The sequence below is a fragment of the Paenarthrobacter nitroguajacolicus genome, from assembly GCF_051027655.1.
Classification (GTDB): domain Bacteria; phylum Actinomycetota; class Actinomycetes; order Actinomycetales; family Micrococcaceae; genus Arthrobacter; species Arthrobacter nitroguajacolicus.
In genome coordinates this window covers 1-443,729 of the sequence record NZ_CP073234.1, presented here as the reverse complement: position 1 = coordinate 443,729, position 443,729 = coordinate 1, and the positions used below count along the sequence as shown (strand labels likewise).

Below are 443,729 nucleotides of genomic sequence, written 5' to 3'. Positions count from 1 at the left end.
GGATGGTGCGAACGTCACCGAAGCCACCGTTCACCATGTCCGGGTTGAGCAGGATGTCGCCGGCCTTGTTGAAGGAGTCAACGATCTTGGGGTCGTTGAACGGGATCTGGTGAGCCACCCACTGGTCGTAAACCTCGGGGCCATGGGCGCGCAGGACCACATCCTCGATCCAGTCAGTGCCGGGCCAGCCAGTTGCCTCACCGGATTCGAAACCGGCGCACCAAGGCTTCATGTTCGGGTCATCTGCGGCGATCTTCTTGGACAGTTCGATCATTTCGTCCCACGTCTTGGGAACTTCCCAGCCCTTGTCCTTGAAGGTCTTGGGCGCGTACCAAACAAAGCCCTTGACGTTCGCAAGCATCGGAGCGGCGTAGTACGTGCCGTCCACGGTGCCGTACTTCTTCCAGTCCGGGGACCAGTTCTTGTCCACGAGATCGGAGACGGTCTTCGGAGCGGGCTTCAAGTAACCTGCCCGTGCCTGGGTGGCAAGAAGGCCGGGCTGCGGGAAAATCGCCACATCAGGGGCGGTGCCGGACTGGGCACGCACGCCAATCTGAGTTTCGAATTCCTTGCTGCCCTCGTACTTGACGGTGATACCTGTGCAGTCTTCGAACTGCTTCCAGGATTCTTCGAGGTTGGTGGCTTCGATATCGACGATCGTCGAGTAGACGGAGACGGTCTTGCCGTCATGCTTGCCATAGCTTTCGTAGGCGGAGCAATCATCCGAGCCGGCGGTGGATCCTCCACCGCCACCATCTCCGCTACAGGCGGAAAGGGTAAGTGCCAGAACACCGGCGGCTGCGACCGGTAGCAGGTACTTGGTTTTCTTCATGCTAAAGACTCCTCGCTGAGTACAAAGATTCGGCGGCGCAATTGATGTGGTGACGCTCACACTAGCCATGATCCGCGACGCAATGCAAGCGCTTACACATAAAGTAACCGCATTGATACCAAGTAGCCTTCGCTTATGTGCGTAGAGGTCCTCTTCGGGGGTCGAGCAGGCTATGGCAAGAGGGCTCTCCACCCCTGCATTCCGCCCCTTGATTTGATTGCCTACTATTGCCTATGGAAAACTGGGAATCGTGGATGAACTTGAAGCACTGCAGACTATCGGCCGCCTGATCAAAGAAGAACGACTGGCCCAAGGCCTGAGCCAGGTTCAGTTGGCCAAGCAGGCTGGTACTGCCATCAAGACAGTCCGAACACTGGAATCCGGGACCCGCCGGACGCAGGAGATCAACCAACGCAAGCTTGAGCACGCCCTGGGCTGGAGGGCAGGATCCGTTTCGGAGGTCCTGAAAGGTAAGTCGAACTTCGCACCGGACATGATCACCCCTGATGACATGCGCTCAGGTGAGGAATCACGCCCAGGCCCTCCCCGCGTTTCCGTTCCGAGCGCTCCCGTTGCCCGGGCCTCGCACCTCTCCGACGAAGAGCTCCTTGCCGAGCTCACCTACCGGATGATGCACCGGAACAGGGGCTGAGCCTCGCGGATGGTCAGCCTTTGCGCCGAACCATCTCATTGATCCAGGCCGGCGCGAACGGCGACGTGCAGTTAGGCGGCGTTGGGTAGTCCTTGAGCACTTCCAAGCGCTCTCCGATGTCCAAGGCTCTGGCCCGGTGCTCCGGGAACTCGATTCCTATCTGCGCCAGGCAGTGGTTCATGGCCCATTGGAGGCGGTCCGGAGCTTCCTTCATGTCGGCCTCGATAACATCGAGCAGTTGCACGAGGTTCAGCCCGTCGGGCTTCTTGACGACTCGTTCGGAGGTCAGCGCCCAGCCGGCACTTGCCACCACGGGATCGGGGTCGGAGAACCATGCCACCCGCAAATCTTCAGAGTGCGGGCTTTTCTTGACGACGTAGTTCACCAGCCAGTCCTGCACTTTGGGAGTCCGAGCTTCGCGCAGCATGCTGTCCAATTCGGCCCGCTCAAAAGCCTTAGGTCGGCAGATCAGGAGTGCCAGCAACCTGGCGGCGGTGTCACCCGTGTCCCAGAGCTCCAGCGAGAGATCCTGCTGGGTCTTCAGCCGCTTCGCGACGGCGCGCAGTTTGCTGAGGTTTACCCCATGGTCATCACCATGCTTCTCATTCACCTCGCGGGCGCGGGGTTCTTCCAGTGCCGCCAGTTCCGCCATAAGCCCGGCCACGGTGGTCTCGAGCAGAGATTTGTCAGGCGCAGATGTTGAAGCCACTGTTGTTCCAGCCACTGGGGCCTCCTGTCCTTCGGTATGGGATTCAGGCTACCCGCAACTGAGAGCGCCAGGTCAGCCCACGCCAATGCGATTCACACCAGTGAAGGGTCCTCAGGAATTGAGCGAGCCCCTGACGATGCTGACGCTGGAGTGGCCGGGATTTCCGTCCAGTGGTTCATCCGAAACGTCGACGATGGGGAAATCGGCCAGGTTCAGGTCCGCCGGAAGCGGGAAGGTACCTGAGTCCGACTTCATGATTCCCAGACTGATCAGCCGTGTGAGGTCCGTGCCAATAAGCCAGACCTCCTGGTAGCCCTGCGCTTCTTCTTTGCTCAGTTTCACTTCCAGGGTTCGCGTTCCATCAGGGGACTCGAGGACTGTCGCCGATCCTGTAGCAGTGTGCTGGGCAAGTGGCGACAACTCTGCTCGTGCCAACGGCGTTGCCGCCTGGTTGATGTTCCACAGGGTTGCACCGGCGATAACCAAGGCACCTGCTGCGGCGACCGCCAGCCAGGTCCCGCGGCGTTGCCAGCCTTTGGGACGTTTCTTGGCGGAACGTATGTCCGCGGGTGGTGCTGCTGGTTGCTCTGGTTCGGATGGACCGTTAATGCCGGGCTTGCTGGTTTCTGTTCCTGTTGTAGGGCCCGCTGCGGAGCCCAAGGGGTCTTCCCGGATTGCGTCCGACAAACCCAGTTCCCGGTGAATACCACTCCACACGCTGGGCCCAGGCACCTCAAGGGTGCTGCTGTCCGGCGTGGTTTTCATGGCGTCAACGGCGCGGCGCAATGCGGCGTACTCCGCCGAGCAGGCATCGCAGCCGCTAAGGTGCTGCCGGCCTTCCTCATCGAGCCAGTCACCGTATAGCGCCAGGAGGCTCAACTCTTCCGGATCAATGTGCGGCATGGTCAACCTCCAGTCTGCTTCTTAGGTGGATCAAGCTGCGCCGAATGTGGCTCTTGACGGTACCAAGCGGTAGTTCAAGCCTGCGGGAAATCTGCTCATGCGTCAGGTCTTCATAGAATGCCAATTTCATGATGGCACCCTGCGGTTCACCAAGCCGGTCGAGTTCGCCGTCCAGGAGCAACCTGTCGGCCAGCACCTCGACAGCTCCCTCCGTAGGACCTCCGCCGCCGGTGTCTTGGACCTGGGCGACGGCAAGGACTCTACGAACTTCCCGGTTCGACGCTGAGTGGGCGTCCGCAATGACGTGGCGTGCAATGCCCACTATCCATGCCGGCAGGCGCGCGACCTCGGGGTTGAAGGTGTCCCGTGAACGCCACACCCGGATAAACACCTCTTGGGTGACGTCGTCGGCCGCGGCACGGTCCCTCAAGGACCTCAAAGCGAGCGTGTGAACCAGCGGGGCAAACTGCCTGTAAGCAGCCACAAGTGCAGACTCATCCCCCGCCATGAATGAGGCGGTCAACGTATCGTCCCACTCGGAAGAAACCTCGTTTGGGGATACCAAAGGAGACTCCTTCCCGGCGTCAGCGACGAGGACCACGGCCGGGTTGGGGTGCTTATTCAAGGACCGCGGTGACAATCACATTGTCGCTGTAGTCCATTCGTTCGTCCAGCCATCTGCCGCCGCAGGTGACCACCTTGAGTTCGTGCGGTCCGGTCCGGCGGAACAGCGAGTCGCCGTCAAAGGCGTCCTTGGCCATCAGCGTGACGGAGACAACCCGATAGTTGAGTGCGGGAGCACCCTCCCGCCCTACGGTTATCAAGGTTCCGGCCGGCAAGGATTTCAGCTGGGAAAACGGCGCTTGGTCAGAGGTGGTGTCGATGTGTCCGGCCAGGACAGCTCTGCCTTCCGCGGCTCCAGGGGCGGATCCGAATCGGTACCATCCGGCCTGGTAGAAGGTCTCCGGTATCTCCATTGCCCCACCGGGCGCGACCCCCACGGGGATAACGGCCATGTCAATTGACGTTCCGGCCACCTTGAGCGACACAGGAGGGGGAGCCGCCGCGGGCTGCATGGGAGTTGTGCCCTTCAGCGAGACTTCGGCAGGTGGTCGGGAAGGCTCGGCAGGGGGCAGCGACGGTTGAGTCTGCTGCTCACTGGGGTTCGGGCCGCTTGCCTCACTGGAAGAACTACCGGCCGTCGACGGTGTCGCGGTTCCGCATGCCGTCAGAACGAGCACTGCCATCCCGGCGAGCGCCGCCATCCGGCGGCTTCGGCTCGGCTTACTTGGTGTCATAACGGTTGTTTCCTGGCGGTCTACGGCAGGATGCTCCAGCTGCCGTGATTGATGCGGGGTCCTGGCCGTCGTTATCGGACGACCAGGACCTGTTCCGCTCTTATGTCATGCTGTTGCCTTGGCCTTAAGACTTCCTTGCGGCGAAAGTGCGAACCTTTCCAAGCCCCACGACGATCAGCAGCAACGTTGCCGCCGCGAGTCCGCCGCCCATAACCATCTGTTCTGTCGGGACACTGCCCGATGAGCCGTCCAGGGCGCCTGGTACCGATCCGGGAGCCGAATGCAGCCCGTCAATGGTCTGCACCGCTAGTTGAAGGTTCTTGTCAGTCAGGCTTCCCCACGCATAGACGATGGTGTGCGTGCCTTCGGCCACCGTCACATCGGCCGGGCCAATGACAGGTGCTGTCGTACCCGCTGCGGCCACTGCGGCCGAAATCGTGCCCGGGTCAAGGGTGAGCGTTTGCTCATCGGGGTTGGCCAGGTTGGTCACCACGGCTGTGCCGCCGGCAAGCACATCCACAGCTGGCGCCGCGGCCGTGTGCCGGACCGTCAGCTTGCCCTTGCCGGCATCGATGCGCGAGACGTCGTTCGTGAAGAAGTTCGCGGTTGGCTTCCCGGCCGCATCGAGGTTGGCGACGGCGGTGTAGTTGCCGCTCGCCGCCAAGGTCACCGTCACCGGCCCGATAACAGGGGCAGAGGCATCCGCGGCGTCCGAGGCGGTAATGGCCACATCGTAGGCACCGGGCGGAAGTGCCAACGGCCCGGCCAGAGTGCCGGGAGTGAAGTCGTCCAGGGTTCGTGCTCCGTTGACCCAGACGTCAACGGTAAGCCCAGGCACTCCGTGAAGTACAGACAGGTGCGCGTCACCCTCCGCCGCCTGCGCGGGGACAGCCAAGACGATTGCTGCTGCCAGTGCTGCGGCGCTGGCTCCTGCTCCTGCCGTAAGTATTCTGCTGCGCATATCCTTCTCCTCAATCGGCCCGACGTGCGGGGATTTTGCTGATACCCCTACTACCGAAACAAGGCAGGCCATGGATGCGGATGCGCTGTATTTTTTTGTATGTTTCTCTGTGTCCGTCTTGTCAGCGGACCCTTTCGGCTTTGGTGAACCTGGATCGGGCACCGGAAACCATGTGCACCAGCACAGGGGTCTTTTGTCCGATCACAAGGTCCAGCGCTTCAACGAGCTGAGACACTTCAGCCGCGAGGATATGAGGCGCCACTCCTTGCCTCGGTTGGATGCGAATGCGCAGGCCCGGTTTGCCTTTTACCTCCAGGGTCGCCACCGATGCACCAGCGAGGTCCGTCCGTTCAGATAAGGCGGCCCGTAGCACCTGTTCGGCGACGCCCCCGCCGATCCGGACTTCACCGTCCACGTCGCTGTCGTCGTCGCTGGCCACCAGAAGGTTGGCCCTGCCTTTGCCTTGCTGCGACAACCAAGCGATCATCGCGATGATGATGGCCACCAGGATGAGGCCTGCCACGATCCACAGCCAGCTCTCTTCACGTCCTGGGAGGTGCGTTTGCCGGAAGGCATTTTCGGCGCCCGCCCAAACAGAAGCCGACCAACCATGCCACCAGGTGGCCACTGCCGGGACGGTGGCCAACAGCAGGAGAAGCAGCCCGACGGCCAGCAGTTTCGCACCGATGATGAAGAGCAGTACACGGTTGAGGGCCCGCGGTGTTCCGTTCACGCCCCGATCACCCCCGACGAAGCCAGGTTCACCTTGACAACAGGCATGGGCACCGGCGACATTTCTTCAAGTTCAGCCTGCACAGCAGTAAGCACGGCTTCTTCGCTGACCCGGCTGCCCGAGGTTGGCCGCACGTTCACCACAACCATCTGTCGCGAGACAACCACCATGACTTGTTCCTGGGTGACGTTCGCGGCAGTTCGTGCACGACGCGCCAACGCAGAGGCCAGGACTTCGTCATCAACCACGACGGCGGTACGCGGGTCCCGGAGCAAGTGGCGGGCGCGCCGGCCCGGCAGAACAGCATGGAGGAGGAAGAAGAGCCCAACCATGGCGATGACGGCACCACTCGCACCGAGCAGCAGGGGTGACATGCCTTCCGGGAGTGCGATGATGCGCTCCGCGGCAGTGGTGGGATCGATCAGCCAGGGTGGCTGCCCGATGGCGCGGACACCTGCTTCGAGCAGTGCGTAGACACACAGAACGATGACCAGGACGGCCGCGATAACAGACGCTCCAGCGCGGGACGAATGCGTCTCACGGCGCAGGATACGGCTCATCCCGGGGTCTTCGCCGGCAACCGGGCTGGCTCCCGCGTTCGGGTCCATTGACTTCAATTGTTGTGTTTCCTGATCCTGGGTCACTGGACGCGGCCTCCCTCAGTGACGTGCGCTCCACTGATCCTGATATCCACCCTGCTGAGTTGGGAGCCGCTAAGCCGCGTCACCGTTTCAAGAACAAAAGCCTTGGCCGCCACGGCACGATCCCAGATGGACCCTCCAAATCCTTGGACACGCTGCGGATCACGCAACACCTCGGTCAAAGCCGGGACGCTGATAGGTGCCACGATGGACAAAGCCAACAGTCCGTCGTCGTCCGCCCAATCAGCCCGGATGTCGTGGGCCTCAACGCCGAGCGCCTCCGCTGCAGCGGCCCGAGCCAACGATGTCAATGCCTGGGTACTGATCCGGTTATGGCCGGCCAGGCTGGTGGTGTAGTCCACAGCCTCAGCCACGCTCATGACGAAGAGCGCCGGCCCGTAATGGCGTCCAGCACACTGCGGAGATCCAGCTTGCCGTCAGCCGCGCGGCCAAGCAGCGCGCCGATGCCCATGAACAGCAGGGAGATCAGGAAGCCCCATAGTCCGAAGGAGAAGGACATGAAAGCCACGAAAGCGCCGATAGCGATTCCCACCACGGTCATGCTCATTGGAGAACCTCCCTTTCCACTACCGCTGTCTTGCTACCCGCGGGTTTGGCCGGCGGCGCAATGAAGACATCAGTGATCTCGATGTTGACCTCAATCACCTGAAGGCCAACCAGTTCCTCCACAGCCCGGTAGACCGCAGCCCGGACCTGGTTGGCGACGCCGTGCAAAGGGTGACCGTAGAGTGCAACCAACGTGATGTCCACGGCCACTTGCGTCTCCCCCACCTCGGCGCGGACGCCTGCTGCGTGGTCCGAGCTGCCGACGGCGTCGCGAATGGCACCCAGCGCGCGGGACGGAGCCGAGCCCAAGGAGTAGACGCCGGGCACTGTGCGGGCAGCGATACCCGCTACTTTGGCGACGGCCGCCTCGGAAATGATGGTGCGTCCGGTACCAAGGATTTCGCCCCCAGGCACGGGATCAAGCTGCACGTTCTGGTCTTCCACGGAGCACTCCCCTTCTCTTGAGTACCACCCTAGCGTCTAGCTCCGACGCTTTGGGAGAAGCGTCGGAGTGAAGGGAGCGTGCCCGGTGGCGGCTACTTACAGTTCTTCTCGGTCCAGTCCTGGATGGGCTTCATCAGTTCTTCAAACTGCCCGTCGCCGTATTTGCTGAAGTCCGAGCCCGCAGCCTCCGTGAAGGCCCTAAGTTTCTCGAAGGCCGGCTTCAGTTCTTCCGGCACTTTGCCCTCCATTTGGGACAACTCCTGTTTAGCCTTCTCGATGTCCTCGGGCGTGCCTCCAGCCATTGCCGCAAGCGGAAGGATGGTGACGCTCAGCATGGTGGCGCTTACCGAAAGACAGGCCTCAGACAGGGATCCGAACTCGCCGTAGACACCACCCGTTCCCGTGGGCGCATCGGGGCTCGTGCTTGTATTGGGGCTCGCGCTTGCGTCAGGATTCGCGCTTGCGCCCACATCCGCGGCAGGCGCCTCCGACGACGACGCCGCACTGGGCGTGGACTGCGCAACAGGCGTCGGGAAAGAGCAGGCGCTGAGCGTCAGCATGGCAATCAACAGGGCAGCCGATAGCAGGCGCCCGGACGTGGACAGGTGTGGGCGTTCGATCGTGACCATGGTTCCCCCAATAAGATGCATGCGATGACAAGCCGGCGAGGCAAGAATACGCCCGGGAACATTCGGAGACCATAGGCGGGTTATCCACAACCCCGAATTCCTGACTGGGACGCGGTTGTTCGACCCACCTAGACTGGCCGACACACCACCAAAACCGCTGCTGGGGAGCCTGTCATGCCACGCCACTCGTTCATGTCTTCGTCTTTTGTTCGCGCCCGTCCAGCGGTTTTGGCTCTCGCTCTTGCGATGCTTTTGAGCGGCTGCCAGGGCGGTGCCACACCCAGCAGCTCACCGACGGAAACAAGCACGACGACGGCGCCGCCCGCCTCGAGCGCTTCAGTTCCCGAGGCTTCGGCTACTCCGTCAGCGCCTGCCGTTTACAAGCCAGCTGATGCACAAGGCAAAGCGCAGAATGTCCCCGTGCCTGTTATGCCCGAGCTGGCGAAGGAGAATTCAAAAGCGGGGCTGGAGGCGTTTATCGGGTACTGGTATGCCACATACTCTTACGCGATTGAAACCGGCGATCTTGCTGCATGGCAGAAAATTACCGATACAACAATTCCAGTAGCGGTCGCCCACGAAAAGTCCGTGAATCTCAATCACATCGACGGCAGATGGATGGCTGGCGGCAGGCTGACAACCCCAGTAATTGAGGTCGCCTGGGATGATTCGCCGAGTACGACCTTTTCAGCCAGGGTGCAGGTGATCCAGGAAGCAATCCAGTACTTCGATGCTGGTGGCGCCAAAGGCCAGGAGGACTCCGCCGCCACCAATACGGCCGACGCCGTCTTCGCTAAGTATCTAAGTAACGCTTGGAAGGTCACCGACTATGGAACGATCGTGGGCTAGCCGTGCGGAATCTTATTCCTCGTTTTGGCATCCTGCTTCTCGCTTTGTTGCCTATCGCATTTGCACCGGCCGCCGCAAAAGCCGACGACACTCGCGTCAGCGCTGATCGGCATGGACGACAGGTAGAGGTTGGAGCTACTTTCGTATTCAATCCAGAGACAGGTAAATCTGAGCCGAAATCCGGCACCTCACCCGAGTCCGAGGATCCAAATCAGTACATGGCTGACGTGCACTGCCGATCAGGTGGAACGGACACTCCCGACAGGGGTTGCCTCACGATGGAATGCCCGGCCAAGACACCGGGAGGCGAAGAAGGCACACCTGTGATCTGGCGACAGGCACCAAAGTCCATCACCAATCCCACATGGACCGACTACCCAGCTGTCAGCGGACCCACCTGCCTCTACGACCCCCAGCCCGAAAACGTCCTGGCCAACATCGCCGCCAGGATCTTGAACGACTTCCGACAACTTCCCGTCAACCCGGGAAGCCTCGAAGCCCAGCCCTTCCCCCACACCCTCAAAGGCGGACCCACCAACTTCTACGCCACCACCGGCGAACAAGGCTTCGACGTCACCATCCTCGGCCAAGCCGTCCACCTGACCGCAACGCCAGCCAACTACACCTACGCTTTCGGCGACGGCACCAACCTCGGACCAACACCCGCCGCCGGCTACTCCATCCCCGAAGCCGAATGGCTCAACAACGAGACACGCACCAGCCACACCTACACAAACACCGGCAACTACCAAGCCACCCTCACCACCAGCTTCACCGGCACCTACTCCGTCAACAACGGACCACCACTACCCATCAACGGAACCCTGGACATCACCACACCCGCCAAAACCATCCAAGTCTGGAAAACAGAAAAAGCACTCGTCGCCGACACCTGCCAGGAAAACCCCAACTCCTGGGGCTGCCCCGGCACAGGAACACAGTGACATTGCGCCCAGCGGCTCCTGCCCGATCAGGCGGAGGTAGCGGGGTGCAGAAGAGGCAGCGATATCGGGCGGGCTGGTGGAAGCGGTTTGCCCAGCTCAGTCAAAGCTCGCCGGGCCATGGCGACGTCATTCACACATATTCCATCCACGCCAAGACCAGCTGCGGCGCTGATCTCTTCGCCTGTCTCCAATGTCCACGGAAACACCTTCAGTCCAGCGGCATGCGCTATGGCGACCAAACCGGCGTCGAGAATTCCAACGGCCGGCGCAACGGCGGACGCTCCGGTGGCCAAGGCCGCGTCCACCAGGTCTTGAGCAGGCGACGGGTAGAGTCCGGGAGACCGGGACGGGGTTGCCCTGCTGAGCGCGACCAAAGGGACTCCCGGCAATACGCCGGACATTGCCTTGATGATTTGGGGATCAAAGCTCCTGACCCGCAAAGCTTGTTCATCTTGATGGGCCGCCAAGACCTTGGACAGCGCCGTCACAATCCCATGACCGTACTCGTCCCAAGCTGCCCCCTCAGTTTTGACCTCAATATCCAAAATGACGCCACTGGCATTGGCAAAACGCAGAAGGGCCAAGGTTTCAGAAAGTGATGGCACACGGGTTTCGATATCGACGTCGGTTGTCGTCGCGGGGTGCTTCTCTACTTTGGCTTCACGAAGCTTCTCAAGCCTGATGTCCCTATCATCGATAACCGCATCGTGGCGCAGCGCAAGCTGGCCATCAGAAGTGAGCCAGACGTCCACTTCAATGGCGTCGACGCCAAGACGGAGCGCCTCGACGAAGCTCGCCAGGGTGTTGCCATGACGATCGGCCAATACGCCCCGATGTCCTTGAATCTCAATCACTTGTGCTCCCTATTCGGCTTCGTCAACGACGGAAACTTCAGTAACAGTGGAGAGCTGGGAGAGCTTGGCCACGATGTCCGATGCAGCCATGGTTCCTTCAATTTCCAGCTCAATTTCAACGAGGTCAGCCACAGCGGTTTCCGAGCCTTGCATCAATCGGTCCATCACGCCCTTGGATTCTCCCGAACCCCGCATGGTGGCAAAGCCCTGAACGCGAAATCCTTGCTCGGTACATGTATGGAGAACATCCCTCAGGGCGCCGACCCCATCCACGTAGCTAACTCTGAGCAGCCACTGGCTCGGAAAGCCGAAGCGAAGTTTCCCGGTCACCACAGGGTAGACGTAGACGATGACAAAATGGGCTGCAGTAACGAACACTGCGGGCAACACCAAGCCAGCTCCCGCGGCAGTTCCGACAGCTGCAGTCACCCAAACGGAGGCGGCCGTGGTGAGGCCCCGCACCTGATTTCGCCTCACGAATACAAGCCCAGCGCCGATGAAGCCAATGCCGGACACTACCTGTGCCGCCAGGCGGGAGGGATCCAACCTCACCAAATCCACCGTCAGCACGTCGCTGAACCCATATTTGCTGACCACCATGAACAGCGCAGCACCCAAACCCACCATGGCGTGTGTTCGCATACCCGCCGACTTGTTTTTGCTTTGACGTTCAAATCCAATGGCGGTGGACAATACAAGCGCCACGGCCAAGGCCAAGCACATATGCCACCACTGCGTATCAGCGCTGAAGATCACTTCATGCTCCTGTTCCTGTTACTCGGTAAGACCCCCTTCTTCTGTAGTCCAAGTGGAAGACCCAGTCCGATAGCGGATGTTCCAGGCAGAAGCCGTTCGAAAATCAAACGCGGCGTGAGCCGGTCTGGCTGCAATGCTTCCAACGTGTGGACGTTCCAGTCAATGGATCTGCACGTTTGTGCAGATCTTCACCCAAGGCTTTGTCAGAATGTAACTACATGCTATTTTCGGCGCTCGTATGAGGTCAGAAACCCCGCGCTGGCAGCGGAATCGGCGATATCCACAATTCCGAAAATGAGTCTTGTGATACCTCTCGTAAGTGTGTAGGTTGAGCAATGACCTGAGGTTAAGTTGTCAGGTCAAATATGAAACAAACGCTTTTCAGCAAGTGCTAAATCGCCCGGACAGCGATGACGAGGGGGTCAACGTGAGGGTTCTCTATGGGCAGATCAAACACAAATGGCGCACCGGTCGCCGCCTCTACGGCGCCGGGTGGAATGCATGAACGGGTTCACCCGGAAAGCCACGGTGCTGAATCAAGCCGGGGGTCGGTCAACAGACCGCCAATAGCCGGTATCAAGAGGCGACGCTGGAATCGAAGAACGCAAAGGGACGCCTGGGTATTTGCTGCATTTGCGGCACCCAATGTCCTGTTCATCCTTCTATTCACTTACCGTCCGCTCATCACGAACATCTACTACTCCACCCTGGACTGGACCCTAGGGTCCGCCAGTGCCACTGCCGTGGGTGTAGGCAATTACGTGGAGTTCTTCACCTCTCCGGATGCTTCAAGCGTCTTGGGCGTCACCGCCGTATTTACCATCACGACTGTTGGTGGCGCCATGATTCTGGGTCTTCTGGTGGCGCTTGCGCTCAATCAGAGACTCAAGGGCAGGACCTTTGCAAGGGCTGTGGTCTTCGCCCCCTACGTCCTTTCAGGCGTGGGCGTCGGCTTGGTGTGGCTGTTCATCTTCGATCCGACGTACGGCGTCCTTTCCTGGATCCTTCGCGGTGTGGGGCAGGCAAGTCCGCAATGGGTAAATGATCCGAAGCTTGCTCTTGTCATGGTCATCATCGTTTATGTCTGGAAAAACCTCGGCTACTGCGCTGTGGTGTATCTGGCCGGCCTGCAGTCCATTCCCCCGCAGCTCATGGAAGCAGCGGCCTTGGACGGTGCCAGCAATGTCCGGCGCTTCGTGTCGATTGTGGTTCCCCTGCTGTCCCCCACCACGTTCTTCCTCCTGATCACCTCATTACTAAGCTCCCTGCAGGCGTTCGACATCATTCGGATCATGACTCCGTCAGGCAACGGAACCAGCACTTTGATCTTCGATTCCTACCTTCAAGCGTTCGGTTCCTACAACCGGGCGGGATACTCGGCGGCTATCTCCGTTGTTTTGTTCGTGGGCCTGCTCATCATGACAGCCGTGCAGTTGCGGTTTGTGGAGCGAAAGGTTCACTACTCATGAGCACCGATACCGCTGAAGCTCCTCCCACCCGCGACCGTCCGCTCTCCTGGCAAAACCTGGGCAGGACCATCGCGGGAGGTTACGTTCCACTCGTTCTGGCAACGCTCGTTGTTTTCGTTCCTCTCCTGTGGATGATGCTGTCGTCATTGAAGGCGCCCGGGGAAATAGTCACAACAAACCTGACCCTGCTCCCAAAAGACCCGAACCTGCAGAATTATGCGGACGCAGCGTCCACCGTGCCGTTCGCCCGGTTCTTCCTCAACAGCGTCATCGTTACCGTTGTTGGGTCCACGATCAAATGCATCCTGGCCGTATTTACGGCCTATGCCCTGGTCTTTGTCCGATTCCCGTTCAAGAGGGTCATCTTCCTGCTGATCCTGGTGGCGCTGATGGTCCCACCGCAGGTTTCGGTTCTTCCCAACTATGTGTTGATAGCTGGAATGGGAGGCCTGAATACCTATTGGGGGATCATCCTTCCCGGCCTGGGAACCGCCTTCGGCACCTTCCTCCTGCGGCAGCACTTCCTTACCCTGCCTCAGGCAATCATGGAGTCGGCGGAAATCGACGGCGCGGGACACTGGCGAAAGCTCTGGAAGATTGTTGTACCCGTGTCGGTGCCAAGCATCGCGACCGTTGCTTTGGTAACAATCGTTTCCGAGTGGAACGAGTACATCTGGCCGCTCATCGTCACGGACCATCCGGACATGATGACCCTTCCCGTCGGGCTGACACAGCTCGTCAATAGTGATGGCAGCACTCAGAACTGGGGCATGCTCATGGCCGGCGCCGTGATCGTCCTCCTGCCGATTCTGGTCATCTTTGCTGCATTGCAGCGTTACATCGTCTCCGGCCTCACTCAAGGCTCAGTCACAGGCTGAAGCCCACCACATCGAAGTTCTGCTCAATGCACTTCGACCACTAGAAAGGCAGCTTTTCCATGTCGATATCACTTACCCGAAAGCACTTCCTCGGTTTGGCCGGAGCCACTATCGGCGCCGCCGCTATGGCAGCGTGCGCAGGCCCCTCCACCGACGGTGCCGGCACGGCGCTCAAGACTCTCTCCCCGGACGAATGGTCCAAGATCAAGCCGGCCTCAAGTATCAGCTTTATGTCCAGCCACCCCGGGAAATCCCGGGACACGGAAATGAAGCTGATTGAAGCCTTCCAGTCAGCAAACCCGGGCATCACCGTCAACCTCATCACGGGCGGCTCAAACTACGAGGAAGTGGCACAAAAGTTCCAAACCGCCCAGGCAGGCAGTGAAGTACCGGACGTCGTTGTCGCTTCTGACGTGTGGTGGTTCCGGTACGCCGTCTCCGGGGCCATCCTGCCAATTGACGATCTCCTGAAAGCCGTCGGTGTGAGCACTTCCGACTACAACCCCGGCCTGATCGGCGATTACAAACACGCTAACCAGCAATGGGCCGTCCCGTATGCCCGCTCCACCCCGTTGTTCTACTTCAACAAGGACCACTTCAAGGCTGCGGGCGTGCCTGAACGCGCACCCGCAACCTGGGAGGAGTTCGCCGAGTGGGCGCCTGGAATCAAGGCGGCAAACTCGTCGGGCTCCGGCTACCAGAACGCCTATCAATACCCGGCGATCGCGGGTTATGCCGGGTGGACGTTGCAGAACGTTCTCTGGGGACAAGGCGGCAGCTGGTCAAAGGAATGGGACATTACGGCTGATTCCGAGGCGTCAGTCGCTGCAATGCAGTGGGTGCAGGATTCCATTGTGAAACAGGGCTGGGCGGGAGTCTCGTCCAAGAACGCCATCACGGACCTGCAGGCAGGGGCGGTAAGTGCCACCATCAGCTCGTCCGCAGACCTGGCTGCCACCTTAAAGGCGGCGAAGGAAGCAAACATGAGGATCGGCGTCGGATTCTTGCCGGGAGGCTCCGTCGCGAGTACGCAAGTTTGCCCAACCGGGGGCTCAGGCTTGGTGGTGGCCAGCAAGACTTCACCGGAACGTCAGCTGGCAGCCGCCAAATTTGTGACCTTTGTGACCAACGCGCAAAGCACAACGGCTTTGTCTGCAGCTACCGGGTACCTTCCGGTGGCTGCGGCAGCAGATATCTCGTCGATTGTTGCTCAGACACCGGAGTTTCAAACCGTGGTGGACCAGCTCAAGGTAACCAGGACCCAGGACTTCGCGCGAACGTTCCTCCCCGGCGGAGACCAGGAGTTGGCCAAGGCTGCTACCAAAATCATGAACGAAAAAGCCGATGTGAAGTCGGCGCTGACCGAGCTCAGAGGAACCTTGGAAGGTATCTACAACAAGGATGTGAAGCCCAAACTAAAGGCCTAGCATCGCGTGACGTACCGCGCGAGCGTCGCCGCCATCAGGGTGTGCGACGCTCGCGTAGCGGTAGGACGACCCCCAGCTACTTACCAACTCCATCGGCAAGTCCACGGATAAAGTACCGCTGCCCGGCGAAGAAGAGCACAATCACTGGGATTGCGGCGATGGCCATGCCCGCGAACACCACGGGGTAGTCCGTGCCGTGCTTGGACATAAGATTCGTCAGCCCAACCGGCAGGGTTTGCAACGCTCCCCCGCTGGTGAAGACCATGGCAAACAGGTACTCGTTCCACGTAAACAGGATGTTGAGGAGGACAGTCGAAACCAGGATCGGCTTGCACATGGGCAAGATGACCTGCCAGAACGCCCGGGCTTTGGAAGCGCCGTCCACTGATGCTGCCTCATCCACCTCTGCGGGCAGGTCCATCATGTAAGCCCGGATAAGGAACGTTGTGAACGGGACACGGAACGCCGTGTACAGAATCAGCAATGCCCAGAGATTGTTGTAGAGACCCAAGCTCTGGAACATCTTGACCAGCGGGATCAGGGCAACCGTGGGAGCAAGCATGAGGCCGCCAAGGATGAGAACGAGCACCACCCTGTTAAAGGGGATGTTCACCCTGGTCAGTCCATAGGCTGCCCAAGCACTGATGAATACAGTCGCAACGGTGGAAGCAACCGTGACCAAAACGCTGGTAGTCAGGTAGTCACCCACTCCCCGATTCCATGCAGTGACGTAGTTATCCCATTTCCACGCAACGGGCAGGGCGAAGGGATTGGAGAACAGCTCGGAGTTGGACTTGACGCCGTTCAGCATCATCCAGACCAACGGGTAAATAACGACGACGGCGAGGGCAACCAGGAACGCTTTGATCAGGACCCGTCCGAGTACCAGCAGTACAGCTGAGCGCGTCACCATTGGACCCTCCTTTTCTTGGAGATACGAAGCTGAATGACGGCCAGGACCAGCGTGATGATGAAAACAGCAGTGGCGACGGCGGCCGCGTAGCCAAAGTCGTTGCGGACGAATCCGCTTCTGTAGAGCCAGGTGCCGAGGACCTGGCTGGAATTGTTCGGTCCTCCGCTGGTCATCACCATGACCTCGTTGAACACTTGGAAGGCTCCGGACACCGTGACAATCATCATGAGGCCGGTCATTTCCCTGACGAGCGGCAAAGAAATCGAAAAGAAACGCTGGAAGGGGCCCACGCCGTCGATGGACGCTGCTTCATACAGCTCCGAGGGGATCCGCTGGAGTGCCACCGAGAAGAGAAGCGTGCAATACCCGAAGCCTTGCCACTGGCTCATTGCGATGATGGCAAAGATCGCTGTGTTTTCCTGCCCCAGCCAGGCCTGAGTGAAGTTTCCGAGGCCCAGGAAGTCCAGGGACGCGTTCAGGATGCCCATCTCGGGTTCGTAGATGAAGTAGAACAAGAGACCAGCGACTGTCAGAGAGATCGCGGAGGGTACAAAGTAGACGGCTCGAAGGATTCCCCTCCAACGTTGGCTTCGTAGTCCCTCGATCATCGCAGCGAGGATCATCGCCCCGAACACCTGGAATGCGATGGAGATGATCGCGTAGAGCGTGTTGTTAAGGAGTGACTTCCAGAAGATGGGGTCGTTGAACATGCGGACGTAATTGTCCGCCCCCACAAAGGTTTGGCGGCCACTGTAGATATCCCACTTGAGGAAACTGAAGCCAAGGTTCTGCACCAAGGGCAGGTAGGCGAACACACCCAGCAGCAGGACAGCCGGCAGCACCCACACAACGTTGCGCCAGCGGCGTGTTCGGGCAGACTTGGCAGCCCGGTCTTTCGGGGACTTAGTGGAAACGGGCGCCGGTGGCGGGGCCGCCGGCTTCCAGGCAGTATCGGAAACGGTCATGGCTTCGCCTGCTACTTAGCTGCACTGGAAGCTGCTCGGACGGAGGCAAGAACCTGATCGGGGGTCTGAGTTCCGGCCACCAAGGCCTCCCCGCCGGCGAGCCAGGCATCAGCCACCGCGGGAACAGTTACGGAGTCCAGCCAGGTTATCGCCGCGGACGCTTCATTAACTTGCTTGATGCCCTCGATGACAGGTCCGGAAGAATTTTCAGTGGAAACTGCGCCCTTGACTGCGCTGGGCTGCCCATACGGCGGAGCGGAGAGTTTCGCAGCATTCTGGCTGTTGGTGGCAAACTTCATGAAATCTGCTGCCAGTGCGGCGTTCTTGGAACGCGCATTGATGATGTAGCCCTCGGGGGAACCTTCAATTGCTTTCGGATCGCCCTTGGCGTCTGTTGCCGCCGGAAGCTTGAAGATACCCAATCCATCCTGCTTGAGCTTTGACTCAGCAGATGCGGTGGAGTCGAACTCCAGGATCTCCTGGTAGTACATACCTGACTTCCCCTCAGCCAATGCCTGCTGCGCCGTGGTGTAGAGAACACCGTTGGAGTCTTCGCCGCTACCAGTGCACTCATTGACCAGGGTGGTGAACTGGTCCATGGCCTTGAGGTAACCCTTGTCCTCGAGCTTGGCCGTTTCCGGGCTGAAGTCTGCTTGCAGCGTCTCGGCCGGCACCTCGTAGGCGAAAAGTTGCTGCAGGTAGTGCAGCCCCGGCCAGCCGTCCTTGTTTCCGAACGAGATCGGCTCGTAGCCGGCTCCCTTGAGCACGGAGCACGATGAGATGAGTTCATCGAAGGTGGTTGGCGGTGTCAGGCCGAGTTCTTTGAAGATCCGCTGGTTGTAACCCATGAACTTGCCGTTGTTGTAGAGCGGGACCGCGAAGTACTTGCCGTCTTTGGCAAATGCTTTCAGTGCGGATTCGCCGAAGTTGTTCCCCCATTCTGTGCCGGGGGCAATGACCGGGGTCAGATCTGCCGCGAGTCCTCCATCAATGAAGTTGTTGGCCCAGCTGCCAGCCCACGTGAAGTAGATGTCAGGCATTGCCTGGGACGCAGTCAGCGTCTTGGTCTTGTCCTTGATGCTCTGGTCCGTTTCCTGGATGAGATCGAAGGACACTTCCGGGTGCTGCTTCTTGTACTCCGCAGCCAAGTCCTCAAAGTACGGCTCCAGCGGGTCTCCGCCAAACTTCGTGAGGATGCTGAGGGTTCCTGTGTACTGTGGCTCAGCATTGGGGTCCAGGACAGCAGCCGGTTGGCTACCGCCGTCGGAACAGCCGGTAAGCGCCAAAGCGGCGCCGGCCATCAATGCCATCAGTGATTGGGTGCTTTTACGCATCATGTCTTCTTTCGGTCGAAGGGCCGATCAGCCGGGGGGTTCCTCTTGGGAGTGGGAAGTCATGCCCGCCGTTGGGATGTGCTTCACGGAAACGGGCTGAAGGGGTAACTCCTGGGATGGGACTTGGTATGGAATTTGTGATACCGGTACCACAGTGAATCATGATTTGAGGCAGCGGGGAAGAGAGCTAGAGAAATTTACAGGAGGAATTTCTAGTCGCTGCGGGCAGCCCGCACAGGGCCGTCCGAGGAGCGGGCGACGAGCAGGGAAGGCAGGACGTGTTTCTTCGGGGCAGACGTATCGCCGTCGATCCTGGCAATGAGCTGCTGGGAAGCAACGGCCCCCATCTGGCGCATGGGTTGCTGGATCATGGTCAGCGGCGGTTCCATGACGGCAGCCCAAGGGCTGTCGTCGAACCCGATCAGGGAGACGTCCTTTGGCAGGCGCAGGTTTTTGGCGCGGAGCGAATGCAATGCCCCAACCGTCGCCTCAGTCTCGGTAGTGAAAATGGCAGTTGGCGGGTCCGCCAAAGCCAGCATTCCGCTGACAGCCCGCGTCGCCTGGCCCTCGTTCTTGAGGACGTGAGTGATAAGAGCTGTGTCAAAGGGGATCCCGGCCTCTTCGAGCGCGTCGAGGTAACCCCTCAACCGTTCGCCATCACTCCAGAGGGCCTCATCCAGGATGCTGTGCATTTGTTTCAAGTCCGTCGCCGGGCTCAGGGTCACTGGCCCCCACGCGAACGCAATGCGCCGATGCCCGTTGTGAATGAGCGAGGCTACGGCCGATCGCGCAGCTTCCCGGTTGTCGATGACCACCGAATCCGTCTCCAGCTTGTCCACCAAACGGTCGATAAGCACTACAGGAGTTCCGCGATCAATGGCATTGGACAGATGCGAGACGTCGTCGCTCCGGCCTGCCGCGGAGGCCACAACGAGGCCATCCACTTGCTTTGCCAGCAAGACAGCGATGGCATCGCGCTCCAGCTCAAGCTTCTCGTCAGTGCTCAGAATGATAGCGTCATAGCCGGCCGTTTTCGCCGTTTCCGAGATGCCTTTGAGCACGCCCGAGAAGAACGGGTTGGCCACGTCCGCCAGCACAATTCCAAGGGTTTTGGTGACCCCTGTGGTCATGCTTCGAGCCAGCGTGTTCGGCTGGTAGCCCAATTTCTCGGCGGCCCGCATCACCTTGGCACGCGTGGCTTCACTGACCGAACCATAGTTCCCCAGGGTTCGGGCAACCGTGGCCCTCCCCACTCCCGCAGCTGCTGCTACTTCGGTAATGGTGGGGGCAGCCGGGTGGTTCTGATGATCCGTCGCCATCCGGCCCCCTTCAGTTGTGGAATCCGCGTTTGCGGTTCCGTCCGTTGATTTGTCTCTGCATCAGATCCTAGTAGCTACCGCGACTGCCCGGCCGCTACCTCGACTGCCCTGCCGTATCCAAAGGCGCCCTCCACATAACACTGGGCCGCGGCCGACTCCGCGCCACGAGCCAGGGCTTTCTGCAAAGCGTCGGCCGGCGGCCGGTACGCCCGGCTCCAGCCGGAGCCAAGCAGGCTGACCACGAGTCCCGCCAGGAAGGCATCCCCGCAACCCATGGTGTCTGCGAACCGAAGCGGGTCGGTGGGTGCCGCTGCCTGCGTGAGGAAGCGTTCGCCGTCGTACATTAGTGCGCCTGACTGGCCGCGTGTCCCCACCGCAAGCGCAACGCCCGCCGCATGTACTCGCCTGAGGTCATTTTCGACGGCGGCAACGGTCATGTTTCCGCACGACAAAAGCGCCAGGTCCACGTAGGGCGCCGTCTGCATCAAATAGGAGTCTGTTCGACGCTCAGGCTCGGACGAGTAATCAAAACTGACAAGCGTCCCTGTGCTTCGAACGGCAGGCAACTGAGGCTCGGACGCAGAATAGACGCTCGAATGCACCAGATCGGCTGAAGCCAGGTACTTCAGGTGCTCATCCTCCAGCGCGAAGGGATGACTCGTGGTGACGCCGCCTTCGTTCCAGCCCAGGAAGATCCGGTCGCCGTCCACCACTTTGATTTCGGTGACCCCGTTGAGGCCATCGCGGATGATGCACTGACTGGTATCAACACCCTCCGCATCAATGGCATCGCGGACAAAAGCGCCCAGCGGATCCGAGCCAAAGACGCCGAGGTAGGCGGACTCAACGCCCAGCCGGCGGGCAAAGACCGCGACATTGACGCAGTTTCCCCCCGGGTACATCACTTTGCGGTCGAGAAAACGGTCCACGATGTTGTCCCCGAACCCGATTACTTTCATGCTCTTCCTGTCTCGAAGCTGCGGGCCCGGACAGAACCGGGCCCGCAGCGCGGCCTTATGCCTTTGCGGGCGTCGTGCTGGTCAGTATTCGACCACCCGGTAGTAACGGCGCAGGTCCAGGGAGTGGTTGCGGACGCGTTCGAGGTGCTTGCTGAAACGGTCAAGAACCGTGTCCAGAATCAGCGGGGCAAGAAGTGCACGGAATCGTGGGCTAACCCCCGGGAGTTCGTAGTCCTTGCTGTCCAGCAAAGTGGTGTTCTTGTTGTAGTTTTCGGCGAACTTGGCCACGCGGTCCATCAGCGGGCGGGTCTCATCCTCGCCCAGGAGCAGCATGAGGCTGGTGTCTTCTTCGATGAGTTCCAGGGAGCCGTGGAAGAACTCTGCACCGTGCACGCGGGTTGTGCGAAGCCACTGCATCTCTTCCAGGATGCACATGGAATAGAGGTAGGTGAGGCCCCAGAGGTTTCCGGTGCCGACAAGGAAATGGTAGTCAGCGTCCTTGTTCTTCTCGGCAAAGGCTTCCGCCACGGACTCTGCTTGACGGGCGACGCCGACCAAGCTTTCGGGAACGGTCTTTAGTTCCGCCGCCAGTTCTTCGTACCCTTCAAATTCGCCCCGCGCAGAGAGAAGTCGGGTGCTCAAGAGAATCATGGGAATGTCGAACGGCCAGGTTTTGGGTTCAGTAACCAGGGCAACGTCCAGGGCCTTGGCGAACGGGCTATCTCCGAATCCTGTGAACCCTACGGTGTAGGCGCCCTTGGCCTTCGCGAACTCGATGGCCTCGATAACGTCTTCAGTGGTGCCCGAAACGGAGGCAAAGACGGCCACGGAACCGGGGCCGAACGTGGGGTCATCCGTGAGCATGAGCTCTTTGCCGATGGACGCGCGGACGGGCAGGGTGGAGCGGGACCGGATGAAGTGCTCGTAGGGCAGCATCGCGGCGTAGGTTCCGCCGGCGCCGATGAGGAACAGGTTGGTCAGCTCCCGCTCCTGGATGGAGTCAACAACCGATTCGATCTGCCCCTGCAACGCCAGCGCGCTGCGGGTCTGCGTGAGGAATTCCTCTTCTTTGAAGCCAAGCACGGGTGGTCCTTTCAATATGACGCCTGAGAGAGTTGAAACATGTTGATACCGGTATCAATATGTGGTCATCATGATGTCATGGGGAATCGGGGGCGTCAATAGATTGGGTGGGGTTTGTTTTCTGGGGAGAGGGAGAGTTGCTGCCGCGTGCTGAAACGTTAGGGCGTCCTCATGGGTGCCCTGACGAGGTCACCTTGCCCGCGGAAGCGCCCCTGAGCTGGTTCATCAGCTCGGGGCGCTGTTGCCCGGCGCTGTTCACGCGCGGAGTCAGCGTGGGTTCCGGCAGGGACTCCATCAGGTGTTGGACGTCGGCCCTATCGGCTAGGTTCGGGTCGAGCCATTCCGCTTGCTCAACCGCGTGAGTAGAGGACTTCCCCCGTCCGTGACGCCTGCGAATGACGAGGAGGCCTTTTTATGGCGCAGGCTGGGTATTAACGCTCGTACCTTGGTAACAGGCATTCTTCGCTGTCAAGTGCCTGACAAACACCCCGCGCTGCGCCTTGGCCGGTGAGGACTTGAGTCCGATGCCGCTCTCGGTGAGGTTGTGGACGATGTTGACCAGGTGCCGCAGGTCCCGGCCGAGCCGGTCCAGTTTCCAGACGACCAAGGTGTCGCCGCGGCGCACCGCCCGAAGGCAAGCCGTCAACTCTGGTCTGTCGTCCTTCTTTCCGGACGCCCGGTCTTCGTAGAGCGATACTGCATCGATGCCGGCGGCCAGAAGCGCGTCCCGCTGCAGGTCGGTGGTCTGGGAGCCGTCGGCTTTCGAGACGCGCATGTATCCGATCAGCACGGCAGTTCTCCCCTGTCATTTATACGTTCGTTAAAGTGACATCCCAGGACAAATTCCTAGTGACTTTCGGCGATATATGGCGGTCTTTTGCGGCGCTATTTGGCGTGTTCCTAGCAGTAGGCTCCGCGTCGTTCTTCAGATGGTGCGCCTTTGGAGCTCGCGGTACACCGTCGTCCGTGACACGCGTCTACGCCCAGGGCAAAGAGAGCATTTCGCTGCGCGGTGAGGTCCTGTTCGTTCGTGGAGACCCGGGCGAAACCGATCTTCATTCCAGTCATAAGGAACATGGTTGCAGTAAACCCCCCGTCACCGTTCATTTCATCGTGCGGGTCTTACGTACATGGCCCAAGCCCGCAGTAGCGCGGAGGGTGGTAACAGGCTTTGGCAGCACGGTGATCGACCGGCTTACGGGCGCAGTGGTGTTCAAATGGAAGAATTCGAGGATGACAAAGGCTGCTGCGACTATCCCTGGCCGACTTCGGCCCACCCTTGACGCCTTGGTGTCCGCGTGCAGGGACGACAAGAGGGTGCGCTCAGCCTGGCTCGAAGGCTCGATCGCGCAAGGTGCGGCCGACGACTGGAGCGACATTGACCTGCATCTGTTGGTCGAGGAGTCGGAAGCGTTCGACGCACAAGGCTGGTTGAGCGCGATCGTTCCGCTTGTTCTTGCTGACGCGATCCCCGGGGTGCCAGGAGCGTTGATATGCCTCACGCCCGACTGGATCCACATCGACCTCGTTCTCCACTCAAGCACCGAGGATTTGCCGGATTGCCAGCGTGAGGTGCTTTTGGATCGGGACGAGGAAAGGGTTGCGATCACGGTCGGGACCGTGCCCGGTCCTGCCGATCCCTACTTTCCTGAACAGCAAGTTCGGATCTTCCTGTACTTCATGGGGACAGCCATCGCTGCCCATCACCGCGACGATCTGATAGCCCTGCTCCATGTAACTACGATGATGCGAGATCGGCTCCTGATTCAGTTGATGCTTGCGGAAATCGGGGTAGAGGCAGAGGATGGAGCCAAGAGGACTACGCGGCGTTTGAATGCCGAACAGATGGACTGTCTTCGTTCCCTGCCTTCCACCGCGGTCAGCGAGGCATCCTTGCTCCAGGCGCTGAAAGTGATCGCAGCCGAGTACCTAGGGAGGGCACATCGGCTGGCGCGCAATTGCCACGCTGTGTGGCCAGATGAGCTCGAACTCGCGACCAAGCGCTTGTGGGCCCGCGAGCTCGGCTTCATCCTCTAGCGGCTAGCCGAGCGTTTTTCCCTAAGTTGAACCCAGCCGCATCCTTCCGCTGCAGGCATGTCCCTGTGAGGGATCCGTTATCGTTCACGATGCTGCCGGTCAGACCTCTACTTTGTAGCCAAGAGCGAGGTCAGCGGCGTTCAATCCTCTGATGCCCCAGTTCACCTTGGGAGTCTCGGTAATCGTGATCTCAAGACTGTGCGGCGCGATCCCGGCTTCCGCCTCGATGCGATGGAAAAGCTCTGCGATCAACGCACGTTTGGCATCATCAGAGCGCCCCTCGAACATGGAGATCTCAATAATTGTGTAGTCGGCACCGCGATCCTCAGGATGAACGAAGTCCTCATCGTCCAGCAGGATAAAGCGCTGAAAGCACTTGTCTGCCGGATACTCCAAAGCGGCCATGACCGCACCGTGAATCGCAGTCTTCAACGTCGCCCGCCGAGGGCCAAGTGTCCCTCGATGCCCGTAAACGATAATTTGTGCCATGCGAGCACCATACCTGTCTGCGGGGAATGAAGCCGGCGGCCGAACGGGCACCAAAGCGTCCGGTGAGGGATCCCTCACCGGACATGGCAGGACAACGAATGGAATCGTCCACGAGGCGTTCGCTTCGAGGAGATCCTGAAGGGCCGCTTGGCGGATTCGTCCGTCACCGTGTCTGGACATCCAAGCTGCGAGGATGAGCGATTGCTCTGGGCTCAGACTTCGAGTCCGATTCAACCCCGGCCACTCGTAATAGATCCTGTAGGGGATTCGAACCAACTCGCCCGAGACGTGAATTTTGATGGGGGACGGAGACTTGCCGTTTGTGTCTTGGATGAGTAGCGGTGTAGTGGGATGGGTTGGGCATGTCAGGGAACGCAGCGCGTCGGTAGCGTCCGCGCGAAACTCCAAAGGCACGGCGCCGAGGAGAAGGGGATCCATTATGGACGACTCGTTCATTTGCTCATTAAAGCAGCGTCCAAAAACCGCATCACCGAAAGGGATGCCATGGTGACCGTTTGCCGATCCTTTACTGCACCTTTTTCGGGTTGCGGGATTCTCATGCCAAGAGGCGTGTCCTCCAAAAATTCGTACCGGAAGGTTCTGGCTCCGCCTATCCCGTCGTCTCTGTGATGGCCCAGGCTGGTAGGTAGGGCTCATTGACTGTCGCTATGTGTGCAGAAGCGTGTCGTGCACCGTCACGTGCTCGCCGACCGTCACGATCAATTGGCCGGCCAGTCCTTCCCAGTGGGACCAGACGCGGAACTCAATGACGCCGCATTCGTCTCGGACGCTGATTTTCACCGCGGTCTCTCGCTCAAGAGCAAGCCGCACGTCGTCACCGTTGAGCCATCGGACGCTCGCTGACCCAGCGATCTCATCCCAGGTCAGCTTGACGGTGCTCCCGTCGTTCGCCCACGCGATCACTGATACCACCCACGGCTGACTAGACGGCTCGATCGCAATTCCGAGATCATTCAGGTCTTCCAGCCGCGGAACCTCAAGTTGCGCGCTCATAACCTCATGCTGTCACATGCGCCCGCCAAAATGATCAGGGCCAGCTGTACGCTGAGGGATCCCCAAACGGACGACTCTGGGTCTTGCCCGTCTCCGCGCGGCGCTAAGCATGGTCTGATGGACGGATGAAGAACTGGGCTTGGGGCTTTATTGGGGTAGCTACGTTATGCATGGCTTTAGGGCTGATCGCAGTGGGGTTCCTTCAGCCTGGAATCACATGCGCTGAAGACGATACTTCCGCCGGCTGCCCGTCGACGCCTGTTCATGCAGTAATGCTGGTATCAGGAACTGTTCTTCTTCCAACGGGTACCTTGTTCCTGATTCGATCAGGGAAACAAGAACGCCTGGCACCGGATTTGGTAGTTCCATTCAAGTAGCGGATTGTTCAGGGTCGTCACGAGTAGCACGTTGATGGATCCCTAAACGGGCACAGCTTCAGGTCCATAAGGGGAACCGGGTACGGGACAGATCCTCTGAAACAGACGCAGCCTCTCTCCGCTGATTTGGGCGGGAATCGCGTTCTACCGCTGCATAAGCTCCAGCACAAGTGGGAGGTCGGACACTCCATCTTCGGTGAGGAAATGGCCGGCGCCGGGCTGTATGTGCAGTTCCGCGTTGAGCCGTCGTGCAAGTTTGTCGGATGCTGCCGCTGGCACGAAGGCGTCTGCGTCGGAGCGGACCATGGCACGTATGCCTATGTTTTTTGCGATGCGTTCCGCGTCGATATCAGTGCTGAGGTATTCGTCCAGCACCGGCAGTGACTTCAGTGCTCCGGTGAAACCGGACACGAGGATGAGTCCGCCGAGTTGCCATGGCTCCGTCAGCGTTGCAAGTGCGCGCAGCACCGATATGCCTCCCAGGGAGTGAGCCACGATCCATGTTCCTGCATCGGGTACTCCGATCGCTTCCGCGACTGCATCCGTCCATGCTGCGGCTTTGGGAGCATCGGGAGTAGGGAGAGTCACGACAGCTGCGCCGATGCCAGTGGTCTGGAGTGAGTCGCGGAGCCAGGGAAACCAGTGCGCATCCGGTGCGGCAGCGTATCCGTGGACGATGACGACGCGTCGGAGGGAATGAAACGTAGCGGGCGTGGTTGTTATGTTCATAGCATGGAACATTAAGGGGTCACGTCAGCGTGAGGGTCAAACATCGTCAGCGGAAGGGGGCGCGGGTTTGCTAATTGGGGAGCTGTCAGAGCGTACGGGAGTCAGTCGGCGTGCACTTCGTTACTACGAGGAGCAAGGCCTGCTCGTCCCGGAGCGGGCCTGCAATGGATACCGCGTCTATGCCCAGGATGCTCCCCTCATCGTCAGCCAGATACAGGGTCTGTTCGCCGCCGGCTTCGACTCCGACGCGGTCCGCCAGTACCTTCCATGTGCCCGCGGTAGTGCACCACAGCTGGAGATGTGCGCCGAGTTGCGGTCACACCTAACAGGGCGAGCCGCCGAACTGGAAGCTCAAGCTAAAACGCTGACCCGGCAGCGCGAGAAGATGCTGGCTCACCTCACATAGTGGTGTCACGGTGTGGCCGTGGATTGCCGTCGTCATGATAGCCATCGTTGGGTGTCTCCTATGGCCTGTCTCGGCCGTTGCCGAATACGTCCCAACCAACCCAACTAAAAACTTTTGAGGCATCGTCAGTTCGGCATGAGGTTCAGCAGGTCCTAGGCTGGCATGCAACCTCGTTCACCGTTGTCCCGGGGGCAAGCGACATCGAGAACCCCCATCCGAATATCATTCTCGGCATCGAGGACTGGCAGAAGAAGGGCTACAGCCTTTCCGACGACGCCCCGCAGCTGATCGAACGGATCCGCGAATTCATGAACAAACTCCACTCCGGGATCGAAGAACTCAACGGTTAGGCAGAGTCAAAGGCTCTGCACCGCCAGCCAATCCTCTTACGGACATTGCGGCCGGGACCCGCCGTGCCAGCCGTGTTAAAGAAGAAAAGCACCAGTTCCGAAGAACTGATGCTTCCCAGTGGTGGCTCCGACCGGCGTCGATCCGGTGACCTTTCGATTTTCAGTCGAACGCTCTACCAACTGAGCTACAGAGCCTAGGTGACATGTCACCTTGAGAACCGAATTTCTTCGGCGCTCAGAGCGACCCTGACGGGACTTGAACCCGCGACCTCCGCCGTGACAGGGCGGCGCGCTAACCAACTGCGCTACAGGGCCTTGCGTTTGCAGTATCTCTACCGCGTTTTTTTCAAGGCTTCTAGCTTACCAGACTTTTTTCATCCGGTTTACCACTTCCTTGCGTACCCCCAACGGGATTCGAACCCGTGCCGCCGCCGTGAAAGGGCGGTGTCCTAGGCCGCTAGACGATGGGGGCCTGAACTCAATTCGGATTTCGCAAAGAAAAGGGACGCTTTACGCGTTCTTTCCGTGTCTCGCTCGTCCGAACTGGACTCTAAAACTTTAGAGCATAGATGGCGATATTCCCAAATCGAGGTCTGCATGGTGTCCTGGACCACAGATCAGGGCCACTCGGGGGTGCCAGCCGAACATTGGCAGGATCTTGTCCTGACGCGTCCGAAAACCGCCAGCCGCCCCTGCTGCATGCCGGATAGATTTGCCCTATGACAACCACCACCCCGGCCGAACCCGGCCAGCCTTCCCCGGATTTGCCCCCGCGCACCACCCCCGCGCCGGGCGCAACCATCAGCAAGCTCGGCATCGCGGCCGTCATCATCACGGTCGTCCTATGGGCCTCGGCTTTCGTGGGCATCCGTGCAGTCGGCCCCAGCTTCTCCCCCGGTTCCCTGACGCTCGGACGGTTGGCGGTTGCCGCCGTCGTGCTTGGAATCGTGGTGCTGCCGACGCTGAAGGTCTGGCCGAGCGGCCGCGAGTGGTTGCCGATCGTGGCATACGGGGTCATGTGGTTCGGCGGCTATAACGTTGCGCTGAACGCCGCGGAGCACATGCTCGACGCCGGCACCAGCGCCATGCTGATCAACGTCTCGCCCATCCTCATCGCCATACTTGCCGGCGTCTTCCTCAAAGAGGGCTTCCCCCGGTGGCTTCTGATTGGCAGCGGAGTGGCGTTCTGCGGCGTCGCGATGATCGCTTTGGGTTCCGGACAGCGTTCGACGGCGGACGTGGCCGGTGTGCTGCTGTGCTTGCTTGCCGCTGTACTCGCCTCGGTGAGCGCAATCCTGCAGAAACCCGTGCTCCGGAAGTTCACGGCAGGCCAAGCGACTTGGTTCGGCATCATGGTCGGCGCGATCTGCTGCTTGCCGTGGACCGGTCAGTTGATCTCCGAGGTCCAAGCGGCACCGCTCCCAGCCACGCTCGGTCTGGTCTACCTGGGGATCTTCCCGACGGCCATCGCGTTCACCACCTGGGCGTACGGGCTATCCCTGATCTCGGCCGGAAAGCTGGCTGCCACGACGTACCTGGTTCCAGGCACCACCATTTTGATTTCCTGGGCGGTGCTTCAGGAAGTACCAACCATCTGGGGGCTGATCGGCGGCGTCATCTGCTTGGTCGGTGTCGGGTTGACCCGACGCCGGACCCGGTAACTCCGCGACTAGCGGGCCATGCCCACCAGCAGTTCACGGTGCGTGGGAGGGTTGGCGCCCGAGCGGCCAACAGCAATTGAGGCGGCCATGGATGCGATGGTGCCGATCCGTTCCAGCACAGTGGGCGCCATTCCATCGCTGCCCCGCAAGAGCAGCCCCATGATGAGCGCAGCCGTGAAGGAATCACCTGCCCCGATGGTGTCTGCCACGGTAGCCGGGACGGCCGGGACATTGAGGTGGATGTGCTTGGTTGCCATAAGCGCTCCCTTGACCCCTTGAGTCACCACAGCAAGCCCCGTCCCAAGGGCCAAGAGGTGGTTGGCCGTTTCCTCCAACGACTTGCCGGGGTACAGCCAGCGGGCGTCCGAGCCACTCATTTTTACGACGTCGGTCAGCGGCACCATCTCTTCGAACAGGGACAGGGCCTCGTGGTGGCTTCCCAGGAGGTCGGGGCGGATATTGGGGTCGTACGTGACCATGCAACCGCCCTGCGCCTGCTCCAGCAAACTCCTCACAACACTTGCGCCCGGCTCCAGGAAAGTCGCGATGGAGCCGGTGTGCAGGATCCTCGGCGCGTAGGGCAGGGCAAGTGGAGCCAGCGCCCAGTCAATGTCGAAGGTGTAATCGGCCGAACCGTCGGCAGTTATCCGGGCGGTCGCCGTCGCGGTCTTGCCTGCCGACATGGATCCGGGCAGCAGGACCACACCTGCGCGCCGCAGATGCGCGGCGATGGCATCGCCCCGCTCGTCCCGGCCAATGGCCGTCAGCAGGCCCGTTTTCACGTCCAACAGGCCCAAGCCGTAAGCGACGTTGGCCGGCGATCCGCCCGGGTACTCCTTCTGCCCGTCAGCCGACTGGACGATGTCGATCAAAGCCTCACCCACAACGACGACGTCGAGGGGCTCAGGTGCGTGGGAAGCGGTGCCGGTCATGCGGTTCCTGTGTCTGTCGAAAGGAGGATTGAGTTCAGTATCTCCCATCACGCACGGCGCCAATGATGCCCAAGCGGACTAAAGTCGAATCATGCCCGCGAATCTCCCTCCCGGCCTGCCAATAGTTCCCGACGGCGAGCGCCCTTCATCTCCGCTACGGGAACGGAATGCGGTGCACAGTCCTCTTGAGCATGCCCCGGTGGAAGAGGCCCATGTTTCGGGGCCTTACGAGATGTCGCCCGAGGATTTTGAAGAAGCCGTCAGCGACGCCTTGCAGTTGATCCCGCCCAAAGCGGCCAGCGCAATGGATAACGTGGCGATCTTCATCGAGGACGACTACACGCCACAGCCAGGCGAAGATCCGGACACCGTCTTGTTGGGACTCTATGAGGGAGTTCCGCTGACCGAACGCGATTCCTGGTGGGAGGCAGGCTCCCTGCCTGACCGGATCACGATCTTCCGCCAACCCATCCTGAACATCTGCAGCACCCGCGAAGAAGTCATTGATGAGGTGGCCATCACGGTGGTCCACGAGATCGCGCATCACTTCGGAATAGACGACGACCGCTTGCATGAGCTCGGCTGGGGCTAGCCTTATAGGCATGGGGCACGACCACAACCACTCCCACGGAGTCACTGCAACCGGCAAGCACCGGAAACGGCTTATTGCCGTCCTCGCCATCACCTTAGGTGTGGTGGGCATCCAGGTGATAGGCGCCGTCGTGTCCGGATCCTTGGCCCTGATGGCCGATGCCGGACACATGCTCTCCGACGCGGCAGGTGTGTTCATTGCCCTGATGGCGGCGTGGATTGCCACCCGGCCCGCGAGCGACCAGCGAACCTACGGCTACCAAAGGGCCGAGGTTCTGGCTGCCTTGGCCAACGCCCTGATCCTGATCGTCATCGCCGTGGTGATCATGATCGAAGCCATTCGCCGCTTTGGCGAGCCAACCGAAATCCAAACGGACGTCATGCTGTGGGCCGCCATTCTGGGTGCTGTGGCCAACCTCGTTTCCTTGCTGATCCTCCAAGGTGCGCAGAAGGAAAGCCTCAATGTCCGCGGTGCCTACCTTGAAGTCCTCGGCGACCTCCTTGGCTCCATTGCCGTCATTGTGGCGGCCGTCGTGATCATGACCACGGGATTCAGCGCGGCCGACCCACTGGCGTCCGTGCTGATTGCCCTCATGATCATTCCGAGGGCCTGGCATCTGCTGCGGGACGTTGTGGATGTGCTTTTGGAAGCCACACCCAAGGGCGTTGATGTGAACATGATCCGGGAGCACATCGTTGCCGTGGACGGCGTGGTTGATGCCCATGACATCCACATCTGGACCATTACATCCGGCGTTCCCGTGTTCTCAGCGCACGTGGTGGTGGAGGACGCGGTCCTCAACGCCAGCGGGGCGGACAGCATCCTGGATCAGCTGGGCTCCTGCCTTGGCCTGCACTTCGACACCGAGCATTGCACTTTCCAGTTGGAACCGGTGAGCCACTCCGAGCACGAGTCACACCAGCACGCCTGAGACTGTTTCACTGTCCGGAGTTTTCGGTGCTGACGGTCCCGGCAGCGCCGTCCACGGTGATGTGCTGGCCTGTGCTGATGCGCGATGTCGCGTCGGGGACGCCCACCACAGCAGGAATACCGTACTCACGGGCCACCACAGCTCCGTGCGAGTTGGGCCCGCCCATTTCCATGACCAGCCCTCCTGCGGTGAGGAACAGTGGCGTCCACCCAGGGTCCGTTGACGGTGCCACTAGGATTTCCCCTGGTTCCAGGTGGGCGCCTACCGGATCCATGATGACGCGCGCAGGAGCAGACACCAGACCTGCCGACGCCGGACTGCCGGACAAAGTGCCGGGGCGCTGCTTGCCTTCGTTCCGTCCGGGCGTAGCCTCAGGTTCAGTCCCGTCTGACAACAACACCCTGGGAATGTGCCTCCGGCGGAGTTCCTGGTGGTAAGCAGCACGACGTTCAGCAACGACCTCGTGGACGTCGTCTCCGGCCAAGGCGATCTCGACGTCGTCCAGGTCCAGGAAGAAAATGTCCTCAACACGTTCGATCCGATGCGCTGCCACAAGCTCGTTCCCGATCAGGAACAACTGCTTCCTCGCGGCTGACAGTCCCAGAACCAGGTTGTACTTGGGCAACTCCCGCATACCGGCGAAGCGCCGTGTTCGGTCCAAAGCAAGTCTCACGATCACCGCGTGCAACGGACTCTTCGCCCTGGCGCGGGCCACGAAACGCGCTACTTGTTCATCGGCGTCGAGTGCTGATTGCGTGAACTGTTGGTCGGGAGCTTCGGCGCCGTCGGAGAGCCTCAAATAGTTGGCTATGACACCGAGAATGTGCGTAGGGTCATCGGACCAGCGGGGCATGCCAAGGTCGATCTCTGCAACCGCCCTGTGTCCATATTTCCCCAGGAACCTCTCAAGACCGGTCTGCGCAGCTGCCGGCAGCTTGGCTGCCCGATACTGTTCCACCAGCTCTGCCGGCGTTCGGCCAACCATGGAAGCAACGGCGGCCGGATCCTCACGAATCTCAGAGGCGACCTGCCACAAAGCCAAGTCCATCTCCGTGGTGACGTTGTTAGGTAGGCCACGGACTACTGTTTGCAGCTCGCTGTAGGGCGCTTGGTCACCAAGAACCCGCCTCACCAGCGCCAGCATCGCGAAGCCGAGCGCAGGAAGGGGCAACACCTGCGGAACCGTCGCGAACACTTCCTCTCCCAGGATTCTCTGGACATGGCCCAGCCGCTGGTGGGGTGTGGCTCCGCTGGGGACGGAGAAGGTGCTGCGTAACTCCGTGCTGAGCCGCTCCACACGCCGCATTGCTGTGCTTGGACGAAACAGACCGCGGAACAATGACTCCGGGACACGGTACTTAGCCGCCACCGGGGCGACATGGCGGATCAGTTTCCTGGGTGTCTTGATAGTCACAGCGAAGCGCGGGTCGTCGAAGAGTCCACGCATGATGGCTGCGGAGCGGGCTTCCATGACGTCAAAAACCCGTGGCACGATTGTCCGGCCCACCCGGCTCCGCAGCACCGCGGTGAAGTCGAAGAAGATTCGTTGTCCGGCCTCGTAGTAGGCAGGCGGCCCTGACCGGGGATCGGGAACGTCGAAAGCCGCCGTCTTGGCGACACTTGAGGCTATTAGCCGGATTCCGGCCAACCCCATGGGCGTCAGAGGCCTGGTGAGGCCCTGAGCGAGGCTGAAGTTCAGGAACGCGTGCTCGCCGGGAGCCGGGGGCGTGCGCGTGGTTTGCGGGTACAGCGTGGTTATGGGCCTCGCTTGCGTAAGCCACAACTTTCCGTCGTCGTCGATTGCCCACTCGGTGTCTTGCGGAACTCGGTAGTGCTCTTGGACCTCAAGGCCCAGCTTGGCAAGCTCTAGGACCTGACGGTCACTGAGGCAGGGCTGCGGTTCCTCAATTCCTGATTGACTGGGGAGTTCCAAGCGCTCCGTGCCGCCGCCAGGCTTGGCACGGATCTCCACTTGCCTATCCCCCACGGCCCTTTCCACAATGGCACTACGATGAGCGTCCACAACGTAATGATCCGGATTCACAGCGCCCGAAACTACGGCCTCCCCTAAGCCAGGGCTGGCATCAATGACGGTCTCATAGCGATTCCCCGTCACCGGGTTGGCGGTAAACATGACGCCCGCGGTAACGGCATTCACCATCTCCTGAACAACCACTGCGAGGGACACAGTTCCGTGGTCGATCCCGTTGGTGGTCCGGTAGGTCACTGCACGACCTGTCCAGAGCGATGCCCAGCAGCGGCTCACGGCATCAAGGACCGATTCAATGCCAACGACGTTCAGGAAGGTGTCCTGCTGTCCGGCGAAGCTAGCGAACGGCAAGTCCTCTGCAGTGGCCGACGACCTCACCGCGACAGGGACGTTGTCCCCAAAATCTTCGTAGGCAGACCGTACGGCTTCGGCGATCCCATCGGGCACCCCGGCGTCGAGCACCAAGGACCGGGCGCGGGCGGCTAGCTCATTGAGCTGGTCCATGCCGGAGGCGCCCAAGTCGGAGGCGTCCAAGTCGGAGGCGCTGGTGCCGGAGGCGCTGGCCTCCTCCAAAGCCGCAAAGACAGACTCCAGGCCCACACCCGAGAGAGCCTGCCGGTATGCGGCAGTTGTGAGGCAGAATCCGCGTGGAACCGGCAGGCCGACGCTGGCCAACTCGCCCAGATTGGCAGCCTTGCCACCGACGCGGGGAAGCATGGTTCCCCGGATTTCGGCGATGTCCAGGACCAATACCGGATCCTGCGACGGCTCCCCGGGCTGCTTCTTGTCCATGGGCGTAGCAGGCTCAGGGCTTAGGCAGCGCCAAGCATAGGCCCAAACTTGTGGCGGTCAGCGAGCCTGGGATCCTCACGGTCGGGAACAACCATCACCGGCCCCTTGGAGTGGTGCAGGACCCCGTCCGATGTAGAACCCAACAGCATCCCCGCGAAGCCGCCACGGCCCCGTGTACCCAGAACCACCAGCTCGACGCTGCGGCTGGTTTCCACCAAAACATCAACGGGGGAACCGTCCCGGAGTTCCGTTTCCATGGGCAATGAAGGGAAGTGGCTTCTGAGCCAATCAGCCCCGGCGTCCAACTGGACTTTGATATCCGCAAACAAGGCATCCCGGTCCAAGGGTGCCGGAACCCATGCCAAGGAACCGCTGTACTGCGGCACAGCACAAATCACCCGGAGTTTGGCACCCATGCGCTGTGCCTGCTCGGCAGCTTCGAGCACGGCCACACGGGCCTGCTCGGAACCGTCCACGCCTACGGCAACTACGTTTTCCACAGTACGTGGGCCTGCCTTGGCATGTTCAGCCTTGATGTGTTTGTCCTCAGTGCTTTCACCAAGGCGGTCGGCACAGTAGAGCGGGACTGTCACCGTGGGGCATTTGGCGTGGGCAGGCAAGGCGCTGCTGACCGAGCCAAGTAAACGCCCAACGAATCCACCGCGGCCCCGGCTGCCGAAAACAAGGAGGGCGGCCTCGCTGGAAAGATCCAACAGGACACCAGCGGCGTCGCCGTTCTCGACAGAAGCGTCGACGTCGATGTCATATCCGGACACCTTATCCAGGGCCTGCCGGACAATCGCATCCGCGCCCTCGCGAATCACGGAATCGTCGACTGTTGCGTAGCCGCCATCCAGCCCGGAGGCGGCGAAGATGGGCACAGAATATGCCGTAACGATATGCAAGGGAAGTTGCCGACGTTCGGCCTCCCGCGCGGCCCAAACCAAAGCACATTGACCATGCTCTGAACCGTCCACTCCCACCACGATGCCACCGGGTTCCACGGCTTGATCCTGGCCGTCCTGTGGCTCTTCACTGTGTCTGCCGTGCTGGTCCATGGGGGCCTGCCTCTCCACCTACTGCTTGATGTTCCGGCTATTCTGCCAGAGGTTCTCCGCGTCGAAGTCCCTCACTGTTTCATTGTCAATGGCCGGAGCAGGAGAAACCGGGAAATTTCTCCTCCCAAGGCCAACTATTCTCGGTCAGCAGTACCGAATCAAGGCGACATCGGGCTATGTGCATAACGGTCCGGGCTCGGTTCCCGGGCTCCCACATTGCGCTGCGGACGAACACACAAAACGCGCAGTCGCGGAGGCTATCCATGGCCGAAAAAGTTCGGTAGTGTTCGAGTCACCGAATGGCCGGCAAACGTGTTTCACAGCACACACTCCGGCCATTTATTTGCGGCCGCTTGGGGAACTCGGACGCGATCCCACGCGATGCCGTAAGGTACACACGTCAAGGAGGAACCAAGCAGTGTCACTCACGCCTGATTCCGCCACGGAACGCACCACCACCGTGGTCATCGGAGCCGGCCTGTCCGGTTTGGCAGTTGCCAGCGAGCTCAGTCGCTTCGGCGTGGGCTCCATCGTCGTAGACGGGTTCGGTGCACTGTCCACCACAGGTCCTTCTGTCCACACAGGCATGCTTCAACGCACCGAGGTGGCCGATCCTGCAGCCATGCAAGAACGCAACGAGATCCTCCGACATCTGCGGAACTACGCCGCCAACCACCAACTGGACGTTCGCAACACCACCCGCGCCGTCCGCCTTGATTTCCTGGGTTCGGACCCCTCCCGGCAAATCGGATATGGGCTGGCCGCCAGCATGACCACAGCGGGCCTCAGAACGGGACTCCATGTATCCGGCCCCCTCGAATCCACTCCACGCCAGTGGGCAGTCCACACAGCCAACGGTGTCCTCCTGGCGGACCACGTAGTAGTCACGCGCTGTGCCCAAAGCCAGTTGCGGCGCATGCTCGCCGAACTTGGGATAGCCGTTGGCCAGAACTTCGCGGCCGCCATGCGGGCGGTAGGGATGCACCTGGTGGGCGTTGGGGACCTCATCACGCCGTCTCCTAAGGAAGTGCTGCGGCAAGCCAAGGCAGTGGGCCAAGCCATCTCCTCAAAAGTTGCCCTGCCCGCAGGTCCGGGCATCGCCCTCGCCTAGGGGCACTACGCCTAGGGGCCCGCACGGGCCCCGCCGCCCACGCGGCTATAGACCCGCCGTCGAACGTTCCCCGCTGAACGTTCTTCCCCGCTGAACATTAACAAACAGAACTTAACGCCAAAGGCCGGCACCTCCAAAGACAATAGTCTTTGAAGGCACCGGCCTTTGAACTGAAGCGTGAGGCTTTATGCGCCAGCGCGTACGTAGGTCAGGGGACCCGTTGCGGTCAACCAGCTGATCGGGTGGATGCCCGTCTGGTTGCCGTTGATGCCACCGCTGATTGCCTGGCCGTTGCCGATGTAGATAGCAACGTGGCCGGACTGGACGATCATGTCACCGGGCTGGGGATCGCTAACGACCTTGCCGTAGTTCATGAACTGCATGGGACCGAGGTCGCCTACCGGGATGCCAGCGGAGCCGAGAGCCTTCTCGACCATGGCGGTGCAGTCCTGGAAGACGCCGATCTGTGCGTAAGCCGAGGCAACCATGGCTGCGTTGACGCCGCCAACGGCGGGGGCAGCAGCTACAGGAGCAGGGGCAGCCGGTGCGGCAGCCACAGGAGCAGCAACCGCAGCCTGGGCGGCGACGGGAGCTGTTGCAGCAGCAGTGGTGACGGCTGCCTTCTGGACCACAGGGGCCTCAACAACGGGAGCCGGCTTTTCGATGACCGGAGCTGCTACGGAAGCAACGGCCGGACGCTCGAAGTTGACGGTAGCCGTCGCCAGGGCGGTAACAACCTTGGTGGGTGCCTCGGAAACGGTCTCAGCGACCGTTGCGGGGCTGGAGTCGCGCTGAACCGGAGCCTCAGCTGCGTGAGCAGCAATGGAGCCGGTCAAAACGAGGCCCGAGGCTGCTGCGATAACAGCTGCCTGGCGGCCAGCGCCGGAAGCGTTGCTGGCTACTGCCTTCGAGATGGAGATGAACGGATTAGGACGTACGCTGTCCGCCTTACGACGGCCGCGAAGAATGCGTGAAGACATGAAAGAGCCTCTCCCGATGCCTGCGAGGTTAGCTGTCGGATTCGGATGGGAGTCACCCGGCCACTATCCCCCGCTGTTCAGCGGAAGCTTCGTGACTTCACCCCAAGGCACGCTCGAAAGCGGCCTAAATTGGGTTCCCCGTCTCTGCCGTAGGTTTGTCTGCGAACGGATTCCGGACTGCGGCAGAGCTAGGCAATCAGGCCGGAAGTGCCCGCTACGTGGAACAGGCACAGGTACTACCGTACGCGATGATTCCTCCGAAGTCACATTTAAGTAACGGGAAGTGGGCTTCTGGCGTGTCGCAGTGTCCGTTTCGAGATATTCGCAGGTACGTAGAAAACCGCGTTATTCCGCGGAAGTATCGCCATCAGGGCTGTTCGAAGCGGCGAGTTTCTTCCGTGCGGTAACAGCAAGGTAAATAACGAGACCCACAGCAACAACAGCCAGCCCGACAATGCTCCAAGGGAAGGGTTGGGAGGCGTCAGCGGCAGGCTCGCTGCTGCCCGTTCCCGGCGCTGCGGTACCCGCCGTCGGTACTTCGGCTGACGGCGCCGACACCGACGGCGAGACACCAACCGGGCCACTCGCCGTCGTCGCGGTTCCCGCGGCGGCCGTGAACGCGAAGGTGCCCTCAATGGGGTGGGAATCCGAGCTGACTACACGCCAAACCACGGTGTATTCACCAGCTGGAGCGCCCTCGCGAAGCTTTTGGACAGCCTGGCTGTCAATGATTTCGACCGGACCGTCCGCCCAGTTCTCACCGCCGGACGTCACGGTGACGCCGGAACCAATCGCGAGCGGGCGGTTGTTGAACGTGATGGAGACCGACGCCGGGACTTCCGCCACGCTGGCACCGTTGGCTGGCGCGGTTGACTCGGCGACGTCGTGCGCGGACGCCGGAGCCGCGGAAAACAGCAAAGCGGACGCGAAAGCAAGGGCAGCGACGACGGCGGCCAGAAGCGGGCGGATGGTACGCATGGGGCGGTTTCTCCTAGTGTTGGCTTCCTTACAGACTAGGCGAATGGTTCAAAGGGCCCACACCGGACAACATAGGATTTGAGAGCAAACTCCCCTCGATCCCCGGAGACCTTCATGCTCAAACAAGGTTCTGCAATCGACCGCTACTTCAAAATCTCCGAACGTGGATCCACGTATTCGCGGGAAATCCGTGGCGGCTTCGCGACCTTCTTCGCCATGAGCTACATCGTGGTGCTGAACCCGCTGATCCTCTCCGGACCCGACTCGAGTGGCGCGTCGCTGGGCTTCACGGCCGTGGCAGCCACCACGGCGTTCGTTGCCGGCATCTTGACCATCCTCATGGGCGCGTGGGCCAAACATCCGTTTGCCGTGGCCACAGGCTTGGGCGTCAACGCCTTCGTGGCAGTCACTGTGGCTTCCCATCCCGGATTGACTTGGCCGGACATGATGGGGCTCGTGGTGCTGTCCGGCATCACCATGCTCATCCTGGTGCTGACCGGTTTCCGAACAGCCGTGTTCAAGGCGGTTCCGGAGGCCCTGAAGACGGCAATTGTTGTGGGCATCGGCCTCTTCATCGCACTCATTGGCCTGGTCAACGCCGGTTTCGTCCGCCGCATCCCTGATGCTGCCGGCACCACCGTTCCGTTGGGCCTGGGCGTGGACGGAAAGCTCATGGGCTGGCCGACACTCGTTTTCGCAGTGGGCTTGATCCTGACCATCGCCTTGGTGGTCCGAAAGGTCCGCGGCGCCATCCTGATCGGCATCGTGGTCTCCACTGCGCTGGCCGCCATCCTCGAATTCACGCTGCACATCGGCCCAAGCTTTGACGGAACCAACGTCAACCCCCGCGGCTGGTCCCTGGTGGCCCCCACGCTCACCGAATGGGGCGCCCCGGATCTGTCCCTCATCGGCAAGGCCAACCCTTTCGGTGCTTTTGAACACCTCGGCTTCATCGCGGCGGCTTTGCTGGCCTTCGTGATCCTCCTGAGCATCTTCTTCGACGCCATGGGAACCATGGTTGGGCTGGCCAACGAGGCCGGAACCGTGGACAAAGACGGCAACATCCCCAACGTTGACCGCGTCCTTCAGGTTGATGCCCTCGGCGCAATCGTGGGCGGCGGAGCTTCCGTTTCCTCCAACCAGATCTTCGTCGAGTCCGGCGCCGGCATTGGAGAAGGCGCCCGAACCGGTCTCGCCTCGATCGTCACCGGCGTCCTCTTCCTTGTGGCCATGTTCTTCACGCCGCTCATCAACCTGGTGCCGTTCGAGGCCGTGGCTCCCGCACTGGTGGTCGTGGGCTTCATGATGGTCTCCCAGGTGGGCAAGATCGATTGGCAGGACTGGGGCGTCGGAATTCCCGCGTTCCTGACCATCGCCCTCATGCCGTTCACCTATTCAATTGCCAACGGCCTCGGCGCCGGCTTCATCTCCTACGTCCTGATCCGCACGTTCCAGGGCCGCGCCCGCGAAGTCCACCCCTTGATGTGGGCTGTGGCAGCCGCGTTCCTGCTGTTCTTCGGCATCGGAACTGTGGAGGAGTTGCTGGGCGTCAAGTAGGTCCTCGCCGAGATGGCATTTGATGACGGTGTTTGGCGCGAACATTGGCATCAAATGCCATCTCGCGGCGTCTACGGGGAGCGTGAGTCCGGGGTTTCAGACACCCCCGTGACGGAATGGCTGGTTTTGGGGTCCCATGTCCGGTGTGCTTGAAGCATGGAAACCAGCCCCTTCACCGTAGATGTCGCGCCTGCCCCCTGGACGGGTCGTTTTGATGGCGATGGCGATGAGCACCGGCGGTGGTGGCAAGCAGTAGCACCCCACGAGACGTCTGCCTCCGAAGCAGCCTCGCGTCCCGCCGTCGTGCTTGGTTTCTGCAGCGACGCCGGCGTCCTCCGAAACCAGGGGCGCGTTGGCGCTGCTGCCGCTCCCGCCGCCATCCGCTCTGCGTTGGGGCCGCTGGCGTTCCACCTTGATCGTGACGTTTTCGACGCCGGTGATGTGGTTGTGGAGGACGACTCACTGGAGGCGGGCCAAGAGCGCGCCGGACGCGCCATCTCGGGACTGCTCGACGCCGGCAATCTCACCGTGGTGCTGGGCGGGGGCCACGAGACCGCCTTCGCCAGCTACTTGGGCGTGGCTGGTTCCGCAGCAGTTCGCGGCAAGCGACTGGGTGTCCTGAACCTGGACGCCCACTTTGACCTGCGGGATGAAGCGACGCCGAGCTCAGGGACGCCCTTCCTGCAGATGGCCCACGCGGAAGCCGCCGCGGGGCGTGAACTTCAGTACGCCGTCGTCGGCATCTCGGAGCCCAACAACACGCGGACGCTCTTCAACACGGCCCGGCGCTTGGGCGTGAAGTACCTGCTTGATGAACAGTGCACTCCGGAAGCAGCCGCAGTCTTTGTTGCCGACTTCCTGGCCGGCGTGGACATGTTGTACCTGACCATCGATCTGGACGTGATGCCGGCGTCGGTGGCACCCGGGGTGAGCGCGCCCGCCGCATACGGTGTGCCGCTGCCGGTGATCAGTGCGATTTGCAGGCAAGTTGCTGCCAGCGGAAAGCTGCTGCACCTGGACGTGGCAGAGCTGAATCCCGAGTTCGACATTGATTCCCGGACCGCGAAGGTTGCCGCGCGGCTGATCAACACGCTCCTGGCGTAGACGGGCGCTTGGCGTAGGCGGACATTTGGAAGGCCCTGTTCATGGACACGTTCCTCCACATAGCCTGTGTGGAGGAAAGGACAGCGATGCGCACACCTCTTGTGCAGGAGAAGTGGGCTTGGGTTGCAGGGCTGGCCGCGGTGGCCCTTGGATTGGCCGCGCACATGCTGGCTGGCGGCAGCATTCCCGCCGTTCCAGTCCTTCTGGGCTTCGCCGCACTGTCCTGCCTGGCGGCCCAACTCGTTGCCCGCTGGGTGCACGGACCATTGCTGTTGCTGCTGCTCTCCGGCCTTGCCCAGCAGTTGCTGCACCTGGGTTTTGACGCCTTTGGCGGGTACTTTCCCGGTAACGGGTTCCTGGACCACTTGCACGGCGGCCCGGTCTTGGGAGACGCGCCGGCAGGGGCAGCAGCCAGTGGTGGCTCCGTTCACCTCCTGCTCTACACGCACACGGCCGCGGCCATCCTCACACTCTTGGTCGCAGCCGGAACCACGAAGCTGGCAGGGATGCGTGCCAAGCGTCGCGTTGGCACGGATCCCGCGCTTATCCGTGGATCCCACCCTTGAACGTATCGCTCAACGAACAAGCCGCTGATTCGCAGGGGCGCAGGGGTGCAGGGGCGCAGGGGCGCAGATCAGCCGTCATTGGAGGCAACGCGGCGCAACCTTCCCGTAGCCCGGCGACACCACCCAGTAGCTCAGAGACACCCTGCGTAGCCCTGAGAAAGCCTGGGAAATGAACTTTGATCCCGCCGCATCCCGGCGCCTAGTGTCGTTTGCACGTGGTGTACCCGAGAGGCCAGGGAGCTGCCTGCAAAGCAGCGCACGCGGGTTCGAATCCCGCCACCACGTCTTGGGGGCGCAAACCTCCCGCGAGGTGGCATTTAATGCCAATGTTTCCCTCAAACATTGGCATTAAATGCCACCTCGCGGGAGCATGAAGTGAGGCGCAGGGACTTCGCCGGGCCGCAACGCACGGCCTCTCCTTTGCGCAGCGGAGGCGCACGGAAATGTCACCCAGGGTGGAGCCGGCGGACGGATTCCTGACCGACTACTACGAGCACGTTTCAGAGGACGATGTCCGCTATTACACCCCCGAAACGCTGCTGGAACGTGCCCGCTACCACCGAACTTTGGCCGAACGGCGCGAACCGGGGCAAGCCGTAATCGGGGTCCTGAACGAGTCCGATGCCAGCGTTGTTGCGATCGTCGCCGATGACATGCCCTATCTTCTCCCCTCCGTCACCGCGGAGATCGCCAGGGACACCGCTTCCATCCGGCTCCTGGTCCATCCAACCTTCAGCGTCGAGCGCGACCCCGTCACGCACCGCCTGACCGAAATCCACAGGGCACCGCACCGCACGGCACTGCCCACCGGCGTCGAACCTTCCAATACCGGCTCCCCCGCCGGGCCGACCACCCAACAACATCACGACGGCGGACTGCTCACCGAGGCGTGGATGGCGATCGAGATCCCACGGCTCCCGGATGAGGCGGCGGAGGAGCTCCTTGTCAGGCGGCTACGGGGAGTCCTGCGGGATGTTCGGTCCGCGGCAGAGGACACCGAAGCAATCCACCAGGAACTCGCAAGGCTCGTCAGGGCATTGGGCGAACTTGCAGGATCAGACCCCGAAGCCAAGGAAGCCCAGGAGCTGCTGGCGTGGCTGGGTGAGGGGAACTTTGTATTCCTCGGGTACCGCGGGCAGCATGGGCTTGGCTTGCTGCGGGAACCACTGGAGGAGCCCCGTGGAGGTGAGCCGGAGGCGCGGACCCACCTCCTCACGCTCACCAAGTCCACGCAGCGCTCGACGGTCTTGCGCCAGGCGTACCTCGACGAAATAAGCATCGCCACGAACGGGATAGAAACGACCGGCACAGAAACGGGCCGCGAGCATACGTTTGTGGGTCTCTTCTCCCCCAGCTCCACGTCCCACTCAGCCCTGGCGATTCCTGTCATCCGCGACACCGTGAACAACGTTTTGCAAGCCTTTGGCTACCCGCCAAGCTCGCATCACGGCAAGGAGCTCCTGGCTGTCATGGAGTCGTATCCGCGGGACGAACTTTTCCATATTGACGCAGAGCAGTTGGCTGCCCATGCCCGCGAGATCCTGCGCTTGCAGGAACGCCACAGCACGCGGTTGTTCCTGCGCCCGGACTCCTATGGACGGTTCATGACAGCGCTCGTGTTCCTCCCGCGCCGCAGGTACAGCACCGCCGTCAGGCTCAACATTGAACGTGAACTGCGCGAGGCCTTCGGTTCGGACTCCATCGAGTTTGAGCTCCGCTTGGGCGAATCCGCCATGGCCAGGGTGTTCTTCCGCGTGCTGTTACCGCAGGCGGCGTCGCCGCATCAGGGGACTCCCGGCGTCGTCAATGCTTTGGTCCTGGAACCGCGGATCATCGCCGCCACCAGGACCTGGGCACAGGGCTTGGCCGAGGCGCTGCAGGCGCGATACCCGTCCGATGAAGCGGCCCTGCTCTCCCGACAGTGGGCTGCCGCGTTCCCTGCCAGCTACAAGGCCGATTACGAGGTGGAAGACGCTGTTGAGGACATCTCGAAGTTCGAGAGCTTCCCGACCGAACCAAGCGAAGAAAGCGACCCGCTGCTGACGGTCTACAAGCGTCCCGGCACTGCCGTCCTCACGGAGGATGCCCGCATCCGTCTGTACCTGACCCGGCCACAGAGTCTCACCCAGATCCTGCCGGTCTTCCATAATCTTGGCTTGAAAGTCCTGGACCAACGGCCGTTCGACGTGCAGCGTGAGGACGGCCGGCAGTTCTTCCTCTACGACCTGGGGCTCAAGTACCCGCGCGGGGTGGACCCGTTGGCCACCGGGGATCTGTTGGCCAGTTCGTTCTGCGCCGCTATGCGGGGGGACGCCGAGTCGGACGCCTTTGATGCCCTGGTCATCAGGGAAGGCATCGACTGGCGGAGGGTGGCTATCCTGCGTGCGTATGCAAAGTACCTGCGGCAGCTGGGGAGTACTAACTCTTACGGCTTCATCGCAGACACCCTCCGGGCAAACACGAAGGCAACACATGCGCTGCTGGAGCTCTTCGAGGCGAAGTTCAACCCGGACAACTACGCGCCTGACCTGTTTGATCCCGAACTCATCAGCCACCCGCACCAGACTGACGGCGACGTTTTCGAGGAAGGCAGCAGCGAACTGAGCCATCGGACGCAGGCCATCCACGCAGCTCGAACCAAACTGGCAGAAGCGATTGACGCTATCCCTGTCCTGGACGCCGACCGCCTCCTCCGGACACTTTCCAGCCTGGTAGAAGCCACACTGCGCACCAATTTCTACCTGGACAAACCGTACGTCAGCTTCAAACTCAATCCGTCCAGCATTGCGGCGGCCCCGGCGCCCCGGCCAAGGTTCGAAATCTGGGTCTACTCACCACGGGTTGAAGGGGTCCACTTGCGCTTCGGACCGATAGCCCGCGGTGGACTCCGATGGTCGGACAGGCGCGAAGACTTCCGCACGGAAATCCTTGGGCTGGTGAAGGCGCAGACAGTCAAGAACGCCGTGATTGTTCCCACGGGCGCCAAGGGCGGTTTCTTTCCCAAGCGGCTCCCCGATCCGATGGAGGACCGCGCGGCTTGGCTCGCGGAGGGCCAGGAAAGCTACCGGACTTTCATCCGCGGGCTGCTGGACGTGACGGACAACCTGGTCCCGGATCCCGACGGCGGCGCCAACGGTCGCGTCGAGACGCCGCCGCGCGTGGTGCGGCACGACGGCGACGACTACTACCTTGTTGTCGCTGCGGATAAGGGAACAGCCGCCTTCTCGGACCTCGCCAATGCCATCGCCGTGGAGTACGGCTTTTGGCTTGGGGACGCCTTCGCTTCCGGTGGATCGGTGGGGTACGACCACAAACAGATGGGCATTACGGCCCGCGGCGCCTGGGCATCCGTGCGGCACCATTTCAGCGAACTGACGATCGATTCCCGGGCCGAGGACTTCACCGTGGTGGGCATCGGGGATATGAGCGGCGATGTCTTCGGCAATGGCATGCTCCTCTCCAACCACATCAAGCTGGTAGCCGCGTTCGATCACCGGCACATCTTCCTGGACCCCAGACCAGATCCCATGGTGTCCTACGCAGAGCGGGAACGCCTGTTCAAACTGCCCCGTTCCAGCTGGGCAGACTACGATCGCACCAAACTGAGCCACGGCGGCGGCGTCTTCGCGCGCACGGACAAGTCCATCCGGATCAGTGAAGAGGTCAGACTCGCCCTGGGTTTGGAAGAGGGCCCCGGATTGACGGAGAACGCGGATCCAGAGGGGCAGTTGGCGCTGAGCCCGCCGGAGCTTCTGAGGGCGATCCTCATGGCGCCGATAGACCTCCTGTACAACGGCGGAATTGGCACCTACGTCAAGGCGTCCACGGAGTCCCATGCCGACGTCGGGGATAAAGCGAACGATGCCATCCGCGTGGATGGCAACCAGCTCCGGACCCACATCATCGCCGAAGGCGGCAACCTCGGCGTCACGCAGCGCGGCAGGATCGAGGCTGCGCTGGCTGGCATCCTGGTAAACACTGATGCGATCGACAATTCAGCGGGCGTGGATTGCTCCGACCACGAGGTGAACATCAAGATCTTCCTGGACCGCATGATCGCCGCGGGCAGGATGTCCGCCGGGGAACGGTCGGCGTTCCTTCATTCCCTGCAGGCCGAAGTCGGCCGGCTGGTGCTCAGGACCAACGATGACCAAAACGTCCTGCTCCTCAATGACAAGCAATTAGCCGTCGAATGGAGCCCCAGCTTCGAAAGGACCATGGACTGGCTGGAGTCCGTCACGGACCTGGACCGGGGATTGGAGTTTCTCCCGAGCAACGAGGAACTGCAGGCCCGCGTCCTCACGGGCAAGGGATTAACCACTCCCGAACTTGCGGTGCTGGCCGCCTACGCCAAGATTGAGCTCGCCCGCGAACTCACTGAGGGCGGTCTCGCTGACGATCCCTGGTTCTCGCAGACACTCCGCGACTACTTCCCCCAACAGGTTTCGGAACGGTTCGGCGAACATCTCTCCACGCATCCGCTCCGCCGGGAAATCGTTGCCACGGTGTTGGCTAACGACATGATCAACATGGGTGGCATCGCCTTCGCTTTCCGGGCCATGGAAGAGACCACCGTGTCAGCGGCGGCTGTAGCGCGCGCCTTCGTGGTGATGCGGAAAATCTGGGATCTGGATTCTGTCACGCAGGCCATCGCCCAACTGCCGGCCAGCACACCCAGCGAGCATGGCTCCGCCGTAGCGCTGGACATGCGCCGGCTGCTTGACCGTTCCGTGCGGTGGTACGTGACCCACGACTTCCGCGATAAACCTATTGCCGACGCCCTGGAACGACTGGAACATCCCATGTCCTTGATGCGGGGCAGCTTCACCGGGCTCCTCCACGGCATCAACCTTGCGCATTCCCTGAAGCGCCTTGCGCACACGGACGCCGTGGGGTTGCCCCGCCCTTTGGGGATCCGCGCTTCAGAACTCCTGGTCAGCTATGGCCTGCTGGACATCTCGGCTATTGCCGAGGAGCTTCAGGAACCGGCGGACGCGGTGGCAGAGGTGTACTTCGCTGTCTTCGAGCGGATTTCCGCCATCCCTTTGCTGGAACACATCACCATGCTCCCGCGCGATACCCACTGGGAGTCGTTGGCGAGAGCCGCGTTAAGGGACGACATGTATCTGGTGCTGGCCGATATGACCAAAGCCGTGGTCCGGCACACGCCGCGCACCCCGGCTGCGGCTGACCCTGTGGAAAGAATCATGGATTGGGAGCACGGAAACATCGAACAACTGGCGCGCATCCAAGAGACCATCCAGGAGGCTATCAAGCCAGGTCCGGTGGATATTGCCGCACTTTCGGTGGCAGTAAAACTACTCCGCGCCATGGTTCGCAGATGAGACGCGGATCACTGAGCTGCCGGTCATCTTACAAATACTTGACGCCCACACTCTATGATTGATGGGTCGCCCTCGCATGCGGCAAGTAATAGGAGGCCCCCAAATGACCCCTGCAATGATTGCAGAACGCGAAATTCGTCTGTCCTTTTCCAAGGCAGACGAGATCCACGACGGACTCGACCGCGCCGTGGATGCCCTGATCGAAAACGCAGCAGCAGACGCTAACTGCGGCATTCTGGTGACCCGGCACGAACCCGGCACCTACACAGTGGCTCTGGACGAATCCGTTCCCTTCGGTCAGACCCGCGAAGTACTCGCTGCCTGATTGCCACCCCTGACGGCACTCACGGCAACGAACAAAAAACCGGGGCCCGCCCCCTTTCCGCATCTACTACCCGCGGAAAGGGAACGAGCCCCGGTTTCTGTTTTAACAACTATCCCCACCCAAGTAGGTCGCATTTAAGCGCGTTTTGAGCGTCCAAAACGCGCTTAACTGCGACTCAGTTGGGTGCCTACCCCCGGCGGAGAGTCACGCCGTCGGACTTCATGAAGAGTTCCTTGCCCTCTTCGGTAACACCCGACCCCGCGTGCTCAAGCCATACAACGTTCCCGCTTCCGGAAACTTCCTCGACCCGGCCGGCGGCGATCACGTGGGCGTATTTGACCACTTCCACCCGCTCGCCAACTTTCAGCGTCTTCCAGTCGGTAACCGTAGCCGTGTGAGCGCTTCGCCTGGACAGGACTGCTCCGCGTGCCTTCATTGAACTTCTACCCCTTTGTGGATGTTCTCTGTTGTGTATTGAGTTGTGTAAACGGTTGACCGTCAGGCCCACGACATCGTTGGCGTGGACGTGACGTACACCATAAGTTTTACTACATTTGCCACGCCCCGGTGCTTGCGTTGCGAACAAAGACCGGGGCGTGACAAATATGCCCATCAAATGAGCGTTTTATTCGACGTCAGGCCAAAATCCCGACGGCGGATTCGGCGGCCGCGCGGACCGCGCCGGAGCCAACCAAACGGTCAGCTGCTTCCAGTTCCGGCGACAGGAACCGGTCGGTGCCCGGGCCTTGGACCACTTCACGAAGCACCTCAAGGACGGCCGTACCGGCGGGACCCGGGGTGAGTTCGCCGTCGGACATTTGCGTCCGCATGTCAATGGCGCGGGCGCTGGTGACAAGCTCGACGGCGAGCACCCGGCGGAGGTTCTCCACCGCCTTGCGCAGCTTCCGGGCAGCGTGCCAGCCCATGGACACGTGGTCTTCCTGCATTGCGGAGCTCGGGATAGAGTCCACGGATGCCGGAACGGCGAGGCGCTTGTTGTCCGAAACCAGGCCTGCCTGGGTGTACTGGGCGATCATCAGGCCGGAATCGACGCCGGGATCTCCGGCGAGGAAAGCCGGAAGTCCGTGTGAGCGGGCCGGATCAAGCATGCGGTCGGTGCGACGCTCGGCGATGGAGCTGAGGTCCGCGACCGCAATGGCCAGGAAGTCCAGGACGTAGGCCACGGGAGCGCCGTGGAAGTTGCCGTTGGACGTGACGCGGCCGTCCGGGAGGACCACCGGGTTGTCGATCGCTGCAGCGAGTTCGCGGGAAGCCACCAGCGCGGCGTGGTCCACGGTGTCGCGGACAGCCCCGGCAACCTGCGGGGCACAACGCAGCGAGTAGGCGTCCTGGACCTTGGTGTCGTTGATCCGGTGGGACGCGACGATGGGCGAGTTGGAGAGCACGCGCAGCATGTTGTCAGCGCTGGCAGCCTGGCCAGGGTGGGGACGCAGTGCTGCGTGGAGCTCCGGGAGGAATACCTGGTCAGTGCCGAGCAATGCCTCGACGCTCAGCGCTGCGGTGACATCCGCCGTCGCAAGCAGCAAACGGATGTCGGCGATGGCCATCAGGAGCATACCGAGCATGCCTTCGGTGCCGTTGACGAGGGCCAGGCCCTCCTTCTCTGCCAGCGTGACCGGCTCGATGCCGTGCTGCGCGAGCAGCTCAGCAACTGCAGGCCTGCCAGCGGTTCCGTACAGTTCGCCGTCGGGACCCGTTGCTTCGCCTTCGCCCATGAGGACCAGCGCGCAATGGGACAGCGGCGCGAGGTCGCCGGAGCAACCCAGCGAACCGAACTCGCGGACCAGCGGGGTGATGCCGGCGTTGAGGACGTCCACCATGGTCTGCAGGACCACCGGGCGGACGCCTGTGCGGCCGGAGGCGAGGGTCTTGGCGCGGAGGAACATGATGCCGCGGACCACTTCGCGTTCCACGGCCGGGCCCATGCCGGCGGCGTGGCTGCGGATCAGCGACTTCTGCAGCTGCGTGCGGAGATCGTTGGGGATGTGGCGGTTGGCCAGGGCACCGAAGCCCGTGGAGATGCCGTACGCCGGGACATCGCTGGTAGCGAGCTCGTCAATGTGGGCGCGTACCTTGGCCACGTTGTCCAGGGCGTCTTGGGAAATGGTCACCTTGGCGTCGTGGCGGGCGACGGCGACGACGTCTTCCGGGGTGACGCCGCTGGAGCCGAGTGTGACGGTGAGCTGTTCGTGGGTTGTGGTAGTCACTTTGTTGCCTACTTCTCGTTCATGGGGATGCGGACGCCGCGTTCGTTGGCGACCTCGACGGCGCGGTCGTAGCCGGCGTCGACGTGGCGGATGACGCCCATACCGGGGTCGTTGGTCAGGAGCCGTTCGAGCTTTTCCGCGGCCAGGTCCGTGCCGTCAGCGACGGAGACCTGCCCGGCGTGCAGCGACCGGCCGATACCGACACCGCCGCCGTGATGGATCGACACCCAGGTAGCACCCGAAGAGGTGTTGATCAGGGCGTTCAGCAACGGCCAGTCAGCAACCGCGTCCGAACCATCGGCCATGGACTCGGTCTCCCGGTACGGGGACGCCACCGAGCCGGAGTCCAGGTGGTCACGGCCGATCACGATCGGGGCCTTGACCTTGCCCTCCTTCACGAGCTGGTTGAACAGCAGCCCGGCCTTGGCGCGTTCGCCGTACCCAAGCCAGCAAATACGCGCCGGCAAGCCCTCGAACTCCACCCGGTCCGCCGCAGCGTCCAACCACTTGTGCAGGTGCTTGTTCTCCGGGAACAACTCCTTGATGGCCTTGTCCGTGACGGCGATGTCTTCCGGGTCCCCGGAGAGCGCGACCCAGCGGAACGGGCCAAGGCCCTCGCAGAACAACGGCCGAATGTAGGCCGGAACGAAGCCGGGGAACTCAAACGCACGCTCGTACCCGCCCGTGCGGGCCTCGTCACGGATCGAGTTACCGTAATCGAACACCTCAGCACCAGCGTCCTGGAACTCCACCATCGCCTGGACCTGCCGTGCCATCGAGGCCTGGGCCTTCTTGGTGAACCCTTCCGGATCCGCCGCGGCCTCAACATGCCACTCCGCCACGGTAATACCCTCCGGCAGATAGGACAGAGGATCATGGGCACTGGTCTGGTCCGTGACCACATCAAAGGTCACCTCCCCGGCCTTATGCCGACGCAGCAGTTCCGGGAAAACCTCAGCGGCGTTGCCCACATACCCCACGGACCAGCCGCGGCGCTCGTCCTTCGCGGCTTGGACCTTCTTGATCGCAGCATCCAGATCGGTTTCGACCTCGTCCAGGTACCGCTTACCGGCCCGGCGACGCAGGCGGGTTTCATCGACGTCGACAATCAGGCACGCGCCGTCGTTCAACGTCACGGCCAGCGGCTGCGCCCCGCCCATGCCACCACACCCACCGGTCAACGTCAGCGTCCCGGCCAACGGGCCTTCCGTGGAACCCTCCGCGGCGGGTGCCGGGTGACGGCCCTCCGCAGCGAGCTTGTTCCCCACCGCGGCGAAGGTTTCATACGTGCCCTGCAGGATGCCCTGCGTGCCGATGTAAATCCACGACCCGGCCGTCATCTGCCCGTACATCATCAAACCCTCAGCCTCGAGACGGCGGAACTCAGGCCACGTCGCCCAATCCCCCACCAGGTTCGAGTTGGCCAGCAACACCCGCGGAGCCCACTCATGGGTGCGGAACACACCCACCGGCTTGCCCGACTGCACCAGGAGCGTTTCGTCCTTCTCCATGGTCTCCAGGGTCCGGGTAATCGCATCAAACGCAGCCCACGAACGGACAGCACGACCCGTGCCGCCGTAAACCACCAGATCATCCGGACGCTCAGCAACCTCCGGATCCAGGTTATTCATCAACATGCGCAACGGCGCCTCGGTCTGCCACGACTTGGCAGTAAGCTCAGTACCCCGCGCGGCCTTAACCGGACGGGCACCAGTAGTGAAATCGGCGGGTGCCATGGTGACTCCTTCGTCTGTGGGAAGTATGTGGTGGAAAGATCTTCTGCTTCTACTAAAGCCCCTTTATCCTGCGGCCGGAACGGCTTTTCGAGTGGTGCTGTCCGGGATTACAGACCCGCTCAACCCCTCGCATTCGCGCGACAAAAAGAGCATGCTGGACCCATGGGAACGCACCGGGTCACCACGCTCGTCGCCGCGCCGCCCGAGCGCGTCTTCGCAGCATGGACGGATCTTGACCGGTTCCCGGAATGGATCGGCGGAGTAACCCGCGTGACGGACCGCGTGGGCTCCACCGACCAGGCCGGCAGCCGCTACACGGTCTGGTTCGGGCGGATGGCCAGCCCCACCGAAATTCTTGAGGTCGAGCGGCCTTGGCACATCCGCACCCGCTTCGGCAATGCCATCCTGAAGGGCGAGTCAGATGTGCGGTTTGCCAGCGAGGGGCAGGGCACGCGCATCCACCAGGAGTTCGTCACGCGGGGGTTTATCGCCGGAATCTTCGGGCGGCTATTCGCCATGGGCTCCTACCGCGGCAGCTTCCGGGGCGAGCTGGAGACTTTCCGAAAACTCGTCGAGCGGGATGCCTTGGGGCCTGGTTAGCCTGCGGGGCGGCCGTGGATCCGCACCGATAGTTCGTCTGCCGCTTTACGGATGCGGGCAGCCAGGACCGGCCATTGCTCAGCCGGCACTTTGTCCTCCAGGAACGTGACGGCGACTGCCGCCGTCGGCCATCCCACATGGTCCGTCACTGCGGCGGCGATGGAACCGAAACCCGGCGTGATTTCGCCGTTTTCCGTGGCGTAGCCGCGTTGCCGAACCTGATCCAGATGGGATGACAACGCGGAGTACTTCATGATGGGAAACTCGACTTCGTGCCGCGAGGTGAAGGCAGCGGCATTCGGGTAAAGAGCGCGCACCTGGGACTTTGGTAGGGCAGCCAGGATCGCGCGGCCCGAGGCAGTGAGGTGGCTGGGCAGGCGGACGCCGACGTCGGTCACCAGGCTCGGGCGGTTCTTGGCGCGTTCCTCCACGATGTAGAGAACGTCGCGCCCGTGGAGCACCGCCAAGTGCGCGCTCTCACCGATGACGTCAACCAGCGAGGCGAGCATCGGCCGCCCTAGCCGCGATAACGGCTCCTGCCGCGAGTACGCCGAGCTGAGCTCGAATGCGCTGATGCCAAGCCCGTAACGCTGTTCCTCGTGCAGGTGGAGGACAAAGCCGTTCGCCTCCATCACGCCGAGCAGGTGGTACACACTGGATCGCGGCAGGCCGAGCGCTGTTGCGATGTTCGACGCCGCCATGGGACCACGGCGCGAGGCCAACAGCTTGAGGATGCGCAGCGTATTTTCGGCGGCCGGGACTTTGGACGTGGCTTTGCCTGAGGCGGTTGGCGTGCTTGTCATGGTTCCTCGCTGCTCGGATTTCGGGATCGTCGAACCGTTGCTGTCCGGTATCCCGTACTCTAGCGTGCACCCTTCGCAGGCCAATCACCAGCGCGGACCGGTCAACAGCGTCCGGAATACCGGACACTCCCCGAGCCATGCTCCCGGTGAGTGGCTGCCGTTGGCCCACTGTCTGCGATCAAAGACACCAAAGCCTCGTGAGTCCGATCACAAGGCGCCCAAAAGTGATCTGCTGGATAGCGATCCCCTCCCAAAGACGAGAAGGTTTTACTATGCAACAAACCAAGCTGGCTGCGGAGAGCTCTGTCCTCCAAGCCGCAGGTACGGCGCTCAGCCGAGGCCTCAACGTCCGTCACATACGCTTCATGGCGCTCGGCTCTGCGATCGGCACGGGCCTCTTCTACGGCTCCGCCTCCGCCATCCAGAAAGCCGGTCCTGCCGTCCTGCTGGCCTACATCATCGGCGGTGCGGCCGTGTTTATGGTGATGCGCGCCCTCGGTGAGATGGCCGTCCGACACCCTGTTTCCGGCTCGTTCGGCCAGTACGCAAGCAAATACCTGGGCCCGTTCGCCGGGTTCGTGACCGGGTGGACGTACGTGTTCGAGATGGCGATCGTGGCCATAGCCGATGTCACCGCCTTCAGTATCTACATGGGCTTCTGGTTCCCCCAGGTGGACAGGTGGATCTGGGTGCTCGCGATCATCATGTTCCTGGGCGCCATGAACCTGCTCAGCGTGAAAGTGTTTGGCGAACTTGAGTTCTGGTTCTCGCTCATCAAGGTGGTGGCGATCATCGCCATGATCGTGGGCGGGGCAGCGATCGTCGTGTTCGGCTTCCAAACGGGCGACGGCGGTGGCGTGGCACCGGGACTCGGGAACCTTGTGAATCACGGTGGTTTGTTCCCGAACGGTTTCGAGGGGCTCCTGGCCGCGTTCGCCGTCGTGATGTTTGCCTTTGGCGGGATCGAAACGATCGGTATCACGGCGGGCGAAGCCACAAACCCCAAGAAGGTCATCCCGCAGGCAGTTAATACTGTGCCCGTCCGCGTTTTGTTGTTCTACGTACTGACTCTGGGCGTGCTGATGAGCATCTTCCCGTGGAACGAAATTGGAAGCAGCGGCAGTCCGTTCGTGCAGATCTTCGATGGCCTGGGCATTCCTGCCGCACCTCACATTCTCAACGCCGTGGTCATCACAGCCGCTCTCTCGGCGATCAATAGCGACATTTTCGGGGCCGGGCGCATCCTCTTCGGCCTCGCCCAGCAGGGACACGCACCCAAGAGCTTCAGCAAGATCTCCCGACACGGCGTTCCGTGGATGACCGTGGTGATGATGGGCGGCATCCTGCTGGTGGGCGTTGTTTTGAATGCCGTCATTCCGGAGGACGTGTTCGTACTCATCGCCTCCATCGCCACCTTCGCCACGGTGTGGGTCTGGGTGATGATCCTTGCTTCGCACGTCGCCATGAAGCGGGAGATCAAGCGCAAGGGCCTGCCGGCGTCGGAATTCGGTTCTCCGCTGTGGCCGCTCGCATCCATCCTGACCATGGCGTTCATGGCAATGGTGATCGTGATCCTGGGCATTTTCGAGGACACTCGGGTTGCGCTGTACGTTGGCGGCACCTGGCTGGTTCTGCTCTTCGTGGCCTACAAGCTGTGGGTTCGCGGTGGTGGGCTGCGCCGGGCAGAGCTGGTGGACGAGACAGCCTGATTTCCCGCGCCGAAACTACAGTTAATGCCAATGTTCACGCGGAACATTGGCATTAACTGTCAGCTCGCGGGGCGGCTCGGCTCAGATGGCAGCAGCAGCGGAGCGCACGGCCTCGGACAAGGCAGTTGCCGGGCGCCCGATCAGTTTCCTGAGATCACCGGTGGTCACCAAAAGGTCGCCGCGGCCAATGCCCAGATCGGTGTCGGCCAGGATCTGCGCGAAAGCTTCCGGTACCCCTGCGCCAGTCAGGAGATCGGCGTATTGGTCTACCGGAAGGTCACGGTATTCGATGGACTTGCCTGATGCGGCGCTAATTTCGGCGGCAAGTTCGTCCAAGGTAAATGCCTCGTCCCCGCCCAACTCATAGATCTTGCCGGCCTGGTGCTCCGCAACCAGAACTGCGGCCGCAGCTTGCGCATAGTCTGCGCGGGAGGCACCGCTAACCTTGCCGTTTCCGGCACTGCCCGCAAGCGCTCCCTGCGCCAGCGTTCCCGGCAACTGGTCAGTGTAGTTCTCGATGTACCAGCTGTTGCGAAGGAGGGCGAAGGGGACGCCGGATTCTTTGAGGATGGATTCCGTGGCCTGGTGCTCTGTGGCCAGCTTCATGCGGGTGGTGTCTGCGTTGGCAATGCTGGTGTAGGCGAGAAGCTCGACACCCTCGGCCTTTGCCGCCTCGATAACCGTGCGGTGCTGCTCTACCCGCTGGCCGACGGCGCTTCCCGAAATGAGAAGGACCTTGGTGGCACCCTTAAGCGCCTGGGCGACCGACGCAGCGTCGTCGTAGTCCATTGCAACGGCGCGAACGCCGCGAGCAACGAAATTGGACAGCTTTTCGATGGAGCGCCCGGTGGCGACGATGCTGTCAGCGGGCACGTTGCGTTCAAGGAGGGCCTCTATGACGTGACGGCCCAGCTGACCTGTTGCTCCGGTAATGACGATGCTCATGATGGGTTCCTTTCGGGAAGTTAATGGGTCGGTCACCGATCACAACCAACGCTTCCGCAGAGAACTTCCCGAAAGAGAGTACGCACTTTAAGGTAAGGTACTGACATGAAAGTAAGTACCCTCCCGGCCACCGTCGCCGACGGCGTCTTCCCTGCCGGCTGCCCCAGCCGAACAGTACTGGACCACATCACCAGCAAATGGGGAGTGCTGATCCTACTTTCGCTTTCCGAAGGCGATCAGCGATGGAGCGAATTGCGACGACGCGCTGAGGGCGTCAGCGAAAAAATGCTGGCCCAAACCCTGAAAACGCTCGAACGGGACGGGTTGGTACGTCGCGACGCACAACCCGTCATCCCGCCGCGCGTGGACTACAGCCTGACTGAACGCGGCCGCGAGCTCACGGCACTGCTTATACCTTTGGTGACCTGGGCCTTCGATAATGCCGAGGCAATCATCGGCGGCCAAAGTTAGCCCGGATCTCCGCGCCGAAACTACAGTTAATGCCAATGTTCACGTCGAACATTGGCATTAACTGTCACCTCGCGGGGGCGGGGGCGCGGGGCGGGGTGGAACTATCGCGCGGACCAGCCACCGTCCATGGTGTAGCTCGCGCCGGTGACCATGCCGGCGTCGTCGGAGGCCATCCACACTGCCAGCGACGCGACTTCCTCCACCTCCACGAGCCGTTTCACAGCAGACTCCGTGAGCATCACCTTGGCCAGGACCTCGGCTTCGGGGATGCCGTGGAGCCGGGCCTGATCGGCGATCTGCTTCTCCACCAAGGGCGTCCGAACGTATCCGGGGTTGATGCAATTGGACGTGACGCCGTGCTCGCCGCCCTCCAAAGCAGTGACCTTGCTGAGTCCCTCAAGGCCGTGCTTGGCGGAGACGTACGCGCTCTTATAGGCCGAGGCGCGGAGCCCGTGGACCGACGAGATGTTGATGATCCGGCCGAACCCGTTGGCGTACATGTGCGGGAGCGCGGCCCTGATGAGGAGGAACGGGGCCTCCAGCATCAGGGCAAGGATCCGCCGGAACTCCGCAGGTTCGAACTCCTCGATCGGGGCAACTTTCTGGATCCCGGCGTTGTTGACCAGGATGTCGCAGTCGAGGCTGAGGGCGGCCAGGGCGTCGACGTCCAAGAGATCCACCGTCCAGGCGGTGCCGCCCAACTCGTCGGCGAGGGCCGCAGCTCCGGAGGCATCGACGTCGGCCACTACTACCTTCGCTCCACGGGCGGCGAGCGCCCGCGCGCAGGCTGCCCCGATTCCGCTCGCCCCGCCGGTAACCAGTGCCTTGCGTCCGTTCAGGGAGTTATCCATGGAGCTAGCCTTTCGAAGTAGATGCAGTGGCCAGTCCGTGACGGATGGCGTCGGCCTGGTCCACTTCCTGCAAGGCGATGCCCTTGGTCTCCTTCAGCGAAACAACTGCGACGACGGTGACGGCGCAAGCAACCACGAGGTAGATCGCTGTGGGAACCCAGGAGCCGGTGTCCTTGAGCCATTGTGTGGCCAGCAACGGCGCGAGCGAGCCGGCGAAAATCGACGTGACCTGCGAGCCGAGCGAAACACCGGAGTAGCGCATCCGGGTGGGGAAGAGCTCGGACATGATGGCCGGCTGGCCAGCGTACATGAACGCGTGCAAGCAGAGGCCGATGGTCACGGCGAGGACGATGATCACTGCGTTCCTGGTGTCGAACATGGGGAAGGCGAAGAACGGCCAGGTTGCCCCCGTGATCGCGCCCACCAGATACACGGGCTTGCGTCCCCACGAGTCCACCAGACGCCCGACCTGCGGGATGACCAGGAAGTGGATGACGTGGGCTATCAGGAGTGCCAGGAGGAGCGATGAGGTGTCGTACTTGTGGACGCTCTTGAGGTACACGATCGCGAAGCTCACCACGAGGTAGTACATGATGTTCTCTGCGAAGCGGAGGCCCATGGCCTGGAGGATGCCCTTGGGGTACTTGCGGATGACTTCGCCGACGCCGTAGCTAATGGCCTTGGACTCTTCCACCTGCGCCTTGGCTTCGAGGAAGATGGGGGCTTCAGTGACGTGGGTGCGGATGTAGTAGCCGACGAACACGATCACTGCGGACAGCCAGAACGCTACGCGCCAGCCCCAACCGAGGAAGGCTTCGCTGCTGAGCACTGTGGACATGGTGAACAGGACGGCGGTGGCCAGGAGGTTACCTACCGGCACTGCCGCTTGCGGCCACGAGGACCAGAACCCGCGGGATTTGTTGGGGCTGTGCTCAGCTACCAGCAGCACAGCACCTCCCCATTCGCCGCCGAGCGCGAAGCCCTGGATGAAGCGGAGCGCCACCAGCATGGCCGGTGCCCAGTAGCCGATCTCCACGAAGCCCGGGAGGCAGCCCATCAGGAAGGTGGAAACACCCACGATCACGATGGTCAGCTGCAGGGTGGGCTTGCGTCCCAGCTTGTCGCCGATCTGGCCGAACACGATGCCGCCGAGCGGACGGGCCACGAAGCCAACCGCGTAGGTAACGAACGCCTGGATGATGCCGTCCAGTTCATTGCCTGTGCTCGGGAAGAAGTACTTGCCGAACACCAACGTGGCGGCCGTGGCGTACAGGAAGAACTCGTACCACTCCACCACGGTGCCCACCATCGACGCCGCGACGATCTTCTTGAGTCCGGAACCCTCGCCGGAGCCTTTCCCTGCTTTTGATGCGGAGCGCTGCTCTACGCTCATATCCATCTCCTCAGTGTCCTCTTTGACCCTTTTGAACGTGATGTGATCCACAACACGAAATGCTCCACTGAGTATTGCTGCAGATTCTCCCGCGCTCAATGACCAAAGTGGCACCCTATGTGTGCAGAATTGCAGATATGAATCCCAACCCGGATGACCTCCTCATCTTCCTCGCCGTCTCACGTTCAGGAAAATTCACGACGGCGGCCCAAGCCTTGGGGCTCAACCACACCACCGTTTCGCGCAGGATAGCGGCGCTGGAGAAGGCGCTGGGCGGCAGGGTCCTCGCGCGTGCGGCCGGCGGCTGGGAAGTGACAGAGCTGGGTGCCGAAGCCGTACTTGTCGCTGAGCGGATTGAAGCTGCGGTGAGCGCGCTGGGACCGAGCGACCGCGCCCCCGACCCCATCACCGGCGTCGTACGCATGACCGCGACTGATGGCTTCAGCGCTTATATCGCCGCACCAGCAGTGGCCCGCTTGCGACGCGAACATCCCGGACTCAGCGTTGAGATCGTGACCGTGACGCGGAGGGCGTTGCAACAGCGCTCGGGGCTGGACATCGAAGTGGTGGTGGGGACGCCGCAGGTTCACCGGGCCGAGGCGATCCAACTGGGCGAGTACCGGCTGGGGATGTATGCCTCGCGCGCTTACCTGGCGGACAACGGAACGCCTTCCAGTATTGAGGAACTCACGCAGCACCAACTGGTCTATTTTGTTGACTCCATGCTGCAAGTGGATGACCTGGACGCTCCCCGCAGGCTTGTCCCGACCATGCGTGATGGCCTGAGTTCCACCAACGTTTTCGTGCATGTGGAAGCTACTCGGGCCGGCGCCGGCGTGGGCTTCCTGCCGTGCTTCATGGCCGACCGGCACGCTGACCTGGTGCGGCTGCTGCCGTCGGACTTCGCCGAACTGCTCCCCTACTGGATGGTCCTCCGCCCGGACTCGATGCGCCGCCCTGCGGTAGCCGCCGTCGTGCAGGCTTTGCGGGAGGAGACGGAGCAGCGGCGGGAGGAGCTGCTCGGCGCTGAGTAACCCGAGGGGCAGACCGCGCCGAGGTGGCACTTAATGCCGATGTTCCACGGAAACATGGGCATCAACCGCCATCTCGGCGGGAGGTAGGCGGGTAATGTGGCCATCGTGAAGTAAGGCGAGCCTTACTATGGTAAGCATGCCCTCCAGTTCGCCCTCCCGGCTCTTCAGCTTCACCTTGTTCGCCAACGGCCGCTGGAAGCTGCTGTTGGCGGGCTGCGCCGGACTCTCCCTGCATCAGGTCAGCGAGGCTTTGGTGCCGGCTACCATCGGCGCCGCGGTGGACAACGCCATTGAACCGAACGACGCCGGCGCCCTCCTGGGGTGGCTCGGCGCCTTGGCCGTGGTGTTCGTTGTGCTGGCTCTCTCGTGGCGCTTCGGCACCCTCGCCACGGAGCGCTCCTTTAACTACGGCTCGCATGATCTCCGCCAACTGGTGGTGGAGCGGACACTTCATCCCCGCGGCATGGCCGCCCGACGGGCACCGGGCGAAATCGTAGCCATAGCTTCTTCCGACGCCGACAGGGTTGCCGGGCTGTCCTGGCTGATCAGCGGTGGCCTTGCTGCGGCCGCCGGTGTGATCACATCGGCCGTCACCCTCCTGCTCATCTCAGTACCTCTGGGTCTTGCCGTTCTTATGGCGACGCCGGTGATGCTGCTGGTGATGCACCGGCTCACCAAACCGCTCGAAAACCGCAGCGACGTGGAGCAGTCCACAGCAGCTCGCGCTGGCGCCTTGGCCACGGATTTCATAACAGGCTCCCGCCCGTTGAAAGGGCTAGGCGCAGAGGACGCGGCCATCGCGCGCTATCGCGCCGAAAGCCGGGCGTCGCTGACTTCCGCCCTGAAGGCCATCCGCGCCAAGTCCGCTTACACGGGCGCGAGCACAGCACTATCCGCAGCGTTCCTGGCCGGTATCGCCTTCTTTGCAGCGTGGTTTGCGCTCCAAGGCAGCATCACGGTGGGGCAGTTGGTGGCCGTTGTTGGAGTGGCGCAGTTTGTTCAGGGACCCATGACCGGGCTCGGTTTCGTGAGCGTCGAACTCGCCCGCAAACGCGCCTCCGCCGCACGCATAGCAGTGTTGCTGGAAGAACCCGAGGCGGTGCCCGCACCCGAAGCAGCGGAACGTTCGACGACGGCAATCGACTCAGTCTCGCCGGCAAACCCACCGGGCGGACCAGCTCCGCTGCTGGAGCTCCTGCCAAGCGCTGCGCACCTTGCTTTCCCGCCTTTCACGGCGTCCGCCGGCGAAATTGTGGGTGTCGTCCTTCCGGACAGCACACAAGCGCGGCAGTTGGTAGACACTTTGGGCTTTCGCACCCCCTCTCCCCGCGGCCTCGTATCCATCGACGGCCACGATGCCGCAGACCTCGACCCCCACCACGCCCGTTCAAGGGTCTTCGCCGACAACCACGACGGGGTCCTCTTTAGCGGCAGTATCCGCGACAACGTGGCAATAGTCGACGCCGAACTAACGGAACGCGCCATGGCGGCTGCCGCCGTCGAGGATTTCGTGTCACAACTGCCGGAAGGCACCGAAACCGTCCTGACCGGGCATGGCCAGAGCCTGTCCGGTGGGCAGCGCCAGCGGCTGGTTCTTGGCCGCTCGCTGCACCAGCAACAGCCGGTGCTGGTCCTGCACGACCCCACCACCGCCGTCGACACTGCCACCGAAGCCGTCATCGCGGACGGCCTGCGGAACTTCCCGGACAAAGCTTTGGTGCTGGTCACCACAAGCCCCACCCTGCTGGCCATCTGCGATCGGGTGGTGGTGGGCGGCGCCGGCGGGGCACCGGAAACCGGTACGCACCGGGAACTTCTCGCCAAGTCGGCTGGCTACCGTGAGGTGGTGGGCTCGTGAACTCGGAAATCCTGCCTATAGCCACCCCTCGCGAGACCCGGAAAGCAATGTGGCGCCTGTTGGCGCAACGCCCCGGCAGGCTCACCCTCACCATCTTCGTGTTGCTGGCGGCATCCTGCTGCGGCTTGGCAGCCCCGGCACTTCTGGGCGTCATGGTCAACATTGCAGCCTCCGGAGGGGACGTCCTGTCCCTGCTGTGGCTGGCCATCGGCTTGCTGGTGGCTGGTGGCCTGGGCGCCCTGCTGGGCATCGCGGGCCAGAACCTGCTGGCCCGTATCTGCGAGGAAGCGCTCGCCGGGCTGCGCGAGGAAGTGTTCGCGGCGGCCCTTCGGAAGCCGCTCGCACAACTGGAAAAGGCGGGCATCGGCGACGTCGTGGCCCGGGTGTCCGGCGATGTCGAGGCTGTCAGCGAGGCCATTTCCGGGGTGCTGCCCGCGTTCACCAGCGCAGCTTTCACCATTGGGCTGACCCTGCTGGGCTTGGGCGTCATCGACTGGCGCTTTGCGGTGGCCGTGCTCATCGCAGCACCCCTGCAGATCTTCACCCTTCGCTGGTTCCTCAAGCGAACAGCACCCATTTACCGGACGGTCAGGATCACAGAGGCCAACCGAACCGAGCAGATCATCGAGACCGTCCATGGCTCCCCGTCTGTTGTGGCCTTGGGCCTCGGGTCACGCCATGCGGATCTTGTGGCAGCCGCCTCGCGCGAGAACATCGGCCATTCGCTGCGCGGGGTTGGCTACCTGACCCGTTTTTACAACCGCCTCAACTTTGCGGAATTGATCGGACTTTCCGCGGTTCTGCTAGTGGGATTCTGGCTCCACGCCGAGGGCACCGTCACCATCGGCGCGGCGACGGCGGCCGCACTTTACTTCTACCGGCTGTTCGATCCGATCGGGCTGGTTCTGGGGCAGTTCGATGAGCTTCAGAAAGCCGCAGCCGGATTGGGGCGCATGTTCGGCCTGACGATGTCCGCGGGGCAAACCACTGCCCCGGTCTCGCCAGCTGCCTCTGATGCCGGCATCGTCCTGGAGGATGTCACCTTTGCTTACCCGGGCCAGCGGCCGGCCCTCAAAGGAGTTTCCCTCACGGTTGGCTCGGGCGAGCGGGTGGCGATTGTCGGCACTTCCGGTGCGGGCAAGACCACATTGGCCAAAATCATCATGGGTTTGGAGCACCCCGGCGGCGGGACAGCCTGGGTGGGCGGACTGGACTCAGCCGCCGCTGCCCCGGCGGACCTGCATCTGCGCATTGCCATGGTCAGCCAGGAGGTTCACGTCTTCTCCGGAACGCTGGCCGAGGACCTCAAGCTTGCCAAACCGGACGCTTCTCCGGCGGAACTCACACGTGCCCTGCAGGCTGTCGGGGCTGCTTGGGTTGAAGCGCTCGACGACGGCTTGGAGACTTCCGTGGGCGCAGGCGGGCATCAGCTCACACCTGAGCAGGCGCAACAGCTGGCCTTGGCTCGGCTGATGCTCAAGGACCCGCCCATTGCAGTGCTCGACGAAGCCACTGCAGAAGCGGGAACCGGGTCTGCCGCCATGCTCGATCAGGCTGCCGAAGCCGCGTTGGCGGGCCGGACGTCCGTGGTGATCGCGCACCGATTGTCCCAGGCAGCGTCGGCGGACACCGTGGTGGTCATGGAGCAGGGGCGGATTGTCGAGTCGGGTTCGCACCAGGAACTGCTGTCCGGGGGCGGCCGCTACGCGCACCTGTGGGAAGCCTGGAACAGTTCACTCAGCCGGAACTGAGGCTTCAACCAATGGCTCGGCCGCCGGGTCGTGCCGCACCGGGATTCCCCTGGCGAATGCGCGCACTTTTGCGTCATCCCAAATGTGCGCGGGGACGCCTCCGCCCAGGAGTTTGCGGGCCAACGTGGGGTCATCGCCGAACGGCGCATGGCTGCCCGCCATGATCATGTTGCCGTAGCGGCGCCCCTTCAGCATGGCCGGATCGGCAATGATCATGGTGTGCTCGAAAGTGTCCGCGATGGTGGCAGCGTCAGCCCGGGCGTTCTTGAGGTCCGGGGCATCGCCTGAGTTCACCACATACAGTCCGTCGGTTGCGAGAACCGAGTCTGCGTGCGCTGTGAACTCCCGGGTGGTCAGGGCGCGGGGCGTGAAAGCTCCGGCGAAGACGTCACGAATGATGAGATCCCGACTGTCCGGAGTAAGGGATTCAGTGACTTGCCGGGCTTCACCCACGCGGATCCGGAGGAAGGGCGCCTTGGGCAGATCGAACCAGCCGCGCACGTAGTCAGCCAGCTTGCCGTCGAGTTCAACAACTACCTGCCGCGCTTCAGGGTAGGCCGCGTGGAAGTAGCGTGCCATGGAGCAAGCTCCCCCACCTAGATGAAGGCCACGTAGCTTGGGCTTCTGCTCGCGCGGCCAGCGCGATTCAACCAGGGCAGCGATCCAGCGCATGTACTCAAAATCCAGGAACAGGGGGTCGGCCAGGTCAATGTGCGAGCTCATGACGCCGTTGATTCTGAGAAGCCAGCCATTGGAGTTGTCCTGGTCCTGCAGCAGCTCGCAGTCGCCGGTATCGATGTAGTAGACCCCCGCGACCGGACCGTCAGGACGGGTGCCGGAAGGCACTTCGACGACTCCCGTCGTCGACCTCTGGGACCTGTTTGCCTTGCCGCGTTTCGCCACTACTTCAGCCCTGCATGAGTCATGCTCCAAGCCTAGTGGAGCGCCACATTACTCCGAACGTTCACATTGAAAGTAAGGCTACTTACCGTTTTGCCTTCAGGAGCCATATGATCTCTACATGGAACTCGGAGCATCGGTGTGGGCGGAGGTTTTAACGGTCGCGGTCGCATGGCTGACGGTGGTCTGCCTGATACTCGCTCGCGTCCCTAAGCCACCGAGCCTTCTCGATTCACCGCTGGAGGGTTCACCGCTTGATTTGGATCAGCCTGAAGATCCAGAGCCCCGCTAAAGCCTGGTAACCCGTGCCACGGTCCGCAAACGTCAGGTTCTGCGGATGGAAGTGGGTTCGTAAACTATCACCGAGCCCTCCGTAGTCGCCCGACAGGTGAGTTGACGTAATGGCGTGCGGCGGGCGTGCAATTCCACATCGATATGCGCCGGTTGGGGCGGCTTGCCGGTGATGTGGATGCTCCAGTGGTCGCCCTCGCGCAGCGTCTCCGTAACCAGATAATCATGCCGCCCGGCAGGGCCAAAACGTTCAATCACGGCCGCGACGGCGGCCTGCTGCGGTGGGAGGAGGTCCGTGTATCCGCGCAAGTGCTCTGCTCCAATGCGGTCGGCGAGGTGACCCTCAATAGTGGCTACGGAGGACTCGACGTCGAGCCCTCCGTAGTACACACCGTCGGGGACAATGACGGCGTTGGCCGCGAACCTGTCACCGCCAATGTGGGAGCACTCCCACACCAATTCCGGCCATCGCTCACTGAGCGCACGCCCCACAGGCCGGCCCCGCACTGCGCAGCAGGCGTCATGCTGCCCATGAGCGCAAACCAGGATGACCGGCGGAAGGCCGGGATCCCCGGGAGATGCCAGAGCTGAAACGATCCCTGCAAGGTCCTCGTCGCGGTTCCATGTTCCCCATAGCTGTTGATAGGCGCCGGAGCTTTGATGGCGGAGTACGGCCCAGCTGCCCGGACCATGACGCTGACGAGCACCGAGCCGCCGGGGGCCAGAACGCCGCACAAGGAGGATCCGTGCATTCGCAGTCCGCGCGGCGGAGCTGACCAGGGCCTTGGTCGTAGCCTCAAGATCAAGGCCCTCGAAACCGTTGGGCGGCCAGGCGCCCGGATACTCTATGAGAACCCAAACCAGGCCCGGTGACGCCGTGCCTGCCATCGAGTCGCCACGCAGCCGGGCACGTTCCGCGCAGAAGAAACGGCCCGTTGCGGCCACGGGGGATGTCACCATCTGGTGTCACTGTTCACGCCGACATCACTGTTCAACGGGGACGAGAACTCCTGCGCGTAACAGCCTCTCCACAAGTTCAACGCCGAGATCAGCCGCGCGGTGAGCCTCGCCGTCCAGCAGGCGCCGCACGGACGGCAGATCCACCTCCGGGAAGTCGAGCCAGCCGACGCGGGTAGTCAAACGTGAGCCCTCAAACCGGGCTTCAAGTGCTTCCCGAAGCCGCACCAGCGATTCCGGGCCAAGGTTCTCGACGGCCGCGAGCTGGGCCACCGGGCCAAGCGGGGCCGGGCGTCCCTGTCCCCGCCGTGCGCGTTGGAAAAGGGAAGTGGTATCAGCCTCCATGACAGCGGCGGCGAGATGTTTGCGAATCGCGGCGATCTCCCCTTCAGGACCATCCACGCCCATTGGCAAGGACCCTCGCATCTCGGGATCGTCGCATAGGGCTGCAAGAGCGGCCTGCGCCAGGTGTTCGGCCAGCGCATGGCGGGTCCAACTGTGTATCCCCAGGGTGAGATGGATCGAGACCTTCCCCTGCGCCTGTGCGGCGTGCAGCCAACCGCGCGGCAGGTAGAGGACGTCGCCGGGCTCCAAGACGGTGTCAATATAAGGCTCACCCTGAGCGGCTTCTTCGACGGCGGAGCGGCGATCCGTCCACGGCTGGCTACGCAGCGGGTCCACGTGGACCGGCTCGTGGATGATCCAACGCTTGGTCCCCTCGATCTGCAGGACGAAGACGTCGTGGACATCGTAGTGATCGTCGAAACCACGGTTCTGAGGCGGGGTGACGTATGCGTTGGCCTGCACGGGATGTCCGAGCTCGGTGCTTAGCTTTGTGCTGAAGCTCGACACAGGCTCCCACGTGCGATGCAGCGCCTGCAGCACGAGGGTGGCTCCGTCGCCGAACTTGCGCCAAAGCGCTGTGTCGTCCAGTTGGTCGGAGATGGTGGCACCAACGCCTGCCGGAGAAGTGTAGGAGGACTCGGGAAGAGTGGAGCCACCCTTGGCAACGCGCAGGAAGGGTGTCCGCAGACCCCGGCGCGAAATCAGCTCGTCAACCGCGTTGGCCGAGAACAAATCGGAGAAATCGCTGGCACCACGCGTGAGTAACGCGGTGCGCCCCCAGACCTCGCTGGCGAACCTCTCCTGACCGATGTCGATCAGGCGTCTTTCCAGGACCCCGGCCTCCTTCACAGCGCCGGGGTCCTGGAAATCAGTACTGGTAGAGCTCAAACTCAGCTGCCTTGTTGTCCGGCGCCGCCGTCGGCACCGCCATCTGCACCGCCGTCAGCACCGCCGTCGTGGGTACCCGGGACGCCGTCCGCGCCACCGTCGGCAGGGCCTTCGGCACCACCATCAGCACCGCCGTCAGCACCGCCGTCGTGGGTACCCGGGACGCCGTCCGCGCCACCGTCGGCAGGGCCTTCGGCACCACCATCAGCACCGCCATCTGCACCCCCGTCAGCACCGCCGTCGTGCGTTCCCGGGACGCCAGCCGCGCCACCGTCTGCCGGGCCTTCCTGCTCGCTTGGATCCTGCTCTGGAATGGTCATGCTTCCTCCCGAGAATCGAATGGCGTACACAGGCTCCGGTTATCGACGCCTGATTCCAACCGGACGGTCGTCACCGACACCGCCCGTGATCACCATATCGACATGAGTCAGCTGTGGGAACAGCTCGCGAGCGTTGGGATTCCGCTAAGTCCCGGCTGCGGGGCGCACCATCCGATGTTCGGGCAACGAGTACCAGGATGGGTCGCAGAGCTGACGTTTGCCGTCCGGCACAAAACCGTTGCGACGATAGAAAGCCTGGGCACGGGGATTGTCGTCCAGCACCCACAAGTACGCCGGTCCATCGCCGATCAGCGCCTCCACCAACGCCTGCCCAACACCCCGGCCATGGATGCGTTCCAAGGTGTAGAGCACGTAAAGCTCCCGATCGTAGGGACCGTCCTCGTCCTGTCCGGGACCAGCTGCGCCGAGGCCAACCAGTTGGCCATCCGGATCGTGGGCCAGCATCCGGGTGTGGCCTGCAGCGATGAAAGCCCGATACCGCTCGATGCGGTCGGGCAACGCCGCTTCCTGTTTCTCGAAGAACTCCGGAGGCAGCAAATGCGCGTAGCTCTCCCTCCACGACTGAACCTGCATGAGCGCCATGGCCTCGGCGTCATCCACCGTTGCCGGCCGAATCGTGAAATCCACTTACCGCACCCGCGCTATCGCAAAACCGTCCCAACCCTTGCTGCCCACAGTTTGGATGGCGGTAGCATCGAGTCGCGGATCCTGACCCATTCTTTCCAGCATGGCCACAATGCCTGGTGCGTTGACCTCGTCCCGCTCGGGCTCCAGGATGGCCCCATCCCAAATCACGTTGTCCACCACGATCACCGTTCCCGGATGACCTAGACGGATGGCCCAGTCGAGGTAGTTGGCATCATTTTCCTTGTCGGCGTCGATGAACACGAAGTCGAACGATTCCTGGCCGGCCAAGGTTGGCAGGATGTCCAACGCAGCACCAACGCGAATGTCCACCTTGTGTCCCACTCCGGCGGCATCCAAATTGGCGCGCGCCACGACGGCGTGCTTTTGGAGGAATTCGCACGTGACTATCCTGCCGTCGTCGGGCAGTCCTTGAGCCATCCACATGCTGCTGAAACCCGCAAGGGTTCCAATCTCGAGGACCCGCCGGGCCCCCGACATCTGAACCAGCATGCGCAGCAGCTTGCCGGCGTTGGGTGCCACTTCAATGGCAGGCATCCCTGCCTCAGCGGCAGAAGTCACGGCGCGCTTATGGGCCGGATCAGGCCGCACGACGACGTCAGTCAGGTAATGCTCGACGTCAACCCAACCAGGCTCGGTTCCGTGTTCAATCATGGCCCCCAGTCTGGCACTCACCGCAGCTTGGGGAAAGGATCTAGTCCGTGGCGGAAATGGCTTCTTCCAAGCGCTCCACCTTGCCGGTCAGCTCTCCACTGAATCCGGGACGGATGTCAGCCTTGATCACCAGCGAGACGCGGCTGCCGTAGCGGCCAACAGCCTCAGTGGCGCGCTTGACGACGTCGAAAACCTCGTCCCATTCACCCTCAATGGTGGTGAACATTGAATCCGTCTGGTTGGGCAATCCGGACTCGCGGACGATCTTGACCGCCGCAGCGACGGCGTCGTGCACGGAGGCGTCGGGGGTAGGTCCGCCATTGGCGGCGGAAGCAGGCTGGCCTGAAGGGGCGACTGAAAATGCAAGCAACATGAAATCCAGTGTTTCACGTGCCGGTTTGTCACAAAACAACCTACTCCCGCGTAACAAGGGGCCGGGAGGCCTCCATTGCTACCCTGACAAGCATGGAACAGCCCTCTGAACGCAAGCCCCTCAGGGCAGACGCCGCACGTAACGTGGACAAAATCATCACCGCCGCCAGGCAGTGCTTCCGGGAACACGGCCCCGACGTACCCCTTCAGACCATCGCCGCCACCGCTGGAGTTGGCCCCGCAACGCTGTTCCGCAACTTCTCGGACAAAGAACAGTTGGTGCTTGCGGCTCTGTCGCGCCAGCTACGCCTCCATGTGGACCCGGTTGCCGCCGCCGCGGCTGACGGCATGGACGCCGCCGAAGGTCTCATCAACGTCATCGACGCCGTGATGAAGGTCGCCAGCGATGACGCGAACCTTCTCGACGCGGTCGCAGGCCGACGCGGCCTCCTCATGGGCATCACGGGCGGCCTCATCGGATCCATGGAGTTCCTCCTCAAGCGCGGGCAAAGCCAAGGCACGCTGCGCCGCGATATAACCATCGAGGACATGGTCAGGCTGCTCGCAATGCTGATCGGTGCAGTGGACACCATGGAACCCGGATCCGAGGCCTGGAAGCGCCCCGTGGCGTTGATTGAGGACGCCATCCGGACCGAACGCCCGTCGCGGCCGCTCCCCGAGCAGTCGGGCATCCCGGGCGTCACGCTCACCGAGGCCGTCTAGCCCCAACCCAGCAGCCGCAGCAATGCTGCGGCTGCGGCGCCTGAAATCACTACGACGAGGAACGGCGCGCGGAGCCAAAGCGCGACGGCGGCGGCAACCAAGGCGCCGATGCGCGCATCGAGGACCAGGCCTTGCCCTGAAGCCACAGCATTAACAACCGTCAAGGATGCCAGCAGCCCAATGGTCATGGTGCCGGCGATGTGCATGATGCGCGGGTTTTCCAACAGCTTGGCCGGGACGAAGTAGCCCACCAGCTTGGTCAAATACGCCAGCGCACAGGCAATGAGGATCCAAAGCCAGAGGTTCATTTCCTGCCTCCGTGTTCACGCTGGTGCTTCTCGGCATACGGATCCACGTCCGGTTCCAGTCCTTCATCCATGCGTGCGTGGCTGAACCAACCGATGACGCCCGCCACTACTGCCGCCACGAGGATGGGGACTCCGGAGGGAACGAACGGCACGGCCAGGATGGTGGCCAGCGCACAGGCTGCGGCAATTGCCCAGGGTTCCCGGCCTTTCAGCCTCGGCCACAGCAGCGCCAGGAACGCCGCAACTGCAGCACCATCCAGGCCCCACTGTTTGGGATCACCCATGGCGTCACCAGCCAACGCACCAATGGCTGTGAAGATATTCCATAAGATGAATATTCCTATGCCGGCAGTCCAGAACCCGCGGCGTTGCTCGTCGGGATCAGACTGGCCGGACGCCGTCGCCGTTGATTCATCGATGGTTACATGCGCGGAAACGTATCTTTTCCACCCACCGGGGCGAAGCATGGCGTTGATCTGCATGCCGTAGATGCCATTGCGCAAACCCAGCAGCGCACTGGCCGTCATGGCCGCGACCCCCGAGCCGCCACCGGCCACGACACCGATGAAGGCAAACTGCGAACCTCCGCTGAACAGCAGCAAGCTCAGCACCATCGTCTGCCAGAAATCGAACCCGGACGCCACAGCCAAAGCACCGAATGACACGCCATACAGTCCGGTGGCAATACTGAGGGACAGTGCAACCTTGAATGCCGGCGACTCCCTGAGTTTCATCGGGGCAGTACCGGCGCTCATTTCCGCAGGCTCCAGGACCACAGGATGAGCGGAATCTGCAGGGGCAGCCGAACCGTGTGGATGCGGCGTTCGGCTGCCGTACCGTTGGGGCCATACGCGCGCCGGAGCGCATCTATATGCCCTGCAAGGAATGCAGTGAACATCGCTGTGGTGGCGTTCGCGGCAACCTTGCGGGTGGCAGGAAGCAAGAGTCCGACGGCGGCAGTCACCTCAAGTAGGCCGGACGACGCAACCCATTCCTCGCGGGACATAACTGCCAAGGGGCCGTCTGGACGGCTTCCCGGCTCATCGTTGCGGCACAGGTAATCCGGAACCACCGGGTAATAGAACCTGGGAGTACGGAAGTGCTTGGCGGCGCTGGCCAGGAGCAGTGCGCTCAAAGCTAATGCTGAGGTGGTTCGGGTTGCTTGTGCTGACCAGCGAAAAGACATGAGACCACTCAATCACAAGCGCGGTGACCCCCAAAGCGAGACCCAACTGAGTCGCAGCAGAGCACCTTTTGACGGCTCAAAACGCGCTTTGCTGCGACCTAGTTGGGTACCATCAACTGCGCGAGCACTTGGGCCGGTTTATTGGTGGTGATTTCGTGGATGCCGAGTCCTTGGCAGAGGGCGACGTCCTTCTCCGAGTCAACGGTCCACACCCGGAAGATGCGGCCTGACTCCAACCAGCGCTGAACGTTCCGCGCGTGCTCCCTCACGTAATCGATGCCCGGACCGGCGATAGCTACTTCGCCTGCATCCAGGACGCGTTCGGCCTCGAGCTGAGTTGCCCGCATAACGTTCGCTACTGCGCCGCCAGTAAGGAACCCGAGGCCGAGCTCCTGCCGAATCTCTTTCACGGTGAAGTCGTCCACCAACTGGCAGATGTGCTCCTTGGGAACGGTCTGCAGCAAACGCTGAACGGAGTCGGTGTCAAAGCTCATGAAGGAGATTTGAATGTTCTCCAGCCGGGATTCCTCAGGTGTCCAACCCTCCTCCTCCAGCAGGGCAAGAACACGATCCTCCAATTTCAGTCCGTACGGGCTGGGGTGCTTGAGCTCAATGGCCAAACCAATGTCACGCCCGGCTGCACGGAGGATATCCAGCAACTCCGGCAAGGTAAGGAACTGGTCAGCTACTCCCCCGTAAGCATCCGGTATGCGGGCACCCTTCCACGACGAGAAGTCCAAGGCCCGGAGCTCCTCGAGAGTGTGCTCACCAACCGGGCCCGTTCCCGTGGAAGTCCGGTCCAGGTTCGCATCGTGCAGCAGCACCACATGCTGGTCCCGGGTCAGGTGAACATCGCATTCAACACCGTCGGCACCATCGGCGAGGGCCTTCAAATAGGCAGCCCGGGTGTGCTCGGCGAAGGCGGCACTGGCGCCGCGGTGGGCGTAGACCTTGGGCCGGCTCGGGGCGAAGTCGTCGCTAGTCATGCAGACACGTTAGCCCACCCTGCCTGACGCTCGGGGGCTACGCTTGGCTAATGCAGGTGAACTCTGAACAAATCCCAACCGAAGACGTCACCAACCCCGCTCCCACCGCCGGCGCCGCACCCGCACGAGGGACATCCGCCGTCGTCGCTCCCTCCGCGGGAGATATGGAAAAAGCGGCCGCGTTGCTCCGGATGAAACGGTTGGCATTGGCGCTGCTGATCGCGATGGCAGTGATCTTTACCGTGGCGTTCGCGTTCCAGAAGCAGTACCCGTGGCTCGAATACGTCCGGGCTGCAGCCGAAGGCGGCATGGTGGGTGCGCTGGCAGACTGGTTCGCTGTCACTGCGCTGTTCAAGTACCCCATGGGCCTGAAGATCCCGCACACGGCCATCATTCCGCGTCGCAAGGACCAGATCGGGGCATCACTCAGCGACTTCGTCGAGAGCAACTTCCTGTCCCAAGAGGTTGTCCAGGACAAGCTGGCAAGCATTGATATCGCCCGCAAGGCTGGGCGCTGGTTAGCCGGGCCAGGAGGTGCCGAGCGCGTGGCCAAGGAAGGCGGGGCCGTGATTAGAGGCGCCTTCACAGTACTGAACGACGACGACGTCCAGGCGGTAATCGAGGGCATGGTCCGCAAGCACCTCCTCACGCCGCCCTGGGGGCCACCGGTGGGCAGGATGGCCGAACGGATCTTCGCCGACGGCCACCACCACACCTTGGTTGACCTGTTGGTTGACCGGGCAGCCGACTGGGTGGACGCCAACCATACAACGGTGAACAGGCTCGTTTCGGATCGCTCGCCCCTGTGGGTGCCGACATTCGTTGACGGCCTGGTGGGTGACCGCGTCTACGTGGAACTGTCCAAGTTTGTCCGCGCAGTACAGGCGGACCAGAACCACCAGGTGCGGCAGTCGATCGACGCCTACCTGACTGATCTGGCCCAGGACTTGCAGCACGACCCCGCGATGATCGAGCGCGCGGAATCCATCAAGGCCCAGATCCTCGGTGATCCCGAGGTCCGCGAACTGGCGTCACGCACGTGGGGAACGGTGAAGACTGCGCTGCTGAACGCCGTCGACGATCCCGACAGCGAACTGAGCCAGCGTTTCAAGAGCGCCGTCCGGGACTTCGGCACTCGCCTGGTCAACGACGAAGAACTGGCCGGCAAGGTCAACACCTGGATCGGTGATGCTGCAGGCTATCTGGTAAATACGTACCGTTCGGACATCGCCGGGGTCATCTCAGACACCGTAGCCCGATGGGATGCCGAGGAAACGTCCCAGAAGATTGAGCTTCAGGTAGGCAAAGACCTCCAGTACATCCGCATCAACGGAACAGTGGTGGGTGCATTGGCCGGATTGGCGATTTTCACAGTGGCGCATCTGCTGTTCGGGTAACCGGCAGCACTAGAGCTATCCGATGGGCCTTGGTAGCTTCAACGCATGCCTATCAAACTTGAGAACGTCGGTATAGCTGTTCGCGATCTTGAGGAAGCAATCGCCTTCTTCACGGATCTCGGCCTCACGGTTCTGGGCAGGGACACGGTCAGTGGCGAGTGGGCCGACACTGCCGTTGGGCTGGATGGCAACCATGCCAAAATTGCGGTGCTTCAAACCCCGGACGGCAACGGTCAACTTGAGCTCTTCGAATATCTCCACCCTGACGCAATCGAGACGAACCCAACGCTTCCCAACGAGATCGGAATGCACCGTGTCGCCTTCTCAGTTGACGACATCGACCATGCCCTTGAGATCGCTGCAAAGCACGGATGCCATCCACTGCGTGGGGTGGCGAACTATCAGGACGTTTACAAGCTGACGTATCTTCGCGGCCCCAGCGGCATCCTGGTCATGCTGGCGCAAAAGCTCTAGGGAAGACAGAGCCATGCTGAAGCAAGTTGCTGAAGGCGTTCTGGTGCACGAGAGCGAATTCATCCAGAGCAACTGCACTGTGGTGCAGAGTCGGGACGGTGTGTTGCTGATCGACCCCGGCATCACCGTCAATGAAATGGCGGGTATCGCCAGCGACCTTCGCGACGTGGGCCAACCCGTCGTCGCAGGTTTCTCCACGCATCCTGATTGGGACCATGTGCTGTGGCACCCGGACTTCGGCGATGCGCCGCGCTACGGCACTGCCCGTTGCGCGGCTTCCATCCGGGACGTCCTGTCCCAGGCGGACTGGAGGGACCAAGTGGCTGAGGGTTTGCCGCCGGAGCACACCGGGCAGATCCCCATGGATCTGCTCGGACTCATCACCGGCCTACCCGCCGGCGCTACGGAGATTCCGTGGGATGGGCCCACCGTCCGCATCCTGGAGCACCAAGCCCACGCTCCAGGCCACGCAGCTCTCTTGGTTGGCGAATCCGGCGTGCTCGTCGCGGGCGACATGCTTTCTGACATCCTTATGCCGTTCCTCGACTTGGAAGCAGCGGATCCGCTCAATGACTATCTCAAAGCTCTGGACCAGTTCGAGACCGTGGCTGGCGACGTTGCTGCTGTGATCCCCGGCCATGGTTCCGTGGGTGGCGTTGGGCAGCTGCGGGAACGCATTGCCATGGATCGCGCGTACGTGCAGGCACTGCAGGTTGGCCGAGACCCCGAGGACCCGCGCGTCGGCCCATCTGCACCTTTGGATTGGTTGCCGGACGTGCATTCATGGCAACTCCAGCGGTTGGCAGAAAGAGGAACGAAGTAGTTCAGGGCAGGATCCGGGTGTACACCATGTCAAAGCCGTGTTCCAAAGGACCACCAGGGTAGCTTCCCCGTTCCAAGCGTGCATGGATGGCGTTGCCGTCCGCACTGAAGCGGCCAACGAAGCGTTGGGGCCAGTCAGGTCCATCCCGAAAAAGGGTCCACACGTTGTCCTTGAGCGTCATGTCGTAGATCCGTGCGACGCCGCGGGAGTCGAAGTAGTGCTGTTGGAACGCACCATCCGAGCCGGTGCCACCGATGATGCTGACCGCATTGGGATACTCGGACCGCTCGACTGTGGAGCGCTGGATAAGGAAGCCTCCGCTTTCCAGCCATTCAAAGGTGGTCCGGCCGGGGACTTCCAATCCAGGGACGGACGTTTCCCATTCGCCAATGAGGATGTTCAGTTGCTCTAACGTGGGTTTTGGATCCTGTGCCATGGCAGCCTCTCTTCGAGAGTATGAACAGGTTCAGCGTAGAACTCTTCTCCCGTTCAGCCCAGCAGGTGCACCATCTGACCAGGCCTTGCTTGTCCGATCAAGTCCAGGTCCTCGTCCCGGACCACTGCGATCACCGGTGACTCTGCAGTATCCGGGTGGGCGGCCAACGCGATAACCGGAAGGCCCGACGCCGGTAACAGGACGGAGCCTGATACCAGCGGCCGGGGTTGGGGTGCTTCACCGCCGGCATCCTCAGAGGCCGCTGCAACATCAAGCGGCCGGCCGGCCAAACGCGCACCTACCCGATCCGAGTCCGGCGAGAGAATCCATGGTTCGCTGGTCAGCCGAAGCCACGTACCGGCGTCGTAATCCCGAGCCTGGGGTCCGCGCGAAACTCTGGCAACCACAGGACGTTCCGGGTCCAAAGCACGCCGCGCAGGGTGCGCCACCTCGGGGAAACGGTGCCCGTGCGGCCGACCAAATGTCAGCGCCGCACCAGCTCGCAGCGGCTCTTCCTGGGCCGCAATGCCGCCTTGGACCCCCACGTAATATCGCAGACCAAACAGGGCTGGGCCGAACTCAAGCACTGCGCCGGGCGCCACCCGTACAGCCTTGTTGAAGGGCAGTTCGTTGCCGTTGAGTCTCACCATGCCCTCGGCCCCGGTGACTGCCACGGCCGACCCCGTGACGAACCTCAACTTCAACCCACCCAACAGCACCTCAAGTCCGGCCGCGGAGTCCGGGTTACCCAGTAGGGCATTGGCCATGTGCATGGACGCGCGGTCCAGTACTTGCTCCGGGCCGAGAACCAACGTGGCCGATCCCGGCTCCACCACTACCGCACCCATAGGGCCTCCCCAGTCAGAGCTTTAGGCGAACGCTTCAATCTGAACGCCGGCGTGTTCAAGGCCCTCCCTCACGGCAGCAGCCATGTTTACCGCACCGGGTGTATCGCCGTGGATGCACAACGAGTCGGCTAGCACTGGCACCACGGTTCCGTCTATGGCCAGAACCTCCTTGCGTGTTGCGAGACGCACGGCCTGGGCCACCACGGCGTCCGGGTCATGCAGCACGGCGCCTTCCTGCGTGCGCGGTACCAGCGTTCCGTCGGGCAGGTAGGCGCGGTCCACGAATGCTTCGCGGAACACCGGGTGCCCGGATTCCTCAGCAAGCCTCAGCCACGCCGAGCCCGGCAAACCCAGGACCGGCAGCCCGGGATCGTAAGCGTGGACGGCGGCCACTACGGCTTCCGCCTGCTCGGCGTCCCGAACGATCCTGTTGTAAAGCGCACCGTGGGGCTTCACGTAATCCACCGAAGCTCCGACCGCGTGGGCCATGCCGTCGAGGGCGCCAAGTTGGTAGAGAACGTCACCGAACAACTCGTCAAAGGTCATATCCAGGGAGCGCCGGCCGAAGCCGGCCAAGTCCCTGTACCCAACATGCGCACCGACGCGGACATCCAGCTCGAACGCCGCACGGCAGCTGTCCAGCATGGTGAGGGGATCACCGGCGTGGAAGCCGCAGGCCACGTTGGCGCTGCTCACGATGCGGAACATCGAGGCGTCGTCTCCCATGGTCCAGGAGCCGAATGACTCCCCCAGGTCAGCGTTCAGATCCACCGTTACCGCCTTCCAGCGTCGTGTTGTCCAAGACGTTCTTTGGTGCGTTTGGGAGCAATTCGCCAGGGATAGTGTCCGGCAGCGGGCCGAAAGCTTCCTTCGCGGTGGAGACCACGGCACGGCCCATCATCAAGTTGCCCGCACCACCCACCACGGCGCCGACGCCGAACGGCAGGGCGCGGCCGAGGAACGCGGTACCTTGGCGTTTCAGGAGGTTCTTCAGGAATGCGCGCTGGATGGAGTCGCGGATGACACCGAAGCCACTTCCGGGAATCTTCTTGGTAAGCGTCCGGCCCCAGGCGTTGGTCACGCCCTTACCGCGTCCTAGCGATTGTCCGCTCAGGGCGCCCAGCATGGACGTGCCTTCCTCGCCCAGCATGATGGCCATAACCATGGTTTGGGCACGCACAGGGTCAGTGAGCCGGATGCCGTGGAGCTCCGCCAGGGACGACGCATACAGCGCGGTGGTCTCCAGGAAGCCCACCGTTGCGAGCGCGGAAAGTCCCAGCGACGCCGCGGTTCCAATACCAGGCACCACGGCGGTAGCACCCACTGCTGCACCCCCGCCGGAAATGGCCAGTAGGTAGTGGCGCTCGAGTTTGGCGGCAAGCTGTGCCGGTGAATCGTTGGGGTGCCTGCGTTGGAGCCTGCGAAGGTTGGCCAGGACCAGGGGTCGCTGGACTTCGACAGCCTTCAGCAGCACATTGTGAACTCCGGGCTTGGCGTTGCCTTCGTTGTCAAACACTGCGTTATGGGCTGTTTCCTGGGCGATCTTCACCGCCGGGTTGGGGCGCTTGGGCATCTTCACCTCTCCTTGGCAGTTAGTCGTTTCACGGGGAACTGCTGGCTTCAGCCTATGCCACGCCTCCACGTTGCGAGACCTGTTCAGCGCCGTATGTGGACAGTATTCCGCGCAGAGCTGACCCCAAAACCGGGGTCCTGCGGCGTAGACTGGGATGCATTCACGGAAGCAGTCCAAGCGAGGACAGGGAGTATCCGTAATGAAGGCGACAGACAAGACCGAGCATGTCATCCGGCACCACACCGACGCTCCGGCGGAGGGTGAAACGGAAGGCTGGGTTTCGCACGATACCGGCATCCACAGCCAGGACGCAGCGGAAGGTCCGGACATCGACGACGACGACGACCCGCCGTCGGGCGCTTCATAACTTAGCTTCCTCCCGGACTTCGTTCCGGTCACCGGAACCCCCACCAACGGGACAACAGCCACACTTCCACAGCGTCATTCCGCAGGTCTAGGCTAGTGGGATGGCCGCGTTGAGAGCGCTGCGCCCCTTTGCGCACCGGGAATTCCGGGTGCTGATTTCTGCGCTGTCCATTTCCATCTTCGGATCCGGCATGTGGGCAGTGGCGATGGTCTACGAGGTGATCCATCTTGGTGGCGGTCCGCTGGAACTGTCCTTGGTTGCCACCGCGGCCAGCATCGGACTGGTGGGTTTCGTGTTGGCGGGCGGCATAGCGGCAGACAGGCTCCCGCAGAGACTCCTGATCATCGCCGTGGAAGGCGCCAATCTGGCTGTCATTGCCACGATCACAGGACTTGCCATGTTCAATGTCCTTCAACTGTGGCACCTCGCTATCGGTGCCTTCGTCCTGGGAGTGGGCCAGGCGTTCTTCTTTCCCGCGTACTCGGCCATCCTGCCGCGAATCCTGCCTGCGGACGACCTTCTGGCAGCGAATGGCTTGGAAGGCACTGTACGGCCGGTCTTGCAGCAGGCGGCCGGTCCTGCCCTTGCGGGAATTCTTGTAGCAGCGCTTTCCCCGGCGCACGCGGTCGCAGGAGTTGCTGTCTGCCATTTGCTGGCGTTCGGGATCGTGAACTTCCTGAGCCGCCGGACGCTGGGTCCAAACACCCCCGGGACTGGTGAGGCCCCGGCAAAATCCTCCCTCTTCAAGGACCTCCGTGAAGGATTCAGCTACACCATCCGAACACCGTGGCTTCTGTGGACGCTGATCTGGGCTTGCCTGTCCGTGCTGTTCCTCATCGGACCCATTGAGGTCTTGCTTCCCTTCGTTGTCCAGGACCAACTGGGCGGCGACTCGAGGATGTTCGGCTTTCTCCTGGCCATCATGGGCGTCGGCAGTGCCATAGCTGCACTGGCAACGGCGTCCTTGCGCCTTCCCCGCCGCTACCTGACCGTGATGGTGGTGACATGGGGGTTGGGGAGCCTGCCGGTTGCCGCCATTGGTTTCATGGACAGCTTCTGGATGCTCGGCGTTGCCATGCTCATCTTCGGAGTCACAGAGGGGATCGGAACTGTCATCTGGGGCACGTTGCTGCAACGGCGTGTGCCACGGCATCTGTTGGGACGAATTTCCAGCTTGGACTTCTTCGTTTCGCTAGCGCTAATGCCGGTGTCCATGGCTCTCGCCGGCCCGATCGCCGAGGTTGTCCCCATCTGGCTCATTTTCTTCATTGGTGGTTTGGCGTGCCCCATCATGGCCTTTGTGGCGCTGTTCGCCGCACGGATGATGACCGATGAGATCGAGAACCCCCTGCACTCCAGCGCTGTGGACACGGAATCTGCAGACACACAGCCTGACTCTGTGTAGCGTGTGCACTATCTCAGGAAGGACTTACCCATGGCCGCTGGCACCAAAGACGATCCCTGGCAGCTCACCACTCCCCCAGGCTCGTCCGACTACACAATGTACAAGGACGAGGCCGCCGATCCTCCGGTCCTTGTTTGCCAGGTGGGTTCCACAAAACTGCTGTACCAATTGCGTGCCATTGAGGACCTGCACGCATGGCTCGTAGAGCTGGGTGATTGGGTACCCCTCGGCGCCGCGGACGAAGGCAAGGATGCTGCTCCTGGAACAGTAGAGGCCTGGGGCCGCAGTGAGGACAACCCCGTAGGCGGTTGGTACGGACTTCGTAAGGGCTACCGTGGCCGGTTTGGGATGTACATGCCGCCGCTGCTGGAGGCTCTCGGCTTGGCTGAGCTCACCCACGAGAAGCGGAACAACACCATGCGGGCAGTCACGAAGTAGCTACTTGCCGGCAGCGAGCGTGCCGATCTCCTCCCCGCCCTGGCCGAATACCGCTAGCTTTCCGTCTTCCTGAATCCTTGCCGTAGAGGCGTTGGACAGCCATGTGTCGACGCCTTCGCAGGCCATGCGGGTGGAGGCGAACCCCCCGAACGCGATGGTTTTGCCGTCCTCTTTCCAGGAACCCATGAGCCTGTTGCAGCCATCAGTTCCGGTCGCATTACCATCCGATTTCAGCTCAAGGGAGGGTTGTTTGGGGTCGCTGGTGTCACCCCAGACGCCGACGAAAGGACTGGTGCCGCTTCCCATGCAGCCCGCCAACAAGGCGGCCGCAACAAACGCAAGGGAAACAACGCGGACGGTGCGGGTCTGGGTCTGCGCCATGCGGTCAGTCTAGGTTTACTCCTCCGGATTTCACCAGAGTTCGGACGACTGCCCGTAGACATCTGATGGCACCCGTACCCGCGGATCGTGCGGTCGGTCGCGACTCAGACGACCGACCGCACTAGCCCGGTTTACGCAGTGATGGCGCCCCGGGCGGGCCCCAGAACCCGCCACACCCATCACTGCTAACTCCGTCGATGAACCGCAACGCGGCCGAAAAGGGCAACGGCGCAGTACGCGGTTCAAACGACATGGGCACTGGATATGTGCTTTGACCTGCGGAAACGTGACGCGACGTTTCGGGAATTATTTCACTGACAAAGCTGCCTGGGGTCAGCATCACCGCGGTCGCGCCAGCAGCAGCACTGCGGCATTTGCTGCGACTATCAGTCCAATGCCCGCCCACTGCCCCACGGCAAGGTCCTCGTGAAGGGCCAGTGCGCCGATGATCGCAGCGAATACAGGGTTGATGCTCATCAGCACACCAAAGAGGTTTGCCGGAACCCTTCGCAGTGCGATCAAGTCCGCTACGTAAGGCAACACGGACGCAAGAACGCCGGCACCCACTGCGCACATAACTGCAAAAACATCCAAAGGTTGGTTCACGAAAATCACGATCGCCACCGGCAGGAACAAGGTTGCGGATACCCCGGTTGCGGCAGCTGTCCCCTCAATGCCCTGAATTCGCTGGCCAACGGTGCGGTTAAGAAGAATGTATGCAGCCCAGCTGCAGGCAGCGATGAGCCCGAAGCCGATGCCTGGGAAATCCATGGACGCTTTCGGCTGGGTAATGGCGATGACACCGATTGCTGCCATTGCCGCACAGAGCGCGCTGCCCTTCTTTCGGGAGCTGATCAGGGCTACTGCGAGCGGGCCCAGGAATTCCAGCGTCACAGCCAGACCGAGGCCGATCCTCTCGATGGAGGCGTAAAGCCCCAGGTTCATGGTGCCGAAAGAAGCAGCCAGCAGGAGAACCGGCCACCACTGCCTCCAGCTTAGGTCCCGCAGCCGCGGCCGAACCATCGGTAAAAGGACGGCGGCGGCAACGAGTTGACGGACCGCCACCACACCAACCGGCCCCATCGTAGGGAATGCCATGGACCCGGTGGCGGCGCCGAGCTGGTTGGACAGCGCACTCCCGATGAGCGTCGCGACTCCACCTGCCTTGCGGTGGGATTGCCCGGGGGCACCTGCTGGGAGGGACTGGACCATGTGGAAAGTCTGCGCTTTGGCAGCACTTCCGCTAAATGCACGAGCACCCACCTTTATACGCTGCACGCATGAATAGGATGGGCGGTATGGACGTTGAATTGAGACATTTGCGGTGCTTGGCCGCAGTGATGGATGAGGGTACCTTCACGGACGCCGCAATCGAACTCCGCATGTCTCAAGCGGCTGTTTCACGCAACATCGCAGCATTGGAACAGTCCCTCGGCGTGAGGCTCGTGGAACGCACCACGCGGAGCATCAGCCTGACCACGTCAGGTGAGCGCGTTCTCGCCAAAGCTCGGCGCATCCTCTCGCTCCTGGCAGACCTCGAACGCGACGCCCGGGCCGGAACCGGGCGAGTTCGAATCGGCTATGCCTGGTCTGCGCTGGGCGAGCACACCACCGAGTTCCAGCGTCGATGGGCTGCTGCATTCGTCACGACTGAACTGCAACTCGTCCGCTCCAATACGCCCACCGGAGGCCTGAGCGACGGGACCACCGACTTCGCCATCCTTCGCCGCGTACCTGCCACGGCCGCCGTCGAGCATGTCCGAATTGGTGAGGAAAAGCGATACTGTTCCATGTCCTCCGATGATCCCCTCGCCGCGAAACGCTCAGTGACGTTGGAGCAGATAGCGCAGCGGGCTGTGGCGATGGACCTTCGCACGGGCAGCACCAGCTTGGAACTCTGGCCTGAACACGGGCGTCCGCGGGAGGTCATTCCCATCCACGACATCGAGGACTGGTTGAACGTGATCGGCAGCGGCAAGGCCCGCGGTATCACCGCCGAATCGACCGCCCATCAATATCGGCGGAGGGGCCTCGTCTACCGTCCGGTGCGCGACGCCCCTCCTGTGCCGGTTTACGCTGCTTGGATCAGAAAGGATCCGCCGCGCGATCGCGAGCGGATCGTCGAGCTGCTCATGGGGTTGTATCGCTAGCTCAGTCGTCAAAGCGAAGCTGGTTGTCACTGCTGCCAGTAAGGTTGGCGATGATCTCTGACGCGACCGCATGAAGTTTCTGGTTTCGATGGCTTGAAGCTTTGGTCAAGACACTGAACGCCTCGTCCTGGCTGCAACGGTTCTGGGCCATGATGACGCCGCAGGCAAGATCAATGACTGTCCTGGAGGACATCGCCGTCTTCAGATCAGCATTGAGCTGCTCTACGGTTTCGATCCTGATGGCCAGGCGCAACGTACTGCCGGCTACGTCAGCAAAAGCGGCAGCTTCAGCCATCACAACATCCGTGAAGGTTCCAGCCGTAGGGGCGAAAAAGTTGATAACCGCTTCGGATGTCTCCCCAAGGTCCATAGGCACGCCCAAGGCGCTGTGGACGCCCTCAGCTTCCAAGGCTTTGCTGTACAACGGCCAGTTAGTGTCGGTGGCAACGTCCGCCAGCAGCACAGGTCGGCCACGGTCCAGGGCTTCCAGGCAGGGGCCCTGCCGAAGTTGCTGTTCAATTTTGTCCAGATACACGGCCCTCTCACTGCTGCCTGCAACAGTGGCGGTTCGTTTGCGCCGGCGCAACGTCAGGGCAGAGTCGATGTTCTCCCCGGCTACCTTGCTCATCGCATCGCAAGCGAAGCTGGTCACGCCATTGAGAATCCCGTGGATGTCGGAACTACCGACCACCAGCTCATGCAGGCTTCTGATGTGTTCGGCATTTCCGGTGGGTTCCATGAGCCTAATCGTAGGAACACTTCGGCTTCCCGTCACCCATTGCCCCGGAAACAGAGCAGGAGGTACAGTTCAAAAGTAAGTAAGCTGAATAGTTCACTTGGGAGCGAGCCGCCGCTTGCAGCGGGATATCTGCCATGGAAGATCCACGTCGAACAGCGCGAAACCTCATACGAAGCCGGACCATTGATCTTGAAGACCTCTGGATCAAGTACTGGGCCCATGGCGGAAATGCCCCCATTTTTGAACTGGACGCCTATGTATTTGAAATCCAGGAAGGGCACCCCTTCGAGCTGCGCATCTTGTCTTGGGCCCTTGAGGATTTGGGCGCCGACGCCGCCCTTTAAGAGTCCCGCCTGCGTGACTCAGCGCCAAACGAAGCCTAGAGGTTTTCCACCAGCGAGACGTCGCGGACGGCGCCCTTGTCTGCTGACAGGGCCATGGCTGCGTAAGCACGGAGCGCGGGAGACACGTGGCGTTCGCGGTCCTTTGGCTTGTAGCCGCCGTTGGCCTCGAGTTTTTCGCGGCGTTCCGCAAGGATCTCGTCCGAGACCTGCAACTGGAGCGAGCGCTGGGTGATATCGATGCTGATAATATCGCCGTTCTCCACCAGGGCGATGGCGCCGCCGGAGGCAGCCTCCGGAGAGATGTGCCCGATCGACAGGCCCGAGGTACCGCCGGAGAAGCGACCGTCCGTGATGAGGGCGCACTTCTTGCCCAAGCCGCGGCCCTTGAGGAATGAGGTGGGGTAGAGCATTTCCTGCATTCCCGGGCCACCCCTGGGGCCTTCGTAGCGGATGACCACCACGTCGCCTTCCTTGATGCTCTTATTCAGGATCTTTTCCACGGCCTCGTCCTGCGACTCGCACACTACTGCCGGGCCTTCGAAGATCCAGATTGACTCGTCAACGCCTGCGGTCTTCACCACAGCGCCGTCCACTGCCACGTTGCCGCGCAGCACAGCCAAGCCGCCGTCCTTGGAGAAAGCGTGCTCCACGGATCGGATGCAGCCCCCCTCAGCGTCGGTGTCCAGGGAGGTCCACTGGTTCGACTGCGAGAAAGCTGTGGAAGAACGAACGCCGCCGGGAGCCGCGTGCCATAGTGCCTGCGCCTCCTCAGTGGCCTTACCGCCGCGGATGTCCCAGTCGTCCAGCCAGCCATCCAGGTCGTTGGAGTGCACGGAGTGTACGTTCTTGTGCAAGAGGCCGCCGCGGTTCAGCTCACCCAGCAAGGCGGGGATGCCTCCGGCGCGGTGCACGTCTTCCATGTAATAGGTCTTGTCCCCGGCGACGTTCGGAGCCACCTTGGCCAAGCAGGGCACCAGACGGGACTTGGCGTCCATCTCTTCCAAGCCATAGTCCACGCCCGCCTCCTGGGCCGCGGCCAGCAGGTGCAGGATCGTGTTGGTGGAGCCGCCCATGGAAATGTCCAGGGCCATGGCGTTGTCAAAAGCCTCGGCAGTTGCGATGGAGCGCGGCAAAACGGAGTCGTCGTCGCCGTCGTAATAGCGCTTAACGAGCTCGACGACGGTGGCGCCGGCCTTCTCGTACAGCGCCTTGCGTGCGGTGTGGGTCGCGAGCACGGAGCCGTTGCCCGGCAGGGCCAGGCCGATGGCCTCGGCGAGGCAGTTCATGGAGTTGGCAGTAAACATGCCCGAGCAGGAACCACACGTGGGGCAGGCGTTCTCTTCGATGAGGTTGATGTCTTCATCGGAGATGGATTCATCCACGGCGTCGGCAATCGCGTTCACCAGGTCGAGGGAGCGTACCGAGCCGTCGGTCAGGGTCACGCGGCCGGCCTCCATGGGACCGCCGGAGACGAACACCACCGGGATGTTCAAGCGCAGCGCGGCCATCAGCATGCCCGGGGTGATCTTGTCGCAGTTGGAGATGCAGACCAAGGCGTCGGCGCAGTGTGCGTTGACCATGTATTCGACGGAGTCGGCGATCAGGTCGCGGGATGGCAGCGAGTAGAGCATGCCGGAGTGACCCATGGCGATGCCGTCGTCCACGGCGATGGTGTTGAATTCGCGCGGTACAGCGCCTGCAGCGAGGATCGCGTCGGAGACGATCCTGCCCACGGGGGCCAGGTGGGTGTGGCCGGGGACGAATTCGGTGAAGGAGTTGGCCACGGCAATGATCGGCTTGCCGATATCAGTGTTGGCAACACCGGAGGCACGCAGCAGTGCGCGGGCTCCGGCCATGTTGCGGCCGTGGGTAACTGTTCTGGAGCGAAGTGCAGGCATGATTACCATCCTGCTGTTGTTCTACGGCTGGCGGAAGACGGTGCTGCTACTAGTATTGAAAGTACCAGAGTAATAGTGTTGAGTGCGTGAAAGATGAGAGACGCAAAGAACTGGGGCTCTTCCTAAGGACCCGCCGAAACCAAGCCCTTCGTTCGGACTACGGATTGCCGCCCGTGGGTCGTTCCCGCGAACGCGGCCTCCGCCGGGAAGAGATCGCGTTCCTCTCCGGGGTCAGCGTCACTTGGTACACCTGGCTGGAGCAAGGCCGTGACATCAGTCCCTCGCGGCAGGTCCTTGAATCCATAGCACGGGCGCTGCATCTCTCCGATACCGGGTTGAGTTACGTGCTCTCCCTGGGTGGGTACTCGTCCGCCCTGCCCAAAGGACCGGTCGCGGCCGACGCTCCGGCCCATGTACAGCGACTTTTGGACGCCCTGGACCCCAACCCTTCCTATGCACTGTCCCCGGATTGGGGCATTGCCGGTTGGAATCGCGCATACGAGGCGCTGTACCCCAACATCGGAACGTTCGATGCCTCGGACCGGAACCTGCTGTGGCTGGTCTTCACTGACCCCTACATCCGCGATCTGCTGCCCGACTGGGACGTCACGAGCAAGCGCTTCCTTGCTGAGTTCAGGGCAGAAACCGGGCAGCGTTTGGGCGACCCCGATGTGGAGTACCAGGTAGGCCGGCTTAAGGACGCCAGCCCGGAGTTCCAGGAAAGCTGGGACCGCTACGACATCCTCGGCTTCGAATCCCGCGAGCGGCAGTTCCACCACCCCGCAGTTGGCGTCCTGCACATGGAGCACCATCAGGTCTCACCCTCTGACCGGCCCGACCTTCACATCGTCGTCTACACGCCGGCGCCGGGGAGTGACGCGGGCGAGCAGATGCAGCGGCTGATGGGTGTCTGATGTACATCAGGGGACCCGGCGGGGCTTGCCTTCAGCTGGGCTCCCTCTTGTTCAGGACGAAATCCGCCGGCGCCGACGCGACGCCGTTGGCCTGGACTACTACGTAGTGCTGCCCCGGGTAGTAGGACCGGGTTGTTATTGGGCGGAAGGAATGGGTTTTTCTGACAGTGACGGTCTCACCGGGCCCAATCCGGCGGGACGTGAGCTTGAAGGTTTTAGCGCTTACCGTGCCGTTGGCCCGCTGGAAACCGATGGAATAGTCAATGGCTGCTTTAGCGGGCTGGGGGCCTTCATTCACCACCTCGGCTGAAAATTCCACGGTTCCGTCCCATGCCACTGAAGTGTGGAGGATTCGAGGCTCCGTAACCACGAGCTGGCCACCCGAATAACCCAGGAGGCCGAGTGCATCCGGATTGCCTTGCTTGACCAGGGTCCTGAGTCCATGGCGGATCACCTTAGGTGTCGTGGCATCCGGCTTTCCTGACCAGCGGCGCGCAGTAGCTATGACCAGCTCCGGATCGATCCGGCTCAGATCGTTGAGATGGTTCGCCGCGGAACGCCGAACGTATTCGGCGGCATCTTGATAGGTGGCATCCAGGATCCCCTGCGTTGCTGTTGGATTGGCCACAAGCCAGGGAACTCTTTTGGCCCACGGCAAGTAAGCGCGAGAGCCCTCGGTAGCGAGCCGGCGGACGTTTTCGTCGTCGTGATTCGTCCAGGTTTGCATGGTCGCGATAGCTCGTTCCGGCCGGGCAGCTATGAGGTCACGGATGGCGAACTCCCCCGTTAGCCTGCTGGTTAGGCGGGACAGGACTGCAAGAGCGGCATCAAAGTCCGCGAGCGACGCCGACTGCAGGGCCCTCCCGGTCACGACTTCGGTTGCCGGCCAGACCATCCATCCCGTAAACCGAGGGTCGTCGAGAGCATCGAGCAAGACTTTCTCAACAGCGAGGTAGCCTGCCGGCAAGTCCTCAAGGAGCGCATCCCTGACGACATCAACACGCTGCCGGAGGCGCTGCCCGCCAAGCAAGTCACGTGAGCGCTCCAGTGTTGGCAGCTCAATGTTGGGTTCGGCGCTCATGAGGATGGATCGCAGTTCGGTGACAACACTGGCATTGATCAGCTCATCCATGGCGCCCATATATTTTCTCCTTCGCCGGTGTTGCCATGGTAGGCGATGGGAGTGACAACAAAAGCGGGCTGGTAACCCACGTTGTACTAGCGCGCAGGTGGGGAAGCGAGCGGTTGCTTGTCGAGCTGCGACGATTCGGGAGCTGTAGCCTTTTCGGCTGTAATCCGTCCTAGGATCACCACCAAAACCAGAGCCACAATCACGGGTATACACACAGCGAGAACTATGGTGCCGGTGTCCACTCCAAGGCCGATGAGAACGCCTCCGAATATGGGGCCCACTACCGATCCGAGTCGCCCCAATGAAGCTGCCCACCCTACTCCCGCGGTCACGGTCGCTTGAGGATACAGAGATACCGCCACCGCCGCCTGGCCGATCATGCCGGCTTGGAGCCCAAGACCGACGCCACCGAAGACGATCAGCAACAGCGCCTTATCCGGACCGAGGAATGCCGAGATGACGAGGAACACAACCGCTGCTGCTGAGGTCCAGGCCAAGACTGTGGTCATCCGGCGCCGACGTGATCCCAGAATCAACACACAGGCGCCAACGATGCTTCCTACGCCCAACGCCGCCGATCCTAAAGGTGCCAGACCAAGGCCGAAACCGTAGCTCGTAAGCAGGGTGGGCAGCCACGAGGAGAACACGTAGTAAACGGCGAAGATAAGGAATGAGAAAGACCACAGCAGAAGCGTCCTGCTCCGTACAGGCCCATCGAAAAGGCGGGCAACCGCGGCGTGGTGCTTGGCCACTGAAGGATCCATGGGAGTGATCGAAGGGTGTTTGCCCGATAGGCCGATCCACAGGAACGGCAGGAGCACGCCTGAGGCGATGGCTCCGAGAATGAAAACCCATTCCCACCCGAGCGCATTTGTGACAATACCCCCGCCGAGTCCAGCGATAAGGGCTCCGAATGAAATGCCTGTCATCACGACCACCGCAATCGACTGCCGCAAACGCGACGGATTGACAGCGGTCGCATGTGAGACGGCCGCAGGCAGCACGGCCCCTAGCCCCAGCCCGGTCACGAAGCGAAGGATGGTGAGCTCCACTATTGAACCTGACCACGCCGTCAGCAGTGAACCAACGGTGAAGAGCACAACGGCGGAAAAGATGACATTCCTTGTGCCCATTTTTGCTACTAAGCGTCCTACCGCCATGTAACCGAGAGCCACCCCAGCGCTCGTAAATGCGAGGGCCGGGGTGAAATGGGCGGGCTCAACTTCCCAGTCCTTTGATATAGACGGAATGGACACCCCGAGTGCGACGGTGTCATATCCGTCGAGCACTACAGCGGCAAATGCAAGGCAAAGCACCCACCAATTCGGCTTGATCTCATGGTGCATTTTGGGTTCGCTCATCGTGTCCATTGGACATCCTTAAGTTGTGAGGGCTTCGAAGTCGAAGCAGGGTATGCCGTCCGGGAACCATCGAGGTGCATAATTACTCATTTTCTTGATGCCATGTATCTTAGCACTGTGATTCTATAAAATGAGCTATTCCACGCATCATTCACTTTGGCAGAACGATGTGGCCTCCACAGGGCAATAGCTGTACAAAAAATCCACAATTCGGCGCACTATGGAGGCATGAACGCTCCCGGCGCCAACGGTTTTGCGCAGGGTGGTTCCGGTAGCTTCGGGGCTGGCCTGCACCCGTGGTGCCGTTATGTGGCTTTGGGCGACTCATTTACCGAAGGTTTGGGCGATCCTGAACCCCGGAGCCCCGGCGGCCTCCGCGGCTGGGCGGACCGGGTCGCGGAAGAATTGGCCACCGGTCACGAAAATTTCGCCTATGCGAACCTGGCCATCAGCGGGAGGCTGCTTCACGAGATTCTCGAAGAGCAGGTGGGTCCGGCCATCGAGCTCCAACCAGATCTGATCACTCTTAACGCAGGCGGCAATGACTTGCTGTTCCACAGGAGCGATCCGGACAAACTTGCCCTTAAACTGGACGCGGGCGTGGAAAGACTGGCCTCGACCGGCGCCACGATCGTGCTCTTTACCGGCCCCGACTGGGGTGCGACCCCGGTGCTGGGCTTGGCCCGCGGGAAGGTGGCGATCTATAACGAGAACATCCGGGTCATTGCGGCCCGGCATGATGCCCTCATCGCGGACCTCTGGGCACTGCGCCAGCTGACGGATCCGCGGATGTGGGATGCGGACCGGCTGCATTTTTCTCCGCTGGGCCAGCACACCATTGCCACCATGGTGCTCGACACCCTCAATGTTCCGCATACCCTGGAACCTTTGGCACCCAAGCCCCTACCCGAGCGGAGCTGGCGTGAGGCGCGGGCGGGCGACATCATCTGGGCTCGGGAACACCTCTTCCCGTGGGTGGTGCGGCGCCTGACGCAACGAAACGCCGACGACGGACGGCACCCGAAGCGACCCGAGCCAGGCCCTGTCTTTGGGGCAAGCATGCCTCCCGGGGCATACGTAGGGCTGGACCCGCGTATCGACTGAGACCAGGCATGAAATGCTCGACTACTCCGTGTTGCAGCTATGGAGTCCGTCACCCTTTGCCGCGCCTGTAGTGGTGTTGGCTGGATGAACGCTAAAATTTCACTTGCCGCAAGTACAAGCTCTTCGGCATCAATCCGCGTTGTATTTCTTAGGAGCGCCATACCGTGAGTGGGGGAACCGACCAGTCATGACGACAGGTAGTACCCCCAGTCCGCATCCCGGCACTTCAGCAGCCACCAACCAGCCTTCCTCCACTACGACGAAGGCCCCAAAGCCAGCAGCTCCTGCAACAAAGCCCGTAGCGTACCCGGCCATTTTGCAGGGGTTCCTCGGTTCGCTGTTCATGTTTGCAGGGTCCATTGGCATCGGATGGATCGCCAACGGATCCCCGATGATCCGCCACCCCATAGTCATTGCCCTGCGCACTGAGGGCTGGGGAGTAACGATCTCCGCCGTCCTCTTGACCGTAGGCGCCATGGTACTGGTTCGGTCCTGGCTAAGGTTGGGCCAACGGATGGGCAGCTGGGAGGGGAACTCCCTCAAACCGATCGTTGCAGCGATCGGAGCATGGTCCCTTCCGTTGCTGTTCGCCGTGCCCGTTTATTCGCGTGACGTCTACGCGTATATAGGCCAGGGCCGCCTGATGATGGAGGGCCAAGACCCTTACGACGTCGGCATCTCGGCTTTGAACAACTGGTTCGCCTTGGGTGCGGACCCGGCCTGGGCGGAAGCCCGGACTCCGTACGGGCCCTACTTCTTGTGGATGGCCCACGCCGTGGTGGCCATTACGGGCGCCCAGCCGGACGTCTCAGTCCTGCTGTTCCGGCTCCTGGCCGCCGGCGGAGTGCTGTTGTGCGTTGTGTACGTCCCCAAACTCGCGGAGCTTCACGGGATCAATGGTGCCCGGGCGCTCTGGATTGCGGTGGCTAATCCACTCTTCCTCATCAGCTTCGTCGCCAGCGCCCACAACGACGCCATCATGGTGGGCTTCGCGGTAGCGGGAACCTACTTCGCAGCCACCAAGCGGCCGTTACTGGGGATCCTGTTGGTCACACTTTCCATCGGGATCAAACCGGCCACCGTTTTGTTGCTACCCTTCATCGGACTGATGTGGGCCGGTGCCGGCGCGTCCTGGCCGCGCAAGTTTGGAATCTGGGCCGCGACCGCGAGCATCAGTTTCGCCATCCTGGTGATAAGCGGCATCCCATACGGCTTGGGCCTGGGCTGGGCCTGGGCCATCACGGACCCCACTCCCGGGTTCACCGGCTACTCGCCGTCGGGATTCCTCGGCCAGCAAATCGAGTTCCTCGGCAACGCCTTGGGCCTGCCTGGCAATGCAATGGCGGACGTCCTTCGAGCGGCCATGAAGTGGGGCGCGGTGGCCCTGGTCCTCGTCCTGATGTTCCGCGGAGACCACTCCCGCGTGGTGCGGCGCATGGCCCTCGCCTTCGCAGCTATCGTGCTGCTCTCCCCCATCATTCAGCCTTGGTACATTCTCTGGTTCGTCCCCTTCCTGGCCGTGACGGGGATCAGGGACGACTGGCAGATGCGGTGCCTCTACGTCGGCGTGACATTCTTTGTGGTGTTCGGCGCGCAGGACCAGTTGTCAGTCTGGTCCTTCGTGGAGGTCTCCGTGGACCTGTCCTCGTTGGCCTTCGCCATCGCGCTTCTGTTCGCGTTCTACCTGGTGTTCCTGGACATCCATACCCGCAGGCTTCTGGTCCAAGGCAAACTGTCGCGCTGGGTGGGGCAGACTGACCGTCGCCTGCTCCACCGCCCTCCGACTATCCGCTAAAGCGCTGGTTGAGGACCTAAAGCGCTGGCCTGGACCCTAAAGCGCTTTCGGGACCACCGGAGCGCCATCCCGGTTCACGCGGCGTCCCAATTCAATGGTCCGCTGCACCGACCACCAGAGCAGTACCACCAGCAAGACATTCCGGGTGGTGAGCACAGCTGCCATGATCGGGTGGGCGTGGATGAGCGGGGTGTAAAACAGCGGATAAATCACGAACGTGGTCATGGCAATCCCCATCAACAAGGCGGCTGGCACCTTCCAACGGTTCCAGTCGTGCGTCAGGCCGGCAATGATCACAGGGGCCAGCCAGATGATGAACTGCGGCGAGCCCACCTTGTTGAACACGATAAACGCCGTGGTCATCATTAAGGCACCCTCGAGGAACAGTTCCTCGCGCTCCGCTCCACGATTGAGTGCACGGATCAGGAGGATGGCGGCCGCAATCGCGGCAACTATCAGCAGCGGCTGCATCAGGAACGCCGCAACCTCGGCACCGGGCCCGTAGACCTCTGTGGAGTTGATGGCTGTATTGTCGGCCATTTTGGATCCGGCGATGTTGAAGACGCTCAGCCACACCCAGGGCGTGGAGAAAGTGGCTTCCAGCTGCATGCCGCGCTCGCCCTGGTTGATCAGGAAGTCCAGGATGTGGCTGAAGCCACCAGCGAGGTAGGTTCCTAAACCGACGACGGCGGTGACGCCTACCCCGGCAGCGATCATCTGCAGCCGGTTGCGGGAAGCGATGATGATGGGTACCAGCACCGCTGCAGGCCACACTTTGATCCACGTTGCGATGCTCAACAGGACGGAGGCAACAACCGGCCTTTGGGCAGCGCAAATCAAGGCAATCAAAACAATTGAGGTGGTGATGCCTTCAACGCGGGCAAAGCTGAGGTATCCCATGAACATTGTGAAGAACAGCCACCACCATGCGGGCGCGATCCCGGTGACCCGCCGTGGGCCACGCGTCAGGTACCAGAGACCCAACGCGTTGAGGGCCGTGATCAGCAGGGTCCACATCAGCAAGTAGAGGTCCGGACCGGCAATCCCCGCCAGGAAAATGGGAATCTGGGCCAGCACTGGATAGACCCAGGGGCTGATCTTCCCGTTGAGGTTCTCCGGGTTGTAGCCATCCATCGCCCACTGGCGGTATTGCTCAGTGTCGCTGAAGGTGTTGCCGCTGAGGAAGAAAGAAGCCATCCAGCACAGGAAGTAGAAATGCACCACGGCGAATCCCCACCACACGCTGGAGGGGCGGGCGAACCACGCTACAACTGCGGGAGGAAGGACACGGCTGCGGATACGGACCAGCTGGTCGAAGAACGTCGCGGAAATCTTAGTGCTCCTTGCCCGCTGGTGCACTGACCACGGAGGGCTTACGGCCCAGTGAATACAGGCGACGCGCCGACCAGAAGAAGAGGACCACCAGCAGGACGTTGCGGATGCTCAGGACCAGGGCCATCCAAGGATTGTTGTGACTCAAAGCATCGTAGAAGAGCGGGTAGATGAAGTAGGTGGCAACGGCGATCACTATTAGCATGGTGGCCGGAACGCGCCACTCTTTCCAGTTGTGCGCCAGCCCTACAGCTACAGCCGGTGCAAGCCACACCATGAACTGCGGTGAACCCACCTTGTTGAAAACGATGAACGCGGTCACCAGTGTGAGGGCTCCTGAAAGCAGGAGTTCTGTCCGGTCCACTCCGCCGTTGAGCTTGCCTTGGTGCAGGGCCCAGAAGGTCAAACCCGCGACGGCGGCCGCTGCCAGCAGGAGGAGGGGCTGCATCAGCACGGACATGAACGCAGTGCCGGGTCCGTCCACCTGCATGGAGTTGATGTCAGTGTTCATATACATGCGGGAATCCCCGACGCCGAGGACCGACAACCACAGCCATGGGGTGGTGAAGGTCGCTTCGAGCTGCATGCCGCGATCTCCCTGTTGTGTCAGGAAGTTCAGCAGCTTGGGAACGGCACCAACTGCCGCTGCCAGCCCAACCACAACCGCCGTCGTCGCAATTCCTGCCGCCACAACGTGCAGGCGCTTCCTGACCACTGCGAACAAGGCCAGCATCACGGCGGCGGGCCACACCTTCACCCAGGTGGCGATGCTCAGGAGGACCGACGCGACGAAGGGCCGGGTGACACCGTAAACAAGGGCCACGAGGACTATGGGGGCAGTTAACCCGTCAACGCGGGCGAAACCCAACCAGCCCATGAGGAAGACGAATACCAGCCACCACCAGGCAGCCGGGATTGCTTCCTGCCGGCGGCCGCGGTCAGTGAGTTTGAGCACCGCCCAGCCGTTCAGCAGTGTGGTGAGCAGGACCCAAAGGAAGAAGAAGGGGCCAGGACCGGCTACAGCTGCCAGGCCCATGGGAATCAGCGCCAGGATGGGATAGACCCACGGGCTGGGTCCCCCGGTGAGGTTTGCTTCGTCGAATCCGGCCAGCGCCCATTCACGGTAGATAAAGGTGTCGCTGAAGGCTTCGCCGCGCAACGAGAGCACGGCCCCGAAGACCAGGAACACCAGGTGAATCACTACGAAGCCCCACAGCAGGCCCCGCGGGGAGTTCATGCGTGCCGCCAACCTCGCTGGGATTGTTTTACCGCGGATTTCCGCGAGCTTACTGAAAAAACTGTCCATCAACGAAGAACTTCCTGGCTAGGTGGGTCCTTGCCTCAGCAATCCCCAATTTTCTTGGGACCGAAAAACCCCCGCATGCTACTTTACGCGAGACACCCAAACGCCCGGCAGTTGCTTACCCTGCGGGCTGGGCTTCCGTCTGCGCGCGTATGCTCCATGCGGACCAATCCAACGGGTGAACAGAGGGGCGACCCAGGAGGTAACCTTGCGCTGCTGTGACCTTCAGCGCGGTGACTTCATCAAGCTCGGCTGCAGTTTCGATGCCTTCTGCAATGATGTCCGCGCCGATCTCCCGGGCAAGTTCCACGATGGCCCTGGCCCGGATTTTCTGACCGTCGCTGCTTTCTATTCCCTCAATCAAATGGCGGTCCAGCTTGATGATGTCGGGGCGCAGCTGTTCAATCCGTTCCATGGAAACCAAAGCTGCACCGGACGCACTGATGGCGAGCCGCAGGCCCAGGGTTCGCAGTGGCCCCAGGCCGTCGTCGCCGGTTTGCCCTTCCACGGATTCCAGGCTGCCCGTCAGTTCAACAATGATCCTGTCCGGAGCCAGTGCTGCTGCAGCAAGAAGATTCCGCACTCGGGGGTCATTTGACGTTGTGGGGGTGAGGTTCAGCGCCACGGACATGTTGTCCGGGACGTCGTGCGCTGCTGTCAGGGCGCAGTGCAGTGCGGCAATTTCGAGTTCCGTGCCCAATCCGGCTGCTGCGGCCTCGTTGAACCACACATCGGCTCCGGCCCCGTCCTCACCAACGAACCTGGTCAGCGCCTCTACGCCCACCACCTCGCCTCCAGGCAGTGCATGGACGGGCTGGAAAGCTGTCAGCAGGAGTTTGTCCGCCAGGATCGACTGGATGCCTTCGCGGACCTCATGGCTAACAGGGACAGATACTGTCCGGGCTGTGTCCGAGGACTCCAAGTGCAGGCTGGCAACTTCACGCTGAACCGGGACCTTGGCCGCAGAACCCGGCGGCTTGCGGGTTTCGAGCAAGTGCTCCAGCAACGCGCGCTCCGGGTCGTCGGGGCGTGCCTCAATCAACGCGCGAAGGTTTTTCCTTGCTCCTTCGCTCCGGGCATCACTGTCGGCAAGGATGGATTCAATGATATCCAGCACTTGTTCGCGCATGGTCATGTCTTCGCTGGCCGGCGCCACAACAGCGTCATCGGCCGCCGCAGCGCCATCCTTCGGTGAGCTGCCGCTTTCCGGTTTAAAAGAGCCCGCGTCTTGAGCCATTAATTATTCCTTTGTGTGTCCCCCCACTGGCAAAGCCAGCCATGACATGACCTCCACGAAAACGTGTGGGCCTTGTCACGAATCTTACAGAGGAATCAGAGCATCCGAGACACCGCAATGACTCCTGACAAGGGAAAACGTGTCCTTGGGCGGCAAGCCCTGACATGCTGGAGGGGTGACATCCATTTCAACGGAATCACCCCGCACCGCACTCAGTTGGAAGCTGCTGCCGGCGGCGTTGCTTTCCTTCTCCGGCGTGCCGCTCTTTGCGATGGGCAACGAGCTGCTCGGCTATGGCCTGCTACTGGCGAGCGTGGCCACCGCGGCTTTCATCGACCACCGATTGATGCGACACCTCGCATTGATCGCGGCGGGCATGACCATCTTCAGCTTGGTACCGCTCAACGCCGACCTCAGCACAGAGCACATGGCCCTCATGGGCGGCGCCCTGGCATTGGCTGTGCTGGTGCCATGGCTGGTGTCCCGGTTCGCCTACCGCGAGGACATCATCAAATTTCCCGTGAACACCGGCCGCAAGTGGCCCTTGGCAGCGAAACTGTACCTGATAGGCGTGGTGGCGCTCGGTTACTTCATCCTGCCGGTGTACCTGATCCGGACAGGTGTTTACCAAAACTGGCCGGACGCTTCAGATCCCGATATCTTCTGGCGGCTCTTCCTTGGCGTCAACGCCGTGGGTATCTGGGATGAATTGTTCTTCATTTGCACCACCTTCACCCTGCTGCGGCAGCATTTTCCGGACTGGCTGGCCAACCTCCTGCAAGCTGTGGTGTTCTCGTCATTCCTGTGGGAGATCGGCTACCAGTCGTGGGGTCCGCTCCTAACGTTCCCGTTCGCATTGCTGCAGGGCTACACCTTCAAGCTCACCAAGTCATTCACGTACGTGGTGTCCGTGCACCTGCTGTTCGACTTCGTGCTGTTCCTCGCGCTGGTGCATGCACACAACCGGGACTGGCTGCCGATCTTCCTTTACTAGTCCGGCTCTCTGAATCGGCGGCAAGCCTACGTCCCCGAACCTGCCCACGCTTCATGTGAAACTTCGATCTCCTGCGCCATGTCATCAAGGAATCGAATCACCGAATCCCGTTCAGGAGGGCTCAGCCTGGCCGCAGCGAGGAACCGTTTGGCCTGCTGCCGCCCAACGGTCCTCATGGCGGCCTCGTGCGTTTCGGGTGTGATGGCGATGGCGAGGGCGCGGCGGTCGGAGGGGTGCGCGCGTCGCGTGACGTGGCCGGCGCGTTCCAACCGGTCGAGCAACTTGGTGGTTGACGCCGTCGAGATATTGAGCCGGGAGGCTATTGCGCCTGGTGTGGCTATCACGCCATGGTTGGCGCAGACAATCAGGTAGTGCAGCGCACGCATGTCGGACTGGTTGAGTTTCATGTACCGGAGCGAGGCGTCGGAGAGGCGTTGTTCGGCTTCGCGCAACCTTCCCAGCGCTGCCATGACGTCACTGATTTGCTGGACATCCGCGTCGGAGAGGTCGGAGCGATCCACCAATTCCTGATGAGGATCGTTGGCGTCCAAATCATAGATGCCAGCTGAAACCGGGGTCCCGGCTTCTTCAGGTATCTCTTCAGGACTGGACATGTTTGGTATGTTACACCTAACTTCCTACATGGTAGCCTTTCTTCTAGCTTGTCTAGCAATATTCAGGTTTCGGGCAGAAACAGGGTGTGGAGGAAGGCGCAACATGAACGCGACAGAGATGGTGGTCCTCCTTGACGACGCCGGGGCGCCCATAGGCGAGGCTCCCAAGGCAGGAGTTCACACACTGGATACGCCCCTCCACCTCGCCTTTTCCTGCTACCTGCTCAACGACGCCGGGGAAGTTCTCCTGACCCGCCGTTCACCCGAGAAGAAAACGTGGCCCGGTGTTTGGACCAACAGCTTCTGCGGCCACCCTGGCCCCGGTGAAGAGTTCGAGGATGCGGTCCTTAGACGCGCGCAGTTCGAACTCGGAGTGGACGCCAACAGAATTGAACTGGTCCTCCCCCACTTCCGATACAGGGCAGTAGATCCAACGGGCATAGTGGAAAACGAAATTTGCCCCGTGTACCTGGCCCGCATCACCGGGGTGTTGAAGCCGAATCCCGCCGAGGTAGCGGACTGGGCCTGGATCTCACCCGCACTGCTGGCCGATGCTTTGGAACACACACCGTCCGCTTTCAGCCCGTGGCTCGGGCTTCAATTCCCGGAACTCCTCCAAGCGAACGCATTGCCACTCCAAGCTGGAGCCGAAGCATGACCATCACCTCAAGCGCCGTACGCGGCCGCACCGATCTTTGCACTGCGATCGAGAACGAGTTGAGCGGACTCATCGGCAAAAGGGCCAGCGCAGCGACCGCCTATGGCCCGGACTTCGCCAGGCTATGGGCGCTCGCGGGCCAGAACGTCTTGGGCGGTAAGTTCGTCCGGCCCTTGTTACTCATGGAAACGTACGACGCCCTCTGCCAGCGGCACCAACAGTACGACGCCGCAGACTCACGTCAGCGCGAGACCGCCATCAGCATCGCCGCCGCCATTGAACTCCTGCATTACGCCTTCCTGCTGCACGATGACGTGATCGACGGCGACCTCGTCCGACGCGGGCACCCCAACCTAATCGGCTCCCTCCTCGCGGAAGCCTCCGCAACCGCCCGCACGGACGGCGCGGACGGCGCTAACGGCGCGGAGGGCGTTAATAGCGCTGACGGCGTTCGTGGAACCCGCGCCGGCAGCAGCCTCCACTGGGCCCAAACCGGCGGAATACTCATGGGCGACATGCTCCTCGCGGCTACGCACCAGTCCTTCGCCCGGGCGGATCTTCCCCACGAGCTTCGCCTGCGGCTCCTCGACCTCCTGGAACACACCATCAACGAGACAGTGGCCGGCGAACAACTGGATGTGGGCCTTGGTGACGGCGTCATAGCCCCGGACCTCCAGACCATCTTGGTGATGTGCGGCTACAAAACCGCCACGTACACCTTCGAGCTCCCGCTCCGTGCCGCCGCCACGCTGGCCGGCGCCGACTTCGCCGTCGAGAATTCGCTCGCAACCGCCGGCAGGCATCTTGGGCTGGCTTTCCAACTCCAGGACGACCTCCTGTCCACGTTCGGGGATCCTCGCCGCCACGGCAAGGATCCCTTTTCGGACCTCCGCGAGGGCAAGGAGACGGCCATCATCGCCCACGCACGGACAACGCACGCTTGGCCGGACATCGAGCCCTTCTTCGGCATGCCTGAGCTCAGTGTCGGCGACGGTGAGCACGTCCGCCGGCATCTCAGCGATTGCGGAGCCGAGGCATTCGTCCAAGGCCTTATCGAGGAACAAATGCATGCATTCAACAGTCAGCTGACCACCACCATCCCGGCAAGCGTACGCAACGTCCTGCTTGACCTCGCGGGACAGCTGGAAGGACGGCAATCATGACGGTCGCCACCGATACCTCGTTGACGCATTTCACCCGGACGGCCGAGCGCGCCGCCAACCAGGTCATCTCCGCATACTCCACTTCGTTCGGGTTGGCATGCAGGCTGCTGGGGTCCAGGCACCGCCAGCACGTCCGCAACATCTACGCCTTGGTACGGGTGGCCGACGAACTCGTGGACGGCGTCACGGCGGAAGCCGGCCTGAGCTACCAGGAGCAGTGCGACGCCCTGACGCACTTCATTGATGAGACACACCGGGCCGTCAAACTCGGCTACAGCAGCGACCTCATCATCCACGCATTCGCCCAGACGGCCCGCGCGGCGGGGATCGATGACTCGCTCGTCGATCCGTTCTTTGACTCCATGCGGATGGACCTCGGCGAGCGCACCGACTTACTTGAGCGCACTTCTGCCTCGGCCACTGAACAGCCGACGCCCCTTCGTTTCGACGCCGATGCCCATGACGGCTACGTCCACGGTTCCGCGGAGGTGGTGGGGCTGATGTGCCTGCGCGTCTTCATGCGGGACGAGAAGGTCGACGACGGCGACGCTGCAGCTTTGGAGCACGGCGCCAGCAGGTTGGGCGCTGCTTTCCAGAACATCAACTTCCTCCGGGATCTTGCGGACGACACCACCCGGCTGGGGCGCAGCTACCTTGGCACCGCTGACCATCTTGAGGACCGCGACCGCATGGGCTGGGTCAGCACCATTCGGGCGCAGCTTGCCGACGCCAACGCCGTCATTCCGATGCTTCCGCGCGACGCCAGGGCTGCTGTCCGGAGCGCGCTGGCCCTGTTCCAAGCGCTCACGGACAGGATCGAACAGACCACCGTGGACGAACTCTACCGCTCCCGGGTCCGTGTACCGGATCCCGTGAAAGCCGGGCTTGCCGCCCGCGCCGTCGCCTCAACCTGGATGGAGTTGCACCGATGACCCGGACAGTAGTGATCGGCGGTGGCATCGCTGGGCTTGCCACCGCCGCACTCCTCGCCCACGAAGGACACGAGGTCCAGCTCCTCGAACGGCGCGACCAGGTGGGCGGCCGTGCCGGCAGCCTCGAGAGGGACGGCTTCCGCTGGGATACCGGCCCTTCCTGGTACCTGATGCCCGGCGTTTTCGACCACTTCTTCAATCTGCTCGGCACCAGCACCGCCGAACAGTTGGACCTCAGGACGCTCAGCCCTGCGTACCGCATCTTCAGCGAACCAAACCACGACGGCGTGCGGCCCGACCCGCTCACCGTCCCGTTTGGCAGCGACCAGGTTTTGGAAACCTTCGAGCGAGTTGAGCCCGGCAGCTCCAAGCAGCTCAAGTCCTACCTCGCTTCCGCGCGGCACACCACTGAAATGGCCGAAAGGTTCTTCCTCTACAACCCTTTCACCAAACTCCAGGCGCTGCTTCAACCACAGGTTGTGCGGAGCCTTCCCAAGCTAGCGCAGCTGCTCCTGACGCCACTCGATAAATACGTGGCCCAGCGATTCCAGCATCCAGTGCTCCGCCAGGTTCTAGGCTACCCGGCAGTCTTCCTGGGCACCAACCCCACCGATGCGCCGGCCATGTACCACCTGATGAGTGCTTTGGACCTGGGGGACGGCGTGCAGTACCCGATGGGCGGCTTTTGGGCCCTCGTTGAGCGCCTCGAAGCATTGGCGCTCGACGCAGGGGTCAGGATTCACACGGGCGCGGAAGCCCTCAAGATCACCACCCGCGAAGCCACGCACACCAAGAAACTGGGGCGCTTTGACGGCCTGAACCTTCCCGCTGGCCTCACCGGCAAGGACAGCCGGGAAGTCACCGGCGTTAAGTGGCGCGACAACTCCGGGGCAGAGCACTACAGCGTTGCCGACCAAGTGGTCTCCGGCGCCGACCTGCACCACACCGAAACCCAGCTCCTGGGCGTCAGGGACCGGAGCTACAACAAAAAGTACTGGCAGAGCCGCACCAGTGGGCCCGGAGCAGTGCTGGTGATGTTGGGTGTGAAGGGTGCGCTGCCGGACCTTCCCCACCATTCCTTGTTCTTCACCCGGGATTGGGAGGCAAACTTCGCCTCAATCTTCGGTGAAGAACCGGGCATTCCGGATCCCGCGTCCATTTACGTCTGCAAGCCCAGTGCTACCGACGCCAGTGTCGCACCACCGGACCACGAGAACCTTTTTGTCCTGGTTCCCATCCCCGCCGACCCATCCCTGGGAGCGGGTGGACCTGATGGCAGCGGCGATGTGCTGATCGAGCGGACTGCCGACGCCGCAATCGACCAGATCGCCCAGTGGGCCAACATTCCGGATCTCCGCGAACGCGTGGTGGTCCGGCACACCATCGGACCGGCCGACTTCGCACGAGACTACAACTCTTGGCGGGGCGGCATGCTTGGCCCCGCACACACCCTCCGGCAAAGCGCGATGTTCCGGGCCCAGAACTCGTCCAAACGTGTTCGCGGCCTCTACTACGCGGGCGCCACCACTGCACCGGGTGTCGGTGTGCCCATGTGCCTCATCAGCGCCGAGCTGGTGTTGAAGCGAATCCGCGGCGATCACAGCGCCGGCCCTACCACTGTGAGGCCTGTAGCTAGCAGGATTGGCTAATGGGTGTTCTCTACTTGGTCTCATTGCTGCTGGGTATCACCTGCATGCTGCTGCTCGACCACCGTTTCCGACTGTTCTTCTGGCGGGACGCAAAAGCAGCGGCAATCGTGACCGCCGTCGGGCTCTTGTTCCTTCTTGCGTGGGACCTGGCCGGAATCGGACTGGGGATCTTCCTGCGCGGGGAAGGCACCATCGCCACGGGGTTGCTGCTCGCGCCGGAGCTGCCCATTGAAGAACCCGTGTTCCTGATTTTCCTGGTGCTGTGCACGATGGTCCTGTACACAGGCGCGCGGCGACTGCTTGACCGCGTACCGGTCACTCGCCATGAGAAAGAGCGGGAGACCGTATGACGTACCTGTGGCTCGCGCTCGCCTTCATCGCCGCGGCAGCCGTTGCCGGCGTGATCTTCGCTCGTCAGGGCGTCCGGCCCGGCGAGGCTGGCAAGCACTGGAAAGCCGTAGGACTCGCGTTCGCGGCCCTGGCCGTCCTCACGGCCGTATTCGACTCCGTCATGATCGGAATGGAGCTCTTCCACTACGACTCTTCGCACATCCTCGGCCTCAAGATTGGCTTGGCGCCCATTGAGGATTTCGCTTATCCGCTGGCGGGTGTCGTGGCGCTCCCTGGCTTGTGGATGTGGCTGACGCGCAAACGTAAGGGTTCCAGTTCCGGTTCATCCAACCTCAAAGGCTTCGTCCCCCAAGCCCTGCTGGCGTCACGACCGGTCAGTTGGATCAACACTGCCTACCCGTTTGCCGCCGCCATGCTCTTGACCACCCACGAGATCGACTGGATTCTGATCGTTGGCACGTTTTACTTCCTGGTCCCTTACAACCTGGCCATGTACGGCATCAATGATGTGTTTGATTATGAGTCGGACCTCAAGAACCCGCGCAAGGGCGGCATCGAAGGCGCGCTCCTCCAGCCGCACCTTCACCGGCCCATGCTGTGGCTCGCGGCGATCACCAACATTCCGTTGCTGCTGGTACTGGCGTTCGCTGGTGGGCCTGCCGCGTGGGTCAGCCTGGCCGTAAGCGCATTCGCCGTGGTGGCTTACTCGGTCGCCGGACTTCGCTTCAAGGAACGCCCCGTCTTGGACTCGCTGACGTCGAGCACGCACTTCGTCAGTCCCGCCGTCGTCGGGTTGGCATTGGCCGGCGCTGATGTGACGCCTGGGCTGCTGATCTTACTGGGCGCGTTTTTCCTGTGGGGAATGGCCGCACACGCCTTCGGCGCGGTTCAGGACATTGAACCCGACCGGCAGGCCGGCATTGGCTCCATAGCAACCGTCATCGGTGCCCGCCGGACGGTGAGGCTCGCCGTCGGACTCTGGCTTGTTGCTGGACTGGCCATGCTGGCCACGCCGTGGCCGGGGCCGCTCGCGGCGATCATTGCCGCGCCGTACATCCTCAACTGCGCCCCGTACTGGACCGTCACGGATACGACGGCGGCACGCACCAATGTGGCATGGCGGCGGTTCATCTGGCTCAACTACGGTTCAGGATTCCTGGTAACGCTCATTTTTATCCTGCAGTGGAGCCTCACGTCATGAAGGCGGCGTTTGTCCGGGCGCCTCAGGTTCGTCGTCGATCGTGTCCAAGGCTTCACGCATATGCTGCAGGAAGTTCACCACCACCTGCGACTCGTCAGGGCTCAAGGCGCACGCTGCGTCCAGCATCCGGCGGTGCATTCCACCCAAAGTGTGCCGCACTTCCTGGTCGGACCCCGGAGTGGCCTTCAGGATCAATGCCCGACGATCAGTTGGATGGGGTTCGCGCCGAATATGGCCGGACTCCACCAAACGGTCAATCAGCGTGGTCATGGACGCCGACGTTATGCCGAGCTTGTCGCCCAAGTCCTTCGGCTTCATCACTTTGCCCGCGGCCTCGGCTTCGAAGAGATAACGCAGGGCCAAAAGATCCTTCTCTCCCATTCCCATGGACGAGCGGGTCCTGCGACGCATCGCTTGCTCGGAGGCGCGGTAATCCCGCAAGGCGTTCAGGACATCAATGGCAATGGCCTTCTGGCCCGGGTCTTTCCCGTACCAATAGCCCTTTGCGTGGCCTTCCGAGTCCATCCCACATTCCTTCGATAAGCGTAAAGCTCGTTTCACTAGCATTTTGATACTAGGTCACGTACCTCGTGAATGCATGACACCGCACATCCCACAAGGAAAGAGGCTCAGCAAATGGCTACCCGAAGCTCAGATCTTTTGCGGCAAATCACGGTCACCGCGAGCCTGGTGGTCTGCATCGTTGGTTCGATGATCGGCGTTGGCGTCTTCGGCGGGACGCCTATCGCGCAGGCAGCTGGCGGCGCTTTGGCCGCCGATTCAACCCTTTTGGCTCCCGCGACCCCGGCGTTCTCCATCTGGTCTGTGGTTTACACCGGACTTGCCGCTTTCACGGTGTGGCAATGGCTGCCGTCCCAGCGCTCCAGCATGCGGCAGCGGTCGCTTGGTTGGATCGTCGCCGTGTCCATGATCCTTAATGCTGCGTGGATCTTGTCCGTGCAGGCTGGATGGCTCCTGCTTAGCGTCCTGGTGATCCTGACGTTGCTGATGACCCTTGTGCTGGCTTTCCTGCGCTACAGCCAGAGCCCGGCCGGCTCATGGGTTGAGGCTGTTGTTGTTGACGGAACCCTGGGCTTGTACTTGGGCTGGACCAGCGTGGCCGTGTGCGCCAACATTGCTGCTGCTTTGAAAGCCTCAGGATTTGGGGGCTTCGGGTTGCGTCCCGAGGTCTGGTCCGTAGCCGTTTTGGTGGTGGTTGCCGTGGTGGGCATCGCCTTGGCGATCAAGGGCCACGGGCGCCTCGCTTTGGCGGCCGCGATCGCCGGGCGCTGGCCCGGCTGCGAAACCCGCACTAGTTCGCTGCACGACCCGCACAGCGGTGAGCCACACGGATAAGCGCGGGGTTCAGGGATTAAGGTGCGCAGGCGTCCTTAAGGGCCTGAACCGACTCGGCCGGCACCTCGTCTCCGGCTTCAGCGATCTGGTTCAACGGCGTCGTGATTTCAGCGGGAACGCCGGCAGCACCAGCGGCCGACACCAAGCCGGCAAGCAACTGCTTGTCCTGAACGCTGACCAAGCCGTCCTGGACTACGGCGCACACCTGCTTGGTCACTTCATCGGCGGCGGCCGTAGCCACCTTCGATGCGGCGTCGCTGGCTGCGCTTGTAGCTGCTTCCTCCACGGCTCCGCAGCCGACGAGCAGTAGCAACAAGGGGACGGCGGTCAGGGCGGCAAGGCGACGGGTCATGAGTCCAGCCTAGCAATCGGGCGAGAACATCCCCTCGCCAGGGGTGTCGTACTGGCTTGCCGCTTCGTCGTCCCAGAGCTGTTGCTGGTTGATCGTGGCTCCACTATTGCACCCACCTATGCTTGACGGATGGGAGAAAAGCCAGTGGACCATGTGGCGTTGGCCGTCTGCATGATCGATATCTCGTCCGACATCCGGCGAAAGTCGCTCAACGAAACAGGCCTCCGTCCCATATCCAACGGCGTACTGGAGATCCTTAGGATCGTCGAGAGCCAGCCTGGCGTCACCGTTGCTGAGGTGGCCGCGCGCCTGGGCAGGCAACTGAGCAACGTAAGCGCCCAGTTGCGCGAGCTGGTGGCTGCCGGCCTGGTCACGCGAGTCAAGGATGCAGCGGACAAGCGGTACGTCTCCCTCCACCCCACGGACGAATCCATGCGCATCAAGTCACTCCTCGAGGGTGCATGGGCTGATGCGCTGACGAAAGCCAGTGAACGATTGCTTCCCGAAGAGCGTGAACAGATCGCGGCCAGCCTGCCCGCATTGAAGCGACTGGCTTCGTTCCTTGCCGAACCCGAACAGGCACCCGAACAGTAAACCGAACTGGCACAAACCCCACAACCAGAACATCACTAGGACATAAGTCACTCCCCTACGGCTTACACGCCTCCCCAAAAGTACTTATACTTTCATAAGTATTACTACTTACAAGAATGGATGACGCGTGGCATCACAACTACTCGAGACGCCGGGCTCTTTGGGTCAAGGCGGCAAACAAGGCCAACACAACAAAAAGGGGATCGGCTGGCGTGCCCTCCCCTTCCTGGCCTTGGCCCAGTTCATGGTTGTCCTGGACGGCACCATCGTGAACCTGGCACTCCCCCGCCTCCAGATGGAGATGGGCATCAGCGACTCGACCCGGGCATGGGTGGTCACCGCCTACGCACTGGTCTTCGGAGCTTTCCTGCTGCTCGGGGGGCGCATCGCGGACTTCTGGGGGCGGAAGCGGACTTTCATCACAGCCTCGGCGGGCTTCGCCATCGCGTCCCTGATCGGTGGACTTGCGCAGCAGCCGTGGGAACTGATCGGAGCACGAGCGCTGCAGGGTGTCTTCGCAGCCCTACTCGCGCCGGCGGCGCTGGCGCTTCTGACGGTTGCTTTCCCGGGAGGCAAGGACCGTGGCACCGCGTTCGCCATCTTTGGCTCCATTAGCGGAGTGGGCGCGGCGGCCGGAGTCTTACTCGGCGGTTTTCTCACCGAGTTCGTCTCTTGGCGCTGGTGCTTCTTCGTGAACGTCCCCATCGCCGTCATCGCCCTCATCGGCGTTTGGACTTTGGTGAGTGAAAGCAAAGCCGGTGGCTCCACCAAATACGACTGGCCCGGCGTCGTTCTTGCCGCACTAGGGCTGGGCTCCCTGGTCTACGGCTTCGCCAATGCCGAACATGGCTGGGGCGCTATCGAATCATGGGGTTTCATCGCCGCAGGTGCGGTGCTGCTGGTACTGTTCGTCGCCGTCGAACGCAAGGTCAAGAATCCACTGCTCCCGCTGCGTGTCGCTACGGAACGCAACCGCGCGGCAGCCTTCCTGGCGTCGTTCCTGGCGGGGGCAGTGCTGATCGGCGGCATCCTGTTCATCAATTTCTACCTGCAGATCGTTTTGGGCTTCGCGCCGTTTGCCGCAGGAATCGCATCGCTGCCCATGACGGTGGTCCTGATTGTCACGGCGGGCCTCGTTGCGAAGAACCTGCCGAGGTTGGGTGCGAGAATCCCCAGCGCCTTGGGGCCTGTCTTCATGGCCGCTGCCATGCTGTGGCTCACCCAGGTCACACCCGAGGGCACTTATACCGTGAACATGCTGCCTGCGCTGGTGTTGATGGGCATCGGCCTGGGAATGGTCTTCGTCCCCATGCAGAACCTGGCCCTGTTCGGAGTGAGCAAGGACGATGCCGGCGTCGCGAGCGCACTGGTCAACGCGTCACAGCAGATCGGCGGCTCGCTGGGCATCGCGCTCTTCAGCACCATTGCGGCCGCGGCCACGGCCGCAGTCGGCGGCGGGACACTGGCCGCCTTGACCTCGGGCTACTCACTGGTGTTCCTCTGGGCGGCAGGAGTGGCGGTACTGATCGCCCCGATTGCGTTGCTCCTCATCAGGATCGACCGCAAGACCTTCAGCGGCGCCGAGGACACTCCCCACATCCATCTGGGATAAACGCAGAGGCGCCGCCACCCCGGCCAGGGTGGCGGCGCCTCGCGCTGCGGCACTGGATGCGCCGTGGACCGGAATTCAGGATTACGACGGCGGACGCCTCACGTTAATAATGGCGTGAGATAACTCACATTCTGTAAGCTGAATTCAAAGTCACGCAGCCGGCTTCCCTCGCTTCACGTTTGGCAGGTCCCCAATGGCCCCCAATTCACTCAAGGCCGAGATTCTCCTGGCCCATGGTGTCGCACCCTCCGCGGCCAGTGTTGCTCGACGAAGAGCAGCCGAGAACCATGGCCACCATCGCGCTGCCAACAAACCCGACGCCCTCTTGGGAGCCATAGCCGTCAGGCAACTCTTCCATCGCTGGCCTTTGGTGCCCTCCCGCGAGCTGGAACGAATCCGTCACGTCCTCATCCACTGCGACCAGCTGGGTTCTCCGGACACCCACCACTTGTCGGAGCCGGCCCAAGCGTTGCTGGACCTCATCAACTGTGAGTTGGAACGGCGTCGAAACGCCGCGGCTCGGCAATCGATGCCAGGGGCAAAGCCGCCCGCGGACGTTCCGGAACGGGGTGCCGCTTAGATGGCCGGCCACTTTGAGTTTGAGGACCACACGTCGTGGGCATCCTGAGGCGGGTCGCGGCACCGGTGGCTTAACGGATGATCGGAAGGCCCGCCGTCGGGAAGACGCTGGGGAAGATCGACGGCGGCGGGACGGGTACGGTGTCCAGCGGCACGGTGACGGTGACCGCACCAACAGTGACGTCGTAACCCCGCACATCAATCCTCAACGGCTCGTCGCTGTAGTCCTCACCGGATACGAGCGTCAGGGCCATGGACCCCTGCGAGAGGTCTACGGCCAGCAGGCGTCCCTGCACCTTGAGCCGGAAGGACAGGCCTTCCCACTCCGAGGGTAAGCGAGGATCGAAGCGCAGCACCTCGCCCTGGTCCCGCATGCCCGCGAAACCGCACACCAAGGAGCTCCAGATACCGCCAGTGGAGGCGATGTGGACGCCGTCGATGGTGTTGCCGTGGGAGTTGTCGAGGTCGATGAACAGTGCCTCGGTAAAGTGCTTCAACGCGACGTCGCCGTACCCAACTTCAGCCGCCATGATGCCCTGCACGCAGGCGGACAGGGTGGAGTCACCGGTGGTGATGGGATCGTAGAAGTCAAAAGCGCGCTGCTTTTCCTCCGCTGTGAAGTCCTGCCACTGCAGGAACATGGCCAGCACGGTGTCAGCCTGCTTGAGGACCTGGTGCCGGTAGATCACCAAGGGGTGGAAGTTCAGCAGCAGCGGGTACTTGGACTTGGGTGTGTTCCAGTCCCACGGCTCCAGCGTCATGAAGTCGTTGTCCTGGCTGAAGACTTCCAGGTGGGGGTCGTACGGGAGCGACATCCGCTCGGCCGCCTGCCGCCACACCATGCGCTCGGTTTCGGCGACCCCCTCGTGTTCCAGCGCGGCGGCGGCCCGCAGATTGAAGCGCGCCATGACGTTGGTGTAGAGGTTGTCGTTGACCACGGCCGTGTACTCATCCGGGCCGGTGACGCCGTGGATGTGGAACATTCCGTCCTTGCCGAAGAAGCCCAGCGACGCCCACATGCGTGCTGTCTCAATCAGCAGGTCTGCGCCGAGTTCGCCGCGGAAGGTGTCATCGCCGCTGGCCCACTGGTATCGGTTGGCGGCGAAGGCGATGGCCGCGGCAATGTGGAACTGGGCAGTACCGGCCGCATAGTAGGCACTCGCTTCGAGGCCGTTGATGGTCCGCCACGGGAACAGTGCACCGTCCACACTGAGCTCCTTGGCTCGGACACGCGCGTCCGGCAGCATTGCGTGCCGCGATTCCAGCACCTTCCGTGCACCGCAGGGATTGGTGTAGGTCAGGTACGGGAGGAGGTAGACCTCCTGGTCCCAGAAGTAGTGGCCCTCGTAACCGGAACCGCTCACACCCTTGGCAGGGATACCCGCAACGCCCGCCCGGGCAGTAGCCTGTGCCAACTGGAACAAACCCCAGCGCACCGCCTGCTGCATCTCCGGCTGACCGCCAATGGAGATGTCCGCCGTGGTCCAGTATTCGGCGTAGTGGGCCTTGCTCTGGGCCAGGATGTCGGAGAAGGACACCAGGTTCACTTCGGCTTCGGCCGCGAGGCTTTCACCACGGTCTTCGGCGTCAGAGGAGCCGGCAACCACGTAGCTGACCGACTTCTCCAAACGGAAAGTGTCGCCGTCGTGAATGGCCAAAACGTAGCGGACGGACGATTCGTCCTCCGCCACCAAGGTCTCGAAGGGCTGGCCTTCAGCCGAAATCCAGTGGTCAACGGCCATGGCGACGCGCTGGCGGGACTCGGACGTTTCCCATGCCAGGCGAAGCGAGCCGTCGGTGCCCTGGAGGTGCAGCGGCAGCAAGACCCGGCCAGCGTGCCGGCCAGAGCGGCGGGGGTCGTGGACCGAGTGGTCCTCCACAGGCTGGTCCTGGCGGTTCACGACGCCGGAGGTAATGTCCGCGGACACGTCGCGGTCAGCTGTCAGCGACAGTTCCAAGCCAAGACATCCGCGGGAATCGAAGCCTACGGCGCGACGCTCCACCGTCGTGACGGTAGCGCCCGAGCGGCAGGCCCAGGTGATGCTTTCCTCGTAGACCCCTGTGGAAAAGTCCACGCTGCGGTGATAGTCCAGCACCGTGGATTCGGCAAGGCTCAGGGCTTCGCCATCAATGGAGACTGTGAAGTTGTTGGCGTCCGGCACGTAGACGATCCGCTGGCCGGTCCGGGCAAAGCCATACGCATTTTCGGCGTGCTTGATGTCCCAAATCTCATGGAAGCCGTTGATGAACGTGCCGGGAAGCTCGCCGTCGCCGGCGGTCGAATGCGAGCCACGAATACCAAGGTGGCCGTTGCCAAGCGCGAATAGCGTTTCCAGCGTTCCCTCGTCACCGGGGACGTGGATATTCTCTACGAGCTTCCAGGGCTCGCAGGGGAAGCGAAGCCGATCGGAGCTGATGAGTGCCATGGGCTGTTGAAGTCCTTCGAAAAAAGTAGGGTCAGAGAAGATCGTTGAGGTCGTCCACCACCAGCGTGGCGCCGGCGTCGAGCAGGGTTTTCCGGCCCGCCCCGCGGTCCACGCCGATCACGGCGAAAAAGTTGGCTCCTGCACCGGCCTGCACGCCGGACACTGCGTCCTCAACCACGATGCATTCCTCCACAGGCACGCCCAGCAGGCTTGCTCCATAGACGTAGGTGGCGGGGTCCGGCTTACCGGGAAGTCCGACGCCGGCAGCAACCTGACCGTCGACGACCACCTCAAAGTGGTGGTCGAGCCCGGCGGCCTTCAGTACCGCAGGCGCGTTGCGCGAGGAGGACACCACAGCCATCTTGAGACCCAGTTCCACTGCGGCGTTGATGAACTTGACCGAGCCCTCATACGGCTCAACGCCGCGGGAGTTCACGATCTCGTTGAAAATCGCGTTCTTGCGGTTGCCCAGGCCCTGCACGGTTTCGTTGTCCGGGTGGTCATGAACCGGTCCTTCGGGCAGTGTGAGGCCGCGGGACGTCAGGAAGTCACGGACGCCGTCGAAGCGGGGCTTGCCATCGATGTGATCGAAGTAGTCGCTCTCCTGGTAGCCCTGCGGATGGCCCGTTGCGGCCAGGTAACCGTCGAAAAGCTCCTGCCACGCCTGCTCATGCACCACGGCAGTGGGCGTCAGCACGCCGTCGAGGTCGAACAACAGCGCCGAGGCGCCAGTCCAGGCATTACGAAGATCAGTCATGTGCATTGTTCCGTTCAGCGCTTGTGGCGCGTGGTCTTGCGTTCGATGAGCTTGGTATCGAGCAGGTGGTTGGAGGGTTGATGGGGGGTTTCAGTATTCAGCAGGCGTTCACACAGCAGGTTTGCTGTGAAGGCGCCCTGGTCGGCAACGGGTTGCGCCACGGTGCTCAGGCCCAGGAACCAACTCATGGGGTGATCGTCTATGCCGATCACGGATACGTTCTTGGGCACGGAAAGGCCGTGTTCACGCAGTGCCATCAGTGCACCGAACGCGGCCTCGTCGCAGTGGGCGAACACTGCAGTGGGCCTCCCGCCGCGGGTCATGAGTTCAGTCATTGCCCGCCTGCCGTCGTCGATGCTTGGCCCGGTTCCCACCACAAGGTCCGGGTGGACGGTGAGGTGGTGATCATCCAGCGCACGTTTGAAGCCACGGAACCGTGGAGTCTCAGTCACAACGGAGTGTTCATTGCTCGAGAGAACTGCCAAGTCCCAATGGCCCAGCCCCAGCAGGTGTTGGGTTGCCTGCCAGGCTGCGTGTTCGTCATCGATACCTACATTGTCCCACGGAACATTTCGCATGCCCACGCTGGCCACTGCCAGTCCGCAGGCTTCCAACGCTTCCACTTCTGTGGGGACGAGGTCAATATTGAGCAGCAGCAGCCCATCCACTCTTTGCGCCAGGTTTCCCAGATCCGCAAAGAACTGTTGCCGCACGGTGGCCTTGCTGCGCAGGCTGATCAGGACTGTGTCGTAGCCACTATCGCCGAAGACTTCCTCTGCTGCTTCCACGGCCTGGGCGAAGAACCAGGCAGTGGCGGTCGGGGCCACGATGGCCACCGAACCCGTGCTCCCACCGGCCAGCCTGGACGCTGCGGCGGAGGCTTTGTAGCCAAGTTTGCTGGCGGCTTCCGCCACCTGTCGCTGGGCTTTTTCAGAAACGTTGGGGAGGTTTCTGAGGGCCCGCGACACCGTGCAAATGGACAACCCGGAGAGAACGGCTACGTCCTGGATTGTCACTCTGTGAGTCCTAACCATGCAACACGGCCTCAACCCTTTCCATCCTCGTCTGACGCCTTCGCGTGAGCCCCTAACCGGGACACCAGCCAAAAGTGTAAGCGCTTACAATTTTGTCATTCAATAGAGTGTGGTCGAATGCGATATTGTGACGCGAATCTCGGCGAAAGCTTGATTCCGTGGTCTGGATGCCTTCTAATCCTTGGGGCTTAACCCAAGACGTAGTACTTCAGGAACGCGCTCACATCCACCAATTCGGGCGGCTCGATCCTGTGTCCCATCCCAGGGTAGGTCCGCGCCGTCAGTGCGACGTTGGCGTCCAGCCACTCCTCGGTGTGGGCAATGGCGTCCTCGTTGATGACCGGATCGGCCTTATCCCGTCCCCAGAAGAACGGTGGCGGGGCGTCAAAGGACTCGCTGAGGGCCAGGAGATCGTTGTCCAGGACGAACCCGGACAGCCCGACCGTTGCCTTGAACGCGTTGGGCCGCAGGCGTAGGAGCGTGCTGGCCATTGCCATGCCCTGCGAATAGCCCAGCAGGCTGACGCTGCTGTGGTTGTCCTTGACGGAGTTGATCCAGTTGAACACCGAGTTGGTGGACGCGATGACATCCGCGAAGTCGTTGGTCAGGAAGTAGTCCAGCAGGAACCAGCCGTAGTGGTCACCGATACTCTTGGGGCCGCGAATTGCCGCGCAGGTGAACTCGCCGGGAAGGTGCGGGAAGAGGTCAACCATACGCTGCTCGCTGGTGCCATACCCGTGCATCATCACCAGCAACGGCGTGCCCTTGCGCTGGTTTTCGGGCTTCGACCACACCACTGATTCCATGGGGACGAGCCTAGTAGACTGTGCCCATGACTCCGCAGGAACTGGCCAACCTGGCCCATCTGCGGCGCGCCCGCGACTTCATCGATCGCGAGTATGCGCGTCCGCTGGACGTGCCCACCATGGCCGCCGGCGCACTGATGTCTCCCGCACATTTTTCCCGCCAGTTCAAAGCCGCCTACGGCGAATCGCCGTACAACTACCTCATGACCAGGCGCATTGAGCGCGCCATGGCCCTACTCCGCGCAGGAACAAGCGTGACAGATGCCTGCATGGAAGTCGGCTGTACCTCGCTGGGCTCGTTCAGCACCCGCTTCACGGAGATTGTGGGAATCAACCCCAGCGAATACCGGGCCCGGGAGCACCACGCCGTGAAGGCCATGCCCAACTGCATCGCCAAACAGCACACCCGTCCTGAACGAACAGGTAACAAAAACCTGAGCAGGATTGAAGAAGCGCCCGCGTCATAGCTGCAATAGCGTGTGATTCATGAACATTTCATTGAAGTACGCACACGTCACAGTCAACGATGTCGATGAGTCGCTCGCGTTCTACCGGGACGCCCTGGGTTTTGACGTTCGGAACGACGTCGGCTCGGACGGCCAGCGCTGGGTCACCATCGGCAGCGATGCCCAGCCTGATCTTGAGCTGGTCCTTTCCCCGCCGCACGCAGGCCGCTCACAGGCCGACGGCGACGCCATCCAGGAACTCCTCACCAAGGGCGTCATGCCCATGCTCGTGTTCACCACGGATGACCTCGACGCCACCTTCGAAAAGCTGCGCGCATCCGGCGCCGAGGTACTCCAGGAACCCATCGACCAGCCGTGGGGCCCCCGCGACTGCGCCTTCCGCGACCCTTCGGGCAACATGATCCGCATCAACCAGGGCTAACCATCCTCGGGTTCACAGCCCGAAAGCACGCACGACGGGACGTTACCGTGGGCACCCACGGCGACGTCCCGCCGTCGTCGTTCTTCTGTTGTCAGAGACTAATCAGACTGGCATCCGACCGCTCGCCGTCCTGATGCGTGGATGTGATTGCCGCAGTTACGACGTCGGACAGCCGCAGCCGCCGGCCATAAGCTTGCCGCTGCAGCCGCTCGCCGGTTCCGCGCCGGAGGATGTTCGCCACCCCTGTCCGCGCGAGCGCCAGATCTCCGGATTCAGTCAATGCCCGTCGGATGTGCCGGAGTAGGGCACCGGCCACATCGGCGGCAGCATATGGCGCCTGCTCCAGCGGGTGCAGTAATTGGTTGTTGATACCGAAACGGCTGGCCTTCCAGTTGGCCATGCGGATTACCGGCGTCAAAGTGCTCGACGGCGGGCCCCCCTTGCGCCACTCGCTTGCCGACGTTTCCACAAGCGCACGTGCGAGGACCGCAATGGTGAGGGCGTCTTCGGCGTAGAGGCAGACGTCGGCAACCCGAAGTTCCACCGTCGGGTGTCCCCTGGACAAGCGGGCGTCGAAGTAGATCATGCCTTCATCCAGTGGAACTCCGGTCCCCAGCAACTCTGAAAGCACCGCCCGGTAGCCGTCCGCCGAGCCGAAAACATCCATGGGGCCCGCCGTGGGCCATCTGTTCCAGATCTGCGTGCGGTAACTGGCGAACCCCGTGTCAGCGCCCATCCAGAACGGGGAATTGGCGCTCAGCGCCAAGAGGACCGGCAGCCAGTGGCGCATCCGGTCCAGGACTGCAACTCCCTCCTCCGGCGACTCGATGGACACATGGACGTGAAAGCCACAAGTGAGTTGCTCGCGGGAAATCAAACCAAATTCCGCGCCCATGGCAGCGTAGCGCTGGTTGCCCGTCGTCGGCGTGGCATGGAAGACCGGCGGGGTGGCCAACGCGGCAACCCGCGCCCCGACAGCCAGGGCAGCAGAGTCGGCCAACGCCCGCCCGGCGCGGATCTCGGCCCTGAGTTCTTTGGCAGTCCGGCAGGGCAGCGAGTTGACCTCAATCTGTTCCTGTTTGAACTCCGACTTCAGCGAAGGCCCTTGAGGGTTTGACTCCGGGCCCTCAGGGGAGGTCACATCCAAGATGTCGGCGGCCAATGCCAGGGGCATGCCGTCCACCGGATCGGCAATAAGTAGTTCCTCTTCGACGCCAAACGTACGCATAGCCACCCTCCCCGCGACGAGTTATTTAGAGACGGCGGTTATCCAACGTGGCGCGGAACCTCCATTTGGAAACCACAACGGCAGTGGAGCACCTGCGTCTGCAGGTACACCTCAAGGAGGCTGGGACTGCCCGGATCGTCAGTGGTCCGGGGCGCCTCGATGACGCGTTCCGTGGGGCGTCCCAAGGTCATGGGATCACCGCAGTGGGTGCAGCTGAACCAGAGGCCCGCTGCAGACGTGGAAAGAAATTCACTCTGGATGGCGGGTACCAAGGCATCCAGGCGGACTGCGTGGGCGTAAAACGTATCGCATTCGCTACAGGTGTAGCTGACTTCGACGATCTCCGACTGATTCGGTGTTGCTTCCACAACCGTCTCTACAAAAATGTAGGAATCAGTATTGCAAACGGTGCACCAAGGGCGTGCTCCGGTATCGACAGTTGCAGGTGCCCGTCCGCTTGCAGGCTTCGGGGCGGGAATCGGGGATCCAAGCGTCATTGCCATTCTCCTTTTGCTCCTTCAAGGAACCTGCATGGAGGCACGCTGTGAGCCGGCCGAAAGGGGCCGCGGCTGAAAAGGTGCAGTTCTTGGACCATCCGGGATGGTACAACTCATGAGGCTCCAAGGGCTATCTGCTTAACCCATGTATGAATGTAGTTCACTAGTGGCACCCGTCACAAGTGATGGGTTTGCTGCCTGCCCCTTGTGCGCGCGCTTTTACGCTTCGAAGTGCGCCACGGGAGTTTCGTTGGCCACGCTCTTGACGATAGTCTCTGCCACGTCCCGCAGCTTCTGGTTCCGGGTGCTCGATGCCTTCTTGAGGATTTGGAACGCTTCTTCCTGCGTACAGCGGTTCTGGCCCATGATGATTCCACTGGCGAGGTCAATCACCGTACGGGTCTGCATGGCTTCCTGCAGATCGTCAGCGTGCTGCTGCTTCACACCAATCCGTACAGCCAGCCGCAGTGAGCGCTCGGCTTGGCTTGCGTACAGTTCGCAATTGCGGATGGTTGCTTCGTCGTAGGCGTTGGCCTGCGGCGCGAAGAAGTTGAGCGCCGCCGTGGCGCCTTCATCCAGTTCCAAGGGCACGCAGAGCGCGGAAAGGTGTCCCCGCTCGGCAATCACTGAGCAGTACTCGGACCACCTTTCTTCGGTTGATGTGTCGGGAACATGCTGGGTGCTGCGGCTTCGCATGGCCTCCAGGCAAGGACCATCACCGTACGCCTGCTGAACTTCATCGATCAGCCTGGCTTCATGGGTGCTTCCAGCTACCGTGGCAGTGCGGCGTCGCCGGCTGAGAGTGATGCCGCAGAGCACATCCATGCCAACGGCCTGCGATACGGCAGAAGCCGAAAAAACCGCGAGCTCATGTAGGAATCCGCCCACATCTTCACTGTCTATCACCAGGTCCTGCAGCTGCTCGGGTACCGAAACATCGTCGGGCGCAGAGACAGCATCAGGCGCCGCAAAATCAATGCTTATTTCGTCCATGCCTCATTTTACGGTCGCCCAAGCCCAACTCGTCACCGGATCAGCAAAGGAATCAAAAACCTTGCATCTGGCGTGCACCTATGTGCACAATCGACCTGTAGTCCACATCACGGGACTCAGGTTTTCCAGCTCATGCAGACGGGCACCCCGCATTTTTTGATGCAGAGGTACAGACCCATGCCGGCTCAGCCAGCGTCCAGAGTCCCGGACGAAGCACATCAACCACCCGATGAACCGCTTTGGTGCTCGCGCTGCGATACCGACCAGCACCTCCTGGTGAACTCCATTCAGTCGCACTATCCGCCCGCGCCCAACATGGTGGAAGTGGCGTACGAGTGCCATGTTTGCAGGTACTCCTACCAACATGTCGCCTCCGTACGACGCGTGGCCGCGGTCCTGAACCGCCCCGGCGTCCCCCAAGGGGTTCTGCAATTCGGCGGCCAGTACCTCCACTGCGGTGAACCCATGAAAACCAAAAGCTGCGAGCTTCGCAGGGTCCAGGCACCCCTGGTGCTGACTCCGGGAGCGCAGATGCGGATGTACGAGGTACTCATCAATACACGCATCCTCGGGTGCCACTGCGGCTTCCGCATGGAAATGCCGGACTGACATTGGATACGACATGAGAGGCAGAGCCATGAGGAGCTACACCAACAAGTCCGGAGCTACCGGGAGGGATAGCATGCACGCAGAATCACAACGGAAAGAACCTTCGACCACAGGTGGAAAGCTGGGGCAAGCCGGCAAGCGCCGCCTTCCCGATCCGCCGGATCCGGACAACCTTCCCATCGACTACCCGGACTTGGGGTGGGACTCCAGCAGGTATCCCTCTACCGTTCCGGGGAGCCTTCGGCCGCAACACTCCACCCACCGGCAGAGCGCCTGATCATGAGCGGATTCCCGTCGGACCCATCGCATCCTGATCCCACCCGCGAGCCAGGACCCACTCCTGAGCCCGTTCCGCTGCCGGAACCAGGGCCGCCACCCGTCCCGGACCCCACGCCGGGACCCACAGTGCCCTCGCCACCGACGCCGGGGCCGCCAACACCGGGAGAACCCCCTGGCCTTTTGACCTAGCCCAGGCCGGCAAGGAAACCAGGCAGGTTCACTCCACAGACCGGATCCCGTAGATATCCCCCAGTCGGGATCCGAACGAGGGCATGCCGCGCTACAGGGAGCTCGGCATGCCCTTTTCGCGCGTCCGGGGTCTTGTACCATCCGCGCCCACCACATTACATCTGCGTTTATGTTGGTTTCTATTGACTTCCAAACATAAACAAAGATAGAGTCAAGCAATTCCACATCGTTGTGACAGCAGTCACTGATGTGGCTGCACTGATAAGCAGCTTGACCGCAATGGAGGGTAAGTGTTCGCCGAAGAACGCCAGCAACTGATCTCCGCACTCGTCGCAGAGCGCGGACGGGTGAGCGTCACTGACCTTGCCGACCGTTTCAGCATCACCACTGAGACAATCCGCCGCGACCTCGCGGCCCTTGAGGTTTCCGGAAACCTGAGGCGCGTTCATGGCGGGGCCGTCCCTTCCGACCTCCTGAGCACCCGCGAGGAGAGCATCCTGGAGCGCGCCGTCCAGCGTCAGGTGGAAAAACTCCGCATCGCTAACGCGGCACTCGCCCTGATCCCGCAACTCACCACGGGAAGCGTCCTCCTGGACGCGGGTTCCACCACCGAAACCCTCGCCGACCTACTGGCCCAGCGCACGCCCCCGAGCAACGGAAATGATGAGCTCGTGGTCATCACGCACGCCATCCCCATCGCCGGCAAGCTCTCCTCCACGCAGGGCATAGCACTCCAGATCCTTGGCGGCCGTGTCCGCGGACTGACGCAGGCCGCCGTCGGCCAGTCAACCGTTGAGGCAGCTCACAAACTTCGGCCGGACATTGCCTTCGTAGGTGCCAACGGCATCCACGCAACGTTTGGGCTCAGCACCCCGGACCCCGAAGAAGCCGCGGTGAAAGCCGCTTTCGTCACGTCAGCCCGCCGCGTGGTGGCCCTGGCCGACTCCTCCAAGCTGGACGCCGAAACACTGGTCCAGTTCGCCACCCTGAAGGATGTTGACACATTGATCACAGACAGCGAACCGTCCGCGGAACTCGCAGCAGCCTTGGCCGATGCCGGCGTAGACGTGGTGATCGCATGATCATCACTTTGACCGCCAACCCCAGCCTGGACCGCACGGTGGAGCTTCCCGGAGCCTTGGCCCGCGGTGAGGTTCAGCGCGCGGTGGCCGTCCACCAGGAATCCGGCGGAAAGGGTGTCAACGTTTCACGGGCCCTGGTTGCCTCCGGCCTGGACACCCTGGCAGTCCTCCCGGGCGCCGATTCGGATCCCGTACTTTCGGGGCTGCACGACGGCGGCGTACCGTTCGCGGCGCTGCCCATCGGTCAGGCGTTGCGCAGCAACGTCACGCTCACCGAACCGGACGGTGTCACCACCAAGATCAACGAACCCGGCCCGGAGCTGAGCGGAGAACAGCAGGAAGCCCTGATCGGCCTGCTGCTGGAACGCTCCCGTGGCGCCAGCTGGGTGGTTCTCGCAGGTTCACTCCCACCAGGAGTGCCTGCGGATTTCTACGCCACCATCGCTCGTCGACTCCGGTCGAACGCGGACGGAACGGCCGCCCCAAGCATCGCCATTGACTCCTCCGGGGCGCCGCTCGCGGCCGCCTTGGTGGGCGATGCCGCAGGAAAGCCCGACCTCCTCAAGCCGAACGCGGAAGAGCTCGCAGAGCTTGCCGCCGCCGCCGGTTTTACCAACGTCTCCACTGCTGACGAACTGGAAGCGGATCCGGCCAAAGCCGCTGAAGCTGCAGCCGCCGTCGTCGCCAGCGGTGTAGGTGCCGTTCTCGCAACACTCGGGTCCAAAGGAGCAGTCCTGGTGACGGCGGACGGAGCATGGTTCGCCACGCATCCGCCCATCAAAGCCGTCAGCACGGTGGGCGCCGGGGACTCTTCATTGGCCGGCTATTTGCTGGCTGCAACCCAAGGTGGCTCTGCGCAGGACTGCCTTCGTCAAGCCGTGGCACATGGTGCCGCTGCTGCTTCGCTGCCGGGCTCCACTGTCCCGGCAGTCCACCAGACAACCCCCGATGCCGTAACCATCACGGCCCTCCAGAAGGATTCACAGTGACCCAGCTGATCACACCCCAATTGGTCACCCTCGACCAAAACCTGGGCGACTCCCCTGCCGACGTCATCCGCGTCCTGGCTGGCAAAGTTGCCGCCACCGGCCGTGCTTCCGAGGTTGAAGGCCTCTTCGCCGACGCCTTCGCCCGCGAGCAAAAGACTGCAACCGGCGTCCCCGGCGGAATCGCTATTCCGCACTGCCGCTCTGCCGCTGTCCAGGAGCCTGCCCTTGCCATGGCCCGCCTGTCCCACAAAGTGGACTTCGGCGCCAAGGACGGCCCCGCTGACCTCATCTTCTTCATCGCAGCCCCGGACGGCGCGGACCAGGAGCACTTGAAGCTGCTCTCCAAGCTGGCCCGATCACTGATCAAGAAGGACTTCACGGCAGCACTACGTGCGGCTGCCACAGAGCAGGACATCGTGGACCTCGTGGATGGCGCCCTGGCCGATAAGCCTGCGGCCGCAGCTGCGGACAGTTTCGCTGCCCCTGCCGCCGCTGCCGCAAGCACGACGACGGCTGCCGCACCCAAGCGCATCGTGGCGGTGACCGCTTGCCCCACAGGTATTGCGCACACGTACATGGCTGCCGACTCGCTGGTTGCCGCCGCCAAGGAAATGGGCGTCGACCTTCAGGTCGAGACCCAGGGATCCTCTGGCGCCAAGCCGCTTGACCCGGCCGTGATCGCAGCAGCTGACGCCGTGATCTTTGCCGTCGACGTGGATGTTCGCGGCAAGGAACGTTTCGCCGGCAAGCCGGTCATCATCGCACCAGTCAAGCGGGGCATCGACGAACCCACCAAGATGGTCCAAGAAGCACTTGCAGCTGCCGACGACCCCCGGGCCCGCCGCGTTCCCCACGCCGGCGCTGAAGATCAGGCTGAGCGCGATGAGGAGGAGAAGGGCGAGCACATCGGCCAGAAGCTGAAGCGGGCACTCCTCACCGGCGTGAGCTACATGATTCCGTTCGTAGCCGGCGGTGGCCTGCTGATTGCCCTGGGCTTCCTGCTGGGTGGTTACGACATCACCGAGGTGGCCGACAAGGTGGTGCTGGAGAACAACTTCGGCAACCTGCCTGAAGGTGGCCTTGCTATTTACCTCGGTGCAGTCTTGTTCAAGATCGGAGCCCTATCCATGGGCTTCCTGGTCCCAGCCTTGGCTGGCTATATCGCATATGCCATTGCCGACCGCCCAGGTATCGCACCGGGCTTCGTTGCCGGTGCCGTATCAGGGTTCATGGGTGCCGGGTTCCTCGGTGGCATCGTAGGCGGTCTCCTGGCCGGCTACGTCGCACACCTGATCGGGACGTGGCAGGTACCGCGCTGGCTCCGTGGCCTGATGCCCGTCGTCATCATCCCGCTGCTTGCCTCCATCGTCGCTTCGGGCCTCATGTTCCTGGTCCTCGGCGGTCCCATCGCTGGCCTGACCGTAGCTCTGAACAACTGGCTGACGGGCATGAGCGGTGCTTCCGCAGTGGTTCTCGGCATCATCCTTGGCCTTATGATGTGCTTCGACCTCGGCGGTCCCGTGAACAAGGTTGCCTACGCCTTCGCCGTGGCCGGTTTGAGCGCCGGCAGCGCCGACAACCAGGCACCCTGGTTGATCATGGGCACTGTGATGGCTGCGGGCATGGTTCCGCCGCTCGCCATGGCTCTCGCGACGGTCCTGAACAAGAAGCTCTTTACCCTCAACGAACGCGAAAACGGCAAGGCAGCCTGGCTGCTGGGTGCCTCCTTCATATCGGAAGGTGCCATCCCCTTCGCCGCAGCTGACCCGCTGCGTGTCATCCCGGCCAGCATGGTGGGCGGCGCCCTCACCGGTGCACTCTGCATGGCCACTGGAGTAACCTCGCAGGCACCCCACGGCGGCTTCTTCGTCTTCTTCGCCATCGGTAACCTGCCGATGTTCATCATCGCCATCGTCGCCGGAATGGTGGTCAGCGCCCTGGCCGTCATCGCCCTCAAGCGCTTTGCAGTCAAGAAGCAGGTGGAAGCGGAACCCGTTCCTGCTACTGCCAGCGTCTAGAGCCACCACGGTCTAGACTTCCCACAAAGCAACCCCTCACCACAGCCACCCTTCACAAAGAGGAGCACCAATGCCAGAACGTACAGCCACCATCGCAAGCCGCGTCGGCCTCCACGCCCGCCCGGCAGCCATTTTCGCCGAAGCAGCCGGAGACCTGGATCTCGACGTCACCATCGCACGCCAGGGTGAGCCCGCGGACGACGCCATGGACGCCGCGAGCATCCTGTCACTGATGAGCCTCGGCGCTTCCCACGGCGACGTCGTGGTGCTGCGCGCCGAAGGTGAAGGTGCGGATGCAGCCCTGGACAGCCTGGTAAAGATCCTCGAAACGGACCACGACGCCGAGTAGGTCACCCAAACCCCTTAGCGACACGCAAAGAGCCTGGTGCCACCCGGATATGGGTGGCCTCAGGCTCCTTGCATGTCTGAGCTAGTTTTCCTTGTCTTGTTTGAGGTGCTAGGGACCGGCGAGCTCGTCGAGGTGGCGCGAGAGCACGCGGAGCATCGGACCCGCCTCCGGGAGTTCACCGCTCCACAATCCATGCATCGCGATCCCATCCAGGAGCGCGCGCAAGCGCTGGGCTTCATAGTCGGTGTCGCGCCCCGGGTTGAACTGTCCCGCTTCGGCCAGGAGCTGGAGGGCAACGTGACACACGCGGTCTACTCCCTCGCTGAGCCTGATCGCGGCAGGACGTAGTGCACTATCCGTCAGTGATAGGACACCAAGCTGCACCTGCGCCACGAGTTCCAGCCGCCGTTCCTTGTCGAGAGGAAGCAACTGCAGGAGCAAGCCATCAACCAGGGCCCGGCCAGTGAGCTCAAGGGCGGCGATTCGGGCGGTGACCCGGTCCTCAATGAGTTGCAGGCAGAACTCCCTCAGGGCATGTTGCGTGGCAAACGCGCGCCTCAGTGAAGCGGCGGCGATGCCCGCTTCCGCTGCCACCCCGCGCACGGAAAGGCCCGAAAGACCCTCACGTTCCAGCACCCGCAAGGAAGCTTCCGCTATTGCTGCGCTGCGTGCCTCTGCATCGATTCTCCGGGGCATGGTTTCAGCGCGACAGGGTAGCAGCGGGAATAGTGCGGGCGGCTTTCTTGGGCCAGATCGTGTAGCTCAAGGCCCAGAGGAAGTCGATGGCGAAGATGATGCCCAGGATGCGGAAGAAGTCCGAGAGGGCTGCGGTTCGTTCGGGGTCGTTGACGAGGAAGATGATCGCTCCCAGGGTCGCTGCTGCGATGGCAACTGCCAACGCCGTAAGGAGCACATCCCTCCAGCATTTGATGGTGTAGCGGGTTCCGGTGAGTCGCTCCGGCGCAGGTCCGCCCGCGAACCGGTGCTGGAAGTGCGCATCGGCCCAGGCCACCATGCGCTTGCCGTACGCGACAGAGACGCCGATGTAGATCGCGGCGAGTCCGTGGTGCCATGAGGCTGTACCACCGCCCAGCAAATCGACGGCGACCAAGGCAAGCAGGATGGCGTCAATAACCGGAGCAAGGATCAGGAGGGCTCCGCCCAGGCGGGGACGACGCAGCAGATACCGTGCTGCGAGCCCGGCGAGGATCGCCACCCAGAACCCTATTTCACACACCACGATTGCGAACAGAATCATTACCGCCCCAGACGCCCAGCCATCAATTTTTATTAGTACAAGTGTACTCACAAAATGACGGGCCGTCTCGGGGCACGGTTCAACTCGGGGCTTCTCCGTTCAAGTAGGCGGCAATCGATGCCTCCGTTGGCTTGACGTCCTTGAGGTCCTCCGAGAGGTAACCCTCAATAATCCGCGGATCCACATAGGAGGAGCGCGCCACCGAGGGGGTGTTGCCCAAGAGTTCGGAGGCCTCCTTGATGGCCCGCACGATGGCCTGCCTGGGCGTGCCCTTATGGCCTGACTTGATCAGGCATAGCGCCGCGGCCGCAGTGCCCTTCCACGTCCGGAAATCCTTGGATGTGTAGGCTTCGCCGGCGATACCACGCAAGTATTCATTGATCATGGACGCGTCAACGGAAACCCATGACCCGTTGACTTGATAGGCCAACAACCTCTCTTTACCCGGCCGCTTGGCCAGCGGTTCCAAAAACGCTGCCAGCCCGGGGTCGTGGATGGAGGTGTCCCACAGCTGCCCGCTCTTGCCGGGAAATTTCAGGAAAACGTCCGGCCCTTCCACCCGTGCATGACGGCAGCGGAGCGTCGTGAGCCCGTAGGAGCCGTTCTGCTTCATGTAGATCTCGGAACCGACGCGGAGCGCGCCCAGGTCCATGAAGCGCACTGCGGCTGCAAGGGTCTGTTGCCGGGGGTCGGTGGTGTCTTGTAGATGGACTGTCACATTGCGGCGAACCGTTGGCAGGACCAAGCCCAGCTTGGCCGCCCGGATGAACTTTTCGGCATCCTTCCGCTCCCGCCAACCAGGGTGGTAGATGTACTGGCTACGCCCTGCACCGTCAACGCCAGTGGCCAGAATGTGTCCGTGCTCGTAAGGGCTGATCCACACATCGGTCCAGGCAGGCGGGATCGCCAGCGCATTGATGCGCTGGCGATCCTCTTTGCTGACCAGACTTCCGTCCGGGTGCCTGTAGCTGAACCCTTTTCCTACCTTGCGGCGGACGATGCCGGGCTTGGACAGGTCACTGCGCTTAAGCCGGGGCACGGTTCTTCCGCCCTACTCTGATCGAACGGGTCCGGCAGGTCTAGGCCTCGTCCGGATCCGTCACGGCAGCTCCGGCATTCATGATTTCGGCGTTAATCATCCACACCAGTTGCTCAAGGCGGGAGATGAACGCGTGCAGCAGGTCCGCCGTCGTGGGGTCTTCCTCGTCAACTTCGTCATGGACATCGCGCATGGTCTGGACTGCACGCTCAACTCGGTCAGTCACCAGCTTGACGGCGTTCTTGGTGTTGACCAGACCGGCCGGAAATTCTTCCAGGCGCGTGCCCTTGGCGATGGTCGCACTGCGGCCATCGGGGAGGGCGTGGAGTGCACGCATGCGCTCGGCGGTGTCGTCAGCGAACTCGCGCGTAGCTACTACAAGCTCGTCCAACTGGAGGTGAAGGTCGCGGAAGTTCGGACCCACGATGTTCCAGTGCGCCTGCTTTCCCTGGAGCTGGAGCTCAATAAGGTCTGTCAGGACGATCTGAAGGTTGTCTGCAAGCTGCTGTGACGCTTTCATGTGTTCCTCTCATGGACGTTCATGTGAGCCAAAACGAGCCGCAAAATGTCTGCGGCAACTGCCCAATCATCAGGTGACGACTTGAATAAGCCTTTCATAAGGTTGCTTAGTAGTACAATGGGAAGTGTTACTGTTCACGACTGGCGAACTTCACCACATGGCGAAGACCGGTATGTGATACACGAAAAGGCACTTTGAGGCCGTGAAACGCCTCCAAGTACCGGCATAACTAAATCGAAGTAAAGCGGAATGCATAGTTGGGAATCGGCGATTCATCAAAGATTCCCCCAGAAAGGAATGTGCTGACCATGAATACGCTTCTGATCATTGCTGGTGTAGTAGCAATTGTTCTTCTCCTGGTAGGCGGCTTCACCGAAGCCCTGAGTTGGTTGCTGTGGGTAGGCGTCATCCTCCTCGTCATTGCGGCCATCGGCTGGTTGCTGAGCTTCATGTCGGGTCGTAGGGGACACACGGTATAAACCAGAACCGGACATACCCCACCGGATGCAACGGGCAGGCCCTAAGCACTTACAGACCGTGAGGGCTGTTCCCACCACTGCAAGTGCGTTGGGAGCAGCCCTCCGGCATCACCCGTCGCCGCCGGCGCCTTTACCGGTCGCTGAAGGCGGCGGGGCTGCATCAGGGTCTTGGGGTGTGGGGAACTCGTCACCAGGGGTGTCGGGGACTCCCTTGGCCGGCCGTTCCGGTGTCTCGCGTTCATCACCCTGGCCAGGCATTTCCTGTTCCGGGGTGGGTGTGCCGTAGCCGCCGGGTTCGCTCTCAGGGTCCACACGATGTTCGTCCTGGTTCATTTCTTCCTCCTTGGAAATCCGATGAGGCCCCGATAGAAAAGATCGAGGAATGCTGACAGTTCGACCGTAGTCCCGTGCATGGTCGTCGTCCACCAAAACCACCATGGAGGTGCACACATGGTAGAGCCGGAGCAGGCTCCCAGAATCGGCAGGAACGAGTCCACCGAGGAACGGATGGACCGCAACTGGATGGAATTAATCCAGGAGTTACGGGTTCTCCAAACGGGGGTACAGATCCTTGGCGGTTTCCTGCTCACGCTCCCCTTTCAGGAACGATTCGAACTCCTGGACGACTGGCAGCGGAACCTCTACTTGTTCAACGTGATGGTGGCAGCGCTAACCACAGTCCTCATCGTGCTGCCCGTCAGTGTCCATCGCCGCCTGTTCCGTAGGGGGCTCAAGGCCACCCTGGTCTCCAGCGCCGACATTGTCACCAAGTGGGCGTTGGCTGGCGTGGCGTTGTTGATTGTTGGCTCGGCCACGCTGGTCTTCGACTTCACCGCCGGACGGACCGCCGGGCTTGTGGCCGCCGGATTCATCATTCTGGTGCTGCTGCTCCTTGTAGTGGGCACTCCGCTATGGCTGCACCGCCGAGCCATCCGAAACGGAAACGGCAACGGCAACAACGGACAAGCAAAGGACGCTTAAGGAAGATGCTGCGGCCCTCCAAACACCAGGAAACTTCCGGTAAGGACAACACGCCGGCGCGACACTGGGTCAAGGATCATGGCCTGCTGCTTGTCAACGCAGGCCTGTTCGTCGTCTTCCTCGGCGGCATGATCATCTCAGGGGCGGCAAATTACAGCGAAGAACAGCAGGCCCACGGCGAGCCAGCCACCGGGATCCCGGATTTTCTGACGTCCGGCACCTTCTGGGAATCCGTCTTCGAAAACTGGGAGTCGGAGTTCCTTCAGATGGGCATGTATGTGGTCCTGACGGTTTTCCTGTTCCAAAGAGGCTCCTCCGAGTCGAAGCCAGTGGACAAGGACGCGCCACAGGACGAGGACCCCCGCGACGCCAAGATGACAGCCAAGACCCCTTGGCCGGTGCGGCGGGGCGGCTGGGTCCTGAAGGTCTATGAGCACTCGCTCTCGGGCCTGCTGGGCCTCATATTCCTCGCTTCGTTCACCTTGCACGCGGTGGGTGGCACGGCCGCTTACAACGAGGAGCAGCTGAGCCATGGCCTGCCCGAGATCTCCACGTGGGAGTACATCGGTTCCAGCCAGTTCTGGTTTGAGTCTTTCCAGAACTGGCAAAGCGAGTTCCTTGCTGTGGCCGTGCTGGTGGGAGCTTCCGTATACCTCCGAGAGAGGGGCTCACCGGAGTCAAAGCCGGTCGCAGAGCCACACTACGAGACGGGCGCCTAAACCAATTCAGAGAAAGGAAGGCATCATGCCTGGAAAGAAGAACTCCAGTTTGAAGGACCGACATCACTAAAGCCAACAAAAGCAGCGGCCACCCGGACGGCGGCCGCGCTTTTATGGAATTACGACGCCGGCTCACGCCTTTTTCTTGGCCCGCGCCTTTGGTTTGCTGGCAGTTTTGCTGGCGGCAGCGGCGTCGTCGTCCGCTTTTTCCTTGCCGCGTTTCTTATCCAGGCTGCGCTTGAGTGCTTCCATGAGGTCGATAACGTCCCCGCCCTCGCCTTCTCCTTCCACCGCGCCGAAGGTGGCCTCGGTGTCCAGGGCTTCGCCCTTCTCCAGCTTGGCCTCGATCAGCGTTCGAAGCTGCGCTTGATAGTCATCGGTATATTCATCGGGGTCAAAGTCGTGCGCCATGGATTCCACCAGGGCGGAGGACATTTCCAGTTCCTTGTCGGAGATCTTGATGTCGGTCTCCAACGACGGGAACTTGGCCTCGCGGACCTCATCGCCCCATAGGAGTGCCTGCAGCAACAGCACGTCCCCACGCACCCGCAGCGCCCCCAAACGGGTCTTCTGCCGCAGCGCGTACTGGACAATGGCGATCCTGTCCGTGTCCTCCAGCGTCTGCCGGAGAAGCATGTACGCCTTGGGAGATTTGGAGTCCGGCTCCAGGAAATAGCTGCGCTCGTACATGATGGGGTCCAACTGCTCGGCGGGGATAAACTCCACCACCTCAATTTCGCGGCTGTTCTCTTCAGGCAACGATTTCAATTCGGCAGACGTCAGGACCACTGTGCGGCCTTCTTCTTCGTAGGCCTTGTCGATATCCTCGTACGCCACAACCTCGCTGCAAATTTCGCATTTACGCTGGTACCGAATGCGCCCGCCGTCCTTATTGTGGACTTGGTGCAGGCCAATGTCGTGATCCTCCGTGGCACTGTAGAGCTTCACTGGTACGTTGACCAGACCGAACGCGATAGATCCCTTCCATATGGCCCTCATGCACCCAGTCAACAGCACAACACAGCAGAGGAGAAGAGGTGGCAGGCAAGCAACAGGAGCGGGTGAACGTGGAAGGCCACGAGCTCACCCTCACCAACCTGGGGAAAATCATCTACCCCGAAACCGGGACCACCAAGGCAGAAGTGCTGGAGTACTACGCCGCCGTCGCGCCTTTCCTGATCCCGGCCGCTGCCAATCGGCCCGTCACGCGCAAGCGTTGGGTCAACGGAGTGGGCACTGCTGAAGACCCCGGGCAGGTGTTTTTCCAAAAGAACCTCGAGGACTCCGCGCCCAGATGGATACCCCGTGCCGCCATCCAGCATTCGGACCACACCAACGTTTATCCCATGGTCAACAATCTGGCCACGCTCACGTGGATGGCCCAGATCGCATCCTTGGAGATCCACGTTCCCCAGTGGCAAGTGGATCCCTCAGGGAAGCCGCTCCGACCCGACCGCTTCGTTCTGGACCTTGACCCCGGGCCGGGGGCTGGACTTCCCGAGTGCGTTGAAGTGGCCAAGCTGGCCCGCTCCATCTTGCAGGACATGGGCATGGATCCAGTCCCTGTCACTAGCGGCAGCAAAGGCATTCACCTCTACACAGGCCTCGACGGGACCTTGAAGTCCGAGCAAGTGTCTGCTTTCGCCAAAGAGCTCGCCCGCGCCTTGGAGTCGGACCACCCGGAGTTGGTGGTCAGCGACATGAAGAAGTCCCTCCGCCACGGCAAAGTGTTGGTGGACTGGAGCCAGAACAGCGGGAACAAGACCACCATCGTCCCCTACTCGCTGCGCGGAAAAGCCCACCCTACAGTCGCCGCCCCCCGCACCTGGCGGGAGCTCGCCTCCCCTTCGCTGGACCACCTCGACTACTTGGCCGTCATGAAGCGGGTTGCTTCGGGCAAGGACCACTTCGCGTCCATCTCCGACCGGCACCTGCCGCCGCACGGCGAGGATGAGAATGACGACGGCGGTGCTGCTCCGGGCGACTCCGGTGCCCGTGAGCGTGTGGTGACGGTCGAGAACCGTCTCGCCAAATACGTCGGGATGCGCGATCCGGGCAAGACCCCGGAGCCGTTTCCGTCGTCGTCGGCCGTTTCTCCCACACCAACCCGGGCCTCGTCCTCGGAGCAACCGAAGCCCGGCGACCCTCCGCCGCCGGGAGGCATCTTCGTCATCCAGGAGCACCACGCCCGCCGCTACCACCTGGATCTGCGCCTGGAGCACAACGGCGTCCTGGCCTCATGGGCGCTGCCGCGTGGCATCCCCGAAACCCCCGACCGCAACAACCTCGCCGTCCATACCGAGGACCACCCCATGGAGTACGCCACCTTCGCGGGCGTCATCCCGAAGGGCGAGTACGGGGCCGGGACCATGACCATTTGGGACCGTGGCGAGTACACCTGCGAGAAGTGGCGAGACGGCAAGGAAGTCATCGCGACCCTCACAGGCGAGCCGGGCGGTGGCCTGGGCGGCACCAAACGCTTCGCGATCATCAACACCGGTCAGAACTGGCTCATCCACCTTATGAAGGAGCAGCCGGGAGGGCGGCGGGCTACCGCAGCAGCCAGCAAAGCTGTGGCACCCAAGTCCACCCCGGCGTCACCACAACCCATGCCGAACTACACCCCCATGCTCGCCACCTCCGGAACCACCACCGATCTCCGCGGCGACGATTGGCTGTATGAACTGAAGTGGGACGGAATCCGGGCGATCATCACCGGCACCGAGGGCAAGATCCGGCTCATGAGCCGCAACGGGAACGATCTCACCGCCGCCTATCCCGAACTGACGGACCGCGCATGCTGGCCCGACGGCGACTTCGTGGCTGATGGTGAAATTGTGGCGCTCGGCAAAGGCTCCCGGCCTGATTTCGGGCGGCTGCAGCTTCGGATGAACCTGGTCAAAGCTGCGGACATCGAACGTGTCCGGTCAACGGTTCCGGTGCAGCTGATGCTGTTCGACCTTCTTTACGACGACGGCACGGACCTCAGCGGGCTTCCCTTCCGAGAGCGCCGCGAAAAACTCTCCGGGTTTGCGGGGCGCCTGCGAAAAGGTTGCCCGTTGCATCTTTCGGCAGTGTTGGACCACGACGTAGAGGACCTCATGACCAGCGCCGCCGAGCTTGGCTTGGAAGGTGTCATGGCCAAGAAGGCCGATAGCCGCTACGTGGTTGGTCGCCGCAGCAGGGCCTGGATCAAGCTGAAGCTGGAGCAGAGCCAGGAAGTGGTGGTGGGCGGTTGGCGTCCCGGTGCCGGGGCCCGGGCCGGGACCTTCGGTGCGTTGCTGCTGGGCATCCCCGACGGCGAGAAGCTGCACTACGTGGGCCGGGTGGGCACCGGGTTCAAGGACTGGCAGCTCCGGGACGTCATGGAGAAATTGGAGCCCTTGGTGGTGAGTGAATCCCCCTTCGCGGACATTCCCAGGGAGGATGCTGCGGGTGCCAAGTGGGTGAGCCCTGATCTGGTGGCCGAGGTAACTTTCGGTGAGTGGACGGGTCCCGGCCGGCTACGGCACCCGGTGTGGCGTGGCTGGCGTCCGGACAAGTCCCCTGAGGACGTAAACCCGCCCAACTGAGTGACAGATAACGCTCTATTGAAGGCTCAGTAGGACGTTTGCTGTTACTCAGTTGGGCGGGCTACGCGGGCTGCGCGGTTGATGCGGGTGCCGTTAGGAGGAATGTGGCATCTGCGGGCGGCTGGTCCTGTGGATCGCCGTCACAGCTGCACCCTGGCCCATGCGGCCGTGGGCTTGGTCGCGCTCCTTCGGGTGGCGACGTTTACCGTTGCCGTCCGGCCACTGCCTGCTCTGGTCAGCACCCAGTGCAACGGCGATGGCGGTCGGTTCGGGCATCGGGGCCATGTCCATGGACTCCACCAAGTGGCTTGCAACCTCAGGATTGATGCGGTCGGAATCGTGATTCGCAGTCATGGTTCTTCCTTTCCAGTGTGCCTGTCCGCAGGTTTTACCAGCGGACCTTCTTCTCGGTCTTAGCCTGCTTGCCGCTGGCGGAGGTGGGCTTGTGCCCCTTGCCGGTGCTCTGCCAGCCGGCCGGTGCACCACCCCCGGATTTGCTGGCCAGCATGGCCTTCTGGGCGTCTGTCAGTTTGGACTTGATACCACCGGAAGCCGGGGTCTTCTTGTTTTCGGAAGGGTTGGCAGTCATACGTGGACTCCTAAAAGTGTGAGTCCTGAAGAGACACGTATCCCATGTCGTTGCGGTTCGGGAAAAAGGCGTCGAGAACGGGAACGGCATGGAGGCAGGGCCTCAACAGGCGTGGATTTTTGTCAGGTGAAACTCGGCTGTGCCATTAAGGCAAAGGCCGGTCTACTCAAAAATCAGTGTTCCCATGCCTCATACCCTAACCAAGTCCCGGCAGATTTGTGAACCCCTCACCTGCAGCTTCTTCGTGCTCCACCGGAATTCATCCTCGGCTAGCATGGCAAACGTGACCCGGAGAGCATCCATCGCCACCACTCTGCGTGCCGCCGGCTGCGTTTTCGCAGAGGATGAAGCACAACTGCTCATCGATGCCGCCCACCATCCGGACCAGCTCACCCACATGGTGGACCAACGCCTTCGAGGACTGCCCCTGGAACACATTGTGGGGTGGGCCGATTTCTGCGGGACGCGCATCGCCGTGGAACCGGGCGTCTTCGTTCCGCGCCGTCGCACGGAGTTCGTCGTGCGGGTGGCGGCGATGATCACCAAACCCGGGGCCGTCGTCGTCGACCTTTGCTGTGGTTCCGGGGCGATAGGTGCAGCACTCAACGATCTCCTGGGGAGCTGCGAACTGCACGCGACGGACGTCGACCCCGCGGCGGTTCGGTGCGCGCGCCGTAACGTTGAGCCTCGTGGCGGCCGCGTCCATCAAGGGGACCTCTACGCTGCGCTCCCCCGGGAACTGCGCGGGAAAGTGGACGTGCTGCTCGCGAACGCGCCCTATGTTCCAACGGAGTCCATCGCGATGATGCCGCAGGAGGCACGCCTCCATGAGCCGCGGGTAGCGCTCGACGGCGGTGCTGACGGTTTGGATGTCCAGCGTCGGCTAGCGCTTGGCGCGGCTCAGTGGCTGGCGCCGGGTGGGTCCATGGTGATGGAAACCTCGAGGCAGCAGGCACCGCGGACCGTCCGGCTCCTGAACGAGGCGGGGTTGCTCGCGGAGGTGGCCTCGGACGAAGAATTGGATGCAACGGTGGTGCTCGCTGCGCAAAGGTAACCCCTCAAACCATCAGCTTTTAGGCCCGAATCCGGCCTGTTAAGTGAGCTCCGCTAAACAATTTGGTAACAACGTGCTCCGGAGGGCAAAAACGAGCCCGGATCCGCTTGATAGCGGGGCAAGATCGGGCAATGAGATGGAACACACCTGGGCAAATTGAACCCCTAAACGGCCCAAAAATCGGATCTCAACTCGGGTTTTCGTGCAAAAACCCGTAAAATTGAAGGCCTGCCCAGAGCGGGGCAGCAGAAGTCGCAAGCAAATGACCTCCCTAGGAGAACCCCAAATGCCCACAGACCAAAGCAACACCGTCTCTCCGGATGGCGCAAGGAACGCCTCCGGGACCCAGGTATTGGCAGGCCCCACCCCGGCCGCCACGAACGCAGCAAATGCAGTAAAGAACGCAACGAAGAAGCTTCGCCCGAAGCGCCGGCTGAAAGAGTCCGACGTCAACGTGGTGAACAAGCCGATGCTGCGTAAAGCACTCGGCGGCACAATCGTCGGCAACACCATGGAATGGTACGACGTCGGCGTGTTCGGCTACCTCATCACCACCATGGGCCCTGTCTTCCTGCCCGAAGCAGACCCGTCGGTCCAAACACTCTTCCTTCTGGGCACCTTCGCCGCAACCTTCATCGCGCGTCCCCTCGGTGGCATCGTGTTTGGTTGGCTTGGCGACAAGGTGGGCCGTCAGAAGGTCCTCGCAGCAACACTGATGCTCATGGCGGCAAGTACGTTCGCCGTCGGCCTCCTTCCCGGCTACGCGCAGATCGGCATCTGGGCCGCCGCGTTGCTGGTGATCCTGAAGCTCGTCCAGGGCTTCTCCACCGGTGGCGAATACGCCGGTGCTACAACGTTCGTTAGCGAGTACGCCCCGGACAAGCGTCGCGGCTACTTTGCCAGCTTCCTTGATATGGGCAGCTACATTGGCTTCGCCCTCGGCGCAGCCTTGGTTTCGGTCCTGCAGCTCACGCTCGGACAGGCAGCCATGGAGGAATGGGGTTGGAGGATCCCGTTCCTGATCGCCGGTCCCCTGGGCCTCATTGCCGTGTACTTCCGAAGCAAGATCGAGGAATCACCCCAGTTCCAGGCAACCCTGGACGCCCAGGAAGCCTCTGCCAAGGACGCGGCATCTCAGGATGCAGCCGTCGCCAAGGGACCCATTGGCATCATCAAGGCTTACTGGCGCCAGATCGTGCTGGCCATGATCCTCGCGGCCGCCGCCAACACTGTTGGTTACGCCCTGACGTCGTACATGCCCACGTACCTCACGGATTCCAAGGGCTACGACCCCGTCCACGGCACGCTGCTGACCATCCCGGTCCTGGTGATCATGGCTGTTTGCATTCCACTGACCGGTAAGCTCTCCGACCGCATCGGCCGCCGTCCCGTGCTGTGGATCGGCGCAGGCAGCACCATCGTCTTCGCCATTCCGGCCTTCCTGCTGATCGGCATTGGCGACATCTGGTCCACACTGGCCGGCCTCGCACTGATCGCCTTCCCGGTGACGTTCTACATCGCCAACCTGGCTTCGGCCCTGCCCGCCCTGTTCCCGACGTCCAGCCGTTATGGCGGAATGGGCATCGCTTACAACTTCTCGGTTGCGATCTTCGGTGGAACCACGCCGTTCATCGTCCAGGGCCTGATCGAAGGCACTGGCGACGACATGATGCCGGCGTACTACCTGATGGCCACGTCCGTTGTGGGGGCGATCGCCATCTACTTCCTGCGTGAATCCGCCCAGCGCCCCCTGCCGGGCTCCATGCCCAGCGTGGACACGCAGGCCGAGGCACGTGAGCTCGTAGCCACGCAGGACACCAACCCGCTCATCAACCTGGACGAGATGCCGTTCGACGGCCAGCCGATTGATGACACCGTGTTCGGCAAAGGCAACAAGGACCTGACTCCCGCTTAGGAACTCAATGCCTGCAACTTCTGCGCAGCGACTCAGTTAGTTCGCGGCAGCTTGCCGCCCACCGTAGCCACCACCTCAAGGCGCTCTTCTTGAGGTTGGTGGCTACGGCTGTTAAAGCCCCAACTGGGCCTGTACCGCCGCGCCAATGATCCGTGCACCTTCCGGAAAACCGCCCGGATTCGGGCCGGCGTAGTTGAGCCGGATGTATGGCCCTTCCGGTTCCGCAGGGAACCACTCCGTGCCCGAAGCGATGAGCACCCCGGCCGCTTCGCAATCCTTGGTGAGCTGATCGACGTCGAACCCGTCCGGCATCCGCAACCACAAGTTCAAACCGCCTTTTGGCAAGTGGCTGAGATGTGCTTGCGGAACATGCTCGCGGAGACTGGTGACCAGCAGATCTCGCCGCGACTGCAGCTGATGGCTGAGGCCGCGCAGGTGCGTGTGCCAACCCGGCTGCGTGACGACGTCGAGCGCTGCTGCCTGAAGCAGGCCGCTGACGTACATCGACTCGGCGGCCTGCGCCCCCATGATGCGTTCGCGTGCCGGACCCCGCGCTATGACGGCTGCGATACGGATGGACGGCGAGACGCTCTTGGTCAGCGAGCGAATGTAGACCACATGCCCGGAATCGTCTTTGGCGGCGAGCGGGACCGACGGCGCGGTGATGCCGAAGTCGTGCGCCCAGTCGTCCTCCACAAGGAAAGCTCCGTGCCGCTGGACTATCCGGAGCACCCCTTCCCCCCGATCAGCCGACCACTGCGCTCCCGTGGGATTGGCGAAGTTGGGCTGCGCGTAGAACAGCCGCGCGCCTGATTCCTCGAAAGCCCGGTCCAGTTCTTCCGGGTCGGGACCATCCGGGCCGCTCGGGACAGGTATTACATTGACGCCCGCCTGGCCCGCCGCCAGCAGCGCACCCCAGTAGCTGGGCGACTCCACCAACAGCGGTTGGCCGTGCCCCACCAGACCTCGGAAAATCGAGCTGAGTCCACTCTGGCTACCGGGAAGAACGACGACGTCGCTTGGCTGGGGCGGCGTGACGCCCACCGGCGTTGAGGTACTGAGTTCCTGCGCGAACCAGGTCTGGAGTTCGGGAAGTCCTTGCGCCGGCGGCCGGGACAGGGCAGCGTCTCCCCTTGCGGCCCGTGCGAGGGCGGCGCGGACGAGTCTTTCGGGGAGGAGTTCGCGGTCCGGGTATCCGGAATGGAATGCGATGACGTCGTTCGTAGCGCTCCGCATGGCGCCAGAGGTCAGTGGTCGCGCGACTTGGGCTGCCCGCAAGGCTGCTGTTTGCCAGCCGTAATCAGAGGGCCTGGCCGTGCGGTAAGCCCGGACGAAAGTTCCAACGCCGGGCCGACTCTCAATCAGGCCCTGTGCCGTGAGTGTCCTGAGTGCCTTCTGAACCGTGACGGGGCTGGCCTGGTACTCAGCGACGAGTTGGCGCGTAGATGGCAGTTTGGCTCCCGGCGCAGCCCCTGCGATCCATTCTTTTACTCGCGAGACGATTCGGGAACTGCTATCGTTGTTCATGAGTCCTAATAGTAGCGCTACTACACTTTTGCGGCCAGTGGTATCCACCAAGACATCGACTGGTATCTGGTGGGGCCTCCTTGGCGTCGTCGCTTTCTCCTTCACTGTTCCACTGACACGGGTGGCTGTGGAGGGAATGTCGCCCCTGTTTATCGGCGCTGGCCGTGCAGTTGTTGCCGCCATCCTCGCGACCCTTGCCCTCGCGCTGACTCGACAACGGTTGCCGCGCGGCCGGCAATGGATTCGCCTTGCCGTGGTGGCCGGGGGAATCGTGGCCGGATTCCCGCTGCTGACCACGTTCGCGTTGACCAGTACTTCCGCCAGTCACGGAGCTGTGGTCATCGCGCTACTGCCCGCAGCCACAGCGACTGTAGCGGTGATCAGGGGACGGGAACATCCTCGTCCATTGTTCTGGGTACTGACAGTGGTGGGCGTGATCGCCGCGGTGGTATTCGCTTTGGTTCAGTCCGGCGGATTTGGTGCGCTTCACTGGGCGGACCTTCTGCTGCTGGGTGCCGTGGTGGCTGCCGCCATCGGTTACGCAGAGGGCGGGCTGCTGGCCCGGGAACTCGGTGCATGGCAGACCATTTCCTGGGCGCTAGTGGTGGCCGCGCCAGTGATGATCCTGCTAACGGTGGTATCGCTGGGCTTTGGCGCACCTTCTGCCACTCCCGTCCAGTGGTTGTCCTTCGCGTACTTGGGAGTGGTGAGCATGTTCCTTGGCTTCTTCGCCTGGTACCGGGGCCTGGCCATCGGACCCATGGCGCAGGTCAGCCAGATCCAGCTTGTCCAACCGGTCATGAGCATCGCCTGGGCCGGGCTGCTGTTAGGTGAGTCGATGACCTGGACCACCGTGGTGGGCGGCCTCGCGGTGATCCTGTGCGCCGGCGCTGCCGTTCGCGTCAGGCTCAGGAAGTAGGAACCCGTGTGCCCGTTGCGACTCGGCGAGCGCAACCGATGTGCAACGGGTGCGGACCTCGTAGAATCGGCGCATGCGTGAGGTTCCGGTGGGATCAATCCACCATCTTGAGATCTGGGTGCCGTTCCTTGACCGGGCAAGGGAAGAGTGGGGCTGGCTGCTGGGTGAGCTGGGTTATGAGCCATTCCAGGAGTGGCCCACGGGGTGCAGCTGGAAGCTTGACGGCACGTATGTGGTGGTGGAGCAGACTGATGCAACCACCGCTACAACCCACCGACGCACTGATCCCGGGGTCAACCACATAGCCTTCCACGCCGGGACCCGGGAGAACGTGGACAGGATCCGGGCACTCGGGGCGGATGCCGGCTGGTACGAGATGTTTGAGTCGAAGTATCCGCACGCCGGCGGCCCGGACCACTATGCGGCATACCTGCTCAACACGGACAGCTATGAGGTCGAGTTGGTGGCAGGCTAATCCGGCCGGCTGGGTTACTTGGGCGGAACTGCCGGGCGCCACATGGCTACGCGGGGCCAGCGGGTCAGGCCCAACTCAGCCTCGTGCTCCATGAGGCGGGTCAGCTCCGGACCCCAGCTGCCGGCGTCGAGCACTTCGAAGCCGAGGCGGCGATAGTACGGGGCGTTCCACGGAACGTCCCGGAACGTGCTCAGGGTTTGCCGCTGCATCCCGTGTCCGCGCGTCCATACGCGCGCGGCATGCAGGAGCTCACGGCCCAGGCCTTGGTGTGCTTGATCCGGATGGACGCTGACCTGCTCCACGTGACCGTTGCCGTCAACGATGTCCGCCAACAGGTACGCCACCGGGTAGTCGAGCCCATCGACGGAAACCCAGGCGCGCCCGGCCGTGGCATAACTGTTCAGCTCATCAATGGACGGGGGCTCGTCGTCCGCGATGGACTCCATTCCCAGAGCCCGGAAAGCCTCGCCCGCGGCACGCTCGATGTCCTGCAGAATCAGCAGGTCGTCCGCGTGCGCGAGCCTGATCATTGCCGCGAATCCAGGGCAGGAGGGGTTGGGGCCACCAGGAACGCGTTGCGCTTCTCAATCAGGTTCTGCAGGTATCGGGCCAGAATCAGCTTCTCCACCAAACGGCCCAGCGGGCCGAACGGTGCAGCGAATTCCACGGTATCCACCATGAGGGTCCCGCTGCCGTCCGGCCGGAACTCATGCGTGTGGCGGAGGTACTTGAAAGGGCCCTTCACCTGTTCATCGGAGAACGACGACGGCGCCTCCATCCGCGTAATGCGACTGGTCATGCGGAACCGGACTCCGAGGTGCCATCCCTGCCAGGTGACAGTCTCACCTTCCGAAATGAGCCCAGTGGTGACGCCGCCGATTGCCTTCTCTCGGCTCTGCGTCATGGACCCTACGTGGGCATCGATGTTGCGGGAAAGATCAAATAGCTCCTGCGGTGGCATGCTGGAGCGGGTGCGGCAGACGAAAGCGACGGGCATACCTTGATCTTCCCAGAACTTCCCCCGTCCGCGCGCCCAAGTCCGCTACGGGTTGTGACCGGGCTAATGGCGGCCTGGGCCGCGATGATGCTAATTTCCAGAGACAAGCCCTGACCGATTGGTGGTGTTCCCGCATGCCCGCACTCATCTCGCATGCCCGTGAACTCCACCGGATGGGTCCTGCCAACAACGACCACCTCTCGGCTGTACGGGTGGCCTTGAGCGTCGCAGTGCCTGGCTTGTTCCTCATTCTCATCGGCCGCCCGGACCTGATGATGTACGCCGTATTCGGTGCACTAACCGGCATGTACGGCCGCAACGAAACGCATCAGCTCAGACTCAAACACCAGGCCCAGGCCGCCCTGTTCCTGGTTGGCGGACTCACCATCGGGGTGTTTCTCTCCGTCAACCACATCCAGTCCTGGTGGTTGGTACTCGTGGCAACCTTCTTTGCCGGCGCCGGTTCCCTCTATGCGGACGCCGTACGCCTCCGGCCCATAGGACCGTTCTTCGGCATCCTCGCCTTGGGCGCCTGCGCCTCCGTCCCAACCAACGTGCCATTCACGACGGCGGTACTCATCGGCGTCGCGTCCGCCGCCTTTTCCTTGGCGGTGGGTTTCAGCGGCTGGTTCCGGCGACGCACGTGGGTGTCCGGGGCAGGCCGCGATGTTCCCGTCCTTCGCGGCCCGCAGCGCCAGGCCGCGTTGGTCCATGCTGCACGCTATTCGCTCGCGGTCGGCGTGGCCGGGGCCATCGGGGTGCTGAGCGGCAGCGGCCACCCACATTGGGCCATGGCCGCCGCGGCCGTGCCCCTCGCAGGAGCCGACCTCCCAAGCCGCGTCCACCGAGGTATCCACCGCATCGTGGGGACGTTCCTCGGGTTGGGGATAGTCGCCGTCGTGCTTTTCCCCAGTCCGCTATCGCCGCTTCAGTACTTTCCGGGCCAAACCGCAGTGGTGCTCGCTGTGCTGGTGGTTTTGTGCCAGTTCCCCACCGAGCTTTTCATGGCACGGCATTACGGGTGGGCCATGGTGTTCTTCACACCGGTGATCCTGTTGATCGCCCAACTCGCGGCTCCGATGGACCCAGGCGTGCTGGTCATGGAGCGTGCCATCGAGACATTTGTGGGGGCCGTTGTTGGGATCGCGGTGGCTGTGCTGGTGCGGGCACCGCGGGGCCGGGTCAGTTTGTAACTGTTTCAGTTCGTAACGACGAGGATGTTCGGGTGGATTTTCGTCAAGCCGCTCGACTCAAGCTCCTTGGTGTCATAGCCGTCGGAGACCAGAACAGCAGATTTTTGGTCGGGACCACTGATTCTCAGCATCTCTCCCTGGATGGAATCACTGCAGCCGCTATGCGAGAAGTATGGTTCCGCAGCTTCTACGATCAAGCAGGACGGGCGGCCCTGTTTGCCCTGCCCCAAGTAGTACTTCTTCCCGTTCGATTCGGCGACCAACAGCACCTTTTCCAGTTCGAATTGCTCGAGTTTCAGGCCCGTCGGCGGAGTGTCGGTCTCCGTCGCCTCTCGCTCCAGCGCCTTGAAGCCCGTGTTGCTCGTTCCGGTGCAGCCGCTCAGTAGTAGTCCGCTTACGACCGTGGCCATAATGAATGCCAAGGATTTGTTCCTCACGGCGCTGCCCCCTCAGGCTCGAATGAACTGTCGTAGTAACCCGGACCTCAGATTTACGGCTCGAGCGGACGCCGGGGTGGGCCCGAGGTGAGCTTCGCCGGCAGGATACGTGCAAAGAAACTGACCACTTTGTACCGTCGCGTAGGGATGGAGACACCCTTGCCCTTGGCGTTGGCCTCCAGCCCCTCGCGCACTACACGTTCGGCTGTGAGCCACAAGAACCGGGGAGCAACGGTTTTGTCCATGCCCATACGGTCGTGGAATTCGGTGTGGGTGAAACCTGGGCAAACAGCGGTGACCTGCACTCCGGATTTCGCGTAGGTGATGTTGGCCCACCGACTGAATGTCACTTGCCATGCTTTGGCGGCGGAGTACGTACCCCTGTTGGCGAACGCTGCCACGCTGGCGACGTTGATGATCCGCCCCTTGCCGCGTGCCAGCATGACTTCAAGTGCAGCGTGGCTCAATTCCATGGGTGTCTGGACGTGGAGCCTCAGGTGGCGACGTTCCTCGTCCAAGTCATTCCGTTCGAACGACTTCAACAGCCCGATGCCCGCGTTGTTGACCAGGACATCCACAGGCCGCGCAGCGTCCCGCAAGCGGTCAGCGACTGCCGAGACGCCGACGTCGGTGGTTAAGTCCGCGGGAAGGACCTCCGCCGAGATACTGAAGTCGCGCTCAAGTTCCTCGGCCTTCTCTTTGAGGCGCTCTTCATCGCGGGCTACCAGGACAAGGTGGTGTCCGGCTTCGGCAAGCTGGCGGGCGAATTCTGCACCGAGCCCGGCGGTGGCACCGGTAACCAAGGCAGTGAGTTCGTTGGCTCGAGTGGTCATGCGCCTAGACTAGCCCCTCCCCTTTTCCCCGCGCCGAGATGGCACCGAATGACCATGTCCACGGCTGGGACCGTCATCAAATGCCACCTCGGCGCTAAGGAGTGTGCCGGTTGTCTACGCGTACTGGGTGATGTGCAGGCTGTTGAGCGTGGTTGAACCGCCTACCGAGTAAAGGGAGACGTCGTTGCTGGTCAAGGACGGAAAGACTAGTTCCGTCATGGTGACTTGGCCGCCTTGAGCAAATACCTCCACTGAACAGCGGTCCACGAAGAGGGTGAGTTGGTACTGACCCTCCACCAACCGGATGGGGGCGGTGTCGATGGACGCGAAGGCTTCATGGAAGTCTGTATGCCCCGATTCGCGGCGGTCGACGACCAGGGCCCCCTCGGCAGGCCGAATACCAATGCGGGTTCCTTGCGAACCCCCGCCTCGGACAACGACCCCGAATTCTTCGGCTGCTCCTGGCGTCCAGGAAATGTCAATGCGTTGGACCGTTCCAGCCGCACCGTCAAGAATCGTGGTGCCCGCCGGGATGGTGGTTTCAGGGAGGTTGAAGTTTGAGACCGAGGCACTTACGGCAGCCCAGTCCCCCACCGGCTGCTGCACCAGGTGCGTCTCGCCGCCGATTGTTTGGAGTGTCAGTTCCCGGACCAGTGACATGGGGCTTCGCCATGATGCCGTGGGGAGTTCGTTGACGTATTGCCAGTTGTTCATCCACGCGATCATCAGGCGTCGGCCCTCTGGTGCATCGCTGAAGGAGACGGCTGCGTAGTAGTCCCGGCCCCAGTCCAGCCACTGGTACTCGCCCAGCCGGTCAGGGTCTTGAAGGCCTTCAGTCACTGTCGTGGCTGAGGTGAACGTGGCGCCGTCGAAGTCACCTACGAAGTATTGTCCGGCCGAGCCGCCGTTTGGACCGCCCGGGTTCAGGTTGACGGTGAGCACCCATTTGACGTTTTCGGGGTCGCCGTCGATGGGCAGGGGGAACAGGTCCGGGCATTCCCAGATCCCTCCTGTCGCGTTCGCAGGACCGAAGGTGCTCAGATACTCCCAGTTCCTGAGATCCCGGGACTTGTAGAGGAGGACTTGGAAGTCCTGCGCTTCAACGGCCACCATGACCCAGTAGCTGCCGGTGTCACCCTCGTAGCGGAACACTTTAGGGTCGCGGAAATCAGCTGAACGGCGGTCCAGAACGGGATTCTCCGCGTATTTGCTCCAGGTGTATCCACCGTCGAGGCTGTAGGCCAGTGACTGTGCCTGAATTCCTTCGAGCATGGACCCGGGTTTGTAGGCGCTTGTGTAGATGGCTACCAGGGGTGCTGTTCCGTCCTTGCCGAAGCCGCTGGTGTTCTGCCTGTCGAAGACGATGCTGCCGGAGAAGATGTCTTCGTTCTCGTCACAGACGATGGCGACGGGATGGTCAGTCCAGCTCACGAGGTCGGTGGACGTAGCGTGGCCCCAGGACAGATTGGCGTGCTCGCTGCCGAACGGGTTGTTCTGGTAATAGAGGTGGTAGGCGCCGTCATGGAAGATGAGGCCGTTGGGGTCGTTGAGCCAGGTGCCTCCGGTGCTGTAATGAAGGGCGGGCCGGAAGATGTCGGTTGTCGTGGCGGCGGCGGCAGTCATGAAAGTGAGTCTCTTTCTTCGCAGGTGATTTCTGCAGTTCTCGTGGGAGTCCCGCAGACGGAAGAGCGGTCAAGGTGGAACCAGCGCGCTGGGCGCCGGTTCCACCTTGGGTGTTGGCAGTTAGGAGTTCTTCTTGAAGCGGTCGTAGGCCGCCTGGTAGACCTCGATCATCTTGTCGACTCCCACGTTCTTGAGCTGGGTGACGTAACCGTCCCATTCCTGCTCGATGCCGCCGGAGACGATCCACTTGGCGGTGTTTTGCTTGACCAGCGAGGTGACGTCGGTCTGGACGGTGCTGATCTGCTGGAGCTCTTCGTTGGACAGTGCCACGGGCGGGTAGCCGTCGTTACCTGCGAAGGGCTTGTAGTTTTCAGTGACCGTCTTTTGGCGGGCCGCGGCGCGTGGTTCGGGCGCGACGACGGACGTGAAGTTCTCGGCGGTGTTTGCCTTCGGTCCGCCCGGGGCGACCTTTTGGCGGCGTTCGCCTTCGCTGGTTCCGGCCGGCGCCGGGATTTGGGTCAGGATGCCACTGGCGTCCTTCTGGAGGGTCTCACCAATGGGTCCCCAGTTGGCTTGGGCGGACTGGATGGGATCGTACAGGTTGTCGGCCCAGCGCATGGTGGCTGTTGGGTATTTGTTGGCCCGGGTGATGGCGAATGCGCCGCGTGCGATTTCCTGGTTGTTGGACTGGCTGGCGATTCGCTTGCCGTCGACGCCCTCAAGGACGGGCACCAAGGCGTAGTCGCCGGCGCGGTCCGCTCCAACCATTTCAGGAATTTCCCACCAGACAAATGAGCCGAGGTTTTCCGTGGCGGCCTTGCCCTTGGCCAAGTAGGCTTTGTCGTCCTGGGAGAAGGACTCCGGGTCAATCAGGCCTTCCTTGTACCACTCGTGCAGGGTTTGGATCGCCTTCTTGTAGCCATCTTGGGTGGCTGTGAAAATGACCTTGTCATCCTGGACGATGCGATGGTCCAGGTTGTCCGGCACTCCGCCGAGGGCCGCAATCAGGTCCACGATGTCGCCGCACCATGAGCCAGGCATGAAGCTCAGGGGAATGGTCTTGCCTGTACCTGAGGCGTCCTGGGCTTTGAAAGCCACCAAGGCATCGTGAAACTCATCGATGGTCTTGGGCATGGGGATGTTGAGCTTCTTGAGCCAGGAGGTGTTGATGGCCAGTTCATTGGGGAACTGCACCAGGCCGAGCTCTTCCACGGACGGCAGGGAGTAGATGTGTCCGTCCGAAGAGGTGATCGCTGCCTTGATGTCCGCGCGCTCGGAGAGGAGTTTGGACAGGTTCGGCGCGTTTTTCTCGATCAGTCCTTCCAACGGGATCAATGTGCCGCTGGCGGAGTAGGTGGCGATTTCGGCGTCCGTCAGGCCTGTGTTGAAGAACGCGTCCGGTAGGTCGCCACTGGCCAGGATCAGGTTCTTCTTTTCCTGGAAGACCGTCTCGGGCAGGTTTTCCCACTCGACGTGGATGTTGGTGGCCTTTTCCCATTCCTTGACGACCGTCATGGTGTTGTAGTCGGGGGCCAGGGCTGCCTTCGTTCCTGAGAACTTCAAGGTCAGCTGCTTGCTGACAATGGGGAAGCCTTTTTCCTGAAAGCCGAAGTCTGCGGAGGCATCTTTGATCTCCGTGGTGCCCGAGTTGGAGCCGGAGCAGGCGGTGAACGTCAACGTTCCGGCCAGCACGGCGCCAAGGACGGCGAGTTTGCGGCTGATTGCCATGGTCATTCCTGTTCTGAGGTGTTTTGGATGAAGTCCGGGGCCGAATGCCTTGGACCGTTTCTTAGATGTGAGCGATTATTTGACGGCGCCGATCATGGCGCCCTTGGTGAAGTGCTTCTGCATGAATGGCAGGGCAATCATGAGTGGCAGGCTCGAGACGACGATCATGGCGTACTTGGTGAGCTCTGCGATCCTTTGCGCTGCCGCATAGGATTCGATGTCCCCGCCGGTTGTTCCGGTGGAGGAGACGTCTGACTGGATCAGGATGTTCCGCAGCACGAGCTGCAGCGGATACTTGGTGTCGTCGTTGAGGAAGATCAGCGCATCGAAGAACGAGTTCCAATGGGCCACCACGTGCACCATGATCATCAGCATGATCAATGGCTTGGATAGTGGCAGGACCATGTTGAAGAAGAACTTGAAGTCCGTTGCCCCGTCCATCTGGGCAGCCTCGCGCAGTTCGTTCGGGATGGTGTGCTCAAAGAATGACCTTGCGATGATCAGGTTCCAGACGCCCACGGCTCCCGGCAGGACCACTGCCCAAATGGTGTCCAGCATTCCCAGGTCCCGGACCACCAGATACTTGGTGATGAGTCCGCCGTCGAAGAACATGGTGATCACGAACAGGAGCATCAGGATCTTTCGACCAGGCATGTCCTTCCTGGACAGCGCGTAAGCCCCGCACAGGATGGTGGTAACGCTGATGGCGGTTCCCAGCACGGTGTACAGGAGGGTGTTGCCGAGGCCGTTCCAGATCCTGCTGTCAGCGAAGATCCGTTCGTAACCTTCAGTGGTAACTCCGGAAGGGAACAGCCAGACTTTCCCCTCATAGACGGCATTGGGGTCGCTGATGGAGGCGATAACAATGAAGTAGAGCGGGTAGACCACGGCAAGGATGGACAACAGCAGCACTGCCGTCGCGCCAACGTTGAAGACGCGATCGCCGTATTTGTCGCGCAGCGTCTGCTTGCGGTGCCCCGGGTTGGGAGCAGGGTTGGCCTGGTGGATGGTTGAGGGTTCGGTTGTCAGGGACATTTCGGCATCACCACAGGGTCGCTTGGTTGGCCCGGCGCGCGATCGTGTTGAAGACGAGCAACAGCGCAAGGTTAAGGAGGGAATTGAACAGGCCAATGGCGGCCGAGTAGCTGAACTGCGCTTGCTGCAAACCAGCGTGGTAGACGTAGGTCTGGATGATCTCTGATGTGGACAGGTTCAATGGTGTTTGCATCAGCAGCGCCTTTTCGAAGCCCACGTTCAGCAGGTTGCCGATAGCCAGGATGAAAAGGATGGTCACCACCGGCATGATGCCCGGCAGGTCGATGTGGCGGATGCGCTGGAGCTTTGACGCGCCATCCACCTTCGCGGCGTCGTGAAGTGCGGGGTCGATAGCGGCCAAAGCTGCGAGGTAAACGATCATGGAGAACCCCGCGTTCTGCCAGACATCCGAGATGACGTACACCGGCCGGAACCACTCAGCCGAGCCCATGAAGAAGATCGGCTCGCCGCCGGTGAGTTGGATGGCGTTGTTCACCAGCCCTGACCGCGGCGACAGGATCACGAACATGATTCCCACCACCACAACCGTGGAAATGAAGGCCGGTGAGTAGAGCACCGTTTGGGTGAACTTTTTGAACCTCTCGCTCTGGAGCTGGTTGACCAGCAGAGCCAGAATGATGGGGATCGGAAAGGCCACCAGAAGGCCCAGAACCGCAATCCAGAGAGTGTTTCCCACCACCTGGCCGAACTGGTAAGAGTTCACGAACCGGACGAAGTGGTCCAGCCCCACCCAGGGGCTGTCCGTGAAGCCATCCACCGGGTTGTAATTCTTGAAAGCAATCTGCACGCCATACATCGGCCAGTATTTGAAAACCAGGATGTACACAAGAGCAGGTGCTAGTAATACGTATAACTGCCAGGCCCGAAAAATGCGGCGGAGGCGGAGCGAAGCAGAAATTTTTCGTTGCGGAACTTGCGGCACCGGTGCCGCAGACGGACGCCCGCGTTTCGCCGGCATAGTGCGGCTCATGGCATCTCCTTAGGGTGTGTAACTGACTTTCGTTCAACAAGGGGGCATTCCATGAGCTCCACCCGACCGTCGGGTTCGGCGCCTTGGAGGATGAGTTCAACGGCGCGCCTACCCATGGCAACAAAGGGCAGCTCAAAGGTTGTCAGCCCCGGACGAAGATGGGGCGCAACGATGGCCTGGTTATCGAAACCCACAATCGACACGTCGTGGGGAATTGAAAGCCGAAGATCAGCCACTGCCTGATAGGCGCCCCACGCTGTGCGGTCGTTGGCGCAGAAGATTGCCGTAGGTCGCTTTGGGGCGGTCATCAGCTCCATTGCATACTTGTAGCCGTCGTCCTCGCCACCCCGGCCGAAGCGCACCAAGGCCGGATCTACGTCCAATCCACTTTCTTCAAGAGCGCCCCTGAAGCCCTCGTAGCGACCCACTGCGGCGGGGAGGCCGCTTTCGAGCAATTCGATGTTGATCATCCCAATACGGGTATGCCCGGCATCGATCAAGTGACGTGTAGCTGAATAGCCGCCGCTCACCTCATTGGGCGCCACGCTGGGAAGCTGACCGTCCCGGTCTTGGGAATTCAGCACCACCGAGGGGACACCGGCCAGGGCTTTGGGCACCTCCAGCAGCCGGTGGTACATGGAGCCATAAACGATGCCTGCCACATTGTAGGAAAGCATGGCATCCAGGGAGGCGGCTTCAAGTTCCTTGTCCCCGCCGGTATTCATGGTGACCAGGAGGAGCCCATCCTCCCAAGCGCGCTCTTGCGCGCCTTCGATGATCGCCCCGGCAAACGGGGAGGTCGCCACGGAGTCGCCGATGAAACCAACCATGCCGGCAAGTCCATCGCGAAGCATCTTTGCGTGGGCATTCGTGCGGTAACCAAGTTGCGCGACGGCATCTTTGACCTTGCGTCGGGTCTCGTCGGAAAACCGCGACCCGCCCGCCGAGTTCAGCACCAGGGAGACAGTGGCTTGCGAAACACCGGCAGCAGCAGCAACGTCGTGCATGGTCGGCTTGGAATGCGGCTTCGACTTAGCCATGGGGCACCTCCTTGGGCCGTTCCAACATACGGGTTATTCGTATTAGTTATTCGTATAACGCGCCTAAATGTATCCCGCGTCACGTTGGAGTGTCAAGGGTTAGGAAGCACCCGCTCTGCCGAGGTGACAGTTAAGACCCATGTCTGCGAGCAGGATTGGTATTAACTGCCACCTCGGCGGAACCGATTAGGCGAACTTGGCCAAGGGGTTCGCCAAGCGGCCCGCCATCTGGAGCCCGCCGGAGGGATCAGAGATGTCGAGCATTTGCTGGTTGTTCCGGAGCTGCAGGCGGTTGAGGCAGGAAAGCTCGAAGTCCGGGGCAAAGAGATCGTGCATGGCGAACTGGTCTGCAAGCTCCGGGTGGCGCTGCTGGTATTCCCGCAACACTGCGGCCGCGGTTCCCCAGAATTCGTCCTCGCGCAGCGTCCCGTCCTCTACAAGGATCGCTCCGAGGAAGCGGAAGATGCAGTCGAACACGTCCGTGAAGATGGCCAGGACCATTTCCTCGGCAGGGATCTCAGCCTTGACGCGGGAGACCTCCTCCGGGAGTTCCAGCCGGTCCCCCATGACCACGATTTCCTCGGCGATGTCCTTCATGATCGCCCGGACGGGCACGCCGTTTTCGAGGATAAGGATGACGTTTTCGCCGTGGGGCATGAAGGCGAGCTCGTACTCGTAGAGGCAGTGGACCAGCGGCACAAGGTAGGCCTCGAAGTAGCGGCGAAGCCACTCGGTGGGCGCCAGGCCGGACCGGGAAATCAGGGCAGAAACCACGGAGATTCCGGACGAATCCACGTGCAGCAATGACGCCATGGTGGCCAGCTGCTGCCCGTCCTTGAGCAACGGCAACGGACTTTCCCTCCACAGGGCCGAGAGCATCTTCCGGTAGGGGGACCCCTTGGCGGAAGCAGCCTCGTAATAGTGGTTGTGGTAGCCGATGGCCGCGGTTTCACGGATCATGGCCAGGCCCCGGTCCTGGAGCTCCCGGTCACTGCCGATCAATTCCTGCAACCAGTCGTTGATAGCTGGCGTGGCCTTCATGTACTGCGGAGACAAGCCACGCATGAATCCCATGTTCAGCACGGACATGGCCGTCTTCACGTACGCCTTCTCCGGGTGGTCCGTGTTGAAGAACGTACGGATGGACTGCTGCGCCTGATAGGAATCCTCGCCCGTACCAAGGTTGACGATGTGGCGCTGGGCGATTTCTGCCGCAAACGTCACTGTCAGCTTGTTGTCCCACTGCCACGGGTGGACCGGCATGAGGAGGTATTCCTCAGAATCCAGGCCGGACGCGGAAAGCTCCGCGTTGAACCAGGCAAGAGTTGCCGGCCCGAGTTCAGCCTCGAAGTGTGTCCTGTAATCCAGCCCTGCGCTGGAGGTGAACACTGCCTTGCTGCGGTGCACGGCGATCCACTGCAGCTTCACGGTGGCACCGGTTTCCGGCGCGAACGCGTGGTAGTCCGCAATCCCGAATCCAAGCCGGCCATTGTTGGCCACGAAACAAGGGTGGCCCTCGGTCATGCTGTGCTCAATGGCCTGGAAATCAGCGGCCCGGTCAGTCCCACCCGTGATGCCCGCGGCCAATTCGGCCGAGCTGAACGGCTTGCCCTGCTTGTACGCATGGCTCGCCAGCGTGCTGCTGATCTCCTCGAGGTACACGGGCAGCATTTCCTGGCGGATGGCCAGTGCCTCGTGGAATTCGGCAATGAAGTCCAGTGCGTCCACCGGAAGCTCCTGGCCATCCCGCAGCCGAACGATCGATTCTCCGGCTACAGACCAGTGTTCCAACTGCAGGATCCGGGCGCGGAAGCGGTACTCAGTGGCGTCGTCGTCGCTCACTACCTTGTAGAGCCCGACGCCGGCGCCCTCTTCCCGGATCAGCTCCGGGACCAGGATGCGCTCGTGAGAGAACTCGGCGATCGCCTTCCGGACGAGGTGTCGGTTGGCCTTCGCCCAGCGCTCCGAGGTCAGGTGGGACACGGAATCGACAGCCGCAGTGGTCACGGAATCGGCGGTGGTGGTCACAGGGATTCTCCTCTGGTGGCCGCGGCAGGAGCGGTCAAAATCAGGGTCAGGGTGGCGAGGAAATCCTCGCGCGTGCAGAAGCTCAGCAGCCCCTGCTTGTGGTCTTCGGCGGGGTCGACGGCGGGGAGGGTCACCACGCCGTGCGGCCGGAAGCCCACTTTTTCGTTCAGGACATGGATCTTGTGGTTGCGGGCGTCAGGTTCCACCACCACCCGCCGGGTTGCGGGGTCGGCGAACAGCTCGGCCATCACGGACTGCATGACGCTGGTGGTAAAACCAGGCTGGGGATTGCCGGCGGGCGGCGCCACCAGAAGGTGCATGCCGACGTCACCGCGTTGGACCTCGTAAACGTCCGCCAACGGCGATGACTCCGGTCGGTACCGCTCCATCAGGAAGGCGGGGACGCCGTCGTCGAGCCCCAGGAACGCTTGGTGATGGCCGGACTCGGCGATCCTCGAGTACTCCTCCACAACGTCCTGCTCGGTGGCCGAAACCATGCCCCAGAACCGCGCATATTCTTGGCTGACCCAGCTGTGGAGGAGGGGTGCGTCCGCCACGGGATCCACGGGCCGGAACGTGAAGCTCATACGGTGGCTCCAGCGGTTTCGGGGACGGCAGCAGTCACGGGAGCCGGAGCGCCGAACTGCTGGAACGCGATGCTGCGCTCGATCGGGTAGACCTCACGGCCGGTGATTTCACGCAGGATGCAGGAGTTGCGGTAGGCGGCCATGCCGAGGTCCGGGGTGACGAAGCCGTGCGTGTGCAGCTCAGCGTTCTGGACGAAGATTTCGCCGGGTTCAACGCCGGTTCCGTAATTGCGCTCGACGTCGAAGCGGCCCTTGGCGTCACGACGGATCCGATCCTGGATGCCTGCCAGGAAGGCGGGCTCCTTGTACGTGTAGCCGGTGGCGAGGACCACGGCTTCGGATTCCAGGGAGTAGCCCTGCCCGTGTTCCTCGTGGTGCAACCGGAGTGTATGGGTGCCCGTGGGGGCATCCCACTCTGCAGCGGTGAGGGAGGAGTGCGTGTGCAGTTGGGTGTCCACCATTCCGGAGAGGCTCTTGGTGTAAAGGAGATCGTAGATGTCGTCGATCAGGTCCGAGTTGATGCCCTTGTAAAGGTTCTTCTGGCTCTTGATCAGCGAATCACGCTGCTCGCCCGGGAGCGAGTGGAAGTAGTCAACGTACTCCGGCGAGGTCATCTCCAGGGTGAGCTTGGTGTACTCAAGCGGGAAAAAACGGCCCGAACGGGTGACCCAGTTGAGCTGGTAACCGTAGACATCGATTTCCTGCAGCAACTCGTAGTAAAGTTCCGCGGCACTCTGACCGCTGCCCACGATGGTGATGCTGCGCTTGGACTGCAGCTCACTCTTCCTCGACAGGTAATCGGCATTGTGGAGGACAAGTCCACCGGCGTCCACTATTCCTACACAGGAGTCCGGGACATACGGAGAAGTCCCGGTGCCCAGGACCAGCTTGCGGGCGCGAAGCACCTCAGCACCCTCCGGCCCCTGCACCGAAAGCCGGTACACACCGTCGTCGTAGGTCACATCCAGCACATCCGTGCTAAAACGCACGGACTCAAGCTGGCCGGCCACCCACTGGCAATACTGGTTGTACTCGGCACGCAGCGGGTAGAAGTTCTCGCGGATATAGAAACGGTACAAGCGCCCGGTCTGCTTCAGGAAGTTCAGGAACGAGAACGGCGACGTCGGGTCGGCGAGCGTTACGAGGTCCGCCATAAACGGGACCTGCAGGTGCGCCGGCTCCAACATCATGCCGGGGTGCCAGTCGAAGGACTCGCGGCGGTCCAGGAAAACGCAGTCGAGGTTTTCCACGGGCTCGCTCAGCGCGGCCAAGCCCAGGTTGAAAGGCCCGACGCCGATGCCTGCGACGTCGTAAATCTTGCCGTTGTCTTGGGTGCTCACGCTGCGGCCTCCGTGGTGTTCGCCAACAGGTTGTCGCCCGTCCGGCGGATAAGTTCGATGATTTCCTGGATGTCCCTCAGGCTCGCCTCGGCGTTGAGGAGGGTGAATTTGAGGTAGTGCCGGCCAGCCACTTTGGTGCCGGCAACAACGGCCTGGCCGGAAGCGAAGATCGCGGCGCGGATAGCCGGGTTGAGAACGTCTGCAGCATCTTCATCGAGGGCTGCGCCGTCAACCACTGGGCGGTAGCGGAAAACCAAGGTGCTCAGCTGGGGTGGGGCAGCGAGCTCGAACTCAGCGTCATCAGCCAGCAAGGTTCCCACCCGGGCGGCGAGGTCGATCGCTTCGTCAAAGAGTGCGCCGATGGCGTCGGCACCCATGATCCGGAGGGTCAGCCAAAGCTTCAGTGCATCGAAACGGCGGGTGGTCTGGATACTCTTATCCACCTGGTTGGGGATCTCTGCCTTTGCCGCGCTCTCCGGGTTCAGGTAGTCCGCGTAGTAGGTGACATGCCCCATCATGGAGCCGTTGCGGACCAGGACTGCGCTGGAGCTGACGGGCTGGAAAAAGGTCTTGTGGAAGTCCACTGTGACGGAATCCGCCAGGTGGATCCCGTCCAGGAGGTGGCGGTGCCTGCCGGAAACGATGAGCCCTCCACCGTAGGCGCCGTCCACGTGCAGCCATGAATCGTAGGCGCGAACCAACGCTGCCATTTCGGACAATGGGTCAACCGAACCGAAGTCCGTTGTCCCGGCGGTGGCCACAACCGCCATCGGCACCAACCCGGCGTCGTGAGCTTCCGCCAAAGCAGCCGCGAGGGCGGTGGGGTCCATGCGGTGGTCCTCGGTGGTGGGCACTGCGACGACGGCATCGAAGCCCAGGCCCAGCATTGAAGCGGACTTCTGGATGCTGAAGTGGCTGTCCACGGACGTGAAGATCCGGAGGCGGTCAAGCAGGTGCGGCAGGCGCGCGTCCCCATTCGCGGCCCGCAGCTTGGCTACGGCATGATTCCGGGCGATCAGCAAAGCCTGGAAGTTGGACTGGCTGCCACCGGACGTGAACACGCCATCGGCGTCTTCCGTGAAGCCGATGCGTTCCGCCGTCCAATCGATAAGGCGGCGCTCGATCATGGTGGCACCGGCGCTCTGGTCCCAGGTATCCATAGAGGAGTTCACCGCCGAGAGCACTGCTTCACCTACCAGGGCCGGAATGACAACCGGGCAGTTGAGGTGCGCCGCGTAGCGGGAATCGTGGAAGTAGATGGCGTCCTTGAGGTAGAGCTCATCGAGCTCTTCCAGCGCCGCAGCCGTGTCCGGAAGCGGGCGTTCAAGATCCACCGCACCAACCTTGGCCTTCAGCTCGGCATGCCCGACGCCGGTGAACGGCTGGGATGTCCGCTGAACTTTGGTTGAGACCGCATTGACCCCCTGGAGAACCTGGGCGACGTAACTGGGTGAATTTCGTGCGTTGAACAGCTGGTTTGTGGCAGCGAGGGCCAGTTCCACTTTGGAGCCAAAATCCTGCTCCTGAGCGATCCGCTCTTCGACACTAGGTGACGTCACGTCAGCTTCCTTCCATTGCGTTGGGGCGCTTGTTAGCAAGGTAAGCCTTACTTAGGTAATCCTTTCCGTCAAACTTTTGTGATGTATTTCGCTGAGAAGGCGGTTTCTCGTGCCTGCGCCGCGCGGATATACGTCATTGACTTTTGTTCGGGACCGCTCTGGGTGCAAAATATGGCACTCTTTTCGGCGACCGAAGGCTCGTTGGGCCGCGTGTACACGGCCTGCTGTCTTCCGGTCTCCAAGGGGTAGAGTGCTAGGACTATCCGCTGCCCACGGTTGGGGGACCACATGAAGGACCACGCCCACGAGCGAATCGGCTTCCGCGAAATCGACGAGCATGGCAACACCCAGCCCGCCGTTAGCCCCCACGTGCCGGAGACCGCGGGCCCGGAACGCAAGCGCGTCCAGCTCAATCCATTCATCATTGCCTTGTGGGCCCTGGACGCCGGCTTGGCATGGTTTGGACTATGGGCCCTTACGACGGCGGCCAGCGCGATAGTGAGCACTGCGCAAGCTCAGTCCGCCGAATCAGCCCAGACAGCCCAAATAAACTTCATTATGCTCTCCAACGCACCCTATGCAATCCTGGCTGCGTTGCTGATCACTGCCGCCTTGCTCTTGTGGCATGCAGTGCAATGGCAAAGAAAGCGGTCCCTGCTTCCCTAGCGAACCGGTTCAGGGAAGGGAACGGCAAGTTACTCGTTCTCGGGTTCGCCCACCGGCTTTTCCGCGGGCCAGTCGACGTCCTGCTCGTAGCCCTCGTGCTTCGTCAGGTACGCGGCGATGTACGGGCAATGCGGGATGATGCGCTTTCCGGAGGCCACCACGTCATCCAGCGCAAAGTGCGCCAGTACTTTTGCGAGGCCTTGGCCGTTGAACCCGGGTTTCGTTTCAGTGTGAATGAAATCTATATGACCGGGCTTGTCCATGAACTGGGAGATCACGGCCAGCTCACCGTCCACGTGCAGCTCATAGCGGTGAAATTTGTCGTTGCGCACCGTGGTGACGCCAGCTCGGAACGATTCTGCCAGTGAATCCGTGTACTCGGTCATGTTTCGAGATTGGCACGTAATTCCGGCTCTGGCAACGTGCGCCACCGGCCCCCGCGGAATTCAGCGCCTTCCTGCGTGGGCCGCGTCAGCACCGGCGTCGGAACCCTGCCAAGCAAGAGGACCGAAAGGGCAAAGCACGCCGCTCCCCCACCCAACAGGGCAAGGGTCAATCCGTTGAAGGCGGCGTCCGCCAGCGGGACCAAAACCACGACGGCGGCGGTCACCACAGCGGTACGTGACGGTCCCCGCGCATGGCTGGCCGCCGTCGGCCGGTTCTCCAAACGACCAAAAAGCCACACCACCGGGAGCAGCAGCGTAAGCACCGCGGAGAAGACCGGAATCCGCGCCCACCACCACTCTGCAGTCCCTGCGAATGGCTGGGGCACATCGGTGAGCAACAGCAACCCGGACATGCCCACCAGCAGTGGAAGGTGCCACAGATAGACGGTCATGGAACGCCGCCCCGTTACAGCTATGACCACTTGGACCCATCGGAGGTCCGCGATCCACCGAATGCCCTTGTGGAGCAGTTGAAGCGTCGCCACCTGGGAAATGCCCAAGAGAAGCAGGCAAAAATTGGGCGGATTCAGGTTTACCACCATGTTCCCCGGATACACGGCCACGCCGGTCACCAATCCCAGCAGAAGGTTGCTGGAAACCACGGCACCAAGAAGCCAGCTGCGACTACGTTTCTCGAAGAAGCCGTCGGCCATGAGGAATCCCAGTTGCTGGACAGCGCACCACACGAAGATCATGTTCGCGAACGCCACGACGGGGACAGCGCCGCGGAGGGAATCCACCGCGATGATCAGTGCCACAAGCACAGCGAAAGTCAGCAGGGGCACGCGTTCGTGAAGCCGGGCCATGAGCGGGATGCTGAGTTGGGCCGTGAGGTAGGCCGCCAGGAACCACAGGGGCATCGCGGCCCCGGCAGTCATCAACTGGATGACTGCCGGGTGGACACCAAGCAGCAGCGCGACCCATAGCCCTCCCCACATGACGGCCAGCACAGCCATGGCCGGGCGGACCAGTCGCAGGAGCCGTAACTGGGCGAAGTCGAACCCGTTGCCGCCGTGCGCTTTCAGGCGCCGCCACGATTGCAGCCCGGTCACGCCGCCCAGGACGAAGAACAGGGGCACAATCATGAGCCCCCATGCCACAGGGGTGAACCAGCTTTGCTCCATGAGCACGTTCAGGGTAGTGACAGTGCCATCCTTGTGCAGGACAGGGCTGACCATCATGCAGTGTGCCGCGACGACCAGGAGCAGGCAGGTGAAGCGGACAAGGTCGATCGCCGGGTCTCGTTGCACAGCCCTTTCCTGGCTGGCGGGAGGATGCGCGTCCATCTCCATGGTTCTCCCTACAATGGCACGCGCCTGCGTGCTGACTCCATTGTCCGCCCGCGCGGCCAATGGAGCCATAAGGCTGGCCCCGCGGCGGACTACACAGGCGCCTTTTGCAGCAGGCGTTTCAATTGCTCCGCGTCCATGGCCGCAGCACAGGCCGCCGCGGCCATGCCGAACGATCCGTCGAGAACAGCCTGGTCAGCTCCTGCTGAGGCGCCGAATGCGGCGAACTCGGCTGTGTGGTGGGCGGCGCCCCGGACGTCGTAACCCACAACCGGGTGGATGGAGGGCACCAGTTGCGAAACGTTGCCCATGTCCGTGGAGGCCACAGGATCGGCGTTGAAAGCAACGTCCCTTCCCATGGCTTTCATCGCTTCCTGGTAGGCCTTGGACAGATACGGATCCTGGCGCAGTTCCGCATAATCGTTGCCCTTTGGGGTCATTTTTATCGTGCACCCGCTCGCGTGGGCACCGGCTTCCAGGCAACGCCGGATCTTGTCCTGAATCAGGCGCAGCTGGTCAATGCTTGGAGCCCGCATTTCGACGCTCGCCCGCGCACGCTCGGGAATAACGTTGACAGCACTGCCGCCCTCGGTGACGATCAGCGACACGATCGATCCGGGCGGCAGCTGCTGCCTTGCCAAAGCAATAGCCATTTGCGCGATGACCAGAGCGTCCAACGCGTTGACGCCCTCCGACGGTGCCGCTGCTGCATGGGCCGGGCGCCCTTCGAAGAGCACGTCCCACATCGACATCGCCAACGACGAGCCACCCACCACATCAGCGGCGCCGGCGTGGACCATCATGGCCAGCGAGACGTCGTCGAAGAAGCCTGCCTCTATCAGGTCCACTTTGCCTCCAGTGGTCTCTTCCGCCGGTGTGCCGAGAACCTTGACGGTGATGTCCAGCTGCTCTGCGACGGCGGTCAATGCCAGTGCGGCCCCCACTGCGCTGGCTGCGTTGACGTTGTGTCCACAGGCGTGCCCGATGTCCGGCAAGGCGTCGTATTCAACGCAGAGTGCCACCACGAGTTGGCCGGAACCGAAACGCGCACTGAAAGCGGTGGGCTGCTCCGGTTGTGTTTCATCAAACGTGAACCCGGCTTTGCGGAGCACCCCTTGAACGCGTTTGACGGCACGGAATTCCTGGCCGCCAAGCTCCGGGTCGGCGTGGATGGCGTGGCTAAGGTCCAGAATGTCCGGTTTCCAGCGCTGGACTTCGCTGTCCAGCGTGGCGTGGACGTCGCCCTGGGAGGAAAGCACGACGACGGACCCTCGGCCCCCGGTGCCCAGTCCGGCGGTCATGCCGTCACCTCGGCGGCCTGCCGCTTCGGGTACCGGGCACTGGCCGCGGCGGCTATCAGCGCAGCAACTGCCAAGGCACTCCAGATGGTCAACAATCCGGTTTCGGTGATACGTCCGGAGTCAACCGAGGCAGAGGACAAGAGCTTGACCACTGCCGCTCCCACAGCGATGCCCACTGACAATGCCAGCTCGTTAAGCCCTGCGGCCGTCGATGTTTCCTCCATGGCAACGCCCTCGACCGAAAGGGAGCGGGTGCCCGCCTGGTACATCCCCAGGCTCAGGTTGAACATGGCGAAGCCGATGCAATATCCGGTAAGGGAGCCGTGCGCGAGCATCATGACCAGGAAGCCGCCTGCCAGCAGAACGCCTGCAAAGACCAGGGTGGCCCGCTCGCCGAAACGTCGCAAGGCCCGTGCTGTCAGGAGCGATGACACCAAGGAAAGTACGGACGCCAGGGCAAGGACAATCGCGATCATCAGCGGGCTGAGGGCGAAGCCGTACCCCGTCTTGTCAGGGTTGGAGTGCAGGAAGATGCCGTTGGTACCGAAGTAGCTGATCGAAGCGAAGCCGAAGAAGAACGTTGCCACGGAGATGGCGCGGATCCGCGGATTAGCCAGCATGCGCAGGTCCATGAACCGCTGTCCTGCGGCACCGCTGTAGTCGCGCCTGGCCCAGAAGGCCAGTAGGGCAAGCCCCAACAAGCCGGCCGCGAGGGTGCGGGCGTCCAGCCAGCCCCATTCCGGCGCCATCGACAACGCCACAACAAAGCCGATGAGACCCAGCGAGCATGCCAGCAGAGGTGACAGGGCGATGCCCTCACGCGTCGGCACCCCGGCGTCGGGCAATAAGAAGGAACACACGAAAGCGACCACCGCGAACGGAACCGCCACCCAGAAACCGAGCGTCGGATCGGTGACGCCAACGATGCCGGCGAGCAAGCCACCGGCGCCCACCATGATCATGAGCATGCCGATCATGACGCTGACACCCGTGCGCGTGTGGGCGGGGCTGGTCACGCGGAGAATTCCCATCATGAGCGGGATGAACCCCACCACGCAGGTCAGCATGACGACGCCGATGGTCACCGTCCACAGCGATGGCCACAGCGTCATTTGCAAGACGCCGACCGTCACCACACCCGTGGACCACCGGAGTACAAGGCGATACCCGTAGCTGTCGCCGAGCCTCGAAATGATGGGCGTCAGGACGGCGAAACTCACGTTGGAGATCAGGAAAATGCCGTTGATGGTGGGATCGTCGATCTCGAAGACCGGTCCCAGTGCGGGCAGGATGGGGTTCAGATACCCCTGCGTTACTCCGCTAAGTGATTCGATGAGCGCCATTGCCAGGATCATGCCTGCGATGGTCCTGCGCGTAATGGCCGCTGCCGCAGGTGGTGCTGTCTTGCTTGCCATGAGCTTCCTTGAGTCCGGGGCGGATTCGCCAGTGGTGATGCGAGTCACAACGTTATGACCGTCGATTACACTGGCCCTCAGATTGTTTGAAACCCACACAAGGCAGCCAATATTGAATGAATCAGCCACTATCTCGGAACTGGACCTCGAAATCGTCAATGCCCTCCAGATCAATCCACGGGCGGAATGGAGCCGGATAGCGGATGCTCTTGGCTTGTCCGGCCCTACGGTCGCCAGGCGCTGGAACGTGTTGGCCGAACAGGGACTGGCGTGGATCACGCCGTCTCCGGGACAGCGCTACCTCAGCGCTGGCTGGTCGGCGTTTATCCAACTGTCTTCGTTGCCCGGCGAAAGCGAAGCACTGATCCAGAGGCTTTGCGAGGTGCCGGCTTTCGGCACCGTCTCCATGGTCACCGGCTCCCACGACGTCTTCATGGACTGCTTCGCGTCCAGTCATGAGGAACTCATGGACATCGTGACCGGAGCCTTTCCTGCGCTCCCCGGCATCACCCACCGCGAAGTCGTCTTTGTCACCAAGCTTTACCGGCAGGCCTCGGAATGGCGCAGCGGAACACTCGAACCCGCACGCGCACGGCTGGTCTCAACGGAAGCCAAGCCCGCACCGGCAGGCTACTCGCCGGATCGCCTGGACGCCGCGCTGCTGGAGGAACTTTCCAAGGACGGCCGTGCCAGTTGGGCTGATCTGGGTGCCGCATGTGGCGTTTCACCGCAAACTGCCCGACGCCGGGTGGAACGGTTTCTGGCGTCCGGCTACATCACGCTGAGGTGCGATGCGTCTACCGCGGCGACCAGAGGCCTGAGGGAGGTCACGCTCATGCTCAACGTCCCTGCTCAATTCGTTGACGACATTGGCCGCTACTTCGCCGCGCAAACGAACTGCCGGCTCAGCGCCCAGGTGCTCGGCGCACAGAACCTCGTGGTCACACTGTGGGTCCGCGACTATCTGGAAGCCCAGGCATTCGAACGCGAACTGGCCGAACGGGCGCCCGGCAGCATTGTGATCTCACGGCAGGCGGTAGTCCGGACCTACAAGCGACTGGGCCATATCCTCGATGAGTCCGGGCGCAGCCTCCGCGTGGTGCCGCTGCCTTTGTGGAGAGAGGGGTCTGGACGAGTCGGGGAAACCCCGGCAGGATCAGACCCATGACTACGTCGATTTTCGTGAACCTGCCCGTTAGCGACCTCGAGGCATCCAAGGCCTTCTACACGGCCCTTGGCTACTCCATCAACCCGAACTTCACCGACGAGACTGCGGCCTGCGTGGTCTTCAGCGACACCATCTATGCAATGCTCCTGACCCACGCCAAGTTCAGCGAATTCACCAAGCAGCCCATCGCGGACACGCAGAACTCGACGGCGGCAATTGTCGCCATTTCAGCCGACAGCCGTGAGGACGTAGATGCCCTGGCTGCCAAGGCGCTCGAAGCTGGTGGATCCGAAACCTACGACGCCCAGGATCTTGGCTTCATGTACAGCCGCGCGTTCCGTGACCTGGACGGCCACCACTGGGAAGTCCTCTGGATGGACGACGCCGCAGCCCAGGATGGTCCGCCGGAGTCCTAGCCCATTGGCTTAGGCCATCTTGGCTTAGCCCAGCGTCACTGCCAGCACGCCAAGCACGACGGCGAGAAGCGGCGTGGTGCCTTGGAGGGTAGCTGCGCGGAGGTACTTCTTGCCGCTTGCTGCGAGCACAAGGGCGGCCAGGAGCATGGAACCGCAGCTGCTGAAGACAAGGGTCCATCCCACTTGGGGTGCACCCATGGCCACTGCAACAATGCCGATCAGTGCGCCGATGGCCAGGAACAGGTTGTAGAAACCTTGGTTGTACGCGAGCGGCTTGGTGGTTTCCGCGTCGGCCTGGGAGGTGATGCTGAATGTCTTCCAGGTTTTGGGCTTTGTCCAGGTAATGGACTCCATGGTGAAGATATAGACGTGAAGCAAGGCGGCAATCGTTGCGAAAATCAGGGAGGCCAGGATCATGGTTTTGATCCTAGCCTCCCTGGTTGCCGGACTTGGTTGTTGCGCGGCCCGTCAGGCGCTGAGCAACTCCAGTGTGGCGCCCGCAAAAGCTGAAGCCGAGCGATTCCACTGGGCCAGCAAACCCTGAAGATTCTCGCCATCGGCCCGGTGGGTTGCGGTTTGCGACTCCAGCATCGACAAAATGCCTGTGCGCAGTTCCGTGTTGAAGTTGACCTTGCCCACCTGCATGGAGGGAGCCTTCGCTAGTTCGTCGGCCGGAATGCCGGAGGCGCCGTGGAGCACCAGCGGCACCTCTGTCTCGGCAGCGACTTCCTGCAGTACGTCCCAACGGATGTTTGGTTCGCCCGTGTACTTCCCATGCACGTTGCCCACGGCGACAGCCAGTAGCTGGGCACCCGTGCGCTCCAAAAAGTTGGCCACCTGTGCCGGGTGAGTGAGCCCCGCAACTGAAGCGCCGGCGTCGTGCGCTGAACGTTCGGCACCGAAGGCTTTGTCCTCGTCTCCCGCAAGGCCGCCCAACTCCGCCTCAATCACGACGTCGGCAGCGCCAGCCTCGTCCAGCGCCGCACGGACTTCACGGACAAGGGCGATGTTGTCCTCGTAGGGCAATGATGAACCGTCAGCGAGCACCGCATCCGCACCGGCCGCCACGGATTCCAGGATGACCCTGAGGTCAGAGGCATGGTCCAACTGCACCGAAACCGGGACGCTGGCGTCGTTGGCCAGGCCGCGAAGGGCCGCGATGAGGCGAAGTCCATTAGGCGTGGACGCAGTCTTCGGAGCGACGAGCAGGATCACGCCGAGCCCCGATTCTTCCGCCGCGCCAACAACAGCCAGCGCTGTAGTGAAGTCGTAGCAAGTGAAAGCCGGAACAGCCGAGCCGGAGGCCAGGGCAGAGTTGACCATATGGTCGAGTTTGGCGCGCATCAGTGGGCCAAACCTCCCACCAGGATCCAGGCAACGAAAGTCAACGCGAAGCCTGCCAGGCCCAGGATGGTGGTGAGGACGGTCCAGGTCTTCAGACCGTCGGACACTGTGAGGCCGTAGTAGCGGACGACCGTCCAGAACCCGGCGTCGGTCACGTGGGAAAGGCCCAATGAACCGAAGCCAATGGCAATGACGATTACCGCGATCTGGGCCGGCGTGTAGCCACCTTCCATCACGGCAGAGGTAAGCAGGCCCGTCGTCGTCACGATTGCGACAGTGGCAGAACCCTGGGCGGCGCGCAGTGCCAGGGAGATGATGAAGCCGAGCACGATGACCGGCAGGCCGAGGCTATCCAAGGTGTGGGACAGAGCTGCGCCGATTCCGGATGCGCGGAGGACTTCACCGAACACACCACCAGCGGCCACCACCATGAGGATGGAAGCGATGGGAGGAAGTGCGCCTTCGAAAATCTCGCCCGTTTCCTTGAGGGACCAGTTGCGGCGGACGGCCAGCAGGAAGAAGGACAGAGCCACAGCCACCAGGAGTGCGAAGAACGGGTTGCCGACAAAGGCGGCCACGCCGTACCAGTAGTTGTCCTTGGGGAGGGTCAGCGTTCCCACGGTCCCGAGGAGGATCTGGACGATGGGAGCGGCGATCAGGAACATGATCAGGCCAGGCCGCGGAGGAGCGACGGCGTGGGCACCGGGGCCGTCATGGCCAACGTGGACCAGTGATTCGGAACCGAACTCGTCCACTTGCTGCTTGACGCCTGGAAGCAGTTCGTACTCTTTGCGGTTCATGATGCTGGCGACCCAGTAGGACAGGAAGCCAAGCGGCACGCAAATGATCAACGAGATCAGGGTGATGAGTCCAATGTCCGCACCGAACACGCCGGCGCCGGCAACGATGCCCGGGTGCGGCGGGACGGCCACGTGAATGGACAGCATGATGCCGGCCATGGGCAGGCCGAACTTGATCGGGTGTACGTTAGCGATCTTCGCGAACGCATAAACAATGGGAACGAGGACGATCACGCCCACCTCGAAGAACACGGGGATCGCCACGAGGAAGCCGACGGCCGTCAGCGCAATGGCAACGCGTTTGGCGCCGAGCTTCTCAGTGAAATGGGTGGCCAGCGACTGCACGCCGCCGGAAACTTCAATCATGCGGCCGAGGATGGCGCCAAGGGCGATCAGCAAGGCGACCTTGCCCATGGTGCTGCCAACGCCCGTGGTCACAACAGTGAAGATGTCCTTGAGCGGAATCTGCGCGGCGACGCCCACCAGGATGCTGACGGCAAGCAAGGCAACAAAAGCCTGGATTTTGAAGCGGATGATCAGCACCAGCAACAGGGCGATGCCCGCTGCGGCGATGGTCAGCAGCAGAGGTGTGCCCAGCTCCACTGCGGGCTTGATGGCGGGGGCGTCCGCCGCCTGAACCATCAAAGAGTTGACGAGGGGATTCATTGGGGGTGTCTCCTTTGACATACCAGTCTAGAGAAGACCGGCGGGAGGTGGCGGCGACGGCGAAGGGGGGATCGCCGTCGTCGCGCGTTCTGGTGGGGTGCTTAGGCGGTGCGCTTTGCGGGCGCTACAACCTTGATGACGGCAGAGTCGTCGGCGGCGGCGAGACCCTGGGCCTGGCCGAGAAGGTAAAGCTGTTCGGCAGCGGCGGCAACGGGTGCGGCGAGGCCGGCGGCCCGGGTTGCCTTACCAACGATGCCCATGTCCTTGACGAAGATGTCCAGGCGGCTGAGTACCTCGGCGCCGTCCTCGGAGTAGGCCTCGAGGATGCGCGGGCCACGGTTTGAAAGCATGAAGGATCCGGCGGCTCCGGCTTCGAGGGCGGCGAGGGTCTTGGCCTGATCGAGTCCCAGGGCGTCGGCAAGAGCCATGGCCTCGGCAGCAGCGGCGATGTGGACACCGCAGAGGAGCTGGTTGACGGTCTTGAGGGCCTGGCCGTCGCCGGGCTTGTCGCCCACGATGCTCAGGGTGGAGGCCAGCAGTTCCAAGGCAGGACGCGCCTTTTCAAGTGCTTCGGGCTCCGCCCCGACAACGATCAGCAGATCGCCTTCGCCGGCACGCTTCGGGCCGCCGGAGAGCGGCGCATCCACCAGGGCCACACCGTATTCCGCAAGCTTTTCCACCGTGGCGGGGATGGCTTCAGTACCAACGGTGCTGCCGAGGATCACGACGGCGCCCGGCTTCAGTACCGAAGCCACGCCGTTCTCGCCGAAAAGGACGTCGTTGAGCTGCTCGCCGTTGCGGACGGCCAAGAGCAGCGCGTCGGCGCCATCCGATGCCTCGCGTGCAGAAGCAAAGGTCTTGATGCCGGCTTCTGCGGCGAGTTCCAAGCGGGGCTCGGCGATATCGAAGCCGTGGACAGTCAGCTCGGACGCGAGCCGGGTAGCCATGGGCAGGCCCATGGCGCCCAGGCCCAGGACGGTGACGGTGTAGTTGCTGCTGGTCATGGTGATCTCCATTGAATAGGTAGGGCCCACGCTTGCCGGGTTCCCTGGCCGAGCTTGCGAGGTTAGGGGGCAAGTGGGGATGTGGCGCTGAGCTTGCGGGTGACCTCAGTCAGGGATTGGTCGTCGCCCACGTTGCCGGCGAACACGATGTACGGGATGCCCTTGGCAGGACCGTCCACCGGTTCCCAGAGCGAGACGATGCCCGGCAGCATGGGGCCGCGGACAATTGCATGGCGGATTTCCAGCCCGTGCGCGGCGACGTCCGAGGATGTGATGCCGCCCTTCGCGATGACAAACCGCGGCGGGAAGGTCTTCAGCGTCCGGTTCACAACTGCGACGACGGCGGCCGAGACGGTGCGTGCGATCTTCAGGCTTGCTGCGGCCCCGTCGGTCTTGATGAGCAGGCGGCTGGTGTGGACGATGACATCGCCCTTGCGCAGAGCGTCGACGACGTCGGACACAACGGTTGCGATGTAAGTGTCGGCTTCCGCTTCGAGCAGCTTCTCGACGTCGATCTCGATGATGCGGGCCGAGCTGTGCTCTGCGGTGAGGTCATTGAGTTGGCGTGTGGTGACGCCGACGTGCGAGCCGACCACAATCAGGCCGCCGGCTGTGGAGGGAGTGTTACCCGCGTAGGCCTCTGTTGAGGTCAACGCAGTACGGATTTCCTGTCCGATGCGACCCCGAACGAACGGCGGGCCCACACGGTAGAGGAGCTTCTTGCCGCGGCGTTCCGCTTCTTCGAGGCCCAGGGCCAGAGCGCGGAAATCGTTCTCGGTGACGATGTCGGCCACGATCGGTGTGGAGTTGCTGGCGGATTCCAGGGCATCAGCGATTGCCTTGGCGGAAATAGCGGGATCCTGCGCGGAGGCTCCGGCGCGGATGATGTTGAGGTCCAGGACGATCACGTCGCCGGCCGGGAACCGGCCCTGCGACTTCTCCTCCACATACTTGGCCATCTCGGAGTTGATGAAGCCGAAGCTTGCGTCCTTGGCGAATTCCGTCTCGGCCACGGGGGTGAGCGAGCCGGCGTCGCCGCGCATGTAGTGCACGCCGCCGATGGTGACGCGACCGGCGTCGGGGAATGCGGGGACGATCACCACGCCGTCGGTGGCTTCGCCGGTCTCGGCGGCCACGGTGGCTGCAATGACGTCGGGCTCCAAGGGGTAGTGGCCGCGGAGGGTGGAGTCGCTGCGGCTGACAAAACCGAGGCACAGCCGAGGATCAACACCGTTGCCGGCAGCTGCAGCCAGTGCGTTGCGGACGACTTCTTCGTTCCGGGCCGCAGCCTCTGCCGGGTCCAGGCTGCGGGTGTTGGTGAGGACGTAGACGGCCGGCTTGGTCTGGTTCTCGCGGATGTGGGTGAAGGCCCATGCGAAATCTGCGACGTCCCACTGGGTTAGCACGGCGAGATCCGCAACGGACTGCGTTCCCGTGGGGTCGTCGTCGAGGACCACAAGGACGCGGGGAGACGTTGCCGAGGACGCCGCAACGGCGTCGGCAACCAACTGAGCAGGAATCTGGACTTCCGCCGGGAAAGCGGCCAGAACGTCGGCTTCAAGGGTCACTGTGCACTCCATCGTGGGAAATCTCTGTAGCGGTTTGGTGAATGTAAGATGTCAGACATCTAACATTTGAATTAGTGTGACACACGGCTCTACAGCGCGCAAGGTGCTGCGCATCACTAGGCTGGGGGCATGGCTGACAGTGTTGTTTCGCTCCCGTTCGTGAACGTCCTCACGCCTACCGTTTCCGCAGGTGAGACGGTTCCCGTGGCACTGATCCACGGTTGGGCTTCCGGCTCTGTGTACTGGGAACCACTTGCGAAAAAACTGCTCGACGCCGGCCGGACGGTCTGGATTTTCGACCTCCCGGGCTACCACCCTGGCGAAGAAGTGCCACCGGACTTCCCGTGGACGCTGGACTCGGTGGCCGGTTCGGTAGCGGCAGCCATTGAAGCCAGGAGCAGCGGACCGGTGCACCTGGTGGGGCATTCCATGGGTGGCAGCGTTTCGTTGACACTTGCGGCAGCCCGCCCCGAACTGGTGGCAACCATAACCTTGGTGGGCATGGCGCCCGTGCCGCAGAATCAGGGGTTCAAGAAGCTGCTGAGCTCGCAACTGGATCAGGGATTTTTTGATCCCGAGACCGTCGCGAAGCTCATGAATGCTTGGTACGGGGAACTGTCCGCAGCGGACATGGCGCGGCTCAGCACAGGGTTTGACGCGCCGTTCCCCATTCTGTCCGCCAGCGCCGTGGCTGCCATGACCGGCGTCGAACCCTCAGTACCCGGGCGAGTCCACGCGCCACTGCTGGTGATAGCCGGCACCGATGACCGGGTGCGGCCCATGGAGCAAATGCGCGCATTCGTAGCCGAAAGTCAGCAGCGCCAGCTGAGAGCCATCCCCGGCGCAGGCCACAACGTCCACTGGGAGCAGCCCGAAAAATGCGCCGCGGCGCTAACCGGGTTTTGGGAAACAAGCTGGCCATCGCCAGCGTAAGATGTCTGACAACCACCCGTCCGAGGGAAATACACGGGACCGGGCGGCCTGAAGTATAGGAAACGGGGATACATGGCACGCAAGTCGCTGGTCGGCGTCGTCGCTGATGAGCTGCTGGACAGGATCATCGCGGGCGAGTTTCCGCCCGGAACAGTGGTCCCGGGCGAACTGGAGCTCAGCGCCAAACACGAGGTGAGCCGCATGACCGTGCGTGAAGCCATGAAAACCCTTGAAGCGCAGCGGATCCTCAGCGTGGAGCGCGGCCGTGGAACGTTTGTTAACCCGCTGAATCAGTGGGCATCACTGGAAGCCGTGCTGCGTGCCGCCTCCGAAGGAACCAAGGATGCAGCCGCCGCGATCCAGCTGATCGAACTCCGCCGGATGCTGGAAACGGGCGCATGCGAACTGGCTGCCGAACGCATCTCCGACGACGAGCTCATTACCCTCAAAGAGCACGTGGAAAAGATGCAGGCCGCCCACGAAATCAATGACCTCCCCGCTTTCGTGGAAGCAGACCTTGCCTTTCATGACGTCATTCTTCACGCCTCAGGCAACGTCTTTGTGGCCGTGCTCTTCGAACCGCTGCACCGCGTCCTCGAGGCCAGGCGCACCGAAACTTCAGCGTTTCCTGAAATCCAGGAACACGCAATCGGGCACCACAGGAAGATCGCGGCCGCCCTGGAATCCCGCAATCCCAACGAGGCACGGCTCGCCATGGACGCGCACATGCAGCAGACCCTGGACGACCTGAAGACGTACGTGCTGGAGGCGTAGCTAACGGCGCAGGCTCTCCGACGGGAGCTCGCCGAAAGTCTTCAGATACAGGGCGGAGAAGCGCCCTTGATGAGTGAAGCCGCACAGCTCCGCGATTGCTGTGACGCTCTGCTCCCGCGGGCTCGCCTCCACGAGCATCTCGCGGGCGCGATCCAGCCGGATACTCCGCAGCAACTCCGACGGCGTCGCGCCGGCCTCCGCCCTGAGCGCGGTTTGGAGGGTCCGAACCGAAACCCCCAGGCACTCGGCGATGTCCGGCACTGTGAGTTCTTCAAAGGCGTGCCGCTCCAGCAGCTCCCTGCACTCGCGGACCAGCCGGCCCTCTACTTCCGCGTTTCGTACTTCCTCCGCGGGCGGTTGCATCGCCATCAGCAGTCGGGACACCATGCTGTCCGCCAGCAGTCCTTGAACGAACGCGGGGGCACTGGAGGCGGGCTGGCTGATCATGTCGTCATGAAGTTCGACGACGGACCTCAGGAACGCGCGGCCCGCTCCACCTGAGAGGTCCATGCCGTAGCCGAGGTCCACAGCGCTGTCGCCGTACAACTGCTCGGCCACCCTCTCAAGCGCCGAGCGCCTCACATAGACGATCAGGTGCGGACTTCCGCCGTCCCAACTCATGGAAAATGGCCGGTCGATGGGCGGAACCGTAGCCATGCGCGGACTGGATTCCACGGTGTTCGCACCCACTTGCATGGAAGCGTGTCCTGCCAGCGGGATCTGCACCAGATGGAAGTCCTGAAGGCCCTCGGGCTCAATCCGAACATCCGCGCCGTAGTCCAGGAACTCAATCCCCACATCGCCCCGATGCAGGGAACGCAGCTTCATGTCCACTGACGACGTCCGGGTGCGCGGCGCGAGCTCATGGCTGCAGAACAGTTCAGCGATCTTGGCGTGTGCTTCGTCCACGTCGGTTGTGGCCATTGTTGGCCGCCCCCGCAAAACATCACGGGGAAGAATCTTCACCATTTCGGCACCTACTCCACAGTTTTGCGCTTTTCGGATGATCCTCGCGCCACGTGGATATTCCGGATTTCAACGGCCGCCTAGAGTCGCTCTTAAGACAAGTATGACTCAGCTCACATCACCATAACAGCGCCGAAAGCGAGGTGAGGACCAGTGAAGAACATCAAGCTCGTGCACCACCGGCGGGAGGAGTGGGATGAAAACCACTTCGAGCTCTGGGCGGCGGAACTTCAAGCCAAGAACGCTCAACTCACCTCTGCGGCTTGGGTTGGTTGGCACGAAGAAGAGGAAGACCCTGCGTAATTCGGATGGCCCCTGCGCCAAATGGATAGTCCGGATTCCAGCGACTGCCTAGAGTCGCATCTAGAAGAACTATGACGCACGTCATATTTTTACAACGTGACAAGTACGGGAAAGGCTTGGACCATGTCAGGACTTCAAGGCAGGACAGCAATTGTCACCGGCGGTGTAACCAAGGTGGGGCAGGGCGTGGTGGCCGCGCTGCGGGACGCCGGAGCCACAGTGGTGGTTGCGGATATAGATCCCGACGGCGAATCCCTCACCACCGGACTGGGCGATGCAATCCACTACTCCCACACCGACATCACCGATGACGATGCCGTGAACCGGCTGGTCAGCGCAACCGTCGCCGTGCACGGAAGCCTCGACATCCTGGTAAACCTTGCCTGCACCTACAAGGACGACGGCGCGAGCTCCGGGCGCGCCGACTGGCTCGAGGCACTCAACGTCAACCTCGTAAGCGCTGTGGTGGCCGGCAACGCAGCCCGCCCTCACCTGAAGGCCTCCGGGCACGGCGCCATCATCAACTTCACCTCGATCTCCAGCTCAGTAGCCCAAACCGGCCGCTGGTTATACCCGGCGAGCAAAGCCGCGCTGGTGCAAGTCACCCGGAGCATGGCCGTGGACTTCGCGGAAGACGGCATCCGCGTGAATTCCGTCAGCCCCGGCTGGGTCTGGAGCAACATCATGGACTCCCTCAGCAACGGGAACCTCGAAAAGACAGACTCCGTGGCGGCTCCCTTCCACGCACTCAAGCGGGTGGGCCGCCCCCACGAGGTGGGTGACGTCGTCGCGTTCCTCGCCAGCGACCAAGCAAGTTTCGTGACCGGCGCAGATTGGGCCGTCGACGGCGGCTATTCCGCCTTGGGCCCGGAACGCGCAGAAGAGACCATTCCCCTGCTCGCAGCAAACTAACGCCAAGCTTCACAACAACTTCCACCACAGAGAAAGGCAACGCCATGACGCAACGCCACATCACCATCGTCGGTGCCGGCCAGTCCGGGCTGCAGCTCGGCATAGGACTGCTGGACGCCGGATACCACGTGACCACCATTTCCAACCGCACACCGGAAGAGATTCATGAAGGCAAGGTTGCCTCCAGCCAGTGCATCTTCCACGACGCCCTGGAGCACGAGCGGGCGCTCGGCTTGGACTTCTGGCCCGATGCTCCCACCGTGGACGGCATCTCGTTCACCATCCCCCGCCCCGAACTGCCGGGCGAGAAGGCGATCAGCTGGGCCTCACGCCTGGATAACCACGCCAAGTCGATCGACCAGCGTGTGAAGTTCCCGCGGTTCATGGAGGAGTTCACAGCACGCGGCGGAGAGCTCGTCTTCGAAGACGCGGGGGTAGCCGAGCTGGAGAAGTACACGCAGAACTCGGACCTGGTGATTGTGGCCGCCGGCAAGGGTGAGATCGCGCAACTGTTCACCCGCGACGCGGAACGCAGCACCTACGATGCACCGCAGCGTGCCCTGGCCTTGACCTACGTGAAGGGCTTGAAGCCGCGCGAGGACTACTCGGCGGTCTCGTTCAACCTGATCCCCGGGGTCGGCGAATACTTCGTCTTCCCGGCGCTCACCACCACCGGCCCCTGCGAAATCATGGTCTTCGAAGGGGTTCCGGGCGGGCCCATGGACTCGTGGAAGGGACTCACTCCCGAGGAACATCTGGAAAACTCCAAGAACATCCTTAAGACCTTCCTGCCGTGGGAAGCAGAGCGCGCCACTGATGTGGAACTCACCGATCCCAACGGCGTCCTCCAGGGCAGGTTTGCGCCCACCGTCCGCCACCCAATTGCCACCTTGCCGAGCGGCCGGCAGGTACTTGGCCTGGCCGACGTCGTGGTTTTGAACGATCCGATCACGGGGCAGGGTTCCAACAACGCGAGCAAATGCGCGGCGTCGTACTTGGACAGCATCACCCGGCACGGTGGTGGCGCCTACGATGCAAACTTCATGCAGGCCACTTTTGAACGCTATTGGGATTACGCGCAGCACGTTGCACACTGGACGAATGCCCTCCTGGCTCCGCCTCCGCCCCACGTCCTGGAGCTCTTGGGGGCTGCGAACAGCGAGCCGGCCATCGCGCACCGCTTCGCCAACGGCTTCAACCACCCACCGGAATTCCAGGACTGGTTCATGTACCCGGACAAAGCCGCGGGCTACCTCGCGGACCTGTCTGCCGCCAAAATTTCGTAGCACGACCCTGCTAATAAGGACTCAACCATGCGAAAGATAGCAATCGTGGGGGCCGGCGAATCCGGCGCCCAGCTGGCCTTGGGCCTGCAGCGTGACGGCTACGCGGTGACGCTTCTGTCCGACCGTTCCGCTGCCCAGATCCGCACCGGCAAGGTCATGTCCAGCCAGTGCATGTTCTCCACCGCCCTCGACGCCGAAGCCCACATGGGAACGGCGCTCACCGAATTCTATGAATCCGGATCCGTCCCCGGCATCACCTCCATCCGGCTACGTGTAGATGCTGATGAACCCATCGAGTGGGAAGCACCCCTGGACGGTCCCGCCCGGTCCATTGACCAGCGCATCAAAAGTGCCCTCTGGATTGAGACGTTTGTTGCAGCCGGTGGTGACTTCCGCATTGAGAAGGTCACGCCGCGCATGCTCGAAGAACTCGCCCATGACTACGAGCTGGTCATTGTGAGCACCGGCAAGGGCGAGATCGGCCAGATCTTCCCGCGGGACAAGGCCAAGTCGCCCTTCGACCGGCCGCAGCGGGTACTGGCCCTGAACTACGTCACGTCCGACGACGATGCTTCCGCGGCCTCGTCCGCCGCCGGTACCGGCGGCGCGGGCGACGTCATCCGCATGTCCATGGCCCCCGGCGTCGGCGAGTTCTTTACGTTCCCGGGCCTGACCGTATCGGGCCCCTGCCGCATGATGGTGTTCGAGGGTGTGGTGGGCGGCCCCATGGACCACTGGACCGACGTCGGAACCCCCGAAGAGCAGCTCGAGCGTTCGCTGGAAATCCTGCGCGAGCATTTCCCGCACGAGGCAGAGAACTTTGCCACCGCGGAGCTAACCGACAGCGGCGCCACGCTCCTGGGGCGCATCACGCCCACGGTGAGGTCCGCCGTCGGGGAACTCGGCAACGGGAAGCTGGTGTTCGGGCTGGGTGACGCCGTGGTCCTCAACGATCCCCTCACCGGGCAGGGTTCCAACAACGCCACTCTGGCCGCGAAGTACTACCTTGATTCGATCGTTCGCCGTGGCCAGCAGCCTTTTGACCGTGCCTGGATGGAGCGCACCTTCGACGAATTTTGGCGCGGCTGGGGGCAATGGGCGGTGGAGTGGACCAACGATCTCCTGAAGCCGCGGCGCGATCACCAGAAGACGCTCCTCCGTGAAGCAGCTGAACATCCGGCGCTGGCGGCAAGCATCGTCAGCGGATTCGATGATCCCCGAACGTCATACCCCTGGTGGTTCGATCCCACCGCGGCCGCTGACTTCATGCAGGCCCGGAAAGAAGACGATGCTGCTGCCTTCGATGTGAGGGACTTCAGGGGTGCGTTGGGCCAGTTCGCCACGGGCGTCACAGTGGTTACCACTGTGTCTGCGGACGGCCGAAAAGTGGGCATGACCGCGAATTCCTTCACGTCAGTGTCCATGGATCCACCGCTGGTGCTCTGGTGCCCCAGCAAACGTGCCCCCAGCCTGGACGATTTCGAGGACGCAACGCATTTTGCCATCAACATCCTGGCGAGCGACCAGCACGTCCTGTCCCGCCAGTTCGCCACGCCCGCTACAGACAAGTTCGCCGGCGTGGAAACCGCTGACGGTATCGCCGGTGTTCCGCTGCTGGAGGGAGCAGTAGCAACCTTCCAGTGCCGCACCGTTGCGCGACATGATGCCGGGGACCATGTCATCTACGTGGGTGAGGTGGAAAGCTACAACCACCACGACGGCGCTCCCCTGGTGTTCCACGGCGGGAAGTACCACGCCACTGCCAGCCATCCGGATTTCTAGTCACGCTCTTGAAAGGAACGGATATGGACCATCCCCTTGACGTCGCGATCATAGGCTCGGGCATCAATTCGCTGGTCGCGGCAGCCGAGCTGGCCTTGGCAGGGAAGCGCGTGTGCATCATTGAGCGCTCGGACCGGTTGGGCGGGTTCATCCAATCCGAGGAGCGGACCCTCCCGGGCTTCATCCACGACACCTTCTCCTCCTGGCACCCTTTGTTTGTGTCCGGTGGTGCTTACGGAGCGCTGGGCAAGGAACTCCACGCCAGGGGCTTGGAGTACTGCAACACCTCCGGTCCTGTGACGGCCGGCGTCGCTGCGGATCCTGTCACTGGAGCCCACCGCGTGGTCATCGCACACAGGGACCCGGCCGAAACGTCCGCTGCTTTCAAGGAGCCACGCGATGGGGCCGCGTATCTGGCCATGCTCGATGATCTGGGCCACAATGCCGGAACCGTGTTCGGGGCTTTCGGGGCGGAGCTTCGGTCGTTTGGGGAGGTGGCGAAGATTGCCTTCGGAGCCGTGCGACGCGGGCGCTTCTCAGGAACGGAGGCCTTTGTCCGGGACTCCCTGATGAGCGGACGGAACTATGTCCGCAGCCGTTTTGACGGCTGGGAAGCCGACCAGCTGTGGTCGCCCTGGCTTCTGCACGCAGGGCTCGGCCCGGACCAAGCCACCGGCGGCGTCATGCTCCCGGTCATGGCCATGAGCATGCACGGCTTCGGGCTTCCTGTTGTGAAGGGCGGCGCCTCGCAGTTTGTGGCTGCCTTTGAGTCTTTGCTCAGGGACAACGGCGTCCGGATCATGCTGGGTGCGGAGGCCGAGGAGATTCTAGTGGACTCATCCGGTGCTGTGGCCGGAGTGCAGACATCGCAAGGCATGGTTACCGCTGACACGGTGCTCGCGAACGTTTCGCCACAGGCCCTCTACACCCGGCTCCTTCGCAAACCACCGGCAGATACTGCCGAAGCCGCCGCGCGGTACCAGAACGGCCGCGGGGCCATGCAGATCCATCTGGCCTTGGACCGTCCTGTCCAGTGGCTCGATCCCAGACTTAACCACGTCCCGTTGGTGCACATCAGCAACGGCTCGGACAGCACGGGGGTTGCCTGCGCCCAGGCCGAAGCCGGCCTCCTGCCCGGCGAACCCACGGTGGTGGTCGGCCAGCAATGCGTCCTGGATCCGTCCCGCGCGCCGGAGGGCAAGGCCACGCTGTGGCTGCAGTTGCAGGAAGTGCCGTTCAACCCTGTGGGGGACGCTGCCGGAGAACTTTCGGTCCAGGAAGGCTGGAACGAGGAACTGAAACAGGGGTATCTGGAACGGGTCCTGGCACGGATTGAACAGTTCGCTCCGGGCACACGCGCCACTGTTCTGGCGTCAGACACTCTGGCGCCGACGGACCTGTTCTCGGCCAACCCCAACGCAGTGAACGGAGACCCCTACGGCGGTTCCGCGGAGCTCTTCCAAAACCTGCTATGGCGGCCCTTCCCCTCCGCCGCCGGACACCGGACTGCCGTCCAAGGGCTGTGGCACATCGGCGCCTCAACCCATCCCGGTCCCGGGCTTTCCGGAGGCTCCGGGCACCTGGTTGCGCAGAATTTGACCGCGAAACCCTCACGATTTTCCCGAATTCAATCAGCACTTAAACCAAGCAAGCGATAGGAGAACAATGTCTGTTCTGGCCGGGCTCACTGCAGCCCTCTCGAGTGGTTCCGTGGAGATCATCGACCTCACCACGCCGCTCAGTTCCGAGACCCCCATCCTGAACCTGCCGCAGCCGTTCGCGAACACGGTGGGGTTATCCGTGTCGCCGGTGAGCAATTTCGACGACGCCGGTCCGGCCTGGGCGTGGAACGACGTCACCGTGGGTGAACACGCCGGGACGCACCTGGACGCACCGGTCCACTGGATCACGGGCAAGGACGGCAAGTCCGTGGACCAGATCGAACCACATCGACTGGTGGGCCCGGTTGTAGTGATCGACAAGTCGCTCGAGGTGGCGGAGGACCCGGATTTCCTGTTGGAACCTGAGCACTTTGAGCAGTGGCAGCACGAGCATGGCGCATTTCCGGAGAACTGCTGGGTGATCTTCCGGACGGGTTGGGCGGCCCGAGGCGCTGACGCTGCGGCTTTCGTCAACGCGGACGACGCCGGACCCCACACTCCCGGTGTCTCTGCGGCAGGTGCCAAGTGGCTCGCCGGGAACGCCTCGATCAGTGGTTTCGGTGTGGAAACCGTGGGCATCGACGCTGGTCAGGCCGGTGGCCTGGATCCAATGTTCCCGGTCCACTCATTCCTGCTCGGCGCGGACAAGTACGGCGTGACGTCGCTACGGAACGTGGACCGACTCCCCGTCACCGGTGCGACGTTGGTGGTCGCTCCGTTGCCGATCGTCGGCGGGACGGGCAGCCCGAGCCGCGTGTACGCGCTAGTGGAAAAGGGCGCGGTGGAGAAGGCATGAGCGGGCAAGTGCGGGTCTCCACGTTGGTGGGCAGGACGCTGGCGAAGCTCGGCGTCGGGCACGTTTTTGGGGTGGTGGGCAGCGGCAACTTCGATGTCACCGGCACTCTCATGGCCGAGGGCATCCCGTTCACGGCCACCCGGCACGAGGGCGGTGCGGCGACCATGGCCGACGCGTACTCCCGGATGTCCGGGAAAGTCGGGGTGGTCACCACGCATCAAGGCTGCGGGCTGAGCAACGCCATCACCGGCATCGGTGAGGCAGCGAAGAGCCGGACGCCGATGATCGTGCTGACCGCCGATACCCAGGCCGCGGCCGTCCGGTCCAACTTCAAGATCGACCAAGACGCCCTGGCCCGGAGCGTCGGAGCCGTGGCCGAACGCATCCACTCCCCCGCAACAGCCGTCGCGGACACCGTCAGGGCCTTCCGGACTGCGGTGAATGAACGCCGCACCGTGGTGTTGAGCTTGCCGCTGGACGTTCAAAGCGGAGCCGCCGCGGACGAGGTGAGCGCCGTCGTCGTGCCTGAACCGTTGAAGGTGCGCCCAGACACTGGCGCCGTGGAGCAACTGGCCGCACTGATAGCGAAAGCTGAACGGCCGGTGTTCGTTGCCGGACGCGGCGGGCGGGGCGCCCGGGACGAAATCCTGGCGCTGGCCCGGCATGCTGGCGCGCTGGTGGCAACGTCCGCGGTGGCGAGCGGGCTATTCAACGGCGATTCCCACAACCTGGGTATCTCGGGCGGATTCTCCTCGCCTGCCACTGCCGAGTTCATCAGCGGTGCCGACCTGATCGTGGGATGGGGTTGCGCGCTGAACATGTGGACCATGCGGCACGGACGGCTGATTTCCGCCGGCACCACGGTGGTGCAGATCGACGTCGAAGACTCTGCCCTGGGCGCTAACCGGCCCATTTCACTGGGTGTCTTGGGCGATTCGGGGCTGACCGCGGCCGATGCGCTGGCCGCGCTGACCGGTTCACAGCCCGAACCGGCAGAAAAGTACCGCACCGAGGCCAACGCGCTGGCCATCAAACAAGGTTCGCGGTGGCGGGACGTCGAGACTGAAGACTTGTCCACCGCGACAGCCATCGACCCGCGCGTCCTCACCCGCGAACTCGACACCCTGCTCCCGGCCGAAAGAATCGTGGCCGTGGATTCGGGCAACTTCATGGGCTATCCCAGCCAATACCTTGCCGTGCCGGACGAGTACGGATTCTGCTTCACCCAAGCCTTCCAAGCCATCGGGCTCGGACTGTACACGGCCATCGGCGCAGCACTTGCCCAGCCGAACCGCTTGCCGGTCCTCGGTGCAGGTGACGGCGGATTCCTCATGGGCATCAGCGAGCTGGAGACCGCCGCAAGGCTGAAACTCCCGCTGGTGTGCATCGTCTACAACGACGCCGCCTACGGAGCCGAGGTCCACCACTTCGCTTCGGAGCACTCGGAAGCAGAGCTCTCCAGCGTCGTGTTCCCCGATACCGACATTGCCGCTATCGCCCGCGGATTCGGCGCCGAAGGCATCACCGTCCGGACCGTGGCGGACTTGGACGCCGTACGCCCGTGGATCGCCGCTTATGAAGCCGGAACACAAGACCGGCCGCTGGTCATCGACGCGAAGATCGCCTCCGACGGCGGCTCGTGGTGGCTGGCTGAGGCCTTTCAGGGCCACTAGCCGCCGTGCACCCAACTGAGTAACAGCAAACGTCGCTATGAGCGGTCATAGCGACGTTTGCTGTCACTTACTTGGGGTGGTTATGCGTCGACGTCCGTGTTCACGATGTACACGTCGCAGGGAGCACCATGCGCCACGCTGTTGGCGATGCTGCCGAGTACGCGGCCGAGGCCCTTCATGCGCTTGTTGCCCACCACGATCAGCGAGGCGTTGTTGGTCTCGGCGTAGTTGATGAGGGCGTTGGCAGGTGTGCCGCGGGCTGCGAAGTACTTGATGTTGCCGGCGGGTACGTCCAGCTCTTCGGAAACCTTGCGGGCCACGTATTCTGCGGAGTCCGCGGAGGAGACGGTGATGCGGTCGCTGCCGCTGCCGAATTCTTCAATGCGGTCATCGGAGAAGCCGCTGATCACGTGCAGTTCGGCGCCGAGGGCGGTGGCGAGCTTCGCTGCTGCCACTGCTGCGCGCTTGGCCGTCTCGCTGCTGTCAACGCCGACCACAATAACTTCTGACATGAGTACTCCTGGTTGTGGGGATTCACTGGGTGCTGCTGCAAGAAATCTACACTCCATCCCCATCCGCCGGGATGACCCTTTTGCGCCGGGAGTGTTTACGGCCGGAATCACTGGGTAGTGATTAAGCATCGGAGCGATCACACGACCGAAAGGCAAGACAATGAGCGACGCACCATTTTCCCCGCAGACCGCCATCGTCACGGGATCGGATTCCGGTATCGGGCGGGCCACCGCGGTGGCCTTGGCCAAAGCAGGCATGGACGTGGGGATCACGTGGCACTCGGATCAGCAGGGCGCTGAGGAAACCGCGGAGGAGGTCCGCGGCCTGGGTCGGAAAGCAGTGGTCCACCAACTGGACACCACGGATGTCCGGGGAACGGCCGTGGCCATCGACAAGCTCGCTGAGGAACTTGGCGGCGTGGACGTCTTCGTCAACAACTCCGGAACCGGCGATGGCACTAAGTTCCTTGAGCTGGACTACGACACGTGGATGTCCACCTTGGACACCAACCTCAACGGGGCTTTCGTGGCAATGCAGACAGCAGCCAAGCGTATGGTGCGGGCCGGCCGCGGTGGGCGGATCATCGCGGTCACCAGCGTCCATGAGTTCCAGCCAAGGGTTGGAGCCTCGGCGTATGACGCGTCCAAGCACGGCTTGGGTGGACTCATCAAAACCATGGCCCTGGAACTCGCTGAGCACGGCATCACTGCCAACAACGTGGCGCCGGGCGAAATCGCTACTCCCATGACAGGCCAGGAGGACGAGGATCCCACTCAGAAGGAACGGCCCGGAGTTCCGCTGGGACGCCCCGGCGATGCCCGGGAAGTCGCCGCCGTCATCGCCTTCCTGGCATCACCGGATTCCAGCTACGTCAACGGCGCGTCATGGCCTGTGGACGGCGGAATGCTGCAAATGGGGCCACAGGCAGGTTCGCACATCACCAGCAACGACTGGCGCGAAAGCTAAGGCTGCAACACCTCTGGCCGCTTGGAGATCCGTGGGCTAGTCTGCATGAACGGCCTGCCTGGCGGGCCCGAAATTTCCAGAGATTCGTAAGACGTTGATGAGGAGCACCATGGCTGGCCACACATATAGCGTTTCCGAAATTGTAGGAACTTCCACCGAAGGCGTTGACGACGCGATCAAGAATGGCATCGCAACAGCCTCCCAGACCCTGCGGAACCTGGACTGGTTTGAGGTCAAGGAAATCCGCGGCCACCTCGAAGACGGCGCAGTGGCCGACTGGCAGGTCACCATCAAGCTTGGTTTCCGCCTGGAGCGCTGATTACCTCTCCGCGAAATGGCAGTTGATGACAGTTCCGGAGCTCCGGATTGTCATTAACTGCCATCTCGGCGGGCGGGTTCGCGGTCCTTTGCCTTGGTGCCCACGTCACCCAAGCTGAGCAGCGTCAAAGCGTCCGACGACGGCGAGCCGGCCTTCGCGGAATAGACCCTCAGCATCTGGTCGGGGTCGTCCGGGAGACTCAGCGTCTCAAAGTTCAGTTCGAGGTCACCAACGATCGGGTGGTGCAGCCGCACGGTACCTGCGGATCGTGATGCCACCCTGTGTCCGGCCCACCATTGCCGGAAATGCTCGCTGTGCACGGCGAGTTCGCCCACCAGTTGGTTGGTCCGGGGATCGTTGGGGTGCCGGCCTACGTCCATTCGCAGAGCACCCACGGCTTCAGCGGCCACGGTTTTCCAGTCCCTGAACAACTGCCCCGCCGAGGGATCCAGGATGATCCAGCGGGTCAGGTTCCGCTCCGCTGCCGGGAGTGACGGAAAGTCGGCGAAAAGCAGGTGAGCCATCCGGTTTCCGGCCAGGACGTCCGCCCGCCTGCCCAGCACCATGGCCGGAACATCACCGACGGCGTCCAGCAGCTGCCGGAGCGCGGGCCTCACTTTTTGCGCGGGGCCGGGATTGCCCGCGGAACTGGCGCAGTGCTCCAGCAGGTCCATCATGTGCGCATGCTCCCCCGCGTCCAGGCGAAGTGCCCGGGCCACCGAGTCGAGGACCGCTTTGGACGGGTGAATGTTGCGGCCCTGTTCAAGGCGCGTGTAGTAGTCGGTACTCACTCCGGAGAGCCGGGCAACTTCCTCGCGGCGAAGTCCGGGCACCCTGCGGGCACCGCTGGATTCCTGCGACCCGGCGTCCTCGGGTGAGAGACGGGCACGCATGACTTTGAGGAACTTACCGAATTCGGCGCTTTGACCCATCCGTCCATTCTGCCGTTCGTAGCGTGTGAAAGACCACCATTCTGGGTAGGACTACCAGACCTAGGAAAAACAGGATCAGGCTGGGTTGCTGACTCTGGGGCCAAAACTGCATAGGCTCAGTACAGAGCCTCCGAAAACGCTTTCTGGAGTCATCGCCATCACCATCCCGTCGAAGGAGACCGTCATGCCAGAGCTGACATTGAATAACGGCGTCACCATCCCCCAGCTCGGTTTCGGTGTCTTCCAAGTACCTGCAGAGGAAACGCAGAAGGTAGTGGAAGACGCCTTGGAAGCCGGCTACCGCCACATCGACACCGCGGCTGCGTACCGCAATGAGGCAGGGGTCGGCGCTGCCGTCGCCGCTTCGGGCATTCCGCGGGAAGAACTTTTCATCACCACCAAGCTTCGCAACGGCGAGCAGGGCGAGGCTTATGACGCCTTCCAACGGAGCCAGGATGCCTTGGGCCTGGAAGTCATTGACCTGTACCTGATTCACTGGCCCGTTCCTTCGCAGGGCCTCTACACGCAGGCGTGGAAAGAGATGGAGAAGCTGTACCAGGACAAGCAGATCCGGGCCATCGGCATCTCCAACTTCCTCTCCGAGCACGTGGACACACTGCTTAAGGAGGCGGAGGTACTTCCGGCGGTCAACCAGATCGAAGTTCACCCCACGTACCAACAAGGCGAGCTGGCCGCCAAGTGCCGCGACCTCGGCATCGCTGTGGAGGCGTACAGCCCATTGGGGCAGGGGAAGGACCTGAACGCCGAGCAGGTGGCCCTCGTGGCCGCGGCCCACAGCACTACTCCTGCACAGGTGATCCTGGCCTGGCACCTCGCGCAGGGAACCATAGTGATCCCCAAGTCCGCTGACTCCAAGAGGATGCGGGAGAACTTCGGCGCCGCCGATCTCACACTCACCGAATCCGAACTGGCAGCCATTACGGCACTCGAGGCGGGGGGCCGCATCGGCTCCGATCCCGCCGTCGCAGCTTTCACCCAGCTCTAAGACACAGCTCTCAACAAAGGACAAACATGCAGTACACCCACCTTGGCCGTTCCGGCCTGAAAGTTTCACGTCTCTGCCTGGGCACCATGAACTTCGGTCCGCAGACGGACGAGGCAACAGCCCACTCCATCATGGACTCCGCACTGGATTCCGGCATCAACTTCTTCGACACAGCCAACGTGTACGGCGGAAGCGGGCACCGCGGCTGGACCGAGGAAATCATCGGCCGCTGGTTCGCGAAGGGCGGCGAGCGGCGCGAGCGCACTGTCCTTGCCACCAAGTTGTACGGCACCATGACGGACCGCCCCAATGAGTCCAAGTTGTCGGCGCTCAATATCCGCCGCGCACTCGATGCGAGCCTGAAGCGGCTGCAGACGGACTACATCGACGTTTACCAGTTTCACCACATCGATCGCGATACGCCGTGGGACGAGATTTGGCAGGCAATCGAGGTGGGCGTCCAGCAGGGCAAGATCCTCTACTCGGGCAGCAGCAACTTTGCCGGCTGGCACATCGCCCAGGCGCAGGAAGCCGCCCGCAGGCGGAACTACACCGGGCTGGTCAGTGAGCAGTCCATCTACAACCTGTTCCGGCGCGAAGTTGAGCTCGAGGTCATCCCGGCTGCGCAGCAGTACGGCCTTGGCTTGATCCCGTGGTCGCCGCTGCAGGGCGGGCTGCTGGGTGGCGTATTGAAGAAGGAAGAGCAGGGTGTCCGCCGCACCGAGGGGCGGGCATTGGAGACCCTCAAGAAGCACGAGGAGCAGATCCGCCAGTACGAGGATTTCGCGGACGAACTGGGCCATGCACCCGGAGATGTTGCGTTGGCTTGGCTTCTCCACCAGCCTGCGGTGACGGCCCCGATCGTCGGGCCTCGAACCCAGGAGCAGCTCGATGCGGCCATCCGCGCCTTGGACGTCACCTTGAACGAGGACGCACTCAAGCGGCTGGATGACATCTTCCCGGGCCACCGCCCCGCCCCCGAAGATTACGCCTGGTGAGCAGCCTCCTCCCCCACAGCCTCGGGATGGCTGCGGACACCGTCTCGCCACGGAACATCCTGTTCATCGGCGGCACGGGCGTCATCAGTGCGGCGGCGGCTGAACGCGCCGTCGCACTGGGCCACCGGCTGACCATCCTCAACAGGGGACGGTCAGCCGGGCGGCCGGTCCCCGAAGGGGCGGAAGTGCTCCACGCAGATGTCCGGGACGCCGCCGCCGTGCGTGAGGTACTTCAGGGAAGGGAGTTCGACGCCGTTGCGGACTTTATTTCCTTCACCCCGGACCAGGCGCGGGCGGGCTTGGAATTGTTCCGTGGACGGACCGGACAGTACGTCTTTATCAGTTCCGCTTCGGCGTACCAGAAGCCGCCAACGATGCTTCCCATCAGGGAATCCACGCCCTTGAAGAATCCGTTCTGGAAATATTCACAGGACAAGATCGCTTGCGAGGAACTGCTGTTCGAGGCCTACCGTGAGCAGGATTTCCCGCTGACCGTTGTGCGACCATCCCACACTTACGACCGGACCAAGATCGCCATGGTGGGCGGCTGGACCGACATCCACCGGATGCGGGCCGGAATGCCGATCATGGTGCACGGCGATGGAACGTCTCTCTGGACGCTGACCCACAGCCGGGACTTCGCCAAGGCGTTCGTCGGTCTTCTGGGCCGACCGCAAGCCGTAGGTGAGAGCTACACGATTACCTCGGACGAGTTCCTGCCGTGGAACCAGATCTACCGCTTGTTTGCGCGTGCGGCCGGGGTGGAGGAACCGGAACTGTTCCACGTTTCTTCGGACACCATCGCAGCCCACAGCTCCGAGCTCGGCCCCAATCTGTTGGGCGACCGCTCGCACTCCGTGGTGTTCGACAACTCCAAAATCAAAGCCCTGGTCCCTGACTACCGGGCCACGATTCCGTTCGCGGACGGTGCCAGGGAGATCGTCGAATGGCATGACACCCATCCCGAGCTGCAGACAGTGAGCGAGGATTTTATGGAGTTGAGTGATCGGCTCTATGAATGGTCGCGCCGGTAGCTGTTGCCAAGCAGCAAGCGGCCAGCGTAGAACAGCAACAGACCCAAAGGAGATCATGCCCCATGACACTTGCCCCGCTCATCGAACTCAACGACGGCCACAAGATCCCTCAACTGGGACTCGGCACGTGGCCGCTGAATGACGCCCAGGTTGCCGATGCCGTGGTGGAGGCGGTATCTCACGGCTACCGGCACGTGGACACGGCGAAGAAGTATGGCAATGAGAAGGGCGTGGGCAACGGCATCCGGGCCTGCGGGGTGAATCGCGAAGAACTCTTCATCACCACCAAATTGGACGGGGAATTCCAAGGCTCCGGCAAAGCCGGGGCAGGGCTGGACGGCTCGTTGGAGCGCTTGGGGCTGGAATATGTTGATCTCCTTTTGATCCACTGGCCGCTCCCCCGCCGCGGTGAGTTCGTGTCCACGTGGAAGACCTTCGAGGAACTGCAGGCCTCCGGCAAAGCACGGTCCATTGGCGTTTCCAACTTCAAGCCCTCCCACCTGGACCAGCTGTTCAGGGCGACTGATATTGTTCCTGCGGTCAACCAGATCCAGGTCAGCCCCTCCATCCCGCGGCCCGCCGCCCGGGCTTTCAACGAAGCGAATGGCATCATCACCGAGTCGTACAGCCCGCTGGGTGCCGGCAGCGACCTCTTAAACGCGCCAGTGTTGGCCGGCATCGGCAATAAGTACGGCAAGACGCCGGGCCAGGTGGTCCTCCGATGGCACATCCAGCAGGGCTTGGTGGCCATACCCAAAACCGCAAATCCGCAGCGCATGAAGGAGAACCTGGACATTTTCGACTTCGAACTGGACCACGACGACCTCACCAAGCTGCAAACCCTCGACGCCGGACCGGACGCCGGTGTGGACTCAGACGTACAGGGGCACTGAGCATGGGGACCAAAAAGGCACTGATCTGGGTTGGTTCGTACACAGCCGACAGGAACGGCAACGGCCAGGGCATCGTCGCACTTTCGGCCGATGATGACGGCCGGCTGACGTCCCTTGGTTTGGCGACTGCCGCCAACTCACCATCGTTCCTTGCACTGCACCCGTCACTCCCGGTGGTTTACGCCGTAGCCGAGGAAGGCAAGACTGTGCGGGCGTATCGCCGGACGGGGGACGTTGAACTGGAGGCTTTCGGCGATCCCTGGCCGGCCGGCGAAGCGACCTGCCACGTAGCCGCCGATCCGCACGGACGCTTTATTGTGGCCACCTGTTGGGGTGACGGCCAGGTCATCCTGTACGAACTGGACGACGACGGCGCCATCACCTCGCACACAAGCGCGGCAGCCGCCGTCGATCCCCACACTGCAACGTCTCCGGACGAGCCGCGCCCGAGTCGGGCGCATTCAAGCCTGATGCTCCCGGACGGCCGTGTCATGACCACAGACTTGGGGCATGATCTGGTCAGGGTGTGGCGGTACTCGCCCGGCGGAAGATTGCAGCAGGATCATCAGGTGATCCTGCCGGCGGGCTCAGGGCCCCGGCATATGGCCCGCCATCACAGCGGTACTGTGTTCGTGGACACGGAATATTCCGTGGAAGTAGCCGCACTTCGGATGGAACCGGACGGCACTTACGAGCTCACAACCATGGTTCCGGCGAGTGCCACCGGGGCAAAAGAGGGCGACGCCGGTGCGGAGATTGGGCTCTCGCCCGACGGCCGCTTCGCTTACGTTGGCGTGCGGGGATCCAACCGTATTTGTGTTTTGAAGGTGTCCCACGGCGGGGCTGAGCTGGAGCCGGTCGCCGACGTGCCGTGCGGCGGCGAGTGGCCGCGCCACCACCTGGTCCGCGAAGGCTGGCTATACGTAGCCAACGAAGGCTCGGACGACGTCGTGAGCTTCAAACTGAACCGTGAAACCGGCCTGCCGGACGGCGTTGTGAGTCGGGTGGAGACGGGCTCTCCGAGCGTGCTGATTCCCGCCGTTTAACTACCGCCGAGATGGCATTTAATACGTATGATCCGCTCAGACATTGGTATTAAATGCCACCTCGGCGAGTCTTTTTAGACGGTCCAGACCTCGACGTCGTCCGTTCCGCAGATGAGCCTGCGACCGGTCGGTTCAAGGATGACCCAGAGCAATTCCTGGTGCTTGGAAACATCGTCCACGCGGCCGGTCCCGGCACCCCACGCCACGTCGTAGATCCACACGGGATCGCCGGAGCTGAGTTCAGTCCACTCTGCCGCCGGTACGTGGCGGTAATCGGCGGGCCTGTTCAGGATGGTGCTGGTCATGCCGACACTTCAGCGGCAGTGCGGCGGCGCCACACAGTGGGTACGCCATTGTGCGCCGGCAGGATGTGGCCTTCCGCGAAAACCTGGACGGCATCGGGATCGGAATCCGGGCTCCACAGGCCTGACGCCGGGCAGTGGGATCCGGTAGGCATGACGCGGGTGGCTCGTTCGCGCAGGAGGGCGATGCTCTTCATCGTTGAAACTCATCCTTGGAGGTAGATCGGGGGTGTTTTGTGAAGCAGATCTCTTCAACCCTATGCAAGTCACGCGAGCTTGGTTATGGGCAAGTGCATAACGTTTCCTGCCAGCGCCATGCAGAGACACAGTGAAAATCCCGCGCCATTTCAGCTAGAAACGGTGCAAGCGCTTCCAGCGAACGGAAACCGAAGCAGCCCGTCATATTCTGAAATGCCTGCTATCTATGGCATGAGTGCACGGAAGCGCTTACAGTTGTGACGTGCCACACAGCATCCTTGTCCCACAGCACTGTCGCTTAGCGGAAGGTTCCATCACTTGTTATCTCGCAGCAATAGACACCACCTCTGCCCCCAGCGCCCGCCACTCGGCCGAATCGCAGCTATTGTGCTGACGACGGCGGCACTCACCGCCTCGGCCGTCCTCCCCGCAGGTGCCGCACCAGCCAGCACACCCGATCCGGCCGCCCAGCACTCAATCCGAGGCGGTGTCAGCGACCAGAACTTCTACTTCGTCATGGCCGACCGCTTCAATAACGGCACCAAGACCAACGACGACGGCGGGCTGGGTACCGATCCGATGGTGTCCGGCTTTGACCCCACCCGCAAGGGCTTCTTCAACGGCGGCGACTTGAAGGGCCTCCAGGACCAGCTGGACTACATTCAAGGGCTGGGCACCAATTCCCTCTGGCTCACACCGAGCTTCAAGAACAAAGCGGTCCAGGGTGACGGCACCCTGGCGAACAGTTCGGCCGGCTACCACGGGTACTGGGTCACGGACTTCACCCAGATCGACCCCCACTTGGGCACCAACGCCGAGTTGAAGACCCTCATCGATGCCGCACACGCCCGTGGCATGAAGGTGTACTTCGACATCATCACCAACCACACCGCGGACGTGATCCAGTATGAGGAGACCGCCTCGGCTCCCTACATTTCCAAGGAAGCGGAACCCTATCTGACCGCTGCCGGGGAGGTCTTCGATGACCGCGACTATGCCGGGACGCAGGACTTCCCCACGCTGGATCCGGCGGCGTCGTTCCCGTACACGCCAGTGGTCCCCGAGGCAGAGAAGGACGTCAAGGTTCCGTCCTGGCTGAACGACCCCACGCTCTATCACAACCGGGGCAACACCAACTTTGCCGGTGAGGACTCCCTCTACGGCGACTTCTTTGGGCTGGACGACCTGTTCACCGAGAACCCGAAGGTGGTGAACGGGATGATGGACGTCTATAAAACGTGGATCCGCGACTTCGGGATCGACGGCTTCCGCATCGACACCATGAAGCACGTCAACGACGAATTCTGGCAGCAGTTCGGACCCCAGGTTCTCAGCTATGCCAAGGAACAAGGCAAGGACGAGTTCTTCATGTTCGGCGAGGTCTTCGACACCTCCAAGAGCATCACGTCCAAGTTCACCACCAAGAACCAGATGCAGGCGGTGCTGGACTTCGGCTTCCAAGGAGCGGCCCGGAGCTTCGCGTCCCAGAGCAGCAAGGCAACCGGCCTGGCGGACTTCTTCAATGGGGATGACTGGTACACGGACGCCGACTCCAACGTTTACCAACTGCCCACCTTCCTGGGTAACCACGACATGGGCCGCATCGGCACCTTCATCGCCCAGGACAACCCGGGAGCGTCCGACGCCGAACTGGTTGAACGCGACGAGCTCGCCCATGAGCTGATGTACTTCTCGCGCGGCAACCCCGTGATCTATTACGGTGACGAGCAGGGCTTCACCGGTGCCGGCGGGGACCAGGATTCACGGCAGACGATGTTCGCGAGCAAGGTCCAGGAATACCTGGATGACGATCTCTTGGGCACCGGCTCCACCCACGCCACGGACAACTTCGACACCCAGCACCCGCTGTACAAAAAGATCAGCGAACTCGCGGCCCTCACGGCTGAGCATCCAACGCTCCGTAGCGGTGCCCAGCAGAACCGCTATGCAGCGGATGGTGCAGGGATCTACGCCTTCTCCCGCATCGACGCCAAGGACCAGCGCGAGTACATCGTGGCCGTAAACAACAGCGAGACCGCCCAGACCGCGGCGATCCCCACGTATGAAGCCAAGCAGCCGTTCAAGCTGATCTACGGTGACGCCGCGAAGAACGCCAAGACCGATTCGCAGGCAAACCTGACCGTCACCGTCCCGCCGCTTTCGGCTGTGGTTTACGAAGCAGCGGGGCGGCTTGCCAAGTCCAAAGCAGCACCCGGCGTCGTGCTTAAGAAGCCGGTCACCGCGGCTGGTGACGCTAGTCGCCTGAAGGTGACGGCCGACGTCGACGGTAACTCGTTCTATGAGGTCACCTTCCAGGCGCGCACTGCTGGCGGCGAGTGGGCTCCGATCGGCACCGACGACAACGCGCCCTACCAGGTGTTCCACGACGTATCGTCCGTGGAGGCGGGGTCCTCAGTGGAGTATCGCGCAGTGGTGTTGGACAACCGCGGGCAGACGTCGACGAGTGAGCCGAAGAGCGGCGTCGTGGGAGAACCAACCCAACCCGAAACCGTCACCGTCGCTGGCAGCCTCAACACCGAACTGGGTTGCACCGAGGACTGGCAGCCGGGCTGCGAGCAAGCGCTCATGAGCTACGAGCCGACGCATCGGTTGTGGCAACTGAACGTCCCCAACCTGCCGGCGGGCAGCTACGAGTTCAAGGCTGCGCTTAACGGCACCTGGGACGAAAACTACGGTGCGGGTGGCGAGTTGGACGGACCCAACGTGGTGTTCCAGCACGCTGGCGGCGCTGTCACGTTCCTGTACGACCACGCCACCAACGTGATCAGCGCAGCGTTTCCGGGCCAGCAGCCAGCGGCGGTCTCCGTGCCGGGAAGCCTGAACTCCGAGCTCGGCTGCGCGGGTGATTGGATGCCGGACTGCGCCCAGGCCCAGCTGGCATTGGATGCCGCTGATGGACTCTGGAAGCTCACTGTGCCCGATCTCGCCGCAGGAAGTTACGAGTTCAAGGCCGCCATCAACGGCTCATGGGCCGAGAACTACGGCCTGTCCGGAGCCCCGAACGGCAGCAACATCGCGTTGAAGCACGACGGCGGCCCGGTCACCTTCCGGTACGACCCCGCCAGCCATCTGGTTACCGTCCGCTAACCCAAGTAGGTAGCAGTTGAGGCCGTTTTGAGCTGTCAGAACGGCCTCAACTGTTACTCAGATGGGCTTATTTGTAGCTCACGCTCATGAGCATGGACTTGAGTTGGCCATACTGGGCGCTGCCCATCCACGCCTTGGCAGCTTCCGGCGTAGCGAAGGCTGGCTGCTTGTTGATATCAAAGATGACACGTGCGGACATGTACCCGTTGGGCATCAAGATCTGGTTGGATCCGGACCCCGTCTCACCGGGCTGGAGTTCGGAAGCAATCCGCAGGTCCATGAAGTAGCTCGGCGGATCCAGCACCGGGGCACTATCCGCGGGTGCTCCGTAAGGAACATACCTGGCCTGATTGGCCGCGAAGCCGAACTCCACGGGATTGCCGGACGTGTCCGTAAGACCTGGCACCACTGCGCGGTCATACACCGTCCTGGTAACAGGGCCACCGGTTCCGTCGCCGTAGAAGCCGCTGTTCATAAAGGCAACCTCGGCACCGGTGCCGTCCAAGATGGTCGCACCCGCGGAAGGCCCTTGCTCCGGTCGGACACTCCAGCCCACCGGGTACGTGAAGGAGATGTGTCCGTCGGGGAACGTAAACGTCTGCGACGTGGCCACCGGAAGGGGCGGCTGGGTCGTTGTCGAAACCGGCGTTGGTGCCACAGCCGGGATAGTCGGGGCCACGGGCGGCAGGGTTACCGGCCCGGCGACTATGGGCGTTGCGGTCGGAGTAACTGAGGGCGTGGGAGTGGGCGTTGGGGTTACCGAAACGCTGGGTGTCGGTGTCGCTTCTGTGGACGTAACCGTGACGGCAGGCGCTGGCGCGGTGTTAATCGAGCCAAAGTTGGCGGCCACAAGCACTCCCGCTGTAACGGCAGCAGCGCCGAGCAACAGTCCCCCGGCAATCTGGGCTTTGCGTCGCCTGCGCTGTTCCAGGGACGTCACTGAGGCGATCGGGCGGCTGTCGCTGAACACCGTGGTGCCCGACAGAATTTTGTGGAGCGCTTCTTCGCCGTTGGGTTCCGCCACTGGATCGATAGTGAGCGGGTCAATTGCTGATATCTGGTTCTTGATCGGATCCATTGTCTTCAGACCCCCATCTTCTGTGTAGTCGATTCGGCCCCTGCAGGCAGATGTTTCCGGAAGGCTGTACGGGCCCTGTGAAGGCGGACTTTAGCCGCCGATTCGCTGCACTGCAGCACCTTCGCTATATCGGCGCTCCCCAAACCGTCCCAGTACGCCATCTGCAAAATGTCGCGGTCCTTCTCGCGCAGGCGTTCCATCGCATCCTGGACAGCAACGTTCTCAGAGTCGTCACCAAACCGTTGGACCGCCGTCGTCCGCAGCTTTTCCTGTAGCGCCAGGCGCCTGTCACGGCTCCTGTACGCATTTCCCACCAGGTTCCGTGCAACCGTCAAGAGGTACGGGAGGTCCGGGCGGGAATCGTCGGTCCATTTTTGCCATACGACCCGGAACACGTCGGCCGCGATCTCTTCAGCTACCTCCGCGGATTCAACCCGTCGGCAGACGAACTTGAAAACGGATGGGTAGCTGTCTTTGTGAATGGCGATGAACGCCAATTCGCGCTCTGAAAGCACGATTGTTCCCCCTGATAATTAGAGCCCTGAACTGCAGGATACTTGTATAGTTTCCGGCCGGGCGGCCAGGGTTACACGGGGTGGCAAGTTTTGCCGCGCCGCACGATATGTTCGATGCACAGACCCCGAACGAAGGCGTAAACAACCATGGTGGAGACAGGACCCGCTGCAGACTGGGCCCGTAAGCAGGTAGACCACAACCGTGTGCCGGTTGCGGTTCTGGGCGTCGCTTCGAGCCACGGCATTGAGGACATTGTGGCCTTCGGGTCCGACGGCGGCAGGCACGCCACAACCGACGACCACTTCGCGCTGTTCTCGGTCACCAAGCCGATCAGTGCACTCACGGTCATGCGACAGGTTGAGTTGGGGAAACTTGCGCTTGCAGCTTCGCTCGGTGACGCGCTGCCGGGCTTTGGCGTCGGCCGCACGGACACCGTGACCCTTGAGCAGCTGCTCAGCCACCGTTCCGGAATTTCCGACCCAGCGCTCGACGACGGCACTCCCCTCCGCGAGGCGCTCACCTCAGCGGGGCAAGCCTTTTACTCCGGCTCTCTGGTCCAGTACTGCAACATCGCCTTCGAGGGCGCAGCGGCAATGGCCGAATGGGCCGACGGACGCCCGTTCGAGGATCAGCTCCTGGCCTTGGCGGCTGACACCGGGGCACACGGCCTTACGTTTAACACGGAGTGCAATCCGCACACCGTCCACGGCACCGACGCTGCGGGCCTTGATGTCCAGGCAATGTACAAGAACAGGCATCCCGGAGCCGGCCTGTTCGGCACGGCCACGGATCTCCTTAATCTTGGTACCGAGCTCCTTCGGAATTCCGGAAAAGCTGTTCGGCCCGCAACGCTGGCTGCCATGCGGAGGCCCCGAACCAGGGAGGTTTCCCACATCACTACCCGGCCGCAGCCGCTCCGCCACACCGGGCTCGGATTCCAGATGCCCGCCAACGAGTCGGATCTGTTCGCGCAGGGGATTTATGGGCACCCGGGCTGGTCCGGAACGGAGTGGTGGATGTTCCCGGAGCAGGATCGCTGCGTTGTGTTCCTGACCAACGCGCTGGACACCCCGGACCGCGGTGTGGACACGAACGAGCTCTTCAACGCGGTGGCAGTCTCCTAACCCAAGTGAGTCGCAGTACAGCGCGTTTTGAGGGCTCTAAACGCGCTGTACTGCGACTCAGTTGGGCGTCGCTGGCCGTGTTACGCGCCCACGCACCGCGGACACGGCCCAGACGAGCACGAACAGCCCCACCAAGATCAGGCCGGCGTCACCAAGGTCAATGCTGCCAAGCCACGTGGTGAGGGGATCCTCCAACTCAAAGGCAGCGTTAACGAAGCCACCCAGGGTGATCAATGCAATGAACAGAGCCGAGACTGCTGAGATGCCGGTAATCACGGCGTTGAATCCGAGCTTCCGTCTCGGGTTGTGGATGGCCGATTTATACATCTTCATCATGGCCACGCCGTTGACGGAATCGCACAGGGTCATGGCGGCGGTGAACGCGAGCGGAAGCGCCATCAAGGCAAGCGGCGAGACCCCGGCGAGTGACGCCGTCGTAGTGATGACCAGCAGCCCGATGGTGGTGGCGGTGTCGAACCCGAGCCCGAACAGGAAACCGATCACGTAGATGTTCCGTGGCCGCTCCACCTTGGACAGCGGTTTGGCGAGCAACCGGGCTACGAAGCCTTTCGCTTCAAGGTCTTCGGGACGGGCCTCGCTTCCGCGCCGCACCTGACGGTAGACGCTCGTGGCGCGAACGAACGCCGAGCCGTTGAACAAGCCCATAGCCAGCAGGAACAGCCCGGAAACACCACTGCCGATCAGGCCCAACACCTTGTTTCCAGTGGTCCCGTCCTCCATGAACTGCCCGATCAGCGTCGCACCCGCAACCACCAGCAGTCCGGCCAGGATCACCACGGAGCTGTGGCCCAAGCTGAACGCGAACCCCACACTCACAGGATCCTTGTGTTGTGCCACGAATTTTCGCGTGGAATTGTCGATTGCAGCGATGTGGTCCCAGTCGTAACTGTGCTTGATTCCGGCCACGTAGGCGGTGATCAGCAGCCCCAGCGCCAGTGGCTGCGCTCCACCCGCTGAACCAACAAGCAACAGCACGACGGCGGCAAGGTGCAAAGCGGCGACGGCGCCGAACGTGAACAACAGCCGGGTACGCAAGGACAGCGTCTCCCGCTCCCGGTACATGGTGGCGAACTCGGTCAGCGCAGTCATCAATACTTCCTCAGGTTCAAGGGCGCCTGCCCGTACCAACGTTCCCGCAGGACGCCGGCGCAAGCACCCAGCAGATTGTTGAGTTCCTCAGTGCTGTTGGACAACGATCGCAGCACAATCCCGGCAGTCCCGGCAATAGTCCCGGTCAAAGACACCCCGGTATGAGCGTCAAATCCACGGGCTATGTGGTCCAGCTCATCGGCAAGCCCCTGATTCACCCGCGGATCCACCACCACCAACGACGCCAGGTGGCTGAATCCCTCCATGAACCCCATCCCGGTAACGTCTCCCAGCGGGGGCCGGATCAGGAGGTTGTCGAGCGCCAGCAACTTGGCTCCGTTTTCGTCATCGATCCAGATCTCGTTGCGCAGCCGCACCTCTTCGTACCTGAACGCCCCGCCGTCCGGGGACCATCCCGGTGTAATGACCTCGGCCATGACAAGGCTCGACGTCGGATGGAGACTGATGTGCGAATTCTGCCGATAGCTCGCTTCCCGATACGCAATCAACTGGTCGGGCATCAGCTCCAACCGCGAGCCCTCCCCCAGCCGCACAGTCATCCGCTGCTCAGCGAACGACCCCGGAGTCCGATACACCTTGGTGGCCGACTGAGTGGTCAGCAACAGATCCGCCCGTGCCTCGACCTCCACGTCAATAACAAACAGATCCGACCCAAGATAAGCCCCGCCCGGATTGACCATGACATAACAAACCTGCCCGGACTCATCCAAGTAATGCGGCCGCAACACCCTCAACGCGCCCTCATGAAACTGCCGCGAAGCAACGGACCGCCCGCCCCGCACACTAATGCCCAACTCCAACCGCCCCCGCTCCCCCATAGCCAACGTGGAGCCGGGCCCCACGTTCCCCACAACGTCTGAGCCGAAATCGACCTGCGTCGTCGTGTTCATACGCGCATCTCGCGTGGTGACGTAACCACCGAGGCGGCGAAGCCGGGGATAAGGAACTGGCCTTTTGTCGCGGCGATGCGGGTGGGGCGATCCGCGAACGCGGATGAAGGGGGCCGCGGCGTGGCGGGCATCGCGGAGCGGGCACGGCCCCCTTCATCCGCGGGCGCCGCCCAAGGTGACTTAACCGCCAACTCGCATCGGTTCATTGGGCCAAGTCGAGCATCAGGACGTCGCGGCGGATCCAGTTCAGGACCTCGTCCAGGCCTTCGTCCGTTTTCAGGTTCGTGAAGCAGAAGGGCTTGTTGCCGCGGAACTCCTTGGAGTCCCTCTCCATGACTGCGAGGTCCGCTCCAACGTGGGGTGCCAGGTCTGTTTTGTTGATGATGAACAGGTCGGATTTGATCATGCCTTGGCCGGCTTTGCGGGGGATTTTTTCGCCTTGGGCGACGTCGATGATGTAGATGGAAAAGTCGACGAGTTCGGGGCTGAAGGTGGCGGAGAGGTTGTCGCCGCCGGATTCGACGAAGATGACTTGGAGGTCGGGGTGCCTGGCTTTGAGTTCTTCGATGGCCGCGGTGTTCATTGAGGTGTCTTCGCGGATGGCGGTGTGGGGGCAGCCGCCGGTTTCGACGCCGATGATGCGGTCTTCGGGGAGGATGCCGTTGGCGGCGAGGATTTTGGCGTCTTCGATGGTGTAGATGTCGTTGGTGATGGCGGCCATGGAGATGTCGCCGCTCATGTGCCGGGTGATGCGTTCCACGAGCTGGGTTTTGCCTGCTCCGACGGGTCCGCCAACGCCGATTTTGATGGGCTCGGTCATGTTTTCTGTCCTTTACGCTAGCTAGCTCATGAACATGCGCGCGCGTTGCCGTTCGTGCCGCATTTGTGAAATTTCAAGGCCGGGGCTGACGGCCCCGAAGTCGTTCCAGCACAGCTGTGCTACATCATCGACGGCGGTAGCGACGACGTCGTGCGCTTGCCGAAGTACGCGCTGTCCGGCGTTCTGCCCAAGCGGTATGGCCCGCACGGCGTTCTGGGTCAGCGAAGTAACGGTGGCAAACAAATAGGCAGAGAGCGCCGCTTCAAAAGGAACCCCCAAGGACCGCGCAATCACCCCAAAGGCCAAGGGCTGATGCCCCGAAGCCAACCCCTCCCGAACAAGCCCCCGATACGCCTCCAACTCCCCCGAAGGAAACACCTCCCCGCCGATCTCCAACAACCGCCCACCCATCTTCAAAGAGGCCTCCCGAACCTCCCGAGCCAACAACTGCGCAGACAACACCCCATCGAGCAAGCCCACATCCACCCCCTCAAACAAAAACCGCAAAGCCAACCCATCGGAATAGCTCAACTGCTGGGAAACGAAGGCATGAAGCCAAGTGCTGAAGGTGCTCTCATCACGCACAAGCCCTCGGTGGATGTAGCTCTCAAACCCCAAAGAATGAGCAAACGCCCCCGTAGGCAAAGCAGAGTCGGTCAACTGTTGAAGAGCCAGCTGATATGTCGCACTCAAAGCGCACCGCCGCCGGTGCGGTCTGTGCGCTGGAGCGTAGCTGGGAAGGGGGCCGCGGCGTGGCGGGCATCGCGAAGCGGGCACGGCCCCCTTCCCAGTGGAGCGCAAGCGCACGCACCCAACCTGACGCGACGCATGACTTTAGTGCGAATGCTCAGCATGGCGGAAGGCAACCGGCATGACCCGTTCTTGCCTGTCGTAGGGGACGCCGACGCTCTTCAAATAGTCTTCGACCGTGTGGTCATACTGACACACCATGACTTCGGCCCCGTACTCGGATGAGCCGTCAAAGAACTGTGCCTGCAGGTGCCGGTTGCCGAGCGAGTGTGCCACGACCCCCATTTCGTGGATGCTGCGCGGCGCGATCACCAGGACGTCGGTGGGCAGCACGGACACGACGATGATGTTGTGGTCGTCGACGGCGAGGATGTCGCCGTCGCGGAGGTCGCCGGTTCCGGTGGGGAGGCGGATGCCGAGTTCTTTGCCGTGGTCGGTGGTGACACGTTGGATGCGTTTGACCAGCAGGGCGCTGGGCAGGACCACTTTTTCTTTGTGTCGGCCTGCATAGTGGTTGGGCTGTTCGTGTAGGTTGCCCAGGATTTTTTCAATGATCATGGAAGCTCCTAGAAGAGGAAGTAGCGCTGGGCCATGGGCAGCACGTCGGAGGGCTGGGAGGTGACTTCGACGCCGTCGACGCTCACTTTGTAGGTTTCGGGGTCGACGGCGATGTCCGGGGTTTCGCCGTTGTATTTGAGGTCCGCTTTGGTGAGGTTGCGGATGCCGGTGACGGGTTTGATGATGCGTTCGAGGCCGAGCTGGGCGGGCACTCCGGCGTCGATGGCGGCTTGGGACAGGAACGTGATGGACGTCTTCTGGAGGGCCTTGCCGTACGTGGCGAACATGGGCCGCATGGTCCGTGGTTGGGGGGTGGGGATGGAGGCGTTGGCGTCGCCCATGAGTGCGTAGGCGATTTGCCCGCCTTTGATGACGAGTTCGGGTTTCACGCCGAAGAACGCGGGGTCCCAGAGGACGAGGTCCGCGAATTTGCCCTCCTCCACGGAGCCGATGACGTCGGCCATGCCTTGGGCAATGGCCGCGTTGATGGTGTATTTGGCCACGTAGCGCTTGAGCCGGAAGTTGTCGGATTCGGCGGAACCGTGTGCCATCCCGGATGGGTCCTTCAGGACCCCGCGTTGTCGCTTCATGGCGTCGGCTACCTGCCACGTGCGGGTCACCACTTCGCCTACGCGTCCCATGGCTTGGGAGTCCGAGGACGTGATGGCGAAGATGCCGAGATCGTGCAGGACGTCTTCGGCTGCGATGGTTTCGGCGCGGATTCGCGAGTCTGCGAAGGCCACGTCCTCCGGGATGTCCGGGTTGAGGTGGTGGCAGACCATGAGCATGTCCAGATGCTCTTCGATGGTGTTTTTGGTGTACGGCAGCGTGGGGTTGGTGGAGGCCGGGAGCACGTTGGGCAGGCCGGCGATTTTGATGATGTCGGGGGCGTGCCCGCCGCCTGCGCCTTCGGTGTGGAAGGTGTGGATCACGCGCCCGTCGATCGCCCGGATGGTGTCTTCCACGAAGCCGCACTCGTTGAGGGTGTCTGTGTGAATGGCAACCTGGACGTCGTATTCGTCGGCTACCCGCAGCGACATGTCGATGGAGGATGTTGTGGACCCCCAGTCCTCGTGGACTTTGAGCCCGACGGCACCGGCGCGGATCTGCTCTGCGAGGGGTTCGACGGCGGACGCGTGACCCTTCCCGAACAGGCCGATATTAGCGGGCAGTCCCTCGGCGGCCTGCAGCATCCGGGAGATGTGCCAGGCGCCGGGTGTGATGGTGGTTGCTTTGGTTCCTTCGGCCGGGCCGGTGCCGCCGCCCACCATGGTGGTGATGCCGTTGCAAAGTGCCGCGGGGACCTGCACCGGGGAGATGAAGTGGATGTGGGTGTCGATGCCGCCGGCGGTGAGGATTTTTCGTTCGCCGGCGATGATCTCTGTACTGGCGCCGATCACGATGTCCACGCCGTCGGTGATCTGCGGGTTTCCGGCCTTGCCGATTTTGAAGATGTGCCCGTCTCTCAGGGCAACGTCAGCCTTGTAGATGCCGCTGTAATCGAGCACGATCACGTTGGTGACCACCGTGTCCGGAATATCCTTGGATCGGGTCAGTTGGCCGTTCTGGCCCATGCCGTCGCGGATTACCTTACCTCCGCCGAACACTACTTCTTCGCCGTAAACCGTGTAGTCCTTCTCGATTTCGAGGAACAGTTCGGTGTCGGCCAAACGGATGGCGTCACCTGTCGTCGGCCCGTACAGCTCGGCATACTGTTTGCGGGGAATCTCGAAGCTCATTTGGTGTCTCCTTCTGGAGTAGACCCGCTCAGCGGAGCAGTCCCGCTCAGGCGCGTGCCGCCGTCGAGCTTTCCGTTGATTGCGTTGCTGAGGCCGTGCACCTCGCGCGTCCCGGCGAGTTCGATCAGTTGGACCGTCTTTCGGTCGCCTGGCTCGAACCTTGCGGCTGTGCCCGCGGGGATATCCAGACGGCGGCCGTAAGCGGCTTCGCGGTCGAACTCCAGGGCGCTGTTCGCCTCGGCAAAGTGGTAGTGCGAACCGACCTGCACAGGCCGGTCGCCGCGGTTCACAACCTCGACGGCGATCGCGTCACGGCCGCTGTTGCATGCGATGGAACCGGGCTGGAGCCTGTATTCACCGGGGATCATGGGGGCTCCTAACGGATGGGGTTGTGGACGGTAACAAGCTTGGTACCGTCGGGGAAGGTGGCTTCGATTTGGACGTCGTGGATCATCTCCGACACGCCTTCCATCACGTCTTCGCGGCGGAGCAGGGTGGTTCCGTAGCTCATGAGTTGGGCAACTGTTCGGCCGTCACGGGCACCTTCGATGAGTTCGTAGCTGATGATCGCCACGGCTTCCGGGTAGTTCAGTTTGAGTCCTCTTGCCTGGCGACGCCGCGCGAGGTCGGCGGCCACCACGATCATGAGTTTCTCCTGCTCACGGGGCAAAAGATGCATGGTTACTCCTTGGACGCCGGGCACCTGGACAGATTGTGACCAGCGTAGGGAGCAGAAGTTTCGGCTACGTTTCCAAATCGTCTCAGTCGAGGGTCGGTTTCTCAGGAATTGACCTCAACTTAAGTTGAGGTCTTAGCATCAGTCAGGTGTGTGCCTGCACGAGGCGCCATCCCAAGCACAGTTCAGTCCCACGAAGGTGTATGAATGACCCACCCCAAGCCCCTGCCATCCGAACCAGTCGGCGAGCTTTTCAGGGCCGCGTTTCGCGCTCATCCGGCAGGAGTCTCGATTGTCACGGCAGCGGGACCGGAGGGAGCGGTGGGGCTGACGGCATCCTCAGTGGCATCCGTGGCAGTGGATCCACCAACGCTGGCATTCTCTGTAACCGGCGGCCGCTCGGCTTCTCACATCGCAGCCGCACATACAATCGTTGTCCATCTGGTCGGCGCCGATCAGGTGGAGCTCGTGCGGACCTTTGCAGACCCAGCCGCCCCGCGCTTCACGGACGCCATGGACTGGGAGGTACTGCCCACGGGAGAGCCCCTGCTCAAGGAGGCCATTTGGGCATTGCGGTGCGAAATCATCCACCGCGCACCGATGGGCGGCTCGGTGCTGCTGGCCGCCAGGGTTTTGGACATCCGGTCCAACCCGTCAGCTTCAGCTCCGCTGGTTTATCACAATAGGGAGTTCCACACCCTGTTCCAGAGTGTGTCAGCCGTGGCTTAGCTGCAGGTACTGGTCCATCAGGTCCACAAAGACCTGCCGGTTGGTTTCGAAGGCCACTTCGGCATGGTGAAGGATTTCTCGCTTCTCTGTGTCCGAGAAATCGGCCTCGTCCAGGTGACTGCGGTATGAGTCCTTGTACGGCTTAATTTTCCCAATGCTGTCAAAGGCGTAAAAGTTGAGCCCTTCAGGGCTAAGGCCGTAGTGCCGCTGAACAAGAGCGGAAATGATCTGCCCGCCCGAAAGATCACCCAGATAACGGACGTAGTGGTGTGCCATGAGATACGTGGTCGAGCCCGGACCGAGTGCGCCGAGTTCGTCGGCGTAGGCCCGAGCCCCGGGCGTCACGTGCAGCTGGCCTGCGGCGAGGCTCTGTTCCCAATGCTGGCCGAAGTGCACCGCCAAGTCCTTTTGCAGTGCCGGGACCCGCATGAGCGCCGGGTCAGCGAAGGGCGCGAGACGAGGGTCCGGGTTGACTTCCAACGCCGATTCCAAAGCCCGGTAGATGACGTAGTTCTGCAGCAGCATGGCTGCTGCCTGGCTAGCCTCCATCCGGCCGGCCAGCAATTCAGTGACAAATCCAGCCTGCTCGGCATGCTCGTGCGCGGAGGCTGTATGGCTTTTGAGCTCCTCGGAAAAAGCGGTCATAGTTGACTCCAGTCATCACGCTAAACAAACCAAAGGCTGTTTGATGACACTCTGTCACAGGGTGGATAGCAGGTAAAGCTCTTGTGCTGGTCCCCGAGCGCACTTTGCCGTTCTGCCTAGGAACGGCACCTCCACTGCCTAGATGACCCCGGGAAGCCCCCTCAATTGAAGCGTCCCACTGCGGTGTCAGGCGTCAGGGTTCTTGCGTAGGTACTCTCCGAGGCCGGGAATGGCGAAGTCAACCTTGCCATGTCCGGTTGATTCGATGAGGCCGGCGTCGATGAGCCGGTTCCTATATTTTGCAACGAGGGTTGGCCGGGATCCTGTGCGGTGGATGATGTCGGCCGTCGTTGAGGGTTCGTCATCAATGGACATGGCATGGAGGAATTCACGGTCCTTGGCTGAGGCTGCTGCGAGGGCTGCTTCAATGACGACGCGTTCATTGCGTCGGATGCCGCCGGCTATGGCTCTGCCGACCGCATCAGAAGATAGTGTTCCGTTGTTCTTCTCAGCTTCTCGCCAGAGGAAGTAGCCGATGAGCTGGATCAGGAAGGGGTATCCGCCTGTGGCGACTGCTGCCTCACGGACCAGCTCAGGCTGGATGCTGATGTCCGCGGCGGCGAACGTGTCGGTGTAGGACTTTTCGACGTCGCGGACAGCTGCGGCGTGCAGGTCGATTTTGTCGGCCCTGCGAAGGAACGTCGCAACACCTTCGTTCAGGAGGTCCGATACTGCTGAGGGCAGTCCTGCGAAGATCAACGCGATGGGTAGGCGGTCCTGGATGAAGTGCTGTACGTTGGCGGCCAGTTGGGCGAGTTCCGTACGATCAGCGGCGTGGATCTCATCCACCGTGACCAGCAGACCCGTGCCGCGTTCATCAAGTAGCGCCAGCAGGGTTTCTCCCAGTTCACGCCAGTCGACCTGGCGTTCGGGTGTCAGCTGGGAGGTGATGCTGAAGCCGGCGATCGACAACCCGGTGATCCGGCGGCGGGATTCAGGGTTGTCAGCCAGTTCCTGCGTCAATCGGCGCATCTTCTCGCCAATGCGGCCCATGAATGTCCCAGTGGCAGTCTCGGCAATGACGGCCCACCCGTGTTCGCGGGCAACGGTGTGGGCTGCTCCCAGCATGACTGTCTTACCGATACCCCGGGCTCCAGTGAAGATGGCCAGCAAACCAGGAGCACCTGAGCCGAGCTCAAGCCCGTATTCGAACTCGTCCAGAAGCCCGGAACGGCCGATGACTTCCGGCGGAGTAGCTCCGGCTGTGGGTCTAAAGGGATTCTCGGACGTGGGCACTGGACCCTCCAGGATCAGGTGAATATAGGTGAGTTTGGTGAATTTGGATAGCGAGGTGAAGGTGGTGAATATCCCCATGCTAGCGCACGTTATCTCGGTAAAGCCGCCGCCTTGATGAGGTTCACCATGGACGAAAAGGGCCATCGTGAACCGGCACGTCCTTGGGGCGAGTCAGCAGAAGCCCAACAGACAGTCCGGCTTAGTTGTTCCTGCCGCGGGCTGCAACACCCCACTGCTCCACCACGGCCCCGGCGCGGACAACCGTGACCGCATCCACGAGGTTCATGGTGAGGCACACATGGTTGGGGATGACCCGAAGCCGCGTGCCCAAGGGCGGCAAGTCCGAAGAATCCGGCCATACAACCGTGGCGTGGTGCTCGGACAGCGCAGTCACTTTGGCTTCGGGGTGTTCGGGAAGCCGCCCGTATCCTGTGGCCCAGTCCGGGCGGTCGCTGCCCAGGATCTTGCTTCCGGCGTCCAACACCACGCGGCGCACGTTACCACCGAGGGCTTCGTGCCTGCTGACCACCGTGGCGGCCACGCTTAGCGCGATGTCGTCCCAGCTGCAGCGTTCGAGTTCCAGTTGCTGGGCGTCACCGAAGACGTAGACGCCGGGACGCAGCTCGGTTGCCACCGTTTCGCCGTCAATCAGTGCCGTCGGTGTGGAGCCTCCGCTGATGGTGGTGACTTCGAAGCCTGCCGATGTCAGCGCCGTCGCCGCCAGGCCAAGTGCCTCATTCTCGTTGCTCGCCGCGCCAGTGGGCATGCCGGGCTTGTAGCTGTGCCCGGGGAACGTGAAGACACCCTGCACGCTCAGTCCGGCGGCAGCCGCTGCTTCGGCAACATCCACCACCTCGTCCGGCAGCACGCCGCTACGGTGGTGTCCGCTGTCCACTTCGATCAGCACCTCAACGCTTCCTGCGTCGGCTCCGAGTTGGCGACCCATCGCCGTCGCGCTTTCAGCCGAATCCACGCCGACTGCTAGTCGGCACTTGGCCGTCAAGGCGCGAAGGCGTTCCGCATGCGGCGCTTCAACCCAGAGCGGGAAGGCAATGAAGATGTCCTTCACGCCGTCCGCCGCGAATACCTCCGCCTCGCCGATCGTGGCCACGGTAATACCAACGGCTCCCGCCGCGATCTGCTTGCGGGCGATCTCCAGCGTCTTATGTGTCTTGACGTGCGGACGGAGCTGGAGCCCGCGTCCACGCATGCTCTCCGCCATCCGCTCGATGTTCCGGTTCAGGACATCGACGTCGATCAGGACTGCAGGGGTGATGACTTCAGCGGGGATCACGTTCATTCATAGAAGACTAACGTCCTGGACACTGAAGGCCCTAAGGCGCGGACTGCCTGATACGCAGCTCGAACGCCGCCTCCGGCTGCTCAACGGTGGCCACGGCGTCTTTGCTTTCAATCCGCTGGATAAGGAGTTCGACGGCGCGCTCCGCAATTTCCGTACGCCCCGGCGCCACGGTGGTCAACGACGGCGACGCGAACCGGGACTCATCAATGTCATCGAAGCCGGCCACGGCTATCTCCTCCGGGACCTTCCTGCCGCGCACCAGGAGTTCGTGCAGCGCCCCCAAAGCGAGGGCGTCGTTGAGCCCGAAAACGGCGTCGAATTCCACACCGCTGTCCAACAACCTCGCGGTGGCGTCAGCACCGCCGTCGCGCCGCCAATCGCAGGGGACCACCAACGCCGGGTCATGCTCCACACCTGCGGCAGCGAGCGCAGCCCGGTACCCGCGGAGGCGAAGGCCGTTGCGCCCGGCTTCGTCGCCGTCGTGCGCGCCAAGGACGGCTATACGACGGCGGCCACCTTCCAGCAGGTGCGTGGTGACGGCGGCCGCAGCCTCCTGGTTTTGGATGAGGACCATGTCCAGCCGCGGATCCTGCACGAACTCACCCAGGAGAACCAGCGGTTTTTTGCCGGCCGCGGAGATGATCTGTTCGGCGTCGAGCGCTAGCGGGATGAAGAGGAGGCCGTCCGTGAGGCTGCGAAACTGTCCTTGAAGCGCAGCTTTCTCGTGCTCCGACTCGTTGCCGGATTGCTCCACCAAAACGCGGTACCCACGGGCCCACGCCGCCTTCATGATGTCCGAGGCCAGCTCAGCGTAGTACGGAATGGAGAGGTCGGCGAGGACCAATCCGAGCATGCTGGTCTTACCGGATCGGAGGCTGCGGGCCGTCAGGTTGGTTTCGTAGCCGAGCTCGTCGATCGCATCGAGGACGCGTTGTTTGGTGGCGGGCCGGATGAACTCGTAGTTGTTGATGACGTTGGAGACCGTCTTCAACGAGACTCCCGCCGCGCGTGCGACGTCGTTCATGGTGACCGCCATGCAGGTGCTCCTTCTGTGCGTTGTCATACATCGTTGCAGATCAGGCCATGCTGGAGTCAGTCCATGACTGCGGCGACGGCCTCGATTTCCACCAATTGGTGGTCGTAGCCGAGCACTGTGACGCCCATGAGGGTGCTTGGGACTCCGTGGTCGCCGAAGGCAGCGCGCACTACCTCCCATGCTGCTACCAAGTCAGCCTGCTGCGTAGACGCGACGAGGACGCGGGTGGAGATGACGTCCCCGATTCCCGCTCCGGCTGCTTCCAAGGCCAAGCACATGTTCTCGACCGCTTTTGCGGCCTGGGCTTTGTAATCGCCAATGCCTGCTGTGGTCCCGTCTTCATTCAAGGGACAGGAACCGGCCAGGAAAATCAGCCGGGCATCAGCAGGAGCGGTTGCTGCGTAGGCGTATTGGGCTGCGGAGCTGAGCCGTTCGGAGTGAATGAGGGTGACAGCGCTGGGCATGGAGGTCCTTTTGTTTAATGGTTTGGACACATCCCATCACGGCCGCACCCGTCACACATCGCTCATTCGTCTGCAACGCCCCCGCAACAAACATGCGCAAAGCTGGGTCGCATAGACGATTTGGTTGGCTAAGGGGTGCAGACATGAGCATTGTAAACAGGGATCTTTTCCAGGCATTGAAGACACAGGCAAGCCTGGCGCAGGCGTTCGGCACTATGCCCGGAAGCCAGGATGAACCACATGCGCTGAAGCCGGGCGAGTTCATCGAGGCATGGCACAACGGCCGCCTTTATCATCGGGGCACCGTAGTGAAAACAGTGGCCGGCACCGACCTTTTTTGGCTCCAGGACGAAACCGGCAGCCGCCGCCTGCTGGACATGGAGTCAATGGAAATCGTGACTGGCGACGAGCTGGCCCCGGCACCTGCAACGCAGGCACCGGAGCCCACCCCGACTGCCACGGTTACGCCCATTTCGGCGTACCCCATCTTCCGCGACGGCTCACAGGCTATTGCCTAGGAGTTGAGGGCCAAGCGGATCATGCTCCAGCTCACGGCCGGAAGCTCGGCGGTGAGGCGGCCGCCGTCGAGCTTTACACTGACGTTTTCGGACGGCAGGACCGAGGTCGAATCGTCAGCCGTAGCCTGCCAGTACGGGTCCTTGTTCGTGTAGGTGACAGCCTCGATGATCCTCGCGGGGTTCAGGCTTCCGACGGCGGCATCCAACGTCAGCGCCTCGGCGGCAGAGCGGTTCACAGCGAACACCACGGCCTCGTTGGCTTCGGCGTCATAGGTTGCCACGGCTGACAGCGACGTGAATCCGGACGTCTTCTCGCTGGAAAGCCGTGGAGATTCGACGGCGAGATTCAGTACCGTGCCCGAGGCGTGCTGCGAGGTGAGCGCGAACGGGTGGAAGGTGGTCTGCTTCCAAGCGCGGCCGCCTGGCTCAGTCATGATCGGCGCGATCACGTTGACCAGCTGCGCGAGGCTCGCGGAGTGGACGCGGTCCGTGTTGCGCAGCAGCGTGATGAGGAGGTCGCCCACCACCACGGCGTCCGCCACCGTGTAGCGGTCCTCGAGCAGCACGGGCGCGACAGGCCAGTCGTCCCCGGTGGGGGCCTTGGACTCGTCGCGGGACATGTGCCAGACATTCCATTCATCGAAGGAAATGTTGACCTGCTTTGGGGATTTCGTTGCCGATTTCACGTGGTCGATGTGGGACACGAGGTCCTTGATGAAGGCTTCCATGCGGTGTCCGGCGGAGAGATGCTCCTGCAGGTCTCCGAAGTCCTCGAAGTACTGGTGCGCCGAGATCAGGTCCACCAGTTCGTAGGTCTCGCTGAGGACCACACGCTCCCATTCACCAAACGTCGGCATGGTGGGTGCCGAACTTCCGCAGGCAACCAGTTCAAGATCCGGGTTGACCATGCGCATTGCCCGCGCCGTTTCGGCGGCAACCCGCGCGTACTCGCCCGCCTTCTTATGGCCGATCTGCCAGAAGCCGTCCATTTCGTTTCCGAGGCACCACATTTTGATGTTGTGGGGCTCGACGGCGCCATTCGCCTTGCGCTGTTCGGACAGGGCCGTTCCACCCTTGATGTTGGAATATTCCAACAGATCCAAAGCTTCCTGGGTTCCTCGAGTGCCCAGGTTGACGGCCATCATGGGCTCGACGCCGGCCTTCTCGGACCACTTGGCGAACTCGTCCACGCCCACCAAGTTCGGGTCGCTGGAATGCCAGGCAAGGTCGAGCCGGGTGGGGCGATCTTCCTTGGGCCCAACTCCGTCTTCCCAGCGATAGCCCGACACGAAGTTGCCGCCCGGATACCGGACCGTGGAGACGCCCAATTCCTTGGTGAGCTCCAGGACGTCGGTCCGGAACCCGTCCTCATCGGCCTTGGGGTGCTCGGGCTCGAAGATGCCCGTGTAGACGCAGCGGCCCAGGTGCTCCACGAAAGCGCCGAAAGTCTTCCTCCTGACGGGGCCGACCACGAACGCGGGGTCAAGGGTGATTTTGGCCGTGGGGTTCTCTTGATTTCCCAAGGGGTGAGTCCTATCTGCTGGGCTGCTGCTTTTGCCGGTTTCTACAACGTTATAGAAACTATGCTGACTGTGCCGAGGGGTGTGAGTCAAGGGTTTTCTTCACCCGGCTCTCCCAAGCCCGCTCTTGTTTGCCGAGCTCATCGTTGTGCGGCGGGAGATTCGTACCGAAGTGGGTTTGCGTCCCGCATAGGCTGAGTCCCATGTCATCCGGGAACGTTACAGCCGCCTATTCCGCCCGTGCAGCCGAGTACACCTCGCTGTTCGGGTCGATCAGCTGCACGCATCCGGCCGATCAGCAGCTGATTCTCGCGTGGGCACGGGGCCTTTCCGGCAAGGTCATCGACGCCGGCTGCGGACCCGGACACTGGACGGACTTCCTGCACTCCGCCGGAGTGTCCGTCGAGGGCGTGGACTTGGTCCAGGCGTTCATCAAAACTGCCAGGCAGCAGTACCCGGACGCTCAGTTCTCTGTCGGATCAATTGAAAGATTGCCGACGGCGGATCGGTCACTAGCAGGGATCCTCGCCTGGTACTCGGTGATTCACACTCCCCCTGATGCCATCGATGCGGTTCTGGACGAGTTCTCCCGGTGCATCAAGCCCGGCGGGAGCCTTCTGCTCGGTTTCTTCGAAGGTCCCGCCCTTGAGGCTTTCCCTCATGCGGTGACTCCGGCTTACTTCTGGCCTGTGGAGGAGATCTCGGCTCGGCTTCGGACGGCCGGATTCACAGTTGTCAGCACCCACTCCCGCGTCGACCCCGGAGCCCGTCCACATGCCGCCATCATTGCCCGGCGTGCGGAACTCTGACTTTCAGCACACCCCCACTCACCCTTGTTTGCTGACCACACCGTTGTGCGGCGGGAGATTCGTACCGAAGCAGGATTCGTGGGGCGAAGGAAACAAGAAAACAGGCCGGAGACTCAACGTCTCCGGCCTGTCTTTGGAGGGTGGGCCCTGTGGGGATCGAACCCACGACCCACGGATTAAAAGTCTGGTCAGTCAAGAAATCAGGTCAGAACGGGTCGGCCGAATCCGCGTAATCTAGCGGTTCTGGCGCCCCAAAACGGCCCCTCTTGGAACGGGTCATCCGCAATATAGGCCCCCAAATAGACCCTCAAACCTCTCGTCATCAGGCACCCATCAAGTACCCGTCAACCAAAGCCCGCCCGCACAAAAAACGTCGGTGCCCACCCGTAGGCTTCCCGAATGCTCACCGACCAACAGAAGGCCATGCTCGACTTGGCCGGCGAACACTTCAAGCATGCAGGCTCTCTGGATTCAGCAGCCATGGAACGCTTCGGCATGACTCCGACCAGGTACTGGCAAGAGGTCAACCGACTCATCCAAACTGAGGCCGCCATCGCATACCGCCCCGCAACCGTAGCCCAACTCAAGACAAGGCGGCGGTCCATGGTGCGAACAGCCAGCCGGCTACTCCGGTAGAGCCGATGCTTACGCAAAAGCCCCCACCTTCCGAAGAAGGCGGGGGCTTCCCTTGCTTTTAGCGCCTGAGTCCCCAGATCGCCCAGCACCCCACCAACGTTGGAAGGATGAGGAATACTGGTGAAGTGCCACCCTTAGCGATGCCGACCAGAATCACAGCGATAGCCACAACGGCAATGAACAAAACCGAGAGACTGACGGCGTCAACACGCTGGAACCTATTCGCGTGACGATGACTCTTCTGGCGATGCTCCATCATTGCCATCATCTTCTCCTCGCCGTTTACGAATTACTTTGATGAGAGACCAGTCGCGAGTTGTACGACCATTCTTAGTGGTGCTGACTTCGCGGATCGTGACATCGAAAATGTCATTTTTGTGGAGGGCCATCCCTTTGTCCACTTGGCGAAGGAACTCCTCGTCCTCCATCATAGCTTGGCGGGTTCCATCCAGAGTCTTGATCCGCCACTTTTCTCCCCGGCGGAAATCAATGCTCGTAAGCTGCGCCTCGGCCTCAAAAGTGTCGGTACGTTCGGAGATGTCATCGACCTCGACAACCGCCGTTCGATAGTCATCTCGGCTGGCCACAGCTTCGGGCTCGGTCCGGAGGATCTCGTCCGTGGTCTCGGCCGCCGTGCCGTCACGGACCTCCAAGCTATCCGCGTCATCGCTCAGCGGCGCCATGATTTTCCGTAGGGCCTTGCGTGTTTGCTTCTTCTCAGCTCGGAGTTGGTCCCAGACCTTGGCCGGAACCTGATCCACCTTGTCGTCGGCCCAAACTACCTTCACATCGCCGTTGTCCAGATAGTCGAAGTCCTTAGGCTCCGCACCACGGAGCCGCCTCAATCCCATGTTGAGGCCCTGAACCAGGGCTCCGCCGGTGGCGAGCGCCGTGCCTACGGCTTCCTCAGGGTTCTCCCCTGCCCATGCCAGAACAGCTTCCAAGATGAACGAACCCTCCTGCGGGGGCCGGACTCGCAACTCCGGTGAGGGTCCATCGCCGAACAGCCCCGCCTTCGCCATCTGACTAGTGAACTCGACTAGTCCCTGCAAGGTCTCTGCCATCTCTGCCGCATTGAGGTCATGGATCTGGCCCTTCTCGTCGGAGAAACGCAGCTGGACCAAACCGTCCGCTAGTTCGCCTACTTGCTCTTTCTTTTCCACGCTCTTTCTTTCCCCCATATTCGCCCAGTGTTCTCGGCAACGAGTGGCTCCTCATCGCGCCATTCGCTCCATTATGGGCGGCAAGCGGCGAGCGCAGTGAAATGTGTCAAGTCAATAGGGTGACTGGCGTGTCGGACAGCCACCTCGAAAATCCGGTTCAGCGCCCGCCGTGGAGACCTGACTCGCGGTCGATGCGATCCAGCACCCTATCCGCGTACTCTCGCAGGAGCACCCATATGTCAGAGCCCCGACCAGCCACCCGGTCTCGGATCTCCCTTATCAACGGCGTTGGCGTCTTCGGGTTTGACACCACCCTGCCAAGAATCTGAGCGTTATCGAAGGTGGCCGCCCAGGCTAAGCGTTCTGGTGTCACGTCTTGGCGACCAATGACGCTCAGCACCACTTCCAGATGAGCGTCCTCTGTCATCAGCGCCGCCAACACTTCCGGTCGCAGGTTCGATCTGGAAAGGACGGCAACAGCTGCCCTCCAGTCGCCAGTCAGCGCATCCGCTTCGAACTTTTCTGCGTCATACCCATTCATGCACCCATAATGCGCCTCGGGGTACGACAAAAGAGCCCCACCCTCCCGAAGAACGGGGGTGGGGCTCTATGACGCCAGGGAAGGTAACCGGTCTTATGTTGCCCTTAGACTTGGGCTATCTCGCTCCAACCATGCAAAGGGGAAATGGCCGTGGCCGATATCGGAATCCGACTTTTGAAGCTCCAGCGGGAGTTCGCTGAACGTGACGAGCGAGAGAGTCTGGCGAAGGAGTTCAGCAGCCCTGAGTTGCAGCCCCGCAGCGAAGCCGAGATCGGCGCCGACTACGAAGCTGCCCTCCTGGAGCTACTCCGCCTTTCCAAGATCTCTTAGAACTTAGGCATCTCATTGGTCAGGTTGAGTCCTGCCGCAATCCGGCCGACCATGTACAAGGTGGGGTGGGTTCCGTCCGCTACCGGCTGCCCGGAATCAATAGCCCACTTCCCAGAGTCCCGCGCCGATTCGGCAAGGTCCGCGATCTCCAAGTAATCGTAGAGCGGGTGCGATGCGTCACCGATGCGGATGGTGCCAGCCGTCGCCGTCCCTGCCGCGGCTGCGGCAAATGCCGATGTCATAGGAGCGCCGTCGCGGAGCCAGTTGTTGTACTCCACCCGATGGGCGTTGACCGTGGTGTTCGAGATCGTCTGGTTAGCCACTGTCGCCCACGCGTCAGTCGAGCTTGTGCGCGGAGTGATAGTTGTTGCCAGCACCCGAGATCCCTTATCGCGATAGAACCGCCAGCGAGCAATCAGTGTCGCCTGAAGCTGTGCGGCTGTCCGCAGGTTCACGTAGAGGTCGTTGCTCCCGAGGGCCGAGATAACGTAGTCCGTGCATCCGCCAAACTTGCCACGGTCCCGGCCCCATGGAATGGGATTCACGCCGCTGTCACCGTGCAGCGAGCCTTGCAGATAGCTGAACTGGTTGGCCATAGCCTTGCACGCCCACCCAGAGTCATATGGAATCTGAACAGCGCTATCACCGGACCCCTGGAGGATACTGTCCCCGTCTAGGAGCACAGACGGGCGCGATGGGTTGGGCACCAAGCCGACGATTGCTGACGGGCCGTAGAGGGCCACGCCGGTCGAGCCATTCCAGGAGGGGCTAGCAACCATTGTTACGTCGCTGTCATCGAAAAACGCCTCAGCCACGCCACCAGCAGAGCTGACAACAGCCGCAACAGGCCACTTTGCGCCCGAGGCCACGGACACGCATGTGCGAATCTCAATCCAAGTGCCAGCGGGGATCTTCGGGGCGATAGGATCGCTTGTTGCGTAGCCCATCGGGTCAATGATGGTCGATGCGCGGCCGCCGAAGGTCTGCTGGTAGAGCTGCCCGGCAACGACAATCGAGGCGGTGATGGTGATGGGGCTGTTGGTGGTGTTCGTGTTCCACCAAGCCGAGTCACCATAGATAATGCGGATGTTGTGGGCATCGTCGGGGAAGAAGTGCTTAGTCATGCTGGTCCGCATCGTGCGGACGCCATCTGACTGGCTGTTCGCCGCGGTGTCGCGAGCGTAAACGAGCCTTGTGCGGGTAGCGCAGGGGCGGAGGCCCATGAGGGCGTTGCCCAGTAGTTCCCTGGGTGCTACCTCGAAGGAGTCCAATCGGCGGCCCTTCTTATCTTTCATGTACGCCATGGCTTAGGCCTCCGATACGATGTCGATGATTTCGCCGCTGGTGGAGTCCACCTTGATCACGACATTGCGGGTCGGAAGCGGGTCGCCGTTCTCGTCCTCAAAGCGGACATAGGTGGCATTCAGTTCCCCTTCCGAAAGCCGTTCGGGGAGTGCTTTGTCAGGCACACGGTGGAAGTCCAGGATTCCCATGGGGCAGCTCCTTAGCTCAGGGTGATGGGTGGTTTGGCGATGATCTCGCCGAAGTTGTTGCGGGTGACCAATGCCTGTGTGTAGGTGATTGGCCCGTGGGTGATCTCGTACGCGTCGATCACACCTGGGAAGTCGTCGGACGGCGACCCTGTGTAAGCGCCGGCGGTTCCATCCGGCCACAAGACAGCAGCAGACACCGGAGCGCCGTCAGCGTCTCGAGTAATCTCACCGACCATAAGCAGCTCAGGCGTCGCAGCGAGCGCGAGGTTTTGCGCTGCGATCCATGCTGGCTGCGGCAGGGGTGATGGGTCGAGTGTGGATGGGTCCAGCTGCACGAGATCCGGGTAGTCCACTTCGGTGACGTCGGGGACTGCCACGTAGGTGGTGCGGGTTGCTGCGCCGGGCACGTACTCATCGATGCGCCAAGCCCAGTCCGGCCCGTTTGGTTCCAGCTCGACTTCGGCGGCGCCATCAGCGAGTGCGACTTCGAAGGGTGTTGGCAGGACGATGGTGGCTGGTGTGCCGGTGAGGGGCCGGCGCTTCGTTGGGGTGAAACGGTGTGTTGCCCGGGCTGGTGCGGTGGTGCCGTCGGGTTGTGGGTTGACCAGGGAGATATGGACGGTGGTCACGTTCTACTCCTCGGTGACTGTAATGGCGGGGCGGGTGGTGATGTCGCCGGATTCGTTGCGGGTGACCATTGGCTGGGTGAACTTCAGAACAGGGATGCCCGTTTTGGTGATGGTGTAGGCGTTGACCGCCCCTGGCCATGCCACGGACGCGGTGCCTGAGTAGACCCCAGTGGAGCCGTCTGGCCAGACCACGTTGGCTGACGTTGGGGCGCCGTCGTCGTTCACGATCACGGAGCCGCTGAACAGTGCTTCCGGCGAGCGCGCGAGCTGCATCAGGGCTGCTTCCAAGTCCTCTTCCAAATCGTTTAGCCTGGCCGCGTTCAGCGGGGTGTTGCCGATGATGCCGTTGGCCCAAGTTCTGCGTGCCATCAAATATCTCCTCCGAGAGCGCGGACAGCCGCGGTGAGCTTGTCGATCTGTTGTTGTTGCGCCTGGACTACGGGCAGGAGTGCCACGCCCAGCAGGTCGTAGCGGACGCCGTCCACTTGCCCGTCATAGCGGGTGACGATCTCGGGAAGGGATTCCTCGACTTCCTCCGCGATGAGCCCGAACTCGCCCTTTGCGCCAAGGAATTGCTGTTCGGGCCCTACGAGCCGGTTGCCTTCCGCATCTTGTGGGAAGCGGTAGGTGGGTTTCCGGTCGTACCTGACCGGACGCAGCTGAAGGACGTTGAACGGATCTACGTCAGCGTTGGAGACGTTTTCCTTGTACTTGATGGAGGAGACGTTCCGGCCGAAGTGGTAGCCGCCATCGTTTCCCACCCAGAGCGCGTAGAAGCTTCCGCCGGCGACGTTGTTCGTCCACCCGTACTGCGAACCGTCAGCCTGGGCCGCGTGAGTGGCCTCCGTGGCATTCGCCGCCGTGGTGGCCGTGGTCGCGGTGGTCGCGTTCACGGCGTTGGTCGCATTCGCCACGGCCGAGGTGATGTCACCACCGTCGTGCGAGTGGCCCGATGGCGGGAAAGTCATCGGCTTACCCGACACCCCGTCCCAGGTGGTGACTTGGTTGCCGAGGCGCACCCACGTGGAACCAACCAGCACTTCCACGCCGTACTCACCCGGCGCGGTTTCCAGCAACTCACCGAACCGGGTAACAGGAGCCGCTCCGGCGTCATCAAACACCGTAAAGGTGCCTGTCTCGGGGTCTACCTGCACGCCTGTTGTGCCGTCGGTGCGCCGGAACTGCATGAAGCCGTTGACCAGCACACCACCAGCTGCAGCGTTGATGCCGGCTGTTGCGAGGATGTTCGCCGCACTGAACTGCTGGACGCGCTGCTCCAGCTCGCGGAATCTGCGGTTGATCGCATCCTCACCCGGGAACTGTGACCCTGGGAGTCCTGGTTGAGCCATCTAGTCGATTCCCCTCACGGCAGTTACGTCAATCAGCGGAGTGATCATTTCGTCTGTCAGCTCCCAGCCAACGCAGCGAGCTGTGCCAACCAGCCCGTCAGGAAATTCCGGGGCCTCGATGTCGAAACCAACGTCATCGCCAATGAACCAATCGAGGCCAAGCTTCGGAGCCTCGCCCCGGTTGGCTGTCAGCGTCATCGCCAGGGAACCGTCTTTCATCGCGGCAAGCGCCCGTTGAGCATGCGCCGTCAGTGTGGAGGTGTCTTTGATGTCGCTCTCCGGGGTCCACCTGTATTCGAAGCGGGGCCGAAGATCCGTGGTGACCTTTTGGTGTGGGGACTGCGGTCGGGCGCCCTCGGTCCCTGTGGAGACAGCCATGACGTCGTTAGCGCCCTCGTCCGCTCCGAACCCTTCCACCAGCTCGGCTTCCGTGACTGAGCCGGGCAGGTCAAAGTGGGCTGCCGGACCGAGGCCCGCTGGTGGTGTCCTGCCGATTCTGTCACCGACGTAGAGGACCAGCCCAAGTTTCTTCTCGTCCACCCATTCCCAGCCAACGGTCCACTCAGGCCCGCCGATGATTCCGGAGAAGTCAGTCAGTGCGGAGTACAGGGTTTTATCCGCGGCGTCCTTCCACGTGTTCTTATTCCGAAGCGCCCCGTTGCCGCCCACGATCTGTACGCGCAGCGGGAGGCCGCGTTTGGTCACCGTCGTTTTGGCGTACTTCTCCACCATCGTTTTGACGATGACGTTCTGAGGCGTGGCCGTGAACGCCTCATCTTCGACGTAGACACGATCGAAGTAGCCCTCAGCTGTCACCAAGCTCAGGTCCACCCCGTTGCCAACCTTCCGAGTCCGTCGGATGATCAGACCGCCCCAAAGCGGCACGCCGCGTGGCTCGTTCTCCTCCGGCTCTGACAGGGCCACCAAGAACACGGCACCCTTCCGGGTAGCCTCACGCCAGTTCTCAGGGGCGCCATCCATCGGCAGGTTCGCCGTCTGAGACTCGTACCGCATCAGCGTCTGTTTGAGAGCCCCGCTGACGCTCAGCGTAGGGAGGTCCGCAATGATCGTGCCGTCGTTTGCATCGACGGCAACCCAAGAAATGGCCAAGTGAGGACCCCCCTACGTTTGGAAGCTACGCTTCGTGCTTGCCCTGGTTCGAACCGATCGGAGTTGCGGCCTGAATCGCAGGCGCAACACCTGTCGGCTTCCACAGCAGCTTGTAGCTGTTCCCGGCGGTGACGAAGATGACGAGCAACGCCACGATCACGCCGGCGGTACTGAAGATCCCGCTGAGATAGGCGGTCACCGTGGCAACCACCACGTAGAAGAGGAAGGCCACGATCGCTTGCTTACGCGGAGACCAGCCCGATTGCTGGATAACTGCGATGACCAGGGGGCTGAAGAAGCCGACAGCGAGAAGCCAGAGGGCGACTGGGCCGAGATCTGCGAGCGCCTTGAGGGTCTGAGGGTCGAGTGATTCCATGTTTAGTTCTCCTTGATGATCGGAACGATTTCGAAAGTGGGCATGCTGTCTTTGATGTCCTGGCGGATCCGGTCGTAGTCGATGACCACAGGGACGCCGGCGGCCGTTTGCTCGACCAGCTGTTGCAACAGGCCCCTGATTGCCACCAGCTCGGCGTTGTTCTGTGCGATGCCCTTAGCGTTGAAAGCAAGCTGGCCGAGGACGGATGTCTTGTATTCCCCCCAATTGATCAAAGGCAGCCAGAGGGCCGCCTCGGGGGCCTCCCGGATCTGCTCCTGGAGCGACTTCCCGCCCGTTGAATCTCCGCCCACAAGGGAGAAGTCGTAGAGAAAATCGAGCTTGTCCTGATTGGCAACGCTCTTGGATGGTTGTTCAGTCACGGCGGGCTCCTTACGGAAGGGTGAGGCGGAGATTGATTAGGAATTGCTGATCGGGCGTGTAGCTAGGCGTTGTGACGATCTCTCCCTGCAACACCAATCCGGTTCGGGGACGCAGGTACCCGAGGAGGCCCTTCTTGGGGAGCCACTGATCAAGTACCGGCCCGGACGACTGGCCCGGGAAGGGGTTGTCCCACCGGCCCTCGGAGCTGTTCTGGGATGCACAGCGGAGGTACTCGTAGCCGACGTCCTCAATAACCTGAGCCACGTGCGTCTTTGGGTAGTACCAAAAGGAATCGCCCCAGACTGCGGTGTCACCCGCCTTGCCCGGTTGGGACGCAGGGATACGCTCGTAGGCTGCCTCAATGGCGGTGGTCTGCGGGTAGTCCCGGTACATGGTGCCGGCGTACCCTGCCCATACGCCCGAGCCTCCCGTGGTGTTGATGACAGGCAGGCCGAAGAACCTGGCGAAGTGCGCATGCAGGTCCCAGCACTGAGCGCCATAAGCGCCGTCGGCATCGATGTAGCCGCCCAGGACGGATGTAAGCCAAAACTGGAACCGCGAAAGCTCGAATGCCATGACGCCTCCTATGTGGTTGGTGGAGCTGGCGAAGCCTCCGGTGTAGCGGCTGCTGCGCAGGTGTACGTCGTGGAACCCGGCGGGTCCGGCGTGCAAGTCAGTGTCTGCCCGCTCTTGGGGTCAACGATGACGATCGACGAGGGCGGATCTCCCTTTTCGCCCTTTTCGCCCTTCTGCCCGTCATTGCCTGCTGGGCCTCGGCAGGCATCGGCTGCACAGAACTGCTGGACTGCTGCAAGGATCGCTTCGGGCGTGGGTGGTGGGCCGTTTGCACCGTCCGCCCCACGACAAGCGCCAGTGGAGCAGTAGTCACTGACCGCAGCGAGAACCATTGCAGGTTCCGGCGGAAGGGACTCGCCATCTCTGCCGGGTTGCCCGTCCACTGCATCTTTGCCAGCTGGCCCCACGCACCGGCCATCAGCACAGAACCGCGCGAAGGCCGCGGCGACGTCGTCAGGTGTTGGCGGCTGGCCGTCCTGGCCTTTGCAGTTACCTCCCGCGCAGTACTCGCGGAATGCGTTGACCAAGTCAGGCTGGGATGGCCCTCCGACGACTGCGGGAGCTGTCGGAACCACGTTTGGCTCTTGGGCAGCCTCTGCCCATTTTTCGCAGAGGTCCCTGTCGTAGATCTCTCGATCGCCGGAGCCGCAGAGTGCCTGCCGTGCTTCTTGCGCGATCTCCTTCTTTTCGACCTGCTGCCTGGAGGCGAACTCCGCATTTTCTGTTGCGAGGCGCGCATTGTTGCTGCCCAGAACCACGGCAATGGCAGTCACTGCCGCCAGCAGCAGCACGGCGAGCGCGAGTCCCAGCTTCCACCGTTTGTCAGACTTCCTGGACTTGGACGAGAGTTCCGCTGCGGCGAGCAGCTTGGGGTCATTCAGTGTCGTCATTTTCGTCCTCCACTGGCCAGTCCTTCGGATCAGGCTGGAGATCGTTGACAAGGAGCTGCTCACGCCATTTCCCCGCCGCGGCCTTGACTCGGGAGGTGTACCGTTTGTCCTTGCGACGCTGCTTCTCAGCACCGGCAGCTATCTGGACGTTGTCCGCCCTCAGAGTGCGGTTCTCGGCTTCGAGGGAAGCCACTCGTTCTTTCAGGAGTTCCTCCACGGCGACCTCCCTTCTCTCGCGTTTCTTGTCCGCCCGGTCGATGAGCTTCCAAGCCCCTCCGCCAGCAGCCGTGAACACCGCGAGAATTGCTGTGATAAGCGCTGTCGGCTCCACACGTCAGCCCCTCCTGCCCGGCATCAGCCGTTCCATCCGGTGCCGTCCAGCGGCCACAGCATCTTGCCGATGGCCTGTGAAGGGACGGGCACAAAGAAGCTGACACGAATCTGCCCGCCGATGGTCACCCACATGTTGCAGACGTAGCCACCGGGCGCGACTTGAAATAGTGGTGATCTCGTAGCGGGTCGATAGCCAGCTGGCACCGTGCCGATGATGTACTCCGTGTTCGCCAAAAATGTGATGGCCACGTTGTTGGCGATTGCACCCTGGCCCGATATGCGACGCCCGTTGCGAGTCACGGCAGCGTCAGCCAGCGTTGCGTCATAGTAGGTCCCGGCGTTCCGGTATTCCGGCGGACTCCCAGCTGCGAACGTGATCGGCGCGGGGGTTTCGTCTTGCCACCCGGTTGCGTCACGGACATCGAGCGGCCGCCCTGGCAGGTCCATGCGTCGCACAACGAGACCGTCATACGCCGAAAGCTCACCGCGCTCTGTGAGCCCCGAAACCGGCTGGATACCTCCAGCAGAAACGAACACAGCCGGGTTGCGAACCACCGTCGGTGAGCCCGCCCCGACTTGCGGAACGGTGATCGTACCGATCAAGAAGCTTCGTTCCGGAAGGTCCGGGGCTTCAGGCGTGGCAGATGGCGTGCCCGCCAGATATACCGGCGGGGCATTCAACCCCCCTGAGCCATCACCGGAGGATGAATCGTTGACCTGAATGTAAACGATGTCCTTGCGGGGCAATGTCGCGTTGGCTGCAATGATCGCGCCGGTGAGGTTCGCGTCGGTGGCCCATCGGTAAGACCCCTGAGCAGTAGCCGCTTTCGGTGAAATCATGATTGCGCACGGCTGCAACGTCCAAGTAGTGGAGCTGGCAGTCAGGACGTTTCCGGTCCCAGGGCGGAACCCGGAACGTGCCGCCAGCGGCAGGCCCGAGCCGCCCCCGTACGTAACAGCATCGGCCTGGCGCTCGTTCGACGCCGAGTAAGCCGGAAGATCAAGGCCTTCAGCCGCGTCCATAGGCTGGCAAGTAATAGTCATCTCAGCTCCAAGCCGGTTTCGTAAGTACGGTCAGTTGCGCGGTAGCCGAGTAGTTGGCCGCGCTGAATGCAATTTCGTTTTCCCCTGGGTCAAGCGAGAACCAGCCGCGGGACGTGATGTACCCCTGCCTAGCGGACTGGCCCTGCGCGAGCACCTCCCGCCGGTCCATGTCCACGGTGACGAATTCGCCAGAGGCGAGCGCCAAGGCTGAAGCGAACGTGAGTGATCGTTTCTTGCCCACGTGGGTTACGGTCCAGCCGCCGGCGGGGATTGGTCCGTCGATGCGTAGCCAGACCGGGGCTTGGGTGTTGCCCGGGTTATGGATCCGCACTCGGCCGCTGTTGGAAACTCCGGTGTAGACCACCGGATAGGTGGCCGGGTATGTCCGGCCACCTCTCGCGAAGGGCAGCAGCGTGGATACTGATTCGAGGTCTCCGAACTTGCGGGGGTCCTTGCCGAAAACCTGAATGCTGAACGTGGCTGTGAACCCGTCCCTGAGGGTGTCCGTCAGGATCTCGTCCTGACGCTGCACCTGCATGTGGCGGACCCTGCCCGATTCGGAAACCAGCAGGGTGAACGGGTCCACGCTGACGGCGGCGTTGAGCCTGTCGAGAGCGAAGGACAGGGTCTCCGGCGAGCGGGCCCGAATCTTGCCTTCCATGGGCAGTACTTTGCCGGTCAGGAAGCCCTCAGTTGTCGTCGTTCCGTTGCCGCGAGCGCGCTGGTTGAACTGGGCTGTGGAGGCCGGCGAGCCGAGCCAGCCGGGGTTCTTCTCCACCGCCCATATGGTGCCGTCTTCATCTACCCAGTTCATGAGCAGGTCACCCAAAGCTATGGGTGACCTGCCCTGAAGTTCCGGGAGTGCTGTGCCTGGGAACAGCAACCTGGATGGGTAGGTGATCGGGGATGGGTAAGGCATGTCAGGCCCCTCCTATGGTGCTAGTGCGCCGAGGCGCCTGACGACGGCAGCGGATGTCCCATTGGGGTCAGTCACTTCGTTGATAGTGATGTGGTTGGTCTGGCCCCCGACGGAAGCCGCCCCCGCGCCGAAAGCAGTGCTGCCTCCACCCATGCCCGGGACGTTCGGGATTGTGACCAGTCGCTTTGCGGCGTCGGCCACGGACTTCACCTTGTCGAGGATGCCCAACCGGGCGCCCTCTCCAACCTGCTGGCCGACCTCGAACCGGAACCGCCGTGACGGCGACTTGATGCCGAGGAATCCCTTGACGCCGTCGAGCATCGCCCCGCCGACGTCCTTGATGGCCTGCACGGCGTTGTCGATCATTCCCTTGGCGCCGTTGATGAGGCCTTGGACGATGTTCCTGCCGACGTCGAGCAGCCAGGTGCTCGCGCCGGATAGTGCACCGATGATCTTGCCGGGCAGGTCGTTGAAGAACCCGAGGAATCCGGAGATGAACCCGGAGACTCCGTTGGTGATGTTCCGCCACGTGTCAGCGAAGAACGATCCGATATTGCCAAGGACGGAGCCGACGACGTTTCCGACGATGCTCAGTCCCGCCTGGATGACGGAGCCGACGATCTGGATAGCTCCGCGCACAACGGCAACGATTGCGTTCCAGATACCGCCGAAGATGTTCTGAATCCCAGACCAAACCTGCGACCAGTTTCCAGAGATGATCCCCGTGACCACCTGGATGATGCCCTGCACGATCTGCATCGCCGCTTTGATCACGTCAGCAATCACGCCGAAGACCGTCACCACAACGGGCATCAGCGCTTGGATCACCGGAATCAGGAGATCCAAGATCTGGGTGATCAGTGGAGCGATCGCCGCAATGACCATGCTGAAGATGTCGATCAGCGGAGGCAGGATCGAGGTGACCAGGTTGATGATGATCGGCGCGAGCTGAGAGACCAGCGTGGTGATGAGCGGAAGCACCGCGCCAAGAACCATGCTGATCACCGGAGAGAGCATGGTGAACGCGTCACCCAGCATCGATATCAGGCTGACGATGCTCGGCATGATCGCGATGAACACGCCGCTGAGGACCCCGACCAGTGTCTGAATCAGAGGCTGCACGGTTGTCAGCGCCGAACCCAGCACTCCGGCGAGCGCCATGCCGAGCTGTCCTATGGCGGCTGCCAGGACCGGCAGGACCGGTTGCAGCGCTTGGAACAACAGCCCGATGGGCGAGAAGGACTGGAACAGCCCGAGCACTGTCGGTGCGAGCGCCTTGAAAGCGTCGAATACAGGCTTGAGCGCGTTGGCGAGCTGCTCCATGAATCCGGGGAATCCGGAGGAGGTTACATCTCCGTCCGCTGCTTTCCAGGCAGCGCCGAAGGCTCGGAAGCCTCCGCCTACCTCGTTGGCAGCGTCCCGGATGCTGAACAGGAAGCTGACAAAGCCCGAGTCTTCCTCGACGTTGAAGGCTTCACGCAGGTTGGTGGTGAAGTCGCCATTGGCGAAGACGTCTATCAGGCCGGAAGCGGCCTTGCCCGTCCACTCGAACGCCTTACCAAGGCCACCAGAGACAAGGTTGATGGCGCCGGTGATACCGGGCTTCATCTTGTCCAGGGCGCCCATCAGGCCTGAGTTGATCGTGGCCTGAAGGTTGCCGATTGCACCCTCAAACGTCTTGGTGGACTTGGCAGCCTCCACGGCCACCGGATCGTTGCCGAGCTTCATCAGCGCGGCGTTGAACTCTTCGGACGTGATCTCACCGGCGGCCATCGCGTCGCGGAAGTTGCCGGTGTAAGCTCCGGCCTCCTCCAGCGAGCGCATCAACGGACCAGCTGCACCGGGGATGGCGTCAGCCATCTGGTTCCAGTTCTCCGTCGTGAGCTTGCCCGCGCCGGCGGTCTGGGTCATGACCATGGCCACAGACTTGAAGGTGTCCGCGTTGCCGCCAGCGACGGCGTTGAGGTTACCCGCAGCCTTGGTTAGGCCGGTGTAATCCTGGACGCCGTTGGATGCCAGCTGCGCGATGGTGTTCTGGATCGTCGGCAGGTCAAAGACTGTCTGATCTGCGTAGTCCTTCGCCGCCTTGGACGCCGCATCGATGGCTGAGGTGTCCAGCCCCGCGAAGTCCATCGTGGCTTTGAACTTGTCCGTAGCGTCGCTCGCCCGGGCAGCCTCGGCCACGAACCCGCCGAAGACACCCGCGCTTGCGAGGGCGATCGCAGGACCAACGAGGGCCTTGAATCCCCTACCGAACCGCCCGCCAGAATCCTGCCCGGCTTTGTCAGCCGCTTCCTTGGCTTTATTACCCTCTTCATCGACAGCGCTCTTGGCAGCACCGGAGAGCTTCGACTTGATGCTCTGCCAACCCCGACCGAAACGGCCGGCCGCCTGCTCTCCAGAAGATCCGGCAGAGTCCATGGCCTCAGCCAGTTTCGTCTGGGACTGCCGCAGCTGATCCGATGCCGCGATGGTCTTGCCGCTGGCCTCGGAGAGTTTCCGCTTTGCCGTCGCCAGACGCTCTTCTGCGGCGATAACGCGAGCGCTACCCTGCTCGCCCCTGGCGCGTGCCTCGTTGAGCGCCGCTTCGGCTACACGGACCTTGCCAGTGGCGTCCTGCTCTTGGAGGCGTGCCGCCGAGAGCGCCTTAGCGCCCGATGCGATCTGTGCATTGAGCTTCTTGACCAGAGCCTGGCCGGGATCGCCGGCGCCGGCGGTGAACGCGGAGCTGAACGTCTTACCGCCCTCGCGTCCAGCGCCAGCAACCTCTGAGTTGACTGAAGACCGGAATCCCCGAAATGTGGGGAAGATTGCTACCTGACCGGACCCGACTTCAGACACCAGAGGCCCCCTTATTTAGTTCTGATTTGCCCGAAGGCGCTGTACTGCTTCAGTTGCGCCTCAGCACGGGCGCGTTCCTCGGGGGTGACTTCTTCAACCGGCGCCTCAGTGGGCCATGGCCAGTCGGGCACGAACGGCGGAGTGTCCTTGTCCCGGTTCGCGTTAAACTCCCGAGTGAATGAGGCCGTGGCCATCATTTCCCCGCGAGTCATTGGGAAGGACCAACCGGCGAGCGCAGCGAACAGGCGAGAACCCATGTCCAGGGCTATTTGCTCGGCTAGTTCCACGGCCTCCCAGACAGGCAAGGACTCGCCAATGTCCTCAACCGAAATGCCTAGCTTTCGGAAGTCGTAGGCGATTGCTCCTCGGTGCTCTCTGAGGAGTCCGACGAGCCAACGGATTTTCCCATGCTCACCTGGAATCGCTTCGAGAGGGCGTCGCTGTATTCGGTGAGGATCTCTCCAGCCTCGGCAGCGTCCAAGTCGTCCAGCGCCTTGTTGTTGGCTTCGCTGAAGATCTCAGTCATGAAGAACTCGAATTCCTCGTACTGGGTCTTCTGTTCGCCGCCCATCAGCTTGCGGATGGTTCCGAACTTCACGCCGAGTGGGAGCGACAGCTCTCCGTTCTCCGTCTGGCACTTCAGGTTGTTCTCAACAACGAGGAACTTGGGCTTGGGTGCTGCTTCCTGCTTGGTCATTGCTACTCCTAATGGGTGTGATGGGTTTGATGGGTTGAAAGCTGTGGTCCCGCGCTCACCCATCGAGAGCACGGGACCACAGGTCTAAGGAGCCCGGAGGCTAGGGGGTGACGGGCAGCGGGATCAGCCATTCGCCAAGGTGCTGGTTTTCCAGCTCCGGTGCGCGGGATATCGAGAACGTGACTTCGTAACCGAGGACCTTGCCGCGCTCGGACTTGTCTTCCTTGACCGACTTCACGCCGACGTTGGCCGCCACGCGCCGGCGGATCACGCCGTTCTTGAAGATCTCCTCGGTGAACGCCACGTACCTGGTGGATGTGCCGCCGCCGTCGATGGTCATGTAACCATTCGCGTCCGCAACCTTGCCCCGGATGATCTGGCGCACCGTCTCGTCGGTCTGGGCGAACTTGACCTTCAGTTCGACGTTCGCGAGGCCGGACGGGATGGAGTATCCCTCCTGCCAGAAGGTGATCGCGTCGCCGTCAGCCTCCATGGTCCATTCAAAGCCGCCGTCTTCCGTGAGGAGGCCGGGGATCTTGAAATCGACGGGAAGTTCGTAGTCGAGGGCCTTACCGGCCACAGGGGTGGGGACAGCCGTCCCGAAAGGTGCGAAGCCGATGTGTCCGGTTACCGGTACACCAACAGCTTCGACGTCGTTGCCGAGTTCATCAGCAGCCATTATTTGCCTCCAAATAGAAAAACCATTCACAGGCGTGAATGGCTGGTTGATTGGTTTGGGTAAAGCTCTAAGCCAGCTCTTCGCCGGCGACGGACAGTTCAGCCGTCATGTATCGCCGAGGGTGGCCCGTTTCGTCCGGGACCGTGTACGGGCCGTTGAAGCCGAGCACCGCAGCAACCGGGTTGCCCGGTTCCACGCGAGCGCAGTCCTTGACGATGGCCTTGACCAGGTGAGACAGGTCCGTGGCCGTCTTGCCGTCGGTAAGATCTTTGTCGGTCAGGATGGTGATCCCGACCGTTGGTTCGTTGGTGACGATCGAGACATCCGGGCCGCCGTCGTCACGGACGATCACCGACTTAGGTCGGGCCGGGCTGGGAAACTGATTGCTCACAAACACGCCAGAGGCCAGAGGTGATCCGATAGCCGCCAGCTCTCGCCGGATGAACCCGGTAAGGAACTCCTCAAGGTCTGAGTGGATGACGCGCTTACCCACTCTTCTTCACCTGGTTCAACGCCCGGGCAAGGTTTCCTGTCTTGGACTCGACCAGCAAAGCAATCGGACTGTCCGCGATAACGAGCGCCGCGTTACGGCGACCGCGGCGAACAACCTCCACGCGGATGCTGTTCGCATATGCGTTACTGTCCCTCGGCGCCGAGGCACGGGCAGCAGCGGCGACCCTGTTGGCCTTTTCCACACACAAGCCGGTTACTGCCGGCGAGCGCCCGAGCTGTTCAAAGAATGAGTCGTTGAAGTCCACGCCGGCCATCAGCCCACCACCTTCGTCACTCTGAACTCGACGCCGGGATTCCAGCCAGTGAGCGCGTTGTGCCAGTCGGCAACTTCACCCTCAACCTGCCACAGTCCGGATCGTGCCCTGATGCGGTCCTGGGGCAGCACGTCCGCCCCTGGGGCGCAATAGAGGCTCATTGCCGTACTCACCGTGTTCCGGTTCTCGGTCTGCGTCTCGACGCTGCTGGACGGGGCAATAGCGCAGCCCTCAATGTCGATCGTGTCCGGCTCTGACCAGTCCCTCTGGGTGGCTTCGCCCGAGTAGGTATCATTCACGAGCTGCGCCCGTTCCCGCACCACCGTTTCGCCGTTCGCCAGGGGAAACATCAGCACCGCCCTTCCGGCCAGATGAAAAGGCCCTCGTAGTTACCGGAAGGCGGGGAGTGGAAGACGGGAAGGGTTGTGCTGCGCCCTTCGAATACCTCCACCATCCAGCCGTGAATCTCGGTCGGATTGGTGCTGCCAGCCAGCAGCGTGGCTGACCGCGACATTGGCCCAACACCTTCTGAGAAGGACTTCGCGCCCCGTATGGGCGGAACATCCACCGCACTGAGCACCATCTGCACCACCACGTCAGAGACGTCATCAGCAGTCAGGTAATCGTTAGGGTTGAGAATGCGTTGATCGACGTCGGGCCAACGACGTCGGATGGCACGAGAAGCCTTTCCGAGGTAGTACTCCGCCCTGGGCTTCTCCACAGAGTTGAGTGGACGCCATGCCTGCTCGATCGTTGGAATTGTTGCCAGATCAGTAGCCATGGCGTCCACCTCCTCTTACTTCGCCGGCGTTGTCTTGGCAGCAGTGGTCTTAGCTGCAGCTGCGGCTGCGGCGTCGGTCGCTTCCTTCGAGTCAGCCGCCGCTTTCGCTTCTGCTGCCGCTTTTGCATCGGCGGCAGCCTTTTCAGCCGCTTCCGCAGCTGTGGGGGCATCCTTTTCGAACTTAACCAGCCCCGCAGCCACCAGCCGCTTGCGCTCTTCGGTCGTGACGCTGGCCGGCAGGACTGCGCCCTTATCGAAGTAGCGCTCCGTATCTCCGGTTTTAGCCACGATCAACGTGGCAGTGACAATGTGTCCCATATCAGAGCCCCGTGTTCGTGATCTTGACGCCTGCATTCGGTTCCAGAACGACAGGCACCGTCACGCGGCGAGCGCGCAGCAGGTAGCCGTCTGTCTTTTCCTCACGGATGGCTTTCGTTTCTACGCCAACGCCGCCGGAGCTGACGTAGCCGGGACCGCCAAGCTTCTCATCGGCCATGCCGCCGAGCTGCTCCCGGTCCACCAAGATCGGGTCTGCCGTGGGGCTGTGGTTCGTGCTGACCCACGTCAAGCCCAACGCCTGCGGCCACGAACCGGTGACGACCGGGTTGCTCGCCTCTCGCGGCAGTAGCCCGGAAGTGACCAGTCGTCCGATGGCCTTGGCCCACTGTGCATCGTTGAGGACGATCACGTTGGGATCGAAACCCTCGTCCAGCGCAGTGACCTGCGCCTTAGCAAGCAACGTTCCTTCTACGATCTTGTTGCCGTCCGTCCAAGCGCCGGGGGCGCCGCCGCCGGTGACGTTGTACGTCTGGGTGATCTTCGACGCGATGACCCCGAGTGCAGCGGAGTCCACGTAGCGAATGGACCGGTTGACGAGCTTCGTGAAGGCACGCTCAACAGGGTTGATGCCCAGTCGCGCAATGGCCTCGTCCGTTACCGGGACGTCCTGGCCCCACTTGGTGGTCTTCGCGGATGCAAGCTCACCGGCAGATGCCTTGGTCTTCGGGTAGCCGGCGCCCGGGGCGATTGCCTCGGGGTCGTCGTCGGTGAAGATCTCTTCGCCCGTTTCGTAAAGGATGGACCCGCCGGCGGCGACGAATCGACCGGCAAGGAGGAAGTCTGCGATGTAGCGCTGCTCCAGCAGCGTGCGCAGACGCCGGGCCACCAGAGAAGGTGTCCGGAGGAGGTGATGAACCTCGATGGTATCGCCGTCAGTAACGACGGCGGGTGGTGCCGGGTATGTGTACGACAACTTGGCCTCCTTAGCGGGTGAAGTCGATTTCGACGGGCACGTCCGTGCCGCCGGTGAGGGCGATGCCAACAATGGCTCGGCTGTTGGTGACGTCCGCCGGCGTCGGGGTCGTAACGGCGGCGAGCGCCGACACCTTGCCGGCTGCGGCAGCAACTACAAGAGCACCGGCGGCGATTGCTCCCGAGGCGGCAACCTTCTGGACGCCGCCCTTGAGGACGGTGACCTTGTCTCCCGCTTTGGCGTCGAATGCGGCAGTGCCGACCCACGCCACAGCGTTAGCTCCGGCGGGACCGACGGTGCGGTTTCCGGTGATAACGACGAGCTGGCCGCCGGTGACATCGGCAGAAGCGGTGAACGTTACCGGGTCGCCGGGCTGGAACAGATGAACGTGCTGGCCCATGGTCAGCCTTCCTTTCCGGGGTAGAACTTGGAGTAGAGCTCGTCCTCGTCCGTGGACTCATTGACGCCGCCGGTGTAGCCCGACGGCTTCAGGTTGACCAAGCCGGGCGCGAGGCCCGCCAAAGTCTCAGCCATACCCGGATCAGCCGCGAGCGCAGCGACCCAGTGGTCGCGACGAGCCGGGGCGATCCGGCCATCGTTCACAGCGGAGTCAACAATTGCTGCCCTCTCAGCGGCGAGCTGCTGGTTACGTGCTGCGCGTCCCTCCTCAGCTGCGGCCTGGAGGTTCGCGTACTGGGCTTCATCCAGTACGACGGTGCCCGCTGCTGCGGTTGCTGTAACGGTGTCCTGCTCTGCAAGCACCTCGTCAACGGCGGCCAGCAAGGCGTCGTCGTCCAGGTTCGCTTCGGCGGAGATGCCGAGCCGCTCACGGAGCCCCTTTTTCAGTGCATCCGACATGTTGTCGGTTCCTTTCTCTCGGGGGTTGATACGTTCCGCCGGCTCGGCCGGAGGCATGTTGGTGGTCTTATCGACCAGGTTGGTAAGTTGCTGGAGCGCCCGACCGTTGGCGAGGCTCAGGCCCTCCTTGCGGGTTTGGTTCGTGGGGACCATAGGCCGGGGTGCGTCGCGGCGGCCAGCATGGGCGAATATCGACAGATCGAACTTGGCTGTGGACGCTTCCGCTTCGTCGTCCGCTTCGTTTCCCTTGCGGGTTACAACGCGGTCTGCGAGGCCAGCGGCCACAGCTTCCTCTGCCGTGTACCAGGTCTCTGCGTGCATCGCGGTGCGCCACTCTTCAATGGTTCCTCCGGCGCGCTCTGCGTAGACGCTGGCGATCGTTTCGGACAGTTGGTTGAGGACCTTGGCCGTTTCTTCCATGTCTGCCGCGTTGCCCCAGCACACGGCTGAGGCGTCGTGGATCATCATTTCCGCGCCGAAGCCCATGACCACTTCATCGGCCGCTTGGACGATGAAGGAAGCCGCTGATGCTGCCAGCCCGTCCACGGTGGCGGTAACGTGCGCCTTGTGACGGCGCAGCGCGTTCATGATCGCTGTTCCGTCAAACACTGATCCGCCCGGGGAGTTGACGTAGAGGTTGATGTTCTCGACGTCGAGGGCCGCCAGCTCCGTGACGAACTCGGATGCGTTCACACCCCAGTAACTGTCAATTACGTCGTAAATATAGACATCCGCTGCGTCCCCGGATTTGGCTTCCATCCGGTACCACTGCTTACCTTCGGTTGCCATCTTCAGTGGTCTGCTCATCTGGGTTCTCCTTGTCATGAACCGGGCCAGCGGTTTTCGGTAGGCCGCGGCTCAGGCGCTCTACGTGCCGGGGGCGGTGACTGGCTTGCCTGGGTGGTTGTGACCCTCTCGCGGGCCGTTGTCGGGTCCGCTGCCGGGAGGTTGTACTGGTTCCGGAGGTGAGCCTCCAGCGGATCGTCCAGCGTCAGCGCACCAACGTCGACCAAACGTGCGATGGATTCCGCTGTTGCGGGGTGTCGGGACCCGATCTCGTCAAACACGAGTTTTGGCGCCGGCTCTTCCGGCCCCCAGTTGTGGTCAACGAGATCCTCAATGACGTGCTGGTTGGTCACGTCCGCGATCTGGTTGGCGACGGTCTGCAGGGACAGCGTGAAGAAGTCCGCGAACGTGGAACCCAAAGCCCAAGAGCCTGTCTCGGTCCCAAGGTTCAGGAAGTGCGCCAAGACTGCCCGCGCCATCTGCTCGTCGTAGTAGCGAATAGGCTTGTCCGCGTCAGGCAGGTCGCCCTCGACGCCCTTCATGTCGAGCTTTGCCCCATCGGGAAGTGAAGCTCCAGAATTGTCGCCCGAACGCAGGCCCCTGGCGATCTTCAGACCAGCCGCGATCTCTTCGTTCTGGCGCCTCACGTACTCCGCCTCCGCGAGGCCATCCGGGAGCTTTGAGGCAGTGTAGATCGGGACGCCCATGCCATTGCGGTCCAGGGTTTGCGCTTGGACCCGCAAAGCACGGTCCTTGAGCAGCCAGTACTTGTAAGCAGGTCGGATAACGGACTGTCCCAACCAGTTTCCGCCCTCACGGTCATTGACATAGGCAACCAAGTTGCCCACCTCTATGCGCGGATCCTTACTGCCCGCTTTGGCGGAGAATTGCTCGATTGCTACCAGACCGCCGTCCGAGGCGACATCGATCTTGCTAATGGTGCGGGGCGGACGCCATTCCAGCTTCCGCAAATGAGCCCTGCCACCCTCAATTCCGTATACCTGCTCAAAGAACGAGTGACCGAAGGGAAGCATCGTCAGCGCCAGCCGCAGATGCTCAGCCCAGGAGAACCTGTTGCGAGTTCGGAGGATCGAGCGCCCGGAGTCGCCCACGATTTGCAAGCCCATGTCATCTGCCACTTGCTGGGTGACTTCATCCCGGGCGCCGTTGGGATCGATCCGGTAGGTGGTGCGCCGGATCGGCAGCGTGATGGCCCGGAGGGTGGACACGACCTGTGCGTCCTGGCGGCGCATCTGGTCGTACACACGTACATTCTTTGGCCACTGAAGCTCTGGTGTTTCCTCTTCGTCTGGTGCTGTCCACCACGGAGAGGCATTCACCGCGTAACCCTTGGCGGATTCCGGTACTGCCATGCGGTGCTCCTCTCGCTCAGAAGCCCATTCGGGCGACGTCATCACTTGCGTAGTCGGTATCGGTGCTCTGTAGCGCCTCGGGAGGAGGAGCCGCCGGCGGGGGTGTGACCTCGCGGCGCCCCATCAGCCACTTGACCGCCGTGAAAGCCATGAGAGGCGCAACCTCAGCAGGTGATGCACGGTGATCAGGGATAGATGCGCCACCGCTGAACACCTTCACGACAGCTGTTGCTGCTGCTGTGTCCAGAACGGGCTGCGGGTTGTGGAAAACGGTGACGTCTCTGACGGAGTCGAAAACATCTGCCCAACCATTGGTTAGGTCGCTGCCTGACCACTCGACAACGGGAATCGTGAACTCGATGTCAGCGGCGAGGCTCTCCATCAGTGGCGAGATCGGGGCGCCCTTGGACTGGCCGGCCACGGCTTTGACGCGTCCACGCCGTTTGTCGTCCATCAGGTATCCCTTGACCCAGTCGGAGCCGTGGCGAGCCGCCACGATCTCCACCTGGGCTTTCCCGTCTGCCCTAAAGCCTCCAAAGGCCACATATGTCATGGACCGGTCATGAGACTGGTCAACGCCAGCCCATACTTCAGAGCCGGGGATTATCCGGTGCTCCTCAGCGACGCCAATGGTGCCGTCTTCCAAGGTTTGGACTGGGTTCTTGCCCTTGTCCCATGCCCCTGGGGGGAACGGACCTGTGAGAGTGCCTTCTGACCACTGACAACCGACCTCTGTGCGGAACACCCACTCGGGATCGGTCTTGCATGCCGCTGCGATGGTGCGTTCGGTGAATCCGGGGTTCCAGTTCAGTGAGGGGTTGGCCTGCGCCCAGCCTTGACGGTCCCTTTTGTCTGTACCAGGAGCCATCGACCATTCCCAGAGGCCAAGAGTGTCCTCATCCTGCTCAAAATCGGCCAGTTCGTCGTCATCAAGCTCTTCATCGTCTTCCGTGAGGTCTGCGACGTCGAGGGCGGAAGGTCCGGCGGCTCCGATTTCCTCACAGATGCCGTCCGGATCTCCGAGAGCCTCGTGGGCCATCTTGCGGAGGTATCGAAGAACGATCGAGGTCAAGTCGCCGGCGTTGGACAGCGCCAAAATCAGAGCCTCGGCCTGCGCCATGGTCGTTTTGGTGATCGCTCCCCAGGCTTCCCAGTTCTGGTGCTCGCGCAACTCATCGAGCATGATCAGGTTGCCGGTGAAACCACGTCCAGCGCGACGGTTTGCGGCTTTCACCTTGTACCGGCTGCCTGCCTTTAGCTCCAGGGCCTTCTTGCCGTTGACTTTGACGACACGTTTGAGGAGTTTGGAGAGTTCCTCGTCCTCTTCTACGAGATCGACGGCGCCCTGCCACACTTCTTCGGCCGTTTCAAGGTCCTGGGCGGTGCCCATGACCAGCGGCCAGCCCCAGACGATCATGAACCAGAGGGCGAGGACCTGTGAAAGGGTGCTTTTGCCGTTCTGGCGGGCGATCAGGACCACTGCGGTCCTGAACCTCAGCGAGCCGTCTGGGAGCAGCTCCAGCATCCGGCAGAGCAGGACCTTCTGCCACGGGTACAGGTCGAGCCCTAGGACATCTCGCGCGAAGTCAATGACGTCGTAGCCGAGCGTTGTCTCTGGTGTGAGGGCCCGGAGGGGCGGCGTGCAGATCCGAGGTTCTGCGTACCCGAATATCTTCTTCCGCTTGGCGCCGGACTGGTCAGGCTCTGCGACATGGCAAACCGAGCGGTAGTAATCGCCCGGATCTACAGCGTTGGGACCACTAACCGGAGCGGCGTGCCCTGGCGCGAGCTTGGAAGTCTGAGACATTCGCGCCCTCCGGCTTTCCCTCTTCTGCCGGTTTGGTTTCCTCAGATGGCGGAACGGCCGTCAGCCCCGCGCCGGATGGAAGGGAAGCTGGCGTAATTTGCAGTTCAGCGCAGGCTTTGAGGTAGTTCGGCACGGTCGTTGTCATGGCCTTTTGGAGCGCTTCCATGCTGTCGCGCTGGGCCTCGTCAATCATCCAGGCAAGCGTCTTCACGGCTGCCACTGGACCAGCGAAGCGGGGGCCTTCAAGGTGTTTCGCGGCCGTGATGGTCAGCGCAGTGGCGTCAGCCATGTAGCCGCGCTTCCTGGCTGGCTTTACGAGCGGGGCGAAGCGGTCACCCCACGCCCGAATCTGCTCTGCGGTGGACCGTTCGACGGCGAGCGCCGGGTGGGGGATGACGCGACCTCGGGGGTCTGTGACCACCATGCCTTCGTCCTCGATTCGGCCCCTGGCTTCACGGAGTCGTGCCATGAGCGTGCAGAAGGTTTCCAGTGCGGAGCGGTCCACGTTGCCTACCAGGTCGTTGCTAGCGACGATCTCCCGCCACACATCCGCTACAGGCTCCGGAAGGTGATCCGGTGGTTCGATGTGGTTCTCAATTGAGGTCATAGTTTCAACTCCCCGAGTTTCATCGAGCCGCATTGGAGGGGCCTCGTGGTGAGCTTGCCGGTGGCGAGGGATTCGAGCGTGCGGGCCTTGACGGTAGGCCACTCGTTCGCGCTCTTCGGCCTGAGGCGTGCCACGAGGTCTGATAGCTGCCTGCGGGACTTCCTCCAGTCGATCAGGAGGGCGACGTCCGCTACGCACATCTGTGGATAGTCGGCCAGGACATCGCGGACGGCCGGCTCAGCCTCTTCAATTGCAGAGGGCCGGTAGTAGCCATCGCGAGCGCCGGGCCGGATTGCCCGGCGGACGGCGTTCCGAGAGGCTCCGTGGTCTCTCGCGATGCTCCTGATGGAGTTGCCCTCGTCCCGCTGTTCCCGGATCGCTGGGCGGTCGTGCACGTTACTTCTTCGTGCCCTGCCATGCCTCGGCGTGGCCTACGGTCAGAAGGCGGGGCAGGTCTTTGAGCCCCAGAAGTGCCGTCAGGATATGGGCTGTGTCGTCTACCCCGTATTCCACGCCTGGGCGTGGGCCTTTGTTGAGCAGGGTCCGGTAGCTGATGATCCGTGGATCATTCTTGGGCAGCCCGTAAGAGGATTTGAGGTGTTCAGCCGAGTTGTTGTCGGTGACGATCAGGACTCGTTCCACTCCCTCTGGAGCATCCGTGAGCCACTTCAGTGCGAGGCGGGTCTTGCCCTCCTGGCGGCCTCCAATGATGACGTGCTCTGGCCCGTCAAGGATGGCCGGGGCGGCCAGTGTAGCCTGCCGGGCCTTGGCGGCTTTGAGCCTGGCATTGAAGACTGGAGAAGGGTCGATGGTCAGAGCTGATCCGATCATGCGATCCGGCGAGTAGGCCAGAACGTCGGGCTTGGCAGCAGCGGCCATCTCGTCAGTTACGGCAGCTGCGAACTTTTGCACTCGCTGGTTCAGCTCGACGTCGTCAACGCGGACCCGCGCCGTGATGGAGACGTGCCCAACCGTGTGGGTCGTTTCATGAACGACGGGCAGTTCGATTTCTCCGATGTCGTGGGGTTCGCCGTCCCCGATTCGGGCCGAAAGGACGAGCGTGAGATTTCCGAGACTAGCCATGATTTGCTAACGCCTTTCGGGTAAGATGATGGGTCCGTTTTCCCCGCCAATTCAACGATCTTGGGCTATTTCCTTCGGGGAAACTCCCGGGGGGAGAGGGAGGAGCAGGCGGGGAGTGTCCGGCGAATCACCTTGCTGGATTTTTTCGGAGCCCCGCCGGCGTCCTTACTGCCGTTCAAAGGTAAGCAGGTACGTTTCGCCCTGCTCGAACTGCTCGCCAACGCTTTCGATAACGGTCATCCCGACGCTCAGTCCGGGCGTGTACTTCGCCCACTCCTTGTTGCGTTCGTCGTTGTAGTCAGCACAGAAGGCCAGAGCCGTCTGCCCATTGCCTGCATCGGTCTTGCTGTACAGGGTTGCTACTGCGGTCGTCTTACCCATGGCTGTTCTCCTTGGTCTTGGGTGGGGTGGTTGGGTGCCGGGCCTTGGACGTCACCAGTCTTCGGAGGTGACGCCCATGCTGAGATCCTCACCCGTGCCAGCCGCCTTGTTGCAGTCAAGGTGCGCAGGCTTCCAGTTGCTTGGTTCCCACGTCAGCTGCGGGTACAGCTTGCGTGACTTCACATGCTGCACACTGCACGACTGCTTATGCGGATAGGACAGTGAGTAGTCGATACTCTGCTCGCAGATGCAGCAGACTGCGTTGCGTCGTCGGCCCTCGGCCTTGACCTTGGCCAGCGCTTCACCTGCTCGCCTGCCTGACCACGAGGGGATGCTCAGTCCGTTCACATCAGTCTCACCACCTTGGCTGGACATGACAAAGGCCCCGACGGTTATCCGTCGAGGCCTTCACTCAAAGCTGTAGGGACAGCTATCCCCTCGGAATTACTGTACTGCATTTCTAGACAAGTGTTCGACGCCTCGCCCGCATGCGCTCTGACACCTCCAGCACATCTCCCGGGTAGTAGATCCGCGGGGCCTTGGCTGTAGTAGTGACTCGATCCAAGACGTAACGCAGCCTGCCCAGCTTCACCCAGTTCTCGAAGTCGAACTTCGTGACGATCACCTTTGTCTTCCGCTGAAGGTACTCACGTACCGCCCTCGGTGGCATCGGCTCCCCTCTGGCCTTACGCCTCAACTTCTCCATCACATCGCTGACGTTGTGGACGGTGTTGCAGACAGGGCACTTCACAGTGGCATCATCCGGGTGGGCGACCAGCCGACCATCGCAAGGTATCGGATCGTCATCTTCATCCTCCCCATCGAGGGGCTCCTCGCACTGGCCGTAGACGCGCTTGTCCTCTGGGCCCCACACAAGATCACGTCCCTGCTGCACCCAAATGCGGGCCATATAGAGAATCTCCCCGGCCTTCGGGTTGTCCATTGCAGTGGCATGAGCGCGGCCCGGCAGCTGATGCAGCCATGCCCGAAGCAACCAGGCATCCACGTTCATGGCTGGCTGGGACTTCGCATGACCACCACCGCCACCACTCGCGCCCGGACTCCTGGTCACAGCAGTCTGGTCAATGGCACCGTCGATGAACTGAAGCAGAGGGCCAACGTCGGCAAGAAGTGAGTCGAGTTCCAGGATGCAGTCAGTGCACAGATACAGCGAGGTTTCCCGGTAGCAGTCTTCAGTCGTGCACGTTGTCATTTGTCACCTCTCAGCTCTCGTTCGATCCGGCCACTGCGAAGATCCTGTGGACGCCAGACGGCAGCATTAGCGCCGGCTAGGTTGAGGATCTCCATGCACACCCGTTGGGCAGGGCTGACTCGTCCGGTATCGGTTTTCAGTTCACGGAAGAGGAGGCGCTTCCTTGATGAGCTACCAAGGACCAGATCCGGAAAGCCAGCCTGAGAGCGCCGGCTGTCAGGGTTGTGGTACCTGAGCTGATATCCGAGGAGCTGAGCAAGTTGCAGGACAGCAGACTGGAACTCATCTTCTGATGGTGAGTTAGGCGATGAAAGTCGTTGGGTAGGCATGTTCAGTTCCGTCCTCGCTTATGGGGGCGTCTTCTCTTCTTGGTTTGGTTCTTGGGTTTGCCTTGGGTTGAGTGCGGGGCTTCCTGCCCCTCACTGCCCTTACCTGCCCAACCCGTCCCTTCCCTACCCGTCCCGACAAATCCAGATCCGGGATACCTATGTCCTGGGTCAGGATTTGGTCTGGTGTTGGATCTGGATCCCGTTGCAGCCGGGTGTGCCGTTGCTGCCGGTGGATGCTTGACCGTGGCTGTGTGGGCCGGTGACTCGTTGGACGGGCCGGAGTGAGCCGTTGCCTCGTCTTGTCCCGGAGCGGCCAGCGTGGGCTGCTCTACGGGGTTCGTGTCGTCCGTTGCCGTGGTGCTGGTGGCCGGTGCTGTACCTGGTCGGGTGTAGGTGGGTTCGATCGGGGTGCCGTGCTTGGCGATGAAAGCAGCCGTTGCTGGGCCAATGATTGGCTCAGCCGGAACTGGGATGGTCTTCCAGGTGCTCTCGGGATCGTCTTGCCGGCGTCCGTTGCATTCGCGGCAGCAGACAACGAGTGTGTCTACAGTGCCGGCCTTGCCGGGGTTGGTGTGGTCATAGGTGGCGCCGCGTCCAGACTTGGTGTCTCCCCATGCGACTGACTTGCCACAGTATCTGCAAGCGTCGCCGTCGCGGGCTCTTACTCTCCACGTCAGCTCATTGTTCCTGGTGTCCTTCTTTCTCTGGTTGTTCCACTCGCGCTCGGCCTTGAGGATCATGTGGAAGAGGTCATTGTCCTCAACTAGCTTGAACGCCTTACGCTTCTCACCATCGACGGTGATCTCTGTCTCTGTGAGGTAGCCGCAGAACTTCGCTGCCTTGATCAGCTCGTGGTACCTGCCAAGAGATCCGGCCATGAGCTTGGCCGTGCCGACGCTGATGATGTAGTCCTGTTCGTACGCCGCCGCCTGGGTGGCGCAGCGGGCCACGAATCCGAAGCACTCATTCAGAATCCGGTCATCTGCTTCTTCCATCTCCACTGCTGAGAGGACGATCGGGTGATTCGCCGCCGCGTCGCCCTGCTTCAGCCATGGCACTGGATGGACCTTCTTTCGTGGTGATCGCCGGTCTCGGCATGTCGTTTCTGTAGCCGCCGTGTAGTACGACGGTCCGTGGTAGCGCCAGACGCTGTAGATACTCTTTCTGCCAAGGCAGCAGCTCCACTTCGAGCACCTCCTCCGCGAACCGAACGAGGTCATGTGCATTCTGATTGCTCACGCTGCCTCCTTCTTGACGGCTCGGGGCTGATGAAGCTGGCAGGGCGCGAGTTCACCGCAGCCCTGACAGAGCTGACGACTCCCGTGGCGCTCGTTCCAAGTCGAGATCGTGCGCGCATCGCGGTGGAGCGGTTCGCGCATGGCGGTTCGTTGGACTGCTGCGGTGAGACCAGCAACGAAGTCGAGCGTCAACGGTTCGGGTTCGAGCTTCGGCGCCCGATTCTTTGCTCGGAGCAGATTTCCGCTCTTGACCATGAGCCCCCAGCCTTCGGGAAGTTCACCAGGCTTGACGATCTTCGCGTCCGGTACGACAAGCCACCAACGGTGGCAGAAGCGCTTGATTCGTTCAGCCTTGGTCGGGTCTCGGAGTTCTGTGAGCCAGTCGGAGCGGGAGACCTTGACCTCGTGGCCGTGGATGGCCTGGCTGCTGGCGTATTTGTCAATGGCAATGAAGTCCGCAATGCTCAGCGGTTCCCAAACGCCTTGGGATGAACGAACATGTTCAGCCCTGACCCAACGGTCTGCGATTGTTCCTTGGCGCTCGGTGTTGTATCTGGCCAGGAGGAGATCCAGCATGGTTCGTTCAGTCTGGACGCCTGTCATTTGCCTCTCCTGTTCTTGTTTCTGGGCCGGTGCATGCGCACCGGCGGATGCCGCTTGAATCTTCCGGATAGGTGTAGCCGTTGCAGGATGGCCATCGGCCATCAGCTGCTCCGTGGTAGTGGCCGCAGCCGAGGCAGCGGACCACTCACTGGCCCTGATTCGTCGTCGGCTCCTGCGAATCTGGATCGTCGGCCGGGTCCACCTTCCAGAGGGCACGATGCCAGCCGCTTTCGGCAGCAGGCCCGGCATCCTCTGAACCGTGGAGTCGGTAGCCGATCCATTGGGTAGTCATATACGTGTGCGAAGCGCATTGACGGCAGATGAAGTACACCCGCCCAGCATCAAGATCCGGCTGGCGCACCTGGACCCGGCCGTAGGCGTCCAGTAGCTGCGTTTCAAAGACCATGCCAGCCGTTTCCCAGACGTGGTCACAATCGCGCGGGGCGTTGATGACCGAGTTATCCCAACCAGCAACCGAGGCCGGGGCATCTTGGGCGCTCATTGTGGTGTCAGAGCCCAAAGCGGCGGCAAGAGCGGCGCGGATCCTCAGCGCCGTCCCTTGCTCACGTGTGGGATGCGGCGGTCCAGGCGGTTTATGCCCGTCCGCGTTCGTTATGACACGGTCGCAAGCATCTACGACGGCTTCGATGGCAGCGAGTAGGCGGGCGAGGTCGGTGGGAGCGTTGGCCATGAACACGGCGTCAGACTTGCGGCGGTTGTCGCCTTGCACATCGTCCGCGTGAATCTGAGCGATGGCACATCCGGCGGTGGCGACAAACCAGTGGTCCCCACCGCTCGTCCCGGTGGTCCATGCAGTCCATGGTCCAGGCGTTGCTGCTGCCAGCCTGTCCTTGAACGGCACCAGGAGGGCACGCACATCAGTCATCGTCCGCCCCATTTCCGGCGGTCGTTCAGGAGACTCGGATCATGCGGCAGGTTTGAGGGCGGCTCCAGGATGCGGCTGTGTGCTTCCACTGTCGGCATGACTGCAAGACTCAACTCTGCATAGGCCTTGGCGAAGATCTGGCCAACTCCCGTGAAAGCGTGCTGGAAGCTCTTCTCGTGCCACTGTCCGTACTCGATTGCCCTGAACTTGTCCACGGTCTCCGCCTGGTCGCCGCAAGGACGGCATTCGTAAATCCACTGGCCCTTACCTTGCCGGCGTACGATTCCCGCGCTCACTTCGCGTTGCTCCAGTCACAGGAGAGCCGCCCCGGTCCGACTATGCACGTCACCGAGCGACCGTCCTTGAGACGGTAAGTCTCGTCACTGTTGATGCTCTGCTCGCCGCTGCCAGTCTGGATGTTGCCACCACACCCAGCCAGGGTCAGCGCCACCACGGCGAAGATTGCTGCAAGTGCTTTACGCATTCTTGGTGTCCTTTGTTGTGAAGAGTTGTTGGTAGACGTCCGGGTTGGTCTGAGCGAGTCGTTCGAGTTTTGCTGTCAGTACCGGCGCGGGATCAGTGGGAGGTTCCTCGACGGCCGCCGTCACTGTTTTTCCTCGTCGTAGTGAGGAAGCTCCGCGAACCGGCTGAGTACGTGTTCGATGTCCTCGGCCCGGTCGGGGTCGATTGCGCCGTAACCGGGAAGGCCCCAGTCGATGCGTCCGCGGGCGTAGGTGGCGACCTGCGCGGCGTGCCAGAACTCGGCCGCAAGTTCAGGCTCCGACAGGCGCTTTCTGCGGCAGAGCGCTGCCTCTGCCATCCGCTCCACTTGCCAGTCCAGGGAGGCCTGCATCTGCTGAACAGCCCTGGTGAATGCGTTGCCGCCGGATGGGACGCTTGGCGGATAAGCCGGCACGGGTGGGTGGATGGTGAGTTCCAACGGCCGGCTCATGCGGTGGCCGCCAGATTCCAGAGGCCCAGCTTGCCGATCTCAGGGAACGGACAAGTAAGCGGGCGCGGGTCCCGCAGCTCCCAGTGGTAGAAGCCTGGTCGCGCCCACTCGGAGCAGTACCCGTCAGCTGTCTTGCATTCGGTGGAGTAGTGACAGCCCACAACTTCCACAGTGCCGAGGACGTAGCCCTGAAGCTGGAGGTGGTTCTTGAACGCCTGAGGCGCAGCTGCCCGGGCCCTCCGGAACGTCTCGTTCTCGTACCCTGCTTCGTCATCGCACTTGGCCACGTGGATGTAGAGAGTGCCGCGGTGGTTGATGGACTGCGAGCGGTTTTCGACGTCCTTGCCAGCGTGCAGGATCGACCATGCCCACGGGTTTTTGACCGTGACCGCTTTCAGCACGGGTGCTTCGATACCCATCATGAGCAATCACACTCGCCCTGGGCGTTCTGCACCTTATCGCAGGCCTTGCAGGTGTTGAGCTTCTCCGGACGGCTGAGCATCTGGGCCAGCATCGCGTCTTCTTCTGCTTGGGTCATTACCTACTCGCCTCCGACGCGGTTGGGCAGCCGAACCGGCATAAGCAGGTGTCTGTAAGTGCTGGGCGTGTCACCTTTGGCCGAAACTGGGGAGATACAAGTGGGTTTGACCATGTTGTAGAACGCGAAGCGCACAACCTCTGCGTTGATTGCCTTCAGTGCTTCCAAGAGGAACTGCGGGTTGTAGGCAGCCGTATCCGGCACCTCGATGTTGGTGGTGTCCGCCAACAGGATCGGAGTGGCGACCTCGCTACCGCCCTCGGCAAAGCTGGGCGCCAGGGTGACAGAGCTGGGCCCGATCTTCAACAAGGCGGGTTCGTTGTAGTCGTTCAGCTCTCGGGCAACGATGACCTGGTCAGTAAGATCCCGGCGGTTGACCTCCAAAGTCATGCCGAAGTCCAGGTCAAACAGTGACTTGATCTTGGGGTAATCACCCATGACGCCAGTCAGTGTGAAAGCGGAGTCGCCGGATGACAGATGGACGCTCGCCCGGCCGCCGTCCTTTCCGTGCACATCCCCAGAGACCAAAACGCCGAGGGTTACCTTCTCACCGTTGAGGTGCTTCGCGACGGACTTCCATGTTTTAGCGGGCAGGAGGAACCTGAAGTCCTGGACTTCCTTCGTCAGCTTGAGCGTCTCCGAGGACAGCCTGTAGCGATCTGTCGCTTGCAGAGTCAGCAACCTGCCGTGGCTCTGCATTTCGATTGCGGTCAAGATCGGCAACGTCTCGTCGCGGCTCGCGGAAACGGAAGCCCGGTCAAGAGCAGCCGCCAGCACCTCGCGGTCAAGCTCAAACGTATCCAGCTCACCGTGCGCGGGAAGATCTGGGTACTCCGAAAGCGGTGCGTCATGAAGCCGCGGAATGGTGAAGCCAGCCGCGGTCACCGTGATCATTGGCCGGCCCAGAAGAGTCTTGGATGCCACCGTTACCGGCATGTCCCTCTTGCGGGCTGTCAGCACGCGTATCGTGCGGACCAACCAGGAGTGCGGTGCCAGTGCTTTGCTGTTGCGCAAGGTTCCCACGGCTTCATGGTTCAGCTTGACGACGGCAGAGGTGGAGTAGTCGTAGCCGGTGAGCGTTGCCTTGCCGCGATTGCACGCCAACACGATGAAGCTGAGGATCGGCACCGGGGGCCGGGAGCAGACCGCAGCGCCCACGGCCGCGAGCTTCCGCAGCCATTCAGTGCCAGTAGCAGTGATCGCCAGATCGGCGAGCGCTGGTTCTGTGGTTGTGGTGGGTTCGGTGATGGTGGCGGTCATCTTCTGGCCTCTCTTGGTTCGTGGGTGATGTGGTGGTGGCCCTCTTCGATTTGGAGGGCTGCCCATGCGGCTTGTGTTTGGTCTTTTGCGAAGTCCAGTTCGTCGTCTGTTTGGCGGAGGCGGCGGGACTTGGTTGTGGTGTCGAGTCCGTCCAGGTCGTCGGCGCAGATCTCGGTCAGGAGGTTCTGCCGACGGATCATCAGCGCTGCTGTGATCCTGGATGCTTCGTCGTACCTGCTGCGGTAGATCCTGACTTTCTGGTCTTGCCATCGTTGGTCGATGCTTGCCCACGCCATCAGCGGCCCATCCCGTTGAGGCGAGTGCCAGCCTTGCGGTGGTTGTGGATGATGAGCTGCCCGTAGTCGAAGGCTTCCCGGGCGGTGTCGTGCCACTGGTGCTCGGACGGGAGCGCGTGCATAACTCCGCGCTCGTCCCAGAGGGTGAGCTTCCACCGTCCGCTGGCTCCTGGCCGAACTCCGGCCCGTGGATAACGGCAGTCTGGGGCGACGTCGAACGGGGCCGAGGGGCGGAAACCTGACATCGCGTCCACGTGATCGAGGACGTCACGCTTGGCTTTCCACTGGATGCCGACCGGCGCTGGATCATCCAGGATCTCGGGGCGGAACCCGCAGCCACAAACGGGCTCGTTGTCGGCGTTCCTCTTGAGGAAATGGCTAGGCGTCGTCGTCATCGTCGTAGTCCTCCTCGTCGTCCTCCTCGTCGTCCTGGTTGCCTGACTCGGCCTTCGCTGCCCAATAGTCGATGGCCTCCTGCTCGAATGCAGTGATGTCATAGCCAAAGACCTCTTTCCGGTTGGCGAGAAACTCCTCCAGAGCGGCTTTCTCCCAAGAACCACTGACGTCCCATGTGGACGGTTTGTGCAGCTCACCGCGCGTGAGGTGCAGATGAGCGTGGAGGTATGCCAGCTGCAGCAGCTTGAGCTTGCCGATAGCGGCTTCCACAGATTCGACATCCGATGATGTGACTCCAGTACCGCGAACCAGAGGAATGCCAAGCGCCCGAGCAGCCTTATCGTGGGTAGCGCGGTATCCGTCAAACATGGTCTTCCGCAGAGCTAGGACGGCCGGAGCATCCTCGGGCCGGTCGAAGTGCCCCGCAGCATCCCGGATCTTGGATTCAAGAAACTCATTCCAGAGCGCCTCGGCCTGCTCAAGGCCGGCGCTAATGTCCTGGAGCCGCTTCTTGTCAGCGATCTCCTCCTCCGTCAGCTTCTTCTTCGCTCCAGCCGCCTTGACGTCGTACCACTCCAAATCGCCCGTATGGCTGATGACAGCAACCTGCCCAGCTGTGATGCGCTCAGCGGGGATCTTCTCGCGGTCGTAGTCCCGGACGTACTTTGTCGAGGAATAAGCCTGCTGTGACGTGATGGTCTTTATGCCCAAGTCCTTGACGAGCTGCTCCGACGCAGCCGTCTTGAACGCACGCTCACGAATGCCGCGGAGGCGGTTGACCGTGTACGCCCAGTCCTTCGTGCCGGCATTCCTGGTCAGCTCCGCTGTCGCCTCTTCGTCGTCCGCGAAGTCATCAAAGACCTGGGACTGTTCCAAGGTCATCAGGCCGTGGTCAATGGCGTGCTTTGCTGATTCGGGCAACTTCACCAGGGCCGAGCGGGAACGGATGAAAGTCTCCGAACGGTGGATACGCTTGGCCACCTTCTTCACGGACATGCCCTCACATTCGAGCATTGCCTGAATGGCCTTGGCTTCGTTGATAGGGGTGATGCCTTCGCGGTGGGTGTTCTCCCTCAGCATCGTCTCCAGCTGCTTATCCAGCGAGTCGAGATCCGGGCGGAGACGGCAGTACAGCTCCTCGACGTTCCCCAGCCGGGCAGCTGCCGTTCTTCTGTGGCCAGCGACCAGCAGGAACTTGCCCGCGTCTGGGCCTTCCTTGATTGGGAAGACGTGCAGGGCTTCGGTGTTGCCGTTGTCCGCGATGTCGTTGGCCAGCTCGGCCAGCTTCTGAGGGTCCCCGAGATCGTCTCTCGGGTTTTGGGGGTGGTCTACGAGATCCGCGACCGGGATCATTCTGAATTCGATGGGTGTCATGGCTGTCCTTCGCAAGTGGTGGAAAGTGCTTGCTCCGCCAGGGCAAGGGTCAGCGCGGCCTGTAGCCGGCTGATGGCAGCATCGAGTTCGCCATCCTGCAACGCCGAAAGGGCGCGGGTGGTCGTACGTTCGATGCGGAGAAGGCGCAGCGCAGCGTCATCACGGACTACTGGGTTGCCGAGCCACTCTTGTTCGGTGGCTGGTTCCTGCCTCTGGCGGTGGACGTTCTCCTGGTCCTTCTGAGTAAGGACCGGGACAGCGTCCGCTGTCTGGGGTAACGGGGCGGCGCCGGGGCGGGCGCCTGGTGGTCTATCTGTCATCGGCGCCCCCAATCGCCGGCCATCATCTTCTACGCCTGGGCTGAGGCCCGGACTCGAGAACGAAACCACCAGCACCGGTCAGCAAGATCAGCAGACCAGCGAGGTAAGCGCCGTTGATATTGGGGCTGGTCATCAAAACCAGTGCTGCTCCGAGGATCACGAGCGGCCCGTAAAGGAAAGCGCGGCGGCGATACAGACCGACCCGCGCCGTCGGGCGCATCACAGCTCCAACCCAAGCTGGATAGCCTTGCGCGCCGACTCACGGTGCTCGTGCTCCGAGAACCTGCCCCGATCAACACCGTTCACAACGATCGTGTTCGTTGAAAGGTCGATCTCGATCGCTTGGGGCAGCGGCCACTTGCGACGGGCATAAGCGGTCATCTGCTGCTTGAACTCCGCAGTGCTGCGGTAATGCAAGTCGCAGGTGTCCTGGAAAGGCCGGTGTCCGATGGGATGGACCACCGCGAACGTCTTCTTCCTGGCCTTCATCTTCTTGCCGCCTTGTGAGCACCAGCAGCCCGATCGAACGCCAGCAACTGAGCCGACGGCGACTCGGACGGGTCGAACACCTTCACCGAGGCCAAATGCGGCCCCGGCTTGGGTACGGCATGGGCGGTCGGGTCCTGCCATTCGAAGTAAACGAGATCCGCTTCCGGTTCAGTGGAGGTGGAGGCAGCTGCCGCCGGCACGTCGGGGGATTCGACGGCAGCTGCCGGATCAGAGGACTGCCCCCCGGCAGCCTCATTGGAGGAATCAGCAACGACACCCCGATAACGGGCCGTTGACACCTCCACGTCAGAAACAAAGTTCTGCGCCTTAGTCACGACATCAGCGAGCGCGTCCGCGATTTGTGGGAGTGCGTGCTCGATGTTGCCCAGGCGGTCGAAGTGCTTCGCCGTTTTGAGAGCGCCGATGAGGTTCTCTGCATCCTGAATGGCGAGGGTCAGCAGCTTGTGCCGGCGGCCTTGCTCGGTAGGGATGATCTTGGACGGGTAAGAGTCCGTTTCCATCTGCCGATCGACGGCGTGGAAGTAGGAGTTGCGCGGCAGGAGATCCGCGGTTTCGGCGCTCATGCGGCACCTGCTGAGGTGCGGTTGTCGATGAACGCCTGGAGGTCATCGGCGCGGACGCGGATCTTCTGGCGTACGTTCGTCGCCAGCTCCACAATGCGCAGCTCTCCCGCGTTGATTCTGTCCTGCACGTAGTGCTTGGAGACACCGAGGACTTCCGCTGCGTCCACAACACTCAGGAGTGCAGTGACACCTCTTTCGGCGGCTCTGGACTCGGACGGTCCGGGGAACATTGATACGCTTCCCATTGGAGATTCCTTTCGTGATTGATCGGGTTTTCGACTCAGGCCCTCAGCTGTTGCATCAGCTGAGGGCTTTCTCATGAGGTTTTGGGGTCCGGCGCGGCAGCAGCGGGGGAAGATGCTGCCGCGCCGGATGGGGGTTCCCCGTCTGTAGGATTCGGGTTGTCACACACCGCACCATTTGGTGCACCTACAGAAGGGGAAGATTCATGGCCATCAAGGTCAACTACGGGCACCACGAGTTCTGGCTGAGCGAGGAGTACGACGCCGAGGACGTTGTGCACGACCTCACCGCAGCGTCCAAGGCTGAGCTGTTCACGGACCTGAAGACCAGCGACGGGGGAACGGTGCACCTACTCGGCTCCCCTGGAGTTCCGATCGTCATCACCGAGTTGGGCGCCGCCGGTCGCGGTGGCGCTCTCCCCCTCAGCGTTAGCGACACCCTCGGCTAAGCCCTCCTGGGTAAGGGCGCGCTGAGCAACAAACAAGGCGTTGACCCAATCTCGGTAAGGCAGGGCATCTTTGCCACTGAGGCGGAGGCCCAGTTCGTGGATGAACTTGTCCATGAACTGGGCCCACTGCTTTTCGGGGAGCTCCTGGACGACCATGCGGAATACGCGGATGGTCGGCACTGCGGAGGACTTGCGAGTGCACTGCCGAACAATCTTGCTGGCAACCTCTTCGGCTGTTGCTTCTGGCGCTCCCGTGATGTTGATGGTCACCGCGTCCGGCGTAACCTCAGCTTTCGGTACGCCTGCGCCGCCGTGGCGAGAAAGGTACAACCATGTCTCCGCCGAATAAAGAGGCTTGACCGGTGCTGGCTCGATCGACACGGGCACATTCGAGTTGTGGCACTCCCGGCAGATTACAAAGATGCTCTCCACCCGAGGGTTCGCAGGATCCGAAACATAGAACATGCCAGCTGCCGCCGACTTCCGGTCCTGGAACGACACCACGCCCTTGCAATTCCGGCACAAGTCCCCATCGCGGAGACGGACAGGAACAGTTAGCGCGTGGTTCTTAGCGACCCTCGCCGGGCGAGAATCCCAAGTTGCTTCATCATCGGACTCTTCAAACGAGTTCATGCCGACATCCTTCGGTTGTGGTGGGGCCTAATTGTGCGACGTGTGGAGTGTGCATCATTTGTAACCTCAGGCATGACTTCATGCTCTTGAGCCTCAAAGAGGTCCTCCCACGGCACGCGGAGTCGGGCGGCGATTGCCAGTGCCAGATCTTCCGAAAGTGTTCGCATCCCACCGGTCTCCAGGAGATAGATGGTCGTTTGCGAGCGCCGAACCAAATAGCCCAGCTGGGCCTGCGAAAGATGCTCCTGCTTCCTCCATCGCCGGATCATGGCCGGGTCCTTGACCTTCATCCATGTCTCCTTACGAACGAGCGGCGGACGCCGCCTTGTAGCTTGCATGACCATTTCTACACTCCTTTTGTCGGTGTTACAAGTAAAGCATGCATCATCCGCAACTACTTGTAAAGCTGACAAGCGATACTTCCCGCTTATTTGCTGGCAAGATACAGAAGTTACTTGTTTGTGGTCCTGTGTTCGCCGCTTACAAAAGGAACAAGCCATAGGAAAGAGTCATCGTCGTGAACCAACCTCTCGGACTAACGAACCTCGCCACGCTGGCATTTGCCAAGCACCCTGGCGTCTCGGGATCAGAGCTGGCACGCATGGCTCAAGAAGCGGGTTACGAGTTGACGGCTACAACCCTCAACTCCATTCGCAGCGGCACGTACTCGTATAAACCTCGGAAGGAGACGGTAAGCGCACTTGCGTGGCTTACCAACATTGACGAGGAGACCGCTTTTTCTACTGTCTTTGCGGAACGCCCAAAATCCCCGGAAGTCACCGACTTTCGATCGTTAATCGATCTCGCCCAGCACAAGCGCCGCATGTCCGGTAGGCAACTCGCCTTCCTGGCGCAAGAGCAGGGCTTCAAAATCACGACGACGACGATCAACCACCTCAAGGCTGGGACTTACAAGTCCGTGCCCAGCGCGGAGACTATCCGCGCTATTGGATGGTTGGCCGGCGTAGCTGATGAGGTTGCGTTCACGGCCGCGGGACAGCCTGTCCCTGGTCCCCCGCTTGCTGAGGAACTTCCGCCCGGAGTCGACAATCTTTCGCCCAAGTCGCGAAAGATCATGATCGAAATGGCGCGGGTCCTCGTGGACTTGGAGAAGAACGCAGATGCCAGTAGCACCGATGCACAGGAACAACCAGCCGACATCCGCGATGCCGGCGAGCGCCGTGACGCTCGCGCTGGACAGAAGACCAAGCGCGGACTGAGCGCAGTACCCTCTAACCCCGACGCCCCAGTTGATGGCAATATCCCGTTGCCTGAGAACTGGCAGGAGCTTGCGGCCTACTCAGGTCCCACTGGTCACAAGGACCGGGAGTCCGAATGGGCCAAGCGTGGCGAAGAGTCCCAGGACTCCGACGACGAAAGCTGACACTGAGGGCCTCGCGCCCTCGATGTCTGCCCGGCCTAGTACTGTCCGGGATGTGTTTCATCCTTGGAGGGCCCTGCGAGCTTTGGCCCATGTGCGGCTGTCGTGGGTAGCTATGCCCGACGGCGCCCCTGGGCGTACCAACGGCGTCGATACGATCTGGCTGGATAAGAGCCTTGACCAAGTTGAACGCCGGTGCGCAGTCACCCACGAGCTGATCCACTTGGAGCGTAAGCATCTCGGCTGTCAGCCACCGGCTATCGAAGCCGAGGTCTGCGCAGAGACTGCCCGACGCCTTGTCCGCATTGAGCACCTGACAGCAGGTTTGGCCTGGTCACGCTCCTTCGGGGAGCTGGCCGACGAACTCTGGGTGACGCCGGAAGTCCTCCGGGACAGATTCAAGAGCCTCACCGAGGCTGAATGGTCGATCCTCCTGGGCGTCGAACTACAGCAACACTGACAATCACGCACGCGAGCGCCGTTGGCCTCGCTGCACATACTCGCATCATGGAGGGGAAGCCATGTCCGAACCAGAGAAGCCTAAGAAAAAGAGGCGGCCCAAGGGCGACGGCACTGAAGCGTACCTGCAAGCGGACGGCCGCTGGCGGGCTCAGGTAGACCTCGGCATCGGAGCCGACGGCAAGAGGCGGCGCCGCTCGGTCTACGGGGCAACCAGAGCAGAAGCCAACAGGGCGTTGCGTGATGCCGTCCGCCAGAAGGAGGACGGCATCCTCTCAGCGTCCCGTCCTCCCACCTTGCAGGTATGGCTGGATCACTGGCTGACAACCATCGCCCCCACCTCCGGACGGGTGCGTCCTCGAACCATGGTGGGCTACCGCTCCTATATCCGCGTTTGGGTTGAGGACAAGCCCCTTGGCAAGGTTCGCTTGGACAAGCTCAAGCCTGAGCATTTCGAGCTGGCCTATGCTGGCATGCGCGAGCTGGGCAAATCGGAAAGCACCATCGCGCAGCTGCACCGCATCCTGCACAGGGCTCTAAAGATCGCCGTCCAGCGGCAACGAATCGCTACCAACCCCACGGACAGGATGGACGGCCCACAAGCAGCAGCGTTCGAACCTCAGATCCTCACCACGGCCGATGCCAAGAAGCTGGTGCGGGCCGCGGTGACTGACCAGGAGAACGGCGCGCGGTGGCTGCTGTCCCTGGCCATGGGGCCGCGGCAGGGCGAAGTGTTGGGCCTCGCGTGGGACAAGATGGATCTGGACGGCGGCAAGCTGAGCATCCACCGCGAGCTGTTCCGGCTTCCGTGGGAACACGGGTGCCCGGGCGCGACAGAGAAGAAGCCGAGCTGCGGAGGCAAGCGCGGCGCGGACTGCCCCAAGCGTCACGGCGGCGGCCTGTACCTGGGAGAGCCGAAGTCTAAGGCCGGCAAGCGTGATGTCCCGCTCCCTGATGACTTGGTGAAGGCCTTCCGTGTGCATCGTCGTGAGCAGTTGCGGATCCGGGCCGAGGAAGGCGACCGTTGGGCGCCGTTCACCTCGGCCAACGGTGAGACGGTGGATCTTGTCTTCAGCCAACGCAACGGCAAAGCCCTTGACGCCCGCAAAGACCATGCGGCATGGAAGGCGTTCCTGGCCGAGAACGGTGTGGATGAGGTGCGCGTTCACGACTCCCGCCACACGGCCGCGACCGTCCTGCTGCTCATGGGCGTGCCCGGGCGTGTGGTCATGGACATCATGGGCTGGTCCCAGATGTCTATGCTCACCCGCTACCAGCACGTCCTGGATGAGATGAAGGTGGACGCGGCCCGAAAGGTCGGCAACGCCCTCTGGGCGGCAGACCCGGAACCCGAACCTGAGCCCGAACCAGCGACCCCCTCCCCCGTGGTGGATATGGCAGCATTCCGAAAGCGCCGCAGCGGATAGGCCCTCAAATAGGCCCTCAAGCTCAAAAGTACGGGCACATAAAAAATCCCCCGGAACCGTGTGGTTCCGGGGGATTTGGAGGGTGGGCCCTGTGGGGATCGAACCCACGACCCACGGATTAAAAGTCCGATGCTCTACCAACTGAGCTAAAGGCCCCTCCAGCTGTAGAAACAGCCATGAATACTGTACCCCAACGTCAAGGCCGTTGCGGAACTCAAGGCGGCATGCGCCGTCGTCACCTGCTTTGGGAGAAAGTTCGACGGCGGCGCGCGGCGGCTGCGGCGTGTCGGGCCCGGGGCGGCGGCAAAGTAGGTGGTGACGGCACGCCGAGAGCACGAACGGCAGCCCCGGCAACCGTTACTCGACCCCACCAGAGCACAGGAGTACGGTGAACTCATGAGCGAACAGCCAGGATCACGTGCGTACGGCGGAGCGAACAGGCATCACAAACCCAAGCCCTTCGCGCCCATCGATTTCGAACCGTTCGCGGGCGGGGCTGATCCCGCCCGGGTTTCGGAGGCAGCCCATCTGGCCGCACAGGCGCTGGTGAGACGCGGCCGGGACAGCGATGACCCCAAGGTCACCCACCGCCTGGTGAAGCTGGCTGACGAGCAGGGCCTCGAAGCCATCGCCGAGATGTGGGCCGAGAGCCCTGCGCGTTCCTTGCCCGGCGCCCTTTGGAGGCTCTACGCCCTCCGCGCCGCCACCATCCAGAACCCCGAACGGATCTCCGTCTACTTCAGGGCAGGACGTGACACCGCACAGGTTTCCAACGTGGTGGCCGGCGCAGCAGAGCCGCCGGGAGCCGACGAAATGAAGACCATGGCTGACGCCATTTTGTCCGGCGCTTTCGACGGCGAGTTCGACGTCGCGCTGGAACGCTCCGCCGCGTTCTGCCGCGTGGTGGCGCTCGGCCAAGCGACGCTTGCCGACGGCGCGGAACACAGCAACGAGGGCCACGCCAGCAAGCTCACACGTAATTCGCACCAGCTGGTGAAGACTGCCGAAGACCTCGAGCACGCTGCCAACGCGTGGCGCTTGGGAGAGCTCGACTAACCAGGCAAAAGGGCAAAACGTACCCACGTCGGGCCCGGACTGTCAATGTTGACTTAGCCCGCCTGACGGTGAAAACTAAAACTGGTGTCGAACCGCGAAACCCCCGGGCTTCAACTTACAGCCGCTTCGAGCGGCCTACCGCCGAGAGGCGTATCCGGTTCGGCACCATTTTTATGCCCGAACGCAGCTTTGCCCGGGCTTGCACTGTGGCAGACCCGGGCAAACGCGCTGAAAACTACTTCAGCGTGACCGTGGTTTCGGCCTTTTCCTTCTTGTCGTGGTCCAGCTTGCCGTCTGCTGCAGCAGGAGTCATGGTCGCCTCGATCTCAGTTTCCTTGCCCGCGGTGTAGGCAAAGTTCTCCGCAATATTGAAGGACTCGCCGGGCTTCAGCACGAACGGGGCCTCTTCCTTGAGCTTGGTGCCGGAGCTGCTGAGCCCGTGCTTCTTATACCCGTCGCTGCTGGAGTCCGAAGGCATTCCGCCCATGTACTTCCAATCCGTGTACTTCGCGCTGGGAGTAATCAGCGAGTGGCTCAGGGGAATGTCCGCGGACGAGGTGTTGGTGACCACGTAGTTCAGGTACACCACGGGATCGCCCTTCTTGAGCAGGTTTTCCTTGGTTTCCTTGTCCACGAACATACTGTCCTTGGACGCGACATCGGTAGCCACCTGGTAGATGTCCACGCTGAAACTGTCGCCCTTGAGGCTGCCCAGCTTGTCCCCTGCTTCCGAGATGGGCAGCGCCCAGGCCGCTACCTTGTATGAACCCGAGGAGGTGCCGGCGCCTTCGGACGAAGTAGAGGCCAACGGGGAAGCAGACGCTGAAGGCGAGTTGGACGCAGACGAGGACGACGACGATTCGGAACCAGCCGTCGTCGAGCCCGCCGTTGCTCCGCCACAGGCGGTCAGTGCCAGCAGGCCGGCAGCGGCGAGGCCCGTGATTTTCACTACATTGTTGAATCGCATAGTTCCCCCATTGAGTGGATTAATTAAGTGCTTACCCAGTGTTGCACGGTTACGGAGGCTCAGCGATGGGCACTACTCCCCGTCACGGCGTCCTGCCCTTCACGGACGTCGTAGCAGTGCCGGTAAAGTTGGGAGCGAAACGGGTGGCGTCAAGTCAAACCACCCATGCCCATCCGTCCCCAGCCCGGAAGCGAAATGAAGCTGCGCCTTTTTCCCCAGGAACCTGCCGGGCTCGTACTGCTCGCGCAGATGGCCGGCGTCATCGTTGCCGCTACTGGAACGCTCTCGGAGATACTCGGGGCGCCCGCCAGTGAGCACCAGCGTCTCGCCGAAGAATTGCACGAGCACGAGTCCAAGTCCTTGGACCTGCATTTCGCGCTGCTGACTCACATGCGCACCAGCTTTGTGAACCCGCTCCCCCGCGAGGACATGTATACGCTCTCCCGCCACCTCAATGAGGCCATGGAGAAGTTGGACGCCGCCGGAGATCTTGTAGCTCTCTACAAGCTGGATCGGCTCCCCAAGCGCGCTGCAGACCAGTTGGAGATCATCAGCCGGCAGGCTGAGCTCACGGTGGATGCGATGCGGAAGCTTGAGGACCTGGACGAACTTGAGGACTACTGGATCGAGATCCTTCGGCTGGCCAAACGTGCAGAGCGGTCGCACCGGATCTGGGTGGCCGAGATGCTCAAGGATATGAAGTCCACGCAGTACGCTCGGCACCGGGACATCGCCAACCAGCTGGTGGAAGTTACCAAGGACATGCGGAAGGTCGCCACCCAGGTAGGCAGCATCATCGTCAAGGAATCATGACGTGATCATCGCATTCCTGGTCCTCGTGGTTGCTCTGGCCTCCGGGTTCGCATTCCTCAACGGCTTCCGCGACGTCTCCAACGCCGTCGCGCTGTCCACGCGGACCCGCGCCCTCACGCCGTCAGTCGCCGTGCTTTTGGCTGCAGTCTTCAATTTTGTGGGTGCCATGCTCAGCGGCACCTTCATCCTCGCCTTTACGCAATCGTGGATCACGTTGCCGGAGGGCACCAGTGGCCTCACCATGCTGGCGTCCGCGCTCACCGCGGCCATCTTGTGGGGCGTGTACGCGTGGTGGCGAGGAATTCCCTTGTCCTCCACCAACTCATTGGTCGGCGGCCTGATCGGTGCCGGGGCCGCGAGTGTCCTTGTGGGCGGCAACGCGGTAGGAGGTATGGACAATGTCCTGCTGACCCAAGTGGCCCTGCCCCTGGTGCTCTCCCCCGTCATCGCCTTCGTGGCTGCATACCTGCTGGTGTGGCCTGTAACGTGGGCTGCGCGTTACACCCAACCAAACGTTGTGAACCGGAGGTTCCGGCGGGCACAGGCCATCTCGACTGCCGCTGTGGCATTCGGCCACGGGCTCCAGGACGGTCAGCGCACGGCCGCTGTCATGGTGCTGGCCATGGTGGCCGCGGGCCTGTCCAGCGGCAGCGACGTGCCTCTCTGGATCCTGCTGGTCACCGCCATCATGCTCACTGCGGGCACCATGTTCGGCGGCTGGCGAATCTCCCACACCCTCGGCCACAAGCTCATTCGGGTGGATCCGCTGCGCGGTTTCGTGGCGCAGACTCTGACGTCCGTAATGCTCTTCATCGGCGCAATCGGATTTCACCTGCCGCTTTCCACCACCCACACGTTGACCGCCTCCGTACTGGGTTCGGGCGTGAATCAGCGGTTCCACACCGTCAACAGGCGCCTGGTCAGGAGGGTCCTGTTGTTCTGGGTGGCTACACCGTTGATCACGGCAGCCGCGGCCTTCATTCTGGAGCTGGCGTTCTCGCCCCTCGCGGATTTGTAAAACCAACTGAGTAACAGCAAACGTCGCCATGAGCGGTCATAGCGACGTTTGCTGTTACCTACTTGGGTAAGAAAAAACGACGGCGGCCGTACCCCCAAGGCGACGGCCGCCGTCGTTCTGTGCCGACTCCCCCCAGAGAAGCCGGAACCTGTAGAACCCCTTATCCGAAGCGGCCGGAGACGTAGTCTTCCGTTGCTTTCTGACCAGGGTTGTTGAAGATGCTGGTGGTGTCAGCGAACTCGATCAGTTTGCCGGGCTTGCCCGTGCCTGCGATGTTGAAGAACGCGGTCTTGTCGGACACACGCGCAGCCTGCTGCATGTTGTGGGTAACGATCACCACGGTGTACTGGTCCTTGAGCTCGTTGATGAGGTCCTCAACGGCCAAAGTGGAGATGGGGTCCAAGGCCGAGCAGGGCTCGTCCATGAGGATCACCTGGGGCTCGACGGCGATGGCGCGGGCGATGCAGAGGCGCTGCTGCTGACCACCGGAAAGGCCGGAGCCGGGCTTGTCCAGGCGGTCCTTGACCTCGTTCCAGAGGTTGGCTCCCACCAGGGACTTCTCCACCAGGGCGTCAGCTGCGCCCTTGGAGATCTTCTTGTTGTTCAGCTTCACGCCGGCCAGCACGTTGTCGCGGATGGACATGGTGGGGAACGGGTTGGGGCGCTGGAAAACCATACCAACCTGGGTGCGGACGGTCACGGGGTCAACACCGGGTCCGTAGAGGTTGTCGCCGTCCAGGAGGACCTCGCCCTCAACGCGCGCTCCGGGAAGGACCTCGTGCATGCGGTTCAGCGTGCGGAGGAAGGTGGACTTGCCGCAGCCGGACGGGCCGATGAAAGCCGTGACGGACTTGGCTTGGATGTTGATGTTGACGTCCTCGACGGCCAGGAAGTTGCCGTAGTAGACATTCAGGTCTTTGACGTCGATGCGCTTAGACATGGTGTTCCTTTGTTCCTTGGGGGGTGTGGAAGTTTGAAGGGGCCGCCGGGAACCCGGTGGCCGGCCCGGCTAGCGTCCCGTTTTGGGTGCGAACAGACGGGCAATGAGGCGGGCTCCGAGGTTCAGGAGCATCACCAGGATGATCAGCACCAGCGCGGCGCCCCAGGCACGCTGGTCCGAGGGGCCAGGGTTGGACGGCGACGTCGGGTTGAGGATCTGCGTGTAAATGAACGTGGGCAGCGAGGCCATCCAGCCACCGAACACATTGTTGTTGATGGTGGTCGCGAACCCGGCGGTGACCAGGATCGGCGCGGTTTCACCGATGACGCGGGCGATCGCCAAGGTGACGCCGGACGCGATGCCGGAGATCGCCGTCGGAATGACCACTTTGGTGATGGTGCGCCACTTACGCACGCCCAAGGCGTACGAGGCCTCGCGGAGCTCGTTCGGGACGATCTTGAGCATTTCCTCGCTGGAGCGGACCACAACAGGGATCATCAGGACGGAAAGCGCGACGGCGGCCACCGCACCGGTCTTGGTGCCGGGGCCCACGATGGCGAAGAAGAACGCTGCCGCAAAAAGGCCGGCCACGATCGACGGGATGCCGGTCATGACATCCACGAAGAACGTGATGGCACGGGCCAGCGGACGGTCGTTGCCGTATTCCACCAGGTAGATGGAAGTCAGGAGGCCCACGGGCACGGAGATCACCGTGGCAAGTAGCGTGATCTGGATGGTGCCCAGCAGCGCGTGGTAGATACCGCCGAGGACGGGTGCCCCTTCCTCCACTGCCTTGTTATCGAAGGCACCGGTAACACCGTTCATGGAGGTGCCCAGGAAGCCGGGTGTGATGAGCCCGGGGATGCCGTTGACCAGGACGGTGACGATGACCGAGATCAGGGGCAGCAATGCAACCAGGAAGGCACCGACCACCAGGCACGTGGCGAGCTTGTCCTTGGCTTTGCGGGCACCTTCAACAGCGCCGCTCCAGGAGACCAGCCCCACCGCGAACAGGATGGCGGAGACGATGCCCCAGCCGAAGGCGTTGAAGCCGATGAGCGCCAGGATGGCCGCGCCGACAATGAGCGCGACGGCCAGGACAATGTAGGGCGCGAACTTGGGCAGTTGGCCCTTGGTGAGCGCTGAGCGCTTGCGGACTACTGTGGCGGACATTTAGTTGGCTCCCGAGAATTCTTTGTGCCGGGTGATGATCCAGCGGGCGATCATGTTGACGCCAAGGGTGATGACGAACAGCACCAAGCCGGCTGCAATCAACGTATTGACCTTGATACCGCTGGCTTCGGGGAAGTTAAGGGCGATTTCCGCGGCGATGGTCTGGTTGCCGGACTGGATGAGGCTTGCAGTCAGGACACCGGACGAGAGCACCAAGGCAACGGCCATGGTCTCACCGAGTGCTCGGCCGAGGCCCAGCATGATGGCGCTGATGATGCCGGGGCGGCCGAAGGGCAGCACGGCCATCTTGATCATTTCCCAGCGGGTAGCTCCAAGTGCGAGCGCTGCTTCCTCGTGCAGCTTGGGGGTCTGCAGGAAGATTTCGCGGGACAGGGAGGTGATGATGGGAAGGACCATGACGGACAGGACGATGCCGGCGGTCAGGATGGTCTTACCGGTGGCGGATGCCGGTCCTTCGAAGATCGGGATCCAGCCGAGGTACGTGGCCAGCCAGTCGTAGGCCGGGGAGATTTCCTTGGCCAGGAAAGCTGCACCCCAGGCGCCGTAGACAACGGAGGGGATGGCTGCGAGCAGGTCCACCACGTAGCCGAGGCCCGAAGCGAGCCGGCGCGGGGCGTAGTGCGAGATGAACAGTGCCACGCCGATGGCCACGGGAGTGGCGATGACGAGGGCGATCACGGCGGCAATCAATGTGCCCACCACGATCGGGGCGATATAGGCGAAGAAGCCGTTGCCGCCCTGGATGTCCTCAGCCGGGGCAGTGAGGGCGGGGATTGCCTGCACCACAAGGAATAGCGCGACTCCGAAGAGGACCGCGAGAATCAGGCACCCTGCGGCCATGGCGGCCCCGGAGAAAACCTTGTCCCCGGCGCGTCCTGCGCCTTGGGAGGTTGTCAGGGAGTTGGTGGTCACTTCACGATCCTTCAGTCTCAGTGAACTGGTCTTACATGGCTAAGTTCCCTGCCCCGCGCGAGCGGCTCTGCGGCCACGTCGCGCGGGACAGGGAACTTCAGTGTTCAGCCGGGTTCAGCAAACCCGCCGGGAAACCTTAGGCCTTGGCCTTGATGGTTTCGATAGCGGACTTGGCCTTGTCCTGCAGCGTCTTGGAGAGCGGTGCGGACTTCGCGGCGTCAGCGGCGGTCTTCTGTCCCTCGTCGGAAACGACGTAGCTTTCGAAGCCCTTGACCAGGTCAGCAACTTCCTTGGTCTCGTAGGTGCTGCAGACAACGTGGTACGAGACGAGGACTACGGGGTAGGCGCCCGATGCGGTGGTCTTACGGTCCAGCTTGATGGCGACATCGTTTGCGGCGCGACCCTCAACAGGCTTGCCTGCTTCGACAGCCTTGGCAGCGGCTTCTGCCGAGATCTTGACGAACTCTTCGCCCACCTTGATGGAGGCGGTGCCCAGCTTGCCGGAGACAGCGGAGTCATCAGCGTAGGTCACGGCACCCGGGGTGTCGGTGACGGTCTTGACGACGCCGGAGGTGCCCTTGGCGTTCTCGCCGGCGAGGCTTGCGGGCCAGATGCCGGCAGCCTTGTCCGTCCAAACCTCGGGTGCAGCAGCTGCGAGGTAGTCGGTGAAGTTGGTGGTGGTGCCGGAGTCATCGGAGCGGTTCACGGGGGTGACCTTGAGGTCCGGCAGGGTGACGCCTTCGTTGAGGGCGGCGATTGCGGGATCGTTCCAGTTGGCGATTTGGCCGCGGAAGATCTTGGCCACGGTGGTGGCGTCCAGCTTCAGGTCCGTGACGCCGGGAACGTTGAAGGCAACAGCGATCGGGGAGATGTACACCGGGATGTTGATGGCGCCTTCGGGGCCGCACTTGGCCTTGGAGCTCTCGAGCTCTTCGTCCTTCAGGTAGGCGTCGGAGCCGGCGAACTGTGCCGAGCCGTCGATGATGGCCTTGCGGCCTGCGCCGGAACCATCCGGGGAGTACTGAACAGTTGCGCCGGAGTTCGCGGCGGAGAAGCCGGCCTTCCAGGCGTCCATGGCTGCGCCGGTGGAGGAAGCGCCAATGCCGGTCAGGGTGCCGGTGACCTTGGGGCCGGAGGCTGCCGACTGGGTGCCGCCAGTGGTGCCCGTTGCGTTGTCTGAACCGCAAGCAGTGAGCGCGAGAGCGCCGGCTGCGATGACCGCGATTGCCGCGTTGCGGCCGAAGTGAGTTGCCTTCACTTGGATGTGCCCCTTCCAGGGATTCTTCGATGCGGGCCGAACGGAGATTTCGGCGTGCGCGAGCTGTGGACCTTTTTGTTCCTTTACTGAAGGTAAGGAGTGCAGGTAACGGGATCTGCGGTGAAAGGTGAACGGAAGGTGAACGACGGCGGACCATTGGGTTATGTGGCGCGTGCCACCTTGAGCAGCACCCGGCTTGCGCTAGTTGAGGGGGGTTGGGCAAATAGACTGGAAGGCATGGCTGCCGCGAAAGGATTTTCTGCAAGCAAGAGGTTCCTGCGCGCCAGAGTCCGGACGGGCCTGGTCCGCAGCCGCAATTCCCTGACTCCGGCCATTCAGATGACGGTGTGCGCCGTCGGTGCCTACGCTTTCGCCGAGTACGTACTGGGCCACCAAGGACCCCTGTTCGCGGCGACCTCGTCGTTGATTGCCCTTGGATTCTCCCGCGATCCGCGGCTGCGTCGCGTGATCGAGGTAGGCCTTGGCTGCACGCTGGGCATCGTGGTTGGTGACCTGTTGCTTCACTGGCTGGGCGCCGGGATCTGGCAGGCCGCCGTCGTGCTTCTTTTCTCCATCCTGCTGGCCAGGTTCCTGGACAGCGGCACGATCTTCACCACCCAGCTGGGACTGCAGTCGTTGCTGGTGGTCCTGCTGCCGGCGCCGGCCGGCGGGCCGTTTACGCGAAGCCTCGACGCTGTGATCGGTGGAGTGTTCGCGTTGCTGGTGACCATCCTGGTGCCCAAAGATCCGCGACGGGAGCCCCGGAAGGACGTCCAGAAAATTCTTCATGAGCTCGCGGAGGTGCTCCGTGAGTGCGCCAAGGCGATGATCGAGAGCGACTCCACTACTGCGTGGCACGCCCTGATCCGCGGCCGGAACTGCCAGCCATTGGTGGACCGGATGCGGCAGACTTTGCGCGCTTCCGGTGAAGTTGCCACCCTGGCTCCGGCCCACCGCAGGCATCGCGACGAACTCGCCGGCTTGGAGCATTCGCTGGAGTACATTGACCTCGCGCTCCGTAACAGCCGGGTGTTTGCGCGGCGCCTCACCAGCGCAATCAACCATGCAGCGTTGTCCGATGAAGCGATCGACAGCATCTCCGATGTCCTTCAGGAAACTGCGGCCGCGATTGATGAGATGAACATCGGCTTGTCCGAGCAAAGTGAGGGTACCCGCCGTGTGCATCTCCGCCGTGCCCGGAATGATCTTTCAGATATCGCAGCCCGCCTGCATCCCAAGATGCTGGACGTCCAGAGGCTCGAGGGCGAAACCGTAGTCATGCTTTTCCGCCCGCTCATGGTGGACCTGCTGGAAGCGAGCGGGATGGAACCGGACGAGGCCCGGGCGGTGCTCCCGGCGTTGTAGCCTTAGCCGAGATGGCATTTGATGACGATGCCACGGCCTAGCACGGTCATTAAGTGCCGCCTCGGCGGCTAATCCTGTCGGTGCCCGCCACTACGCTTGAACCCATGGCTTCCAAGACCTCCCGAGCATCCAAAACACCCGCCTACAAGTGCGCCGAATGCGGCTGGACCGCCATCAAGTGGGTGGGCCGCTGCGGTGAGTGCCAGGCCTGGGGAACGGTGGAGGAGTACGGCGCCACGGTAGCGCGTACGACGGCGGCCGCTACCGTTTTGGAGCCTGCCCGCCGTATCGCTGAGGTGGATGGGACCACAGCGGCGTTCCTGCCCACTGGCGTTGACGAACTCGACCGCGTCCTGGGCGGAGGGCTCGTTCCCGGTGCCGTCATCCTGCTGGCGGGGGAACCCGGCGTCGGAAAGTCCACGCTGCTGTTGGACGTCGCGGCGAAGTTCGCCCGGACGGGGCAGGACGTCCTCTACATCACGGGTGAGGAATCCGCGGCGCAGGTCAAGCTGCGCGCTGAGCGAATCGACGCCGTAGCCCATACTCTTTATCTCTCCGCGGAAACCGACTTGGGGCAGGCGCTGGGCCAAGTGGAGAAGCTTGAGCCCAAGCTGCTGATTGTGGACTCCGTACAAACCCTGAGCAGTGCGGACGTGGAGGGCAGCGCCGGCGGCGTCTCCCAGGTGCGCGAGGTCGCGGCGTCGATCATTTCTGCGGCAAAGCGACGCAACATGACAACGCTGCTGGTGGGCCACGTGACCAAGGAAGGCACCATCGCAGGGCCGCGCTTGCTGGAACACCTGGTGGACGTCGTGTGCCAGTTCGAAGGCGAGCGCCACTCACGTCTGCGGCTGCTCCGGGCTGTAAAGAACCGCTACGGGGCCACGGACGACGTCGGATGCTTTGATCTCAATGAGGCCGGCATCGAGGGGTTGGCCGATCCCAGCGGACTGTTCGTTTCGCGGACCCGTGAGCCGGTCTCCGGAACCTGCATCACGGTGACCATGGAGGGTCGCAGGCCGCTGCTGGCGGAGGTTCAGTCCCTTCTGGCTGAGAGCGCCAATTCCCAGCCCCGCCGTGCCACCAGCGGGCTGGAAAGCTCCAGGGTTGCCATGTTGCTCGCAGTACTTCAGCAACGTGCCGGCTGCATGCTTCACAAGGACGACTCCTATGTGGCAACCGTGGGCGGCGTGAAGCTCACGGAACCGGCCACAGACTTGGCTGTTGCCCTGGCCGTAGCGTCGGCCAAGTCCCGCAAAGCACTCCCCCAACGGCTCATTGCATTCGGTGAGGTGGGCCTGGCCGGCGAAGTACGTCCCGTGCCAGGGATTAACCAGCGCATCCAGGAAGCTCACCGTCTCGGGTTCACGCACGCTATTGTTCCGGCAAGCCCGGCAGGTGCCGGCGTTATCCCGGACGGTTTCTCCGTGCGCGAAGTAGGCCACTTGGCTGAGGCACTTGAACTGCTGATCACGTAATCCTGCCGGGGTGTCGGGAGCCTTCTGAGCTGCGGTTTCGGCGAGGATGAGAGACATGACCAAACGGAATGTGCTTATCGGGGGACGCTTTTTCTTTGGCCTTCTGACCTTGGTGGCAGTGGGAACTCAGCTGACAGTTCATCTGGGCATGGGCTATGACCTCTGGAACTTCTTCAGCTACTTCACCAACCTGTCCAACATTTTCGCTGCCCTTGTGCTGCTGATCAGTGGCTATCGCGTTCTGATACGAAAGCGGCCCAGTGAAATGGATGATGTCACCCGAGGCACGGCCACCATCGCCATGGCCGTTGTGGGGCTGGTGTTTGGTGCACTACTGGCCGGTGAGGACCTCGGCTCCCTGCTCCCCTGGGTCAACTTCGTGGTCCACTACCTGATCCCCGTGGTGATGGTGGCGGACTGGTTGTTCCAACCGCCCAGGGCCACTCTCCGTCCCAAGCACATCTGGTACTGGCTGCTCTATCCCATCGGCTACTTGGTCTATAGCCTCATCCGCGGGGCATTCGTCAACTGGTACCCGTATTGGTTCATCGATCCCGCCCGTGCTGGTGGCTGGGGCGGCGTGGTGGTGTTTGCCGTAGCCATTTCCGTCGGCTTCCTCGTGGTGAGCCTGGCGATGCTGTGGCTGGGGAACAAGCTCAAGCGGCAGGTGGATTACTAGGCGATCTTCCACCACGGAGGGCGTCTGGCTATCACAAGAGCTGCGAAGGCCACAAACACGCCATCACCCCAGCGGTGGGCTCTCATTCAGAGAATCATCACCGAGCTCATCCGCGAACTCTTCAGATCCCTGCCGGGGCTCGGACGGAATATACGTAGCCAATGGGTCGACCGGCTCACTGGTGAAATGTGTATTGGCAGAATTCGGCAGGAAAAGCTTGAACGGCCATCCTTCGCTGCCGTAGCAGGCCTCACAAAGTGCGTTAATATCTTGCACAGTACTGCCACCAATACTGAACTTCTTGAAAGCATCGGTTATGGGTGAACCGTGGTTTAGGTCGATCGCGAATAGCGGGTAAGACTGGCCGCCCCAAACTCCCTTAAGCTCAACACCACCTAGCAAATCCACATCGTCCAGCCCGAAGTCCCCTCTGTCTCGGTTGGGAGTAAGACTTATGCACGCCATTGCGAATGCGACTTCCACCGACAATGTGAAGTAGCGGTCGGAGCACTTGCTAAGAACTCTGAAGCCCGTATCAATGCTCGGGCCAAAGTAATCGAACAAGTACTTGTCAGCCGACGCCTCGGAAACATCATCGCGAGTCCGAAGCGCCTCACGATTGAGCTCTACAACATCTTGGCCGGACGTTTCCGCTGTAGGGTCACGGGGGATGCTAGATTCGCTATCGGGCCCGGGAAAGGTGGCAATAAAGGCTCCACCTTTTGTTCCTAGCGATGTGTCGTCCAAGCTGTCGCGTTGATAGCCCTGCATAGCATCTATCCAGGTGCGAACGGCGCGATACACGTCCCGCTCATGAGCTACTTCACACGTGAAGATCAGTTCGTCGCCCACAGCCTTCCAGAGCTTGAAGACGAGGTCTTGCGAGGAAGTTCGGACCTGGGCGCTTGCGACCTCCTGCGGAAACTCCCGATAGAACTGGAGGAAGGTCTTTTGCCACGGGGCAGACTGGGTGGACTGCTGCTTAAATTGTGTTGAGCCTGTCAGATCGCATGAAAGAAAAAGCAGGGAACGACCCTGCGGGCCCGCCGTCACCCCTACAGACCCAAGACTTTGGCACGAACCGTCGCGGCGTCTGGTGAGACGTCAAAATTAACGGCTAGTTTCCACACGTCCCCGTCGAAACGCCGGTGGGCCGCAACGAATTCATCCCTTGGCATTAGCAGAGCGGATGCAAATACGTTCGCCTCTGTCTCAGCGCGGTTTCTGCTTCCGCGTTCGAACCCCCGCTCACCCTCTACGTGCGGGTAGAGGTAGTGCAAGAAGTAGTGGCCGAGTTCGTGCGCGAGTGTAAATCTGTCTCGGCGGGCCGAGGTCGAGTGGGGCAAATAAACCGTGAAATCCCCAATCGAACGCACGTGAAGCGACTCCGAATTTGTCGCATAACCAATCTGACCGCCCAGAGCTTCGACAAAACGATGCAAATCAGCTCGGCCTTTGTCGTCGTAGATGCCGTGGTGGCGGCCAACGCGCTCGGCGTATTCCAAAAGTGCGGTGTTGGATAGATTGGCCGCAGGTGTCTCAAACATGTGCTCCCCAATGGTTCGGCAATTGAATCACGACCCCCTGCTCTTCAATCATATAGTGCGAACACTGCCGCTCCCAATCGCCTATCCACAGCCGACGAGAAAGATTCGGTGATCAAACCGGTCCGCGACAGCTGTCACTCAGAACCACTTTCCAGGCAGCGCCGAACATAACGAAATGACCCACTTTGGGGCTTGCTGGTGCGGTTAACGGTGCCCGGAAGCCCTATCATTGTGCTTGTCGTCATGTGGGCATTTTTCGGAGAGCGCACTGACGCCCGATTCAGCTTGTCTGTGAGCCGTGGCTTGCACCTTCGAAGGGAAACCCTATGGCCCGGAGTCCGGAAGAGTCGCTCAAGGCGACCTTGGCCAGAGTCGCACCCGGAACTCCATTGCGTGATGGCCTGGAACGCATCCTCCGTGGACGCACAGGCGCCTTGATTGTGCTGGGCTACGATCGCACCATCGATTCCATCTGTTCGGGCGGATTCGACATCGGCATCGACTTCTCCCCAACACGCCTCCGTGAGTTGGCCAAGATGGATGGTGCCATCATTTGCGACAAGGACGCCAGCAACATTGTCCGGGCAGCCGTCCAGCTGGTCCCCGATTCAAGCATTGAAACCCAGGAATCCGGCACCAGGCACCGCACCGCCGAGCGCGTCGCGATCCAGACCGGCGTTCCCGTCATTTCCGTCAGCCAGTCCATGCAAATCATCGCGCTCTACGTGAACGGCCTGCGCCACGTCCTGGAGGGCTCCGAAAAGGTCCTCGCCCGCGCCAACCAGGCCCTCGCAACCCTGGAGCGGTACAGCGCCCGCTTGGACCAGGTCACCAGCTCTCTTTCTGCCCTGGAAATCGAGGCACTGGTTACCGTTCGGGACGTCGCGGTCACGCTGCAGCGCCAGGAAATGGTCCGCCGCATCTCCGAGGAAATCGCCCAGTACGTCCTGGAACTGGGTGAAGACGGCCGCCTGCTGTCCCTCCAGGTTGAAGAACTCACCGTGGGTCGCGGCCCGGGCAGCGATGTCATCATCCGGGACTACTCCGATCCCAACGCTACGCCCGAGGAAATTGAGGAAGCCGTCCAGGCCCTCCTCAATCTGGGCCCCACCGAACTGATCGACCTCAGCCGGATTGCCCACATCATCGGCTTCGCCGGTGGTGTGGAGCAGCTGGACGCCGTTGTGCAGCCGCGGGGCTACAGGCTACTGTCCGGCTTGAAGTCCGTGCCGAAGGCCGTAGCAGACCGTTTGGTGGACTACTTCGGCGGGCTCCAAAACCTCATGGCAGCAACGATCGACGACCTCATGACCGTGGACGGCATCGGCGATCAACGCGCCCGCACAGTCCGCGAGGGCTTGAGCCGCATGGCCGAGGCGAGCCTCCTGGACCGCTTCCTCTAAACCGTCCTAGAATAGGTCGGGTCGGACTCAGCCGATGCTTTTGTTCCTTCCCCAGAAATCAGTTCTGCCCGCAGCGTTTTGTCGGGCTTAAAGATCACGCCCTCCGGGGCGGTTTCAGGGGTAAACCAGTATGGACTTCTACGCTTCCGACGCCTTCCTCACTGCACTTGCGCATGATTTTTATCGGGCGAAAACCGTTGAGTTAAAAACGTACGGGGTCCAGGGAAGCAAAGCGCACGTCCGGCTTGCCGAGATCAATGGGAAAAGGGCGGTCCACAGCGGGCCCTTCTACGACTACGTGAAGCCCGTCCCCCGGCGGCGAAGACACCGTTCCACCGTCCGGAACACTGCGCTACCTTCCCAAAATGGTGACCTCTGTTATCGAACTGCCGGATGAGGATCCCACCTCAGTGGTTCCCGCGACCCCCTTGGACCCGGCTCCGCTGGTCATGTGGGGAAAATTCGAAACGTGGGACGCGTACTTGGCCCTCATCCGCAAACGGAGCAAAAGCTTACTGAGAACCCAACGGCAGCGGCTCAGGAAGCTGACCGAGCAGTTTGGTGAGCCTGAGTTCGTTTTTGATAATACGGATGCCGCAGCTTTCAATACCTGCATCGAATGGAAGATTCAGCAGTACAGGGGCGGACACGAGACACTGGAAAGTGCCGCGTCCGTGGCCATGCTCCGGCGGCTCTTTGAGGACCGCCGCCTGATCCTGTCCACGCTGAAAGTGGCTGATGAATACGTCGCATTTCATGCCGGCTTTATCTGGGAGGACGAATACTTAGCACTCATTCCCGCCTACAGCCCGGCCTTCGCAAAGCACGGAATCGGCAAAGAGATGCTTTTGCGCGTGATGAAGCACAGCTTTGATGTTGGCCACAAGAGTTTCGATTTCCTGCAGGGCGCCGAGACCTACAAATGGGAATTCGCCACCCACGTCCAGATCATTGAGAGCCAGGGCACCCCGCCAGTCATCAACCGCCTGAAAACCACAGCGGAGAGAACCGTGAAGCAGGGACTGGTTGCAATGTCGCCGGAGCTTTTCTACCAGATCAAACGTCTGCTTCTGCAAGGTCGCCGCGTAGTTGCTAACATCCGCGGCACCGGCCGGAGACCCGACAAGGCTTAGTTCAGCTGGAAGGCAACTTTGGCACTGGATTTGTTCCCAAGGCGCGCTTCAAACGTGTAGTAGGCCCCTCCAGCGCCCGGCTTGGCGGTGATCGCGGCACAGCCTTCAAGCGTGCGGTTGCGTTGCCACGGGAAGTTTGCGGTCTCGCTCTTGCCGGGTTGGATGGTCTTGATAAGGTCTTCGCCGCCCGTCTGACAGTCCTTTGACGAGAAGATCCGGTCCGATCCGCTCATCAGCAGGTACTCCATTTGGGAGGTGCCCACGTTGACCTCGCACGGGGCGGTGCCGCCGTTGGTGATGGTCATGGTCAGCAGCGGCTTTTCCTCCGGGCCGTAAGCGGGCTTGTCGGTCTTGGCGGCAACGGTCATCAGGTTGAAATCGCAGACAGGCGTTGGCGAGGCCGAAGGCGAAGGCGCCGCTGATCCTGTCGGCACAGTCCCCTGCGTCGGCGCCGTTAATACGTCCGGCGTGCTGACTGCCTGCGGTTCAGGGTTCCCGGCGAGCGCACCCGTGAGCGCCACGACTCCGCCAACGATCAGTGCGATAACCAGCAGCAGGGCGCCAAAAACCACCTGCCGACGACGGCGATACACGGCAGGGCTCGGTCGGCGCCTATTCGCCGGGGCACTTTTGCCCGGCGTACCGGCGCGGGATGAGCCACGGGCAGCACCCTTCGCCGGCGCTGATGTGCGCGCGGTCGACTGCTGCTTACCCTTGTTGGCCATGGTTCTAGGCTAGGCTCGCGGTCGCGTGGGCACCTAACCTCCACGCCGCAGGGGTCCAATCCCGGCCTGTGTGACGTCGGCCATGAGCACGGCCAAGGGTGGCGGCCCCGGGATTCCACTACAGTGGATGGCAGCATGACACTTCCCGATTCAGGCCAGCTGGCAGGCCTCCACCAAGCCCTTGATCAGTGGTTCGCCGAGACCGCCCGCGACCTTCCGTGGCGCGAGCCCGATTGCAGCCCATGGGGCATCCTGGTCAGCGAAGTGATGCTCCAACAGACACCCGTTGTGCGGGTGCTTCCCGTGTGGCTGGACTGGATGGAACGCTGGCCCACACCCGCCCACCTTGCCGACGAGCCATCTGGCGCTGGCGTCCGTCATTGGGGCCGCCTCGGATATCCACGCCGCGCCTTGCGACTGCACGCGGCGGCCGTCGCCATCCGCGAGCAGCATGGCGGCAACGTTCCTGACACGTATACCGAACTGCTGGGGCTGCCGGGCGTCGGCAGTTACACCGCCGCCGCCGTCGCCTCCTTTGCTTTCGGCCGCCGCGAAACCGTAGTGGACACCAACATCCGGCGCGTCCACGCGCGGCTTATCTCCGGAAGTGCGCTCCCCGCTCCTGCCTTGACCGCCGGGGAGATGCGGCTGGCTGACGCCCTCCTGCCCGATGACCGGGAGTTATCCGTGCGGTGGAACGCGTCCGTCATGGAACTCGGCGCCATGGTCTGCACCGCCCGCAGCCCCAAGTGCGCTGACTGTCCTGTTCGCTCCAGTTGCGCCTGGCTCGCGGCCGGTGAGCCGCCGCCGTCGTACGTCCCGAAGGGTCAGTCCTGGCGCGGCACGGACCGCCAAGTACGCGGCGCCGTGATGGCCGTCCTCCGTGAAGCTGTCACGCCCGTACCCCGGGAGATGTTCGAGCAAGCGCCGGCAGACCTGGGGTTCGCGCCGTCCGGCGTCGGAATCCCACTCGCCGCACTGCACCGGCTCAACTCGGCGCCCGAGCAGCTGGAGCGGGCACTTGCGGGCCTGTTGGTGGACGGTTTGGCGGAAATGCACGACGGCGGTCTGCGGCTTCCGGCATAGCGTTCGTCCGCTGCGGTATCAGTTCGGCCACGGGACTGGGCGACGAGTAACGATGCAGCTGCCTCTTTGGCAGACGCTGGAGACAGTTGCTGCGCCCCGTCCTACTCTGAAGCATGGGCAGAATCGGATTGGCTTTGACCCTTGCCGGAACCGCAGCACTGCTTCCCGGTTGCTTCGCCGAACCTGTGGCCTGCCCGGCGATCGGGCACGTAGCCGGTGTTTCCCTGTCCGTCGCCGCCGACTATGCGGACGACGTTGCATCGTTACGGTTGAAGGCCTGCCAGGACGGAATCTGCACGGAAAAAGACCTCATGCTGAACCCAGGGGCGACAGCCGTGGACCAAGGCTGCACTCCGGATGGCGTGTGCTCAGCGACGTCGTCGCCCGACGGGACTCTTCAGGGTTTTCTTGAGCTGCCCGCCCTCAGTGAAAGCCCCCTCCAGGCGACCGTGACCGGCACTTCCCCCGCTGGAATTGCGTTGCCGCTCCGCACACTGACCTTCACGCCTACGGGCGACTACCCCTATGGCGAGCAGTGCGGGCGGGTGATTTCTGCGGCCCTGACGCTGGATGAAGAGGGTCTGCGACAGCGGTAGGGCTAGGGCCGCGTCCTAAGATGGGAGCGTGCCTGATCATGATGTCCACCCCGACGTGTCCGAAGCGTTGAAGGCTCTGGGTCAGTCCGTCTCGTGGGACTCCTTGCCAGTGCCGGAGGCCGACAATCAGGAGTATGGCGCCGCCGTCGCCAGCCTCGGGCCGGAACGGATCCGGTTCCGCGTTGGCAAGCTCACCCCAACGAAAGTGGGCCTCTTCGTTGCGGTGTGGCGCCGCGCCCAAGACGGATCCACAGAACCCTTCCCCGTAGAAGACGGCATCGGGCGATTGGTGGTGACAGTACGGGAAGGAGGCAACATGGGCCATTTCGCCTTTCCCACGTCGGCGCTGATCCAGCACGGGATCGTCTCGGTGAAAGGCGTCGGTGGAAAGCGCGGCTTCCGGGTTTATCCGCCATGGTCGGAAGTGACCAACCGGCAGGCCATAAGGACCCAGCAATGGCAGTGCGAATATTTCAGTCTGAACACACCAGCGAACTGAGCGGACCAGCTTCTCGTCGAGGCTAGCCCCGCTTCTCCTCAACCGATTTCCGGTAGGAACTCGGCGTGAACCCCAGGTACTTCCGGAAGTCGTTCGTCAGGTGCGCATGGTCGGCGTAGCCAAGTTCGGCGGCGATCGCGGCAAGGTCCGCCGTTGGGTCGGACCGGGTACGCTCGGCGGCATCCTGCAATCTTCGACGCCGGATCAGGGCTGAAGGGCTCAGCCCGACGTACTTTCCGGCGATTCTTTGCAGTGTTCTGGGTGAGACCGCCAGGGAAGCAGCCACGTCCTCAAGCAGGAGCACGTCCGGCTCGGAAGCAATCACCTCCATCATGCGGTTCGCGAGCATGGCCTCCTCTGAAGCAACAAAATCCAAGGAAACCAGCCACGCAACAAAGGCTTCCACGGCCCCCCCCGCGGCGAGCGCCGCCGTCGTGCGTGTCACCGGAAGGCGGGGTCATGGCTGCCGACACGGCCCCGTGGAGGTCCGCCAGCGCCAGAACGATTTCCTGATCGCGGAGAGCTCCCGGATTGTCGGTGAACAGCGGCACCGCTGCCGGGCGGAGAAGTGCGCCAACAGCCCAACCTTGGCCAGTCAGGTCGCGGTAAGCCGCCCGGGTAGTGGGCCCGGAGAATTCGACGACGTCGCCTTGCACCACCAGATTGGACGTGGGGTAGGCGATGACGTGCTGCCGGGATGACCGGCCGGGCTCGATGTTCCACTCCGGAATCCAGAACCATTGCACCAGGTCAGCTACGGAAGCCGGGACCGGGAAGCGATGGAAGGTGGGCAGTCTTGCCGGATAGAGGATGCCCTTGAACGAATCCTCCATTGGACCTTTCCCAAGCGCATCAAAGCTGTCGCAAATCTCCAAGCGCTAGCTGGCAGAAGGCCCGTAGCGTCATAACCATGACAGATACTACAAGCACAGAGTCCACCACGGCAGCCCATGGCGAATACACCACCCATGGCATCCCGAACGGTCTGACCAGCCTCACGCCGTTCCTTGCGGTGCCCAACGCCAAGGAAGCCATCGCGTTCTACCGTGACGTGTTTGGAGCCCGGGTTGTAGGCGAAACCGAAATGGGAGGGATCGTGGTCCACGCCGAACTCGATTTCGGCAACGGCCACCTCCAACTGGGCGAGCCCAACCCGGAATTCCACTTGGTCCCGGCGCCGAGCGGGGAAGACGACTGCTATTCCCTCGGCCTCTATTGCCAGGACGCAGACGGACTCGTCAGGAAAACAGAGCAAGCAGGAGCCACCATACGTGAGCCGCTGTCCACCTTCGTCTCAGGTGACCGCTACGCCAGCATCCGTGATCCGTTCGGCGTTCGCTGGTCCATCATGACGCGCGTCGAGGACTTGTCCGAGGATGAGAGCAATCGCCGCGTTGACGAGTGGGCCGCGCGGCAGGGCTAAGACACCGGAGACCTAAACCCCGGGAGACCTTAGCTCAGGCAGAGGCAGAACGGGTGCCCCGCCGGATCAAGGAACACCCTGAACGTCTCTCCAGGCTGATGGTCGGCCTTGGTCGCTCCCAAGGAAAGTGCAACTTCCTCGCCCTTGTCCAGGTCCTCCACCACCATGTCGAGGTGCATTTGCTGCGGGATGGTCTGTCCGGGCCATTTTGGCGCTTGGTACACCTCCACTTGCTGGAAGGAGATGCAGTTGCTGCCGTCGCTGGGTCGGATGTCGAACCAGTCGCCCTTGTCCTCGATTTCCCACCCAAAAAGCTCGCCGTAGAAGGCGGCCAGTACGGCAGCATCGGGACAATCGATGACGACACTCGGGAATTTAGCTATAGCCATCTGTTAAACCTCGTCAGCCGTCTTCTTCATGCGGGCCAGGGCGCTCTTGGTGCCCCGCTGGGTGAGAACGTGAACTACTGCTGCGACGGCAGCCGAGACAACCGCGAAGACCAGCACACCGGGGAGTGAGTCATTGAGGTCCGTGCTGTCCTTGGGGGCAGGCTTGCCGGTCTTCTTCTCCCAGAGGCCCTCCAGCGTCTTGTTTGCGAGCGCGCCGGCGCCGAGGCCAATTGCCAGGCCGAAAATTTTCACCAGTATGTTCAACGAAGTTCCTCCATCAGATAGCGCGCCGCCGAGCGACGCCTCACAAGGGTCAAAACAAGGCAGGGCCGCTGCAATTGCAGCGGCCCTGCCTGGATTCTTAGTCCTTCTTGAAAGCGTCTTTAAGCTTCTCGCCGGCGCCCTTGAGGTCGGCCTTCGTCTGGTCGCCCTTGCCTTCGGCTTCCAGTCGCTCGTTGTCCGTCAGCTTTCCGGCGGCTTCCTTAGCCTTGCCACCGAGCTTCTCGCCAGCGTTCTCCATCTTGTCGTCAGCACCCATGTGTCGCACCTCTTCCTTGTAGTGAACCTGTACCTCTACAACATCACTAATCAGTGTACTTAGCAATATTTGAGAGAAAATCTCCCTGAACTAGAGCTCCCCGAACCCTTCCTCCACAAGCCGCCCCACGTATTCAACCGCCTTCAACGAATCCTTGCCGCGGGCTTCGACCCGCAGGGTGGAACCCTTACCCGCAGCGAGCGCCATCAGCGCCATGATGGACATCCCGTCGACGCCGTTGACCGTCACCTCCGCGTCCAGCCCGGACAGGCCTCCGGCGATTTTCGCGGCAGGCCGTGCATGCATTCCGAGGGGGTTGATGACCTGGAAGTCGCCGCTTGCGTCTGGTTCATCCTTGGCGTCGGGGATCTCGGGACCCCCCACGCCTGCGGGCATGTTGCCAAAAGCCACAGCCTCTGCCGCTCTGCGAACATCCTCGACGCCGGCACCTCCTTGCGCGGCGACGGCTGCGGCCACGAGCCCCTCAACCAGCGGCGCATCAGCAAGGAGCACAGCGTCCGGATCGCTGGCGAACTCCACCGCCGACTCCGCTGTCATCACGGCCGAACCCAGATCGGTCAGCACTACCACGCCATCGCCGCCGGAATCCACCAGGGACTGTTCGACGGCGGCAAGCACCTTCTCAAGGCTGGTTCCGATGCGCTGGTCGTCGGTTCCTCCGGCGGCAACCAGTTCGACGTCGGGAGCCATCTGCGCGGCAAGTTCCACCGCTCCCTCAGCGATCTTGCTGCTGTGCGATACAACCACTATCCCCACTGTCATACGGCGTCGGTTCCCGTGTCACCGGTGGAGCCTGCAGCTGCAGCTGCGGCCGCGCGAAGGAGCAGAGCGGTTGAAGCGGCGCCAGGGTCGCGATGCCCTGCGCTGCGCTCCCCCAGATAGCTGGCCCGGCCTTTGCGTGCCACCAACGGATCCGTGGCCATGGCCCCTGTTTCGGCAGCTTCCGCGGCCGCTTCCAACACGCCAACGGGGTCAGAGCCGCCCGTTGCGGCCATTTGGGCCGCTTCAACCGCCGGCGTCCAAGCGTCGATCATCGTCTTATCCCCGAGCTCGGCTTTACCTCTGGCCACCACCCCATCCCGGGCGGCTGCGAGGGCCGAAGCCAGCGCCTCTGCATCAATATCGCTGATGTCCCCCAAAGAGGTAGCGGCCCGCAGATACGCTGTGCCGTAGAGCGGTCCCGCAGCCCCACCCACCTTGGACATGAGCGCCATCGCCGCAGCTTTCAATGCTGCTCCCGGAGTTTCAGGCGGGGTCTCATCGAGCTTCTGCAGCACGGCTTGAAAACCTCGGTCCATGTTCTCGCCGTGGTCCGAGTCGCCAATGGCACGGTCCAACTCAATCAGTTCCACCCGGTGCTCGGCCATTGCTTTTGCGGAGAGCTTCAGCCAATCAACAGCCCAATCAACATCCAACCCCATGCTCACGCTCCCCACCGCAGGGCAGCCGTGTGGACGGGAGCGTCCCAGAGCCTGGTCATCTCCTCATCGAGGCGCAGCACCGACACTGAGCATCCCTGCATCTCCAGGGACGTCACGTAGTTCCCCACCAGGGAGCGCTCCACGGTGACGCCACGCTCGGCGAGGACCTGGGCCGCCCGCCGGTACACGATGTACAGCTCGCTTTGAGGGGTCCCGCCCATGCCGTTGACGAACAGCAGCACCTTGTCCCCGGATGCGAGGGCAAGGTCCTCAAGGACAGGCTCCAAGAGGCGGTCCGTGATGGCGTCAGCGTTTTCCATTGCGATCTTGTGCCGGCCAGGCTCACCGTGGATGCCGATGCCAATCTCGATCTCATCTTCCGCGAGCTCAAAGCTCGGCGTCCCGGCGTGCGGAACCGTGCAGCCGGACAGGGCCACACCCATGGTCCGCACATTGGCCACCACGCGCTCGGCGATGGCCGTGACCGCGTCAAGATCGTCGCCACGCTGGGCGGATGCACCTGCGATCTTTTCCACAAGGACAGTTCCGCCAACTCCGCGCCGGCCAGCCGTGTACAGCGAATCCTCCACCGCGACGTCGTCGTTCACCAGCACCGAACGTACGTGAACGCCTTCGGCTTGAGCCATTTCGGCGGCGGTTTCGAAGTTCAGGACATCGCCAGTGTAGTTTTTCACGATATGGACGACGCCGGCGCCTGAGTCCACCGCCACGGTCGCGGGGATGATTTGGTCGGGTGTAGGCGAGGTGAAGACTGCGCCGGGGACTGCCGCGTCCAGCATGCCGAGGCCCACGAAGCCCGCATGCAGTGGCTCGTGGCCGCTGCCTCCGCCGGAAATCAGGGCGACTTTGCCCGCTACAGGAGCACCTTTCCGGATGACGTATTTGGGCTCGGGATGGACGTCCACGATGTCGGCATGGGCCATGCCGAAACCTTCAACGGACTCGTCCACCACGGCGCGTGGATCATTGATGAGCTTTTTCATGTGATGCTCCTGGGCGTGCTGTGGCTGGTGCTCCGACCCTACTACCGGCGGCTGGGGCCACGGTAGGCCTAGCGGCCTTGCCTGTGCATAAATAGCTGTGCCGGCGCCTAAGAACGGTGCCCACTGCTTAAAAGCGGAAGGGACAGCCCCCAATGACTGTCCCTTTCGGATCCGCTAATCCTCGGCGGCTTGTGTTGTCACCACCTCGGACTCATTCCGGGCCCGGTACTCCGGCCAGAAGGCCGAGTACAGATCCGGGTTCGAGTGCCCCGCGTCCTGCCATGAGGCTTCGTGCGGCCATGACCCGTGGGGAATGTCGATCTGAAAAGCGGAGAAATCCGGGAACGTGACCCTATGGTCCATTGTCCGCATCCCCTTCAGCTGTTCAGGACGGCGTCGCCGCCGGCGGTGACGACGTCCTCGAGCAGCACGGTCTGATCAATGACCGGAAGCCCCACAACGTGCCCGAAACTGAACATGTTCTTCGGATCAAGCTCCGCTTTGGCCTTCCTCAGCCGTTCGCGGACTGTCGGGCCCCAGGCCCGCTCCCGGTCCTCAGCGTCAACAAAGTGGCCGTGCAGGTTCACGAAAGTCCCGCCATTGGAGGCGTCGCGCAGGTCCTCACGAACGGCGTCGAACACTACCGGAAGCAGCTCCGCCAGCGGCGGGACCGCCATGCCTGCCATGAAGAAGCTGAACGCGGCATCGCGGGCGCCAACGGTGTCCTCGCCTTCGGCGCTCTTGGCCAAGGCGCCGCCGAGCAGCCGCAGCTCAGCCATCAACACGGGACTTTCGACGCCGGGGCCGAAGTGCCGCAGGATGGCCTCTTTTGCTCCACTGTCCAAACGGTCCAACAGGAAGCCCCGCTCGCGCACGGGCACGGGCTGGTCCGGGTCCTGATGGATCATGTCGAACTGTGTGGCATCCAATGGACCGGTCCCGTCCATCATGAAAGGCGCACTCTGGCGCATCGGCTCCAGCAACTGCGAGGCCACCGCCGCGTCACCCTGGTAGGCGTAACGAAGATGAACGACGAACTTACCGCGCAGCGGCTCGGGAACGATGTCCATGTCCGGCAACCGCAGGAAAGCCAACGACGCCGATGCCTCCTGGGGGAGCGAGGTCACCCAATCGCTGAACTGCTCGAGGACCGCAGCGGCATGCTCGCCGTCGTAATACAGCCCGCCGGCAAAGAGGTCCGATCCCGGGAAGAGGTGGAATTCCATGGCAGTGACGATGCCCAGGTTCCCCTTGCCGCCCCGGAGGAGGTAGAACAGCTCCGAGTTCTCGTCCTTGGTCACCCGGCGCTGCGTGCCGTCGGCGGTGACGAGCTCGAAAGCAATCACGTGGTCTGAAGCGAAGCCGTATTTGCGCCCCAGGATGGGCAGGCCGCCGCCCAAGGTGTAGCCCACCACTCCGACGTCGGTGGTGGAACCGCAGAGCCCCATCAAGCCGAAGGTAGCGGCGAGATCCACCACGGCCTTCCAGCGGACGCCCGCACCGACACGGGCCGTCTTCTCGATGGGATCGATGCTGAGTTCCAGCATTCGTCGGGTGCTGATGAGCAGGCCGCCTTCAATGGCGTTGGTGGCACCATGTCCGGTGGATTGGACGGCGACGGGCATTCCCCGCTCTGCCGCCCAGCGAATAGCCGTGGAAACGTCCTCTGCATCGAGGGCGCCGCAGGCCAGATCAGGTTGATGTTGTGTAGAGAGGTTGAAGGCCGCTACTTCGGGAGCAAAGCCCGGATCGGCAGGCGTGAACACGGGACCGCGCACGCTGAGTTGGAGTTCTGAAACATCTGAAAAGGACGCGTGGGACTGCATGATCTTCTCTCAATTGACCGATGTGGTGGAAGCTTCCCCAGCAAGCCTAGACCAGTTTATCCATCAACTGGATATAAGAGAAGAGCTAATAAATCACTCATAATCGGGCAGGGTTGATCGACCCGCCGTGTGGGCGCAGCATCAGGAGCGCGAGAGTGCTATCCGAGGGCGCTAAAGCTGCTTGATCATGCGGGTGTTGCCCAGAGTATTGGGCTTCACGCGAGCAAGATCCAGGAACTCCGCCACGCCTTCGTCATGCGAGCGCAGCAGCTCGGAGTACACCTGAGGATCCACCGCAGACTGGTCCGCCATGACTTCGAACCCGTGGCGCTTGAAGAAGTCCACCTCAAAAGTCAGGCAAAACACGCGGCTCACGCCAAGGGCCCGGGCTTCCTCCAGCAGGTTCTCCACCAAGACGTGACCCACACCCCGCCCACGCCAGGAGTCAGCCGCGGCAAGGGTGCGGATCTCTGCAAGGTCCTCCCACATCACATGGAGGGCCCCACAGCCAATGACTTCACCCTCATCAGACTCGGCGATCCGGAATTCCTGGAGGCTCTCGTAGTACGCCACCGTCTCCTTGGCCATGAGAATCCGTTCCTCGGCCAGGGGCGCCACAAGCCTCTTGATGGCCGCCACATCACTGGTGCGGGCAGGGCGAAGGCTAAAGGTCGAATTCACTCCCCCATCCTAGCGAGGCACACAGCTGCCAGGCGCCCCGTTACTTACACCCGGACGTGAGCGAGTCCCACCCGCGAGGCGCTGGACCTGAGACTTTTGCATAGCGTGCGTCTAAGCGAGGAACGAGCGAGCACGCGGCAAATGACCCAGGACCAGCGCCGGACTAAGCAACGGACTACAACCCCAGCTCCTCCGGCAAAGCAACTTCCTCGCCCAGCACCTGCTTTGCCAGGAAGTGTTCCACTACGCCGTACCAAACCTTCGCGTGCTGCGGCTGCAGGACCCAGTGGTTCTCGTCCGGGAAGTACAGGAAGCGGTGCGGGCTCTGGCCGTTGTCGTCGGCGGGCAGCTGCGATGAGGACAGGAGTTCATACCAGAGGCGCAGTCCTTCGCCGATGGGTACGCGGTAGTCCTTGTCTCCGTGGATGACGAGCATAGGCGTCTTGATGTTGCCCACGTTCAGGTGCGGCGAGTTCTCCATCGCCATTTCCACGGTCATTTCCTTGAGCCAGTACTGCGCCGCGTCGGTGGTGGGGCCGAACTGGTCCAGCGCCCAGAGGCTTGCGTGGGTGACGATCGCCTTGAAGCGGTCAGTTTGCCCGGCAACCCAGTTGGCCATATAGCCGCCGAAGGATCCACCCATGGCCGCGGTCCGCGATTCGTCGATGTCCGGCCGGGCAACCACTGCGTCCGTGATGGTCATGAGGTCGGTGAAGGGCTTCTTTCCCCATTCGCCCCAACCGCGCTGGATGAATTCCTGCCCGTACCCGGTGGAGAGGGCAGGATCAGGCAGGAGAACGGCGTAGCCCTTGGCCACGAGCAACCACGGGTTCCAGCGCCATGTCCAGGCATTCCAGGAGTTCAGCGGTCCTCCGTGGATCCAAAGCAACAGCGGTGCCGGATTGCCCGCAGAGGCACCTTCCGGGAGCGCCAAGTACGCCGGTACGCGCGAGCCATCTTCGGCCGTCGTTTCCACGCGTTCAAGGCGACCCCTGTAGAGGGGTCGCTCCGCCGGCGCCTGCAACCGGACCACTTCGCCGGTGGCGAGGTTGATCCGAACGGCTTCTGCAGGGAATTCGTACGAGCTTCGAAGCGCATACGCCGTGGTCCCGTCCGGAGAAACCACGACGTCGGCATAGGCGGCAGCATCCGGCGTCACCCGGGTGACAGCACCGTCCGCGACGTCGATCCGGAAAAGCGGCCCCGCGCCGTCGTCGTCCGCTGCTACCAGGACCGCAGTGCCGTCCGGGAGCCATGCGAGGGGCGTAGCCCAACGGTCCCACTGGTGCGCGAGTGGCTCAAGATCCGCGGTCTCGCCGCCGCTGACGTCCACCAGGTGCAATTTCACGTGGGGAGCCTGCGTGGGCGTCGTGTCGCTCTCGCTCTGGACTACCAGGGTCCGATTGTCAGGACTGACCGGTCCGGGGAAGTAGCTCATGCCTTCGTGGTCGAGCAGCACCTTAACGGTCCCGGTGGCGACGTCGACGGCGGCGAGCACCTCACGACTGTCAGCCTTCGCCAGCGCCTTGGTCATGCTGGTGTAGATGGTCTTGCCGTCCGGGCTCACCACTGTTTTGGCTTCGCGCAGCGAACTCCCGACGCCGGCCGTCAGGTTCCGGAGTTGGAGCGGCGCTGATGCATCCACTGTGGAGGGTTTGCCGGGCTCTTCTTCCGCACCTTGCTCCACGGCGAAGAGCCGCGGCTCGGCCGGGCCAAGGTCGGCATCCCAGTACCGGACCGGATAGCCGCTGTGCAAGATGGCCGAGACCTTGTTGTCCTTGCGTGCCTTGCGGCGTTCCTCGTCGTTCGCTTCGTCGGCAGATCCGGCCAGGACCTCGGCGTTGACGAAGGTGACGTCCGCATTCTTGGCGGCCATCACTGAAGCGATGCCGCCTGCACGTGAGTGCACCACACGCGCCTCTCCCCCGTCGGCGGGCAGCAGCCACAGTGCATTGACGGGGTCGGCGTCAGGGCTCTCCGGATCAGGGCGCGCCGATGTGAAGTAGAGGTCGCCGTTGGCAGCAAAGACCGCACCTGCTTCGCCCTTGGAGCTGCGGGTAATGCGGCGGGCGTGTTTCCGGCCACTGGGGTCGAGTTCCCAGAGTGCGGTGGCGAACTCAGTTCCCTGGGCGTTCAGCGTCGTCACAGTGGTGACCAGGCGCTTGCCATCCGGGCTGAGCGTGAGGCCGCCAACCCGAGGGATGGCGAGGTAATGGTCGATGTCGTGAAACGGGGTTTCGGGCTGCCCGCCCCGGGTGTCAGCAGAGTCCATGTTCCGATTCAACACGGATTGTGCCACCGATCACAGCGTGGTTCACTCACAGTGAAACAGTACTTTCACATATTCACCCAAGTAAGTCGCAGCAGAGCGCGTTTTGAGTGCTCAAAACGCGCCCTGCTGCTACTTGGATGGCAGGTTTTGCAGGGCTTCGACCACTGGCCCGGTTCCATCTTCAGTCGCGATGGCGGCCGACACTTCCGCTGCCCTCTTCGCGTACGACGGCGTGCTGACAGCTTCCGTAATGGCGTCACCAAGGCGCTCCGGAGTCAACATCTTGTAGGGAATCGGCCGGGGACCCGCCCCGAGCGACGCGATCCGTGAAGCCCAGAGCGGCTGATCCGTGTACACCGGAATCCCCACGGCCGGCACGCCGGCCCGGAAGCCGGCCGCTGTCGTTCCCGCTCCGGCATGGTGAACCACTGCCGCCATCCGCGGGAACAGCCATTCATGCGGAATGCTACCGACGGCGATCGCATCGTCGCCCAGCGCGCCCTCAACGCCCTGCACAACAGCCCGCACTCCAGCCCGGCGGGTGGCCTCAAGAATGAATGCTGGATCAATTTGGGCGCTGCTTCCAAAGCCAACAAAAACGGGCGGGGTACCGTCGGCGAGGAAGTCCAGGAGGTCCGTTGGCGGTTGCCAGTCCGGCTTCATTGCCGGCCACCAATATCCGGCCATAACCAGGCCCGGGTGCCAGTCAGCAGGCCTTGGCAGGACCGAGGGACTGATGCCGTGAAGAATAGTGGCATTCGCTTTACGACGGCGGCGCTCACCGGCCGCGCGGCTCTGCTTGCCCAACCCCAGCTCCTTGCGAAGACGCGCACTGGGGGCATCGTAAGGCGCCGGGCCTGCCGCTGCGCGCTGGCCAATGATCTTGTTTCCCCACGCACCAAGGCTTCGGGCCGAATTCATGATCACAGGTGGATACGCTGCGCTGGGTTCCGTGGGCTGCAAATGTGCGCCGAGGGCCGGAATGCCCATGGCTTCCGCGATGTCGTATGCATAGGGCGCCACCGAATTGGCCAGGATCACGTCGGCGCCGGCCTCGGCCGCTGCCAGGGCGCCCGTGGCAGCGTTGTCCATATAGTCGGTGAGCTTCCGCCAAAAGGTGAGCACGCTTCCGGAGGAAGCCGTGGCACCGGGCGCTGGCTGCGTGATCAACTCGGTCAGGTCCCCAGGCAACGGCTTGAACTCGCAACCCGACTCAACAACAAGAGCTGCGTAGGCGGGGTTGGCCGCAATCGCCACCTCGTAGCCCAAGCTCTGCAGGCTGCTACCCAGCCCGGCCATATGCGCGACGTCCCCGCGCGTCCCCGGAGCCACCATGAGTATCCGCATGCCACCACTACTTCCCGCTGCCGTCTTTCGTATGAATAGAGCTATCTAGAAGCCACCATAAGGGCTTTATCCGTACAGAACTTCCTGGCCGGACAAAGCAAAAGCCCCGCCCGCTCCTTGCGGGAGCGGACGGGGCTAAGTGCTGTAGCGCCCTATGCGGTCGGAGCGATCTCCGGGATACGCGGCTTGGCGTTGCCTTCGAAGGTGAACTTGGCGTCGTCACCTTCGCCGTCAACGTCCACCACAACGATGTCACCGGAGTGGAGTTCGCCGAACAGGATCTTCTCGGACAGCTGGTCCTCGATCTCGCGCTGGATGGTGCGGCGCAACGGCCGGGCACCCATGGCGGGATCGTAACCACGCGTGGCCAGGAGAACCTTGGCAGCGGGGGTGAGCTCGATGCCCATGTCCTTGTCCTTGAGGCGTCGCTCCAAGCGGGTGACGAACAGGTCCACGATCTCGATGATCTCGTCCTGTGTCAGCTGCGGGAACACCACGACGTCGTCAACACGGTTGAGGAACTCGGGACGGAAGTGCTGCTTGAGCTCTTCCGTGACCCGGGCACGCATCCGGTTGTAGCCGGTCTGGGTGTCCGTGCCGGACTGGAAGCCCGTTGCCACGCTCTTGGAGATATCGCGGGTACCAAGGTTGGTGGTCATGATGATCACAGTGTTCTTGAAGTCCACCACTCGGCCCTGGGAGTCGGTCAGTCGGCCGTCTTCCAGAATCTGCAGCAGCGAGTTGAAGAGGTCCGCGTGGGCCTTCTCCACTTCATCGAACAGGACCACGGAGAACGGACGCCGGCGGACCTTCTCGGTCAGCTGGCCGCCTTCTTCGTAGCCGACATAGCCCGGAGGTGCACCGAAGAGACGCGAAACCGTGTGCTTCTCGGAGTACTCGGACATGTCCAGCGTGATGAGGGCGTCCTCTTCACCGAACAGGAACTCTGCAAGGGCCTTGGCGAGCTCGGTCTTGCCCACGCCGGTGGGGCCGGCGAAGATGAACGAGCCACCGGGGCGCTTGGGATCCTTCAGGCCTGCACGGGTGCGGCGGATGGCCTGTGACAAGGCCTTGATGGCCTCGTTCTGACCGACGACCCGCTTGTGCAGTTCGTCTTCCATCTTGAGCAGGCGCGAGGACTCTTCCTCGGTGAGCTTGAAGACGGGGATGCCGGTGGAGTTCGCGAGAACTTCAGCGATCAGGTCCTCGTCAACCTCGGAGATATCGTCCATGCCGCCGGACTTCCAGGTGCGTTCCTTCTCTGCCCGTTCGGCAATGAGCTTCTGCTCCTTGTCGCGCAGCGAGGCAGCACCCTCAAAGTCCTGGGCGTCGATGGCGGATTCCTTCTCCATCTTCACTTCCGCGATGCGCTCGTCCATGGCCTTGAGCTCCGGCGGAGCGGTCATGCGGCGGATGCGCAGGCGGGCGCCGGCTTCATCGATGAGGTCGATCGCCTTGTCCGGCAGGAAGCGGTCCGAGATGTAGCGTTCGGCCAGCTGCGCAGCTGAGGCGAGGGCGCCGTCGGTAATCGTCACGCGGTGGTGTGCCTCGTAACGGTCACGCAGGCCCTTGAGGATCTCGATCGCGTGAGCGACAGAAGGTTCCTTGACCTGGATCGGCTGGAAGCGGCGCTCAAGAGCAGCGTCCTTCTCAATGTGCTTGCGGTATTCATCCAGCGTGGTGGCACCAATGGTCTGGAGTTCGCCACGGGCCAGCATCGGCTTCAGGATGGACGCAGCATCGATGGCGCCTTCGGCAGCACCTGCACCAACGAGGGTGTGGATCTCGTCGATGAAGAGGATGATGTCGCCGCGGGTGCGGATCTCCTTGAGGACCTTCTTCAGGCGCTCTTCGAAGTCACCGCGGTAGCGGGAACCGGCAACCAGGGAACCGAGGTCAAGCGTGTACAGCTGCTTGTCCTTGATGGTTTCCGGGACGTCGCCGCGGACGATCGCCTGGGCGAGACCTTCGACGACGGCAGTCTTACCGACGCCGGGCTCACCGATCAGGACCGGGTTGTTCTTTGTACGGCGGGAGAGGACCTGCATGACGCGTTCCATCTCCTGCTCGCGGCCGATCACAGGATCGAGCTTGTTTTCGCGGGCAGCCTGGGTCAGGTTGCGTCCGAACTGGTCAAGCACCACCGAACCGGCAGGGGTACCTTCCGGCTGGCCCTGGCCCGAGCCGCTGCCTGCGGCCTCCTTGCCCTGGTAGCCGGAGAGCAACTGGATGACCTGCTGGCGGACCCGGTTAAGGTCCGCACCAAGCTTGACCAGCACCTGGGCGGCTACGCCTTCGCCTTCGCGAATGAGGCCGAGCAGGATGTGCTCAGTCCCGATGTAGTTATGGCCGAGCTGCAGTGCCTCCCGAAGGGAAAGCTCAAGCACCTTCTTGGCGCGCGGAGTGAAGGGGATGTGACCGGACGGGGCTTGCTGGCCCTGGCCAATGATCTCCTGCACCTGTTCGCGAACGCCATCGAGCGAAATGCTCAGGGACTCGAGCGCCTTGGCAGCAACGCCTTCACCCTCGTGGATAAGACCCAAGAGGATGTGCTCGGTACCGATGTAATTGTGGTTGAGCATCCGTGCCTCTTCTTGGGCAAGGACGACCACGCGACGGGCACGGTCCGTAAATCTCTCAAACATTTCGCCACACTCCTAGCTACGACGTACTTTGATGCTACGTGCCGGAGCAACACTTTTGGAGCGTGTTCGCCACAGGGGAAACATGACGCCGCTGTGGAATAAATCCGGTTCCAGCCCTTGACCGCTGCTACCCCTCGGTGGCACCCTCCCGCCTTGGCTGAGTGGACTGAACGCCGGCCGCCCGTGAACATTTTGCGGCATGTTGTTCCACCGCTTTCCCGGAGGGCATTAGTGTCTGTAATCAGACCTTCCCCACACAGGCGGTTCACAGAATATTCCAAGCCCCACAGCAGAGCCACCACAAACTGGCCGGTTAAACACCAATGCCCCGGCAGTGGCTGCCGGGGCATTGAATCGGTGAATCAGGAATTTGCCTTTTGGTACGCTTCCTGAATTTCAGCCTGAATACGTCCGCGGCTGTTGACCGTGTAACCGTTGTCACGGGCCCATTGGCGGATTTGCGCGGAATCCTGGTTACGTGCGGCTGTAGCACGGCCCCGGGTTGCCCGGCCGGAAGAAGTCTTCCTTGCCTTAGCAACGTAGGGCTCCAATGCCTTGCGCAGCGAGGCTGCGTTGGCAGTGGACAGGTCCATCTCGTAGCTCACGCCATCGAGGCCAAAGCGGACAGTTTCGTCCGCTGCCCCTTCATCCAGGTCATCGACGAGGATGATTTTTACTTTCTGTGCCATGAGTTGCCTCTCATTTGGAGGGTTGGATAATCAGAAATTCCCCGGATTCCTTTGATGATTATCGTTCACGGCAAGCACCCACGTCAAAGCGTTATTGGATTCTCTTCAGTGGGCGGAACCCAATTGGAAGGCTATTTAGCTGCGGGGCCCTCGGATGCAGGTCCTGAATTTTTCAAATTCGCTTCGGCCTGTGCCTTGGCTTCGGCCTGCCGTTCTGATTTGTCCGCATTGAAGATCGACTTCATGGCAAACCAGAAGATCAATCCCACCACAATGGACGGGGCAAGGACTGCGATGTACTCCATGATCAGTGACCTTCAGGCTTCAGCAATGGGAAAAGGATGGTTTCGCGGATACCGGCGCCAGTGAACAGCATCACCAGGCGGTCAATCCCCAGCCCGATGCCGCCCATGGGCGGGGCGCCGTATTCAAGGGCGCGGAGGAAGTCCTCGTCCAGCTGCATGGCTTCCTCATCGCCGGCAGCAGAGCGGCGGGACTGCTCTGTAAGGCGCTCACGCTGGATTACGGGGTCAATGAGCTCGGAGAACGCCGTACCGCGCTCCATTCCCCCGATGATCAGGTCCCAGGCCTCAATGAGACGGCCGTCTTCGCGGTGCGGGCGGGCCAGCGGTTGCGCGGAGGGCGGGTAGTCGTAGACAAATGTGGGGTTCAGCAAGGTGGGTTCCACAATCTCGCCGAACAGTTCAACCACGATCTTTTCGGCGTCCCACTTGGGGTCCACCTTGACCTCGTGCTTGGCAGCAATTGCCAGCAACTCATCCACTGTGGTGTCGGGAGTAATTTCAATTCCCACCGCTTCAGAAATACCCGGGTAGACCGAAATCCAAGCCCATTCGCCGTCGAGGTTTATTTCGCCGGCCTCCGTCTGAATCGTGCGGGTACCTACGACGTCGGCCACATTCAGGATGATTTCCTTCATGCGGTCGGCCATGACGAACTGGTCCGCCCATGCCTCGTAGCACTCAAGCGTGGTGAATTCGGGGCTGTGAGTGGAGTCCACGCCTTCGTTGCGGAACACGCGCCCCATGTCGTACACGCGGTCAATGCCACCAACAACGGCGCGCTTGAGGAACAGCTCAGTTGCGATGCGCAAGGTCATCTTCTGGTCGAACGCGTTCATGTGCGTCTCGAACGGGCGGGCCGTAGCACCGCCGTGGACCAGCTGCAGGATGGGGGTTTCCACCTCCACATAGCCGTGGCGGTCAAGGGTGTCGCGGACCGAGCGGGTGATGGCAGCGCGCTTGTAAACCATTTCACGGGCTTCGTCGCGGACCATGAGGTCCACGTAGCGCTGCCGAACGCGGGTTTCCTCATTCAGTTCCGCGTGCAGGACCGGCAGCGGACGCAGTGCCTTGGACGCCATGGACCAGGAGTCGGCCATGACGGACAGCTCGCCGCGGCGGGATGAGATGACCTCGCCCTTGATGAAGACATGGTCGCCAAGGTCAACCAGTGCCTTCCAGTCGGCCAGCGCTTCCTCGCCGACATTCGCCAGGCTCAGCATCGCCTGAAGGCGAACGCCCTTGCCGTCCACGCCGCCCTCCTGGAGGGTTGCGAAGCACAGCTTGCCGGTGTTGCGGACGAACACGACTCGGCCGGTGACGCCCACAGTATCGCCGGTAGTCTCATCGGCTTCCAGGTGGGCGTACTTTTCGCGGATTTCGCTCAGGGAATGGGTCCGTTCAACACCCACCGGATAGGCCTCGGTGCCACGCTCGATCAGCTTGGCGCGCTTCTCCATACGGATGCGCATTTGCTCGCTGGCGTCGATGGGCTCTGCGGAGGTGTTCAGGGCGGGGGTGTTTGCGGAAGTCACAGTCCTTAAGTTTACCGGTGATTGCGGGCCTTTACTTCCGGGCATCAAGATCAGGGAAACGCATAGACTCGGGCTGTGGAAACGTGGACGGTTGAAACGAACGACGGCGGCGGGCAGCTTGAGGTGCATACCTTCCGGCCGGCGTCGGGGGCTTCATTCCCGGGTTCGAAGGCACCCGCTGAACCAGCCGGCGTCGTGCTTGTTCATGGCACGCTGGTGACCGACTCCTTGTATTGGCCTTTCGCGCGGACGTTGAGCGTCATGCTGGGGCGCCCTGTTCACAGCTACAACCGCCGAGGTCGCGGACAATCCGCACCGCAACCGCCCGGCTATTCCGTCGACACAGAGATCGCGGACCTTCAAGCGGTCATGGAAATGAGCGGCTCCACGGATGTTGTGGCGCACAGCTATGGCGGGTTCGTGGCGTTGCAGGCCGCCCGCCGCGGCGGAATCAACCGTTTGGTCACCTATGACGCGGCAGTGTCCCTCTCCGGCAACCTCAGCGGCCGGTGGCGGCCCGAACTTGAGGAGGCCGTGACTGCGGGCCAGCTCGATCATGCCTGGGCCCACTTGGTGCAGGGGCTGGGAACCGCGGGGCCGATTTCCTACCTGCCCATGGGCGCGCTCCGTGCGCTTAGCGTCCTCTCCGCCCGAACGCGGCTGGGACTGGAGATGCGCTCCCTCCTACCCACTGCGGTCACGGAAATGCGGGCCGTCCTCGATGCCGACGCCCACCTTCACGACTTCATGAAACTCTCCACCCCCACGCTCATGCTCAGCGGCGGCTGGAGTCCGTCGTACTTCGCGGAGACCGGCCGGATCCTGGCCGGGGCGGTGCCCTCCATCGACTTCGCGGTTGTGCCTCTGCAGTTCCATGAAGGCCCGCTCCGGCCCGGGAAGCGCCTCGCGTCGCGCATTGCGCGTTTCCTCTCCGGGAAGCATCTGGAGGAAGAACCCGCCAGTGCCACCTAGGATGTTTCGGTGAAGGAACGGGACATCAGAACGCACGACGGCGGCAACCTCGCCTTGTATAGCTACGGCACGGAAGACGCACCCGGCGAACGCCGCGTAGTGCTCATCGGAGGTGCATTCCTCACCGCATTGATCTACCGCCCCTTCTCCGTTGCCCTGTCAAAAGGCCTGGGCGATGGCTGGGCTGTGGACGTGTACGATCGCCGGGGCCGGGGAAAGTCAACCGAGCAACCCCACAACTACTCCATGGCTACGGAAATCGCCGACGTCCGCACCATCATGGACGCCACGGGTGCCCGCAACCTCATGGGCCACAGTTTGGGTGGCGCCGTAGCCCTCAATGCAGCCCAGGCGTTCGCAGGCACACACCACCAACCGGACAAGCTCGCGGTGTACGACGCGGCCGTGAACATTGACGGCAGCATGGACACAGACTGGCTGGACGGATTCGCGGAGTCCGTCAATCAGGGAAATGTTGGACGGGCGATGGCCCGGATGAAGCGTGGCATGCATCCCGGAACTGCCCTCGCCAGGGTCCCGGAGCCGGTATTGGCCGGACTCATGGCAGTGGTCTCGGGGACCAAGGTCAACAGGCTCTTCCGGGAGCTCATGCCGTCGGGTGTCGGTGAACTCAAAGCAGCCTTCGACGCCGCCGATACGCCGCAGGATTTCTCGGTCCTACCTCCCAACACGCACTTCATGGTGGGCAAGAAGAGTCCCCGGTTCTACAAGGTCACCGCAGCCCGCCTGAACGGGGCCGTCCCTGGCAGCACGTTGGAGGTCTCCCCGAAGGGCTTCCACGGCTCCGTCCCGGCGGCGGTCAACGAACTCGTCTCCGACATCACGGACTACTTTAAGCGCTGACTTGTCCATATAAGCGCCAGCATGCTGCCCGCATTCAGGTGGCTCGGTTAGGCTCGAGTCATGACGCGCGACATCATCATGACCCACGACGGCGGACACCTCGAAGTACTCACCACGGGCGGTGAGCTGGCAGCGGCAGGCTCCGGCGTCGTCGTCGTTCCTGCCTCCATGGTGACAGCCACCGACTACACGCGTTTCGCCCAGAAACTCAGCGAGGCCCTTGGCCGCCCCATTCACACTTTCAACCGGCGTGGCCGCGGTGATTCCTCTCCGCAGTCCGAGGATTACACGCTCGAAGCCGACATTCGGGACCTCGAAGCTGTTATGAAGCACACGTCCAGCACCGACGTGTTCGGGCACAGTTTCGGCGGCGCCGTCGCACTGCACGCGGCCCGGACGCTGCCGGTCGAGCGCCTCGCGGTTTACGATCCCGCGGTCTCGGTCAACCACAGCGTCAAAGCCGACTGGACACCGGACTACGAACGCGCGACGGCGGCGGGAGACTATGATCGCGCCCTCGCCGTGCTCATCAAGGGAGTGGAGACCGGCGGCGCCTTCGCGCGAATGCCCCTGTCCATGCTGACCTTGGCCAACAAGCTGGCAGCCGGGACACCATTGGGCAAGCAGATGCGCGAACTGATGACCTGCGGCGTCCGCGAAATCAAAGCAGTCATCGCCGCGGACATGCCTGCCGAGCCTTTCCTTGAACTGCCCCTGGAGACCCTGATCGTAGTGGGCGAAAAGAGTCCAGCATACTTCGGAGTCGCGTGCGGCCAGATCCACGACGTCCTGTCCGGATCCAGCTACACCATCCTCCCCGGGTTCGGGCATGACGGGCCCAACAAGGCACCGGACAAGCTCATCTCGGAGTTGTCCGAGTTCTACTCGGGCTAGGCCCCCGGCAGCACAATTAGTCGAAGTTGTGTTGACGCCCAGGAAGGCGTCTTTGCAGATATTTGACGCCCCCTTTAGGCTGTAAATCATAAGCCCCCTTACCTTTTGAGGGGCGGGTGCTGTGTCCGGTTCAGTTTCCCGGCACCACCCTTTCGTGTTCCAGACCTCGGCAACAGGAGGACCACCATGACTGATCAGTACACGTTCCGAAACCCGGTCACCGCCTACGAACAGATTTCACCGCCCAAACAACACCAGCCCGAGCCGGGCCTCGATGCTGAACTGACGCCCAAGGCGGACCTGGGTGAAGAGAGCTATCGGGGGACAGGGCGGCTGGAAGGCCGCAAGGCGATCGTCACCGGAGCGGACTCGGGAATCGGCGCGGCCACGGCCATCGCCTTTGCCCGGGAAGGCGCAGACGTTGTCCTTTCATACCTGCCCGAAGAGGAAGAAGATGCAGCAAGAATTGCCGGCATCATCGAAGCAGCGGGCCGCAAGGCCGTAAGAGTGCCCGGAGACCTCAAGGACTCCGCCACATGCCAGGAAGTGGTGGATACCGCTATTGCAGTCCTCGGCGGAGTGGACATCCTGGTCAACAACGCCGGCAAACAGGTAGCTCAGGAAGACCTGGCCGAGATCACCGACGAACAGTTCGACCACACGCAGAAGACCAACGTGTACGCCATGTTCTGGCTGACGAAGGCTGCCCTTCCGCACCTCCCCGCTGGCTCGACCATCATCAACACCACGTCCATTCAGGCGTACAACCCGTCGCCTACCCTCGTGGACTATGCCACCACCAAGGCCAGCATCAACAACTTCACCAAGGGACTCGCGCAGCAGCTCGCGCCCAAGGGCATCCGGGTCAATGCCGTGGCACCCGGCCCCATTTGGACTCCCCTGCAAGTCAGCAGCGGCCAGCCCAAGGAAGCGCTACCGGAGTTCGGGCAATCCACTCCCCTGGGCCGCGCCGGCCAGCCCGCAGAATTGGCTCCCGCGTATGTGTTTCTTGCCTCACCGGAGTCCAGCTACGTGATCGGGGAAACGCTGAACGTCAACGGTGGCAGCCCCACTCCGTAGTTTGTTCCGTTCCCGCCGTCAGCGTGCGGTGTGGGTTTGGTTGTTAAATGCGGGAGACCCCCCGACCCGTGGTGGGTTGGGGGGTCTCTACCTAATGGTTGTCCGGCGGTGTCCTACTCTCCCACACCCTCCCGGGTGCAGTACCATCGGCGCTGTGGGTCTTAGCTTCCGGGTTCGGAATGGGACCGGGCGTTTCCCCCACGCTATGACCGCCGTAACCTTGTTACCCGTCCCCGTGTTTTTTGCCTGGTGTGGGCTGTTTTTTCGGGGTGGGAAATCTGTGGTGGTTACAACTGTGGTGCTTGGTTGTTATTTAGTTGTTGGTTCCTGGAACAAGCGGGTTGTTGTTCGGGAACCACATAGTGGACGCGTGCAGTGTGTTTTGTGTGGTGTAAGTTGTTGGCCTATTAGTACCGGTCAGCTTCACGAGTCTTTAGTCCTCGCTTCCACATCCGGCCTATCAACCCAGTGGTCTGGCTGGGGGCCTCTCACACATAATGTGTATGGAAATCTCATCTTGAAGCGAGCTTCCCGCTTAGATGCTTTCAGCGGTTATCCCATCCGAACGTAGCTAATCAGCGATGCACTTGGCAGTACAACTGACACACCAGAGGTTCGTCCGTCCCGGTCCTCTCGTACTAAGGACAGCCCTTCTCAAATTTCCTGCGCGCGCAGCGGATAGGGACCGAACTGTCTCACGACGTTCTAAACCCAGCTCGCGTACCGCTTTAATGGGCGAACAGCCCAACCCTTGGGACCTACTCCAGCCCCAGGATGCGACGAGCCGACATCGAGGTGCCAAACCATGCCGTCGATATGGACTCTTGGGCAAGATCAGCCTGTTATCCCCGAGGTACCTTTTATCCGTTGAGCGACGGCCATTCCACAATGTACCGCCGGATCACTAGTCCCGACTTTCGTCCCTGCTTGAGATGTCTCTCTCACAGTCAAGCTCCCTTGTGCACTTACACTCGACACCTGATTGCCAACCAGGCTGAGGGAACCTTTGGGCGCCTCCGTTACTTTTTAGGAGGCAACCGCCCCAGTTAAACTACCCATCAGGCACTGTCCCTGACCCGGATCACGGGCCGAAGTTAGATGTCCAAAGTGACCAGAGTGGTATTTCAACGATGACTCCACCCGAACTGGCGTCCGGGTTTCAACGTCTCCCACCTATCCTACACAAGCCACTCCGAACACCAATACCAAACTATAGTAAAGGTCTCGGGGTCTTTCCGTCCTGCTGCGCGTAACGAGCATCTTTACTCGTACTGCAATTTCGCCGAGTTTATGGTTGAGACAGCGGGGAAGTCGTTACTCCATTCGTGCAGGTCGGAACTTACCCGACAAGGAATTTCGCTACCTTAGGATGGTTATAGTTACCACCGCCGTTTACTGGGGCTTAAATTCTCAGCTTCGCCACAAGTGGCTAACCGGTCCTCTTAACCTTCCAGCACCGGGCAGGAGTCAGTCCGTATACATCGTCTTGCGACTTCGCACGGACCTGTGTTTTTAGTAAACAGTCGCTTCCCCCTGGTCTCTGCGGCCCACACCCGCTCACGGAGAGCAAGTCTCCATCACGGGGCAGGCCCCCCTTCTCCCGAAGTTACGGGGGCATTTTGCCGAGTTCCTTAACCATAATTCTCTCGATCGCCTTGGTATTCTCTACCTGATCACCTGTGTCGGTTTGGGGTACGGGCGGCTAAAACCTCGCGTCGATGCTTTTCTTGGCAGCATAGGATCACCGGATCCCCCCATACGGGGGTCCCATCAGATCTCAGGATCGTGCTCGAAGCACACAGGAACGGATTTGCCTATCCCTGACCCTACATCCTTAGACCGGGGCAACCATCGCCCGGCCCGGCTACCTTCCTGCGTCACACCTGTTAATACGCTTACCTCCCGGGATCAGGTCCCGCGCTCGGCCAAAACCCACAACACCACAAGGGTGAGCGGGCAGGCTCCGGGCGGTTAGTATCCCCCGCTTGGCATGGGCGGTTTTTCGCCGGTACGGGAATATCAACCCGTTGTCCATCGACTACGCCTGTCGGCCTCGCCTTAGGTCCCGACTTACCCAGGGCAGATTAGCTTGACCCTGGAACCCTTGATCATTCGGCGGACGGGTTTCTCACCCGTCTTTCGCTACTCATGCCTGCATTCTCACTCGTGTAGGCTCCACCGCTGGTTTCCACCGCGACTTCACTGCCCACACGACGCTCCCCTACCACTCCACACCCCTGAACCACGAAGGCTAGGGCATTATGTGAAATCCACAACTTCGGCGGTGTACTTGAGCCCCGCTACATTGTCGGCGCGGAATCACTTGACCAGTGAGCTATTACGCACTCTTTCAAGGATGGCTGCTTCTAAGCCAACCTCCTGGTTGTCTTCGCAACTCCACATCCTTTCCCACTTAGCACACGCTTAGGGGCCTTAGTTGGTGGTCTGGGCTGTTTCCCTCTCGACTATGAAGCTTATCCCCCACAGTCTCACTGCTGCGCTCTGACTTACCGGCATTCGGAGTTTGGCTGACGTCAGTAACCTTGTAGGGCCCATCGGCCATCCAGTAGCTCTACCTCCGGCAAGAAACACGCAACGCTGCACCTAAATGCATTTCGGGGAGAACCAGCTATCACGGAGTTTGATTGGCCTTTCACCCCTACCCACAGCTCATCCCCTCCATTTTCAACTGAAGTGGGTTCGGTCCTCCACGACGTCTTACCGTCGCTTCAACCTGGCCATGGGTAGATCACTCCGCTTCGGGTCTAGATCACGCCACTACACTCGCCCTATTCAGACTCGCTTTCGCTACGGCTACCCCACACGGGTTAACCTCGCGACGTAACACTAACTCGCAGGCTCATTCTTCAAAAGGCACGCCGTCACAGTTACTTGTGATTACTCACGACTGCTCCGACGGATTGTAAGCACACGGTTTCAGGTACTGTTTCACTCCCCTCCCGGGGTACTTTTCACCTTTCCCTCACGGTACTGGTCCGCTATCGGTCATTAGGAAGTATTTAGGCTTATCAGGTGGTCCTGACAGATTCGCACGGGATTTCTCGGGCCCCGTGCTACTTGGGATACTCCCCAGGCCGTGCACAACATTACGGTTACGGGGCTCACACCCTCTCTGGCCGGCCTTTCAAGACCGTTCACCTATGCCTGCACCTCACCTCACTGGTCCGGCAGAACCAGAACGGAAAGTCCCACAACCCCGCCCATGCAACGCCCGCCGGCTATCACACATGGAAACGGTTTAGCCTGATCCGCGTTCGCTCGCCACTACTAACGGAATCACTATTGTTTTCTCTTCCTGCGGGTACTGAGATGTTTCACTTCCCCGCGTTCCCCCCACGCACCCTATGTGTTCAGATGCGGGTCACACAATCACCTTGCAGCGTTGTGCGGGGTTTCCCCATTCGGACATCCTGGGATCAACGCTCGGTTATCAACTCCCCCAGGCTTATCGCAGATTCCTACGTCCTTCTTCGGCTCCTAATGCCAAGGCATCCACCGTGTGCCCTTAAAAACTTGACCACACAAGATCAATAAACTTACTCGAGAGAACCACGACCACAAGGGCCAGGTTCATTCATAAGAAATTGCTGTAAGAACACACACACCAACCACCCCACCCAAAAGGGTAAAGACGATCAGCCACGTGCGTGTTCTAGATGCTCGCGTCCACTATGTAGTTCTCAAACAACAACCCCGTCAACCAGACCACCACCCACCACAACCCACACCAAAGCGGGGCCGTGCACGATGAACAGTGCTACCGGAAGCAGGAACAAAAGAAACACCAGAAGATGCCCCCATGCATTGCTGCAAAAAGGTCCTGTTGCCTCAGGACCCAACAGTGCGCCAAACACAACCCCACACAATCCACGCCCCGACGCGTTCCAAACAACACCACACCCACAAAGGGCACAGGTCGCCGTACTGGCACCAGGACACAACCAGTGAAGGCCATGCCAAACAAGTTTGATTCGTTGATATTCCACCCATGAGCACCCACCGCAGAACAGACGCCTGCGCAATGGGCAACACTGACAACCACCACCACACCCATGCAGGCGCAGCAACCAGCTGTTAGCAGCTCCTTAGAAAGGAGGTGATCCAGCCGCACCTTCCGGTACGGCTACCTTGTTACGACTTAGTCCCAATCGCCGGTCCCACCTTCGACGGCTCCCCCCACAAGGGTTAGGCCACCGGCTTCGGGTGTTACCAACTTTCGTGACTTGACGGGCGGTGTGTACAAGGCCCGGGAACGTATTCACCGCAGCGTTGCTGATCTGCGATTACTAGCGACTCCGACTTCATGGGGTCGAGTTGCAGACCCCAATCCGAACTGAGACCGGCTTTTTGGGATTAGCTCCACCTCACAGTATCGCAACCCTTTGTACCGGCCATTGTAGCATGCGTGAAGCCCAAGACATAAGGGGCATGATGATTTGACGTCGTCCCCACCTTCCTCCGAGTTGACCCCGGCAGTCTCCTATGAGTCCCCGCCATAACGCGCTGGCAACATAGAACGAGGGTTGCGCTCGTTGCGGGACTTAACCCAACATCTCACGACACGAGCTGACGACAACCATGCACCACCTGTAAACCGACCGCAAGCGGGGCACCTGTTTCCAGGTCTTTCCGGTTCATGTCAAGCCTTGGTAAGGTTCTTCGCGTTGCATCGAATTAATCCGCATGCTCCGCCGCTTGTGCGGGCCCCCGTCAATTCCTTTGAGTTTTAGCCTTGCGGCCGTACTCCCCAGGCGGGGCACTTAATGCGTTAGCTACGGCGCGGAAAACGTGGAATGTCCCCCACACCTAGTGCCCAACGTTTACGGCATGGACTACCAGGGTATCTAATCCTGTTCGCTCCCCATGCTTTCGCTCCTCAGCGTCAGTTACAGCCCAGAGACCTGCCTTCGCCATCGGTGTTCCTCCTGATATCTGCGCATTTCACCGCTACACCAGGAATTCCAGTCTCCCCTACTGCACTCTAGTCTGCCCGTACCCACTGCAGAACCGGAGTTGAGCCCCGGTCTTTCACAGCAGACGCGACAAACCGCCTACGAGCTCTTTACGCCCAATAATTCCGGATAACGCTTGCGCCCTACGTATTACCGCGGCTGCTGGCACGTAGTTAGCCGGCGCTTCTTCTGCAGGTACCGTCACTTTCGCTTCTTCCCTACTGAAAGAGGTTTACAACCCGAAGGCCGTCATCCCTCACGCGGCGTCGCTGCATCAGGCTTGCGCCCATTGTGCAATATTCCCCACTGCTGCCTCCCGTAGGAGTCTGGGCCGTGTCTCAGTCCCAGTGTGGCCGGTCACCCTCTCAGGCCGGCTACCCGTCGTCGCCTTGGTAGGCCATTACCCCACCAACAAGCTGATAGGCCGCGAGTCCATCCAAAACCACAAAAGCTTTCCACCACCATGACATGCGCCAGATGGTCGTATCCGGTATTAGACCCAGTTTCCCAGGCTTATCCCAGAGTCAAGGGCAGGTTACTCACGTGTTACTCACCCGTTCGCCACTAATCCCCCAGCAAGCTGGGATCATCGTTCGACTTGCATGTGTTAAGCACGCCGCCAGCGTTCATCCTGAGCCAGGATCAAACTCTCCGTTGAAGTAAAACAAAACCAAACAGACACAACCACACCCACCGGAAATAACGGCGAACACGGCTGCACAAAATTCGAAACCAGCTGAAAACCAGACCACCACACACGGGGGTGCATAATGATCCAGCCATAATTTCAACCAATTGAAAAACAATCGGTATCAACAAACTTGGCACACTATTGAGTTCTCAAACAACAGACCCCTCAAAACATCACCCACAGCACACCACAAAAGCAGCGCACCCAACAGGGCCATTGGAAAAGAAGAGTTATTTTTGGCCGCCTACCGAACCGTACACACCTTCCGGCTTTCCGTTTCGCACCCGGCGACTCAGAAAACAATACACGCCCCACACCCCCAACGCAAATCCACCCCCAACCCCACCCCACACACCCCCAAAACCCCACCAACCGCCGTCGGACGCCACTCACTAACGGTGAGGTGCGGCGCCGGCAGTAGCGGACTAAACACCGTCGGGTGGACGCCCAATGACGAAGCCATTGTCTGGTGGGAGGATGGGACGCATGGAACTGCACATCACAGGAGATGCCGCCGCGGACCAGCTGCTCAGTAACGACGCCTTTGCGTTGTTGACGGGTATGTTGCTGGATCAACAAGTCACCATGGAGTCGGCGTTCGCCGGTCCTGAGAAGATCCGCACCCGTTTGGGTTCCCTCGAACCCGGCACGATCGCGGAGTACGATCCCGCGGGCTTCGTGGAAGTCTTCAAGGAACGGCCTGCTGTCCATAGATTCCCTGGCTCCATGGCCGCCAGGGTCCAAGCCCTCGCCGAGACAGTACATCGGGAATGGGACGGCGATGCATCCGCTATCTGGACCAGCGGAAACCCCGATGGCCCTGAAGTACTCCGTCGGCTAATGGCCTTGCCCGGCTTTGGCGAACAGAAAGCAAAGATCTTCCTGGCTTTGCTAGGCAAACAGTGCGAACTACAGGCGGACGGATGGAGGGAAGCGGCCGGCCATTATGGTGAGGCGGGCTCCTACCTTTCGGTCGCCGACATTGTGGACCCGGAGTCCCTGGTCAAAGTGCGTGCCAGTAAGCAAGCGGCCAAGGCAGCCGCGAAAGCTGCGAAGGCCTAATTCGACCAAGACGTAGTCGGCGCACAGTAAGAAACGGCGGGACGACCAGGGGCAGTACGTCTGCCCCCCGATGTTGATTCCGTCCCGCTCGACGACGACGATCCTGGCCCATCTACCCTGCCGTGCCACCGTCTGACTTTGCCAGCACCAGGCGGCAGGAAGTGGCCAATATCAAAGGTGCTTCGCCACGGCCAGCGTTTTGGGCGGGCTAGAGGTTCCTCCAGGTTTCGCCCGCAAGCAAGGCTGGGGTGGTCGGGTGCCGATGGATTCACGTGTCGGCGTGAGTTTGGTGGTTAAACGTGAGTTTGGTGGTTAAAGGGGTGAAGCCTCCGTGGTGGTGGAGGCTTTTGTTTTTGGTTTGGTTGTTAAATGCGGGAGACCCCCCGACCCGTGGTGGGTTGGGGGGTCTCTACCTAATGGTTGTCCGGCGGTGTCCTACTCTCCCACACCCTCCCGGGTGCAGTACCATCGGCGCTGTGGGTCTTAGCTTCCGGGTTCGGAATGGGACCGGGCGTTTCCCCCACGCTATGACCGCCGTAACCTTGTTACCCGTCCCCGTGTTTTTTGCCTGGTGTGGGCTGTTTTTTCGGGGTGGGAAATCTGTGGTGGTTACAACTGTGGTGCTTGGTTGTTATTTAGTTGTTGGTTCCTGGAACAAGCGGGTTGTTGTTCGGGAACCACATAGTGGACGCGTGCAGTGTGTTTTGTGTGGTGTAAGTTGTTGGCCTATTAGTACCGGTCAGCTTCACGAGTCTTTAGTCCTCGCTTCCACATCCGGCCTATCAACCCAGTGGTCTGGCTGGGGGCCTCTCACACATAATGTGTATGGAAATCTCATCTTGAAGCGAGCTTCCCGCTTAGATGCTTTCAGCGGTTATCCCATCCGAACGTAGCTAATCAGCGATGCACTTGGCAGTACAACTGACACACCAGAGGTTCGTCCGTCCCGGTCCTCTCGTACTAAGGACAGCCCTTCTCAAATTTCCTGCGCGCGCAGCGGATAGGGACCGAACTGTCTCACGACGTTCTAAACCCAGCTCGCGTACCGCTTTAATGGGCGAACAGCCCAACCCTTGGGACCTACTCCAGCCCCAGGATGCGACGAGCCGACATCGAGGTGCCAAACCATGCCGTCGATATGGACTCTTGGGCAAGATCAGCCTGTTATCCCCGAGGTACCTTTTATCCGTTGAGCGACGGCCATTCCACAATGTACCGCCGGATCACTAGTCCCGACTTTCGTCCCTGCTTGAGATGTCTCTCTCACAGTCAAGCTCCCTTGTGCACTTACACTCGACACCTGATTGCCAACCAGGCTGAGGGAACCTTTGGGCGCCTCCGTTACTTTTTAGGAGGCAACCGCCCCAGTTAAACTACCCATCAGGCACTGTCCCTGACCCGGATCACGGGCCGAAGTTAGATGTCCAAAGTGACCAGAGTGGTATTTCAACGATGACTCCACCCGAACTGGCGTCCGGGTTTCAACGTCTCCCACCTATCCTACACAAGCCACTCCGAACACCAATACCAAACTATAGTAAAGGTCTCGGGGTCTTTCCGTCCTGCTGCGCGTAACGAGCATCTTTACTCGTACTGCAATTTCGCCGAGTTTATGGTTGAGACAGCGGGGAAGTCGTTACTCCATTCGTGCAGGTCGGAACTTACCCGACAAGGAATTTCGCTACCTTAGGATGGTTATAGTTACCACCGCCGTTTACTGGGGCTTAAATTCTCAGCTTCGCCACAAGTGGCTAACCGGTCCTCTTAACCTTCCAGCACCGGGCAGGAGTCAGTCCGTATACATCGTCTTGCGACTTCGCACGGACCTGTGTTTTTAGTAAACAGTCGCTTCCCCCTGGTCTCTGCGGCCCACACCCGCTCACGGAGAGCAAGTCTCCATCACGGGGCAGGCCCCCCTTCTCCCGAAGTTACGGGGGCATTTTGCCGAGTTCCTTAACCATAATTCTCTCGATCGCCTTGGTATTCTCTACCTGATCACCTGTGTCGGTTTGGGGTACGGGCGGCTAAAACCTCGCGTCGATGCTTTTCTTGGCAGCATAGGATCACCGGATCCCCCCATACGGGGGTCCCATCAGATCTCAGGATCGTGCTCGAAGCACACAGGAACGGATTTGCCTATCCCTGACCCTACATCCTTAGACCGGGGCAACCATCGCCCGGCCCGGCTACCTTCCTGCGTCACACCTGTTAATACGCTTACCTCCCGGGATCAGGTCCCGCGCTCGGCCAAAACCCACAACACCACAAGGGTGAGCGGGCAGGCTCCGGGCGGTTAGTATCCCCCGCTTGGCATGGGCGGTTTTTCGCCGGTACGGGAATATCAACCCGTTGTCCATCGACTACGCCTGTCGGCCTCGCCTTAGGTCCCGACTTACCCAGGGCAGATTAGCTTGACCCTGGAACCCTTGATCATTCGGCGGACGGGTTTCTCACCCGTCTTTCGCTACTCATGCCTGCATTCTCACTCGTGTAGGCTCCACCGCTGGTTTCCACCGCGACTTCACTGCCCACACGACGCTCCCCTACCACTCCACACCCCTGAACCACGAAGGCTAGGGCATTATGTGAAATCCACAACTTCGGCGGTGTACTTGAGCCCCGCTACATTGTCGGCGCGGAATCACTTGACCAGTGAGCTATTACGCACTCTTTCAAGGATGGCTGCTTCTAAGCCAACCTCCTGGTTGTCTTCGCAACTCCACATCCTTTCCCACTTAGCACACGCTTAGGGGCCTTAGTTGGTGGTCTGGGCTGTTTCCCTCTCGACTATGAAGCTTATCCCCCACAGTCTCACTGCTGCGCTCTGACTTACCGGCATTCGGAGTTTGGCTGACGTCAGTAACCTTGTAGGGCCCATCGGCCATCCAGTAGCTCTACCTCCGGCAAGAAACACGCAACGCTGCACCTAAATGCATTTCGGGGAGAACCAGCTATCACGGAGTTTGATTGGCCTTTCACCCCTACCCACAGCTCATCCCCTCCATTTTCAACTGAAGTGGGTTCGGTCCTCCACGACGTCTTACCGTCGCTTCAACCTGGCCATGGGTAGATCACTCCGCTTCGGGTCTAGATCACGCCACTACACTCGCCCTATTCAGACTCGCTTTCGCTACGGCTACCCCACACGGGTTAACCTCGCGACGTAACACTAACTCGCAGGCTCATTCTTCAAAAGGCACGCCGTCACAGTTACTTGTGATTACTCACGACTGCTCCGACGGATTGTAAGCACACGGTTTCAGGTACTGTTTCACTCCCCTCCCGGGGTACTTTTCACCTTTCCCTCACGGTACTGGTCCGCTATCGGTCATTAGGAAGTATTTAGGCTTATCAGGTGGTCCTGACAGATTCGCACGGGATTTCTCGGGCCCCGTGCTACTTGGGATACTCCCCAGGCCGTGCACAACATTACGGTTACGGGGCTCACACCCTCTCTGGCCGGCCTTTCAAGACCGTTCACCTATGCCTGCACCTCACCTCACTGGTCCGGCAGAACCAGAACGGAAAGTCCCACAACCCCGCCCATGCAACGCCCGCCGGCTATCACACATGGAAACGGTTTAGCCTGATCCGCGTTCGCTCGCCACTACTAACGGAATCACTATTGTTTTCTCTTCCTGCGGGTACTGAGATGTTTCACTTCCCCGCGTTCCCCCCACGCACCCTATGTGTTCAGATGCGGGTCACACAATCACCTTGCAGCGTTGTGCGGGGTTTCCCCATTCGGACATCCTGGGATCAACGCTCGGTTATCAACTCCCCCAGGCTTATCGCAGATTCCTACGTCCTTCTTCGGCTCCTAATGCCAAGGCATCCACCGTGTGCCCTTAAAAACTTGACCACACAAGATCAATAAACTTACTCGAGAGAACCACGACCACAAGGGCCAGGTTCATTCATAAGAAATTGCTGTAAGAACACACACACCAACCACCCCACCCAAAAGGGTAAAGACGATCAGCCACGTGCGTGTTCTAGATGCTCGCGTCCACTATGTAGTTCTCAAACAACAACCCCGTCAACCAGACCACCACCCACCACAACCCACACCAAAGCGGGGCCGTGCACGATGAACAGTGCTACCGGAAGCAGGAACAAAAGAAACACCAGAAGATGCCCCCATGCATTGCTGCAAAAAGGTCCTGTTGCCTCAGGACCCAACAGTGCGCCAAACACAACCCCACACAATCCACGCCCCGACGCGTTCCAAACAACACCACACCCACAAAGGGCACAGGTCGCCGTACTGGCACCAGGACACAACCAGTGAAGGCCATGCCAAACAAGTTTGATTCGTTGATATTCCACCCATGAGCACCCACCGCAGAACAGACGCCTGCGCAATGGGCAACACTGACAACCACCACCACACCCATGCAGGCGCAGCAACCAGCTGTTAGCAGCTCCTTAGAAAGGAGGTGATCCAGCCGCACCTTCCGGTACGGCTACCTTGTTACGACTTAGTCCCAATCGCCGGTCCCACCTTCGACGGCTCCCCCCACAAGGGTTAGGCCACCGGCTTCGGGTGTTACCAACTTTCGTGACTTGACGGGCGGTGTGTACAAGGCCCGGGAACGTATTCACCGCAGCGTTGCTGATCTGCGATTACTAGCGACTCCGACTTCATGGGGTCGAGTTGCAGACCCCAATCCGAACTGAGACCGGCTTTTTGGGATTAGCTCCACCTCACAGTATCGCAACCCTTTGTACCGGCCATTGTAGCATGCGTGAAGCCCAAGACATAAGGGGCATGATGATTTGACGTCGTCCCCACCTTCCTCCGAGTTGACCCCGGCAGTCTCCTATGAGTCCCCGCCATAACGCGCTGGCAACATAGAACGAGGGTTGCGCTCGTTGCGGGACTTAACCCAACATCTCACGACACGAGCTGACGACAACCATGCACCACCTGTAAACCGACCGCAAGCGGGGCACCTGTTTCCAGGTCTTTCCGGTTCATGTCAAGCCTTGGTAAGGTTCTTCGCGTTGCATCGAATTAATCCGCATGCTCCGCCGCTTGTGCGGGCCCCCGTCAATTCCTTTGAGTTTTAGCCTTGCGGCCGTACTCCCCAGGCGGGGCACTTAATGCGTTAGCTACGGCGCGGAAAACGTGGAATGTCCCCCACACCTAGTGCCCAACGTTTACGGCATGGACTACCAGGGTATCTAATCCTGTTCGCTCCCCATGCTTTCGCTCCTCAGCGTCAGTTACAGCCCAGAGACCTGCCTTCGCCATCGGTGTTCCTCCTGATATCTGCGCATTTCACCGCTACACCAGGAATTCCAGTCTCCCCTACTGCACTCTAGTCTGCCCGTACCCACTGCAGAACCGGAGTTGAGCCCCGGTCTTTCACAGCAGACGCGACAAACCGCCTACGAGCTCTTTACGCCCAATAATTCCGGATAACGCTTGCGCCCTACGTATTACCGCGGCTGCTGGCACGTAGTTAGCCGGCGCTTCTTCTGCAGGTACCGTCACTTTCGCTTCTTCCCTACTGAAAGAGGTTTACAACCCGAAGGCCGTCATCCCTCACGCGGCGTCGCTGCATCAGGCTTGCGCCCATTGTGCAATATTCCCCACTGCTGCCTCCCGTAGGAGTCTGGGCCGTGTCTCAGTCCCAGTGTGGCCGGTCACCCTCTCAGGCCGGCTACCCGTCGTCGCCTTGGTAGGCCATTACCCCACCAACAAGCTGATAGGCCGCGAGTCCATCCAAAACCACAAAAGCTTTCCACCACCATGACATGCGCCAGATGGTCGTATCCGGTATTAGACCCAGTTTCCCAGGCTTATCCCAGAGTCAAGGGCAGGTTACTCACGTGTTACTCACCCGTTCGCCACTAATCCCCCAGCAAGCTGGGATCATCGTTCGACTTGCATGTGTTAAGCACGCCGCCAGCGTTCATCCTGAGCCAGGATCAAACTCTCCGTTGAAGTAAAACAAAACCAAACAGACACAACCACACCCACCGGAAATAACGGCGAACACGGCTGCACAAAATTCGAAACCAGCTGAAAACCAGACCACCACACACGGGGGTGCATAATGATCCAGCCATAATTTCAACCAATTGAAAAACAATCGGTATCAACAAACTTGGCACACTATTGAGTTCTCAAACAACAGACACACCCGGCACCACCAAACCCCACACAAGGGGCCAAGATCGCTCCGGAGCAACTTTTCAAACTTACCCGAACCAGCCGCACAAAGCAAACCAGAACCCGGGCCTCCCCTACCAACCAGAAGCACACAAAAGCGCTACCAGAACCGGTAATTTGAAGGGAGTCGGTCGCTATCTTTCCGCATCAGCGGCGGCGACTCGAATAACTTTACACGCGCCCAACCCCCACACCAAATCCACCCCAACACCACTCAAAAACCCCGCAAACACAAGGAAAACACGCCCGCAACACCCCAAAAAAACCCACAAACAGCAACAACACATCCCAGTGAAGCCCGTCACACAACCCAGCCACCACGCCGCGGCCGCCAAACCCAAAAACCAACTACCGCCGTCGAACCCTTAAAACAACAACGCTCCCCCACCAAAGTGAGAGAGCGTCGAGCTAAAACCCGAGGGACCTGAGTGAGCGTCGAGCTAAAACCCGAGGGACCTGAGTGAGCGTCTAGCTCAAACCCGAGGGAAATGAGAGAGCGTCGAAAGATGGGTTAGTGGCCCCCGTGCCCTCCGGCACCGTCGGTCTTGCGCATCATGGCGCCGAGCACTACAGCGGCCACGGCGATGACGGTCGCTGCCAGGAATGCTGTCTGCATGCCGGCTACCTCGCCCGAAGACGCAGAAATCACAGCATAGATGGACACGAGCAACGCCGTTCCGGCTGCACCTGCGACCTGCTGAGCGGTGCTGATGATCGCCGAACCGTGGGAGTAGAGGTGCGGAGGCAGCGGGTTGAGGCCAGTGGTGAATGCCGGCGTGAACAGCAGGGCCAGTCCAAGGCTCAGGGTGACGTGCAGGGCAATAACCCAACCGAGGGCACTTCCCTCATCCAGACGCGAGAACTGCCACAGTGTCAGGACCATGAGTACCGAACCGGAGACAGTGAGCGGGAGCGGACCGACTTTGTCGAAGATCCGCCCGATGACCGGACCCAGCAAGCCCATGGCCAAACCACCCGGAAGCAGTGCAAGTCCGGTTTCCAAAGGCTGAAGGTGCAGGGTGTTCTGGAGGTACAGCGGCAACAGGATTACGCCACCGAACAGTGCCATCATCGCAACGACCATCAGCAGTGTGGAAACCGTGAACATGCGGAACTTGAAGGCGCGGAGATCCAGCAGCGGGGCGTCGGACTTCTGAAGTTTCAGCTGCCGGAAGACAAACAGTGCCAGGCAGAGAACACCGACCACCAGTGCGATGACGGGAACAACGCCTGCCTCGGCGCCACCGATCTGGCTCAGGCCGTAAACCAAGCCACCAAACGCGGGCACGGTAAGCATCACCGAAGGAACATCCAAAGTGGTCTTCTCGCGCTCCCCCACGTTGGTGAGGTACTTGGCGCCGATGGCGAAAGCGGCCAGGGCAACCGGCAGCACGAACACGAACATGAAGCGCCAGGAGAAGTGATCCAGGATGATGCCGGAAACGGTGGGTCCCATGGCCGGCGCGACTGAGATGGCGATGCTGACGTTGCCCATGACGGCACCGCGCTTGGACATGGGCACCAGAGTGAGAATGGTGGTCATCAGCAGGGGCAGCATGATGGCAGTACCACCTGCTTGGACGATGCGGGCAAGCAGCAACACCAGGAATCCGGGCGCCAATGCGGCCAGCAACGTTCCACCGCTGAAGAGTCCCATGGCAAGCATGAATGCCCCGCGCGTGCTCATCCGCTGCAGGATGAACCCAGTGGTGGGGATGACGACGGCCATGGTCAGCATGAAGCCGGTGGCCAGCCACTGCACAGTGGACGCGCTTACCTGAAGGTCCGTCATGAGGCGCTGGAGGGCGACGTTCATGATGGTCTCATTGAGGATCACCACGAAGGTTGCCACCAGCAGCGTGACAATGACGGTCACGGATTCGCGTGACATCTTCCCGGACACTGGGGCGTGCGAGACGGGGGCCGTTGACACCGGAGCCTGCGGGGCTGCGGCATCTGCAGAGATGACAGTGCCGGAAGCGCCGGATTCAGGCTTTCCGTTGGCGTCGGACGTGACGTCGGTAGACATGAGGATTCCCCAAGGTTTGGTTTTGGTGTCCGGCGATCTGTGCCGGTGAAGACTAAAACAGTCTAAACGCCCATCCAATTCCCGTCAGCAGAAAAATTCCAAACGTTAGGAGAACAACGGAGCGTTGTCGATAAGCCGCACCGGTCCCACCTTGGCGGCAATGATCGCCAACCCCTCACCGCGGAAGGGGGTCTCCTTGCAGTTCTCAGCGAGCGGCTCCAACGTGACGGGATCGACGACGTCGAAATAGTCCAGTTCCACCAGCGGCTGGGACTCCACAAGCGCCACAGCGGAATCGAGATCGAGCGGTTCGTGCGCGTTTGCGCGGGATTCAATGAGGCGCAAAGCACGCGATAACACCAACGCGGCGTCGCGCTCCTCGTCAGAAAGGAACCGGTTGCGGCTTGAGAGCGCCAAGCCGTCCTGGCTACGAACGATCGGCACAGGAACAATCTCCACAGGGAAGTTCAGGTCCGAGACCATGCGCTTCACCAACGCCAACTGCTGCGCGTCCTTCTGCCCGAAGTAAGCCCGGTAGGCCGCCGTCGTGCCGTCCGCTGAAGCACCTCCGGGTAGTCCGTAGTGCAACAGTTTGGCCACTACGGTGAGTGCGCCGTCGAAGTGCCCGGGACGCGAGGCGCCTTCCCACTTATCGCCGAGCGGCCCTGACGTCACCCGAACCAGAGGCTGTCCTCCCGGATAAACCTCCTCCACGGACGGCGCGAAAACCAGGTCCACACCCTCAGCATCAAGCAGTGCCATATCGGCGTCGAGCGTGCGCGGGTAGCGGTCCAGGTCCACGGCGTCGCCGAACTGAAGCGGGTTCACGAAGATGGTGGCCACCACCACGTCGTTCTCTTTTACTGCGGTCCGGGCAAGTGCCGCGTGACCTGAGTGCAGGGCACCCATGGTGGGCACCAGCCCCTGCGAACTTCCACCTTTGGCGGCCAGGAGTCTGGCGCTCTCGGCCCGCAGTTCGGTCGCGGTGGTCACGAGTTTGATGGCCATGCTGTTCAGTTTCCTTCCGGCGCTTTGGGTTCGGCGCCCAAGGCCTCGTCTATCTCGGTCAATTGTTCAGGGCGCAGCAGTCCGCGATTTCCCGCCCTGCGCGCAGTGGCCCGCGCCATGGCCTGGTAGGCCGCAAGAACATCCCCGCCTGCGCCGCCGTCGTACTCCTTCAGCGCCTGGGCGTGCGCGGAAACCGTACCCACGTCCCCACGCGCTACGGGACCGGTCAGCGCGGATTCGCCGGACGCGAGAGCGTTCTCAAGCGTCGCGCGCAGCAACGGACCAAGCATGGCTTCCGGAGTTTCGACGCCGATCTCCCGCAGCATCTGCGATGCCTGCGCCACCAGCGTGACCATGTGATTTGAACTGTGCGCGAGGCCTGCGTGATAGAGGGTGCGGTCGGCTTCAGCAATCACCACCGGCTCTGCGCCCATCTCCACCACCAGCGCCTGAGCAATTGGCAGCATGGCAGCATCGGCAGTGACCCCGAAAGTGCAGTCCATGAGCCGGGTCAGATCCAGGCTCATGCCTGTGAAGGTCATGGCGGGATGAAGTGCCAGCGGTATCGCACCGACCGTACGGACCGGGTTGAGGATCCCGACGCCGAATCGGCCTGACGTATGCGCCACCAGTTGACCGGGCTGCCAGGCTCCGAGCTTGGCCAGCCCCGCGACCAACTCGCCGAGGGCATCGTCCGGGACGGCAAGCAAAACGAGCTCGGAGCGCTCCACGATGTCCTGAATCTCCAGGATCGGGACGCCGGGAAGCAGGTTTTCTGCCCGCTCGCGGCTCACCTCGGATACAGCAGAAACCCCGACGACGGCGTGCTCGGCTGCGCGCAAAGCGGCACCCAACACGGCCCCCACCTTGCCTGCGCCGATGATACCGACGCCGAGTCGTCCTGGCCTAGCCATCGTGGCGGTCCTCCTGTTGCGGTGAAGTCTGGGGTTGTGTGGGATCAGCGAGTTGTTGCGGTTGAGCCGCTTGCGCTGGAATCGTGGCTGCGACCTCCGGGGCCTGCGGAGCCACCTGCGCCAACCATTGTTCGCTGGTTTGCCTCTTCCGTGCTGCCCGGGCACGGGCGGCCTGCTGATCGAAGAGGTCCACAGCCTGCTCTACTCCGGCCTGGAACACTCGTGGAGATACCGGACCTGCCGTCGTGTGGAGGACAAGATCAGCTACTCCGAAGCGCCTCGCCCACGGGCCCTGGTGAAGCGCCATGGATTGCGTCCGCTGGTGCGGAACCATGACCAGCGTGTGCCACCAGCGGCCGGATCGGATCAGCAGCGCGGTCTTGGTGGCAAAGAAGCCGTTGCGCCGCCAGCCCAGCGGGGCCAACAAACGTGCGCGGCGGGGAGTGGTGATGAAGCCATCGCCCGGCGCCGAGCCAGCTCCTGCCGGCCTTAGTCCATCCAGCCCAGCGGTGAACACGCGTTCCGGATCCTCAACTCCCGGATCAGGCAGCACCAACGACATCATCCGCAGGACATCGGACTTCATGCCAACAGGAAGCAACATGGTGCGGGCAGCCCCTTCGGTACTGCCCGAAACCCCGTAACCCGCAACATTCACGTGTATCCGGTACCAGCCGAAGATCCTCCACAGAGGTGGCTGCGTCACCATGAGCGCTTGGATGCGTCCGGGAGGCAAGGTCTGCGCCTGAGTGTCCAGGAGGCCGTATCGAAGGCGGATACCGTCCGGCGAGATTGCAGCCGTGAAGTTGTAGCCCTTGTTGAAGGAGTTCCAATACGCGGCCCCGATTCCCAGAATGCCCGGGATGAGTGCCAGGAACAGTGTCTGGTTCTGCGTGAAAACGGAGACAACAACCACCACGGCGGCGCCGGCCAGGATTCCGATGGTCTGCTCGCTCAGCAGCAAGGAACCGATGAGCCGGGACGGCGGGACTGACAACACAACATGCTCGGGAGCTTCCGGAATTTCCTCTGTCGTCTCAGGCCCACTGACCACACCCGCCGCCCGGGCAAGGATGGTGGCACGCAGCTGCTTGGCCTGGTCAAGCGGGAGGTAAGCGAGCCGCACTGCCGACTCGCCGGCGTCGGCCACTTCAAACTTGAGCTCAGCGAGCCCGAAAATCCGCGCCAAAAGCGGCTGCACAATGTCGATTGCCTGGACACGATCCAAACGGGCTTGACGTTGCTGCTTGAACAGGAAGCCGGTGTTGACGCGGACATACCCTTCGGCCACCTGGTAGCGCGTGAAGTACCAGCTGAGGATGAAACCGCCCACCGTCAGCAGCAACACCACAGCACCGCCGGCCAAGAGCCACGGCACCCGGCCGCTGAGGTTCGGATCCAGAAAATCCCGGCCCTGCAGCATCCGCTCGAAAGCGTCCCGGCCAAAGAAGAAGCCCACGGCGGCCAGCGCCACCCAGCCGCGAACGAACGGTGACGCGGGGTGGACGCGGTTCCAGCCGCCGTCGCCCTTTGGTTCCGGCTTGCCCGGGAGGCTCTCAGTTGCGTTGTTCTCCAGGCTCACAGCCCGGCCAACCTGGCTTCTCCGCGAGCCGAAAGCTGCTCGCGCAAGCGTGCCCCCTCTGCTGAGGGAAGGCCAGGCAGCTGCGCGTTGGTTCCCGCTGACGCTGTGTGAAGTTTGAGCGTGCACAGTCCCAAACTGCGTTCAACGGGACCAACCGCAACGTCCACATATTGCATTCGGCCGTAAGGGACCACCATGGTCCGTTGGAAGAAGATGCCACGACGGATGAGGAGGTCGTCGTCGCGCTCGGCGTAGCCGATCGCACGAACTTGGCGTGGAATCAGCACGAGCCGCCACAACGCCAACACCAGCATCACCGCGGGAACCGTGATGGCCAGCCACAACGGCGGCCACCTCCACCAGCCGAGCAGCACGAAAATGAGGGGCAAACTGAGGACCGCCAGCATCACTACGTTGCCGATAGCCCACTCCACCAAGCGAACCGTGACGTACTTCGGGGATACCCTCAGCCACTGTACGCCGGGAGGATCAATCGCCTCGGTATGCATACTCGCCTTCACCTTTAGTTTCGCCTCGACGGGTTTCCGGTCCGGCGGTACCACCTTCCAGGTCCTCCGGCGGGATCCGGCAGAAGCGCTCCACCACGAGTCCTACCACCACCATCACCACACCGCCGCCGCCCATAAGCAGGGCATTCCACAGAATGCCCTCGCCGCCGCGCAAACCACCAATACGGAGAAGATCCACCGCGATCCCCGCATGCCAGCCAAGGAGCAGCGTCCCGGCGTAGGCGCAGGCCTGGGCAAGAATCAACGTCCTTGCCGCGAGGATCGGATTGAGCAGGTTCTTCTTCTTACCGTTGCGCCAACGCAGCACACGGATACCCATGATGAGCGTGAGCACGGCGATGACGGCCATGGTCACCAGGGCAGAGACCGGCAGAACCGGTGTGGGCATGCTGAAACGGTTGGTAGTGACTGTAGCCAACCATCCGATGACGGCAGCGATGGCGGCGATGAGCACCAGAACTACGGGGCGCATAGCTTTCATGGCTGCTCCACTGCCCCCGTCGCGGGCACACCGGCCACGTCACCGAAGCCGTCGAAGCGCCGGATGTCCGGCATGTCAGCAGCGACGGCGGCCAGTTCAGCCACGCTTTGGCCGTTCAGTGTGGCATGCGGCTCCAGTAAGGACCATGGGTAAAGCACGAAAGCTCGCTCAGCTGCCCGCGGATGGGGAATAGTCAGAACAGGATCGTCGCTAAGCACCTCGCCAAACACGATGATGTCCACGTCAAGCGTCCTTGGGCCCCAGCGCACCTCGCGGGTGCGGTGATGCTTCTGTTCCACCGCGTGACAATGCTTCAGAAGCTCCAAAGGGGTCAAGGTGGTCTCCACAGCCATGACCATGTTCAGGAAATCCGGTTGGCCCTCCGGGCCGCCCACGGCCTTGGTCTGCACCACCGGCGATACACCCAGGAGGCGCACCTCCGGCGGGTCCACCAGGTCCGCGACGGCGGTGGAAAGGGTGTCGTTCCGCTCCCCCAGATTGCTGCCAAGAGCCAGAATGGCCTTGGTATAGCCGGACGTCATGATCGCTCCCGGTGGACGCTGACAGTGACGTCGCCAAACGGCACCTCGATGGGTGCCTTGGGCTTGTGGACGGTGACATCGACCGCGGCCACGTTGTAGTTCTCGAGGATGCCCTCGGCGATCCTGACGGCCAGGCCCTCAATGAGGTTCAAGGGCTCGCCTTCGATGTGCTTGGTGATCAGTTCGGCCACTTCACCGTAGTGGGCTGTGTACTGGAGATCGTCCGTCTCAGCCGCTTTGGTGAAGTCCGCGTAAAGCACGGCATCCACAACGAAAGGCTGGCCGTCACGGCGCTCGAAATCGAACACTCCGTGATAGCCGACGGCGGTGACGCCGGTCAGCGTGATCCTGTCCACAGCGGTATCCAATCAGCGGGAGATGCGGGCGGCGACCTTGACGGCGTCAAGGCTGGGGCCGACGTCGTGAACGCGGACAGCCCAGGCGCCCTTAGCGGCGCTCAAAGCGGTGATGGCAGCGGTGGCTGCGTCGCGTTCCAACGGCGCAGCGGACTTACCGGCCACTGTCAGGAGGGAACCGAGGAACCGTTTGCGGGAAGCAGCAACCATCACCTTGTGGCCCAGCGTGAAGAGCTGGTCCAGGTTCTTGAGGATCTCCCAGTTCTGGTCCTCGTTCTTGGAGAAACCAATGCCGGGATCAACGATGATCTGCTCCGGCGCAACACCAGCTGCATAGAGCTTGTCTCTGACACCGCTAAGCTCAGCCACCACGTCCTCTGAGACGTTGTTGTAGTCCGTGAGGCTGTCCATGGTCAGGGCGTCGCCACGGCGATGCGTCAGGATGTACGGAACCTTGGTCCGGGCAACGAGCTCCGGCATGTCCGGTTCAATCGTCAAGCCGGAGACATCGTTGATGATGGCCGCACCCGCCTCAATGGCAGCGGCCGCGGTGGACGTGTGCATCGTGTCGATACTGACCAGCGCACCGGCCTTTACCAGTGCCTGGATCACTGGGATGACGCGGCGTTGTTCTTCTTCGGGAGAAACCGGTTCAGCGCCCGAACGGGTGGATTCACCACCGACGTCGATGATATCTGCGCCTGCGTAAAACATGCGCAGGCCGAGCGCGATGGCGGTGTCCGCTGTCCGGTGCGTGCCGCCGTCGCTGAAGGAATCCGGGGTGACATTGAGGATTCCCATGACGAGCGTGCGGTCCGTTGGCAGGTCCTCGAACCTGGCAGCGGGTCGCGGTTTGCGGAGAATCGGCAACGGGCTTGTGGCCGGGCCGGTTCCAGGTGCTGCAGCGAGGGAGTCCATAGTGCTTACCTTCCGAGTATGAGGCTCATGGCCTCGGCGCGGGTGGCCGGGTCATGGAGTTGACCGCGCACCGCACTGGTGACGGTCTTTGCGCCGGGCTTGCGAATGCCGCGCATGGACATGCACATGTGTTCACATTCGACGACGACAATCGCACCGCGGGGGTTGAGGTGCTTCACAAGCGCCTCGACGATCTGTGTGGTGAGGCGTTCTTGCACCTGCGGCCGGCGCGCGTAGATATCGACCAGCCGCGCCAACTTGCTCAGGCCGGTCACTTTTCCGTCATGTGACGGAATGTAACCAACATGCGCGACGCCGTGGAACGGCACCAAGTGATGCTCGCATGTCGAGTAGAAGGGGATGTCCTTCACGAGGACAAGCTCTTCATGGTCGAGGTCGAACGTGGTGGAGAGGACATCCGCAGGGTGCTGGTGCAGCCCTGCGAAGACCTCGGCGTAAGCCTTGGCCACGCGCTTTGGCGTGTCCAGGAGGCCTCCGCGGTCAGGGTCTTCACCTATCGCCAGGAGAATCTCGCGGACTGCCGCTTCAATGCGCGGACGGTCCACTTTGTGGCCGTGCTTGGAGCCCGCGGCGGAACCGTGGGCGGCGGCGAGGTCGTCGTCGTCGTCGAAATGAGTCACAGCAGAAAGCTTAGCCGTGATGCGGGTGGTCGTTGCCGCCGTCGGGTTGCGGGGCTTGGAATGACTCCTGGCTGCTGACTCCCTGGGCGTGGGGTGCTACTACGTCCAAAGGCTCGTCCAGCCGGGCCTTTTTGGCCTCTTCCTGGGCTTCGCGTTCCGCCTTTTCAGCGCGGGATTCGACGGGCGGGATGGACTGGACCGGACGGGATTCCTTGGACAGCCAGATCTCGCGGAAATCGCGCTTCCGGATGTCGTGGAAGATCTCGGCGATCTCCGTCTGGTTCAGTGTTTCCCGCTCCAGCAGTTCCAGCGCCAGGCGGTCCAAAACGTCCCGGTTTTCCGTGAGGATGGCGTAGGCCTCATCGTGAGCCTGGTCGATCAGACGGCGTACTTCCTCGTCCACAACGTACGCGATTTGGTCGGAGAAGTTGCGCTCCTGCGCGGCGTCGCGGCCGAGGAACGGTTCGCCACCGCCCTGGCCCAGCTTCACGGCGCCAACACGCTCGCTCATGCCGTACTGGGTGACCATCTTCCGGGCCGTGGAGGTGGCCTTTTCGATGTCGTTGGAAGCACCCGTGGAGGGATCATGGAACACGATTTCCTCAGCAACACGCCCGCCCATGGCGTAGGCCATCTGGTCGAGCAGTTCGTTGCGGGTGACCGAGTACTTATCGTCTTCCGGGATCACCATGGTGTAGCCGAGCGCACGGCCACGGGGAAGGATGGTGATCTTGGTGACCGGGGCAGAGTTGCGAAGGGCAGCAGCAACCAGGGCGTGGCCACCTTCGTGGTAAGCGGTGATTTTGCGCTCGAGTTCCTTCATGACGCGGCTGCGTTTCTGCGGGCCGGCCATGACGCGGTCGATTGCTTCGTCCAGTGCGCGGTCATCGATCAGATTGGCATTTGAACGCGCAGTCAGCAGGGCAGCTTCGTTCAGGACGTTGGCCAGGTCCGCACCCGTGTATCCGGGAGTCTTCTTGGCAACACCCCTGAGGTCGATGCCCGGGGCCATCGGCTTACCCTTGGCGTGGACGTTGAGGATCTGTTCGCGGCCGATCATATCCGGGGCTTCCACGGTGATCTGGCGGTCGAAACGGCCCGGGCGCAGCAGCGCGGGGTCCAGGACGTCGGGACGGTTGGTGGCCGCGATGAGGATGACGTTGGTCTTCACGTCGAAGCCGTCCATCTCGACGAGGAGCTGGTTCAGCGTCTGCTCGCGCTCATCGTTACCGCCGCCGATACCGGCACCACGGTGACGACCAACGGCGTCGATTTCGTCAACGAAGATAATGGCTGGTGAGCTTGCTTTGGCCTGTTCGAAGAGGTCGCGAACACGGGAAGCACCGACGCCGACGAACATCTCAACGAAGTCCGAGCCGGAGATGGAGAAGAAGGGAACGCCAGCCTCGCCGGCGACAGCGCGGGCAAGCAGCGTCTTACCGGTACCTGGAGGGCCGTAGAGCAGCACACCCTTGGGGATCTTGGCGCCAACGGCCTGGAACTTGGCTGGTTCCTGGAGGAACTCCTTGATTTCCTGGAGCTCTTCCACGGCCTCGTCAGCACCGGCGACGTCAGAGAAGGTCACCTGGGGCATGTCCTTGTTGACCAGCTTTGCCTTGGACTTGCCGAACTGCATCACCTTGGAGCCGCCACCCTGCATGCGGGAAAGCAGGAACCAGAACAGGACACCGAGCAGCAGCACGGGGATCAGCAGGGAAAACAGGCCGGAGAACCAGTTGTTCTCCACCGGCTGGTCAGTGAAGCCCTTGTCCGGGTTGGCGTTGGTGACAGCCTTCACCACATCCGGACCACGATCCGTGACGTAGAAGAATTGAACGTTCTTGCCCTTGTCCTGGCCGTCCAGGTTCAGGTTGTCCTTAAGCACCAGGTCAACGCGGTTCTCGGCGTCGAAAATCTTGGCCTGCTCAACCTTCCCGCTTTGGGAAAGGAGCTCGAGGCCGTCTTTGGTGTCAATGCGCGTGGAACCGCCCGGAGCCAGTGTTGCGAATGCCACCAGGAGCAAGCCAACGACGACAACAATCCAGATGCCCGGGCCCTTGAAGAAACTCTTAGCTTTCATCTGATCGGGGTTTTGCCCCGTCCCTCCTGGTAGTGCTGCAAGGCGCAACTTCTGCGCGCGAGTGGTGCTGCTTCAGTTTCAAGCTATACACCGTTCCCAGTAATTCACGCATCGGAAAGTCCAAAAGTTCCCTCTGGGCGTACACAGGATACTCGCGTTGTGCGTGCTGTAACAGGGTTTTGTGCTGCGTTGGGGGCTTTGGTGCGGCGTGTACTGGCGAGGGCGGGCGCACCCGTTCACGCCAATCGCCCCCGTAACCACTGGTGCGAACGGCGGCAAAGGGTGCGAGCGAGGCCACTACCGGGCGCGAAGGGCGGAAAAGGGGGCGGCCCTTTCTTGGCCGTTTTCCACATAGCTGAGGCTGGAGCTTTCGGCTTCGCCCGTGACCGGGGAGCGTAGACCCATGGCCTTTCAAGAACTCATATTCGCCTCTGACGCGACACGGATTGGACAGGATGCGCGCCAGCTCGCGAAGCAGGCCAAACGCGGCGAATTGGTCCGAGTCCGACGGGGCGCTTACGCCCGTTCTGCTTATTGGGCGGAATTGAACGAGCGCCAACGGCACGGACTTCAAGCAGCTGCCCTGGTCAATACCACCAGGACCCCTCCCATCTTCAATTTCCAGACGGCGGCACTCCTCTGGGGGCTTGGCGTCGTGGGCGTGCCGAAGCATTTGTGCACTGTGACTTCGGACCTAAGCGGTGGTCGATCAAAACATGGGATCCGGAGAAGATTCGGCGCCGGTGACAGCGGAGTAACCCAACTCGGCGCATTCCGGGTCACGGACAAGATTCGCACGACAATAGAGCTGGCCGCTTCCCTGAACTTTGCTGAGGCCTTAGCCATTGTGGACTCCAGCCGGCGGAACCAAAGGTGGGGCGACCCTCTTGAAGTCGACGATTGGAACAAACACAAGCCATGGGGTCCTCCGTCGGGCCTGGACGAGCTGACTGGAGCTGTCTCCGCCCTCACCAATCAGTCAAGGAAACGACGCGCCGGCATGATTCTCGAATTGTCCACGGACAAGTCCGAGTCGGTGGGGGAATCCATGAGTCGCGCGCAAATGATTCTGCTCAACTTCCCCGTCCCCAGCCTTCAAGGTTCATTTACCTTGAAAACCGGACGTACCGCCCGAACAGATTTTTGGTGGCCCGAACTCGATCTGGTGGGGGAATTTGATGGCTATGGGAAGTATCGGAGAAAAGAACTGCGGGGAAACCAGACCATCCAACAGGCAGTCATGGCCGAGAAAGCCCGGGAGAACGGACTGCGGGCACTGGGCCTCACCGTTGTTCGCTGGGACTGGTCCGACATGATGAATCCAAGGGCGTTCACACGAATCTTGAACGATGGAGGCCTGCGGTCCCTGCGTGTGGCATGACGGGCTGGACCGGTCAGGCCGCGGCGACTGGGAGGACCAGAAGGTAACCCGTGGGCAGGTCAGTGCTCCAGCGACGCGGCTCCCGGACCACGAACTGCGTGGCCAGCTGTTCCGGGGAGAGCAGGCTGTTGGGCTCTGGGGACGGACCCCATTGTCCGCTGCCATAAGGGTAGAGCGGATCCAGGACGTGTACCCCGGTGACTTGAAACTCCGGGAACTGCGCGGGATCACCTATCGACTGAAAACCACTCATGACCCAGGCATGACGACCACTCCACATGACCAACCCCACTGGTCGGCCAGTCTCAGTGATGGCGCGGGCCGCCGTCTGCAGCGTGTCGTCATAGGTGGCGATGCTGACCACGGTATATGGCCCCATTCCAACTTCGGTCAGCACCTGTGCCCAACCCCGCGGGTTGGCGCCGTTGAAGGAATTGGATGACCGTGCACGGGCCATCTCCCACAGTTCGCTTTGCTGCGCGGAGGATGCCCACGAACCGCCCCCGGTATCGTCGATGAGGTTGTGCGCCATCTGAATGCTTGCAGCAACACACCAGTCAAAGGTGTACTGCGGAACGAAGTCCCCCTCTTGGTAGAGGTTAATAGCGAAAGCCTGGGGCGCGGCAGGTGGTGCAGGCGGAGGGGGTGGTGGTGCCGGCGGTGGCGGAATCGCAGACTGCGTGACACTGGTTGACGGGATGGCGGCGACGTCCCCCGGGGTGGGCGCGGCGGAAGAGGTCGCGATTGGATGACCGGCATCAGTCTCGGTGAGATCGACCGCAGGAGTGCAGGCTGTGAGGAGTGTCGCCACGACGGCGAACCACGCCAAAAGACGGGCAGGGGCACCGGTCATGGTTTAGTTTAGCGCCAGGGATTGGCACTGTGGCAGGTTCAGGCATTCAAGTTCCCGCTACCCGCTTCCTGCACCCACTCCCGCCCGGTGCACCCCTTAAGCCCCAACGCCGCACCCGCTCCCGCCAAACGCACCAGAGGGTACAGGTGCAAATGGCGGAAAGGGCGCGGCGTGTACGGGTAAACGTAAAGAGCGGGCTTACTCGTAAACGTGCGGGGCCAGGGTGCCCACGAAGTCCAGGTTGCGGTACTTCTCGGCGTAGTCGAGACCGTAACCTACGACGAACTCGTTGGGGATGTCGTAGCCGACGTACTTGACGTCGATTTCCACCTTGGCAGCGGTCGGCTTGCGGAAAGCCGTGCAGATTTCGACACTGGCCGTGCCACGGGATTCGAGGTTTGACTTGAGCCAGGACAAGGTGAGGCCGGAGTCAATGATGTCCTCGACGATCAGGACGTCCTTGCCCATGAGGTCGGTGTCGAGGTCCTTGAGGATCCGGACAACACCGGAGGACTGGGTGCCCGAGCCGTAGGACGAGACAGCCATCCAGTCCATGCTGACGTGGCTGTGCAGTGCACGGGCGAGGTCGGCCATGACCATGACAGCGCCCTTGAGGACACCGACGATGAGGATGTCGCGTCCTTCATAGTCCTTGTCGATCTGCGCCGCGAGTTCCGCGATACGCGTTTGGATCTGCTCTTTGGTGTAAAGAACGTGCTTGAGATCTGCCTGGACGTCGTTTGAATCCACCAATGGCTCCTGTTTTGATGCTCGGGTGCGGCTACTGTTGGGACGGTTTCTGATGCCGGAATACTAGCTTCCCACAGCGCGCGGCTTCGCGGGGACCGCCCTTGGCTGGATCTCCAGTCGCATCTGCAGCTGAACCACCTGATGTATCAGACCGTTCCTGCTCCAAATCACTGAGGGACAAACGGTACACACTCACGTGGCCGGGAAGCTCAACGGGCCCTGCCGATCCTTGCCGGCGAAGCAGGGCTTCCGCAGCTTGGAGGCGTCCGTAACCGGGTTGTTGACCCCCGACGTCGGCCGCCGCCTTAGCGATGACACGGAACCTGAGCGCTGCGGGCAGTTCACGAACGGCGTCCTCGGGAAGCCAGGCGTCACCGCCTTCCCGCTGGACAAGTGAGAGATAGGTCTCCTTGGCCAGATCTTCGAGGAAATCGGCATCTTGCTGCAGGATGGCAGCAGTCCGTGCCAGAGATTCGGCGACGCCGGGGCCCAGCTTCTCTTCCAACACGGGCATCACTTCAACACGCGTTCGGGACCTGGCGAACGCGGGATCGGAATTGCTGGGATCATGCCAGGGAGACAACTCCTCCACCCGGCAGATTTCCAAGGTCTCCTCCCGACGAAGGCCGAGGAAGGGCCGGAGCAGGCGTCCGCGAACGGGCCGCATGCCAGCAAGGGACCGCGTTCCGGACCCACGAGCCAAGCCCAGGAGTACTTGTTCGGCTTGGTCGTCCAGGGTGTGGCCGAGCAGGATCGCGTCACAACCCAGCTGGTCGGCGGCGGACTCCAAGGCAGCATGACGGGCATCCCGGGCCGCAGCCTCGGGCCCAAATCCAGTGGCAGCGACTTCCACAGTGCGCACTTCCACCGGAAATAGTCCCAGTTCGCGCAAGACGGCAGCAGTCCGGGAAGCAACTTCCCCGGAACCAGGTTGTAGTTGATGATCCACCACTACGCCCGCCACAGACACGGGGTGTCCGTCCACATGGCCTCGTCTGGCGAAGTAGGCCGCGATGGCCGCCAAAGCCAAGGAATCCGGGCCTCCGCTGCAGGCTACAAGCACATGTGATGGGTAACCCGCAGAAGCCAACCCGTTCTGCAACTGCTTGCGGGCCTTGCCGACGACCGGGGCCAAACGCCCGGGCCGCCGTCGACCCTTACCTGAAGAACCGACGGCGGAACCGGCAGGTACGCTCAAAGCCCCATCCGCTCAAGCCAAAGCCTGGAGTTGTGAATCTCTTCCTCGGTGGGCAGGTAGTCAGCGGATTCCCACACCCGGTTGAAGCCCTCCATACCAGCAACGGCAACAACTTCACGGACGTACTTGGCGCCATCTGTGTACTGGCGCATCTTGGCGTCCAGGCCGAGGAGGTTGCGGATGAACTTCTCCACCACGCCACGGTCCTTGCCACGTTCGTTGAAGCGCTGGCGGATGGTCTTCACGGAGGGAACAATGCTCGAATCCACGGCATCCATCACCACGTTGGCGTGACCTTCGAGGAGGCTCATGACGGCCGTGATGTGGGACAGGGACGCCTTTTCCTCCGGGTTCTGGAGGAGGTCCAGTATGGCGCCACGGCCCGGAGTTTTCTCGGAGGGGTTACGGTCGCGCAGGGACTTGGCTACAGCGCCGGCACGTTCAACCAACGTATCCATGTTGCCCAGGAGATTGCCGCTGAGCTTCTCGATTTCATCCAGCATGTGGTGCCGGAGCCAGGGCGCGGCGGCGAACTGGACCCGGTGGGTTTGTTCGTGCAGGCAAACCCAGAGGCGGAAGTCGTCCGGGTGAACGTTGAGTTCGCGCTCCACGGAGATGATGTTCGGCGCAACCAACAGGAGCCGGCCGCCCGCGGGAACGTTGGAATCCGGGGCCAGCGCAGCAAAGGGGTCGTACTGGCCGAGGACTTTGCTGGAGAGGAACGCGAGCACGGCGCCAAGTTGGGTGCCGGTGATGGCACCGCTGGCAGCGGCCGCGGCCGGGGTCATCGCGACTCCACTGCGGCTCTCCACCATCTTCTTCAGCGCGGGCTGGAGCATCACGGAGAAGCTCTGGGTATTCGCCTTGGACCATGAGGCACGATCCACCACCAAAACGTGCGAATCCCGCAGGTCCCTCGCGGCATCCAGGCCGGTAATGTCGTGCACGTGCGGGACGGAGATATCCGCGTTGAAGCGCAGATTGTCCACGGCTTTGCCGATCTCCCCGGCGCTAAGCTCCGGACCGGGAGGGGCAAGCCGGGCGGCCGTAGAGGCGGCCAAGTCCCAATTGATCAGGGACGGGGCCCCGGCTGACGATTCTCGGGCAGAAGACACCATACGGTCCATCACACCACACGAGGCTGACAGTGTGCCTTAAGTTCGCTCCACGCGGAGGGCTAGGCCCGGCACCCGCACGAGGCCAACACCGACGCCGAACGGTCCATGGCCACCTTGTTGCCCGCGGCTCCCGGGTCCAGGCCGTTGCCTATAAAGGAGAACACCAGCAACCGGCCATCTGAATCCACCACGTAGCCACTCAACGCGATCACGGTATTCAATGTCCCGGTCTTGGCGCGCACCAGTCCTGCGCCCTCCGACGTACCTGCCTCGCCGTACCGGTCATTCAGGGTCCCGGTGAGTCCAGCCACGGGGAAACCGTCGAGGGCGGCGCGCAAGGCAAGGTCCGGCCCGCTGGTGATAGCCCGGACAACCTCGGCAAACTGGCGGGCCGTGACCTGATTCTCCAAGGCAAGGCCGGAGACGTCAGCCAACTGCATCGAATCCGTGGCGATCCCCAACTCCGCCAGCCTTTGCCGCACGGCCGCAGTAGCGCCGTCGTACGTGGCCTTTTGACCGGAAGCCAAAGCGGTCATCCGTCCCAGCGCTTCGGCGAGGAAGTTGTCCGAGGACTCAAGCATGAGGTCCACTTGCTCGTTCACAGTGGCGGATTCGGCAGCAGCCAACTCTCTGGCGGGGAGGCCCTTACCGCGTTCGACGCCGGGAGTCACCGTCACGCCGGCCGCCGCCAACTGCTCGGCGAAGGCCTGGGCGGTGGTGATTGCGGAATCCTGCGGTCGGGGGCCGGTCAGGACGTCCGGGGCGTAACGGCCGGAGTTCAACGCCAGGGAGAACAATGGCGCGGTTTCGCCGGCGGCGACATCGTCCAGACTCCATGCGGGGTTAAGGGGCGCGCCGCTGAAAAGCGAGTCGTCAACTTGTACGGTGATTGGTCCCTGCACTCCGGCCGACGCCAAAGCAGCAGCCGTGTCCGCAGCCAAAGACGCGAGTCCGGCGCGGCCAAGAACAGCTGTGGGCTCGGAAGCGGAAGCGCCCAGTAGAACGTCTCCTCCCCCGGTCAGCACCACTGTGGAGGGATTGTCAGAGGCGAGCACGCGGGTGGTGAACCGCGACTCGGGACCGAGCGCCTTCAACGCAGCGGCTGCGGTCAACAGCTTCATGTTCGAGGCCGGGATGCGGTTGGCGTTGGCTTCGCGATCGAAAAGGATCTGGCCCGTGGACGCGTCCATCACCACGCCGCTGATGCTGCCCGCACCGTCCGGCTTGAGCGTGGCGTCGAGCAGCTTTGCGACCTCACCCGCAACCGGGATAGGCGCTGACGCATCCAACGGGAGCACACTGTCAGCCCCCGAGAGGCGGTCCGGCACCTGCTGCCAGGAGGGAATGGGTGGTGGGGGCTTGGGGAAACTGAGCAGGTTCGGAAACATCCCCGCAGCCACAACGGCGCCGAGGCACAGCAAAACGGAGGTCAGTAGCACCGGCCATGTAAAGCGCCCCCACGCCGCGGGCACCCGTTTGCGGGCACCCCCGTTTTTAACGCCCTTCATGCAGTTGCTTGGTCCTGTCAGTCCTGAAATGTCCCCGCCGGTTCAAGAAACCCGGGCCTCTCGCTATATCCTCAATAGTAGTCGGCGGCGCCGGCTGCGCTTTTGCCTGCCGCGCCCCACCCACACCCGTCAAGGAGCATTCCATGAAGCACGACGTGACCATCGAGATCCCCAAGGGATCGCGCGTCAAGTACGAAGTTGACCACGAAACCGGCCGTGTCCGCCTGGACCGCGTCCTGTTCACCTCCATGCAGTACCCCACGCACTACGGTTTCTTTGAGAACACCCTGGGCGAAGACGGCGACCCGCTGGACGCATTGGTGCTCCTGCAGGACTTCGACCTGCACCCGGGCGTCATCGTTGAATCGCGCCCCATCGGCGTCTTCAACATGACCGACGACGGAGGCGGAGACGCCAAGGTGCTCTGCGTCCCCGTTGACGCACGTTTCGACCACATCCAGGAAGTCAGCGATGTCAGCGAATTCCTGGTCAAGGAAATCGAGCACTTCTTCACGCGCTACAAGGACCTGGAGCCCGGCAAGTGGGTCAAGGCTGAAGGCTGGGGCGACCGCGCCGCTGCCGAAGCCGAGCTGGAAGCTTCCATCAAGCGCTTCTCGGCCGAAGGCCACTGATTTACAGGCTCTAGACGCCTGACGCTCGACGGCGGCTGGTGCGGTTCCTCAGGGACCCACCTGCCGCCGTCGTTCTTTAACGGTTTATACACATGGGCATGTCTCCCCATCGCGGCAGCTTGCGGGTCCGCCTAGGCTGGGACCAGACTTTTCGATGCATGTTCACAGGGGGTTCCATATGGCTGGGTTCTACGGCGCGGACATCGCGCAGCTTCGCAGTCTGGCGGGTGTGATGGGCAAAGCCGCCGACGCCATCAGCCTGCAAAGCACGCAGTTGTCCAACGCAATCAACTCCTCCACGGCGTGGCAAGGCCGGGATGCCACGGTATTCAAGGGCGACTGGAACAGCCAGCACCGGCAGAGCCTTATGAAGGCCGCCAACATGCTGCGCGAAAATGCGGGCCAGCTGAAGAAGCACGCCAACCAGCAGGAGTTCGCCAGCCACAATGATGGTTCAGGCACCTCGGTTGGTGTCCTCAAGGACGTCTACGACACCGCCATGGGCGTCAAGGGTTTGGCCGCTCCGCTGTGGACGGCGTACAAGTACCTCAAGCTCGGCAACGCAGAATGGGTGAAGACCCGCGAAGTCCTGACCAATTGGCGGGCCGGCGGGACAGTGGTCCGTGACGCCATGACCGCGCTGCGTAACGGTGAGAAAGTCACTGATGTCCTCACCGACCTCAAAGCCAACATCCCGTACAGCCAGGCCTTCCAGGAGGCCAGCAAGTTCTCCAAGGGCCTTCGCATTGCCGGAGCCCTGGCGGCGCCGCTCAACATCGTGGGCGGCATCAGCGACATGATCAACCCCGAGCACGACGGCTGGCGTGGCACTGGTGACCGCGTCGCCGGCGGCTTGTCCGTAGTTGGCGGCGTTGGCAGCATCATGCTCATGACAGCCGGCGGCGCGGCACTCCTGGGGCCGATCGGTGCTCCCATCGTGATCGGCGCCGGCATCGTTGCGGGCGCTTGGGCGTTGGGTAACCTCGTAGCCGACAACTGGGACTCCATCAGCAACTTCGCCCGCAACCCCGGCAGCTACATCGCTGACGGGGCCAAGGAGGTGGCAGGCTTCGCCAAGGACGTAGGCAGTAAGGTGGCAGACGGGGTCAGTGACGCCGCCAAGTCAGTCGGAAACTTTGTCGGAGGGATATTCGGATGACCACCAGCACCATGAAATGGACCCAGCGGGACATTGAGGCCGCGGCCAAGGTCCTTTCCTCGGCCAGCGCGATCGGCGCGCCTTTGCCAACGCTGACCGATGAAGAAGTTGTGGCCCTGGACGGTGTTCAGCATGAGCAGCTTGTTGCCCTGCCGTGGCTTTCTGCCCAGGACGCAAGCAAGGAACTGATGTGCGCTATCGCGTTGCGCGGCCTGCTCGCCAAGGAACTCGTTTACCCGGTGGTCTTCGAGGGTGAAACCGAGCCCTCGCGCTTGCACGCCACCGAAGAAATCACGGGCGCACTCACCCTGCGCCGCAGCGGTAGCAGCGTAGTCTCCGTGGAACGCACCGTGTCCACCGGCAAGCGCTGGCTCTACGGCTACCTGCACGATGAAGGCGTTCTGCTCGAAGAAGTGGACGAAAGTGGCCTGCACGGCTTCACCGTTGTCACCCGCGATCAGCTGGTTCCGCGCCTGGCCGAGTTCGTAGACCCCCAGCAGGCTGCAGCCCGCGATACCGAACCTACCCTCTACACGGAAGCCCAGTTCGAGGCGCACGCCGCCACGGCCTTGGCCGACACCCAGGCCGCCAGCAACGTAGTGGCCTTCAACTCCAATACCAACGAGTTCCCCACGGTTACCGTGTACACCGGCCCCTCCGGCGTTCACGTGCTGACACCGCGTGTGGAGGGTTCCCCACAATCCGGCCTCTCGGAGCAGACCGAATCGGTGTCCTTCGAGCTGCAGGAAACCTCAGCACCATCGTTGGCCCGCGTCCTCGGTGGGCTTGCGGGACTGGCCTGACGCTAAGCACCCAAGCCGTACACCGCCGTCGAGCTGAAAGCCCCTCATGAGCACTTCGAAGACCACCACCCTCACAGGCCTGCTTGACGCTGTCAACGGCCGCCCCGTTCGCCGCCATCCTGAAACCGGCGCGTACTTCGTCAAGGCCTCGGGAGGCGCCCACTTCTGGGGCCGCGCCTTGGATGCGGTGGTGTTCCTGGTTGGCTACATGGTTCTGGCCGTGATCGCTGCTGTGGTCCGTGAAGCCATGATGAACAGCGGCTCGGCGCTCGTGTACAACGACGGTTTGTGGCTGACGCTGTATGTTGTCCTGTGGTTCGTAGGTCTATTCGCTTACGGCATGATCTGGGGATCCGCGGGCAGCGTTGGCGACGCCGCGGCCGGCATGCGCTCAGTTCGGATCAAGAACGGCAAGACGGCGGGAGCTTGGTTGGGCGGTTGGCGTGCCATCTGCTGGTCCTTCTTCCCGTTCTTCGTGGTGATGCTCATTGCCTCCGCACTAAGCGGCGGCGGAGACGACACTTGGGACCCGAAGTTTGCAGCTATTGACCGGCGCTCGGGAATCGCCCAAGGCCAGCCGCCGGTCCCGGACCCCAAGGCGATGGCCGCAGATCAGGCAGCCGAAGCGGAGCGGCGGAACCTGCCCAACCTCTACGGCCAGCGTCCGGATGCGCGGCCGTAATTGGCTGGTTCGCCGGGTGGAGCGCAGGCTCGAGCCTGAGCTTGGCCAGCTTCGCTATGTTGCATCCTCTCGCAGGATCTTCTGGAAGGCGTTGATCCCCTGCTTGGTAGTGGGCTTCGTCTTCGGGACCATTGCCGAATTCGTCAGCCCAATTCGCTCCACCAGGGAGGCCGGGCACTTCAACGATCCGGTACTGTTCGTCACCGCAAGCGTCCTCACCGGCTTGTTGCTGTGGGGCATGACTTTTCTTGGGAGCTTCCGGAAACTGCTGGTTTTTGACCGCGGGATGGTGGCCAAGTACTCCCAAAAGCAGACACAGGTGCTATTTCCCTGGAGTGACATCGCTCCCGGGAGCCTCAAAGCGCTGACCACGGCTGACGGCAGTGATCCCGACCGCCGATTGGTGGCCCGCCAGAAGGTTTCGTTGGGTGCCGGCGGGCGCAATGCCTTGGTTTTCCAAGCCCGGGAAACCTTCTGGGTCTTCGCCTCCGACGAGGATCCGCGGCCCTTGGTCATGGCAGTCCAGGAAAGTCTTCGTCAGGCAGGAATGGCCGATGCCGTCCGCGCCACATCAGGTGCGTTGCCCGCCGTCGTACTGACCGGACGTACGGCGCTTGACTGAACAGCAGGCAAATTTTGCCCTTGCAGAGCGGCTACCAGCCGGTAGCATGTGATCAACTATGTTCACTCTCACCATCAACCAACGCGATAGCCGCCGCGACGGCGACCTCGTACCGCAGCTGCTCAAGGACCTGCGGCACATTCCCGCGAGGCTCGACTTTGACCGCTCGGTTGAGGATGAGGTGCAGGGAATCGTCGAATGCAGCCACCAAGCTGTGGAGACGGCCCTGATCGCACTCCGGACAGGCCAGTGGTACGTGGGAATCGGCGTGGGGCCCATCAATGAGCCGCTGCCCAACCTGGTCAAGGATGCCTCGGGGCATAGCCTCGTTTACGCCCGGCGGGCTGTCGATCGACTGCGTAGCGGCAAGGAACGTATTCCCGTAGCCGTTGATGGCCCCCTCCCGGCACTGGCTTCTGAAGCCGAAGCCGTGCTGCGGCTCCTCGGGCACATCGTGCTTCATAGGAGCGCGGCGGAATGGCGGGTACTGGATCTGCTTACTCCGGGTGTCCGGGGCCAACAGAAAGCCGTAGCCCAGGAGCTCGGCATTACTACCCAAGCCGTGAGCAAAGCCTTGGCACGTGCGCAGTGGGCAGAGGAACACGCCGCCCGTCCAGCCGCCGCCCGCTTGCTGCAACTGATCCTCGAAGTGCGCTGATCCAAGACCGGGCGCAGCAAACCCAGCTGAGTCGCAGTTGAGGCCGTTTTGAACGTTCAAAACGGCCTCTGCTGCGACTCAGTTGGGTCAGCGCACCCTTAGGTTGTGTCAGCGCGGCAACTTACTGGTTGCTGACGTTGTCCTTGGCCGTCTGGGCGCGGTCCTGAACGTCGGCGGCGGCTGCCTGGCCTTCATCCTTGACGTTGGCGGCAGCTTCCGTGGCACTGTCCTTGACGTTCTGCATTGCGTCCTGTGCAGGCTCGCGCAGGTGCTCCGCAACTTCCTGGGCCGCGTGGCTCAGCTCATCGGTCAGGGGCTGGGCTGCTTCCTTGACGGCTTGGGCAGCTTCGCGCTCCTTTTCCGAGGCCGGGAACAGCGAGGACACCAGCAAGCCTGCGCCGAACGCAATAAGGCCAGCGGCGATCGGGCTGCCCTGGGCCTTCCGCGTGATCACCTGCGGGGCATCGCCGATGTCCGAGACGGCGCCGGAAACGTTGCTGGCCACGCCGGAGACAGCGTCCCCGGCCCGGTGTGCAGCGTTGCCTGCAGCATCGCTGACGTCGTCGCGGGCGCCGAACACAGCGGACTTGATCTTGTCTACCCTGCGATTGACGATGTGCGAGGGCGTGACCTTGTCCGCCACGGCATCAACGTTGGTACTGAGCCGCCGGCGAGTTTCTTCGATATCGGCGCGCAGGGCGTCGGGGTTCTGCGTCATCGTGTCTCCTCAGTGTTCGGTTTCAAAGCGGGGGGTATTTCTTTGACCGTCTCGGCGGTCTGCGGCATGCCCTTGATGGTGTTAAGTTCTTTGCGGCCCTTGGCAGCCAAAACTGCTGCAACGATGCCCCAGATGACCGCGACAATAACGGCGGACCATCCCAAGCCAACAAGCTGACCCAAAGCCCACCAAAGGGCAATGGAAAGGAACAGCACGGTGATGTGGCCGGCATATGCAGCTCCGCCCAGCATTCCCGCGCCCTTGCCGGCCTTGGTGGCGGACTCCTTCAGTTCCGCTTTGGCCAGCTCCACTTCCTGGCGCATCAACGTGGAAACGTCGCGCGTCAGGTCGCTCAGGAGCTCACCGAGGGGAAGGGTCTCCGCCTTCACGTGGGCTTCTGTGGGAGGCAGATCGGCGGGACTGCTCATCGGTGACCTCCATACTGGGGGTCATCGGGATCGAGCGGTCCTGCCAGCGGGTCGCCCTGGGCCTTAACGCCACCGGCCTCGGTCTCCGGGTAAGGAAGCGTGGACCCGTCGTAGCCGCCCGTGGTACCTGCGTCGTAGCCGGTGGTGGTGGCCGAACCATATCCGGCGGTGGTGGCCGTCGGTCCGGGGAGGTCCACTGCCGGAGGAGTTACCGCGCCACCCTGGGTTGGGTAGTAAACGGCGCGAGGCGTCTCCGTGGTGGCTGGCGTGCCGCTTGCGGAGGCCGCATCGGAGGCGTTGCCTGCCATGCCCCGGCCGAGACGGCCAGCGAGGACACCGGCACCGGCAGCCAGCAGCAGGAAGGTTCCTGGCTTGCGGCGTGCGAAACCCTTGACTTCATCCAGAAGCGAGCCGGGATCCCGGCCTTCCAACCACTGGGCAACGGAGGAGGAACGCTGGGCTGCCTGCTGGACCAAGTCCGTGGCAACACCACCGTTTTCGGTCGAGTTGGCCATGGTGGAGAGTTCGTCGGAAATGGACCGCAAACCTTCGGCAACACGCTGCTGCTGGGCCTGGGCCTGGTCGCTCAACTCACCCTTGGTCTGCGTCAGCAGTTGCCGGGCATTCACCTTGACTTCGTGGGCCACGTGTCCGGCCTCGGTCTTGGCGGTGTCCACGACTCCGCCGGCGGCGTCACTTACGGCGCCTGCTACTCCCGCAGCTTCCTCCTTGGCGGTGTCCACCTTGCCGGAGCTGTCGGAGCCGGTTCCCGAAACAGTGTGGGTTCCACTGATTCCGGTGGTTCCAGCAGTTTGAGTCTCAACATCGGCCGAGTCCAGGTAGTTTCCCGTGAACGGTTCGGTGCCTGCATGGGCACCGGTGTTTGGCGCCGCGAAGCTTCCGTCCTGCGGCGATTTGCTCTCAGTCATTATCGCTCTCTTTCCACAGTTGGCAGGCTGCGGACAGCAGCCGGGATAGTAAGTATCGTTACTATCAATGGGTGTGTACCCGCTAACCAAGGTTCTAATCACCACAATTTCCAAAAGATGCTGTAGCCCACTTTCGGCTTTCTCCGCTCGACAGGTGGGGCCAGACCTGCCAACGTTGGGTTGATGAGCCAAATGCCCTTCAGGCGACGGCTGGTTCCCGCGCTTCGAAAAACCGTCACACGCCACCGCCTCCTGTTCGCCGCCAAGACTGCTGTCGCGGCCGGCTTGGCCTGGTATCTTGCCCCGTTCATGCCGGGCCCCGCCGCCGAGTATCCCTACTACGCACCGCTGGGCGCCTTGGTGAGCATGCATCCAACCGTGGCGGCCTCCGCCAAACATGGGCTCCAAAGCCTGGTGGGGCTGGTGTTGGGAATCGGCATGGCCTTCGCCATCACCACCGTCGCCGCACCCACGGCATTAGCTGTTGCCGTGGTGGTAGGACTCGGCGTGCTCATCGGCGGCCTTCCCCGGCTGGGCAGTGCGTCTGAATGGATTCCCATGGCCGCACTGTTCGTGTTGGTGCTGGGCGACTCCAACGCACAGGGTTTCTCTTTTGCGTACGTTCTGCAGATGGCCTTGGGTGTGGCCGTAGGCTTCGCTGTGAACTGGCTGATCTTCCCACCCCTGCACCTGGAGGACATCGATCCCGCCATCGCAGGCCATCAGGAAGCTTTGTCCCGGCAACTCAAGGACATGGCCCGGGCCATGGAGGAGTCCTGGCCGCCCAATCATGAGGCGTGGGCGAGCCGCAGTGACGAACTCTCACTCACCGCGGCAGCTGTGCGGACGGCGGTGCACCAAGCTGAGCTGAGCGCCAAAGCGAATCCCCGGTCCCGTCGTCGCGCAACCCGCCTGCCCGGCGACCTAGCTGGTTTGCGGACCCTTGAACGCCTCACCTTCCACGTCCAGGACATCACCGATGTCCTGGCCAGCGCCATCTGGGAAAAAGACGCGGGGACGGTGATCCCGGATGCCGTGGTGGGCAACCTTTCCGAGGCCTTGGAGACGACCGCGGCCGTGATTGACCATTGGCGCGACGCAGAGAACGGTGAGCTGGCCAACCGCCTGACGGAAGCGAAGGACAGCATCTCGGCACTCAGCAACGCAGTGGCTGAGGCCGCCGCCGGTCAGTCCCCGGTGAACGCTCCGGCATCTGTGGCCATGAGCCTGCGCCGGATCCTGACAGTGGTGTTGTCGTCCGAGTGAGGGCTAGCGCGGTTTCAGCGGCGGCGAGCCCTTCCGACCCTTTCCTGCACCGATCCCGTCCAGCATTTCCGCCAGTGACTCCAACGAGGAATGCTGTGGTGACCAACCCAGCAGTGCGTGCGCCCGGGCCGTGTCCATGATGGGCGCGTTGGCCGCCATGTCCACCCAGCCGCCGTCGGTCACCTGCAGACGGAGTCGCCAACTGACCTCGACGACGGCGCGCAGCACCGACAGCGGGAACGGCATCACCCGCCGGGCGTTGAAAATCCACGCCAAGGCGTTGGGGTCTATGACCGGCTCGGCGGCGATGTTGAAAGCACCTTCCGCCTTTCGCTCCAACACACGCCAGTAAGCATCAGCGACGTCGGCCGTGTGGGCGGCTTGGAACACCATCTCCTTGGGGACGGCAAGCAGCGGGAGCCACGGCTTACGCGGAACTAGTCGAGGCAGGACACGTCCCAGGAAGTAGCGGCCAACCTCACTCCCGCCACCTGCACTGAACATCAGCGCGGGGCGGAGCCGGGCCACAACTATGTCCGGATTCTCCTTAGCGAAACCGTCCAGGAGCCGTTCCTGTGCCGCCTTGTCCGCACTGTAGTGCGAGCTGCGGATGCCATCCGTTGGCCAGTCTTCCTTGGTCCGTTGGTCCTTGGGAGCCGGCGAGTACGCCCCTACGGATGACGCGCACACGACGTGGCCCACTCCGGCTTTGCGCGCAGCGGCCAACACGTGGGCCGTTCCTGCCACATTGGTCCGGCGCAGCATCTCCCGGTCATGGTTCGGTTGGATCAGCCACGCCAGATGAACCACGGCATCGGCTCCCGTCAAAGCTGCTTCCAGCGCGGGTTGGTCCTCGGTGTCGCTGATGTCCAGGGTGTGCCACTCCACGCCGTGATACGGAGCGGCGTCCGGATCCGGTTGCCGCCGGACGACGCCCACCAGTTCCAGATCCGCGCCTTCTTCAGAGCGTGCCCTCTGGAGCCGTTTCAGCAGTTCCGTGCCGCCGTGTCCTGTTGCACCGATGATCGCAATACGCATGGCTGTTTCCTCAGGTCTGCGGGGCTTCGCCCGTGGAACGAATACGTTCCAGGACCGCTGTAGTGGAGTGCTCGGGCACGTAATCCAGGATGGTGACTGTGCCGCCGTAACGTTCCACGGCTTCGGTTTCCTGGAGCATCTCCGGCGTGTAATCGCCGCCTTTGGCATAGACGTCGGGGCGCAGGAGCTCGATGAGCGGAATGGGGGTCGGGGTATCGAACACCGTGACATGGTCCACGCAGCTCAGTGCGGCGATGACTGCCGCGCGGTCGGCTTCGTGGTTGACCGGCCGGTCCGGGCCTTTGAGCTTCCGCACGGAAGAATCACTGTTCAGCGCCACCACTAATACGTCGCCCAGTTGCTTGGCCTGGTTAAGGTAGCGTGTGTGACCGCGGTGCAGGACATCGAAGCACCCGTTGGTCAGCACAATCCGCTTGCCCTCGCTTCGGTGCTCTTCCACGTGCCGGGCCAACTCAGAATCCGTCAGTGCCGTATCGGCGAACCCTCGCAGATGCTTTGCCAGTTCTTCAGTGGTGCACACGGAGGTACCTGGCCGGTGGACAACAACATCGGCTGCCGCTTGAGCCAGGTTCACGCTGGTGGTCAGCGGCAATCCCGCGGTCCGGGCGATAGTCAACGCGGCCACGAAAGTGTCGCCGGCGCCCGAGGCCTGCTTCTCCGCCTGGGGCCGCGCCCAGGTCCGGTGGGTTGCCGGCTTCTGCGAGGTGCCGTTGTGCCGGATCGTCAAGGTTCCTTCCCGGTCCAAAGTCACGACGACGGCGGCCGCACCTGAGGCGCGCAGGAGCTGGTCCGCGTGTGCTTCCACGAAGGGACACCTGGCAGCGCCGCCGGGGAACTCGGTCCCGAGCAGCCTGGCGGCTTCCTGCGCATTGGGGGTAGCGAGGTCGGGCTTGAGCTGTGCCCAAAGTCCTGGATAGTGAGCGTCCACTACTAGCAGGGTGTCCTGCCTGGCATTGGCAGAGCGGGCTTCCGCGAAATCCGGGCCGTCGTTTCGGGGACCCAGATGATCGAATATTGCGTCCCGCACCGCACCGTCCAAAGCCCCCGCTCCGTAGTCGCAGAGAACCACAGCTGACGAGTTTCGGAGTGCTTCGGGGATGGCAGCGGCCATCTGGCGGAGGCCATCAGCGGGGACCTCCGTGGCGGCATCGTCCAAGCGAAGCATCACCTGCCCGCCGCTGCTAACGCGGAATTTTGTGGTGGTGGTCATTCCGGCATGGGACACGACGTGCGATACGTCCACTCCTGCCGATCTGAGCTGCTCAAGGAGCGTGTGGCCGCCGGAGTCCTCGCCCACCAGTGAAACGAAACGAACGTCCGCCCCCATCGCGGCGAGGTTCATCGCCGTGTTGGCGGCACCGCCCGGGGCAAAGTCGCGGCGCTGAACCTGGACCACCGGGGCTGGGGCTTCGCGGCAGAACCGCTCAATGGTTCCATCCCACCAGCCGTCAAGGATGGAATCGCCGATGACCGTCACAACAGGTCGCTCCTCGGCCAAGCGACCCGGCAACCAGTCAGCCAGACCTTCTTGATTGGATAGGCGTGCCATGGGGTACCTTCCGGTTGGGCAACAGTTTCCTGTTCCCCTCAGGTACCCCGCGGCACGCGCTTCACACGCCGGGCCAGGGAGTTTCACGGCAAAGAGCGGGCCCGGAACAGCGCAGGGCAGCGTTGGCAGCGAAAGGAAGCATCCCATGGAGAATCCGCTGATGAACGTGAACCTCGGAGTTGGGCCCGTACTGCAAAAGTTCAGCGACGTGAAGCGGATAGCGGTCCTCCGGGGTGGCGGATTGGGCGACCTGATCTACACCTATCCCGCCCTTAGCGCGTTGAAGAATGCATACCCTGGTGCCACAGTCGCGCTGCTGGGCACCCCGATCCACGCGGCAGTGGTGGCCGCGACGGAAGGTCCCGTGGACGACGTCGAACTGCTCCCCGTGGCGCGCGGCGTTCACGACGGTCCCCGTAACGGCGAGCGCTTTGAGGATGACGCTGAGGACGTGGCGGCACAGGAGGCCTTCTTCGGGAGAATGCGGGCCAGGGGATTCGATATTGCGTTCCAGATGCACGGTGGCGGCCGGTTTTCCAACCCTTTCGTGCTCCGTCTGGGGGCGCGGCACACTGCAGGTACCCGCACCAAGGACGCGGAGCCGCTGGAACGCAACCTGGACTACGTCTACTACCAGAACGAGCCAGACCGGTGGCTGGAGGTGGCGGGCCTTGCGGGAGCTCCCACCATCATTTCCCCTCCCCTGCTCCCCAAGCCCGAGCATCAGCAGAACATCGTTGGACTAAGGGATCCACAGAGGGGATCGCTGGTGGTGGTCCACCCGGGTGCCACCGATCCGAGGAGGCGATGGCCGGCGTCGAACTTTGCCCAAGCCGCTGCGGGCGCAGCGGCGGAAGGAGCCCAAGTATTGATCGTGGGTGATCGTTCGGAGAAGGCACTGGCCCAGGAGGTGGCGGAACTCGCGGTCCGCCACCTCCCGGAGGCCGACCGCCATGCTGTGCGTTCCGTGGCTGGCGAGCTGGAGATTGGAGACCTGGCCGCGCTCCTGGCGGAGGCAACAGTGATGTTGGCCAGCGACAGCGGGCCCCGTCACCTGGCCCAGGCCTTGGGGACTCCGACAGTGGGTATTTTCTGGGTGGGAAACGTCTTCAACGCAGGACCGCGCGGCCGGAGCATGCACCGCATCCATATGTCGTGGGCGACGCAGTGCCCGCGATGCGGAGTGGATATCACGCAGGTGGGCTGGACGGCACCGCATTGCGGCCACGACGACACCGTGGTGAGCGGCATCGCCGTGGCCGACGTTCTTCAGGACGTCCTCGACCTTACGGCCACGAGCCTTCTTCTGCGGGGCAAATAAGGAGTTCGCGGACCTCGCTGCCGAACGGCTGGGAGAGGGCGAACACCACCGCCTGCGCCACGTTGGCGGGATCGTTGAGCTTGGAATCGTCCTGCGGCTTGTACTGTTCGTCGCGGTCGTCGAAGAAGTGCGTCTTCATGCCGCCCGGGATGATGGTGGTGACGCCGATGACGCCCCCTGTTTCCGCGGCGAGCGCGCGGCTGAAACCGATCACGCCGAACTTCGAGGCGCAGTACGCCGTGGCATCGGGCAGCGCCCGGAGGCCGAGCGTGGAGGCGATAGTGATGGCCCGGCCGCGGGATCCCTTCAGGTACGGCAGCGCCGCACGGACCACGGATACGGTGCCCAGGAGGTTCACTCCGATGACCTTTTCCCATTCCTCGGCCGGGACGTCGCCCAACTTGCCGCAGCGGTCGATGCCGGCCGCCGTCACCACTCCGTCCAGGCCGCCCAGGGTCTCGGCGGCCTCTTTGACGGCTGCTTCCACGGCTTCGCGGTTGGAGACGTCAACTTCCAAGGCCTTGGCGCCGGACACGTTGCTGACGTCGCGGTCGAAGACAAAGGGTGTGCCGCCGGCGTCGCGGATGGCTTCCACGATCGCAGCGCCAAGGCCGGAGCCGCCTCCAGTGACGATGACGCGGCCGGGTGTTTGCGTGTTCATGCGGTTCCTCTCGGTTGATCGGTCTTGTTGTCAGCTGACCTTGGCCAGTGCTGCAGCCAGGCCGCTGGTGGAGCGTGCCGGGTGGAAGGGCACGGTGACGCACCGCCCTCCCCAACCCGCAACCAGGCGGGCTTCCGGCAATTCTTGGGGGGTGTAGTCGCCACCCTTGACCCAGATATCGGGCCGGATTTCGCTGAGGCAGGCTTCGGGGGTGTCCTCGCCGAAGACCACCACGGCGTCAACGCATTCGAGTGCCAGCAGCAACTCCGCGCGGTCTTCGACGCTGACGATTGGCCGGTGTGCGCCCTTGAGCCGCCGCACGGATTCATCGGAATTCAGGCACACGATGAGGCAATCGCCCATGCTGCGTGCGGCGGCCAACGTCCTGGCGTGGCCGGCGTGGAGGAGGTCAAAGCATCCACCGGTGGCCACCACCGTGCCGCCTTTGGCCCGCACAGCCTGAGCCAGTTGGACGCCGTCCGGGTGCAGGTCTTCGGTGTCAACCAGTTCCAGGCCCTTAAGTTCGACGACGGGACTCGCCTCAGGCGCTTCAGCCACCACCGCGAGCGCTGCCGCTCCTCCAGCAGCCAGGAAGGCCGATGCATCCTCCACTGCCTTGGTGGCTGCCTGGACGAGGTCCAGTCCGAGCCCCAAGTGCACGGCGAGGCTTCCAGCCAGGCGGTCGCCGGCTCCGCAAGGATCGCTGACGGTGGTCTTGGGCGCGGGAATGCCCTGTGCCGGGTCACAAGCTGGCAGCAAGAGCGCCCCGTCCTCGCCCATGGTTACCAAAACTGCAGCACTTCCCCATTTTTCGCGCAGGTATTGGCCGGCTTCTTCGGCACCTGTGCGGGACGGTTCCAACCCACCCGCCTTCGCGGAGGCCAGCGCCTCGGCCAGGTTGGGCGTCACGACGGCGACGCCTTCCACAGGCTCGGAACCGGCAGGATGGGGGTCCCACACCACTGGGAGGCGAAGTGCGGCTTCGCTCAGCGCGGCACGGATGTCAGTGTTGGCAGTGATTCCGCGACCGTAGTCGGCCACCACAATGGCGTCTGCCATGGCAATGGCAGTGCGCATTTCCCTCGTACTGGACGGCACAGGGGCGGGCGCGCATCCTTCATCGAACCTGACCATCGGATGCGTCCCGATCCGCACGCGGGTCTTGGTAGGTGTCGGGGCGAGCGGGGCTCCTGTGAGCACCGATACTCCAGCCAGTGCGCGCTTGAGGTGGCTGGCGCCGTCGTCGTCCGATACCGCGGTGACCAGCGCGACGTCGTGACCGTCCTGCGCGAGGACGGTAGCAACCAGTCCGGCACCACCTGCACGACGCCGGACATCAGCGACGTTGACTACCGGCACCGGCGCGTCGGGGCTGAGCCGGGTGGCGCTCCCGTTGATGTCGACGTCGAGGAGGACGTCGCCCACTACCGTGATCCTCATGGTTGACCCCCTCCGGAGGTAGCCGCGCCGTACGATCCCGCCCGTCTGGCGACCTCGGCATCGAAGGCCCGGCACACGGCGTGGATGGCGATGAGGTGGCCTTCCTGGGCGTTTGCGGAGATGGCGTCAACGGTGATGGCTTGATCGCAGGCGTCAGCCAACGGGTTGGGGCCGGTACCGGTGAGACCCCACGTGATGATGCCGCGTTCCTTTGCCGCACGTGCGGCTTTGAGCAGGTTGGGGCTGCGGCCGCTGGTGGAGAAAAGAATGAGGACATCACCTGCGCGGCCATGGGCACGTACCTGGCGGGCGAAGACTTCCTCGTAGCCGTAGTCGTTGGAGAGGGCGGTAACGGCGGAGGATTCTGCATGGAGCGAGATGGCAGAGAACGGTGCTCGCTCCTCGTCGAACCTGCCCACCAGCTCGGCAGTGAGGTGCTGCGCCTCAGCCGCTGAGCCGCCATTGCCGGCAGCCAGCAGGCGTTGACCGGAGAGCAGCCGCTTGGCGAGTTCGGTCCCCCATTCGGCTAAGCGCCCCGACTGCGAGCGCAACGACTCCAGCGCGGGCAGGACGTTGTCCAGGTGGGTGGTGACCTCGGCGTGATGGGTGGAATTACTGGTGTCCGGGGACCATCGGGCCGGCAACGTGTCCGGGACGGTGGATTCATTGGCTGCGAGGCCTTTGATGGTCAGAGGGCCGTTGATAGTCACAGCGCCGTTCCTTCCAGTGGTTCCAGGCCTTCGTCGGCTTGCCGGGACAGGTCGGCCGCCAAGACGGATCGGTAGGCATTCTCCGTGTCTGCTGCGATGCGTTCCCAGGAGTAGCGGGAGCGTGCCCGGCGTGCTCCGGCGCGGCCCATGTCGGCCCGGAGCTCCGGGTCGCCGAGCAGTTTTGCGAGAGCCTCAGCGAGGGCTTCGGGGTGTCGTGGCGGGACGTGCAGGCCGGTTTTCTGGTCGACTACCGTCTCCCGGAGTCCGCCGACCGCGGCTGCCACGACCGGCACGCCGCAAGCCATGGCCTCCAACGGGACAATCCCGAACGGCTCGTACCAAGGGGCACAGACGACGGCGTCCGCGCTCCGGAAGATGCCGGGCATGGCGTCGCGAGGGACTTGCCCGCGCATGATCACCTTGTCCTCGACGCCGAGCTCTTTCGCCAGGGCATGGAGCCGTTGGGCCTCCGGGTCTTCCTCAAGGGTCAGGGTGTCCCCGGAACCGCCAACGATCAGGAGTTCGACGTCGGTGAAGCCCGCCTCCGCCAAGAGGGGCAGAGCCTGGATGATCAGGTCCACGCCCTTGCGTTGCACGAGGCGTCCCACGCTCAGGATCCGATGCGTGCGGGACTTGCTTTCGGCGTCGGACGTTCCGGGGAACAGAGTGAGGTCCACGCCGCAGGGTGCAATGGAGATCTTGGATCGGCTGATGCCCAAGGCTTTGAGTTCGAAGACCTCGTCGGGGCAGGTGGCAATGACCCAGTCAGCGGTGCGTCCTACCCACGGTTCCAGCCATGCCCTGGCTGGCGGGCTGGTATCCGCGGCGCCTTGGTGTCTGCGTTTCACCGATCCAAGGGCATGAAAAGTCTGGACCACAGGCACGGGATCGGCAGCTCCTGCACGCCGGGACGCTTGGATGGCAGCGAGCCCGGACATCCAAAAGTGCGCGTGCATCACATCCGGGAGCTGACCCGCCCAGTCCGCGCAGATGCCGTCTGCCAGCTCTCGCATGAAGGGCAGTAGATCGTCCTTGGGGAGGCGTCGGGCGGGACCGGCGTCCACGTGAACCACCGTGAGTCCCGGACCAACCTGCACCTTTGCGGGGAGACCGGGGTCGTCGCGACGTGTGTACACAGTGACCTGGTGGCCGCGATCTGCCAGAGCTGACGAAAGCGCCGCCACGTGGACGTTCTGCCCACCGGCGTCAACGCCTCCCAAGGCAGCCAGCGGACTGGCGTGTTCGGAGACCATGGAGATCTTCATGGGTGCGTCCTCTCTGTGTCATGGCTAGCGGAAGCTGTACCGGATTGCGGGTGGCTTCCCCGAGGCGTGCTCTTGGGGAGTTCAGTCAGGAGTTGGTCCCAGGCCCTGAGAAACTTGTCCAGTCCGTAGCGTTGCAGCGCAGCCTCGCGCGCGACGATGCCCATGGCGTAGGCGTCGTCGGGATCGTCCAGGAGCCGTCGGGCGAACTTCTGGAGATCGTCGACGTCGTTGGAGACCAGACCTGCGCCGTGCGGAATGGCGCGGCTCGCCTCGGTGGTGGCCAGTGCCAGGGCGGGCATGCCAAGGTGCATGGCTTCCAACAGGGCCAGCCCCAACGAGGTCCAGCGGAGCGAGTGAAGGTACAGGCGGCAACGGGCCAGTTCCTGGTGGAGTTTGGCGGCAGGGACATCGCCGGAGATACGCAGCCGTTCCTCGCTGAGACCAAGTCCTTTCAGGTTCAGTGCCTCCGGCAGAGCCTCGGTACCCATGCCGAACACCCGCAGTGGCCCCACACCGGCAAACCCCGGCAGCAGGTCCGTCCCTGTGACCCGTCCGCGCCGGACAGGCTCGTTGACCACCACGCCCATCTCTTCCCGCTCACCGGTGTACAGATGCCCCGGGTCCGGAATGCCGTGCTCGATCACCGTGGTGGTCGCCGTGCCCGTGTCCCAGAAGAGCTGGTTGAAATGGGTTACGTGCACCACCGGAATGGTGGTCTGGTCTGCCAACGGGTGCAGCGTGAACGGGACGTCGCCCTTGGGGGTATTGTGCTCGAGGTACACGGCGGGAAGGTCTACGCCCGGGCGGCGGCCGAGTGTCTGGGCCACCGCTGCGATCTCCTCGGGCCGCTGCAGGACCACGGCGTCCACACTGTCCGGATCGAGGCTTTCCAGGTTCACTTCCCGTGCGGCGGCAGGCCACTCACGGCCGCCTCGCCCCAAACCCCACGCGCCGCCGTCGGGCGATTTAGGGAGCAGGTACTCATGCTGGCCCCGGACAAATGCCTCCATCCATCCGCCGTGGACGTGCCACACCAGGATCCTCATGGTTTCCAGACCTTTCGTCGGGTGGACAGGGAGGACACGCCTCCCAGGAGCCTTTCAACAGCTTCGACAACCTGTTCAGGGGATACCGAGCTCAGACACGGATGTCCGGGGACCGGGCAGACGCGGGCGCGGGTATTCTTGCAGGCCGCTTCCTGGTCTCCCAACAGTTCAAGGGGGACGCCGTAGGGTGCCCAACGGATGGCTGGAACCACCGGGGCGAACAGGCACACCACCGGCGTGCCTACGGCTGCCGCCAGGTGGGCGGGGCCGGTGTTGCCGGTGACCACGACGGCGGCCCCCGCAAGTACCGCTGCGAGCGTCCGGAGGTTGGTTCCGCCGCCGAGGTTCCGGGCGGAGGGGCCGGCCACTGTTGCCGTGAGTGACGTTTCGCCCGGGCCGCCTGTGACCACCACACGGTGCCCGTACGCTTCAAGGAGTTCCACCGTGGCCGCGTTGTGCAGTGCGGGCCACGCCCGGGCCGGGGCAGCGGCTCCCGGATGGACCACAATGTATGGGCCTTCATCCGCCAGTTCTTCGGCCACCCCTTCAGGATCCGGACCGGAGGTGATGCGCAGCTTTCCGTCGTCGCCATTCGGCAGCACGTAACCACCGGCCTCTGCAATGGTGAGCGCCCGGACCACTTCCGGCTGGTCCTCCGGAAAGTCTTCGCCAGGCTTGAGCCGGACGTCCAGGAGTGACCCCGCATAGTCCGTGGATGCGCCCGTGATCTTTTGAACGCCCGCCAAGCGCAGGAGCAGCGCGAGAGGGAGCGGGGACTGGTGGAAGGACGTCAGGATGACGGCTTCTTCAATCCGGGAACTGCGGACAAACTCAATCAGCGCGTTGGTCATGCCTTGCGTCGGGGGCGGCGCCGGATTCACGATCCACGGGCACGCCCACGTGTGCACTTGGGTGACCCCGGGCAGCATTTCCGCAGCACTCGAGCCTTCAGGGCCGCAGAGCAACACCACGTCGTTGGGGCGGCTGCCATCGGGCCGGCTTCCGTTCGCCACGGCACGCAAGGCAGGTCCTGAAAGGAGGACGTCGCCCATGCCGTCCAAGCGGGCTACCAGGACCCGGCTCATACAGGGGCATCCTGTTCGTCCAGCGCCCCGGAGAGCAGAAGCTCCACTGCATGGCCCAGGTCCTCGGCAACACTGCCGGCAGCCTCGATCTCTTCACGCCGCGTGACGCTGGTCGGCACCAACACAGCCCTCGCACCCGCCGCGGCAGCGGCTTTCATGTCAGCACCAATGTCGCCAACGAAGGCAGCCTCTCCCGGTGTGATGCCCAAGGCCCGGCAGGCCGCCAGGATCATTCCAGGCTCAGGTTTGCGGCAGTCGCAGCCCTCTTCTGGTCCGTGCGGACAGACTTCCCACACGTCGAAAGGACCGAGCACCTGCTCCACGCGCTGGTTGACGGAGTGCATTTGCTCCAACGTCAACAGCCCACGCGCCACGCCCGACTGGTTGGTCACCACTCCGGTGGCCAGCCCTGCCCGACGTACTTTTTCGAGGGCAGACAAGGCGCCGTCCATGGGCCGCACCAACTGCGGATCCCCGTTGTAGGGCACGTCAACAACGAGTGTTCCATCGCGGTCAAACAGGACCGCCTTCAACGTTCCGGTTCCTCCCATACCCGCAACGTTCCCCAGTTCCCCAAGCGCTAAACAGTGCGGCCGTGAGAACTTTCGTGCGGCTAGACTCCTAGCGGGAGGCCACCATGGACACAGCCTTGGACAGTCACGAGAACAACGATCAACCCCTGCTGCTTGCCCTGCGCGCCCTGAAACTGGGCGACTTGCTGGTTGCCGTTCCGGCGCTCCGGGGCTTGCGCCGGGCGTTCCCCGAGCACCGAATCCTGTACGCCGCACCAGCCTGGATCGCAGAGGCTTTGCAGCTGGTGGGCGGCATTCACCACCTTCCAACACCCGGGCTCGACGACCCCCTCACCGTCCCGCGAGGAGCAGTGGACATTGCCGTGAACCTGCACGGAAACGGGGCCGAGAGCCGTATGCGGATTGAGGAACTGCAGGCCAACCGGGTGGTGGCGCACGGCTCGCCCGGGACTGACGGACCTGAGTGGACCACTGGAATCCCGGAACGCGAGCGCTGGACGCGTCTGCTCAACTGGCACGGCATCGATGCCGACCCCTTGGACTACCGGCTGAACCGTCCCGCCGTCCCTTCCCCTCGTCCGCTTGCAACCGTTATTCATGTGGGCGCGGCTTACGGGAGCCGGCTGTGGCCGGTGGAACGGTTCGCGGACGTTGCCGTGGAACTCGCGGCAGCCGGACATGACGTGGTGCTCACGGGTGGCGCGTCGGAGCGCGGGCGCGCTGAAGAGACAGCCGCCTTAGCCAACCGCAAAGGAGCAAACCTCGACGACGGTCTGCTGGCTGGGGAGCAAGGCCTCGCTGAGTTCGCGGCCACCATCGCCGAAGCCCGCCTGGTGGTCTCTGCGGACACGGGCGCGGCACATCTGGCCTCCGCCTACGAACGTCCGTCCGTAGTGCTGTTCGGTCCCGCACCCGCTGAGGAATGGGGACCGCCACCAGGGCCGCACGTGGTGCTCACCGCCGTCGAACTCCGCCGCGGTGATGTGTTCTCAACCGATCCTGATCCCGCGCTCCTGGCGGTGACCGTCCGCGACGTTCTGGACGCCGTGGAGCAGCTGGACTGTTAAAGACCCTTCCGGCGGTAACCCGGGTTGTATTCCAGGCTCCTAGGGGGCCGTCCCGTCCTGCGACTGGGCTTCTTCGTCCAAGAGCTGCGTTTGGAGTGAAACGAGGATTTTGGAGAGCTTGCGCGATACCTGCATTTGAGACATTCCCAGTGCCTCGGCAATGGTGGACTGCGTTTCTTCGCGGAAATAGCGGCGGTAGAGCAGATGCCGGTCCTCGGCGTTCAGACCACGGATGGCGTTGCGCAAAGCCAGCACATCCTCCAGCCGGTCCGTCGGGCAACCGAAAGCTGAAAGTGAGCCTTGGAGACCGTCACGCCCGTCGGATGCCGGAGCATCCAGTGAGTCCGGGCGCTTGCTGGTACCGGCCATCAAGGCTTCCCGCACCTGGCTCAGCTCCAGGCATAGATCTTCCGCCACCTCCTCCGGAGAGGGGGTACGCTGCAGGGTTTGGGTCATCTCCTCCGTCCGGGCAAGCACCTGGCGTCGGACGTCCTGGATGGTTCGGGGTGGGCGCACCACCCAGCAATGGTCGCGGAGATAGCGCTTGACCTCACCCGCGATGGTAGGTGCGGCGTAAGCGGGAAAACTGACCCCTTTTGCCTCGTCATAGCCGCGCGACGCCTTGATGAGGCCCATATAGGCGACCTGCCGGACGTCGTCGAGGTCATGTGTATGAGCGGAATATCTGGCGGCAATGGACTTGGCCAGATTCAGATGATCCAAGACCAAACTGTCTTGGAAGCTCTGCCGGATGCTGCCTTCAGGAGCGCCTGCAGGGGGTCTGGTACGGGCGTCGAAAGGTCGGGTTTGATGCATGGGGCTTCAATCCTTTGACCGAATGAAAGGGTGAGCCCACGGCAAGACTCCTTTAAAAAGAGAAGCACACTTACTATTAGCTTTCAACGGGTGCCCGGGGTTAGTCTCGAAAGGTAGCCATATCCACGGATCGGAGATCCACATGGAAGACCCCCAACTTGCAGAGCCGAGTACGGTGCTGTCAGATATTCAGGACTTGCTGCTCAGCACGCCTGACGTCGAGGCGTTCCTCGAAGAGTTGGCCCGGCACTCATCGGAGATGTTCACCAGCCCGGACCACGAGGTCTACTGCGGCATCACGCTAATGCGTCACCGCAATGCCGGCACTGTGGCCAGCAGCAGCGAACGCGCAAGGCAACTGGATGAGGTGCAATACGCGTTTGCCGACGGTCCCTGTCTCCATGCTTGCCGCGAGGGCACGCAGGTCCACATCCCCGATTTTGAAAAAGACAACACGTGGCCTGACTACAACGAGGCCATCACCGACCACGGGCTTCGCTCTGTATTGGCGGTTCCCTTCCCACTTCCGGACGACACCTCACGGGCAGGCCTGAACTTGTATTCCGACCGCCCCAACGCCTTTGACCAAGCGGCTGTTCAACGCGCAAACGACTATGTTCAACAGGCTTCCAAGGGTCTTCAGTTGGCCGTTTTGATTGCCCAGCACAGCCAAACCGCCGCGAACCTGAGGGCGGCCATGGAGTCGCGGACCGTGATCGACATCGCCACAGGGATCATCATCGCGCAGAACCGCTGCACTCAGGAGGACGCGATCGGACTCATCAAGAAGGCCTCCAGCAACCGGAACGTCAAGCTGCGGGTGGTGGCGCAAGCCATTGTTGAGTCTGCCGGCGGCGGGCCGATCCAAACCGTCTTCAAATAGCTGTGTTGCGGGCTTCAGCCCTGCATCGCACCGATGATTGCGCCCATAGCCGTGAAGGTGACCACGTTGTAGCTGCCGTTGATCGCGAACAGCGTCAGGCTGCGGCGCTCGAACAGGTAGTTCACTCCAAGTGCAGTCGCCACCCACCCCAGGCCGGCGGCAAGACCCGCAAACGTCCCGAACGCGAAGCCCCCACGGCCAATGAAAGCCGCCAGAAACACGGCCATCACCACGGCAAGAACAAACGAACCCACAAACACACGCGCCGTTCCGGACTTCAACTGCTCATCACTCACACCCGCTGCCTTCTGCCAAGGCTTGGCGAAGAGCACCGAATACCACAGCCCACCGACCACAAAAGTGGCTAAAGCAGCCAACAGAACTGCGAGCCAATTGATCTGAATATCCATCGAAGTCCTCTCCAGGGTGGGCCGTTCCTGAATGGACAGTACGTCAGAGCCGGGCCGTGGTCTTGTAAAAACCCCGCAGGCTAACCGGTCATTTGCTCCAGCGGGACAAACGTGGCGTATTCCGCTCCGTAGCTCTGTACCACCTGCAGGTACTCCGTCGGCGTGAACCCGCTGAAGCGCCTGAAGGAACGGATCAGGTGCGGCTGGTCGTAGTAATCGGCCAAGTGCAGCAGTTCCCTGCCCGGCACTGCGCCCTTGGGGAGCGCTGCAGCCTGGTTCACGATCCTGTTGAAGCGGCAAACATCCGAATAAGCCTTGGCCGTAGTTCCACAATCACGCATGACGATGCGCTCCAGAGTGGACGTGCTGATACCCAACTCGGCCGCCAGCACGCCGATTTCGACGTCCTCCCGGGCGAGGATTTCGGTTGCCTTCATCACTCTGGGATCCGCCCGGTAGCTGGGCCTAAGCCGTTGTTGGAGGAAGGTGCTCAGGGCCGTGAACGCCTGCTCAGGTTCCGAGTGGGTGAGGGGCGGGCGCAGTTCCGAGAAGCCCGGGAAGATGCTTTCGGCGTCCACTACGCGGTTCTGAAACCCCGACGGCGGCTGGCTGGTGAACGCTGCCAGGCCATAGGGAGTCAGGCGGGCACCCACGTTGAAGAGCTGGTCCGGGTTTTCGCTGATCAAATAGCTGCGCTGCAGTCCGGCATAGAAACCTGTGGAGACTTCAGTGGCCTTTGGCTGCTCTGTGCTCTCGGCCGGAGTGCTTTCGCTTGGGCTTATAAGGCGGTAGGGGTCTGACAAATTCAGGATCAGGTGCGCCTCCGGCCCGGGAAGAATCTTCTCGTACCGGGCCTGAGGCTGCGCGCGAACAAACCACAGCCGGGTGACGAACGGCTGCAAGCTAGGTGGTGCCGGGCATTCTTCGTAGAACACAGGCTCAGTCTAGGCAGGTCACCGCCACAGATCCCGCCCTTGTTCGAAACCCCCGGCGCTTAGCGGTGAGGGTAACGAACAAGAGCCGGTCCGACCGCAGCGATGAACCCGGCTAAGACGAGTGGCAGTTACAGCAGGCTACGCAAAACCTGCGCCGCGCCGTCGTCGAGCACTGAAGCGGTGACTTCATCCGCAACGGCGATCACCTCGTCAGGGGCCTGACCCATGGCAACGCCGCGGCCAGCCCAGGTGAGCATCTCGATATCGTTGCGTCCATCGCCAACGGCCACTGTGTTGGCCGAGTCCGTGCCGAGCTTATGGCGCAAGGCCTCCAAGGCGCTTGCCTTGGTGACGCCCTCGGCTGCGATGTCCAGCCAAGCAGTCCATCCCACCGAGTACGTCACACCGGAAAGTCCGATGTGCTTGATGGCCTCGTTGAACTCGTCCGAAGTGTTCTCGCTGCTGAAGACCACTACGCGGACCGCCGTGGAATCCAACATGGTCTGGAAGTCGACGCCGATGGACTCCACACCGAAACTGGCGTCCTGGAAGCGCTCCGTGGAGAGGAAGTTCCCGTCCTCATCCTCCAGCGCGTACTTGGCGTTGGGCAGCCGTTCCCGCAGGGCCTTCAGGGCTGGAGCGGGATCGAAAGTTGCCTTGTGGATGATCTCGTAGCCCTTCTCCAACGACGGATCCAAGCGAAGGGTCACGCCGCCGTTGCAGCACACGGCGAATCCTCGCTCGAGGCCAATCTGCTGGATGATGGGAAGCGTCGCATTGAGCGACCGGCCGGTGGCGATCATGACGTCATGGCCGCTTGCCACCACGGCTTGCGCAGCGGATCGAACAGCCGGCGACATGTGGCCGTCGTGGTCCACGAGTGTGCCGTCGACGTCCAATGCGATCATGAGCTTGTTGTTGTTATTTGGCTGGTCATCGATGCCAGCAACTGGAGTATCAGTCAAAATAGTCATGCATACAGTAGAGCAGACACCCCCGACACCGAACTAGGACGGGCGCCACAGCTGTGGATTAACGGACGGTGAATAGTGACCCCTCCCCTCGTCGTTGTGCCTGTTTCCCGCACTTGTTCGAAATCCCCGCCGTGCAACGCCAAGGGTGCCGAACAGGAGCAGGTTTCGGTGGTGCGGGGCTAGGGTAGTCGGATGCTCTCACAAATGACCGGCGCTCAGTTGTCGGCACTGTACGACGCGGAAAATCAATGGGCCGAGGATGACGACTTCTTTCTGGCCTTCGTAAATGAGCGGCCGAATGGGCGGGTGTTGGATCTGGGATGCGGCACTGGGCGGATGACCCTGGCGGTTGCTGCGGATGGTCATGCCGTTGTTGGCGTCGACCCAAACCCTGGCTCCCTCGCAGCTGCCCGAACGAAGCCCGGCGCTCAGGCCGTCACGTGGATTGAAGGCACGTCGGCGGCGATCCCCAACGACGCCATGTTTGATGTGGCGATCATGACGGCGCACGTGGCCCAAGCGATTAACGACGACGGCGACTGGTCCCGGACGCTTACCGACGTCTACCACGCGCTCATACCCGGAGGCCGATTGGTCTTCGATTCCCGCGACCCTGCGGCCATGGCCTGGCAGCACTGGGTTCCGGCGAACACGAGACGTCGGCACACTCTTCCCGACGGCTGCACCGTTGAAACATGGGCCGAAAGTGCTCCGAAAAGCGACGGGCTGGTTACTTTGACCGAGCACCGCGTCGTTAATAAGGGCACCCGTGAAACCGAGACCTCGGTCCTCGCATTCCGAACAGAAGATCAGCTGCGAAAGGATCTGAAGGCTGCCGGCTTCACGGTGGACCGCATGTACGGCGGCTGGCACGGCGAGCAGGTGGGCAACGGGCAGGGCGAACTGATTGTGATTGCCCACAAGCCCATCTAGATTCCCACCCTGGTTCGAAGGCCGCGCAGTACAACGGGGGGCGGGGCGAAAGAGAGGCGGTTTGAACGCTATCCACGACTCGTCACAAGCAATCGTGGGCGGACGCCCGGAAGCAGTCCTGCACCGATCAGCTTCCGGCGCAGCCTCTCCGGGTTCTCGACGTCTGCCCATCCCCAGCGTGCGAATCCGAAACCCAGGGCACGAATCCGGTCTTCCCGAAGCTTCTCGTTGTACACGGCTTCCACAGCTGTGGCGCCGTTGCGTAATCCCGGAGTGATGTATTTGGCTTTCCCGTCGAACTCACCCACAACGCCCTTCCGCCCCTCCCGCCCAGGCCACCAGAAATCACTTCGGCCAATGAAGCCGCCCGCATCGCTGAAATCGTGCTGCAGCTCCGGCTGTTCGAAGCCTAGAAATTGAAAAGCTGCCCGGCTGAACGACTCTCCGGCCGATTCGGCCAAAGGAGATGCAAGTGAGAACGCTAACTCAGCACGACGCCGTGCGGCAGCATGGGGGTGAGCTTGGACAGCCGCCGCAACCTGGCCCATGTTCAGGAGATTGGACTCCTGCTCCAATGCCCCTTTCTTCCAGAGCGCCCGCGCTACTCCGTCTGCCACCACTAAGGACTGGCTGAGCGTCAACGAGAACGCCACGTCCAAAACAGTATTCAAGAGCCCCGTAGCAATGAATTCCCCGAACCTTTCGGGGGACGCCTCAGGATTGACGTGGTATCGCAGTGGGAAGCCCCTATCCCTAAGGACATGCTGGCTGTCATTGCCCGCACTCACGATGGACAAAGTGGGCCTGTGTCGTCCCGAGCGGCTTGGATTCGGAGCAACGCACTCCACAAAGGAGGGGGTCCGCAGGATGGGTATCCCTATGGCGAAGGCAGCAGTTTCCCGGCAAAGGACGAGGCCTGGAATAGCTCTGGCAGCCGCGGCAACCGTCCAAGCGAAGCGACTCCACGGCTGGGCCGCGAGCCACCGGGATGTCTCCACGTAGAAGCCGCGACGAATTCTCACCAGCTTGCCTGCCATGAAGCTGCTGTGTATTGCATCCGGCCGGCCCCCGGAACGGAGAATGGCGGGGGTTTCAATGAGGCCAGGTGGTATGTCCATCACTCCACATTGCCCCGCCGCAGGCCATTGTTCAGCCGGAGAACACTCTTATGTGCACAACCAAGGCTGTGGAGGACAGGTGCCTACGAAAAATCCCGCCCCTGTCCGCCACTCGAGCCGTACAAAGGTGAGTGGAGCGAACAAGAGCGGGATCGGCGGAGACTAGAGAACCGGCAGAACCTCAAGCCCACCAAGGTACTTCTGCAGTGCCTTGGGGACGTTGACGGAGCCGTCCGGGTTCTGGTGGTGCTCAAGGATGGCAACGATCCAGCGTGTAGTGGCCAGCGTGCCGTTCAGTGTTGCTACGGCACGGGTTCCCTTGGCAACACCTTCGTCATTGACCACGCGTTCACGGATGTTGAGGCGGCGAGCCTGGAAAGTGGTGCAGTTGGACGTTGAGGTGAGCTCGCGGTAAGCGTTTTGGGTGGGAACCCAGGCTTCACAGTCGAACTTGCGGGCCGCGGACATGCCGAGGTCGCCTGCGGCAGTGTCAATGACGCGGTAGGGAAGCTCGCACTTGGCCAGCATTTCCTCTTCCCAGGCGAGCAGGCGCTCGTGCTCGGCAGCTGCTTCCTCAACCGTGGTGTAGATGAACATCTCCACCTTGTTGAACTGGTGCACGCGGATGATGCCGCGGGTGTCCTTGCCGTGGGAACCGGCCTCACGGCGGTAGCAGGAGCTCTGCCCCGCGTAGCGGATGGGGCCGGCGGAGAGGTCCAGAATCTCGTCTGCGTGGTAGCCGGCGAGGGCCACCTCCGAGGTCCCCACAAGGTAAAGGTCGTCTTCAGCGAGACGGTAGATCTCGGCGTCGTGCTTTACATCAAACCCGGTGCCCTGCATGGTCTCGGGACGCACCAAGGTGGGGGTAATCATGGGAACGAAGCCGGCATCGATGGCCTGCTCCATGGCCATCTGCAGGAGTGCCATTTCCAGCCGGGCGCCCACACCGCGGAGGAAGTAGAAGCGTGAGCCGGAAACCTTGGCTCCACGTTCCATGTCGATCGCGCCGATCAGTTCACCGATTTCCAAGTGGTCCTTCGGTTCGAAGTCCGTGAATTCGCGCGGAGTACCAACGGTTTTGACCACAACGTAGTCATCCTCGCCGCCCTCGGGGACACCGTCCACAATGAGGTTGGGGATGACGCGGAGCAGCTCTTCCTGCTTGGCCTGGGCGGCAGAGGCCTCTGCGGAAGCGGCCTTCACGGAGTTGGCCAGTTCCTTGACCTCGGCCAGCAATGCCTGCTTTTCCTCGCCCTTGGCCTGCGCCACCTTCTTGCCGAAAGCGTTCTGCTCGGCGCGGAGGGTTTCGTGGCGGATCAGGGCAGCGCGGCGATCGGAATCAGCGGAGATGATCGCGTCCACAACGGACTCGTCGGCGCCACGGGCGCGCTGGCTGGCCCGGAACTTGTCCGGATTTTCGCTGAGGTCTTTTACGTCGATCACCAGACTAGAGTATCGAATCCACCGCGGATTTCCGGCCCGCAGCGGGCAAAGGTCGCCCGCCCCGACGGCGCGGCCAAGAGGGCACTGCCCAGGAGGATAGTGTTGGAGCACCATGAGCGACTGGATCCTGTACCTGATTCTCGCTGGGGGCGTGGCGTTTGCCGTCTCCAGCTGGTGGGGCGTGCGCCGATTGAAAGCCCGGCACATCAGGAGCGCGGTTCGGGAGGACTCCCACAAGCCCGGCCCCGGGGACCAGCGCGTCGCGGTCATCCTCAATCCCGTGAAAAACAACGCGGAAGAGACCCGGCAAGCCATCATTGACGCCTGTGATCTAGCCGGATGGGACGCGCCGAAGTTTTTTGAAACCACCGTGGACGACCCCGGATACGGTCAGTCGCGCCAGGCGCTGGCTTACGGAGCCGACGTCGTTCTGGCGTGCGGCGGCGACGGTACCGTGCGCGTGGTGGCCGAGTCGCTGGCGCACAAGAATGTGGCCATGGGCCTCATTCCGCTGGGCACCGGAAATCTGTTGGCGCGCAACGTGGACCTGGACGTCACGGACATCGCCGACTGCATACAGATCGCGTTGTTCGGCCATCAGCGCTTCATCGATACGGCCACCATGGGCATAGACAACGACATCACCGGCGAGTCCGCCCAGCACACCTTCCTGGTCATCGCCGGCATGGGCTTGGACGCCGAAGTTGTTGGCGACACCAAAGAAGACCTCAAAAAGAGCGTCGGCTGGCTCGCCTACACGGAGGCAGGCGTCCGCCATCTTCCTGGCCGCCGCAAACGCGTCACCATCACCATGGATGATCAGCCCGAGCAGGCACGGAAGATCCGCAGCGTACTGTTCGCCAACTGTGGCTTGATTCCCGGCGGGATCGACTTCATCCCCCAAGCCATGATCGACGACGGAATGCTGGACATTGTGGTGATGAGCCCGCGTAGCGCCTTCGGCTGGCTCGCCATGTACACAAAAGTCCTCTTCAAGCACAAGGCCAACCTGCCCATGATGAGCTTCTACCGCTCCGGGAAAGTCGTCATCCGCAGCCAGGAACCCATGGCTACCCAGCTCGACGGCGATCCCTCAGGTGAGGCGACCACGGTCACCGTGCAAGTGGAGCCAGGGTCCCTGCTGGTCCGCGTACCGAAGGCACTGACGGACTAGACAGCGCCGACGTCCGGCTGGGCGGCGTTCTTGTCGGCTTCCTCGGTAGCCGCCTTGGCAGCGGCGCGGGCCTCGGCTTGCTCCTTGATCATTGCTTGTTCTTCTTCAAAGCGGAGCCGGTCTGCACGATCGGCTTCATCGCCATTCCAGTCGTCCTGGTTCTCGCCTGTGGGCTTCGGATTGACGATCATGCCTTGGCCGTCTTTGTCATCCCGGTGGACAGACATGACCGCTCCTTTCGTTGGTACATTCATCCATCGTTTATGGATCAGGCAAGCATACGCACAGAAGCATCCTTACGAAAGGGGCCGACGTCCCGGCTGTGGATAGCGTCTAGGAACCCTTTAGGATCGATTCAACCCAGGCGTGCGCCGAGGCAAAGGCAGCGTCGGAAGTGTGCGGGGCAACCGTAGCCGGCTGCTTGTCGGCACGCGCGTAGGAGCCAAGGAACCGGGTTGCCGGACTGATCCGGTGGAGGCCGGCTAGAGCGTCGGCAACCCGCGAATCGGCGGCGTGACCGTCGGCGTCAATGCTGAAGAAGTAGTGACCCAAGTACTGTCCCGTGGGTCGCGATTCGATGCGGCTCAGGTTCACCCCGCGGGAGGCGAACTGGTCCAGGATCTCCATGAGCGCGCCGGGGTGATCCTCAGGCAACGGCACCACAACGGTGGTCTTGTCTGCGCCTGTGCGGGCCGGAAGAAGACCTGGCTTGCTCACCAAAATGAACCGCGTCACCGCCTCGGGGTTGTCGCCGATGCCCTCGGCCAGAACGTTCAGCCCGGATTGCTCGGCTGCAATCAACGGACCACAAATTGCGGCTTCGTACGGGGCGTCGTCTTCCAGCAGTCCCATGGCGGCGGCCGCCGTCGACGACCCCGGAACGTAATCGGCGTTCGGGAGGTGCTCATCCACCCACAGACGGCACTGTGCCCAGGCGTGGCCGTGCGTCGAGATCCGCTTGATATCGGAGAGCTCGACGCCGGGCCGCGCCACGAGCACGAAGGTGATAGGGACAAGGGCCTCGCGGATGATCCGGAGCTCTTCGCCCGTGGCAATCGCGTCCAACGTGGCTGTGACGCCACCCTCCACCGAGTTTTCGATGGGGACCATGGCTGCGTCGGCTTCGCCTGCACGAACCCGATCCAGGGCCGTGTTGACGTTGGTGCATGGAATTCGAGTGGCGTCAGCAGCGCCGGGTACCTGCAGGAGCGCAGCCTCGGTGAAGGTGCCCTCAGGACCGAGGAATGTATAGGTAACCGCTGACATAAAATATTCCTTGCTGGTTATATAACCGGGTTAGAGAACAACCGGCTTCAGGCCATTATCCGAAACCATCGGCTTCCCGGCCTCAAACCACATATCCATGCCACCGGCCACGTTCACAGCAGAGTAGCCCTGCCCCACAAGCCACTGAACGGCGCGGAAGGAACGGCCCCCGGTGCGGCAGATGACGAACAGGTCGTCGTCCGGATCGAGTTCGTCCAGGCGTGCCGGAAGCTGGTCCATGGGAATGTGTCGTGCACCTTCTGCGTGCCCGGCCACCCACTCGTAGTCTTCGCGCACGTCCAGGATGCTGGCGTTGCCCGGAATGTCGCCCACAGGCACGGTATCGAAGTCGCTCATGGCGTTCCCTTCCCATCGATTAAGTCCAGCATCCAGCCTAGTCCCCGAGGCGTGACACCGTTACTTGAAGAGCGGACCGCCCTTGCTTCCCGACGGCCGGACGTTAAGACTGGGACGGAAGCGCTCCCCGACCCTCGGCCCGTTAGGAGTACCCCATGGCTACTGGGCAACCGACCATTCTGGCGACATCCGGCGGTTACAAGCCGGGCGATCGCACCAGGCTCGAGTTCAACCATCTGATGCACTACGCCGTGGAGTTGTCGGGCGTGGCCGGCCGCGCCCCACGCGTGACACACATCGGTACGGCGTCCGGTGATCAACGCTGGTGGGCTGCGGAAATGGATCAGGCAGCACGCATCGCGGGGTTCGACTTCAGCCACCTCAACCTCTTCACCATGCCAAACATCGAGGACTTGGAAGCGCACCTCCTGGAGCAGGATGTGGTCTGGGTGAACGGCGGTTCGGTGGTGAACCTGCTAGCCGTATGGCGCGCCCACGGACTGGACGGGATCCTGCGGAAGGCCTGGAAAAGCGGGGTGGTGCTGGCAGGCGTCTCAGCGGGCTCCATCTGTTGGTACCAAGGTGGCGTGACCGACTCCTTTGGCCCTGAGCTGCAGCCCGTCACCAACGCGCTGGGCTTCCTCCCCTACGGAAACGGCGTCCACTACGACTCTGAAGTGCGGCGTGCGCCGGCAATCCACAAGCTGGTGGCCAGCGGCACACTCGGTGAGACGCACTGCACGGACGACGGCGTGGGGCTGGTTTATCGGGGCACGGAACTTGTGGAGGTGGTGTCCGAAGTGAAGAACAAGGCAGCCTTCCGGGTAACCGCAGGTGCCGGCGAGAGCGTGGACGCTGTTGCTGTGGAGGAACGGTTGGAGTCGCGTTTCCTTGGTTGATCCTTACTTGCATGACATTTCGCGAATGACGGCTGTTGAGCTCCGCGATGCCCTGGCATCGGGCGAACTCTCTGCGCGTGAGACCACCTTGCATTTCCTGTCTGCGATCGAATCGCGGAACAGGCAACTGGGCGCCTTCGTCACTGTCGCGATCGAACAGGCCCTCAAGGACGCCACGGCCGCGGATCGGCTGCACGCCAGACTGATCCGCGAGCAACGGCAAGACGAGCTCGCCCTCCTTCACGGCGTGCCCACCGCATTCAAGGACCTCACCGATGTGGCCGGCGTGCCCACAACGCACGGCAGCGCCGCCCTCGAGCACAAGCCCGCCCCGGAGGACGGGGCCCTCGCAGCAACCTTGAAGGCCCAAGGTGTCATCTCGCTGGGTAAGACGCAGGTTCCGGAGTTCGGACTCACGGCCTATAGCGAAAACCGCGTGGCACCGCCGTCGCGTAATCCGCACGCCTTGGGGCGAAGCGCCGGCGGCTCATCGGGCGGCAGCGCGGCAGCGGTGGCAGCGGGCCTTGTTCCGTTTGCACCAGGGACCGACGGCGGCGGGTCCATCCGGATACCGGCCGGTGCGTGCGGACTGGTCGGCTTGAAACCGGGGCGGGGCGTGGTGCCGTCGGGTGCGAGCGCGGGGGATGCAGCCAAGCTGGTGGTTGCCGGACCCCTGGCTCGGACCGCTGCGGATGCGGCACTACTGATGGACGCGCTGGTCCCGCGGAGTGATGCGCCCGACGGCGGTTACCTCGCCAATGTGGGGCGGGCGCCGGAGCCCCTGAGGATCGGCGTGAGCCTGGACAGCCCGTGGGCCGGCGTGTACCCGTTCGAGATCGAGCCGGAAGCGATGGACGCCCTGGAGCTTGGAACCAAGCTGCTGGAGAAGGCCGGGCATAACATCACCGAAGCTGAAATCCGCTACGACAACCGCTATCCCGAGGCGTTCACAACAGCTTGGACTGCCGGCGTCGGAAGTGCCCGGATAGCACCCCAGCGCGAGGCGCTGCTGACCCCGCTGACCCGGACATTCCGGCGTCGGGCGCAACAGCGGAGCGCGTTGAAGGTCAATGAAGCCCTGAGTTTCCTGCGGCAGTTCGAGCACGATACCGTCACGCAGTATGCCAGGTGGGATGTGATTCTCATGCCGACCCTGGCGCAGACACCGAGGCCGGTTGGATGGTTCACGGGCGGCGGTCACAGCGGTGAGCCGTGGCCGAGCGAGTGGGCCGGCGACGCTGATGAGGACTACAAAAGGCAGTGCCAGTACGCGCCATGGTCCTCCATGGTAAACGTGTGCGGACTCCCGGCAATCACCATTCCGGTGCACACCACGCCCAGTGGCCTGCCGATGGGGATTCAGCTGATTGGCCGGTCCGGGTCTGAACTGTTGCTGCTCCAGCTTGCGGCCGCCCTGGAGACCCGCTGAGACCCACTGACAGTCGCGTCTAGCATATGGAAAGTGGTTGCCCCGGGCATTCATCGATGTGACAATGCCCGCAGTCAGTGCCAGCATTGAGAAAATGAGCACACCTCAAACCACGGCTGAGTCCGCAAAGCCAGCGGGCGATACGTCATTCTTCGGCCACCCAAAGATGTTGGCCAGCCTCTTCTCCGTGGAAATGTGGGAGCGATTCTCCTTCTACGGCATGCAGGGAATCCTGCTCTACTACATGTACTTCACCGCCGAGCAGGGCGGTCTTTCCATTGACCAGGGGCTCGCAGCTGGCCTGGTGGGCGCGTACGGTGGTGGCGTTTACCTGTCGACGATCCTCGGTGCATGGCTCGCCGACCGTCTCTTCGGCTCCGAAAAGGTCCTGTTCGGCTCGGCCATCATGATCATGGCCGGCCACGTCGCGCTGGCACTCCTGCCGGGCATTCCGGGCCTGATCGCAGGTTTGGTGCTGGTTGGCATCGGCTCGGGTGGCCTGAAAGCCAACGCCACGGCGCTGGTCGGCAGCCTGTACGGCGAGAAGGACGAGCGCCGCGACGCCGGCTTCTCCATCTTCTACATGGGCATCAACATCGGCGGCCTCATTGGCCCGCTGGTCACCGGTTGGCTGCAGACAAGCTACGGCTTCCACGTCGGCTTTGGTGCCGCAGCCGTGGGCATGGCGATCGGCCTGGTCATCTACTCCCTGGGCCGCAAACGCCTTCCGGAGGAAGCACACCGCGTTCCCAACCCCCTTCCCGCGAAGGATCGCACAAAGTACGGCCTGATCTTCCTGGCCATCCTGATCGTCATCGGAGTCCTGCTCGGCACAGGGATTGTCAACGCCAACAACCTGGCCCGGAGCATGGCCTACGCCGCAATCGGCGCCGCTGTGATCTACCTGTTCCTGATCTTCCGCAGCCCGCTGGTCACCGCCGTGGAGCGCAAGCGCGTGATCGCGTTCATCCCTCTGTTCATCGCATCTGCCGGGTTCTGGGCGCTGTTCCAGCAGCAGTTCACGTTTATTGCTGTGTACTCGCAGGAGAAACTGGACCGCAACTTGTTTGGCTGGGAAATGCCGGCCGCCTGGGTCCAGTCCATCAACCCGGTATTCATCATCATCTTTGCCGGCGTCATGGCTGCCCTCTGGACCAAGTTGGGCTCCAAGCAGCCGAGTTCGCCGCTGAAGTTCTCCGCGGGCCTTTTCATCATGGGCCTGGCATTCCTGGCGTTCATCCCGCTGGCCGGCGAGGGCAAGACTCCCCTGCTGGCTCTTGTGGGCATCCTGTTCATGTTCACCCTGGCGGAACTGTTCCTCTCCCCCATCGGCCTGTCTGTGAGCACTAAGCTTGCCCCGCAGGCATTCCACACCCAGATGGTGGCGCTGTTCTTCCTGTCAGTCTCGCTCGGCACCACGCTGGCCGGCATCCTCGCGGGCCTCTACAACCCCGAGGATGAGCTCCCGTACTTCCTGGGCATCGGAGGCGTGGCAGTGGTACTGGCCGTTGGCCTGGCTGCGGCATCGCCCGCGATCAAGAAGCTGATGGGCGGCGTGCGGTAGCTCCGGCTCGTCCGGGCACTCCCCCGACAACGACGGCGACCCTTGCGTCAGGTGGTATTCCCACCTGACGCAAGGGTCGCCGTCGTACGCGGTTTAGAAGTTGTTGTTGTAACTGCTGCTCGAGGCGCCGATGGCGATGAAGAAGATGATGCCGAAGATCAGCGTCAACGCCACGCCGATGTAGCCCATCACGAGGCCGGCGATTGCCATGCCCTTGCCCGCGGGCTCGCGCTTCAAGGCGAGGTGGCCCAGGACCACGGCTGCGATCTGCGGCAGGATGAAGAACCCGAAGCCGACGTAGATTGCGATGCCGCAACACATGCTGGCGATACTCAGGCCCTTGGGCTCAGCTTGCATGGCGTAGTACGCCGGCTGGCCGTACGGCGACTGCGGTTGGCCGTAGGGCTGCTGGCCATAAGGCTGCTGATTGAACGCCTGCTGCTGGTACGGGCTCGGTGGCTGACCATAGGGCGACGGCGGCTGCTGGCTGTAGTCACCCGGCGTGTATGCGCTGGCGGGCGGCTGCGGCTGCGTGTAGAAGTCGTTCTGCCCCTGGGCGTCCTGCGTGTACGGGTTCTGCCCGTGTGCGCTCTGCTCGTAGGGCGGGAGCGGCTGGGTCGCGTTGGCGCCGTTCTCAGGTGCACTCTCGGCGGACGCACCATGACCTGGCGAGCTTTCTGCGGGCGTGCCCGACTCAGGCGCGCTGAACTGTGCGGGCGGAACGTACTGCGGCGGTTCGTAGCCCGCCGGCTTGTCCTCGTTGCCCTTGGATGGCTGGTCTGACATAGGAATCCCCCTGGATTTGGTCTTTGATCCCAACACTACCGCCGCCGGGGGCACCACATAAGGTAACGCGGGTTCCGTGTATATGGCCCGGACAATGCGAGGAATGTCATATTGATGCATACGCATGAAATATTTCCGAGCCGGACTCGGTTTTCATGAGTAGCGCTCAAGCGGCGCTCACTTACGAATCTGCGGGAGCTGTCCCGCGAAGGAGGAATCATGGGTAACTTCGAAGGCAAAACCGCGCTCGTCACCGGCGGAGGCTCCGGCCTCGGGGAAGCGATCAGCAAGGACCTCGCGAAGAACGGCGTCAACGTTGTAGTAGTGGACGTCAACCTCGAAGCTGCCACGCGCGTGGCCGAACAAATTACGGCCGACGGCGGCAAGGCAGTCCCGTTCCAAGGCAACACTGCTGTGGCCGAGGACAGCAAGAAAGCGGTCGACTTCGCCGTGGAGAGCTACGGGGCGCTTAATTACGCCGTCAACAATGCCGGTATCGGCGGGGCCAGCGCTCCTGTCGGAGAAATCGACATCGAGGACTGGGACCGGGTCATCGCCATCAACTTGAGCGGCGTCCTCTACGGAATGCGCTACCAAGTCCCGGCCATCCTTGCCGCAGGCGCGTCCGAGGGTGCCATCGTGAACATGGCATCGATCCACGGCGCTGTCGCAGCTCCCGGCAATGCGGCATACACCGCGGCCAAGCACGGCGTGGTGGGCATGACCAAGAATGCTGCGGCGGAATACGGAGCCCAGGGACTTCGCGTCAATGCAATCGGCCCCGGCTACATCGATACTCCCTTGTTGGCTGCCGCACCGAAGGAAGTTGTCAGCGGGCTCGAAGCAAAGCACCCGCTGGGCCGTCTGGGGCAAGCTGAGGAGATCGCGAACGTCACCACGTTCCTCCTCTCCGATAAGGCCAGCTTCATGACCGGCTCGTACGTACTCGTCGATGGCGGCTACACCGCCGTCTAGCGTTATCCGTTGTCGCTTCGCCCGGTTCGTTGGCTCCTTTTCGGGCTTCGGGACCAGGGCGGGGCGATCTTTTTTGGCTAGCAGCCGCCCGTGAACGCGAAGTGAATCTTTGCCGCCTCGCCCATGGCACGGGCGCAGTAGCGGCGCCATTCGGCGTCACAGGGGCCGGATCCCGGACATTTCGTGTCAGCGGGCCCCAGGGTCTGGCATGCTGGACCCCATGGCTAGCCGAGCGGGCACAGTTGCCCTTCCCCAGGACCTTGTTGACATCACAGCCCTGCTGGACGCGTATTTCGACGTAACTCCGGATTTGGGCGACCCTGCGCAGCGCGTGGCGTTTGGAACGTCCGGGCACCGCGGATCCAGTTTGAAGGCCTCCTTCAACGAGCCGCACATCCTCGCGATCACGCAGGCAATCGTTGAATACCGTGGCCGTCAGGGCATCACAGGGCCGCTGTTCATCGGCCGCGATACCCACGCCCTCAGCGAGCCTGCACAGAACTCCGCACTGGAGGTACTGGCTGCCAATGGCGTGACCGTCCTGGTGGACGCCCGCCACGGTTACACCCCGACGCCGGCGCTGAGCCACGCGATCCTCAAATACAACCGCGAAGCCGCGCCGGGCACACCCCAGGCTGACGGCATCGTGGTAACCCCAAGCCACAACCCGCCCGGCGACGGCGGCTTCAAGTACAACCCGCCCCACGGTGGTCCCGCCGACACCGACGCCACGGGATGGATCGCCGACCGCGCCAACCAGCTCCTCGAGAACGGCCTCCGCGGCGTCAAGCGGATGCCGCTGAACGATGCCCTGGCCGCTGACACCACTGGCAAGTTCGACTTCCTTTCCAGCTACGTGGATGACCTCCCGTCCGTGCTGAACCTGGACGCGATCCGCAACGCCGGGGTGCGCATTGGCGCTGATCCCATGGGCGGCGCCTCCGTTGACTACTGGGGCGAGATCGGCGAGCGCCACCAGCTCAACCTCACGGTTGTGAACCCCACGGTTGATCCGCAGTGGGCTTTCATGACCCTCGACTGGGACGAGAAGATCCGCATGGACTGCTCGTCGCCGTCCGCCATGGCGTCCCTTATCAAGCGGATGGCCGTTGGGGCCGATGGCACCGCCGCTTATGACGTCGCCACGGGTAACGACGCCGACGCCGACCGCCACGGCATCGTCACGCCGGACGGCGGGCTGATGAACCCGAACCACTACCTCGCCGTCGCCATTGATTATCTGTACCGGAACCGCGGTGGCTGGAACCCGGAGTCCGTGGTGGGCAAGACCCTGGTGTCGTCGTCGATTATTGACCGTGTTGCCGGCGGTCTCGGCCGCAAGCTGGTCGAGGTTCCCGTGGGCTTCAAGTGGTTTGTTCCGGGCCTTCTGTCCGGCGAAGGTGCCTTCGGTGGCGAAGAGTCAGCCGGCGCGTCCTTCAATAAGCTCGATGGCAGCGTGTGGACCACGGACAAGGACGGCATTCTGCTGGCACTGCTGGCGTCCGAGATCACGGCTGTCACGGGTCAGTCTCCATCGCAGCTGTACAAGGGCCTGACTGACCAGTTCGGCGCTCCCGTGTACGCCCGCATCGATGCCGCGGCTACCCGCGAGCAGAAGGCCAAGCTGGGCAAGCTCTCCGCCGCCGATGTCACCGCTACTTCCCTGGCGGGCGAGGAGATTTCGGCCAAGCTCACCGAGGCTCCCGGCAACGGCGCCTCGATCGGCGGCCTCAAGGTGGTCACCGAGAACGCGTGGTTCGCGGCCCGTCCCTCCGGCACCGAGGACGTGTACAAGATCTACGCCGAGTCCTTCAAGGGCGCCGACCACCTCGCGCAGGTGCAGCAAGAGGCCAAGGCGCTGGTGGACGGGGTTATCGCGTAACTTCCTCAGTGGCTCTGGGCGTCCTGCGTCCAGAGCCTGAGGATGCGGCGGATGGCGTGGTCGCCTTCCGGGGCCATGTCCACCAGGGCTACTTGGTCAAGCACGACGACGTCTCCGGGCTTGGGACGCTTGCCGTCGTGATGCGAGATGTGCGGCCGATACCGTTCCAAGACGTAGTTGGGAGTGGCAATGCGCCCGCCTACGGTGTTTGCTGCCTCGACAATCTCCTCATGAAGGCCCTGAAGGAGCGGATTGTGCTCGATCAGGCTCACCGGAATGGACCCCATATGCCCGAAACCCGCTTCTCCACCCACTCTCAGCCGCGTGCCAAGCGCGCCCTTGATGGGCGCTTCGGCCAAGGCTGCAAGGACACCGGCGACGTCGGCACTCACGTCAGAGCCGACGTCGAACCTTAACAGCGTGATGTGAAGCGGCCAGTCGCTGCGCGGAAAAACCAGCCCCGGCGAGACGGGCTCCGTGAACGCCACCCAGATGAGGTTCCGCATAGGCATAGTTTGCCACCACGCCGGACAAACCATCTCTCACATCCCGACCCTAAATCCCGAACCATCTCTCACCTCCCGCGGGCTTGAGCGGATCGCTCTCTCACATCCCATGGGCTTGAGCGGGTCGCTCTCTCACCTCCGAAGCCCTTCCGGCCAACCATCTTTCACCTCCCAAGCCCGGGCTAGGCTGAAGAACCTGCGTCCGGGACCGATGAGCTTGATAGTAGAGGGCGCCATACCTTGGGCTTACGCAGCCGGAGCAGTCAACGAATCGACATCCGAGCTCAAAGCGAGTCTGCAATAGGACCGCGTGGCTCTGCACAATTCTCGGATCACTGCAATCAATCACAACTATTAGGGGCCGAAAACTGACCGGCCGCGAAATTCGCCAGTATGTCCGTTCTTGCATCGAAACTGGATGATCCCGTCACGGTTAGCCTTGGCACCGAAAAGTTTCGCATTGACTCCGGGGCGATTGTCCTCACGGCAAGGAATGCACTCTGCGACCGGCTTAGCCCGGTAAAAGCTGCCGGGCTTACCTTTAGATGGAATCAGGGCGCGACGCCAAGACTTTCGGCGGTAATATGTGGGCCGAGACCGGGCGGTAAAGAATCTCCAGCTTTTAACCGAAATGATGATGGAAATTACTGTCAAAAGGATCAATGATAAGCCCCCAGCCCAAGTTTCAGCCAGAGCACGCAGAAAGGACGGAATATCCGCAACGGATGCGAAGGCTCTCCAGTTAACGGGACCCCAAATTGTCCATACGCTCATGGCGGCACTAACGACCGTCGCCGCTAAGGCCAACCATTTGGCACGATCAGAAGTAACCCAGCTAGCGCGACTTTTTCGCAATTCGACCGGGGTATTCTTGCCGTCCTCGGCCGCCCCATAAGTAATAATCAAGTCGCCCGCCACGACCGGGCTGTGATCTCCGGCGGTGCGAACACCAGACTGATCAGAGATGGTGTTGCCCTGGAAGCTACCCTCTCCCCTATTTTGAACACTTATCTTTGGACCGTCATAGCCGGCCCTCTGCTTGTCTTTCAACTGTCTCTACTCTGCTCTCATTGGGAATCAAGGCGCTAGCCCCGCGCATGAGGCATCATGTCGAACGCTAAAAGAGGAGACATCTTTAGTCAAATCATTGGATAAAGATGCCGCCGGCTCCATCTGGCCCAATTCTTGATCCCTTACTCACGGCCCACCCCCATTGACCCCAAGCCCGAGGGACGTGAGAGAGCGTCGGCCGTAACCCGGGCGGACGTGAGAGAGCGTTGGGCTCAAGCCCGAGGGATATGAGAGAGGGTCGCCCGTAAGCCCGAGGGAAATGAGAGAGCGACGGGTAATCGGGACGCCACAAACGCAAAACGCCCGCTCACTGGAACGTGAGCGGGCGTTTCTGCTGCGGAACACTTAGACGGTGCGTACAACGTCGTCGTAAGCGAACTTCGGCTTGGCTTCGCCCCAGGCGTCCGGGCCCGGCTGGCCGATGTTGACCACGAGGAAGCTCTTCTGGTCGCCGGCCGGGAAGAACTCGGCGTCGATGGCGGAGAAGTCGGCACCCGTCATGGGGCCGGCGGCGAAACCGAGCGAGCGCACGGCGAGGATAAAGTAGCCGGCCTGCAAATGAGCGTTGTTGTTGCCAGTAGCAGCGGCGAACGCCGGGTCGGCGTCGTACATGGCCTTGGGCGCGCCGTAGGCGGGGAGGAACTTGTCCCACTGACCCTGCCAGTCCGTGTCGTAGGACAGGATGGCGACCAGCGGAGCGGAGGCGGTCTTGGCCTTGTTGCCGTTGGAGAGGGCGTCGACGAGCTTGGCGCGGGCCTCGTCCGAGCGGACGTAGGTCACGCGGAGCGGCTGGGAGTTGAAGGCAGTGGGGCCGAATTTGGTGAGCTCGTAGATGGCGCGGGCTTGCTCGTCGGTGACCTCACCGGCGAAGCTGTTGGCGGTACGGGCTTCGGCAAAAATGGCGTCGACTGCTGCGGCGTCAATGACTGCTTCTTCGTGGGCGATCGTCATTTCTTGAACCTTTCGCTGGGCCTGGCCCGGGAGCAGGCCGGGCACTTCTGCTTTCCATGGTTGCAACTTCAACTTCCGTTGTCTTCTTCCCATGACGGCCCGTGACGTTAGGCACAGCACGAAAGTCGGTAGCATCATGCATACGCGCTGCCGCCGCTTTGGGGACGTCCGGCCGTGGGAATGACGACACCAGAAGGGGCCTGATGCCTACCTTTCCCCTAGCGGCCCGTCAGCGGGCGCTGGCTGTTCTTGCCATGCTTCTGGTGATGTTCCTGATGCCGACCGCACAGGCCTGGGGCTCAGTTCAACAGCCCAGCGTCGAGGATCCCGGAACGCGGTTCTTCGGTGCCTTGTTGGACTGGGACAAGGATTCGGCAGCAGACTACGCCCAGCGGCTCGGGGCGCCCGCGGCGCTCTATGGTCAGAACGTGTCCATGCCCGTGGACGAAGGCGGCCGCGAATACCTGAAGGGCTACTTCTCCCAAATCGCCGACCAAGGCTCGCACGCGCTGCTCACGGTCCGCCCCGCGATCAACCTGAACGACATCAACGAGGACGTTGCGGCCACTTTTGCGAGTCAAATCACGACGGCGGCGGCCGGCTTCCGGGGGAAGGTCTTCGTCCGCTTCGCACCGGAAATGAACGCGCCGTGGGTCAGCTGGGGACAAGAGCCGGAAGCTTACCGGGCTGCGTTCGACAAGGTCGCTGCAGCGCTCAGGGCCAGCCTGCCGGATCCCGTGATGGTGTGGTCTCCGACAGCAGAAAAGGACTATCCCTTCCAAGTCGCCACCTCCACACCTCCCAAGGGCGTTCCCCTGGGATCTCTGGACACCAGCGGGAACGGCGTTTGGGACCAGGACGATTCCGCATTTGAACCGTACTATCCGGGTGATGACGTGGTGGACTGGGTAGGCCTGTCCGTTTACCACGACACAACGGGCGCCGGCGTGGCAAGCAATACCCTGCCAGTGGCGGGCGAGTTCAATGACGCCCTCCATGCGTCCAACGGCGGAAGCTCCAGCGGCGAGGGTGGAACCGATAATTTCTACAGCACCTACGTCCAAGCCCGCACCAAGCCCCTCTTGGTTGAAACCGGAGCTTTCTACTCGCCCGGGGCCGGTGGCGCTGCTGAGCTCGATGTTAAGGAAACGTGGTGGCACCAGGTTTTCGCCTCTGTTGCGGAGCCCGGGAATGGGTCCGTCCGGGCAGTGGTCTGGAACGAAACCACGGATGTGCGCGAACCGGGCCGGGTGCCCATTGATTGGAGGGCCGCAGCCGAGCCCTCACTTGCCAACCCCTTCCGAACATCATTGGACACCTCAGGCCTCACCATTGGACCCGTCACTGAGCGGGGCTTGGAGAACGTGCCTGGTGTCGAGGCACCGCAGCCGAAGGCAGGCACAGTCATCCAGGGCTGGGCCGCGTGGGTTTCCGCCGGGTCAGTGCTGGTAGCTGTTGCGGCTTTGTGGCTGTTGTCCTCCCGGGCTTTTGCGAACAAATGGTCCTACACGGGCACGGGTAAGCGTGATGCACGTATCGACATGCTCCGCGGCCTGGCGATCGTATTTGTGGTGGTAAACCATGTGGGCATCAACTCCGTATTCCAACTGCTGAGCCAAGAGACCCTCGGAGTAGTTTCCGGAGCGGAGCTGTTCGTCATGCTCTCCGGAGTGGTTTTAGGCATGGTCTACGGGCCGCGGATTGCAACAGAACTCGGTGACGTGGTGGATGGAACCACCAAGCGCGCCTGGAAGTTGTATTTCACAGCCCTTGCCGTGGTCCTGATCGTGTACGGGTTGAGCCTGCTCCCCTTCATCAACGCCGCAGCGGTCACCACCTTCACGGATCAGGGAACGGGTGGGGCAGGAAGGGCAGCTGCGGGCACCACCTACGACCTCTACGCCGGAATGGAGGGGTTGCTGCAGTTCCCCGTCCCGCAAGGGCTCATCCCGGCGCTCCTGTTGCTGCAGGTTGGGCCGTGGCAGTTCAACATCATGGGCCTCTACGTGGTTCTGTTGCTCATCAGCCCGCTAATCCTCGTTGCGCTTTCCCGCGGGTTTACCTGGCTGGTCCTCACGCTCAGCGTCGGCCTCTACGTCGCAGGGTCGATCTTCCGTTTCCGCCTGCTGCCTTCGCAGTTCGAGGATTCATTCCCGCTTCTCGTGTGGCAGCTCCTGTTCGTTGTGGGAATGACCGCCGGGTTCTATCGACATCAGATCATCCAGTGGTTTTCCGATCCCCGTCGGCGCCTGCTGCTTGGGGTGTGCATTTTCCTGGCAGTAGCCTGTGCCGTTTTCTCCTGGAGCGGCCCTTATATGACCAACCAACTGGACTTCCGGCTCGCGCTTATCCCCGAAACGACGTTTAGGTACGTCTACGACACCTTCTTCAGCAGGACTTATCTTGGGCCGGGAAGGGTGCTCAACGTCTTCCTCATCACCATCGCCTTGTATGCATTGCTAAGTGCTTTTTGGAAGCCGCTGTCACGCGCCGTTGGCTGGTTCTTCATACCCCTGGGCCAAGCAACGCTGTACGTGTTCATCATGCACGTGTTCTTCATTGTGGCCATCGCCAACATCCCTGCCCTGCGGGACGGGAACCTCTGGCTGAACACCGCCGTGTACATAGCCTTGCTCGCCATACTTTGGGTGATGGTGAAAACCAAGTTCCTGTTCAGGCTGGTTCCTCGCTAAAGACGGCGTTTGTCGCCTCATATGGGTGGGCATTTGGCGGTAATGTTGCACCGAATCCCAATACTCTTCTGAGGAAGGCCCCGCCATGAGCATGCTCGGCATCAAATGGAAGCTCCACGGCAACGGCAAGTCCATTCGCCCAGGCCACGTGGTGGCTCCCGACGAGCGGCTCGCGTGGCCGTTGACCATCGGCATTGGCATGCAGCACGTAGTTGCCATGTTCGGCGCCACCTTCCTGGTCCCCATCATCACCGGCATGCCGCCAGCTACCACCCTGCTGTTCTCCGGTATCGGCACCCTGCTCTTCCTGGTGATCACCAAGGGCCGGGTGCCCAGCTACCTTGGTTCGAGCTTCGCGTTCATCGCCCCGATCATGGCGTCGCAGCAGCAGTACGGCGTCAGTGGCGCCTTGGGCGGCGTGGTGCTTGCCGGCGTCGTACTGGCGCTTATTGGTGCGATCGTCCAGAAGTTTGGAGCCGAATGGATCAACCGGCTCATGCCACCGATCGTGACCGGCGCGATCGTGGCGCTGATCGGCCTGAACCTCGCGCCAGCCGCGAAGGCAAACTTCGACGCCGCTCCCGTCACCGCGCTGATCACGCTGGTGACGCTCATCCTGGTCAGTGTCCTATTCCGCGGAATCCTGGGGCGCCTGAGCATTCTGGTGGGCGTTGTGGTCGGGTATCTCGTGGCCATGATGCGCGGTGAGGTGTCCTACGAAAAGATGGACGCCGCCGCATGGGTTGGCCTGCCGCTGTTCCAGACGCCCGAATTCCACCTTGGCGTGGTGGGGCTGTTCGTCCCCGTGGTGCTGGTGCTCGTGGCTGAAAACGTGGGGCATGTTAAGTCGGTGGCCGCGATGACCGGCCAAAACCTCGACGGCGTCTCCGGCCGCGCGCTGATGGCCGACGGCGCCGCCACTGTACTTGCCGGTTTCGGCGGCGGTTCCGGTACCACGACGTACGCGGAGAACATCGGCGTCATGGCCGCTACCAAGGTCTACTCGACGGCGGCCTACTGGGTGGCTGGTATCTTCGCCATCCTGCTGAGCTTCTCCCCGAAATTCGGCGAACTGATTGCCACGGTCCCGGCCGGCGTCCTGGGCGGCGCCGCGACGATGCTGTACGGCATGATTGGCGTGCTCGGTGTGAAGATCTGGGTCCAGAACAAGGTCAACTTCTCCAACCCGATCAACCTGACCACGGCTGCCGTAGCCCTGATTATTGGCATCGCGGACTACACGTGGACCATCGGCGAGCTGAAGTTCACTGGCATTGCCCTGGGGTCAGCCGCTGCACTGGTGATCTACCACGGCATGAAGGGGCTGGCTCGTTGGCGCGGGACCGTCGCCGAGCCGGAAACCGAGACGGCGGGCCTGCCTCCTGCGGTGAAGTCGGCGATGAACGCTGCGGCCAAGAGGGACAGGAAGAAGGGGAAGTAGGGGTTCCTTCCGGGCAATTCTGATGCGGCGTTAGGCCGGGAGCATCCCTTTACTGGTCCCCGAACTTGGTGTCGAAACGGTTCATAAACGCGGCCATGGCATCGCGGGCCACCGGCTCAAAGGGCCTGTACGTCTTGGTCCCATCCGCCTCAGTCCATCCGGAACTGATGCCGCTGCTCGCGAGCCACGTGATCTGTTTGTAGAACGGGTTGGTCGTGGCAACGTCCGTAAACGGCGACTCCGCGGGGGCGTTGAACTCCGGCGAACCGGCCAGCCTGTACATAAATGCGGCCATGGCGTCACGGGCCACCGGCTCAAAGGGCCTGTAGGTTTTGGTCCCATTGGCCTCGATCCACCCAGTACTGATGCCCTTGCTGGCAAGCCAGGTGATCTGTTTGTAGAACGGGTTGGTCGTGGCTACGTCCGTAAAGGGCGACTTGGCGGGGGCTGTGAAGGCAGGTGAGCCTGCCAGCCGGTACATGAAGGCGGCCATAGCGTCACGGGCTACGGGGGCCAAGGGTCGGTAGTTCCTGGCTCCGTTGGCCTCGGTCCATCCTGTTGAAATGCCACGGGACCCGAGCCAATTGACTTCGGCGGTGAACTGCCCGCCGGATATGTCGGAGAAAATGGGGCCTGGGTTGCTCGCGAAGGCCGTCAACTGCCCGACGGTACCGTTGAAGACATTCTGATCACCCGGGAACACGCCGGAATCGGCGTACTGCCACAAGGTGTGGGCATTCCAACCAGCTGGCAGCGCCCCGGGTGTCGACTCCCACCTGGCGATGTGCAGAGGGTGGTTCCCGAAGCCATTGGCCTTACCCGTGCAGGTATTCCACCAGTCGGTGGTGGTGTAGATGGCAGGAAGGCGGCCGGTTCGCGACAGGATGGTGGTGGCGAAATCGGAGACCCACGACACCATCTCTCCAGGGGTCATTCCGTAGCAAGTGCTGCCGTAGGGGTTGTATTCGAGGTCCAGCAGGGCAGGCAGTGTTTTTCCATCCGGTGTCCAGGCTGCACCGCTCTGGAGGAAGTAGCTGGCTTGAGCGGCACCGGAAGACGCGTTGGGAAGCGCGAAATGGTAGGCGCCGCGCAGCATCCCGGCTGAAGCAGCTCCGGCGTATTGGTCAGCGAAGTATGGGTTGCTGTATTCGGTCCCCTCGCTGGCTTTGACGTACGCGAACTTGGCCCCGTTTGCTGCAGCCTTGGCCCAGTCCACCACCCCTTGGTGGCTACTGACGTCCATTCCGGGTACGCCCGGCATTGCAAAAGCCGACTCTGTGGCCTGAATGGAGAACAATTGGCCTGCACTTTCATGACCACGAATGGTCGATCCCATGGCGTGGTCGTTTTGGGCTGCGGGCGATTCTTCGGAGGCGTTGGCCGCCGTTGCACCAGACGCGGCGAGAAGCATGGTGGCGAGCAGGACAGCGGCCGCTTTAGCGCCGATAAACCCCCGTGCCGGCGGTTGGGCTGGACTTTTCGGGAGACCTGAGCGGCTGGAAATGGAGAATTTCATTCGACGATTCCTTCGACGTTCGAGAGGAACCGGCGCCCCCACGTGGTTCAGCCCAGCCTACTATCCAAAGTCACACTCCCACTTCCGCCAAGAACGCCGCGCGCCGCTCCAGCGCATCTTTAGGGTCTCACCCGGGGACGGCCATCGGTCGACGTCGAAGTGCGGACCCGCTCCAACCACTCGCCAAGGAGCGCCGCAGTTAGCTCCGGTTGATCCAAGTGTGCGTTGTGGCCGGCACGGTCAAGGACGGCAACCGTGGCCTGCGGATAGCTGCCAGCCAGGGCCACCTGATCCTGATACCCGACCACATGGTCCTGTCGTCCTGCCACTATCAAAGTGGGTCCTTGATAGGTCTCAAATCGAGTTTCCGGCTCAGCAGTGAGCGCGTAGTTGTTGGAGATCCGCGTAGTGGCAACCGGATCAAACGCCCTCAAACCCGGCAAAGTGGCTTCGCGGAACCGTAACCAATTCTCTTGAGATTGGACAACGGCCATTTCCCCATAGTCGGACGCATCTTCCGGAGTCAGGGACGCCATCAGCGCTGGATCCGCCCGCAGGACAGCCTTAGCGGGCAGGACCCGCGCCCCTTGGTCCGCGACAGCGACGGGGCAAATCAACGCCAGGCCCAAAACCTGATCCCCAAATTCGGCGACAAGCTGACGTGCCAGCATCCCTCCAAAGGAATTGCCCAAAACTGCGAACTTGTGAGCCCCGAGTTTGTCTCGAACGAAGGAAGAAACCGCATCAGCAACGGCGTCAGCGCTGTCGATATCCGGTCCGGCCGGAGACTGCCCCATTCCCGGCAGGTCAAGGTAGATCCGCAGCCAATCACCACGCTCAGCAAGCACTGGGTCGAGCCCCAACAACAGACGATGATCGACGCAAAAGCCATGAATGATCAGGATCGGGGTCCCCGCCCCGTACTCAACAGAATGCACTTCCGAACGCTAGCATCGCGGCGCAGTTAGACCGTCTTTTTCGGACACATCAGCCTTGTTGAGAGAGCGCTCTCTTGACGCACGTGACTTGCAGCACATACATTGGTCCCACATCCCAGAGAGCGCTCTCTCGCCCTAGGCGTACGGTCGCTCGAACACACAAAGGAGTGATCGTGGAGTTTTCGCGACTAAGGAAATTCACTGCCCTCGCCGGCGTAGCCTCTCTTGCCCTCGTGGCGGCAGGCTGCAGCGGCGGAGGCGACAAAGCGGCGAGCGCCGACAACCCCGTCACACTGACTGTGACCACCTTCGGCACCTTCGGATACGACGACCTGTACGCCGAATATGAGAAGCAGAACCCCGGCGTCACCATCGAGGCGACCAACATTGACCGTGGTTCAAACGCCCGGACAGATGCGTTCACCAAGCTCGCCGCAGGCTCCGGACTTAGCGACGTCACGGCCATCGAGGAAGGCTGGCTCGGCTCCATCATGGAGGTTTCGGACCAGTTCGTGGACCTCAAGGAGCACGGCGCCGAGGACATCAAGGGCAACTGGGTGGACTGGAAGTTCAAGCAAGGAACCGATCCCGATGGCCGCGTCATAGGCTATGGCACGGACATCGGACCGCAGGCATTGTGCTTCAACGGCAAGCTCTTCGAAGCTGCCGGCCTGCCGAGCGACCGCGAAAAGGTGGCCGAACTCTTCGGCGGCAAGGACGCAAGCTGGGATACGTACTTCAAGCTCGGCCGCCAGTACAAAGCGGCCACCGGCAAGGCCTGGTATGACCAGTCCGGATTCGTCTGGAACTCCATGGTCAACCAGATGGACGAGGGCTACTACACCAAAGACGGCAAGCTGAACGTTGAGGGCAACAAGGAGATGCGGGCAAAGTTCGACATGCTCGCTGCCGGCACTGCCGATGGCCTGTCCTCCAACCAGACCCAGTTCGACTGGGGTAACGGCAAGGCCTTCGTGGATGGTTCCTTCGCAACGCACGTATGCCCGGCTTGGATGCTCGGCACCATCAAGGGCCAGCTCGAGTCCGCAGGCGGCGGGGCGGCAAGCGGCTGGGATGTAGCTGACGTGTTCCCGGGCGGTGCCTCCAACTGGGGCGGTGCTTTCCTCTCGGTTCCCAAGAGCTCCAAGCACCCGGCTGAAGCAGCAAAGCTGGCAGCCTGGCTGACCGCACCTGAGCAGCAGATCAAGCAGTCCGCTGCAGCGAACAACTTCCCCAGCACCCTCGAAGCCCAGGCAAAGATCGTCGAGGCAGCAAAGCCGAACGAACTGTTCAACAATGCCCCGTATGGCGCAATCTTTGAGTCCCGCGCCGAGGGTGTCATCGCCCAGTTCAAGGGTCCGGATGACTCTGTGATCCAGGAGAACGTCTTCGGTCCCGCCCTCAAGATGCTCGATTCGGGCAAGGGTACGGCCGATGAGGCCTGGAATGAAGCCGTCAAGCTCCTCAACGACCTCGTGGTCAACAACTAGCAGAACCCGGCCGTGGGGCCTCCGGGATAACCGGAGGCCCCCTCACAGAGTCTGAGACCCGTCCATGACCACCACATTGAACCGCCCGGCAGCCAGCAGATCGGCCGCCAACAAACCGAAACCGACGTTCCGTCAACGCCTGAACGTCTTCGATATGAAGGCGTCCCCCTACCTCTACATCGCCCCGTTCTTCATCCTGTTCGCCTTGGTGGGCCTCTTTCCCCTGGGCTACACGTTCTTCGTCTCCCTCTTCGACTGGCACCTGCTCAAAGGCCAGGGAGAGTTTGTGGGATTCCAGAACTTCGCTGAGGTGCTGCAGGACAGGTTCTTCTGGAACTCCCTCTTTAACACCGTCAGCATCTTCCTGATTTCCACCATCCCCCAGCTGATCATGGCCACCATTATTGCCGCGGTCCTGGACCAGAACCTGCGAGCCAAGACCTTCTGGCGCATGAGCATCCTGCTCCCCTACGTCGTCACTCCCGTCGCCGTCGCCATGATCTTCACCAACATGTTCGGGGAGCAGTACGGGCTCATCAACAACATCCTGTCGAGCTTCGGCATCGATCCCATCATGTGGAAAAACGACACCCTTCCCAGCCACATCGCCATCGCCACCATGGTGAACTGGCGTTGGACCGGCTACAACGCGCTGATCCTTTTGGCCGCCATGCAGTCAGTACCGCGCGATATCTACGAGTCTGCAGCAATCGACGGCGCCGGCTCCGTCCGCCGCTTCTTCAGCATCACCCTGCCCAGCATTCGACCCACAATGGTGTTCGTCATTGTCACGGCCACCATCGGCGGGCTGCAGATCTTCACAGAGCCCCGACTGTTCGATCCCGTGGCTGCCGGCGGAACGGCACGGCAGTTCCAGACCACCGTTCTGTACCTGTGGGAGATGGCCTTCCAGCGGCAGAACTTCGGCAAGGCCTCCACCATCGCCTGGCTCCTGTTCCTGATCATCCTGCTCTTCGGCATCGTGAACTGGTTGATCTCACGCCGTATCGCCACAAATGGCGACGATCGCGGCGCTGCCAGCCGCCGCCGTCGTAAGCGTTCTTCCGCCGCGAACGTAAAAGCGGACGACGCCGGCCTTCCGGCCCAGGCGGCAGCGGCAGAACCGGCCAACGCAACAGAACCAACCCCGAGGAGCGGGCAATGACCCTCACGCAAAACCGGCCACAAACACCGGCCCTGCAGCGAACCTCACGATCCCTGGCCACACGGAAGGCACTCTTTGGCAACGGCCGACGTCCCGGGTTCCTCACGTATGGGTTGCTGCTCGCGTTCTTCCTGGCATCGGCCTACCCGCTCTGGTGGTCCGTGATCATCGGCAGCCGCTCCAACGAAGCCCTCGGGGAAACCTGGCCGCCGCTGCTCCCGGGCGGCAACTTCTGGACCAACGTTGGCGAAGTCTTCGACACCATCCCGTTCTGGCTCGCGCTCGGCAACAGCGTCCTGATCTCGGGCATCATCACCGTCTCGGTGGTGGGATTCTCCACCCTGGCCGGGTACGCGTTCGCCAAACTGCGCTTCCGCGGCCGCAACTGGCTGATGGTGGCAGTGATCGCCACTATGGCGATCCCGACGCAGCTCGGCATCATCCCGTTGTTCATGCTGATGCGCACGCTGGGCTGGACAGGTGAGATCGGCGCCGTCGTCATCCCTACTCTTGTCACGGCGTTTGGTGTCTTCTTCATGCGGCAGTATCTGGTGGACGTGATTCCGGACGAGCTCATCGAGTCGGCACGCATGGACGGCGCATCCATGATCTCCACCTTCTGGCACGTGGCGCTCCCCGCCGCACGTCCGGCCATGGCAATCCTCGGTCTGTTCACGTTCATGACGGCGTGGACTGATTTCCTGTGGCCCCTGCTGGTTCTCGACGCCGGCAACCCCACCTTGCAGACGGCGCTCAGCCAACTGCAGTCTGCCCGCTACGTGGACTATTCAATCGTCCTGGCCGGTGCCGTCATGGCAACACTTCCCCTGTTGGCTCTCTTCGTCATAGCGGGACGCCAACTTATATCCGGAATCATGCAAGGAGCAGTGAAGGGCTAATGCCATTCGAAGCAACAAACCACCCAGCGACCACCCCCTTTAACAGGGTTTGGCCCAAGGGCTTCATCTGGGGCTCGGCTACCGCCGCAGCCCAGGTGGAAGGCGCCAGCCACGAAGGCGGCAAGGAGGATTCCGTATGGGATGCTTTCGCCCGCGTTCCGGGTGCCATAGCCAACGGAGAGACGTTAAAGGACGCGGTGCAGCACTACCACCGAATGCCCCAGGATGTCAGGATCATGAAGGAGCTGGGCCTGGATTCCTACCGGTTCTCCACCAGCTGGTCCCGCGTCCGGCCCGGTGGCCGCACCGCGAACGCCGAAGGCTTGGACTTCTACTCCCGCCTTGTGGATGAACTGCTCGACGCCGGCATCCTTCCTTGGTTGACGCTCTACCACTGGGACCTGCCGCAGGCGCTGGAGGAGGAGGGCGGCTGGGCCAACCGCGATACTGCCTACCGTTTCGTCGACTACGCAAACGATGTCTACTCGGCGTTGGGGGATCGCGTCCAGCACTGGACGACATTTAACGAACCGTTCTGCTCGTCACTCCTTGGTTATGCGGCGGGCGTGCACGCTCCGGGTCGGCAGGAACCGGACGCGGCCGTAGCGGCGATCCACCACCAGCATCTGGCCCACGGCCTGGTGGTCAACGAGCTACGGAGTCGCGGCGCGCAGCAATTGGGGATCACGCTGAATCTCAGCAACTCCATTCCGCGGGATCCTTCCGATCCCATGGACCTCGATGCGGCGCGCCGGTTCGACTCGCTGCAGAACCGGATCTTCCTCGATCCAATCCTCCGTGGAGCTTACCCGGAGGACACCCTCAATGATCTTGGGCAGTTCGGCATCCGGGACGTCATCAAGCCCGGCGACCTGGAAATTATCGGTGCACCCATCGATTTCCTGGGCGTCAACCACTACCACGATGACCTCATCAGCGGACACCCCACTGCTGAACACGGAGACGGCCACTCGGGCGGCGCAACGCGCCCGACGTCGTCGTGCTGGATCGGTTCGGAAGATATCGCCTTCCCGAGCCGCGGCCTGCCACGCACAGCCATGAACTGGGAAGTCAACCCTGATGGACTGCGGAAGCTCCTGGTGCGCCTTGGCGAGGAGTACCCGACGCTGCCGCCGCTGTACATCACGGAAAACGGCGCCGCGTACGACGACGTCGTCAGTCCTGACGGAGCAGTCCACGACGCCGAGCGGACCCAGTTTGTCCTCGATCACATCACAGCTGTTGGTGAGGCGCTCGACCAAGGTGCCGATGTGCGCGGCTACTTTGTTTGGTCGCTCCTGGACAATTTCGAGTGGTCTTGGGGTTACGGCAAGCGCTTCGGGGTTGTTCGCGTGGACTACGACACCTTTGAACGGACGGTGAAGGACAGCGGACTCGCTTACTCCCGCGTTATCGAGGCAGCCAAGGCATCTGCGACCGCTACCGTGAACGCCTAAAGTAGCCTTCAGAGGCTTACTTTTCTTACGTTCCGGAGATGACGATGACGCAGGACACCAGCGGCCCCCGGCCGGTACCCACCCTTGAGATGGTGGCTGCCTTAGCCGGGGTGTCGAGGGCCACCGTGTCCCGCGTCGTCAATGACAGCCCTAGTGTTGACCCGGAACTGGCACAGTCCGTGAGAAAAGCGATCCTTGCACTCGACTACACGCCAAACCGTGCCGCACGTTCCCTGGCCAAACGCCGGGCGAATGCGGTCACACTGATCGTCCCGGAGTCGACATCCAAGGTCTTTGCGGACCCCTTCTTCGCATCGGTGGTCCAAGGTATTGCCCTGTTCCTGACCGATACCGAGTACACGCTGAACATGGTGATCTCCTCTGAGTCGAAGCCGGAAAAAACCCGCAGCTTCCTGCTCGGAGGCAACGTGGACGGCGTCCTGGTGGTATCGCACCACAGCGGTGACAACTCCTGGACGCACCTTTCGGGATCACTTCCCATGGTGTTCGCCGGGCGCCCCTTAGTAGGCGGCAAGGAGAGCTACTACGTGGATGTGGCCAACGAGCAAGCCGCCTACGAGGTTACCCGGCTTCTGACCGAGAGCGGCCGAAAGAACGTTGCCACGATTGCGGGTCCCCAAGACATGCCCCCGGGCATTGACCGCCTCGCCGGGTGGAGGACTGCCGTGCGGGAGGCGGGTCTTGGGGAGGGCTTGATGGCGGAAGGCGACTTCACTTTGGCATCCGGCGCCAAAGCAATGCACCGTTTGCTGGATCGCGGTGTTCCCATTGACGCTGTTTTCGCGGCGAACGACCAAATGGCCGCCGGCGCCTACACCGCCATCCAAGGGCGGGGCCTGCGCATCCCGGAGGACATCGCCGTCGTCGGTTTTGACGACGATTCCTTCGCTACCTCAGTGACCCCCGCCCTCACCACCGTGCATCACCCGATTGTTGAACTCGGCAAGAAGATGGCCGAGACCCTGGTGAACCTGATCGAGGGCAAACCAGCGGAACGCGTCACCAGAATGCCAACCTCGATCGTCATCCGCGATTCCGTTTAGCGCCATGCCTTGAAAGGCTCTTCCATGCTTCCTGCTCCCGTCAGCACCACGGCTCCTTCCGTCGCGACAGGCCGCCCCATCCGTTGGGGAGTAGTGGCCACGGGATCCATAGCCCTGCGCGTGGTGCAGGATCTTGCGCTCCTCGAGGACGCCATCCTGCAAGCTGTCAGTTCCCGCTCGGAGGTTGCGGCCCGGAGCTTTGCTGAAAAGTTCGGATTTGCCACCGCCTACTCGGATGCAGGAGAGACGCCGGGCTACGAGCGGCTGCTGGCCGACCCCGCCGTCGACGTCGTCTACATCGCCACGCCGCACGCTCAGCATCACGCCGTCGCGTTTGCCGCGCTTAACGCGGGAAAGCACGTCCTGTGCGAAAAGCCCATCGCCATGGATGCCTTGCAGGCACGCGAGCTGTCCGATCTCGCCCGGGATCGTGGGCTTTTCCTCATGGAGGCGGTGTGGACCCGGTTCCTGCCGAGCTTCTGCCGCGCCGTCGAGATTTTGCGGTCAGGGGAGATCGGGGAGCCGCGCTGGCTCCAAGCTGACCTCGGTTTCGTGCCAGCATTCGATCCCGCGTCCCGGATCTGGGATCCGGCTGCTGGCGGCGGAGCATTGCTGGACCTCGCTGTCTATCCGCTGACATGGGCGCTCGGAGTTTTCGGTGAGCCCCGCAGCATGCTTGCCAGCGGGGTCCTGACTCCTGAGGGTGTTGACCTGCAGAATTCCCTTGCCTTGGATTATGAAGGCGGAGCACATGCGCAGCTCATCACGTCGATCGGCGCGGAGTGCCCCAGCGTGGTGACTGTCGGAGGGACGGAAGGTTGGCTGCGATCCTCCGCTCCCCTTTTCAACCCGGCCGAGCTCATCATCCAACCACGCAGCGGCACGCCGCGGACGGAAAAGTTCGAGGTGACCGGGCACGGATTCAGCTACGAACTGCGCGAGGTGACGCGGTGCCTCCAGACCGGGCTGACTGAGAGCCCGTTCATGACTCCTGCGGAGTCGGTTGCGATGATGGAACTGCTGGACGAGGCTCGTCGGCAGATGGGTCTGCGCTATCCCAGCGATCCTCAGTCTCCCACCGCAGTAGATCCCCTGGCTGGCAGTCCAGTACCTCGCACAGGGCTTCGAGCGTAGTAAACCTCACGGCCTTCGCTCGCCCGTTCTTGAGTACAGCCAAGTTGGCTGGCGTGATCCCAACTTTCTCGGCCAGCACTCCAACCGGCATTTTGCGCTTGGCCAGCATGACGTCAATATCCACGATGATCGGCATCAGATCACCTCATCAAGCTCGGAGCGGAGTTGTGTTGCTTCGACGTCCCGCGCTACAGCCTGGGCAAGCAGTGTACGCATTACCAACACAACCAGCGCCACGCCACCGATCATCAACGCTGCTCCGCAGATCAGCATCACGATGCCTGGTGCGGTCTCGCCGGGCGCCAGAATCACGGCGATGCCGAACACCAGCACCGCCGCCAACGCGATGGCACCAAAGATGATGTCCACGAACCGGAACGCACCGTGGGAGAACACGGTTCCGCGACGCACCATCGTCAGCAATCGCCACACGCAGACCGATACCACCTGGACACACAGAATCCCCAGGACCACGATGGCCAGCAGGGCAACACGAGGGCCGTCGGGGGCGCCGGCCTCAAACAGATCGTTCGAGAGCAACGGGACCATCCGCACCTGCACGAACAACGAACCGGCCAGCACCATCGCGATTACTATCCGTAACGCGAGAATTGTCAGCTTTCCCACTGGAGTCTCCTTTATCGAACAACAATCTGATTCTATCGATATTCGATAGTTAAGCAAACGCGCATTTGCAGCCCTTGTGGATAGTCAGCTTGCTTACTAAAAGCTCTTTCCCTAGGCTTGAGCAGGTCAGACAAACAACTCTCACAGCGGCGGTAAACGCTCAAAAAGCACTCCGCCGCGCCATGGAGGAGGAACAATGTCAGAACACAACATCACAGGCAAGAAGGTCGCATTCCTGCTGACGGACGGCGTGGAGCAGGTGGAACTCACCAGCCCATGGCAGGCGGTCAAGGATGCCGGCGGTGAGCCGACTCTCGTGGCCCCGTCCAAGGGAAAGCTCCAAGGCTTCAATGGCGTGGAAAAGGGTGACACCTTCGACGTCGACCTCGCGGTAGCCGATGCCAACGCTTCCGACTTTGACGCCCTGGTTCTTCCGGGTGGCGTCGTCAACGCCGATCATCTCCGCGTAGATAAGGACGCACAGAACTTCACGCGCGCCTTCTTTGAGCAGCACAAGCCTGTTGCCTCGATCTGCCACGGACCCTGGATTCTCATCGAGGCCGGCGTGATCAAGGGCCGCAACCTCACCTCGTATCACACGCTCCAGACCGACCTGAAGAACGCTGGCGCCAACTGGACCGACGAGGAAGTGGTGGTGGACCAGGGCTTGGTCACCAGCCGCAACCCGGACGACCTCCCAGCCTTCAACAGCAAGGTTGTGGAAGAGATCTCAGAAGGCCAACACGCTGGACAGACCGCCTAACGGTCAGCGACCCACATACGGCGAGTGCCGCCGTCGTACTTTTTCAAGAAGTACGACGGCGGCACTTTGCGTTTCGCTGACCGCAGGCTTTTCGCGGAGAAACGGAAGGTTCTTGGGAGCGCTAAATAAGTGAGATGAAGATATGCCAGCCGTTGCCCATTTGTTGGGTGCCGAATCGTCCGCCATATTTTAGGAGATCGCCGCCCTGGTTGATGGCGATGACGTTGTTGCCCAGTCGGGGGTGCCCTCCGTTTACCGCGACGTCCAGGTTGTGCTCGTAGCTGCCTCCCCCGCTGATTTCGGACATGACTGCCCACCCGGGTTTCCACACTGAGGGCTGCTTCCAGTTCCCTTGACCGTCCGTGGAGTATTCGTGGAGGTAGCCGCCGCGATCACGGCTGTGGATGTCCACGCCCCCTTCGCCGGCTATGCCTCCTGGGGCAAGGATGTCGCTGTTGCCCTCCCCGTCGAAATCCCCCGGCGAGAACGAAGTTTCCACGGCCGGTCCAACCCGTGGCCCGGTGGGACGCAGAAGTGGGGACTTGATGATTCCCTCGTTGCTGGCGGGGTGATTCTGTGAGGGTATGTTCATCCGTGCCCACGCATCTGGAACAGATTGATGAATGCGGGAAAGAGCGTTGGACCTTTATGGCTGGAATGCCCGGGCATCAGCAGCCTTGATGGTGCCAGCGCATTTCGCCGAAGTCACCGTGCGGAACGCTGTTTCCGATGCCCTGACCGGCCTGTACGGCCCGGACTGGCCATGGAACCAGACGTTCGAGGGCAGTTTGCCCGGCGCGCCCCGTGGGCGCTACAGCCCTCGACAGGATTTGGTCTCTACCCGTAATAGCGAACGTACAACAGGAAAGGTGCCCCGAACGCGACACGGTCACCCGTCTCACCTCCTAGCGAGTGGGATGGTGGCAGTTTAGGCGTCTCCGAGCGCTGACTTTGGGGCTCGCTTGCATCCGCTTACCGCATTGAGAAGCAGCGGCCGCGGCAGCTCCACCGTCGTAATGTTGCGCAGGTCACACTCGACGCATACGCTGGGGACGCTGCAGCGTGGCAGCAAGGATGAAAGGCATTACATTGGCCAGCGACAAGCTCTCCGTAGTTGTTCGCGTCGACGTTGACGGCGAACAGATCCAGATCGCAGCAACCGGTCGAGTAACCACCTCGAGCCTCCAAGGGCTCTACCCGGTGGTTCAACGCACCAAGAGCCTCGGCGGCGGCCTCGGTGTCGAAATGGATCTGTCCCAAGCGACGATTGATGCCGATGCCCTCGCCCAGCTGACGACTTACGCCGAGCTTCACGAAGTCCCGGTCCGGATGCAGCCGGATTCCGGCAACGTGACCGCCCTTCCAGCCCGCGAACTCCAGACCACCAGCCGCGCCGCATAGCAGGAGGCACCGATGCGCAAAGTCACCGCTGGCCTGTTCCACTCCGTGGATGGCGTAGTGCAGGACCCCTTCAAGTTCCAGTTCGACAGCTTCGACGACGAACTGGGCACGGGACTCACCAAGATGATCAACACGGTGGACACCGTGGTCCTGGGTCGTGTCAGCTACCAGGAGTGGGCCGGCTATTGGCCCAACGCGCCGCGGGACGAAGACTTTGCTGCCTTCATCAACCCTGTGGAAAAGTTCGTTGCATCCCGCACCTTGTCCGAACCCCTTGAATGGGAAAATTCCCACCTGATTGAGGGCGACCTGGAGCAGTTCGTCACGGAGCTGAAATCGCGGGAAGGCGGCGAAATCGCCGTCTGCGGCAGCATCTCCCTGGTCCGCCAGCTCTTCTTCGCGGGCATCCTCGATGAACTCACCCTCATGACGCACCCCGTAGTTGCGGGCAGTGGGCGACGACTTTTCGAAGATGGCGATCCGCTGCACCGGCTCGCGTTGGAAAACCAATACGCCACCAGCAAGGGCAACGTGGTCAGCACCTACAGCCTGCGCGAAGACTAAAGCGCACGACGGCGGCAGTCACCCGCCGCCGTCGACCTGCATGAACGGTCACCCCAGCAGCAGCGCCGCCCCCAGTTCGCTCCTGAAGTAGAGCACGCTGTGTCCGTATCGTGTTGATGTCACGAGTCCAGCCTCTCGGAGCACCCTGAGGTGCTGGTTCACAGCGGACGTTGTGACCCCGAAGCGCAGGCCCAGCTCGGTGGACGAGGCCGGGGCAGCCAGCGCAGTGAGCAGGCTGGTCCGAACCTCCCCCAACACAGCCACAATCGCAGCCGGATTCGTAACGCGCTCCGTTTCCCACATGGCACCCTGGCCCCGAACCGGATACATCAGTAGCGGCGGGTCGCCGTGGTTCACGGGAGCAGAGGCCCTGCGGGTAAACATGGTGGGAACAAGGGTCAGCCCCAAGCCGTCAGTCTTCTCGGTCCGCGACGCCGGGTTCTTCAACCTCACGGAAATCACGCGTCCGTCGAACTCCACAGCACCGGACAGGTCGTTGAGCATCGTGAACAGCCCGCCCTGCGCAATCTGACGCCCACGGTAGACGATATCCGCTTCCAGTATGGTGCGCATGCGCAACCAATGCGGCGCGAAGCAGGTGTCCCAGAACTCCCGGAGGATACGGACCATACGCCGGACGGCCTGATCAACAGGTCCGGAAAAGACGGCTGGAACGGCGCCGTGCACCCGCATTAGGTCGCCATGAAACTGCTCGGCTGAAATTTGCTCCAATGCATCAAACTCGTCATCGATCCTCGTGAGCGGGGACTCAGGCCGCGGGTTCAGGAAGTCCGGTGTCCACAATCGGTCATCCACCAAGGCCAGCAATCCATCCAGGTCCAAGCGCGAGCGGGCCTCTTCCGTCCGACGCAACCATGGCAGTTGAAGTGGATACTGGCTCGGGTCGCGAATAGCCCTCAGGGAAAGTCCCAGTTCACACAGAGGCGAGATTCCGAAACGCACGCCGCCCAGATCTGCGTCTGACAACTCGTACCTCAACATGAAGCATTACGCTACATCAATACCAGCCACCGGCAGGGGGTGGCAGAACTACATGTGTGACTAAATCCCCCGCAGACACCGCTCAATCCCAAAAGCACAGCCTCCGCGTCGCGCTCTCAGATCCCACCCTCAAAATTCTCGCTTCTGCCATCCTCGTAGCCACGGTCGGCCGCGGCATCTTCCTCACGTTAACGGTTCTGTACTTCAGTCGCTTCGTTGGGCTGAGTGCTGTGGAAATCGCCGTGATCCTCTCAGTTTCCAGTGGGGTGGGCGTCGCGACGTCCTATATTGGTGGTCGTCTCGCCGACCGCTTCTCCGCACGTCGACTCCTTGTAGGGATGGTCGCCATCGAAGGTCTGGCGATCGCAACCTATACGTTCGCCGGAAACTTCGGCACCGCCGTCGTCATTGCCTGTGTCGCAGTGGGCGTGAACCGCGGCGCGAATGCCACACGCTCCGCGATCATCGCCCGGGCCTTCGACGGTCCGAACCGCGTGAATGCGCGCGCAGTCCTCCGCACCATCACAAACCTGGGCATCGCCGTGGGAGGCATGATTGCCGGACTCGCACTGGTGGCCGGCACCGCCGAAGCGTTCCGGGGAATGATGATCGGGGCTGGTGTGGTCTACATCCTGAGCGCGCTACACCTCCGCCGGCTGCCTGGCCGGGTAGACGCACCGCGTCACGATCCTGCTGGCCATGCCCCGAAGCGGGGCATCTCCCCCTTCAGGGACCGCCGCTATGTACTGCTTACCGTGCTGTCCGGCATTTTCGGCATGCAGTTCGGGCTCGCCGAGATGGGCGTCCCGTTGTGGATTTCACAGGACACCAGTGCGCCGGACGTCCTGATCTCCGTCATCCTTGTCATCAACACTCTGTGTGTAGTTTTGCTCCAGGTGCCGCTCTCCCGTGGCACCGACGACCCTCGGCGCGCAGGAAAAATCGTGATGACCAGTGGTGTACTAATGGCGGTAGCCTGCGCACTTTACGCAACTGCGGGCGGGATGCCGGTCATCGCAGCCATCACCCTCCTGTGTGGCGCGGCGCTCCTTCACTCGTTCGCGGAAATCCTCTCGCAGGCGGGGACCTGGGGACTCAGCTTCGAACTCGCCAACCCCCTCCAAGCAGGCGCTTATCAAGGGATGTTCGGCATGGGATCCGCCTTGGGGGCCATGCTGGCCCCGCTTGTGGTGACTGCCACCGTCGTCGAACATGGCGTGCTGGGTTGGGCCATCCTAGGCGTGGTCTTCCTCGCGTCGGCGGCGGGAATTACGCTAATAGCGCGTAAGGCTCCTACGACGACGGCACTCGCCCCGGCGGCCGGCTTATCTGCGTAGGTTTGTGGCGTCTGGAGATAATTCATTACGCGGAAAAGCGCCTTACGTTTGTGAGTGAGCCTTCCGGCGCAGGCGAAACAGTCATTCACGACTTCCTAGTTCGAGCAGATCCACATCAACGTAACCGGTGCCTGGCTTGGGAGAACCGCGTTCCTTGCGAAGCCGCGCGGCCTTGTACTCGTCCCTGGCTAGTTTGAACCCGTACCAGGCAATAAATCCTGCGAGCCCCATAACCCAGAGCGCACCCCAAGAGGGTCCCTCCCCAATCCAAAGTGGGGACAGGAACATGGCTACAGCGGCGACGAATCCCACGCATCCAAAAGTCGACAGAATGGCCATCCCCCACCAAGTACTGACCTGAGCTTGGCCCCGGCCCGGCGAAAACCCAATCTCATCGCCCGGATAACTGTGGAGTTCACCGGTAGTGGTCCTACGTAGCACCCGCTTCTCGCCATTGGCGATTGCCTGCTTGTGTTCGGCGTACACGGCATCCTCACGCCGATAACGCTCACGGTCATAAACCACGGCCAACCCCCCGAATATTCGAAAGTCCAGCCTAGCGGCCAATGCACGACGGCGGGGTCGGCTCAGAATCACTCAAACTGCGCCAGGTGTGGCCGGCCCGGGTGGTCAAAGTCCTGGCCGGCCACACTGTCCGCCTGGGCGAGCGGACAAGTGCGCGGCCGGCCAGCCGACGGTGGGGCCTTGCTCGCGCACGGTGACCAGCCGACGAGGGGGGTCTCTTCGCCTCATCGACCGTGGCTGCTGTTCTGCATCCGAATGCGCTCTACAGCCCGTCACTACTTGGTAGTGGCTCCAGTGGGATGAACGTGACGTGATTCAGGTCACCTTAATCCTGTCCGCGTTCTTGAGCGCGGCTTACTTCTTTCGAGCCTTCAAATCCGCAACTACCTTCGCGATCCGCCGGGCACGCGTCTCCTCGGTCTTCGCATCACCGATCGGCTCGACGTAGCGCCGCTGGCTGCTGTAGTTCAGCGTGCCGTAGAACGCCTTAGCCGCAGGCTCCGCCTCGAGCGCGGCGGCCAAGTCCGCGGGCAGCTCGACAACCCGGGGTTCGGTGTCTACTTCAAGACCAACGTCCACGGTGTCCCCCGCTGCGGCGCCGGTCAGTTCACGGTTCGCCGAGCTGACACCCACCATGTATTTCCCGCCCATCACGGCGATGCTGCTGCGGTAGCTCTGGCCGTTGATGGTCACCACCACCGGGGGCCGCTTTCCCGCGCCGAGCCCCTCAACGATCGCGTCCGGAACCTCGATACCCGCCTTGTTGCCATCGCCGACGATGGTCGTAGTGAATTTCATGACCCAAGTATGCCGTTGGCCGCCAGTAGACGCACCCCGTCAGCAGGACTACGTTCGAGGTAACCACGCAACGCCCGTCACCCAAGGAGAAGAACATGGACGAGCAGGACCTTCTGGAGCGCATCCAATCGTTGGTTGAGGAGGAGCACCGTCTCCGCGACACCACGTCAGGGGGCGGCGGAACCGAGGACGACGTCGACGGCGATGGCGGCCTGGCACGATTGGCTCAACTCGAAGCGCAGCTCGACCAGTGCTGGGACCTGCTGCGCCAACGCCGGGCGAAGAGAGACGCCGGGGAGAACCCCAACGAGGCCGAGCCGCGCCCCATCAGTGAAGTGGAAGGCTACCGGCAGTAGCACCGCATTCCGCTACGCGCCTTCAAGCACCTGACTCGTCGCCCACGCCAAGTATTTGGCGGCGTTGGCAACGGCATCGGCGACGTCCGGAACACCATCCTTGCGCTGCGCGACATCCAACAGCTGGGCCGCGGCAACGATGCCGTGCTTCGCCAGGTCTTCAGGCGTGACGGTGATGCGCCCAGCCACGGCGATCACCGGAATTCCGTGCAAACTCGCGGCGTCAGCCAAGGCAATGGGCGCCTTGCCGGTGAGCGATTGCTCATCCATGGAACCTTCGCCTGTGATGACGAGATCTGCCTCGCCGAGGTGTTTTGCGAGGCCTGTGAGCCCGGCGACCAGCGCAAAGCCGCCTTCCAGCGTGGCATCAGTGAATGCGAGGAACGACGCCGGGAACCCGCCTGCCGCGCCAGCTCCCGGAACGTTTACATCGCGGCCGGTGGCCTCCCGCAGGAGCGACGCCCAATTGCGGAGACCGGCGTCGAGCTTTTCAACGGCGTCCTCGTCCGCTCCCTTCTGGGGACCGAAAACATGCGCCGCACCTTCCTGCCCGTACAGCGGGTTCTGGACGTCGACGGCGATGCGGAACTTTACGGCGGACAGCCGCGGATCCAGTTCGGAGACATCCAACGCAACGACGTCGGTCAGGGAACCTCCGCCAAGGGGCACAACATTGCCGGCCGCATCCAAGGGTTTGAGCCCCAACGCACGCAAGGCGCCGCTGCCGCCGTCGGACATTGCAGAGCCACCCAAGCCGAGCACGATCTCCGTGGCGCCGGCATCGAGGGCCGCTGCTACTAGCTGGCCACAACCGTAGCTGTGGGCACGCAATGCATTCTCCGGCGTCGGTTCCATGTGGGCCAGGCCGGAGGCCATCGCGGTCTCGATCACGGCGCTTGCCCCGCCGAAGGAGTCCTTGCGGATTGCCCATGAGGCTCCGACGGGCTTGAGGATAGGGCCAACAACGGCGTTGTTCCGTTCCTCGTAACCAGCAGCAACAGCGGCGTCCAGCGTACCTTCGCCGCCATCGGCAACGGGGAACTGGGTGGTCACGGCGTCCGGGTAGACGCGCAGGGCACCTTCGGCCATGGCTGACGCGGCTTCGGCGGCGGTCAGGGATCCCTTGAACTTGTCAGGGGCTATGAGGATACGCATGGGTCCATCTTGCCAGCTTCGCCGGGAAAGCGCTTGCCCAGCGCGTAACTTAAGTGCGTGCTTGCGGGCATCGCGCCTGCTTCCGCCAAACGCCCCGGTAACCTCTGGTGCGATACGCGTAAGCGGGTGCGACCACTACGCCCAACAGGTGCAAGCGGCGCTAACAGGTGCGAGCGCCGCTAGCAAGAGCCGGAATTATCCGCCGATTACCCTCATAGGAGCCCCATCAAGCCACGCCTTCACATCTTCGAACGCCCCGCCATAGAACTGCCGGTAGCTCTCGTGCGTCACGTAGCCGATATGCGGCGAGAGAACGGTCCTCGAAGAATGCAGCAGCGCATGCCGCGCCGGCAGGGGTTCCTCCTCGAAGACATCCAGGGCCGCGCCACGGATCCAACCCTCCTCCAGAGCTCGGATCAGCGCCGCCTCGTCCACCAGGGGGCCGCGCGCAGTATTGACCAACACGCCGTCGGGGCCCAGAAGTCGCAGTTCTTCCGGGCCAACGATGCCTTCCGACCTCTCGGATAACCGCAGGTGCAGCGTCACGACGTCGGACTCCCGGAACAACTCCTCTTTGCTGACCTTGCGGGCACCGGCAGCCTCAGCAGTTTCCGCCGTGAGGTTCTGGCTCCAAGCGAGGACGTCCATCCCGAATGCCTTCGCATATCCCGCCATCCGCTTGCCGATCTTGCCCAAGCCAACTATTCCGAGGGTTTTGCCCTCGAGTTCAAACCCGACGCCGGTCTGCCAGCCGCCAGCGCGCAGGGAGTTCTCCTCCACAGTCAGGTTTCGGGCAAAAGCCAGGAGCAAAGCCCACGTCAGCTCGGGCGCCGCGGCCGGTGAGCCGCCCGTTCCGCACACCACGATGCCGCGTTCCGCCGCCGCTTCAAGGTCGATCGCCGCATTCGCCATGCCAGTGGTTACCAGCAGCTTCAGGTTCGGCAGCGAATCAAGGACGTCCTGTGGAAAACGGGTTCGCTCGCGCATCGCCACAATGATGTCGAACGGCGCCAACGCGGCCACGGCTTGCTCTTCCGAAAGGAAAGGCGCGCTGAAGACGCTGACCTTCACGTCGTCGTCGAGCAGTGAATCCCACGGGGCGTAATCGCCGGAGACCTGCTGGTAATCATCAAGGATTGCTAAACGGAATCGGGTCACGGTATTCATCCTTGCGCGGCGGCCGGTGGTACTCAACCCCGTGGCACGTTAGGTTTTTGATTGTGAGCCAAAATGTGACCCCCGCCATGCCCAAACCCGAGCATCCCCGTCCGCAATTGGTCCGCGACAAGTGGCTGAACCTCAACGGCACCTGGGGATTTGAGATCGACGCCGGCGACTCCGGCTTGGAGCGCGGACTCACCACGCGCGAACTCAACAGCGAAATCCTGGTTCCGTTCGCACCGGAATCTGCGCTTTCGGGGATCGAGCACGTCGATTTCATGGAAGCCGTCTGGTACCGGCGAACGGTGGCGATCCCTCAGGAGTGGGCGGGCCAGAACATTCTGCTGCACTTTGGCGCCGTAGACCACGACGCCACCGTATGGGTGAACGGGGTTGAAGTAGCCCGTCACCGTGGCGGCTTTACACCGTTCACTGCAGACCTCGGAGGAGTGGCCGAGCCCGGGACGGAAGCCGTAATTGTGGTGAGGGCCAGGGATTCACGGCACGAGATGCAGGCACGCGGCAAGCAGGCCACGTGGTACGACAACACCCACTGCCAGTACACCCGGACCACAGGAATTTGGCAGACGGTTTGGATGGAAGCGGTCCCCGCGGTTCATATCAAACGCCTCCGCATGACTCCCAATCTTGCTGACGCCAGCATCACACTGGAGGTGCCCGTTAGCCGTAACCGCAGCGGGCATACGGTCACCGTCGTCCTCAGCGACAAAGGTGACGTGCGTGTTGAGGCCACAGCCAAAGCAGACCTGGACCTCACGCCGTCACTCCGCCTCACCATCCCTGCCGAATCCCTGCGTCCTTGGTCCGTCGAAGATCCCTTCCTCTACGACCTCGAAGTCAACATCCACGATGGGTCCGGCAATGTTGTTGATCAGGTCAGCAGTTACGCGGCCGTCCGGTCCATTGCCTTGGACGGCAAGGTGGTTCGCATTAACGGCGAAGCTGTCTTCCAACGACTCGTTCTGGATCAGGGCTACTGGCCCGACTCCCTGATGACGTCGCCGGATGACGCTGCCTTGATCAAAGACATCGAATTATCCATGGCCGCAGGCTTCAACGGCGCCCGTTTACACCAGAAGGTCTTCGAGGAACGCTTCCTCTATCACGCTGACCGCCTCGGTTATCTGGTGTGGGGCGAGTTCGGCGACTGGGGTGTCTCCGGCGGAGGAACTGTAGGGCACAACCAAAGGCCCACAGCCAGCTTCGTGGCGCAATGGTTGGAAGTGCTGAAACGCGATTTCAACCACCCCTCCATCATTGGCTGGTGCCCCCTCAACGAGACGCACCAAGTTCTCCACGATCGGCTGACAGTGCTGGACGACGTCACCGAGGCCATGTTCCTGGCCACCAAGCTCGCTGACCCCACACGCCCGGTCATTGATGCTTCCGGTTACGCACACCGAATCCGCGAGACGGACATTTTCGATTCCCACTCCTATGAGCAGGACCCGGACCGCTTCCGCATCGAGCAGCAGGGGTTGGCGGAGGGAAAGCCGTACATCAACCGCAAGGCCGACGGCGAGGAATACTCCGTGCCGTACGCGGGCCAGCCCTACTTTGTCTCGGAGTTCGGCGGAATCTGGTGGAACGAAGTTGAGGCCCATCAGGCTGCGGACGGAAGCGACGTCACCTCCTCGTGGGGCTACGGCCAGCGCGTCAGCAGCGAGGAAGAGTTCTACACCCGCTTCGACAGCCTCTGCTCAGTGCTCCTAGGTAACCCCGACATGTTCGGTTATTGCTACACCCAGCTAACGGACGTGTTCCAGGAGAAGAACGGCATCTTCAACTTCGACCGCAGCAATAAGTTCGATCTGGAGAGAATCCGCGCAAGCCAAGTTCGGCCTGCCGCGATCGAGACCCGCCGAGGTGGCAGTTAACCCCAATGTTTCCGCATGGGACTGTCATTAAATGCCAACTCGGCGAGGGGTTCAAACCCACTGGCCCCTGCGCACCAGGACTTCCTTAAGGAGGTCCAGCCTGTCGGACACGATTCCGTCCACGCCAAGGTCCAGCAGCCGTTCCATTTCCGCAGAATCGTTGACCGTCCACACATGGACCTGCCTGCCAAGCCGGTGCGCGCGCCGGATGAATCCGGGCGTCACCACGGGCAACCGCCCGTAGCGGACAGGAACTTGGAAGACGTCGACGCCGGAGAGCAGCTTTCGTGCCAATGGAACCGGAAGCACGGGGCCCAGAAGAACGAAGAGCGCAGTCAGGGAGCTGCCCGCAGAGGAAGCCACACGACGGGAAAGCTTGGCAAGGACTGCCCGGCGGCGCCCGTCCGAGAAGCTGGTGACCAAAACCCGGTCATGGACGCCATGCTTCTCGATCGCCGCAGCCATCGGGCCCACGGAGTTCCAGTCTTTAACATCCAGGTTCAGCCGGGCCTGGGGCAGGGCAGAAACCAGCTCATCGAAGGTGGGGACGGGCTCCACTCCACCGATTCGGGCAGCCGCAACTTGGGCGGCAGTCAGCTCCGAAACCTTGCCGATGGAATCAGTCACACGGTCCAGGGAAGAATCGTGGAAAACGAGCAGAACGCCGTCGGACGTCGTGTGGACGTCCGTTTCAAGGTGCGCTGTTCCAAGATCAACCGCCGCCCGGAACGCGGCCATGGAATTCTCCAGGCCATCCATGGAGAAACCTCGGTGGGCGAAGGCCAAAGGCCCCACCGAACCGTCCTTGCGAAGGAAATAGGGCAGCATCACTCCCGTAGCGTAGCCCATGGCAGAGGCGCGGCTAGCTCTCCTGCGGGACCGCCGCCGTCGTCGATTGCGGAACGATCGTCACGCCGTCGCTGACGTGCACCAATGTCCGGCCGCGACCGCCGTCGAGCTCTACCCAAACCGCGGTGGCATCGCCGGTAACGGCGTCCACCACGCCAGCCGACTCGAAACCCGGCGTCAGGAAGACTTTGACGCGGTCGCCCTGACGAAGCGAACGCCAGTGATGATCCGGTTCGATGCGTCGCAATGGTGCGGTATTGACGTTGATGATCCGACGCTTAGCCATGGTTCCCCCTACAAGTTCAATGAGACAGATAAACCGTGCGAACGGGTCTTGGCTCGAAGCCTACGGCCGTAAGTTGAACGCCGGTTGTATGGAAGCTGGGAACCAGATGACACTGCGGGACTGACAAACTGAGGGCATGACTGTGTTGATAGCCGGCTGCGGCGACCTTGGAACGGAAGTTGGACTGCGCTTCGCAGCTGCGGGCCATAATGTGGTTGGCCTGCGCCGATCCCCCGACAAGCTACCCCCGGAAATCAGGGGCATGTTCGCGGACCTCTCCGTCGCAGTGCCGGAATTGCCGGAGGACGTGGACATTGTTGTTGTGGCCATCGCCGCAGACACGTCCACAGAAGAGGCCTATCGCGCGGCGTACTTGAACGGCGTGAAGAACGTGCTGGACGCACTGGAACGGCAGTCCATCGAGCCGCAGCGGATCCTGTTCGTCTCCTCAACGGCTGTGTATAAGGATTCCGGCGGAGCTGTTGTGGATGAGTCCACGCCCACGGAGCCCACACGGTTCAGCGGCAGGGTACTGGTGGAAGCCGAAGACCTGTTGTTCAGCCGGACGCAAGGGACCAAAACCCAGTCCATCTCCCTACGGCTCGGGGGCATTTACGGGCCGGGGCGCACGCGGCTGATCGACCAGGTCCGCAGCGGCACGGCCGTCATCCCTGCCCAGCCCCGGCATACCAACCGCGTTCACCGGGACGACGCCGCGGCCATGATCGTGCACCTCACCACCATGGAAGCGGTTCCTGATCGCGTGTACGTAGGCGTCGATGACCACGCGGCCGAAATGGGCGATGTCATGCGGTTCCTCGCCTCTGAAATGGGATGCCCTGAACCCCCGACGGCGGCACCTGGGAACGCGTCCGACGCCGGCCCGGGCGACAAGCGCTGTTCCAACAAACGCCTGCGGGCGACAGGTTTCGAATTCACCTTTCCCACTTACAAGGAGGGCTACCGCGCTTTGCTGGCCGGTGAGGGCGTGCGGCACCCGTGAATCGCGAGGCTCCTACAGCTGCGCGGGCGCACGCGTGGGGCCGGATCTACTTCGCTGTCCAAGCCGTGGCTGGGCTGGCGTGGTGGGTGGGAGTTTTCCTCTCACCGGCCATTCGGACGGCCACTCTCGGCAGCCTGGACCCGGTCGCCGTAGCCGCCTTCGACATTCCCTTGTTCGTCATCGGCTCGGGTGTCGCAGCGTTCGGCGTCAGGGCTGCGGCCGTGGTGGCCGCTGGGTGGACTGGCCTCGTTGCTGTCGCCTTGGCCATCTACGCAACAATCACTTCCGAAGCGGGGTGGGGCGTCCTGATCATGTTGGCCGCCGCCGCTTGTTCAATGGTTGCGCTGTTCTTTGTGGTGCAAGGCCGTGTCCCTACGGAGTTGATCGTGCGGGGACCCTTTGCGTTCCGTCCGGCGTCCAACCGTCACAGTACTGCAGCCAACGTGGGGGCAACCATAGGGCAGTTGATCCTCTTCTGGGGTTTCTTCCTGGTGGTTCTTCCGTCAGCCATTTGGTGGATCGAGCAGCGGTGGAACGTTTCCTTGCCGTTTCCCTCCGCCGCACCGCCCGCCGGTTTCGTGGTGCTGGTGCTCGCCAGTTCCCTCGGGATCGCTTCCGCGGTGACCATGTCCTCTGCCGGAGGCGGAACCCCTTTGCCCTCCGCCATGCCCAACTGCTTGGTCATCGCCGGGCCCTATAAGTGGGTTCGGAATCCCATGGCCGTGGCAGGCATCTCCCAAGGAGCAGCTGTGGGGCTGATGCTGGGTTCGTGGCTGGTGGTTGCCTACGCGGTAATCGGTTCACTTCTGTGGAATTACGCTGTGAGGCCACACGAAGAAGCCGACTTGGAACGTCGGTTTGGCACCGAGTTCCAGCGATACCGCGACTCAGTGCGCTGCTGGCTTCCGCGCCTCCGAGGAAATTAGACCCGCTGCTCGGTGAGCTTCGCCTCGAGAATCTGGGCCACGCCGTCGTCGTCGAAATGCGGCGCCTGCTGCCCGGCGGCGAGGATGGCCTCCGGGTGGCCGCTGGCCATCGCGTAGCCGTGGCCGGCCCAGCGCAGCATTTCGATGTCGTTGGGCATGTCACCGAAAGCCACAACGTCAGCGGCTTCGATACCCAGCGATTCGGCGTACTTGGCCAGCGTGACAGCCTTATTGATGCCCGGAACGGACATCTCCAGCATTGCCGTCCGTGGCGCCGAATGCGTGGTGCTCACCAAATGCGCGACGGCCGGCTGCACTTCAGCCAGGAACTCGTCCGGCGTACCTTTGCGGGTGATCGCCAGGAACTTTACGACGGCGTCATCCGCCGTGAGCGTCTCGGCCAGCGGCGCGGGGGTGAACTCAGCGAGCAGCTCGCTGGTTTCGTTCTCGATGAAGCCCGGCTCAAGCTGGAAACCCGTGAGAGTCTCCACAGCAAACAGGGCGTCCGGCCTGATGGATTTGATGATGCGGCGGGCTTCAAAGACGGATTCGGCATCCAGAACGCACGAGGACAGGGCCTTCTCGGTTTCGAGATCCCACACCACTGCGCCGTTGGAACAGATCACGATTCCGCTGTGACCCAGCTGCTCCTGGAGCGGGTACAACCAGCGCGGCGGACGACCCGTGACGAAGACAAGTTCCACCCCTGCGTCGCGGCACGCCTGGAATGCCTTGATGGTCCGGTCACTGATTTTGCCGTCGTGACCGAGGATGGTGCCGTCAATATCGCTTGCTACGAGCCGCATCAAGCCAGTCTACGTGGGGCAAACATGTGGTTGCGCCCGCTACAGCTGCACTGGTTCATAGTCGAAGAACGCAGCTCTTGGTAACACCTGCTTCCCGAATAGCTGGTGTTTGTCTGCCTCGCTCAGACGCGCCACCTCCGCAGCGGCGTCCCAGGTTTCGCGGATGCTCGATACAAGGTTGTCGATGATATCCCGCCCTTCTGCCGCGTTTAGCCCGTATGTCTCGGACTCGCCCACCAGGGCAGCGAAGTTGGAAACCTTCGCGCCGCGGTCACCCCGCCCGTATCGCATCGCCTGCTCAAATGTGTCGCCGGATCTTTGCCCTGGAGCCAGGTCGTAAACCGGCGTTAGTTCCAAATGCTTCCCGTCCCAGAACGCGGCGTGATTCCGGGCATGGTCGTCGTTGTTGCTGATGGCGATGTTCAGGGCAATACGCCTAAACAGCTCCGGTCCGGGCTGTGTTGCGTCTACTGCGTACTCACGGAGCACATCAAGGATCTGGGGGTAGGACACATAGCGTGCATACATCTCGTCGGTCTGGGCCATGGTCAGTCCAGACACTGCGTGACGCCGTCCGCCTGCCCCATCACGGTCGAAGCGCCTGACAAGGAGGACTTCCTTGCCAAGGGAAGAGATTACCTTGCTTTCGGGCACTTTCATGCCCGCCCGGCGAGCAAGTTCGAGCATCGCGCCCTCGGCGTTCACCACGGAGAAGACGCGGTCGTCAGACGACGAGAACTTTGCGAGCCACTCGCTCCCGTCGTCATCAGTGAGCGTCGCCTTAGGGCGTGCGCCTCCAAGGCTGGTGCCATGCATCATGGCCGCCTCCAGACTCGGCGAAAGCTCCCCGCCTTCATCAAGGAGGATGGCCGCCCGATGTAACTCTTCGAAGGTCGCGAATTCATCCCGAGGCACGTAGTTCTCACGATCAGTTTGGAAGTCCAAGGCCCCGAAGCGGTTCGAGCTGGAAGTCAGCATGTAATCGATTTCGCTCAGGGAGTTGGGAGCAACGTTCCGCCGTCGTTCGATGACACCGCGACCCCACCTGTCGGGACTCCCGTCCCGAAGGACTCCAGGGATGCTCAGTCCGTCTGCAGGCTCCTGGACGCCGGGTCGCAGGGGGAGCTCCGGGGCGAACAGGCTGATAGCGTCCGGCCGGGACCTATAGTTCAGTCCATAGATGAAAGTGACGAGCGAGCCCACCTGCTCCACTCTTCCGGCTACCACAGGCTCCGTTGCACCCGGCAACCACGTCCAGACGTAGAGCTCGTTAGAAGTTGTCATCGGTATTGCCGCTCTTTGGTCGGCGCACGCGGCTTGGGAGGAGAGCGAGCATCTCCTCGCCTCGATGACGACGAATCGCGAGTTCGGCGCGGTCCTCAATACCAAAAATGGGAACTCCGACGAGGTCTGAGAGGTCCATCATCGTACCGACCGCCGCGCCGCGACTGCCGGCCTCAGCTGCGAGCACCGTTTGCTCCGAGATATTCGCGCGCGCGGCAAGCTCCTTTGCTGTCCATTTTCGGTCGATTCGGCCTTGTCGGATGAGTTGGCCCCACACGATCAGCGCGTCTTGGATGTGCGGACGCAATGGCACGGTACGTTTTGCCATTCAAACCTTCTTAAAAGATGCCTAGTCGCTTCTAGGCATACTTTATCATGGCTTGGGATTGCATGAAGGCTCTTGCGAAAGTCCACAGCCAGCACATGAACGAACCTGGAGCATAGGCTGAAGGCATGAGTGAGAAGACCAGCGAAGTCGAAGAACACAGCACCCGCGGGGCGTACGTCACCGGCGACGAGTTCACCCGGGACACCAACTACATCGAGGACCGCATCACCCGTGACGGTGCCGCCGGACCGAACGGCGAGCCCGGCTGGCCCGTGGAGCCGGGGCGCTACCGGTTGATTGCAGCCCGGGCTTGCCCGTGGGCCAACCGTGCCGTAATCGTCCGCAGGCTTCTTGGCCTGGAGGACGTCATCAGCCTCGGCCAGCCTGGCCCCACCCACGACGCCCGATCGTGGACCTTCGATTTGGATCCGGATGGCAAGGATCCCGTGCTGGGCATCGAGCGACTGCAGGAAGCATTCTTCCGCCGTTTCCCGGACTACCCTCGCGGAATCACTGTTCCGGCCATGGTGGACGTCCCCAGCGGCGCAGTGGTGACCAACAACTTCCCCCAAATCACGCTGGACTTCTCTACTGAATGGACAGAGTTCCACCGCCCGGGAGCGCCACAGCTGTACCCGGAGCACCTGCGCGAGGAAATCGACCAGGTCAACAAGCGCGTGTTCACCGAGGTCAACAATGGCGTTTACAGGTGCGGCTTCGCCGGATCCCAGGAAGCGTACGAGGCGGCGTACACCCGCCTGTGGAATGCCTTGGACTGGCTGGAGGAGCGCCTAACGAACCAGCGGTACCTCGTGAGTGATTCGATCACCGAGGCCGACGTCCGGCTCTTCACCACCTTGGCGCGCTTCGATGCCGTCTATCACGGCCACTTCAAGTGCAACCGCAGCAAACTCAGCGAGATGCCGGCATTGTGGGCCTACGCCAGGGACCTGTTCCAGACACCGGGATTCGGGGACACCATCGATTTCGTGCAGATCAAGCAGCACTACTACATGGTGCACGAGGATATTAACCCCACCAAGATTGTCCCTGTGGGCCCGGACCTATCCGGGTGGCTTACTGATCACGGACGGGAATCCCTCGGCGGAAGCCCCTTCGGCGACGGCACTCCGCCAGGCCCGGTGAAGGCGGGCGAGGAAGTGGCTCCAGGGCACGGGGCCGGCTGAGCAGCTTTACTTATGCGCTCCGTGGTTGAGCTCCGCCCGCGTGGGCGGATTCGCACCGGCCCGTGACACCGTCACGGCAGCCGCACGTGTTGCGTGATCCATGATGGCTGCCAGGGTTTCTGCAGGCATTGCCCTCAAAGCGCCACGGTTCTGCGCGCCGTCCAGCCCGTGATCCACAATCGCGGACAGGAGCCCCGCCATGAACGAATCGCCCGCGCCCACTGTGTCCACAACGTTCACGGATGGTGCGGGAACCTGAGTTTCACCGGCCCTCGTGACGCCCCACGGGCCACGTGAACCACGTGTTACCACCACCAGGGCCGGACCCTCAGCACCACCCAAGGTCAGCCAGCGACGCGCGGATTCCACCGGATCGACGCCGGGATACAGCCATTCAAGGTCCTCGTCCGAGGCCTTCACGACGTCGGAAAGCACCACAAAGCGCTCGGCTTGCGTTCGCGCATACTCGACATCCGTGATGATGCTGGGACGGCAGTTCGGGTCGAAGCTGATAGTGCTGCTCGGGTGGGCATGCTCGACGGCGGCAAGCACCTCTGCGGCGCCAGGCTCCAGGAAGGTGGCAATGGAGCCTGTGTGCAGCAGGGTGGAGCCCTGCAGCATGAGCGGCAACCGACCGGCGAGCCCGGGCAGCTCCCAGGCGAGGTCGAAAGCGTAGGTGGCGGCGCCGTCGTCGTCGATCTGCGCGGTGGCCACGCTGGTCGGCTTCTCGTCCGGCGGCAGCGGCACCATCACGGAACTCGAGCGCAAGTGCGCGGCAACGGAATCACCGTAGGCGTCCCGGCCGTAGCGACCGATGAACTGCACCGGATGGTCCAAGCGGGCCAACCCGACGGCAACGTTCAGGGGGCTCCCGCCTACGTGGGCTTGGAGTCCCGAGGAACGTTGAACGACGTCGACCAGGGCCTCACCAATGACTGTCAGCATGGGACCACTCTGCCAGAGGCGGGCCCCACGAACCACAGATTACGCGAGCAGCCGTTGCACCAGTTCACGGCATTTCTTGTACGCCACGGCCTTGGGGTCGATGAGGTCGAAGTGGTCGCCAGGGACGCGCAGCAACTGGGCCGCACTTCCTGCCGCCGTTGCCGCCGCGACGTACGCTTCGGACTGGCTCGCAGGAACATCCTCATCGTCTGTGGCGTGCACGGCATAGACGGGAACATCAATGGGCAGTGAGCTCATGGGGTCGGCGTATTTATGCCGTTTGGGGAATCTATGGGAATCCCCGCCCATGAGGTTGCAGACGGCGCCGTTGCTGAGGTTAAGCTTCTCTGCCGCGGCAAGATTCAAGAGGCCGGACTGACTGACGACGCCGGTCAGGTGGACGGCGTTATCCTCAGGGCTGCGCTGGAGTTGACGATCGGCGTCGGGCGTTCCAATATCCGAAAGCCGCTGCCGGCCCGCAGCCCAGACAGCCAAGTGGCCGCCGGCCGAGTGACCGAGCGCCACTACTTTGCCAAGTTGAAGGTCGTGGTCACCCGCGATCTCGGACAGATGGTCGATGCCGGCCAGGATGTCCTCGAAAGTATGGGGCCAACCACCACCATTACCGGCCCGCCGGTACTCGAGGTTCCAGGCGGTAATACCGTGCGCTGCGAGGTCGCGCGCCAATGGCTCACCGAGCTCAGCGCCGTACTGTGAGCGCCAATATCCGCCATGGATCACAACGGCGATTCCACCGGCGACGCTGGACGCGCCGCGATGGTTTCCGTTGGACGGTTCAGGTATGAAGAGTTCGCCCCACTGACTGGGGTGTTCGCCGTAGCTGTACTTGTGCCGCAACATTGCGCCCTCCTTTGTACTGAGCCTATCGTGACGTTTCGGAAGTTTGGCTAGAGGCACCCCGACGGCGGGTGGCTCAGTTGAGTGTCGGACCCGCCCCGTAAGCTGGGGGCATGGCAAGCAATTGGGACAGCCTGGACCAGGCTCAGCGCGACGCAGTGGATGCGAACGTGGCGCTCTATGAGCGTGTTCGCCCCGCCCTGAAGCGGGTCACACGCGATGTGCTGCTCACTTTGCGTGACATGTTGAACGACGCAGAGGTCACCCCTTTGTTTGTCACGGGACGGACCAAAACGGTCGAGTCGTTCCGCGAAAAGATTTCCCGTACGGATGATCCCTTGGAGCCGGGTGGGCCGCGTGTGCTCAAGTTTCCGGACCCGTTCCGCACCTTGAACGACATGGTGGGCATCCGCGTCATCACCAAGCTACCCGCGGAAAACGCTGCGGTGGCCAACATCATCAAGCGCCAGCGGCAACTCTTCGATTGCCGTGGCGACCGCGAGAAGGACATCGGCTCCATTGAGTCAGGAACCTATGGCTATTCCAGCCGGCACCTCATTCTGCGTACCATCCAGAACGAGGCCGTGAAGGAATACCAGCACGTCTTCAACCCGGAGATGCCTGCCAATGGCAGCTATTTCTTCGAGTGCCAGATCCGTACCGTGTTTGCGCACGCCTGGAGCGAGATCGAGCACGATATTCGCTTTAAGGCGGAAGACCCGCGGGCCTGGACACCGCATTTCGACCGCCAGTTCACGGCCACCGCGGCCATGTTGGAAACCGTGGAGAGCGCCTTCGCCGATCTTCACGAACGCTACGAGGAAGTCCGCGGCTACTGGGATCTCGAGGGCGGTGGCGGCATGCCGTTGACACCCAACCGGGTCCGGGACGTCTGGCGTACGCTTCTGCCGCACGTTGACCGTAAAGTTGATGACGACTGGGGATGGGCTGCCGAATTGCTCGCCGCCCACGGACTCACCAAGACCGTGGAGCTTGCGGGTCTGCTGAGCGCCAACCGCATCACCGAGGTCCGAAAGGCCCTGGACCACCGCTACTCCCCCGGCCCGGACCGCCTCCTGGATGACCTTCTGCTGTGGCAGTACGGAACCGAACACATTGATCTCACCGCTGAGGCGCCCGACGTCGTCCCGCACCCGCGGCGCGACAGCCTCCAGCGGCGCCTTAAGCAGATTGAGCGCTACCGACAGACTGCGCCCTAGGACAACTGCACCTGTAAGGACCCATGACTCCCGAGCAACTCATGTCACTGCGGGCGACCTTCCGCTCGCCCCGCCGCCTGCTGACGGAATCCCTTGCGGGACTCGTGGTGGCTTTGGCTTTGATCCCCGAGGCGATCGCGTTCTCGGTGATCGCCGGGGTGGATCCGCGCATCGGCCTCTTCGCGTCCTTCACCATGGGCGTGGTCACTGCCATTGTGGGCGGGCGGCCGGCCATGATCTCCGCGGCCACCGGTGCCGTGGCCTTGGTAATCGCACCGGTGATGAAAGAACACGGGCTGGATTATCTGATTGCCACGATCATCCTGGCGGGTGTTTTCCAGATCGTCCTGGCAGTCCTGGGCGTTACCAAGCTGATGCGTTTCATCCCGAGGTCCGTCATGATCGGCTTCGTGAACGCCTTGGCCATCCTGGTGTTTATGTCCCAGATGCCCGAGCTCTTTAACGTGCCGTGGATTGTCTATCCGATTGTCATTGTGGGCTTGGTGATCGTGTTCGGGCTGCCCCGCATCACCGCGGCCATTCCTGCACCGTTGGTGGCAATCGTGGCCATCACCCTGGTTACCGTGCTCGGAAATATCGATGTTCCGACAGTCAGCGACAAGGGAGAACTCCCCGATAGCCTGCCCGGATTCTTCCTGCCGAACGTTCCCCTGAACCTGGAGACGTTCCAGATCATTGCGCCCTTCGCCCTGTCCATGGCGCTGGTGGGCCTGCTCGAATCGCTGATGACAGCCAAGCTGGTGGACGACATCACGGACACACGTTCCAACAAGACGCGCGTTTCCTGGGGCCAGGGTGCCGCGAACATTGTCACGGGCTTCCTTGGTGGTCTGGGTGGTTGCGCAGTAATCGGCCAAACCATGATCAACGTCAAGGGCTCAGGGGCTCGCAGCCGGCTCTCCACGTTCCTGGCCGGCGTGTTCCTGCTGGTACTGGTGGTGGTCTTGGGCGATGTTGTGGGCCAGATCCCCATGGCGGCTCTCGTGGCCGTGATGATCTTCGTATCGCTGATCACCTTCGACTGGCACTCCGTCCGAATCTCAACGCTCAAGCGTCTGCCGAAGTCCGAGACCGCGGTCATGCTCATCACCGTTGCCGCCGTGGTGGCGACGCACAACCTCGCGGTGGGTGTCGGCGTCGGCGTCTTGACCGCCATGGTGCTGTTTGCTCGTCGGGTGGCCCACTTCGCAACTGTGGAACGAACGGAACTCGAGCTCAACGGCGAAGTTGTCGCGACGTACACAGTGGACGGTGAATTGTTCTTTGCTTCGTCCAATGACCTGTACACGCAGTTCGACTACGCGAAAGATTCCGCAGAAGGCATAGATCGAGTGATCATCGATCTGCATGGCTCGCACATCTGGGATGCCTCCACGGTGGCAGTGCTGGATTCCGTGACCGAGAAGTACCGAAATCACGGCCGTGAGGTGGAGTTCATAGGGCTCAACGAGGCCAGCATTCGTATGCGCGAACGGCTGACCGGCAAGCTCAACTCCTGACCCCATTCCGCAGACCCAACTAGGTAACAGCACACGTTCCAATGAACTCTCAGTGGCGCGTTTACTGTTACCTAGTTGGGTACGAGCAGCGGTCATCTGACATATACGCTCCCCTGCAAGTAAAGAATTAGTGGCGGCCACAGTGCGGGTGTGAGCATGGATGAATGCTTGAGGCAACCAATTCACCAGTGAAAACCGAAGAACCCACTGCGCCCGTCAATGCAGCGCTTGCAGCTGAAGCCAAGATTGCGCGTATCGCGGTCACAGTGTTCCCGCTGTTGGTGGTGGTTGCAGGCATCCTCGGATTCCTGATTCCGGACCTCTTCAAACCGATGGGCGTCGCGGTTCCCTACCTGCTTGGCGTCATTATGTTCTGTATGGGCCTCACGCTGACCCCGCCGGACTTCGCTTCGGTGGCCCGGCGTCCGTGGGCTGTGGCCCTCGGCATCGTGGCGCATTATGTGATCATGCCCGGCGCTGGGTGGCTCATTGCCGTGCTCCTGCAGTTGCCACCCGAGCTGGCCGTTGGGCTGATCCTCGTCGGCTGTGCGCCCTCCGGCACCGCTTCGAACGTCATGGCATTCCTGGCCAAGGGCGACGTTGCTCTGTCTGTAGCTGTTGCCTCGGTCTCCACCTTGATCGCGCCGATCGTGACCCCCGCGCTGACTCTCTTCCTGGCCGGGTCCTTCCTCCACATCGATGCCGGCGCCATGGTGTTGGACATCGTGAAGACCGTGCTGCTGCCGGTGATCGCAGGGCTCGTGGCCCGACTCTTTCTTTCGAAGCTGGTCGCAAAGGTTCTCCCGGCTCTTCCGTGGGCGTCCGCCGTCGTGATTTCACTGATCGTGGCGATCGTCGTGGCCGGTAGCGCCAGCAAGATCGTTGCCGCGGGCGCGATTGTGTTCCTGGCGGTAGTCCTCCACAACGGTTTCGGCCTGGGCCTCGGGTACTTGGCAGGCAAGCTCGGCCGTCTGGACGACAAAGCACGCCGCGCCTTGGCATTCGAGGTGGGAATGCAAAACTCGGGCCTTGCCGCGACATTGGCCACCGCACACTTCAGCCCCCTGGCAGCGCTGCCGTCGGCCGTGTTCTCGCTGTGGCACAACATCTCGGGTGCGATCGTGGCCGCTTGGCTGGCACGGCGTCCCCTGAAGGACTAGCTAGCCCTCCGTCGTGCCGCGGCGGTGCAGCTTCCACGGTGACGCAACCCGGATGCCCTCGGCCGGGGTGGTTCCCGTCAACCGGTCCAGCAGCATCCGGACAACCTGCTCGAAGATCGGGTCCGGCCCAACAGTCGTCAGAGCCGGATCGTAGTCTTGGCCCTCGGTGGAATTCCCGACGCCGACGATCTGGATGTCCTCGGGGACGCGGAGGCCAAGGCGGTAGGCGGCACGGATCGTCTGCAGCGCTTCCATGTCATCGGTGCAGAGGATGGCCGTGGGTCGGTCCGGGAGTTGGAGCAATTCCAGGGCGGACTGATAGGCAGTGGCCGGGCGGTGATGTGAGGTCCTAACCAAGGACGCGTCCAAGGGAATGCCCGCCTTCTCCAGCCCGGCTGCGTAGGCGGCAAAGCGGCTCTTGGGTCGCCCAGCCGGGTCAGCTCTCCGGATGCAGGCAACTCTGCGGTGCGACGTCGTGAGGAATTCCATGCAGTCCGCGAGCCCTGAGTCGGTCTCGGGAGCAAGGACATCGAACCCAGCAGGCTTCATGGTGCCTGAGATAACTACTTGGGCGACGCCCCGGCGGGCGAGTTCTGTGACGGTTTCATCCTCGGACTTTGCTTCAGGGAAGTAGCCAATGATGACGCCGTCGGCGCCCCCGGACATCATGAACTTCCGCCAGTCGTCGCCCAGCAGGATCACCGGTTGATAACCGTGCTGCGGCAGGATGTCGGCAGCGGCAGTGGCGAGTGCGCGATCCCATGGCCAGTCAAGGTTTCCGATTGCCACGGCAACCACGTCCGTTTTGCCGCGACGCATTCCCCGCGCGGCTTGATTGGGCACGTAACCCAGTTCCTTGACCGCTGCCAGAACCCGGTCCTGCGTGGGCTGGCTGATCCGGGTGGTGCCGCCATGACGGCCGGAAAGCACATAGGAGACAGTGGTCAGTGATACGTCCGCCGCCATCGCAACATCCCGGATGGTGGGTTTGGATCCCTTACTCACGTTGCGACTCCTGGTAGACAGCGGATTTCTTGAACTCTATCCGCAACCGCAGTGGACTCCCCTTGACGCAAATAGTTGTGAACGTTAACAATTGCGGAAGTCTATAAATACGAGCGGGAGATCATTCAATGAAGAACTGGGCAGGAAATCTTGAGTATTCGTCTGCGGACGTACAGCGGCCCACCACTGTGGAGCAGCTGCGCGAGCTTGTAGCCCAGGCAACGCGGATCAAGGCCCTGGGTTCCCGGCACTCCTTCAACACGGTCGCCGACACCGACGGTACCCACCTCCTGCTCGATGCCCTCCCCCAGGAAGTTGTTTTGGACGCCGCGAAGGGCACCGTCAAAGTCAGCGGTGGCATCAGCTACGGAGCCCTCGGCCGCGCGCTTGAGGAACAGGGATACGCCATCCACAACCTCGCCTCCCTCCCACACATCTCCGTCGCGGGTGCCATCCAAACCGGCACGCACGGCAGTGGAGTCAACAACCCCTCCCTGGCTGCCGCCGTCGTTAGTGTTGACCTGGTGCGCGCCTCCGGCGAGCTCGTCACCCTCACGGCGGACGACGACGAATTTCTCGCCAGCGTGGTGGGAATGGGCGCACTTGGCATCGTCACAGGGCTGGAGCTCGCCGTCCGGCCGAGCTATGAGGTACGACAGCGCGTGCTCACCAACTTGTCCTGGGAGGGCGCACTGGCGAACTTCCAGGCCATCGCTTCGAGTGCTTACAGTGTCAGCTTCTTCACCGATTACACCGGCGACACCATTCCCCAGGTTTGGCTGAAGGCACTGGACACTGAAGCTCCGCTGCCTGACCTGTTTGGGGCAACCGCTGCAACGGCTGCCATGCATCCCTTGCCGGACATGTCCGCGGAGAACTGCACCGAGCAGCTGGATGTGGCCGGCAAGTGGCTTGACCGTTTGCCGCACTTCCGCCACGAATTCACGCCCAGCAACGGCGAGGAGCTGCAAAGCGAGTTCCTCTTGCCGCTGGAACAGGCGCCGGCCGCGCTGCAGGCTGTCCGGGGACTGGCCGACAAGCTCGCACCGCTCCTGTTCGTCTCCGAAATCCGCACCGTGGCCGCTGATGAGTTCTGGGTTAGCCCCTTCTACCAGCAGCAAAGCGTGGCACTCCACTTCACGTGGAAGCCGCTGCAGGCCGAGGTAGAAGCGGTGCTCCCGGAGCTCGAGGAAGCCCTCCGTCCGTTCGGTGCGCGCCCGCACTGGGGCAAACTGTTCACGCCCAGTCAGTACGACTTCGCTTCTCTCTATCCGCGGTTCGAGGATTTCCGAGCTTTGGTTCAGGCCAATGACCCAAGTGGGAAGTTCCGCAATGAGCTGCTGGACGGCGTGCTGGGAATCTCCGCCGCGACGCACGCCTAGCGCTACTCGATGTGAGCCAGCACGGCGCCGGCAGTGACAACACCGCCGGGCTCTGACAACACCTCGGAGAGAGTGCCTGAACGGTGTGCCGAGACCTGGGTCTCCATCTTCATGGCCTCCAGTACCACCAAAGGATCCCCGGCTGCTACGTCAGTGCCGGGTTCCACCAGCCACTTCACTACGGTCCCGGCCATGCTGGAGACGAGGGCGGATTCTGCGGGAGAGTCGCCAGTGCCTGAGCCGGAACCCGGCGCATCGGTCGGAGTCGTAAAAGCAGGAATGCCCTGCCCTGAACGAGCCCAGCCGTCCAGGAGGTCCGCGGGAAGTCCTACGGCGAGCCGCTTGCCGTCCACATCAACGGTGATGGTGCGTCGCTCCCCTTCCGGGGCGACCACGTTGTATTCGGGGTCCACCGGGATCTGGTCTGCGAAGTCCGTCTCGATCCACCGGGTGTGAACCCGCATTCCGGCAACAGACGTGAAATCTTCGGACTCGAGGACTTCGCGGTGGAACGGCAGGACCGTCGCGAGCCCCCTGATATTGATTTCGGCCAGGGCACGCCGCGAGCGGCGAAGGGCCTGCTGCCGGTCAGCGCCAGTGACGATCAGCTTGGCCAGCAAAGAATCGAATTGCGGCGCGACAAACGAGCCCGAACGAACTCCGGTGTCTACGCGGATTCCCGGGCCCGTTGGCACCTCAAAGAGTTCCACTGTCCCCGGGGAGGGCAGGAAGCCGCGGCCCACGTCCTCAGCATTGATGCGGAACTCGAAGGAGTGTCCTCGGGCGACGGGATCTTCCGTAATGCTCAGTGGCAAGCCTGCAGCAATTCGGAACTGCTCTTGGACGAGGTCGATCCCTGCAGTTTCCTCAGTGATGGGGTGCTCAACCTGAAGGCGGGTGTTGACCTCAAGGAAGGCCACGGCTCCGTCAGCGGAGACCAGGAACTCCACGGTTCCGGCACCGTAATAGCCGGCTTCACGCACAATTGCTTTCGCACCGTCGTAAATTTGCTGGCGTTGCGTGTCACTGAGGAAGGGTGCGGGAGCCTCTTCCACGAGCTTCTGGTGGCGACGTTGGAGGGAGCAGTCGCGGGTGCCCACCACAACAACGTTACCGAGCTTGTCCGCGATGATCTGAGCTTCCACATGCCGAGGCCGGTCAAGGTACTGCTCCACGAAGCACTCGCCACGACCAAAGGCAGCCACTGCTTCCCGGACTGCAGAATCGAAGGCCTCTTCCACTTCGGCGAGCTCCCGAACCACCTTCAAACCCCGGCCGCCGCCGCCGAAAGCAGCCTTAATGGCAAGTGGAAGTCCATGTTCCTCCGCGAAGGCCCGGGCTTCCGCAGCCGAGGACACTGGTCCGTCGCTGCCCGCAACCAACGGAGCACCTGCACGGACAGCGATTTCGCGGGCCGTGATCTTGTTACCCAACTGGCGGATCGATTCCGGTGAGGGACCGATCCACTCAAGTCCGGCTTCGAGCACTGCTTGTGCAAAGTCCGCGTTCTCGGAAAGGAAACCGTACCCGGGGTGGACGGCGTCTGCGCCGGACTCCGCGGCAACGGCAAGCAGCTTCGCGATGTTCAAATAGGTGTCAGCCGGCGAGTTTCCGCCAAGGCTGAAGGCTTCGTCGGCAGCACCAACGTGCATGGCATCGGCATCGATGTCTGCGTAAACGGCGACTGAGAGGATGCCGGCGTCGTCACAGGCTCGGGCGACGCGGACAGCGATTTCGCCGCGGTTCGCGATCAGGACCTTGCGCATCAAATACTCACTTCTCTGGGGTCTTCGTAAAAGGCGTGATGAACTCTGGGGAATCCGGGACGAGCCGGAAGCGGATCTTTCCGCCAATGGGGACCTGCGCGGCGAGATCAAGGTGCTCGTCGCGCACCACGCCGATCACGGGGTATCCGCCGGTGATGGGGTGGTCCGCCAGGAAGAGCACGGGCAGCCCCGCGGGTGGGATCTGGAGCGCTCCCGCCATGGTGCCCTCGCTGGGAAGCTCACCCTGGCGGGTTCGCTTCAGCGGCGTGCCATCCAGTCGCATGCCCACACGGTTGGACTGCGGAGTGACCAGCCATTCCTGGCTGGAGAGGGAATCCAGGGCTTCCTGGTCGAACCAGTCGGCACGCGGCCCGGGAACGACGTCCAGCACCGTGACTCCGTCCCCCGGGAATTCAGGTTGCAACTCAGGACTGCCAACAGCCGTGGATGCCGTATTGCCACCCACGGGTAGGACCTGACTGACTACCAATGGTGCCGGGCCGATGCCGGACATCGTGTCCGCCGAGCGACTGCCCAGCACCTCAGGAACGTCCACGCCGCCGCGCATCGACACATAGTTCCGGAACCCCGACTCCGGAGCGCCCAAGGTGAGTACCTCGCCGTCGAGCAATGCGAAGGGTGCGGCCATCGGGGCGGATCGCTTCGCACCCGGCTGGACGTCGTCGTCGGCCCCGTCACCGGACTCAAACCACGACGGCGACTCGATAGTCAGCGTGGTCGGCGCACCTGTCACAGCAATTACCTGGTCGCCAACAGCTTCCACCGTGAGCCCGCCACTGACGGATTCGATGGCCGCGGCAGACGAAGCGTTACCGACAAGCCGGTTGGCCCGCCGCAACGATGCCCTGTCCAGCGCACCGGCAGCAGAGACACCTAGTGGACCGTAGCCTCGGCGCCCGAGATCTTGGATCAGGCTCTGCGCACCCGGATTGAGAATCCGAAGACCGGACTCAACGTGATGCTCCTTTTCGGGTTCACGCGCCGGGGCGTCACCGCTCGATGGTGCTTTAGCTGTCACCACTTCGCGGACGGCCCGGTACTGCACGCGATCGCCAGGACGAACCAATGCAGGTTGGGAACGGTCCAGATCCCACATCCGGGCCCCTGTCCGGCCGATCAGCTGCCAACCTCCAGGAGAACGGCGTGGGTAGACGGCGGAGTATTGTCCACCGAGAGCCACGGATCCGGCGGGCACCGCCGTGCGCGGTGAAGAGCGGCGGGGAACCGTGAGGGCCTCATTTTCACCCACCATGTAGCCAAAACCGGGTGCGAAGCCAGCAAAGGCCACTGTCCAGATTTGTCCCGTGTGCGCGGCTATGACGCCGTCCACGCTCAGCCCGGTGAGCTCCGCAACATCGGCGAGGTCGTCGCCGTCGTACACGGTATCGAAGACCACAAGACCAGAGTCGCTGGCGACCAGCGGAGCAAGCTCCAACTCCAGGAGCCGCGCACCAATGGCACGGGTTGCAGCCGCCGACTCGCCGACCACCATGACAGTTTCCGCGGCGGCCAGAACGTCCACTTGGCCGGGAAGCGGGGACTTGTAGAGCATGTCCTGAAGGGCAAGGACATCCTGCAGGCTGTTCAGTTCGGCCAGGACGGCACGGGTGCCGACGGGTCTAACAGAGCGAACCCTTTTCGCGGTGGCGGTTTGCATCACGGTTTCCATCTTTCGCTACGCCGCCGGCTGAGCGTGCGTCCCCTGCACCAAACGGACATCTTCTTCCGGCTTGGGGTCACGGCCGAGGAGCATGCCCACGATCGTGACAACAGCTGCGACGAGGATGTATACGGCGATCAGGTACCAGCCGCCGCCAGCGGCACCGTAGAGCGCTGTGAAGATGATGGGAGCAACGGCTCCACCGATCACACCAGCCAGGGTGTACGCCAAGGAACTGCCGGCATAGCGAAGGCGGGCCGGGAACTGCTCGGTGATGAATGCGGCCTGCGGGCCATACATGAAGGCGTGGAGTGCCAAGCCAATGACGGTACCGATGGTCAGCATGGCTACGGACTTGCCCTGAATCATCAGGAAGAACAGCGGGATATAGGCTGCGGTAGCAGCGGCCGCGATGCCGTAGACCCAGCGACGGTTGAAGCGGTCCGTCAGTGCACCTGCCGCCGGGATCAGGAACAGCTGGAAAGCCGAGCCGATCAGGATGGCGGACAGCACGTTGCCGGTGGTCATGCCCAGTTCTTTGGTTGCATAAACAGCGACGAACACCGTGAACAGGGCGTAAAGGATATCCGGGCAAACACGTGAGAGCGCTGCTGCCACCAAGGCCTTGGGCTGGGTGGTGAAGACTTCCTTGATGGGAGCCTTGGGACGATCTCCGTGGGCCTGGATGGCCTTGAAGACCGGCGTTTCCTCAAGCTTGAGTCGGATGACCAGGCCGAAGACCACCAAGAGTGCAGAGGCCAGGAAGGCTACGCGCCAGCCCCAGGAGAGGAAGGCCTCTTCGCTGAGGGAAGCGGCAAGGATGGCAAGAACGCCGTTGGCCATGAGGTTGCCGGCGGGCGGGCCGATCTGGGCCGCGGAGGACCAGAATCCGCGCTTGTTGGGGTCACCGAATTCGCTGGAAAGCAGCACTGCGCCGCCCCATTCGCCGCCAACGCCAATGCCCTGCGCCAAACGCAGCAGCACAAGGATGGTGGGTGCTGCGACTCCAATCACTGAGTAGTCAGGCAGTGCACCGATGAGGACCGTAGCCACGCCGATCAGGACGAGGGTGAAGACCAGAACGTACTTACGTCCGATCTTGTCGCCCAGGCGGCCGAAGATGACGCCACCAATCGGTCGGGCCAGGTAACCAACCGCGAAGGCTGAGAAGGACAGGAGCAACGCGACGAATTCGTCATTGCCCGGGAAGAAGATCTTGGGGAACACGAGGGCCGAGGCCACCGAGTAAATAGCGAAGTCGTAGTACTCAAGCGACGTGCCGGTGAGGCTGGCGACGTACGCCTTGATGGCACCGGGCGGCGGCTTCCTTGTCGCTGCCTTGGGTGCATTGTTGGTGCTGGTCATGATGTCCTCCGGGGGGATGAGGGATGGTGCGGGGAGCCCAAGTGGGCTAGAGGAACGAGCCGACTCCGACGCCGGCATCGCTCAGAGCAGACTTCACAGCGGTGGCCATCGCGACGGCACCGGGTGAGTCACCATGCACGCAGATACTCTCTGCGCGGATTTTCAGGAGGGAACCGTCGATGGTTCTGACGGCTTGTTCAGTGGCCATTCGCAGGACGTGCTCTGCTACTTCTGCTGGATCGTGCAACACGGCCCCTGCTTGGGAGCGCGAGACGAGCGTTCCGTCCGGGTTGTAAGCGCGGTCCGCGAATGCTTCGGAAACGCCCCGAAGGCCTGCTTCCTCCGCGAGGCGCAGGACCTCGGAACCGGGGAGGCCAAGAATCGGAAGGTTGGGGTCAACCGATTTCACGGCCTCCACCACAGCGCGGGCTTGGGCAGTGTGCTTGACGATCGCGTTGTAGAGGCCGCCATGCGGTTTCACGTACTGAACGCTGGCTCCCGTGGTGGCCGCCAACGCCTGCAGCGCGCCAATTTGATAAACCACGTCATCAGCCAGTTCCATGGGGTCGATGTCCATGAAGCGGCGGCCGAATCCAGCGAGGTCGCGGTAGCCGACATGGGCGCCAATAACGACGCCGGCCTTGGCCGCCTTTTCGCAGGTGCTGCGGATGACGCTGGGGTCGCCAGCATGGAATCCACACGCAACGTTGGCACTGGAGACGGACTCGAACATGGCTTCGTCATCGCCGAGTGTCCAGCGCCCGAAGGACTCGCCGACGTCGCTGTTCAAATCGATGATTGCCATGATGTGATCCCTGCCTCGTGATGTGCGTTACATCCAGCATGCACCATTTCGCCGGATTGTTCAACGATCCAGCGATCCTGATTTTCGGCAATCGTGTATTTTTGGTGTCATGGCCAGTGCAGATCAGGGAAGAAACGAACATGTTGGCCTTGATAGCGCGCGGGCCCGGGTACGGATGAAAGTTCCGTCCGTTGCCGAGAGGGTCGCCGAAGAACTGCGCTACCAGCTGGCCGAAGGTTTCCTTGTCCCGGGCGCCAAGCTGACGGAAGCCACCATTGCTGAGGATCTGGGCGTCTCCCGGAACACGGTCCGCGAAGCATTCGCCGAGCTGGCCGGGGAGCGGTTACTTCTCCGCCAGCCCAATAAGGGCGTTTTTGTAGCCACCCTCGAAGCAGGCGACATCCACGACGTTTACACGGTTCGCCGCGCCATAGAGGTCAGTTCTATCCGAACGGGTGGGTCCCCGGAGCGCATTGGCGCCGTCAGGGCCGCCGTCGAAGAAGGTAAGCGCGCGGCTGCAGCCAACGACAACGAGGGCCTGGGCAGCGCCAACCAGCATTTCCACGGGGCCATCGTCGCCTTGGCCGAGAGCAACCGGTTGAACACGATCATGGCGCAGATCCTGGCCGAAATGCGGCTCTACTTCCACAAGGCCACCATGAACGCCCACTTCTACAGCGATTGGCTGAAGGAAAATGAGCAGATCTGCTCAGCATTGGAAGCGGGCGAGCTGGAGCGTGCCGGGGACCTTCTCCTGGCCTACCTCAACCGTTCAGAGCAGCAACAAAGCGCCATCCACGGCGAGTAGTCAGCGTTTGCCCTTCTTGCGAGAACCCTTGCCGCGACCTTTGTCCGGGTTCGGGGCGTAGCGCTGCGCAACCGCGGGCTTCTTGGGCCCACCGCCACGACGATCAGGCTTGGGCTCCTTTTTGGGCTTTTCCTGCTGAGCCGAGGGTTGGCGCGAACTCTGGGCTGTCCGCCCGCGCACTATTCCTATGAACTCTTCGATCACCGGACTGTCGGTTCCAACCAGCCAGGCCAGGCCGATCTGTGTCCCCGGAGCCCCTGTCAGACGACGCATGACCGTGTCCTTCACGTTCAGGTGCCGCGCAACGGACATCGGCAAGATCGCCAACCCGGCGCCGGATGCGACCACCTGGAGGGCCATGTCCGGTCCGCCCATTTCGTCAATATCCAGGAAGTTCTCCTCGGCGAGGTCGTCCAGTGCAACTTCCTCAAACACCGAAATCTCGTGTCCTTTGGGAGCGACCACCACGGGCTGCTCTTCATACAAAGGGATAACGTTCAGGCCTTCGCGGTCCACGGGCAACCGAACGAAGCTGAGGTCAGCGGAACCGTCACGCAACACCGAAACCTGAGCGGCGTCGTCGGACATGAATGAGTGCAACGGGAAGTTAGGCATCCGTTCTTCCCACCGCCGGATCCATTTCCCAGGAGTCACACCGGCAACATAGGCGAAGCGGAGGCCGGCAAGGGGTTCGGTTGTTTCGGCGGAATCTTCAGCGTCTGGCACACACTCACAGTACCGGCCAGATACCCTTGAAGCATGACGTCCTCGAACTCCCAGTCCATGAAGCCGGCAACAGTTGCCAAGAAACTCGGCATCTACCTGCCCGCAACACCCCAGGAGTTCCAGGATTCGTCCATCTCCCGCGAGGAATTCGCCGAACTTCAGGCCAACCCGCCGGAGTGGCTCGCCGAACTGCGCCGCAACGGCCCCCACCCGCGCCCGGTAGTCGCGCACAAGCTCAACATCTCCATCAGCGGCCTCGCCCGCGGCGGCGTAGAGGATGCGCTCACGACGGCGGAAATCACCGAGCTGCTGCAGGCACCGCCGCAGTGGCTGGTCACCGAACGCGCCACACACGCTGCTGTCCGCTCCGAAGCGCAGCGCGTCAAGGACGAAGCTGCCAAGAAGGCCGCCACCAAGGAAGCAAGGGACAACGCCGCCGCAAAGCGTGATGCTCCGAAGACCTCCAAGCGCGATCACGCGTAGTTTTCACGAACTGTGGCCGGGACCTGCGTCCCGGCCACAGTTGTTTAAGGCCGGCGCTTAGAGCCGGGCTAGTCCTGGTGCAGCTGAACGAAGTTGCCACAGCCGTCGTCGAAGACTGCGCTGACGCCTGAAGGATCCTCCGAGGGTTCACCTTGGAACGTCACACCGGCGGCAAGCAAACGCTCGTACTCGGCCTGGACATCGGGCACCCCGAAGGTAATGGCAGCCAGGCCGGACTCGTGCAGGGCGTTCATGTAGTTCGAGGCAATGGGGTTATCGCTGGGCTCCAGCAGCAGGCCGGGTGAACTGCTGTTGTCCGCTCCGGGATCCTTGATGATGAAAAGGTTGTACTCGGGCATGGCCATCAAGGTCTCGAAGCCGAGCGTCTCCGTGTAGAAGACGTGGGCTGCTGCGGGGTCCTTGACATGGATGCTGCACATTTTCAGTCTCATGCTGCCAAGGCTACGCCCGGGGTACGACATCGTCCCGGGCAGAGGACACCCGCATCCGGACAATTCACCTTGTGCGCGCGGTGATGAATTGTCCCGTGGAAGGTGTCGCCCAAGCAGACACTGCCGCATACTGAATTCAAAGCAGCGAATTCGCCTGGAGGTGGTCCGATGCCCGCCATGATGCTCCTGTGGGGTGTAGCTCTGGTTCTTGCAACCGCAGCAACCACGTATGTCCTGCACAGGAAACTGACACACGGCCGCGGCCCGGAGCCGGACGGGCTCTTTTGGGACGTGTTCGGCGGGCTCGTCGTCATAGCGCCCGCCATTCTGGTCCCTGCCGTGCAATGGGCACCGGCCGGGCTCATCATGGTTTTCGTCGGCATCGCCACTGCGACAGGAACGCTGTTAAGCATCCGCAAAGTGGAGCGCATCCACGCAGCTGAGCCCCGCCGTCGCGCTGGTTTTCCGGATGACGCAGCCCGCCACGAAAGGATCCTGGAGCAGTGGCGCCAGTACGAGCTCGATCCTGCGCGGACCATCGATTTTCCAGCCATGACCGACGTCAGGACTGCCGAAACAGCGGCTCTTACGCGGGCCATGCGGGAGGCCGAGTACTGCAGGGTGACAGCTGGCACTGACTACCGCGCCGCCGTCGAACGCCTGGCCGAAGCCCTCGCCGCCGCCGAGCTCGCTGCGGGCGTCCCAACGGCCGCCCTCCCTGCGCCCAGATGACACTTAATGACCATCCCAGCGAGCAACATTGGCATTAAATGCCACCTCGGCGGGAGGCCGGGAGAAAACTACAGAACCTTGCCCTTGAAGAACTCAGGACGCAGGCGATACATCACCAACATGACCACCACGCCGAGCAAGATCACGCCCATTCCCAGCACGAACACCAGGCCCACGCCGCCAACTGACGAGCCCGAGCCATACTCCGGGTCCATCGAGTCCATGGCGGTCTTCACGAACATGACCAGCAGGATCACGCCTCCCAACAAAGGTGCCAGGAACTTGAAGAAGAACGGACGGACGCCACTAAACGCTGATGCCCGGAAGAACCAGACGCAGGCCAGGGCGGTGATGCCGTAGTAGAAGCAGATCATCATTCCCAAGGCGGTGATGGTGTCCCACAGCGCGTTCTCCGACACGGTCCGGGTGATCACGTAGAAACCGGCGGCAGCGATCGCAGCCGCGATGGTCGCGAAGCTGGGCGACTTGTAGGTGGGGCTGATACGGCCAAAGCGCGGCGAGATGGCACGGTAGTGACCCATGGCCAGCATGGTGCGGGCGGGTGAAACGAACGTCGACTGCAGGGACGCCGCCGAGCTGCTCAGAATGGCCAGCGACATGAGGATGGCGAACGGACCCATCACGGGACCGGCAAGCACGGCGAAGATACTGGCCTGGTTCTCCGGGTTGCCGGCACCCAATCCGGTCTCCCCCACGCCCGCGAAGGAGAGCGTAGCCAGTGCAATGGTCATGTAGATGATCACGATGACCAGCACAGTGATGGTCGCTGCCCGGCCCGGGGTCTTCTCGGGGTTCTTCGTCTCCTCGTTCATGGTGAGGGTGACGTCCCACCCCCAGTAAATGAAGATCGAGAGTGACACACCCGCGGCGAACGAGGAGAAGGAGTCCACGGCAAACGGGTTGAACCAGTCGGGCGAAATGGCGGTGGCGTCGAAGGCCGTCCCGTTGGATACGTGCACAAACGCTGAGACGGCGAACCAGCCGAGGACCAGCAGTTGGAAGGCCACCAGCACGTACTGGACGCCTTTGGTGGTCTCCATGCCGCGGTAGGAAATCCAGCACGCCAAGGCAATGAACACCAGCGTGGTGGCGATGTTCAGCGGCAGGATCTTGCTGAGCTCCCCTAGTTCCGGGTTACTGAAAATCTGCGCGAGCATCAGGTAGAAGAAGTCCACGGCGACGGCGGCGAGGTTGGATAGCACGATGATGGTTGCCGCGATCAGCCCCCAGCCACCCATCCAGCCGATCCATGGACCAAAAGCGCGCGTCGCCCACGTAAAGGAGGTGCCGGCGTCGGGCATTGCGTTGTTCAGTTCGCGATAGCCGAGCGCTACCAGCAGCATGGGGATGAAGCCCACCAGGAAGATGGCGGGCAGATGGACGCCAACCTCGGACACGGTGGGGCCCAAGGCAGCTGTAAGCGTGTAAGCGGGTGCGATGCAGGAAACACCAATCACGACGGCGCCGATCAGGCCCACCGATCCGGCTTTCAGCCCCTTTTCACTCAGGGATGGTGTTTCTTTCGACTGGACCGTCTTTGGTGCAGTTGACATGGGTTTTGCCTCTCAGGCGATTGCTAGGAGCTTTGTCGCGTGTAGTCGCGGGGGACCACGATCATGGGGACGGGGAGGGCACGCAGGATCCGGTTGGCGGTGCTGCCAAGGAATGTGGCCCGGTGCTGGGCCAGGCGGCTGGAGCCGATCAACAGGATTTCGCCGTCTTCCCAGTCGAGTCGGTCAACGGCTTCTTCGATGGTGCGGCCCTGCGCGACGACGATCTCAGGTTCCGGCGTCTCCACAGCAGAACCTCCGACGGCGGCAAGCCGCTCTGCGGCATGCATCCAGGCCGCGTCGGCCAACCCAGGCGAGTTACCGCCGTCGAGCGCCAACAGCGAGACGAGCCGCAACGGAAGGCCACGGTCGCGCGCGGACTCGACCGCGACGTCGAGCAGTTCACCAGCGCCCGGACGCGTCCCAAAACCGCAGCTCAAACGGGTGATCGGCTCCGTCCGCTGGTAACCGTGGGGGGCCAAAACGACCGGAACCGGCGACGAATGGAGCAGCGAACCCGCAACGGAGCCGATGGTGAACCGCTTGAACAGGCCACCGTTGGTTGCGCCGATGACCAGGGCCGCGGCGTCCATCTCCACGGCAGCGTCGATCAACGCCTGCGCTTCGGAGTCGCCGCGCCTGATGTGGGCACGGGCGGTGACGTCGGCTGGAACCAGCGCAAGGCCTTCGTCCAACCAGCGCTGCGCCTGCTCGTTGAGGATGTCGTTGTAGCCGGCCTCAGGCGGGTAGACGGCATTGAAGGGGGAATCCTGCGGGGTCACCAGGACCAGGTCCAGGCTGACATCGTGGTTCCTGGCCAGCGCAACGGCAAGGTGAACGGCGTCGTGCCCCCTCGCGTTGGCGGTATAACCCACTACGTAGCGCATGGTGGTCCCTTTCTCGTCTTAAACAGTGGAGCCGGCAGGCCGGGGATGGTGCTCCCCCAGCCTGCCGGTTTAGTGCTGTATGCCTTAGGCGACAGGCACCGCGGCGAGCCTGTTGGCCTCGACGATGCGGGCGGCCGTTGCCTGGCCCATGCGGACGGCGCCATCCACGTGCTGGTAGCCCTCGGCTGCCAGGTCGGATGAGGACCAGTAAATCGGTCCGACGTTCGCGTGCTGGTCCTTGCCGTAGCGGTGCAGGCCACCGAGGTCGTAGCTGGAGGCGTACGCGCCGCGGGTCCACTCTTCGGAGCCCCAGTCGGACTCGTAGTAGACCTCGGGGGTGAGCGCCTTGTCGCCGAGGAAGCCGGCGATGGACTCGAGGATGGCCTTCTTGCGGTCTTCGGCGCTGAGCTCGAACACGGCGTCAGCCTTTTCGTCGGACACGAAGCCCACCAAGGTGCCGCGGGTGTCGCCGTGGTTGGTGTTGTCGTAGACCTCCTGGACCAGCGCGCCGGCGCTGAAGCCCGTGCCGGATAGCCCTTCTTCGCGCCAGAACGGTGTGTCGTACACGGCGTGGACCTTGATGACAAGGCCCAGCGACTGGTGCTGGTGCATCTGGTGCTGGCGGCGCGGCAGCGGCGGCTCAAACGAGACGCGGGAGTACAGATTCGGCGGCACTGCCATGATCACGAACCGCGCATTGACGGTTGCCTGTTCAGACACGACAGTCACGTTGTTGTCGTCCCACTTGATGGTGCGAACCGGGCTGTTAAGTACGACGTCGTCACCCAGCTCTGCTGCCTGCAGCAGCGAGACCTGCTGCATGCCGCCGATGACGCGCTTGTCCAGGATGAAGTCTTCGTCCGTCAGGTGGCTGAAGGACCCGGCTGAGGCTGCCATGAGAACTGCCTGCAGTGCGGAGAAAGCGTGAGCCGGCTTGGTCAGCATGCCACCGGCGATAAAGAGGCCGATGTTGTTGCAGGCTTCCTCGTCGTTGGAGTTCTGGCGGAGCCAGTGGTGGAAGGAGATGGTGTCCAGCTCGCGTGCCTTGGGGTGTGCCCAGGGCTCGGTGGGACCAATCTCGGCGGCGAGGCCGTCCAAAATGGCAACAAGCTTGTCCATCTCGGCCTTGGTGGTTTCGTTCACGGGGAACGTATCACCGGTGTACTGGGTGCGCTTGCCGTCTTCGCCGATGTAGACCGATTCACCGTCGCGGTAGCGCGAGTACATTTTCAGGCCGAGCTCGTCCAGCAGTTCCATGAGCACTGTCTGGTCGGGGGAAACCCACTGGCCGCCGATCTCCAGCATGGCGCCGTCGATGGTGTCGGTCCAGGTGCGGCCGCCCACCCGGTCGCGTGCTTCGAGCACGGCAACGCTGAGTCCGGCCTTCTTCAATTCACGTGCCGCCGTCAGCCCTGACGGTCCGGCCCCGACGATCACAACGTCGCGGTCAAGATTCTGCATGATGTCCTCTCCGTGGCCGTCCGTGGTGGCTGACCAATAAATGAATGACGTTCATTTAGTTCCATACTAGCGTTGGAGTCGGCCGCTGTGAAGCCCCGGTGGAATAATGCTGGGGACACAGGCAGCAGAAAGGCCTCCGATGCCCGCACCGACTCCCGCTCCTTCCACGCTCCCGGCACGCCGCCGCGCCGGTCGGCCGACGGCGGCGGTCCTGGACCAGGACGGCATCACGACGGCGGCGCTTGAGTTGATCAGCAACAAGGGTTACAACGGACTCACCATGGCGGCCCTGGCACGCTCCCTTGGTGTCGCGCCGTCTGCGCTGTACAACCACGTGGGCTCCAAGGACGACGTCTTACTGCTGGTGGAAGACCATTTGGCGGCGATGGTGGATGTCTCCGCTTTTGGCTCGGAACCGTGGGATGTGGCAGTGCGTCGTTGGGCGTGGTCCTACCGCGACGTGTTCTCGGAACATACGCCGCTGATACCCGTGATTGCAGTGCTTCCCGTGGCAAATGCCCCCAAAACCTTGGCGATGTACGAGGCCGCGACTGCGGGCTTCCGCGATGCCGGGTTCCCTGAAGAGAAGATCATCTCGGCGATTGTGGCTTTGGAGGCGTTCGTTTTCGGTGCCGCTTATGACGTCACCGCGCCGGAGGACATCTTCGACGCCGGCAGCCTCGCCGAGCAGGTCCCCAACTTCACCGCCGCCGTGGACCGGCTGGCTGCCGAGGAGCACGCTCGGCCGACCGACGTCGCATTCAACCTGGGACTTGAGGCGCTGATTACAGGGTTCGGGGCGCTGCGGGAAGCCGTTTCTGACTGACGCGGGGGTACTCAGCCACCCAGAGGGCTGACGCGGATGCTTATGACGGACGGATCCGGGAACTCATAGGCGATGTCGTAGGTGACCGCCAAGCCGGTGGACGTGCCGGGACCCAGGCTGTGATTGAACAGATCGACTGAGCCGCTGGTCTTGTTGACGTTTTGGAGCCAATATTCTGCGTCGTCGGCGTCCAACCCGTACCGGGAAACCGCGTCACGAACGTCCTTTTCCAGGTCCTCCCATTTGTCGAACCGGTGGTAGAAAGTGACCTCCTTGAAATCGGAGCGCGCGGAGTCCGTTGCAAATTTGAGGGTGTCAGAGCTTCCAGTAACGGTTCCTTGGGGACCGGCGATGCTGATCTCAATCTCGCGGCCGTCCTGAGCAAAGATCAGGGGGCCTTTCGCAGCGTCCGCAGGTAGGCCCGCGGCCTCCTTTTCGAGTTTCCCCTTTGTCATATCCAGCTTCGCTGTCCCCTGTGACGTTATACGTTCGGCCCCAGCGGACGTCAGGGTGTCGAACTCGCCGGCATCCGGTGCCGTCGCTTGATTGCCGGAGACGGCCCCCGAGCAGGCGGCCAGGGCAAGGGATAGCGCGAGAGCACCAATGGCTGCTTTCAGGCTCTTCCGGGCCTTGCCCATGGCGACCGCCTTGCCCGCTGGATACCTACCCCGCAAATCCTCGTGATAGCCGGCCACTCTTTGTCCTGTTTTTCGTTCTGACACACAGGGAGTCTACGAGCACAGGCGCAGATCGCGCTCAACGTGAACCGCACACTGCGGGTCTTTTAGCTGGCAACCCTCTTGTAGTACAAGTTTTAAACTTGTATCCTAAGTGGCAGGCAAGGATGCCGTCCCCACTAGGAGAACCATGAGCACCGTAGATCTCATTCGTCACGTCAAGCTATCCACCGCAAAGTTGCCCCTCACTGTGCCCATCAGCGATGCCAAAGTCTTCACCGGCCGGCAAAAGCCCATGACCGAGGTGGTGTTCCTGTTCGCCGAGATCACCACGGAACAGGGCCACAGCGGCATCGGATTCAGTTACTCCAAGCGCGCAGGCGGCCCGGCACAATATGCCCACGCCAAGGAGGTCGCAGAGGGCATCGTCGGCGAGGACCCCAACGACATCGGCAAGATCTACACCAAGCTTCTTTGGGCCGGCGCCTCCGTGGGGCGTTCCGGTGTGGCTACGCAAGCCTTGGCCGCGATAGACATCGCCCTCTACGACCTCAAGGCCAAGCGCGCCGGGCTCCCCCTTGCCAAGCTCCTGGGCTCTTACCGCGACTCGGTCCAGACCTACAACACGTCTGGCGGCTTCCTCAACGCCACCTTGGATGAGGTCAAGGAACGCGCCACGCAGTCCATCGACGAGGGGATTGGCGGAATCAAAATCAAGGTCGGCCTGCCGGACTCCAAGGAAGATCTCCTCCGCGTCGCCGGAGTTCGCGAGCACATCGGCTGGGACGTCCCGCTCATGGTGGACGCGAATCAGCAATGGGACCGCGCCACCGCCTTGCGCATGGGCCGCCAACTCGAAGAATTCAATCTCATCTGGATCGAAGAACCACTGGATGCGTATGACTTCGAAGGCCACGCGCACCTTGCACAGGTCTTGGACACACCCATCGCAACCGGTGAAATGCTGGCGTCCGTTGCCGAGCACAAGGGCCTCATCAATGCGAACAGCTGCGACATCATTCAACCCGATGCTCCCCGCGTTGGCGGCATCACCCAGTTCCTGCGCCTCGCGGCGTTGGCTAATGAAAGAGGGCTGGGCCTCGCCCCGCACTTTGCCATGGAAATCCACCTGCACTTGGCTGCTGCCTACCCGCGTGAGCCTTGGGTGGAGCACTTCGACTGGCTTGACCCGCTGTTCGAGGAACGCCTGGAAACCAAGAATGGCCGCATGATCGTTCCGGACCGCCCTGGATTGGGTGTTACCTTGAGCGCACAGGCGCGGGCATGGACCACCGAATCAGTGGAATTCGGCGCGTAATCTTGAACCCATGAGCCGAAACCTGACTGCGGATCTCGCCGCCGACCTTCGCAACCGCATCGTCGACGGCGTCATCCAGCCAGGTGAGAAGCTCCCCAGCGAAAACACCCTCATCAGCGAGTTCGGGGTGAGCCGGACCGTCGTCCGTTCCGCCCTCACCCGTTTGCAGGCCGAGGGACTTGTGGAAACCGAACGTGGGCGGGGCAGCTTCGCGCTGACCCCGCCCGCGGACGGACCCACGCCTGCACCAGGAACGCGGGCCGTTGGCAGCGTGGAAGAGCGGCTGCAGATGCTCGACTTCCGGATCGGCGTCGAGACAGAAGCCGCAGCACTTGCCGCCCGGAACCACACAGAACACCAGCTGAAGGCTACGCGTGGCGCCCTGGAGCAGTTCGTTGCGAGCTCAGGCCACCCGGCCCATTCGATGAAGGCCGATTTCGAGTTCCACCGGGCAGTCGCGGCGGCCACCGGCAACCCCTTCTATACGGACTGCATCTCCGCCTTGGGCCAAACCATGATCACCATGCCACGCCCCCGCCTCGTTTCAAGCGATGAGCAAGATTCCCGAAGACGCTTCGAGCAAGTGGTCCACGAACACTCCTCTATATATGCAGCCATCGCAGAGGGCGACCCAGTGGCTGCCGCGGCCGCCATGCGGCTGCACCTGAGCAATTCACGACGCCGGTTCACGGGTTCCGCAGGCAACTGACCTTCCGGCCGCCCAGGACCCGCTTGGTCACCCAGTCCCTGGCTTGTTCGAATCCCCCGCCCTACCACGGTGAGCGGAGCGAACAAGGGCGGGAGTCGCGCCCAAGACAGCAAAAAAGCCCCGGTCCTAAGACCGGGGCTCTTTCAATTGCGTGCGCGAGGGGGGATTTGAACCCCCACACCCTTTCGGATACTGGCACCTGAAGCCAGCGCGTCTGCCGTTCCGCCACTCGCGCGCAACTTCTTTTTTCGGACTCGGGCTGGTCTCCCAGCTTCGTTTCCTTCAAAAGCAGCGAGATCAAGCATAACGGACATCCGGAGCAAAACACCAATCGGCCGGGAGGCAGAGCCCCCGTCGAGCCTGGCAGAACCCCAACAACAGCTGAACTGAACGAAAATTTCAATCCCCGCCTCCCGCGCCAACAAGGGCCGGGAACGAACTTTTCCGGGTCGCAAGGCGTTGTGGATTAAGGCCATTCCCAGTCAGTCCCAGTAGTATCGGGAAGTGGAAGGGCCGTCAGGCGCATACTTCGCCGTGTGCGCAGACGGAGGAATGGACGGACTATCGGACCAGGCACAACGGGTGCCGCGGCAAGGAAAGGAGAAGGACCATGGGTTTGCTGGACAAAGTCGAGCGCGGCATTGAAAAAGCCGTCCGCAACGTCTTCTCCACGGGGTCGCGGGCACGTGTTGAACCAGTGGAGATCGCAAGCAAGCTGAGGCGCGAGTTGGACAACAAGTCCATCACAATCGCAGCCGGGCGGACGCTCGCTCCCAATGTTTTCGACGTCCTACTCAGCGACGAAGACTTCGCCCGGGCACAGGAATGGGGAACACCCCTCGCCGAGGAACTGTGCGACGTCGTTATCCAGCACGTCCGCAGCCAGGGCTACACGCTCCAAGGCGCTGTCCGCATCTCGTTCCGTCGCAATGACGAAGAACGCGCAGGACATTTCGAAATAAACTCCCGGACCGAGAAATCGTCCGATGACGCTGCTCCTGCTCCACAAGCTCCACGTGCCCATGTTCCTGCTGCCCCGGCACGGCAACCCACCCGCCTCCAGCCCGTGCTGGACATTGGTGGCCAGCGGTATTCCCTCAACGCTCACTCCGTGGTGCTGGGCCGCTCATCCGAAGCCGACATCCTTGTAGACGACACAGGCGTTTCACGGAAACACCTCGAGGTCCGCACGGAGAACGGCGGCACTTGGGCCGTTGACCTCGGCTCCACTAATGGCAGTTACGTCAACGGGCATAAAGTGAACGGCAGCATTGAGCTGACAGACGGCTCAACCATCACGATGGGACGTACCAAGATCATTTTCCGCCTACTCCCCCAAACCCCGGGTGGCCACGCGTGAACGACATCAGCGAACTGACCATCACAGCGCTTCGCTTCGGGTTCCTCCTTTTGTTGTGGGTCCTGATCTTCAGCATTGTGACCACCATGCGCCGCGACTTCCAGATTGGCCGCAAGGCCGTAACTGGCGTTCCCACCGCACGCGAAGTCCGGAAGCACCCTGAGCTGGCAGCTTCTCCACCGCCGGCAATCCAGCATGCGCGCACACTGGTAGTCACGGAGGGCCCCCTCAAGGGCACCACGGTTCCCTTGGCCGCCAGCCCCATCCTGCTCGGCCGCGCACAGGAAGCCACGCTTGTCCTGGAAGATGATTACGCTTCCGGGCGGCATGCGCGCCTGTTCCCGCAGGGCAGCCGCTGGTTCATCGAAGACCTCGGATCCACCAACGGCACCTACCTGGCCGATCAACAGCTCACCCGCGCCTTGCCGGTTGAGCTTGGCGTCCCCGTGAGAATCGGCAAGACGGTCATTGAATTGAGGCCGTAGTCCATGGCCTTTTCCGAGACCCCCAAAGGCCAGGAAAAGCCTGCGGAGCGCCCGCTCATCATGCGCTACGCGGCGCGTTCCGACGTCGGACGGATCCGTTCCAAGAATGACGACTCCGCTTATGTGGGCCGCCATCTTGCAGTGGTGGCCGATGGCATGGGCGGTCACGCTGGCGGCGATGTCGCTTCCGCTTCAACGGTCTTGGACATGATCCACCTTGATCATGACGATTACCCGGAGGGCGCGGACACCGTCCTGGCCGACGAGATCCAGACCGCAAATTCCCTGCTCTCCGAGCTTGTCCACCAGAATCCCAAGCTCTCGGGCATGGGCACCACGGTCACGGCGCTGCTCTTGGAGGGCCGCAAGCTCCACTTCGCCCACATTGGCGATTCCCGTGCCTACCGGTTGCGCAACAAGAAGTTTGAGCAGGTCAGCATTGACCACACCTTCGTGCAGCGCCTCATTGACGAAGGCCGCCTCCGCCCGGAGGAAGCGGAAACGCATCCGCACAAGAACGTCCTCATGCGCGTCCTGGGCGACGTCGATGCCAGCCCTGAGCTGGACTTGGATGTCCTGGACGTCGAACCGGGCGAACGCTGGCTGCTCTGTTCCGATGGACTCAATTACGTGGCTGGCCACGTGGTGGAGCGCATGGTCCGCGAGACCAAGGACTTGCGTGAATGTGCTGAGATCCTGGTGGATCTGACGCTGGAAGCCGGCGCCCCGGACAACGTCACCGTGGTGATGCTGGAGATTGCGGAGGAGACCGACGACGACGTCAACACGGCCGCCGTCGACGTGGTTCCGGCAGCAGCGCTTGCCGCGGTTAACGAGCCCGAGGCAGTCACGGCTACCAAGTCAGCTGATGACCTGGCCGCGGACAAGGCGGAAAAGGACAGTAAGACCGAGTCCCATGCCAAAGCCGCGCGGAATGCCGACGCTGGATCTTCCTTCAGCGCAGGAGATCCGGACGACAAAGAGGACGAGGCTGGATCGTCAGAAGAGTCCACAGAGCCACCCACCACCACCGACCCCCATCTCGGTGAGCATTTGTCGGCTGAAGTACTGCGCGAGGAATTGGCCAGTCGCCCCCACGAACTTGTTGGCGCTGCCGCCACTGCTGCTGAAACGGGCTCCATTCCCACCGTCGCCGGCCGCACCGTCGCACGCAGGGCAGCAACGGTCCTCACGCATAAAGCAGAACAAGACCGTGTTGAGATCGAAGAGCCGGCCCGTCGCCGTGTGCGTTGGCTCATGCCTGCTGTCGCGGCCGTTGTTGTCCTGGGCGTCGTGGTGGGCCTGTGGCTTGGCTATGCCTGGACGCAGACACGCTATTACGTGGGCGAATTCGACCAGCGGGTCGCTATCTTCAACGGGATCTCTCAGAGGCTCGGACCCATTCAGCTTTCCCGGCTTGAGGCCGTTACCGATATCAGGGTGGATTCATTGCCGGAATACGGCCAGCAGAGCGTACGCCAGACAGTTCCGGCGGGTGACCTCGACAGCGCACAGGGCATTGTGGAGAACCTGAGGAACACTGGCAGCGCTTCGGCCAACTGCCCGAGCACTCCTCCGGCCACAGCTTCGGGATCCGCTACGCCGACCCCGTCGGCCACTGTGCCCATACCCAGTACGGCTGCCGTTCCCAGCCCCACTCCTTCACCCGTCCCGACTCCCTGTGAGGCGGCCAAATGATGCAGACTGAGATAGCACCCAAACCCCGCCGCAATGTCGAGCTGGTTCTCATCGTCCTGGCCCTTGCCGTCGGCATTGGCGCTAGTGCGTTGGTGAGCATCAACTCGGAGGTCGGGCTGGACAGCGACTTCTGGTTCCAGTCGAGCCTCCTGGCGGTTGCAGCTTTCGCATTCCACGTGGTGCTCCGGCTCCGCGCGAAATATGCCGATCCGGTAATACTTCCGATCGTTGTAGCTCTCAACGGACTTGGGCTTGCCCTGATACACCGCATGGACGGTCCCGCGGACGATACGGGCAACAATCAGCTGCGGTGGACACTCATTGCCATGGCGGTCTCGATTGCCGTGATCTGGTTCCTCAAGGACCACCGCATCCTTCGCCGCTTTACATACATCTCCTTGGCGGCCAGTGCTTTCCTCCTGGTCCTTCCATTGATTCCGGGAATCTCCGCCGGCGAAATCCTGGGTGCGCGCGTGTGGATCCGAGTGGGTCCCATGACGTTCCAGCCCGGTGAAATCGCCAAGATCACTCTCGCCATATTCTTTGCCGGCTATCTATCCTCCAACCGGGACCTGATTCTGTTGGCTGGCCGGAAGATCGGCCCTATGCAGTTCCCCCGGTTCAAGGACCTCGGCCCCATGATCACCGCGTGGCTGGTAAGCATCGGTGTTCTCGTCTTCCAGCGTGACCTTGGATCCTCCATCCTCTTCTTCGGCCTGTTCATCGTGATGATCTACGTGGCTACAAGCCGGATCTCGTGGGTGGTCATCGGCTTGCTGCTGATTCTGGGCGGCGGCTTCATTGCCTCCCAGATCTTCTCCCACGTGGCGTTCCGCATCGACAGCTGGATCAATGCGTTCACGCCTGAGGTCTTCGGCAGGTCTCCCGGTGGTAGCGGGCAAATCGTAGAGGGCTTGTTCGGGATGGCCGACGGCGGACTGGTTGGCACCGGCCTAGGCCAGGGCAGACCGGATCTGGTGCCCTTTGCCAACAGCGACATGATCGTTGCCCTTATCGGTGAGGAGCTTGGCCTCATTGGTCTCTTCGCCGTCGTGATGCTTTATCTGTTGCTGTTCACTCGAGGCTTCCGTGCAGCTTTGGGCACCCGGGATGCGTTCGGAAAGCTCCTGGCGTGCGGTTTGTCCTTTGCGATTGCCCTGCAGTGCTTCGTCGTCATCGGTGGAGTGACCCGGCTCATCCCATTGACCGGCCTCACGACTCCGTTCCTTGCCGCTGGTGGTTCCTCGCTTCTGGCCAACTGGATAATCGTTGGCCTGCTGCTCATGATTTCCAACACGGCCCGCGGCCCGGTGGACACCACTCCCATGGTCAACAAGCCCCCGGCAAGCAGTAGCACGCCGGGAACACGCAAACCGGCCACGGGCCAGACACCTAGCGCACCAACAGAGGCGGTGAAGCAACAATGAACCAGGCTATTCGTAGCAGCTGGATGGCTGCCGTCGCCATGTTCGCGTTGATCTTCGGCGCCATCAGCTACGTTCAGGTCATTGGCGCTGATGACCTCAACGCCAATCCTTGGAACCAGCGCGCCGTTCTGGCGTCTTTTTGCAATGAGCGTGGCTCCATCATTGTGGGTGGAAAACCTGTAGCTGAGTCAGTCACGGGAACAGAATCCTGCGCTTTCCAGCGTCAGTACAACCAGCCGGAGCTTTACGCCGGCATCACCGGATACTTCTCCAAGTTCTTTGGTTCCACCGGCCTGGAACAATCCATGGGGGAAACCCTGGCCGGAAACTCCGACCAGTTGTTCCTGGATCGCATGAGCCAGATGTTCCTTGGCAAGGAACCAAAGGGCGCATCTGTGGAACTGACCTTGGACCCTGCCATCCAGCAACTGGCCTTCGACCTCATTCCTGAGGGGCAGCGCGGTTCCATTGTGGTCACCAACCCCAAGACCGGCGCTATCCTCGCGATGGTTTCCAAGCCGTCGTATAACCCCAACTTGATTGCCTCGCATGACCGCACCACGGCTGAGGCCAACTACGCTCAGCTGAACCAGATTCCGGGCATCAACCTGAACCAAAACGTCAGCGGCCCTACGGGTAACCTGCTCTCGCCCGGATCGGTCTTCAAACTCATTGATACCGCGGCTGCGTTGAACTCGGGCAAGTACAACAAGGACAGCGAGCTGCCGAACCCCAGCAGCCTGCCCTTGCCTGGCAGCAGTGCCAGCCTCCCCAACTACGCCGGCGGTAACTGCAACGTTCGCGAAACAGCGTCCTTCGCCTTTGCCTTGGAGCAGTCGTGTAATACTCCGTTCGCCAGCATCGCATTGGACCTCGGCCAGGATGCCATCCGGGAGCAAGCGCAGAAGTTCGGCTTCGGCGAAAACTTTGGCGACCAGCTTAAGCTCCAGCAGGCCACCAGCGTCTTCCCGGAGGACCTGGACCAGGCCCAGTTGGCCCAGTCGTCGGTGGGTCAACGCGACGTGAAAGCCACACCGCTGCAGATCAACCTGATGACGGCGGCCATCGCCAACGGCGGCGTGCAGATGAAGCCCAACCTGGTTGAGGCCATCCGTGCACCCGATCTGCGCGTTATCAACGAACCCAAGCCTGAGGCGCTCCGCACCAGCACCACGCAGCCCATCGCGACCCAGATCACCGAGTGGATGACTAGCGCCGTGGATAACGGTATCGCCAGGGGCGCAGCCGTTCCCGGTGTCAAGGTGGCCGGTAAGACCGGCACGGCCGAGCTCGGTGATTCAGGTTTGAACAACTCATGGTTTACCGGGTTCGCCCCGGCAAACGACCCGCAAGTAGCCGTCACCATTGTCATGGAGAGTGTTGACGTGCAAACCGGGGCCCAGCTAACCAGTCCGAACGCAAAGAAGATTTTTGAGGCGGTGTTGAATAAGTGAGGCCTACTTCGGGAATCACACTCGGCGGCAGGTTCCAGCTGACCAGTCGCATTGCGATTGGCGGCATGGGCGAGGTCTGGAAGGCCAAGGACCAGATCCTCGGCCGGATCGTTGCCATCAAGGTGCTCAAGGAGGAATACACGGGTGACCCCGGGTTCCTTCAGCGGTTCCGTGCCGAGGCGCGTCACACCGCCCTCCTCAACCACGTGGGCATCGCCAACGTCTTCGATTACGGCGAGGAAGCCGGTTCGGCCTACCTGGTCATGGAACTCGTTCCCGGACACCCCCTGAGCGGCATCCTCGAACGGGAGCAGGTGCTCTCGCCGGACATGACGCTCTCCATCATCTCGCAGACAGCGCGCGCCCTTGCCGTTGCGCACGCACAGGGCCTCGTCCACCGCGACATCAAGCCGGGCAACCTGCTGATCACGCCCGACAACCGCGTCAAGGTCACCGACTTCGGCATTGCCAGGTTGGCTGACCAGGTGCCGCTCACACAGACCGGCCAGGTCATGGGCACCGCCCAGTATCTGGCGCCTGAGCAGGCAACCGGCCAGACCGCCACGGGTTCTTCGGACATTTATTCGCTCGGCGTCATCGGCTACGAGTGCCTCACCGGGCACCGTCCGTTCTCCGGCGAATCCCAGATTGCCATTGCCCTGGCCCAGGTGAATGACGCACCGCCGCCCCTTCCGGAGACGCTGCCCACCCCCGTGCGGGCACTGCTGATGTCCATGCTGGCCAAGGATCCGAAGAACCGTCCGGCCAACGCCATCAAGCTGGCCGAAGCCGCGGAAGCCATCCGCAATGGTGACATCGCCACCGCCCATGCCGCCGTGCCCGGCATGCTGTTGTTCGAATCCAATACCGGACCCATCACTGCGCCGGTGGACACCGCAACGGCACCCACCGGCGTCGTTACTTCGCCTTACGGCAAGGAACAGTCGACGACGGCGACGTCCGCACTGCCGGTGCTCGGTGCCGGGGCTGCAGGGGCTGCTCTTGGAGCCGCCGCCGCGTCTTCGGATAACCCCCTGACGCGTGCAAACGCCCTGGAGGCCGAACGTCAGCTCAACGACGACGAAGTGGTCTACACCGAAGAAGAGAACTTCGACGATGCTGAACCCGAGCGCAAGAAGCGCAGCCCCTGGACCTGGCCGCTTGTTGCCCTGATTCTGCTGGTCCTGTTTGCCTTGGTTGGTTTCCTGATTTCGCAGTCAGGTTTCTTCTCGCCGAGCCCCGCGCCCACCGAGTCGACCACCACGAGCCCCAGCCGGAGCGCGAGTCCTACCTCCACGTCAGCTACGCCTACGCCGCGGCCCACAGAGACCTCTGAGGCACCGCAGCCCACGCAGTCGGTTCCCCAGAAGATCAACATCATTCCCGAGCAGTATGTTGGCCAACCCTTCGAGACTGTCAGCGCGCAACTTCGAGCATTGGGCTTCGGAGTGAACGGCCAGGAGGTCTTCGACGACACAGCCGAGGCAGGAATCGTAACGACTCTCAATCCCACCGGACCTCGTGACCCTGGCGAAACCATCACCGTCACCTACTCCAAGGGCCCCGAATTGGTCGCTGTCCCCGCTATCGGAGTCGGTGTTGACGAATCGCAGATTCGCCAAGCCATCGAAGGAGCCGGTCTTTTGTGGGTTGCCGGAGAACCCGTCAACGGTGCCATCGGCCAGCAGCCGGGAACGTTCGTCCGTTCCTCACCGGCGGCTGGAACCCAGGTCCCCGCAGGCTCCACAGTCACCTATTACCTGTCCAAGGCACTGGTTCCGGTTGATCCCGGCTCGTCGAGTGCCACCCCCAGCGGCTCCGGCAGCCCGAGCGACTAAGTAAACGCCATGTCAACGTCACGTCCAGGTCCTGCGCATCGAGAGGAGAGCACACCTGTGTCCTCCCACCGCATCCTCAATTCCCGCTATGAACTTGGCGAGCTGATCGGTCGTGGCGGCATGGCGGACGTCTACCGGGGAACGGACACCCTGCTGGGACGGACCATCGCCGTGAAGGTGCTGCGCGCGGACCTTGCGCGGGATCCCCAGTTCCAGGCCCGTTTCAAACGCGAAGCCCAGGCTGTAGCGGCGTTGAACCATCCCTCCATCGTTGCCATCTTCGACACCGGAGAATACTCGGGTCCGGGAGGTCCGGGCGAGGACGTGCGTGTCCCTTACATCGTCATGGAGTACGTGGCCGGACGCACCCTGCGGGACATGATCAAGGCGAACGAGCTTGGGGTGGAGGACTCCATCGGCTTCACCCTGGGGGTCCTTGGCGCTCTTGAGTACAGCCACCGGGCCGGCATCGTCCACCGGGATATCAAACCAGCCAATGTGATGGTGTGTGCCGACACCGGCGAGGTGAAGGTCATGGACTTCGGCATCGCGCGCGCCATGGCCGATTCCGCCGCCACCATGACGCAAACACAAGCCGTTGTGGGCACAGCGCAATACCTTTCGCCGGAGCAGGCCCGTGGTGAAACGGTGGATGCGCGCAGTGACCTCTACTCGGCCGGTTGTCTTCTTTTCGAACTGCTGACCAGTCGGCCTCCGTTCATCGGCGACAGCCCCGTATCGGTTGCCTACCAGCACGTCCGCGAGACCCCGGACCTGCCCAGTGCCCACAACCCGGAAGTCACCGAAGCCTTGGACTCAGTCCTGGTAAAGGCACTGCAGAAGAGCCGGACAGATCGCTTCCAGGACGCTGCCGCCTTCCGCCGTGCGCTGCGCGCGGCCAGCAACGGCATTCCCGTGCCGGCAGTGGCGGCCAGTGAGGCCCCTACCGACCCCAACGACCTCGTGGAACCCGAAGACCCGGCAACAGAGCTTTTGAGCACCACGGCCGTGGGCTTCCTCGATGCCGGGCAGTTCAAGGACGAGCCAGTTGATCAGCCCCAGGAAGAGCCTCTTCCCTTGGGCCTCCCACCCGAACGTGAGCTGCCGGCGCGCCAGAAGTCCCGTCGTCGTGCCTGGGTTGCCACCTTGGTTATTTTCACCATTCTGGTGCTGGCAGGTGGTGGCTTCTGGCTCTACAGCCTCATGAACATGCAACCGCCGCCCCCGGCGAAAATAGCCGTACCGGTAGTGACCAACATGTCGGAAAGCCAAGCAATTCAGGAACTGTTCACGGCCAAACTGAAACCCAAGTCCGTGCGTGAGCCCAGCGACACCGTGGCCAAGGACATGACAATCGGAACGACGCCGATTGCCGGCGCAATGTTGGAACAGGATGCTGAAGTCATCCTCAAAATTTCCAGCGGTCCCAGCTCGGTGACCATCCCGGCGGACATCGTGGGGCGCACTGAATCCGATGCACGGGAAGCTTTGCGCAGGCTTGGCATCACCGGCGAAGTAGTGACCGCTTTGACCCACAGCCCCACTGTCCCCGCAGGCGTTGTGATCAGCACGGCTCCCGCCCCTGGTGGCGCCATAGCCGTGGATTCCAAGGTGGAGCTGCAGGTTTCAACGGGCAAGGTCCTCATGCCCCAGTTGATCGCGTTGCCCTTGGCTGAAGCCGAAGCGGCGCTCAAAGCCAACGGACTCACCATGGCAGTGGTAGAGCAAGAGAACTCTCAAGTTGCGGCGGGAACAGTCACAGCTCAGAGCGACGCGTTCAACACTGAGGTGGCCCAGGGCAAGGTGGTAACTGTCACGGTGGCCAAGGCCCCGGCCCCACCGCCCACACCCACCCCGACGCCCACACCTACGGAAACCGAGAAGCCGTCGCCGAAGCCCACGGCAACCAAGAAGTAAGGGGCTTCGGCTGTCGCCGCTGGCACCCGGAAGCGGGCGTCTAAGCGAGGAACGAGCGAGCCCGCGGAGGGTGTCAGTGGCGGCAGCCCTGCCTCGCTTACTGCTTGATCAGCGGGCTCAGCTTCGATGCACGCGCGGCTGCCCCGGTCATGCCCAGGGACTCCAACCAGTTGCCCAGCATCTGATACCCGCCTTCGGTGAGCACCGATTCCGGGTGGAACTGGACGCCGCATAGGGGCGCGGTCTTGTGCTGCAGGCCCATCACCACTCCGTTTGTGGTCTCGGCGGTGATTTCCAAGACGTCTGGGATGGAGTCCCGTACTGCTGCGAGTGAGTGGTAGCGCGTCGCTGTCACTGGCGAGGGCAGGCCGGCAAAAACGCTCTTCCCTTCGTGACGGACGGGCGAAGTCTTGCCGTGCATAAGCTCCGGCGCGTGAGTCACCACACCGCCATAGGCCTCGGCGAGGGCTTGGTGTCCCAGGCAAACACCGAACATGGGCTTGGCGGCCTCGCCACACCATTTGATGAGCTCAATGCAGACGCCCGCTTCTGCAGGGGTTCCCGGACCGGGGGAGACCAGCACACCGTCGCGGCTTGCTGCGAGCTCGGTGGCCTCGGCAAGTGTCACGTCGTCGTTGCGGACCACCGTTGTCTCGGCACCGAGTTCCTGGAGGTATCCCACCAGTGTGTATACGAAGCTGTCGTAGTTATCCACTACAAGGATTTTTGTTGTGCTCATGGCTGCTGCACTAAACCAATCGTTGAGTCGGTCAATGTGGTGAATTGGGAGAACCACGGGAAGAGGAACTCGACCATCAGTACCAGGGCTACGCCCACCAGCACCAAGGATGTCAGGATCCGCACCCACAGGGGGCCAGGCAAATGACGAAAGATCCACGCGTACATCCGTTACCCCTTTCCGTGAGCCCGGGCTACTTGGGCGGCGATTTCCGACGGCGGTCCGGCTGAGGCGGGTTGCCAACCATCCAGCATGGAGTAAGCAATGATGCGTTCCTGTGCCCCAAAGCGCGGGTTGCAACTCGTCATGGTGAGGATACTTTCCGTGGGCTGGACACCCGGTTCGGTGGGAACGGGCATCAAGACGTCCGTCCGGTCCGGGAGGACGATCTGGTTGTTACGAAAGACGTAGGTGTAGTAGCCGTCTGCGGTCTGGATGTAGATCTTGTCGCCGGGAACCAGGGTGTGGATATTGTCCAGTACGGCACCGTGGGTTTGACGGTGTCCGGCCACAGCGAAGTTCCCGGGCGCGCCGGGCATGGAGGTGCTTCCGTAGTGTCCAAGTCCCAGGGTGTCCAGGACGTCCGAACCGGTGCCCTCGATGATGGGGCGAGTGTAGTCGGTGCCGAAGCGGGGGATGTACATAATCCCGATCATTCCGGCGTAGGCCGGTGCCGGCGCGACCACAGGCGGTCCATAATCCACAGGTGCGGCAGGTGCTGCCGGAGTTACGGGGCCGGAGAACTCCTGTGCGAAACTCTTGACCGCCTCAGTTTGCTTTGCGTCCGCTTGAACATTGGTCCACCACAGTTCCCAACCCACAAAGAGCAGAAGAACGATGCCTGCAGTGATAAGGAGTTCGCCCAGGATCTGGCTGATTTTTCGGATGACGTCCGATGCCCGGAGACGCTTCCGCGGGCGCAGTTCCTGCCCTTGGCGGGCGGACGGCATGGCTGAAGCCGCCGTCTGCTGCTGATGCGCCACAGGGTCTCCTTGCATAGGGCGCGGGCGGCACGGGCGGACCCAGGTTGCGGCTAGACTTGACAGCTAGAACCAACCCGGAACGCCGTGTGGCCGTTAACCGCTGGAAATTTCCTTCCTGCAGGATATCAAGGCTGGCGGAACGGGGATTAACCGAACAGCCAGGAGGATCCGTGCCCGAGTCCAAGCCCCGCAAGCGGCCTGCCCGTCAGGCCCAGCAGACTTCCGCAGCGCAGCAGTACAAACCGAACCCGGTCTGGTACAAGGCTGTTATGTTCGGCCTGATGATTCTCGGCCTTATCTGGATCATCACGTTCTATATCACTGAGGGCCAGCTCCCAATCCGCGAGTGGGCCTCGTGGAACATCGTGGCAGGCTTCGGGATCGCCATCATCGGCTTCCTTATGACCACTCGCTGGCGCTCCTAGGAATTCAGCACCTCACATTTACGTGCCCGTGAACGTCTACAGGATATGAACAGCCGGCACACCACCTTGGATTCCCCGTTGGGGCAGTTAACGCTGACTGCCCGCGGGGAATTTTTGACGGGCATCTTTTACGAGGGTCACTGGCATATGCCCCCGCCGGACTACTTCGGAGATCCCACAGGAATCGAGGACCCGGTTTTCGCGCGGGCCCAAACCGAGCTCGCCGAGTATTTGGATGGTCATCGGACAGTTTTCGACGTCCCTTTCGAAGCCTCGGGCAACCCCTTCCAGGAGAAGGTCTGGGATCGACTTAAACATATTCCCTTCGGCGAAACCGTCAGTTACGGGGAGTTGGCGTCAGAGTTGGGGGATCCTCATCTTGCACAAGCTGTTGGGTCCGCCGTTGGACGCAACCCCATAAGCATCATCATTCCTTGCCATCGGGTGGTGGGACGCAACGGACAACTAACCGGCTACGCGGGTGGCCTTCGCAACAAGCGCTTCCTCTTGGAATTGGAAGAGCCGGCAGAAGTGCGGGAGGGCAAGCTTTTCTAATGAAGCCAGGGCAAATGGGCAACAGGAAGCCGTTCGAAGCAGTGGTCCGGGAACAAGGTGCCACCGTGCTTCGGGTGTGCCGTGCAGTTCTCGGTGTGCATGACGCAGATGACGCGTGGTCAGACACATTTCTGGCCGCGCTGCAGGCATACCCCACCCTCCCTGCAGGGGCGAACGTTGAAGCCTGGCTGGTCACCATCGCCCATCGCAAGTGCATCGACCATGTGCGTGCCGGTACCCGCCGCGCCCTTCCGGTGGACCACCCACCCGAACAACATTCCAGCCTCGGCATTCCCGGTGACGGGCATGAGGAATTGCTCGACGCAATATCGAGCCTTCCGCCGAAGCAACGACAGGCCGTCGCTTATCACTACCTCGCCGGCCTTCCCTATAACGATGTTGCTGCCCTGTTGGGGGGCACCGCCGAGGCTGCCCGCCGTGCCGGCGCTGACGGTGTTAAATCACTCCGCTCCGCTCTTGCGGCACATCAGTCGCTGGCTCACACATCCTCGAAAGGCGATATCTGATGACCCTCGAACTCAGCCCCGATCACGCCGAGGTAGTTTCGCTCCTGCACCCCCTGGATGCAGGACTCGAACCAGCCATCGCCAGCCTCCACGCCCGGTTGGCCCGGGATGCTCAACTCACCCACACCCTGGACATCGCTTACAGGGTTGTGGACTCTCCTGTGGGGAAGCTCCTCCTGGCCGCGACAGATCGGGGAATCGTCCGCGTCGCGTTCGAGCTTGAAGACCACGACTCCGTCCTGCAGCTCCTGGCCAACACTGTGAGCCCGCGGATCCTTCAGGCACCAGCCCGATTGGACGATGCCGCCCGGGAACTCGACGAGTATTTCAAAGGCACCAGGACGGAGTTCGATCTCACGCTGGATTTCCGTTTGTGCCGGGGTTTCCGCCTCAACGTCCTGCGCCACCTGCCTCGGATCCCTTACGGCAGCACAGCCAGCTATGCCCAGGTGGCCCAGGCAGCTGGCAGCCCCAACGCGGTCCGGGCAGTCGGAACCGCTTGCGCCACCAACCCTTTGCCCCTCATTGTGCCGTGCCACCGGGTAGTGAAGTCTGATGGCAGTTTCGGCGGCTACCTTGGTGGAAGCGAGGCCAAACGCGCACTGCTCCGCCTTGAGGCAGCGGCATGAGTGACGACGCCCTGTTTCCGCTGGAACTTCTGCAGCCGGAAGGGCACGACGCCGGTCCGCGCCTCGTCGCACCCGGCGCCGTCCATGTGCCTGGTTGGCTCACGCTTGAACAACAACGGTGGATCGTGGCGCGCTTTGGTGAGTGGACGCAAGGACCGGTTCCCCTGCGTGCCGCCACCCTCCCTGGCGGACACCAGATGTCGGTTAGGACTGTATGCCTTGGTTGGCACTGGCAGCCTTACCGGTACACAAGGGAAGCCACGGACGTCAACGGCCGCCCCGTGCTCGATTTTCCGGACTGGATGGTGCGCTTGGGGCGGCAGGCAGTGGAAGCGGCCTACGCCTCCGGGGTTGAAGATGACGAAGCCCTGATCAAGCAGGCCAAGGATTACAAACCCGATGCCGCGCTGGTGAATTTTTACGACGACGGTGCTGCCATGGGCATGCACCAGGACAAGGACGAGCGCTCCAACGAACCCGTGGTTTCGCTCAGCATCGGGGAGTCCTGCCTCTTTCGCTTTGGCAACACTCAGACACGGACCAAGCCATATACGGATGTTGAACTTGGCTCCGGAGACCTCTTCGTCTTTGGAGGACCATCACGTTTCGCGTATCACGGCATTCCCAAAGTCCTCCCAGGAACGGCACCCGATGGTTGTGGCCTCTCACAAGGTCGGATCAACATCACCATGCGAGTTACGGGCTTGTCCTGATGCCGCGGAGCCATCACAAGAATGTCAGAGGCACCGGGCACACTAGCCCTGAAGCTGAATTACCGTCCCACCGCATTGGCGGTGCGGCTGCAGAGGAGCATGCATGAGCCCGGATAACGGCACCATCGTTGGTCAGGATGGGCTGGCGCGCCCCCTATGGGCCTCCTCGGATCCCCTCCTGCAGGCGTACTACGACCACGAGTGGGGAATGCCCGTACGCGACGAGCAGGGCATGTATGAGCGCATCAGCCTCGAAGCCTTCCAAGCCGGCCTCTCCTGGGCCACCATTCTTCGGAAAAGGGACGCTTTCAGGAAGGCCTTCCTGCACTTCCATCCGGAAAGTGTCGCCCCCTTCACCGAGGCTGACGTGGAGCGCCTCATGCTTGACGCCGGGATTGTGCGCAACAGGCTAAAGATCAATGCCGCGATCACCAACGCCAAGGCCACCATTGCCCTGCGCGAAGAGGGGGGCCTGGTCGAATTCGTGTGGTCGTTCCAACCCGAGAGTACGCCGGCTCCCAGCTCCATGGCGGACATCCCCACCACATCCCCTGAATCGATCGCGTTATCCAAAGCACTCCGAAAGAAGGGCTTCGCTTTCGTGGGCCCAACCACCATGTATGCGCTCATGGAAGCCGTGGGCATCATCGACACCCATTTGGTGGATAGCCACCGTCGTGGCACCTCGGGAGTTTGGACCTGAGCCTCCGCCTGCCTCAGAGGTGAACGTGTTGAGCTAGTCCACAGCTCTTGTCCACAGAAGTGCGAAACTTTATCCACAGGCGTGGATAACTTCTGTGGACATCCACGCACCTAGGGGATAAATCAGCGCCAACCCGCCAATCCGGGCCAAAAGTCTGATCGGTCATACTTTTACCCACTGTGCACGACACTGTGGATAGTGCCCCAATCTTCACCCAGAGTTCAACGTTCAGGGATTGCCCGATTTGCCTCGGATAGTTTGAGCGAGCGTTGAACCTGCCCCACTCGGGTCGGGAGCTCCACAGTCCGAGCGTAGACGTTGAATAACTTGCCCACATAACAACAGCCCCGTACCCACAAGTTATCCACAGATGGGGATAAGGAGTGGGTATCCACTCTTAGATCACTGGTTTGCCGGGCTTTGGAGCCCTTTCTGCAGAATGAACTACAGCTGTGTAAGTTATTAACACTGTTGATAAGCCTGTTGATATTCGCCTCCCCACGAGCTCATTAACAGGTTTATCCACAGCCGTCACGAAAATGCCCAGTTTGTCCACATATCTTCACCCAACGGGGACAAAGTTATCCACAGATGTGGAGAAATGCATGCCTTTCGGGGGATATCTACCGCCCTGACGAGTGTGCGGACGGTTAAAGGGGGTAACTACACTCGTGTAAGTTACGCACAGTGTGGATAACGGCTGTGGATAACTGCTCGGAGTACCGTGGAGCCATGAAGAGCGACTTCAAGAAGCAGATCCCCAGCTACACGGCCAAGCACGGCCAGTTCTCGGTGGTCACAGTGCCCAGCTTGCAGTTTTTGATGATCGACGGTCACGGGGACCCCAACACGGCACAGTCTTATAGGGACAGCCTGGCTACGCTGTATCCCGTTGCCTACAAGCTCAAGTTCTTCAGCAAGAGTGAACTCGGTCGGGACTACACGGTGATGCCACTCGAGGCTCTGTGGTGGTCGGATGACATGAAGTCATTCACCAGTGCCAGAGATAAGTCACGCTGGGACTGGACGCTGATGAACATGGTCCCCGACTGGATCACCCAGGAGCACCTGGACATGGCGCTGGAGATGGTCGCCAAGAAGGGTGAGGCTCCGCTTCTGAAGGCGCTTCGCCTGGAGCCGGTCCATGAAGGTTTGAGCGTGCAAACGCTACACATAGGCCCTTATGACGATGAAGGACCAGTGCTGGAGGAGATGCACAACAAATTCATACCCGAGAAATCGCTGACCATGATCGGCAGGCACCATGAAATCTACCTCGGCGATCCTCGCCGTACCGCACCGGAGAAACTTAGGACCATCCTGCGACAGCCGGTCAAAGAATGACGGAAAAGTGGCTCGCTAGCCAGCGGTGACGCGGAACCAGGTGGCCACGGCCAAGAGGCCTGCCACCAGAACCAGCCCACCGGTCTGCAGCAGCGCCTGGTTCTTGCCTCGAGGGGCGTATGCAATGGCGGCGGCTGCGAGGCCGCCGGTGATCAGTCCGCCCAGGTGTGCTTGCCAGGCGATGCTGGGCACGAAGAAGCCGATGGCGCCATTAATGGCGATCAAGACCCACAGTTGCTTGGTCTCTCCACCTCGATGGCGCTGCACAACAAGCATGGCACCGAACAGGCCGAAGATGGCCCCGGACGCACCAACGACCCCCACAAGGGGCCTGTCCGGAGTCAACAACAGGAAGCCCACTGAGCCACCAATTGCGGAAATCAAGTAGACAGCCAGGAACCGGATCCGCCCGAGCAAAGGCTCAAGGGCTTGTCCGAAGATCCACAGCGTGTACATGTTCAGGACTATATGAAGCAAGAAGCCTTGGGAATGCAGGAACGCTGCCGTGACCATGCGCCAGGGCTCACTGACTGCAAAGATGTTGGCGAACGCGAAGTTTTCGAAGACCGCGTCGCCGGGCACCATCCACTGAAGGACATAAACCAGGGCGCATAGGCCGATGATCACGTACGTCACCAAAGGCCGGCCCACTGCCAAGGCTCCGCCATACGGGGAGCGGTATGTCGGCGTCGTACGTTTTTGTTCGTTGACGCAGTCAACGCATTGGAATCCGACGGCGGCCGCCCGCTGGCACTCGGGGCACGCAGGGCGCCCGCAGCGCTGGCACCGCACATAGGAGGGCCTGTCCGGGTGCCTGGGGCACACCGGAATATCAGCGGACGGCTCTGCCGACGGAATTCCGTAACTCATGGGCTCTGGTTCAGCGTGCGACTAGAGCTGTTCGATGTCGATGCTGTTGATGACAACGTCCTCAACCGGTCGGTCACCCATGCCGGTGCGGACGGACTCGATTGCATCCACAACCTTGCGGGATTCCTCATCCGAGACTTCGCCGAAGATACTGTGCTTGCCGAACAGCCAGTCGGTGTTCACGGTGGTGATGAAGAACTGTGACCCGTTGGTGCCCTTGCCCATCTGAATGCCTGCGTTGGCCATCGCAAGCTTGTACGGAGCGTTGAAGGTCAGTTCAGGGTGGATTTCGTCGTCGAACTGGTAGCCCGGGCCACCCACGCCGCGTCCAAGGGGATCGCCGGCCTGAATCATGAAGTCCTTGATGATCCGGTGGAAGATGGTGCCGTTGTAAAGCGGCGTACCGGTCTTGTCTTCGCCGGTTTCCGGGTGGTTCCAGGACTTTTCACCCGTGGCCAGGCCAACGAAGTTGGCGACCGTCTTGGGGGCGTGGTTGCCGAAGAGGTCAACCTTGATGTCGCCGAGGCTCGTGTGGATCGTTGCTTTTGCGGTTGCGATGGTCATGGGAACATTCTTCCATGCAGGGTCAACGCCCGTCGGGCTGTAAAGCCGGTTCCGCGCTCGGTGAAATCCGGGACGAACTCGAACAGATGAATAGCCGGTGTTCCACAAGCGACGTAGGCTAGCAACAAACGAGCATGTGTATCGGGAGGTAGTTGTGAAGAAATCAGACCGTATTGCCCGCGAACTCGAACAATCAGTCACGGCCGGTGTGGATAACGCCCGCGACTGGGCTGCACCGCGTGTGGAAGCAGCCGTCAATTGGGCTGTTCCGCGTATCCAGCACGGCATTGACACCGCTTCCCCCAAGATCCAAGAGGGGCTGAAGTCCGCTGCGCACAACCTCGCCGACGGCGTTGCAGTTGTTACGCCGCGGATCCAGGACGGGTTGGCGCACCTCGCGCCGAAGATCCATGACGTAGTTGAAGATGCGACACCCAGGATTCAGGAGACGCTCAACAAGGCCACCCCTGCTCTTGGTCATGCAAGGGACAAAGTGGTGGTGGAATATTTGCCCAAGCTCTCGGAGCAGTTGGGCCAAGCTTCCGTAGCTGTCCATCACGTTCTCGAGAACGCTCCCGCACAGGTTGACGCCGTGGCGCAGAAGCTGGTTGATTCCGGTGTTGTCCACAGCGTCCAGGAGCAGGCTCAGGCCACCGGCAAGCAGATCAAGGCAGTTACTGACCAGGCCAGCAAGGCGGTTTCCACCGCGCTAGCCAAGGAACAACCCAAGCCCAAGAAGCGCGGATGGTTGATCGTCACGGTCATTGCTGCCGCGGCGGCCGCAGGCGTTGCTGCTTGGAAGGCTTCCAAGCCGGTTGAGGATCCGTGGAAGACGCCTTCACCGGTCACACCCACGCCCGCTCCTGTTCCTGCAACGAGCACCACTCCGGCCCCGGCCGATGCCTCTGCGTCGGTCACAGCCACAGTTGCTGAGCCCAAGGCTTCGGACATCACGCCGGAGGAAGCCAAAGCTGAAGTAGAGCAGGCAACCAAGGACGCTTTCAAGAACGTTGAGGATTCCACCGACAAGGTGGCAACCGATGCCAAGACTGCCGTCAAGAACATTGCGGCCAGCCTCCATAAGGACACTGATGGCAAGGACTCCGACGCCAAAGGTGCACAAAACTAAGACCTGACCTACAGCCTCACACAGGGGCTTGCAAGTCAATCATCTGAAGGGATCCGGGCAGTTGCCTGGGTCCCTTCAGTGTTTGCCGGCTCGTAACCAAAGCCTCCATCGGACCTACCGCCCCGGGTGTTAGATTTGAGGTGATGTCAGCCGATAGACCCCTTGCGGGTGCCCTCCAGGATGTCCCGGAACCGCCGGGAGTGTCCATCGTCATCCCGGCGTATAACGAGGAAAGCGTCATTCGCCAGTGCCTCATCGCGGCCATCTACCAGTCAGTTCCAGCCGAAGAGATCATCGTGGTGGATAACCTCTCCACGGATCGCACGGCCAGGATCGTGCGCCAGATGCAGCAGGAATATCCCGAGAGCCCCATCATCCTCCTGCGTCAGGGAGACACCCAAGGCTTGATCCCGACACGTAACCATGGCCTGAACAACGCCACAGGTGACGTGGTGGGCCGCATCGACGCTGACTCCGTTCTTGAACCGGACTGGGTGGAACAGGTCCAGAAGGCTTTCATTGACCCATCCGTCGCGGCAGCCACGGGGCCGGTGGTCTACTACGACATGCCCATGCGCCGGTTCGGGCTAAAAGCAGACGACAAGATGCGGCAGCTCATGCTCCGCTTGGCCAAGCACCAGTACCACTTCCTCTTTGGCTCCAACATGGCACTACGCCGCACCGCATGGGAAACCATCCGTGATGAGGCCTGTCTGGACCCCAAGGACGAGATGCACGAGGACATCGATCTTTCGCTGCACTTGTTCGAGCACGACCTCAAAGTGCAGTACCTTCCGCAGATGGTGTCCGGCATGTCCGCCCGGCGGCTTGAGGACTCGCCGCGGGACTACCGCTACTACGTCCAGCGTTTTGATCGGACGTACAAGGCCCACAACGTCAAGAAGATGGCTCTGAAGGCGCCTATGGTGGTGTTCTTCTCCGTGTACTTCCCGGCCAAGTTACTGCGTGCCATCCACACGGCCAACTCCGCGCAAGGGGCCCGACGCGGCGGTGCTTAAACGCCCGACGCCGGTACCTCAGTCTGTGCCAAGCCCGGCTAGGCGCTGGTCCGGTTCCGGCCGCCCGCGCCGCTGACCGGCAACCACTACGGCCAGTCCCACCAGGATCAGCGACAAACCCGCATACGTGCCGGCCGGCAGGGTCTCGTTCAGGAAGACGGCTGCCAGGAAGGCAGCACCCGGAATCTCCAACAGGATGATCATGGACACCAGTAACGGGCTCATGGTGGCCAGCAGGTGGTTGAACGCCGTGTGCCCCACCAGCTGCGCACATACGGTGATGGCAATAATGCCAAGCCAACCCCCGGCGTCGAATCCAGTGAGCGGCTGAGCGCTGAATAAAGCCAGCACAGCCACTATCCCCGCGCACATTCCGTAGCACAGGGTGGTGTACGTTCCCGTACCCATGGACTGGCGCGCCTTGCCGCCCGCCAGCGTGTAGAGACCGGCCAAGGCGCCGCCAGCGAGTGCCAGGAGGTCGCCCAGCAGCGCTTCCGGGGATGAACCCATGTCGAAGCCGGTAATGGCCACAACACCGCCGAAAGCGATGCCCAAGCCCACGAGGACCGGCCACCTGTGCCGCGTACCCCGGAACAACTGGAAAACGGCGATCCACCCCGACTGCAGGCACACCAACGCGGTGGCGGCGGCAACGGACGTCAGCTGGAGGGCGGTGATGAAGCACGCAAAGTGGAACGCAAGAGCCACGGCCGCTACAGCCGACCAGCCGAACTCACGCCGCGTGATCTTCCCGAATGCTTTCGGTTCCCGGATGACAACCGGGCCCGCCATCACCACGGCACCGATAGCGTTGCGCCAGAACGCGATGGCCAAGGCTGTCACTGAAGTGGCACCGAGCGTGCCCGCTATGAGTGGTCCGGAGGACGCCACGCCAAGGACACCGAGCGCAGCAATGAGAAGGTTCACGGATCTACCCTAGTGCGGCGGGGAGGCTCGGCAGTTCCCGGGCAGTCAGTGCATTTCCTGTTGGTGTATGGCACGCATATGGGTACGGCACTTAAATGCAAAAGTCCCGGTCATTTCTGACCGGGACTTTTCTTATGGTGGAGGCACGGGGACTCGAACCCCGAACCCCCTGCTTGCAAAGCAGGTGCGCTACCAATTGCGCCATGCCCCCATAAGAAGCAACCCGTCAATCATACCCCATGTCCGGACTGGTATTTACCAATCCGTACCGGGCTCCTCGGCTAGTCCACCGTATCGGTCGACTTGCTCCAGACATCCTTCCGGGCTTCGGATTCCTGCGCCTTTTTATAGACCAGGACACCTGCGATTGCCGCTGCCACTACTACTAGCAACTTCTTCACAAGCACCTCATTCCGGTTCAGTTTTACCTGAACCTCTTTCGGTTCCGTGGGCGTACCAGGACTTGAACCTGGGACCTCTTCGTTATCAGCGAAGCGCTCTAACCGCCTGAGCTATACGCCCCGATGCCTCATCGGGCCGAGATATGACTGTACAGCACATCCCGGCCCGATCTCAAATCGAGGCATTCCCCGGATGATTTCCGCCATTTTCGGCGTATTTCCGGGGATTTTCGTTAGTCGTCGGTCAGGGTGACGCCGACGCCACCAACCAACGTTGCGGAAATGTTATACAGCACAGCCGAAAGCATGGACAGTGCAGTCAACAGGACCACGTTCACCACGGCGATGATGGTGGCAAACGATGCCACCTGGCCAAGCGAAGCAATCTTCTTCAGTTCGAACCCACTGCCTTCGGAGCCTGCCAAAGTGCCAAGAAGGCTATCCACCTGATTGAAGATGCCTGTGAGATCCAGCACAGTCCAGAGGACGATCGCTGCAACGACAGTAACGATGCCCAACGCAACAGACAGCAGGAATGCCATCTTCAGCACCGACCAGGGGTCAACCTTGCTGACAAGGAGGCGCGCGCGGCGGACCTTTGCCTTCGGGGCCGGCTTCACAAGTCCGGGACCACCCTGGGCAGGGCGCTGGGCAGGCGTGCCTGCAGGGCGCTGGCCGGGCGCATTGGCGGGACGCTGAGCCCCGGTGGCGGGACGCTGGCCGGAAGCATTGGGAGCACCGCTAGGCCGCTGGGTGGAGTTGGTGCCGCCTGCGGGACGTGCTCCGGCTGCGCCGGCGCCGGAAGAACCGGTTCCGGGACGCTGCTGGGGCCGTGCAGGTGTTCCTGCCTGTGCGCTGCCCGAGGGCTGCCGGAGTCCGCCGGGGACACCTGTGCTCGGCTTGGGATATGAGTCGGAATTACTCACTCGTTACCTCCGGTATTGTCTTCGTTCAGCTCCGCGCCCGTTTCGATTTCCGGGTCTGCGTCGTTTTCCGTTTCGTCCGTCACGGTCGCCTCGGAGGCGCCGTCGTTTGCAGCCAACGTTACGTCATCGTCGAGTCCGTCCTCTGACTCTTCTACTTCCAAGCCGCGTTCGCTGTTGCGCGCAACCTCGATAATGCGATCATTCTTGTCCGGCTTGGCAAAGATGACGCCCATGGTGTCGCGGCCCTTGGCGGGGACGCCGGTCACTGCCGAGCGCACTACCTTGCCACCCTCCATGACCACCAGGACCTCGTCCTCTTCCTGCACGATCAGTGCGCCAACGAGGTCACCGCGGTCTTCAGCAAGCTTGGCCACCTTGATGCCCAAGCCACCACGGCCCTGCAGACGGTATTCGTCCACTGCGGTCCGCTTGGCGTAGCCGCCCTCGGTCACGATGAACACGAAGGATCCGTCCTGGACTACGTCTGCGGCGAGCAGTTCGTCGTCTTCACGGAACTTCATACCGGTCACACCGGACGTGGCGCGGCCCATGGGACGCAAAGCATCATCGGTGGCCGTGAAGCGGATGGACTGGCCCTTGCGTGACACCAGGAGCAGGTCATCGGTTTCGCTGACCAGCTGGGCCGAGACAAGTTCGTCCTCATCGCGCAGGTTAATGGCGATGACGCCGGCCGTACGGTTGGTGTCATAGTCCTCCAACCGTGTCTTCTTGACCAAACCGTTCTTGGTGGCCAGCACCAAGTAGGGAGCCTGCTGGTAGTCCCGCAGGTCAAGGACCTGGGCGATATGCTCATCCGGTTGGAACGCCAGCAAGTTGGCAACGTGCTGGCCCTTGGCATCGCGGCCGGCTTCTGCCAGTTCGTAAGCCTTTGCCCGGTACACGCGTCCAAGGTTGGTAAAGAACAGCAACCAGTGGTGCGTGGTCGTGACGAAGAAGTGCTCCACCACGTCGTCGCCACGCAACTGTGCACCCTTGATGCCCTTGCCGCCACGCTGCTGCGAACGGTAGTTGTCGCTGCGGGTGCGCTTTACGTAGCCGCCACGGGTGATGGTGACAACCATTTCCTCTTCGGGGATCAAGTCCTCCATGGACATGTCGCCGTCGAAACCCATCAGGATGTGGGTGCGGCGGTCGTCGCCGTGCTTGGCCACAATCTCTGCGAGTTCTTCACTGATGATCTGGCGCTGGCGCTCCTCGGAAGCAAGGATCGAGTTGTATTCCTCGATCATCGACTCGAGCTCGGAGTGGCGATCCTGGATCTTCTGGCGTTCCAGTGCGGCTAGACGGCGCAGCTGCATGTCCAGGATGGCGCGGGCCTGGAGTTCGTCGATCTCCAAGAGTTCCATGAGGCCTTCACGGGCAGCCTCTGTGGTGTTGGACGCGCGGATGAGGGCAATGACCTCGTCCAGCATGTCCAGTGCCTTGAGGAGTGCGCGCAGGATGTGCGCCTCTTCCTCGGCCTTGCGCAGGCGGTAGCGGGTGCGGCGTGCAATGACGTCCATCTGGTGCGCAACCCAGTGCCGAATGAAGGCGTCAAGGCTCAAGGTGCGCGGAACGCCGTCGACAATTGCCAGCATGTTCGCCGAGAAGTTGTCCTGCAACTGCGTGTGCTTATAAAGGTTGTTGAGTACAACCTTGGCCACGGCATCGCGCTTCAGCACAATCACCAGGCGCTGGCCGGTACGGCCGGAGGTTTCATCGCGAAGGTCAGCAATGCCTGAAATCTTGCCGTCCTTGACCAGTTCGGCAATCTTGATGGCCAGGTTGTCCGGGTTGGCCTGGTACGGGAGCTCGGTTACCACCAGGCACGTGCGGCCTTGGAGTTCCTCCACGTTGACCACGGCCCGCATGGTGATGGAGCCTCGGCCGGTTCGGTACGCGTCTTCGATGCCCTTGTGGCCAAGAATGGTGGCGCCCGTGGGGAAGTCGGGGCCCTTTATCCGCAGCAGCAGTGCTTCGAGGAGCTCTTCGCGCGTGGCGGTGGGGTTATCAAGCGCCCACTGCACACCTTCGGCAACCTCGCGAAGGTTATGCGGCGGAATGTTGGTGGCCATACCGACGGCGATACCTGAGGAGCCGTTGACCAACAGGTTGGGGAAACGCGCCGGCAGGATGGTTGGTTCCTGGTTCTTGCCGTCGTAGTTGTCCTGGAAGTCGACGGTTTCCTCGTCGATGTCGCGGACCATTTCCATCGCCAGCTGGGCCATCTTGGTTTCGGTGTAACGCGGTGCAGCAGCGCCGTCGTTGCCGGGCGAACCGAAGTTGCCTTGGCCGAGTGCCAGCGGGTAGCGCATGGTCCAGTCCTGGATCAAGCGGACCAGGGCATCGTAGATCGCCATGTCGCCGTGCGGGTGGTACGTACCCATAACGTCGCCCACAACGCGGGCGCACTTGTTGAAAGAGCGGTCGGGGCGGTATCCGCCGTCGAACATTGCGTACAGAACGCGGCGGTGCACCGGCTTAAGGCCGTCACGGACATCCGGGAGGGCGCGGCCGACGATAACGGCCATGGCGTAGTCCAAGTAGGACCGCTGCATTTCCGTCTGCAGGTCCACCTGTTCCACGCGGTCGGTCAGCACATCGCCCTCGAGGATGACGTCGTCAGCGTTGGATTCCGCCGGGACTTCGGGAGTTTCGTCACTCATAATCTAAGGTTTCCGTTTCAGGTATATGTCAGTTCTGGAATATTCAGTTGCCCCTGTGGGCCCCTAGATATCGAGGAATCTGACGTCCTTGGCGTTCTGCTGAATGAAGTTACGGCGCGATTCGACGTCCTCGCCCATCAGGACGGAGAAGGTTTGATCGGCAGCCAGTGCGTCATCCATGGTGACCTGCAGCAGGGTGCGCCGATCCGGGTCCATGGTGGTGTCCCACAGCTCCGTGTAGTCCATCTCGCCCAGGCCCTTGTAGCGCTGGATGCCGTTGTCCTTGGGCAGTCGCTTGTTCATGCTGGCACCCTTGCGGATGGTTTCATCGCGTTCGCGGTCGCTGTAGACGTAGTCGTGGGCGGCGTTGGACCACTTGATCCTGTACAGCGGCGGCTGGGCCAGGTACACGTAGCCATTCTCGATGAGCGGACGCATGTAGCGGAACAGCAGCGTCATCAGCAGCGTGGTGATGTGCTGGCCATCTACGTCTGCATCTGCCATCAGGACGATCTTGTGATAGCGAAGCTTGGAGATGTCGAAGTCCTCGCCGATACCCGTTCCGAAGGCGGTGATCATTGACTGGACTTCAGCGTTGCCCAGGGCCTTGTCCAGGCGGGCACGCTCAACGTTCAGGATCTTGCCTCGCAGCGGCAGGATGGCCTGGGTCTCAGGGTTACGGCCACGCTTGGCAGAACCACCGGCCGAGTCACCCTCCACAAGGTAGACCTCGCAACGTGAGGGATCCTTGGAAGAGCAGTCAGAGAGCTTGCCGGGCATGCCGAAGGACTCCAGCGGGCTCTTCCGGCGGGCGTTATCACGGGCCTTGCGGGCAGCCATGCGTGCCTGGGCAGCCGAAATGGCCTTACGGATGACATCGCGGGCGGGTCCGGGATTCCGCTCCAGCCAATCACCCAGCTGGTCCGTGACAACGCGCTGTACAAAGCCCTTTACCTCGGAGTTGCCCAGTTTGGTCTTGGTCTGGCCTTCGAACTGCGGCTCGGAAAGCTTCACGGAGATAACGGCCGTCAAACCTTCACGGATGTCATCGCCGGTAAGGTTGTCTTCCTTTTCCTTGATGATGCTCTTCTCCCGCGCATAGCGGTTGATGAGCGAGGTCATCGCGGCGCGGAAGCCTTCTTCGTGCGTTCCACCCTCATGGGTGTTGATCGTGTTTGCGTAGGTATGGACACTTTCCGAGTAAGCGGTGGTCCACTGCATGGCAACCTCGACGGCGATGTGCCGCTCAGTGTCTTCGGTTTCGAAAGCGATAACGTCCTCGTGGACGATTTCAACCTTCTTGCTCGAGTTCAGGTGCTTGACGTAGTCCAACAGCCCGTCCGGGTATTGGTAAACGACTGTGCGGTGCTCGGCTGCGACTTCGCCTTCCGTTGCCACGGCATCCAGATCGAGATCGTCGTCCCCGTCACGGTTAACCGGGCGCTCATCCGTCAGCGTGATCCGCAGGCCCTTGTTGAGGAAGGCCATCTGCTGGAAACGTGCACGCAGCGTCTCGAAGTCGAACTCGGTGGACTCGAAGATGGTGCCGTCCGGGTAGAACGTCTGGGACGTCCCCGTAACGTCAGTAGCCTCGCCCTTGACGAGTTCGCCCTGCGGCTTGCCGCCGTCGGCAAAGGTCATACGCCAAACGTGACCCTGGCGGCGGACTTCCGTGTCAACCCGGCGCGACAGGGCGTTAACCACCGAAATACCAACACCGTGAAGACCACCGGAAACGGCATAGCCGCCGCCCCCGAACTTGCCGCCGGCGTGCAGGATGGTCATGACCACTTCAACGGTGGGCTTGCCCTCGGTTGGGTGAATGTCCACGGGGATGCCGCGGCCATCGTCCACAACGCGGACTCCACCATCAGCGCGGAGCGTGATTTCGATGTGACTGCAGTAACCAGCCAAGGCCTCGTCAACAGAGTTGTCCACCACTTCATAGACCAAGTGGTGCAGGCCGCGGGGACCGGTTGAGCCGATGTACATGCCGGGGCGTTTGCGCACGGCTTCGAGACCTTCCAGCACGGTAATATCGCTGGCACCGTACTCCCTGGGCGCCTCCGCGGGCGTGTCAGGCTTGGGAACAGTCTCCTCTTCGGGCTCTACTGCCAAGGTCTCTGCATTGTCGTTAGCCACAGGCGCTTTCGACTCCTCTGTACTCGATGTCGGCCGTTCCCGGAGCTGCCCACGGCGAACCGCGGCCGCCAACGGGCACGTGACTGATTGCGCCGATTAGTCCAACGAAGGGGTCCCCGATGCCACAGGAGTGGATTCAGGACCCGACGACGTTTCACCGGCGCTCAGTGATCTACGCCGATTCTATCGTGGAAACGCGTGAATCCTTGCAAATACGGGGGCAGCCGAGAGCTGAATATGGCCGTAGGAGACCGCTGGCCCTATCTTCAGTGGCCCTATGGTGGTCCCGACGGGGGCCTATACGACTCGGGGGCCTTGAAACGCCCTGCACGCCGTTTAGCCGTAGGTGTCCCTCGGTCCGCGACCGTTAACGCTGCGTCCGCCTTTTCGCCAACTTGGAGCTGAAGGTCCAAGCACCTGAATGCTCGTTACCACTCCTTCTCCCAGTTCATTGCGGAACATCTCCAGGAGGCTGGTGCTCAGCAGCCGCAGTTGTGTAGCCCAGGCCGTGGAGTCGCAACGAACGTGGAGCGTGGTGTCGGTGAAACTCTCGGGCGTGCAGTGAGCGGAGATGTCCGGCCCAACCAGAGTCTCCCACTCCGCCATGACCGAGCCGACGGCCACAGGAGATGTCCAACCGCGTTCGGCCACCAAACGACCTACTACTTTTCCAAGTCCCAAGGGATCACGGCCGCTGCCGTGGAATTGGGTGAAGCCCCTGGTATCCCGCAGCCCTTTGCGTTTCGGAGCGGATCCAGGCCTCGGCGCGCGTTGCCGTACTTCGCCGCGGGCAGCTGCGGCTTCGCGCATCCGGTTTAAGGCCGCTTGGGCAGCGTCAATCTCATCCGGCTCACGGCCGGGCTGAAGTCCGTCGTGGCTATCCTTCGCCATCGATGCCTCCCGGAACAACGGTTACGCGCCGTCCGGCCAGCTCCTCGGGGATATCGGCATCGACGGCGGCTGTCACCAGTACTTGCTCAGCACCGGCGACGATTGCTGCCAGTTTACGCCGCCGGTGGACATCGAGTTCGGCAAAAACGTCGTCCAGGATGAGGATGGGCGCAGTGCCACCGGTCCGGGCGTCATCCAGCATCACATAGTAGGAGGCCAGTCGCAGTGACAGGCACATGGACCACGTTTCACCATGGGACGCATAGCCCTTGGCGGGGGCCTGCCCCAGCACGAGTTCCAGTTCGTCGCGGTGCGGACCTACCAAGGAGATACCGCGTTCGAGTTCCTTTTTCCTGGAGGCTGCGAAGGCCTGGATGTAGCGCTCTGTAAGTTCATCAACGGACAGCAGCCGGAGGTCATCAACCGACGCCGAAGGCTCCGTTCCCTGCTCGGCCGGCCCGCCATCGTCGTCAAGTACGCCCTGAATGGTTGAGCGGTAGACGGCTCCAGCGTCCTTGGAACCATCAGTAAGTTGGGCATAAGCGCTGTTCAGGTGGGGACGCAAGCGCTCCACAAGTTCCAGGCGTGCATGCAGGAGTTCCGCGCCGGCACGGGCCATGTGCTGATCCCAGACATCCAGGGTTGCCTCATGCCCGGCGGTGAACTTGCCGGCGCGGGCCGATTTCAGCAGCGCATTGCGTTGCTTCAACACACGGTCGTAGTCGCTGCGGGTTGCGGCGTGCCGCGGAACGAGGCTCACCAGCAGCTCGTCTAGAAAGCGCCTACGGTTCGAAGGATCGCCCTTGACCAGCGCCAAATCCTCGGGCGCGAACAACACTGTTTGGCAGATCCCCAAAATGTCCCTGGCACGGACCGGGTTGCTGCGGTTGATACGTCCCCGGTTCGCCCGCCCGGAGTTGATCTCAAGCTCGATGACCGTTGACTGCTCGCCACGGACGAGCCTCGCCCGGATCATGGCGCGCTCCGTGCCGAAACGAAGAAGCGGAGCGTCCGTGCTGACCCGGTGGGAACTCAACGTCGCCAGGTACCCGATTGCTTCCATGAGGTTGGTCTTGCCGATTCCGTTGGAACCCACCAAGACCGTCACGCCGGGGCCGAGTTTCAGGTCGACCTGTGCATAGCTTCGGAAATCCGTCAGCGAAAGATGTTCGAGGTACACGCCGTTTGCAGGACTCCTGCGGCCTAGTTGGCCGGACGGGTGGCGTGTCCGCCGAACTGGTGGCGTAGTGCGGAAACCATCTTCATGGCAGGTGAATTGTCTTCGCGGGAGGCAAAGCGGGCAAAGAGTGCGGCCGTGATTGCAGGTGCGGGCACTGCGTTGGCGATTGCTTCTTCCACGGTCCAACGGCCTTCGCCGGAGTCCTCAACATAGTCATCGATCGAGGCCAAGCCCGGATCTTCGTCGAGGGCCTTGACCATGAGGTCCAAGAGCCACGAACGGACAACCGTGCCCTTTTGCCACGCTCGGAAAGTCCCCGGAAGGTCCTTCACGATGTCTTTTGCAGCCAGCAATTCGTAGCCCTCGGCGTACGCCTGCATGAGGCCGTACTCGATGCCGTTGTGAACCATCTTGGCGTAGTGGCCGGCACCAACTCCACCAACGTGGACGAAGCTGTCTGCCCGTTCACCCTCGGGACGGAGTGCATCGAAGACCGGCATGGCCAGTTCAATGTCCTCGTCGGCGCCGCCTGCCATGAGGCCGTAACCGTTCTGGAGGCCCCAAACACCGCCCGATACACCGCAGTCCGCGAAACGGATGCTCTTTTCTGCTAGCGCAGCCGCGTGCTTCTGGTCTTCCGTGAATCGTGAGTTGCCGCCGTCGATGACCAAGTCTCCGGGGCTGAGTTTCTCGCCCAGCTCCGTTACGACGGCATCCGTGATGGCACCGGACGGAACCATTACCCACACCAACCGAGGAGTGGGTAATGCAGCGATGAGTTCATCAACTGACCCGACGTCCGTGACGTCGGGATTCCGGTCAAAACCTGTGACCTCAATGCCACCGTTCCGCATGCGTTCCCGCATGTTGAAACCCATTTTTCCGAGGCCGATCAGTCCGATGTGCACAGTGTGAACTCTTTTCTGTGGAGGTGGCGGGAGACGGTACCGGGCTGGGGCCAATTGGCTCGCAGCTAGTTGGGAAGGCGGACTGGCATCACTAGGTAGCGGTAGTCATCCTGGTCTTCGCCGTCTGCTTCAGCCTGGGCCGTGATCATGGCCGGTTTCGGGGCGGTGGTGAAGGAGAATCGAACGTATTTGGTTTCGATGACGCTCAAGCCTTCAACCAAGTAGTGCGGGTTGAAGGCAACTGTGATGTCTTCACCGGAAAGCTGGGCTTCCAGCTCCTCGGAAGCCTGAGCATCTTCACCAGTACCGGCGTCGAGATTCAGTAGTCCTTGGGTGAAGGCAAGACGGACCGGGGTGTTTCGCTCTGCCACAAGTGAGACACGGCGAACGGCCTCGACGAGTTCCTGGGTCTGGACTGTTGCGTGGATCGGCGTGGAGTCCGGGAAGAGTGAACGGATCTTGGGGTAGTCGCCGTCAACCAGAAGTGAAGTGGTGGTCCGTCCACCACTTTCGAAGCCAATGAGGCGGCTGTCGTCGTCAGCAAGCGCGAGGTTGATGTCGCCGCTGCCACCGAGGGTTTTAGCCACTTCGTTCAGGGTTTTGGATTTCACCAGTGCGCTGGTGGAAATGCCCGGGGTGACAGGCTTCCACGGGACTTCGCGCATGGCCAGGCGGTAGCGGTCCGTGGCGAGGAGCGTGATGAGGTCATCCTCGATTTCCATGCGAACGCCGGTGAGGATCGGCAGGGTGTCATCCTTGCTTGCTGCAATGATCACCTGGGATACGGCTTGGGCGAAAGCGTCGCCCGGCAAGGTACCGCTGATCGCCGGAAGTGCCGGAAGTGCCGGGTACTCGGACTCGGGCATGGTGGCCAGGTGGAAGCTGCTTCGGCGGCAGGTGAGAGTGACTTTACTGCCATCTGTCTCAACTTCCACAGGAGCCGATGGAAGGCTGCGGCAGATGTCTGCCAACAAGCGCCCGGAAACCAAGATGGTGCCCTCAACAGCGATATCCGCGGGGATTTCCAAACGAGCTGAGGTCTCGTAGTCAAAGCTGGACAGGCTAACGGTTCCTGCCTCGGCTTTGAGGAGGAGGCCGGACAGCACGGGTACGGGCGGCCGCGGAGACAACGACCGCGCGGTCCACGTAACGGCTTCTGCCAGGACGTCGCGGTCGACTCTGAACTTCACGGAAGGGTGCCGCCTTTCATTGCTGCTGCCATGTAGTAGCTGCGGCTTCCTGCTTGGAGGCCGCTAAATCTTCGCAATCCGGCACCGGAACCTGCATGGTCCGCACTTAGCGAACTACAAGCAGACCCGAGGATGGGAGCGCTGCTGACAGCTTAGCCGGAAGATCCGCGATTAACCCATCCCCGTCGGGCAGGCCCCCTCGTATGTGGACAGTGCAGGCCGGCTACGGCCTGGCTCTTGGTCTGTCGTTTCCGGGACGGGATGGGTGGCCGAACGAGATTGTTATTTGAGGGATTTCAATTTTTTGGGATTCGTAGTGTTAATAACTGCTGTGGAAACTGTGGATAACCCGATCTCGCCGCGTCGTTTCGCGGTTAAGCCCTGTTCACGGATTGTGCGTTAACTGGGTTTTAAACAGGGTGTGGATGGGGACAACTCCCAGGCCGGTTTTTAACGATCCACAGATGGCTTAAGGGTTTTAAGCCCATTAACCGCGCTTGTCCCCTTAAGTATCCACAGGCTTATCCACATGCACCTGTTAATAAGGTATGTAGTGCCGGGCGCGATGTGGATTTCAGGAGTCGCGCTGCTGCTGTTTGATCCGGTTGGTCAGCTCCGTGACCTGGTTGTAGATCACACGGCGCTCGGCCATCAGCTCGCGGATCTTGCGGTCTGCGTGGATAACCGTGGTGTGGTCACGACCACCGAGCTCCTGTCCGATCTTCGGCAAGGACATGTCCGTCAGCTCGCGGCACAGATACATGGCAATCTGCCGGGCCGTCACCAGGGTGCGTGTACGGGACTTGCTGCAGAGCTCTTCCATGCTGAGCTTGAAGTAGTCAGCTGTCTGGTCCAGGATCTGCTTCGCCGTGATTTCCTGGGCACCGTCGTCGGTGATGAGGTCCTTCAGGACCATCTCAGCGAGGGCCACGTCCACAGGTTGGCGGTTGAGGCTCGCGAAGGCCGTGACGCGGATCAGCGCGCCTTCAAGTTCGCGGATGTTGCTGGAGATCTTGGAAGCGATGTACTCCAAGGCATCGTCCGGCGCGGAGAGGCCCTCGCTGAGGCCCTTCTTGCGAAGGATCGCGATACGGGTCTCCAGCTCAGGGGGCTGGATATCCGTCAGGAGGCCCCACTCGAAACGGGACGTCATGCGGTCTTCGAAGCCGGCGAGCATCTTGGGCGGCTGATCGGAGGTGATGACAACCTGCTTGTTGGCGTTGTGCAGGGCATTGAACGTGTGGAAGAACTCTTCCTGGGTCCGGTCCTTGCCCGCCAGGAACTGGATGTCATCGATCAGGAGCACGTCCACGTTGCGGTACGTGGTCTTGAAGCTGGTGCCTTCGTCATCGCGGATGGAGTTGATGAAGTCGTTGGTGAACTCTTCCGAGTTCACGTAGCGGACCCGGATGCCGCTGTAGAGCCGGCGGGCATAGTGTCCGATTGCGTGAAGCAGGTGGGTCTTGCCCAAACCTGAATCGCCATAAATGAACAATGGGTTGTAAGCCTTCGCCGGAGCTTCAGCCACGGCCACTGCGGCCGCATGGGCAAAGCGGTTCGATGAACCGATCACGAAAGTATCGAAGATGTACTTCGGGTTCAGTCGGCCAAATTCATGCGAGGTACTCGGCGGCGTGGGCTGCGGCTTCGGTTCGGCGAAGTCGGATACTGCGGAAAGCTCGACGGCGGGTTCGGGCTCTGCGTGGACGGGCACCAGATCGGTGTCTACATCGATTGCACAGCGGATGTCGTCCGAGAAGACATTGCGGAGGGCATCGTCCAAGGCGTCCTTGACCTGCGTCTGAAGGACCTCGCGGGTGAGTTCATTGGGAACGGCCACCAGCAGGGTTGAACCGATGAGGCCCTGCGCCTGGGCGAGGATGACGAAACCGCGCTGACGGGGTGAGACCCGGTCGTCTTGTTCCATGAGGCTCAGCACCCTGCGCCAGGAACTTCCGACAGTGTTGGCGTGGTTGGCTTCGTCTACTGTCAT

Annotated in this window: 455 protein-coding genes, 8 tRNA genes, 6 rRNA genes, 3 pseudogenes and 1 riboswitch (1 of these 473 running past the window's edge); of the genes and pseudogenes, 173 read left to right on the top strand and 299 right to left on the bottom strand. The window is 62.1% G+C overall.

Annotation, left to right across the window (positions count from 1 at the left end):
* Window positions 1-832: the 5' portion of an ABC transporter substrate-binding protein gene (locus KCX59_RS02360; protein ID WP_178993582.1), read on the bottom strand. The gene continues 515 nt to the left of window position 1, outside the view; 832 of the gene's 1,347 nt are visible here — the first part of the coding sequence; it begins with the start codon at window positions 830-832; its stop codon lies beyond the left edge, outside the window.
* Between the two features lie 250 nt (window positions 833-1,082).
* Here KCX59_RS02360 and KCX59_RS02355 point away from each other — a divergent pair, with 250 nt between their 5' ends.
* A complete protein-coding gene (locus tag KCX59_RS02355; protein WP_091464885.1) occupies window positions 1,083-1,484 on the top strand; it encodes a helix-turn-helix domain-containing protein in 402 nt (133 codons plus the stop codon).
* Between the two features lie 13 nt (window positions 1,485-1,497).
* On the opposite strand, the gene KCX59_RS02350 is transcribed toward KCX59_RS02355, so the two are convergent.
* The 11 genes from KCX59_RS02350 to KCX59_RS02300 form a co-directional block, all read right to left on the bottom strand.
* Window positions 1,498-2,208 carry a DNA alkylation repair protein gene (locus KCX59_RS02350; protein WP_370629146.1) on the bottom strand — a complete coding sequence of 237 codons (711 nt, stop codon included), beginning with the start codon at window positions 2,206-2,208 and terminating at the stop codon, window positions 1,498-1,500.
* A gap of 96 nt (window positions 2,209-2,304) precedes the next feature.
* Complete coding sequence (locus tag KCX59_RS02345; protein ID WP_179016488.1) at window positions 2,305-3,096, bottom strand: anti-sigma factor domain-containing protein; 792 nt, start codon at window positions 3,094-3,096, stop codon at window positions 2,305-2,307.
* Window positions 3,083-3,697, bottom strand: coding sequence for an RNA polymerase sigma factor (locus KCX59_RS02340; RefSeq protein WP_014920569.1), 615 nt, complete (start codon window positions 3,695-3,697; stop codon window positions 3,083-3,085). The genes KCX59_RS02345 and KCX59_RS02340 overlap by 14 nt, the downstream gene beginning before the upstream one ends.
* Window positions 3,698-3,713: 16 nt before the next feature.
* Entirely contained in the window at window positions 3,714-4,394 is a 681-nt protein-coding gene (locus KCX59_RS02335; RefSeq protein ID WP_179016489.1) for a class F sortase, read from the bottom strand.
* A gap of 124 nt (window positions 4,395-4,518) precedes the next feature.
* Window positions 4,519-5,355 (bottom strand): DUF4397 domain-containing protein, encoded by an 837-nt coding sequence (locus KCX59_RS02330; RefSeq protein ID WP_179016490.1) that lies wholly within the window; start codon window positions 5,353-5,355, stop codon window positions 4,519-4,521.
* Between the two features lie 121 nt (window positions 5,356-5,476).
* On the bottom strand, window positions 5,477-6,088 hold the full coding sequence (locus KCX59_RS02325; RefSeq protein WP_091464875.1) for a hypothetical protein: 612 nt from the start codon (window positions 6,086-6,088) through the stop codon (window positions 5,477-5,479).
* Window positions 6,085-6,696, bottom strand: a complete 612-nt coding sequence (locus tag KCX59_RS02320) for a DUF6286 domain-containing protein (protein ID WP_218648804.1) — start codon at window positions 6,694-6,696, stop codon at window positions 6,085-6,087. The genes KCX59_RS02325 and KCX59_RS02320 overlap by 4 nt, the downstream gene beginning before the upstream one ends.
* 32 nt (window positions 6,697-6,728) lie before the next feature.
* On the bottom strand, window positions 6,729-7,109 hold the full coding sequence (locus KCX59_RS02315) for a hypothetical protein (protein WP_054808722.1): 381 nt from the start codon (window positions 7,107-7,109) through the stop codon (window positions 6,729-6,731).
* On the bottom strand, window positions 7,106-7,297 hold the full coding sequence (locus tag KCX59_RS02310; protein ID WP_026542624.1) for a DUF2273 domain-containing protein: 192 nt from the start codon (window positions 7,295-7,297) through the stop codon (window positions 7,106-7,108). Before KCX59_RS02310 ends, KCX59_RS02315 begins: the two co-directional genes overlap by 4 nt.
* Entirely contained in the window at window positions 7,294-7,740 is a 447-nt protein-coding gene (locus KCX59_RS02305) for an Asp23/Gls24 family envelope stress response protein (RefSeq protein ID WP_179016492.1), read from the bottom strand. The genes KCX59_RS02310 and KCX59_RS02305 overlap by 4 nt, the downstream gene beginning before the upstream one ends.
* A gap of 92 nt (window positions 7,741-7,832) precedes the next feature.
* Window positions 7,833-8,369, bottom strand: a complete 537-nt coding sequence (locus KCX59_RS02300) for a hypothetical protein (protein WP_179016493.1) — start codon at window positions 8,367-8,369, stop codon at window positions 7,833-7,835.
* Window positions 8,370-8,798: 429 nt separating this feature from the next.
* On the opposite strand from KCX59_RS02300, the gene KCX59_RS02295 reads away from it, so the two are divergent.
* Window positions 8,799-9,218: a DUF6318 family protein gene (locus KCX59_RS02295; RefSeq protein WP_434122666.1), complete on the top strand. Its 420-nt coding sequence runs from the start codon at window positions 8,799-8,801 to the stop codon at window positions 9,216-9,218.
* Between the two features lie 218 nt (window positions 9,219-9,436).
* A complete protein-coding gene (locus KCX59_RS02290) occupies window positions 9,437-10,162 on the top strand; it encodes a hypothetical protein (protein ID WP_434122607.1) in 726 nt (241 codons plus the stop codon).
* A gap of 26 nt (window positions 10,163-10,188) precedes the next feature.
* On the opposite strand, the gene KCX59_RS02285 is transcribed toward KCX59_RS02290, so the two are convergent.
* Both KCX59_RS02285 and KCX59_RS02280 read right to left on the bottom strand, forming a co-directional pair.
* Complete coding sequence (locus KCX59_RS02285) at window positions 10,189-11,016, bottom strand: glycerophosphodiester phosphodiesterase (RefSeq protein WP_179016717.1); 828 nt, start codon at window positions 11,014-11,016, stop codon at window positions 10,189-10,191.
* A gap of 9 nt (window positions 11,017-11,025) precedes the next feature.
* Window positions 11,026-11,772: an MgtC/SapB family protein gene (locus tag KCX59_RS02280; RefSeq protein ID WP_370629156.1), complete on the bottom strand. Its 747-nt coding sequence runs from the start codon at window positions 11,770-11,772 to the stop codon at window positions 11,026-11,028.
* Window positions 11,773-12,212: 440 nt separating this feature from the next.
* Here KCX59_RS02280 and KCX59_RS02275 point away from each other — a divergent pair, with 440 nt between their 5' ends.
* From KCX59_RS02275 to KCX59_RS02265, 3 genes are read left to right on the top strand one after another with little or no spacing between them, the layout of a single operon-like run.
* The gene (locus tag KCX59_RS02275; RefSeq protein ID WP_256871332.1) at window positions 12,213-13,241 is read left to right on the top strand and encodes a carbohydrate ABC transporter permease; all 1,029 of its coding nucleotides are present in this window, start codon (window positions 12,213-12,215) and stop codon (window positions 13,239-13,241) included.
* Window positions 13,238-14,119, top strand: coding sequence for a carbohydrate ABC transporter permease (locus KCX59_RS02270; RefSeq protein ID WP_179016718.1), 882 nt, complete (start codon window positions 13,238-13,240; stop codon window positions 14,117-14,119). The genes KCX59_RS02275 and KCX59_RS02270 overlap by 4 nt, the downstream gene beginning before the upstream one ends.
* Window positions 14,120-14,178: 59 nt before the next feature.
* Window positions 14,179-15,546 (top strand): ABC transporter substrate-binding protein, encoded by a 1,368-nt coding sequence (locus tag KCX59_RS02265; RefSeq protein ID WP_179016719.1) that lies wholly within the window; start codon window positions 14,179-14,181, stop codon window positions 15,544-15,546.
* A gap of 76 nt (window positions 15,547-15,622) precedes the next feature.
* Here KCX59_RS02265 and KCX59_RS02260 read toward each other — a convergent pair whose 3' ends face one another.
* From KCX59_RS02260 to KCX59_RS02225, 8 genes and pseudogenes are all read right to left on the bottom strand, one after another.
* Window positions 15,623-16,459, bottom strand: coding sequence for a carbohydrate ABC transporter permease (locus KCX59_RS02260; RefSeq protein WP_178993481.1), 837 nt, complete (start codon window positions 16,457-16,459; stop codon window positions 15,623-15,625).
* Window positions 16,453-17,424: a carbohydrate ABC transporter permease gene (locus tag KCX59_RS02255; RefSeq protein WP_178993482.1), complete on the bottom strand. Its 972-nt coding sequence runs from the start codon at window positions 17,422-17,424 to the stop codon at window positions 16,453-16,455. The genes KCX59_RS02260 and KCX59_RS02255 overlap by 7 nt, the downstream gene beginning before the upstream one ends.
* A gap of 11 nt (window positions 17,425-17,435) precedes the next feature.
* A complete protein-coding gene (locus KCX59_RS02250) occupies window positions 17,436-18,758 on the bottom strand; it encodes an ABC transporter substrate-binding protein (protein ID WP_179016720.1) in 1,323 nt (440 codons plus the stop codon).
* Between the two features lie 212 nt (window positions 18,759-18,970).
* On the bottom strand, window positions 18,971-20,077 hold the full coding sequence (locus tag KCX59_RS02245) for a LacI family DNA-binding transcriptional regulator (protein ID WP_179016721.1): 1,107 nt from the start codon (window positions 20,075-20,077) through the stop codon (window positions 18,971-18,973).
* Window positions 20,078-20,151: 74 nt separating this feature from the next.
* Window positions 20,152-21,036 carry a PfkB family carbohydrate kinase gene (locus KCX59_RS02240; protein ID WP_179016722.1) on the bottom strand — a complete coding sequence of 295 codons (885 nt, stop codon included), beginning with the start codon at window positions 21,034-21,036 and terminating at the stop codon, window positions 20,152-20,154.
* Window positions 21,037-21,117: 81 nt separating this feature from the next.
* On the bottom strand, window positions 21,118-22,119 hold the full coding sequence (locus KCX59_RS02235; protein ID WP_179016723.1) for an SIS domain-containing protein: 1,002 nt from the start codon (window positions 22,117-22,119) through the stop codon (window positions 21,118-21,120).
* Window positions 22,120-22,531: 412 nt separating this feature from the next.
* The gene (locus tag KCX59_RS02230; RefSeq protein WP_434122606.1) at window positions 22,532-22,909 is read right to left on the bottom strand and encodes a recombinase family protein; all 378 of its coding nucleotides are present in this window, start codon (window positions 22,907-22,909) and stop codon (window positions 22,532-22,534) included.
* Between the two features lie 185 nt (window positions 22,910-23,094).
* Window positions 23,095-23,187 (bottom strand): annotated as a pseudogene (locus tag KCX59_RS02225) (recombinase family protein); the annotation flags it as partial.
* 165 nt (window positions 23,188-23,352) lie between these two features.
* Here KCX59_RS02225 and KCX59_RS02220 point away from each other — a divergent pair.
* Entirely contained in the window at window positions 23,353-24,156 is an 804-nt protein-coding gene (locus KCX59_RS02220) for a nucleotidyltransferase domain-containing protein (RefSeq protein WP_256871333.1), read from the top strand.
* 99 nt (window positions 24,157-24,255) lie between these two features.
* Here KCX59_RS02220 and KCX59_RS02215 read toward each other — a convergent pair whose 3' ends face one another.
* The 3 genes from KCX59_RS02215 to KCX59_RS02205 form a co-directional block, all read right to left on the bottom strand.
* A complete protein-coding gene (locus KCX59_RS02215; RefSeq protein WP_089597617.1) occupies window positions 24,256-24,645 on the bottom strand; it encodes a tautomerase family protein in 390 nt (129 codons plus the stop codon).
* A gap of 666 nt (window positions 24,646-25,311) precedes the next feature.
* Window positions 25,312-25,659 (bottom strand): hypothetical protein, encoded by a 348-nt coding sequence (locus KCX59_RS02210; RefSeq protein ID WP_179016725.1) that lies wholly within the window; start codon window positions 25,657-25,659, stop codon window positions 25,312-25,314.
* 521 nt (window positions 25,660-26,180) lie between these two features.
* The gene (locus tag KCX59_RS02205; RefSeq protein WP_179016726.1) at window positions 26,181-26,765 is read right to left on the bottom strand and encodes an RBBP9/YdeN family alpha/beta hydrolase; all 585 of its coding nucleotides are present in this window, start codon (window positions 26,763-26,765) and stop codon (window positions 26,181-26,183) included.
* A gap of 67 nt (window positions 26,766-26,832) precedes the next feature.
* Here KCX59_RS02205 and KCX59_RS02200 point away from each other — a divergent pair, with 67 nt between their 5' ends.
* Window positions 26,833-27,171, top strand: a complete 339-nt coding sequence (locus KCX59_RS02200) for a MerR family transcriptional regulator (protein WP_178993486.1) — start codon at window positions 26,833-26,835, stop codon at window positions 27,169-27,171.
* A gap of 77 nt (window positions 27,172-27,248) precedes the next feature.
* A complete protein-coding gene (locus KCX59_RS02195; RefSeq protein WP_179016727.1) occupies window positions 27,249-27,521 on the top strand; it encodes a hypothetical protein in 273 nt (90 codons plus the stop codon).
* A gap of 119 nt (window positions 27,522-27,640) precedes the next feature.
* On the opposite strand, the gene KCX59_RS02190 is transcribed toward KCX59_RS02195, so the two are convergent.
* From KCX59_RS02190 to KCX59_RS02180, 3 genes are all read right to left on the bottom strand, one after another.
* Window positions 27,641-27,716 (bottom strand) — tRNA-Phe (locus KCX59_RS02190).
* Between the two features lie 46 nt (window positions 27,717-27,762).
* Window positions 27,763-27,836: transfer RNA gene (locus KCX59_RS02185), tRNA-Asp, on the bottom strand.
* 84 nt (window positions 27,837-27,920) lie between these two features.
* Window positions 27,921-27,993: transfer RNA gene (locus tag KCX59_RS02180), tRNA-Glu, on the bottom strand.
* A gap of 247 nt (window positions 27,994-28,240) precedes the next feature.
* Here KCX59_RS02180 and KCX59_RS02175 point away from each other — a divergent pair.
* A complete protein-coding gene (locus KCX59_RS02175) occupies window positions 28,241-29,182 on the top strand; it encodes a DMT family transporter (protein WP_179016728.1) in 942 nt (313 codons plus the stop codon).
* A gap of 8 nt (window positions 29,183-29,190) precedes the next feature.
* Here KCX59_RS02175 and KCX59_RS02170 read toward each other — a convergent pair whose 3' ends face one another.
* The gene (locus KCX59_RS02170; protein ID WP_179016729.1) at window positions 29,191-30,114 is read right to left on the bottom strand and encodes a carbohydrate kinase family protein; all 924 of its coding nucleotides are present in this window, start codon (window positions 30,112-30,114) and stop codon (window positions 29,191-29,193) included.
* Window positions 30,115-30,205: 91 nt separating this feature from the next.
* Here KCX59_RS02170 and KCX59_RS02165 point away from each other — a divergent pair, with 91 nt between their 5' ends.
* Window positions 30,206-30,706, top strand: coding sequence for a metallopeptidase family protein (locus KCX59_RS02165; RefSeq protein ID WP_179016730.1), 501 nt, complete (start codon window positions 30,206-30,208; stop codon window positions 30,704-30,706).
* A gap of 10 nt (window positions 30,707-30,716) precedes the next feature.
* The gene (locus KCX59_RS02160; RefSeq protein ID WP_091464839.1) at window positions 30,717-31,637 is read left to right on the top strand and encodes a cation diffusion facilitator family transporter; all 921 of its coding nucleotides are present in this window, start codon (window positions 30,717-30,719) and stop codon (window positions 31,635-31,637) included.
* 7 nt (window positions 31,638-31,644) lie between these two features.
* On the opposite strand, the gene KCX59_RS02155 is transcribed toward KCX59_RS02160, so the two are convergent.
* Together KCX59_RS02155 and KCX59_RS02150 are read right to left on the bottom strand one after the other, a co-directional pair.
* Window positions 31,645-34,419 carry a PEP/pyruvate-binding domain-containing protein gene (locus KCX59_RS02155; protein WP_179016731.1) on the bottom strand — a complete coding sequence of 925 codons (2,775 nt, stop codon included), beginning with the start codon at window positions 34,417-34,419 and terminating at the stop codon, window positions 31,645-31,647.
* A 20-nt stretch (window positions 34,420-34,439) separates the two neighbouring features.
* Window positions 34,440-35,477: a universal stress protein gene (locus KCX59_RS02150; protein WP_091464836.1), complete on the bottom strand. Its 1,038-nt coding sequence runs from the start codon at window positions 35,475-35,477 to the stop codon at window positions 34,440-34,442.
* Between the two features lie 418 nt (window positions 35,478-35,895).
* Between KCX59_RS02150 and KCX59_RS02145 the strand changes: the two genes are divergently transcribed.
* Window positions 35,896-36,588 carry an FAD-binding protein gene (locus KCX59_RS02145; RefSeq protein WP_178993492.1) on the top strand — a complete coding sequence of 231 codons (693 nt, stop codon included), beginning with the start codon at window positions 35,896-35,898 and terminating at the stop codon, window positions 36,586-36,588.
* Between the two features lie 185 nt (window positions 36,589-36,773).
* Here KCX59_RS02145 and KCX59_RS02140 read toward each other — a convergent pair whose 3' ends face one another.
* Together KCX59_RS02140 and KCX59_RS02135 are read right to left on the bottom strand one after the other, a co-directional pair.
* Window positions 36,774-37,568: an NlpC/P60 family protein gene (locus tag KCX59_RS02140; protein WP_091464833.1), complete on the bottom strand. Its 795-nt coding sequence runs from the start codon at window positions 37,566-37,568 to the stop codon at window positions 36,774-36,776.
* A 3-nt stretch (window positions 37,569-37,571) separates the two neighbouring features.
* Window positions 37,572-37,739: riboswitch (cyclic di-AMP (ydaO/yuaA leader) on the bottom strand.
* Window positions 37,740-37,913: 174 nt separating this feature from the next.
* Complete coding sequence (locus tag KCX59_RS02135; protein ID WP_179016732.1) at window positions 37,914-38,546, bottom strand: copper resistance CopC family protein; 633 nt, start codon at window positions 38,544-38,546, stop codon at window positions 37,914-37,916.
* A gap of 114 nt (window positions 38,547-38,660) precedes the next feature.
* Here KCX59_RS02135 and KCX59_RS02130 point away from each other — a divergent pair, with 114 nt between their 5' ends.
* The 6 genes from KCX59_RS02130 to KCX59_RS02105 all read left to right on the top strand — a co-directional run bounded on the left by KCX59_RS02130 (window position 38,661) and on the right by KCX59_RS02105 (window position 47,443).
* Window positions 38,661-40,103 carry an NCS2 family permease gene (locus KCX59_RS02130; protein ID WP_091464829.1) on the top strand — a complete coding sequence of 481 codons (1,443 nt, stop codon included), beginning with the start codon at window positions 38,661-38,663 and terminating at the stop codon, window positions 40,101-40,103.
* Window positions 40,104-40,259: 156 nt separating this feature from the next.
* Complete coding sequence (gene hutG / locus KCX59_RS02125; protein WP_179016733.1) at window positions 40,260-41,207, top strand: formimidoylglutamase; 948 nt, start codon at window positions 40,260-40,262, stop codon at window positions 41,205-41,207.
* A gap of 86 nt (window positions 41,208-41,293) precedes the next feature.
* Window positions 41,294-41,773, top strand: a complete 480-nt coding sequence (locus KCX59_RS02120; protein WP_178993495.1) for a hypothetical protein — start codon at window positions 41,294-41,296, stop codon at window positions 41,771-41,773.
* Between the two features lie 214 nt (window positions 41,774-41,987).
* Window positions 41,988-42,058: transfer RNA gene (locus KCX59_RS02115), tRNA-Cys, on the top strand.
* 158 nt (window positions 42,059-42,216) lie between these two features.
* Entirely contained in the window at window positions 42,217-47,118 is a 4,902-nt protein-coding gene (locus tag KCX59_RS02110; protein ID WP_179016734.1) for an NAD-glutamate dehydrogenase, read from the top strand.
* A 103-nt stretch (window positions 47,119-47,221) separates the two neighbouring features.
* Window positions 47,222-47,443: a hypothetical protein gene (locus KCX59_RS02105; RefSeq protein WP_017198995.1), complete on the top strand. Its 222-nt coding sequence runs from the start codon at window positions 47,222-47,224 to the stop codon at window positions 47,441-47,443.
* Window positions 47,444-47,630: 187 nt separating this feature from the next.
* Here the strand turns inward: KCX59_RS02105 and KCX59_RS02100 are convergent, their stop codons facing one another.
* The 3 genes from KCX59_RS02100 to KCX59_RS02090 all read right to left on the bottom strand — a co-directional run bounded on the left by KCX59_RS02100 (window position 47,631) and on the right by KCX59_RS02090 (window position 51,407).
* The gene (locus KCX59_RS02100; RefSeq protein ID WP_091464823.1) at window positions 47,631-47,879 is read right to left on the bottom strand and encodes a hypothetical protein; all 249 of its coding nucleotides are present in this window, start codon (window positions 47,877-47,879) and stop codon (window positions 47,631-47,633) included.
* A 199-nt stretch (window positions 47,880-48,078) separates the two neighbouring features.
* Window positions 48,079-49,671 (bottom strand): histidine ammonia-lyase, encoded by a 1,593-nt coding sequence (hutH, locus tag KCX59_RS02095; RefSeq protein WP_179016735.1) that lies wholly within the window; start codon window positions 49,669-49,671, stop codon window positions 48,079-48,081.
* 8 nt (window positions 49,672-49,679) lie between these two features.
* On the bottom strand, window positions 49,680-51,407 hold the full coding sequence (locus KCX59_RS02090) for a urocanate hydratase (protein ID WP_434122601.1): 1,728 nt from the start codon (window positions 51,405-51,407) through the stop codon (window positions 49,680-49,682).
* Between the two features lie 162 nt (window positions 51,408-51,569).
* Here KCX59_RS02090 and KCX59_RS02085 point away from each other — a divergent pair, with 162 nt between their 5' ends.
* The gene (locus KCX59_RS02085; RefSeq protein ID WP_178992988.1) at window positions 51,570-52,007 is read left to right on the top strand and encodes an SRPBCC family protein; all 438 of its coding nucleotides are present in this window, start codon (window positions 51,570-51,572) and stop codon (window positions 52,005-52,007) included.
* On the opposite strand, the gene KCX59_RS02080 is transcribed toward KCX59_RS02085, so the two are convergent.
* Window positions 52,004-52,810 (bottom strand): IclR family transcriptional regulator, encoded by an 807-nt coding sequence (locus KCX59_RS02080; RefSeq protein WP_054809310.1) that lies wholly within the window; start codon window positions 52,808-52,810, stop codon window positions 52,004-52,006. The two genes, KCX59_RS02085 and KCX59_RS02080, sit on opposite strands and share 4 nt — an antisense overlap.
* 272 nt (window positions 52,811-53,082) lie before the next feature.
* Here KCX59_RS02080 and KCX59_RS02075 point away from each other — a divergent pair, with 272 nt between their 5' ends.
* Window positions 53,083-54,519: an amino acid permease gene (locus tag KCX59_RS02075; RefSeq protein WP_179017601.1), complete on the top strand. Its 1,437-nt coding sequence runs from the start codon at window positions 53,083-53,085 to the stop codon at window positions 54,517-54,519.
* An 81-nt stretch (window positions 54,520-54,600) separates the two neighbouring features.
* On the opposite strand, the gene KCX59_RS02070 is transcribed toward KCX59_RS02075, so the two are convergent.
* The gene (locus KCX59_RS02070; protein ID WP_178992986.1) at window positions 54,601-55,464 is read right to left on the bottom strand and encodes an SDR family oxidoreductase; all 864 of its coding nucleotides are present in this window, start codon (window positions 55,462-55,464) and stop codon (window positions 54,601-54,603) included.
* 105 nt (window positions 55,465-55,569) lie between these two features.
* Between KCX59_RS02070 and KCX59_RS02065 the strand changes: the two genes are divergently transcribed.
* Window positions 55,570-55,935 (top strand): winged helix-turn-helix transcriptional regulator, encoded by a 366-nt coding sequence (locus KCX59_RS02065; RefSeq protein ID WP_091464815.1) that lies wholly within the window; start codon window positions 55,570-55,572, stop codon window positions 55,933-55,935.
* A 101-nt stretch (window positions 55,936-56,036) separates the two neighbouring features.
* Here the strand turns inward: KCX59_RS02065 and KCX59_RS02060 are convergent, their stop codons facing one another.
* Window positions 56,037-56,786 carry a 3-hydroxybutyrate dehydrogenase gene (locus KCX59_RS02060; RefSeq protein ID WP_179017600.1) on the bottom strand — a complete coding sequence of 250 codons (750 nt, stop codon included), beginning with the start codon at window positions 56,784-56,786 and terminating at the stop codon, window positions 56,037-56,039.
* Window positions 56,787-56,790: 4 nt separating this feature from the next.
* The gene (locus KCX59_RS02055) at window positions 56,791-58,179 is read right to left on the bottom strand and encodes an MFS transporter (RefSeq protein ID WP_179017599.1); all 1,389 of its coding nucleotides are present in this window, start codon (window positions 58,177-58,179) and stop codon (window positions 56,791-56,793) included.
* A 137-nt stretch (window positions 58,180-58,316) separates the two neighbouring features.
* On the opposite strand from KCX59_RS02055, the gene KCX59_RS02050 reads away from it, so the two are divergent.
* From KCX59_RS02050 to KCX59_RS02040, 3 genes are all read left to right on the top strand, one after another.
* Complete coding sequence (locus KCX59_RS02050) at window positions 58,317-59,213, top strand: LysR family transcriptional regulator (protein WP_179017598.1); 897 nt, start codon at window positions 58,317-58,319, stop codon at window positions 59,211-59,213.
* A 136-nt stretch (window positions 59,214-59,349) separates the two neighbouring features.
* Entirely contained in the window at window positions 59,350-61,071 is a 1,722-nt protein-coding gene (locus KCX59_RS02045; protein ID WP_256871432.1) for an ABC transporter ATP-binding protein, read from the top strand.
* Entirely contained in the window at window positions 61,068-62,822 is a 1,755-nt protein-coding gene (locus KCX59_RS02040) for an ABC transporter ATP-binding protein (RefSeq protein ID WP_179017596.1), read from the top strand. Before KCX59_RS02045 ends, KCX59_RS02040 begins: the two co-directional genes overlap by 4 nt.
* Here the strand turns inward: KCX59_RS02040 and KCX59_RS02035 are convergent.
* From KCX59_RS02035 to KCX59_RS02005, 7 genes are all read right to left on the bottom strand, one after another.
* Entirely contained in the window at window positions 62,805-63,725 is a 921-nt protein-coding gene (locus tag KCX59_RS02035) for a spermidine synthase (RefSeq protein WP_179017595.1), read from the bottom strand. The genes KCX59_RS02040 and KCX59_RS02035 overlap by 18 nt on opposite strands.
* Before the next feature lie 321 nt (window positions 63,726-64,046).
* A complete protein-coding gene (locus KCX59_RS02030) occupies window positions 64,047-64,901 on the bottom strand; it encodes a sucrase ferredoxin (protein ID WP_179017608.1) in 855 nt (284 codons plus the stop codon).
* Window positions 64,902-64,997: 96 nt separating this feature from the next.
* Entirely contained in the window at window positions 64,998-66,203 is a 1,206-nt protein-coding gene (locus KCX59_RS02025) for a cupin domain-containing protein (protein ID WP_179017594.1), read from the bottom strand.
* A 2-nt stretch (window positions 66,204-66,205) separates the two neighbouring features.
* The gene (locus tag KCX59_RS02020; RefSeq protein ID WP_179017593.1) at window positions 66,206-66,523 is read right to left on the bottom strand and encodes a BatC protein; all 318 of its coding nucleotides are present in this window, start codon (window positions 66,521-66,523) and stop codon (window positions 66,206-66,208) included.
* 144 nt (window positions 66,524-66,667) lie between these two features.
* Entirely contained in the window at window positions 66,668-67,171 is a 504-nt protein-coding gene (locus KCX59_RS02015) for a GNAT family N-acetyltransferase (protein ID WP_179017592.1), read from the bottom strand.
* Window positions 67,172-67,843, bottom strand: coding sequence for an O-methyltransferase (locus tag KCX59_RS02010; protein ID WP_179017591.1), 672 nt, complete (start codon window positions 67,841-67,843; stop codon window positions 67,172-67,174).
* 40 nt (window positions 67,844-67,883) lie between these two features.
* A complete protein-coding gene (locus KCX59_RS02005; RefSeq protein ID WP_178992977.1) occupies window positions 67,884-68,216 on the bottom strand; it encodes a thiamine-binding protein in 333 nt (110 codons plus the stop codon).
* 92 nt (window positions 68,217-68,308) lie between these two features.
* On the opposite strand from KCX59_RS02005, the gene KCX59_RS02000 reads away from it, so the two are divergent.
* A complete protein-coding gene (locus KCX59_RS02000) occupies window positions 68,309-68,938 on the top strand; it encodes a TetR/AcrR family transcriptional regulator (protein ID WP_178992976.1) in 630 nt (209 codons plus the stop codon).
* Here KCX59_RS02000 and KCX59_RS01995 read toward each other — a convergent pair.
* The 4 genes from KCX59_RS01995 to KCX59_RS01980 form a co-directional block, all read right to left on the bottom strand.
* Window positions 68,935-69,246, bottom strand: a complete 312-nt coding sequence (locus tag KCX59_RS01995; protein WP_091464797.1) for an AzlD domain-containing protein — start codon at window positions 69,244-69,246, stop codon at window positions 68,935-68,937. The genes KCX59_RS02000 and KCX59_RS01995 overlap by 4 nt on opposite strands.
* Window positions 69,243-70,001 (bottom strand): AzlC family ABC transporter permease, encoded by a 759-nt coding sequence (locus KCX59_RS01990; protein WP_179017590.1) that lies wholly within the window; start codon window positions 69,999-70,001, stop codon window positions 69,243-69,245. The genes KCX59_RS01995 and KCX59_RS01990 overlap by 4 nt, the downstream gene beginning before the upstream one ends.
* A complete protein-coding gene (locus KCX59_RS01985) occupies window positions 69,998-70,432 on the bottom strand; it encodes a DoxX family protein (RefSeq protein WP_179017589.1) in 435 nt (144 codons plus the stop codon). Before KCX59_RS01985 ends, KCX59_RS01990 begins: the two co-directional genes overlap by 4 nt.
* Before the next feature lie 98 nt (window positions 70,433-70,530).
* Window positions 70,531-71,418 carry a glycerophosphodiester phosphodiesterase family protein gene (locus KCX59_RS01980; protein WP_178992972.1) on the bottom strand — a complete coding sequence of 296 codons (888 nt, stop codon included), beginning with the start codon at window positions 71,416-71,418 and terminating at the stop codon, window positions 70,531-70,533.
* A gap of 50 nt (window positions 71,419-71,468) precedes the next feature.
* Between KCX59_RS01980 and KCX59_RS01975 the strand changes: the two genes are divergently transcribed.
* The 3 genes from KCX59_RS01975 to KCX59_RS01965 are packed head-to-tail and all read left to right on the top strand — an operon-like array spanning window position 71,469 to window position 74,112.
* Complete coding sequence (locus tag KCX59_RS01975; RefSeq protein WP_179017588.1) at window positions 71,469-72,815, top strand: DUF445 domain-containing protein; 1,347 nt, start codon at window positions 71,469-71,471, stop codon at window positions 72,813-72,815.
* A gap of 45 nt (window positions 72,816-72,860) precedes the next feature.
* Window positions 72,861-73,289, top strand: a complete 429-nt coding sequence (locus tag KCX59_RS01970) for a VOC family protein (RefSeq protein ID WP_178992970.1) — start codon at window positions 72,861-72,863, stop codon at window positions 73,287-73,289.
* A 13-nt stretch (window positions 73,290-73,302) separates the two neighbouring features.
* Window positions 73,303-74,112, top strand: a complete 810-nt coding sequence (locus tag KCX59_RS01965; RefSeq protein ID WP_179017587.1) for an MBL fold metallo-hydrolase — start codon at window positions 73,303-73,305, stop codon at window positions 74,110-74,112.
* Window position 74,113: 1 nt separating this feature from the next.
* Here the strand turns inward: KCX59_RS01965 and KCX59_RS01960 are convergent, their stop codons facing one another.
* Genes KCX59_RS01960 through KCX59_RS01945 form a run of 4 tightly spaced genes read right to left on the bottom strand, consistent with a single transcriptional unit; the run spans window position 74,114 to window position 76,969 of the window.
* A complete protein-coding gene (locus KCX59_RS01960; protein ID WP_179017586.1) occupies window positions 74,114-74,548 on the bottom strand; it encodes a hypothetical protein in 435 nt (144 codons plus the stop codon).
* Window positions 74,549-74,601: 53 nt separating this feature from the next.
* On the bottom strand, window positions 74,602-75,396 hold the full coding sequence (locus tag KCX59_RS01955; protein ID WP_179017585.1) for a biotin-dependent carboxyltransferase family protein: 795 nt from the start codon (window positions 75,394-75,396) through the stop codon (window positions 74,602-74,604).
* 21 nt (window positions 75,397-75,417) lie between these two features.
* On the bottom strand, window positions 75,418-76,167 hold the full coding sequence (locus tag KCX59_RS01950) for a LamB/YcsF family protein (protein ID WP_179017584.1): 750 nt from the start codon (window positions 76,165-76,167) through the stop codon (window positions 75,418-75,420).
* Window positions 76,151-76,969 carry a hypothetical protein gene (locus tag KCX59_RS01945; RefSeq protein ID WP_178992965.1) on the bottom strand — a complete coding sequence of 273 codons (819 nt, stop codon included), beginning with the start codon at window positions 76,967-76,969 and terminating at the stop codon, window positions 76,151-76,153. Before KCX59_RS01945 ends, KCX59_RS01950 begins: the two co-directional genes overlap by 17 nt.
* 199 nt (window positions 76,970-77,168) lie before the next feature.
* Between KCX59_RS01945 and KCX59_RS01940 the strand changes: the two genes are divergently transcribed.
* The 3 genes from KCX59_RS01940 (at window position 77,169) to KCX59_RS01930 (ending at window position 79,179) form a co-directional block, all read left to right on the top strand.
* The gene (locus tag KCX59_RS01940) at window positions 77,169-77,336 is read left to right on the top strand and encodes a hypothetical protein (protein WP_179017583.1); all 168 of its coding nucleotides are present in this window, start codon (window positions 77,169-77,171) and stop codon (window positions 77,334-77,336) included.
* 100 nt (window positions 77,337-77,436) lie between these two features.
* On the top strand, window positions 77,437-78,741 hold the full coding sequence (locus KCX59_RS01935; RefSeq protein ID WP_179017582.1) for an MFS transporter: 1,305 nt from the start codon (window positions 77,437-77,439) through the stop codon (window positions 78,739-78,741).
* Window positions 78,742-78,771: 30 nt separating this feature from the next.
* Complete coding sequence (locus KCX59_RS01930; RefSeq protein ID WP_179017581.1) at window positions 78,772-79,179, top strand: DUF6855 family protein; 408 nt, start codon at window positions 78,772-78,774, stop codon at window positions 79,177-79,179.
* Here the strand turns inward: KCX59_RS01930 and KCX59_RS01925 are convergent, their stop codons facing one another.
* Window positions 79,180-79,560, bottom strand: coding sequence for an META domain-containing protein (locus KCX59_RS01925; RefSeq protein WP_179017580.1), 381 nt, complete (start codon window positions 79,558-79,560; stop codon window positions 79,180-79,182).
* A gap of 339 nt (window positions 79,561-79,899) precedes the next feature.
* Window positions 79,900-80,772 (bottom strand): EamA family transporter, encoded by an 873-nt coding sequence (locus tag KCX59_RS01920; protein ID WP_179017579.1) that lies wholly within the window; start codon window positions 80,770-80,772, stop codon window positions 79,900-79,902.
* Window positions 80,773-80,858: 86 nt separating this feature from the next.
* On the opposite strand from KCX59_RS01920, the gene KCX59_RS01915 reads away from it, so the two are divergent.
* Entirely contained in the window at window positions 80,859-81,710 is an 852-nt protein-coding gene (locus KCX59_RS01915) for a LysR family transcriptional regulator (protein WP_179017578.1), read from the top strand.
* Window position 81,711: 1 nt separating this feature from the next.
* Here the strand turns inward: KCX59_RS01915 and KCX59_RS01910 are convergent, their stop codons facing one another.
* Window positions 81,712-82,449 (bottom strand): GAF and ANTAR domain-containing protein, encoded by a 738-nt coding sequence (locus KCX59_RS01910; protein WP_179017577.1) that lies wholly within the window; start codon window positions 82,447-82,449, stop codon window positions 81,712-81,714.
* A gap of 134 nt (window positions 82,450-82,583) precedes the next feature.
* On the opposite strand from KCX59_RS01910, the gene KCX59_RS01905 reads away from it, so the two are divergent.
* A complete protein-coding gene (locus KCX59_RS01905) occupies window positions 82,584-82,793 on the top strand; it encodes a hypothetical protein (protein ID WP_091464767.1) in 210 nt (69 codons plus the stop codon).
* A gap of 35 nt (window positions 82,794-82,828) precedes the next feature.
* Here KCX59_RS01905 and ilvD read toward each other — a convergent pair whose 3' ends face one another.
* Window positions 82,829-84,691 carry a dihydroxy-acid dehydratase gene (ilvD, locus tag KCX59_RS01900; protein ID WP_178992958.1) on the bottom strand — a complete coding sequence of 621 codons (1,863 nt, stop codon included), beginning with the start codon at window positions 84,689-84,691 and terminating at the stop codon, window positions 82,829-82,831.
* Between the two features lie 86 nt (window positions 84,692-84,777).
* Between ilvD and KCX59_RS01895 the strand changes: the two genes are divergently transcribed.
* The gene (locus KCX59_RS01895; protein WP_091464763.1) at window positions 84,778-85,605 is read left to right on the top strand and encodes a helix-turn-helix transcriptional regulator; all 828 of its coding nucleotides are present in this window, start codon (window positions 84,778-84,780) and stop codon (window positions 85,603-85,605) included.
* Between the two features lie 31 nt (window positions 85,606-85,636).
* Here KCX59_RS01895 and KCX59_RS01890 read toward each other — a convergent pair whose 3' ends face one another.
* Both KCX59_RS01890 and KCX59_RS01885 read right to left on the bottom strand, forming a co-directional pair.
* Window positions 85,637-86,746 (bottom strand): DNA alkylation repair protein, encoded by a 1,110-nt coding sequence (locus KCX59_RS01890; protein WP_179017576.1) that lies wholly within the window; start codon window positions 86,744-86,746, stop codon window positions 85,637-85,639.
* Window positions 86,747-86,823: 77 nt separating this feature from the next.
* Window positions 86,824-88,107, bottom strand: coding sequence for an MFS transporter (locus KCX59_RS01885; RefSeq protein ID WP_179017575.1), 1,284 nt, complete (start codon window positions 88,105-88,107; stop codon window positions 86,824-86,826).
* 219 nt (window positions 88,108-88,326) lie between these two features.
* On the opposite strand from KCX59_RS01885, the gene KCX59_RS01880 reads away from it, so the two are divergent.
* Together KCX59_RS01880 and mptB are read left to right on the top strand one after the other, a co-directional pair.
* Complete coding sequence (locus KCX59_RS01880; RefSeq protein WP_179017574.1) at window positions 88,327-89,202, top strand: SGNH/GDSL hydrolase family protein; 876 nt, start codon at window positions 88,327-88,329, stop codon at window positions 89,200-89,202.
* A gap of 187 nt (window positions 89,203-89,389) precedes the next feature.
* Entirely contained in the window at window positions 89,390-90,997 is a 1,608-nt protein-coding gene (gene mptB / locus KCX59_RS01875) for a polyprenol phosphomannose-dependent alpha 1,6 mannosyltransferase MptB (protein WP_179017573.1), read from the top strand.
* 36 nt (window positions 90,998-91,033) lie between these two features.
* Here the strand turns inward: mptB and KCX59_RS01870 are convergent, their stop codons facing one another.
* From KCX59_RS01870 to KCX59_RS01860, 3 genes are all read right to left on the bottom strand, one after another.
* Window positions 91,034-92,296, bottom strand: coding sequence for a glycosyltransferase 87 family protein (locus KCX59_RS01870; protein ID WP_370629188.1), 1,263 nt, complete (start codon window positions 92,294-92,296; stop codon window positions 91,034-91,036).
* Window positions 92,297-92,330: 34 nt separating this feature from the next.
* Window positions 92,331-93,635, bottom strand: coding sequence for a glycosyltransferase family 87 protein (locus KCX59_RS01865; protein WP_178992953.1), 1,305 nt, complete (start codon window positions 93,633-93,635; stop codon window positions 92,331-92,333).
* A 115-nt stretch (window positions 93,636-93,750) separates the two neighbouring features.
* A complete protein-coding gene (locus KCX59_RS01860) occupies window positions 93,751-94,869 on the bottom strand; it encodes an EAL domain-containing protein (protein ID WP_178992952.1) in 1,119 nt (372 codons plus the stop codon).
* A gap of 175 nt (window positions 94,870-95,044) precedes the next feature.
* Between KCX59_RS01860 and KCX59_RS01855 the strand changes: the two genes are divergently transcribed.
* A complete protein-coding gene (locus KCX59_RS01855) occupies window positions 95,045-95,863 on the top strand; it encodes a CPBP family intramembrane glutamic endopeptidase (RefSeq protein ID WP_179017572.1) in 819 nt (272 codons plus the stop codon).
* Between the two features lie 26 nt (window positions 95,864-95,889).
* Here the strand turns inward: KCX59_RS01855 and KCX59_RS01850 are convergent, their stop codons facing one another.
* A complete protein-coding gene (locus KCX59_RS01850; protein WP_179017571.1) occupies window positions 95,890-96,477 on the bottom strand; it encodes a MarR family winged helix-turn-helix transcriptional regulator in 588 nt (195 codons plus the stop codon).
* 103 nt (window positions 96,478-96,580) lie between these two features.
* Here KCX59_RS01850 and idi point away from each other — a divergent pair, with 103 nt between their 5' ends.
* The 7 genes and pseudogenes from idi to KCX59_RS01815 all read left to right on the top strand — a co-directional run bounded on the left by idi (window position 96,581) and on the right by KCX59_RS01815 (window position 102,431).
* Window positions 96,581-97,135, top strand: a complete 555-nt coding sequence (gene idi, locus KCX59_RS01845) for an isopentenyl-diphosphate Delta-isomerase (protein WP_091464750.1) — start codon at window positions 96,581-96,583, stop codon at window positions 97,133-97,135.
* Complete coding sequence (locus KCX59_RS01840) at window positions 97,132-98,298, top strand: polyprenyl synthetase family protein (RefSeq protein ID WP_179017570.1); 1,167 nt, start codon at window positions 97,132-97,134, stop codon at window positions 98,296-98,298. Before idi ends, KCX59_RS01840 begins: the two co-directional genes overlap by 4 nt.
* Window positions 98,295-99,230: a phytoene/squalene synthase family protein gene (locus KCX59_RS01835; protein WP_178992948.1), complete on the top strand. Its 936-nt coding sequence runs from the start codon at window positions 98,295-98,297 to the stop codon at window positions 99,228-99,230. The genes KCX59_RS01840 and KCX59_RS01835 overlap by 4 nt, the downstream gene beginning before the upstream one ends.
* Window positions 99,191-99,277 (top strand): annotated as a pseudogene (locus KCX59_RS01830) (hypothetical protein); the annotation flags it as partial. The gene KCX59_RS01835 and the pseudogene KCX59_RS01830, both read left to right, overlap by 40 nt.
* The gene (gene crtI / locus KCX59_RS01825) at window positions 99,257-100,879 is read left to right on the top strand and encodes a phytoene desaturase family protein (RefSeq protein ID WP_370629187.1); all 1,623 of its coding nucleotides are present in this window, start codon (window positions 99,257-99,259) and stop codon (window positions 100,877-100,879) included. The pseudogene KCX59_RS01830 and the gene crtI, both read left to right, overlap by 21 nt.
* Window positions 100,879-101,229, top strand: coding sequence for a lycopene cyclase domain-containing protein (locus KCX59_RS01820; protein WP_179017568.1), 351 nt, complete (start codon window positions 100,879-100,881; stop codon window positions 101,227-101,229). The genes crtI and KCX59_RS01820 overlap by 1 nt, the downstream gene beginning before the upstream one ends.
* Window positions 101,226-102,431, top strand: a complete 1,206-nt coding sequence (locus KCX59_RS01815; RefSeq protein ID WP_179017567.1) for a prenyltransferase — start codon at window positions 101,226-101,228, stop codon at window positions 102,429-102,431. Before KCX59_RS01820 ends, KCX59_RS01815 begins: the two co-directional genes overlap by 4 nt.
* Here the strand turns inward: KCX59_RS01815 and KCX59_RS01810 are convergent.
* Complete coding sequence (locus tag KCX59_RS01810) at window positions 102,426-102,956, bottom strand: MarR family winged helix-turn-helix transcriptional regulator (protein ID WP_179017566.1); 531 nt, start codon at window positions 102,954-102,956, stop codon at window positions 102,426-102,428. The two genes, KCX59_RS01815 and KCX59_RS01810, sit on opposite strands and share 6 nt — an antisense overlap.
* Before the next feature lie 111 nt (window positions 102,957-103,067).
* Between KCX59_RS01810 and KCX59_RS01805 the strand changes: the two genes are divergently transcribed.
* A complete protein-coding gene (locus KCX59_RS01805; RefSeq protein WP_256871426.1) occupies window positions 103,068-103,787 on the top strand; it encodes a TspO/MBR family protein in 720 nt (239 codons plus the stop codon).
* Between the two features lie 16 nt (window positions 103,788-103,803).
* Here KCX59_RS01805 and KCX59_RS01800 read toward each other — a convergent pair whose 3' ends face one another.
* Window positions 103,804-104,139: a hypothetical protein gene (locus KCX59_RS01800; protein WP_178992942.1), complete on the bottom strand. Its 336-nt coding sequence runs from the start codon at window positions 104,137-104,139 to the stop codon at window positions 103,804-103,806.
* A 129-nt stretch (window positions 104,140-104,268) separates the two neighbouring features.
* Between KCX59_RS01800 and KCX59_RS01795 the strand changes: the two genes are divergently transcribed.
* Both KCX59_RS01795 and KCX59_RS01790 read left to right on the top strand, forming a co-directional pair.
* Entirely contained in the window at window positions 104,269-104,733 is a 465-nt protein-coding gene (locus tag KCX59_RS01795) for a MarR family winged helix-turn-helix transcriptional regulator (RefSeq protein WP_179017565.1), read from the top strand.
* A gap of 127 nt (window positions 104,734-104,860) precedes the next feature.
* Window positions 104,861-106,345: an MFS transporter gene (locus KCX59_RS01790; protein WP_179017564.1), complete on the top strand. Its 1,485-nt coding sequence runs from the start codon at window positions 104,861-104,863 to the stop codon at window positions 106,343-106,345.
* A 205-nt stretch (window positions 106,346-106,550) separates the two neighbouring features.
* Here the strand turns inward: KCX59_RS01790 and KCX59_RS01785 are convergent, their stop codons facing one another.
* The 5 genes from KCX59_RS01785 to KCX59_RS01765 all read right to left on the bottom strand — a co-directional run bounded on the left by KCX59_RS01785 (window position 106,551) and on the right by KCX59_RS01765 (window position 111,947).
* Window positions 106,551-106,955, bottom strand: coding sequence for a hypothetical protein (locus tag KCX59_RS01785; protein ID WP_178992940.1), 405 nt, complete (start codon window positions 106,953-106,955; stop codon window positions 106,551-106,553).
* 40 nt (window positions 106,956-106,995) lie between these two features.
* On the bottom strand, window positions 106,996-109,350 hold the full coding sequence (locus KCX59_RS01780; protein ID WP_178992939.1) for a glycoside hydrolase family 65 protein: 2,355 nt from the start codon (window positions 109,348-109,350) through the stop codon (window positions 106,996-106,998).
* A gap of 31 nt (window positions 109,351-109,381) precedes the next feature.
* Entirely contained in the window at window positions 109,382-110,113 is a 732-nt protein-coding gene (locus tag KCX59_RS01775) for an HAD family hydrolase (RefSeq protein ID WP_179017563.1), read from the bottom strand.
* A gap of 8 nt (window positions 110,114-110,121) precedes the next feature.
* A complete protein-coding gene (locus KCX59_RS01770) occupies window positions 110,122-111,123 on the bottom strand; it encodes a LacI family DNA-binding transcriptional regulator (RefSeq protein WP_370629186.1) in 1,002 nt (333 codons plus the stop codon).
* A gap of 206 nt (window positions 111,124-111,329) precedes the next feature.
* Window positions 111,330-111,947: an alpha/beta hydrolase gene (locus KCX59_RS01765; protein ID WP_179017561.1), complete on the bottom strand. Its 618-nt coding sequence runs from the start codon at window positions 111,945-111,947 to the stop codon at window positions 111,330-111,332.
* Window positions 111,948-111,973: 26 nt separating this feature from the next.
* Between KCX59_RS01765 and KCX59_RS01760 the strand changes: the two genes are divergently transcribed.
* Both KCX59_RS01760 and KCX59_RS01755 read left to right on the top strand, forming a co-directional pair.
* Window positions 111,974-112,414 carry a helix-turn-helix transcriptional regulator gene (locus KCX59_RS01760; RefSeq protein WP_044567994.1) on the top strand — a complete coding sequence of 147 codons (441 nt, stop codon included), beginning with the start codon at window positions 111,974-111,976 and terminating at the stop codon, window positions 112,412-112,414.
* A gap of 19 nt (window positions 112,415-112,433) precedes the next feature.
* A complete protein-coding gene (locus KCX59_RS01755; protein WP_011773069.1) occupies window positions 112,434-112,835 on the top strand; it encodes a VOC family protein in 402 nt (133 codons plus the stop codon).
* 91 nt (window positions 112,836-112,926) lie between these two features.
* On the opposite strand, the gene KCX59_RS01750 is transcribed toward KCX59_RS01755, so the two are convergent.
* The 3 genes from KCX59_RS01750 to KCX59_RS01740 all read right to left on the bottom strand — a co-directional run bounded on the left by KCX59_RS01750 (window position 112,927) and on the right by KCX59_RS01740 (window position 115,553).
* A complete protein-coding gene (locus KCX59_RS01750) occupies window positions 112,927-114,063 on the bottom strand; it encodes a glutamate--cysteine ligase 2 (RefSeq protein ID WP_179017560.1) in 1,137 nt (378 codons plus the stop codon).
* Window positions 114,064-114,101: 38 nt separating this feature from the next.
* On the bottom strand, window positions 114,102-114,560 hold the full coding sequence (locus KCX59_RS01745; protein WP_179017559.1) for a hypothetical protein: 459 nt from the start codon (window positions 114,558-114,560) through the stop codon (window positions 114,102-114,104).
* 219 nt (window positions 114,561-114,779) lie between these two features.
* The gene (locus KCX59_RS01740) at window positions 114,780-115,553 is read right to left on the bottom strand and encodes a GAF and ANTAR domain-containing protein (protein WP_179017558.1); all 774 of its coding nucleotides are present in this window, start codon (window positions 115,551-115,553) and stop codon (window positions 114,780-114,782) included.
* A 177-nt stretch (window positions 115,554-115,730) separates the two neighbouring features.
* Here KCX59_RS01740 and KCX59_RS01735 point away from each other — a divergent pair, with 177 nt between their 5' ends.
* The 6 genes from KCX59_RS01735 to KCX59_RS01710 all read left to right on the top strand — a co-directional run bounded on the left by KCX59_RS01735 (window position 115,731) and on the right by KCX59_RS01710 (window position 121,068).
* A complete protein-coding gene (locus KCX59_RS01735; RefSeq protein WP_256871425.1) occupies window positions 115,731-116,162 on the top strand; it encodes a hypothetical protein in 432 nt (143 codons plus the stop codon).
* Between the two features lie 73 nt (window positions 116,163-116,235).
* Entirely contained in the window at window positions 116,236-116,439 is a 204-nt protein-coding gene (locus KCX59_RS01730) for a hypothetical protein (protein WP_179017556.1), read from the top strand.
* A gap of 481 nt (window positions 116,440-116,920) precedes the next feature.
* Window positions 116,921-117,712: a DeoR/GlpR family DNA-binding transcription regulator gene (locus KCX59_RS01725; RefSeq protein WP_091464715.1), complete on the top strand. Its 792-nt coding sequence runs from the start codon at window positions 116,921-116,923 to the stop codon at window positions 117,710-117,712.
* Entirely contained in the window at window positions 117,709-118,701 is a 993-nt protein-coding gene (locus KCX59_RS01720; RefSeq protein ID WP_091464713.1) for a 1-phosphofructokinase family hexose kinase, read from the top strand. Before KCX59_RS01725 ends, KCX59_RS01720 begins: the two co-directional genes overlap by 4 nt.
* The gene (locus KCX59_RS01715; protein WP_179017555.1) at window positions 118,698-120,719 is read left to right on the top strand and encodes a PTS fructose transporter subunit IIABC; all 2,022 of its coding nucleotides are present in this window, start codon (window positions 118,698-118,700) and stop codon (window positions 120,717-120,719) included. The genes KCX59_RS01720 and KCX59_RS01715 overlap by 4 nt, the downstream gene beginning before the upstream one ends.
* Before the next feature lie 70 nt (window positions 120,720-120,789).
* Window positions 120,790-121,068 (top strand): HPr family phosphocarrier protein, encoded by a 279-nt coding sequence (locus tag KCX59_RS01710; protein WP_017197107.1) that lies wholly within the window; start codon window positions 120,790-120,792, stop codon window positions 121,066-121,068.
* Between the two features lie 108 nt (window positions 121,069-121,176).
* Here the strand turns inward: KCX59_RS01710 and KCX59_RS01705 are convergent, their stop codons facing one another.
* The 4 genes from KCX59_RS01705 to KCX59_RS01690 all read right to left on the bottom strand — a co-directional run bounded on the left by KCX59_RS01705 (window position 121,177) and on the right by KCX59_RS01690 (window position 123,885).
* Window positions 121,177-121,764 carry a TetR/AcrR family transcriptional regulator gene (locus tag KCX59_RS01705; RefSeq protein ID WP_179017554.1) on the bottom strand — a complete coding sequence of 196 codons (588 nt, stop codon included), beginning with the start codon at window positions 121,762-121,764 and terminating at the stop codon, window positions 121,177-121,179.
* Between the two features lie 4 nt (window positions 121,765-121,768).
* A complete protein-coding gene (locus KCX59_RS01700; RefSeq protein ID WP_179017553.1) occupies window positions 121,769-122,326 on the bottom strand; it encodes a hypothetical protein in 558 nt (185 codons plus the stop codon).
* Window positions 122,327-122,405: 79 nt separating this feature from the next.
* Entirely contained in the window at window positions 122,406-123,365 is a 960-nt protein-coding gene (locus KCX59_RS01695; protein ID WP_178992931.1) for a DNA topoisomerase IB, read from the bottom strand.
* 40 nt (window positions 123,366-123,405) lie between these two features.
* A complete protein-coding gene (locus KCX59_RS01690) occupies window positions 123,406-123,885 on the bottom strand; it encodes a Dps family protein (RefSeq protein WP_024819119.1) in 480 nt (159 codons plus the stop codon).
* A gap of 308 nt (window positions 123,886-124,193) precedes the next feature.
* Here KCX59_RS01690 and KCX59_RS01685 point away from each other — a divergent pair, with 308 nt between their 5' ends.
* The gene (locus KCX59_RS01685; protein WP_017197102.1) at window positions 124,194-124,364 is read left to right on the top strand and encodes a hypothetical protein; all 171 of its coding nucleotides are present in this window, start codon (window positions 124,194-124,196) and stop codon (window positions 124,362-124,364) included.
* 108 nt (window positions 124,365-124,472) lie between these two features.
* Here the strand turns inward: KCX59_RS01685 and KCX59_RS01680 are convergent, their stop codons facing one another.
* On the bottom strand, window positions 124,473-124,697 hold the full coding sequence (locus KCX59_RS01680) for a hypothetical protein (protein WP_179017552.1): 225 nt from the start codon (window positions 124,695-124,697) through the stop codon (window positions 124,473-124,475).
* A gap of 117 nt (window positions 124,698-124,814) precedes the next feature.
* Here KCX59_RS01680 and KCX59_RS01675 point away from each other — a divergent pair, with 117 nt between their 5' ends.
* Together KCX59_RS01675 and KCX59_RS01670 are read left to right on the top strand one after the other, a co-directional pair.
* Window positions 124,815-125,345 (top strand): DUF6328 family protein, encoded by a 531-nt coding sequence (locus tag KCX59_RS01675; protein ID WP_091467441.1) that lies wholly within the window; start codon window positions 124,815-124,817, stop codon window positions 125,343-125,345.
* A 5-nt stretch (window positions 125,346-125,350) separates the two neighbouring features.
* Complete coding sequence (locus KCX59_RS01670; RefSeq protein ID WP_179017551.1) at window positions 125,351-126,064, top strand: DUF6766 family protein; 714 nt, start codon at window positions 125,351-125,353, stop codon at window positions 126,062-126,064.
* Between the two features lie 132 nt (window positions 126,065-126,196).
* On the opposite strand, the gene KCX59_RS01665 is transcribed toward KCX59_RS01670, so the two are convergent.
* Entirely contained in the window at window positions 126,197-127,063 is an 867-nt protein-coding gene (locus KCX59_RS01665; protein ID WP_091464695.1) for a Ku protein, read from the bottom strand.
* Between the two features lie 38 nt (window positions 127,064-127,101).
* On the opposite strand from KCX59_RS01665, the gene KCX59_RS01660 reads away from it, so the two are divergent.
* Window positions 127,102-129,636: an ATP-dependent DNA ligase gene (locus KCX59_RS01660; protein WP_179017550.1), complete on the top strand. Its 2,535-nt coding sequence runs from the start codon at window positions 127,102-127,104 to the stop codon at window positions 129,634-129,636.
* 93 nt (window positions 129,637-129,729) lie between these two features.
* On the opposite strand, the gene KCX59_RS01655 is transcribed toward KCX59_RS01660, so the two are convergent.
* Entirely contained in the window at window positions 129,730-129,990 is a 261-nt protein-coding gene (locus KCX59_RS01655; RefSeq protein WP_054809225.1) for a hypothetical protein, read from the bottom strand.
* Window positions 129,991-130,024: 34 nt separating this feature from the next.
* Entirely contained in the window at window positions 130,025-130,225 is a 201-nt protein-coding gene (locus KCX59_RS01650) for a hypothetical protein (RefSeq protein ID WP_043469623.1), read from the bottom strand.
* Window positions 130,226-130,409: 184 nt separating this feature from the next.
* Between KCX59_RS01650 and KCX59_RS01645 the strand changes: the two genes are divergently transcribed.
* Window positions 130,410-131,279 carry a putative protein N(5)-glutamine methyltransferase gene (locus tag KCX59_RS01645; protein WP_179017549.1) on the top strand — a complete coding sequence of 290 codons (870 nt, stop codon included), beginning with the start codon at window positions 130,410-130,412 and terminating at the stop codon, window positions 131,277-131,279.
* A gap of 286 nt (window positions 131,280-131,565) precedes the next feature.
* On the top strand, window positions 131,566-133,194 hold the full coding sequence (locus tag KCX59_RS01640; protein ID WP_179017548.1) for an MFS transporter: 1,629 nt from the start codon (window positions 131,566-131,568) through the stop codon (window positions 133,192-133,194).
* A gap of 111 nt (window positions 133,195-133,305) precedes the next feature.
* Here KCX59_RS01640 and KCX59_RS01635 read toward each other — a convergent pair whose 3' ends face one another.
* On the bottom strand, window positions 133,306-134,721 hold the full coding sequence (locus KCX59_RS01635; protein WP_179017547.1) for a PLP-dependent aminotransferase family protein: 1,416 nt from the start codon (window positions 134,719-134,721) through the stop codon (window positions 133,306-133,308).
* Here KCX59_RS01635 and KCX59_RS01630 point away from each other — a divergent pair.
* Both KCX59_RS01630 and KCX59_RS01625 read left to right on the top strand, forming a co-directional pair.
* A complete protein-coding gene (locus KCX59_RS01630; RefSeq protein ID WP_179017546.1) occupies window positions 134,720-135,640 on the top strand; it encodes a DMT family transporter in 921 nt (306 codons plus the stop codon). The genes KCX59_RS01635 and KCX59_RS01630 overlap by 2 nt on opposite strands.
* Before the next feature lie 73 nt (window positions 135,641-135,713).
* The gene (locus KCX59_RS01625) at window positions 135,714-136,115 is read left to right on the top strand and encodes a VOC family protein (RefSeq protein ID WP_178992925.1); all 402 of its coding nucleotides are present in this window, start codon (window positions 135,714-135,716) and stop codon (window positions 136,113-136,115) included.
* 14 nt (window positions 136,116-136,129) lie between these two features.
* On the opposite strand, the gene KCX59_RS01620 is transcribed toward KCX59_RS01625, so the two are convergent.
* Both KCX59_RS01620 and KCX59_RS01615 read right to left on the bottom strand, forming a co-directional pair.
* Window positions 136,130-136,645 carry a GNAT family N-acetyltransferase gene (locus tag KCX59_RS01620; protein WP_179017545.1) on the bottom strand — a complete coding sequence of 172 codons (516 nt, stop codon included), beginning with the start codon at window positions 136,643-136,645 and terminating at the stop codon, window positions 136,130-136,132.
* On the bottom strand, window positions 136,642-137,112 hold the full coding sequence (locus KCX59_RS01615; RefSeq protein ID WP_179017544.1) for an SRPBCC family protein: 471 nt from the start codon (window positions 137,110-137,112) through the stop codon (window positions 136,642-136,644). Before KCX59_RS01615 ends, KCX59_RS01620 begins: the two co-directional genes overlap by 4 nt.
* 134 nt (window positions 137,113-137,246) lie before the next feature.
* On the opposite strand from KCX59_RS01615, the gene KCX59_RS01610 reads away from it, so the two are divergent.
* Entirely contained in the window at window positions 137,247-138,305 is a 1,059-nt protein-coding gene (locus KCX59_RS01610; RefSeq protein WP_256871424.1) for an FUSC family protein, read from the top strand.
* A gap of 5 nt (window positions 138,306-138,310) precedes the next feature.
* Here KCX59_RS01610 and KCX59_RS01605 read toward each other — a convergent pair whose 3' ends face one another.
* From KCX59_RS01605 to KCX59_RS01555, 11 genes are all read right to left on the bottom strand, one after another.
* Window positions 138,311-138,727, bottom strand: coding sequence for a hypothetical protein (locus KCX59_RS01605; protein ID WP_256871423.1), 417 nt, complete (start codon window positions 138,725-138,727; stop codon window positions 138,311-138,313).
* Window positions 138,728-138,795: 68 nt separating this feature from the next.
* On the bottom strand, window positions 138,796-139,575 hold the full coding sequence (locus tag KCX59_RS01600) for an SDR family NAD(P)-dependent oxidoreductase (protein ID WP_179017542.1): 780 nt from the start codon (window positions 139,573-139,575) through the stop codon (window positions 138,796-138,798).
* Between the two features lie 114 nt (window positions 139,576-139,689).
* Entirely contained in the window at window positions 139,690-141,198 is a 1,509-nt protein-coding gene (locus KCX59_RS01595; protein WP_179017541.1) for a glycoside hydrolase family 32 protein, read from the bottom strand.
* Between the two features lie 120 nt (window positions 141,199-141,318).
* Window positions 141,319-142,926 (bottom strand): ABC transporter substrate-binding protein, encoded by a 1,608-nt coding sequence (locus tag KCX59_RS01590; RefSeq protein WP_179017540.1) that lies wholly within the window; start codon window positions 142,924-142,926, stop codon window positions 141,319-141,321.
* A gap of 75 nt (window positions 142,927-143,001) precedes the next feature.
* Window positions 143,002-143,961: a carbohydrate ABC transporter permease gene (locus tag KCX59_RS01585; protein WP_179017539.1), complete on the bottom strand. Its 960-nt coding sequence runs from the start codon at window positions 143,959-143,961 to the stop codon at window positions 143,002-143,004.
* A gap of 7 nt (window positions 143,962-143,968) precedes the next feature.
* On the bottom strand, window positions 143,969-144,778 hold the full coding sequence (locus tag KCX59_RS01580) for an ABC transporter permease (protein WP_218649216.1): 810 nt from the start codon (window positions 144,776-144,778) through the stop codon (window positions 143,969-143,971).
* 170 nt (window positions 144,779-144,948) lie between these two features.
* Window positions 144,949-145,992: a LacI family DNA-binding transcriptional regulator gene (locus KCX59_RS01575; protein ID WP_256870470.1), complete on the bottom strand. Its 1,044-nt coding sequence runs from the start codon at window positions 145,990-145,992 to the stop codon at window positions 144,949-144,951.
* Between the two features lie 186 nt (window positions 145,993-146,178).
* Window positions 146,179-148,020 carry an IucA/IucC family protein gene (locus KCX59_RS01570; RefSeq protein ID WP_179017538.1) on the bottom strand — a complete coding sequence of 614 codons (1,842 nt, stop codon included), beginning with the start codon at window positions 148,018-148,020 and terminating at the stop codon, window positions 146,179-146,181.
* Window positions 148,017-148,607 carry a GNAT family N-acetyltransferase gene (locus tag KCX59_RS01565; RefSeq protein WP_179017537.1) on the bottom strand — a complete coding sequence of 197 codons (591 nt, stop codon included), beginning with the start codon at window positions 148,605-148,607 and terminating at the stop codon, window positions 148,017-148,019. The genes KCX59_RS01570 and KCX59_RS01565 overlap by 4 nt, the downstream gene beginning before the upstream one ends.
* Complete coding sequence (locus KCX59_RS01560) at window positions 148,604-149,947, bottom strand: lysine N(6)-hydroxylase/L-ornithine N(5)-oxygenase family protein (RefSeq protein WP_179017536.1); 1,344 nt, start codon at window positions 149,945-149,947, stop codon at window positions 148,604-148,606. Before KCX59_RS01560 ends, KCX59_RS01565 begins: the two co-directional genes overlap by 4 nt.
* A complete protein-coding gene (locus KCX59_RS01555) occupies window positions 149,944-151,506 on the bottom strand; it encodes a pyridoxal phosphate-dependent decarboxylase family protein (RefSeq protein WP_370629185.1) in 1,563 nt (520 codons plus the stop codon). Before KCX59_RS01555 ends, KCX59_RS01560 begins: the two co-directional genes overlap by 4 nt.
* Before the next feature lie 288 nt (window positions 151,507-151,794).
* Here KCX59_RS01555 and KCX59_RS01550 point away from each other — a divergent pair, with 288 nt between their 5' ends.
* Window positions 151,795-152,172: a hypothetical protein gene (locus tag KCX59_RS01550; RefSeq protein ID WP_179017535.1), complete on the top strand. Its 378-nt coding sequence runs from the start codon at window positions 151,795-151,797 to the stop codon at window positions 152,170-152,172.
* Between the two features lie 29 nt (window positions 152,173-152,201).
* Here KCX59_RS01550 and KCX59_RS01545 read toward each other — a convergent pair whose 3' ends face one another.
* The 4 genes from KCX59_RS01545 to KCX59_RS01530 form a co-directional block, all read right to left on the bottom strand.
* A complete protein-coding gene (locus KCX59_RS01545) occupies window positions 152,202-152,558 on the bottom strand; it encodes a GNAT family N-acetyltransferase (RefSeq protein ID WP_091464660.1) in 357 nt (118 codons plus the stop codon).
* Window positions 152,555-153,910, bottom strand: a complete 1,356-nt coding sequence (locus KCX59_RS01540; protein ID WP_179017534.1) for an acyltransferase family protein — start codon at window positions 153,908-153,910, stop codon at window positions 152,555-152,557. The genes KCX59_RS01545 and KCX59_RS01540 overlap by 4 nt, the downstream gene beginning before the upstream one ends.
* 89 nt (window positions 153,911-153,999) lie before the next feature.
* On the bottom strand, window positions 154,000-155,208 hold the full coding sequence (locus KCX59_RS01535; RefSeq protein WP_179017533.1) for a M20 family metallopeptidase: 1,209 nt from the start codon (window positions 155,206-155,208) through the stop codon (window positions 154,000-154,002).
* Window positions 155,205-156,623, bottom strand: coding sequence for an MFS transporter (locus KCX59_RS01530; RefSeq protein WP_179017532.1), 1,419 nt, complete (start codon window positions 156,621-156,623; stop codon window positions 155,205-155,207). Before KCX59_RS01530 ends, KCX59_RS01535 begins: the two co-directional genes overlap by 4 nt.
* A gap of 112 nt (window positions 156,624-156,735) precedes the next feature.
* Here KCX59_RS01530 and KCX59_RS01525 point away from each other — a divergent pair, with 112 nt between their 5' ends.
* Entirely contained in the window at window positions 156,736-157,791 is a 1,056-nt protein-coding gene (locus KCX59_RS01525) for an Lrp/AsnC family transcriptional regulator (RefSeq protein WP_179017531.1), read from the top strand.
* A complete protein-coding gene (locus tag KCX59_RS01520; protein WP_091464652.1) occupies window positions 157,788-158,207 on the top strand; it encodes a VOC family protein in 420 nt (139 codons plus the stop codon). Before KCX59_RS01525 ends, KCX59_RS01520 begins: the two co-directional genes overlap by 4 nt.
* Window positions 158,208-158,231: 24 nt before the next feature.
* On the opposite strand, the gene KCX59_RS01515 is transcribed toward KCX59_RS01520, so the two are convergent.
* The 5 genes from KCX59_RS01515 to KCX59_RS01495 all read right to left on the bottom strand — a co-directional run bounded on the left by KCX59_RS01515 (window position 158,232) and on the right by KCX59_RS01495 (window position 163,589).
* Window positions 158,232-158,624, bottom strand: coding sequence for a DUF1304 domain-containing protein (locus KCX59_RS01515; protein WP_054808805.1), 393 nt, complete (start codon window positions 158,622-158,624; stop codon window positions 158,232-158,234).
* A gap of 51 nt (window positions 158,625-158,675) precedes the next feature.
* Window positions 158,676-159,551: a class II fructose-bisphosphate aldolase gene (locus KCX59_RS01510; protein ID WP_179017530.1), complete on the bottom strand. Its 876-nt coding sequence runs from the start codon at window positions 159,549-159,551 to the stop codon at window positions 158,676-158,678.
* Complete coding sequence (locus KCX59_RS01505) at window positions 159,551-161,017, bottom strand: GntP family transporter (RefSeq protein ID WP_179017529.1); 1,467 nt, start codon at window positions 161,015-161,017, stop codon at window positions 159,551-159,553. The genes KCX59_RS01510 and KCX59_RS01505 overlap by 1 nt, the downstream gene beginning before the upstream one ends.
* 101 nt (window positions 161,018-161,118) lie before the next feature.
* Window positions 161,119-162,021, bottom strand: coding sequence for an NAD(P)-dependent oxidoreductase (locus KCX59_RS01500; protein ID WP_091464645.1), 903 nt, complete (start codon window positions 162,019-162,021; stop codon window positions 161,119-161,121).
* A gap of 62 nt (window positions 162,022-162,083) precedes the next feature.
* The gene (locus KCX59_RS01495) at window positions 162,084-163,589 is read right to left on the bottom strand and encodes a four-carbon acid sugar kinase family protein (RefSeq protein WP_179017528.1); all 1,506 of its coding nucleotides are present in this window, start codon (window positions 163,587-163,589) and stop codon (window positions 162,084-162,086) included.
* A gap of 129 nt (window positions 163,590-163,718) precedes the next feature.
* On the opposite strand from KCX59_RS01495, the gene KCX59_RS01490 reads away from it, so the two are divergent.
* A complete protein-coding gene (locus KCX59_RS01490; RefSeq protein WP_179017527.1) occupies window positions 163,719-164,522 on the top strand; it encodes an alpha/beta fold hydrolase in 804 nt (267 codons plus the stop codon).
* Between the two features lie 72 nt (window positions 164,523-164,594).
* A complete protein-coding gene (locus tag KCX59_RS01485; protein WP_179017526.1) occupies window positions 164,595-165,296 on the top strand; it encodes a FadR/GntR family transcriptional regulator in 702 nt (233 codons plus the stop codon).
* On the opposite strand, the gene KCX59_RS01480 is transcribed toward KCX59_RS01485, so the two are convergent.
* Entirely contained in the window at window positions 165,297-166,220 is a 924-nt protein-coding gene (locus tag KCX59_RS01480; RefSeq protein WP_256871422.1) for a helix-turn-helix domain-containing protein, read from the bottom strand.
* 195 nt (window positions 166,221-166,415) lie between these two features.
* Here KCX59_RS01480 and KCX59_RS01475 point away from each other — a divergent pair, with 195 nt between their 5' ends.
* The 7 genes from KCX59_RS01475 to KCX59_RS01445 all read left to right on the top strand — a co-directional run bounded on the left by KCX59_RS01475 (window position 166,416) and on the right by KCX59_RS01445 (window position 174,675).
* On the top strand, window positions 166,416-166,565 hold the full coding sequence (locus KCX59_RS01475) for a hypothetical protein (RefSeq protein WP_179017524.1): 150 nt from the start codon (window positions 166,416-166,418) through the stop codon (window positions 166,563-166,565).
* A 123-nt stretch (window positions 166,566-166,688) separates the two neighbouring features.
* Window positions 166,689-167,477 (top strand): SDR family oxidoreductase, encoded by a 789-nt coding sequence (locus tag KCX59_RS01470; RefSeq protein WP_179017523.1) that lies wholly within the window; start codon window positions 166,689-166,691, stop codon window positions 167,475-167,477.
* 44 nt (window positions 167,478-167,521) lie between these two features.
* Window positions 167,522-168,763, top strand: coding sequence for a styrene monooxygenase/indole monooxygenase family protein (locus tag KCX59_RS01465; RefSeq protein WP_179017522.1), 1,242 nt, complete (start codon window positions 167,522-167,524; stop codon window positions 168,761-168,763).
* 27 nt (window positions 168,764-168,790) lie between these two features.
* Window positions 168,791-170,545: a flavin reductase gene (locus tag KCX59_RS01460; protein ID WP_179017521.1), complete on the top strand. Its 1,755-nt coding sequence runs from the start codon at window positions 168,791-168,793 to the stop codon at window positions 170,543-170,545.
* A 23-nt stretch (window positions 170,546-170,568) separates the two neighbouring features.
* A complete protein-coding gene (locus KCX59_RS01455; protein ID WP_179017520.1) occupies window positions 170,569-172,203 on the top strand; it encodes a phytoene desaturase family protein in 1,635 nt (544 codons plus the stop codon).
* A gap of 7 nt (window positions 172,204-172,210) precedes the next feature.
* Complete coding sequence (locus tag KCX59_RS01450) at window positions 172,211-173,002, top strand: cyclase family protein (RefSeq protein ID WP_179017519.1); 792 nt, start codon at window positions 172,211-172,213, stop codon at window positions 173,000-173,002.
* On the top strand, window positions 172,999-174,675 hold the full coding sequence (locus tag KCX59_RS01445; RefSeq protein ID WP_179017518.1) for a thiamine pyrophosphate-binding protein: 1,677 nt from the start codon (window positions 172,999-173,001) through the stop codon (window positions 174,673-174,675). The genes KCX59_RS01450 and KCX59_RS01445 overlap by 4 nt, the downstream gene beginning before the upstream one ends.
* An 80-nt stretch (window positions 174,676-174,755) precedes the next feature.
* Here KCX59_RS01445 and KCX59_RS01440 read toward each other — a convergent pair whose 3' ends face one another.
* On the bottom strand, window positions 174,756-175,187 hold the full coding sequence (locus KCX59_RS01440) for a universal stress protein (RefSeq protein ID WP_054808808.1): 432 nt from the start codon (window positions 175,185-175,187) through the stop codon (window positions 174,756-174,758).
* Window positions 175,188-175,347: 160 nt separating this feature from the next.
* Between KCX59_RS01440 and KCX59_RS01435 the strand changes: the two genes are divergently transcribed.
* Complete coding sequence (locus tag KCX59_RS01435; RefSeq protein ID WP_179017517.1) at window positions 175,348-176,154, top strand: SDR family oxidoreductase; 807 nt, start codon at window positions 175,348-175,350, stop codon at window positions 176,152-176,154.
* Window positions 176,155-176,263: 109 nt separating this feature from the next.
* A complete protein-coding gene (locus KCX59_RS01430; protein ID WP_011773002.1) occupies window positions 176,264-176,473 on the top strand; it encodes a dodecin in 210 nt (69 codons plus the stop codon).
* A gap of 53 nt (window positions 176,474-176,526) precedes the next feature.
* Here KCX59_RS01430 and KCX59_RS01425 read toward each other — a convergent pair whose 3' ends face one another.
* On the bottom strand, window positions 176,527-177,405 hold the full coding sequence (locus tag KCX59_RS01425) for a helix-turn-helix transcriptional regulator (protein ID WP_179017516.1): 879 nt from the start codon (window positions 177,403-177,405) through the stop codon (window positions 176,527-176,529).
* 184 nt (window positions 177,406-177,589) lie between these two features.
* Here KCX59_RS01425 and KCX59_RS01420 point away from each other — a divergent pair, with 184 nt between their 5' ends.
* From KCX59_RS01420 to KCX59_RS01400, 5 genes are all read left to right on the top strand, one after another.
* On the top strand, window positions 177,590-178,411 hold the full coding sequence (locus KCX59_RS01420) for an aldo/keto reductase (RefSeq protein WP_179017515.1): 822 nt from the start codon (window positions 177,590-177,592) through the stop codon (window positions 178,409-178,411).
* A gap of 26 nt (window positions 178,412-178,437) precedes the next feature.
* Window positions 178,438-179,409, top strand: coding sequence for an aldo/keto reductase (locus tag KCX59_RS01415; RefSeq protein ID WP_179017514.1), 972 nt, complete (start codon window positions 178,438-178,440; stop codon window positions 179,407-179,409).
* A 26-nt stretch (window positions 179,410-179,435) separates the two neighbouring features.
* Window positions 179,436-180,443 (top strand): NAD-dependent epimerase/dehydratase family protein, encoded by a 1,008-nt coding sequence (locus tag KCX59_RS01410; RefSeq protein WP_179017604.1) that lies wholly within the window; start codon window positions 179,436-179,438, stop codon window positions 180,441-180,443.
* Window positions 180,444-180,505: 62 nt separating this feature from the next.
* Complete coding sequence (locus tag KCX59_RS01405; protein WP_178992899.1) at window positions 180,506-181,336, top strand: aldo/keto reductase; 831 nt, start codon at window positions 180,506-180,508, stop codon at window positions 181,334-181,336.
* A 2-nt stretch (window positions 181,337-181,338) separates the two neighbouring features.
* Window positions 181,339-182,382 carry a lactonase family protein gene (locus tag KCX59_RS01400; protein ID WP_179017513.1) on the top strand — a complete coding sequence of 348 codons (1,044 nt, stop codon included), beginning with the start codon at window positions 181,339-181,341 and terminating at the stop codon, window positions 182,380-182,382.
* 74 nt (window positions 182,383-182,456) lie between these two features.
* Here KCX59_RS01400 and KCX59_RS01395 read toward each other — a convergent pair whose 3' ends face one another.
* Both KCX59_RS01395 and KCX59_RS01390 read right to left on the bottom strand, forming a co-directional pair.
* On the bottom strand, window positions 182,457-182,687 hold the full coding sequence (locus KCX59_RS01395; RefSeq protein ID WP_054808809.1) for a hypothetical protein: 231 nt from the start codon (window positions 182,685-182,687) through the stop codon (window positions 182,457-182,459).
* Complete coding sequence (locus KCX59_RS01390; protein WP_017197046.1) at window positions 182,684-182,881, bottom strand: hypothetical protein; 198 nt, start codon at window positions 182,879-182,881, stop codon at window positions 182,684-182,686. The genes KCX59_RS01395 and KCX59_RS01390 overlap by 4 nt, the downstream gene beginning before the upstream one ends.
* 319 nt (window positions 182,882-183,200) lie before the next feature.
* Here KCX59_RS01390 and KCX59_RS01385 point away from each other — a divergent pair, with 319 nt between their 5' ends.
* The gene (locus tag KCX59_RS01385) at window positions 183,201-185,990 is read left to right on the top strand and encodes an alpha-amylase family glycosyl hydrolase (protein WP_179017512.1); all 2,790 of its coding nucleotides are present in this window, start codon (window positions 183,201-183,203) and stop codon (window positions 185,988-185,990) included.
* Between the two features lie 67 nt (window positions 185,991-186,057).
* Here KCX59_RS01385 and KCX59_RS01380 read toward each other — a convergent pair whose 3' ends face one another.
* Both KCX59_RS01380 and KCX59_RS01375 read right to left on the bottom strand, forming a co-directional pair.
* Complete coding sequence (locus tag KCX59_RS01380) at window positions 186,058-187,068, bottom strand: hypothetical protein (protein WP_179017511.1); 1,011 nt, start codon at window positions 187,066-187,068, stop codon at window positions 186,058-186,060.
* Window positions 187,069-187,073: 5 nt separating this feature from the next.
* Window positions 187,074-187,583 (bottom strand): RNA polymerase sigma factor, encoded by a 510-nt coding sequence (locus KCX59_RS01375; protein ID WP_179017510.1) that lies wholly within the window; start codon window positions 187,581-187,583, stop codon window positions 187,074-187,076.
* A gap of 147 nt (window positions 187,584-187,730) precedes the next feature.
* On the opposite strand from KCX59_RS01375, the gene KCX59_RS01370 reads away from it, so the two are divergent.
* Complete coding sequence (locus KCX59_RS01370) at window positions 187,731-188,708, top strand: serine hydrolase domain-containing protein (protein ID WP_179017509.1); 978 nt, start codon at window positions 187,731-187,733, stop codon at window positions 188,706-188,708.
* Window positions 188,709-188,765: 57 nt separating this feature from the next.
* On the opposite strand, the gene KCX59_RS01365 is transcribed toward KCX59_RS01370, so the two are convergent.
* The 8 genes from KCX59_RS01365 to KCX59_RS01330 all read right to left on the bottom strand — a co-directional run bounded on the left by KCX59_RS01365 (window position 188,766) and on the right by KCX59_RS01330 (window position 195,275).
* Window positions 188,766-189,818 carry a HoxN/HupN/NixA family nickel/cobalt transporter gene (locus KCX59_RS01365; protein WP_179017508.1) on the bottom strand — a complete coding sequence of 351 codons (1,053 nt, stop codon included), beginning with the start codon at window positions 189,816-189,818 and terminating at the stop codon, window positions 188,766-188,768.
* Window positions 189,818-190,729, bottom strand: coding sequence for an urease accessory protein UreD (locus tag KCX59_RS01360; RefSeq protein WP_179017507.1), 912 nt, complete (start codon window positions 190,727-190,729; stop codon window positions 189,818-189,820). The genes KCX59_RS01365 and KCX59_RS01360 overlap by 1 nt, the downstream gene beginning before the upstream one ends.
* Before the next feature lie 202 nt (window positions 190,730-190,931).
* A complete protein-coding gene (gene ureG, locus KCX59_RS01355; protein WP_090823946.1) occupies window positions 190,932-191,549 on the bottom strand; it encodes an urease accessory protein UreG in 618 nt (205 codons plus the stop codon).
* Window positions 191,550-191,570: 21 nt separating this feature from the next.
* A complete protein-coding gene (locus KCX59_RS01350; protein WP_179017506.1) occupies window positions 191,571-192,242 on the bottom strand; it encodes an urease accessory protein UreF in 672 nt (223 codons plus the stop codon).
* 141 nt (window positions 192,243-192,383) lie between these two features.
* Entirely contained in the window at window positions 192,384-192,857 is a 474-nt protein-coding gene (ureE, locus tag KCX59_RS01345; RefSeq protein WP_179017505.1) for an urease accessory protein UreE, read from the bottom strand.
* An 8-nt stretch (window positions 192,858-192,865) separates the two neighbouring features.
* A complete protein-coding gene (gene ureC / locus KCX59_RS01340; RefSeq protein WP_179017504.1) occupies window positions 192,866-194,596 on the bottom strand; it encodes an urease subunit alpha in 1,731 nt (576 codons plus the stop codon).
* Entirely contained in the window at window positions 194,593-194,964 is a 372-nt protein-coding gene (locus tag KCX59_RS01335) for an urease subunit beta (RefSeq protein ID WP_179017503.1), read from the bottom strand. The genes ureC and KCX59_RS01335 overlap by 4 nt, the downstream gene beginning before the upstream one ends.
* A gap of 8 nt (window positions 194,965-194,972) precedes the next feature.
* Entirely contained in the window at window positions 194,973-195,275 is a 303-nt protein-coding gene (locus KCX59_RS01330) for an urease subunit gamma (protein WP_178994006.1), read from the bottom strand.
* Between the two features lie 204 nt (window positions 195,276-195,479).
* Between KCX59_RS01330 and KCX59_RS01325 the strand changes: the two genes are divergently transcribed.
* Window positions 195,480-196,001, top strand: coding sequence for a flavin reductase family protein (locus KCX59_RS01325; RefSeq protein WP_179017502.1), 522 nt, complete (start codon window positions 195,480-195,482; stop codon window positions 195,999-196,001).
* On the opposite strand, the gene KCX59_RS01320 is transcribed toward KCX59_RS01325, so the two are convergent.
* From KCX59_RS01320 to KCX59_RS01300, 5 genes are all read right to left on the bottom strand, one after another.
* The gene (locus KCX59_RS01320; protein WP_179017501.1) at window positions 195,987-196,646 is read right to left on the bottom strand and encodes a heme oxygenase (biliverdin-producing); all 660 of its coding nucleotides are present in this window, start codon (window positions 196,644-196,646) and stop codon (window positions 195,987-195,989) included. The genes KCX59_RS01325 and KCX59_RS01320 overlap by 15 nt on opposite strands.
* Window positions 196,647-196,832: 186 nt before the next feature.
* Window positions 196,833-198,020, bottom strand: coding sequence for an ATP-binding protein (locus KCX59_RS01315; RefSeq protein WP_179017500.1), 1,188 nt, complete (start codon window positions 198,018-198,020; stop codon window positions 196,833-196,835).
* 121 nt (window positions 198,021-198,141) lie between these two features.
* On the bottom strand, window positions 198,142-199,242 hold the full coding sequence (locus KCX59_RS01310; protein ID WP_179017499.1) for a D-TA family PLP-dependent enzyme: 1,101 nt from the start codon (window positions 199,240-199,242) through the stop codon (window positions 198,142-198,144).
* Window positions 199,243-199,276: 34 nt separating this feature from the next.
* Window positions 199,277-200,281: a LacI family DNA-binding transcriptional regulator gene (locus KCX59_RS01305; RefSeq protein ID WP_179017498.1), complete on the bottom strand. Its 1,005-nt coding sequence runs from the start codon at window positions 200,279-200,281 to the stop codon at window positions 199,277-199,279.
* 56 nt (window positions 200,282-200,337) lie between these two features.
* On the bottom strand, window positions 200,338-200,745 hold the full coding sequence (locus KCX59_RS01300; protein ID WP_179017497.1) for a RidA family protein: 408 nt from the start codon (window positions 200,743-200,745) through the stop codon (window positions 200,338-200,340).
* 143 nt (window positions 200,746-200,888) lie between these two features.
* Between KCX59_RS01300 and KCX59_RS01295 the strand changes: the two genes are divergently transcribed.
* Window positions 200,889-201,263 carry a hypothetical protein gene (locus KCX59_RS01295; protein ID WP_178994019.1) on the top strand — a complete coding sequence of 125 codons (375 nt, stop codon included), beginning with the start codon at window positions 200,889-200,891 and terminating at the stop codon, window positions 201,261-201,263.
* On the opposite strand, the gene KCX59_RS01290 is transcribed toward KCX59_RS01295, so the two are convergent.
* Complete coding sequence (locus tag KCX59_RS01290) at window positions 201,260-202,786, bottom strand: alpha-N-arabinofuranosidase (protein ID WP_179017496.1); 1,527 nt, start codon at window positions 202,784-202,786, stop codon at window positions 201,260-201,262. The genes KCX59_RS01295 and KCX59_RS01290 overlap by 4 nt on opposite strands.
* A 200-nt stretch (window positions 202,787-202,986) precedes the next feature.
* Between KCX59_RS01290 and KCX59_RS01285 the strand changes: the two genes are divergently transcribed.
* Entirely contained in the window at window positions 202,987-203,592 is a 606-nt protein-coding gene (locus KCX59_RS01285) for a class I SAM-dependent methyltransferase (protein WP_179017495.1), read from the top strand.
* 399 nt (window positions 203,593-203,991) lie between these two features.
* Entirely contained in the window at window positions 203,992-204,228 is a 237-nt protein-coding gene (locus tag KCX59_RS01280) for a DUF3263 domain-containing protein (RefSeq protein ID WP_179017494.1), read from the top strand.
* A 218-nt stretch (window positions 204,229-204,446) separates the two neighbouring features.
* Here the strand turns inward: KCX59_RS01280 and KCX59_RS01275 are convergent, their stop codons facing one another.
* Window positions 204,447-205,391 carry a hypothetical protein gene (locus KCX59_RS01275; protein ID WP_179017493.1) on the bottom strand — a complete coding sequence of 315 codons (945 nt, stop codon included), beginning with the start codon at window positions 205,389-205,391 and terminating at the stop codon, window positions 204,447-204,449.
* A 157-nt stretch (window positions 205,392-205,548) separates the two neighbouring features.
* Window positions 205,549-205,932: a hypothetical protein gene (locus KCX59_RS01270; protein ID WP_179017492.1), complete on the bottom strand. Its 384-nt coding sequence runs from the start codon at window positions 205,930-205,932 to the stop codon at window positions 205,549-205,551.
* A gap of 150 nt (window positions 205,933-206,082) precedes the next feature.
* Here KCX59_RS01270 and KCX59_RS01265 point away from each other — a divergent pair, with 150 nt between their 5' ends.
* Window positions 206,083-206,262, top strand: a complete 180-nt coding sequence (locus KCX59_RS01265; protein WP_179017491.1) for a hypothetical protein — start codon at window positions 206,083-206,085, stop codon at window positions 206,260-206,262.
* On the opposite strand, the gene KCX59_RS01260 is transcribed toward KCX59_RS01265, so the two are convergent.
* From KCX59_RS01260 to KCX59_RS01015, 50 genes are all read right to left on the bottom strand, one after another.
* Window positions 206,259-207,566, bottom strand: a complete 1,308-nt coding sequence (locus KCX59_RS01260; protein ID WP_179017490.1) for a hypothetical protein — start codon at window positions 207,564-207,566, stop codon at window positions 206,259-206,261. The genes KCX59_RS01265 and KCX59_RS01260 overlap by 4 nt on opposite strands.
* Before the next feature lie 3 nt (window positions 207,567-207,569).
* Window positions 207,570-207,755, bottom strand: a complete 186-nt coding sequence (locus KCX59_RS01255; RefSeq protein ID WP_179017489.1) for a hypothetical protein — start codon at window positions 207,753-207,755, stop codon at window positions 207,570-207,572.
* Window positions 207,756-207,766: 11 nt separating this feature from the next.
* Window positions 207,767-208,384: a hypothetical protein gene (locus KCX59_RS01250; protein ID WP_179017488.1), complete on the bottom strand. Its 618-nt coding sequence runs from the start codon at window positions 208,382-208,384 to the stop codon at window positions 207,767-207,769.
* A gap of 3 nt (window positions 208,385-208,387) precedes the next feature.
* Window positions 208,388-208,753 carry a hypothetical protein gene (locus tag KCX59_RS01245; RefSeq protein WP_179017487.1) on the bottom strand — a complete coding sequence of 122 codons (366 nt, stop codon included), beginning with the start codon at window positions 208,751-208,753 and terminating at the stop codon, window positions 208,388-208,390.
* On the bottom strand, window positions 208,753-209,733 hold the full coding sequence (locus KCX59_RS01240) for a tail fiber domain-containing protein (RefSeq protein WP_179017486.1): 981 nt from the start codon (window positions 209,731-209,733) through the stop codon (window positions 208,753-208,755). The genes KCX59_RS01245 and KCX59_RS01240 overlap by 1 nt, the downstream gene beginning before the upstream one ends.
* Window positions 209,734-210,843 (bottom strand): hypothetical protein, encoded by a 1,110-nt coding sequence (locus KCX59_RS01235; protein ID WP_179017485.1) that lies wholly within the window; start codon window positions 210,841-210,843, stop codon window positions 209,734-209,736.
* A gap of 25 nt (window positions 210,844-210,868) precedes the next feature.
* Window positions 210,869-211,219: a hypothetical protein gene (locus KCX59_RS01230; protein ID WP_179017484.1), complete on the bottom strand. Its 351-nt coding sequence runs from the start codon at window positions 211,217-211,219 to the stop codon at window positions 210,869-210,871.
* A 2-nt stretch (window positions 211,220-211,221) separates the two neighbouring features.
* On the bottom strand, window positions 211,222-211,599 hold the full coding sequence (locus tag KCX59_RS01225; RefSeq protein WP_179017483.1) for a hypothetical protein: 378 nt from the start codon (window positions 211,597-211,599) through the stop codon (window positions 211,222-211,224).
* 10 nt (window positions 211,600-211,609) lie between these two features.
* A complete protein-coding gene (locus tag KCX59_RS01220; protein WP_179017482.1) occupies window positions 211,610-212,176 on the bottom strand; it encodes a hypothetical protein in 567 nt (188 codons plus the stop codon).
* Between the two features lie 8 nt (window positions 212,177-212,184).
* Window positions 212,185-213,066, bottom strand: coding sequence for a hypothetical protein (locus KCX59_RS01215; RefSeq protein WP_179017481.1), 882 nt, complete (start codon window positions 213,064-213,066; stop codon window positions 212,185-212,187).
* A complete protein-coding gene (locus KCX59_RS01210) occupies window positions 213,050-213,397 on the bottom strand; it encodes a hypothetical protein (protein WP_179017480.1) in 348 nt (115 codons plus the stop codon). The genes KCX59_RS01215 and KCX59_RS01210 overlap by 17 nt, the downstream gene beginning before the upstream one ends.
* A gap of 23 nt (window positions 213,398-213,420) precedes the next feature.
* Window positions 213,421-214,443 carry a hypothetical protein gene (locus KCX59_RS01205; protein WP_179017479.1) on the bottom strand — a complete coding sequence of 341 codons (1,023 nt, stop codon included), beginning with the start codon at window positions 214,441-214,443 and terminating at the stop codon, window positions 213,421-213,423.
* A 1-nt stretch (window position 214,444) separates the two neighbouring features.
* The gene (locus KCX59_RS01200; protein ID WP_179017478.1) at window positions 214,445-215,362 is read right to left on the bottom strand and encodes a phage distal tail protein; all 918 of its coding nucleotides are present in this window, start codon (window positions 215,360-215,362) and stop codon (window positions 214,445-214,447) included.
* A 12-nt stretch (window positions 215,363-215,374) separates the two neighbouring features.
* Window positions 215,375-218,203 carry a phage tail protein gene (locus KCX59_RS01195; protein ID WP_179017477.1) on the bottom strand — a complete coding sequence of 943 codons (2,829 nt, stop codon included), beginning with the start codon at window positions 218,201-218,203 and terminating at the stop codon, window positions 215,375-215,377.
* 11 nt (window positions 218,204-218,214) lie between these two features.
* A complete protein-coding gene (locus KCX59_RS01190) occupies window positions 218,215-218,508 on the bottom strand; it encodes a hypothetical protein (protein ID WP_179017476.1) in 294 nt (97 codons plus the stop codon).
* Window positions 218,509-218,537: 29 nt separating this feature from the next.
* Entirely contained in the window at window positions 218,538-218,900 is a 363-nt protein-coding gene (locus KCX59_RS01185; protein WP_179017475.1) for a hypothetical protein, read from the bottom strand.
* Window positions 218,901-219,000: 100 nt separating this feature from the next.
* Window positions 219,001-219,579: a hypothetical protein gene (locus KCX59_RS01180; protein ID WP_179017474.1), complete on the bottom strand. Its 579-nt coding sequence runs from the start codon at window positions 219,577-219,579 to the stop codon at window positions 219,001-219,003.
* A 67-nt stretch (window positions 219,580-219,646) separates the two neighbouring features.
* Window positions 219,647-219,970, bottom strand: a complete 324-nt coding sequence (locus KCX59_RS01175) for a hypothetical protein (RefSeq protein ID WP_179017473.1) — start codon at window positions 219,968-219,970, stop codon at window positions 219,647-219,649.
* 94 nt (window positions 219,971-220,064) lie between these two features.
* Window positions 220,065-220,346 (bottom strand): HK97 gp10 family phage protein, encoded by a 282-nt coding sequence (locus tag KCX59_RS01170; protein WP_179017472.1) that lies wholly within the window; start codon window positions 220,344-220,346, stop codon window positions 220,065-220,067.
* Entirely contained in the window at window positions 220,346-220,696 is a 351-nt protein-coding gene (locus KCX59_RS01165) for a hypothetical protein (RefSeq protein ID WP_179017471.1), read from the bottom strand. Before KCX59_RS01165 ends, KCX59_RS01170 begins: the two co-directional genes overlap by 1 nt.
* Window positions 220,696-221,127 (bottom strand): Gp19/Gp15/Gp42 family protein, encoded by a 432-nt coding sequence (locus KCX59_RS01160; RefSeq protein ID WP_179017470.1) that lies wholly within the window; start codon window positions 221,125-221,127, stop codon window positions 220,696-220,698. Before KCX59_RS01160 ends, KCX59_RS01165 begins: the two co-directional genes overlap by 1 nt.
* A 15-nt stretch (window positions 221,128-221,142) precedes the next feature.
* Entirely contained in the window at window positions 221,143-221,445 is a 303-nt protein-coding gene (locus KCX59_RS01155) for a hypothetical protein (RefSeq protein WP_179017469.1), read from the bottom strand.
* A gap of 1 nt (window position 221,446) precedes the next feature.
* Window positions 221,447-222,379: a hypothetical protein gene (locus KCX59_RS01150; RefSeq protein WP_179017468.1), complete on the bottom strand. Its 933-nt coding sequence runs from the start codon at window positions 222,377-222,379 to the stop codon at window positions 221,447-221,449.
* Window positions 222,380-222,389: 10 nt separating this feature from the next.
* Window positions 222,390-222,779 (bottom strand): capsid cement protein, encoded by a 390-nt coding sequence (locus KCX59_RS01145; protein WP_179017467.1) that lies wholly within the window; start codon window positions 222,777-222,779, stop codon window positions 222,390-222,392.
* Between the two features lie 2 nt (window positions 222,780-222,781).
* Window positions 222,782-224,044, bottom strand: coding sequence for a head maturation protease, ClpP-related (locus KCX59_RS01140; protein ID WP_179017466.1), 1,263 nt, complete (start codon window positions 224,042-224,044; stop codon window positions 222,782-222,784).
* 14 nt (window positions 224,045-224,058) lie between these two features.
* Window positions 224,059-225,396: a phage portal protein family protein gene (locus KCX59_RS01135; protein ID WP_179017465.1), complete on the bottom strand. Its 1,338-nt coding sequence runs from the start codon at window positions 225,394-225,396 to the stop codon at window positions 224,059-224,061.
* Between the two features lie 16 nt (window positions 225,397-225,412).
* Window positions 225,413-227,203, bottom strand: a complete 1,791-nt coding sequence (locus KCX59_RS01130) for a terminase large subunit domain-containing protein (RefSeq protein ID WP_179017464.1) — start codon at window positions 227,201-227,203, stop codon at window positions 225,413-225,415.
* Window positions 227,157-227,810 carry a P27 family phage terminase small subunit gene (locus KCX59_RS01125; protein WP_179017463.1) on the bottom strand — a complete coding sequence of 218 codons (654 nt, stop codon included), beginning with the start codon at window positions 227,808-227,810 and terminating at the stop codon, window positions 227,157-227,159. Before KCX59_RS01125 ends, KCX59_RS01130 begins: the two co-directional genes overlap by 47 nt.
* Window positions 227,807-228,205: a hypothetical protein gene (locus KCX59_RS01120; RefSeq protein ID WP_179017462.1), complete on the bottom strand. Its 399-nt coding sequence runs from the start codon at window positions 228,203-228,205 to the stop codon at window positions 227,807-227,809. Before KCX59_RS01120 ends, KCX59_RS01125 begins: the two co-directional genes overlap by 4 nt.
* A 1-nt stretch (window position 228,206) precedes the next feature.
* Window positions 228,207-228,893: a hypothetical protein gene (locus tag KCX59_RS01115; protein ID WP_179017461.1), complete on the bottom strand. Its 687-nt coding sequence runs from the start codon at window positions 228,891-228,893 to the stop codon at window positions 228,207-228,209.
* Window positions 228,894-229,058: 165 nt separating this feature from the next.
* Window positions 229,059-229,274 (bottom strand): hypothetical protein, encoded by a 216-nt coding sequence (locus KCX59_RS01110; protein ID WP_179017460.1) that lies wholly within the window; start codon window positions 229,272-229,274, stop codon window positions 229,059-229,061.
* A gap of 51 nt (window positions 229,275-229,325) precedes the next feature.
* Window positions 229,326-229,622, bottom strand: coding sequence for a hypothetical protein (locus tag KCX59_RS01105; RefSeq protein WP_179017459.1), 297 nt, complete (start codon window positions 229,620-229,622; stop codon window positions 229,326-229,328).
* A gap of 112 nt (window positions 229,623-229,734) precedes the next feature.
* On the bottom strand, window positions 229,735-230,487 hold the full coding sequence (locus tag KCX59_RS01100) for a hypothetical protein (RefSeq protein WP_179017458.1): 753 nt from the start codon (window positions 230,485-230,487) through the stop codon (window positions 229,735-229,737).
* The gene (locus KCX59_RS01095) at window positions 230,484-230,816 is read right to left on the bottom strand and encodes a VRR-NUC domain-containing protein (RefSeq protein WP_179017457.1); all 333 of its coding nucleotides are present in this window, start codon (window positions 230,814-230,816) and stop codon (window positions 230,484-230,486) included. Before KCX59_RS01095 ends, KCX59_RS01100 begins: the two co-directional genes overlap by 4 nt.
* A 2-nt stretch (window positions 230,817-230,818) precedes the next feature.
* Window positions 230,819-231,874: an HNH endonuclease gene (locus tag KCX59_RS01090; protein WP_179017456.1), complete on the bottom strand. Its 1,056-nt coding sequence runs from the start codon at window positions 231,872-231,874 to the stop codon at window positions 230,819-230,821.
* A gap of 177 nt (window positions 231,875-232,051) precedes the next feature.
* Window positions 232,052-232,657: a hypothetical protein gene (locus KCX59_RS01085; RefSeq protein WP_179017455.1), complete on the bottom strand. Its 606-nt coding sequence runs from the start codon at window positions 232,655-232,657 to the stop codon at window positions 232,052-232,054.
* 145 nt (window positions 232,658-232,802) lie between these two features.
* Window positions 232,803-233,543: a hypothetical protein gene (locus KCX59_RS01080; protein WP_218649192.1), complete on the bottom strand. Its 741-nt coding sequence runs from the start codon at window positions 233,541-233,543 to the stop codon at window positions 232,803-232,805.
* The gene (locus KCX59_RS01075) at window positions 233,540-233,839 is read right to left on the bottom strand and encodes a hypothetical protein (protein ID WP_179017454.1); all 300 of its coding nucleotides are present in this window, start codon (window positions 233,837-233,839) and stop codon (window positions 233,540-233,542) included. The genes KCX59_RS01080 and KCX59_RS01075 overlap by 4 nt, the downstream gene beginning before the upstream one ends.
* Window positions 233,836-234,027 (bottom strand): hypothetical protein, encoded by a 192-nt coding sequence (locus KCX59_RS01070; protein WP_179017453.1) that lies wholly within the window; start codon window positions 234,025-234,027, stop codon window positions 233,836-233,838. Before KCX59_RS01070 ends, KCX59_RS01075 begins: the two co-directional genes overlap by 4 nt.
* A complete protein-coding gene (locus tag KCX59_RS01065) occupies window positions 234,020-234,151 on the bottom strand; it encodes a hypothetical protein (RefSeq protein WP_256871417.1) in 132 nt (43 codons plus the stop codon). Before KCX59_RS01065 ends, KCX59_RS01070 begins: the two co-directional genes overlap by 8 nt.
* Window positions 234,148-234,495: a hypothetical protein gene (locus KCX59_RS01060; protein ID WP_179017452.1), complete on the bottom strand. Its 348-nt coding sequence runs from the start codon at window positions 234,493-234,495 to the stop codon at window positions 234,148-234,150. Before KCX59_RS01060 ends, KCX59_RS01065 begins: the two co-directional genes overlap by 4 nt.
* Complete coding sequence (locus tag KCX59_RS01055) at window positions 234,492-234,917, bottom strand: ASCH domain-containing protein (protein ID WP_179017451.1); 426 nt, start codon at window positions 234,915-234,917, stop codon at window positions 234,492-234,494. The genes KCX59_RS01060 and KCX59_RS01055 overlap by 4 nt, the downstream gene beginning before the upstream one ends.
* A 119-nt stretch (window positions 234,918-235,036) precedes the next feature.
* Complete coding sequence (locus tag KCX59_RS01050) at window positions 235,037-236,293, bottom strand: DNA polymerase III subunit beta (protein ID WP_179017450.1); 1,257 nt, start codon at window positions 236,291-236,293, stop codon at window positions 235,037-235,039.
* Window positions 236,290-236,589, bottom strand: coding sequence for a hypothetical protein (locus KCX59_RS01045; RefSeq protein WP_179017449.1), 300 nt, complete (start codon window positions 236,587-236,589; stop codon window positions 236,290-236,292). The genes KCX59_RS01050 and KCX59_RS01045 overlap by 4 nt, the downstream gene beginning before the upstream one ends.
* Entirely contained in the window at window positions 236,589-236,984 is a 396-nt protein-coding gene (locus KCX59_RS01040; RefSeq protein WP_179017448.1) for a hypothetical protein, read from the bottom strand. The genes KCX59_RS01045 and KCX59_RS01040 overlap by 1 nt, the downstream gene beginning before the upstream one ends.
* Window positions 236,968-238,359 (bottom strand): ParB/RepB/Spo0J family partition protein, encoded by a 1,392-nt coding sequence (locus KCX59_RS01035; RefSeq protein ID WP_179017447.1) that lies wholly within the window; start codon window positions 238,357-238,359, stop codon window positions 236,968-236,970. The genes KCX59_RS01040 and KCX59_RS01035 overlap by 17 nt, the downstream gene beginning before the upstream one ends.
* Window positions 238,356-238,679 carry a hypothetical protein gene (locus KCX59_RS01030; protein ID WP_179017446.1) on the bottom strand — a complete coding sequence of 108 codons (324 nt, stop codon included), beginning with the start codon at window positions 238,677-238,679 and terminating at the stop codon, window positions 238,356-238,358. The genes KCX59_RS01035 and KCX59_RS01030 overlap by 4 nt, the downstream gene beginning before the upstream one ends.
* 219 nt (window positions 238,680-238,898) lie before the next feature.
* Window positions 238,899-239,168: a hypothetical protein gene (locus tag KCX59_RS01025; protein WP_179017445.1), complete on the bottom strand. Its 270-nt coding sequence runs from the start codon at window positions 239,166-239,168 to the stop codon at window positions 238,899-238,901.
* Entirely contained in the window at window positions 239,165-239,752 is a 588-nt protein-coding gene (locus KCX59_RS01020; RefSeq protein WP_179017444.1) for a hypothetical protein, read from the bottom strand. The genes KCX59_RS01025 and KCX59_RS01020 overlap by 4 nt, the downstream gene beginning before the upstream one ends.
* Window positions 239,749-239,997: a helix-turn-helix domain-containing protein gene (locus tag KCX59_RS01015; RefSeq protein ID WP_179017443.1), complete on the bottom strand. Its 249-nt coding sequence runs from the start codon at window positions 239,995-239,997 to the stop codon at window positions 239,749-239,751. The genes KCX59_RS01020 and KCX59_RS01015 overlap by 4 nt, the downstream gene beginning before the upstream one ends.
* 203 nt (window positions 239,998-240,200) lie before the next feature.
* On the opposite strand from KCX59_RS01015, the gene KCX59_RS01010 reads away from it, so the two are divergent.
* Entirely contained in the window at window positions 240,201-240,443 is a 243-nt protein-coding gene (locus KCX59_RS01010) for a hypothetical protein (RefSeq protein WP_179017442.1), read from the top strand.
* Window positions 240,444-241,072: 629 nt separating this feature from the next.
* Here the strand turns inward: KCX59_RS01010 and KCX59_RS01005 are convergent.
* A complete protein-coding gene (locus KCX59_RS01005; RefSeq protein WP_179017441.1) occupies window positions 241,073-241,366 on the bottom strand; it encodes a helix-turn-helix transcriptional regulator in 294 nt (97 codons plus the stop codon).
* Window positions 241,367-241,593: 227 nt separating this feature from the next.
* Here KCX59_RS01005 and KCX59_RS01000 point away from each other — a divergent pair, with 227 nt between their 5' ends.
* The 3 genes from KCX59_RS01000 (at window position 241,594) to KCX59_RS00990 (ending at window position 244,343) form a co-directional block, all read left to right on the top strand.
* Entirely contained in the window at window positions 241,594-242,460 is an 867-nt protein-coding gene (locus KCX59_RS01000) for a hypothetical protein (protein WP_179017440.1), read from the top strand.
* 52 nt (window positions 242,461-242,512) lie between these two features.
* Window positions 242,513-242,917 (top strand): ImmA/IrrE family metallo-endopeptidase, encoded by a 405-nt coding sequence (locus KCX59_RS00995; RefSeq protein WP_179017439.1) that lies wholly within the window; start codon window positions 242,513-242,515, stop codon window positions 242,915-242,917.
* A gap of 61 nt (window positions 242,918-242,978) precedes the next feature.
* The gene (locus tag KCX59_RS00990; protein ID WP_179017438.1) at window positions 242,979-244,343 is read left to right on the top strand and encodes a tyrosine-type recombinase/integrase; all 1,365 of its coding nucleotides are present in this window, start codon (window positions 242,979-242,981) and stop codon (window positions 244,341-244,343) included.
* Between the two features lie 83 nt (window positions 244,344-244,426).
* Here the strand turns inward: KCX59_RS00990 and KCX59_RS00985 are convergent.
* Window positions 244,427-244,499, bottom strand: a tRNA-Lys gene (locus tag KCX59_RS00985).
* A gap of 240 nt (window positions 244,500-244,739) precedes the next feature.
* Between KCX59_RS00985 and KCX59_RS00980 the strand changes: the two genes are divergently transcribed.
* A complete protein-coding gene (locus KCX59_RS00980) occupies window positions 244,740-245,399 on the top strand; it encodes a hypothetical protein (protein ID WP_091464593.1) in 660 nt (219 codons plus the stop codon).
* A gap of 235 nt (window positions 245,400-245,634) precedes the next feature.
* Here KCX59_RS00980 and KCX59_RS00975 read toward each other — a convergent pair whose 3' ends face one another.
* On the bottom strand, window positions 245,635-246,366 hold the full coding sequence (locus KCX59_RS00975; protein WP_179017437.1) for a hypothetical protein: 732 nt from the start codon (window positions 246,364-246,366) through the stop codon (window positions 245,635-245,637).
* A 195-nt stretch (window positions 246,367-246,561) separates the two neighbouring features.
* Here KCX59_RS00975 and KCX59_RS00970 point away from each other — a divergent pair, with 195 nt between their 5' ends.
* Window positions 246,562-247,179 (top strand): DUF47 domain-containing protein, encoded by a 618-nt coding sequence (locus KCX59_RS00970; protein ID WP_043469600.1) that lies wholly within the window; start codon window positions 246,562-246,564, stop codon window positions 247,177-247,179.
* A gap of 1 nt (window position 247,180) precedes the next feature.
* Window positions 247,181-248,197, top strand: a complete 1,017-nt coding sequence (locus KCX59_RS00965; protein ID WP_179017436.1) for an inorganic phosphate transporter — start codon at window positions 247,181-247,183, stop codon at window positions 248,195-248,197.
* 160 nt (window positions 248,198-248,357) lie between these two features.
* Here KCX59_RS00965 and pstB read toward each other — a convergent pair whose 3' ends face one another.
* The 4 genes from pstB to pstS form a co-directional block, all read right to left on the bottom strand.
* Window positions 248,358-249,137 carry a phosphate ABC transporter ATP-binding protein PstB gene (pstB, locus tag KCX59_RS00960; protein ID WP_011772968.1) on the bottom strand — a complete coding sequence of 260 codons (780 nt, stop codon included), beginning with the start codon at window positions 249,135-249,137 and terminating at the stop codon, window positions 248,358-248,360.
* A gap of 69 nt (window positions 249,138-249,206) precedes the next feature.
* On the bottom strand, window positions 249,207-250,310 hold the full coding sequence (pstA, locus tag KCX59_RS00955; protein WP_178994029.1) for a phosphate ABC transporter permease PstA: 1,104 nt from the start codon (window positions 250,308-250,310) through the stop codon (window positions 249,207-249,209).
* Window positions 250,311-251,243 carry a phosphate ABC transporter permease subunit PstC gene (gene pstC, locus KCX59_RS00950; protein WP_017197022.1) on the bottom strand — a complete coding sequence of 311 codons (933 nt, stop codon included), beginning with the start codon at window positions 251,241-251,243 and terminating at the stop codon, window positions 250,311-250,313.
* A 136-nt stretch (window positions 251,244-251,379) separates the two neighbouring features.
* Window positions 251,380-252,501: a phosphate ABC transporter substrate-binding protein PstS gene (gene pstS / locus KCX59_RS00945; protein WP_178994031.1), complete on the bottom strand. Its 1,122-nt coding sequence runs from the start codon at window positions 252,499-252,501 to the stop codon at window positions 251,380-251,382.
* A gap of 237 nt (window positions 252,502-252,738) precedes the next feature.
* Here pstS and KCX59_RS00940 point away from each other — a divergent pair, with 237 nt between their 5' ends.
* The 3 genes from KCX59_RS00940 to KCX59_RS00930 all read left to right on the top strand — a co-directional run bounded on the left by KCX59_RS00940 (window position 252,739) and on the right by KCX59_RS00930 (window position 256,023).
* Window positions 252,739-253,866, top strand: a complete 1,128-nt coding sequence (locus KCX59_RS00940; RefSeq protein ID WP_179017435.1) for an FUSC family protein — start codon at window positions 252,739-252,741, stop codon at window positions 253,864-253,866.
* Window positions 253,867-253,970: 104 nt separating this feature from the next.
* Entirely contained in the window at window positions 253,971-255,344 is a 1,374-nt protein-coding gene (radA, locus tag KCX59_RS00935; RefSeq protein WP_017197019.1) for a DNA repair protein RadA, read from the top strand.
* Between the two features lie 55 nt (window positions 255,345-255,399).
* Window positions 255,400-256,023 carry a Pr6Pr family membrane protein gene (locus KCX59_RS00930; RefSeq protein WP_179017434.1) on the top strand — a complete coding sequence of 208 codons (624 nt, stop codon included), beginning with the start codon at window positions 255,400-255,402 and terminating at the stop codon, window positions 256,021-256,023.
* 63 nt (window positions 256,024-256,086) lie between these two features.
* On the opposite strand, the gene KCX59_RS00925 is transcribed toward KCX59_RS00930, so the two are convergent.
* Both KCX59_RS00925 and KCX59_RS00920 read right to left on the bottom strand, forming a co-directional pair.
* Window positions 256,087-257,076, bottom strand: coding sequence for a hypothetical protein (locus KCX59_RS00925; RefSeq protein WP_218649190.1), 990 nt, complete (start codon window positions 257,074-257,076; stop codon window positions 256,087-256,089).
* Window positions 257,077-257,078: 2 nt separating this feature from the next.
* Window positions 257,079-257,570, bottom strand: coding sequence for an ImmA/IrrE family metallo-endopeptidase (locus KCX59_RS00920; RefSeq protein ID WP_179017432.1), 492 nt, complete (start codon window positions 257,568-257,570; stop codon window positions 257,079-257,081).
* 326 nt (window positions 257,571-257,896) lie between these two features.
* Between KCX59_RS00920 and disA the strand changes: the two genes are divergently transcribed.
* Together disA and KCX59_RS00910 are read left to right on the top strand one after the other, a co-directional pair.
* The gene (gene disA, locus KCX59_RS00915; RefSeq protein ID WP_017197017.1) at window positions 257,897-258,973 is read left to right on the top strand and encodes a DNA integrity scanning diadenylate cyclase DisA; all 1,077 of its coding nucleotides are present in this window, start codon (window positions 257,897-257,899) and stop codon (window positions 258,971-258,973) included.
* Between the two features lie 482 nt (window positions 258,974-259,455).
* Window positions 259,456-260,106: a GNAT family N-acetyltransferase gene (locus KCX59_RS00910; protein ID WP_179017431.1), complete on the top strand. Its 651-nt coding sequence runs from the start codon at window positions 259,456-259,458 to the stop codon at window positions 260,104-260,106.
* Here the strand turns inward: KCX59_RS00910 and KCX59_RS00905 are convergent.
* Window positions 260,103-260,831 (bottom strand): hypothetical protein, encoded by a 729-nt coding sequence (locus KCX59_RS00905; RefSeq protein WP_178994033.1) that lies wholly within the window; start codon window positions 260,829-260,831, stop codon window positions 260,103-260,105. The genes KCX59_RS00910 and KCX59_RS00905 overlap by 4 nt on opposite strands.
* Window positions 260,832-260,966: 135 nt before the next feature.
* On the opposite strand from KCX59_RS00905, the gene KCX59_RS00900 reads away from it, so the two are divergent.
* From KCX59_RS00900 to KCX59_RS00890, 3 genes are all read left to right on the top strand, one after another.
* Window positions 260,967-261,917 (top strand): A/G-specific adenine glycosylase, encoded by a 951-nt coding sequence (locus tag KCX59_RS00900; RefSeq protein WP_256871416.1) that lies wholly within the window; start codon window positions 260,967-260,969, stop codon window positions 261,915-261,917.
* 113 nt (window positions 261,918-262,030) lie between these two features.
* Window positions 262,031-262,513 carry a hypothetical protein gene (locus KCX59_RS00895; RefSeq protein ID WP_179017430.1) on the top strand — a complete coding sequence of 161 codons (483 nt, stop codon included), beginning with the start codon at window positions 262,031-262,033 and terminating at the stop codon, window positions 262,511-262,513.
* Between the two features lie 28 nt (window positions 262,514-262,541).
* Entirely contained in the window at window positions 262,542-263,012 is a 471-nt protein-coding gene (locus KCX59_RS00890) for a MepB family protein (protein ID WP_179017429.1), read from the top strand.
* A 22-nt stretch (window positions 263,013-263,034) separates the two neighbouring features.
* Here KCX59_RS00890 and KCX59_RS00885 read toward each other — a convergent pair whose 3' ends face one another.
* Window positions 263,035-263,346, bottom strand: a complete 312-nt coding sequence (locus KCX59_RS00885) for a helix-turn-helix transcriptional regulator (RefSeq protein ID WP_434122571.1) — start codon at window positions 263,344-263,346, stop codon at window positions 263,035-263,037.
* Window positions 263,303-263,845: a DUF6597 domain-containing transcriptional factor gene (locus KCX59_RS00880; protein WP_256871414.1), complete on the bottom strand. Its 543-nt coding sequence runs from the start codon at window positions 263,843-263,845 to the stop codon at window positions 263,303-263,305. Before KCX59_RS00880 ends, KCX59_RS00885 begins: the two co-directional genes overlap by 44 nt.
* A gap of 77 nt (window positions 263,846-263,922) precedes the next feature.
* Here KCX59_RS00880 and KCX59_RS00875 point away from each other — a divergent pair, with 77 nt between their 5' ends.
* Window positions 263,923-264,435 carry a VOC family protein gene (locus KCX59_RS00875; protein ID WP_179017428.1) on the top strand — a complete coding sequence of 171 codons (513 nt, stop codon included), beginning with the start codon at window positions 263,923-263,925 and terminating at the stop codon, window positions 264,433-264,435.
* A 29-nt stretch (window positions 264,436-264,464) separates the two neighbouring features.
* Here KCX59_RS00875 and KCX59_RS00870 read toward each other — a convergent pair whose 3' ends face one another.
* The 15 genes from KCX59_RS00870 to lysS all read right to left on the bottom strand — a co-directional run bounded on the left by KCX59_RS00870 (window position 264,465) and on the right by lysS (window position 279,105).
* Complete coding sequence (locus KCX59_RS00870; RefSeq protein ID WP_178994044.1) at window positions 264,465-264,824, bottom strand: VOC family protein; 360 nt, start codon at window positions 264,822-264,824, stop codon at window positions 264,465-264,467.
* A gap of 3 nt (window positions 264,825-264,827) precedes the next feature.
* Complete coding sequence (locus tag KCX59_RS00865; protein ID WP_089593223.1) at window positions 264,828-265,088, bottom strand: DUF4235 domain-containing protein; 261 nt, start codon at window positions 265,086-265,088, stop codon at window positions 264,828-264,830.
* A gap of 97 nt (window positions 265,089-265,185) precedes the next feature.
* Window positions 265,186-265,362, bottom strand: coding sequence for a CsbD family protein (locus KCX59_RS00860; protein ID WP_035760998.1), 177 nt, complete (start codon window positions 265,360-265,362; stop codon window positions 265,186-265,188).
* 90 nt (window positions 265,363-265,452) lie between these two features.
* Window positions 265,453-266,145, bottom strand: coding sequence for a dihydroxyacetone kinase phosphoryl donor subunit DhaM (gene dhaM / locus KCX59_RS00855; protein ID WP_179017427.1), 693 nt, complete (start codon window positions 266,143-266,145; stop codon window positions 265,453-265,455).
* Entirely contained in the window at window positions 266,142-266,804 is a 663-nt protein-coding gene (gene dhaL, locus KCX59_RS00850; RefSeq protein WP_179017426.1) for a dihydroxyacetone kinase subunit DhaL, read from the bottom strand. The genes dhaM and dhaL overlap by 4 nt, the downstream gene beginning before the upstream one ends.
* A gap of 2 nt (window positions 266,805-266,806) precedes the next feature.
* A complete protein-coding gene (gene dhaK, locus KCX59_RS00845) occupies window positions 266,807-267,808 on the bottom strand; it encodes a dihydroxyacetone kinase subunit DhaK (protein ID WP_179017425.1) in 1,002 nt (333 codons plus the stop codon).
* Window positions 267,809-267,982: 174 nt separating this feature from the next.
* Entirely contained in the window at window positions 267,983-268,171 is a 189-nt protein-coding gene (locus KCX59_RS00840; RefSeq protein WP_091467430.1) for a hypothetical protein, read from the bottom strand.
* Window positions 268,172-268,185: 14 nt separating this feature from the next.
* Complete coding sequence (locus KCX59_RS00835; RefSeq protein WP_179017424.1) at window positions 268,186-269,634, bottom strand: FAD-binding oxidoreductase; 1,449 nt, start codon at window positions 269,632-269,634, stop codon at window positions 268,186-268,188.
* A gap of 171 nt (window positions 269,635-269,805) precedes the next feature.
* Complete coding sequence (locus tag KCX59_RS00830; RefSeq protein ID WP_017197002.1) at window positions 269,806-270,315, bottom strand: amino-acid N-acetyltransferase; 510 nt, start codon at window positions 270,313-270,315, stop codon at window positions 269,806-269,808.
* A gap of 175 nt (window positions 270,316-270,490) precedes the next feature.
* A complete protein-coding gene (locus tag KCX59_RS00825) occupies window positions 270,491-272,587 on the bottom strand; it encodes a S9 family peptidase (protein ID WP_179017423.1) in 2,097 nt (698 codons plus the stop codon).
* A 129-nt stretch (window positions 272,588-272,716) separates the two neighbouring features.
* Window positions 272,717-273,934, bottom strand: coding sequence for a glycosyltransferase (locus KCX59_RS00820; protein WP_179017422.1), 1,218 nt, complete (start codon window positions 273,932-273,934; stop codon window positions 272,717-272,719).
* Window positions 273,935-274,086: 152 nt separating this feature from the next.
* The gene (locus tag KCX59_RS00815; RefSeq protein ID WP_178994058.1) at window positions 274,087-276,579 is read right to left on the bottom strand and encodes an ATP-dependent Clp protease ATP-binding subunit; all 2,493 of its coding nucleotides are present in this window, start codon (window positions 276,577-276,579) and stop codon (window positions 274,087-274,089) included.
* A gap of 362 nt (window positions 276,580-276,941) precedes the next feature.
* Window positions 276,942-277,268: a histone-like nucleoid-structuring protein Lsr2 gene (locus KCX59_RS00810; protein ID WP_014920382.1), complete on the bottom strand. Its 327-nt coding sequence runs from the start codon at window positions 277,266-277,268 to the stop codon at window positions 276,942-276,944.
* A 131-nt stretch (window positions 277,269-277,399) separates the two neighbouring features.
* The gene (locus tag KCX59_RS00805; RefSeq protein WP_011772935.1) at window positions 277,400-277,573 is read right to left on the bottom strand and encodes a hypothetical protein; all 174 of its coding nucleotides are present in this window, start codon (window positions 277,571-277,573) and stop codon (window positions 277,400-277,402) included.
* Window positions 277,574-277,575: 2 nt separating this feature from the next.
* Window positions 277,576-279,105, bottom strand: a complete 1,530-nt coding sequence (lysS, locus tag KCX59_RS00800; protein WP_178994060.1) for a lysine--tRNA ligase — start codon at window positions 279,103-279,105, stop codon at window positions 277,576-277,578.
* 75 nt (window positions 279,106-279,180) lie between these two features.
* Between lysS and KCX59_RS00795 the strand changes: the two genes are divergently transcribed.
* The 4 genes from KCX59_RS00795 to KCX59_RS00780 all read left to right on the top strand — a co-directional run bounded on the left by KCX59_RS00795 (window position 279,181) and on the right by KCX59_RS00780 (window position 282,915).
* Window positions 279,181-280,077 carry an alpha/beta fold hydrolase gene (locus KCX59_RS00795; protein WP_179017421.1) on the top strand — a complete coding sequence of 299 codons (897 nt, stop codon included), beginning with the start codon at window positions 279,181-279,183 and terminating at the stop codon, window positions 280,075-280,077.
* Between the two features lie 9 nt (window positions 280,078-280,086).
* Window positions 280,087-280,941, top strand: coding sequence for an alpha/beta fold hydrolase (locus tag KCX59_RS00790; protein WP_179017420.1), 855 nt, complete (start codon window positions 280,087-280,089; stop codon window positions 280,939-280,941).
* Window positions 280,942-281,001: 60 nt separating this feature from the next.
* Window positions 281,002-281,835: an alpha/beta fold hydrolase gene (locus KCX59_RS00785; protein ID WP_091464543.1), complete on the top strand. Its 834-nt coding sequence runs from the start codon at window positions 281,002-281,004 to the stop codon at window positions 281,833-281,835.
* Window positions 281,836-282,021: 186 nt separating this feature from the next.
* Window positions 282,022-282,915 carry a glucose 1-dehydrogenase gene (locus KCX59_RS00780; RefSeq protein WP_179017419.1) on the top strand — a complete coding sequence of 298 codons (894 nt, stop codon included), beginning with the start codon at window positions 282,022-282,024 and terminating at the stop codon, window positions 282,913-282,915.
* Window positions 282,916-283,015: 100 nt separating this feature from the next.
* On the opposite strand, the gene rrf (KCX59_RS00775) is transcribed toward KCX59_RS00780, so the two are convergent.
* The 3 genes from rrf (KCX59_RS00775) to KCX59_RS00765 form a co-directional block, all read right to left on the bottom strand.
* Window positions 283,016-283,132: ribosomal RNA gene (gene rrf / locus KCX59_RS00775) — 5S ribosomal RNA — on the bottom strand.
* Window positions 283,133-283,301: 169 nt separating this feature from the next.
* Window positions 283,302-286,455 (bottom strand): 23S ribosomal RNA (locus KCX59_RS00770).
* Window positions 286,456-287,025: 570 nt separating this feature from the next.
* Window positions 287,026-288,546 (bottom strand): 16S ribosomal RNA (locus tag KCX59_RS00765).
* A gap of 510 nt (window positions 288,547-289,056) precedes the next feature.
* Between KCX59_RS00765 and KCX59_RS00760 the strand changes: the two genes are divergently transcribed.
* Window positions 289,057-289,641 (top strand): HhH-GPD-type base excision DNA repair protein, encoded by a 585-nt coding sequence (locus KCX59_RS00760; protein ID WP_178998050.1) that lies wholly within the window; start codon window positions 289,057-289,059, stop codon window positions 289,639-289,641.
* Between the two features lie 422 nt (window positions 289,642-290,063).
* Here the strand turns inward: KCX59_RS00760 and rrf (KCX59_RS00755) are convergent.
* The 14 genes from rrf (KCX59_RS00755) to ftsH all read right to left on the bottom strand — a co-directional run bounded on the left by rrf (KCX59_RS00755) (window position 290,064) and on the right by ftsH (window position 306,903).
* Window positions 290,064-290,180 (bottom strand): 5S ribosomal RNA (gene rrf / locus KCX59_RS00755).
* Between the two features lie 169 nt (window positions 290,181-290,349).
* A 23S ribosomal RNA gene (locus KCX59_RS00750) occupies window positions 290,350-293,503 on the bottom strand.
* A 570-nt stretch (window positions 293,504-294,073) separates the two neighbouring features.
* A 16S ribosomal RNA gene (locus KCX59_RS00745) occupies window positions 294,074-295,594 on the bottom strand.
* The 16S, 23S and 5S rRNA genes sit together here, the layout of an rRNA operon.
* Before the next feature lie 739 nt (window positions 295,595-296,333).
* On the bottom strand, window positions 296,334-297,851 hold the full coding sequence (locus KCX59_RS00740; protein ID WP_179018097.1) for a DHA2 family efflux MFS transporter permease subunit: 1,518 nt from the start codon (window positions 297,849-297,851) through the stop codon (window positions 296,334-296,336).
* A 105-nt stretch (window positions 297,852-297,956) separates the two neighbouring features.
* Complete coding sequence (gene panC, locus KCX59_RS00735; RefSeq protein ID WP_178994804.1) at window positions 297,957-298,859, bottom strand: pantoate--beta-alanine ligase; 903 nt, start codon at window positions 298,857-298,859, stop codon at window positions 297,957-297,959.
* A 5-nt stretch (window positions 298,860-298,864) separates the two neighbouring features.
* Window positions 298,865-299,773: a Rossmann-like and DUF2520 domain-containing protein gene (locus KCX59_RS00730; protein ID WP_179018096.1), complete on the bottom strand. Its 909-nt coding sequence runs from the start codon at window positions 299,771-299,773 to the stop codon at window positions 298,865-298,867.
* Entirely contained in the window at window positions 299,766-301,355 is a 1,590-nt protein-coding gene (locus KCX59_RS00725) for a PH domain-containing protein (protein ID WP_179018095.1), read from the bottom strand. Before KCX59_RS00725 ends, KCX59_RS00730 begins: the two co-directional genes overlap by 8 nt.
* Entirely contained in the window at window positions 301,352-301,864 is a 513-nt protein-coding gene (locus KCX59_RS00720) for a PH domain-containing protein (protein WP_091464529.1), read from the bottom strand. Before KCX59_RS00720 ends, KCX59_RS00725 begins: the two co-directional genes overlap by 4 nt.
* Window positions 301,845-302,366: a DUF3180 domain-containing protein gene (locus tag KCX59_RS00715; protein WP_091464527.1), complete on the bottom strand. Its 522-nt coding sequence runs from the start codon at window positions 302,364-302,366 to the stop codon at window positions 301,845-301,847. The genes KCX59_RS00720 and KCX59_RS00715 overlap by 20 nt, the downstream gene beginning before the upstream one ends.
* On the bottom strand, window positions 302,363-302,908 hold the full coding sequence (gene folK / locus KCX59_RS00710) for a 2-amino-4-hydroxy-6-hydroxymethyldihydropteridine diphosphokinase (protein WP_091464525.1): 546 nt from the start codon (window positions 302,906-302,908) through the stop codon (window positions 302,363-302,365). The genes KCX59_RS00715 and folK overlap by 4 nt, the downstream gene beginning before the upstream one ends.
* Window positions 302,905-303,264, bottom strand: coding sequence for a dihydroneopterin aldolase (gene folB, locus KCX59_RS00705; protein ID WP_054808667.1), 360 nt, complete (start codon window positions 303,262-303,264; stop codon window positions 302,905-302,907). Before folB ends, folK begins: the two co-directional genes overlap by 4 nt.
* Before the next feature lie 12 nt (window positions 303,265-303,276).
* Window positions 303,277-304,182: a dihydropteroate synthase gene (folP, locus tag KCX59_RS00700; RefSeq protein WP_178994801.1), complete on the bottom strand. Its 906-nt coding sequence runs from the start codon at window positions 304,180-304,182 to the stop codon at window positions 303,277-303,279.
* Window positions 304,183-304,187: 5 nt separating this feature from the next.
* Window positions 304,188-304,823 (bottom strand): GTP cyclohydrolase I FolE, encoded by a 636-nt coding sequence (folE, locus tag KCX59_RS00695; RefSeq protein WP_026005412.1) that lies wholly within the window; start codon window positions 304,821-304,823, stop codon window positions 304,188-304,190.
* A gap of 10 nt (window positions 304,824-304,833) precedes the next feature.
* Complete coding sequence (gene ftsH, locus KCX59_RS00690) at window positions 304,834-306,903, bottom strand: ATP-dependent zinc metalloprotease FtsH (protein WP_017198273.1); 2,070 nt, start codon at window positions 306,901-306,903, stop codon at window positions 304,834-304,836.
* Window positions 306,904-307,306: 403 nt separating this feature from the next.
* On the opposite strand from ftsH, the gene KCX59_RS00685 reads away from it, so the two are divergent.
* Entirely contained in the window at window positions 307,307-308,284 is a 978-nt protein-coding gene (locus tag KCX59_RS00685; RefSeq protein ID WP_179018094.1) for a type IV toxin-antitoxin system AbiEi family antitoxin domain-containing protein, read from the top strand.
* Between the two features lie 13 nt (window positions 308,285-308,297).
* Here KCX59_RS00685 and KCX59_RS00680 read toward each other — a convergent pair whose 3' ends face one another.
* The 5 genes from KCX59_RS00680 to dacB all read right to left on the bottom strand — a co-directional run bounded on the left by KCX59_RS00680 (window position 308,298) and on the right by dacB (window position 313,711).
* On the bottom strand, window positions 308,298-309,137 hold the full coding sequence (locus tag KCX59_RS00680; RefSeq protein WP_179018093.1) for a hypothetical protein: 840 nt from the start codon (window positions 309,135-309,137) through the stop codon (window positions 308,298-308,300).
* Window positions 309,138-309,335: 198 nt separating this feature from the next.
* Window positions 309,336-309,887 carry a hypoxanthine phosphoribosyltransferase gene (hpt, locus tag KCX59_RS00675; protein ID WP_011772910.1) on the bottom strand — a complete coding sequence of 184 codons (552 nt, stop codon included), beginning with the start codon at window positions 309,885-309,887 and terminating at the stop codon, window positions 309,336-309,338.
* Window positions 309,888-309,918: 31 nt separating this feature from the next.
* Window positions 309,919-310,989: a tRNA lysidine(34) synthetase TilS gene (gene tilS, locus KCX59_RS00670; RefSeq protein WP_179018112.1), complete on the bottom strand. Its 1,071-nt coding sequence runs from the start codon at window positions 310,987-310,989 to the stop codon at window positions 309,919-309,921.
* 92 nt (window positions 310,990-311,081) lie between these two features.
* Window positions 311,082-312,203: a zinc-dependent metalloprotease gene (locus tag KCX59_RS00665; RefSeq protein ID WP_179018111.1), complete on the bottom strand. Its 1,122-nt coding sequence runs from the start codon at window positions 312,201-312,203 to the stop codon at window positions 311,082-311,084.
* 59 nt (window positions 312,204-312,262) lie between these two features.
* The gene (gene dacB, locus KCX59_RS00660; protein WP_179018092.1) at window positions 312,263-313,711 is read right to left on the bottom strand and encodes a D-alanyl-D-alanine carboxypeptidase/D-alanyl-D-alanine endopeptidase; all 1,449 of its coding nucleotides are present in this window, start codon (window positions 313,709-313,711) and stop codon (window positions 312,263-312,265) included.
* 143 nt (window positions 313,712-313,854) lie between these two features.
* On the opposite strand from dacB, the gene KCX59_RS00655 reads away from it, so the two are divergent.
* The 6 genes from KCX59_RS00655 to KCX59_RS00630 all read left to right on the top strand — a co-directional run bounded on the left by KCX59_RS00655 (window position 313,855) and on the right by KCX59_RS00630 (window position 318,267).
* Complete coding sequence (locus KCX59_RS00655; protein WP_014920365.1) at window positions 313,855-314,343, top strand: inorganic diphosphatase; 489 nt, start codon at window positions 313,855-313,857, stop codon at window positions 314,341-314,343.
* Between the two features lie 178 nt (window positions 314,344-314,521).
* Window positions 314,522-315,502 carry a hypothetical protein gene (locus KCX59_RS00650; protein WP_178994796.1) on the top strand — a complete coding sequence of 327 codons (981 nt, stop codon included), beginning with the start codon at window positions 314,522-314,524 and terminating at the stop codon, window positions 315,500-315,502.
* Window positions 315,499-316,305 carry a hypothetical protein gene (locus KCX59_RS00645; RefSeq protein ID WP_178994795.1) on the top strand — a complete coding sequence of 269 codons (807 nt, stop codon included), beginning with the start codon at window positions 315,499-315,501 and terminating at the stop codon, window positions 316,303-316,305. Before KCX59_RS00650 ends, KCX59_RS00645 begins: the two co-directional genes overlap by 4 nt.
* Before the next feature lie 46 nt (window positions 316,306-316,351).
* Window positions 316,352-316,987, top strand: coding sequence for an RDD family protein (locus tag KCX59_RS00640; RefSeq protein ID WP_179018091.1), 636 nt, complete (start codon window positions 316,352-316,354; stop codon window positions 316,985-316,987).
* Entirely contained in the window at window positions 316,974-317,609 is a 636-nt protein-coding gene (locus KCX59_RS00635) for a hypothetical protein (RefSeq protein WP_179018090.1), read from the top strand. Before KCX59_RS00640 ends, KCX59_RS00635 begins: the two co-directional genes overlap by 14 nt.
* A gap of 58 nt (window positions 317,610-317,667) precedes the next feature.
* Window positions 317,668-318,267, top strand: a complete 600-nt coding sequence (locus KCX59_RS00630; protein WP_091464502.1) for a hypothetical protein — start codon at window positions 317,668-317,670, stop codon at window positions 318,265-318,267.
* Window positions 318,268-318,388: 121 nt separating this feature from the next.
* On the opposite strand, the gene KCX59_RS00625 is transcribed toward KCX59_RS00630, so the two are convergent.
* From KCX59_RS00625 to KCX59_RS00615, 3 genes are read right to left on the bottom strand one after another with little or no spacing between them, the layout of a single operon-like run.
* Window positions 318,389-318,985 (bottom strand): DUF3618 domain-containing protein, encoded by a 597-nt coding sequence (locus tag KCX59_RS00625; protein WP_178994792.1) that lies wholly within the window; start codon window positions 318,983-318,985, stop codon window positions 318,389-318,391.
* Window positions 318,982-319,413: a phage holin family protein gene (locus tag KCX59_RS00620; RefSeq protein WP_011772900.1), complete on the bottom strand. Its 432-nt coding sequence runs from the start codon at window positions 319,411-319,413 to the stop codon at window positions 318,982-318,984. Before KCX59_RS00620 ends, KCX59_RS00625 begins: the two co-directional genes overlap by 4 nt.
* Window positions 319,410-320,342: a hypothetical protein gene (locus KCX59_RS00615; protein ID WP_218649423.1), complete on the bottom strand. Its 933-nt coding sequence runs from the start codon at window positions 320,340-320,342 to the stop codon at window positions 319,410-319,412. The genes KCX59_RS00620 and KCX59_RS00615 overlap by 4 nt, the downstream gene beginning before the upstream one ends.
* Before the next feature lie 183 nt (window positions 320,343-320,525).
* Between KCX59_RS00615 and KCX59_RS00610 the strand changes: the two genes are divergently transcribed.
* The gene (locus tag KCX59_RS00610) at window positions 320,526-321,608 is read left to right on the top strand and encodes an FUSC family protein (protein ID WP_256870653.1); all 1,083 of its coding nucleotides are present in this window, start codon (window positions 320,526-320,528) and stop codon (window positions 321,606-321,608) included.
* 3 nt (window positions 321,609-321,611) lie between these two features.
* Here the strand turns inward: KCX59_RS00610 and KCX59_RS00605 are convergent, their stop codons facing one another.
* Together KCX59_RS00605 and rfaE2 are read right to left on the bottom strand one after the other, a co-directional pair.
* The gene (locus KCX59_RS00605) at window positions 321,612-322,646 is read right to left on the bottom strand and encodes an NAD-dependent epimerase/dehydratase family protein (RefSeq protein ID WP_179018089.1); all 1,035 of its coding nucleotides are present in this window, start codon (window positions 322,644-322,646) and stop codon (window positions 321,612-321,614) included.
* 10 nt (window positions 322,647-322,656) lie between these two features.
* On the bottom strand, window positions 322,657-324,216 hold the full coding sequence (rfaE2, locus tag KCX59_RS00600) for a D-glycero-beta-D-manno-heptose 1-phosphate adenylyltransferase (RefSeq protein WP_179018088.1): 1,560 nt from the start codon (window positions 324,214-324,216) through the stop codon (window positions 322,657-322,659).
* Between the two features lie 145 nt (window positions 324,217-324,361).
* On the opposite strand from rfaE2, the gene KCX59_RS00595 reads away from it, so the two are divergent.
* Complete coding sequence (locus KCX59_RS00595) at window positions 324,362-325,537, top strand: glycosyltransferase family 9 protein (RefSeq protein WP_256871502.1); 1,176 nt, start codon at window positions 324,362-324,364, stop codon at window positions 325,535-325,537.
* On the opposite strand, the gene KCX59_RS00590 is transcribed toward KCX59_RS00595, so the two are convergent.
* The 7 genes from KCX59_RS00590 to KCX59_RS00560 form a co-directional block, all read right to left on the bottom strand.
* A complete protein-coding gene (locus KCX59_RS00590) occupies window positions 325,503-326,198 on the bottom strand; it encodes an SDR family oxidoreductase (RefSeq protein WP_091464488.1) in 696 nt (231 codons plus the stop codon). The genes KCX59_RS00595 and KCX59_RS00590 overlap by 35 nt on opposite strands.
* 30 nt (window positions 326,199-326,228) lie before the next feature.
* Entirely contained in the window at window positions 326,229-327,638 is a 1,410-nt protein-coding gene (locus KCX59_RS00585; protein ID WP_179018086.1) for a PfkB family carbohydrate kinase, read from the bottom strand.
* Window positions 327,635-328,282 carry a D-sedoheptulose-7-phosphate isomerase gene (locus KCX59_RS00580; RefSeq protein WP_256871509.1) on the bottom strand — a complete coding sequence of 216 codons (648 nt, stop codon included), beginning with the start codon at window positions 328,280-328,282 and terminating at the stop codon, window positions 327,635-327,637. The genes KCX59_RS00585 and KCX59_RS00580 overlap by 4 nt, the downstream gene beginning before the upstream one ends.
* Before the next feature lie 62 nt (window positions 328,283-328,344).
* The gene (locus KCX59_RS00575; protein WP_179018085.1) at window positions 328,345-329,613 is read right to left on the bottom strand and encodes a glycosyltransferase; all 1,269 of its coding nucleotides are present in this window, start codon (window positions 329,611-329,613) and stop codon (window positions 328,345-328,347) included.
* A complete protein-coding gene (locus tag KCX59_RS00570) occupies window positions 329,610-330,659 on the bottom strand; it encodes a glycosyltransferase (RefSeq protein WP_179018084.1) in 1,050 nt (349 codons plus the stop codon). The genes KCX59_RS00575 and KCX59_RS00570 overlap by 4 nt, the downstream gene beginning before the upstream one ends.
* Window positions 330,656-331,744, bottom strand: coding sequence for a glycosyltransferase family 9 protein (locus KCX59_RS00565; protein ID WP_178994778.1), 1,089 nt, complete (start codon window positions 331,742-331,744; stop codon window positions 330,656-330,658). Before KCX59_RS00565 ends, KCX59_RS00570 begins: the two co-directional genes overlap by 4 nt.
* A complete protein-coding gene (locus tag KCX59_RS00560; protein ID WP_178994776.1) occupies window positions 331,741-332,295 on the bottom strand; it encodes a D-glycero-alpha-D-manno-heptose-1,7-bisphosphate 7-phosphatase in 555 nt (184 codons plus the stop codon). The genes KCX59_RS00565 and KCX59_RS00560 overlap by 4 nt, the downstream gene beginning before the upstream one ends.
* An 86-nt stretch (window positions 332,296-332,381) precedes the next feature.
* Between KCX59_RS00560 and KCX59_RS00555 the strand changes: the two genes are divergently transcribed.
* Window positions 332,382-333,344: a glycosyltransferase family 9 protein gene (locus tag KCX59_RS00555; protein WP_179018083.1), complete on the top strand. Its 963-nt coding sequence runs from the start codon at window positions 332,382-332,384 to the stop codon at window positions 333,342-333,344.
* Between the two features lie 39 nt (window positions 333,345-333,383).
* On the opposite strand, the gene KCX59_RS00550 is transcribed toward KCX59_RS00555, so the two are convergent.
* Complete coding sequence (locus tag KCX59_RS00550) at window positions 333,384-334,160, bottom strand: sigma-70 family RNA polymerase sigma factor (RefSeq protein ID WP_178994772.1); 777 nt, start codon at window positions 334,158-334,160, stop codon at window positions 333,384-333,386.
* A 142-nt stretch (window positions 334,161-334,302) separates the two neighbouring features.
* Between KCX59_RS00550 and KCX59_RS00545 the strand changes: the two genes are divergently transcribed.
* On the top strand, window positions 334,303-335,043 hold the full coding sequence (locus tag KCX59_RS00545) for a GAF and ANTAR domain-containing protein (protein WP_179018082.1): 741 nt from the start codon (window positions 334,303-334,305) through the stop codon (window positions 335,041-335,043).
* 14 nt (window positions 335,044-335,057) lie between these two features.
* Here the strand turns inward: KCX59_RS00545 and KCX59_RS00540 are convergent, their stop codons facing one another.
* The 3 genes from KCX59_RS00540 to KCX59_RS00530 all read right to left on the bottom strand — a co-directional run bounded on the left by KCX59_RS00540 (window position 335,058) and on the right by KCX59_RS00530 (window position 337,362).
* Window positions 335,058-335,453, bottom strand: a complete 396-nt coding sequence (locus KCX59_RS00540; protein WP_178994769.1) for a DUF1761 domain-containing protein — start codon at window positions 335,451-335,453, stop codon at window positions 335,058-335,060.
* An 80-nt stretch (window positions 335,454-335,533) separates the two neighbouring features.
* Window positions 335,534-336,388: a DUF6597 domain-containing transcriptional factor gene (locus KCX59_RS00535; RefSeq protein WP_179018081.1), complete on the bottom strand. Its 855-nt coding sequence runs from the start codon at window positions 336,386-336,388 to the stop codon at window positions 335,534-335,536.
* Window positions 336,389-336,516: 128 nt separating this feature from the next.
* On the bottom strand, window positions 336,517-337,362 hold the full coding sequence (locus KCX59_RS00530; protein WP_179018080.1) for an HAD family hydrolase: 846 nt from the start codon (window positions 337,360-337,362) through the stop codon (window positions 336,517-336,519).
* Window positions 337,363-337,554: 192 nt separating this feature from the next.
* Between KCX59_RS00530 and KCX59_RS00525 the strand changes: the two genes are divergently transcribed.
* Window positions 337,555-338,295 (top strand): class I SAM-dependent methyltransferase, encoded by a 741-nt coding sequence (locus KCX59_RS00525; protein WP_179018079.1) that lies wholly within the window; start codon window positions 337,555-337,557, stop codon window positions 338,293-338,295.
* Between the two features lie 68 nt (window positions 338,296-338,363).
* Here KCX59_RS00525 and KCX59_RS00520 read toward each other — a convergent pair whose 3' ends face one another.
* Both KCX59_RS00520 and serS read right to left on the bottom strand, forming a co-directional pair.
* Window positions 338,364-339,413: a hypothetical protein gene (locus tag KCX59_RS00520; RefSeq protein WP_179018078.1), complete on the bottom strand. Its 1,050-nt coding sequence runs from the start codon at window positions 339,411-339,413 to the stop codon at window positions 338,364-338,366.
* 162 nt (window positions 339,414-339,575) lie between these two features.
* Entirely contained in the window at window positions 339,576-340,856 is a 1,281-nt protein-coding gene (gene serS / locus KCX59_RS00515; RefSeq protein WP_017198243.1) for a serine--tRNA ligase, read from the bottom strand.
* A gap of 112 nt (window positions 340,857-340,968) precedes the next feature.
* Between serS and KCX59_RS00510 the strand changes: the two genes are divergently transcribed.
* Window positions 340,969-342,030 (top strand): diacylglycerol/lipid kinase family protein, encoded by a 1,062-nt coding sequence (locus KCX59_RS00510; protein ID WP_179018077.1) that lies wholly within the window; start codon window positions 340,969-340,971, stop codon window positions 342,028-342,030.
* Here the strand turns inward: KCX59_RS00510 and KCX59_RS00505 are convergent.
* From KCX59_RS00505 to KCX59_RS00495, 3 genes are all read right to left on the bottom strand, one after another.
* A complete protein-coding gene (locus tag KCX59_RS00505) occupies window positions 342,027-342,257 on the bottom strand; it encodes a hypothetical protein (RefSeq protein ID WP_054808662.1) in 231 nt (76 codons plus the stop codon). The two genes, KCX59_RS00510 and KCX59_RS00505, sit on opposite strands and share 4 nt — an antisense overlap.
* A 106-nt stretch (window positions 342,258-342,363) precedes the next feature.
* Entirely contained in the window at window positions 342,364-343,296 is a 933-nt protein-coding gene (gene pheA, locus KCX59_RS00500) for a prephenate dehydratase (protein WP_179018076.1), read from the bottom strand.
* Window positions 343,297-343,326: 30 nt separating this feature from the next.
* Window positions 343,327-343,653: a rhodanese-like domain-containing protein gene (locus KCX59_RS00495; protein ID WP_179018075.1), complete on the bottom strand. Its 327-nt coding sequence runs from the start codon at window positions 343,651-343,653 to the stop codon at window positions 343,327-343,329.
* A 155-nt stretch (window positions 343,654-343,808) separates the two neighbouring features.
* Between KCX59_RS00495 and KCX59_RS00490 the strand changes: the two genes are divergently transcribed.
* From KCX59_RS00490 to KCX59_RS00480, 3 genes are all read left to right on the top strand, one after another.
* Window positions 343,809-344,552, top strand: a complete 744-nt coding sequence (locus tag KCX59_RS00490; RefSeq protein ID WP_179018074.1) for a peptidase E — start codon at window positions 343,809-343,811, stop codon at window positions 344,550-344,552.
* A gap of 25 nt (window positions 344,553-344,577) precedes the next feature.
* Window positions 344,578-345,981 carry an amidase gene (locus KCX59_RS00485; protein ID WP_179018073.1) on the top strand — a complete coding sequence of 468 codons (1,404 nt, stop codon included), beginning with the start codon at window positions 344,578-344,580 and terminating at the stop codon, window positions 345,979-345,981.
* Between the two features lie 64 nt (window positions 345,982-346,045).
* Window positions 346,046-347,545: a peptide MFS transporter gene (locus KCX59_RS00480; protein ID WP_091464444.1), complete on the top strand. Its 1,500-nt coding sequence runs from the start codon at window positions 346,046-346,048 to the stop codon at window positions 347,543-347,545.
* A 93-nt stretch (window positions 347,546-347,638) separates the two neighbouring features.
* Here KCX59_RS00480 and KCX59_RS00475 read toward each other — a convergent pair whose 3' ends face one another.
* On the bottom strand, window positions 347,639-348,331 hold the full coding sequence (locus KCX59_RS00475; protein ID WP_179018072.1) for a DUF4190 domain-containing protein: 693 nt from the start codon (window positions 348,329-348,331) through the stop codon (window positions 347,639-347,641).
* Window positions 348,332-348,550: 219 nt separating this feature from the next.
* Between KCX59_RS00475 and KCX59_RS00470 the strand changes: the two genes are divergently transcribed.
* On the top strand, window positions 348,551-349,306 hold the full coding sequence (locus KCX59_RS00470; protein WP_091464441.1) for an SDR family NAD(P)-dependent oxidoreductase: 756 nt from the start codon (window positions 348,551-348,553) through the stop codon (window positions 349,304-349,306).
* 220 nt (window positions 349,307-349,526) lie between these two features.
* A complete protein-coding gene (gene pgm / locus KCX59_RS00465) occupies window positions 349,527-351,188 on the top strand; it encodes a phosphoglucomutase (alpha-D-glucose-1,6-bisphosphate-dependent) (protein ID WP_256871501.1) in 1,662 nt (553 codons plus the stop codon).
* A 5-nt stretch (window positions 351,189-351,193) separates the two neighbouring features.
* Here the strand turns inward: pgm and KCX59_RS00460 are convergent, their stop codons facing one another.
* From KCX59_RS00460 to KCX59_RS00450, 3 genes are all read right to left on the bottom strand, one after another.
* Window positions 351,194-351,694 (bottom strand): 2'-5' RNA ligase family protein, encoded by a 501-nt coding sequence (locus KCX59_RS00460; RefSeq protein ID WP_178994754.1) that lies wholly within the window; start codon window positions 351,692-351,694, stop codon window positions 351,194-351,196.
* Window positions 351,695-352,048: 354 nt separating this feature from the next.
* A complete protein-coding gene (locus KCX59_RS00455) occupies window positions 352,049-352,744 on the bottom strand; it encodes a hypothetical protein (RefSeq protein WP_179018070.1) in 696 nt (231 codons plus the stop codon).
* Window positions 352,745-353,110: 366 nt separating this feature from the next.
* Window positions 353,111-353,716, bottom strand: a complete 606-nt coding sequence (locus KCX59_RS00450; protein WP_178994753.1) for a malonic semialdehyde reductase — start codon at window positions 353,714-353,716, stop codon at window positions 353,111-353,113.
* A 203-nt stretch (window positions 353,717-353,919) separates the two neighbouring features.
* On the opposite strand from KCX59_RS00450, the gene opgC reads away from it, so the two are divergent.
* A complete protein-coding gene (gene opgC / locus KCX59_RS00445) occupies window positions 353,920-356,409 on the top strand; it encodes an OpgC domain-containing protein (RefSeq protein ID WP_179018069.1) in 2,490 nt (829 codons plus the stop codon).
* A gap of 85 nt (window positions 356,410-356,494) precedes the next feature.
* Complete coding sequence (locus KCX59_RS00440) at window positions 356,495-357,850, top strand: uracil-xanthine permease family protein (RefSeq protein WP_179018068.1); 1,356 nt, start codon at window positions 356,495-356,497, stop codon at window positions 357,848-357,850.
* Between the two features lie 49 nt (window positions 357,851-357,899).
* Here KCX59_RS00440 and KCX59_RS00435 read toward each other — a convergent pair whose 3' ends face one another.
* Together KCX59_RS00435 and KCX59_RS00430 are read right to left on the bottom strand one after the other, a co-directional pair.
* Window positions 357,900-359,366 (bottom strand): GH25 family lysozyme, encoded by a 1,467-nt coding sequence (locus tag KCX59_RS00435; RefSeq protein ID WP_179018067.1) that lies wholly within the window; start codon window positions 359,364-359,366, stop codon window positions 357,900-357,902.
* A 119-nt stretch (window positions 359,367-359,485) separates the two neighbouring features.
* Entirely contained in the window at window positions 359,486-360,304 is an 819-nt protein-coding gene (locus KCX59_RS00430) for an alpha/beta fold hydrolase (protein ID WP_179018066.1), read from the bottom strand.
* A 173-nt stretch (window positions 360,305-360,477) separates the two neighbouring features.
* Between KCX59_RS00430 and KCX59_RS00425 the strand changes: the two genes are divergently transcribed.
* The 6 genes and pseudogenes from KCX59_RS00425 to KCX59_RS00400 all read left to right on the top strand — a co-directional run.
* On the top strand, window positions 360,478-361,794 hold the full coding sequence (locus KCX59_RS00425) for an ABC transporter substrate-binding protein (RefSeq protein ID WP_179018065.1): 1,317 nt from the start codon (window positions 360,478-360,480) through the stop codon (window positions 361,792-361,794).
* Window positions 361,795-361,858: 64 nt separating this feature from the next.
* Window positions 361,859-362,959, top strand: coding sequence for a carbohydrate ABC transporter permease (locus KCX59_RS00420; RefSeq protein ID WP_179018064.1), 1,101 nt, complete (start codon window positions 361,859-361,861; stop codon window positions 362,957-362,959).
* Entirely contained in the window at window positions 362,956-363,858 is a 903-nt protein-coding gene (locus KCX59_RS00415; RefSeq protein WP_179018063.1) for a carbohydrate ABC transporter permease, read from the top strand. The genes KCX59_RS00420 and KCX59_RS00415 overlap by 4 nt, the downstream gene beginning before the upstream one ends.
* Window positions 363,858-365,315 (top strand): GH1 family beta-glucosidase, encoded by a 1,458-nt coding sequence (locus KCX59_RS00410; RefSeq protein WP_179018062.1) that lies wholly within the window; start codon window positions 363,858-363,860, stop codon window positions 365,313-365,315. The genes KCX59_RS00415 and KCX59_RS00410 overlap by 1 nt, the downstream gene beginning before the upstream one ends.
* Window positions 365,316-365,359: 44 nt before the next feature.
* Window positions 365,360-366,379 carry a LacI family DNA-binding transcriptional regulator gene (locus tag KCX59_RS00405; RefSeq protein ID WP_179018109.1) on the top strand — a complete coding sequence of 340 codons (1,020 nt, stop codon included), beginning with the start codon at window positions 365,360-365,362 and terminating at the stop codon, window positions 366,377-366,379.
* A 24-nt stretch (window positions 366,380-366,403) separates the two neighbouring features.
* Window positions 366,404-367,147 (top strand): annotated as a pseudogene (locus KCX59_RS00400) (Gfo/Idh/MocA family protein); the annotation flags it as partial.
* A 214-nt stretch (window positions 367,148-367,361) separates the two neighbouring features.
* On the opposite strand, the gene KCX59_RS00395 reads toward KCX59_RS00400, so the two are convergent.
* Together KCX59_RS00395 and KCX59_RS00390 are read right to left on the bottom strand one after the other, a co-directional pair.
* Complete coding sequence (locus KCX59_RS00395; protein ID WP_178994743.1) at window positions 367,362-367,649, bottom strand: helix-turn-helix domain-containing protein; 288 nt, start codon at window positions 367,647-367,649, stop codon at window positions 367,362-367,364.
* Entirely contained in the window at window positions 367,649-368,140 is a 492-nt protein-coding gene (locus KCX59_RS00390; RefSeq protein ID WP_179018061.1) for a DUF2975 domain-containing protein, read from the bottom strand. Before KCX59_RS00390 ends, KCX59_RS00395 begins: the two co-directional genes overlap by 1 nt.
* 196 nt (window positions 368,141-368,336) lie before the next feature.
* On the opposite strand from KCX59_RS00390, the gene KCX59_RS00385 reads away from it, so the two are divergent.
* Complete coding sequence (locus tag KCX59_RS00385) at window positions 368,337-368,903, top strand: type 1 glutamine amidotransferase domain-containing protein (protein ID WP_179018060.1); 567 nt, start codon at window positions 368,337-368,339, stop codon at window positions 368,901-368,903.
* Window positions 368,904-369,024: 121 nt separating this feature from the next.
* Here the strand turns inward: KCX59_RS00385 and KCX59_RS00380 are convergent, their stop codons facing one another.
* Entirely contained in the window at window positions 369,025-369,402 is a 378-nt protein-coding gene (locus tag KCX59_RS00380) for a hypothetical protein (protein ID WP_179018059.1), read from the bottom strand.
* A 575-nt stretch (window positions 369,403-369,977) separates the two neighbouring features.
* Here KCX59_RS00380 and KCX59_RS00375 point away from each other — a divergent pair.
* A complete protein-coding gene (locus KCX59_RS00375; protein ID WP_179018058.1) occupies window positions 369,978-370,304 on the top strand; it encodes a hypothetical protein in 327 nt (108 codons plus the stop codon).
* 12 nt (window positions 370,305-370,316) lie between these two features.
* Entirely contained in the window at window positions 370,317-370,868 is a 552-nt protein-coding gene (locus KCX59_RS00370) for a dihydrofolate reductase family protein (RefSeq protein WP_179018057.1), read from the top strand.
* A gap of 48 nt (window positions 370,869-370,916) precedes the next feature.
* On the opposite strand, the gene KCX59_RS00365 is transcribed toward KCX59_RS00370, so the two are convergent.
* Window positions 370,917-371,870, bottom strand: coding sequence for an ArsR/SmtB family transcription factor (locus KCX59_RS00365; RefSeq protein WP_179018056.1), 954 nt, complete (start codon window positions 371,868-371,870; stop codon window positions 370,917-370,919).
* Window positions 371,871-371,926: 56 nt separating this feature from the next.
* On the opposite strand from KCX59_RS00365, the gene KCX59_RS00360 reads away from it, so the two are divergent.
* The gene (locus tag KCX59_RS00360) at window positions 371,927-373,207 is read left to right on the top strand and encodes an MFS transporter (RefSeq protein WP_179018055.1); all 1,281 of its coding nucleotides are present in this window, start codon (window positions 371,927-371,929) and stop codon (window positions 373,205-373,207) included.
* An 81-nt stretch (window positions 373,208-373,288) separates the two neighbouring features.
* Here KCX59_RS00360 and KCX59_RS00355 read toward each other — a convergent pair whose 3' ends face one another.
* Both KCX59_RS00355 and KCX59_RS00350 read right to left on the bottom strand, forming a co-directional pair.
* Window positions 373,289-373,732 (bottom strand): hypothetical protein, encoded by a 444-nt coding sequence (locus tag KCX59_RS00355; protein WP_178994736.1) that lies wholly within the window; start codon window positions 373,730-373,732, stop codon window positions 373,289-373,291.
* A gap of 354 nt (window positions 373,733-374,086) precedes the next feature.
* Window positions 374,087-374,530 (bottom strand): YdeI/OmpD-associated family protein, encoded by a 444-nt coding sequence (locus KCX59_RS00350; RefSeq protein WP_179018054.1) that lies wholly within the window; start codon window positions 374,528-374,530, stop codon window positions 374,087-374,089.
* 95 nt (window positions 374,531-374,625) lie between these two features.
* Between KCX59_RS00350 and KCX59_RS00345 the strand changes: the two genes are divergently transcribed.
* Window positions 374,626-374,886 carry a DUF2630 family protein gene (locus KCX59_RS00345; protein ID WP_091464392.1) on the top strand — a complete coding sequence of 87 codons (261 nt, stop codon included), beginning with the start codon at window positions 374,626-374,628 and terminating at the stop codon, window positions 374,884-374,886.
* Window positions 374,887-374,898: 12 nt separating this feature from the next.
* Here KCX59_RS00345 and KCX59_RS00340 read toward each other — a convergent pair whose 3' ends face one another.
* Together KCX59_RS00340 and KCX59_RS00335 are read right to left on the bottom strand one after the other, a co-directional pair.
* Window positions 374,899-376,041 carry a glycerate kinase gene (locus KCX59_RS00340; RefSeq protein WP_179018053.1) on the bottom strand — a complete coding sequence of 381 codons (1,143 nt, stop codon included), beginning with the start codon at window positions 376,039-376,041 and terminating at the stop codon, window positions 374,899-374,901.
* Window positions 376,042-376,236: 195 nt separating this feature from the next.
* A complete protein-coding gene (locus KCX59_RS00335; protein ID WP_179018108.1) occupies window positions 376,237-377,208 on the bottom strand; it encodes a D-2-hydroxyacid dehydrogenase family protein in 972 nt (323 codons plus the stop codon).
* A 65-nt stretch (window positions 377,209-377,273) separates the two neighbouring features.
* Here KCX59_RS00335 and KCX59_RS00330 point away from each other — a divergent pair, with 65 nt between their 5' ends.
* Window positions 377,274-379,100, top strand: coding sequence for a glycoside hydrolase family 2 protein (locus KCX59_RS00330; protein ID WP_179018107.1), 1,827 nt, complete (start codon window positions 377,274-377,276; stop codon window positions 379,098-379,100).
* 51 nt (window positions 379,101-379,151) lie between these two features.
* Here the strand turns inward: KCX59_RS00330 and KCX59_RS00325 are convergent, their stop codons facing one another.
* The gene (locus KCX59_RS00325) at window positions 379,152-379,949 is read right to left on the bottom strand and encodes a glycerophosphodiester phosphodiesterase (RefSeq protein WP_179018052.1); all 798 of its coding nucleotides are present in this window, start codon (window positions 379,947-379,949) and stop codon (window positions 379,152-379,154) included.
* 13 nt (window positions 379,950-379,962) lie between these two features.
* Window positions 379,963-380,235, bottom strand: coding sequence for a hypothetical protein (locus tag KCX59_RS00320; protein WP_179018051.1), 273 nt, complete (start codon window positions 380,233-380,235; stop codon window positions 379,963-379,965).
* Between the two features lie 136 nt (window positions 380,236-380,371).
* On the opposite strand from KCX59_RS00320, the gene KCX59_RS00315 reads away from it, so the two are divergent.
* Together KCX59_RS00315 and KCX59_RS00310 are read left to right on the top strand one after the other, a co-directional pair.
* Complete coding sequence (locus tag KCX59_RS00315) at window positions 380,372-381,238, top strand: SDR family oxidoreductase (protein WP_179018050.1); 867 nt, start codon at window positions 380,372-380,374, stop codon at window positions 381,236-381,238.
* On the top strand, window positions 381,235-382,164 hold the full coding sequence (locus KCX59_RS00310) for a methyltransferase family protein (RefSeq protein ID WP_179018049.1): 930 nt from the start codon (window positions 381,235-381,237) through the stop codon (window positions 382,162-382,164). Before KCX59_RS00315 ends, KCX59_RS00310 begins: the two co-directional genes overlap by 4 nt.
* Here the strand turns inward: KCX59_RS00310 and KCX59_RS00305 are convergent.
* Genes KCX59_RS00305 through KCX59_RS00295 form a run of 3 tightly spaced genes read right to left on the bottom strand, consistent with a single transcriptional unit; the run spans window position 382,161 to window position 384,582 of the window.
* Entirely contained in the window at window positions 382,161-382,970 is an 810-nt protein-coding gene (locus tag KCX59_RS00305) for an HAD family hydrolase (protein ID WP_091464375.1), read from the bottom strand. The genes KCX59_RS00310 and KCX59_RS00305 overlap by 4 nt on opposite strands.
* 39 nt (window positions 382,971-383,009) lie before the next feature.
* A complete protein-coding gene (locus KCX59_RS00300; RefSeq protein ID WP_179018048.1) occupies window positions 383,010-384,254 on the bottom strand; it encodes a type II toxin-antitoxin system HipA family toxin in 1,245 nt (414 codons plus the stop codon).
* On the bottom strand, window positions 384,241-384,582 hold the full coding sequence (locus tag KCX59_RS00295) for a helix-turn-helix transcriptional regulator (RefSeq protein ID WP_179018047.1): 342 nt from the start codon (window positions 384,580-384,582) through the stop codon (window positions 384,241-384,243). The genes KCX59_RS00300 and KCX59_RS00295 overlap by 14 nt, the downstream gene beginning before the upstream one ends.
* A gap of 125 nt (window positions 384,583-384,707) precedes the next feature.
* Here KCX59_RS00295 and KCX59_RS00290 point away from each other — a divergent pair, with 125 nt between their 5' ends.
* Window positions 384,708-385,769, top strand: coding sequence for a glutathione S-transferase family protein (locus tag KCX59_RS00290; RefSeq protein WP_179018046.1), 1,062 nt, complete (start codon window positions 384,708-384,710; stop codon window positions 385,767-385,769).
* A gap of 6 nt (window positions 385,770-385,775) precedes the next feature.
* On the opposite strand, the gene KCX59_RS00285 is transcribed toward KCX59_RS00290, so the two are convergent.
* A complete protein-coding gene (locus tag KCX59_RS00285) occupies window positions 385,776-386,714 on the bottom strand; it encodes a carbohydrate kinase family protein (protein WP_178994723.1) in 939 nt (312 codons plus the stop codon).
* A 39-nt stretch (window positions 386,715-386,753) separates the two neighbouring features.
* A complete protein-coding gene (locus tag KCX59_RS00280) occupies window positions 386,754-387,575 on the bottom strand; it encodes an alpha/beta hydrolase fold domain-containing protein (RefSeq protein ID WP_179018045.1) in 822 nt (273 codons plus the stop codon).
* A 110-nt stretch (window positions 387,576-387,685) separates the two neighbouring features.
* Here KCX59_RS00280 and KCX59_RS00275 point away from each other — a divergent pair, with 110 nt between their 5' ends.
* From KCX59_RS00275 to KCX59_RS00265, 3 genes are all read left to right on the top strand, one after another.
* Window positions 387,686-388,792, top strand: a complete 1,107-nt coding sequence (locus KCX59_RS00275) for a GTP pyrophosphokinase (RefSeq protein WP_179018044.1) — start codon at window positions 387,686-387,688, stop codon at window positions 388,790-388,792.
* A gap of 23 nt (window positions 388,793-388,815) precedes the next feature.
* Window positions 388,816-390,312 carry a SulP family inorganic anion transporter gene (locus tag KCX59_RS00270; RefSeq protein ID WP_179018043.1) on the top strand — a complete coding sequence of 499 codons (1,497 nt, stop codon included), beginning with the start codon at window positions 388,816-388,818 and terminating at the stop codon, window positions 390,310-390,312.
* Window positions 390,313-390,476: 164 nt separating this feature from the next.
* Entirely contained in the window at window positions 390,477-391,472 is a 996-nt protein-coding gene (locus KCX59_RS00265) for a bile acid:sodium symporter family protein (RefSeq protein WP_178994718.1), read from the top strand.
* On the opposite strand, the gene KCX59_RS00260 is transcribed toward KCX59_RS00265, so the two are convergent.
* The gene (locus KCX59_RS00260; RefSeq protein WP_178994716.1) at window positions 391,473-392,477 is read right to left on the bottom strand and encodes a LacI family DNA-binding transcriptional regulator; all 1,005 of its coding nucleotides are present in this window, start codon (window positions 392,475-392,477) and stop codon (window positions 391,473-391,475) included.
* Window positions 392,478-392,605: 128 nt separating this feature from the next.
* Here KCX59_RS00260 and KCX59_RS00255 point away from each other — a divergent pair, with 128 nt between their 5' ends.
* Entirely contained in the window at window positions 392,606-393,859 is a 1,254-nt protein-coding gene (locus KCX59_RS00255; RefSeq protein ID WP_179018042.1) for a D-arabinono-1,4-lactone oxidase, read from the top strand.
* A gap of 2 nt (window positions 393,860-393,861) precedes the next feature.
* Here the strand turns inward: KCX59_RS00255 and KCX59_RS00250 are convergent, their stop codons facing one another.
* From KCX59_RS00250 to KCX59_RS00235, 4 genes are read right to left on the bottom strand one after another with little or no spacing between them, the layout of a single operon-like run.
* Entirely contained in the window at window positions 393,862-395,625 is a 1,764-nt protein-coding gene (locus tag KCX59_RS00250; protein ID WP_179018041.1) for an acetyl/propionyl/methylcrotonyl-CoA carboxylase subunit alpha, read from the bottom strand.
* A gap of 7 nt (window positions 395,626-395,632) precedes the next feature.
* Window positions 395,633-397,315: a 5-oxoprolinase/urea amidolyase family protein gene (locus KCX59_RS00245; RefSeq protein ID WP_179018040.1), complete on the bottom strand. Its 1,683-nt coding sequence runs from the start codon at window positions 397,313-397,315 to the stop codon at window positions 395,633-395,635.
* A 6-nt stretch (window positions 397,316-397,321) separates the two neighbouring features.
* Window positions 397,322-398,671, bottom strand: a complete 1,350-nt coding sequence (locus tag KCX59_RS00240; RefSeq protein ID WP_178994708.1) for an MFS transporter — start codon at window positions 398,669-398,671, stop codon at window positions 397,322-397,324.
* A gap of 46 nt (window positions 398,672-398,717) precedes the next feature.
* Complete coding sequence (locus KCX59_RS00235) at window positions 398,718-399,476, bottom strand: LamB/YcsF family protein (protein ID WP_179018039.1); 759 nt, start codon at window positions 399,474-399,476, stop codon at window positions 398,718-398,720.
* Between the two features lie 109 nt (window positions 399,477-399,585).
* Between KCX59_RS00235 and KCX59_RS00230 the strand changes: the two genes are divergently transcribed.
* Window positions 399,586-400,284, top strand: coding sequence for a GntR family transcriptional regulator (locus tag KCX59_RS00230; RefSeq protein WP_178994704.1), 699 nt, complete (start codon window positions 399,586-399,588; stop codon window positions 400,282-400,284).
* Here KCX59_RS00230 and KCX59_RS00225 read toward each other — a convergent pair whose 3' ends face one another.
* On the bottom strand, window positions 400,285-401,010 hold the full coding sequence (locus KCX59_RS00225; protein WP_179018038.1) for a LysR family substrate-binding domain-containing protein: 726 nt from the start codon (window positions 401,008-401,010) through the stop codon (window positions 400,285-400,287).
* Window positions 401,011-401,043: 33 nt separating this feature from the next.
* Here KCX59_RS00225 and KCX59_RS00220 point away from each other — a divergent pair, with 33 nt between their 5' ends.
* Entirely contained in the window at window positions 401,044-401,493 is a 450-nt protein-coding gene (locus KCX59_RS00220; RefSeq protein WP_062072297.1) for a DUF5997 family protein, read from the top strand.
* 68 nt (window positions 401,494-401,561) lie between these two features.
* Here the strand turns inward: KCX59_RS00220 and KCX59_RS00215 are convergent, their stop codons facing one another.
* Window positions 401,562-401,945, bottom strand: a complete 384-nt coding sequence (locus KCX59_RS00215) for a VOC family protein (RefSeq protein WP_178994700.1) — start codon at window positions 401,943-401,945, stop codon at window positions 401,562-401,564.
* 168 nt (window positions 401,946-402,113) lie between these two features.
* Here KCX59_RS00215 and KCX59_RS00210 point away from each other — a divergent pair, with 168 nt between their 5' ends.
* On the top strand, window positions 402,114-402,677 hold the full coding sequence (locus KCX59_RS00210) for a hypothetical protein (RefSeq protein ID WP_179018037.1): 564 nt from the start codon (window positions 402,114-402,116) through the stop codon (window positions 402,675-402,677).
* A gap of 68 nt (window positions 402,678-402,745) precedes the next feature.
* On the opposite strand, the gene KCX59_RS00205 is transcribed toward KCX59_RS00210, so the two are convergent.
* The 3 genes from KCX59_RS00205 to KCX59_RS00195 all read right to left on the bottom strand — a co-directional run bounded on the left by KCX59_RS00205 (window position 402,746) and on the right by KCX59_RS00195 (window position 406,596).
* Entirely contained in the window at window positions 402,746-404,251 is a 1,506-nt protein-coding gene (locus tag KCX59_RS00205) for an APC family permease (protein WP_179018036.1), read from the bottom strand.
* Window positions 404,252-404,274: 23 nt separating this feature from the next.
* A complete protein-coding gene (locus KCX59_RS00200) occupies window positions 404,275-405,135 on the bottom strand; it encodes a universal stress protein (RefSeq protein WP_179018035.1) in 861 nt (286 codons plus the stop codon).
* An 84-nt stretch (window positions 405,136-405,219) separates the two neighbouring features.
* Window positions 405,220-406,596, bottom strand: coding sequence for a flavin monoamine oxidase family protein (locus KCX59_RS00195; RefSeq protein WP_091464333.1), 1,377 nt, complete (start codon window positions 406,594-406,596; stop codon window positions 405,220-405,222).
* Between the two features lie 106 nt (window positions 406,597-406,702).
* Between KCX59_RS00195 and KCX59_RS00190 the strand changes: the two genes are divergently transcribed.
* Window positions 406,703-407,422 carry a TetR/AcrR family transcriptional regulator gene (locus KCX59_RS00190; protein WP_179018034.1) on the top strand — a complete coding sequence of 240 codons (720 nt, stop codon included), beginning with the start codon at window positions 406,703-406,705 and terminating at the stop codon, window positions 407,420-407,422.
* Window positions 407,423-407,433: 11 nt separating this feature from the next.
* On the opposite strand, the gene KCX59_RS00185 is transcribed toward KCX59_RS00190, so the two are convergent.
* Window positions 407,434-408,144: a hypothetical protein gene (locus KCX59_RS00185; RefSeq protein WP_179018033.1), complete on the bottom strand. Its 711-nt coding sequence runs from the start codon at window positions 408,142-408,144 to the stop codon at window positions 407,434-407,436.
* A gap of 145 nt (window positions 408,145-408,289) precedes the next feature.
* Between KCX59_RS00185 and KCX59_RS00180 the strand changes: the two genes are divergently transcribed.
* Both KCX59_RS00180 and KCX59_RS00175 read left to right on the top strand, forming a co-directional pair.
* The gene (locus KCX59_RS00180; RefSeq protein ID WP_179018032.1) at window positions 408,290-409,417 is read left to right on the top strand and encodes an L-talarate/galactarate dehydratase; all 1,128 of its coding nucleotides are present in this window, start codon (window positions 408,290-408,292) and stop codon (window positions 409,415-409,417) included.
* 10 nt (window positions 409,418-409,427) lie between these two features.
* On the top strand, window positions 409,428-410,126 hold the full coding sequence (locus tag KCX59_RS00175; RefSeq protein WP_179018031.1) for a FadR/GntR family transcriptional regulator: 699 nt from the start codon (window positions 409,428-409,430) through the stop codon (window positions 410,124-410,126).
* 152 nt (window positions 410,127-410,278) lie between these two features.
* Here KCX59_RS00175 and KCX59_RS00170 read toward each other — a convergent pair.
* Window positions 410,279-410,361 (bottom strand) — tRNA-Leu (locus KCX59_RS00170).
* Window positions 410,362-410,736: 375 nt separating this feature from the next.
* Here KCX59_RS00170 and KCX59_RS00165 point away from each other — a divergent pair.
* From KCX59_RS00165 to pknB, 7 genes are read left to right on the top strand one after another with little or no spacing between them, the layout of a single operon-like run.
* Window positions 410,737-411,486 carry an FhaA domain-containing protein gene (locus tag KCX59_RS00165; protein WP_179018030.1) on the top strand — a complete coding sequence of 250 codons (750 nt, stop codon included), beginning with the start codon at window positions 410,737-410,739 and terminating at the stop codon, window positions 411,484-411,486.
* A gap of 5 nt (window positions 411,487-411,491) precedes the next feature.
* Window positions 411,492-411,971, top strand: coding sequence for an FHA domain-containing protein FhaB/FipA (locus KCX59_RS00160; RefSeq protein WP_024818875.1), 480 nt, complete (start codon window positions 411,492-411,494; stop codon window positions 411,969-411,971).
* Window positions 411,972-411,974: 3 nt separating this feature from the next.
* Complete coding sequence (locus tag KCX59_RS00155; RefSeq protein WP_179018029.1) at window positions 411,975-413,669, top strand: PP2C family protein-serine/threonine phosphatase; 1,695 nt, start codon at window positions 411,975-411,977, stop codon at window positions 413,667-413,669.
* The gene (locus tag KCX59_RS00150) at window positions 413,666-415,096 is read left to right on the top strand and encodes an FtsW/RodA/SpoVE family cell cycle protein (protein ID WP_178994682.1); all 1,431 of its coding nucleotides are present in this window, start codon (window positions 413,666-413,668) and stop codon (window positions 415,094-415,096) included. The genes KCX59_RS00155 and KCX59_RS00150 overlap by 4 nt, the downstream gene beginning before the upstream one ends.
* Entirely contained in the window at window positions 415,093-416,550 is a 1,458-nt protein-coding gene (locus KCX59_RS00145) for a penicillin-binding transpeptidase domain-containing protein (RefSeq protein ID WP_091464309.1), read from the top strand. The genes KCX59_RS00150 and KCX59_RS00145 overlap by 4 nt, the downstream gene beginning before the upstream one ends.
* The gene (locus KCX59_RS00140) at window positions 416,547-418,388 is read left to right on the top strand and encodes a protein kinase domain-containing protein (RefSeq protein WP_179018028.1); all 1,842 of its coding nucleotides are present in this window, start codon (window positions 416,547-416,549) and stop codon (window positions 418,386-418,388) included. Before KCX59_RS00145 ends, KCX59_RS00140 begins: the two co-directional genes overlap by 4 nt.
* A 9-nt stretch (window positions 418,389-418,397) precedes the next feature.
* Window positions 418,398-420,305: a Stk1 family PASTA domain-containing Ser/Thr kinase gene (gene pknB, locus KCX59_RS00135; protein ID WP_179018027.1), complete on the top strand. Its 1,908-nt coding sequence runs from the start codon at window positions 418,398-418,400 to the stop codon at window positions 420,303-420,305.
* Between the two features lie 97 nt (window positions 420,306-420,402).
* Here the strand turns inward: pknB and KCX59_RS00130 are convergent, their stop codons facing one another.
* From KCX59_RS00130 to KCX59_RS00120, 3 genes are read right to left on the bottom strand one after another with little or no spacing between them, the layout of a single operon-like run.
* Complete coding sequence (locus KCX59_RS00130) at window positions 420,403-421,044, bottom strand: aminodeoxychorismate/anthranilate synthase component II (protein ID WP_054808446.1); 642 nt, start codon at window positions 421,042-421,044, stop codon at window positions 420,403-420,405.
* Window positions 421,041-421,211, bottom strand: a complete 171-nt coding sequence (locus tag KCX59_RS00125; RefSeq protein ID WP_178994679.1) for a hypothetical protein — start codon at window positions 421,209-421,211, stop codon at window positions 421,041-421,043. Before KCX59_RS00125 ends, KCX59_RS00130 begins: the two co-directional genes overlap by 4 nt.
* A gap of 3 nt (window positions 421,212-421,214) precedes the next feature.
* Complete coding sequence (locus KCX59_RS00120; RefSeq protein WP_179018026.1) at window positions 421,215-422,042, bottom strand: class E sortase; 828 nt, start codon at window positions 422,040-422,042, stop codon at window positions 421,215-421,217.
* Between the two features lie 155 nt (window positions 422,043-422,197).
* Here KCX59_RS00120 and KCX59_RS00115 point away from each other — a divergent pair, with 155 nt between their 5' ends.
* The 7 genes from KCX59_RS00115 (at window position 422,198) to KCX59_RS00085 (ending at window position 426,923) form a co-directional block, all read left to right on the top strand.
* Window positions 422,198-422,452: a cell division protein CrgA gene (locus KCX59_RS00115; protein ID WP_017199768.1), complete on the top strand. Its 255-nt coding sequence runs from the start codon at window positions 422,198-422,200 to the stop codon at window positions 422,450-422,452.
* A 45-nt stretch (window positions 422,453-422,497) separates the two neighbouring features.
* A complete protein-coding gene (locus tag KCX59_RS00110) occupies window positions 422,498-423,007 on the top strand; it encodes a methylated-DNA--[protein]-cysteine S-methyltransferase (protein WP_091464300.1) in 510 nt (169 codons plus the stop codon).
* The gene (locus KCX59_RS00105; RefSeq protein WP_179018025.1) at window positions 423,007-423,534 is read left to right on the top strand and encodes an RNA polymerase sigma factor; all 528 of its coding nucleotides are present in this window, start codon (window positions 423,007-423,009) and stop codon (window positions 423,532-423,534) included. The genes KCX59_RS00110 and KCX59_RS00105 overlap by 1 nt, the downstream gene beginning before the upstream one ends.
* The gene (locus tag KCX59_RS00100; protein WP_091464295.1) at window positions 423,534-424,163 is read left to right on the top strand and encodes a methylated-DNA--[protein]-cysteine S-methyltransferase; all 630 of its coding nucleotides are present in this window, start codon (window positions 423,534-423,536) and stop codon (window positions 424,161-424,163) included. Before KCX59_RS00105 ends, KCX59_RS00100 begins: the two co-directional genes overlap by 1 nt.
* Window positions 424,160-424,876: an alpha-ketoglutarate-dependent dioxygenase AlkB family protein gene (locus KCX59_RS00095; protein WP_179018024.1), complete on the top strand. Its 717-nt coding sequence runs from the start codon at window positions 424,160-424,162 to the stop codon at window positions 424,874-424,876. The genes KCX59_RS00100 and KCX59_RS00095 overlap by 4 nt, the downstream gene beginning before the upstream one ends.
* Window positions 424,877-424,979: 103 nt before the next feature.
* Complete coding sequence (locus KCX59_RS00090; protein ID WP_179018023.1) at window positions 424,980-425,579, top strand: DNA-3-methyladenine glycosylase I; 600 nt, start codon at window positions 424,980-424,982, stop codon at window positions 425,577-425,579.
* A gap of 732 nt (window positions 425,580-426,311) precedes the next feature.
* A complete protein-coding gene (locus tag KCX59_RS00085) occupies window positions 426,312-426,923 on the top strand; it encodes a GyrI-like domain-containing protein (RefSeq protein WP_179018022.1) in 612 nt (203 codons plus the stop codon).
* A 15-nt stretch (window positions 426,924-426,938) separates the two neighbouring features.
* On the opposite strand, the gene KCX59_RS00080 is transcribed toward KCX59_RS00085, so the two are convergent.
* Together KCX59_RS00080 and KCX59_RS00075 are read right to left on the bottom strand one after the other, a co-directional pair.
* Window positions 426,939-427,793, bottom strand: a complete 855-nt coding sequence (locus KCX59_RS00080; RefSeq protein ID WP_091464287.1) for a rhomboid family intramembrane serine protease — start codon at window positions 427,791-427,793, stop codon at window positions 426,939-426,941.
* 21 nt (window positions 427,794-427,814) lie between these two features.
* A complete protein-coding gene (locus KCX59_RS00075; RefSeq protein ID WP_017199760.1) occupies window positions 427,815-428,357 on the bottom strand; it encodes a peptidylprolyl isomerase in 543 nt (180 codons plus the stop codon).
* 154 nt (window positions 428,358-428,511) lie between these two features.
* Between KCX59_RS00075 and KCX59_RS00070 the strand changes: the two genes are divergently transcribed.
* Together KCX59_RS00070 and KCX59_RS00065 are read left to right on the top strand one after the other, a co-directional pair.
* On the top strand, window positions 428,512-429,486 hold the full coding sequence (locus KCX59_RS00070; protein WP_178994673.1) for a hypothetical protein: 975 nt from the start codon (window positions 428,512-428,514) through the stop codon (window positions 429,484-429,486).
* Between the two features lie 143 nt (window positions 429,487-429,629).
* Window positions 429,630-430,505, top strand: coding sequence for a glycosyltransferase (locus KCX59_RS00065; RefSeq protein WP_091464282.1), 876 nt, complete (start codon window positions 429,630-429,632; stop codon window positions 430,503-430,505).
* A gap of 18 nt (window positions 430,506-430,523) precedes the next feature.
* Here KCX59_RS00065 and KCX59_RS00060 read toward each other — a convergent pair whose 3' ends face one another.
* The 12 genes from KCX59_RS00060 to dnaA form a co-directional block, all read right to left on the bottom strand.
* A complete protein-coding gene (locus tag KCX59_RS00060) occupies window positions 430,524-431,432 on the bottom strand; it encodes a DMT family transporter (RefSeq protein WP_091464279.1) in 909 nt (302 codons plus the stop codon).
* 135 nt (window positions 431,433-431,567) lie between these two features.
* Window positions 431,568-431,643 (bottom strand) — tRNA-Ala (locus tag KCX59_RS00055).
* A gap of 70 nt (window positions 431,644-431,713) precedes the next feature.
* Window positions 431,714-431,833, bottom strand: coding sequence for a DLW-39 family protein (locus tag KCX59_RS00050; protein WP_217639245.1), 120 nt, complete (start codon window positions 431,831-431,833; stop codon window positions 431,714-431,716).
* A 47-nt stretch (window positions 431,834-431,880) separates the two neighbouring features.
* Window positions 431,881-431,954: transfer RNA gene (locus tag KCX59_RS00045), tRNA-Ile, on the bottom strand.
* A 112-nt stretch (window positions 431,955-432,066) separates the two neighbouring features.
* Window positions 432,067-432,759, bottom strand: a complete 693-nt coding sequence (locus tag KCX59_RS00040; protein WP_179018021.1) for a DUF3566 domain-containing protein — start codon at window positions 432,757-432,759, stop codon at window positions 432,067-432,069.
* Window positions 432,756-435,425, bottom strand: coding sequence for a DNA gyrase subunit A (gyrA, locus tag KCX59_RS00035; protein ID WP_139025118.1), 2,670 nt, complete (start codon window positions 435,423-435,425; stop codon window positions 432,756-432,758). The genes KCX59_RS00040 and gyrA overlap by 4 nt, the downstream gene beginning before the upstream one ends.
* A gap of 63 nt (window positions 435,426-435,488) precedes the next feature.
* Window positions 435,489-437,567 carry a DNA topoisomerase (ATP-hydrolyzing) subunit B gene (gene gyrB / locus KCX59_RS00030; protein WP_091464274.1) on the bottom strand — a complete coding sequence of 693 codons (2,079 nt, stop codon included), beginning with the start codon at window positions 437,565-437,567 and terminating at the stop codon, window positions 435,489-435,491.
* Window positions 437,568-437,903: 336 nt separating this feature from the next.
* Window positions 437,904-438,458: a DUF721 domain-containing protein gene (locus tag KCX59_RS00025; protein ID WP_054808852.1), complete on the bottom strand. Its 555-nt coding sequence runs from the start codon at window positions 438,456-438,458 to the stop codon at window positions 437,904-437,906.
* Window positions 438,445-439,638, bottom strand: a complete 1,194-nt coding sequence (gene recF, locus KCX59_RS00020; protein ID WP_091464272.1) for a DNA replication/repair protein RecF — start codon at window positions 439,636-439,638, stop codon at window positions 438,445-438,447. The genes KCX59_RS00025 and recF overlap by 14 nt, the downstream gene beginning before the upstream one ends.
* Window positions 439,639-439,661: 23 nt before the next feature.
* Complete coding sequence (gene gnd / locus KCX59_RS00015; protein ID WP_091464270.1) at window positions 439,662-440,546, bottom strand: phosphogluconate dehydrogenase (NAD(+)-dependent, decarboxylating); 885 nt, start codon at window positions 440,544-440,546, stop codon at window positions 439,662-439,664.
* A gap of 65 nt (window positions 440,547-440,611) precedes the next feature.
* Window positions 440,612-441,736 carry a DNA polymerase III subunit beta gene (dnaN, locus tag KCX59_RS00010; protein ID WP_011772783.1) on the bottom strand — a complete coding sequence of 375 codons (1,125 nt, stop codon included), beginning with the start codon at window positions 441,734-441,736 and terminating at the stop codon, window positions 440,612-440,614.
* 574 nt (window positions 441,737-442,310) lie between these two features.
* The gene (gene dnaA / locus KCX59_RS00005; protein ID WP_017199749.1) at window positions 442,311-443,729 is read right to left on the bottom strand and encodes a chromosomal replication initiator protein DnaA; all 1,419 of its coding nucleotides are present in this window, start codon (window positions 443,727-443,729) and stop codon (window positions 442,311-442,313) included.

What these genes read in the sequence shown, in the direction of transcription:
- KCX59_RS02345 (WP_179016488.1), bottom strand. Translation starts at nt 3,096, where the DNA reads ATGCCGCACATTGATCCGGAAGAGTTGAGCCTCCTGGCGCTATACGGT.
- KCX59_RS02335 (WP_179016489.1), bottom strand. Translation starts at nt 4,394, where the DNA reads ATGACACCAAGTAAGCCGAGCCGAAGCCGCCGGATGGCGGCGCTCGCC.
- KCX59_RS02330 (WP_179016490.1), bottom strand. Translation starts at nt 5,355, where the DNA reads ATGCGCAGCAGAATACTTACGGCAGGAGCAGGAGCCAGCGCCGCAGCA.
- KCX59_RS02320 (WP_218648804.1), bottom strand. Translation starts at nt 6,696, where the DNA reads ATGGACCCGAACGCGGGAGCCAGCCCGGTTGCCGGCGAAGACCCCGGG.
- KCX59_RS02315 (WP_054808722.1), bottom strand. Translation starts at nt 7,109, where the DNA reads ATGAGCGTGGCTGAGGCTGTGGACTACACCACCAGCCTGGCCGGCCAT.
- KCX59_RS02310 (WP_026542624.1), bottom strand. Translation starts at nt 7,297, where the DNA reads ATGAGCATGACCGTGGTGGGAATCGCTATCGGCGCTTTCGTGGCTTTC.
- KCX59_RS02300 (WP_179016493.1), bottom strand. Translation starts at nt 8,369, where the DNA reads ATGGTCACGATCGAACGCCCACACCTGTCCACGTCCGGGCGCCTGCTA.
- KCX59_RS02295 (WP_434122666.1), top strand. Translation starts at nt 8,799, where the DNA reads ATGCCCGAGCTGGCGAAGGAGAATTCAAAAGCGGGGCTGGAGGCGTTT.
- KCX59_RS02290 (WP_434122607.1), top strand. Translation starts at nt 9,437, where the DNA reads ATGGCTGACGTGCACTGCCGATCAGGTGGAACGGACACTCCCGACAGG.
- KCX59_RS02275 (WP_256871332.1), top strand. Translation starts at nt 12,213, where the DNA reads ATGGGCAGATCAAACACAAATGGCGCACCGGTCGCCGCCTCTACGGCG.
- KCX59_RS02270 (WP_179016718.1), top strand. Translation starts at nt 13,238, where the DNA reads ATGAGCACCGATACCGCTGAAGCTCCTCCCACCCGCGACCGTCCGCTC.
- KCX59_RS02265 (WP_179016719.1), top strand. Translation starts at nt 14,179, where the DNA reads ATGTCGATATCACTTACCCGAAAGCACTTCCTCGGTTTGGCCGGAGCC.
- KCX59_RS02260 (WP_178993481.1), bottom strand. Translation starts at nt 16,459, where the DNA reads ATGGTGACGCGCTCAGCTGTACTGCTGGTACTCGGACGGGTCCTGATC.
- KCX59_RS02255 (WP_178993482.1), bottom strand. Translation starts at nt 17,424, where the DNA reads ATGACCGTTTCCGATACTGCCTGGAAGCCGGCGGCCCCGCCACCGGCG.
- KCX59_RS02250 (WP_179016720.1), bottom strand. Translation starts at nt 18,758, where the DNA reads ATGCGTAAAAGCACCCAATCACTGATGGCATTGATGGCCGGCGCCGCT.
- KCX59_RS02245 (WP_179016721.1), bottom strand. Translation starts at nt 20,077, where the DNA reads ATGGCGACGGATCATCAGAACCACCCGGCTGCCCCCACCATTACCGAA.
- KCX59_RS02240 (WP_179016722.1), bottom strand. Translation starts at nt 21,036, where the DNA reads ATGAAAGTAATCGGGTTCGGGGACAACATCGTGGACCGTTTTCTCGAC.
- KCX59_RS02220 (WP_256871333.1), top strand. Translation starts at nt 23,353, where the DNA reads ATGACAAAGGCTGCTGCGACTATCCCTGGCCGACTTCGGCCCACCCTT.
- KCX59_RS02215 (WP_089597617.1), bottom strand. Translation starts at nt 24,645, where the DNA reads ATGGCACAAATTATCGTTTACGGGCATCGAGGGACACTTGGCCCTCGG.
- KCX59_RS02210 (WP_179016725.1), bottom strand. Translation starts at nt 25,659, where the DNA reads ATGAGCGCGCAACTTGAGGTTCCGCGGCTGGAAGACCTGAATGATCTC.
- KCX59_RS02205 (WP_179016726.1), bottom strand. Translation starts at nt 26,765, where the DNA reads ATGAACATAACAACCACGCCCGCTACGTTTCATTCCCTCCGACGCGTC.
- KCX59_RS02175 (WP_179016728.1), top strand. Translation starts at nt 28,241, where the DNA reads ATGACAACCACCACCCCGGCCGAACCCGGCCAGCCTTCCCCGGATTTG.
- KCX59_RS02170 (WP_179016729.1), bottom strand. Translation starts at nt 30,114, where the DNA reads ATGACCGGCACCGCTTCCCACGCACCTGAGCCCCTCGACGTCGTCGTT.
- KCX59_RS02165 (WP_179016730.1), top strand. Translation starts at nt 30,206, where the DNA reads ATGCCCGCGAATCTCCCTCCCGGCCTGCCAATAGTTCCCGACGGCGAG.
- KCX59_RS02160 (WP_091464839.1), top strand. Translation starts at nt 30,717, where the DNA reads ATGGGGCACGACCACAACCACTCCCACGGAGTCACTGCAACCGGCAAG.
- KCX59_RS02155 (WP_179016731.1), bottom strand. Translation starts at nt 34,419, where the DNA reads ATGGACAAGAAGCAGCCCGGGGAGCCGTCGCAGGATCCGGTATTGGTC.
- KCX59_RS02150 (WP_091464836.1), bottom strand. Translation starts at nt 35,477, where the DNA reads ATGGACCAGCACGGCAGACACAGTGAAGAGCCACAGGACGGCCAGGAT.
- KCX59_RS02140 (WP_091464833.1), bottom strand. Translation starts at nt 37,568, where the DNA reads ATGTCTTCACGCATTCTTCGCGGCCGTCGTAAGGCGGACAGCGTACGT.
- KCX59_RS02135 (WP_179016732.1), bottom strand. Translation starts at nt 38,546, where the DNA reads ATGCGTACCATCCGCCCGCTTCTGGCCGCCGTCGTCGCTGCCCTTGCT.
- KCX59_RS02130 (WP_091464829.1), top strand. Translation starts at nt 38,661, where the DNA reads ATGCTCAAACAAGGTTCTGCAATCGACCGCTACTTCAAAATCTCCGAA.
- hutG (WP_179016733.1), top strand. Translation starts at nt 40,260, where the DNA reads ATGGAAACCAGCCCCTTCACCGTAGATGTCGCGCCTGCCCCCTGGACG.
- KCX59_RS02120 (WP_178993495.1), top strand. Translation starts at nt 41,294, where the DNA reads ATGCGCACACCTCTTGTGCAGGAGAAGTGGGCTTGGGTTGCAGGGCTG.
- KCX59_RS02110 (WP_179016734.1), top strand. Translation starts at nt 42,217, where the DNA reads ATGTCACCCAGGGTGGAGCCGGCGGACGGATTCCTGACCGACTACTAC.
- KCX59_RS02105 (WP_017198995.1), top strand. Translation starts at nt 47,222, where the DNA reads ATGACCCCTGCAATGATTGCAGAACGCGAAATTCGTCTGTCCTTTTCC.
- KCX59_RS02100 (WP_091464823.1), bottom strand. Translation starts at nt 47,879, where the DNA reads ATGAAGGCACGCGGAGCAGTCCTGTCCAGGCGAAGCGCTCACACGGCT.
- KCX59_RS02090 (WP_434122601.1), bottom strand. Translation starts at nt 51,407, where the DNA reads ATGGCACCCGCCGATTTCACTACTGGTGCCCGTCCGGTTAAGGCCGCG.
- KCX59_RS02085 (WP_178992988.1), top strand. Translation starts at nt 51,570, where the DNA reads ATGGGAACGCACCGGGTCACCACGCTCGTCGCCGCGCCGCCCGAGCGC.
- KCX59_RS02080 (WP_054809310.1), bottom strand. Translation starts at nt 52,810, where the DNA reads ATGACAAGCACGCCAACCGCCTCAGGCAAAGCCACGTCCAAAGTCCCG.
- KCX59_RS02075 (WP_179017601.1), top strand. Translation starts at nt 53,083, where the DNA reads ATGCAACAAACCAAGCTGGCTGCGGAGAGCTCTGTCCTCCAAGCCGCA.
- KCX59_RS02070 (WP_178992986.1), bottom strand. Translation starts at nt 55,464, where the DNA reads ATGAGCATCGTCATTACCGGAGCAACAGGTCAGCTGGGCCGTCACGTC.
- KCX59_RS02065 (WP_091464815.1), top strand. Translation starts at nt 55,570, where the DNA reads ATGAAAGTAAGTACCCTCCCGGCCACCGTCGCCGACGGCGTCTTCCCT.
- KCX59_RS02060 (WP_179017600.1), bottom strand. Translation starts at nt 56,786, where the DNA reads ATGGATAACTCCCTGAACGGACGCAAGGCACTGGTTACCGGCGGGGCG.
- KCX59_RS02055 (WP_179017599.1), bottom strand. Translation starts at nt 58,179, where the DNA reads ATGAGCGTAGAGCAGCGCTCCGCATCAAAAGCAGGGAAAGGCTCCGGC.
- KCX59_RS02050 (WP_179017598.1), top strand. Translation starts at nt 58,317, where the DNA reads ATGAATCCCAACCCGGATGACCTCCTCATCTTCCTCGCCGTCTCACGT.
- KCX59_RS02045 (WP_256871432.1), top strand. Translation starts at nt 59,350, where the DNA reads ATGCCCTCCAGTTCGCCCTCCCGGCTCTTCAGCTTCACCTTGTTCGCC.
- KCX59_RS02030 (WP_179017608.1), bottom strand. Translation starts at nt 64,901, where the DNA reads ATGGCAGGCACGGCGTCACCGGGCCTGGTTTGGGTTCTCATAGAGTAT.
- KCX59_RS02020 (WP_179017593.1), bottom strand. Translation starts at nt 66,523, where the DNA reads ATGACCATTCCAGAGCAGGATCCAAGCGAGCAGGAAGGCCCGGCAGAC.
- KCX59_RS02010 (WP_179017591.1), bottom strand. Translation starts at nt 67,843, where the DNA reads ATGATTGAACACGGAACCGAGCCTGGTTGGGTTGACGTCGAGCATTAC.
- KCX59_RS02005 (WP_178992977.1), bottom strand. Translation starts at nt 68,216, where the DNA reads ATGTTGCTTGCATTTTCAGTCGCCCCTTCAGGCCAGCCTGCTTCCGCC.
- KCX59_RS02000 (WP_178992976.1), top strand. Translation starts at nt 68,309, where the DNA reads ATGGAACAGCCCTCTGAACGCAAGCCCCTCAGGGCAGACGCCGCACGT.
- KCX59_RS01995 (WP_091464797.1), bottom strand. Translation starts at nt 69,246, where the DNA reads ATGAACCTCTGGCTTTGGATCCTCATTGCCTGTGCGCTGGCGTATTTG.
- KCX59_RS01990 (WP_179017590.1), bottom strand. Translation starts at nt 70,001, where the DNA reads ATGAGCGCCGGTACTGCCCCGATGAAACTCAGGGAGTCGCCGGCATTC.
- KCX59_RS01985 (WP_179017589.1), bottom strand. Translation starts at nt 70,432, where the DNA reads ATGTCTTTTCGCTGGTCAGCACAAGCAACCCGAACCACCTCAGCATTA.
- KCX59_RS01980 (WP_178992972.1), bottom strand. Translation starts at nt 71,418, where the DNA reads ATGACTAGCGACGACTTCGCCCCGAGCCGGCCCAAGGTCTACGCCCAC.
- KCX59_RS01975 (WP_179017588.1), top strand. Translation starts at nt 71,469, where the DNA reads ATGCAGGTGAACTCTGAACAAATCCCAACCGAAGACGTCACCAACCCC.
- KCX59_RS01970 (WP_178992970.1), top strand. Translation starts at nt 72,861, where the DNA reads ATGCCTATCAAACTTGAGAACGTCGGTATAGCTGTTCGCGATCTTGAG.
- KCX59_RS01965 (WP_179017587.1), top strand. Translation starts at nt 73,303, where the DNA reads ATGCTGAAGCAAGTTGCTGAAGGCGTTCTGGTGCACGAGAGCGAATTC.
- KCX59_RS01960 (WP_179017586.1), bottom strand. Translation starts at nt 74,548, where the DNA reads ATGGCACAGGATCCAAAACCCACGTTAGAGCAACTGAACATCCTCATT.
- KCX59_RS01955 (WP_179017585.1), bottom strand. Translation starts at nt 75,396, where the DNA reads ATGGGTGCGGTAGTGGTGGAGCCGGGATCGGCCACGTTGGTTCTCGGC.
- KCX59_RS01945 (WP_178992965.1), bottom strand. Translation starts at nt 76,969, where the DNA reads ATGCCCAAGCGCCCCAACCCGGCGGTGAAGATCGCCCAGGAAACAGCC.
- KCX59_RS01940 (WP_179017583.1), top strand. Translation starts at nt 77,169, where the DNA reads ATGAAGGCGACAGACAAGACCGAGCATGTCATCCGGCACCACACCGAC.
- KCX59_RS01935 (WP_179017582.1), top strand. Translation starts at nt 77,437, where the DNA reads ATGGCCGCGTTGAGAGCGCTGCGCCCCTTTGCGCACCGGGAATTCCGG.
- KCX59_RS01930 (WP_179017581.1), top strand. Translation starts at nt 78,772, where the DNA reads ATGGCCGCTGGCACCAAAGACGATCCCTGGCAGCTCACCACTCCCCCA.
- KCX59_RS01925 (WP_179017580.1), bottom strand. Translation starts at nt 79,560, where the DNA reads ATGGCGCAGACCCAGACCCGCACCGTCCGCGTTGTTTCCCTTGCGTTT.
- KCX59_RS01920 (WP_179017579.1), bottom strand. Translation starts at nt 80,772, where the DNA reads ATGGTCCAGTCCCTCCCAGCAGGTGCCCCCGGGCAATCCCACCGCAAG.
- KCX59_RS01915 (WP_179017578.1), top strand. Translation starts at nt 80,859, where the DNA reads ATGGACGTTGAATTGAGACATTTGCGGTGCTTGGCCGCAGTGATGGAT.
- KCX59_RS01910 (WP_179017577.1), bottom strand. Translation starts at nt 82,449, where the DNA reads ATGGAACCCACCGGAAATGCCGAACACATCAGAAGCCTGCATGAGCTG.
- KCX59_RS01905 (WP_091464767.1), top strand. Translation starts at nt 82,584, where the DNA reads ATGGAAGATCCACGTCGAACAGCGCGAAACCTCATACGAAGCCGGACC.
- ilvD (WP_178992958.1), bottom strand. Translation starts at nt 84,691, where the DNA reads ATGCCTGCACTTCGCTCCAGAACAGTTACCCACGGCCGCAACATGGCC.
- KCX59_RS01890 (WP_179017576.1), bottom strand. Translation starts at nt 86,746, where the DNA reads ATGGGCGCCATGGATGAGCTGATCAATGCCAGTGTTGTCACCGAACTG.
- KCX59_RS01885 (WP_179017575.1), bottom strand. Translation starts at nt 88,107, where the DNA reads ATGGACACGATGAGCGAACCCAAAATGCACCATGAGATCAAGCCGAAT.
- KCX59_RS01880 (WP_179017574.1), top strand. Translation starts at nt 88,327, where the DNA reads ATGAACGCTCCCGGCGCCAACGGTTTTGCGCAGGGTGGTTCCGGTAGC.
- mptB (WP_179017573.1), top strand. Translation starts at nt 89,390, where the DNA reads ATGACGACAGGTAGTACCCCCAGTCCGCATCCCGGCACTTCAGCAGCC.
- KCX59_RS01865 (WP_178992953.1), bottom strand. Translation starts at nt 93,635, where the DNA reads ATGGACAGTTTTTTCAGTAAGCTCGCGGAAATCCGCGGTAAAACAATC.
- KCX59_RS01860 (WP_178992952.1), bottom strand. Translation starts at nt 94,869, where the DNA reads ATGGCTCAAGACGCGGGCTCTTTTAAACCGGAAAGCGGCAGCTCACCG.
- KCX59_RS01850 (WP_179017571.1), bottom strand. Translation starts at nt 96,477, where the DNA reads ATGTCCAGTCCTGAAGAGATACCTGAAGAAGCCGGGACCCCGGTTTCA.
- idi (WP_091464750.1), top strand. Translation starts at nt 96,581, where the DNA reads ATGAACGCGACAGAGATGGTGGTCCTCCTTGACGACGCCGGGGCGCCC.
- KCX59_RS01840 (WP_179017570.1), top strand. Translation starts at nt 97,132, where the DNA reads ATGACCATCACCTCAAGCGCCGTACGCGGCCGCACCGATCTTTGCACT.
- KCX59_RS01835 (WP_178992948.1), top strand. Translation starts at nt 98,295, where the DNA reads ATGACGGTCGCCACCGATACCTCGTTGACGCATTTCACCCGGACGGCC.
- KCX59_RS01820 (WP_179017568.1), top strand. Translation starts at nt 100,879, where the DNA reads ATGGGTGTTCTCTACTTGGTCTCATTGCTGCTGGGTATCACCTGCATG.
- KCX59_RS01815 (WP_179017567.1), top strand. Translation starts at nt 101,226, where the DNA reads ATGACGTACCTGTGGCTCGCGCTCGCCTTCATCGCCGCGGCAGCCGTT.
- KCX59_RS01810 (WP_179017566.1), bottom strand. Translation starts at nt 102,956, where the DNA reads ATGGACTCGGAAGGCCACGCAAAGGGCTATTGGTACGGGAAAGACCCG.
- KCX59_RS01805 (WP_256871426.1), top strand. Translation starts at nt 103,068, where the DNA reads ATGGCTACCCGAAGCTCAGATCTTTTGCGGCAAATCACGGTCACCGCG.
- KCX59_RS01800 (WP_178992942.1), bottom strand. Translation starts at nt 104,139, where the DNA reads ATGACCCGTCGCCTTGCCGCCCTGACCGCCGTCCCCTTGTTGCTACTG.
- KCX59_RS01795 (WP_179017565.1), top strand. Translation starts at nt 104,269, where the DNA reads ATGGGAGAAAAGCCAGTGGACCATGTGGCGTTGGCCGTCTGCATGATC.
- KCX59_RS01780 (WP_178992939.1), bottom strand. Translation starts at nt 109,350, where the DNA reads ATGGCACTCATCAGCTCCGATCGGCTTCGCTTCCCCTGCGAGCCCTGG.
- KCX59_RS01775 (WP_179017563.1), bottom strand. Translation starts at nt 110,113, where the DNA reads ATGCACATGACTGATCTTCGTAATGCCTGGACTGGCGCCTCGGCGCTG.
- KCX59_RS01765 (WP_179017561.1), bottom strand. Translation starts at nt 111,947, where the DNA reads ATGGAATCAGTGGTGTGGTCGAAGCCCGAAAACCAGCGCAAGGGCACG.
- KCX59_RS01760 (WP_044567994.1), top strand. Translation starts at nt 111,974, where the DNA reads ATGACTCCGCAGGAACTGGCCAACCTGGCCCATCTGCGGCGCGCCCGC.
- KCX59_RS01755 (WP_011773069.1), top strand. Translation starts at nt 112,434, where the DNA reads ATGAACATTTCATTGAAGTACGCACACGTCACAGTCAACGATGTCGAT.
- KCX59_RS01750 (WP_179017560.1), bottom strand. Translation starts at nt 114,063, where the DNA reads ATGCGTACGTTTGGCGTCGAAGAGGAACTACTTATTGCCGATCCGGTG.
- KCX59_RS01745 (WP_179017559.1), bottom strand. Translation starts at nt 114,560, where the DNA reads ATGACGCTTGGATCCCCGATTCCCGCCCCGAAGCCTGCAAGCGGACGG.
- KCX59_RS01740 (WP_179017558.1), bottom strand. Translation starts at nt 115,553, where the DNA reads ATGGACGAAATAAGCATTGATTTTGCGGCGCCTGATGCTGTCTCTGCG.
- KCX59_RS01735 (WP_256871425.1), top strand. Translation starts at nt 115,731, where the DNA reads ATGCCGGCTCAGCCAGCGTCCAGAGTCCCGGACGAAGCACATCAACCA.
- KCX59_RS01730 (WP_179017556.1), top strand. Translation starts at nt 116,236, where the DNA reads ATGCACGCAGAATCACAACGGAAAGAACCTTCGACCACAGGTGGAAAG.
- KCX59_RS01720 (WP_091464713.1), top strand. Translation starts at nt 117,709, where the DNA reads ATGATCATCACTTTGACCGCCAACCCCAGCCTGGACCGCACGGTGGAG.
- KCX59_RS01710 (WP_017197107.1), top strand. Translation starts at nt 120,790, where the DNA reads ATGCCAGAACGTACAGCCACCATCGCAAGCCGCGTCGGCCTCCACGCC.
- KCX59_RS01705 (WP_179017554.1), bottom strand. Translation starts at nt 121,764, where the DNA reads ATGCCCCGGAGAATCGATGCAGAGGCACGCAGCGCAGCAATAGCGGAA.
- KCX59_RS01700 (WP_179017553.1), bottom strand. Translation starts at nt 122,326, where the DNA reads ATGATTCTGTTCGCAATCGTGGTGTGTGAAATAGGGTTCTGGGTGGCG.
- KCX59_RS01690 (WP_024819119.1), bottom strand. Translation starts at nt 123,885, where the DNA reads ATGAAAGCGTCACAGCAGCTTGCAGACAACCTTCAGATCGTCCTGACA.
- KCX59_RS01685 (WP_017197102.1), top strand. Translation starts at nt 124,194, where the DNA reads ATGAATACGCTTCTGATCATTGCTGGTGTAGTAGCAATTGTTCTTCTC.
- KCX59_RS01680 (WP_179017552.1), bottom strand. Translation starts at nt 124,697, where the DNA reads ATGAACCAGGACGAACATCGTGTGGACCCTGAGAGCGAACCCGGCGGC.
- KCX59_RS01675 (WP_091467441.1), top strand. Translation starts at nt 124,815, where the DNA reads ATGGTAGAGCCGGAGCAGGCTCCCAGAATCGGCAGGAACGAGTCCACC.
- KCX59_RS01670 (WP_179017551.1), top strand. Translation starts at nt 125,351, where the DNA reads ATGCTGCGGCCCTCCAAACACCAGGAAACTTCCGGTAAGGACAACACG.
- KCX59_RS01665 (WP_091464695.1), bottom strand. Translation starts at nt 127,063, where the DNA reads ATGAGGGCCATATGGAAGGGATCTATCGCGTTCGGTCTGGTCAACGTA.
- KCX59_RS01655 (WP_054809225.1), bottom strand. Translation starts at nt 129,990, where the DNA reads ATGACTGCGAATCACGATTCCGACCGCATCAATCCTGAGGTTGCAAGC.
- KCX59_RS01650 (WP_043469623.1), bottom strand. Translation starts at nt 130,225, where the DNA reads ATGACTGCCAACCCTTCCGAAAACAAGAAGACCCCGGCTTCCGGTGGT.
- KCX59_RS01645 (WP_179017549.1), top strand. Translation starts at nt 130,410, where the DNA reads ATGCCTCATACCCTAACCAAGTCCCGGCAGATTTGTGAACCCCTCACC.
- KCX59_RS01640 (WP_179017548.1), top strand. Translation starts at nt 131,566, where the DNA reads ATGCCCACAGACCAAAGCAACACCGTCTCTCCGGATGGCGCAAGGAAC.
- KCX59_RS01630 (WP_179017546.1), top strand. Translation starts at nt 134,720, where the DNA reads ATGAGTCCTAATAGTAGCGCTACTACACTTTTGCGGCCAGTGGTATCC.
- KCX59_RS01635 (WP_179017547.1), bottom strand. Translation starts at nt 134,721, where the DNA reads ATGAACAACGATAGCAGTTCCCGAATCGTCTCGCGAGTAAAAGAATGG.
- KCX59_RS01625 (WP_178992925.1), top strand. Translation starts at nt 135,714, where the DNA reads ATGCGTGAGGTTCCGGTGGGATCAATCCACCATCTTGAGATCTGGGTG.
- KCX59_RS01620 (WP_179017545.1), bottom strand. Translation starts at nt 136,645, where the DNA reads ATGATCAGGCTCGCGCACGCGGACGACCTGCTGATTCTGCAGGACATC.
- KCX59_RS01615 (WP_179017544.1), bottom strand. Translation starts at nt 137,112, where the DNA reads ATGCCCGTCGCTTTCGTCTGCCGCACCCGCTCCAGCATGCCACCGCAG.
- KCX59_RS01610 (WP_256871424.1), top strand. Translation starts at nt 137,247, where the DNA reads ATGCCCGCACTCATCTCGCATGCCCGTGAACTCCACCGGATGGGTCCT.
- KCX59_RS01600 (WP_179017542.1), bottom strand. Translation starts at nt 139,575, where the DNA reads ATGACCACTCGAGCCAACGAACTCACTGCCTTGGTTACCGGTGCCACC.
- KCX59_RS01595 (WP_179017541.1), bottom strand. Translation starts at nt 141,198, where the DNA reads ATGACTGCCGCCGCCGCCACGACAACCGACATCTTCCGGCCCGCCCTT.
- KCX59_RS01590 (WP_179017540.1), bottom strand. Translation starts at nt 142,926, where the DNA reads ATGGCAATCAGCCGCAAACTCGCCGTCCTTGGCGCCGTGCTGGCCGGA.
- KCX59_RS01585 (WP_179017539.1), bottom strand. Translation starts at nt 143,961, where the DNA reads ATGTCCCTGACAACCGAACCCTCAACCATCCACCAGGCCAACCCTGCT.
- KCX59_RS01580 (WP_218649216.1), bottom strand. Translation starts at nt 144,778, where the DNA reads ATGTATGGCGTGCAGATTGCTTTCAAGAATTACAACCCGGTGGATGGC.
- KCX59_RS01575 (WP_256870470.1), bottom strand. Translation starts at nt 145,992, where the DNA reads ATGGCTAAGTCGAAGCCGCATTCCAAGCCGACCATGCACGACGTTGCT.
- KCX59_RS01565 (WP_179017537.1), bottom strand. Translation starts at nt 148,607, where the DNA reads ATGAGCTTCACGTTCCGGCCCGTGGATCCCGTGGCGGACGCACCCCTC.
- KCX59_RS01550 (WP_179017535.1), top strand. Translation starts at nt 151,795, where the DNA reads ATGAAGGACCACGCCCACGAGCGAATCGGCTTCCGCGAAATCGACGAG.
- KCX59_RS01545 (WP_091464660.1), bottom strand. Translation starts at nt 152,558, where the DNA reads ATGACCGAGTACACGGATTCACTGGCAGAATCGTTCCGAGCTGGCGTC.
- KCX59_RS01540 (WP_179017534.1), bottom strand. Translation starts at nt 153,910, where the DNA reads ATGGAGATGGACGCGCATCCTCCCGCCAGCCAGGAAAGGGCTGTGCAA.
- KCX59_RS01535 (WP_179017533.1), bottom strand. Translation starts at nt 155,208, where the DNA reads ATGACCGCCGGACTGGGCACCGGGGGCCGAGGGTCCGTCGTCGTGCTT.
- KCX59_RS01530 (WP_179017532.1), bottom strand. Translation starts at nt 156,623, where the DNA reads ATGGCAAGCAAGACAGCACCACCTGCGGCAGCGGCCATTACGCGCAGG.
- KCX59_RS01520 (WP_091464652.1), top strand. Translation starts at nt 157,788, where the DNA reads ATGACTACGTCGATTTTCGTGAACCTGCCCGTTAGCGACCTCGAGGCA.
- KCX59_RS01515 (WP_054808805.1), bottom strand. Translation starts at nt 158,624, where the DNA reads ATGATCCTGGCCTCCCTGATTTTCGCAACGATTGCCGCCTTGCTTCAC.
- KCX59_RS01510 (WP_179017530.1), bottom strand. Translation starts at nt 159,551, where the DNA reads ATGCGCGCCAAACTCGACCATATGGTCAACTCTGCCCTGGCCTCCGGC.
- KCX59_RS01505 (WP_179017529.1), bottom strand. Translation starts at nt 161,017, where the DNA reads ATGAATCCCCTCGTCAACTCTTTGATGGTTCAGGCGGCGGACGCCCCC.
- KCX59_RS01500 (WP_091464645.1), bottom strand. Translation starts at nt 162,021, where the DNA reads ATGACCAGCAGCAACTACACCGTCACCGTCCTGGGCCTGGGCGCCATG.
- KCX59_RS01490 (WP_179017527.1), top strand. Translation starts at nt 163,719, where the DNA reads ATGGCTGACAGTGTTGTTTCGCTCCCGTTCGTGAACGTCCTCACGCCT.
- KCX59_RS01485 (WP_179017526.1), top strand. Translation starts at nt 164,595, where the DNA reads ATGGCACGCAAGTCGCTGGTCGGCGTCGTCGCTGATGAGCTGCTGGAC.
- KCX59_RS01480 (WP_256871422.1), bottom strand. Translation starts at nt 166,220, where the DNA reads ATGGCCACAACCGACGTGGACGAAGCACACGCCAAGATCGCTGAACTG.
- KCX59_RS01470 (WP_179017523.1), top strand. Translation starts at nt 166,689, where the DNA reads ATGTCAGGACTTCAAGGCAGGACAGCAATTGTCACCGGCGGTGTAACC.
- KCX59_RS01465 (WP_179017522.1), top strand. Translation starts at nt 167,522, where the DNA reads ATGACGCAACGCCACATCACCATCGTCGGTGCCGGCCAGTCCGGGCTG.
- KCX59_RS01460 (WP_179017521.1), top strand. Translation starts at nt 168,791, where the DNA reads ATGCGAAAGATAGCAATCGTGGGGGCCGGCGAATCCGGCGCCCAGCTG.
- KCX59_RS01455 (WP_179017520.1), top strand. Translation starts at nt 170,569, where the DNA reads ATGGACCATCCCCTTGACGTCGCGATCATAGGCTCGGGCATCAATTCG.
- KCX59_RS01450 (WP_179017519.1), top strand. Translation starts at nt 172,211, where the DNA reads ATGTCTGTTCTGGCCGGGCTCACTGCAGCCCTCTCGAGTGGTTCCGTG.
- KCX59_RS01445 (WP_179017518.1), top strand. Translation starts at nt 172,999, where the DNA reads ATGAGCGGGCAAGTGCGGGTCTCCACGTTGGTGGGCAGGACGCTGGCG.
- KCX59_RS01440 (WP_054808808.1), bottom strand. Translation starts at nt 175,187, where the DNA reads ATGTCAGAAGTTATTGTGGTCGGCGTTGACAGCAGCGAGACGGCCAAG.
- KCX59_RS01435 (WP_179017517.1), top strand. Translation starts at nt 175,348, where the DNA reads ATGAGCGACGCACCATTTTCCCCGCAGACCGCCATCGTCACGGGATCG.
- KCX59_RS01430 (WP_011773002.1), top strand. Translation starts at nt 176,264, where the DNA reads ATGGCTGGCCACACATATAGCGTTTCCGAAATTGTAGGAACTTCCACC.
- KCX59_RS01425 (WP_179017516.1), bottom strand. Translation starts at nt 177,405, where the DNA reads ATGGGTCAAAGCGCCGAATTCGGTAAGTTCCTCAAAGTCATGCGTGCC.
- KCX59_RS01420 (WP_179017515.1), top strand. Translation starts at nt 177,590, where the DNA reads ATGCCAGAGCTGACATTGAATAACGGCGTCACCATCCCCCAGCTCGGT.
- KCX59_RS01415 (WP_179017514.1), top strand. Translation starts at nt 178,438, where the DNA reads ATGCAGTACACCCACCTTGGCCGTTCCGGCCTGAAAGTTTCACGTCTC.
- KCX59_RS01410 (WP_179017604.1), top strand. Translation starts at nt 179,436, where the DNA reads ATGGCTGCGGACACCGTCTCGCCACGGAACATCCTGTTCATCGGCGGC.
- KCX59_RS01405 (WP_178992899.1), top strand. Translation starts at nt 180,506, where the DNA reads ATGACACTTGCCCCGCTCATCGAACTCAACGACGGCCACAAGATCCCT.
- KCX59_RS01400 (WP_179017513.1), top strand. Translation starts at nt 181,339, where the DNA reads ATGGGGACCAAAAAGGCACTGATCTGGGTTGGTTCGTACACAGCCGAC.
- KCX59_RS01395 (WP_054808809.1), bottom strand. Translation starts at nt 182,687, where the DNA reads ATGACCAGCACCATCCTGAACAGGCCCGCCGATTACCGCCACGTACCG.
- KCX59_RS01390 (WP_017197046.1), bottom strand. Translation starts at nt 182,881, where the DNA reads ATGAAGAGCATCGCCCTCCTGCGCGAACGAGCCACCCGCGTCATGCCT.
- KCX59_RS01380 (WP_179017511.1), bottom strand. Translation starts at nt 187,068, where the DNA reads ATGGATCCGATCAAGAACCAGATATCAGCAATTGACCCGCTCACTATC.
- KCX59_RS01370 (WP_179017509.1), top strand. Translation starts at nt 187,731, where the DNA reads ATGGTGGAGACAGGACCCGCTGCAGACTGGGCCCGTAAGCAGGTAGAC.
- KCX59_RS01365 (WP_179017508.1), bottom strand. Translation starts at nt 189,818, where the DNA reads ATGACTGCGCTGACCGAGTTCGCCACCATGTACCGGGAGCGGGAGACG.
- KCX59_RS01360 (WP_179017507.1), bottom strand. Translation starts at nt 190,729, where the DNA reads ATGAACACGACGACGCAGGTCGATTTCGGCTCAGACGTTGTGGGGAAC.
- ureG (WP_090823946.1), bottom strand. Translation starts at nt 191,549, where the DNA reads ATGACCGAGCCCATCAAAATCGGCGTTGGCGGACCCGTCGGAGCAGGC.
- ureE (WP_179017505.1), bottom strand. Translation starts at nt 192,857, where the DNA reads ATGATCATTGAAAAAATCCTGGGCAACCTACACGAACAGCCCAACCAC.
- ureC (WP_179017504.1), bottom strand. Translation starts at nt 194,596, where the DNA reads ATGAGCTTCGAGATTCCCCGCAAACAGTATGCCGAGCTGTACGGGCCG.
- KCX59_RS01335 (WP_179017503.1), bottom strand. Translation starts at nt 194,964, where the DNA reads ATGATCCCCGGTGAATACAGGCTCCAGCCCGGTTCCATCGCATGCAAC.
- KCX59_RS01330 (WP_178994006.1), bottom strand. Translation starts at nt 195,275, where the DNA reads ATGCATCTTTTGCCCCGTGAGCAGGAGAAACTCATGATCGTGGTGGCC.
- KCX59_RS01325 (WP_179017502.1), top strand. Translation starts at nt 195,480, where the DNA reads ATGACCCACCCCAAGCCCCTGCCATCCGAACCAGTCGGCGAGCTTTTC.
- KCX59_RS01320 (WP_179017501.1), bottom strand. Translation starts at nt 196,646, where the DNA reads ATGACCGCTTTTTCCGAGGAGCTCAAAAGCCATACAGCCTCCGCGCAC.
- KCX59_RS01315 (WP_179017500.1), bottom strand. Translation starts at nt 198,020, where the DNA reads ATGGGGATATTCACCACCTTCACCTCGCTATCCAAATTCACCAAACTC.
- KCX59_RS01310 (WP_179017499.1), bottom strand. Translation starts at nt 199,242, where the DNA reads ATGAACGTGATCCCCGCTGAAGTCATCACCCCTGCAGTCCTGATCGAC.
- KCX59_RS01305 (WP_179017498.1), bottom strand. Translation starts at nt 200,281, where the DNA reads ATGGCGGTCACCATGAACGACGTCGCACGCGCGGCGGGAGTCTCGTTG.
- KCX59_RS01300 (WP_179017497.1), bottom strand. Translation starts at nt 200,745, where the DNA reads ATGCCCAGCGCTGTCACCCTCATTCACTCCGAACGGCTCAGCTCCGCA.
- KCX59_RS01295 (WP_178994019.1), top strand. Translation starts at nt 200,889, where the DNA reads ATGAGCATTGTAAACAGGGATCTTTTCCAGGCATTGAAGACACAGGCA.
- KCX59_RS01285 (WP_179017495.1), top strand. Translation starts at nt 202,987, where the DNA reads ATGTCATCCGGGAACGTTACAGCCGCCTATTCCGCCCGTGCAGCCGAG.
- KCX59_RS01280 (WP_179017494.1), top strand. Translation starts at nt 203,992, where the DNA reads ATGCTCACCGACCAACAGAAGGCCATGCTCGACTTGGCCGGCGAACAC.
- KCX59_RS01270 (WP_179017492.1), bottom strand. Translation starts at nt 205,932, where the DNA reads ATGAATGGGTATGACGCAGAAAAGTTCGAAGCGGATGCGCTGACTGGC.
- KCX59_RS01260 (WP_179017490.1), bottom strand. Translation starts at nt 207,566, where the DNA reads ATGGCGTACATGAAAGATAAGAAGGGCCGCCGATTGGACTCCTTCGAG.
- KCX59_RS01255 (WP_179017489.1), bottom strand. Translation starts at nt 207,755, where the DNA reads ATGGGAATCCTGGACTTCCACCGTGTGCCTGACAAAGCACTCCCCGAA.
- KCX59_RS01245 (WP_179017487.1), bottom strand. Translation starts at nt 208,753, where the DNA reads ATGGCACGCAGAACTTGGGCCAACGGCATCATCGGCAACACCCCGCTG.
- KCX59_RS01240 (WP_179017486.1), bottom strand. Translation starts at nt 209,733, where the DNA reads ATGGCTCAACCAGGACTCCCAGGGTCACAGTTCCCGGGTGAGGATGCG.
- KCX59_RS01230 (WP_179017484.1), bottom strand. Translation starts at nt 211,219, where the DNA reads ATGGAATCACTCGACCCTCAGACCCTCAAGGCGCTCGCAGATCTCGGC.
- KCX59_RS01220 (WP_179017482.1), bottom strand. Translation starts at nt 212,176, where the DNA reads ATGGCATTCGAGCTTTCGCGGTTCCAGTTTTGGCTTACATCCGTCCTG.
- KCX59_RS01215 (WP_179017481.1), bottom strand. Translation starts at nt 213,066, where the DNA reads ATGACGACACTGAATGACCCCAAGCTGCTCGCCGCAGCGGAACTCTCG.
- KCX59_RS01205 (WP_179017479.1), bottom strand. Translation starts at nt 214,443, where the DNA reads ATGACTATTACTTGCCAGCCTATGGACGCGGCTGAAGGCCTTGATCTT.
- KCX59_RS01200 (WP_179017478.1), bottom strand. Translation starts at nt 215,362, where the DNA reads ATGCCTTACCCATCCCCGATCACCTACCCATCCAGGTTGCTGTTCCCA.
- KCX59_RS01185 (WP_179017475.1), bottom strand. Translation starts at nt 218,900, where the DNA reads ATGACCAAGCAGGAAGCAGCACCCAAGCCCAAGTTCCTCGTTGTTGAG.
- KCX59_RS01180 (WP_179017474.1), bottom strand. Translation starts at nt 219,579, where the DNA reads ATGGCTGCTGATGAACTCGGCAACGACGTCGAAGCTGTTGGTGTACCG.
- KCX59_RS01170 (WP_179017472.1), bottom strand. Translation starts at nt 220,346, where the DNA reads ATGGCCGGCGTGGACTTCAACGACTCATTCTTTGAACAGCTCGGGCGC.
- KCX59_RS01165 (WP_179017471.1), bottom strand. Translation starts at nt 220,696, where the DNA reads ATGTTTCCCCTGGCGAACGGCGAAACGGTGGTGCGGGAACGGGCGCAG.
- KCX59_RS01160 (WP_179017470.1), bottom strand. Translation starts at nt 221,127, where the DNA reads ATGGCTACTGATCTGGCAACAATTCCAACGATCGAGCAGGCATGGCGT.
- KCX59_RS01155 (WP_179017469.1), bottom strand. Translation starts at nt 221,445, where the DNA reads ATGGGACACATTGTCACTGCCACGTTGATCGTGGCTAAAACCGGAGAT.
- KCX59_RS01145 (WP_179017467.1), bottom strand. Translation starts at nt 222,779, where the DNA reads ATGGGCCAGCACGTTCATCTGTTCCAGCCCGGCGACCCGGTAACGTTC.
- KCX59_RS01140 (WP_179017466.1), bottom strand. Translation starts at nt 224,044, where the DNA reads ATGAGCAGACCACTGAAGATGGCAACCGAAGGTAAGCAGTGGTACCGG.
- KCX59_RS01135 (WP_179017465.1), bottom strand. Translation starts at nt 225,396, where the DNA reads ATGGCAGTACCGGAATCCGCCAAGGGTTACGCGGTGAATGCCTCTCCG.
- KCX59_RS01130 (WP_179017464.1), bottom strand. Translation starts at nt 227,203, where the DNA reads ATGTCTCAGACTTCCAAGCTCGCGCCAGGGCACGCCGCTCCGGTTAGT.
- KCX59_RS01125 (WP_179017463.1), bottom strand. Translation starts at nt 227,810, where the DNA reads ATGACCTCAATTGAGAACCACATCGAACCACCGGATCACCTTCCGGAG.
- KCX59_RS01115 (WP_179017461.1), bottom strand. Translation starts at nt 228,893, where the DNA reads ATGGCTAGTCTCGGAAATCTCACGCTCGTCCTTTCGGCCCGAATCGGG.
- KCX59_RS01110 (WP_179017460.1), bottom strand. Translation starts at nt 229,274, where the DNA reads ATGGGTAAGACGACCGCAGTAGCAACCCTGTACAGCAAGACCGATGCA.
- KCX59_RS01100 (WP_179017458.1), bottom strand. Translation starts at nt 230,487, where the DNA reads ATGACAACGTGCACGACTGAAGACTGCTACCGGGAAACCTCGCTGTAT.
- KCX59_RS01095 (WP_179017457.1), bottom strand. Translation starts at nt 230,816, where the DNA reads ATGCCTACCCAACGACTTTCATCGCCTAACTCACCATCAGAAGATGAG.
- KCX59_RS01085 (WP_179017455.1), bottom strand. Translation starts at nt 232,657, where the DNA reads ATGACAGGCGTCCAGACTGAACGAACCATGCTGGATCTCCTCCTGGCC.
- KCX59_RS01080 (WP_218649192.1), bottom strand. Translation starts at nt 233,543, where the DNA reads ATGACTGATGTGCGTGCCCTCCTGGTGCCGTTCAAGGACAGGCTGGCA.
- KCX59_RS01070 (WP_179017453.1), bottom strand. Translation starts at nt 234,027, where the DNA reads ATGCGTAAAGCACTTGCAGCAATCTTCGCCGTGGTGGCGCTGACCCTG.
- KCX59_RS01060 (WP_179017452.1), bottom strand. Translation starts at nt 234,495, where the DNA reads ATGAGCCGGCCGTTGGAACTCACCATCCACCCACCCGTGCCGGCTTAT.
- KCX59_RS01055 (WP_179017451.1), bottom strand. Translation starts at nt 234,917, where the DNA reads ATGATGGGTATCGAAGCACCCGTGCTGAAAGCGGTCACGGTCAAAAAC.
- KCX59_RS01050 (WP_179017450.1), bottom strand. Translation starts at nt 236,293, where the DNA reads ATGACCGCCACCATCACCGAACCCACCACAACCACAGAACCAGCGCTC.
- KCX59_RS01045 (WP_179017449.1), bottom strand. Translation starts at nt 236,589, where the DNA reads ATGGCGTGGGCAAGCATCGACCAACGATGGCAAGACCAGAAAGTCAGG.
- KCX59_RS01040 (WP_179017448.1), bottom strand. Translation starts at nt 236,984, where the DNA reads ATGACGACGACGCCTAGCCATTTCCTCAAGAGGAACGCCGACAACGAG.
- KCX59_RS01035 (WP_179017447.1), bottom strand. Translation starts at nt 238,359, where the DNA reads ATGACACCCATCGAATTCAGAATGATCCCGGTCGCGGATCTCGTAGAC.
- KCX59_RS01030 (WP_179017446.1), bottom strand. Translation starts at nt 238,679, where the DNA reads ATGACAGATAGACCACCAGGCGCCCGCCCCGGCGCCGCCCCGTTACCC.
- KCX59_RS01025 (WP_179017445.1), bottom strand. Translation starts at nt 239,168, where the DNA reads ATGAAGGCCAGGAAGAAGACGTTCGCGGTGGTCCATCCCATCGGACAC.
- KCX59_RS01020 (WP_179017444.1), bottom strand. Translation starts at nt 239,752, where the DNA reads ATGAGCGCCGAAACCGCGGATCTCCTGCCGCGCAACTCCTACTTCCAC.
- KCX59_RS01015 (WP_179017443.1), bottom strand. Translation starts at nt 239,997, where the DNA reads ATGGGAAGCGTATCAATGTTCCCCGGACCGTCCGAGTCCAGAGCCGCC.
- KCX59_RS01010 (WP_179017442.1), top strand. Translation starts at nt 240,201, where the DNA reads ATGGCCATCAAGGTCAACTACGGGCACCACGAGTTCTGGCTGAGCGAG.
- KCX59_RS01005 (WP_179017441.1), bottom strand. Translation starts at nt 241,366, where the DNA reads ATGAAGGTCAAGGACCCGGCCATGATCCGGCGATGGAGGAAGCAGGAG.
- KCX59_RS00990 (WP_179017438.1), top strand. Translation starts at nt 242,979, where the DNA reads ATGTCCGAACCAGAGAAGCCTAAGAAAAAGAGGCGGCCCAAGGGCGAC.
- KCX59_RS00980 (WP_091464593.1), top strand. Translation starts at nt 244,740, where the DNA reads ATGAGCGAACAGCCAGGATCACGTGCGTACGGCGGAGCGAACAGGCAT.
- KCX59_RS00975 (WP_179017437.1), bottom strand. Translation starts at nt 246,366, where the DNA reads ATGCGATTCAACAATGTAGTGAAAATCACGGGCCTCGCCGCTGCCGGC.
- KCX59_RS00970 (WP_043469600.1), top strand. Translation starts at nt 246,562, where the DNA reads ATGAAGCTGCGCCTTTTTCCCCAGGAACCTGCCGGGCTCGTACTGCTC.
- pstB (WP_011772968.1), bottom strand. Translation starts at nt 249,137, where the DNA reads ATGTCTAAGCGCATCGACGTCAAAGACCTGAATGTCTACTACGGCAAC.
- pstA (WP_178994029.1), bottom strand. Translation starts at nt 250,310, where the DNA reads ATGTCCGCCACAGTAGTCCGCAAGCGCTCAGCGCTCACCAAGGGCCAA.
- KCX59_RS00940 (WP_179017435.1), top strand. Translation starts at nt 252,739, where the DNA reads ATGGCTGCCGCGAAAGGATTTTCTGCAAGCAAGAGGTTCCTGCGCGCC.
- radA (WP_017197019.1), top strand. Translation starts at nt 253,971, where the DNA reads ATGGCTTCCAAGACCTCCCGAGCATCCAAAACACCCGCCTACAAGTGC.
- KCX59_RS00930 (WP_179017434.1), top strand. Translation starts at nt 255,400, where the DNA reads ATGACCAAACGGAATGTGCTTATCGGGGGACGCTTTTTCTTTGGCCTT.
- KCX59_RS00920 (WP_179017432.1), bottom strand. Translation starts at nt 257,570, where the DNA reads ATGTTTGAGACACCTGCGGCCAATCTATCCAACACCGCACTTTTGGAA.
- disA (WP_017197017.1), top strand. Translation starts at nt 257,897, where the DNA reads ATGGCCCGGAGTCCGGAAGAGTCGCTCAAGGCGACCTTGGCCAGAGTC.
- KCX59_RS00905 (WP_178994033.1), bottom strand. Translation starts at nt 260,831, where the DNA reads ATGGCCAACAAGGGTAAGCAGCAGTCGACCGCGCGCACATCAGCGCCG.
- KCX59_RS00900 (WP_256871416.1), top strand. Translation starts at nt 260,967, where the DNA reads ATGACACTTCCCGATTCAGGCCAGCTGGCAGGCCTCCACCAAGCCCTT.
- KCX59_RS00895 (WP_179017430.1), top strand. Translation starts at nt 262,031, where the DNA reads ATGGGCAGAATCGGATTGGCTTTGACCCTTGCCGGAACCGCAGCACTG.
- KCX59_RS00885 (WP_434122571.1), bottom strand. Translation starts at nt 263,346, where the DNA reads ATGATGGAGGTGATTGCTTCCGAGCCGGACGTGCTCCTGCTTGAGGAC.
- KCX59_RS00880 (WP_256871414.1), bottom strand. Translation starts at nt 263,845, where the DNA reads ATGGAGGATTCGTTCAAGGGCATCCTCTATCCGGCAAGACTGCCCACC.
- KCX59_RS00875 (WP_179017428.1), top strand. Translation starts at nt 263,923, where the DNA reads ATGACAGATACTACAAGCACAGAGTCCACCACGGCAGCCCATGGCGAA.
- KCX59_RS00870 (WP_178994044.1), bottom strand. Translation starts at nt 264,824, where the DNA reads ATGGCTATAGCTAAATTCCCGAGTGTCGTCATCGATTGTCCCGATGCT.
- KCX59_RS00860 (WP_035760998.1), bottom strand. Translation starts at nt 265,362, where the DNA reads ATGGGTGCTGACGACAAGATGGAGAACGCTGGCGAGAAGCTCGGTGGC.
- dhaM (WP_179017427.1), bottom strand. Translation starts at nt 266,145, where the DNA reads ATGACAGTGGGGATAGTGGTTGTATCGCACAGCAGCAAGATCGCTGAG.
- dhaL (WP_179017426.1), bottom strand. Translation starts at nt 266,804, where the DNA reads ATGGGGTTGGATGTTGATTGGGCTGTTGATTGGCTGAAGCTCTCCGCA.
- dhaK (WP_179017425.1), bottom strand. Translation starts at nt 267,808, where the DNA reads ATGAAAAAGCTCATCAATGATCCACGCGCCGTGGTGGACGAGTCCGTT.
- KCX59_RS00840 (WP_091467430.1), bottom strand. Translation starts at nt 268,171, where the DNA reads ATGGACCATAGGGTCACGTTCCCGGATTTCTCCGCTTTTCAGATCGAC.
- KCX59_RS00835 (WP_179017424.1), bottom strand. Translation starts at nt 269,634, where the DNA reads ATGCAGTCCCACGCGTCCTTTTCAGATGTTTCAGAACTCCAACTCAGC.
- KCX59_RS00825 (WP_179017423.1), bottom strand. Translation starts at nt 272,587, where the DNA reads ATGGACTCTGCTGACACCCGGGGCGGGCAGCCCGAAACCCCGTTTCAC.
- KCX59_RS00820 (WP_179017422.1), bottom strand. Translation starts at nt 273,934, where the DNA reads ATGCGGATACTCATGGTGGCTCCGGGGACGCGCGGGGACGTCGCGCAT.
- KCX59_RS00815 (WP_178994058.1), bottom strand. Translation starts at nt 276,579, where the DNA reads ATGTTTGAGAGATTTACGGACCGTGCCCGTCGCGTGGTCGTCCTTGCC.
- KCX59_RS00810 (WP_014920382.1), bottom strand. Translation starts at nt 277,268, where the DNA reads ATGGCACAGAAAGTAAAAATCATCCTCGTCGATGACCTGGATGAAGGG.
- KCX59_RS00805 (WP_011772935.1), bottom strand. Translation starts at nt 277,573, where the DNA reads ATGGAGTACATCGCAGTCCTTGCCCCGTCCATTGTGGTGGGATTGATC.
- KCX59_RS00785 (WP_091464543.1), top strand. Translation starts at nt 281,002, where the DNA reads ATGACGCGCGACATCATCATGACCCACGACGGCGGACACCTCGAAGTA.
- KCX59_RS00780 (WP_179017419.1), top strand. Translation starts at nt 282,022, where the DNA reads ATGACTGATCAGTACACGTTCCGAAACCCGGTCACCGCCTACGAACAG.
- KCX59_RS00760 (WP_178998050.1), top strand. Translation starts at nt 289,057, where the DNA reads ATGGGACGCATGGAACTGCACATCACAGGAGATGCCGCCGCGGACCAG.
- KCX59_RS00740 (WP_179018097.1), bottom strand. Translation starts at nt 297,851, where the DNA reads ATGTCTACCGACGTCACGTCCGACGCCAACGGAAAGCCTGAATCCGGC.
- panC (WP_178994804.1), bottom strand. Translation starts at nt 298,859, where the DNA reads ATGGCCATCAAACTCGTGACCACCGCGACCGAACTGCGGGCCGAGAGC.
- KCX59_RS00730 (WP_179018096.1), bottom strand. Translation starts at nt 299,773, where the DNA reads ATGGCTAGGCCAGGACGACTCGGCGTCGGTATCATCGGCGCAGGCAAG.
- KCX59_RS00720 (WP_091464529.1), bottom strand. Translation starts at nt 301,864, where the DNA reads ATGCATACCGAGGCGATTGATCCTCCCGGCGTACAGTGGCTGAGGGTA.
- KCX59_RS00715 (WP_091464527.1), bottom strand. Translation starts at nt 302,366, where the DNA reads ATGAAAGCTATGCGCCCCGTAGTTCTGGTGCTCATCGCCGCCATCGCT.
- folK (WP_091464525.1), bottom strand. Translation starts at nt 302,908, where the DNA reads ATGACGTCCGGCTATACCAAGGCCATTCTGGCTCTTGGCAGCAATCTG.
- folP (WP_178994801.1), bottom strand. Translation starts at nt 304,182, where the DNA reads ATGGACTCCCTCGCTGCAGCACCTGGAACCGGCCCGGCCACAAGCCCG.
- ftsH (WP_017198273.1), bottom strand. Translation starts at nt 306,903, where the DNA reads ATGAAAGCTAAGAGTTTCTTCAAGGGCCCGGGCATCTGGATTGTTGTC.
- KCX59_RS00685 (WP_179018094.1), top strand. Translation starts at nt 307,307, where the DNA reads ATGGCCTTTCAAGAACTCATATTCGCCTCTGACGCGACACGGATTGGA.
- KCX59_RS00680 (WP_179018093.1), bottom strand. Translation starts at nt 309,137, where the DNA reads ATGACCGGTGCCCCTGCCCGTCTTTTGGCGTGGTTCGCCGTCGTGGCG.
- KCX59_RS00665 (WP_179018111.1), bottom strand. Translation starts at nt 312,203, where the DNA reads ATGGTGTCTTCTGCCCGAGAATCGTCAGCCGGGGCCCCGTCCCTGATC.
- dacB (WP_179018092.1), bottom strand. Translation starts at nt 313,711, where the DNA reads ATGAAGGGCGTTAAAAACGGGGGTGCCCGCAAACGGGTGCCCGCGGCG.
- KCX59_RS00655 (WP_014920365.1), top strand. Translation starts at nt 313,855, where the DNA reads ATGAAGCACGACGTGACCATCGAGATCCCCAAGGGATCGCGCGTCAAG.
- KCX59_RS00650 (WP_178994796.1), top strand. Translation starts at nt 314,522, where the DNA reads ATGGCTGGGTTCTACGGCGCGGACATCGCGCAGCTTCGCAGTCTGGCG.
- KCX59_RS00645 (WP_178994795.1), top strand. Translation starts at nt 315,499, where the DNA reads ATGACCACCAGCACCATGAAATGGACCCAGCGGGACATTGAGGCCGCG.
- KCX59_RS00640 (WP_179018091.1), top strand. Translation starts at nt 316,352, where the DNA reads ATGAGCACTTCGAAGACCACCACCCTCACAGGCCTGCTTGACGCTGTC.
- KCX59_RS00635 (WP_179018090.1), top strand. Translation starts at nt 316,974, where the DNA reads ATGCGCGGCCGTAATTGGCTGGTTCGCCGGGTGGAGCGCAGGCTCGAG.
- KCX59_RS00630 (WP_091464502.1), top strand. Translation starts at nt 317,668, where the DNA reads ATGTTCACTCTCACCATCAACCAACGCGATAGCCGCCGCGACGGCGAC.
- KCX59_RS00625 (WP_178994792.1), bottom strand. Translation starts at nt 318,985, where the DNA reads ATGACGCAGAACCCCGACGCCCTGCGCGCCGATATCGAAGAAACTCGC.
- KCX59_RS00620 (WP_011772900.1), bottom strand. Translation starts at nt 319,413, where the DNA reads ATGAGCAGTCCCGCCGATCTGCCTCCCACAGAAGCCCACGTGAAGGCG.
- KCX59_RS00615 (WP_218649423.1), bottom strand. Translation starts at nt 320,342, where the DNA reads ATGACTGAGAGCAAATCGCCGCAGGACGGAAGCTTCGCGGCGCCAAAC.
- KCX59_RS00610 (WP_256870653.1), top strand. Translation starts at nt 320,526, where the DNA reads ATGAGCCAAATGCCCTTCAGGCGACGGCTGGTTCCCGCGCTTCGAAAA.
- KCX59_RS00605 (WP_179018089.1), bottom strand. Translation starts at nt 322,646, where the DNA reads ATGCGTATTGCGATCATCGGTGCAACAGGACACGGCGGCACGGAACTG.
- rfaE2 (WP_179018088.1), bottom strand. Translation starts at nt 324,216, where the DNA reads ATGGCACGCCTATCCAATCAAGAAGGTCTGGCTGACTGGTTGCCGGGT.
- KCX59_RS00595 (WP_256871502.1), top strand. Translation starts at nt 324,362, where the DNA reads ATGGAGAATCCGCTGATGAACGTGAACCTCGGAGTTGGGCCCGTACTG.
- KCX59_RS00590 (WP_091464488.1), bottom strand. Translation starts at nt 326,198, where the DNA reads ATGAACACGCAAACACCCGGCCGCGTCATCGTCACTGGAGGCGGCTCC.
- KCX59_RS00585 (WP_179018086.1), bottom strand. Translation starts at nt 327,638, where the DNA reads ATGAGGATCACGGTAGTGGGCGACGTCCTCCTCGACGTCGACATCAAC.
- KCX59_RS00575 (WP_179018085.1), bottom strand. Translation starts at nt 329,613, where the DNA reads ATGAAGATCTCCATGGTCTCCGAACACGCCAGTCCGCTGGCTGCCTTG.
- KCX59_RS00570 (WP_179018084.1), bottom strand. Translation starts at nt 330,659, where the DNA reads ATGAGGATCCTGGTGTGGCACGTCCACGGCGGATGGATGGAGGCATTT.
- KCX59_RS00565 (WP_178994778.1), bottom strand. Translation starts at nt 331,744, where the DNA reads ATGAGCCGGGTCCTGGTAGCCCGCTTGGACGGCATGGGCGACGTCCTC.
- KCX59_RS00560 (WP_178994776.1), bottom strand. Translation starts at nt 332,295, where the DNA reads ATGGGAGGAACCGGAACGTTGAAGGCGGTCCTGTTTGACCGCGATGGA.
- KCX59_RS00555 (WP_179018083.1), top strand. Translation starts at nt 332,382, where the DNA reads ATGGACACAGCCTTGGACAGTCACGAGAACAACGATCAACCCCTGCTG.
- KCX59_RS00550 (WP_178994772.1), bottom strand. Translation starts at nt 334,160, where the DNA reads ATGCATCAAACCCGACCTTTCGACGCCCGTACCAGACCCCCTGCAGGC.
- KCX59_RS00545 (WP_179018082.1), top strand. Translation starts at nt 334,303, where the DNA reads ATGGAAGACCCCCAACTTGCAGAGCCGAGTACGGTGCTGTCAGATATT.
- KCX59_RS00540 (WP_178994769.1), bottom strand. Translation starts at nt 335,453, where the DNA reads ATGGATATTCAGATCAATTGGCTCGCAGTTCTGTTGGCTGCTTTAGCC.
- KCX59_RS00530 (WP_179018080.1), bottom strand. Translation starts at nt 337,362, where the DNA reads ATGACTATTTTGACTGATACTCCAGTTGCTGGCATCGATGACCAGCCA.
- KCX59_RS00525 (WP_179018079.1), top strand. Translation starts at nt 337,555, where the DNA reads ATGCTCTCACAAATGACCGGCGCTCAGTTGTCGGCACTGTACGACGCG.
- KCX59_RS00520 (WP_179018078.1), bottom strand. Translation starts at nt 339,413, where the DNA reads ATGGACATACCACCTGGCCTCATTGAAACCCCCGCCATTCTCCGTTCC.
- KCX59_RS00510 (WP_179018077.1), top strand. Translation starts at nt 340,969, where the DNA reads ATGAGCGACTGGATCCTGTACCTGATTCTCGCTGGGGGCGTGGCGTTT.
- KCX59_RS00505 (WP_054808662.1), bottom strand. Translation starts at nt 342,257, where the DNA reads ATGTCTGTCCACCGGGATGACAAAGACGGCCAAGGCATGATCGTCAAT.
- pheA (WP_179018076.1), bottom strand. Translation starts at nt 343,296, where the DNA reads ATGTCAGCGGTTACCTATACATTCCTCGGTCCTGAGGGCACCTTCACC.
- KCX59_RS00495 (WP_179018075.1), bottom strand. Translation starts at nt 343,653, where the DNA reads ATGAGCGACTTCGATACCGTGCCTGTGGGCGACATTCCGGGCAACGCC.
- KCX59_RS00490 (WP_179018074.1), top strand. Translation starts at nt 343,809, where the DNA reads ATGGCTACTGGGCAACCGACCATTCTGGCGACATCCGGCGGTTACAAG.
- KCX59_RS00485 (WP_179018073.1), top strand. Translation starts at nt 344,578, where the DNA reads ATGACGGCTGTTGAGCTCCGCGATGCCCTGGCATCGGGCGAACTCTCT.
- KCX59_RS00480 (WP_091464444.1), top strand. Translation starts at nt 346,046, where the DNA reads ATGCCCGCAGTCAGTGCCAGCATTGAGAAAATGAGCACACCTCAAACC.
- KCX59_RS00475 (WP_179018072.1), bottom strand. Translation starts at nt 348,331, where the DNA reads ATGTCAGACCAGCCATCCAAGGGCAACGAGGACAAGCCGGCGGGCTAC.
- KCX59_RS00470 (WP_091464441.1), top strand. Translation starts at nt 348,551, where the DNA reads ATGGGTAACTTCGAAGGCAAAACCGCGCTCGTCACCGGCGGAGGCTCC.
- pgm (WP_256871501.1), top strand. Translation starts at nt 349,527, where the DNA reads ATGGCTAGCCGAGCGGGCACAGTTGCCCTTCCCCAGGACCTTGTTGAC.
- KCX59_RS00460 (WP_178994754.1), bottom strand. Translation starts at nt 351,694, where the DNA reads ATGCGGAACCTCATCTGGGTGGCGTTCACGGAGCCCGTCTCGCCGGGG.
- KCX59_RS00450 (WP_178994753.1), bottom strand. Translation starts at nt 353,716, where the DNA reads ATGACGATCGCCCACGAAGAAGCAGTCATTGACGCCGCAGCAGTCGAC.
- opgC (WP_179018069.1), top strand. Translation starts at nt 353,920, where the DNA reads ATGCCTACCTTTCCCCTAGCGGCCCGTCAGCGGGCGCTGGCTGTTCTT.
- KCX59_RS00440 (WP_179018068.1), top strand. Translation starts at nt 356,495, where the DNA reads ATGAGCATGCTCGGCATCAAATGGAAGCTCCACGGCAACGGCAAGTCC.
- KCX59_RS00435 (WP_179018067.1), bottom strand. Translation starts at nt 359,366, where the DNA reads ATGAAATTCTCCATTTCCAGCCGCTCAGGTCTCCCGAAAAGTCCAGCC.
- KCX59_RS00420 (WP_179018064.1), top strand. Translation starts at nt 361,859, where the DNA reads ATGACCACCACATTGAACCGCCCGGCAGCCAGCAGATCGGCCGCCAAC.
- KCX59_RS00415 (WP_179018063.1), top strand. Translation starts at nt 362,956, where the DNA reads ATGACCCTCACGCAAAACCGGCCACAAACACCGGCCCTGCAGCGAACC.
- KCX59_RS00410 (WP_179018062.1), top strand. Translation starts at nt 363,858, where the DNA reads ATGCCATTCGAAGCAACAAACCACCCAGCGACCACCCCCTTTAACAGG.
- KCX59_RS00405 (WP_179018109.1), top strand. Translation starts at nt 365,360, where the DNA reads ATGACGCAGGACACCAGCGGCCCCCGGCCGGTACCCACCCTTGAGATG.
- KCX59_RS00395 (WP_178994743.1), bottom strand. Translation starts at nt 367,649, where the DNA reads ATGCCGATCATCGTGGATATTGACGTCATGCTGGCCAAGCGCAAAATG.
- KCX59_RS00385 (WP_179018060.1), top strand. Translation starts at nt 368,337, where the DNA reads ATGTCAGAACACAACATCACAGGCAAGAAGGTCGCATTCCTGCTGACG.
- KCX59_RS00375 (WP_179018058.1), top strand. Translation starts at nt 369,978, where the DNA reads ATGAAAGGCATTACATTGGCCAGCGACAAGCTCTCCGTAGTTGTTCGC.
- KCX59_RS00370 (WP_179018057.1), top strand. Translation starts at nt 370,317, where the DNA reads ATGCGCAAAGTCACCGCTGGCCTGTTCCACTCCGTGGATGGCGTAGTG.
- KCX59_RS00365 (WP_179018056.1), bottom strand. Translation starts at nt 371,870, where the DNA reads ATGTTGAGGTACGAGTTGTCAGACGCAGATCTGGGCGGCGTGCGTTTC.
- KCX59_RS00350 (WP_179018054.1), bottom strand. Translation starts at nt 374,530, where the DNA reads ATGAAATTCACTACGACCATCGTCGGCGATGGCAACAAGGCGGGTATC.
- KCX59_RS00345 (WP_091464392.1), top strand. Translation starts at nt 374,626, where the DNA reads ATGGACGAGCAGGACCTTCTGGAGCGCATCCAATCGTTGGTTGAGGAG.
- KCX59_RS00340 (WP_179018053.1), bottom strand. Translation starts at nt 376,041, where the DNA reads ATGCGTATCCTCATAGCCCCTGACAAGTTCAAGGGATCCCTGACCGCC.
- KCX59_RS00335 (WP_179018108.1), bottom strand. Translation starts at nt 377,208, where the DNA reads ATGAATACCGTGACCCGATTCCGTTTAGCAATCCTTGATGATTACCAG.
- KCX59_RS00325 (WP_179018052.1), bottom strand. Translation starts at nt 379,949, where the DNA reads ATGGGCTACGCTACGGGAGTGATGCTGCCCTATTTCCTTCGCAAGGAC.
- KCX59_RS00320 (WP_179018051.1), bottom strand. Translation starts at nt 380,235, where the DNA reads ATGGCTAAGCGTCGGATCATCAACGTCAATACCGCACCATTGCGACGC.
- KCX59_RS00315 (WP_179018050.1), top strand. Translation starts at nt 380,372, where the DNA reads ATGACTGTGTTGATAGCCGGCTGCGGCGACCTTGGAACGGAAGTTGGA.
- KCX59_RS00305 (WP_091464375.1), bottom strand. Translation starts at nt 382,970, where the DNA reads ATGCGGCTCGTAGCAAGCGATATTGACGGCACCATCCTCGGTCACGAC.
- KCX59_RS00300 (WP_179018048.1), bottom strand. Translation starts at nt 384,254, where the DNA reads ATGACAACTTCTAACGAGCTCTACGTCTGGACGTGGTTGCCGGGTGCA.
- KCX59_RS00295 (WP_179018047.1), bottom strand. Translation starts at nt 384,582, where the DNA reads ATGGCAAAACGTACCGTGCCATTGCGTCCGCACATCCAAGACGCGCTG.
- KCX59_RS00290 (WP_179018046.1), top strand. Translation starts at nt 384,708, where the DNA reads ATGAGTGAGAAGACCAGCGAAGTCGAAGAACACAGCACCCGCGGGGCG.
- KCX59_RS00285 (WP_178994723.1), bottom strand. Translation starts at nt 386,714, where the DNA reads ATGCTGACAGTCATTGGTGAGGCCCTGGTCGACGTCGTTCAACGTTCC.
- KCX59_RS00280 (WP_179018045.1), bottom strand. Translation starts at nt 387,575, where the DNA reads ATGTTGCGGCACAAGTACAGCTACGGCGAACACCCCAGTCAGTGGGGC.
- KCX59_RS00275 (WP_179018044.1), top strand. Translation starts at nt 387,686, where the DNA reads ATGGCAAGCAATTGGGACAGCCTGGACCAGGCTCAGCGCGACGCAGTG.
- KCX59_RS00270 (WP_179018043.1), top strand. Translation starts at nt 388,816, where the DNA reads ATGACTCCCGAGCAACTCATGTCACTGCGGGCGACCTTCCGCTCGCCC.
- KCX59_RS00265 (WP_178994718.1), top strand. Translation starts at nt 390,477, where the DNA reads ATGCTTGAGGCAACCAATTCACCAGTGAAAACCGAAGAACCCACTGCG.
- KCX59_RS00255 (WP_179018042.1), top strand. Translation starts at nt 392,606, where the DNA reads ATGAAGAACTGGGCAGGAAATCTTGAGTATTCGTCTGCGGACGTACAG.
- KCX59_RS00250 (WP_179018041.1), bottom strand. Translation starts at nt 395,625, where the DNA reads ATGCGCAAGGTCCTGATCGCGAACCGCGGCGAAATCGCTGTCCGCGTC.
- KCX59_RS00245 (WP_179018040.1), bottom strand. Translation starts at nt 397,315, where the DNA reads ATGGAAACCGTGATGCAAACCGCCACCGCGAAAAGGGTTCGCTCTGTT.
- KCX59_RS00240 (WP_178994708.1), bottom strand. Translation starts at nt 398,671, where the DNA reads ATGACCAGCACCAACAATGCACCCAAGGCAGCGACAAGGAAGCCGCCG.
- KCX59_RS00235 (WP_179018039.1), bottom strand. Translation starts at nt 399,476, where the DNA reads ATGGCAATCATCGATTTGAACAGCGACGTCGGCGAGTCCTTCGGGCGC.
- KCX59_RS00230 (WP_178994704.1), top strand. Translation starts at nt 399,586, where the DNA reads ATGGCCAGTGCAGATCAGGGAAGAAACGAACATGTTGGCCTTGATAGC.
- KCX59_RS00220 (WP_062072297.1), top strand. Translation starts at nt 401,044, where the DNA reads ATGACGTCCTCGAACTCCCAGTCCATGAAGCCGGCAACAGTTGCCAAG.
- KCX59_RS00215 (WP_178994700.1), bottom strand. Translation starts at nt 401,945, where the DNA reads ATGAGACTGAAAATGTGCAGCATCCATGTCAAGGACCCCGCAGCAGCC.
- KCX59_RS00210 (WP_179018037.1), top strand. Translation starts at nt 402,114, where the DNA reads ATGCCCGCCATGATGCTCCTGTGGGGTGTAGCTCTGGTTCTTGCAACC.
- KCX59_RS00205 (WP_179018036.1), bottom strand. Translation starts at nt 404,251, where the DNA reads ATGTCAACTGCACCAAAGACGGTCCAGTCGAAAGAAACACCATCCCTG.
- KCX59_RS00200 (WP_179018035.1), bottom strand. Translation starts at nt 405,135, where the DNA reads ATGCGCTACGTAGTGGGTTATACCGCCAACGCGAGGGGGCACGACGCC.
- KCX59_RS00195 (WP_091464333.1), bottom strand. Translation starts at nt 406,596, where the DNA reads ATGCAGAATCTTGACCGCGACGTTGTGATCGTCGGGGCCGGACCGTCA.
- KCX59_RS00190 (WP_179018034.1), top strand. Translation starts at nt 406,703, where the DNA reads ATGCTGGGGACACAGGCAGCAGAAAGGCCTCCGATGCCCGCACCGACT.
- KCX59_RS00180 (WP_179018032.1), top strand. Translation starts at nt 408,290, where the DNA reads ATGAGCACCGTAGATCTCATTCGTCACGTCAAGCTATCCACCGCAAAG.
- KCX59_RS00175 (WP_179018031.1), top strand. Translation starts at nt 409,428, where the DNA reads ATGAGCCGAAACCTGACTGCGGATCTCGCCGCCGACCTTCGCAACCGC.
- KCX59_RS00165 (WP_179018030.1), top strand. Translation starts at nt 410,737, where the DNA reads ATGGGTTTGCTGGACAAAGTCGAGCGCGGCATTGAAAAAGCCGTCCGC.
- KCX59_RS00155 (WP_179018029.1), top strand. Translation starts at nt 411,975, where the DNA reads ATGGCCTTTTCCGAGACCCCCAAAGGCCAGGAAAAGCCTGCGGAGCGC.
- KCX59_RS00150 (WP_178994682.1), top strand. Translation starts at nt 413,666, where the DNA reads ATGATGCAGACTGAGATAGCACCCAAACCCCGCCGCAATGTCGAGCTG.
- KCX59_RS00145 (WP_091464309.1), top strand. Translation starts at nt 415,093, where the DNA reads ATGAACCAGGCTATTCGTAGCAGCTGGATGGCTGCCGTCGCCATGTTC.
- pknB (WP_179018027.1), top strand. Translation starts at nt 418,398, where the DNA reads ATGTCAACGTCACGTCCAGGTCCTGCGCATCGAGAGGAGAGCACACCT.
- KCX59_RS00130 (WP_054808446.1), bottom strand. Translation starts at nt 421,044, where the DNA reads ATGAGCACAACAAAAATCCTTGTAGTGGATAACTACGACAGCTTCGTA.
- KCX59_RS00125 (WP_178994679.1), bottom strand. Translation starts at nt 421,211, where the DNA reads ATGTACGCGTGGATCTTTCGTCATTTGCCTGGCCCCCTGTGGGTGCGG.
- KCX59_RS00120 (WP_179018026.1), bottom strand. Translation starts at nt 422,042, where the DNA reads ATGCAAGGAGACCCTGTGGCGCATCAGCAGCAGACGGCGGCTTCAGCC.
- KCX59_RS00110 (WP_091464300.1), top strand. Translation starts at nt 422,498, where the DNA reads ATGAACAGCCGGCACACCACCTTGGATTCCCCGTTGGGGCAGTTAACG.
- KCX59_RS00105 (WP_179018025.1), top strand. Translation starts at nt 423,007, where the DNA reads ATGAAGCCAGGGCAAATGGGCAACAGGAAGCCGTTCGAAGCAGTGGTC.
- KCX59_RS00100 (WP_091464295.1), top strand. Translation starts at nt 423,534, where the DNA reads ATGACCCTCGAACTCAGCCCCGATCACGCCGAGGTAGTTTCGCTCCTG.
- KCX59_RS00095 (WP_179018024.1), top strand. Translation starts at nt 424,160, where the DNA reads ATGAGTGACGACGCCCTGTTTCCGCTGGAACTTCTGCAGCCGGAAGGG.
- KCX59_RS00090 (WP_179018023.1), top strand. Translation starts at nt 424,980, where the DNA reads ATGAGCCCGGATAACGGCACCATCGTTGGTCAGGATGGGCTGGCGCGC.
- KCX59_RS00085 (WP_179018022.1), top strand. Translation starts at nt 426,312, where the DNA reads ATGAAGAGCGACTTCAAGAAGCAGATCCCCAGCTACACGGCCAAGCAC.
- KCX59_RS00080 (WP_091464287.1), bottom strand. Translation starts at nt 427,793, where the DNA reads ATGAGTTACGGAATTCCGTCGGCAGAGCCGTCCGCTGATATTCCGGTG.
- KCX59_RS00075 (WP_017199760.1), bottom strand. Translation starts at nt 428,357, where the DNA reads ATGACCATCGCAACCGCAAAAGCAACGATCCACACGAGCCTCGGCGAC.
- KCX59_RS00065 (WP_091464282.1), top strand. Translation starts at nt 429,630, where the DNA reads ATGTCAGCCGATAGACCCCTTGCGGGTGCCCTCCAGGATGTCCCGGAA.
- gyrA (WP_139025118.1), bottom strand. Translation starts at nt 435,425, where the DNA reads ATGAGTGACGAAACTCCCGAAGTCCCGGCGGAATCCAACGCTGACGAC.
- KCX59_RS00025 (WP_054808852.1), bottom strand. Translation starts at nt 438,458, where the DNA reads ATGGCGAAGGATAGCCACGACGGACTTCAGCCCGGCCGTGAGCCGGAT.
- dnaA (WP_017199749.1), bottom strand. Translation starts at nt 443,729, where the DNA reads ATGACAGTAGACGAAGCCAACCACGCCAACACTGTCGGAAGTTCCTGG.